Here is a 459,051-nt window from a genome sequence, read left to right as displayed (position 1 = left end):
TGTCCGGTGCATGTATTTCATCGAATGCGATCCCTACGTCCAACTCTCCCGCCAACAGCAGCTCCTCGATACGCTCCTGGGAGATCTCTTTCAGATTGACGATGATGTTGGGGTACCTGAAGTGAAATGCCTCGATCAGCGGCCCCACCAGATAGGTTGTGAACGTCGGCGTTACGGCAACACGCAATGAGCCACGGCTGAGGTCGCTGACATCATGTATAGCTCTTTTGGCTTCCTGCAATTCCTGATACGCACGGCGCGCGTAGAGAAGATAGACATCGCCCGCGTCAGTCAAACGCGTCGTGCGGCCTGATCGGTCAAACAACTGGGCTCCAAGGCTTTCTTCCAACTGCCTTACTTGCTGAGAAAGGGCCGGCTGAGAGACATGCAGCGCCGCTGCAGCCTTTGTGAAACTGAGATGTTCCGCAACGGCCAGAAAGTACTGGATGTGTCGAGCGAGCATGATTATACCCATAAGATAATCTGATCCGACTCATAATAAATGAGACTTTTACCTTATGTCATGCACTGCTTAATCTTTGTCTCACACCCAGCGACATTGAGACAGTAGCCATGAAAGCGATCATCGACGGATTTCTGAAGTTTCAAAAAAACGCTTTCCCTGAGCGGGTCAAACTGTTCAAGGACCTTGCCAATCAGCAGGCGCCAAAGGCTCTCTTCATCTCCTGCTCTGATAGCCGACTGGTGCCTGAGCTGGTCACCCAACGCGAGCCAGGCGATCTGTTTGTAATCCGCAACGCCGGCAATATCGTGCCGTCGTATGGGCCAGAGCCGGGTGGCGTTTCGGCTTCGGTCGAATACGCGGTCGCCGGACTTAACGTTGCAGACATCGTGATCTGCGGCCACTCCGACTGCGGTGCGATGACCGCCATCGCCACCTGCAAATGCCTGGATCACATGCCCGCTGTGGCCGGCTGGTTGCGCTACGCCGACTCGGCCAAGGTAGTTAATGAGGCCCGTCATCACGTGGATAAGCCCAGCAAAGTCGCCTCCATGGTGCGCGAGAACGTGATCGCGCAACTGGCCAACATCCAGACCCACCCATCCGTTCGCCTGGCTCTCGAAGAAGGCCGCGTGACCCTGCATGGCTGGATCTATGACATCGAGACCGGAGGTATCGACGCCTTTGATGGCAGTACCGGCACCTTCGTGTCTCTCGCGGAAAACCCAGAGGTCCACGCCGTTTCCCAGCAAGCCAGGCACGTCGCCTGAAACCTGTACCTGCACCTTTACTTAGCCAGGAGATTCACCATGATCCAGACTCAAGCCACCCGCACCGCTCGCCAAGAACTGACCGAAGTTATCATTCTGGCCAAGGCTCGCAAGGACCTGTCCTTTGCGCAAATCGTTGACGGTACCGGCCTGTCCGAGGCCTTTGTTACCGCTGCATTGCTTGGCCAACATCCTCTGCCTGAAAGCGCCGCGAAGGTCGTAGGCGATAAGCTCGACCTCGATGCTGATCAAGTCGCACTGCTGCAATCGATGCCGGTCCGCGGCAGCTTCTTCGACGGCGTGCCGAGCGACCCAACCATCTACCGCTTCTACGAAATGATGTCGGTGTATGGAACCACCCTCAAAGCTCTGGTCCACGAGAAGTTCGGCGACGGCATCATCAGTGCCATCAACTTCAAGCTGGACATCAAGAAGGTCGAAGACCCGGACGGTGGCCACCGTGCTGTGATCACCCTGGACGGCAAGTACCTGCCTACCAAGCCCTTCTGATGTAGTTCAGCCCGGCGCCTGACTGCGCCGGGCCACCCCCAGCATTTATGAGGACCGAGCGCCGATTGGATGCTCAGGCCTTCTTACGCCCTCAGTACAGGTGATTACCATGAAACTGTTACTCGTTTTGTTCCTAGGCTGTCTTGGTTCTGTTGCTATGGCCGATGACCAAGGTGCTCAAACTGCACAAACTACCGTCGAACCCTATCGCTACTCTCAGAATCTAGATATCGCGCACGTTGTGGCTGTTACGCCGGTGCCCAATGTCTGCGATGTTGTGCCGATGCAGCTGACTTACGACGACTCCAAAGGCGAGCGGCATATCATGGAGTACCGCATTGTGGGGAATGGTTGTTCAAATAACTGATGCACCGTCCATACCTCTGCTCCGGGACATTAGGGGCACTGCGATCGAAGCTTAATATTCTGCATGGAAGGGGGCCCACTCCGAAGATCGCTGTGGGCTCTCTGGCTTCCGACAGATGGAGATCCGCCCAAGCAAGACCAATCGGTTGCCGACTCGGAGCCCAATTGGATTTGCCTCGGCTGCTTCATCCAAGGTCGCAAATAGTCGAAAGCAATCGGGCATGGATGTGGGGTTAAACTCGAACCATGCGGCGCTACGATTGGAGAGTGTTTTTACACACACTGGGCCCGAAGCTGCCCGTCACGAAGGCTAAGACTCGGCCAAAAGCAAACACTCAAGGTTATTTGCCGCATAGGGAGAGTTTTTCTGGGCCTCGCTCGACAATCTTCCCTAGGCCGACTGTCATCCGGTCTTCCAGCGGGCACTGGAGTTTTTATGCGAAACACTGAAAACGTCCGGTCATTGGGGGGGAGGGGCCAATGGAAGGTAATCGATCCCACGATTCAATTGTTCTCGCTCAATCTGCTTCCAATTAACGAATGCCGCTAATGCTGGTATAGAGACTGCTGCACACGTATTTGCCAGCAGGAGAGGTCCCATGCAACTCAGCCGTGCCAATCTGGCCGACTTCGTCTACTTCCTGGCCATCGTCCGCCACCAGAGCTTCAACCGGGCCGGGCTTGAGGTGGGCATCAGCGCATCGGCGCTTAGTCATGCGATCAAGGGGCTGGAGACTCGCCTTGGTGTTCGCCTGCTAAACAGAACCACCCGCAGCGTAACCTTGACCGCCGCCGGCGAAGAGTTGCATACGCTGATCAGTGGGCCTATCGATGAAATCGGCCAGGCGATGGAGGTGCTCAATCGCTACCGCGATGAGCCTACCGGGCGTATTCGTTTGAATACCTTGAGCGATGGCGCGGACTTGCTGCTCGGCCCCGTATTACCCCTTTTCAATGACCGCTACCCCGACATCGAAATCGACCTGACGGTAACCAACCGTTTGGTAGATGTGATTGGTGGTGGGCATGACGCGGGCATTCGTTACGGTGGAACGGTGCCTGAAGACATGATTGCCCAGCGCCTGTCGCCGGACATCCGCTGGGTGGTGGCGGGCACTGCCAACTACCTTCAGCGCTTTGGCGAGCCGAAACATCCGCAGGACTTGCTTAAGCACCGTTGCTTACGCATTCGCCTGGGCAATGACCGTATGTACGACTGGGAATTCGAGAAAAATGGTGAGCAGTTGGCCATCGCTGTTCCGGGTGCGACTACCATTGATGAGACGCGCATTGGCGTGTCACTGATTCGTCATGGCGCGGGGTTGATGTACGCACCGGAGCCAGTGATTGCGCCGCTGGTGGCCAGCGGCGATTTAGTGAGGGTGCTGGATGACTGGTCCAGCGTCGCGCCGGGTTTTCACATGTATTACTCGAGCCACCGGCAATTGCCGGTGGGCTTGCGGCTGTTGATTGACCTGATTCGCGAGGTTCAGCCGTTGGGGCCGATCAGCCCCTGATCAGGCCGGTTTGGTTTTTCTGAAACACCGCAAGCAGGCCAAGCGCGCCTGTCATCAATGAAAAGAGTCATTTGCCCGGCTTAGTCCCGGCACCACGAGGCCCTGCCAAGCGCGCTCGGCGAGTAAGCGGTAGCGTTTTTGAGGTCAGCTTTCGTGGCGGTTGGCGAACACATCTTTGACGACTGGCACGGCAGAAAACACGTTTGGCCAGCCTGCATAGAACGCCAGCTGCGTAAGCATTTCAGCGGTCTCTGGCTGGGTCAGGCCGTTGTCCATTGCGCGATTGAGATGGTAGGTCACCTGGGCCACCTGGCCGTTCGCAATCAGGGCGCTGACGGTGATCAGGCTGCGGTCGCGGGGCGCCAGATCGGGCCGCAGCCACAGGTCATGGAACAGCGCGTCGCCGGTGTAGTGCACCAGCCCAGGTGAGACGGGGCCGACATTGTTGGCAACCGCTTGCGCCCGCACGTTCTCGGCGGCTTCGTTGATGGGCAGCCGCGTAGGTGCAACCGGCGGTAACTGATCAGCCCCGATCCCTCGGCTGGCAAATACCGCTTTGGCAGCTGCCACGCTGGCAGTGGCATTGGCCCAGCCGGAATAGAAGGCCAGGTGGTTGATCAGTTCGGATAGCTCAGCCGGTTTCACGCCGTTATCCAGGGCTAGATTCAAGTGATACGCCAACTCTACGGTCTGGTTACGGCTGATCAACACCGCGAGTGTGATCAGGCTGCGGTCGCGGGGTGAAAGGCCTGGTCGCTTCCACACTTCGTCCAGCAGCAGCATCTCGGTGTTGTGCGCCAAGGCGGGCGAGACTGCGCGAACGTCGTCCAGGCTCGGTGCGACGGGGCTTTGCGCAATGCCGGTGGGTGTAGTTTTGTCGGCGGTGGAGCAGGCGGCCAACAACAGGGAAAACGAGGCGAGGGCGGTCTTTAGCAGTTTCATTCGGCGGCCTCGTATTGCGCCTCGCTGACGGGTTCCAGCCATTCGACGTTCTTGCCGTCGAGGGACTCTTGAATGGCCATATGAGTCATGCCGGTGGTGGCCGTTGCGCCGTGCCAGTGTTTGACGCCTGGGGGCGTCCAGATCACATCCCCCGGTTTGATCAGCTGTTTTTTACCGCCCGCTTGCTGCACCCAGCCGGTACCGGCGGTAACCACCAGGGTTTGCCCCAGCGGGTGGGTGTGCCACATCGAGCGTGCGCCCGGTTGGAAATTGACGTAACCAGCGGAAACCCTGGACGGCGCACGGGCTGGGAAAAGCGGGTCTATGCGTGCGCTGCCGACAAAGCTGGTGGCCGGCCCGTTGATGGAAGGCTGCTCACCGTTCCTTACAACCAGCATCGTTTGATCGGGTGCAGGGCCGGAGGCGATGGCTGCCGCCGGGATCAGAACAGTAGCCAGGGCAAACCCAGCAACGATTTTTGGCATCAGTAGGCTCCTGAGGTAACGGCCGATTCAGTGGCCAAGTTAGTGCAGCGCAAACGCGGTGACTACCGGCCTCAGGTCGCATGAAGTTGTGAGTAGGGCTCATCAATTGCTGAAACGGTCTGATTATAAGCCCACTCATTCATGAGCTTGGCTCATCGGAACATCCTGTTTTCTCCGGCTAGTCCGCCCGCCCTTGGCTGAATACGCTGCTAACCATCTGGTTCAATCTTTGTAACGGAGATCATCCATGAGCTTTGAATTTCGCAACCAAGTCGCACTGGTCACCGGCGCGGCGTCCGGCATTGGCTTGGCCACCGCCAAGATCGCTGCCCTCAGCCACTGAGGAAACAGGATGAAAATTCCGACTTTGATAGGGGCTTGCGCGGTGGCTTGCTTAACCGCCGCTCAAGCGCTTGGAGAAGACATGCAGACGGTAGTGCGCATTGCCCAGCTTGAAATAGACCCAGCCAAACTGCAGGCATACGAGGCGGCGGTTAAAGAGGAAATGGCCGAGTCGATCCGCCTTGAGCCTGGCGTGCTGGCCATCTATTCGGTGGCGGAGAAAGACCAGCCGAACCGGCTGCACTTCTTCGAGATATACGCGAGCGATGAAGCCTATCGGAGCCATATTGCCTCAGCGCATTTTCAGAAGTACGCGGCGGTGACCCAGTCGATGATTCTTTCAAAGCGATTGATCGAAACCACGCCCGTTCAACTGAGCGCCCAAGCTGGAAAGTGAGGGTTGGTTTGGAGAAGTGAAAGCGGCCAGATTCCACAGTCACCCAACGCAGCGCGGTGATACCGCTCCTACAAAAGCGCGTGCGACTAGCGCTCTAGCAGAGCAGCTGTCTTGCGACTAGCTTTACCTCCAGCACTAAGGCCTCCGTCCACAACTCAACCAGCTAGAGGTTCGTCATGACTAAAAACATCGATCTGACGATCACGCCCGATTACCTCAATCCGTTTGCTTCGCCGGACAATCCCAAACTAAGCCCCGAGCTGGTGGAATACCTGTCTGATAGTGCCTGGTTCCACCCAGAGCTGAGCCTGCAGATCCGCTGCCCGGAAGAGGAGCGAGAACGCCTGCAGCAAGCCATCAGAAATACCTTTGCGCAAAAGAGCGAACAGCTCAGAGGGGATATTCGCACGCAGCGGCTGGTAGCACTGACACTCTTGGGCTTGGCGCTAGCCTTGGTGCTGGCAGGCACGGCGCTGGGCATTGAAGGCACCATCCCCGTGGGAGTCGTTACCGTCACCGCTTGGATGCTGCTCTGGCGCAGCGCAGAGATATTCTTTCTGGATATCCGCAGCGTCAACCGGCAGCTGCGTAAGTACCAGCGTATCGCCAGCGCTTCACAGCAGTTTCGATAGAGGTTGATCGCTCCCACACTACTACTGGGCGTATCTCTTTGCCCCGGCAACACAGATGACAGCACCCAGCGTTACGACGAGCATCACCCAGCTGACTTGCTCGTGCAGAAGCAACGCTGCCAGTCCAAGCCCCATGAACGGCTGAAAGAGTTGCAGTTGGCCCACTGCCGCAATACCGCCCTGGACGAGCCCTTTGTACCAGAACACAAACCCGATCAGCATGCTGAACAGTGAAACGTAGGCGAAGCTGAACCACGCAGGGGCGCTAACCCGGGCGAAGGCATCGGGCGCTGGGAGATTGACGATAGTCAGCAGCAGCATGAACGGCAACGCTACCAGCAATGCCCAACTGATCACCTGCCAGCCCCCGAGAGTCCGTGACAGACGCGCCCCTTCCGCATAGCCCAACCCACAAACAACTACCGCAGCCATCATCAGCAGGTCTCCTATCGCCGACGCATCTCCGCCATTCATCAACGCATAACCAGCGACCAGCCCAGCACCGATCAACGAGAACAACCAGAACAGTGGCCCAGGTCGCTCGCCGCCGCGCAGAACGGCGAACCCTGCGGTACACAGTGGCAGCAGCCCGACAAAAACGATGGAATGAGCAGAAGTGACGTGCTGGAGCGCCAGTGCCGTCAGCAGCGGAAAACCGATAACGACGCCAAGCGCTGTTACAGCCAATGACGACAGGTCACCGCGCTTGGGTCGCGGCTGGCGTAGCACGATCAAGAACAGCGCACCCAACAGGGCGGCAATGGTTGCCCTGGCACATGTCAGAAACGTAGGCTCGAAGGCCGTCACTGCCACGCGGGTTGCCGGCAACGAGCCGGCAAAGATGGCGACGCCTATGAAGCCGTTTATCCATCCGCTTGTTGTTTTTTCCATCGGTGCGTCCTCGACAAGTCAGGGCTCAGTACATCACTGACGGGCTCACCAAGGCCATGTACACTCCACTACAATTCAACCGAACTGTTATGCATATGAATCCAGCACAGTTGAGGGTGCGATGAAACGGGACGGAACGCGAATCCGAGCTGTGATGGGGGAGGTCCAGGCCAGGATAGCCTCTCGAAGCTACACACCAGGTGCGAGAATTCCTTCAGTTCGCGCAATGGCTCAGAGCATGCAGGTATCGGTTTCTACCGTCCTGGAGGCCTATGAACGGTTAACCGCAGAAGGTGTACTTAGTGCTCGCCCTGGCTCCGGTTTTTACGTGGCTGGCCCAGTTGCGCCATTGGCACTGACCGAGCTCGGCCCCAAACTTGATCGTGATGTCGACCCGCTGTGGATCTCGCGCCAGTCTCTGGAAACTTCCAGTGATGCGTTGAAACCAGGATGCGGGTGGCTGCCCGCATCCTGGCTGTACGAAGCAGGCTTGCGTAAAGCTCTTCGAATGGTTGCGCGTTCTGACACGTCGAAATTGACTGAGTACGCTTCGCCGCTTGGGCATCCGCCTCTCAGGCAGTTCTTGTCGCGACGACTGGCAGGCGTCGGTATCGAAGCCCCTCTGGAACAGATCATGCTCACTGAGTCCGGCACTCACGCCATCGACCTGATCTGCCGTTTTCTGCTGCAACCGGGTGACACTGTCCTGGTCGACGATCCCTGTTATTTCAATTTTCACGCATTACTCAAAGCACATAGGGTGAACATCGTCGGAGTTCCCTACACCGCAACTGGCCCAGACATCGAGGCGTTCGGCGCTGCCCTGCGCGAGCACGCGCCGCGGTTGTACATAACGAATTCCGGGATCCACAACCCGACCGGGGCCACCTTGTCACCAGTCACAGCACACAGGCTGCTAAAGCTGGCCGACACCTCCAGCCTGGTAATTGTCGAGGACGACATCTTCGGCGATTTCGAGAATACCCCCGCGCCACGACTGTCTGCCTTCGATGGCCTCGCTCGTGTGATCCAGATAGGCAGTTTTTCCAAGACTATCTCCGCTTCGATCAGATGCGGCTACATCGCTTCGCGCAGGGAGTGGATCGAGAGCCTGGTCGACCTCAAGATTGCGACCACATTCGGGGGTGGGCGCATGGCTGCGGACATCGTTCATCAAGCCATTACCGATAGCGGGTACCGAAAGCACATGGAAGGTGTCCGCTTCAGGTTAGCCGAGGAAATGGGCAAAACAGTAGCGAGGCTTCAGGCGATTGGTATCAAGCCCTGGATGGTTCCCCAGGCAGGCATGTACGTGTGGTGCCAACTCCCTCAGGGTAAGGATGCAGCGACGCTGGCCAGAGCTTGCTTGAAGGAGGGAGTGGTGCTCGCGCCCGGAAATGCTTTCAGCCAATCCATGACTGCGGGAGATTTCCTGCGTTTCAACGTCGCTCAATCGGGTGACAGCAAGATCTACGAAGTGTTGAAACGGGCTTTGAATGCTTAGTCGCGGGACCGATCCAGCGGCGGCTCATCCTGTTCTAGCTGCTTTGTAGGCGTGCATGGCATATCCTTGCGTAACGCAATCAACTTCGAAGCAGTGAATTGAACGATGGGTTTTGAACAACTAGCAGAGCTACGTGACCGCCTCAGGTCGGAAAAAGAGCAGGTAAAGGCTGAAGGAGGGAAACACCCCAAGCGCAAGTCTTCCCCGCAGGCGAAGCCTCGTGACCTGGATCCGGCAGTGCAAGCGATCTGGCCCTTGCAAAAGCATTTTCCCTTGGCCTTCCCCGTCAATCCGGCGCCCAAGGTGCCGCTCAAGGAGGGCATTTTCAAGGATGCCGAGCAGCACCTCGAACTGCTCGGATTGACCCGCGAACAGCTCAAGCTGGGCATTTCTACCTGGTGCAAGGGAGCTCGATACTGGGCAGCCATGGTGGAGAATGCGCCGCGCCTGGACTTGAATGGGCAACCGTCTGGCATTGTGACCGCCGCTCAGGCGCTGCATGCCAAGCAACAAGCTTCGCGCCAACGCAGCCAGGGCCGACGCAAGCGTGTGAAGTCAGAAGCGAGTGCACCGGCCTCTACCGCCGATAACACAGCGGAGCAGATTACCGACTGAGACCGGTCGGGCTCTGCCCTGTGCTTTCCCGGCAAACTACGCTGGGGGAGGATCTAGTGTCACTTCGTGGGTATGCGCTGTAGCTGTGGGAGCTGGCTTGCCGGCGATGGGCCGCAAAGCGGCCCCAATCGCTTGACTGCCCGGCATCAAGGCATACCCCCGTCAACAGTAATCATCGTTGTACTTAGGTGCCCGAGGGTTGATGAACACATACTCGAGCTCATCAGCAAGCAGCCTGGCTTCTCGCGTGAGCAGTTCCTGGTTTCGATAAACCAGTGAGATATTGAGCGCGGGCACTTGCTCCTCAAGGTTCAGTATCTCCAACCCCTGGTCGGTGCGGTTGACGTAGTCGAGCATGCGAAGCGGCCAGTAGCTGATCACATCAGTGGCGCGCGCCAGTTCGCAGAAGATGATCCCGGCGGAGCACTCAAGGATGTTTTCAGGTGGCGCAAGCCGATACTGCTCGAACATCATGCCGATCTGAGAACTTTCCAGCGGCTCCTGCAACAGTCAGCGTTGTTCGCGTAGGCTTCCTGAAAGTTGCCGCTCTCGCAGATGGTGACCAACACTTTCAGTTGTGGAGCTTCATAGGCTATGCACATCGGTTAGGTGGAGCAGCTTTGGTGTCCTGCCGGCCGCCCGCTGCCCAGGGCTTTCAGGGCTCGCGTGAGAGTGCTTGTGAACGGGAATGTGCGGCCTGGCCAGGGTCCTTGCCAGTTCCGGGCTCAGGCCCAACGCTACACCTGCGGCGGAGAGGGCTTCGCTGAACAGTTGGTAGTAGGCAGGGCCGCTGCCAGACAACGCCGTCACGGTATCCAGCAGGCCCTCGTGCTCCACCCAACTGGTGCTGCCGACGGCTTCGAACAGCCGAGTCACCCGCTCGCGCAGGTTTTGACATGAACCAGTCCGTTGCTGCCGCCACGGATCAGCAACGTGCGGTGGTCGAGTCAATCAGTCGGGAAGTGGGCGAAATCGTCACGCTCAATCAGCATGTGCAGGCGGGTCAACAGCAGACGTTGGGAGTGTGCGAAAAGCTGGATGGGCGTTCGGGGGAGCTGCGTCGATTAGTGGCGAGCTTCTGTATCGAGAAATAGTCCTGAGGCTTGTGTGGTCGTAGGCGGGCTGACCCGCGGCTTGCGGTGCTGCGCAAATCGAGCGCCGGTGCGGCGCTCGATTTCAAGGGTGCGCAAGACAACAGCCTTTCAGCCGACCATCACCCCAGCGCCGGTGTACGCGGCGGGATCATGCGGCGTGAGCCGGTCGCTTCAAAGGCTGCCGCAAAGCTCAACAGTGCATTGTCGCTGTAGGCACGCCCGGCGAACGTCAGCCCCACCGGCATGCCGATGTCAGCCATCACGCCCATTGGCACGGTGACGGTCGGTACGCCCAGGTGGCGGATGGCGAGGTTGCCGTTGGCTACCCAGATACCGTTGCTCCATGCGATGTCGGCCGAGGCCGGGTTCACATCGGCATCGGCCGGGCCAACGTCAGCCACGGTCGGGAACAGCACCGCATCAAGGCCTTGGGCGTCCATCCAGTCTTCCAGGTCCAGCTTGCGGGTTTTTTCCAGCCCGCGCAGGCCGTCGGGCAGGGTTTCGATCTGGTCCCAGCGCTTCAGGCCGCGTTTGGCCATGTTGACGTACTCATCCATGCCGGCAGCCAGATCGTCCTCACGGTTGGGCAGGGTGCCTGGGTCGTGGGGGAAGATCTGCGGGCCGTCGACATCAGCCAGGCGGTTGAGCTTGGGGTCGTTGTTGGCGCGCAGGAAATCGTCGAAGCCCCAGCCGGACAGTTCCCACAGCTCGTCATGCAGGAACTCCTTGCTGACAATACCGCGGTTGTAAACGGTCGGTGCGCCGGGGCGATCGCCTTCGCAGTTGGAGACCAGTGGGAAGTCCACTTCAACCACTTCAGCGCCCGCTGCTTCCAAGGCCTGGCGTGCCTGTTGCCACAGGTCGATGACCGTGGCACGGGTGTTGATGCGCTGGCCGGTCGGGCCACCGATGCCAGGTTTTTCGGACGTACCGGCTTCGGGGTCGGCGTTGATGTACATGCGCGGTACGCCGAAACGCTTGCCCTTGAGCGCGCTGGCGTCAACCGCCAGGTCCAGGTAGGACGCCGGGCGTACCGAAGAGGCGGCCGGGATTGGCACCCAAGGTTGCAGGCGCCAGAGGTCGCCACGCTTGTCGGCATCGTCGGCAACTACCACATCCAGCACTTCCAGCAGGTCGGCCATGGTGCGAGCGTAGGGCACTACCACGTCCATGGTCGGTGTCAGCGGCCAGTTGCCGCGTACCGAAATGACCCCGCGCGAAGGGGTGTAGGCGCACAGGCCGTTGTTAGAGGCCGGGCCACGGCCACTGGACCAGGTTTCCTCGGCCAGGCCGAAGGCGCTGAAGCTGGCAGCGGTGGCGGTGCCGGCACCGTTGGATGAGCCGGAGGCGAACGGTGCGGTCAGGTAGTTGGCGTTGTACGGGCTTTCGGCACGGCCGTAGACGCCGCGCTGCATGCCACCGTTGGCCATGGGCGGCATGTTGGTCTTGCCCAGGCAGATGGCGCCGCCGGCGCGCAGGCGCTCGACGGTGAACGCGTCGCGCTGGGCTACCAGGTCTTTGAATGCCGGGCTGCCGGATGCCGCGGTCAGGCCCTTGACCAGGTAGCTGTCCTTGGCGGTGTAAGGGATACCATCCAGCGGGCCGAGCAGTTCGCCACGGGCGCGGCGTGCGTCTGAGGCCTCGGCCTCCTTGAGCGCCTCTGGATTGCGCACTACCACGGCGTTCAGCGCGGTGGGGGTATCGGCTCCATCGTAGGCATCGATGCGCGCCAGGTAGGCCTTGACCAGCTCGACCGCCGTCGTGCGGCCCTTTTCGAGCGCGTCGCGCAGCTCGGCAATGGAAACCTCGGTTACCTCGATCATGCTTTCACCAAAATTTTGTGCAGGTGGGGGCTTTTGCGAGGAGTGTACAAGAAGGGCTGGGCGGAAGCAGGTTTGCGCGGGGGCAAATGGATTTTTGCAGCGGGGCATTGTCTGGCCCTGCGGCTGCCGGCTTGCTGGGCAAAGGGCCGCATGGCGGCCCATACGCGCTTAACCCAGATCCGCCGCCGAATGGCGCTCGGGCACCTGGCTGGCTTCATCTCCCCAGGTGCGGTTGACCCGGGTGCCCCGCTGCACGGCCGGCCGCTGCGCGATTTCTTCGGCCCAGCGCTGCACCTGCGGGTATTCATGCACGGCAAGGAACTCTGCTGCGTCATACAGGTTACCGCGCACCAATTGGCCATACCACGGCCATACGGCGATATCGGCAATGCTGTACTCATCGCCACCCAGGTAGCGGCTTTGCGCAAGGCGCCGCTCAAGCACATCCAGTTGGCGCTTGGCTTCCATGGTGAAACGGTTGATGGCGTATTCGAACTTTTCCGGGGCATACGCGTAAAAGTGGCCAAAGCCCCCACCCAGATAAGGCGCCGAACCCATCTGCCAGAACAGCCAGTTCAGGCTTTCGGTGCGCGCAGGCAGATCCTTGGGCAGGAATGCTGCGAATTTCTCGGCCAGGTACAGCAGGATCGAACCCGATTCGAACACCCGTACCGCTGGCTCAACGCTGCGGTCGAGCAGGGCGGGGATCTTCGAGTTGGGGTTGACTTCAACGAACCCGCTGGAGAACTGGTCGCCTTCCCCGATGCGGATCAACCAGGCGTCGTACTCGGCGCCGCTATGGCCCAGGGCCAGCAGTTCTTCAAGAAGGATGGTGACTTTCACGCCGTTGGGGGTTGCCAGCGAGTACAGCTGCAACGGGTGCTTGCCGACAGGCAGCACCTTGTCGTGGGTAGGGCCGGCGATCGGGCGGTTGATACTGGCAAACTGGCCACCAGAGGCTGACTCGTTACGCCAGACCTTGGGCGGGACGTAGGGGGACTTGCTCATGCAGGGGCTCCTTGAGTGGCGCAAACGGTCACATACAGGCGTTGACCCGCATCTATGCCATGGGTTCGCATAAAAGTGCAAATGCAGTGGCGCTGACCAAGGTAGCAACGCGCCTAGCGGCCACGCCGCCGCGACACGCGCGCCTCGATGTTCTTGCGGCCAATCAGCAGCGGCGGTTTTTCCACTACCGGCTCGTCGGCCAGCCATTTGTACATCACCAGGCAGTCCACCAAACCCAGGCGGGCGTGGCGGTAAGCCTTGGGCAAGCGGCCGACGGTCTCGAAGCCCAGTTTGTGCCATAGCGCCACGGCCGCTTCATTGCTGGCCACCACCGAATTGAACTGCAGCGCCAGGAAGCCTTCCTGGCGCGCCAGTTTCTGTGAGTGTTCGCACATCAGCCTGGCCACGCCACGACCACGGGCGGCTTCGTCGACCATGTAGCCGCAATTGCCCACATGGGCACCGGGGCCGGCGGCATTGGCCTTGAGGTAGTACGCCCCCAGCAACTCACCGTCCTGCTCGGCCACCAGCGTGTGCAAAGGCAACTCCAGCCATAGCTGGCGTGCCTGTTCTAAGCTCAGGGCTGGGTCGTAGGCGTAGGTTTCGCGGGCCTGGACAACGGCCTGGAAGGTGGGCCAGAAACGCTCGAAGTCCTCGGGGGTCATGGGGCGGATGTGGATCATGCGGCAAAAGGCTCCCGGCCTGCTCAGATATAGACGAACACCAGAACCAGGGCCGCCACCACCAGCCACTTCTCCAGGTAATAGCGCATGCGGTTGCGTTTTTTCAGTGCCTTGCCCCGTTCGCGGATCTTGTAGATCCGGGTGAACAGGCGGTTGATACCGCCAGTCTTGTCATTGGCATTATTCGGCGCTGCCGCGGCAGCCATGACATTGCGGCTGAACCAGCGGTTGAACGCAGTCGCCCAGCGGTATTTCAGCGGGCGCTCGATGTCGCAGAACAGAATGATCCTGTTGTGCTCGGTGGTATTGGCGGCGTAGTGGATGTAGGTCTCGTCGAACACCACGGCTTCGCCGTCACGCCAGGAATACTTCTCGCCATCCACGTCGATGTAGCAGCCATCGTCGTTCGGCGTATCCAGGCCCAGGTGGTAGCGATAGGAGCCGGCATACGGGTCGCGGTGGCGCACCAGCTTGGCGCCCGGCGGCAGGGTAGCGAACATGGCTGCCTTGACCGTGCCGATGCCCTGCAGCAACTCGGTGGTGCGCGGGCACAGGTTCATCGCAGACGGGTGGCTTTCGCCGTACCATTTCAGGTAAAAGCGCTTCCAGCCGGTCTTGAAGAAGGAGTTGAAGCCAACGTCGTCGTAATTATCGGACTTCTTGATCTCGCCCACATGCAGCAACTGTTGGGCCTCCTGGCGGATTTCCTGCCAGTGATCCTTAAGTGGCTGCAGCTCGGGGAACGCTTCTACCGGCAGGTAGGGTTTGGCCGGGTGCCTGGAGAACAGGTAAAGGAAGCTGTTGACCGGGGCCAGGAAACTGGAGTGGTCACCCAATTGGCGGGTGAGCTTGTGGCGTACCCGACCGCGCAGATGAACATAGGCGATCGAGAGGGCAAAGATCAGTACGAGTGCAATTTTCATGGACGATTACTTGTCGAAAAATGGCCATGCGCCATGGCATAAGCCCGCCAGCATAAACAATCATGGGGGGAGTTTGTACAGATAGTTTGTACCGAGGCTGGCGAGATTTGCGGCCGACCAAGGTGTAATGGCCCCGGTTTGCGCAAACGTTTAAGGTAAAGGAGCACGCATGGTTCAGGACTCGCGCCTCAGTGGCGCCCCCTTCAAACGGCTGTTTTTCGCCCTGCCGGTAACCGACGCCCAGCAGCGTGCGATAGCCCAGTGGCGGCGTGGCCTCCAGCTGCGTAGTGGCAAACCGGTGCCCAGTGCGAACTTCCACCTGACCCTGATGTTTCTAGGCGATGTGGATGCAGCGCAGGTACCGGCGATTTGCGCTGCGGTAGACAACCTGGCGCGCCCTGACGCCCCCCTGCGCCTGCTGCTCGATCAGCTCAAGGTCTGGCCGCGGGCAAACGTGCTGGTGCTCGAGCCGCAGCAGGCACCGGCTGCACTGCGCCAACTTGCTTATGGGCTGCAGCAGGCACTGCTGCCCATGGGCGTTGCCGAGCAGGCCCGTGAGTACCGGCCGCACCTGACCCTGTCACGGGACTTTCGCGGCCAGGCGCCCGAGGCCAGCGTGGCGCCCGACTTCTTTATCGCCGCCCGGTACTTCGCGCTTTACGAGTCGCGCAAAGGCCAGTACCTGCCGCTGGCGCAGTGGCCGTTGACGCCGTGAGCCCGGTTCACAGCGCCCGGGTACCTCCGAACAGTTGCTCACCCAAGTGTCGGGCACTGGCCAGAAGCAATGCCGCAGCCGGGCCCTCGCTGTCGTCCAGCAAAGTCGAACTGAGCACGTTGGCGCCGCAGTAATCGAAAATGCCATGCTCGATTTGTACGCGCATCGCGTCGCCATAGCCGTGACGCTCGAAAGTGCCGGCATCGGCCCCGGCAACACCGACCAGGTGCACGTTCATGCCGCGCAGTTTCTTGATGACCGTGCCGCCCTCGTATTCGAATGCCCAGCCATGGCTGAACACTCGCTCTACCCAGCCTTTGAGCAGGGCTGGCAGTGACCACCAGTAGATCGGGTACACCAGCACCAGCGCATCGGCGCGTTCGATGCGTGCCTGTTCGCGTAGCACATCGTCTGGTGCTGGGGCGAGCCGACGGTGCACGGCATGGTCGGCCATGCTGAAGCGTGGGTCGAAACCTTCACTGGCAAGGTCGGCGAATTCGCAGCGGTGCCCGGCGCTGGCCAAGCCTTCGGCGATTTGCCCGGCGAGGGCGTGGGTAAGGGAATGCGGGTCGTGATGGCCGATGACGATCAAGGCTTGCATGAAGCTTCTCCTGAACAAGATGTGCGCAGAGGCCTTGAGCGCTATATACTCAAGGTAAGTTACGATTGGTAAGTTACTTTTGGTAGGTATGCTATGTCAAGTGATGATCAGGAACGGCCGCGTAAGCGCCTGTCCCGCGACCAACGGCGCCGTCAACTGCTCGACAAGGCGTGGCAACTGGTGCGCGAAGAAGGGACCGAGGCGTTAAGCCTCGGCCGCCTGGCCGAGCAGGCCGGTGTGACCAAGCCGGTGGTGTATGACCATTTCGAGACGCGCACCGGGCTGCTGGCTGCGCTGTATCAGGATTACGATGCGCGCCAATCGATGATGCTCGATCAGGCTTTATCGCGTTGTGCTGCGACCTTGAGCGACCGGGCCGGGGTAATTGCCGAAGCTTACGTGGACTGTGTCATGAGCCAGGGGAGGGAGATGCCAGGGGTATCGGCTGCGCTCGCTGGGTCACCAGAACTGGAGGCGCTCAAGCGGGCTTACGAGCAGCCATTTCTCGACAAGTGTCGGGCTGCTCTGGGCGAATTTACGTCGCACGGTGATATCGGTGCTGCCGGGATGCGCTTGCTGGTGGGGGCGGCCGATGCATTGTCGCAGGCAGCGGCGGCGGGGGAGTTGCAGGTTGGGCAGGCAAAGGATGAGCTACAGGCAGCCATCGTTGCCATGGTCCAGCGTCAGTGACCGGGGCTGCGTTGCCGGGGAGCGGCTCCGGGTGATCAAGCAGGCAAACTCTGATAGGCCTGCTCATCCCCCGGGCTACGGGCAAACTGGCGTTTGTACTCGCGGCTGAACTGCGAGGTGCTCTGGTAGCCCACCCGGTGCGCCGCCTGAGCCACGCCAAGGCCTTCGCCGATCAGCATCTGTTGCGCCTTGAGCAGCCGCAGGCGCTTGAGGTACTGCATCGGCGCCATGTCGGTACAGCGTTTGAAGTGCTCGTGGAAGGTCGACACGCTCATATTAGCCCGCGCAGCCAATGCCTCGACGCTCAGCGGCTCAGTGTAATGTTCACGCAGGTGAGCAAGGGCGGCGCCGATTCGGGCGAAGTGCCCCTGCTGCTCTACCAGCGCCCGCAATACCCCGGCCTGCGGCCCACGCAGTGCGGTGTACAGAACCTCGCGCACCCGCGCCGGCCCCAGCACCTTGGCGTCTACCGGATCCTGCAGGCAGCGTAACAGCCGCTCGACGCAGTCGCGCATGGGCGCATCCAGCGCTGCCGAGGTCATCGACTGCGGTGTCTGCGCCTGCACTGCTGGGTCAGGCGCCAGCGCCATGCTCTGTACCAGTTCACCCAGCACGCCGCGGTCGATGTCCACCGCCACGCCCAGTAACGGCGCGTCGGCGGTGGCGAAGGTTTCGCACATGAACGGCACCGACAGCGCCTGCACGAGGTAATGCCCGGCGCCATACTCCAGTGTGCGTGGGCCAAGGCGCGCCAGCTTGCTGCCCTGGGCCAGGATCATCAGGCTAGGCTCGTAGATCTGCGGGCTGCTGGCCACGTAATGGTCCCAGCTCAAAACCTGGACCTGTGGCAGATGAGTGGGCACGAAGCCTGGGCGTGTGGCCAGGCTGCGTATCAGGGCGCACAGCGTGGCGTTGGCGTCGACGTGGCGGGTCAGTTGCATGATGGACCATGGGCAGAGAATCAGACACTTGCATCATCTCAGATTTGAGGCTCGGCGCCAGGTGGTTCAGGCCAGGTTCGGAGAATCAGGCATTCACCTCGGAGGATCTGCTGTGGCTGTGGAGGGCGAGGATGCGGAAAATGTATCGCCTGAATCGTTTCACTTGCATCTGAGGTCTTGTATGTACACTGCTATCGGTTACGCCGCCCAAACCCCGACCAGCCCCTTGGCACCCATGACCTTCGAGCGTCGCAGCCCGCGCCCGGACGATGTCGCCATCGAGATCCTCTACTGTGGCGTTTGCCACTCCGACATCCATCAGGCCCGTAATGAATGGGGCATTGCCGTGTACCCGCTGATGCCCGGCCACGAGATCATCGGCCGCGTCACGGCGGTGGGCGAGAAGGTATCGGCGCACAAGGTCGGTGACCTGGTCGGCGTCGGCTGCATGGTCGATTCCTGCCGCCACTGCGAGGCCTGTGCCAAGGACCTGGAGCAATACTGCCTGGAAGGCCCGACCATGACCTACGCCACCCCGGACCGGGTCGATGGCAGTAACACCATGGGCGGTTACTCCAGCAGCATCGTGGTCAGCGAGCACTTTGTGGTGCGCATCCCGGCCGGGATGGACCTGCCCAGCGCGGCGCCGATTCTCTGCGCCGGTATCACCACCTATTCGCCGCTCAAGCATCATGGCGTCGGCCCTGGCCACAAGGTCGGCATCCTCGGCATGGGCGGCCTGGGGCACATGGGTATCAAGCTAGCCAAGGCTTTGGGCGCTGAGGTAACCCTGTTCACCCGCTCGCAGGCCAAGGCCGAGGAAGCCCGTCGCCAGGGCGCCGACCATGTGATCGTGTCCACCGATGCCGAGCAGATGCGCGCCGCTGCCGGTCGCTTCGACTTCCTGCTCGACACCATTCCGGTGCAGCACGATCTGAACCCGTACCTGGAGACCCTGAAGTTCGATGGCGTGCATATCCTGGTGGGCCTGATCGAGCCGATCGACCCGGCGCTGCACGCGGCCAACCTGGTGATGAAGCGCCGCGTGCTGGCAGGCTCGCTGATTGGCGGTATCGCCCAGACCCAGGAAGTGCTGGATTTCTGTGCAGAGCACGATATCCGTTGCGATATCGAGATGCTGGATATCCGCAATATCAACCAGGCTTATGAGCGCATGATCGCCGGTGATGTGAAGTACCGTTTCGTGATCGACATGGCGACGCTGCAGGGCTGACCCTTCCCAGCCGGGCGTTGCCTCCAGACCATACGGGCGATCTGGTCTGGGGGGCGGCGCCCATTTCCCTGTGTGCGTCTGCGCGTCTGGTTGTGAGGCGCGCTGTTGACGCGTACCATGCCGGCATTCCCTCCAATAACAAACCCGTGCCTCAGCGCGGCCGATACTTGGCCCCTGACGCGCGTCCTTTCGCCTTGCCTGCGGAGAATAGAATTCGCCCCATGAACGGACCTGTCCCCACCAACCTTGCGCCAACCACCGGTGGCGGCAGCTGGCTGAGTGTGATCGCCCTGGCCCTCGCGGCCTTCATCTTCAACACCACTGAGTTCGTCCCGGTGGCGCTGCTCAGCGACATCGGCCGCAGTTTCGACATGAGCACCGCTCAGGTCGGCCTGATGCTGACCATCTATGCCTGGGTGGTGGCCTTGGCTTCGCTGCCGATGATGCTGCTCACGCGCAACATCGAGCGTCGGCGCCTGCTGTTGTTCGTGTTCCTGGTGTTCGTGGTCAGCCACCTGCTGTCGTGGCTGTCGCAAAGTTTTGCCATGCTGCTGCTCAGCCGCATCGGCATCGCCCTGGCGCACGCCGTGTTCTGGTCCATCACCGCCTCGCTGGCGGTGCGTGTGGCGCCGCCAGGCCAGCAGGCCAAGGCGTTGGGCTTGCTGGCTACCGGTACGACCCTGGCAATGGTCCTGGGCATCCCGCTTGGGCGCGTGGTGGGCGAGGCGCTGGGCTGGCGGGTCACCTTCCTCAGCATTGCCGGGGTGGCGCTGGCCACCATGCTTTGCCTGATGAAATCGCTGCCGCTGCTGCCTAGCCAGAACTCCGGTTCGCTGCGCAGCTTGCCGATCCTGTTCAAACGCCCTGCACTGGTGATCACGTATGTGTTGGTGACCCTGGTGATCACTGCGCAATTCACGGCGTACAGCTACATAGAGCCGTTTGCCCTGCAGGTGGCACAGATCAGTGGTGAGCGCATCACGTTGTTGTTGCTGCTGTTCGGCGGTGCTGGGGTGTTTGGCTCAGTGCTGTTCAGCCGCTACAGCGACCGCTTTCCGCATGGTTTGCTGGTAGGCTCGATCGGCTTGCTGGCGGCTTGCCTGCTGCTGCTGTTGCCGCTGGCGGGCAACTTCTATCTGTTTGCCGGGCTGAGCATGTTCTGGGGAGTCGCGATCCTGAGCTTCAGCCTGTCGCTGCAGTCCAAGACCCTGAAGCTGGCGTCCGATGCCACGGACGTGGCGATGGCGCTGTTCTCGGGCATCTATAACATCGGCATTGGCGGTGGGGCGTTGCTGGGCAGTATCGTCAGCAGCCAGCTGGGGGTGGCCTCTGTCGGGTGGGCCGGCGGCAGTGTGGCGGTGGTCGGCTTGCTGCTGGCAATGGCCAGTACCCGGCGCTTTCGCGAGGCACTGAGTCATTGATTGACGTTACCGGTCCTATCGTCGGCAGCTGCCGACAGGGCCGGTACAGCCCACCTTCACCTCAGCCAAGCAGTGCAGCCCAGGCCGACACCAGCAACATGCCCGCCAACCCCCGGTTGAACCATAGCAACCGCCCTGGCGCCTCCAGCCAGCGCGCACTGCCTACCCCCAACAGCGCCCAGGCCGTCATGCACGGTAGGGCGATCAACAGAAACACCAGCGTCAATTGCCACACCGGCAGCGACGGCGCGGCAAACACCCCGATCACTGTCACTGCCATGATCCACACCTTCGGGTTCACCACTTGCAGTGACGCTGCGCTGAGGGCGTCGAAAGGCTTGGCTGCGCTGACATCCAAAGGCTGCCCCGCGCTGCGCAAAATGCGCCACGCCAGCCAGCTCAACCACAGCACTCCGGCCCAGCTCATCACCTGCTGGGCCAGGGGATGGCGCATCAGCAACTCACCCAGCCCCAGCCCGACCAGCAAAACGACTGCCGCCGCCGCGCCGCAGCCCGCCAGGATCGGCGCCACGCTTGCGCGCAGGCCCTGCCGTGCGCCATGGGCGAGGATCAGCAGGTTGGTAGGCCCCGGACTGATGCTGGCGACCAGGGCGAATAGCATGAACGGCAACAACGAATGCGACATGGTGAGCGGCTCCTGTTGAACAGGGCACCATGCTCGGCGATTGCTGCGTGTCAGTCTGGAAGGTTTGAGCAGCGGCGCCGGTAGTCCGCTGGGGTGAGCCGGTAGGCACGGCGGAACCAGCGCCCCAGGTGGCTCTGGTCAGCAAAGCCGAGCGCCATGGCCACTTCGCTCGGTGTCTGACCTTGGGCAAGCAAACGCCGGGCACGGGCCAGGCGCAGCTGGATCAGATAGGCGTGCGGCGCCAGGCCGAAGGCGGCCTTGAACGCACGGGTCAGGCGGAAGCGGTCCACGCCGCAGGCCTGTGCCATGTCGTCGAGGCCGATGTCCTGGTCGAGGTGGGCATGCAGGTAGTCGCGCGCCCGCTGCGCAGTCAGCGGCAGGCGCGGATCGGGGTTCAGGCGTTTGCGCCAGTGTAGGTGGGCGGTGAGGCAACTGAGCAGGTCATCGGTGGCGGTTTGCCGCACGATGCGCATTTCCCCACCGTGCACCGCCTGAAAGGCGAGGGTGGTGGCGCGGGCAAGCTGGCGATCATCGCACAGCGTATCGGCGAAGCTTGGCAGGCTGTCATTGGGCGCTTGCTCGAACAGCACGCGCAGCTCGGCCTCCAGCCATGTCGGCTCCAGGTACAGGGTCGAATAGGTAAAGCCTTCCGCCGTTGGCGCATCGCCGTCGTGAATGTCGCCAGGCTCGAGCAGGAACACCTGCCCGGGTGTGCTGTGATGGCGTGTACGGCGGCAATTGAACTGCTGCACACCCTGCTCGGTGACCCCGACCAGAAAGCTCTCATGCCAGTGCGGGTCGTAGGCGTGGCCAACGAAATGCGCACGCACCGACTCGATGCCAGTGTCGGCGTCTTGCTTGAGGTCGATCCAGTCGGGCATGGCGGCGAGGCTGCAGAGGGTAGGGCAGTTCACCTTAACGCAGAACCCTGCCTGGGTTTAGAACAATTGTGCACAGCCGGCTTCAGTGCGGCTGCTGTGCCGCGAAACGCTCCCGCAGCCACAAGTGCAACTGCGATACCGCAGGAGACAGCTGTTTGCGGTGTGGGCATACCAAGGTTACCGGGCTCAGCTCGCCCGGGTGTTCCGGCAGCAGTACTTCCAGCTCGCCAGTCGCCACATTTGCGCTGACATCCAGCCACGACTTGTAGGCAATGCCCTCGCCGAGCACCGCCCAGCGCCGCACCACATCGGCATCGTCGCTGAACAGCGGGCCACTCACCTGCACGGTACGGTTGCCCAGCCGCCACTTGTCGTAGGTGCGCCCCTGTTGCAGGTAAAGCAGGCATGCGTGCTGCTGCAAGTCATCCAGCGCCTGCGGCCGCCCATGACGCGCCAGGTAGGCCGGCGAGGCCACCAGTACGCGACGATTCCAGGGGGCCAGGGGCAGGGCGATGTAGTTGGCTTCTTCGTTCAGGCCATAGCGTATGGCCACGTCTACCGGGTCGCGGAACAGGTCGGCAACGTGGTCGGACAGGTGCAACCGCAGGGTCAACTCAGGATGTTCGCGGCGGAAATCACTCAACCACGGCAGCAGGATGTTGCGGCCAAGGTCAGAGGGCGCCGACACCTGCAGCACACCACGCAGGGTGCTGTGGGCGCCGTGCAGGTTATCGCGGCCCTGGCGCAGGCTCTGCAGCACGCTGAGCGCGGTGGGCAGGTACAGCTCACCCTCGGCGGTCAGGCGCAGGCTGCGGGTGGTACGTGCGAACAGACGCACGTCGAGGTCGCGCTCCAGGCGTTTGATGGCGGCTGCGACCTGGCCGGGCAGCAGGTCTGCCTCGTGGGCCGCGGCGGTGAAACTGCCCAGTGCGCTGCTGCGCACGAACAGTTCGAGGTCGGTGATGCGGAGCATTTTCACTCCTTGGGTGAAAGTGTTGCTGCATTTTGCTGCTTTCTCTGGTTTGCAGGAAAGATAATATGCGCCACACGTTTGTTCCGCTTAAGGAGTTGCAACATGGATACCGTTTCTCTGGCCAAGCGCCGCTACACCACCAAGGCGTATGATGCTGCCCGCAAGATCCCTCAGGCCACCATCGACGCCTTGCTCGAGCAGCTGCGCCACAGCCCATCCTCGGTCAATTCGCAGCCATGGCACTTCATCGTGGCCGACAGCGCAGAGGGCAAGGCACGTCTGGCCAAGAGCACGCTGGACGGTTTTGCCTACAACACGCCGAAGATCCTCGATGCTTCCCATGTGATCGTGTTCTGCACCCGCACCGACATGACTGAAGCACACCTGGACGCCGTGCTCGACCAGGAGGCGGCTGACGGACGTTTTCGCGATGATCAGGCCCGTGCTGGCCAGAACCAGAGCCGTCGCCATTATGTGAACCTGCACCGCTACGATCAGAAAGACCTGCAGCACTGGATGGAGAAACAGACCTACCTGGCCCTGGGCACTGCGTTGCTCGGCGCTGCCGCCCATGGCCTGGACGCGACGCCGATCGAAGGTTTCGACAGCAAGATCATGGATGCCGAACTGGGCCTGCGTGAGCAGGGTTACACCAGCGTGGTGGTGCTGAGCCTGGGTTACCGTAGCGAGTCGGACTTCAATGCCGGGCTGAACAAGTCGCGCTTGCCGGTTTCGAAGGTATTTACCTTCCTTTGAGGCAGGCGTCGTGGGCCCCGTCCTCTTCGCGGGCAAACCCGCGAAGAGGGCGGTTCAGCAAACGGTAAAGCCCAGGTTCACCACAAGGCCAGCGAAGCCCCCGCAACTGTGCGTTCGAACACCTCAATCGCTTTGTCTACCTCGGCTTCGCTGGTAAACCGCCCGACGCTCAAGCGCACGCTTTTGCGCGCCTGCGCCTCATCCAGCCCCAACGCCAGCAGCACATGCGACGGCGCGTGGCTCGCCGAATTGCACGCCGAGGTGGTCGACAGCGCCAGCTCACTGGCCAGCGCCATGCTGTTGAAGCCCGGGGCCTCGATACACAGGTTCAAGGTATGCGCTATGCGCTGGCTGGCGCAGCCGTTGAGACTGACCCCTGGCAGCGCCAGTAGCCCGTCGCGCAGCCGCCTGGCGAGGTGCCCGATGCGCTGATGCTCGCTGTCGCCAGGTTGGCCGGCCAGGGCGAAGGCGCTGCCCATGCCAACGATCTGATGGGTAGGCAGGGTGCCTGAGCGCAGCCCGCGCTCATGCCCACCACCGTGAATTTGCGCACGCATCAAGGCGCGTGCGCGAGCCCCGACATACAACGCGCCGATGCCTTTTGGTCCATAGACTTTGTGGGCAGAAAACGACATCAGGTCTACCGCCATCGCCCGCAAATCGATGGCCAGCTTGCCCACCGCCTGGGCCGCATCCACGTGCAGCAGGGCGCCATGGGCACGCACGCGCTCGCCAATGGCAGCGAAATCGGTGACGGTGCCCAGTTCGTTGTTGACTGCCATCAGCGAGACCAGGCGGGTATCTTCGCGCAGGGCCGCTTGTACGTCATAGGGCTGAATCAGGCCTGCAGCGTCTGGTGCCAGGCGGGTGACTGCCCAGCCCTGGCGCTCCAGTTCGCTGACGGTATCGAGCACGGCCTTGTGCTCAAGCTGGCTGGTAATCAGGTGGCCCGGCTGCCCGATGCCCTGCGCGGTGCCTTTGAGCGCAAGGTTGTTGGACTCGGTGGCGCCCGATGTCCAGACCAGGTCTTCAGCGCTCGCCCCGACACAGTCGGCCACTTGCTGGCGAGCCTGTTCCACGGCTTCGCGGGCGCTCTGGCCGTATGCGTGACCGGAGGAGGCGGGGTTGCCGAAGTTCACCTGGCGGCCGAGGCAGGTGAGCATGGTTTCGATGACGCGCTCGTCTACCGGTGTGGTGGCGGCATAGTCGAAATAGAGTGGGGCGCTGGGCATGGCGGTAGGTCCGTAGCTGTCGCCGCGGGTTCGGCGATCCTGACAGCAAGCGTACCCTCGGCGATGCGAAAAATTTTGCCCTTGATTCCATGATTTGCCAGTTTTTGTAGAAAAAAATTCTCCAAATACGGTTTATCGTAGGATCTTTAAAATTTAGAACTGAGGGTTACACGGGTTCCAGCGCCCGTTCTTCTTCCGCCACCACCCGTTGGCACAACTCGATGATCTGCTCGCGCATCCAGCGGTTGGCCGGATCCTGATCGGTGCTTTCGTGCCAGTACAGGTGCGTCTCAAGCGCAGGCACTTCCACCGGCAGAGGCTGGTAGCGCAATTGATGGCGACGAGCAAACCGTTCTGGCACGGTCATCGCCATGTCGGTCTGTTGCAGTACCTGCGAAGCCATCAGGTAGTGCTGCGAGCGCAGGGCGACCTTGCGCTGCACGCCCATCTTGCCCAGCGCCAGGTCGACATAGCCCAGGCCGTTTCGACGGCTGGAAATATGGATATGGGTCATGCTCAGGTAGCTGTCGAGGGTGAGTCTGGCGTCGGCCAGCGGATGACCCTGGCGCAGGGCGCAGACATAGCGGTCCTGCATCAGCTTGACGTGGCGCACTTGCGGGTCGGTATTGAGCGGCGCATCGACGGCAAAGTCCAGGCGCCCGGCGGCCAGTTCCTTGGTTGTTTCGCGACGCTTGCACAGGAAACTCTCGATCAGCACCGCAGGCGCCAGGCGGCGCAGGCGCTGGAACAGCGGGGGCAGGATCACCGCTTCGGTAAGGTCGGTCATGCTGATGCGGAAGGTCTTGTTGGCCTGCTGCGGGTTGAAGATGCGGCTTTCCTGCACCGAGGTACGCAGCAGCGCCAAGGCGTTGCGCACCGGGCCGATGATGTTCTGCGCCATGGGGGTGGGCACCATGCCCTGGGCGGTGCGCACGAAAAGCGGGTCGTTGAAGGTTTCGCGCAGGCGCGATAGCGCGTTTGACACCGCTGGCTGGGTAATACCGACGATCTGCCCGGCGCGGGTCAGGTTGGCTTCGGTGTAGATGGCATCGAAGACGATGAACAGGTTCAGGTCGACCTTGCTGAGGTTCATGGGCGCCGCTCTTTGTTTGAATTATCGGCCGATCATATATCGGTTATGAATGTTTATACACGCAGAAAATAGACTAGGTGGATTGAGGCGTGCTGCTCTAGGCTCTGCCCATGTACTTCGAACCGTGAAGGTAGCCCCGATGGATTTCGCCTATTCACCCAAGGTCCAGGCACTGCGCGAGCGCGTCACCGCGTTCATGGATACTCATGTCTATCCCGCCGAGCCAGTGTTCGAGCGCCAGGTTGCCGAGGGTGACCGCTGGCAACCCACCGCAATCATGGAGGAACTCAAGGCCAAGGCCCGCGCCGAGGGCCTGTGGAACCTGTTCTTGCCTGAGTCGCAGTACGGTGCCGGCCTTAGCAACCTGGAATACGCGCCCCTGGCCGAGATCATGGGCCGCTCGCTGCTGGGGCCGGAGCCCTTCAACTGCTCGGCGCCGGACACCGGCAACATGGAAGTGTTGGTGCGCTATGGCAGCGAGGCGCAGAAGCGCCAATGGCTGGAGCCTCTGCTGCGGGGCGAGATTCGCTCGGCTTTTGCCATGACCGAACCGGACGTGGCCTCCTCGGACGCCACCAACATGGCCGCCACTGCCGTGCGTGACGGTGATGAGTGGGTGATCAACGGCCGCAAGTGGTGGACCTCCGGGGCCTGCGACCCGCGCTGCAAGGTGATGATCTTCATGGGCCTGTCCAACCCTGATGGCCCGCGCCACCAGCAGCACTCGATGGTGCTGGTGCCGACTGATGCACCGGGGGTGAAGATCGTTCGGCCGTTGCCCGTGTTCGGCTACGACGACGCCCCCCACGGCCACGCCGAGGTGCTGTTCGAGAACGTGCGTGTGCCCTATGACAGCGTCATCCTTGGTGAGGGCCGCGGCTTCGAGATCGCCCAGGGGCGCCTGGGCCCTGGCCGCATCCACCACTGCATGCGGTCGGTCGGCATGGCCGAGCGGGCGCTGGAGCTGATGTGCAGGCGCTCCGTCGAGCGCACAGCGTTCGGCCGGCCGCTGGCACGGCTGGGCGGCAACGTCGACAAGATCGCCGACTCACGCATGGAAATCGACATGGCGCGGCTATTGACCCTGAAGGCGGCGTACATGATGGACACGGTCGGCAACAAGGTGGCGCGAAGCGAGATCGCACAGATCAAGGTGGTAGCGCCGAATGTCGCATTGAAAGTGATCGACCGTGCGATTCAGCTCCATGGTGGGGCAGGGGTGAGCGGGGATTTCCCGCTGGCGTACATGTACGCGATGCAGCGTACCTTGCGCCTGGCTGACGGGCCCGATGAGGTGCACCGGGCGGCGATTGGCAAGTATGAGATCGGCAAGTATGTGCCGGTGGATATGTTGCGTAGCGGGCGGTGAGGGCGCGCTCGACGAACTGTTTTTGAGTACTTTGTAAGCAAAACTTCAGGTAGAGGGAGGGTCAGACCCGCAATTGCGGGTCTTCTTCCTTTTTGGCGCTCTTGGTCTGCGCGGATGGGGGCTGTTCCACTTGGGCTTCACCTACGACCGCTTTCTCCCCACGCGTCTTGATCAGCGACACCACCACCCCACCGAGCAACAACCCGAACGTCACGCCCAGCGACAGCAGTGCTGGCACCTTGCCCACCATGCCGTGGTAGAAGATCTTGCAGCCGATGAAAATCAGCACCAGCGCCAACGCGTACTTGAGGTAAACGAAGCGGTGCATCAATGCCGACAAGGCAAAGTACAGTGAACGCAAACCGAGAATGGCAAAGATGTTCGAGGTGTAAACAATGAATGGATCCTGCGTGATGGCGAAGATTGCAGGCACGCTGTCGACGGCAAACACCAGGTCGGCCAGTTCGATCAGCACCAGCGCCAGGAACAGCGGTGTGGCATAGCGCAATGCCTTGCTCTCGCCTGGCGGGGTGAGGCGCACGAAGAAGTGTGAACCATGAATCTGGTCAGTCACGCGCATGTGCCGCCTGACGAACTTGAGCACCGGGTTGTTGGCCAGGTCGGGGTGGCTGTCTTCTTTCGAAAACGCCATTTTTACCCCGGTAAACAGCAGGAATGCCCCGAAGATGTACAGCACCCATTCAAAGTTCTGTACCAGTGTTGCGCCCACGCCGATCATGATCGCACGCAGGAACACCACCCCCAGGATGCCCCAGAACAGCACCCGATGCTGGTACCGACGGGGGATGGCGAAGAAACCGAAAATCATCGCCATGACGAATACGTTGTCCATCGACAAGGACTGTTCGACCAAAAAGCCGGTGTAGAACTCAAGCGCCGACTGCGCGCCCAGTTGGTACCAGACCCACGCGCCGAACAGCACGCCCACGCTGAAATAGCCCGAGTACAGCAGCAGGCTTTCGCGCATTTCGATTTCACGTTCTTTGCGGTGCAGCACGCCCAGGTCGAGTACCAGCAGGCCGATGACGATGGCCATGAACACCAGCCACAACCAGGTGCTGGTACCGAGGAATGGCGTTGTGAGGAATGTGTGTAGAGCTGTCATGAGCCCCTCCTTGATTGTCGACGTTGCATGGCAACAGTGATCCGACATGGCGGCGCGGTAGCCGTCAGAGGGGCCCGGTATCACATGAATTTGAGCCTAGACCCATTTCCCCGTGATGCCGAATGGCGCGCTGTTACAAATTTTTGCCTGAGCCTGTGCGCGGCTGCCTGCCTCAGTACACCCAAACCTCCACCCGGCGGTTACGCAAGCGCCCCTGTTCCAGCTCGTTACCCGCAACCGGCAACTCGTCGCCCATGCCGGTAACCTCCAGCACTTCGACGCCATCGCGCGCCAGTTCACGGCGTACCGCCTGCGCGCGCAAGCGCGAGAGCAGGGCGGCGCGGCCCGGTGTTTCTTTGGGGTCGCCAAAGCCGACCAGCACCGCCTTGTTTTGCAGCTTGCCGGCCTGGCGCAGGTAGTCGGCGACGCGCTTTGTATCGCGCAGGGCCTTGTTGTCGAGGCTGGCACTGCCTTCCTGGAAACGGAAGTTGACGCTCAGGCGCTGTGCCTTCTGCGCCAAGTTGCGGTAGCGCGGCGGCATATCGACCTGTGCTGGTATCGCCAGGGACTTGATCTGCTGTGAGACGAACCCTTGCTCGGCGACGATTGCCTGGCCGGCAGGGCTCTGAGCGAATTCTGCCAGCGCCTTGGCCTGCGACTTAGCGTTGGCGGGCAAATAGAAGTACAGCCGGCGTGACAGGGGGTAGTCCTCGCTCGCCACCAGCGGGCGGTCCGGCAGCATGGCTGGCGCATCACCTTCGGCGATCGCCAGCACCTTGGCTCCGTGCACCGCTGCCAGGCTGCTGAACCCGATGGCCTGGCGATCTGCACGTACCCGATCGGCCAACTCATCACTGGATTCGAAACGCTGCGCCTGTCGGGCCAGTTCACTGCGGTGCGGTTCCAGCACCAGTGCCTTGAAGGTCTCGAAGGTACCGGAGCGGTCGTCGCGTGCATAGAGGTGTATCGGGCCGCCTGCCAAGCCCAGTTGCTCCCAATACTGGATCCGCCCCGAGAAGATGTGTGCCAATTGTTCGGTGTTGAGCTGTGGCAGGGGATTGTCGGGGTGGACGAACACTGCAACACCATCCAGACCGATCACTTGCTCGGCACCGGCTGCACGCAAGTCACCCAGCGCCTTGAGCTGGCGCACCTCGGTATCGTTGATGGGACGAGACGCTGCGGCCAGGTCGGCCTCGCCATGGCCAAGCGCGATAAAGCCGGTACTCGAGCCGTGCGCCGCGATGTCGATGCGCAGAGGCTGGCCCTGGGCATCAACGGCGGTTATCACGGTCTCGTTGGCCACAGCGCCTGGCCGTTGCTCGATCGCCGTTGCCTGTTGCGCCCACAGATGCCCCTGCACCAGCGCAGGCAGCAGGGCCGCGCCGATGGTGTTGGAACCTTGTACGCGCAGGTGCACAGGCTCGGCCACGGCCGTCAGGGGGAGCAGGGGAAGCAGCAAGAGCAACAGACGGAGCATGCCGGGCGACCTTTGGCACAGAGTTGCCCGGCAGATTACGACGGTAGGGTGACCGAAATGTGACTATGCGCGTGCCAGCGATGAGCTGCCGGGCAGCCTCAGGTGTGCGGGACCTGCTTGGAGACTGCACCACCGGCATACTGCGGTTTCAGGTGCCCTTGTTCATCCAGCAGGTACGCATCCATCACCTCGCGCACCACCGGCCCGGCCACCCGGCCACCGGCCTCGCCATTCTCGATCATCACAGCCACCACCACACTCGGGTGCTCGGCAGGTGCAAAGCCGACGAACAGGGCGTTGTCACGGTGGCGCTCCAGGGTCTTGTTGCGGTTGTAGCGCTCCCCCTGCTTGATCGCCACCACCTGCGCGGTGCCGCTCTTGCCGGCGATGCGGTACTGGGCCCCGGCGGCGGCGGCGCGGGCAATGCCGCGCGGGTCGTGCATGACCATCTGCATACCCTGGCTGACCTGGTCCCAGGCGTGCCGGTCGTGCAGCACGATATCGGGCATCGGGTTCGGGTCGACCGGTGTTTCGCCACCCACGGTCAAGGCCAGGTGCGGGCGGTGCCATACGCCCTTGCTGGCCAGAAGGCTGGTGGCCTGGGCCAGTTGTAGCGGGGTGACCTGCATGTAGCCCTGGCCGATGCCCAGGATCAGCGTTTCGCCGGGGTACCAGGCCTGGCGGCGGGTGGCGCGTTTCCATTGGGCAGACGGCATCAACCCCGAAGCCTCTTCGTTCATGTCCAGCGAGACCTTCTGGCCAAGACCGAACTCGGCCATGTAGTCGTGCAGACGGTCGATGCCGAGCTTGTGCGCCAGGTCGTAGAAGTAGGTGTCGTTGGAGCGCATGATGGCGGTGTACATGTCTACCCAGCCATCGCCGCTGCGGTTCCAGTTCCTGTACTTGTGCTCGTAGTTGGGCAGCTCGTAGTACCCGGGGTCGAATACCCGGCTGCCGGGAGTGATCACACCACTGTCGAGGCCGGCGATGGCCACTTCCGGCTTGACCGTCGACCCCGGTGCATACAGCCCGCGCAGCACGCGGTTGAACAGCGGCCGGTCGATGGAATCGCGCAGGGCAGCGTACTGTTTGAAGCTGATGCCCTTGACGAACAGGTTGGGATCGAAACTGGGATTGCTGACCATCGCCAGCACGTCGCCGTTGGCCGGGTCGAGCACCACCACCGCCCCACGGCGGTCGCCCAAGGCTTTTTCTGCAGCCACTTGCAGGTGGGCGTCGAGGCTCAGCACAATGTCTTCGCCCGGGGTAGGGGCCTGATGCTTGAGCACGCGCATCACCCGGCCCTGGGCATTGGTCTCGACCTCCTCGTAGCCGACGTGGCCGTGCAGCCGGCTTTCGTAGAAGTGTTCGATACCGGTCTTGCCGATCGATTGGGTGCCGCGATACTCGGTGCTGTCGAGGGTCTTGGCTTCCTTTTCGTTGATCCGCCCGACATAGCCGACCGAATGGGCGAAGTGCTCGGCAAGCGGGTATTCACGGATGAACTGCGGTTCTACATCCAGGCCCGGCAGGCGGAACTGGTTGACCGCTACCAGGGCGATCTGCTCCTCGGTCAGGCCAACCATCAGGGTGACCGGTTCAAACGGCTTGCGTCCACGGCGCAGGTCCTTGTCGAACTGCTTGCGGTCCTCCTCGCCCAAACCCAGAACCTGGGTCAGGGTATCGAGCACCTTGGCCGAGTCGCCGGCGCGCTCACGGGTCATGGTCAGGTCGAAACTAGGCTTGTTGTCGGCCAGCACCACGCCGTTGCGGTCGTAGATCAGCCCGCGCTCGGGGGCGATGGGCAGGACGTGTACGCGGTTGTTTTCCGATACCGCGCTTTGCTGGTCGTGTTGCAGCACTTGCAGCACGTAGAGACGGCCGATCAGCACGGCGACCAGGCAGAAGACCAGGGCAGCGCAAGCCAGGAGCCGGCGGTTGACCAGGTGTTTTTCCTTTTCGTGGTCCTTGAGAGGGATCGGTTGGGGCATGGGCGGTGATGTATCGGCTGAGCGCGAACCTGTGGGAGCCGGCCTGCCGGCGACTACGCCAGGCCAGCCAACATGGATGTAGACGAGTGCCATGCACTCGAATCGCCGGCAAGCCGGCTCCCACAAGGATGCGGGGCGGCGATGCTACGCGTGCCCGGGCCGCACCTCAAGGCAGGCGCGTTGCGTAAAACCGGGCATCCGGTGTTTCATCCCGTCATCAGGGCGCTGAAAGCCTGTATGAAGATTTGTTCATTCACCTGCCTTGGCCGGCTTGAGACCGTGAATGGATGACTGGGGCAGGCCATTTGGTTAGAATGCACGCGGGTGCTAGCTGCATGACGCAGTGACGCAGGTTAAATAACTACGCAGGTCGGGCCGCCGTGCGGGAGTTCTTGTGCCCATGCAAAAACACGTAATGCCCCGTGCCCAGCAAATTGCCCAACGCGCATTCGCCAACTTCGAACGCTTTCTGCATATCGAGGCCGTGAGCGGCGTCGTACTGTTGATCGCCGCCGTTGCAGCACTGATCTGGGCGAATTCGCCCGCTGCCGAAAGCTATGACGCCCTCTGGCACACGCCGATAAGCTTTGGTATCGGCTCCCTGGTCTATTCCCAGTCACTGCATTTCTGGATCAACGACGGCCTGATGACCATCTTCTTCCTGGTCGTCGGTATGGAGATCCGTCGCGAAATCCATGAAGGCGCGCTGTCCAGCCTGCGCCAAGCCACGCTGCCGATGGCGGCAGCTGTCGGTGGTGTGGTGGTACCCGCACTCATCTACCTGGCGTTCAATCATTCGCCTCCCGCGCAAGAGGGGTGGGCAGTGCCCACCGCCACCGACATCGCCTTTGCAGTGGGTGTGCTGGCGCTGCTGGGCAAGTCGATCCCTTCCAATGTGCGGGTGTTCCTGCTCGCCCTGGCGATCATTGACGACATCATCGCCGTACTGATCATTGCCTTTTTCTACTCCGGTGGCCTGGATTACAGCGGTTTCGGCGTCGCCGCCATCGGCCTGCTGCTGGTGCTCGGCCTGCAAAAGATCGGTGTCGGTTCGGCCTATGCCTACATCATCCCCGGGTTCATCACCTGGCTGGGCATGTTGATGACCGGTGCCCACCCCACCTTGGCGGGCGTGGTACTTGGCCTGATGACGCCGGTCAGGGCCATGCCCTTGGGCGAGCGCCCGCTGGAGGCTGTTACCCGCTTCACCGACGACCTGCTCGGTCGCGCCAAGGCACCGCAGATCGATGACAGCGAACTGATGAGCCCGCTGAAAAACCTGCGTGTGGCGCAGCGTGAACTGGTAGCCCCCGTGCTGCGCGTGCAAGGCCATCTGCACCCTTGGGTGGCGTTCGCGATCATGCCGCTGTTCGCCCTGGCCAACGCCGGTGTCGGGTTGTCTGGTGTAGACCTGTCTGCCGATGGCCCTCACTGGGTGATGACTGGTGTGGCTGTGGCGCTGGTCTTGGGCAAGCCGTTGGGTATCGTGACGATCAGCTGGCTGATGGTACGTTTGGGCTGGTGTGCGCTGCCGGCGGGCGTTACCTGGCACGGCATCACGCTGATCGGGCTGTTGGCGGGCATCGGCTTTACCATGTCGATCTTCATTGCCAACCTGGCGTTCTCTGACCCTGGCGTCCTGGGCGCGGCGAAGCTTGGCGTACTGTCGGGCTCGGTCATTGCTGCTGTGATCGGCCTGACTTGGGGTGTGTGGAGCCTGCGCAAGGCAGCCAAGGCTGCACCGGCCCAAGTTGGCTGATAGGCCAGCCGGGTAACGGGCAGGTGGGTGCACATTTTTTTTCAGAGGTGCATCCAATCTGCATCCTGGCGGGTATTACAGGTAGCGCGACTTCGCGCTGTCGATTACTCGCCAGGAGATTTGCACCATGAACAGCCCAGTTACCATGCTGATGCTCACAGGCGGCTTAGTCCTGATCGTGGCCAGCCAGGCCGCTCACGCTCAATCCGCCTTGCCCGACGCGGTCAAGGTTCCGGATGGCCACACCGTCATGCTGGAAACCGTCGGTGTGGGCCAGGTCACCTACGAATGCCGCGACAAAGCCAATGCCCCCGGCCAGACCGAGTGGACATTCGTCGGCCCCAAAGCGGTACTCAAGGACAGGTCTGGCAAGGCGGTGGGTGACTATTTCGGGCCGCCCGCCACCTGGCAGGCCAAAGACGGCTCGAAGGTCACCGGCACCCAGTTGGCCGTGGCGCCAGCGGCCAAGGGCGACCTGCCTTACCAGCTGGTTCAGGCCAGCCCGGCCGAAGGTAAAGGGGCCATGACCGGTGTGAGCTATATCCAGCGCGTGGCCACCCGCGGCGGTGTTGCGCCGGCAACTGCCTGCTCGATGCAAAACAAAGGTGAGCGCAAAATCGTTGATTACCAGGCTGACTATATCTTCTGGGCGGCAAAATGATGGCAGTGCGCATAGGCAGGTAAGCCACTGGCGTCTACGCTGATCGACAGCCCCCCGGCCCGATGGCTGGGGGAACCGTCCAGGGACTATAGGGCTGACCTTGCAGTGAACTCACCTTTGCCCCCTTTTGACTTTCAGCGTTGCCTTGAAGCCTGCGCACGGGGAGACCGCCGAGCGCTGCATGCACTCTATGAGGAGGAGGGCGCACGCCTGCTAGGCGTGGTGCGCCGTATCGCCCGCGACCACGCTACAGCAGAAGACATCCTGCACGATGCCTTCATTCGGATATGGTCCGGGGCTGCCAGCTTCGACCCTGCACGCGGCTCTGCGCGGGGCTGGATCTATAGCGTGACCCGGCACCTGGCGCTCAACTACATACGCGACTCCCGGCGCGAAGTCGTGCTGGATGAAGGGGCGTTTGACAGTGCACAAGTACCGCTGCCCTATGCGAGTGATATGGATCTCATGGCGGACTCGGCCAAGGTTCACCGTTGCCTCGAGCAACTGGAACCCTCACGCAAGCTGTGCATCCTGCACGCGTATGTCGACGGTTGCAGCCATGCCGAAATCGCCGGGTTGCTGAACACGCCGTTGGGTACCGTCAAAGCCTGGATCAAACGCAGCCTGAAGGCGTTGCGGGAGTGCATGGGATGAAGAAGCCACAAGGCGAGACTGCCGACGCACTTGAGGAATTGGCCGGGGAGTACGTATTGGGTACCTTGTCGGCCGAACAACATGAGGCTGTGCGTCAACGCCTGACAGAGGATCAGCAGTTGCGTGGTGCCGTGGATGCCTGGGAGCAGCGGCTACTGGCGTTGAACGCACTCGCTGAGCCTTTGGCGCCCAGCCCACGTTTGTGGGGGCGGATCAGCCGCAGCGTCGATGCACAGCCACAGCCACAGCCACAGCCACAGCGCATTGCGCCGCCAACGCAGTCAGGGCGTTGGTGGCATCGCCTTGTGCTATGGCAGGGCCTGGCTGGTGCAGGCCTGGTTGCCAGCCTGCTGTTAGCCTTCACTCTGCTTACCGCCAAGGCGCCGGAGCCTTCTTACCTCGTGGTGCTGGTTGCGCCGGCAGACAGTGCCCCCGGGTGGGTAGTGCAGGCTAGCGATACCCGTAGCATTCAACTGATTCCCTTGGGGCAGTTCGCGGTGCCGAGCGACAAGGTGCTGCAGTTCTGGACCAAGGGCGAACAGTGGCAGGCGCCACTGTCGCTGGGCCTGGTCAAACCTGGCGAGCAATATCGGGTGCCCGCGCATGACCTGCCTCCCCTGGAGCCCAACCAACTGTTCGAATTGACCCTGGAAAGAGCGGGCGGCTCGCCGACCGGGCGCCCAACCGGGCCTGTGCAGTTCATCGGTCGGGCGGTGAAGGTGCTTTGACAGTGCCTTGTGCAAGGGCAGCAAAAAGCGGCGCCTGCGCGCCGCTCTACAGGCTTGCATCCCGCTATCAATCGCCGGTCACCAGCTGACGGGCCAGCTGATTGTGGCGCTCCAGCACCAGCGGCAGGTCGACTGTGGTGATGCGGCCGTCCTTTACCACTACGCGGCCGTTTATCACGCTGGTGTCGACCTGGGTCGGGGTGCAGAACACCAAGGCCGCAAGCGGGTCGTGGTGGGCGCCTGCGTAGGCGACATGGCCGAGGTCGAAGGCGACGAAGTCGGCGACCATGCCCGGCGCCAAGGCGCCGATGTCATTACGGTTGAGCACCTTGGCACCGCCGAGGGTGGCGATTTCCAGCGCTTCGCGTGCGGTCATCGCGTCGGGGCCGAAGCCGACACGCTGCAGCAGCAGCGCCTGGCGCACTTCACCGATCATGCTGGCGCCATCGTTGGAGGCCGAGCCATCGACGCCCAGGCCCACGGGCACCCCGTGGTCGCGCATCTTGCGGATCGGTGCAATACCCGAAGCCAGGCGCATGTTCGAGCACGGGCAGTGGGCCACACCGGTGCCGGTACGGGCGAACAGCTCGATGCCGTGCTGGTCGAGTTGCACGCAGTGCGCGTGCCACACATCGTGGCCGACCCAGCCCAGGTCCTCGGCGTATTCGGCAGGTGTCATGCCGAACTTTTCGCGGCTGTAAGCGATATCGTTGACGTTTTCAGCCAAGTGGGTGTGCAGCGAAACCCCGTAATTGCGTGCCAGCACCGCCGCTTCACGCATCAGGTCGCGGCTGACCGAGAACGGCGAGCAGGGCGCCACGACCACGCGCAGCATCGAGCCATGGCTGGCGTCGTGGTAGTCCTCGATCAGGCGCTGCGACTCCTTGAGTATGTCGCTTTCCTTTTCCACCACCGAGTCTGGCGGCAGCCCGCCTTGGCTGCGCCCTACGCTCATGCTGCCGCGTGCGGCATGGAAACGCATGCCGATTTCCCCGGCGGCGTGGATGCTGTCGTCGAGCTTGCAGCCATTGGGGTAGATGTACAGGTGGTCGCTGGAGGTGGTGCAGCCGGAGAGAATCAGTTCGGCCATCGCGGTCTGCGTCGATACCGCGATCATTTCGGGCGTCAACCGTGCCCAGATCGGGTAAAGGTTGGTCAGCCAGTTGAACAGCTCACCGTCCTGGGCCGCCGGGACCACGCGGGTGAGGCTTTGATACATGTGATGGTGGGTGTTGACCAGCCCCGGGATGACCACCTTGCCGGTCATGTCCAGAATCTCGTCGGCGTGCTGGGGCAGCTCGTCGCTGGGGCCAACCTGCTTGATCAGGTTGTCTTCTATGAACAGGCCGCCGCGTCTGATCTCGCGGCGCTCGCCGTCCATCGTCACCAGCAGTTCGGCGTTCTTTATCAGCAAAGTCTTGGGCATAGGTATTCCTTCCCGCGAAGGGCGGGGCGCAATTCGTCAGTGCGGACACCTGGTTTTTTCTCGAGGGCAACCAGGCTCGGTGTGGAAAACACGGAGTGGGCAGCAGGGCCAGTCAGCGCAGCCGCGCACGTGCCGACACCGCTAAGTCACAAAGACCAGGCGCGAGACGGCGGATGGGTGCATAGGGCAACGGGTGAACGGCGAATGCGTCGATTCGCAGAGGGCGCTCGAAGTGAATGAGCAGATAGCGGTAATGCATGGCTTTAGCCTGTCGCAATACGCAGCGGCGATTACCACTGTCGTAGGCGCGGGTTGATGTAACCAGAAATGTTCATTTTTGTATACGAAAAATTCTGCATTGAATGTCCAGGTGGTGCCACGGCGCTTTGCGCAGTACATGGCCTGGTTTATGTTGGGCGCCCAAGGCATGCACTTCGACAGGACGCCACCAATGCCATCGCCAACACAATTGATCAGCCCCCTGTGCCTTGCCCTGGCCAGCCAATGGGCTTGGGCCGACCAGCCGCTGCCCGCGCCCCCGGAGCTAGGGTCAGGTTACCGCTCCGGCCTGCAACCGGTTCACGCCAACCGGCACATGGTGGCGGCTGCCAATCCGCTGGCCAGCGAAGCCGGGCGGGCGATGCTGCGCGCCGGTGGCAGTGCCATCGATGCGGCAATTGCCATGCAGATGGTGCTCACCCTGGTCGAGCCGCAGTCCAGCGGCATTGGCGGTGGGGCGTTCATCCTGTACTGGGACGGCAAACGGGTACAGGCATTCGACGGGCGCGAGACCGCGCCGGCAGCCGTCACCCAAACGCTGTTCCTGCAACCGGACGGCACCCCGATGCCATTCCGGGCAGCGCAGATCGGCGGGCGCTCGGTAGGCGTACCAGGGGTGCTGCGTGCCTTGAAAATGGCGCACGAGCAACATGGCAAGCTACCGTGGCGTCAACTGTTCGCGCCGGCTATTGCCTTGGCACGCAGTGGTTTCCCTGTGTCCGAGCGCCTGCACGCGTTGCTGGCGGGTGACCCTTTCATCGCCGATTCACCCACCATGGCCCGCTATTTCCTGGATGAGCATGGCCAGCCGCTGGCGGTGGGAACGCTGCTACGCAACCCCGAACTTGCCCATACCTTCGAACGCATCGCGCAACAGGGCATTGATGCGTTCTATACCGGTGAAATTGCCGAAGCGATCGTCGCCCAGGTACAGGGGCATGCCAATGCCGGGCTCCTGTCACTGGAGGATTTGCGCCAGTACCAGGCCAAGGAGCGCACGCCGTTATGCGGCCCTTACAAGGCCTGGCAGATCTGCGGCATGCCGCCGCCATCTTCAGGTGCAGTGACCGTGCTGCAGACCTTGGGCATCCTCGAGGCGCTGCAGCACGCCATGCCACAACGCGACCTTGCGAAGCTACCGCCCAGCGTCAGTGCTTCGCCGGCAGGCCTTGAGCCTGCGCCGCTGGCCGTTCACCTGATTGCCGAGGCCGAACGGCTGGCCTACGCCGATCGTGCCCAGTACCTGGCCGACAGCGACTATGTGCCGATACCGCTCAAGGCATTGACCGCCCCGGCGTACCTGGCCGGGCGGGCCGAGCTGATCGGCGACTTCAGCATGAAACATGCGCGACCGGGCAAGCCGCAGGGCGCGGACCTGGCCTTGGCCCCGGACCGCTCGCCGTTGCGCATTTCCACCTCGCACCTTTCGGCGGTGGATGACAGCGGTCAGGCGCTGGCCATGACCACTTCGGTAGAGGCTGCATTCGGTTCGCATCTGATGGTCAAGGGCTTCCTGCTGAACAATCAGTTGACCGACTTTTCCTTCATCCCACAGGAGAAGGGCAAGCTCGTTGCCAACCGGGTTGAACCGGGCAAGCGGCCGTTGTCGGCGATGGCCCCGACCCTGGTGTTTTCGCAGGCGTCCGGGGAACTGGTGGCCAGCCTCGGATCACCCGGTGGCTCGCAGATCATCGGCTACGTCAACAAGGCGCTGGTGGGTTTGCTGGACTGGCGGCTCGACCCACAACAGGCCAGCAACCTGCCCAACTTCGGCAGCCGCAACGCCGGTACCGAAGTGGAAGCCGGGCTGACCAGCCCGGCGCTGGTCCGGCAATTGGCGGCCTGGGGCCATGAGGTGACGCCCATGACCATGACCAGCGGCATGCAGATCATCCAGCGTACCGGCCCAGGCTGGGCGGGTGGAGCCGACCCGCGGCGCGAAGGCGTGGCGCTTGGCGATTAGCCATGGTAGAAGACAACCTTGTCATTCAAATGTTGAATACCAGGATGTCTATCAGCGTTAAATCGAATAGGGCTCTGTTCGACCTCGACCTGCTGCGTGCCATCGTCGTCGTGGCCGATTGCGGCAGCTTCACCACCGCTGCCGCACGCCTGCATTCGACGCAATCGACCATCAGTCAGAAAGTCCGCCGGCTCGAGGATATGGTCGGCCATCGCCTGCTGGTGCGCGGGAACCGTGACGTGTTGCCGACCGACGCCGGCCAGACCTTGCTCGGCTACGCCCGGCACATGCTGGCATTGAACGACCAGATGCTCGAGGCTTTGGCCGGTGCCATGGTCGGCGTCACCGTACGTTTGGGCGTTCCCGAAGATTTCGTCGGCGGGCGCACCACCAACGCGCTGTCGGCATTCAGCCGGCTGCACCCGCAGGTCAAGCTGGAGGTCACCAGCGGCCTGTGCCGCGACCTCAGCCAGGCCTATGACAATGGCGAACTTGACCTGGTGTTGCTCAAGCAGCGACGCAACAGCCGCGAAGGCGTGGCGTGCTGGCCCGAGCGTCTGCAGTGGATCGACAGCGCACGCATGCCGTCCTTCGAGCTCGACCCGATCCCGCTGGTGACCTTTCCGCCACGCGGCTTGTACCGCGATGACATGATCACCGCCATCGAAGGCATGGGCCGGCGCTGGCGCATCAGTTTCACCAGCTCCAGCCTCAGTGGCATCCAGGCCGCGGTGGCCGACGGCATGGGCATCAGCCTGTTGCCACCACGGGCGGCGACCCCTGAGCATCGGGTGCTTGGCAGGCAACACGGGTTGCCTGAGGTGGACAGCTACGAAATCGTCATCGTCCACCGGCCGACGGCGGATGTGATGGTCACGGCATTGGCCAAGGTAATGTCGCAGGTGCTGGAGGGTGGAGGGATCTGATGCCTGCACTGAGCCCATCGCTGGCGATGGGGCCCGGAAGATCAGTGCATTACGGCATGCCCAACCACTGCGGCAGTGCCAGCGAAATGAACGGCACGTAAGTCACCAGCACCAGGAACAGCAGCAGGATCGACAGCCACGGCAGCGCGGCGCGAATCGTCTGCCCCAGCGTCAGGCCCGTCACCGCTGAAGTCACGAACAGGTTCAGCCCCACCGGTGGATGCACCAGGCCGATCTCCATGTTCACCACCATGACGATCCCCAGATGAATCGGGTCGATCCCAAGCTTCATGGCGATCGGGAAGAAGATCGGCGCGAGAATCAGGATGATCGCCGACGGCTCCATGAAGCTGCCCGCCACCAGCAGTACCACGTTGACCATGATCAGGAAACCGATCGGCGTCAGGCCCTCGGACAGCACCCACTGGGTGATCTGCTGGGGGATCTGCTCGGTGGTCAGCACATGGGCGAACAACATGGCGTTGGCGATGATGAACAGCAGCATGATGGTCAGCCGGCCCGACTCCAGCAATACCTTCGGGCAGTCGCGCAGGCGCATGTCCTTGTACACGAACAGCGCGATGAACGCTGAGTACACCGCTGCCACGGCGGCCGCCTCGGTGGGGGTGAACATGCCGCTGTAGATGCCGCCCAGGATGATCACCAACAGCAACAGCCCCCAGAACGCGCGCCTGGCGGTGCTCAACCATTCGGCAAAACTGGCACGAGGTTGTGCGGGCAGTTTCTTGATCCGGGCGACGATATAGATCGTTACCATCAGCGCCAGGCCCAGCAGGATGCCTGGCACCACACCGGCCATGAACAGCTTGCCTACCGAGGTCTCGGTCGCCGCCGAGTACACCACCATGACGATCGATGGCGGAATCAGGATGCCCAGGGTGCCGGCGTTGCAGATGATCCCCGCGCCGAACTCGCGGGGATAACCGGAGCGCACCATGCCGGCAACGGCAATCGAACCCACCGCCGCGACCGTGGCCGGCGACGAGCCCGACAACGCCGCGAACAGCATGCATGCCAGCACTGCGGCAATGGCCAGGCCGCCACGGATGTGCCCGACGCAGGCGTTGGCGAAGTCGATCAGCCGCTGGGCCACGCCACCGGTGGTCATGAACGCGCCCGACAGCAGGAAGAACGGGATGGCCAGGAAGGTGTAACTGTCGGAGGTCTCGAACAGCTTGATCGCCAGCGAGCTGAGAGAGTCCTGGCTGAACATCAGGATTGAAAGTGCGCCCGACAAGCCCAGCGAAATCGCGATCGGCACTCCCAGGAACATGAACACGAACAACAACAGGAACAGGCAGATAACCGTCATCAGTGATGCTCCTCACCCGGGTTGGCCAGCTTGCTCGCCTCTGCAGCCTCGTCGGCCAGGCCCAGGCCATACTGGCGATGGGTGAACAGGCGATAGAGGATCTCCAGGTAGCGGACAATGACCAAGGCGAAACCGAAGGGCACGATCAGCGCGATATGGCCGACCTTGATGCCATAGCGGTCCAGGTCTTCGGCGCCGATGCCGGCCACAAGCACAGCGCTTACCCATTTGATGCTCGCCACCAGGAACAGCCCGGCATACGCCAGGCAACAGGCACAGGCGATCATCGCCAGTACCCGTTGCACTGGCTTGCGGGTGCGCCGCACCAGTACGTCGACACCCAAGTGGCCAGCGGTGCGCACGCCATAGGAGATCCCGAAAAAGATCAGCCAACCGAATAGCGCCTTGGTCAGGGCGATGCTCCAGGTCATTTCCTGGGCGTAACCCATCAGGTGGTCGCCGATGCCCAGCAGCAGGTCACTGGCAAAAGCCCAGTGGTCACTGAGCGTGTAGAACACGGTATAGAGGTTGTTCAGTGCTACGTAGACGAAGGTCACCAAGGTCATGGCCGCCAGGAGAAAGGCGATCATGCCCTCCTCGAAGTGCTCCCAGACACGCCTGAGCGATTGCATAGGAATTCTCCAGACAGAGAGAGGGCTGGCCACCTGTGCGCAGGTGGCCGGGGCAGGGCGTGCGGCTGTCAGGAAGCCTTGTTGGCGGCCTCGGCTGCCTTGATCAAGTCAGCGCCGATCTGACCGGAGAACTTGTCCCACACCGGGCGCATGGCCTCACGCCATTGCTGGCGCTGCTCGGCAGTCAGGGCATCGATCTCGCTGGTCTTGGCATCGATGATTTTCTGCCTGGAGGTCTGGTTCAGGGCTTCGGCCTGTTTGTTCACCTCGACGGTGACCTGGTCCATGAGCGTTTGCAGCTCGCCACGCACGTCCTCAGGCAGGCCGTTCCAGAACTTGGCGTTGGTGATCACCATGTAGTCGATCAGGCCGTGGTTGGTCTCGGTGAAGAACGGCTGCACTTCGTTGACCTTCTGGCTTTCATAGTTCGACCAGGTGTTTTCGGTGCCATTGACCGTGCCGGTCTGCAGGCCCTGATAAACCTCGGCAAAGCTCATCTTGCGCGGGTTGGCGCGGATCGCCTTGAACTGCTCTTCGAGCACGCTGGAGGCTTGCACGCGGAATTTCAGGCCGCGGGCATCTTTGGGCAGGATCACTTTCTTGTTGGCCGACAGCTGCTTGAGGCCGTTGTGCCAGTAGGCCAGGCCGTGGATGCCTTTGTCGTCCATCGACGTCAGCAGTGCCTTGCCCTGCGGGCCTTGCTGGAAGCGGTCGACGGCCGCCAGGTCGTCGAACAGGAACGGCAGGTCGAAGATTTGCACCTGCTTGTTGTAGTGCTCGAACTTGGCCAGCGAAGGCGCCAGCATCTGCACATCCCCCAGCAGCAACGCTTCCATCTCCTTGCCGTCGCCGAACAGTGACGAATTGGGGTAGACCTCGACCTTGACCTTGTCCTTGAGCTGCGGGTCCGCCGCCACCAGCTTCTGGAACATCAGCGCACCCTGGCCTTTGGGCGTGCTGTCGGCCACGACGTGGGCGAACTTGATGATGATCGGGTCGGCAGCCTGTGCAAGGCCGGCCATGGACACTGCGGCGGCGCAAAACAGCGCCTGGGTCAGCTTGAACATCGATGTCACCTCTGATTTATTTTTGTAGGAGGATGGATGTAACGATGGACCAATGGCTTGCGTGTGGTGAATTAGCATTTGTGTAAGGCGGCATTCGGTTTAGCCGAACGCCGGCTCAGTTCAACCGGACGCCTGTGCCAACAACCGTCGCGCCCGCAACACCACCGGCGCATCCACCATTTGCCCGTCCAGCTGAAACGCACCGGCCCCGTTAGCTGCGGCGCTCGCCGCCAGCACCCGTCGGGCCCAGGCCAGCGCTTCGGCGTCGGGCGCGAGTGCCGCGTGAATCACCGGCACTTGCCTGGGGTGAATGCACAACGCCCCGCCATACCCCAAGTCGCAGGCATGCCGTACCGCCTGGTGCAAACCTTCGGTGTCGCCAATGGCAGGAAACACGCCATCGAGCGGCGGCAGCAGGTCGGCACCCCGCGAGTGTAGCTGCACGGCCATGCGCGCCTGGTCAAGAAACTGCCGGGCAGCATCGCTGTCGGTGTTCAGATGAAGGTCCAGCGCCAAGTCGAGGCTGCCGAACGACAACCGCTCGACCCCCTCGGCATGGGCGATCTGCTCGAGCGCCAGCAGGCCTTTGGCGCTTTCGATGATGGGCCAGACCGGTTTGCCGATGTGCCGGGCAACGGCCACTTGGGCGGCGTTTTCCACCTTGGGCAGCAGCACGCCGGCGATACCAGGCTGCTGCGCGCAGAAAGCCAGGTCTGCAGCATGCTCGGCGTGCTGCGGCGCGTTCACACGGACCCACACCGACGCCAGTGGCGTGGCCTGCAGGAAAGCCCCCAGGTTGTCCCGGGCCTGGCGCTTGAGAGGTTCCTCCACGGCATCCTCGAAATCGACGATGACGGCATCGGCCCCCGCTGCCAGCGCCTTGGCGAAACGCTCAGGCCGGCTGCCGGGTACGAACAGTGCAGAGCGGACGCTGTTCATACCACACCACCCGCGGCCAGGCTGGCCTGCTCTGCCGGGCTGAAGCCCAGCTCGCCGAGGATACCCTGGGTGTGTTGGCCAAGCGCCGGCACGGCGTCCATGCGTGGGGCAAAGGCCGCGTTGCGCCCTGGTGGCAGCAGCGAGGGCAGCTTGCCGACCGGGCTGTCCACTTCACGCCAGCAGCCGCGGGCCTGCAACTGCGGGTGTTGCCACACCCCGTGCATGTCGTTTACCCGCGCGTTAGCGATTTGCGCATCTTCAAGGCGTGCCACTACCTCGTCCAGCGACAGGCTGGCGAAGCCATCGATGATGATCTGCCGCAGCACCTCACGGTTATCCGAGCGCTTGAAGTTGGCATTGAAGCGGTCATCAGTGGCCAGCGCCGGGTCAAGCAGCACCTTTTCGCAGAACAAGGCCCATTCCCGTTCGTTCTGAAGGCCAAGCATGATCGTGCCGCCACCACCGGTGGGGAACGGCCCATACGGGTAAATGGTGGAGTGCGAAGCGCCAGCGCGCGGGGGAGGCGGCGCGCCGTCGTAGGCGTAGTACATCGGGTAGCCCATCCACTCCACCAGGCTTTCCAGCATCGACACGTCGATGCGGCTGCCGATGCCGGTCTTGTCACGCAGCAGCAACGCCGAGAGCACGCCGGTATAGGCGTACATGCCGGCGGCGATATCGGCGATCGAGCAGCCGGCCTTGGCCATGTCGTTTTCGCCAGGGCCACCGGTTACCGAAAGAAAGCCGCCTTCGCTCTGGATCAGCAGGTCATAGGCTTTTTTCTTTTCATAAGGGCCGCCTTCGCCATACCCGGAGATATCGCACACGATAAGCCGTGGGAAGCGGGCGTGCAGGGCGTCGAACGACAAACCCATGCGCGCTGCCGCTCCCGGTGCGAGGTTTTGCACCAGCACATCCGCCTTGGCCAGCAGGGCCTCGAGAATACCGTCGGCGGCGTCCTGCTTGAGGTCCAGGGTGAGGCTTTCCTTGGAGCGGTTGGTCCAGACGAAGTGCGAGGCCAGGCCATCGACACGCTGATCGTAGCCGCGGGCGAAGTCGCCGCTGCCAGGGCGCTCGACCTTGATCACGCGGGCGCCGAGGTCGGCCAATTGGCGCGTGCAGAAGGGGGCCGCGATAGCGTGCTCCAGGCTGATCACGGTGATGCCGTCCAGCGGGCGTGGCGTTGTTTGAGTCATAGGGTCACCTGTTGGTGTTCAGTGCAGATCAGCCAGCGAGCGGGCGTCGCGCAGTTGCCAGACCCGCTCGATCAATGCCTGGCACTGGGCCGGGCTGCGCGCGCCGGAATACGCCAGCAGGCGCTGAAACTTGGCCGCAAGCTCCGGGCGCGACAGGGTGTTGCCGGGGTCACCTTTGGGTTCGTCGATGGCGGCGCTGAAGCTGCGGCTGTCGGTGCAGGTGACGTCCACGCGGCCCAGCCAGCGCTTGGGGTAGGCGGCGTCCACTTCGGCGTCCAGTTGCATCTCGACGTGCTCGCGAAAGTGCGCGACCTGTGGGTCGGTCAGCGCCAAGTCACGGAAGTCGATGAGTTGCGCGCTGCCATGCACCGCAATCAGGCCGAGTACGGTACCCATGGAGAACTTGGCCTGGTGCACGGTGGCAGGTGTGGTGACGCGGCCAAGCACATCGATTGCGCCCTGATGCACGCGGGTGACGACCCTGGCGATCTGTTCATGGCCCAGGCCTTCGCGCTGCATCAACAGCAGCAAGGCATCGGCGGCGGGGGGGGTATGGCGACACGAAGCGTGGTACTTGAACGAGGTTTCCACCAGCGCCCAGCGCGTGCCCAGGCGGTCGCTCAGGCGCGCCGGGTCGGCATCGCTGGACATGCCGGCGGCCATGCCCTGTTCGCCTTCGAGGATATTGCGTGCACCGCTCAGGCCATCGGCGGTGAGATAGGCGGCCAGCAGACCGTCGGCGGCGGCCTTGGCGGTATGTAACTGTTTGGAGTCGGCGGCGTCGCGCAGGAACTCCCAGAGCCCGGCGGCCTGGGTGCCGGCGCTGCCGAGCAGGTTGATGAACTGCGTCTGGTTGAAGCCCAGCAGTTTGCCCACCCCGACTGCTGCGGCCAGGGTGCCGACGGTGGCGGTGGTATGGAAGATGCGGTAATGCGAGCGACCGAGGAATTCACCGATACGGATGCCGGCTTCATAGCCGGCGACTGCGGCCAGCAACAGGTCCTGGCCAGACTTGCCAAGGTCCTGCGCCGCCGCCAGTACGGCAGAAAACACCACGGTCGCCGGGTGCAGCACCGAGCTGTTGTGCAGGTCGTCCTGCTCGACCAGGTGCGAGGCAGCACCATTGACCAGGGCGGCAAAGTAGGGGGACGAGGTACGCCCGCTGGTCAATACCCGCGCGTTGCCCTGCGCAGGCCCCATGCGTTCGGCATAGCGCTCGAACAGCGGGATCGGGTGCGCGCCTTGGCTGGCGAGGGCCGAGCCAAGCCAGTCCAGGAACAGGTCTTCGGTGCGGTCCAGCACGTGGCCGGGCAGGTGCGTGTAGCGCAGGTCGGCGAGAAAGCCGGCCAGGGCGTGGGTATGTTGCATGCTCAGGCCCTCAGAAGCTGCGCGGCAGTTCGAGCAGGTGCTCGGCCACGTAGGACAGGATCAGGTTGGTGGAAATCGGCGCCACCTGGTACAGGCGGGTCTCGCGGAACTTGCGCTCGACGTCGTATTCGCAGGCGAAGCCGAAGCCGCCATGGGTTTGCAGGCACGCATTGGCGGCTTCCCACGAGGCCTTCGCCGCCAGGTACTTGGCCATGTTGGCGCTGGCCCCGGCATTCTGCCCGCTGTCGTATTCGGCGCAGGCGCGCCAGCGCATCAGGTCGGCGGCTTCGATTTCGATGTGCGCTTCGGCGATAGGGAACTGCACGCCCTGGTTCTGCCCGATTGGCCGGCCGAACACCACGCGGTCACGGGCATAGGCGCTGGCTTTTTCGACGAACCAGCGGCCGTCACCGATGCACTCGGCGGCAATCAAGGTACGTTCGGCGTTGAGGCCGTCGAGGATGTACCTGAAGCCTTTGCCTTCTTCGCCGATCAGGCTGCTGGCCGGCAGTTCCAGGTTGTCGAAGAACAGCTCGTTGGTCTCGTGGTTGACCATGTTGGCGATCGGCTGCACGGTCAGCCCATTGCCAATGGCGTCGCGCAGGTCGACCAGGAAGATCGACATGCCCTCGGACTTTTTCTTCACCTCAGGCAAAGGCGTGGTGCGGGCCAGCAGGATCATCAGGTCGGAATGCTGGACCCGCGAGATCCACACTTTTTGCCCGTTGATCACGTACTTGTCGCCTTGGCGCACCGCAGTGGTCTTGATCTTGGTGGTGTCGGTACCGGTGGTGGGCTCGGTCACGCCCATCGACTGCAGGCGCAGCTCGCCACTGGCCAGTTTGGGCAGGTAGTGGCGCTTCTGTTCCTCGCTGCCATGGCGCAGCAGGGTGAACATGTTGTACATCTGCCCATGCACCGTGCCGGAGTTGCCACCGCAGGCATTAACTTCTTCGAGGATCACCGAGGCTTCGGCCAGGCCCAGGCCCGATCCGCCGTACTGCTCCGGAATCATCGCCGACAGCCACCCGGCGTCGGTCATGGCTTTTACAAAGGCTTCAGGGAAGCCTTTTTCTTCATCGATTTTGCGCCAGTAGCTGGCATCGAATTCGGCGCACAAGGCGCGCACGCCTTCGCGGATGGCATTGAGGTCATCACTGTCGTACGTATGCATGCGGGGTTCCCTGTCCAGTTCTCAGTCGAAAATCACGTCGGCGCTCTGCGCCACGCCGTCGGCATTGCCGGCCCACAGTTGCGCCTGGCCCGGTGCGCCAATGCGCCCGGCCACTTCGAATGGCGTGGGCACGGTCAGTGGGCGTACGCCGCGATAGGCGAATTGGCGCAGGCGCTTGCCAGGGTTGGCGCGCAGGAAGGCGCGCAGGGTGAGGGTGGCAATCAACGGGCCGTGCACGACCAGGCCGGCGTAGCCTTCGGCGCTGGTGACATAGGGGTGGTCATAGTGGATGCGGTGGCCGTTGAAGGTGACGGCGGAGTAACGGAACAGCAGAGTCGGGGAGGGCGTGACGGCCTCGCTCCAGTCGCCTGGGGCGGTTGGCGCGGCGCTGCTCAGTTTGGGCGGGTTCGGTTCGCGGTAGACGATATCCTGCTCTTCACGTACGCACAGTTCGCCCTGCTGTGAGTACTCGTGGCGCACCGTGACGAACAGCAAGGCGCCCGTGCGGCCGTGCTTCTCTTCGATATGCACGATGGTCGACAGGCGATGGGCCTCGGCGCCGACCTTGAGCGGGGTAAAGAATTCGACGCGCCCCCCGGCCCACATGCGGTTGCGATTGTCGGCGGGCGGCAGGAAGCCGCCGCGCGCCGGGTGACCATCGCTGCCCAGTTGCGATTCGGCCACCGGCTCCTGGAAAAAGCACCACATCCACAGCGGCGGCAGGGGCTGACCCACGGCGGGGGCGGCTTCGCCGAAGGTGGCGGCGATACGTTTGATCAGGTTGCGGCTGAGCTCATCGACGGCCTCTTCCGTGCGGCCGATCCAGGCGCTGTGATCCGTGGGCGGGTGCGTAGCAGTCATAACCATTGGCCTCTGCATTTGTTGTTATGCAGCGATCATGCGAGGGACTTGGCATTCTGTGAATTTGCATTTATGTAAGGCAGCGTTCATGTATGCTGAACGCCTGCTCCACATTCGGATAGGCCCATGCATTTTGATCTGGCAGACCTGAGGCTGTTCATTCATATCGGCGAGTCACCGAGCCTGACCCAAGGCGCGCGGCGCGCATTCCTCTCACCGGCAGCTGCAAGTGCGCGCGTCAAGGCCCTGGAGGCGCAGCTCGACACGCGCCTGCTGTACCGCGACAGCCGGGGTGTCGAACTGACCCCGGCCGGGCAAAAACTGCTCATGCACGCGCGGTTGATCATGCGCCAGGTGGACTACCTGAAAGCCGAGTTCGCCCAGTTCGGCACCGATTCGGCCGGGCATATCCGCATCTTTGCCAACACCACCGCAGTGACCGAGTTTCTGCCCGAAGTGCTGGCGGGCTTTCTCGCCAAACGTCCCGGCGTGACCGTGGACCTGCAGGAGCGCCTGTCGCGGGATATCGTGCGCGGTGTGCTCGATGGCAGCAGCGACATGGGCATCATCGCAGGCCCCGTGGAAGCCAGCGGTTTGCAGGTGCTGCACTTCAGTACCGACCGGCTGGTGCTGATCGTGCCTGCAGGGCATGAGCTGGCTGCCAGCAGGCAGGTCACGCTCAAGCAGACGCTGGCGTTCCAGCATATCGGCCTGCACGACGGCAGCACCTTGCTCAGCTTCCTGCGCGACCATGTCGAACGCATGGGCCTGAATCTGTCGCTGCGTATCCAGCTGTCGAGCTTCGAGGCCATATGCCGGCTGGTGGAGGCGGGCGTGGGGATTGGCATCATCCCCGAGTCAGCGGCTGTCCGGCACAGCCAGACCATGAACCTGGTCACCATCGAACTGGATGAAGCGTGGGCCGTGCGCGAGCGGAGCATTCTGGTGCGCGAGCTGGATGCGTTACCAGGTACGGTGAGGGCGTTGATCGCCACCTTGATGCCTGAGGGGGCAGACAGGGCACTGCAGCCGCCCCTGGGCCCCTAGAAGAAACTGCGCTGAGCCTTGAACGTCAGCATGCTCTCGCAATACGTGTTGATACCGGCATAGGCACCGCAGCCCCCGCCGTTGAGGTCGGAGTTGCTGTAGATCAGGTTCAGGTCGATGCCCAGCCAGGGGCGCGACAGCTCCAGCGACCAGTCGGAGAACGCATTCACCTGGCTGCCGTCGCCGATGGTGAAGGGCGTGCCGAGGCGGTGATGGGCGAGTTTGACCGTGAGGTCGATGTCGAACAGCGGCAGCTGGCCAAAGTCGGCGAACAGGGTGCCGGTGCGATTGTCCGGGTTGTCACGCCAGGCCCCGCCGATTCGGCTGCCCATGACCGAAATGCCGCCATACAACGCATAGCTGTCCGGCCCTGCGATGTTCGGCTGGCTGTAGTGGATCAGGCCTACTTCGTAACCCAGTGTGCTGTCGAAGTGGTGCTTGTAGCCCAGGTAGCTGTCTAGGCGCAGTGTGGAATCAGGCGTCACGCCCATGCTCGGCGCATACTGGCCCACGTACCAACCGCTGGGGTGGCTGAGGTCCAGGCCACCGTGAAAGGCGCCGCTGGCGCTGGGCGAGATCAGCCCCTGGGCCATGCTGCGTGAAGGCGTGGTGCCAAGTTTGAAGTCGAAATCGCCCAGTTGGCGTTGGATCTGCTGCGCTTGCAGCACCGGGCTGAACAGCAGGGCCGCACTGAGCAACAGAAGGGGCCTGGTCATGGTCACCGTCCTGGAAGGCTTGCGCTTGAGCGGCACAGGATACCCGTGTTGGCTGGCGGGGAAAACAGCGTGGCGTTCTTCAAACGGGTGGAGAGGTCGATCAGGGGCCGGGCGTAAGCGTATAGCCTGGCTTTCAATTCAACCTTTTATCGCCCCGGCCGGCTCGGCCACCTCGGTCACCACCTGTTCGCTGGCGGCGCGCAGGATCACGCGTTTGCGCAGCTCGTACTCATCCAGGGAGAGTGCCTGGCGCTGAATGGCTTCGAGCTGAAGCTGGCGGGTTTCTTCTGCGGTGTAGGGGCGCAGTTCGGGGTGGGTGGCGCAACCGCTGAGCACGGCAATTGCAGCGGCTGACAGGGTGGCGAACAGCAGGCGGGCCGTGGTGTTCATCGGCAAGCTCCAGGATTCGGGAGATGGGTGGGTGACGAATCGATGGAGCAAGATTATTGAGCCGACGCGATCATTAGAAATTGCCATTCTCGATAGTGACTATCGATAGCGCCGTGTGAGAACGGCAGCCTTTGCTAACCTTAAGCTCCACGCGGTAAGGCCCAGAGGGATATTGTGATGCGCATGCCATTGTTATGTGCCGTGGCGCTGCTGCTTTACCTGGGTGGTGAACCAGGCCTGGTCCAGGCGCAAGAGCCTGCCCCGGCCGCCGAGGCGGCACCCGCCAAGCAGGCGGTGTTCAACCCCGAGCAACTGGACCAGATGCTCGCGCCGATTGCCCTGTATCCCGACGCGCTGCTGGCACAGGTACTGATGGCCGCCACTTATCCCGGTGAAGTGGCCGAAGCAGTGACGTGGTCCAAGGCCAATCCCAAGGCTCAGGGTGATGAGGCTGTCAAACAAGTGGCGACGCAGGCCTGGGACCCGAGTGTCCAGGCATTGGTGGCGTTCCCGCAGGTGCTGGTGGTTCTCGGGCAGGACCCGGTGTGGGTGCAGCGCCTGGGGGATGCGTTTCTGGCCCAGCCTGATGATGTGATGGGGGCCGTGCAGCGTCTGCGCCAGCAGGCCAAGGCCGCAGGCAACCTGCAGAGCAACCAGTACCAGAACGTCACGGTGCAGGCTGCCCCGGCAGCCGCGCCCAGCTCGCAAGCGGCACCGGCCAGCAGTTCCTCTTCCAGCACCATCATCATCCAGCCGACCGACCCGCAGGTGGTGTATGTGCCCACCTATAACCCGACCACTGCTTACGGTACCTGGGCCTACCCCTCATCACCACCGGTGTATTACCCGCCATCGCCGCTGTACTACGCCGGCAGCGCGCTGTTGGCAGGGCTGGCGTTCGGCACTGGCGTTGCGATCGTCAACTCGCTGTGGGGCGATTGCGACTGGGGGCGCAACGACATCGATATCGACGTCAATCGTTACAACAACATCAACGTCAACAACCGTATCGCCAACAACCAGAACACCTGGCAGCACAATGCCGTGCATCGCGATGGGGTGCCGTACCGTGATAACCGCAGCCGCCAGCAATTTGGCCGCCAGCTCGACGGGGCCAGCCAGCGTGCGGCTTACCGTGGCGACGATGCCCAGCGTGCCCAGGCACGCGATCGCGCCCGTGCTTCGATGGACCGGGCGGGTATCGAACGCCCGGCCACCAGCAATCGTGAAGCGCGGGACCGGGCACGCGAAGCCCAGGCCAGCAGGCCCCGTGCTGCGGAGCACCGGCAGGCAAACGGCCAGGCACGCCAGGCGCTGCACAACAAAACGGGCTATAGCGCTGGGAGGGCGAAGAACAATGCGTTCGATGGCGTGCGATCCCCCTCACGCTCTGCGGCGCAGGCCAATCGTGGCCGTACCAGCCAATCGCTCGCCCAGCGGCCGAGTGCATCGCGTGCGGCGGGCCATACCATCTCCCGGCCCAGTGCGGCCATGCACCGTGGTGGAGGGGGGCGTCGATGAACATGAGCCAAAGCAAGTCGTCGCTGGGCCTGTGGCTGTTTGCCGTCGGCGCCGCATGGTCATGCCTGGCCACCGCGCAGCAGGCATTCCCCACACCGCAGAAGGCCGCCGCAGCCTTCGTCGAGGCGCTGGGGGTGGAGCAGGCAGACCAGGCGCGCCTGACGCAGTTGCTCGGTGACGACTGGCGCACCTATATCCCCCGCGAAGGCGTGCAGCGCAGCGACGTTGATGCGTTTGTGCAGCAGTACCACCAGCAGCACCAGATCCAGATGCGCGGTGACCGGCAGGCCATTCTGGCAGTGGGCAGCGAGCACTGGACCTTGCCCATTCCGCTCGCGCTAACTGCCAGTGGCTGGCGCTTTGACCTCAAGGCCGGCAGTGCCGAGATTCGTGCCCGGCGCATTGGCCGCGACGAGTTGGCCGCTGTGCAGTCGCTGCTTGCCTATCACGATGCGCAGATGGACTACGCCACGCAGGACCACAACGGTGATGGCGCCCTGGAATACGCCCGGCAGGTTTTCAGCACACCCGGCAAGCGCGACGGCTTGTACTGGGCGGACGAAACGGGCGGGCAGGTCAGCCCGCTGGGCCCGCTGTTCGGCCAGAATACACCCGGGGATGACTGGTACGGCTACCACTTCCGCATTCTCGAGGCCCAGGGCCCTTCTGCGCCGGGCGGTGCGTACAGTTACCTGATCGGCAAGCATATGAGCCGCGGCTTCGCCATGGTCGCCTGGCCGGCCAGGTACAACGACACCGGGGTGATGAGCTTCATGGTCAGCCATGACGGGCAGGTGTTCGAGAAGGACCTGGGGGCCGAGGGCGAAGCGTTGGCCAAGGGCATGAAACGTTTCGATCCGGATGACAGTTGGCAGGTTGTTGAAGCAGGCCACGATCAATAGACGCGCTACCCCGGCGTTTGATTGGCCTGCCAGTCTCGCGCACTGGCTGCCATAAAGAGGCTCGTATTTGACGTCACTGGGGCGTGAAACCGCCCACCAGCAATTGCTGCACCAACCATTGCCCGGCGGGGCCCAAGGCTCGTCGGCGCGACCAGGCAACATCCATCGCGACTCTGCGTGGGTAGCCGGCCACGGGCAATTCCACCAGGCCACTACCGAAGCGCGCTACCAGCGCCCTGGGCAGCTCCGCCCAGCCATAGCCGCGCACCGCGAACTCCAGCAGGGTCAGGTAGTCCGGCGCCGACCAGGCCTGGCCGCGCCCGTGGTGCAGGCTCGGCGCATAGGTCCTGATGTATAGCTGACGCTCGTTTTCCAGGTGCTGTGGCTGCACGCCAGGCTGTTTTGCCAAGGCATGTCCGGTGCTGACGTAAACGGCGAATTCCGCATGTTCCGGCAGGCGTGCCACGGCGATGTCGGCCGGGTAGCGCTGCTGCGCTGCAAGGATGCCGATCTGCGCCATGCCCTGTTGGATCAGGTCGATAACGTCGGCGTCTTCCGAAGGCCCGCAGCGCAGTTCGGTGTGCGGATAGTTGGCAGCGAAGCCACCTATCACCGCGCCTTGAAAGGTCACGCTGTAACTGTCGGACATCACCACCGACACCAGCGGCTCTACTGTTCGGCCAGCCTCACCGCCAGCGCATCGAGCCGGGCGCTGGCATCGAGGATCGCCTCGACGTGGGTCAAAACCTGGCGGCCTGCCTCATTCAGGGTGGGGTGACGGCCGGCACGGTCGAACAGTTCGCAACCTATGTCAGCCTCGAAGTTGGCGATTGCGATGCTGATGGTCGACTGACTTTTGCGCAGTTTGCGTGCTGCGGCGGAAAACGAGCCAAGGGCCGCAGCTTCGACAAAGGCAACGAGGGCTTCAGGTGAGTAGCGCACAGGTATTGATAAAACCGATAGGATCTATATGGCGAGTATCAGTTCCATCAAAGAAAATGTGAAGCACAAGTTCACTACTGGATGGAAAATGCCGTGAAAAAAGTCTCTTTCACCGAACGCCTGGTCCATGCCGTCGGCTATGAAGTGTTTGCCGTGCTGCTGTGCGCGCCACTTTTGTCCTGGGTGATGGGCAAGTCGTTGGCCACGGCAGGTGGCCTTGCGGTCACCCTGTCGCTGATCGCCATGGTGTGGAACATGCTCTACAACGCGCTGGTCGACCGTTGGGTGCGCACCGCACGCATCCACTGGAAGGCCGCAGCACGCTTTGCCCACGGCCTGGGTTTCGAGTTGGGGCTGGTGGTGTGGTGCCTGCCGGTGGCGGCCTGGATGCTGGATATCTCGCTTTGGCAGGCGCTCATGGTTGAGCTGGGCTTCTTCGTGATCATTCTGCCCTACACCGTGGTGTACAACTGGGCATTCGACCAGGTTCGGCACTGGATAACACAGCGCTGGGCCGCCGCCTGAGCAGACAAACGAGCAAGACGCATCAGCCTGTGAGAGGATGTTCGCCAACCAAGCCATAAGGCCAGACAGGACCCCGAACACAAGCCTGATGAAGACGCCAAAACGAATCGAACCGCTGATTGAAGACGGACTGGTCGACGAAGTACTGCGACCCTTGATGAGCGGCAAGGAAGCAGCCGTCTACGTGGTGCGTTGCGGCGCCCAGGTACGGTGCGCCAAGGTCTATAAAGAGGCCAACAAACGCAGTTTCCGCCAGGCCGCCGAGTACCAGGAAGGCCGCAAGGTACGCAACAGCCGCCAGGCCCGGGCGATGGCCAAGGGCAGCAAGTACGGCCGCAAGGAAGCCGAGGATGCCTGGCAGAACGCTGAAGTGGCGGCGTTGTTCCGCCTGGCCAATGCCGGTGTGCGGGTGCCCAAACCCTATGACTTCCAGGATGGCGTACTGCTGATGGAGCTGGTGACCGACGCCGATGGCGATGCGGCCCCGCGCCTTAACGACGTTCACCTGGAGGCTGATGAGGCGCGTGAGTACCACGCCTTCGTCATTCGCCAGATCGTGCTGATGCTGTGTGCCGGCCTGGTGCATGGCGACCTGTCCGAATTCAATGTGCTGCTGGGCCCCGATGGCCCGGTGATCATCGACCTGCCGCAGGCGGTGGATGCGGCGGGCAACAACCATGCGTTCAGCATGCTGCAGCGTGATGTGGCGAACATGGCTCACTATTTCGGGCGCTTTGCACCGGAGTTGAAGGACACCCGCTTTGCCCAGGAAATGTGGGCACTGTACGAGGCAGGTGAACTGCGTGCGGACAGCCCGTTGACAGGCGAATTCGAGGATGATGAGCATGTCGCGGACGTGGGGGGCGTGATGCGTGAAATCGACGCTGCCCGCCTGGATGATGTCCGCCGCCGAGCTGCGCGGGCAGAAGCCGAGCATGGGCCGGTCAAGGGCGAAGAACCGCCGCCGCCCTGGCTGCAGTAATCTCGCATGGGGGCTGGCCCTATCGCCGGCTTGCCGGCGATAGGGCCAGCCAAGTGGTGATGAAGATGCTGATCGCAGCGGCTCAGTGTGACAGCAGTACGGGCATTTGAAGGGCTTGCAGAACCCCGTGGGTAGCGCCACCCAGGATGAATTCTTTCAAGCGCGAATGACCAAAGCCGCCCATGACCAACAGATCGGCGCCGGCGCTGAGTGCTTCTTGCTGCAGGCACTCAGCGATTGATCGCCCGGCCAGCTTCACGCTCAGCGGCCGAGCGTTCAGGCCTCTGTGTTGTAAGGCATGTGCCATGTCCTGCGCGATGTTGCCGTGCTCGAGTGGCTTTTCCCCCTGCACGGTCAGGACCGTGATCAGCATGTCTGAGGTCATCAGGTGTGACGCGTCGGCGAGCGCTCGGGCCGCGACGCGGCTGCCGTCCCAGGCCAACGCCATGTGCCTGACGGGCTTGATGGGCAAAGACGGAACGAGTACGCATGGCTTGCCAGCGCCGAAAATTACCGACTCTGCCAGCTCCTGGATGACTGGCTTGTCGACTGCCCATGGCAGGATGGCCAGGTCGAAATACCTTGACGCCTCTGCCGCCGCAGTACCCGTCAGCCCTGGCACCACTTCTCTGGTGGAGAATTCCACACTGCTCTGGCCGTGTTCAAGGCCGCTCACCATGGCCTGCAGCGCTTTGCACTGGGTTCGGCTGTTGCTTTCGGTTGTTCGAATCATCTCGGGGATATTCAGGAGTGTGCTGCCAACTGATGGCGAAAGGTAGGGGATCCTTACCGAAAAGGTCATGACATGCAGGTCGTAACCCAGCGCGATGGCCAGTTGTACACCGGCTGCCACAGCGTCCTCGGGGAGTACATCCGGATAGGTGACCAACGGCATGTAAGCCAGATGAAAATTCGACATGTCCGACACCTTCAGCTGTTGCGAGGCGATGCGCGTTAAGCCAGGCGTCTAAGTCACTCAAGCGACTGGCAGTTCAGTGAGGCGAGGGCTGCCCGGGTAACCCAGTTCCAGGGCCATCAGCGCAGGCATGTCCAGAATCTCCACCAGCCGGCCATGCAGGTTGACGATACCCAGGGCGCGCAAGTGGGCGACCGAGCGGCAGATGGTTTCCAGGCGCAGCCCCAGGTAGGACGCCATGTCCTCGCGCGACATGCGCAGCATGAAGCCATGGGATGAATAGCCGCGGCTGACAAACCGTCGGGACAAACTCAGCAGAAAACTGGCCAGCCGCTGCTCGGCAGAGAGGTTGCACAGCATCAGCACGCGCTCATGCTCGCGGATGATTTCCCTGCTCATCAGGCGGTTCAAGCTTTGCTGCAGCGTGGGGAAGTCACGCGCCAGGGCCTGCAGCCGATGGTATGGAACGGGGCATACTTCGCTGTCCTCCAGGGCAATCGCATCACAGACATGGTGCTCGGTGGCGATGGCATCGAGCCCCAGCACGTCACCCGGCATCCAGAAGTTGATGATCACACCCTGGCCTTCGGCATTGTTCAGGTTGGTCTTGAAGCTGCCTGAATGCACCGCATACAAGGCACTCAAGGGTACATTGGCATTGAACAGCGCAGCCCCCTTCCTGATGCGGATGCGCGGACCGATCAATGTGCCCAGGCGAGTGTTGTCGCGCAGGGGCAAACCCGTGGGCAAGCACAAGCCGTTGACCCGGCACTCATTGCAGCGCGATGCCAGTGGTTTCAAATGAATGGGCGGGGGCGTGCGCACCTTTACAGGCTGGCTGAGCAGCTGAACATCGATCAGGCCCGACATTTCATGCCTCCTTCGCAGGTCTGAGAGCGACGCTGGCGATCTTGTTCAGTGAATGAGGGGCGTTGAGGCGGGCGGTCAGCACGCCCACGAACTGTTCGGCTTCTGTGGGTGTTCTGAAACTTACCCGCCACTCGTCCATGTGAACCCACCAGCGATTGTCGTTGGCGCTTTTCTCGACGTAGACGTTCATCGGAACCTCCAGTGCATGCATGAGCAAGGGACTGCCTATCGATAGGGGGCAATGGCGTCCTTGCCGACGGCGTGGCGAGGTTCAGGGCGTGATCGCCACCTTCATTACGCCGTCGCGCTGGTTGGCGAACAATTCGTAGGCAGCTTCGATATCATCGAGCCGGAAACGGTGGGTGACCAAGGGGGAAACGTCTACGCGGCCACTGGCGACCACCGCCATCAAACGGCGCATCCGCTCTTTGCCGCCAGGGCACAGGGTGCTCACGATGCGGTAATCGCCAAGGCCGGCAGCGAATGCATCCACGGGGATGCGCAGGTCGGCGCTGTACACGCCCAGGCTGGACAATGTGCCGGCGGGGCGCAGCACCCGCAGTGCCCATTCAAAGGTGGTCTGGGTGCCCAGCGCTTCGATGGCCACATCTACGCCGCGGCCATCGGTCAGCGCCATGATTTGCGCCACCACGTTGCCTTGCTTGAAGTCGACCACGTGTGAAGCGCCCATTTCGCGTGCCACGCTGATGCGCGCCGCCACGGTGTCCACGCCGATGATGGTGGTGGCGCCAAGCATTTTGGCGCCGGCGACCGCGCACAGGCCGATTGGGCCCAGGGCAAACACGGCGACGGCATCGCCGATTGTCACGCCCCCGCGTTCTGCACCGGAAAAACCGGTGGACATGATATCGGGGCACATCAGCACATGTTCGTCGCTGAGGCTGTCGGGAATGGGGGATAAGTTGGCCATCGCGTCCGGCACCCGCACGTATTCAGCTTGGCAACCGTCGATGACATTGCCGAACTTCCAGCCACCGATGGCCTTGAAGCCATGCGCTGTACCGGCGCCGTCCTGGGCGCCACAGCCACACAGGCAGGCATTGCTGTGGCCGCTTGGGGTGATGGCGCCCGCGATGACGCGCTGCCCTTCGTGGAAGCCGCGAACCTCTGAACCCAGTTTCTCGATGACCCCCACAGGCTCATGGCCGACGGTCAGCCCCTTGGCCACTGGATACTCGCCACGCAGGATATGCACATCGGTGCCACAGATCGTCGTGGTGGTGATGCGTATCAGCGCATCTAGCGGGCCGATTTCAGGGATGGGCTTGTCTTCCAGCACGATGCGGTTCTTTTCGACGAAAATGGCCGCTTTCATGAGTGCCATGACATGCCTCCGGGGCATCGCTGATTTTGGTTGGCAACTACAGCGTGCGCCTAAAAAGCGTGTAAGTCTTGATCCGCGTCAATTTTGCGTCGAGCGGCGGCAGCCGTTGGTCGGTGCCCCCTGACTTTTGATAAACATCAAACCGCACAGGCGCCGCTGGCAGATCATCGAGGTACTCATCGAGCCCGCAGAGGTGTGCCATGACCAGCCCGCAAAGACTTCTTCTCATTGCATCGCCCCTGATGCGCCGCACACCGGTCTATGACCGTGCAGCGGCGCTGGCCAAAGCCAAGGGCATGCCACTGCACATCGTCGCCTTTGACTACCTTGAGGGCCTGGCCACTGCCGGCCTGGTCAACGACCAGGCCTTGGCGGTCATGCGCGAGGGTTATGTGCAGCAACACCGTGAATGGCTGGAAACCCAGGCATTGTCGATGCGCCGCAATGGCGTGACGGTGACCACCGAGGTGTTGTGGGTACAGCACCCGCTGGACGAGATCCAGGTGCATCTGCGTGAGCAGCCGTTCGCCATGCTGATCAAGGGGCTCGAGCATGAGCCGTGGTGGATGCGAGCCATGTTCACCTCGCTCGACGTGCAGTTGCTGCGTGACACCCGGATTCCGCTGCACCTGGTACACAACGCCAGCAATGCCCTGCCGCGCCGCATACTTGCAGCGGTTGACCTTTCACGCCCGGAGGATCAGTTCGAAGGCTTCAACGACCATATCATCAGCGAAGCGCTCAAGCTGGCGTTGCAATGCAACGCCCAGATCGAACTGCTGTATGCCTACGATATGGGCTCGATGTACCTGGACGCCGAAGGCAGCCGGGAACATTCGTTCCTGTTCGATTCGAACCTGTCACGGACACTTCATGAGGCTCAGGCCGATGCCTTCCAGGAACTGGCCGAACGCAACGGCATTCCCTTCGAGCACCGGCACATGCGGGTGGGGGACCCGACCAAGGTGCTGGCGCTGTTCATGGACAACAACGACATCGATGTGCTGGTGATGGGGAGCTACCACCATCACGGCATCGGCTGGTTCATCGGCAGTACGGCTGAGCGGATCCTGCATCGGCTCAGCACCAGTGTGCTGGTGTTATCACCCGAGCATTCGCAAGGTTAGAAGTGAAAGGCCCGCAAGGGCCTTGTTTCAGGCGCGCAGATCAAGCTCATGGAGGATTTCGCTGACATCGCCGCCCAGGTAGCGCGAGGTGAAGCCCAGCGCCTTGGTCAGCCGGTGCATGGCGTAGTTGTTCGAGAGGTCCCTGGACACCATGCACTGGTAACCGTTGCGCCGTGCCGCTTCGATCAGGTGCTGCAGCAACAGCTTGCCCAGCCCCTTGCGCTGCCATTGCTCGCCGACAGCGACGGCACATTCGCAATTGTGGCTACCCAGGATTGCGGCATAGCGGCTTACACCAAGCTGATGCAGCTGGCCATTGTCATGGGCCAGCGCTACGTAGGCCATGCGCTGGTGACCGTCGACCGGCATCGACTGCGCGTCCAGGGCGGGCAAGCCACCGCTGAGTCCGGCGAGAAAACGAAAGCGCCGGGCCTCATGGCTGATCGTACTCACAAAGCGACTGTCGCGTTCGTGATCATCATCGCGCAGCGGGCGAATCAGCACGGCTGTGCCGTCGGCAAGGGTGTCTACCCAGTGCTCGCTGGTGTCTTCGGGTTCTAGCAACTGCTTGTTCATAGGGCCTCCAGAGGGCTTGATCAACGTGGGCTTTACTGGTTGTACCGTGAGACGGCGTTCTGGTTCTGACTTTGATCAAGTCGGTGCGCCAGTGGTGACTTTCTGATCTGCATCAAACGCGCAACGGCAGGGGGCTCGAAGATCGATGCTACTTGCCATCGCCGCGTGCGGCCGGAGGTTTCCCATGGGTCAGTATCGACAACTGCTGGTGCTGCTTACCGACATCGACCCGCACTCGGCGGCTTTGCGCCGGGCGCTTGCCCTGGCGCATGTCAGCGGCGCAGCGGTGCATGTCGTTGGGCTGTTCGAGCCATACGAGGCGCATTCGTTACGCCAGGAACGGCTGAACGAAGCCGAGATGCAGCGCCAATACGGGCTCTATCGCAAGCAGCTTGAGGAACTGGTCGAACGTCACCGGGCCAGTAACGCCGATCTGACGCTCGATACCGTCAAGGCAGAAGACCTGCGCGACCAGGCCGCCGATTACATCCGCGAGCTCAAGCCCGATATGGTCATCAAGGATTCCGAAACGACACCGGCTCTGGCCCGGTTTTTCGGCACGCCGCTGGACTGTGCGCTGATGCGAGCGTGCCAAGGCTTGATGCATTTCGTGCCCCGGACGGCCGCGTCATTGCCAAAACGCATACTGGTAGCTGTGGACACCGCCTTGCGCGATGAGCCCGATGCCCAGATGCTATTCAACCGCGCCCTCATCCGGTCAGCCGATGCCCTGGCGCTGCAATGCGATGCGCAGTTGCACCTGCTCTCGGCCTATGACCTGGCGGGTGTGTTCGCCCCCGACATGCTGGTTGCGCAGACCTGGGTCGAGGAGATGCGAGATGCCTTGCAGGTGTCCTTCGATGCATTGGCCGATGCCGAAGGTGTGCCCCTCGATTGCCGGCATTTCATGGAAGGCGGGGCGGTGCAGGTGATTCGGGACCAGGTGGCGGCCCTGGATATCGACGTGGTGGTCATGGGAGTGGTGCAGCCCAGGGGTTTGAGCAAGCTGCTGGGTGATACCACCGAACGTATTGTCAGCGATCCACCGTGCAGCGTGCTGGCCGTTCACCCCTGTGTGATCGACACCTGGGAGCCGACGCCATGCAACTGACCTTTTTCGGCGGGACGGGTACGGTGACCGGCAGCAAGTTCTTGCTGACGCATGACTCGACACGGGTGCTGATCGACTGCGGGCTTTTCCAAGGCTACAAGCAACTGCGCTTGCGCAACTGGGAGCCACTGCCGACGGCACTGCGTACGGTCGACGCGGTGGTGCTCACGCATGCCCATCTGGACCACAGCGGTTACCTGCCGGTGTTGGTGCGCGAGGGCTTCAGCGGGCCTGTGTATGCCACCCCGGCAACCTGTGCCCTGGCTGAAATCCTGTTGCTCGACAGCGCCCGATTGCAGGAAGAGCAGGCCGAACATGCCAATCGCCATGGCTATTCAAAACATTCGCCGGCCCGCCCCTTGTACACCGAGCAGGATGCCAAACGCGCACTGCAGCTGTTCAGGCCCGTCGCATTGCACCATCGCACCCGGATCGCGCCCGGTGTCGAACTGTTGCTGCGCACGGCCGGGCACATTCTGGGCGCGGCGACCGTGCAACTGACGTTGGACGGCCAGACAGTGGTTTTCTCGGGCGACCTGGGCCGGCCAAATGATCCCGTGATGCGTGCGCCCGAACTGATCGGTGCAGCCGATGTGCTGCTGGTGGAGTCGACCTATGGTGACCGTTCGCACCCTGCACAGCCCCCGGAGCGTTACCTGGCTGATGTGATCAACCAGACCCTGCTGCGCCATGGCATCACCCTGGTGCCGTCGTTCGCGGTCGGCCGAGCGCAATTGCTGATGTATTACCTGTACATGCTCAAACGCGACGGGCTGATACCGGACATCCCGGTGTATCTCAACAGCCCCATGGCAACCGATGCCACGACCCTGTACCAGCAGTTCAGGAGCGAGCATCGCCTCACGGCGCTGGAGTGTGCCCAGATGTGCAAAGGCACGCAAATCATCCGCACGCTCGATGAATCCAGGCACCTGGATCAACTGCGCGAACCTGCGGTGATCATTGCCGCCAGCGGCATGGCCACGGGTGGGCGGGTGTTGCACCACCTCAAGGCGCTGGCGCCCAATGCGCACAACAGCATTCTGTTCTCCGGCTTTCAGGCAGGCGGTACCCGGGGCGCCGATATCATTGCCGGTGCGCGCAGCGTGCGCCTGCATGGCGAAGACGTGCCGATTCGGGCGCAAGTCTTTGCCATGGACAACCTGTCGGCGCATGCCGATGCGGACGAAATCATGGAATGGTTGCGCGGGTTCACCCGGCCGCCGCGCCAAACCTACGTCATTCATGGCGAACCGCATGCTGCGGACACCTTGCGTCGACGTATAAGCCTTGAGCTCGGCTGGCAGGTGTGCGTGCCCGAGTACCTGGAAACGGTTGCCATAGACCCTGTGCGCTGACACGGCGCTGGAGGCTTGCATGAATATGCAAACAAGGGCGAAGCTCAGCGCCTGGGCAAAACGACCCAAGGGCAGCCTTGGATGGATCGCGGCCATCGCCACACTGGTGGTTGCCGCCTCGATCTATCAGGTGTTGGGCCCGGCCTGGCAACTGCCCATGCGTGCCCCGGCCATTGTGCTGGCGCTGCTGGCGCTGAGTGCGGCGGTCGGGTTGGCCGTGCACCGCAGTTTCAAGGGTGCGGTGGGCAAGACCATTTTTTCCGGGCAGGGGAGAGGTTGGCAGGCGAGGCTCGCCATTGTCCGGGACGTAGCCAGAGAGTCGAACATTTTGCTGGGCATGCTGCTACTGCTGGCCGTGTTGGGCTTAGGCTCACTGATACTCGCCAGCCGCTCCGTACAAGGCATCGTCAGCGGATGCGAGACCAACCTGCAGGCCCAGGTTGATCTACCAGAGGACCAGGCGCTCGCCGCGTTGGTCGCCCAACCGGTCTGCCAGTGCCTGGCGCAAACGTTTCTGGAACGCAATGGCGTCATCCGCCTGGCGCTGTTCAATACGCCGTTGCTTGAAGTCAGTGCCTTCAAGGGGGTTACCGAGGCCGATGAGCGGCGGTGCCTGGAGCAACTGGACCTGCTGCCGGAGGCTACCGCCGGGGCACCGCCTCAGGCCAGCGAAAGCCGGTGAATCAGCTGGCTTGGGTCATCCGGGTCTCTGGCAGTGGTAAACCCTGCCGCCTGAGCCAGATCGCGCATTGCCACATTGGCTGCAGCGTCGATGGAATACATCTGTCGCAGGCCCTTGGCGCGTGCGTGGTCGATCAGGTGCCGGAGCAGCAATGTGCCCAGGCCGTGACGCTGCCAGCTATCGAGCACGGTGACGGCGCATTCGCATTCCTGGTTATCCGCACCGGTGGCGTAGCGGGAGATACCGACTTCCTGCAGTTCACCGTCGACATGTGCGAGGGCCACATAGGCCATGTGCTGGTCCTGATCAACCACCATCAGTTGATCCAGCATGGCTTCGCCAGGCTCCTTGAGCTGTGACAGAAAACGGAAGTGGCGCGATTGAGGGGACAGCCGTTCGATGAAGTTCTTCTCGCGCTGACGGTCCTTGGGCTGCAAGGGCCTGATCAGCACATGTGTGCCATTGTCGAGTGCTTCGATCCAGTGTTCGCCGGTCGTGGCAGGAAATGCCGCTGCGGCGTGGGGGCGGGGTGTTTCGGCGGGTGCCATGGCAAGCCTCCTTACATTCAGGGGTGTACAAAGGAGGTTCAGTTTCAGCGCATCGCCTTCTGCGCGCTTGATAGTTGTCAATTGCCGCGCCTTTAGGCCCGCGCCTTGCTACTTGGCCTTCCAGTACTTCTGCATTTCCAGAAACAGAAAGGAGGCCGTCCAGGTGATCATCACCAGGCCCGTCAGCGCCTGCAGGCCTGTGAGGTATTTGAGGTCGCCGCTGGGCGAAATATCGCCGAAACCGATGGTGGTATAGGTGGTGAATGAGAAGTACACGCAGTCCATGAACGTGCCGTCGAAGTTGCCGCTCAGGGTGCCCCAGCCTTCGGCACTGGCCATCAGATAATAGACCAGGGCAAAGCACCAGACTTCCAGGGCGTGGGCCACCAGCGCGCCGAGCACACCTATGACGATGCGAAACCGGCTCCAGAGTTTGAGCCGCGGTAGCCAGTCGTTCAGGCGCAGCAGGCATTCGTAATGAATCACCACCACCAGCACCACGACCAGCGCGTTGATCAGCGTGACGGTAAGCATCTACGGCTCCCCTGTGGCCCTGACAGAAGTTTGGCCGGTAATGGCCATCGTGTCGGTTTTACACCTGAACATCAGTTGATGATTGATAAAGATCACTGCGCGGGCCCTGTAGAAGCCGGGTTGCCGGCAATGGCTGCGTAGCAGCCCAACAACGCAGGTCGAATCCGTCACTTCAGACTACCTTCAGATTGACCACAGATACTCACCCCATCAAGCCCAAACGGGGGGAGTTTCATGACCCAGTCTCAGTGGAGCAGCCTGCTCCCATTGCCTATCGGCAGCCACGTCGACCATCACGCTCACTTGTCGCTTCATTTGCACAAGGACCCAGGGCGCGATGAGCTTGAGCACTTCATTCATCAGTGTTTTGCCAGCGTGCACCACGCTGATGTGCACCATTACCTTCCAGAACTGCTGGCACTGCATGACAGCCAGGGTCGGCTGGTTGCTGCCGCAGGCATGCGCCCGGCCAGCAGCGGGCCGCTGTTTCTGGAGCACTATCTGGACGAGCCGCTGGAAGCTGCAGTTTCACGCGTGGCGGGTTGCACCCTTGAGCGCGCGTGCATGGTTGAAGTCGGCAACCTGGCCTCGCTCAGTGCCGGTAGCGCGCGAATCATGATCATAGCGGTGACCTGGTTGCTGGCCACACGCGGCTTGCGGTGGGTGGCGTTCACCGGCGCGACGACATTGATCAACAGCTTTCAGCGCCTGGGGTTGGTGCCATCGGTGCTGGCGTCGGCCGACCCGGCCCGGCTGAATGGGCAGGTGGACCAATGGGGGACCTACTACGCTCAGCACCCGCAAGTCTTTGCCGGCAATATCGGTCATGGCTTCGATGCCTTGAGCAAGGCCGGGGTGTTCCAGCGCCTGGGGTTGCCAACGGCCCTTGAGGAGACTGGCCATGCCGCATGAACTGGAGCGCTTTCATCAACTGCTGATCACGTTTGCACGTGATCACGCTGACGCAATCGCCGTACAAGATGAGACGCAGCGCTTCACTTTCAGGCAATTACTGGCAGAAGTGGGGTTGCGCACCCACAACTTGGATGCCCGCTCGCCAGGCACGCTGGTACTGGCCCTGGATAATGGCCCGCAGTTGCTGTTCTGGGATCTGGCGGCGCTTTTTTCTCAGCGTCCCTGCGTGATCGTGCCCTCGTTCTTCAGTGCCGCTCAATTCAGCCATTGCATCGAGCAGAGCGGCGCCAGCCATGTGCTATGCGACCCGCAATGGCGCGGTACGCTCGCCGAGCTTGGATTCACCCAGCAGGACGAGTTCTGGGTTCGCGAGGCAGAACCCGCCGCGGCGCTGCCTGTCGGTACTGCCAAGATCACCTACACCTCTGGCAGCACAGGCAAGCCCAAGGGCGTGTGCCTGTCGTCCGAAGCCCTGCTGCGTGTAGCCCGGGAACTGGAGGTGGCCAGCCGGCCCAGTGAGCCTCAGCGTTACCTGGCGGTGCTGCCGCTTGGTGTGCTGCTGGAAAACCTCGGTGTCTACGCCGCACTGATGGCCGGGGCGAGTGTGCTGCTGTACCCCCAGGCGCTTCTGGGCATGGGCGGTGCGAGCCAGGTCGATTTCAAGCGCTTGCTGGGGGCGATCGCCCTTAGCGGCGCGCAGAGCCTGATTCTGGTGCCGCAGTTGTTGATGGGGCTGATCACTGCCATCGAGCGCGGGCTGATGCGGGTGGGGGCGCTGCGGTTCGTTGCCGTCGGTGGTGCCCGGGTGGCGCCCAGCCTGTTGGCCCGCGCCGAAGCGATCGGCCTGCCGGTGTTCGAAGGCTATGGCTTGTCCGAGTGCGCATCGGTGGTGGCCTTGAACCGGCCTGGCGCAACCCGCCGGGGCAGTGTCGGCAAACCGCTGCCCCATGTGCAGGTGCGTATCGCCGAAGACGGGGAGGTGCTGGTGGCTGGCTCGGTGTTGCTCGGCTACCTGGAGGAGCCACCCGTCTTCGATAGCTGGTGGGCCACAGGCGACCTCGGCCATTTCGACGAGCAGGGCTACCTGTACCTCGATGGCCGCAAGAAACACCAGTTCATCACCAGCTTCGGGCGCAACGTCAACCCGGAATGGGTGGAGGCCGAACTGACCCAGAGCGGTGTGATCGCCCAGGCGTTCGTGCATGGCGAGGCCCTGCCGAAGAACCTGGCATTGCTCTGGCCGTTGGACCCTGCCACCCCCGACACACTCATCGACCAGGCGGTGCAGCAGTGCAATGCCTTGCTGCCGGACTACGCCCGTGTACATGCCTGGCGTCGCCTGCCGCGCCCACTGTCCAGTACCGACGACACACTGACCGCCAATGGCCGCCCGCGACGCGAGGCCATCCTGCGGCGTTACCACTCCCAGTTATCCGATATCCCGTTGTGAGGTCTGCCATGTCCTTTTTTGACACGCTGCAACTGCAAACCACCCAGGAGCGTCAGGCCCTGTTCGCCGTGCCGGTCATACGCGATGCGTTGGCGGGGCACGTCAGCCTCGACAGCTATGTGGCCTTCCTGACCCAGGCCTACCACCATGTGCGCCATACCGTGCCGCTGATGATGGCGTGCGGGGCGCGCCTGCCTTCGCGCTTGGAATGGCTGCGCGGCGCGGTGTGCGAATACATCGAGGAAGAGTACGGCCACGAGCAGTGGATCCTCAATGACATCAATGCCTGCGGTGGCGACTGGGAAGCGGTGCGTGACGGTCGGCCGGCACTGCCGATCGAGCTGATGGTCGCCTACCTTTACGACGTGATCGCCCGGGGCAACCCGGTCGGGCTGTTTGGTATGGTCAACGTGCTCGAAGGCACCAGCATTGCCCTGGCCACCCAGGCCGCCGGCACTATCCAGAGCACTTTGGCGCTGCCGGACCGGGCCTTCAGCTACCTCAGCTCCCATGGCGCGCTGGACCAGGACCACATGGTCACCTACAGGCGGCTGATGGACCGCCTTGATGACGTGGATGACCAGCGGGCTGTGATCCACGCGGCCAAGGTGGTTTACCGCCTGTATACCGACATGTTCCAGGGGCTGCCGCGTGCGGGCCTGCATGAGGTGCGTCATGCGCTTGCCTGAGTGCGTAGTGATACTCACCGGCGCCAGCGGAGGCATCGGCCTGGAGCTGGCCGAACAGTTGTGCGCAGCCGGTGCCCGGGTACTGGCGGTGAGCCGGCAGATGGGCAAACTCGCCGGTCTGATGCACCGTTATCAAGGCAGGCTGCTCTGGCAGGCGGCCGACCTGCGCAGCCATGAGGGGCGTGAGCAGGTGCTTGCCCGTGCCCGGGAGATGGGAGGGGTCAATGTCCTGATCAATGCCGCAGGCGTGAACCGCTTTGCCCTGCTCGAGCAGATCGATGAGCACGCGCTGGACGAACTGCTGGACATCAACCTCAAAGCCGCTGTGCAACTGACGCGTGTATGTCTGCCGCTGCTGCGCGCCCAACCCCGGGCGATGGTAGTCAACGTCGGCTCCACCTACGGCTCGATCGGTTACCCCGGTTATGCCACCTACTGCGCCAGCAAGTTTGCCCTGCGCGGTTTTTCTGAGGCATTGCGCCGCGAGCTGGCCGATACCTCGGTGAATGTCATGTACGCGGCACCCCGGGCAACCCGCACCGCTATGAACAGCACCGCCGCCACGGCGCTCAACCAGGCTCTGAAGGTCGGCATGGACGACCCGGCAGATGTGGCCCGCGCTGTGCTCAAGGCCGTGCAGTCAGAGCGCAACGAGCTTTATCTGGGTTGGCCGGAAAAGCTCTTCGTGCGCATCAACGGCATGTTGCCCGGCGTGGTTGACCGTGCGCTGCGCAAGCAATTGCCGGTGATCCGTCGTTACATCGCTAGTCATTCCAAGGAGTCGATCAAATGAAACGTCTGTTCATCGCAGGCCTGCTGGCGTTCGCACCGCTCACCTGGGCGCTGGACCAGGCTGGCAGCCAACAATTGGCCAACCTGCAGCAGCGCTGGGCGCAGATTCAGTACCAGACGCCTGAAGGCAAGCGCGCCGATGCGTTCGAGAAACTGGCAGCCGACGCCTCCACGCTGGTTCATCAGCACCCGGGCTCGGCCGAACCCTTGATCTGGGAGGGCATCATCAATAGCAGCTGGGCGGGTGCCACTGGCGGGATGGGGGCGCTGGGCAAGGTCAAGTCGGCCAAGGCCAGCCTGGAAGAGGCGATCAAACTCGACCCCAATGCCCTGCAGGGCTCGGCGTATACCAGCCTGGGTACCTTGTATGACCAGGTGCCTGGCTGGCCTATCGGTTTTGGTGACAGCGACAAGGCCGACACCTTGTTGCGCAAGGCGCTGCAAATCAACCCCAATGGTATCGACAGCAATTACTTCTGGGCCGATCATCTGTTCCGCCAAAAACGCTACGCACAGGCCGCAGCAGCACTGGAAAAAGCCCGCCAGGCGCCACCACGCCCGGGGCGCGAGCTGGCCGACCAGGGCCGGCGTGGCGATATCGATGCTTTACTCAAGGCCATCAAGGACAAACAGGACTGAACATGCGGCTGCTACTGGTTGAGGATGATACCGCTCTGGGGGAGGGGATCTGCGACGGGTTGCGCCAGGAGGGCTATACCCTCGACTGGTTGCGCGATGGCCTGAGCGGGCTGCATGCCCTGCAACACGAAATGTTCGACCTGGTGATCCTCGACCTCGGGCTGCCGCGGTTGGGTGGCATCGAGCTGCTGCGACGGCTGAGGGCAGGGGGCGACAGCCTACCGGTTCTGATCCTTACCGCGCGCGATGCAACCGAAGACCGTATCACTGGCCTGGATGCTGGCGCCGACGATTACCTGGTCAAGCCTTTCGACCTCAACGAACTCAAGGCCCGCCTGCGCGCCTTGCTCAGGCGCAGCGCCGGGCGGGCCAAGGTGCTCATCGAGCACGCAGGCGTAAGCCTTGACCCTGCCACTCAGCAGGTGCACTACAACGGTGTGCCCGTGGTACTGACGCCCAAGGAGTACCGGCTGCTGCACGAGTTGCTGGCGCAACCGGGCAAGGTATTCACCCGTGAGCGGCTGACCCAACTGCTGTATGGCTGGGACGAGGAACCTGAGAGCAACACGCTGGAAGTGAACATCTATCACTTGCGCAAGAAGCTGTTCAACGGCCTGATCCGCACGGTGCGCGGTATCGGTTACCTGGTCGAGGGCAAGGTATGAGCTCGCTGCGCCAGCGTACGCTGTGGCGGGTGATGTTGCTGATGCTGCTCGGCACCGGCTTGTTGGCGCTGTACAACTATCACGACAGCCGGCGCGAGATCAACGAAGTCTACGATGCCCACATGGCTCAGAATGCCCGGTTGTTGCAGGGGGTGATGAACCTGCCGGTGCAGGATGGCAACCGCGAAAAGCTTTATCGGGCATTCAACGAGGCACTGGGCAAGGCCGGGCGCCATCGCGTGGGCCACCCCTATGAAAGCAAGCTGGCGTTCCAGGTATGGGGTGATGGAGCACGGCTGCTGGTACACACGCCCAGTGCACCGACGCTCGACCCACCGCCCACGGCCCCGGGCTTTTATGATTTCGCCAGCGGCGGCGAGCAATGGCGCGGCTTCGTTCTACCGGTGCCCGAAAAGCAGTGGGTGATCTGGGTGGGTGAGCGCGACGATGTGCGCTACGACCTGATCGACCGCATCGTACGCCATACCCTGTTTCCGTTTCTGCTTGGCAGCCTGGGCCTGGCGCTGCTGGTCTGGGCAGCTATCGGCTGGGGATTGCGCCCGTTGCAGAACATGGCCGATGTGATTCGCGCGCGCCATGCCGACTCCCTCGAACCGCTGCAGCTGGTGCCGTTGCCGACCGAGCTCGAGCCCATGCAGGCGGCCATCAACCGCCTGCTGGCGCAGATCGAGGACCTGCTGCGGCGTGAACATCGGTTCATTGCCGACGCCGCCCATGAGATGCGTACGCCGCTGGCGATCCTGCGCCTGCATGCGCAAAACGCCCAGGCCGCCAGTACCGATGCCGAGCGTCAGAAAGCTCTGGGCTTTCTGATTGGCGGCGTGGACCGGTTGACTCGGGTGGTCAACCAGTTGCTGACCCTCGCCCGCGTCGAGCCGCGCCTCGGTCAGCGCCCCACCACCCTTGTCGACCTAAGTGAAGTGGTCACCGATGTGCTGGCGGATCTTACACCCTGGATACTGGATCGCGGCCTGGAGCCCTCGCTGGATATCAGCGAAGGTGACCATGGCCTGATGATCGATGCCGGTGCGCTGGGCATTGCCTTGCAGAACCTGGTTTCCAATGCAGTGGAGCATTCACCGCCGGGCGGGCGCATCACCGTATCACTCAGGCGCCTGGCCAACCGCTTCGAACTGGTTGTCGAAGATGAAGGGCCGGGTATCGACGAGGCGAATCTTGGGCGGGTGTTCGAGCGCTTCTATAGCCGCAACAGCCCCAATGGAGCAGGGCTTGGCCTCTCGATCGTGGCTACCATCGTCGAGCGGATGGGGGGGCAGGTACGTCTTGAGAACAGGGCCAGTGGCGGGCTGGCAGCTACCCTGACGTTTGCGTTGCAGTAAGCAGCCAGCCGAAGAGGCCACAACCCAGCACAACCAGCCAGGGAGGCATCTTCCAGAACATCAGGGCCACGAGGGCTGTAAGCGCAAAAGCGAAGTCCGACGGCTTGGCAATGGCGCTCGTCCAGACCGGGTGGTACAAGGCGGCTAACAGCAGCCCTACCACGCCTGCGTTTACACCGCCCAGCGCGGCCTGGCTACGAGCGCTGTGCCGCAGTTTTTGCCAAAAGGGCAATACGCCGATCACCAGCAGGAAGGAGGGGGTGAAAATGGCGAGAATGCAGACAGTCGCGCCCGCCCAGCCGGATGGCTGCACGCTCATGGACGCCCCCAAAAATGCTGCAAACGTGAAGAGGGGGCCCGGTACGGCCTGTGCCAAACCATAACCCGCCAGGAAGGTGTCATTGGCGACCCAGCCATTGGGTACTGTCGCCGACTGCAGCAGCGGCAAAACCACATGCCCTCCGCCGAAGACCAGTGAGCCTGCACTGTAGAAGGCGTTCACCATCGCCATGGCCTGCGACGGCCAGAAGTGGGCCATCAGCGGCAGGCCGAGCAACAGACCAAAGAACAGTGTCAGCGCGATCAGGCCGGTTTTACGGCTGACTGAAAACGGCAGTTTCTCCCCTGCTGGAGGCGGGGTGGACTTGAACAGCAGCAAGCCTGCGACGGCAGAACACAAAATCACGCCTATCTGTCCCATTGCATTGGGCCACACAAGCGCAGCGCAGGCGGCGAACAAGGCGATGGTCACGCGCGGAACATCGGTGCAAAGGCTGCGTGCCATGCCCCACACTGCCTGGGCGACAACAGCGACCGCGACGATCTTCAGGCCGTGCAGCAAACCACCAGGGACGGCACCTCCCCATGCCGAGATGCCCTGAGCAAACAGAACCAGGATGATGGCCGATGGCAATGTGAAGCCTGCCCACGCTGCCACAGCGCCCGCTAAACCAGCGCGTGAGAGGCCCAGGCCTATGCCTACCTGGCTGCTCGCCGGTCCGGGAAGCAGCTGGCACAGGGCGACGAGCTCGGCATAACTGCGTTCACTGAGCCATTGGCGGCGGGTTACCAATGCTTCGCGAAAATAGCCCAAGTGCGCAATGGGGCCACCGAAAGAGGTCAGCCCCAGGCGCAAGAACACCAGAAATACCGACCAGGCAGAGTCGCGAGACGTCACGGCGCTGTTACTGCGTTCTGACAATGCAGGCTCCTTGAAGTATTGCCGCTGAGGTGCAAGAGGGGGCGCAGATCAGAGCTTGCCTTCCGACCCGCTGTAGCTGGCGCCTTGCACCTTGCCATTGGCATCGGCCAGGCATGACCATGGCGCTTGCGCGCCCGGTACCTGGATATTCACGCCGATGCCCGCTTCGCTGGGCAGCACTTCGATCACCGATAGCGTGTTGCGTGCCATACCGGTTATTTTCGCGCCCTCGTCCAGGCAGGCATTGCGGGCCTTGGCAGTGCCTGGCAGCGCCGCGGCGTTGGCACCCTGATCTGCTGAGCTGGCCGCTGTGGCGAACAACAACAGCACAGCACCAGCCAGGTAGTTGCGCTTCATAACGGTGACCTCGGTCGATAGGGCAGAGAAGATGATAGCCGGTCAGGCATGTATTTTTCGAGAATCGCTGCTGCCCGTCTACGCTTGCCAGAGCAATGGCTTACAGGAGGTAGCATGAGCAATTTCCCAATCGTCGCCACTGTCTTATCGATGATATTGGGTTTATCCGTTACCCGCCTGCTTCTGGGCGCGCTGACTGTCTTCCGTATCCGCCGCAGCGCTGCCCCGGATTGGGTTGCCCTGGTCTGGGCGGTCATGCTCTTCACCACACAGATGGATTTCTGGTGGGCGGTCAATACGCTGCCGCAAGTAAGGGCGACCTTCTCGTTTCAGGAATTTCTGCTGCTGGTGCTGCTGGCACTCTCGCTGTTCGTTTCCTCGGCGCTGATGTTGCCCAGCCGGAGCGAGGACGAGCTCGAAGGGCTTCGCGTGTATTTCGAGCAAGATGGCCGATACGCGCTGCTGTTCCTGTCGGGCTATTACCTGCTTGGGTTCATCGTGAACGTTCTGTTGTTCGGCGTCTCGCCCATGGCGCTTTGGGGGGCCTTTGACGTGGTCATGATCGTGATCCCCCTGTGCGTGTTTGCAGCTCGCTCGCGCAAGGACTATGCGCTGCTGACCTTGGCATTCGTGCCGATCAATATTGCGGACCTGGTGATATCGCTACTGGCGTGACCGAGGGATGGCCCCGGCTCATTCGGCCATGAACCCCGGTGGTGGCGGGCTAAGCTCGCCGAGTAGGCTTTTCAAACCGTCACCCCATTGTTTGCGGATATGGCTGTAGTAGGGGTCGTCTTGATGGATGCGCACCGGCTCGCTGCCCTTGAGGCTGTCCTTGCCATACACCAGCAGGTCCAGTGGCATGCCGACCGACAGGTTGCTGCGGATGGTGGAGTCGAATGAGATCAAACCGCAGCGCAGTGCTTCGTCCAAAGGGGTGTCGTAGGTGAGGTTACGGTCGAGAATCGGCCTGCCGTACTTGCTCTCGCCCAATTGCAGGAAGGGTGTATCTGGCGTTGCCTGGAAGAAGTTGCCTTGGGCGTAGACGTTGTAGATGCCCATGGCGCTGCCGGCGATCTGGCCGCCCACCATGAACGAGGCGCTCAGGTCGATCTGGGCCGTCAGCTTGCTGCGATCACGGGTGATGACTTCGCGAAGGGTTTCGGCCACCAGCACCGTTGCATCGTAGAGCGTGCCGACGTTCAGCAGGTGGGTGCCGCTGCCTTGTGTACGTTGCTCAAGCAAGTTGACCACCGATTGCGAGGTGGCAAGGTTGCCGGCGGTCTGCAGGACGATCAGCCGGTCCCCCGGCACGCTGAAAACGAACAGCTTGCGAAACGTGGATATCTGGTCGATCCCGGCATTGGTGCGTGAGTCGCAGATGAATACCAGCCCGTCCGCCAAGTGCATAGCGACGCAGTAGGTCATGCTGTCTACCTTGTTCCTGGAATGGAGCGGCCCCGCGCGCATGGCACGACGGGGCCCGCTTGAGTTGCGCCAGGTGATTACTGGCGGTGTACGTGGACGCTTGCCTGCATGGATTCGACGCCGCCACCGCGGCGCACGCCCCGGACCGGGCAGGCGTCGAGGTAATCCAGGCCTACCGCCAGCTTCAGATGCCGTTCGGGCCGGGTGAGGCGGTTGGTGACGTCGAAGCTGTACCAGGCTTCATCGATCCAGGCTTCGGCCCAGGCGTGGCTGGCCAGGTGGGTTTCGTCTTCGGTACACAGGTAGCCCGACACGTAACGTGCCGGGATGCCGAGGCTGCGGGCGCAGGCGAGGAACGCGTGGGTATGGTCCTGGCACACTCCGGCACCGCCGGCAAATGACTCACTCGCAGTGGTGTCCACGCAGGTAGCACCCGGGCTGTAGGGCATATGGTCGGCCAGGCCTTGCATGAGTGCGGTCAGCGCGCCCCGGTCGCGACGCTCGCCGCACTGCTGGGCGGCGAAGGCCTTGAGTGCGTCACTGGCCTGGGTGAGGTGGCTGCTGCGCAGGAAGGGCAGGGGCGACTGGCCGCCGGCCTCGTGTTCGCAATCCGGGTCGATTTCCACCTGGCCACTGGCGGTAAGGGCGAGGTGGCCATGGGGTTTGTCCAGGGTCAGTACGTGCAGGATATTGCCGTACGGGTCGATCTGGCTGTTCACCTTGCAGGGCAGGTCCAGTTGCCATTCGAGGATGCGCTGGCGCTCACTGCTGCGCGGTGTCAGGCGCAGGAACTGGATGCTGTTGCATACGTCACTGGCATAGCTGTAGGTGGTGTCGTGGCGGATGGACAGTTTCATACGACCTCCAGATAGGAATTGTGGACGGTCTGGCCCAGTTGGTGGATGCGGCCGATGAAGTCGGTCAGCCACACGTGCAGCCCGGCTTCGAGAATCTCATCGATGGCGGTGTAGCGTAGTCGCGCATTGAGTTCGGCAGCCATCCGCTGTGCAGCGCGGCCGGTATTGCCGGGTAGGCCGGCGAGGATCTGGTCGAGCTCTTCAATGCAGGCATGCAGTGAGCGCGGCACGTCGACGCGCAGCAGCAACAGCTCCGATACCGGGCGTGCACTGGGCGCGTTGCGGTAGATTTCGTTGAACGCTTCGTAGGAGGTCAGTGCGCGCAACAAGGCGCTCCATTGGTAATAACCCCGGGCAGAGTCGTCGCTGACCTCCTCGGAGGTTTCCCCGAACATTTCGTAACGGGCATCGAGCAGGCGCAGGGTGTTGTCCGCCCGCTCCAGAAATGTCCCCAGGCGAATGAAGCTGTAGGCATCGTTGCGCATGATGGTGCCGGAGGTTGCGCCGCGGAACAGGTGGGAGCGTTCCTTGACCCAGTCGCAGAACTGGCTAATGCCATAGCGCCCGAGGCCATTGCTGGCGATGTTGCGCATTTCGATCCAGGTGGCGTTGATGTTTTCCCACATGTCGGCGGTGATCCGTCCACGTACCGCGTGGGCGTTGGTGCGGGCAGCCTGCAGGCAGCAATAGATGCTGCTGGGGTTGTTCGCGTCCAGCGCAAAGAAATGCAGCATGCGCTCGGTGTCCAGTTCGGTGTGCTTGCGGATGTAATCGTCCAGCGTGCCGGAGGCCAGCAGCGACATGGCAAGCTCCGCGTGGCCATCGGAGCGGCCGGCTTGCGGCATCAGCGACAGCGAGTAGCTGACCTCGAGCATGCGCGCGAGGTTTTCGGCGCGCTCCAGGTAGCGGGACATCCAGTACAGGTCGGAAGCGGTTCTCGAAAGCATGGTTCAGTCCTCCACCACCCAGGTGTCCTTGGTGCCGCCGCCCTGCGACGAGTTGACCACCAGCGAGCCTTCCTGCAGCGCAACTCGGGTCAGGCCGCCGGGTACCAGGCGCGTTTCGCTGCCTGACAGTACAAACGGACGCAGGTCGATGTGGCGCGGCGCGATGCCGCTTTCGACGAAGGTCGGGCAGGTTGACAGGCATAGCGTGGGCTGCGCGATGTAGGCGTGCGGGCGCGCCTTGATGCGGGCGCGGAAATCCTCGATCTGCGCGGCGGTTGCGGCGGGGCCGACCAGCATGCCGTAGCCGCCGGAACCTTGGGTTTCCTTGACCACCAGCTCCGGCAGGTGCGCCAGGACGTGGGACAGGTCCTGCGGCTTGCGGCATTGCCAGGTGGGCACGTTCTTCAGGATCGGTTCCTCGCTCAGGTAAAAGCGGATCATCTCGTCAACGTAGGGGTAGATCGACTTGTCGTCGGCAACGCCGGTGCCCACCGCGTTGGCCAGCACCACGTTGCCTGCCCGGTACACCGAAATCAGCCCCGGTACCCCCAGCATCGAATCAGGGTTGAACGACAGCGGGTCGAGGTATTCGTCGTCCAGGCGACGGTAGATCACGTCCACTTGCTGCGGGCCTGCGGTGGTGCGCATGTAGAGGTGGTCGTTGCGCACGAACAGGTCGGCGCCTTCGACCAGCTCGATGCCCATCTCCCGCGCCAGGAAGGCATGCTCGAAGTAGGCGCTGTTGAAGCGCCCCGGGGTGAGCACCACGGCGGTCGGGTTGTCCAGCGGGCTGGCACTTTTGAGTGTGTCGAGCAGCAGGTTGGGGTAGTGGTCGATCGGGGCGATGCGCTGGGCGGCGAACAGTTCGGGGAACAGGCGCATCATCATCTTGCGGTCTTCGAGCATGTAGCTGACGCCGCTGGGCGTGCGCAGGTTGTCTTCCAGTACGTAATACGTACCATCACTGTCACGTACCAGATCGACACCGGCGATATGCGCGTACAGCCCCCGGTGCAGGTTCAGGCCTTGCATGGCGACCTGGTAACCCTCGTTGGCCAGCACTTGCTCGGGCGGAATGATGCCTGCCTTGAGAATGCGCTGATCGTGGTAGATGTCCTGGAGGAACAGGTTCAGCGCCTGAACACGCTGGATACACCCGCGTTCGACAATGCGCCATTCGCTGGCGCGGATGCTGCGCGGGATGATGTCGAAGGGGATCAGCCGCTCGGTGTCCTGCTGGTCACCGTACAGGGTGAAGGTGATACCGGCCCGGTGGAACAGCAGATCGGCTTCGTGCCGGCGTTGTTCCAACAGTTCCAGCGGTGTGTTCGCCAGCCAGCGGGCGAACTCCTGATAGTGCGGGCGGCAACTTCCGTTTGCCTCATACATTTCGTTAAAAAAAGCCCGGGACATACCCACTCCTTGCCACGACTCGTCGGCAGTTTCGTTTCTCGCTTGCCAAGCGATCCACTGGAGCTTTGCAATGAAAATGCCGGAACGGGCAGAGCGGGAGAGTCAGGAAGAAAAATGCCCCTGGGAACGCGCAAGTGCGCTTTTTGGTATCAATAACGCGAAAGAATCAGGCCAATTGACCGGGATTTTCGTAAACCAGGCGCGGCGAATGCAGGGGTGAACTGCATCAAATAAGTGCAGGGTTGGGCGCCGGGTAAAAGGTGAACCAAATCAGGGCAAGCGATGAGTGCGTCAGGACCATGGCCAGCCGTGCCATCAGGCGGCGGCATGCACATGGTCGACGATCGTCACCCGATTACGACCCGATGCCTTGGCACGGTACATGGCCTTGTCGGCGCTGCTGAGCAACGCATCGAGTTCACTTGCGGGTGCTTTGGCGAAGGCCAGGCCTATGCTGGCGGTAACCGCGTACTGCGTGTCGACGTTCAGCTTTGCTATCAGGGCCCGCAGGCGCTCGGCAAACTCGCTGGCAGTGACCAGAGGCGTATCGGGCAGCAGGATGGCGAACTCCTCGCCGCCCAGCCTGCCGGCGATGTCGTTGTCACGCAGGCTGGCGCTGATGGCTGTACCGATCCGCTTCAGCACCTGGTCGCCCGCCGCATGCCCGGCGGTATCGTTGATCTGTTTGAAATGATCGACGTCCAGCATCAGCACGGCTACATACGTGTGCCCCTCCTTGCACAAGGTGTGCTGCGCCAAGGCACAGTCAAAAAAGGCACGGCGATTGTTCAGTCCGGTCAGTTCGTCCGTGCACGAGGCCACGATGGCAAGCCGGTGTGCACGTTCCATTTCGTGCTTCAGGCGCCAGGCGGTCACCAGCGCTGAAGACAGGCTTTGCGTCGCGTTGACGACGAACGAGGCGAACACCAGCACCGCCAGAGCGATGCCCTGCTGAAGCGCGGACGGCTGCAGCAGCAGCCAGGCGGTACAGGGCAGCAGCACCAGGGCGATCGAGACCAGGGTCATGTTGCGGTACGAGGAGTAACACGAGACTGCACTGACCGACATGCCCACGGCGAACAGCATGATCAAGGTCTGCCCCAGCAGGTCATCGGCAGGCATTACAGCCAATGCGCCCAAGCCCCAGACTGCTGCCGACAGCACCAGGGTGGCCCAGTAACGCCACTCCCACCGTTCGGCCGTGCGCAGGTTGGCCGGTGCCCGCAGATAGGCGACGAACATGGAAGTACGCAGGACCGTCGACAGGCTCAATACCGTCATCCAGGCGGCCACGTTCTGCTGGTCGAAACGCTCCCAGCCCAACCAGCACAACATTGCCGCAGCCAGGAAGCTGCCAAGCACAGCGGGCGCCGACTGGACGAACAGCTGCTGCAGGCGATCCCTCCTTACACAGTGCGCTATTTCATCGCCAGGATTGAGCTCTGTCATGGCATCCGCCGCAATTCGTGATCGGTGGCGCATTGTGGCACTTTGCCTGCGCCCTGGAAAAGCGTTCTGGCGTTCACGTGGGATGCCCTCTGTTGTTGGCGTCAGTGCACACCCATTGGCAGCGCTTGTCTTGCCTGGCTCTTGTCGGGGCGCGTGGGCAACATGGCAGACTGTAGCTGCTTTCCCACTGGATGCTCGAAACCAGTGCAGTGCGTGACGGGCCGATCCTCGACGATGCAGCCGCCGTCCAGCAGCACGACCCGCTGGCAGAAGTACTGCACCAGGCTCAGGTCATGGCTGATCAGCACGAAGGCGGTGCCGCTGCGCTGGCGTAGCGCCTCCAGCTGCTGCAGCAACTGTAACTGCAATACCCGATCCAGGTTCGACAAGGCTTCGTCGAGCACCACCAGTTGCGGCGAGACGGCCAGCGCCCGGGCGATGTTGGCACGCTGCAACTGGCCGCCACTCAACTGCTGCGGCAGGCGCTGGGCATGCTCGGCGCGCAGGCCCATTGCCTCCAGCAGTTCAAGGGTGCGAGCTTGTCGGCCGGCTTCATCCAGGTCGGTGAGGTGGCGCAACGGCTCGGCGATGCTCCAGCCGATGCTGCGCTGGGGGTTGAAGGCGCCAGGGGCGTCCTGGAACACCAGTTGCACGGTGCGCTGGAAGTCGCGCGCCTGTTCACCTCTTAGCTGGCTGACATCCTGCCCGGCAAAGCTCACCTGGCCCTGGGTGGGTTTTTCCAGCCCGAGCAGCAGCCGCGCCAGTGTGCTTTTGCCGCTGCCACTGCTGCCTAGCAGGCCGATGGACTCACCTGCGTGCAGGTGCAGGTCGATACTGTCGAGCACCTGCAGCCAGCCCCGTTTGCGCAACAGCCCCCCGGTGCGATAGCGATGGCCAACGTTGTGGACGTGCAGCAGGCTCATGGTTGGCTCCGGCAAAGTACCTGGTGGGCGTGGAGGAGGGTGCGGGCAGCGGCGCTGGCAGGGTTCTGGAAAAGCTCATGGACCGGCTGGCATTCGACGATGCGGCCGGCTTCCATCACCGCAACCTGGTCTGCGCAGCGCGCCACCACGCCCATGTCGTGGGTCACCAGCAATACCCCAAGCCCATGCACCTGCACCAGTTCCATCAGCAGGTCGAGAAACCGCGCCTGGCTCAGGGCATCGAGGTCACTGGTAGGTTCATCAGCCAAGAGGAACGGGGTTTCGGCCATGAGCGCCAGGGCGATCATCATCCGTTGCAGCATGCCACCGCTGAGCTGAAAGGCGAACGCTTGCAGCACCCGCTCCCGGTCTGCCAGACCCACCGCATCCAGGCAGTCGGCCATCCGCGCACGGGCTGCAGTACCGGTGACGCCGCGCTGCCTGAGCGTCTCCAGGCCGTGGCTGGCCATGTTGCGCACCGGGTTGAAGGCACTACGCGGGTTTTGCAGTACCAGGCTGGCCAGGCGGCCACGAACACTGCTTGCAGCCAGCGGCTGGCCGTCGAGCAGCAACTGCCCATGGGTGCGGTTAAGGCCTGGTGGCAGCAGGTCGAGCACACCAAGGCAACTGAGGGATTTGCCCGAGCCACTGGCACCGACCAGCGTGCAGACTTCGCCGCGGCGCAGTTGCAGGTCAACGCCGTGCACCAGCACGCCGGCCTGAGCCTCGATGCGCAAGCCGCGGATTTCAAGTACCGATGGGTTCATTCAATGGCGCTCCTGTGTGGGGTCGAGGCGGTCGCGCAGCGCATCGCCCAGCAGGTTGAAGGCCATCACCGAGAAGAAGATCATCAGCCCTGGCAACAGCAGCAGTTGCGGGTGCGTCCAGATGAATTCCTTGGCGTCGTTGATCATCACGCCCCATTCGGCGGTGGGCGGCGCCACCCCAAGGCCAAGGAACGACAGGCCGGAGACGTGCAGCATCATGTGGCCGATATCCATGGTCGCCAGCACCAGCAATGGGCCGGCGATATTGGGCAGCACATGCTGGCGCAGCCGCGCCCAGCGTGAAGCACCGGCCAGGCGTGAAGCCAACACGTATTCGCGGCCGCGCTGGGCAATCACCAGGCCGCGCACCATGCGCGCATACCAGGCCCAGTGGGACAGGGCGATGGCGATGATCACGTTGCTAAGGCCGGTGCCCAGCAAGGTGACGAAGAAGAATGCCAGGACCAGCGTGGGGAAGGTCATGAACATGTCGCACAGGCGCATCAGCAGCAGGTCGGTGCGCCCGCCGACGAACCCGGCCACGCCGCCTACCGCGAGCCCTAGCGCCAGCACCAGCGCCAGGGTCAGCATCACGCTGCCCAAGGACAGGCGCGTGCCGACGATCAGCCGCGAAAGCAGGTCGCGCCCGAGGTGGTCGGTGCCCAGCCAGTGGCTGGCGTCGGGCGCCTGCAGGCGCTGGCCGAGGTCGACCAGGTCGGGGTCATGCGGGGCGATCCAGTGGCCGAACAGCGCCAGCAATGCGAGCAGCCCGACCAGGGCCAGGCCGATCATCAGGCTGGGGCGGCGCAGCAGCAATGGTTGACGCAGGGCAGACTGCACACTCATGCGTTCACCCCTTCCAGCCGGCTGCGAGGATCAAGCCAGGCGTAGCAGACATCGACGATCAGGTTGCAGACCATCAGCAGGCCGGTCAGTAGCAAGGTGAAGCACTGCATCACCGGGAAGTCGCGGTTCAGCACTGCTGACACCGCAAAACGGCCAACGCCGGGCCAGGCGAAGATGGTCTCGATCACCAGTGCGCCACCGATCAGTTCGCCGATGTGCATGCCGGTGGCGGTCACCAGCGGCAACCAGGCATTGCGCAGGATATGGTCGCGCCAGACGTGCCGTTCGGGCAGGCCGCGGGCACGGGCATAGATGACGTGGCGCTGCCCGCCGGCTTCCAGCAGGCTGGCACGCAGCAGGCGGGCGTTGATCGACATCGACATCAGGGCGATGGCCAGCACCGGCATCACCAGATGCCCGGCCCCCCCACGCCCCAGCGGCGGCAGCCAGCCCAGCCACAGGGAAAACAGCGCGATCAGCAGAAACGCCAGCCAGAAATTGGGCATGGACACCCCCAGGAACGTCACTGCCCGCACGGCGTGGTCGGGCCAGCGCCCTTGCCAGCGGGCCGCCAACAGCCCCAGGGGGATCGACAGCAGCAGCGTGCAGGCCAACGCCAGGCCGCCGAGTTGCAGGGTGGCGGGCAGGTAGTAGAGCAGGTCATCAAGCACTGGGCGGCCGGTGATATAGGAGATGCCGAAGTCCAGATGCACGGCGTTCCACAGCCAGCTCAGGTATTGCGCATACAGCGGGCGATCCAGCCCCAGGGTATGGCGCACCTCGGCGATGGCTGCGTCGGTCGGCGGGATATGCGAAAGCCTGAGGTAGTCCAGCGCCGGGTCGGTGCTGCCCAGGTGCAGCAGCACGAACACCAGCAACGAAACGCCAAGCATGACCGGTACAAGCAGCGCCAGGCGCAACAGGATGTAGCGCAACATGTCAGTCTTCCTGTTTGGGTGTCATGGTTTCGAACGGCACATCGAACAACGTACTGCCGAACTGGACCTTGGCCACCGAGTTTCGGCGCACGCTGATGGCCGTGAGATGCGAGATGGGCAGGTAGACGGCCTGTTCGTGCAGGGTGGTGAGGATGAAGCGGTACTGCTCGGCACGCTGTTGCTCATCCGTGCTGGCCAGCACCTGGCCTATGCGCTTATCCAGTTCGTCCTTGATTGCCAACCCACGCTGGGCCATGTAGTCGGCATGGCCGGCGTAGCGCATGGAGCTGACGAACGAATGCGGGTCGTAGGGCGCACCCCAAGTGTCGGCGAAGATCATGCCGAAGTCGCCGTCGCGCTGGCGTCGCACCAGCGCCCCTTCCTCAACCGCACGCAGGTCGATGCGGATGCCGATTTTCGCCAGCTCGCCCTGCAGCACTTCGGCCAGGCTCTTCTGCAAGGCGCTGGTGCCGAGGAACACCAACTCGATGGCCAATGGTTCGCCGCCTTTGCTGCGCACTGAAGCGCCTGGCGCCAGCGCCCACCCGGCAGCATCGAGGGAGTTGGCGGCGAGTACAGGGTCATACGGGTAGGGCTTGAGGCCGATATCGGCGTAGGGCATGTTGCTGGCAAACAGGGTATCTGCACGGGGCTCAAGGCCGTAGAGGATCTTGTCGATGATGGCTTGCTTGTCCACCGCCTCGTTGATCGCCTGGCGTACCGCCAGATCACGGGTAGCGCCACGGCCGGTGTTCATCGCCAGGGTGCGGGTGGCCAGCGGTGCCGACAGTGCGGTGGCAAAGCCCTGGTCACGCAGGCGCACGAACGTGCTGGCAGTGATCTCGCCGGCGGCGCCCTGGATCAGCTCGACTTCGCCGGCCTGCAGGGCCAGCGCGCGGCTGTTGGGGTCTGGGATGACCTTGACCATGACCTCGCCGTAGGCCGGCTTTGGCCCCCAGTAATGAGGGTTGCGCACGAAGCGGTCGTATTCGCCCAGGCGCGATTCGGCGCGCATCCACGGGCCGGTCCCGGCGGGTTGGCCGGGTTTTGCCTGAGGCGAGGCAAAGCGTAAGGGGCGAACTTGGGCCAGTTCCATCAGCGTCGGGTAGTAGGGGTGCTTGAGAACCAGGCGCAGGGTCAGGCGTTCAGGTGCCTCAACGTGGTCCAGGGTGGTCACCAGCTCCATCCAGCGGTGGCGCTGAGAGTTGGCCAGCACTGCGTCGAGGTTGGCTTTGGCCGCAGGCGCGTCGAAGGGTGTGCCATCACTGAAGCGCACGCCGTCACGAAGCGTGAACGTGTAGGTCTTGCCGTCATCGGAAACCTGCCAGGCCTCAGCCAGCCAAGGCTCCAGCGTACCCGCGGCGGTATAGCGCACCAGGGGCTCATAGACCATGGCCTGGGCGTACATCTGGTTCGGGGAGTAGCCACGCGGGTCGAGCGGCCCGGCATTCACAGGCCATGAGTACACCAGCCTTGGCCCTTGCTCGGCGGCGCTGCTGGCCGGCGCAACAGTGCACGCAGCAAGAAAAAGGAGGCCCAAGAGGGCGGGCTTTCGTTTACCTGGCTGCTGCTTCACACTGCGTTCCCCACTTTCACGGAGGCCGTAGGCTAAAGCGCGGTGGGTATGATGTCTACGTGAAATCATCTTACCGGAAGTTACAAAATGCAACGAATCACCATCACGCTGGATGAAGAGCTGCTCGACGTCATCGATCGGCGGGTGGCGAGCCAAGGCTACCAGGGCCGTTCGGAGGCCATTCGCGACCTGTTGCGTGCGGGCATGCGCGAGTCTGAAGCATTGCCGGACGATGCCGCCTGTGTGGCCGTGGTCAGCTACCTGTACGACCACAGCACCCGCGAACTGCCCAGGCGGCTCAACCAGACCCTGCATGCCCACCACGATCTGACCCGGTCCACCCTGCACGTGCACCTGGACGCCGGCCACTGCCTGGAGGTCTCGGTGCTGCAGGGCGAAAGCGGCCGCATTGGCGAGCTGTCTCGCCAATTGATGGTCGAACGTGGGGTGGAACATGGTCAGGTGCAGGTGATGCCGGCGCCGGGCCAGGCGAAGGTGCGCTGAGGGTCCAGATCGTTGCCCCAGGGCCAATGACAGGCAGTCGGGGCCTCAGAGCAGGATATAGTCGCTGTATTGACGCAGCCCGCCATGGGCACCTTCGATCAAGTGCACATAACGCCCGCCCACCAGGTCGACTGGCAGGCAATCGTCGACCTCAAGCACTGCGTCGGTATGCGGCTTGAGCCAGCCTGCCTGCATGCGTTGCTTGCCCAGTTGCTTGGCCTGGGCCTTGTCCCTGGCCACTACCAGCAGGTAGCGGTGCGCCTCACCAAACACCTGCGGCTCGTAGCCGCCCAGGTTGATGAAAAACAGCCGCGGGTCATCCGGGCCTGGCGCCAGTTGGCTGAACTCGACACGGTAGCGATCGATACCGTCGACCTCCAGCCACGAGTCGATGTGCAGGCCTGCACGGCTGCCGAACCAGCCCTCGCGCAGTTGCGGGTACGCCTGCTGCAGTGAGTCCGCCTGCGCGAACAGCACGTCGTGCACCTCGATACTGGCCCGTGGGTGGCGGCCACCGAGCATGACTACGTACAGCATGAGCAATTCCTTCAGGGGGCGGAAGACGCCATATTCTGCTGGTTATGGCGCCTGTCGACCACCGTCTCTTTGCGCACCTTTACCTGCCGGCTCTGGCGCCGCTTACGCCGCCAGCCCCGTCAGTAACGCCACTGCACAGCGACCTCCAGGCTGCGCGGCTCACCCAGGTAGTACTGGGTATTGCTCTGGTGGATGAAGCGGGCGTAAACCTCGTCGGTGAGGTTGCGCAACCGTGCGCTGAGCTGCACATGCTTGTCCAGGTCGTGGGTCATGGACAGCCCGTATAGGGTGTAGGACGGCACCCAGGCGGTGTTGGCGGTATTGGCGTACACCGCGGCCACGTAGCGGGCATCGGCACCCACTTGCCAGCCCGGCGCCAGGTCGTAGGTCAGCCAGAGGTTGGCCACCCGGTCGGGGATGTTCACCGGGTTCTTGCCCTTGCGCGAATACACCACACCGCCAATGGTCTCGTTGAACTCGTCGTACTCGGCATTCACCCAGCTGAAGTTACCGGCCGCCAGCAGCTTGGGCGTGACCTTGAACGACGCCGCCAGCTCGATACCGGTGGAGGTCTGCTGGCCTGCCTGCTCGGTGGTGTTGGGCACGGTCGAAGAGGGCACCGAGATGTTCTTGCGCACGATGCGATAGGCCGCTGCGGTGGCCGAGCCGCGGCCGTCGAGGAAGTCGAACTTGCTGCCAACTTCTACCTGGCGGCCAGTGCTCAGGTCGAAGTCACCAACCTGGCTGATCGACGCACTGGTCAGCGTGCCTCCTGGTGGTTCGGCCGAGGTGCTGTACTGGGTATAGAGGCTGACGTTCGGGGTCAGGTCGTAGACCAGGCCCAGGCGACCAGTGACCGCGTCCCAGCGCCGGTCGAGTTTCGAGCGTGCGACATGGTCGACAACGTCGAAGTCGATGTGGTCGTAGCGCAAGGCGGTGATCAGCGACAACTGGTCGGTCAGGCGCGTGCGGTTCTCGACGAAACCCGAGGAGGTGTCGGTGGTCGTGCTTCGGCCTTTGCTGCGCGGGGCGTCCATGCCGGGGATGTCGAGGAAGTGATCGGGCTCGAAACCGTTCGGGTTGACGATGTCGAAGGCCCCTTTGGACAGTGGGTAGTTGGTTTGCTGGTTGCGGTTGTAGTCAATACCGAATGCCCAGTCGCTGGCCAGGCCGAACAGTTGGCCTTGATGGGTCAGCTCGAGGCGGTTGCCATTGACCTCTTGGTCGTGACGTTGGCGGTAGCCCCCGGAGCGGGCAATGGCGCTGTTGTCGGCGTTGTAGCGGTACACCTCGAGGTTGCGGTAATCGCGCTGGCCGTCGTAGTGGTAGAACGTGTTGCGCAACTGGGTGGTGTCGTCGAAACGATAGTCGGTGATCGAGCGCAGCCAGCGGGTGCGCTGCTCGTAACGGCCGTCCTCGACATTGTAGTTGTTGAAGCGGTTGCTCTTGTCGATGTGCAAGGTCCCTGTCAGCGGTTGCAACACCGGCGTACCCCAGTAGGGGCTGTCTTCCTTTTCTTCCAGGTATTCAAGTGCAAGGGTATGCGACAGCTGGTCGTTGATGTCACTGAGCAGCGAGAAGGCCAGGTTGCCGGCACCGTTCTCTTGCCGGTCGATATAGCCATTGGTGTGGGTGCGGCTGTAGTCGAGCCGCGCATAGTGGCGTGGGCCGTCGCCACTGTTGAGCTCTTTGTTGAAGCCTACCGCGGTTTCCCAGGTGTCGTAGCGGCCGTAGCTGACACGGCCTTCGAAGGTATCCTCATCTCGGTTTGCCAGCTTGGTGATCACGTTGAGGCTGCCACCCACGGCGCCACTGCCGTTGAGGAACGACGACGGGCCACCCAGCAGTTCGACGCGGTCATAGATCCAGGCGCCGACCGGGCGTGCCGCTGCGCCGTACTGCAGGTTGATGCCGTTGAACAGCTGGCTGACCTGGGCACCGTTGAAGCCCCGGTACGCCACATAACCGCCCCAGCCGGGCGGCGCCGACGCATTCACCCCTGGCAGGGCGTTGGCGGCGTCCTGGAAGTTGCGCGCGCCGATACGCTCCATGGTCTGGCGGTCGGCCACACTGACCGAAGCAGGGTTTTCACGGGCGCTGAGGTTCAGGCGCGAGCCGCTTTCGCTGGGGGTATCAAGGTTCAGGGCGGTGGCCGGTTTCGGTTGGTCGGCGCTGGCCGTCACGTTGCTGGCAGGCAGTGTCAGGGTCTGATCCTGCGCCCACGCGCAGGTTGCGCTGCCAATGAGCAGCGCCAAAGTGGTCATGCGGAACATGCAAGGCTTCCTGGCTGAAATAGATTAACGCCCGCCGCAGGCGATGCCGCGGCGTGGCGATGTCAGAGCACGGGAAGGGTTGCGGGTGAGGCGCGGGGGTTGACTAACGGCCAGCGTTGTTTGGGCAGGCGCGGCGCCGGTTGCCTGGGCAAGGGTTTGCGCGACTCGCCAGCGAGCAGAGCCAGCAGGCCGAAGAAGGCAGCGAGCAGGCTGGCGCAGAACAGGCTGGTGATCACACAGTCGGCGCCGGTGGAGGGCACCGGGTCGGTGATGTCCTGGTCACCCTTGAATGCACCGCTGCTGTCGGCGGCGCACCAAGCGGCGTCGTCCAGGCCGCTGAGGCGCAACCCGGCCATCTGCCCATGCCCCATTGCGCAGAGCAACGAGCCGAACAGGATGCTGAAGTACAGCATCCAGGCAACCAGTGCTTTTTCGGGGCGGGCCAGGTTCAAGGGGCTGCTCTGGGACGGGTCAGGGATCGAGGACGCGATTCTAACGGTTTTGCCGTATCTGAAAAGAGGTGTGTGCACACAAAGGGCATTGGAGTGGAGGCTGCATCGTTTCATCTGCTGAAAGCGGCTCAGGCCCGGGGGATAAATATATAAAAGCCTAAAACCTGTACAAGAAGCTATTCTTGTATAGGATTTAGCGAGCCTGACGTTTACAAATGACGCCCTGCGCAGGTGATACCTGCCTTATGGAGTACACGCCATGAATCTGCACACTCTGACGGAGCTGGCCGCAGCCGGTAACGTGCAAGAACTTGAGCTGCTGTCGCTGGAAGGCGGCTTTTACATCCTGCGGGCGCTGACTGACGCCGGGCCGCTCACGCTCAGCGATGCAAACGGCCAGGCGGTGCGCTTTCGCTCGACCACCGAGCTGCGACAACTGCTGGCCGATCTGCCGCCCGTGCCCTGCATGCTGGTGCAACAAGTGGTGCATGACGAGATGTGCGGGCAGCGCAATGGCCCTGTCGAGCCCCTGCGCGTGCCGGTGACGCTGGCCAGCCAGTGGTAGACCGAGCATTGCGTCTGGGCCTGGTGCTGGGGGATCAGCTGTCGTTCGACCTGGCAAGTCTCGCCGCGCTGGACCCTGCACACGACGTGATCCTGATGGCGGAAGTGCAGGGCGAGGCGCGCTACGTGCCGCACCATCCGCAAAAAATCGTGCTGATTTTCAGCGCCATGCGCCATTTTGCCCAGGCGCTGCGTGAACGCGGCTGGCAGGTGGAGTATGTGGAGCTGAACGCACCCGGCAACAGCGGCAGCATTGCTGGTGAACTGCAGCGGTGGCAGCAGGCGCTGGGTGCGACGCACATTCACCTGACCGAGTGTGGTGAGTGGCGCCTGGAGCAGGCTTTGAATGACGCCGGCTTACCACTGGTATGGCATCGCGATACACGGTTTCTTTGCTCGCGCGATGCTTTCGCACGCTGGGCAAAAGACCGTCGTCAATTGCGTATGGAGCACTTTTACCGCGGCATGCGCAAGCGTTGCGGCCTTCTGCTGGAGCCTGATGGCAGCCCGGTGGGTGGGTCCTGGAACCTGGACGCTGACAACCGCAAACCCTTGCCACGGAGGCTGCGCGGACCGTTCCCGGCGCGCTTTGCCCAGGACGAAATCACCACGGCGGTCGTGGCGCTGGTCGGCGAATGCTTCAGTGACCATTACGGGGCGGTAGAAGGGTTCGATTATCCCGTGACCCATGAACAGGCCCAACAGCTCTGGCAACATTTCCTCGAGTTTGGCCTGGCCGCGTTCGGCGACTTTCAGGACGCCATGGCCGAAGGCGAGCCGTTCCTGTTCCATGCCCGTATCAGTGCGGCCCTGAACATCGGGCTGCTGGATGTGCGGCGGTTGTGCGAAGACGTGGACAATGCCTGGCGTGAGGCGCGGATACCGCTCAACGCGGCTGAAGGTTTCATCCGCCAGCTGATCGGCTGGCGCGAGTATGTGCGCGGCATCTATTGGCTACGCATGCCTGAGTATGCCGGGCTCAACTACCTGGGCAACGACCGTGCGTTGCCGGAATTCTACTGGACCGGGCATACCCGCATGCGCTGCATGGAGCAGGCCATCGGCCAGACCCTGCAGTTGGGTTATGCGCATCACATCCAGCGGCTGATGGTCACGGGCAACTTCGCATTGCTCGCCGGTATTGTGCCCAGCGCGATTTGCGAGTGGTACCTGGCCGTGTACATGGATGCCTTCGACTGGGTGGAGTTGCCCAACACGCTCGGCATGGTGATGCACGCTGACGGCGGCTACCTGGGGTCCAAACCGTATTGCGCCAGTGGCCGCTACATCCAGCGCATGTCCGACCACTGCAAGGCTTGCAGCTACAAGGTCGAGCATGCGGTAGAGGAGGATGCCTGCCCGTTCAACGCGCTGTACTGGCATTTCATCATCCGCCATCGTGACCTATTGGCTGGCAACCCCCGCCTGGCGTTGGTCTATCGCAGCCTTGACGGCATGCCGGTAGCCAGGCGCGAAGGCGTGTGGGCGCGAGGCGAAGCCTTGTTGGCCCGCCTCGATAGTGGCCAGAACCTATGAAATAACCGTTCGATAAACGACCACTTTTCCCCGATCTGCAGATACCGCCAAGCAGCCATCATGCACATTTGTGATTCTCTTTGGCCAACCGCTCGGCGCAGTTTCCCCCAGGTTCAGGACGCTGGGGCAGGCAGTAGGGCGTTCAGCGTCAGGCTGGCTCTGATCATGAACCGATTCCAGGCCTTCTTTTTGCAGTTTGATGTGCACTGCAACCTGAAACCCGCCGCTCTCGATAAGGTGTTCACGCTTGAAACTTCATCAGCTCAAGGCGCTTGTTGCCATTCACCAGGGGGGAAGCATTCTCGAGGCCTCCAAAATCTTGCACATCACGCAACCTGCCCTGAGCCGCTCGATCAAGGAACTGGAGCGGGAGTTGGGGTTCACCCTCTTGCAGCGTTCGTACAAGGGCATGGCGTTGACCGATGAGGGCAAGCGCATCATCCGCCATGCCAACCTGGTGGTGGAGAGTATCCGCCGTTTGCAGATCGAGGCGGCAAGCATTCAGGATGCCGCATTGGGGGCGGTGTCGATCGGCGTCACCTCGCTGACGGCGATGCTTGACGGGGTGGATGAAAGCATTCTGGCGTTTCGGCGCAAGTACCCGCGGGTGAAAATCACCATCACCGATCTGCGTCCCAGCCAGATCCTGCAACGCCTGCGCGACGGTAGCCTGGACTTTGCCATCACCTCCCAGCAACCCTTGAGCCGTCTCAATCTGGATTGGGAGGCAGTGGGCAGCATCAAGGGCAAGGTGATCTGCCATGCGTCCAACCAGCAGAAGTTTTCCCAGTCACTGCGTTCGCTGCAATACGCCAACTGGATCAGCCTGGACGAGCTGACCGATCAGGCATCGCAGTTTCACCAGTTGTTCGAGGTCAATGGCCTGCGTGTGCCGCAGAGCGCGGTGGAGTGCACGTCGATAATGATGGCCCTCAAGCTCCTGAAGAACACTGAGTCGCTGATGACCATCAGTGAGCTGGCCGTAAACGATGCCTTCACCTTTGCGACCCGGCCGGAGTTCATTCAAGTGGCGGTGCAGGAGTTGGTACCAGACTATCCAATCAATCTCGTCTGCATCGACCGTGATAGCCTCACGGCCCCCGCCCAGGAACTCTTCCACAGCTTGCGCGCAAGAGTCCTCAAGACGCTGCCGCGGGACGTTTCAGAAGTGGTAGTACATGCCTAGTGAAATATTGCTTGGGTCATCTCCCACCTGATCAATCGGAGTGCCTGCGTAGGTCACCGATGACGCGCCTTGGTTGGCGATCACACCCAGGCGCGCATAGGCGGCCCAGCGCGGGTTGAAGAAATGGTCGTAGCCAAGCACTGCCCCCAGCGCGTCCTTTTCGCGGGCCGATACCGTCCGCTGGACCACCGCCAGCCTGAGCACGTCAAGCTTGCCCACCGGGGCCATCAGGCCGAAGGTGTACACGGTGGTACTGGGTGTGCCCGCTTGGTCTACATCCTGGCGTTGCCAGGTCAGGCTGGTGGCCAACGGGCCGAAATCATAGAACGCCGACAGGCTTGTGTAGTGGTTGGCAGTCTGGCGTGAGCTGCCACCATCGTCCCATGGGTCGCTGTAATACAGGTTGTAAGACCCCAGCAGCATCACACGGCTATTTCGGTATTGCAGCTTCGCACCCCCACCACGCACCGTACGCCCCTGGCTGGCGACGTCATCGAAGCCGAAGCTCAAGGCCGTTGCCAGGCTGAAGCCGTTCATGTTCGGGCTGGTGTAGGCCAGGGTGTGCTTGGGCCGCAGGTCGAGATAGTAGGCGCCTTTGCCGGCCGCAGGTATGGACAGAAACGTATACGGTGAGCCGTATGCCGCCAGAAACGGGTCGGCGTAGGTCGGGGTCCCCACCCCGTAGGTTTTGCCGAACTCAAGCCTGCCCAGGCTCCGTGAGCGCAGGGCGAGCGTTGCCAGGCGCAGCGTGCCGATGTTGTCCCACGTCCCTTCTAGGGCCTTGCCGTTCAGATTGAAGCCTTCTTCGACGTCCAGTTCCAGCACCGTATCGGGGGCAAGTGCTTTTCGGGCATACAACCCGAGTTTGTTGGTCCAGGCGCCGCCGCCCGCCATTTGAAAACCTGAGTGGTGCTGAGAGTCGTGGTAGCTGGCGAATGCATCCACGGTCCCGTAGATCTTCAGCTTGTCATCGAACCCCTGATCCACCCCGTAGTAACCGAACCCGGAAGCTAGCCGGTTGAGGGTAGGGAAGCCCTCGGCCTGTGCCTGCATGGCAGGACAAATCCCTAGGCTCATCAACAGCAACGACACAGTGCGAGTGATGCAAGTATTCATTCACGACTCCAGGCACGGGATGCGGTCGCGCTAGATTCGATGAACAGGAGGTTGCAGCGTGATTGCTTGTTTGGCCAACGAATGTCTTTTGGTTAATAAGGTGGGCGGGATCTCGCTGGGCCGGGAAAAGGTGGCCGCAAAGCTGCTGCATGGCAGTGACCAATGTTTGTTTCCATCCCCCTGAGTGGCCAACTTCGATGACCCTTATCGGGGCACAAGGACGATGCCAGGGCATCTGTGCGCCATCCCAAGGCAAAGCGGCCACACCAGCACCCGGTCAATTAACCATTGGTTAGTTCATTGCCAAAACTGCAAGTGTGTTGGCTGCGCGATTGGCTGATAGTCACTGCATGCCGTGATTCGCCATCGGAGATAACAATGAATAGACCGCTACCTGCACCTACGATCCTGGAGGCCGGCTCAAAGCATCACGCGCAGGCATCGTCCTCACGCAGAACCCTGATAGCGTGCTCACTGGGCAACGCCCTGGAGATGTACGACTTCACCATCTACAGCTTCTTCGCAGTGCTGATCGGCCGGCACTTCTTCCCTTCAGAGTCGGCACTGGCCTCGCTCCTGATGTCGCTTGCAACTTTTGGTGTGGGCTTTTTGATGCGGCCTGTCGGGGGCATCATCATTGGCCGATACGCCGACAGGCATGGCCGCAAAGCCGCCTTGAGCCTGACGATCGGCCTGATGACATTGGGCACTGCCTTGATCGCCTTCGCGCCTACGTATTCGCAGATCGGTATCTTTGCAACGTTCATGCTGGTCGCCGGTCGGCTGATTCAGGGGGTGTCGGCAGGTGGCGAGGTCGGTACCGCATCTGTTTATCTGATGGAGTCCAGTACTGCCTCCAAGCGATGCCAGAGTGTGAGCTGGCAGGCTGCCAGTCAGGGCTATGCCGCGCTGGTCGGGGCGGGGTTCGGGTTCAGCCTGAGCCAGTTGCTGGACCCGGCCAGCCTCGAAAGCTGGGGCTGGCGCATTCCATTCATTTTCGGCCTGTTGATCGGCCCGGTAGGCTTGTACATCCGCAACCGTCTACCAGAAACCCACGAGGCCGCAGCGGCACAGGAGGGCAGGCAGCCGCTGGACCCTGAGTTGCTCAAACGCATCGGCCTGGGCATCGGCCTGATGGCCAGTTCCACCATCGGTATGTACCTGTTCGTGTTTTACATGCCCACCTACCTGACCACCGCCATGCACTACCCGCAAAGCAGTGCCATGGCGATCGCCGGCATCAGCAGCGGCTGCATGGCGATCATATGCCCGCTGGCCGGCAAGTTCGCCGACAAGTACCAGCTCAGGAAACGCCTGCTGGTCTGGACCATTCTCGCGCCCGTGGTGTTGACGCTGCCGGTGTTCTACGTGCTTGGGCACGTCGAGCACATGGGCCTGGCAATGATGTGTGTCGCGGCGTTGATTCTGCCCACTTGCATAGGCGCCGGTGCGTACTTCGCGTTGATCATGGAAGGCTTCCCCAAGGCGCAGCGTGCCTTTGGCACCTCGGTCAGCTACAGCCTGGGGGTGACACTTTTCGGCGGCTTCTCGCCACTGATCGCTACCTGGCTGATTGCCGCAATGGGCACGCCATTGGCACCGGCCTACTACCTGTTGGTGGGCGGCGCGGTAAGCCTGGTGTGCCTCAAGTATTTCCCTGAAAACAAAGGATGCGAGTGACATGGGTACCTTCGAGCGAAAGCAAACCCCGCAGTTTGCTGAAGAGCTGGACACGTTCATCAGGATCCGGCGCCAGATCCATGCGGCGCCAGAGCTCGGCGGCGACACGCCTGACACTGCTGCTCTGGTGGCTGAAAAGCTGCAGGCTTGGGGCTATGAGGTGCACCGTAATGTGGGCGGGCACGGCCTGGTAGGGGTGCTTAAGGTGGGCGACAGCCCCCGCAGCATCGGGCTGCGGGCAGACATGGACGCTCTGCCCATGAGCGAGAAGAACCCCTTCGAGCACGCCAGCAAGATCCCCGGGCGCATGCATGCCTGTGGCCATGACGGGCATACCGCGATCCTGCTGGCGGCGGCTTCGCGATTGGCTGCGACGCGAAACTTCAACGGTACCTTGAACCTGATCTTCCAGCCCGACGAAGAAGGTTTGGCCGGCGCCAAGGCCATGATCGACGACGGTCTGTTCGAGCGTTTTCCGTGTGATTCGGTGTACGCGCTGCACAACATGCCAGGCATGCCGGTGGGCACTTGCGTGGTGCAGAGCGGGCCGACCATGGCGTCTTCCCAGCGCGTGAGCATTCGCATTTGCGGCAGAGGCGGGCATGGCGCCATGCCGGAGCTGGCGGTGGACCCCATCTCGGCCCTCAATAGCCTGATCAGTGCCATCCAGACCATCAAGTCGCGCAACCTGAGCGTTGAAGAGTACGCGGTCATCAGTATCGGCATGATCCAGGCGGGCACGGTCTACAACATCATTCCCGATGAAGCGAGCATGTTGCTCAGCGTGCGCACCGATACGCCCGAAACCCAGTTGAAGATAAACCAGCGTATCGAGGCGCTGGTCAAGGGGCATGCCGAGAGCTTTGGGGTAGAGATCGAGCTGGACTTCACCCAGCTGGCGCCTGCGCTGAGCAACAGCGATGCGCAAAGCGCACAGCTGCGTGAAAGCCTGCGCCCTTTGTTTGCCGAGGGGCAGATGCTGGCGAGGATGCCCAAGAAGGTGATGGGCACCGAAGATTTCGCCTACATGCTCCAGGCACGGCCGGGGTGCTACTTCATGTTGGGGAACGGCACAGGGGAGTTCCATGGTTGCTCGGTACATAACCCGCATTATGACTTCAACGATGCACTGGTGAAGATCGGCTCCGATTGTTGGGTGAAGTGGGTTGAGGATTATCTGAGGTGACGGGGCGCAGGCTACGTAGCCTGTTCACGGCGATAGGCATAGGTTTCGGCGAAGCGCGACAGCATGTAGGCACTGCACGAAACCGGCGGGTATTTGGGCGGGTTGTCGGGGCTGGAGCAGTTGGGCAGGCAACTGATCATCGTGTCTGGGTGCGGTTCGGCAAAGAACGGCATCGAGTAGCGGTGCGCGCCCTGCGGGCTGACCACCCGGTGGGGCGTTGAGGTGTACCTGTCGTTGCTCCACCGCGCCATCATGTCGCCGATGTTGACCACATAGGTGCCCTCGATCGGTGGCGCATCGATCCACTGGCCATCCACACTCTGCACCTGCAGGCCGCCGGTGCTGTCCTGGTACAACAAGGTCACGCATCCGTAGTCGGTGTGCGCGCCAGCGCCTTGCTGGTCGGTGCTGCTGGCGGCCTGGCGCGGCGGGTAGTGGATCATGCGAAACACGCTGATGGGGTTGGCGAAGCGCTGGTCGAAGAAGTCGTGCTCGATACCCAAGGCCTGCGCCATCGCCCGCAGCAGGGTCAGGGACAAGGCGTGCATGTCCTGGTAATGCGTTTGCAGCAGCGCCTCCCACCCGGTAATCGCGGGGTGCCGGTTGGGACCGCGCAGTGGCTTTTTCGCGAGCACGTCGGGATGATCCGGGGCCATGTGAAAACCCATGTCGAAGGTTTCCTTCAGGTCGCTTGGCCGGCTCGGGTCCAGCTGCTCTGTGGCGATGGCACCGTAGCCGCGATGGTGCTCGCTCTGGGTGATGTCGATGCGCAGCTTTTCTTCGGCCGGGCAGGCGAAGAACTGTTCGGCGGCCGCTTTCAGTGCGCCAATGCGTGTGGCCGGGATGGGGTGCCCCTTGATGTAGTAGAAGCCCCACTGCTGGCAGGCGGCGTCGATCTGCCGGGCTACGGCCTGGCGTGCGGCGGGATCGTTCTGATAGAGCGGGCTGATATCGATGATCGGCAGGGTGTTCATGAATGGCTCCGTGAAATGGCGGTGAAAGCGGGAGCGGCTGGCGCTCCCACCCGGCGTTTACTTGGGCAGTTGCGCCGTAATGCCTTTGACGTAGTAGTTCATGCCTGCCAGTTCGGCATTGCTGGCCACGGCACCTGCGGGGATCTTGACTGCGCCAGCCTGGTCCAGGATCGGGCCGGTGAAGGGGTGGAAAGAGCCGTCCTTGATGCTGGCGATGATCTGTTCGGCGCCGCTTTTGACATCGGCCGGCACCAGGTCGCTGATGGGCAGCTGTACGGTGCCCTCGGCAAGCCCGCCCCAGTAGTCCTGGGGTTTCCAGGTGCCGTCCATGACCGCCTGAGTGCTCTTGATGTAATGCGGCCCCCAATTGTTGACGATGGAGGTCAGCACTGCCTTGGGCCCGAAGTGGGCCATGTCTGAGGCGTAGCCGACGGCGTAAATGCCGCGGCGTTCGGCGGTCTGGATCGGTACCGGGCTGTCGGTGTGCTGGAACAGCACGTCAACGCCCTGGTCGATCAGGGCGTTGGCGGCATCGGCCTCTTTGCCCGGGTCGAACCAGGAGTTGACCCACACCACCTTGATTTCGGTGCCGGGGTTGTATTTGTCCAGGGCAAGCTGGATTGCATTTATATCGCGCAGCACTTCCGGAATCGGGAAGGAGGCGACATAGCCGATCTTCTTGCTCTTGGTCATTTTCGCGGCCAGGTAGCCGCCAACGTAACGGCCTTCGTAGGAAGTGGCCAGGTAAGTACCAAGGTTCTTGTCCTGCTTGTAGCCGGTGGCATGTTCGAAGGTGACCTTCGGGAACTGTTTGGCGACTTTGGCGGTGGGGTTCATGTAGCCGAACGAGGTGGCGAACACCAGGTCGTAGCCGCCCTTGGCCATGTTGCGGATGACCCGCTCGGCATCGGCGCCTTCCGGCACGTTCTCGACGAAGCTGCTGTCGACCTTGTCACCGAACTGCTTGATCAGCGCCTGGCGGCCCTGCTCATGCTGATAGGTCCAGCCATGGTCGCCGATCGGGCCGATATAGACGAAACCGACTTTCAGCGGATCGGCGGCTGCGGCGGACAGGGCGGTGCTCAGGCCGATGGCGGCAGCCAGGGCGCGCAGCAGGTATTTGCTTTTGTTGTGAGGCTTCAAGGTGTGGCTCCTGTAGGTCTTCATGTTGGCTGTGTAGGGCACGTTGGTAATGCAAGAAAACAGAGCAGATGGGCATGAGCTGCGGTGCACAGTGCGGGCCAGGCGTGAGGCCTCAGCGCCCGGTCTTCCACGGCTGACCCAGTGAAACCGGCGCATACAGGCGGGTTTTGATGGCATCGCGCGACAGCACCACCAGCACCAGGATCGTGGCCACATACGGCAGCATGGCCAGCAGGTTGGCAGGAAAGCTCACGCCGATACCCTGGGCCACCAGGTGCAGGATGCTCGCCAGGCCAAACAGGTAGGCGCCGAGCAGCACACGCAACACCCGCCAACTGGCAAACACCACCAGCGCCAAAGCGATCCAGCCGCGGCCTGCGGTCATGTTTTCCGCCCACATCGGGGTGTAGGCCAGCGACAGGTAACCCCCGGCCAGCCCGGCCATGGCGCCGCCGAACAGCACCGCCAGAGTGCGCACGCGCAGCACGGGCAGGCCCATGGCGCTGGCGGCGTCGGGGTTTTCACCGACGGCCTGGAGGATCAGGCCGGTACGGCTTTTGAGCAGCGTCCAGGCAATCAGCACGAACAGGCCGAAGGACAGGTAAACCAGCACATCCTGGTTGAACAGCATATGGCCGATGACCGGAATGTCCGCCAGCAGTGGTATGGCCACCGGCTCGAAGCCGCTCAAGGGCTTGCCGACCCAGGCGGTGCCGACGAAAGAAGACAGGCCGACACCGAAGATGGTCAGTGCCAGCCCGGTCGCCACCTGGTTGGCCTGGCAACCGAGTGCTACGAGAGCGAACAGTGAAGCCAGCAACATGCCGGCCAGGCACGCCATCAGGACGCCCAGCCAGAGGTTGCCGGTGGCGTAAGCGGCGATGAACCCTACCACCGCACCGAACAGCATCATGCCTTCCTGGCCGAGGTTGAGTACGCCGCTCTTTTCGCACACCAGTTCGCCCAGGGCTACCAGCAGCAGCGGGGTACCACAGCGCACCATGGCGTAAAGAATGTTGCCAAGCAGATCGAGATCCATAGTCGAAGCCTCAGCCTGCGCGCGTTGAGCGGCAGGTAAACGAAAGGGTCATGGGAATTCAGGCACTGGCGGTTTTTGCCAACGGCGCTCGGCGGTGCCCTTTCAGCTTCAGGCGCAGCCGGTAGAGGATCAGCACGTCGCAGGCCAGCAGGTAGAACAGCATCATTCCCTGGAACAGCCCGGTCAGCGATTGCGGCAGGTTCAGGCTCATCTGCGCGTTCTCGCCGCCGAGGTAGAGCAGGGCCATCAACAACCCGGCGACCAGAATGCCAAACGGGTTGAGGCGTCCGAGAAACGCTACGGTGATCGCCGCGTAGCCGTAGCCGGGTGAAACCTGCGGCACCAGCTGGCCGATCGGCCCGCTGACTTCGCTGACCCCGGCCAGGCCTGCCAAGCCGCCGCTGATCAGCAGCGCCAGCCAGACCAGGCGCTTTTCACGGAAGCCGACGAAACCGGCGGCGCGCCGGTCCAGGCCGAGCACTTTGATCTGAAAACCGAGGAAGCTCTTGTGCAGCAGCACCCACACCGCCACCAGTGCCATCAGCACGAAGTACAGCCCGACATGCAGTCGGCCGTCCTCGAACAGTGCCGGCAGGCGGCTGGCATCGCCGAACATCGCCGACTGCGGGAAGCTGAACCCTTCGGGGTCCTTGAGTGGCCCATGGACGAAGAACAGCAGCAGATTCAAGGCGATGTAATTGAGCATGATGGTGGTCAGGATTTCGTTGGCATTGAAGTGCGTGCGCAGCCAGGCCGCGAGCGCCCCCCACAGCGCACCGGCCAGCGTGCCGGCGAGCAACACCCAAAGCAGTGCCCAGCGGCTTTCCCAATCGATGAGGTGGATCGCCACGGCACTGCCGGCCAGGGCGCCCATCAGCAACTGCCCTTCGGCGCCGATATTCCAGATCCGCGCCTGGTAGGCCACCGCCAGGCCGAAGGCGCAGAGCAGGATTGGCAGGGCTTTGAGCAGCAGTTCCGAGAGGCCGTAGAGGTCGCTGATGGGTTCGATCAGCAAGGTGTGAAACGTCTGCAAGGGCGCATGCCCCTGGGCGCTGAACAGGATCGCCCCGCTGAGCAGGGTCAGCAGGGCGGCAAGCAGGGGTGACAGCACGAGCATGGCACGGGACTGCTGGGTACGGGGTTCGAGGGATAGCAACATGAAGGGCTCTCGTCAGGCGGCGTCTTGCGGGGCATCGAACTGGCCGGCCATCCAGCCGCCGACCTCCACGGTATGGGTCTGTGCGGTGGGCTTGAGCGGCGACAGGCGGCCACTGCACAGCGCGCCGATGCGGTCGCTGATCTGGAACAGCTCTTCCAGGTCTTCGGAGATCACCAGGATTGCCGCACCGGCGTCGCGCAGGGCAATCAGCGCACGGTGAATCGCGGCGGCGGCGCCGACATCCACGCCCCACGTCGGGTGGGCAGCGACCAGCAGCTTGGGGGCCTGGAGGATTTCGCGGCCGAGGATGAACTTCTGCAGGTTGCCCCCGGACAGGCTGCGTGCCGTGGCGCGGGCATCCGGGGCCTTGACCGCGAAGCGCTGGATGATCTGCTCGGCCAGCGCCTGCACCTTGCCGGAGCGGATCAGGCCGCGGTTGACCAGGCCGTGCTGGAAAGCGGTGAGCAGGGCGTTGTCGGCCAGGCTCATGTCCGGCACCGCGCCGTGCCCAAGGCGCTCGGCCGGTACGAATGCCACCCCCAGGGCGCGGCGGGCGTCGGGGTACAGGTGGGCCATCGGCCGGTTGTCGAGGGTGATGCGTTCGCGCTCGCCGGCGGGCAGGCGTGTTTCACCACTGAGCAGGGCCAGCAGTTCGTCCTGGCCGTTGCCGGCCACCCCCGCGATGCCGACGATCTCACCGCTGCGCACTTCCAGGCGCAGGTGTTCGAAGGACGTGCCGAACGGGTCCTTGTTGCGCCAGGACAGGTCGTCCACCCGCAGACGTGGCAAGCCGCCGGCGCTTTTCGGGTAGCTTGCCTCCAGCCCTTCGGCATCGCCGACCATCATCCGCGCCAGCTGCAGATCGCTGCATTGCGCCGGGCTGCAAGCGCCGGAAACCCGTCCGCCGCGCAACACCGTGGCACCATGGCACAGGGCACGCACTTCGTTGAGCTTGTGGCTGATGAACAGGATGCTGCAGCCCTCTGCGGCGAGTGCGCGCAAGGTGACGAACAGTTCGTCGACCTCTTGCGGGGTAAGCACCGAGGTCGGCTCATCGAGGATCAGCAGCTTGATCGGCTGCATCAGGCAGCGCACGATCTCCACCCGCTGGCGTTCGCCGATCGACAGGCTGTGCACCAGGCGCTCCGGCTCCAGGCCCATGCCGTAGCGTTGGGACACTTCGCGGATGCGTGGTGCCAGCTGCTTCGGCGTGCCGGCATCGCGGCCAAGGGCCAGGGCAATGTTTTGCGCGACGCTCAGGGTTTCGAACAGGGAAAAGTGCTGGAACACCATGCCGATGCCCAGCGCGCGGGCCCGGGCGGGGTCGCGCACGTGCACGGGCTGGCCTTCCCATAGCACCTGGCCGGCATCCGGCGCGGTGACGCCGTAGATGATCTTCATCAGGGTGCTCTTGCCCGCGCCGTTCTCGCCGAGCAGGGCGTGGATTTCACCGGGAGCGATGCGCAGGTCGATGCGGTCGTTGGCCAAGGTGCCCGGGTATCGCTTGGTAATGGCACGCAGCTCAAGGCGCAGTTGCGAGGGGGATCTGGACATGGGACTGCTCGGGGTCAGGGTGATGAGCAGTTGCACAGCAAAAACATGGCCAATTGGTCAGATTATTGTTCAAGGGCTTGTGTTAGAGGGGCTGCCGGCCGAGACCGGCGCACGCTTGGTGAGCGTTGCGGCAGCGGGGTGTTTGGTTTTGGGGCGCCAAGGTGCCAAGTTGGGGCGCTGTGTTCAGCGTGGTCGCCATGTTCGGCCGGCTACGACACGGGCGTCACTGCTGGAACGCAGTGCGGCCCTTCCCGGGCAAGCCCACAGGTACCGTGCTGGTCCCTTAGGCGTGGTTGGTTTCACGTTTTCAGCATGCGCACTTCGGCAGTCATTGTTTGATCTCCCCGAAATTCTGGATGCCTGGGCTGGCCCTATCGCCGGCAAGCCGGGCTCCCACAGGTTTCACCGGGCGCCTAAGGGTCGTCTACAACCTCAGGGGCGGTGCTGTGCGAGTATTCAGGGCCGCCTGCTACCTGCTGTCCTAAAATCAGCGCCGACGCTCCTTCGCACTATTCTTGACATTTGATAACTACTGCAGCCGAAGCATTGCTAGTTTGGTTGCACAAGCTTTGTGTGATGGGCAATACCCTGTATCAGGCTCTGCCCATCCCGGGTTGGGCCGGGGAGCAGGCGCACCGCCAGAAACGCTATCGAAGCCGCTTGGTTCCTCGGAGGTCATTCCCGTGCGCGATCCAGCAAAGAAAATGGGGTTGGTCGGGTTGACCACTTTGGTCACCGTCAACATGATGGGCTCCGGTATCATCATGCTGCCCGCCAGCATGGCGCAGATCGGAGCTGTGTCGCTGCTCTCGTGGGTTGTGACGGCCGTGGGTTCGATGGCCATCGCCTACTGTTTCGCGCAATGCGGTATCTACTGCACGCGCTCGGGCGGAATGTCGGCCTACAGCGAAGAGGCCCATGGCAAGTCCGCATTCTTCCTTTGCTCCTACCTGTATTTCCTCTCGCTGATGATCGGCAATGTCGCCATTGGTATTTCCGCGGTGGGTTATCTGACGCCTTTCCTACCCTGGCTTGGTACAGGCCCAGGCCCTCTGGTGGCAGGGACGGTGATGCTGATCTGGTTCAGTACCCTGGCCAATGCCGGCGGTGCGAACATAACCGGCAAACTAGGCGCGATCAGTGTCTGGGGCGTCATCATTCCTGTGGCAGGCCTGAGTTTCGTGGGTTGGTACTGGTTCAACCCACAGACGTTTACCGATGCCTGGAACCCCGACAGCATCCCGGTGAGCCAGGCGATCACCGCCAGTATCCCCCTGACGTTGTGGGCCTTTCTGGGCATGGAGTCGGCCGCGCAAAATTCGGATGCGGTAGAGAACCCCAAGCGCAATGTGCCGCTTGCATGCCTGTTCGGCACGCTAGGCGCGGCGGTGATCTACATCCTGTCGACCACCGTCATCCAGGGGATCGTGCCAAACCCTGAACTTGCGAACTCCAGCGCACCCTTCGCACTGGTCTATGCGCGCATGTTCAATGACACGGTCGGTAACGTGATCATGGGGTTGGCGGTCATTGCCTGTGTCGGTTCATTGCTGGGGTGGCAGTTCACCCTGGCCGAAACGGCCAAGGTTACCGCCGAGCAAGGGCTGTTTCCCACGTTGTTCACCCGCGTCACCGCCAGGGGCGCGCCACTGGCGGGCATGCTGACGTGCGCGGTCTTGCAGAGCCTGATTGCGTTATCGACCATTTCGCCTAATGCCAGCGCTCAGTTCAGCAAGCTGGTCAACCTGGCGGCAGTGACCAACATCATTCCCTACATCACGTCCCTGACCGGGTTGCTGGTGATCATGTACAAGGCCCAGGTGGATATAAAGATCTTCCGTCGCAACAGCGCAATCATGCTGGTTGCGGTGTGCTATTGCTTCTATGCGCTCTATGCCTCGGGTCTGGAAGCGGTGTTTGGCGCTGCGCTGATCATGGCGCTGGGTTACCTGCTGTTCGGCTTCATCGCCAAACGTTTCGTCAAGGTGCTGGACTTGATTGGAGGTGCGCCATGATGCGCAGGTCGAAATGGGTTGCCCTGTGCCTGGCCCTTTCGGTGCCGTTTGCGGCGGTGTGCAGCGTTGAAGCAGCGACCGACAAGCTGAGCCGGCTGCGCGACAGTCAGGTCCTCAATCTGGGTTTTATCGCAGACCTTGCCCCGTTTTCCTCAGGCAGTATCCAGTCACCTCAAGGGTATGGCATCGAATTGTGCCAGGCAGTGGCTCAACACCTTCGCCAGTCACCTGGCCTTGCCGACTTGCAAGTGCATTGGCATGTGGTGCCGCAGGAGCAAGCCGTCCGCGCCTTGAGCGAGGGAACGGTTGATCTGCTGTGCACGCCGATGGTGGAAACGATCACAAGACGGGAAACCCTGAATTTTTCCATACCGGTATTCACCACCGGCCTTGCGGTGCTGGTGCGGCGTGATGCACCGGCCAGCCTTCTGGAGCCACTGCGTGGTAAGCCTGTCGATACCGGCCCCAGGTGGCGCGCAACCCTCAATGCGGGGTTGAGCAAGCACAGTTTTGCAGTGCTGCGCGGCACGCTGAGCAGTCAGTGGGCGCGGGAGCGTATTCGCAAGCTTGGCCTGCAGTCCAGGCTTGAAGAGGTGTCCAGCTACCAGGAGGGTGTGCGCCGGGTGGTCGAGCGCAAGGTCGATGCGTTTTTTGGCGAGAGGATGATTTTGCTTTCCCTGCAGAGCCAGCAGCCTGAGCGCGACCGGTTATGGATCCCGGATCACCTGTTTGTCACGAGCCGTGTCGCACTGCCCATGGCCCGTGGCGATGATGGTTTTCGCCTGTTGGTGGATGCCGCGCTTAGCCAGGCGCTGTCCGGCCCGGATGGAGAAGCCTTGTTCGTACGCTACCTGGGGGTACAAACAGCGCAGGACAAACTGTTGCAGAGCCTTTATGTGTTGCCGGATGACCGTGAACGGCTGGCGCCGCAACATTAGTCTTCTTCGCGCAGTGCCTTGATTCTTCCTTTTTTCTCAGCGCTGATCAGTGCCGCGTAGTCCTTCGCATTCTGCTCGGCGTAGGCGAGTGAGAAATCGCCTATGGCCTGATCAAAGGTGTTCGATTTACCCAGATAGCCACTGATCAAGGCGGCGTCACCTGATTTTGCATGCGCGCGCGCCAGGGTAATGCCGCATACCTCGGCGTACATCATCATCTGATCGAGCGATGCACCTTCTACAGGTAGTGACATTTTCATGTCGCGCAATTGCCGGACAAAAAACTGCCGGCCCTTGGTGCTCTCGGTCCATCCGAGAAAAATGTCACTGGCAGATTGCATAAGCCGTTGGCCCGTGACCACCCGTTGGCCCTGGTTTACAAATTCGCTCTTGCCCGCATAGGGTTCAAGCACAGAAGGACAAGCCTGCTTGAATTGCAGGAGCAATGGGTTGTTTTGCGCTGAAAAGAACAAACCGACGAAGCAATAGGTGCCGACGCTGCCGATACCCACTGCCTTCATGGCAAAGTCTTCCAGGCGATAACGGTCATACAGGACCCTGCGTTCCGGCAGCAGAGAAGTACGATAATCCTCCAGCGCAAGGTGCACCCGGTTGATGAAGTCGGCTTCATCGACATGAAAAAGAATCGGCGGCTGATCGACCAGGCGTCGCCGGCCGCCCACTTCGTCACTGATTTGTGGGTACAGGTAGTCGCCGATGCGAGTCCGGGCCTTGGCCATCAACTGTTCACGTGCTTTACGGTATTTGAGACTAGGGGCCATATCGATGAGTGTTTGTGCGTCGAGGCGGTCGTACCAGATTTCCAGCGGGCTCATCGTCGTCAATTCGCGCATGCGTTCCCGGTAGGCGCGAACGCATTCCATAGCCAGACGCCTGGCATCTTCATCGATGAGGCGGTTATCGCGGGCGGCTACGGCAAAACTGGTTGCCAGACGCTTTATATCCCACTCCCAAGGGGCGGGTAACGTTTCGTCAAAATCATTGATGTCGAAGATCAGGTTACGTTCGGGGGTGGCGAATAATCCAAAATTCAGCAGGTGGCAATCACCGCAGGCCTGAACGCGAATACCTGTGTGGGGAAGTGTCGCGAGGTCGCGTGCCATCAAGCCGGCTGAGCCCCTGAGAAAAGTGAACGGGCTACGCAACATGCGCCCATAGCGCACGGGCACCAAGGCCGGATGCCGGCTGCGGTTGGACTGTTCGAGAATGTCGACAGGGTCGCGATGCTTGTGCGCCGGTTTCCAGAATGCATGGGACGAGCGCGGCACCGTTTCGCGCAGTTTCTTTCCTGCGTCCAGGCGCTCTCTTCGTGACGCGAAGCGCTTGTGTTCCCGAAGGCCGGGCTCATCTGCTTGCAGGTGCGAGCTGGCCTGTTTCCTGATCTCGGGCATGTGAGCACCTTTGGTGATCAAAGGCAGAAGGGCAGGGCCTTGATTCTAGCGCCAAGACACTGTTCACAGCTCATTCAAGCGTAGCATGTGCTGCGTCCAAGCCTGCACCGGGTGACCAGATCGCCCTTCGGCGCTCATCCCAGGGCGCTCAAGATTTTGCGGCAAGCACCAGAGGAACCTTGACAGATCATTGGTTAACAAAAATAATCATTAACAATATTATCCATTAACAATAACAAAGGATATCTGCACTCATGAAAGCGCCTATAGCACGCCCCCCAGCAAACCGGGTCGCATCACCAGGCCCGCACCCGACAAATCCCGATGCCCGGTCAGTGCAGGAGGCAGCATGATGAACCTTCGCAGAGGATTGCTTGGGCTGCTGCTTGGCGTTTGCACGGGCCTTGCCCAGGCTGCCAGTTACGCTCCGCCCCCGCTCAAGCTCGAACCCCTGGCGCGCTTTACGGTGGACCTTGTCGCGCCGGTGTGGGAGCTGGGCGAAACCAGCGCGCAGGGCAAGCGGCGTATCATCCCGATCACAGGCGGCCGTTTCGAGGGGGCCAGGCTCAAGGGCACCATCCTCAATAACGGCGCGGACTGGCAGATTGTCAGCCCCGAGGGTGTGGCGATCATCGACACCCGCTACCTGCTGCAGACCGACGATGGCGCACTGATCTACCTGCGCACCGAAGGCTACCGTTACGGGCCGGCTGCGGTCATGAAGAGGGTGGCCGCTGGCGAAGACGTCGATCCCAGCCTGTACCAGTTCCGCATCACCCTGCGTTTCGAGACATCCGCGCCCCAATACGCATGGCTCAATCGTACGGTCGGCGTGGGTAGCGCAATGCGCTTGGGCAATGCAGTGGTCTACGACGCGTTCGAGGTGAAATAGTTATCTATAAAACTATGCTCTTCTGAACACTGTGCGTCGCTGAATCAAGGCGGAGAAAGCCTGCGTGACCGAAATGGCGAAGCAAACCGGTCTGCCCGCCAGCTAACTAAGGCGCACAGCCTATGGCTTGGACTCGCGCCAACCCAAGCTTTACGCAGAATAGGGTAGACATCTCGCAAGGTTGTGCTGCTACTTTCATTTCTGCTTAGCCCACTGGCATTGGGGTCCGGCAGCTTGTGAAAAGATCCAGGGATGACTCGTAGACCAGCGTGTTCACCTTCAGCAGCCCCAGCACGGAATGGAACAGGTTGTCTTGGCTGAGCGCAGCATCGCGCTTGGCCTGCAGGCAGCGGCCGTCGAGCTGTAACGCGCGTTGATAGCCCTCGGAGAACCAGGTGATCATCGGCACATGCTTCTGCTCCTCTGGTGCAAACAGATAGGGCGTTCCGTGAAGATAAATGTTGTATTCCCCAAGCGACTCGCCGTGGTCGGCCAGATAGATCATGGCGCTGTCTACCTTGTCCCCGTTGCGACGTAGCACGTCGATCAGGGTAGCCAGCACATGATCGGTGTAGGCGATGGTGTTGTCGTAGGCGTTGACAATGCTTTCCCGGCTGCATGTTTCAAGCGCATTGCTGTGGCATACCGGCGTGAATCGTTCGAACGCGCCAGGATAGCGCTTAAAATACTCGGGGCCGTGGCTGCCCATCTGATGCAGGACCAGAACGGTGTCCTTGTCGAGATGATCGATCAGTGGCTGCAGTCCTTGCAGCAGGATCTCGTCCCGGCATTCGTGGTCGGCGCACAGCAGTGAATCTTTGTTCTTGCTGACGTCTTGCCGCATGACGCGATCGCAGGTGCCCTTGCAGCCAGACTGGTTATCGCGCCATATAACCGCCAGGCCCGCACGCTTGAGCACGTCGAGCAGACCCTCCTGGTTTTTTGCCCGGGCCACGTCATAGTGCTTGCGGCCCATGTTGGAAAACATGCAGGGGACAGAAACTGCGGTTTCCGTGCCACATGAAGTGACATGGCTGAATGCGACCAGGCCGTCTTCCTTGTTCAACTCGGGAGTTGTATCCCGTGGATAGCCGAGGATGCCGAAGTTTGCCGCCCGCGCGCTCTCGCCCACGACGAGCACAGTAAGGGACTTGCGCGAGTGGCGCGCCCAACTGCCATCGAGTCGTGCGTCCTGCGCAATCGGCATGAAGGGTTGCTGCGCCGTCTTGAGTTCTTCGCGTGCATAGCTGATCGAAGCACCGATGACATTGCTCGGCACGATCATGAGGCGCAACTCGTGATGGTTGCGAAACAATGAAGACAAGCCCTTGTAGTTGAGGAGGCTGACGCCACCGATCAGCGATACGCAGAGCAGCACTGTCAGGCCTTTACCAACCAGCTCCTGAGGCCATGGACGGTAATGGATGGGCGTTTTCCAAAGGATGTAGCCAGGCAGCACGCCCAGCGCCAGCAGGTAGCCCAGCAAGGTTGTCGACAGCAGGGCCTGGACTTCGCTGGTATCGGTTTGCGCGACATTGCGGATCATGCCGACATCGATCAGTACGCCATATTGGTTCATGAAGTAGGCTGCACCCGCACTGATGATGAAGAGCAGTATGAGTGTCGGTTTCAATGTGCGACCGAACGTGAATAGTGTAATAAGCAGGTTGAATGCGCACGCTATCAACAGAGCGAAAGCGAACCGCATCATCATGCCCGATCCATTTGGCTCCGTAATGGAAACCAAATGCACCCAGAGCGGTGCATTGAATCCCATTAACAGAAAGACACTGGCAAGCATTGTTACCAAGGCAGGACGCACTGCTTTTATCTTGAACATAAAACCCTACGCAATCAAAACCGGGGCATCAACGCAGACTTGCGTTGGGGGCATGGGCGCGCAAGTTAGGGCATGTTCCGTGGCGTTTTTGTGAAAACGTCAGTGAAAAGATGTCTGTTCAAATGGCTACGGTACCAGGCCAAGCTCAAGGTCGACGGTGCTTGGTCGATCCTTAGGCGACATCACATTTTTTTCACAAGTTGATAACCTCAAGACCACGCTGAGCGACTTAGGATCCGTAGCGGCAACCTCGCTGAATGTTCAAGGGTCCGGACTGCAGATCTTGTAGCCATCACCGCGCACGGTATGCAGCAGTTTTTTAGCGAACGGCTTGTCCACGGCCTGCCTGATTTGATGGATATGGTTGCGGATACTGTCGCCTTTCCTATTGTGCCAGGTCGATCCCCAGAGCAACTCTTCAAGTGTCTTACGCTTGACGATGGCGGGGCTACTTCGCATCAGCAGTTCGAGTATCTTCAGATTGGCGGAACTGAGATTGACCAGCGTGTTCCCTCTATGGACTTCCAGCGTGTCCAGATCGAGTTCGAGATCAAGCAAGTGAAGCTTGCGGCCGTTATGTCCGGTACGCCGGTAAAGGATGGCTTCGAGCCGGGCAAGTATCTCGGCCATGGCGAAAGGCTTCACCACGTAGTCGTCGGCCCCTGCTTTGAAACCCATCAGCCGATCATCCAACTCATCTCGCGCGGTGAGCATGATGATGGCGGCCGGCGACTTGGAGCGCATGCGTAAAAGGTGGCAGATCTCGTTACCATCAATGCCAGGTAGCATTATATCGAGGATGATCGCGTCAAAGCATCCGGTCTCGGCCAGGTGCAAACCGGTCAGGCCATCACGTGCGCCCTCGACGGCGTGCCCCCTGAGTTCGAAAAAATCAACAAGGTTGTCATGGATGTCACAATTGTCTTCAACGATCAGCAGTTTCATTCGAGCGCTTTCCTAAAGGCCATGGCTAGCATTGTCAGGTGGGCTGGCCCAACAACGGGCTTGCATTTGATGTTCCTGGCAGTCGCTGGTGTGTCGACAAAATGTTAAGTATTCGTGAAAAGCCACGGCTTGTTAGTGAGAAGGCGTCACGGTTCTGGAATTGATTACATGAAAAGATTCTCATTACATGCAGTGCCTGTATCCCGCCCTTTTAACTTTAGACTTGCAGTCGGACTGCCGATTTTGGCCATGATGGCGATGCTTGCTTCCAACGTAACTACCATCGATTTCTATTTTGCGCGGATGTCCTACGTTCCCGGTTTCGGGTTCTATGGCCGGCACAGTTACTGGCTGGAAACCGTGCTGCATGAACGTGTCAAACAGGTCGTCATCCTGTTTGCCCTGGTATTGATCGCCGGCCTGGTGGCCAGCTTGGTGAACCCGAAATTTCGGCTGTGGCAAAGACCGTTGGGCTACGCCGTTCTGACGATCGGGCTGTGCACCAGTATCGTGACGCCGCTCAAGGCACTGACCGAAGTGCAATGCCCGTGGAGCTTGCAGGCGTTTGGTGGCAGCGAACCTTATGTTCCCCTGCTAGCAGACCGCGTGGACTCGCCCAAGCCGGGCCGATGCTGGCCGGGCGGGCATGCCTCCACTGGATTTGGCCTCCTGGCCCTGTATTTCGCGTTGCGCGACCGCCATCCACGGGCCGGCCGGGTGGTTCTTGCCCTGGCCTTGGGACTTGGGACGCTGCTATCGGTGGGCAGGATGCTGCAAGGCGCGCACTTTCTTTCTCACAATGTCTGGACCCTGTTGATCGACTGGCTGATAGCGGTGTTGTGCTACCGATGGCTGCTCTATCGGCCGAGCGCTGATGGCATCGAAGAAACACCAGTGCGAGGGGGCGACGAGGTGCACAGTGTGGAATGATCCCGCTCGGTTCGACGCAGACTTTTTTCACATCCGCTTCACCGCGCCCCAATCTGTCCGCACTTACAGTTCGAGCAATCGAGAAGTGCCAGCTTGAACGCGTTATCGGCACGCCAATCAGAAATCTCGCGGCATTCAGGGGCATTAGATGAGTATTTTGCGGTATTGGCAGCACACTGCCTGTATGGGGGCAGCTGTTTGTTTCGCGCTTGCGTTGCTGAGCGGATGTCAGAGCACCAGTCAGCGCCTACTGGCTGAAGGTTATCCCGCGCCCTTTGTCAGCGGCTTCGATGATGGGTGTGCAAGCGGTCGACAAGCGGCCGGAGCACTGGGTGAATTCCGAAAAAAGGTCAGCACCTACCTCCAAGACCCGCAATACGCTACGGGTTGGGACGATGGCTTTCGCCAGTGCCAGGCCAGTGCTGCCAGCGACATAGAGCGAAACTTGAAACTCGATAGCCAGGCGGATCGCGAATGGAGACATGAAAAGGCCCAAGCATGGGGCAGCACATTGAGAAAGTCGTCGAAAAAACCATGAACCGCCGCGCCCCTCCTTTCAGGTTTTTTTCACATGGGCTTCACTGTCGTGCCATGCATGCCTCCCTACAGTGCCGCGACTCATAGGGGCACGCGCCTGGTTGCTGCCTGCCTCGTCTACTTTTCGGAGCGACACCATGCAGCAAGGCATCATGCAGCGTCACGCTGTTCCTCAGCGTTCACAAGAACGCCGATTTCACGCAAGCAATCTGAAGAAAGCTGCGATAGGCGCTCTTATTGCGCTTGCTGCCGTTTCCACATGGTATGCCTCTCAAGCGCAGGTATTAGATGTGAGTAGTGCGAAGGAGATGCACGATAGCGGGATCTACACACAATGGGCCAAGGGCGAGGTGATGGTGCTGATCCGTCACGCCGAGCGCTGTGACCGCTCGCATAGCGCCTGCCTGGATGACCCGGCGGGCATCACTGTCGCCGGTAGCCAGATGGCCACCGATGTCGGCAAGGGGCTTGCACGGCTTGGCCTGGAGAATGCCGAACTCCTGAGCAGCCCGAAAGTTCGCACTCAGCAGACGGCCCACTTCATCTTCGGCGGGCCGATTCTCACACAAGACTGGCTGAGCCAATGCAACAAGGGCTTCGCCGACGCCGCGCTTAGCCATAAGAACAGCGGGCGCAACCTGGTATTGATTACCCACAGCGGTTGCATCGACCAGCTGGAGCGGCACTTTAAAGTGGCTGGGGGAGAACGCTCCAGCGCTTACGCCAGCGCGCTGTTTATCTCTGTGGCCGATAAGGGCAAAGCACGCATTCTTGGACAGATGAACGCCAGTGTCTGGAACCACCTTGTTTCCAGCACAGGACTGTAAGCATGCAGCTTTCTCGCCGTACTGCCTTCTATGCGAGCAACCTGGGCATACCGCTGTTGCTGGCCGTGATCGTCTTCCTGCTATTCGATATAACTCACCTGGACCAACAGATCAGTAATTTGCTGCTCGATCCAGCGACCGGCCAATTCCCATTGCTGCACAACCAATGGTTCGAAAAAGCAACCCACAAGCTGCCACGCGTTCTGCCGAACTGGACAGGGGAACTGGCGATTATTGGCAGCCTGCTTTCCTTTGTCTGGCCGCTGAGCGCGAAGTTTCCTCACCTGGTCTCAAGCCGGCTTTTTCAAGCAACCCGCATCGGGACTGCTTTGCGATTTACCACACGTTATCGCAGAGACTTTTTCTATGTTGTGGTGACGTTCGCGGCATGCACTGGAGTGATCCACTACCTTAAGAGCCACACCGGCATCTACTGTCCAGTGGAGACAACTCTTTACGGCGGAGCAGCACCCCATAAGGAGTGGTTCACCCACTTCAATTGGCTGGATAAGGCCCCCGCTGGCCGGTGCTGGCCGGGCGGCCATGCCTCCAGTGCCTTTACGTTGTTGGCCGTTTATTTCGTGGCCCTCCGACACCGATGGCCGCATACACGCAAACTCCTGGTAGTCATCCTCTCGCTCGGCTTCGTGTACGGCACCACCCGTGTATTGCAAGGCTGGCACTATATGTCACATACCTTCTGGGCCGGGATTTTCGTCTGGCTAACTGCCTGGACGAGCGCATTGTTGTTTTACGGACGTCCCGCGTTGCAGATCGCACCCCAGGAAATTGAAAGCCAGGCATCGATGGTCGTCATCGATGCTACTCAACCCTGAAGCAGTAAGTGGAAACGGTCTCTATGACTGGATGGCAGCCGGATCGAGATCGAGGTTTTTGCTCAGAACTCAAGGCGCACGAGAAAACGTCAAGGGCGCTGACTTTTTCGCCGAACAATGCACTAGTGTACTGTCTCAAAAATAAATATCTCTGTTCTAGCTACGCTTCCAAAGATCCGTGCCCTATGGGGCGATGTCACGGGCGCCAATGGCCTGAATCGATGCACACCGGGCAAGCTGGCGCGCTGCGCCCCTGCAGCGCGTGTCTGTTTGCTCGGCGCGTCATCGTTGCTATCACTCACGCCTGCTTGGCTGATTGATGGCCAGAGGATTGCGTCACTTCTTACCAGGAAGCACCGAGCTCAGTACCTGCTTGGCTGTCTGGACCATGACGCTGGCCTGGTCCGGGTCGCCCTTGAACAAAGAGCCGGCGAGTTTCTTCGCCTGTTCGAGTTTGATATGAGGCGGCAAGGGCGGCACGTTGGGGTCGGTCTTGAACTCGATCAATACCGGCCGATCGGCGCTTAGCGCACGCTCCCAGGCCGCTGCGACGTCATCTTCACGGTCGACGAAAATGCCCTCCAGGCCGATGGAGATGGCAAACAGGTGATAAGGCACGTCAGGGATCGTCTGGGACGCCTCGAACTTGGGGTCGCCCTCCATCACACGTTGCTCCCAGGTGACCTGGTTGAGGTCCTCGTTATTGAACACCGCGCAGATCCATTGCGGGTTCTCCCACTGCTGCCAGTATTTGGCTACGGTAATCAGCTCGGCCAGGTTGTTCATCTGCATCGCGCCATCGCCGACCAGTGCCACCACCGGGCGCTGCGGATGGGCGAACTTGGCGGCGATGGCGTACGGTACCGCAGCGCCCATGCAGGCCAGGCCGCCTGACAGCGAGCACTGCATGCCTTGCCGAATTTGCAGGTCACGGGCATACCAGTTAGCGCAGGAACCGGAGTCGCTGGTCACCAGAGTGTTGTCGGGCAGGCGAGGGGACAGCTCGTACACCACGCGTTGCGGGTTTATCGGGTCCGCTTTGACCATTGCGCGTTTGGCCAGGGTCTTGTCCCAACGTGCACGCCAGCCTTCGACTTTCTTACGCCAGCGGCGGTCGGATTTTGTCTCGAGCAATGGCAGCAATGCGCGCAAGGTCTCCCCGGCATCACCCACCAGGTTGACCTCCATCGGGTAACGCAGGCTTAGCATGTCTGGCTGAAGGTCGATCTGCACCCCACGGGCCTGGCCTTCCTTGGGCAGGAACTCGGAATAGGGGAACCCTGAGCCGATCATCAGCAAGGTGTCGCATTCGGCCATCAACTGGTAGCTCGGTTCGGTGCCCAGCAAGCCGATGGCGCCGGTCACCCACGGCAGGTCATCGGGCAAGGCGGCCTTGCCCAGTAGCGCCTTTGCCACACCTGCGCCGAGCGTGTCGGCGATTTCGATGATCTCTTCGGTAGCCTGCAAGGCACCGGCTCCGACCAGAATGGCCACTTTGCGCCCAGCGTTGAGTACCTCGGCGGCACGCTGCAGGTCGCTGTCGTAGGGCACCACCTTGGGCTTGCTGTAACCAACGCCGGAATGCACGGTGCCATGGGCGCGGGCCGGTTCCTGGTAGGGCAGGTCCTGCAGGTCATTGGGCAGGATCACCGCCGTCACTCGCCGTTCGCCGACGGCAGTGCGCACGGCGCGGTCGAGTAAATGGCGTACCTGCGAGGGTGTGGAGGCTTGTTGCACGAATGCACCGGCCACATCCTTGAACATCGACAGCAAGTCCAGTTCCTGCTGATAGTGGCCGCCCAATGCCGCTCGGGCTTGCTGGCCGACGATGGCCAGCACTGGCATGTGGTCCATCCGGGCGTCATACAGCCCGGTGAGCAAGTGCGATGCGCCAGGCCCGGAGGTTGCAATGCACACGCCCAGTTCACCGGTGAACTTGGCATGGGCGCAGGCCATGAATGCTGCCATTTCCTCGTGGCGGGCCTGGATGAATTCGATCTTGCCGTTGGCCCGGCTCAACGCGCCGAATACACCGTTGATACCGTCGCCGGGGTAGCCGAAGATGCGCCGCACCCCCCATTGATACAAGCGCTCTACCAGAAAGTCGCCTACCGTGCCTGTCATTGCCTTCTCCCGTTCGCTGGCCGATAGGGGTCTGGACTTGGCGCGGTTTACGAAAGTTTCAACTGATATGCTTGCCTGCGTGGATCAGCCGCCGTTTCAAGCGTTTTGGGGCTCACAGGCTATCCGGATCCCCGAAGAACATCTGAATCCGCGACCTTAACCAGCGCTCCGCCGGGTCATTGTCCTGCGCCCCTCGCCAGGCCATGTGCAACTCGAAGCTGCGCACCGCTATCGGCAGGTCTTCAGCCCGCAACCCACCCGCAGCAGTCAGCGCATCAGCGGTGTAATCCGGCACCGTGGCAACGATGTCGGTCCCCGCCAGCAGGCTGCCCAGGCCGTTGAATTGCGGCACGGCCAGGACCACATGGCGCTTGCGGCCGATCTCTTCCAGTGCTTCGTCGATGAAACCGGACAAGTCACCTGCGAACGACACCAGTGCATGCGGCCGTGCGCAGAAGTCGTCGAGGGTGATGCTGCCGGGCACGCTGTCGGCGCGCAGCAGCTTGGGCATGCTGCGGCGCAGCACCTTGCGCTTGGCGTTGGCGGGCAGTTCGCTGGTGTAGCTCACCCCCACCGAGATTTCGCCGGAGGCCAGCAGGGTAGGCATCAGCAGGTAATTGACCCGGCGCACCACCAGCACGATGCCGGGCGCCTCGGCGCGGATGCGCTTGAGCAGCTGCGGCAGCAGGGCGAATTCGGCGTCGTCCGACAGGCCGATGCGGAACACCGCGTTGCTGGTGGCCGGGTCGAACTCGGCGGCGCGGCTGACCGCGGTGGAGATGGAATCCAGCGCCGGCGACAGCAGGGCGAAGATTTCATGTGCCCGCGCTGACGGCTCCATGCTGCGGCCCGTGCGCACGAACAACGGGTCGTCGAACAGGTTACGCAGGCGCGACAGCGCCGCGCTGATCGCCGGCTGGCCAAGGAACAGCTTCTCGGCGGCACGGGTCACGCTACGCTCATGCATCAGGGTTTCGAACACGATCAGCAGGTTGAGGTCTACGCGACGCAGGTCGTTTCGATTCATCGGTGCGCTTCGCCTAAAGTGGGGCAGGGGTGAATCTTAAGGCCAAAGGCTGTTAACCTGCACCGATTTGTGGGGCCGATGCACAGAAATGTGAGGTGCCCAATCGATGACAGGCATGTCGACTATTAATAGCCACTGATGGTCTAACGGCAAAAGCCCGGATAAAGTCCGTGGTAATACGAGATTCACAAAGGCGAGGTATGCGATGTCCCGCATGATCCGGTTCCACAAGTTCGGCGCTGCCGAAGTGCTCCGCTGCGAGGAGCAGGCCGAACCGTCACCTGCTGTCGGCGAGGTGCAGATCCGCGTCGAGGCCATTGGCGTGAGCTGGTACGACGTGCTTTGGCGGCAGAACCTGGCGCCGTCCCAAGCCCGTCTGCCTGCGGGGATCGGCCACGAGATGGCCGGTGTGGTGACTGCGGTGGGTGAAGGTGTCGATGACATTGCAGTGGGAGACCGGGTGGCCAGCTTCCCGGCGACCAGTGCCAATGATCACCCGGTGTATGGGGATGTGATCGTTCTGCCGCGCACGGCGATTACCCGTTATCCGGATATCCTCACACCGATCGAAGCCAGCGTGCATTACACGCCGCTGCTGATCGCCTACTTCGCCTATGTCGACCTGGCCAGGGCCAAGGCCGGGCAGACCGCACTGGTCACCGATGCCAGCCATTGCGCAGGGCCCGCCTTCGTACAGCTGGGCAAGGCCCTGGGGCTCAAGGTGTTCGCTGCCACCAAGGAGCCGGAGCAGCGCGAATATCTGCTGGGCCTGGGCGCTAACAAGGTGATTGTCACCGAAGAGCAGGACTTGCTCATGCAGGTGGGCAAGTACACCGACGGGCGCGGCGTGGACATGGTCCTGGACGGTATGGGCGGCCCGCAGATGTCACTGCTCGGCGATGTACTCGCGCCACGCGGCAGCCTGGTGCTTTATGGCCTGCAGGGTGGTAACCAGACACCATTCCCGGCCTGTGCGGCGTTCCAGAAGAACATCCAGTTCTACGTTCACTGCATCGGTAACTTCACAGGCAAGCCGGAACTGGGCATTAGCCAGGACCAGGTTGCGCTGCAGCGCGCCCTGCGCGATATCAACCAGTTCACGGCTGACCAGTTGCTGACACCGCAGATCGTCAAGGTGTATCCGTTTGATCAGGTGGTTGAAGCGCACCGGTATATGGATGAGTGTCCTTGTGGCGGCAGAGTGGTGCTGGACTTGGGGGCGGGCTGATATACGCTCGATGTAAAGGGAACCCGGGCTTGGCTCGGGTTTTTTTTCGAGTGTTCGCAGCTTGATGGTGCGCCTCCCGCGCGGTGCTCGATAGCCGCAACGCCATAAAGTTCTAGGCGTTCACTTTCCAATACTCTATCTCCCCGACAATTCGTGAATAGTCTCTTGCTAGGACTTTTCCTACAATTAACTAGTATCCGTCCTACATAGAAACTATTGCCGCCTCGCGTGCATGCAGATGTCTTGAAAAATCTTTCTCTTTGAAAACTTCCCCGTGTCGAGCGCACATTGACCTGCCATTCGGCTGAATGGTTTTTTTACCGGCGTCTGTATCTTTTAATCGTCGAGCAACGCCTGATAATGGCGTAATGATGCTTTACGCAAGGAGCGTGTAATGGAGAAGAACAACCCTGGTTTTTGGTGTTTTGGCGCGGCGGAGGGCTCACGCAGGGGTTCATTTTGCTCAATGGCATGGCGACAGTAATTCGTCACTTCAGTTTCTCATAAAGATTTGTAGGAAGATTCTTCAGATTTGATTCGCCGCCTATTCATTCATGCAAAAGTGCATCGTTGGCGGTGGAAAGAATGAAGTAGTGAGGTGGCATGTGAGCAATATCCACGACCAAGCTATGCATCATATCTACCAACAGGTGCTGGACCGCGTGTTGGGCCATATGTCTCAGGTCCAGCGCGCCTCTTTGCAGTTGTTGGTTCAGCGTTTGCTGGTAGCCGCAGGTGGCCCGGAATATATCGGTACGTTCAGGTTGCTCGTGCTGCTAGGCGCAGACTGCCATAGCGCCCGGCTGCTGGCGGTCTTGCGTGCGGCCCAGTTGAGCATTGCCCAGCGCGCACCTGTCACCTTTCAGTTGCAGGTGGTGGCGGTGTGCCTACCCGCAGCCAGCAGCGCGCTTCTTGAGCAGCATGAGCGTGTTTTCAGTGCCTTGTTTCTGCATGACGATCCCAGGGTCCAGTTGCAGATGCTCGAAGCCGGGCAGGTGGTGTCGTTCACCCGCCGGCCCTACCTGGCGGCCGAACCCTGGGCGCTGGCGCGCGATGCCTTGCTTGTGTTTGGCCATCTTGTCGATACGCGGCCCGAAGCACTTTTGGGCAGTCGCACGCACCTGGAACTGGGCGCAGCCCTGTGTCTGGCGCTCGACGGCCAACCGGCAGTCGATGCAATGGTTACCGCCATACCTGCGCGACAGCGGCTGCGTTACCTGGCGTGGGCCCGCAGGGGCCTGCGCCAGGCGGGTGGCGGGGGGGGAGCAAACCTGCATCAGTGCATGGCGACGCTTGCCAAGCGGTTGAGTCAGTTGCACAACACCGCCGGCACTTCACTTGGCGAGCCCGAAACGCCTGGCACCGAGTGCTACTCGGACCGCCTGATCAGGCTGATTACCATCGACGAACTGTTGCCCCAGCTACTGAGTGAAGGTGAGCTGGACTTGATGATGGAGTGCCACTTCGAGCCTGTGCAGAAGGCCATGCCACTGGCAAGTTTTCTCGACCCGCTGGCCTTGGCCCAGCTGCATGAGTTGCGGTCGCGCTGCAATGTTCCTGTGGAGGCAGGCTTGGCGCAGCGTCTGCATGGTGAAAGGTCGCCAGCCACGCCACAGGCATCGCAGCACAGCCGTTTTGCCAAGGCCTATGGACTTGAGCGAACCCAGCTCGTTTGCATGCTCCACAGCCCGTTCGCCAACAAGGGGCGCGGGTTGGAGCGCTTTCTGCAATGCTGCCACGCCGATATGCTGGTGGCACTGCCTTATCTGCATCGCGCCATGCAGGGCAAACCCTGCCCCGATCCCGTCAAGGATTGGTTGGTAAACACCAGTGGTTTGTCCCTCGGCCAATTGCGAGCTATTTATGAAGGGCGTTTGCATGACAGCGCCTTGCCCTTGCTGGCAAACCTGGCACGGCGTGATGTGCATCTGGGGCTGGTGGCCAACCGGCCCGCAGCTGGTTTGACTGCCTGTGAGGGCTTACCTGATGGGGCGTGAATTCGCCTACCAGACGGTGTATCGATATCTGCAAGCGCTTATCGATGAGGCCGCGCGGGGAGGTCAGCGCCGTTTGCCCTCACTGCGCGCCCTGTCCAGGCACCTGCGCGTTTCATTGGCCACTGTGCAAACGGCCTACGGATTGTTGGAACATGAAGGGCGGGTACTGTCGGTACCTAAGTCCGGATACTTTGTGCCGACCGGAGTCATCAAGGGCGTAACGGCCACTGCAGAGTCGGATCAGGCTGTGCTGGCGCATCCGGCGATGGAACGTGTTTTGTTCGCTCACGAACGACGGCTGGCGCGACAGCGAGCATGTTCATCGTCCGGTGCCCAGAGCTCGGGAGAAGTTCGCCTGCGGCATGTATTGGCCGAACGTTACACCCGATCGTCCCGGCAATCCTGGCGTGCTGAAGATGTGCACCTGGGGCCCGACATGCAGGCTGTGCTGGAAACGCTGCTGGAAGCATTGGCGTTGCATGGCAGCACGGTCCTGGTCGCATCGCCGTGCTGCTGGCGTTTGCTGAGGGTTTTGCAGCGTTTTGGCTTGCATGTGCTGGAGATGCCCGTCGACAACCATGGCAGCCCTGACCTCGGCAGCCTTGCTCGCCTGCTGGGGCGTGAGTCGGTGCGCATGATGGTCATACCGTCATGCCTTGGCATGCCCACGGGGCGGTTGATGTCGCAACAGGACCAGCGGCAGATTGCCCACTTGCTGGCCTCGCATCCTGTCTGGCTGCTGGAAAACGATCTGGACAGCGAGCACTGTTTCGACACCCCTCCAGGGGCACGTTTGCGTGACTGGGTCGACCAACGGTGGCTGTTGGTGCTGGGGTCGCTGCAAGCGTTGGTCGGTGCCGAGGCTCCCTACGCGTATGTACTGGGCCTGCATGGCACCTTTGCCGAAAGGTTTTCCCGACGAGCCTTCCAGCTACCTCCTATGCGTCAGCAGGCCTTGGCGCAGATGCTCAGCAATGGCGAGGTCGACGGGCTATTGCGCCGACGCCGGCTGGAGCTGCGCAAGCATATGGAGCATTTATGCCATCAACTCAATGTTTGCCTTGGCGGGCAGTTGGCCTTTGACATGCCTGACGGGGGCTATGTCCTGTGGGTGCGCATGCTTGAGCCAATCGCCTTGGATCGAGTTGCGCCAGCTTTGTCTGGTCCGGTCTTGCAAGTACTGGCGGGTGCGCGGTTCAGCTTGCAGGGGCGTTATCAGCAGTACCTGGCGCTTACTTGGGCAGGCGACCAGCCAGAAGCGCTAAGCGAGGCGCTCTACCGGTTGAAACAGGTGCTGGCGCCGCGTCGCGGGCGGCAGGCTGACAGCAAAAGCTGATCGCCTGCCCTGGCATGTCACGTATCATGGCGCCCTGTTCATTCATATTCAGGAGCATCTGCATGGGCACCCCACATTTTCGCCGACCTGTTCTCCAGGATGCCGAACGCTGCTACGAGATTGAAATCGGCGCGTACGAAGGGGATGAAGCCGCGACCCTTGAAAAGATCCGCACCCGCATCGCGCAGTACCCGGAGGGTTTCCTCCTGCTTGAGGTCGATGGCGAGGTCGTGGGTTTCATCAACAGTGGCTGTGCCCACGACGTGGTGATGTCCGATGAGGCCTTCAAGGAGCTGGTAGGCCATGATCCGGCGGCCGCCAATGTAGTGATCATGTCCGTTGTGGTGGACCCGGCTTTTCAGGGCAAGGGCTACGCGAAGCTGTTGATGAATACCTTCGTGCAGCGGATGACTGCGCTAGAGAAACGCACCATCCACCTGATGTGCAAGCAGCAACATGTCGAGCTGTACCGCAAGATGGGTTACCAGTATGTGAAACCGTCGCCCTCGGACCACGGCGGCATGGCCTGGCATGAGATGGTCATGGCGCTCTGACGTGGCTGAAGCGCCATTGGTCGGTTGTTTGCCAGCCTGACCCACGGGGCTTGCCAGCAGGCGTTATCTGTATGTATAAACAGTGTCCGTTCCTGCTACCCCCGACCCCTCCCTGTGATCGCCCATTCCGTCGACGACCCGCTCTACTACCTGCATAACTTTCGCCAGGTATTGCTGTGGGTCGAACACCGTTATGCCGACCTGCTCGATACCCAGGAGCTGGCTTTCATCCATGCTTTTGCCAGGCTCGAGGAGCCAGCCCAGGCGCTGCTGGTGCGCATGGTGATGCGCAAGGGCGAGCTGTTTCGCAGTGACCGACTGGAATATGCCGAGATCGGCGATACGCGTGCGGCCTTGCAGCCACTGCAGGCGCTGGGCTGGGTGCGCGAACCCGAGCAGTTGAGCCTGGAACAGTTGTTCGCCCTGCTTCGCAAGGAGGAACTGGCCAGCGGTTTTGCAGGCCTTTTGAGCCGACCGCGTGCGGCCAAAACCGATCTGCTCGCGCAACTTCAAGTCTTGGAACTGGCGCCCAGGCCGCTGTCCGAATGGTTTATCAGCGCTCCGGTGCGCATCGTACAGTGGTGCCTGCAGCCGCTGTGCGACCGCATGCGTCTGCTGTTTTTTGGCAACCTGTACCAGGACTGGTCTGATTTTGTCCTGGCCGACCTGGGCGTGCTGCGCTTCGAGCAAGTGCCATTCAGCCCCGGCTCGCGGGCCTTGCAGCAGCGCAGCGACGTTGACCTGGCCATGGCTTTGCACCAATGCGCCGAGCGATTGGAGTCGGATGAGGCGCCTGCGTCGATCCTTCAGGCATTGGCGGGCTGGCGCAGCGAAAACCCCTGGCTGGCCCGGCGTCACGCGCGCTTGCTGTTTGCCTTGGGCCAGCAGTGCGAGCGCCTTGGCAACTGGGACCTGGCATTGACGGTGTATGCCCAGAGTAGCCATGCCCAAGCGCGCATCCGCCAGGTGCGGGTACTGGAGCGCAGCGAGCGCTGGCAAGAGGCGCATGCCCTGGCCGTGCACCTGGCTCAAGCGCCTGCCAATGCCCTGGAAGTCCAGGCGCTTGAGCGCATGTTGCCGCGCCTGGTGCGCAAACTGGGCGGGCCGGCGCAGCGCCGGCGGCGTGTCACACCCGCGCAGGTGATCGAGCTCGAGCTGCCTCGCGAGCAGGCCGCGCTGGGTGTCGAGGAGGCTGTTCGGCAGCACCTGGCGCAAGCAGGCGGGCAGGTTCACTACGTCGAGAACACGCTGCTCACCAGCCTGTTCGGGCTGTTGTGCTGGGACGCGATCTTCGCCCCGATTCCCGGCGCTTTCTTCAACCCCTTCCAGGCTGCACCGCAAGACTTGCACGACTGCGACTTCCAACTGCGGCGCGCTGCTCAGTTCGATGCTTGCCTGGGCCGGCTAGACGACGGCTCGCATCAGCAGGCCATCCTCGACTGCTATGCCGCCAAGCAAGGGCTACAATCGCCGTTCGTGTTCTGGCAGATGCTCAACCATGCCTTGCTCGTGCAGGCATTGGCCTGCCTACCAGCCGCGCACCTCAAACAGTGTTTCCTGCGCCTGCTGCAGGACATACGCAACAACCGCACCGGCATGCCTGACCTGATCCAGTTCTGGCCGGAGCAGGGGCGTTACCGCATGGTCGAGGTCAAAGGGCCGGGCGACCGCCTGCAGGACAACCAGTTGCGGTGGCTGGAATTCTGCGCCGAGCATGGCTTGCCGGTAGCTGTCTGTCATGTGCGCTGGAGCGAGAGCGAGTGAGCTACCGCGTGGCAGTGCGCGCTTTGTGTGAGTTCACTGCCAAGGTCGGTGACCTAGACCTGCGCTTCACACCGTCGCCCACTGCCCAGGAGGGCATCGAGGGCCATCGCCGCGTAGTGGCCAGGCGGTCCGCGGGGTACGAAGCGGAGGTCGCACTCGAAGGCGCTTATCAGGGCTTGCAGGTGCGCGGTCGCGCCGACGGTTATGACCCCGCCGCAAACCGTCTTGAAGAGATCAAGACCTACCTTGGTGACTTGGCCCGCCAACCTGGCAACCATCGCCAACTGCACTGGGCGCAGGCCAAGGTCTATGCCTGGCTGCTGTGCCAGGCGCGACAGTTGCCCGCCATCGAGGTGGCGCTGGTTTACCTGAACGTGGACAACGACAGCCAGACGCTGATCAGCGAGCATTACAGCGCTGCCGAGCTGCAAGCTTTTTTCGAAACCCAATGCCTGTGTTTTCTGGCTTGGGCCCAGGGGCAAACACAGCGCCTGGCCGAGCGTGACCGAGGCCTGCAGACCCTGGGCTTTCCTTACCCGCAGTTTCGCCAAGGCCAGCGGCAACTGGCCGAAACCCTGTACAAGGCGGTCAGCACCGGGCGCTGCCTGATGGCCCAGGCCAGCACCGGTATCGGCAAGACCCTCGGCACACTGTTCCCGTTGCTCAAGGCCATGGTGCCGCAACAACTCGACAAAGTGTTCTTCCTGACCGCCAAGACCCCAGGCCGGGCGCTTGCGCTGGAGGCCCTGCAGCAGATCACCCGGGCCACGCCGCAGCCCGCGCTGCGCACCCTGGAACTGATTGCCCGCGACAAGGCCTGCGAGCACCCCGACAAAGCCTGCCATGGCGATGCCTGCCCATTGGCCCAAGGCTTCTACGACCGCCTGCCGGCGGCGCGTGAGGCTGCAGCCCGGTTGCCGTTGCTGGACCGCGCAAACCTGCGCGATGTGGCCTTGGCACACCAGGTTTGCCCGTACTACCTGGGGCAGGAAATGGCTCGATGGGTCGATGTACTGGTTGCCGACTACAACTATTATTTCGACGCTCATGCCCTGCTGTTCGGCCTGACACAGGCCAACCAATGGCGCGTTGCGGTTTTGGTTGACGAGGCTCATAACCTGGTGGAGCGTGGCCGCGGCATGTACAGCGCCAGCCTCGATCAGGGGCAGTTGCAGGCGTTGCGCCAGCGCAAACCGCCAGGGCTGGCCAGCGCGCTGGACCGGCTGAACCGCCAATGGAATGCCCTGTATAAGGCGCAGCGAGCGCCTTATCTGGCCACCGAGCAGTTGCCGGACGCCTTTCTGCGTGCGCTGCAGCAATGCATCGGGCTGATCCAGGAGCGCTTGAACGAGTCGCCCGTCGAAGTGGATACACACATCCTGCAGTTCTATTTTCAGGCGCTGCAGTTCAACCGGGTTGCCGAGCTGTTCGATGAGCATTTCCTGTTCGATGTGAGCCTGCGCGAAGGCCCGCGCCAGCGTCGCCTGGCCACCTTGTGCCTGCGTAACGTAACGCCCGCCAAACTGCTCGGCCCGCGCATGCAGGCAGCGCGCAGCGTGACGTTGTTCTCGGCCACGCTCAGCCCCCGGCATTTCTACACCGACCTGCTCGGCATGCCACCGGATACAGCGTGGCTTGAAGTGGCGGCGCCGTTTCGCGCCGAACAGCTCGAAGTGCGCATCGCCAGCCAGGTCTCTACCCGTTATCACGAGCGTCGGGCCTCGCTGGCACCGATCGTTGCGCTGATCGCCGAGCAGTACCAGCGCCAACCCGGCAACTACCTGGCGTTCTTCAGCAGTTTCGAATACTTGCAGCAAGTGCATGCGCTGCTGACCGAGCAGCACCCGGCGATAGCAGCCTGGGCCCAGGCGCCGGGCATGGACGAAGCCGCGCGTCAGGCCTTTCTGGCGCGCTTTGCCGCCGACGGGCAGGGCGTTGGCTTTGCCGTGCTGGGCGGGGCTTTTGGCGAAGGCGTCGATCTACCGGGTACCCGGCTGATCGGTGCATTCGTCGCCACCCTCGGGTTACCTCAGGTCAACCCGGTGAACGAACAGTTCAAGCAGCGCCTGGGGCGCCAGTTCGGCGCTGGTTTCGACTACGTCTACCTGTACCCCGGTGTACGCAAGGTGATCCAGGCTGCAGGCCGGGTGATTCGCGGCGATCAGGACCGCGGCGTGCTGGTGTTGATCGATCAGCGCTTCGCCGAGCCGCATGTGCAGCAGATGTTCCCCAGCTGGTGGCAGATAGCCCGCGAATAATCCTCGGCAAGGCCTTCGCACCTCATTGCAACTCCCAGTACACTGCGTGTTCCAACTCCAACATCCGTTGAACTCGAGGTTTCTGCATGACGCTCAGTCCTTTGGCAGGCAAGCCGGCTCCGGCCAGCGTGCTGGTCGATATCCCCCGCCTGCTCACCGCTTATTACACCGGCCGCCCCGACGCTGCCGTAGCGGCCCAGCGCGTGGCCTTCGGCACCTCGGGCCACCGGGGCAGTTCGTTCGACCTGAGTTTCAACGAAGACCACGTGCTGGCGATCACCCAGGCCATCTGCCTGTACCGCCAGGAAAAGGGCATCGACGGCCCGTTGTTCATCGGTGCCGATACTCACGCGTTGTCCGCGCCGGCAGCCGCCAGTGCCCTGGAAGTGCTGGCCGCCAATGGCGTGCAGGTGATGCTGTCCAAGGACGATGAATACACCCCGACGCCTGCGGTGTCCCACGCCATCCTGTGCTACAACCGTGGCCGCGATGGTGGGCTGGCCGATGGCATCGTAATCACCCCCTCGCACAACCCGCCGCAGAGCGGTGGCTTCAAATACAACCCGCCCAACGGTGGCCCGGCTGACAGCGATGTGACCAAGTGGGTCGAGGCCAAGGCCAACGAACTGCTGGCCGCAGGCCTTGCCGGCGTCAAGCGCATGGACCATGCGCAAGCCCTTCAGACCCCGAGCACCCAGCGCCACGATTATGTCAGCCACTACGTTGCCGACCTGGAAAACGTCATCGACTTCGACATCATCCGCAGCGCCAACCTGCGCCTGGGCGTTGACCCGCTGGGTGGGGCAGGGGTGCGTTACTGGTCGGCGATCGCCGAGCATTACAAGCTGAACCTGGAAGTGGTCAACACCGAGGTCGACCCGACCTTCCGCTTCATGACCGTCGACTGGGACGGTCAGATCCGCATGGACCCTTCGTCGCCGTACGCCATGCAAGGCCTGATCGGCCTGCGCGAGCGCTTCGATGTGGCGTTCGCCTGCGACCCGGACCACGACCGCCACGGGATCGTCACCGCCGATGGCCTGTTGCAGCCAAACAACTACCTGGCTGTGGCCATCGACTACCTGTACCGTCACCGTCCGCAGTGGCGCAGTGACGCTGCCGTAGGCAAGACGGTGGTGTCCAGCGGCCTGATCGACCGTGTTACCGCGCGCCTGGGCCGTGACTTGTATGAAGTGCCGGTGGGCTTCAAGTACTTTGCCCAGGGGCTGTTCGACGGCTCGTTGGGCTTTGGCGGCGAAGAAAGCGCCGGCGCGTCGTTCCTGCGCAAGGACGGCACGGTCTGGGCAACCGACAAGGATGGCTTGATTCCGGCGCTGCTGGCCGCCGAGATGACTGCACGCACCGGCCGTAATCCAAGCCAGGCCTATGCCGACCTCACGGCGGCGCTGGGCAAGCCGTTCGCTACCCGTGTGGAAGCGAAGGCCGATGCTCGGCAGAAGGCGTTGTTGAGCAAGTTGGCGCCGGAGCAGGTCAAGTCGACCGAACTGGCCGGAGAACCCATCGAGCAGATCCTCAGCCACGCGCCAGGCAATGGCCAGGCCATCGGTGGCCTGAAGGTGATGACCGCCAACGGCTGGTTTGCCGCACGGCCATCCGGCACCGAGGACATCTACAAGATCTACGCCGAGAGCTTTATCGACGAGGCGCACCTGCAACGCCTGGTGGCAGAGGCGCAGGTATTGGTGGATGCCGCGATTGCCTGATTGACCCGTGAAGCAGGGCCGCAGCGCGGCCCTGCTTGTTCAAGCCACATCGACCAGCACGATCTCGCTGTCTTCGATCGCGGTCACTCGCAGCACGTCTTCCTGCTCGATCGCCACGCCATCGCGGCCCTTGGCCCGCAGCCCGTTGACCTCAACCAGGCCCTTGGCCGGCACCAGATAGCCTCGGCGCCCTGTATCAAAGCGGTACTCGGCCGTTTCGCCTGCCCGCAGGGTTGCCGCTACCAGGCGCGCATCGGTGCGGATCTGCAGGCTTTCATCATCGCCCGCCCGGCCGCTGGCCAGCGTTACGAAGCCTTCCCCGCGCTCGCCTTTGGGGAACGGTCGGGTACCCCACGACGGCGCATCGCCGACGCGCTCCGGTACGATCCAGATCTGGAAAATACGAGTATCGACGTCTTCCAGGTTGTACTCGCTGTGCACGATGCCGGTACCGGCACTCATGACCTGTACATCGCCGGCTTCGGTACGGCCTTTGTTGCCCAGGCTGTCTTGGTGGGTGATGGCGCCTTCACGCACATAGGTGATGATTTCCATGTCGCGGTGTGGATGCGGTGGGAACCCGCTGCCGGCGGCGATGAGGTCATCGTTCCATACTCGCAGGTTGCCCCAGTGCATACGCGCCGGGTCATGGTATTCGGCAAACGAGAAGTGGTGATGGGCATCGAGCCAGCCGTGGTTGGCGTGGCCAAGGCCTTCGAAAGGTCGCAGTTGCAGCATGATCTTGCTCCTTGAGTGGGTGGAATGGGCTCATGATGCTTCAAAGAAAGATCGAAAATAAGCGTAAATATCGGCTAATTACCATCGTTTAATTAGATTGGTTGCAGCGATGTGAATTGTGCGATTCATCGCCTAATCCACTGATCTGCAAGCATTCGCTGGCGATTTTTTGCCGATGCGGCGAACATGCACGCTGTTTCGATTTTCAACGGAGTGACCGTGGCCCACGAGCAACCCCAGGCCCCTGCCGAACTGACCCCGCCCGCGCAATTGCCCTGGCTTCGCCGCCTGGCTGCACGCCTTTTGGGCCGTGGACTGAGCCGCTTGCAGGCGCAACACCGTGACTCCTGGTTCCTGGGCCATGCCATCGGCCAGCGCAGCGGCCACGCTGATGGCATGCGCGAAGGTTTCGAGCGTGGACGGGTGGAAGGTTACGAGGCAGGTCGCCAGGTACTGGTGATTCGCGATTCACGCCCTGATAGCGCTGCCGTACCTGGCCGGGATGACCTGTTGTTCGACGACTGGCGCCTGCCGCTGACCACTGAGCTGAAAAAGCGCTTCAAGGCTGATGTAGCTCAAAGACTGCCCGCCGAGGCGCAGCCCAGTGCCGCCCAGTGGAAGCTGATATTCAGTGACACGCCCTCTACCTGCGTGGTGGCCGGGGCCGGGGCTGGCAAGTCCACTTCGCTGGTGCTGCGCATCCTGCTGCTGCGCCATTACCTGGGCTACGAACTGGACGCGATGACGGTGGTGACCTTCACCCGTGAGTCACGCAAGGACTTCATCAAGCGCCTGGTGCAGGTGTTCTCGCTGTGGCAGCTCGACCTGCCTCCGGTGCGCGCCCGCGAGCTGGTACGTACCTTCCACTCGCGCATCCTGCCGCTGGTCCGCAGCCTGCCCGGCTTTGGCCAGGTGCGTGCATTCGAGACCCTGGGCAACGATATGCCAGAGGGGCGTGAGGCGGACGCCGAGAGCAACCCGTTTGACCTGCGCCTGAACGACGCCCAGCGCCAGCAGCTCAATCTTTGCTATCGCGACCTGCTCGCGGAAAACCCGCGCTTTGCCGAAATCATCGCGACCCTGCGAGGTGAAGCCCTGCAGCTCAAACCGCTGGACCCGGACCACCCCGACGTGCAGAAGCGCGTGCAGGTGACGCAACTGGCTGCCCAGCGCGACGAAGAGCTGTGCGACGTGATCGAGGATTTGTGGTTCGCGGCGGGCGTGTGGCCGATCAAGGGCATTGAGCCGTGCCGTGAAACGGTCGACATCCGGGGCAGCCGCTTCCATGTGCATGGCCGTCTGGAAGGCCTGGATGCCTGGGTGGTGCTCGGTTTCGACCCGTCGGAAAGCGCACAGTACCAGCGCCCGGGGGCCAAGCTTGCGGTGCGCGCCGAATGGGCGGTCAAGCGCACGTTGCTGCAGGCGTTCTGCGACAGGCCGCTGATCTGGTTGGACAACTATGCCATGGCCCGGCGCCTGGCCGCCTCGCTGGCAGGTGACGCGGTCGCGGGCCCCGGGTTCGAGTACAAGGTCAAGGGCGAGTTGGCCCCGGCACCGTTGCTCGATGCCTTCGTCGGTGCCGCCAACTTCATCGAGAATCTGGGCCTTGAGGTCAACAGCGCGGTGGCGGCGATGAGTTTCCCGTCCGGCGACAGCGATGCATTGTTCTTCGAGGCGCTGGCACTGTATTGGAAAGCCCTCGAGGCGCACCTGCTCAACCAGTCGCCGCCGGTGATGAGCTACAACCGCATGTTCGCCTTGTTCGGTGAGAACAACCCGGAAAACCTGAAACTGCTGCCAGACCCCTTGCTCAGGCCATTGGCGCATCTGATGATCGACGAGTTCCAGGACGTATCGCCGCAGATCGTCAGCTGGCTGCGCGCCAGCCTCGCGGAAATCCGCCGCCGCGGACCGGCCATTCACACGGGGCGCACCGCCCAGTACTCTTCTCTGCTGTGTGTGGGTGACGATTGGCAGTCCATCTATGGCTGGCGTGGCAGTTCGCCAAAGTACTTCATGGAATTCACCAAGACCTTCCCGTCGCCGGCCAACACTCGGGTGATGCTGGTCGACAATTACCGTTGCCAGCAACTGGTCATCGATGCTGCCGAGCATCTGGTCAAGGGAGCGCCATCCATCACCGGCAAGAAGGCCAGAGCTGCGGGCCCCGCCGCCGAGTTGCCGGTGTCGGCAGTCAAGGTGTACGAACGTGACGAAGCGGTGCTTGGCCAGACGCTCATCGAGCATTACCAGCGTGGGGAATCGGTGATGATGCTGTACCGCAAGGGTGCCGACAAAGCCTTGATGAGCGAGCACCTGGCCTGCGTGCTACAAGGCGAAGCGGCATTGCCGCCCGATCAAAGGCGTCTGCGCCAACTGACCTACCACAGCGCCAAGGGGCTGCAGGCCGATGCAGTGTTCATGCTCGGCGACTGCCAGTACCTGACCAGCTCGCCGTACAAGAACCAGGTGTATCGCCAGGCCGGCCTTGGCCGTGCCGGTGATGCCCAACCGTTCGATACAGCGCAGAAGGAAGAGGTACAGCGCTTGGCCTATGTGGCGGTCACCCGCGCCGCCAGACACTGCTATTGGCATGTCGAGGCGGCCAGCGGTGAAGCGGCAGCGGCGCCACGGGCTTCGAGCCAGGTGGATGGCCGGCAAGCCTTCTTCGAAGACCTGCGCGGCCAATGATCACGGCTTAGCCAGCGAGCTTTTCGGCCTGCCGGGTGAGGCTGAGCAGCAGGCCGTGCTCGACCTTTTGCTGCTCCTCGTTCAAGGCGCGCATGGCTTGGTCGAACTGGCCGTCATTGAGCGGCACGCGCCGCAGCAGTCCGTTTTCGTCCAGCGGGTTCTGCGGCAGCACAGGCCCCAGGGCTTCAAGCACCGAGGTGTCCAGGCGGGCTACGGGTTCATGGCTGTCGTCCAGGCAATGGAACAGGTAGTCATGGCCCACTCGCCAGAAATCGGTGAGCAGGCTGAATGCTTCGGCATTGTGACGCTTGAGGTATTGCACCCAGCCTGCCTGCCCAAGTATCCATGCCTGCCGTGTGTCGGCTCTGGCATCCCGGGCAAGCACTGCGCTGTGTACCTTCTCGATGATGGTGCTGTTGATCCTGGCTGTATCCCGGTAGAGCATGCCGCGGCTGGGTTCAGGGAAGTCCAGCCGGGTTGCAAGGGACTGACGCAAGGCAAGGCGGACTTCGATATCGTCGACCAGCCCGGTTTCCAGGTCGACGTCAGGAAACGCGGCTGGATCATCCAGTGAGTCGTACTGTGGCAGATCCGCATCGAACACACCGTCTTGCAGCGCCTGCTTGCGTAATGTTCTTCTCAGGCTGATGCGATCGGCCAGTTCGTTGACGATGTCCCGGCGATAAAGCTTGCGGTATAGCGTGAGCAGGGTCGTGGCCTGCTCACCGCTATGGCCTGCTGTCTCGTGTGCCAGCACTTCGATCTCCAGTGCACTGAAGGCATCGGCACCGGCGTCACCGCAGGTTGGCGGATACGCGTGCGCCACGTCGGCAAGGCGTTCGCGCAGCGCCGTGTCGCGCCCGGCTTTCTCCAGCAGGGCCCAGACTCTGCGGCCCAGGTTATCTGGCTCATGCTGCGCCTCGGCTGACTGTACCAGGCGTTCGAGTACCCCAAGCAATTCACCGTTTTCCCCTTGGTCGAACAGATCGGACCAGAGTTGGTCCTGGTGGGTGGAGGCGGTACTGCGCCACAGTGTCTGCCATTCAGGCATATCGGGTGCGTGTTCAAAGACCTGGACGCCGCTGGCACGCAGTTGCGCACGGGTTTGCGCTTCAAGCGTGTTGTAGTTTAGGTGCCAGCGCCGCTCGGGCGCTCGCGCAGCGACATCCCGGGCGAACGGGGTGCGCAGGATGTCCGCAAGATTGGGCAGGGTTCGAATGCGGTTGAATGACAGGTCCAGGTGACGCAGCTGGTACTGATGCTGGCTCATCAGCCGCGTCAACCCCTCGGGCCATTGCCGCAGGTCGCTGTTGTTCAGGTTCAGGGTGCGCAGGCGACCCATGTAGCTGACGTCGGGGGCATGGCCCAGTGTATTGAAATCCAGTAAGAGTTGCTGGGGATGGATCATGGCCTGGAAGGCCGAGGCCAGGGTTTGATCGAGGGTAATGGCATTACTGCCCAGGTTGAGTACATCCAGCCGTAGGCCAGCCAGCAAGGCGAGGCTGGCAGCGTCCAGTTGCAGGCGGTTTCTGCGCAGGTTGAGGTTGCGCAGGCCGGGCATGGCCGACAGGGCCTCATGAGCCAGTGGCGAAAGGGCCGGTAAAGCATTTCCATTCAGTTTGAGCGTATGTAGTCCAGGTGCAGATTTCAGTGCCTGGAACAAGGCCTCGGCGTCCATGTCCGGGTTGCCGGCTACCTCCAGTGTGCGCAGGCCAGGAAAACATGACAGAAAGTCTCCTTCGAGGCGCTCGAGTCTGAGCCCTTCCAGTGTAAGGGTGCGAACATGCGGCAAGCGTGCCGTGAGCGTTGGCAGCCTGCGCAACTGCATGCGGTCCAGCGTCAGCGCCTCGCGGGCAGCGCCACCTTCACGGCCCCAGGCGGCCAGCACCCGCTCGGCAAAGTGTGAGCGATCGAAGCGCTCGTCCAGCTCAGTCGCGCCGCCAACCCACCTGTTCAGGTCCTGGCGCAAGGTGCGTTGCTCGGCTTCCAGCCGGCTGATCTGCGTTCCCAGGTTGCCCGCCTGTGCCAGTTCTGACTGCAGCGCGCTGAGCTCTCTGTGGTCGAGCTCAGGAAAGAGCGCGCCCAGGCGTTGCGCTGCGCGCCCGGCACCTCGGCCGCTGAGCGGGTAGCCGATACGGCCGGCGGCAAGGCGCAAAGGTGAACGATAGCCAGGTTTGATGGGCTGCTGGCCAATCAGCGCGGCGCAGTTTTCGCGGTCGGCGAGCGCAACCTCAAGCAGTTGCGCAGCGCTTGCCTGAGGATGCTGGCCCAGCAGGCCTTCGGTCAGTTGCTGGCTGTCGCTATTGGCCAAATGCGGGCGGTAAAGGCCCATGATGGCGCGGTCCAGCCGTGTGCGGGCTTGCAACTGGCGCGCTTCTTCGGCTATCCGTAACGGCACACGTCCAGTTGCCAGGCGTGCGCGTTCGGTATGGCTGGCCGCCTGGATGACCTCTTCCAAGGCACCAGGTGGTACACCGGGGAACTGCCTGCGCAATGGCTCTGTCGCGTCACTTGCAGGCTGGGCATGGTTGCTCAGCATACTGTGGTATATCGCCTCGCGCTGGCTTTGCAGCTGTTCGCCCAGCCTGGTGTTCAGGGCCGAGGCCCACAGCTCAGAAGGCAGGTCGCCGAGCATGGCACGCACGTGCCGCTCGTCCAGTTGCGTTACGACTGCATGGCCCAATTGACCATTCTCCAGATCCGAGCGGGTCATGCTGATTTCCACCTGACCAGGGGTGTCGAGGGCGCTATACCGCACCGCATCACCCCAAGGTTCGGGGCCGATGAATACCTTGAGCACGTGATCCTGCGGCCAACCTGGCAAACGCACCAGTTCCGGCAGCGCGTAGTTCTTGTAGGCAGCCAGTGAAAGGCCTTGCCGCACTCGGTGGATCAGGTTCTGCACCTGGTTGTCCAGGCGTATGCGCAGCAGCATGTCCTCCAGCAGAGCCGGAGGGCGCAGCCCTTTGGCATGCATGCGGCGCAGCACACTGGCGTCTGTACCGGTACTGCGCATCGCCGTGACCAGCTCGCTGCTGTCCAGCCCCTGGCTTGAGTGGCCAAGACGCTGCAGCAATTGCGTATCGTCCCACTGCAAAGGCTGTTCATGGGCCAATAGCCAGCGCCCGTCACCCTGATGGTGTAACAGTGGCGCGTAGGCTGCTGGGTCGCTGGGGTGGCGGATGCGCCATTGCTGGTCAGGGTCCTGGAAAGTCTCATAGGGCGTGCCTTCCAGCACGAGGTAGCGTTTGCCCTCGAGCTCGTAATGCCCAAGTTCATCGGGCAGGCCTTCTGTTGGCAGGGTAATCGGGCTGGCATAGGGGCTCATGTCCGGATGCCACAGTTGCAGGCGGTCTTCATGCCATACCGCTTGCATGGCGTCGACGAAACCTGACGCCGTTATGACCTTGGCTCCGCCGGCAAAACCGGCGATCGCGGCAGCATTGATTACCAACGATTCAACCTGGGCCAGTGCTTGTGCAGTGTCACCTTCTTCCCAGGCCTCAAATCCGGTAAACACCGAATCCATCAGTTGGTAAGCGAAAACGCCGGTCATTACCGCGTTCAGGCCGGGCACGAAGAAGGCGGCGATGTTCAGCACATTCATGCCCATATCCAGCCAGTACCGCAGGTGTTTCTGATAAGCCTCGGCGTCGACATCGGCTGTTGGGACAGCCAGGACCCTGGCGTCGGCCTTGAGGCGGGCGAGGTGGGCGTGGTAGAGGGTTGGCCACAACTCACTTCTTGTCTGCGATGGCAAGATGTGGAAGTTCGGCGACTTGCGTGGCCGTTGTCTGCCTTGCTCATCGATCTCGAACAGGGCGTCCCATAGCTTGCCCGCCAGCATGGGCTGATCGCGTCTGTAGGCGAGCCCGATCACGGTTTCGCGGAACGTGCTGTGCAGCAGCCGCTCTCGGAAATACTTGGCAGCAGCCTGGCGGGAGGGGTATTCGCGCACAGGGTGTTCTTTGTCGCCCGGGAGGTGGACGATGCAGGGGGTGATTGCATCATCCCTATCGGCACCGATGAACAGCATCTCGTGCAAGGGGATGTCGAACAGGCGCAAACGCCAGCTATGCAGGGGATGGCCGTCGTAAGCTGGTTGACGTACGCCGTCGCACAGGTCGTTGATCGCGGCAAGGCCTTTTGCGCTCAGCAGGCCTTTGAGCGAGGCGATGTACGCCTGCACGCGCAGTTCCTCTTGGCTGGCACGCATCGACAGCTGACTGATTTCCTCCTTGCGCGGGCCTTCATAGATGGCCTGCAGGTGATCCTGATATTGCTGGCCAAGGTCCAGTTTGCGGCAATGCCGCACGAATTGCGCCATGGACAAACCGGCCAAGGGCGTGTCGTCGCCCGGCGCGCAGGTCAGCTCGCTGTAAGGCCCGACTTGTTCGATGCCTTCGAAATTGTGCAGGGCGGCTTCAAGCAAGCTGCGCGACTGACGAGGGCCTACGGGGCGGGTCACAAAGGTCTCTTCCTGCAGGGGCGCACCCAGCGGTACTTCCGGGCTGCCGGCGCCCGGTCCATAGTTGATGACCGTCTCGAAAGGCTGGAAGTTGTACTGGGCCTTGTCCACGGCCACTTTCAGACCCAGCCGGCTGCTCAGCAAAGGGCTGCAGAACGTGGTGATGTCCTTGAAACCGACAAGGGCGTTGCTCAGTTGGGTAACGCAGCTGTCACGTCGCCCGATGAGCATGCGCAACTGCTCACGATGCTCTGGCTGCGCGGTCGCATACCAGCTGTAGGGCGCGCCATCTTCATCCACGTAGGCCGCGCGTGCGCGTTGCACGATGCCTCCGGCATGCGTGGGATGCAGGGTACGGGCCCATTCGGGCAGGGCTTGGGTGATCAGGTCTTGGTGCAGGGCAATCGCATTTTGCATGGGATGAGCCTCGTATGGGTGGAGGCGGTAGTCGACACCACTGGCGAAGCGGGCGTGCGGTAGATAGTTGCCCGTAAGGGTCGGTCTCGTGCATGCATGGGTCGGTAAGAGGCCAGCAGGGCAGGCCACGCTGCGAGATGGTGGGGTGAAGGCATGGCGCCAGTGTTCAGCGAAGGAGAGTGCGATGCGTTCGCTATGCAGTCCCAAGGATCACCTGCTTGACCTCGACGGTATTGAGATAGCGGTACGCACGTGGGGAGCCGAAGACGGTATACCGGTGCTGGCGTTGCACGGCTGGTTGGACAATGCTGCCTCGTTCGAGCGCCTGGGGCCGTTGCTCGATGGTTGCTTCGTGATCGCCCCCGACCTGGTCGGTCACGGCCGCTCCGATCACCGACGCCACGACAGCGGCTACTACCTGTGGGAGCATGCCGAGGATATGCTGGCGGTGGTCGACAGCCTGGGACTGGCGCGGTTTCATGTGCTTGCCCACGGTATGGGTACAGGCATTGCCTCGCTGCTGGCCGCCATGACCAGTGGCATCGCCAGCATGACCTTCCTCGACGGCATGGGGGCGCCGTTCACGGTTGCCGAGGATGATCGCGTGCAGCACCTGGCCCGTGCCTATCGGCTCAAGCGCATGGTGCAACGCAGCCAGTTGCACGGCTTTGCCGACAGCGCCGCAAGCCGCTTCGACAATCTGGAAACTGCCCTGCAGCAGCGGCGCAAGCGACTCGATGCCGAACTTGCCGACGACGCCGCACGCTTGCTTGCCATGCGTGATCTGCTGCAGTTGGCGGATGGCTACTGCTGGCGTCATGACCCCCGGCTGGTGTTGCCCGAACCGATGCCACTGACTGAGCGCGAGGCGTGCGACCTTCTCAGTGAAATTCGCTGCCCGCTTTACCTGATGCTGGGCAGGCAGGGGGCATTTGTGGGCGGTGCCTTCGAGCAGCGCGAGGCAGCATTGCCCAGCCATGCCAGGGTGTCATGGCACCCCGGTGGGCATCACTTCCACTTGGAAGCGCCGGACCGAACAGTGGTGGAGCAGATTCTACGTACCCTGGCCCGCCATGATGCCGGCCTGCTTCAGCGCCTGGTGAACGAGTAGCGGGGGATGCGCTGCTGGGCTATGGTGGCCGGGACCTCTGTGCAATCGCCTCAAGGAGCGCCGGCATGAGACCCTTCGCCATCAAGCACATCGACCACCTGGTGCTGCGCGTCAGCGACCTGCAGCGTAGCGTGGCCTTCTACCGTGACCTGCTGGGCTGCACGGTCAGCAGGGAGCGCGAGGACCTGGGGATGGTCCATTTGGCAACGGGTACGGCCATGATCGATCTGGTCACTCTCGATGGCCCACTCGGGCGCACCGGTGGTGCTGCACCCGGGGCTCAAGGGCGTAACCTTCACCACTTCTGCCTACGTATAGAGCCGTTCGATGAACAAGCGCTGACCGCCTACCTGCAAGCGGCCGGCGTGGCAGTGGAGCCTGCCCAAGCGCGCTATGGTGCCGAGGGCGAGGGGCTGTCACTGTATTGCTACGACCCCGATGGCAATCAGGTCGAGCTCAAGGGGCCGGTGTCAGCGCAGTGCGGTCCTTGACCGGGTTTCAGGGAACCGGACTTCGCCGATGCTGGCAAAGTGGATATCCCGGCAAAGCCGATTATGCTTGAAATACCTTGCTGCGATCCGAGGCGGCCAGCCTCGTCGTGCTTCGCAACCAAAGCAAGCCCCTGGGGCCTGGGTGCGACGGTGAAATGGGTGTGAGGTACTCCGGCCTGCGATAACCACAATCCGGAGGCAACCCATGGCGGTTCTCGACAGCGCATCCACGGGCAGTAGCGCGCCCCAACGCGGCATCACCAAAGAAGAGCGCAAGGTCATCTTCGCGTCCTCCCTGGGTACCGTGTTCGAATGGTACGACTTCTACCTCTACGGCTCACTGGCGGCGATCATCGCCAAGCACTTCTTTGCCGGGGTCAATGAAACCACATCCTTCATTTTCGCCTTGCTTGCCTTTGCCGCTGGCTTTGCGGTGCGACCGTTCGGTGCCATCGTGTTCGGCCGCCTGGGCGACATGATCGGGCGCAAACACACGTTTCTGATCACCATCGTCATCATGGGCCTGTCTACCGCGATCGTCGGGCTGCTGCCCAGCTACGCAACGATCGGTGTGGCAGCCCCGATCATTCTGATTGCCCTGCGCCTGTTGCAGGGCCTGGCGCTGGGTGGCGAGTACGGTGGGGCGGCCACTTATGTGGCCGAGCATGCCCCCAAAGGCCGGCGTGGTTTCTTCACCTCGTGGATCCAGACCACTGCGACGCTGGGCCTGTTCCTGTCGTTGCTGGTGATCCTGGCCTGCCGCACGGCCTTGGGTACTGAAGCATTCGAAGCCTGGGGCTGGCGCATCCCGTTCCTGCTGTCGATCCTGCTGCTGGCGATTTCGGTGTACATCCGCATGCAGCTCAATGAGTCGCCGGTGTTCATGAAGATGAAGGCCGAAGGCAAAGCCTCGAAAGCCCCGCTGACCGAATCCTTTGCACGTTGGGACAACCTCAAGGTGGTGATCATGTCACTGCTCGGCGGCACTGCCGGCCAGGCCGTGGTGTGGTACACGGGGCAGTTCTATGCGCTGTTCTTCCTCCTTCAGACGCTGAAGATCGACCCACAGACGGCCAACCTGCTGATCGCCGGCTCGTTGCTGATCGGTACGCCGTTCTTCATCTTCTTCGGCAGCCTGTCCGACCGCATCGGGCGCAAGAAAATCATCATGGCAGGCTGCATCATTGCCGCCTTGACCTACTTCCCGATCTTCAAAGCGTTGACCGAATACGGCAATCCTGACGTCTTCGTTGCCCAGGAGCAGAACCCGGTGGTGGTCATGGCCGACCCTGACCAATGCGCATTCCAGTTCGACCCGGTGGGCAAGGCCAAATTCACCAGCTCGTGCGACATTGCCAAAAGCCTGCTGGCCAAGCGGGCGATCCCGTACCAGAACGAAACGGCCGAGCCTGGCAGCGTGGCGCAGATTCGTATCGGTGAGCGGGTGATCCCGAGCTTCGATGGCAGCAGCCTGGCTGCGGCTGACCTGAAGACCCAAGGCGACGCCTTTACCGCAACCCTGGCGGGTGCCTTGAAGGAGGCGGGTTACCCCGAGAAGGCCGACCCTGCGAAGATCCACTACCCGATGGTGCTGTTGCTACTGACCATTTTGGTGATCTACGTGACCATGGTATATGGGCCGATAGCGGCATGGCTGGTGGAGCTGTTCCCGGCACGTATCCGCTATACCTCGATGTCGCTGCCATACCATATCGGCAACGGCTGGTTCGGCGGCTTCCTGCCTACCGTGGCATTTGCCATGGTGGTGGCCACCGGTGATATCTACTACGGGCTGTGGTACCCGATCGTGATCGCGGTGATGACAGCGGTGCTGGGGATCTTCTTCCTGCCAGAGACCAAGGACCGGGATATCACTTGAACCTGATGTAGATATTTCAGGCCCCATCGCCGGCCAGCCGGCGATGGGGCCGTCATTGAAAACAATCAGTCGAAATACCCACGCAAGCTGAAGGCATAGCCCAGATCCACGTCCTGTGCCTCGCCTGGGCTCCAGCGTTTGGTCAGCACGAACTCGAACGCCGGTTCGTACAGCCCGTCGCGCACGACGGCGCCGCCCAGCACCTCGACGTCATACCAGCCATTGTCCAGCTCGATGATCGGCCGCCCCGGCACTTGGTAGCGGGCGAGCAGGTCGCCGAGGGTCTTGTTGGTGAAATGCTGGAGGATGCGCCAGGTGTACACCATGACCGCACGGTTCTCGACCTGTAGCACATAACCGCCGCGCCGGTGTTTCAGGCGGCTGCCGGGCTCGAGCAAGGCGGGAGTGTCGCCTTCGAGGGTGAAAATGATGTGGTAGGGCAGGTTGTCGATCCCGGCCAAGGGTATGACGATGCCTTCACGTACGGCCCTGTCGCCGCTGTCGGTGTGGGTGAATTCGCTCGCGAGGTCATCGGGCAAGTCATTGTCGTGCTTGAAACGGTCGAGCAACTGAATGTCCCCGACCAGAAAGTAATCGACCAGGTCGTTGAGCACTTCACTGAATTCGTGGCGCATTGTTTTTCCTTGTTGTAGCGCACCGGGAATAGCGGCAAATGTAGCCAATGGCGGGCTGGCCTGCCATTGGCCACGGTCAATGCTTCTGAGCGATCTGGATCAGGTTGCCGCAGGTATCGTCGAACACCGCGACGGTGACCGGGCCCAGGTCGGTGGGTTGTTTGGTGAACTTGACCCCGGCCTTGCACAAACGCGTGTACTCGGCCTGAATGTCGCGCACGCCGAACGACGTCGCTGGAATACCGTCCTGGCGAAGCGCCGCCTTGTAGGCCTTGGCCGCAGGGTGGGAATCGGGTTCCAGTACCAGCTGAACACCATTGGGGTCGTTGGGTGAAGTGAGAGTGAGCCAGCGGTACTGGCCCATGGGGATGTCGTCCTTGGGCTCGAAACCCAGTACGTAGTGGTAGAAAGCCAAGGCCTTGGCCTGGTCGTCGACGAGGATGCTGGTGACAACGATTTTCATAGGCTCACACCGTTCCTGCGGCTGTTTACCTTCCAGTAAAGACGGTTTGCTGCCGGGTGTGGCAAAACAAGAATATGTTCAAGCCATAGGCAAATCCTTCATCACCGGGCCGCCCGCCACTGCAACGGCACGGTAAAGTGGCAGGATAATTCAAAAGGGCGCCCCAACCGGCGCCAGAGAGGTGCCTGTGGCTTCCTATACCTTGCGACAACTCAAATACTTCGTCACCACCGTCGAGGCCGGCAGCGTTGCCGAGGCATCGCGTCAGCTCTATATCGCGCAGCCGTCCATTTCCACAGCGATCAAGAGCCTGGAAGAAAGCTTTGGTGTGCAGTTGTTCATCCGCCACCATGCCCAAGGTGTTTCGCTCACCCCCAGCGGCAAACGCTTCTACGCCAAGACCAAATCGTTGCTGCAGATGGCCCACGAGTTCGAGCAGAACGCGCTGGCCGACAACGATACCGTGGCCGGCCAGATCGATATTGGATGCTTCGAAACCGTGGCCCCGCTATACCTGCCACGCCTGATTGCCGGTTTTCGCGAACGCTACCCGGGCGTTGACATCCGTTTGCGCGATGGCGAGCAGCAGGAGCTGATCCAGGGCTTGACGGCTGGTACGTTCGACCTGGCGTTTCTCTACGATCATGACCTGGATGGCACCATCGAGGCTGAGCCGCTGATGGCCCCTCAAAAGCCCTACGTGTTGCTTCCTGACAAGCACCGCTTTGCTGGCCAGTCGCAGGTGTCACTGCGTGACTTGTGCCCGGAGCCGATGATTCTGCTGGATGTGGCGCCGAGCCGAACTTACTTCGTCAGCCTGTTCAACGAGATGGGGCTGACGCCAAACATTGTCTTCAGTTCGCCGTCGATCGAGATGGTGCGCGGGATGGTGGGGCAGGGGTTCGGTTTTTCACTGCTGGTGACCCGGCCGCATTCAGAATGCACGTATGACGGGCAGAAGCTGGTGACGGTGGACATTGCCGAGCCGGTGGCCTTGTCGGGGCTGGCAGCGGCGCGGTTGAAGCGGGTGCAGTTGACCAAGCCGGCGCAGTTGTTCGTGGAGTTCTGCCGGGAAGAATTGGGCAGAATGTAAATTACCGGGGCGCAGCGCGCCCCAGTCACCTCACTCAATCAAGCGTGATCCGGTACCACCGCAATCACATCGATTTCCATCAGCCATTCAGGCTGGGCCAGGCCCGCCACTACCAGCCCGGTGGAAATCGGAAACACGCCCTTGAGCCACTTGCCCACTTCTTTGTACACCGGCTCACGGAAACGCGGGTCGGTGATGTAGGTGGTGGTCTTGACGATATGCGACAGGTCGGAGCCTGCTTCTTCAAGCAGCTGCTTGACGTTCTTCATCGCTTGTTCAGCCTGCGCCCGAGGGTCGCCCAGGCCCACCAGGCGGCCTTCGAAGTCGGTACCGACCTGGCCGCGCACATAGATGGTGTTGCCGGCGCGCACGGCTTGGCACAGGTCGTTGTCCAGGGTCTGGTTAGGGTAGGTGACCTTGGTGTTGAACATGCGGATGCGGGTATGGGTAGGCATCAGTGGGCTCCGAGGGTGCTGACGTTGCTGATCGAGGTAGGTTGCTGCTCATCCGCTTCACGCTGTTCGCGGTCGCGGTAGGCCAGGTAAGTGCGCTGGGTGGCGATGTGGCCGGCGACGTGCTTGGCGTCGTGCCAAACGCCCCAGATGAACGACGAACCGCGGCGCGACAGCCAGGGCAGGCCGAGGAAGTACACACCCGGCTCGCGGGACACGCCGCGCTGGTGCTGGGGTTTGCCGTTGGCATCGAAGGTGTCGACCTGCAGCCAGCTGAAGTCCACGCCGTAGCCGGTGGCCCAGATGATGCTGGTGACATTGGCCTTAGCCAGGTCCAATTCCAGTAGCGGGTTGCTGACGCAAGCCGGGTCCGGCAGGCGCTTGCGTGCTTCTGGCTCTTGCGGCAGGTCCAGGCCGTTGCGTTCGATATAGGCATCTGCAGCGTCCAGCAGGGCCAGGTAGTTTTCGTCGCCACGGCGGATGTTGTCGGCCAGGTTGTCCTGGAAGCGTGCCACACCGTTGTCGAACGACTGGGTCAGGCCGACCAGGGTCATGCCCTGATGGGCGAGGGCGCGGAAGTCTACGGTGTGGCCGCCACGGGCACCGCTGACGGCAATGGTCACGTGCTCGCGGCCTGGCTTGGCGATCTCGGCATCCCATTCGCCCAGCACGCCCAGCCACCAGCAGAAGTCGCGGTTGCGATAAGCCCGTGGCGGACGATCGTGGGCGCCGACCGACAGGTACACCTGGCGCCCGGCGCGCATCAGCTCTTCGGCGATCTGCACGCCGGAAGAGCCGGCACCTACCACCAGCACTGCGCCTTCAGGCAGCTGCCCGGGGTTGAAATAGGCGGCAGAGTGGATCTGGTGCAGGTGCTCATCCTTTGGCGCGATGGCCGGGATGACCGGACGCTGGAACGGGCCGGTGGCGGCCACCACGCGGTTGGCCCGAATCACCCCCTCATTGGTCTCGATGGTGAAGCCTGGGCGGTCGGCATTGCGCACCACCTTCCTCACCTCGATGCCGGTGCGCACCGGCAGGTTGTACTTGCGCACGTATTGCTCGAAGTAGTCAGCAACCTGGTCCTTGCCGGCGAAGGCGTCGGGGTCCAGGTTGAATTCAAGGCCGGGGAAGCGGTCATGCCAGACCGGGCCATTGGCGACCAGCGAATCCCAGCGGCCAGTGCGCCAGGCCTCGGCGATACGCTTGCGCTCCAGCACCAGGTGCGGCACGCCGAGCTTGCTCAAGTGTTCGCTCATGGCCACGCCGGCCTGGCCGGCGCCGACGACGAGGGTGTCGATTTCAATAGTGTTCAGTGTCATGTCCGAGCCCTTGTTCAGGCGGTTTTTGTCAGGTCGGTTTGGAGGACCGCCGTTACCTGGGGCCAGACTAGGGATGCACGGAAAATCGCGAAATTAGTATTTAACGAGTACTTGCCGATAAAACGGCGAAGGCCTTGCTACACAAGGGATACAGGAAAGTTCGCGGGGTTTGGGGGCTGTTTTTCGTGGCGATGCCCGGCCTTAGTTTTTTCCTGCTCAAGGCACAGGAAAAAGGTGGTTTCGCTCACTAAAAGGTTCTGCCCAGAATGCTTGCAATCGCCCAGAACAACAGGAGCCTTTTCATGACGTTCTCCATCATCGGACGCTGCCAGGAAACCGGCCAGGTCGGTATCGCCATCAGTTCGTCGAGCATCGCAGTAGGGGCGCGCTGCCCTTGGGTACGTGCAGGCGTCGGCGCCGTTGCCACCCAGAACATTACCTTGCCGGCCCTCGGCCCACAGATTCTCGATGCCCTGGAACAGGGCCAGCTGCCGCCTGCTGCAGCGCTGGACCGGGTGCTCAGCGCCAATGGCTGGAGCGAGTACCGCCAGGTAACGGTGATCGACAGTAACGGCCAGGTGGCGCTGTTCACCGGCAAACAGGCGTTGGGTGTGCACAACGCCGTGGCCGGTGAGCAATGCGCGGCGGCCGGTAACCTGTTGTCTTCGGTACAGGTCATCGAAGCCATGGTGCAAGCCTTCGAACAGGCCGGCGGGCACCTGGCTGATCGCCTGCTGGCGGCCATGCATGCGGCTATGGCTGCAGGCGGCGAGGCAGGCCCGGTGCACTCGGCGGCGCTGAAGATCGCGGGCGAGCTGACCTGGCCACTGGTGGACCTGCGCGTGGACTGGGCCGATGAAAACCCGATCGGTGTGCTCGATGGTTTGTGGCAGGCGTACCGCCCGCAGATGCAGGATTACGTCACCCGCGCGCTGAACCCGACGACTGCACCGAGCTATGGGGTGCCGGGTGATGAGTGAGTTCACCAGCCGCGCCCTGTTGGCCCGGCTGATCGGCTATGCCACGGTCAGCCGCGACTCCAACCTGCAGCTGATCGGCTTCATCCGCGACTATCTGGCCGAACAGGGCGTGGACAGCGAACTGTTCCATAACCCTGAAGGCACCAAGGCCAACCTGTTCGCCACCATCGGCCCCGCAGATGTTGGCGGCGTGGTGCTGTCCGGGCATACCGATGTGGTGCCGGTGGATGGCCAGGCCTGGACGGTCGAGCCGTTTGCCCTGAGTGAACGCGATGGGCGCCTGTATGGCCGTGGCACGGCGGACATGAAAGGTTTCATTGCCTCGGTCTTGGCAGCAGTACCCGCATTTCTTGCGCAGCCGCTGCGCATGCCGGTGCACCTGGCGTTTTCCTATGACGAGGAAGTGGGTTGCCTGGGTGTGCGCTCGATGCTCGCCGCGCTCGAACAGCGGCCTGACAAGCCGCGGCTTTGCCTGATTGGCGAGCCTACTGAGCTAAAACCGGTACTCGGCCACAAAGGCAAGCTGGCCATGCGTTGCCAGGTGCATGGCGCGGCGTGCCATTCGGCCTATGCGCCGTATGGTGTGAATGCCATCGAGTATGCCGCCAGGCTGATCGGCAAACTGGGCGAGATTGGTGACGCGCTGGCGCTGCCCGAACAGCACGACAAGCGCTTTGACCCGCCGTTCTCGACGGTACAGACAGGCACCATCAAGGGGGGCAGGGCGCTGAACATCGTGCCTGAAGAGTGTGCGTTCGACTTTGAGGTGCGTGCATTGCCAGGCTTTGAAGCGCAGACGGTGGCCGATCAGTTGCAGGCCTATGCCGAGGCTGAATTGTTGCCGCGCATGCGCACCGTGAACGCGGCCAGTGCCATTCATCTGGAGCCGCTGAGTGCTTATCCAGGGTTGGCCACACCTGTCGACGGCGAGGCGGCGCGGTTGGTCGCATTGCTCAGCGGGTCGGATGAATTCGGTACGGTGGCGTTCGGCACCGAAGGCGGGTTGTTCGATCAGGCGGGCATCCCCACCGTGGTGTGTGGCCCGGGGAGCATGGAGCAGGGGCACAAGCCGGATGAGTTTGTCAGTGTCGAGCAGTTGCAGGGGTGCGATGCGATGCTGTCGAGGCTGGTGGATTACCTCAGGCAGGATTGAGAAGGGGCCGCACAGCGGCCCCCGGGGATCAGAAGGTCGCTTTGACCTGCAGCCCAACCACCAGCGCGTTGTCGATGTCCTGCCCGGAGAAGGCACCAGGCTCGATGATGTATTGCACATCCGGGCGCAGGTTCAGCCATGGCGTCGCCTGGTAGCCATAGCTCAGCTCGATCAATTGCTCGGCGCTGTCGATGTCCGGGAACTGCTGCCCGGCATTGAACGCGGCATCTTCCAGCACGTCACGGCTGCGCGGATTCGGCACGGCGCGGCCATAACCCAGCGCCACGGTGTCACGCGGGCGGCCTTCGAACGGCTTGTACAGCACCACACCGGCGCCATACCACTTGGTAAATGGCGAGGCTGCCTTGCTCGACGCCGAGTACTGGCCGAAGGCATGCAGGCTACGGCCTGGCAAACCGGCATCGTTCCACACCGCCTGGTCGATCAGCAGGTAATGGCCGCCACGGCCGGACACTTCGTCGTCGCTTCCAATGCGTTTGACGTCGGAGCTATCGTAGTAGTAGCCCAGCTTGTATTCACCTGGCAGTTCACCCTGCAGCTTGTACACCAGCTCGACCGGCACCACGGTGCCGGTGGTGTGCTTGGGCCCCAGGTGCCAGGCGCGGCTGGAGTTGCCGTTGCTTTCCGGGTCGACGTTGAACGCCGCCACGCGCAACTGCCACGACGGCGACAGGTCGTACTTCACGCGCACGCCCAGGTGGGCGTTGGGGTAGTTGGTCCAACCGCTGCCACCCGACATGTTCAGCGGGTGCCCGCAGAAGCCGGCGTTCATGAAGTTGCACAGGATGCCGCTGTCCAGGCCGCCGAGGTCGTTGCCCATGGCCATGTAGCCGAGCTTGACGTTGAGCGCCGGGGTGAACAGGGTGCGTTCGTAGCTCAGTTCGGTCAGGCGGGTGTACAGGCCGCCGTAGTTTTCCTGGATCGGCAGGCGGTTGCCCACCAGGTCTTCCGAGGCGCTGTTGCCGCGACGGTCGTTGATGGTCAGCTGGACCTTGCCGCCGTTATCCAGGCCATACAGTTTCGACAGGTCGAACTGCACACCGAACTTGAGGTTCTGCGAATAGCGCGCCGAGCGGTGCAGGCCACCGTGGGCGTTGTACGCGGTCTCACCGCTGTAGTCGCCAGTGACTTTGATGCCGTCTTCTTCAAGCTGGTGGCGCAGGCCGCCCCAGTCACCGGTCATGGTGCTGCGGGTCATGAGGTCGCCGTCGGCCAGGACGGTGGTGCTGGCCAGGGCCAGCAGAAGGGGGGAGGTGATGCGAATAGCGGATGGCATTGCGGGGTCTCGAATTGATCTTTCAGGGCCTCATCGCCAGCAAGCCGGCCCCCACAAGATCTTTCAACGAACCTGTGGGAGCCGGCTTGCCGGCGATGAAAGCGACGCGTTTTACGGCAGTGCGTAAGAAATCACGTAGTCGCCACGGTCAGTCGACTGGCGGGCGCCGCCGGCAGTGACCACCACGTACTGCTTGCCAGTCTTGGGCGAGACATAGGTCATCGGGCCACCCTGGCTGCCGACTGGCAGGCGGGCCTTCCAGATTTCGTTACCGTTGCTGCTGTCGTAGGCGCGCAGGTAGAAGTCCTGGGTGCCGGCAATGAACACCAGGCCGCCTTGGGTCGACAGGGTGCCACCCAGGGTTGGCAGGCCGATCTTGATCGGCAGGTGCATGCGGATACCAAGCGGGCCGGTATCTTCAACGGTGCCGACCGGTACCTGCCAGGCCACCTGGCGGGTCTTCATGTCGATCGCGGTCAGGGTGCCGAACGGTGGCGCCTGGCAAGGGATGCCGGCTACCGACAGGAAGCGGTTCTTGTTCACCGCATAAGGGGTGCCTTTGAGCGGTACGGCGCCCATGCCGGTGTTCAGTGCTTCACCACCGCCAGCGGCCTGGCCTTTGTTCTGCGACGGGATCATCTGGATCCACAGGCCCAGGCGCATATCGTTGACGAAGATGAAACCATGGACCGGGTCGGTGGAAATGCTGCCCCAGTTCATGCCCCCCAGCGAACCGGGGAAGCTCAGCGACAGGTCGGTGCCCGGCGCGGTGTACAGGCCGTCGTAGCGCATCTTCTTGAAGTCGATACGGCACAGCAGCTGGTCATATGGCGTGGCGCCCCACATGTCCGACTCGGTCAGCGTCTGTGCGCCGATCTGCGGCATGCCCACCGATTTGGGCTGGGTCGGGGAGTACGGCTCGTTCGGGATGTTGCTTGGCTTGACCGGAACTTCGTCAACCTGGGTAAGCGGCTTGCCGGTAGCGCGGTCGAGCACGTAGATCTGCCCGGCCTTGGTGCCGATCACCACCGCAGGTACCGACTCGCCGTCGTCCTTGGTGAAATCGATCAGGCTTGGCTGCATCGGCAGGTCAAAGTCCCACAGGTCGTTGTGCACGGTCTGGAACACCCACTTCTCGTTGCCGGTGGTGGCGTCCAGGGCCAGCACCGAAGCACCGTAGGTGTGGTCCAGCTTGCTGCGCTCGACACCGTAGATGTCGGTGGACGAGGAGCCCATCGGCAGGAACACGGTGTTCATCGCCGGGTCGTAGGACATCGGCGCCCAGCTGTTCGGCGTGCTGCGCACATAGGTGCTGCCGTCAGCCGGAGCGTTGCGGTCTTGCGGGTTGCCCGGGTCGAACGCCCAGCGCATGGCACCGGTGAACACGTCGAAGCCACGGATTACGCCGCCTGGCATGTCGGTCTGGACGTTGTCGGCGACACGGCCGCCTACCACCACGGTGGTACCGGCCATCAGCGGCGCGGAGGAGAGCTGGTAGTAGGAGTTCGGTACGTCACCCAGGCCGGCCATCAGGTTGACCTGGCCATTGTTGCCGAAGCCTTGGCAGAACTCACCAGTGTCGGCGTCGACCGCGATCAGTCGACCGTCGATGGTGTTGGTCAGCAGGCGACGCTGGCAGTTGGCGCCAGCCGGTACGCTACCGGCGGTTACCGGCGAGCTGTTTGGCTGAGTTGGCTGAGCCACTGGTGCGGTAGCGTCGAAGTAGGCCATGCCACGGCAACGCTGCCAGACTTTGGACTGGGCGTTGATCTCGTTCTTCCACAGCTCTTTGCCGGTGTCGGCATCGAGGGCGATCAGGTTGTTGTGCGGGGTGCAGATGAACACTTTGTTGCCGACCTGCAACGGGGTCAGCTGGTCTTCGGCACCGTTGCCGTCGCTGATGGCGACGTCACCGGTGTGGTAGGTCCAGGCGACCTTGAGCTTGTCGACGTTGTCGCGGTTGATCTGGTCCAGTGCAGCGAAGCGGCTGCCACCTTCGGTATTGCCATAGTGGGCCCAGTCCTTCTGCTCCTTGCCGGCTTCGACCGGGGTCATGCCCGGGCCTTTGCCGGTAGGTGCGACGCTTGGATGAGCAACGAACATGTTGCCCACAGCGATCACCAGCACCACGGCCAGCACGCCGGCGATGCCGTAGGCACCACGGCCAGTGCTACCGCCATTGGCGCGTACCAGCAGCGGATAGACGAGTGCCACCACCATGCCGATGGCACCGAACATGAACAGGCGCGAGAACAGCGGCCAGAACACCAGGCCGGCGTCGATCAGTGCCCACAGTGCGGTGCCGATCAGGAATGCAGCGTAGAGCCAGGCGCCGGCTTTCTTGCGTCGGGCAATGAGTACGCCGGCGATGGCCATGGCCAGGCCGCCGATCAGGAAGTACCAGGAGCCGCCAAGGCCCGCGAGCTTGACGCCGCCGGCAGCCAGGAGGAGGCCAAGCAGGGCGATGATCACGCCCAAGCCGACCAGGATGATGTTTGTGGCGCCAGAGGCGCGCGGTGTTTCGTTCATGCCAGGGATCTCAGCAGGTGGAATGTGCGCAGTTTAAGCCCTTAGCAAGCTAATTAACAAGTTGGTACATAATGTTCTGAGTCTGATTGTCGCAGGCTTGAACTTGCGGGTTTGTCGCGAAAAGTCTAGATCAGGCAGTGAAAAGTGCATAAAAAGTTCTTGAAACCAGCAGTCAAAAACATCAATGCACCGATAACCTGGAGCCGCGATAGCGTGTGAAGCACAAAAAAAGGAACCGCAACGCCAGGGAGAGAAGCGCTGCGGTTCAAGGGGGGAGCTGCTTAGCGCTGGGTGGCGGTGGCCGTGTTGCCGTTGCCCATCTGGGTGATGGTGGCGGCCTGGTTTGCGCCGCTCTGGTCGACGAACGCCATGTTGCCGGCGCCGCCCTGTGTCACGTAGGCGACGTTGGCGTTATCGGTTTGCTTGATGGTGGCGCTGTTGCCACTGCCGTACAGCTGGGTGGTGAAGCTCTGGTTGGCGTAGCCGGACTGGTCCAGGGTGATGGTGTTGCCGGTGCCGGTGGTGTCGCCGGTGGCATAGTTGTCGATGCCGCGCTGGTCAGCGATCAGGATGTTGTCGGTGCCGTTCTGCTCGAAGTACAGCTCGTTGTTGCTGTCGGCCTGCTTGGTTTCCATTGAGTTGTTGGTACCTTTTTGGCCCAGGGTGGCCAGTTGCAAGGTACCGTTCTGGGTCAGGTTGACGGTGTTTTCGGTGCCTTTCTGGTTGATCACGGCGGTCTGGTCGCTGCCGAACTGCCCGCCAAGTTTCTCACCCTTCCAGTTGCTGGCCATGACTTTGTTGCCCGTCCCCTGTGTGGTCACGGTCAGGCTCTGGTTATCGCCGGTCTGGTAGGTGAAGTGCAGGTTGCTGGTGCCGGCCTGGGAGATGCTGGTGGTCGAGTTGGTGGTCTCGAACTGATCGGACCAGCTGGCGTTGGATTTGCCTTGTTGATACAGGCTGGCAGTATTGTCCTGGCCCAGGCTCTGGTCGATGTAGCCTTCGTTGAGCTGGCCATTCTGGTTGACGGTTGCCTGGCTGCCGACTTGAGTGTCCTGCCAGACTTCCACCGAGTTGCCCGTGCCGTTCTGATCGATGCCTATGAGGCCGCCGGTGCCGTCGCGCTGGTCGCCGTAGGCCCAGTTCTGCTTGCCTTGCTGGTAAATCTCGATATTGCCGTCGTTGTGCGTCAGGTGTTCGGCAGCGGCATAGTTGTCCTGGCCGTCCTGGTTCACCAAGCTCTTGTTGTTGCTGCCGCCGAACAGCTGTTCGACGAAGGCTTCGTTGCGCTGGCCGCTTTGCTGGGTGGTGGCCTGGCCGCCCAGCTGGGTATCCTGCCACACGGTCGAGCGGTTCTCGGCGCCTTGTTGCATCTGCAGCGCCTGGTTGTTTTCACCCAACGACTGGCTGGCGAAGGCGTCGTTGTAGGTGCCCTCGGCTTGCTGGGTGATCTGGCTGCCATTTTCGAACAACTGCTCGCCGTAGCCGGCGTTGTACGAGCCATTGGCGGCCTGGTCGATGTAGCTGGTGCTGGTGTCCTGCACCGCCAGGTGGTTGTTGCCCTTGCCGGTCTGGTTCTGGGTGGCTGCGGCGAAGGGCGCGACGGTCTGGCTGACTTCGGCGATGTTCTGGTTGCCGGTCTGCGACTGGGTCGAGGTGCTGTCATCCGCCATGACCTGGCCGGCCACGGCCAGGAGGATAGCGGCACTTAGGGGAGCAAGCTTGAACATGGTGGTGCCTCCAGGTCTATCGGTATTGAGTGATCTGAACATGCTGGCCATTGCCGGCCTGGGTCACGGAACTGTTCAGGCCCGAGCCGGCTTGCACGATGCTGGCGCTGTTGTCGTTGCCGATCTGCTCGATGCTGGCGTTGTTGCTGGTGCCGCTCTGGCGGATCGACGCGCTGTTGCCATTTCCCTGTTGGCTGATGCTGGCCATCAGGTCACTACCTTCTTGCAGGATGTAAGCTTCCTGCGCGCCCCCGGCCTGGACGATGCGGCCCAGCAGGGCCTGGCCGTTCTGGTCGAGGGCGGCGCGGTTGCCCGAACCCAGCTGCTCGATCACCGCTACCTGGCCGGCACCTGCCGGCAACAGGCGGATGATCACCGGGTCACCGAGGTCGCTGCCGGCCGCAAGGTCGGCGTTGTCCATCAGATCGTCGGCCTGAACCTGGCCAGCGAGGGCCAGGCACAGCAGCAGTGGGGGCATGCGTCTCATGACGTTCTCCTGGCCTTAGCGCACAATGACGTTGACGGTGCGTGTGGTGCCTTGGCTGCTGGTTACGGTTGCCGTAGGAGCGGCAGTCGGGATCATCGTGGTGCTGTTGCCCACTGCCAGGCGCCAGCGACCGGTTATCGGTACCGCGACGGTGCCGAGGACCTGCTCACCCGTGGTGGTGGTCACGCGCACGGTCACCGTGTTGCCGGTGGTGACCGACGAGGTGCCGCTGATGTCCCAGTTGAAACGGTTATTGGAGCGCGCCGTGACCGTTGCCGCGGTGACCGCGAAGGTTTCTGCGGCCGGGCGTGGCGACACGTTGACGGTGACGGTGCCGGGGTTGGACAGCGCACCGAGCGAGTCACGCACCTGGAAGGTGAAGGTGGTGGTGAACGCCGTGGTGACCGTCGCCGGTGGCGTGTAGGTCACCGTGCTGCCGTCGGTGCTGACTGCACCGCGGCCGGCAGCGGGTTGCGTGACGTTGTCGACTACCAATGGTGCGTTGCCTTCCGGGTCGGCGGCGCCTGCCAGTACGTTGATGCTCAGGGGCACGCCCAGTGTCGCGACGGTCTGGGCAGCCACGGTTGGCGGCTGGTTTGGCGCAACGTTCACTGTCACGGTGGCCGGTGTGGACTTCAGGCCCTTGGCGTCCACCGCCTGATAGCTGAAGGTGGCGACCAGGGGTTGTGTGGCGTCGGCGGGCGGGGTGTAGGTGACCGACGTGGTGCCGTTGAGCACAACACCGCCAAGGCCGGTACCCGGTTGGGTCAGGTCGCTGATGGTCAGCGGTACGTCACCGTCCGGATCGCTGTCGTTCTGCAACAGGTTGAGGGTCAGCGGCACACCGACGCTGGTACTGCCGGAATCGGCCTGGGCCAGCGGCGCCTGGTTTTCGGCTTCGATTGGCGCGTTGCCGACCACGATCACCGGTTCCACATCGCTGCCGCCATGGGCGGATTTGATGGTGACAGTCGCGGGCGGCTGGCTGAGGTCGTTGACGGTCAGGCTCTGCAGGGGGCCGGATTTGGACAGGCGGCCGTAGCCTTGGGCAACCAGGTCGGGGACTACCACCTCGTCGCTGGAGCGTGCTTCGATCACCAGGCGCTTGTTGGCCCAGTCGTAGCGGGCAGTGTCCACTTTCACCACGTCTGTCAGCTTGCTCGAAAGTGAGGTAGGGCGTGTGCCGCCGGTAGCCGTGCTTCCGGTTACCACCACTACCGGGGGCGGCGCGGTCTGGCTCAACTGCTGGGTGAAGAACAGCCCGTTGTTATCCGCAAGCAGGCTGAACTGGCAGGGCGAGGGTGGAGTTCCGACCAAGGCCAGGCCATTGCGCATGCATACATCAGCATCGTTCGGCGCTTTGGCGAAGACTTCGACGCGGGTGCCGGCGCCGTTGCGCGAGTAGGTGGCGCGCTCCAGGGTTACCGGCGTTTGCGCACGCTGGTCAAGCACCTTGCCCGACACCGTGAACACATTGGTCTGGATGGCCCCGGCTGGCCCTTCGATGCGTACGAAGTTGGTATTGAACGGGCTACCGGTCACCGCTTCGGTGAGGTTCGGGTCGCCGATGAAGGTTTCGCTGGCACCGGTATCCGGGTTGACTTCGGTATAGGGGCCACCGACCCCGCGCAGCCACGGCCCGAGGTTGCCGTTGAGCGCTCCGCTGAAGTCGCCCGGGGCGCCGATGCCGATGTCGCGGGTGATGTTGATCGCCCGCCGACCGGCCGCGGTCACGTTGACCGTCTCTACACCGTAAGGGTGGGTGATGACATAGGTGCCGGTCGTCGGTACCGAGGCGCGGATGCGGATGCGGGCAAAGCTTTGCTGGTCACCGTCTACCGGGTTTTCCGCGGCGAAAGCGGCTTCTATGCCTGCTACGTAGACTTCCAGTTCATAACCACTGTTGCCCACCTGCGGGATTGAGGTTTCAGCCAGGAACCAGAACATTTCTGGGGGCCAGTTGTCGGGGAATACCAGTGGCAGCGCGTCGTCGTAGACACCCGGTTCAGGCAGCAGGGTGCACATGTAAGCCGGTGCGCCCGGTGCACCAGGGAAACGGGTGCTGGTAGCGCGCGACTGGCACAGCTCCAGGGAAAGGTTGTCGGTGTCCTTGTACCACATCGGGTAACCACCGGTGGCAAAGGTGTAGGGGCCCGGATCGACCTCCGACAGTGCGGCCCAGGCCGCGCTCGTCACAGTGAGGGAGAAACCGGCGGCCAACAGCGCACGGCGTTGCCAAGTGTTCATGCTGCCTCCTTGAAGGCGGAGCCTTTGTCTGTTCATGGCACCAGCACCACGTCTTCGCTGTCGCTACCGCCATTGGCACTGGTGACCTGCACCTTGGCCGGCGGGATGGGCGACAGGGAGGTGCTCAACGTCTTCACCGCACCGCTGCCAGCCAAGTCGCCGATCAGCGCACCGTTGCCGGTGTGGGCGGTGAGGACCGGTGGGCTGGTCTCGTCACTGGTGCTCGCCACCAGGGTCAACTGGCCGCTGGCCAGGCTGAATTCGGCACGGGTGATGGTCACCAGGTCGGTCAACGGCAGGTTGACGGTGGCCAGGCTGCTGGTGGGGATCGCCACACTGTTGTCAGCGGTCAATGTCAGCGAGGCCGGCAACAGCGGGTTGAGGACTGACTGGGCATACCACGCGCCGGTACTGTTGGCTTCGGTCAGGCTCAGATTTGGCGTCTGGCTGGTCAGGGTGACGGTGGCCGGAGGCGGCGGAGCCATCACGAAGACGTCCTGCTGGGCACGCAGGTCGCCGTCCTCGGTGTGCCGCGAATAGGTACTGCGCAGTGGCATCACCGGAGTTGGCCGGGCAACGTCGGAGAGCTTGCCGGAGATCGAGAACAGCTCGGTACGCAGGTCGATGCCACCGGGGCCCTCGATACGCACGTAGTTGGTGTTGTACGGGCTGCCGGTGACGGGCTCTTCCAGGTTCGGGTCGCCGATGAAGCGCTCGCTGCCCTCGGTGTAGGGGCCGTTGACGCTGCGCAGGAACGGCCCCACGTCACCTTTGAGCGCGCCGCTGAAATCACCGGCGCCGGCGATGCCGATGTCGCGGGTCATGTTGATCGCCCGATCGCCTGCGGCGGGCACGTCGAACACGTCGACACCGTAGGGGTGCGTGACGATGTAGGTGCCGGCGGTCGGCACATCGACGCGGATACGGACCCGGGCGAAGCTGACCTGATCACCTTCGACGGGCTCCTCGGCGGCGAACGCCGCTTCGATTGCCGTGCCGTAACTCAGGTCGATGCCGCGGGCGGCATCGACGATGGCGGCGTCGGCGGTGAACCAGAAGGCTTCGTCGGGGAAGTTGCTGGGGAAGACGATGGGTTGGGTGTCGTCGAATACGCCGGGCGTGGGCAGCAGCGTACACATGTACGCCGGTGCCCCCGGGGCGCCGGCAACACGTGAGCTGACGGTCTTGGTCAGGCACAGGTCAAGGGTTCGCCCGTGCGTATCCTGGTACCAGGCGGCGAAGTTGCCATTGGCGGGGTCATAGGGACCGGTGTCGACGGCATACAGCGCTGCCTGTGCCGGGAGCTGGAGCATGCTGGCGAAAATCGCCACGGCCAGCGGTGTGGGTATCGGTCGGTGCATGAGTCATTCCTCCTGCAAACGGGCCCATGGACTTGGGGCGTCTGGGAGGACATCGGCAACAGCCGTGCCAAATGTTTTGAAACAGGCTCAAGGCCCCGGTTCTGCTGAGTTCAAGCTTGGTTTGGGCTGTTTAGTGAGTTATTTCAGGTGGGTTGTGTTCCCCAGGGTTGGGGGATTGGGGATGAGCATTTGCAGGGTGGCGCCAGCAAAGCGAAAGACGCCCGGATGGAGGGGTGACGCCAGGCTAATTCTCACGCACACTGCGGAAAAATCCCAAGCCCGTTGCCCCACCGTAAGAGGGCACTGCCGGAGCAGAAGATGGCGCGACAACACTTACAAAACGCCCGGGATCCCCTGCACCAATTGCACGAGTCACGGCAGGCCCGTCTCAGGCTGGCCAGCGAAGGCGAGCTACCGCCGGGCATGTTGCGCGACGAAATCGACGCTTCCTGGCGGCGCAGCCTTGGCCATGGCCTGGATTGCCTGCAGGGCGAACAGGTCGGCCTGGGCCTGGAACAAGGCCATGACTTGCGCACGCTGCTTGAGCAAAACAGGCTGCTGGTCGACGCGGTGACCCCCGAGCTGGACTACCTGGTGTCACGCCAGGGCAAGGCCGGCATCATCATACTCGGCGACGCCCAGGCCAATGTGCTGGCCATCGAAGGGCAAAAACATGTGCTCGAGCGCGAAGGCCTGCGCGACCTGCACCCGGGCAGCTGCTGGAGCGAATCGCTGCGCGGCACCAACGCCATCGGCACCGCCGTGGTCGAAGGCCGACCAACGCTGATCAACTGTGGCGAACATTACCTGGACCGGCTAAGCCCGTTCTCCTGCACGTCGGTGCCGCTGCGTGACCCGCATGGTCAGGTGATCGGGGTGCTCGACATCACCCGTGAAGGGGCCATGGCGCAGCCTCAGGACAGCCTGTCGATGCTGATGATGGCCGCCGGCAACATCGAAAGCCGGATGTTCGGCCTGTGCCACCCGGAGCAGATGGTGCTGGCCTTTCACAGCCGCCCGCAATACCTCAACAGTGCCTGGCACGGCCTGCTGGCGCTGAGCCTGGACGGCGAAGTGCTGGCCGCCAATGACAACGCTTGCCAACTGCTGCAGGTGCCACGCCAGGGCCTGATCGGCCGGCGCAGCAGCGACCTGCTGGGCGAACGCTCACCGGCCTTCATCGCGCGCCTCTGGCAGGGCGCGGTGAGCAGCGTGCAGACGGCCAAGGGCGAGTTCTTCTTCCGCGCCTTGCAGCTCCCGCGCCACAGCCACTTGAATGGCGCCAGCGCTCCCGGTAAGCCGGCCCAGGCCAACAAATCACCCGCGTTGGAAGCCTTGGCCGGCGGCGATGCGCGTCTGGCGCGTAACCTGCGCATGGCTCGCCAAGGCCTGGGCAATGGCCTGCCAGTGCTGTTGCTGGGCGAGACAGGCACCGGCAAGGAAGTAGTGGCACGTGCTCTGCACCAGGCCAGCCCTCGGGCCGACAAGGCCTTTGTCGCGGTCAACTGCGCGGCGATTCCCGAAGGGCTGATCGAGTCGGAGCTGTTCGGCTACCGCGATGGCGCCTTTACCGGCTCGCGCCGTGGCGGCATGGTCGGGCGGCTGATGCAGGCCCATGGCGGTACGCTATTCCTCGACGAAATCGGTGACATGCCCCTGGCCCTCCAGGCTCGACTGCTGCGTGTGCTGCAGGAGCGCCGGGTGGCGCCGTTGGGGGCGGGCGACGAGCAGGAGATCGACGTGGCGTTGATCTGCGCGACCCACCGCGACCTCAAGCGCCTGGTGCAGGACCAGCACTGCCGTGAAGACCTCTACTACCGGGTCAACGGTGTGTCGCTGCGCCTGCCGGCACTGCGCGAACGCGACGACCTGGCATTGATCATCGAAGGTCTGCTGGAGAAGGCCGGCGCCAAAGCGGTGAGCCTGGATCCTGCGTTGGCGGCGCTGCTTGCAGCCTTCGACTGGCCGGGCAACATCCGCCAGCTGGAAATGGTGGTGCGTACTGCCCTGGCCATGCGCGAAGACGGCGAGCAGGTGCTGACCCTCGATCACCTCACCGACTGCCTGCTTGACGAGCTGGCCAGCGGCAGCGCGCCCTCAGGGAACTTGAAGGACACCGAGCTAGAACTGATCCGCAACGCCTTGGCGCGCCATCACGGCAATGTTTCGGCCGCTGCCGAGGCCCTGGGCATCAGCCGGGCGACCTTGTACCGCAAACTCAAACAGTTGCGGGGCTGACATGGGCAGCTTGTTCTCGAGGCTGGTGGAGTCCAGCGATCCGGTGCTCATGCGCCAGGCTCTGGCCTGGCTGTATGGTTTCGTGCGCCCGCACTGGCGTGCCATCGGTGTGTTGCTGGGATTGTCCCTGGGCGCGTCGCTGCTCGCTCTGGCGCAACCCTGGCTGGTAAAGACGCTGATCGACGAAGGCCTGTTGGCCAAGGATTATCAGACCCTCTGGCACATGGCGGCGATCATGATCGCCGCCGGCCTGCTGGGCACCGTGCTGGCCGGCGTCAACCGCTACCTGCATACGCGGCTGTCCGGGCGTATCCTGTTTGCTCTGCGCGACGATCTTTACCGTCACCTGCAGCGGCTGTCGCCGACGTTCTACGGGCGCCGGCGCACGGGCGACATCCTTTCCCGGCTCGATGGCGACGTCGCCGAGATCCAGCGCTTCGCCGTGGACTCGCTGTTCTCGGCGGTGTCCGCGGTGATCGGCCTGGTCGGCGCGGTGGCCCTGATGCTGATGCTGTCGTGGCAACTGTCGCTGCTGCTGGCGCTGCTGATTCCGGTCGAAGTGCTGTGGCTGCGCTGGATGCGGCGCAAGGTCGAGCGCGAGGTGCGCAGCCTGCGCGAGCGTTCGGCGGATGTCTCGTCGTTCCTGGTCGAGACCCTGCCGGCGATGAAATTCATCCAGGCCGCCGGGCAGCAAGGCCGGGAGGCCGGACGCCTGGATCAGCTTGGTCAAGGCTACATGCGCCAGTTGCTCAAAGTGCAGGTCACCGAGTTCTTTACCCAGGCGATCCCTGGCACGCTGACCTCGTGGTGCCGCGCCTGTGCCTTTCTGGTCGGCGGCTGGTGGGTGATCCAGGGCACCTGGCAACTGGGCGCGCTGATTGCCTTTTCCACTTACATGGGCATGGCCGTCGGCCCGGTGCAGAGCCTGTTGGGGCTGTATGTGGCGGTGCAGCGCATGGCGGTGAGCCTGGGGCGAGTGATGGAGCTCAAGCAGGAAGCCGTTGCAGTGCATGAGGCGCTTGTACCAAGGCCTATGCCGGAGGGGCCGGGCGAGCTGCGCCTCGAAGCGGTGTGCTTTGCCCATGACGGCCGTCAGGGCGCGGTGCTCAACACTGTCGATGCCTGCCTGCCAGGGGGCCTCAAGGTCGCGATCAGCGGCGCCTCTGGGGTTGGCAAGTCGACCCTGATCGACCTGCTGCAGCGCTTCTACGACCCTGATGCCGGGCGCATCCTGCTGGACGGCGCGGACTTGCGTGAACTCGACCTGGCGGCTGTGCGCCAGCGCATCGCGGTGGTCAGCCAGGACATCGTGCTGTTCCGTGGCACCCTGGCGCAGAACCTCGCCTACGGCGCGCCCCAGGCCAGCCGCGAGGCGCTGGAACAGGTGGTGCGCCTGGCGCACCTGGAAAGCTTGGTGGCCAGCCTTCCGATGGGCCTGGATGGCCTGCTCGGCGAGCGCGGCCAGCAATTGTCCGGTGGCCAGAAGCAACGGATCGCCATTGCTCGCGCGGTGCTCCAGGCACCATCGATCCTGGTACTGGACGAAGCCACCTCGGCGGTGGACGAAGCCACCGAGCGCGAAGTGATCGCCGCGATCGACGAATTGTTCGCCGGCCGTACGCGCATTCTCATCAGCCACCGCGCTTCGACCCTGGCCGATGCCGACTTGCACCTGCACCTGCAGGGTGGGCAGTTGCATGTTTTGCCCCAGGAGGCCATCAAGCATGGCCAATAAGGTGATGGTCGGGCTGATCGACAGTGGCTGCACGGCGGCACAAGCCCGGGCGCTGCACGGCGCACGTCGATTCTGGCTGGAGGAAGGCATGCTGCGCGAAGGCGCGCTGCAGCCGGACCGCCTGGGGCATGGCAGTGCCGTGCTGGCTAGCCTGCAAGCCGAAGCTGGCAGGGTGCCGCTGCTGCTGGCCCAGGTGTTCAGCGAGCAAGGCAGTACCAGCGCCTTGCAGGTGGCCGCAGCGTTGTTGTGGCTGGCCGAGCAGGGCGCCACCTTGATCAACCTAAGCCTTGGGCTGCAGCAGGATCGGGCGGTGCTGCGCCAGGCCTGTGCCGAGGTGCAGGCCGCCGGGTTGTTGCTGTGTGCATCGAGCCCCGCACAGGGTGCGGCGGTCTATCCGGCCAGCTACCCAATGGTGGTTCGCATCACCGGTGATGCCCGCTGCGCACCGGGCCAGTGGTCATGGCTAGGCAGTGCCCAGGCCGACTTTGGCGGCCATGTCGGCGAACCTGGCATGGCCGGCGCCAGCCTGGGCTGCGCGGCCGTTACCGGGCGCATCGCCGCCCTCATGCAGCAACAACCCGACCTGGACCGCCAGCAACTGCTGGCCTGGTTGCAGGCCCACGCGAGTTTCACAGGCCCCGAGCGGCGAGGGGCAGGGGATGCCTGAACCGCGCATTCTAGTGTTGGGCGCAGGCCCGGCAGGTACCGCCACTGCCCTTGGCCTGCGGCGCCTGGGCTATCCGGTGACCGTGGTGAGCGACTGGCGGCGCTTCGCGGCGCTCGAAGGGGTATCCCAGCGGGTCCTTGAAGGTCTGCGTAACGCCGGCCTGGGGGGAGCTTTGGCAGAGGCGGCGATGCCGGCGACCCGCGAGGTGCGCTGGAACGGTCAGCACCTGCAACTGAACCAGGAGTTCCTGCTCGACCGGCAGTGCTTCGACCGTGCCCTGCGCCGGGATCTGGAGCGGGCCGGGGTGACGGTAATCGAGGGGCGTATACGCGACGTCATGCACAAGGGCGTACATTGCGTCGGCCTGGACGATGGGCAGGTGCTGCAGGCCGAGTTCCTGGTCGAAGCTCGTGGCCGTCAGGCACCGCTGGCCGCAGACCGTTTGCGCGGACCGGAGACGGTCAGCCTGTTGAACCTCTGGCAGGGTGAACCCGGGGCGCCGGCGTCGGCCGTGGAGAGCCTGGATGAGGGCTGGGCGTGGATGGCCAGGCGCGCCGATGGCCGCTGCTACTGGCAGATCACCCTGGATGCTGTCGGGTTGCCGGGCAAGGCAGCTTTACCTGAGTACTGCGCCGAGCGCCGCCGTGGCTCCGCGTTGGCGGCCGAGCTTTTTGGCGTACAGGCGTTCGAGCCTGCACAAGTGCACGCACGCAGCAGCACGGCGATTCTCGCGGGCGACTGCGTGGGGGACGGCTGGATACGGGTGGGCGATGCTGCCATGGCGGTTGATCCACTATCGGGGAATGGGATTTTCCAGTCGCTGTCTTCGGCATTGCAGGCACCTGTGGTGATCAATACCCTATTGCGCCGGCCCGAGCGGGCGGCGCTGGCGCGGCAGTTTCATCAGCAGCGTGTTGAGCAGCTGTTCATGCGCTTTGCCCGGATTGGCCGGGACTTCTATGGTCAGGAGCAGCGCCGCGTCGGGCAGCCGTTCTGGGCGCGCCGGCAAGTTTGGCCGGATGCGCAGCCGTTGCACCTGGCGGCGGATTGGCAGGCGGTGCGGGTGGCGCGGCGGCCGGTGTTGCGTGAGGGCCTGGTGGATGAGGCCGAGGTGGTGGTGACGGCAGATCAGCCGCTGGGGGTTTGGCATTTGCAAGGCGTGGAGCTGGCACCGGTGGTGCGGGCGTTGCAGGCTGGCCAATCAGTGGATGAGGCCTTGCGCAGTCATCCCCAGGTACAGCAGGCGATGTTACGCCGCTGGCTGGCAGAACAGGGTTACTGTTGAGAGCTTGGGGCCGCTTTGCGGCTCATCGGGATTGGCGCTACCACATCGGCAGCAGCGCCTTGTACCGCGAAAGGGCTGCGCAGCAGCCCCAGCAGGCAGGATCAGAAGAAGGTCCCGACCAACAACTGCATATAGGTACCGGTATCCCGGCTGCCCATCTGCGTCCCGCCATTCGCCGCACTACGCTCCGGCTTGTAGAACCCCACCAGCGGGCTGATCAGCAGGTGCTCGTTGATCATCCACTCCACGTACACATCCAGCTCCCTTGCGCCCAGGTTGCCGTGGTCGGTGTCGAGCGTATCGAAGTCGAAGTACAGCGCCCCGACCGTCAGATCGTCCCGTGGCTTGGCCTTGAGCGCCACGTGATGCACCTGGCTGTTGCTGTTGAATGGCCCGGCATAGTTGGCCGCCACTTCACCCTGGAACCAGGTGCCGTAGCCGCGGCTCAGGCCGTAGAACAACGGGTCGAAACTTTCCGAGAAACGGCTGTAACGGTAGGTGGCGGTAGGTGTCCAGGGCAGTTCCGAGAAGGTCCAGTTACTCTCCACGTACCAGGCGTTCTCACGTCCGCCGCTGCGGTCTTGGGTGACGTATTCGCCAGCTAGCTCCAAGTCCTCGACACCCAGGTTGCCACGCCCGCGCAGGCTGACCGTGTCCATGCCGTCGCGATGTTCCAGGCCCAATATCCGCGCGTAGCGCTGGTCGACGTCAAGGCCATGGATCCAGCTCAGGCCGACGGTGCCGGCGTCGGCGACATGCTCGATATTGGCCACCGCCAGCGACGTGTCAGCCTGGAAGTGGTTGTCGGACTTGAGCCACATCAGGTCGCCCCGCCAGCCTTGCTTGCCACCCAGGCGCAGTACGCCGGTGCGGTCGAAGGCCTTGCGCGCCGCCAGGTAATAGGCGCCGCCACGGTCGAAGTTGGCGCCCAGGTCGACGTTGCCAAGGTTGACCGGATCGCCCTGGATCAGGAAGCCGTCACCTAGGGTCACCACCTGACGGCCGCCGGAGAGGTCCACACCATTTTCGCCCAGCGCCGGGAACAGATTGGCCGAACGCCAGCCCAGGTACAGGTCTTCGATGGCCGTGCGGCGCTCGTCGCCGAGGGTCAGGCCGGCGGCATCGCCATCGCCCCAGGTGGCCGAACTGACCAGGCTGAAGGCCCCGTACAGGTCGCCGCTGTCGGCCAGCGTCTGGCTGCCGCTCAGGCCGTACTTGACGTAGCCCTCGCGCCAGTCGCTGCTGCCGGGCTGGCGGTTACCGGCCTGGTTGTAGCTCTCATCGCTGTGGAAGACGCCGAACAGGGCTTCGAGGTCGGCGTTGAGGGTGGTGCCGTTGTGGTTGTAGAGCTCGCGGGCCTGGGTGAAGGGGGTAGTGAGCAGCAATGCCAAAGTGCAGGCGAGTTTGTGTTTCATGGTGTGCTCCATGTTTTTCTTGTTGTGGTCTGGTGTTGCTTGTACCGACCCGTTCGCGGGTGAACCCCAAACAGGGAGTGCGCAGGTCCCAAGGCCGGTACAGGTGCAAAGTCAGAGCCTGATCAGCACCGACTTCAGCTCGGTGTAATGCTCGATAGCGGCCGCGCCCATCTCACGGCCAACGCCCGACATCTTGTAGCCCCCGAACGGCAGGGCCGGATCCAGCGCACTGTGGCAGTTGACCCATACCGAGCCCGACTTGATGCGCGGGATCATCCGGTGCACCGCAGCCAAGTCGTTGGACCAGATGCTGGCACCCAGGCCGTAGGGGTTGTCGTTGGCCATGCCGATCACTTGGTCGAGGTCATCGAACGGCATCGCTACCAGCACCGGGCCGAAGATTTCTTCCTGCACCAGGCGATGGCGCTGGTCGACGTCGACGATCACCGTCGGCTTGACGAAATAGCCCGGGCCAAAGCCTTCACCACCGCAAGCAATGGTTGCGCCCAGCTCGCGGCCCAGCTCGATGTAGCCGGTGACACGGTCCTGCTGCTTGGCCGAGATCAGCGGGCCCATCTGCACGGCCGGGTCCAGGCCGCTGCCCAGCTTCATGCCATTGGCGATGCCGGCGATGTCGGCTACCACGTTGTCGAAGTGCTTACGGTGCACGTACAGGCGCGAACCCGCGCAGCACACCTGGCCCTGGTTGAAGAAGATCGCCGTGGCGGCGCCGGCGGCGGCTTGTTGCAGGTCGGCGTCGGGCATCACGATGGTCGGTGACTTGCCGCCCAGTTCGAGGGTGACCCGGGTCATGTTCTCCATCGCCGCCTTGCCGATCAGCTTGCCCACTTCGGTGGAGCCGGTGAAGGTCAGCTTGTCCACGCCGGGGTGGCGGCTCAGCGCCGCGCCGGCATTGAGGCCGGTGCCGGTGATGACGTTGAGCACACCGGCCGGGTAGCCGGCTTCGTCCACCAGTTCGGCGAGCTTGAGCGCGGTCAGCGGGGTTTCGTCGGCAGGCTTGAGCACCACGGTGCAGCCGGTGGCCAGGGCCGGGCCGAGCTTCCAGCAGGCCAGTAGCAGCGGGAAGTTCCAGGCGACGATGGCGCCCACCACGCCCACCGCTTCGCGGCGCACGAAACCATGGAACTGGTCATTGGGCATCAACGGCATTGAGGCCTCGACGGTGCTACCCTCGATCTTGGTGGCCCAACCCGCCATGTAGCGCAGGAAGTCGATGGCCAATTGCACGTCCATGACCTTGGCCACGACGGCGCTCTTGCCGTTGTTCAAGCACTCCAGTTCGGCCAGCTGCTGCGCATCTCGCTCCATCAGGTCGGCCAGGCGCCACAGCAGGTTCTGCCGCTCGCGCGGGCGCATGCGGCTCCAGGGCGAGTCGTCGAAGGCCTGGCGGGCGGCGCGTACGGCGCGGTCGACGTCCTCCTGCTCGGCGGCGGGCACTTCGCCGAGAACTTCACCGGTGGCCGGGTTGCGGAACGATAGGGTGCGACCGCAGGCGGCGTCCTGCCAGTCGGCGCCGATGCGCATCTTCAGCTTGCGCTCGAGGAAGGCGCGGGTGACGGGCAGGATGGGCAGTTCGGAAAGCATGGGGCGGTGCCTCTTGTCATTGGATGTGCCGGGCATTGGCGCAATGGGCGTGCCAAGTAGCCTCAACAGGCGCAAACGCTTGAGCCGCCTTGGGTTTGCCAAGGCGCAGGTTGGCGATTGCGTGGCTGCGCTGTTGCACTTTGAGACGGTGTGAGACGGTGGTGAAACAGTGTCTGGGTGGCTCCATCGCTGGCAAGCCGGCTCCGGCAGGTCTAGAGAACTCCGGGGGAGTTGCGGGCGCTGGCGTGCCAGCGATGGCCTGCACAACTGGCCCTGTCTCATGTTGATACAGCCTGTCGCGAAATGGCACGGTCCAACTCGCCCCCAGTACCGCGCTGGCGATCCAGGAAACCGACTAAAAGACTGAAATACAAAGATTTATCAGCATGTGGCACAGTTTCTGTATCACAACTGCCACATGCACACCTGCTGTACCAAAGCGTGCGAAAACGATAAGAACAACAACCGTGGAGGTCTGACCTTGAAGACGACTCGACTCCGGCGGCATGCGGGCAAACTGGCGCTTGTCGCCGCCGCACTGCTGGGCACCCAGGCCATGGCGGCCGAGCAGGGTGCGACCCTGTTGCAGAACAAGTGCATGGGGTGCCATATCCCCGAGGGCAACGATACCTACAGCCGCATCAGCCATCAGCGCAAGACGCCCGAGGGTTGGCTGATGAGCATCGCCCGCATGCAGGTGATGCACGGCCTGCAGATCAGTGACGACGACCGCCGCACCCTGGTCAAGTACCTGGCCGACCAGCAAGGCCTGGCGCCGAGCGAAACCGACGGCGTGCGCTACGCCATGGAGCGCCGCCTCAATACCGTCGAGCATTTCGACACCCAGCTCAGCGAAACCTGCGGCCGCTGCCACTCCGGTGCCCGCGTGGCCCTGCAGCGCCGTCCGGCGCAGGAATGGGAGCACTTGGTCAACTTCCACCTCAGCCAATGGCCGTCGCTGGAATACCAGGCCCAGGCCCGCGACCGTAATTGGCTGGACATCGCCCTGAAACAGGTGGTACCGGAGCTGGCCAAGCGCTTCCCGCTGGAAAGCCCGGCTTGGGCTGAATGGCAGAAGGCCAAGCCCAAGGCCGATACTTTGCCGGGGCAGTGGGCTTTCAGCGGCCATATGCTCGCCAAGGGCGATGTGCGTGGGGTGATGACCGTCAGCCCCGACCAGGGCGATACCTTCAAGGTCGACGTCAAAGGTATCTACGCCGACGGCACGCCGTTCAACGGCAGCGGCTCGGCGATCCTCTACAACGGCTACGAGTGGCGCGGCAATGTCAAGATCGGCGAGGCCAGCCTGCGCCAGGTTTTCGCGGCACTCGATGGCGAGATGAAAGGCCGCATGTATGAAGCCGATCATGATGAGCGCGGGCTTGACTTCACCGCAGTGAAGGAGGGCAAGGCACGCTTGCTGGCGGTGCAACCGCAGTTCATCAAGGCCGGCGGCGAAAGCGAGATCAGCCTGGTGGGCACCGGCCTGGACGGTAAGCCGGACCTGGGCGCAGGTGTCGAAGTGACCGAAGTGCTGGAACAGACCCCCACCCTGGTGCGGGTCAAGGCGCGCGCTGCGGCCGACGCTAAGCCAGGGCAGCGTGAAGTGGCGGTGGGCGCGCTGAAGGGCGTCAAGCTGGCGGTGTACGACAAGGTCGAGGAAGTGAAGGTGGTACCGGCGTTTTCCATCGCCCGTATCGGCGGAAACGGCGCCTCGGTGCCGAAAGTCCAGGGCCGCTTCGAGGCCGAAGCCTGGGGCAAGGACGCCAGCGGCCAGCCGCTGCGCATCGGCTATCTGCCGGCGACCTGGAAGGTCGAGCCGTTCAACGAGCGGGCGGTCGAAGACGAAGACGTCAAGTTCGCCGGACAGATGCAGGCCGACGGAGTGTTCGTGCCAGGCGGCGCGGGGCCGAACCCGGCGCGCAAGATGATGACCAACAACGCCGGCAACCTGAAAGTGATCGCCACCCTGGCTGACGGCGGCCAGACGGGCGAGGGGCACATGATCGTTACTGTTCAGCGCTGGAACAACCCGCCTTTGCCTTAAGGGCCGGTTGCCAGGCGCATATCTAACGGATCGATTACTCGGAGGTCGCCATGGGCGCACTACTGAACCTGGTCGAGCGTAACCTGCACGAAGTGCAGGTCGACGCCGACCGCATGCTGTTCCATATCCCCAGCAGTTCGCTGTTCGCCGCCGATGCGGTGACCGGCGGCATCATCGACACCCTGCGCCAGCAAGGTTGCAGCGCCGAGGAGCTGACCCAGCGTCTCGGCCAGCGGTTCGCCGGCCAGGACATCCAGGAAACCCTGCGCGAGCTGATCGCCCTGGAGCTGGTCAGTGACGGCTCGCCGCTGACCCCGGAAATCGCCCTCAAGCAGGTCGAGCGCACCGCACTCAACACCGTGGTGCTGAACGTCAACACCGGCTGCAACCTGAGCTGCACCTACTGCTACAAGGAAGACTTGGACAAACCGTCCGCCGGCAAGAAGATGAGCACGGCCACTGCCGAAGCTTCGGTGGAGATGCTGCTCAAGGAGTCCCCCGACGAACAGCGCTACAGCGTGGTGTTCTTCGGCGGCGAGCCGTTGTCCAACCGGCCGCTGATCGAGCACATGGTGGCCTACTGCGAGCGGCGCTTCGCCGAGGCGGGCAAGCAGGTGGAGTTCATCATGACCACCAACGCCACGCTGCTCACCGAAGAGACCGTCGACTGGCTGAACGCCCACCGCTTCGGCCTCTCGGTGAGCATCGACGGGCCCAAGACCGTGCACGACCGCAACCGCATCACCGTGGGCGGGCAGGGCACCTATGACGTGGTGCGGCGCAAGGCCGACATGCTGCTGTCGCGCTACACCAGCCGCCCGGTCGGCGCGCGGGTGACCCTGACCCGCGGCATCACCGATGTCGAGACCATCTGGAACCACTTGTTCAACGAGATGGGGTTCGCTGAAGTCGGCTTCGCCCCGGTCACCTCCGGCGACATGGCCGACTTCAACCTCACCGGCGATGAGCTGGTCGAAGTCTTCGCCAACATGAAGGCGCTGGGCCGCCGTTACCTGGAAGCCGCCCTGGAGCACCGCAACATCGGCTTCTCCAACTTGCACCAGCTGATCACCGACATTCACGAGGGTCACAAGAAAGCCCTGCCGTGCGGCGCCGGGTTGAAGATGCTGGCGGTGGACCACGAGGGAGAGCTGAACCTTTGCCACCGCTTCACCGGCTCTAGCCTGCCGACCTTCGGCAACGTGCACCAGGGCGTCAAGCAGGCGCAGCTCAATGACTTCCTGTCCCAGCGTCTGGACCGCAGCAACACCGGTTGTGAGAGCTGCCGCATCCGCAACCTGTGCTCCGGCGGCTGCTACCACGAGAGCTACGCACGCTACGGCGACCCGCAGCACCCGACCTACCACTATTGCGAGCTGATGCGCGATTGGGTCGACTTCGGCATCGAGGTCTACAGCCGCATCATGGCCGCCAACCCGGCCTTCATCGATCGCTACATTACCCCGCGGAAGGCGCACTGACATGAAGCACTTGAAGCCCCTCAACAACAAGGCGCGCATCCTTGAGCAGGCCGCCGCCGAAGATCGCGTCGAAGAAGTCATGGCCATGAGCGCGGTAGCCGGGTGCACCGCCACCACCGACCCAGGCTGGGAAGTCGACGCCTTTGGTGGTGTCAGCTCGCTGTGCCAGCCGATGGAAGCCGACCTGTATGGCTGCTCCGACCCTTGCTGGTGGCCGGCCCAGGTGCCGGACATGATGAGCACCTACCAGGACTGGAACGCCCAGGCGACCAACTCCCAGGATGACTGGCGCAACCTCGGCACCGTGTTCCCGAAAGACAAATAACCGGCCCAACAAGAATGACAAGGGGAAACCGCATGAAACCTGGACTTTGCGCGCAGCTCGCGCTCACCGTCGCCGCCACGGCCTGCACCTGGGCGGTACAGGCCGATGATACCGGGCCCGCCCTCAAGGCCGGCAAGGAATACCTGATCGCCACCAACTACCCGAACAACCTGCACGTGGTCGATGTAGCCAGCGACACGCTGTACAAGAGCTGCCGCATGCCGGATGCGTTCGGCCCTGGCACCGCGATGATGGCGCCGGACAACCGCACCGCCTATGTGCTCAACAACCACTACGCGGACATCTACGGCATCGACCTGGACACCTGCAAGACCACCTTCCACGCTAACCTGTCCAGCGTGCCCGGCGAAGTCGGCAAGTCGATGTACTCGTTTGCCATCAGCCCTGACGGCAAAGAGGTGTATGCCACGGTCAACCCCAGCCAGCGCCTGAACGACCACTACGTGGTCAAGCCGCCGCGCCTGGAAGTGTTCCGTACCGCCGATGGTGTCGACGCCAAGCCGGTGCGCACCTTCCCGATGCCGCGCCAGGTGTACCTGATGCGCGCCGCCGACGACGGCAGCCTGTTCGTGGCCGGGCCGGATATATACAAGATGGACGTCAAAACCGGCAAGTACGAGGTGGCGCTGCCCTTGCGCACCTGGAACCGCAAAGGCTACAGCGCACCTGATGTGCTGTACTTCTGGCCGCACCAAAGCCCGCGCCATGAGTTCTCGATGCTCTACACCATTGCCAGGTTCAAGGACGACAAGCAGGACCCCACTACCGCCGAGCTGCTGTACGGCTACCTGAGTGTGGATCTCAAGACAGGCAAGACTCACACGCAGGAGTTCGCTGACCTGACCGAGCTGTACTTCACCGGCCTGCGCTCGCCAAAGGACCCGAACCAGATGTATGGCGTGCTCAACCGCCTGGCGCGGTACGATATCAAGGAGCGCAAGCTGATCAAGGCGGCTAACCTTGAGCACACTTACTACTGTGTGACCTTCGACAAGAAGGGCGACAAGTTGTACTTGGGTGGCACGTTCAATGACCTGGCGGTATTCGACCCTCAAACACTCGAGAAGGTGAAGAACATCAAGTTGCCGGGCGGGGACATGTCCACTACCACGCCGCAGGTATTTGTCAGGTAGTTTGTGTTGGCCCAGTTGCCGGCAAAACCGGCGACTGGGCCGGTTCCACCACCACAAGAATAACAAGAGAGCACCCATGACCCAGCCAAGCTACAGCCAGGGCGACCTGGGCAAGGCCTTGCTTAGCCAATGCATCGGTGACGCTTTCGACGCCACTGTCAACCGCTTCCCCGACCGCGAGGCGCTGGTCGTGCGTCACCAGGCCCTGCGCTACACCTGGCAGCAACTGGCCGACGCCGTCGACCGGCACGCCCGTGCGCTCATGGTCCTGGGCGTGCAACCGGGTGAGCGCGTGGGCATCTGGGCACCCAATTGCGCCGAGTGGTGCATCACCCAGTTCGCCAGTGCCAAGGTCGGCGCGATCCTGGTCAATATCAACCCGGCTTACCGCGCAACCGAGCTGGAGTACGCTCTGGGACAGTCGGGCTGTCGGTGGGTGATCTGCGCCGATGCTTTCAAGACGTGCGACTACCACGCCATGTTGCTGGGCCTGATCCCGGAGCTGGCGAACAGCCAGCCCGGCGCATTGGCCTGTGAGCGCTTCCCGGAACTGCGCGGGGTAGTGAGCCTTGCCATTGCGCCACCGTCAGGCCTGCTTGCCTGGCATGACCTGCAGGCCCGTGCCGACGCCGTGAGTGCTCAAGCTCTGGCCGAGCGCCAGGCACAATTGCAGCCTGGTGACCCGATCAATATCCAGTACACCTCGGGCACCACCGGCTTCCCCAAGGGCGCCACACTCAGCCACAACAACGTCCTCAACAACGGCTACATGGTCGGCGAAAGCCTGGGGTTGACCGAGCACGATCGCCTCGTCGTACCGGTGCCGTTGTACCACTGTTTTGGCATGGTCATGGCCAACCTTGGCTGCATGACCCACGGCTCCACCCTGATCTACCCCAACGATGCCTTTGATCCGTTGGCCACCTTGCGGGCCGTAGCCGAGGAAAAGGCCACCGCACTGTATGGCGTGCCGACCATGTTCATCGCAGAACTGGACCACCCGCAGCGCGGTGCCTTCGACCTGTCGAGCCTGCGCACCGGGATCATGGCCGGCGCCACGTGCCCTATCGAAGTGATGCGGCGAGTGATCGACGAGATGCACATGGCCCAGGTGCAGATTGCCTACGGGATGACCGAGACCAGCCCGGTATCGCTGCAGACCGGCGCCAACGACGATTTGGAGCGCCGCGTGACCAGCGTCGGCCGCACTCAGCCACGGCTTGAAAGCAAGGTGATCGATGCCGACGGCAATACCGTACCGCGGGGCGATATAGGTGAGCTGTGCACCCGTGGCTACAACGTGATGCTGGGCTACTGGAACAATCCCGAGGCCACCGCCGAGAGCATCGATGGCGAGGGCTGGATGCACACCGGTGACCTGGCCGTGATGGACGAGCAGGGGTATGTGCGCATCGTCGGGCGCAGCAAAGACATGATCATCCGCGGGGGCGAGAACATTTACCCACGTGAGCTTGAGGAGTTCTTCTTTACCCACCCGGCTGTGGCCGACGTGCAGGTGATCGGTGTGCCGTGCAGCAAGTATGGCGAGGAGATCGTCGCCTGGGTGCGGTTGCACCCGGGGCATCAGGTCGCTTCAGACGAGTTGCGCGAGTGGGCGAGGGCGCGGATCGCGCATTTCAAGGTGCCCAGGTACTTCCGTTTCGTCGATGAATTCCCCATGACCGTGACCGGCAAGGTACAGAAATTCAGGATGCGCGAGATCAGTATCGAGTCGCTGCCTGAGCAATGATTTGCTCAATGATGACTCTATCGCCGGCAAGCCGGCTCCCACAGGTACCCACCGCTCTCAAGGCATTGGTGGCACCCGCAGGAGCCGGCTTGCCGGCGACAGGATTGGTGCGGTTGGCAATGGCTCAGCCCTGCAACAGCTCAGGGCTGTTGAAATTGCTCAAGCGTGGGTCACCTTCGGGGCATTCCAGGGCCTGCACCGGCCCCAGCAACAGGGCCTTCTGCAAGCTCCGCTCTCCAGCCGCCCAGGCCTGCTTCAGCAGCGGCAGCAGCCTGCGCGGCAGCACGCTGAACATCGGTTGCCAATACTCACCCTGACGCACCATGGCCGCACAGTCATTGGCCACTGCCAACTGCAGCAAATCCTCGATCAACCCTCGCTCAATCAGTGGCGCATCACAAGCCAGCACCACTACCCATTCATGCTTGGCCGCTGTCAGCCCGGCGATCACCCCAGCCATTGGCCCAGGGAAGTCTGCCTCGGCGTCGCACACCAGTTGATCGGCAAACGGCCGATAAAGGTCCTGGTTGCGATTGCAGGAGATCACCACATCGTCACTCAGTGCCCGCACCACTTGCTGTACATGCGCCACAAGCGGTTCGTCACGCCATCTCACCAGCCCTTTATCACGACCGCCCATGCGCTGGCCGCGACCGCCGGCGAGGATCAGGATAGATAGGAGAGGCATCGGTACCGCTCGATAAGCTGTGTAATGCTTCTGCACCTCGGGGTCATCCAGGCTTTCGTACCTGATGTTTTCCTTGTCCAGGCCATCAAGTCCTTTGATTGTGCCAAGGATTTCTGGCCACTGGCTTCTGTCTGAAACCTCTATCACGAAGGGTTTCAGGTAATGGTCGAGATGGCCTTTGGAGGGTTGGTTGATCTCAGCGCTCAAGGCGGTCAGGTATTGTTCTTTGGTCGTTCGAGACCAATCAATGGCGAACCCGGCCCTGTGGCAAAGCTCCATGAACACCAGCAGGATGGCCCGACCATTACCATCCAGAAAAGGGTGGGCATCGGCGAGCAAGCCAAGCACTTCCCCGGGTTGCTGTCTGAAACGCTCGCTATCCTGACCAAGTCTCAAGGCGTGGGAGGCCCAATGCCTGATCTGATCAGGAGGGCAAAACGCTGTGTGGCGTGGGTCGGAGTCGGTTCCCTTGAATACCGCGAGCCTGGGCGCAACTTCGGCGCGGTCCCTGCCGGCCCAGGGATAGAAGTCGGAGAACAGCAGTGCATGCAGTTCAAGCAGGGTTTCATAGGTAATGCGCGTGGGCGCAGCGAGCAGGGCAATGGCCTCCTCGAGGCTTGCCTCGAAGGCCAGATGCTCCATTTTCTTGATTTGTTCGGGGTCTTTGAACTTGAAAGCATTACGCAGGTAGCCTGCGGACTCATAGTCATCAAAGGGGTCGAAAATCATGCGCTGAGGTTACGTCCGCTGCCAGAACACGATTGTTCGCGCAGGTAACTGGCTTCCAGCTGCAGAATCTGCTGTTTGGTCAAAATGCCTTGCTTCTTGAGGGACACGAGCATTCTCTCGATGGTATCGAGTGCAACGACATCACCAGAGAGCCGGGTAACCGTGCTAGCCAAGTCGCTGAAACGATCCTTGCTGCCAGTCACGCCATGCTGCTTTGCGAGTTCCTGGATTTGGCTTCTGATACTGATATCGTGAGCTTGTTTCATTTCAGGTCCTCCACCGATGCAAGCAATATTAACATAGCGAATTTCAAGCGCATGGGTTGCTTCATTGCAGCGTGCCGTTTAACACCCACGGGTCTGCGAGCCGCGGATAGTGCAAGGTCTGGCCTGACATTGTTGCCAGTCTTGCAGGCCAGACCTCGCGTGGTTTTATCACACGACTACATGTTTAGCGTCGACCGCGTTTTGCTTGTGACGGCGCTGCGCCAAACGCATCACCACCACAAAGAACACCGGCACGAACACCACCGCCAGTGTGGCGCTGAGCATCCCGCCGATCACCCCGGTGCCAATCGCCTGCTGGCTCGCCGAGCTGGCGCCGGTGGCGATGGCCAGTGGCACCACGCCGAGTATGAACGCCAGCGAGGTCATCACGATCGGCCGCAGGCGCAGGCGGGCGGCCTGCACGGCGGCGTCGACGGCATCCACACCCTGGTCCACCAGGCTTTTGGCGAATTCGATGATGAGGATGGCGTTCTTCGCCGACAAGCCGATCAAGGTGATCAGGCCGACCTTGAAAAACACATCGTTGGGCATGCCGCGCAGGGTCACCGCCAGCACTGCGCCGAGCACGCCGAGCGGTACCACCAGGAGCACTGCGGTGGGGATCGACCAGCTTTCGTACAGCGCCGCCAGGCACAGGAACACCACCAGCAGTGACAGCGCCATCAACAGCGGTGCCTGGCTGCCGGACAGGCGCTCCTGCAATGACAAGCCGGTCCATTCCAGGCCGGCCCCGGCCGGTAATTGCGCGACCAGACGCTCGACTTCAGCCATGGCCTCGCCCGAGCTATAACCGGCCGCCGGCTCACCGGAAATCGACACGGCCGGGTAGCCGTTGTAGCGGGTCAATTGCACAGGGCCACTGACCCATTTGGCCTGTACGAACGCGCCTAATGGCACCATCTTGCCGCTGCTGTTGCGCACGTGGATCTTCAGCAGGTCCTCGACCTGGCTGCGCTGGTCGCCTTCGGCCTGCACCACCACCCGCTGCATGCGGCCCTGGTTGGGGAAGTCGTTGACGTAGTTGGAGCCTACGGCGGTGTCCAGCACCGCGCCAATGTCGGCGAACGATATGCCCAATGCATTGGCCTGGCGGCGGTCGATTTCCAGCTGTACCTGCGGGCTTTCGGCCAGCGAAGCTTCGCGCACGTTTACCAAGACCTTGCTTTTCCCGGCGCCAGCCAGCAGTTCGTCACGCGCCGCCATCAGCGCGGCATGGCCCATGCCACCACGGTCCTGCAGGCGCAACTCGAAACCGGTGGACTCTCCCAGGCCGTCGATGGGCGGCGGCAGCACAGAGAACGCTACCGCATCGCGGATCCGGGAGAATGCAGCGTTGGCGCGGTCGGCAATCGACTGGGCGCTGTCGTCAGCGCCGCGTTCGGACCAGTCCTTCAGGGTGGTGAAGGTCAGCGCCGCATTCTGCCCGCTACCGGAGAAGCTGAAACCGAGAATCACCGTGGTGTTGCCCACCCCGGGCTCCTGGGCATTGTGCGCCTCGATCTGTGCGGCTACCTGCTCGGTACGCATGCGGCTGGCACCTGGTGGCAGCTGGATGTCGGTGATGGTGTAGCCCTGGTCTTCAGTGGGCAGGAATGCCGTGGGCAACTGGCTGAAGCCGTAGCCGAGCACTGCCAGCAGCACGCCATACACCAGCAGGTAGCGGCCGCTGCGCTTGAGGGCCTGCACCACCCAGCGCTCATAGCCGCTGCTCATGCGTTCGAAATTGCGGTTGAACCAGCCGAAGAAGCCCTTGCTTTCGTGGTGTTCGCCCTTGGGCAGCGGCGTGAGCAGGGTGGCGCACAGGGCAGGGGTCAGGCTCAGGGCCAGAAACGCCGAGAACAGGATCGACACGGCCATCGACAGCGAGAACTGCTGGTAGATCACCCCGACAGAGCCTTTCATGAAGGCCATGGGCAGGAACACCGCCACCAGCACCAGGGTGATGCCGATGATGGCGCCGCTGATCTGGCCCATCGCCTTGCGCGTTGCCTCCTTCGGCGGCAAGCCTTCCTCGGCCATGATCCGCTCGACGTTCTCCACCACCACGATGGCATCGTCGACCAGAATGCCGATGGCCAGGACCATGCCGAACAGTGTCAGCACATTGACCGAAAAGCCCAGCGCCAGCATCACGGCGAAGGTACCCATCAGCGCCACCGGCACCACCAGGGTCGGGATCAACGTGTAGCGCAGGTTCTGCAGGAACAGGAACATCACGGCGAAAACCAGCAGCATGGCCTCGAACAGGGTGCTGATGACCTGCTGGATGGAGACCTTGACGAACGGCGAGGTGTCATAGGGGATGTCGTACTTGACTCCCTCCGGGAAATAAACCGACAGCTCCTGCATCTTCGCCCGTACCAGCGTGGCCGTTTCCATGGCGTTGGCCCCCGGTGCCAACTGCACGCTGAAGGCGCTGGCCGGCTTGCCGTTCAGGCGTGTGCCGTACTGGTATTCCTGGGCGCCGATCTCGACCCGCGCCACATCGCCGATGGTCACCGTTGAGCCGTCCGGGTTGGCCCGCAGCACAATGGCGGAAAATTCTTCCGGCGTGCTCAGCTGGCCCTTGACCACCACATTGGCGGTGATCTCCTGGGTGCTGCGGGCAGGCAGGTCGCCGATGCTGCCGGGAGCCACCTGGGCGTTTTGTGCGGCGATGGCATTGGCCACATCGTTGGGAGTGAGGCTGAAACCGATCAGCTTGCCAGGGTCGATCCAGATCCGCATGGCACGCTCGGAACCGTAAAGCTGGGCTTTGCCTACGCCCTTGAGACGGCGGATTTCGTTCATCACGTTGCGGGCAAGGATATCCGACAGGGCGGTTTCATCAAGGCTGCCGTCTTCAGAGGTCAGGGTGCCGAGCAGCAGAAAACCGGTGGACACTTTTTCCACCTGCAGGCCCTGCTGGGTCACCGGGCGCGGCAAGCGCGACTCGACCACCTTGAGGCGGTTTTGCACGTCGACCTGGGCCAGATCCGGGTGGGTCCCCGGCTCGAAGGTGGCGGTAATGGTGGCGCTGCCCAGGCTGCTCTGCGATTCGAAGTACAACAGGTTGTCGGCACCGTTGAGCTCCTGCTCGATCAGGCTGACCACGCTCTCGTCCATGGTGGCTGCGGACGCCCCCGGGTACACGGCATAGATTTCCACCTGCGGCGGGGCCACGTTGGGGTATTGGGCCACCGGCAGTTGCGGGATGGCCAGGGCCCCGGCCAGCAGGATGAACAGCGCGACCACCCAGGCAAATACCGGGCGGTCGATGAAGAATTGCGGCATGGGTCAGGCCCTCACTGGCCGTTGTGCTGGGCGATGGGTTGGCTGCGCTGGGCAGTGTCGACCAGGACCTGGTCACCGGCCTTGACATGCTGCAGGCCCTCGACCACTACACGTTCGCCAGCGGCCAGGCCTTCATTGACGATCCAGCGGTCGCCCTGGGCGTTGCCCAGTACCACTTGGCGCTCGCTGATGCGCGCCTGCGCGTCGACCACCAGCACTTTCGGCACTCCAGCGCTGTCACGCAGGATTGCGCGCTGCGGCACGCTGATGCCTTTGGGCTGTACGGCCTGCTCCAGGCGCACGCGCACGTAGCTGCCGGGCAGCAGGTCCAGATCAGGGTTGGGGAACTCGCTGCGCAGGGTTATCTGGTTGGTGCTCGGGTCGACGCTGATGTCCGAAAACAGCAGTTTGCCGGGTAACGGGTAGGCAGTGCCGTCATCCTGGATCAACGTGGCGCTTGCCTCCCCGTTGCCTGCCTGCTGCAACTCGCCAGCGCGTAGCGCACGGCGCAGGGTGTTGAGCTCGCGGGTCGACTGGGTGACGTCGGCGTGGATCGGGTCCAGCTGCTGGATGGTTGCCAGTGGCGTGGTCTCGTTCTGCCCCACCAGCGCGCCTTCGGTGACCAGGGCGCGGCCGATGCGCCCGGAGATCGGTGCGGTTACCGTGGCGTAACCCAGGTTCAGGCGCGCCCGTTCAAGCGCAGCCTTGGCTGCGGCCACTTCGGCGTCGGCCTGCAGGAAGGCCGCGCGGGCATTGTCGTACTCCTGGCGGCTGACGGCCTTGTCGTCGACCAGTTCGCGGTAGCGCTGCTCCTGCAAGCGTGCCTGATACAGGTTGGCCTGGGCTTTGGCCAGTGTGGCACGGGCGCTATCGTGGTCGGCCTTGAACGGTGCCGGGTCGATCAGAAACAGCACGTCGCCTTGCTTGACGTCGCTGCCTTCGCGGTAGACCCGCTTGAGCACCACGCCCGCCACCCGCGCGCGCACTTCGGCGGTACGCGGGGCGAGAATGCGCCCGCTGAGCTCCGTGCTGATGGCCAGAGGCTGGAGCTTCAGGGTTTCCACCCGCACCTGGGGTACGGGGGCCTGGGTGTCCTGCTCTTCGGTGTCGTTGCAGCCGACCAGGAACATGGCCAGAAGCGCCACGAGCGGCACGGGGCGCAGGCGATGGATAAGGATGTTAGGCATACGGACCTTCCGATGATGACCGGCCGTATGCTAAGGCAGGCGGGGCGCGGCTGCCTGTTAATACCTGTAGGACGTGTGTGAAAAAGTGTGAAGAAAAATCCTGCACTCGTGGGGATTCTATATTCTTGCCGCTACATGCCTGTGTTGGCCTTCCTCAACTCATACCAAGCCCTATGCCAAACATTCTCCTGGTAGAAGACGACAGCGCGCTGTCTGAATTGATCGCCAGCTACCTGCAACGCAACGACTTCCATGTGCGGGTGATCGCCCGGGGCGACCATGTTCTGGAAGCGTTCCGGCAAGACAAACCCGACCTGGTCATCCTTGATCTGATGCTACCGGGTATCGACGGCCTGCAGGTGTGCCGCCTGCTGCGCCAGGAGTCCCAGAGCCTGCCGATCCTGATGCTGACGGCCCGTGACGACAGCCACGACCAGGTCTTGGGGCTGGAGATGGGCGCCGACGACTACGTGACCAAACCGTGTGAACCGCGGGTGCTGCTGGCACGGGTGCGAACCTTGCTGCGCCGCAGCAGCGTCCATGAGCCGCGGCTGGACAGCGAGCAGATCCTGGTCGGTGGCTTGCGCATCGACCTGGCCGAGCGCCTGGTCAGTTGGCGCGGGGAAGAGGTCGAACTGTCCAGCGGTGAATACAACCTGCTCGTGGTGCTGGCGCGCAATGCCGGGGAAGTGCTCAGCCGTGACCGCATCCTTCAGCAACTGCGCGGCATTGAGTTCAATGGCACCGACCGCTCGGTGGACGTGGCCATTTCCAAGCTGCGGCGCAAGTTTGACGACAGCGCCGGCGAAGCGCGCAAGATCAAGACCGTATGGGGCAAGGGTTACCTGTTCAGCCGCGTCGAATGGGAGTGTTGAAGCAGCATGCTGAAAATTCTGGTGCGCCTGTACCTGGTGATCATCGTCGCCTACGCCGGTGCGCTGCTGTTGATCCCTGACGCCATAGTCGGCCTGTTCCATGACCGCTTTGTGGCCTATAACCTGGACCAGGCCAAAGGCGTGCAGTCGCTGATCGTGCGCCAGTTCCGCCAGGCCCCGCGTGAGCAATGGCCTGCGGTGGAACAGGAGCTGGCCGAGGCGTTCGCGCCGCTGCAGGTGACCCTGCTGCGTACCGATCAGGCTAGCTTGAGCACGCAGGAGCAGGCACGTCTGGCGCATGGGCTGTACGCAGTGCGTATCGGCGAGTGGGGCTACTACGAAACGGTGCTGGCGCCGCTGGAAGAGGGCTGGCTGGTGAGCCTGCACTCGCCACCGGACCCGCTGGACATCAACGTGCTGTCCTGGGGCGTAACCGTGCTGATCGGCGCCGCAATGCTCGGCTGCCTGCTGCTGTGGGTGTGGCCGCACTGGCGCGACCTTGAGCGCCTCAAGGAAACGGCCAGGCGCCTGGGCCAGGGGCAGATGGCCGAGCGCACGCATATTTCCCCGCATTCGAACATCGGTGAACTGGCCGGTGTATTCGACACCATGGCCAGCGACCTGGAGCGCCACGTCAATCAGCAGCGTGAGCTGCTCAACGCTGTCTCCCATGAGCTGCGCACGCCGCTAACCCGCTTGGACTTCGGCCTGGTGCTGTTGTTTGACGAAGTGCCGCCCACCAGTCGCAAGCGCCTGCTGGAGCTGGTCGGGCATGTGCGCGAGCTGGATGAGCTGGTGCTCGAACTGCTGTCCTACAGCCGGCTGTATAACGCCGACCAAGCCCGTGAGCGGGTCGAGGTGTCGTTGCTGGAGCTGGTCGACAGTGTGCTCGGCAGCTTTGCCGAAGAGCTCGACAGCCGTGGCATTGAGTGGGAGGTGCGCGCCGACGGTTCTCTACCGCGCTTCGTGCTTGACCCGCGCCTCACGGCCCGCGCGGTGCAGAACCTGGTGCGCAATGGCATGCGCTATTGCGATCAGAGCCTGCTGCTGCGTTTGCGTCTGGAAGAGGACGGTGCTTGCCTGTTGACGGTCGAGGATGACGGTATCGGCATTCCGGTCGAAGAGCGTGAGCGGATTTTCCAGCCTTTTTATCGCCTGGACCGCAGCCGGGATCGCAATACTGGTGGGTTCGGTCTGGGGCTGGCGATCAGCCGGCGAGCCATCGAGGGGCAGGGTGGTACGCTGACGGTGGCGCAGTCGGCCCTGGGTGGTGCACAGTTCATGATTCGCTTGCCAGCAGGTTAGTCCATGGCACCGGCTTCGCCGATGATCGCCGGCAAGCCGGCTCCCACTGGGTTTGCGCTGAGCTTGAGAGCAGCGGGGTACTTGTGGGAGCCGGCTTGCCGGCGATGAGGCAGGTGCAGGCAGTCTCAGTTCTGCTGCAGAACACCCCGAGCCCAAGGCCGATAGCGCAGGGCAAACACTGCCTCGGCATGGCATCCGCCGGTCAGCTTCGGTTGCGCAGCCTGCGCCTTGAACGCCTGCCCCGGCGCACTCACCTGGCGAAACGCTTCACGCACCACGCCCACGCGGCAAGGCAAAGCCTGTTCATAGCTTTGGCGCACCAGCGCCGGTAGCCGCCCGGTGCCGGTGCCGTCCTGCCACCAGACGCTCACACCCAGGCCTGCGAGCTGGTCCAGCCACGCGCCATTGACCCGCGGCGCCAGTTTGCCGGCAGTGAAGGCACTGATGTGCAGCGGTTTGTCCAACTGTTGGTTGAATGCTTGCAACTGGCTGTACAGCGCCTGGCGACGGGCTGTGTCGCGAAAGTGCAGGTCGTCCAGCTCCATCGGCAGGTACCAGCCAGCCACCTCTATTTGCCAGTGCTGGCGCACCTGCCGGTACTGGCTCAGGGATCTGCCCAGTTGGGCTTTCCAGTAGCTGCTCAGCCCATCACCATCGAGTGCTTCGATGCGCTGATAATAGGCCGGGTCCATGTACAGCCCGAGCACCAGTTGCAGGCCCTGGGTATGCGCCTCGCGCAAGCTGTTGGCCAGCCAGCCTTGGGCACCACCGAAGTCGCTGTCGCCATAGGCGCTCCACTGTACGATCACGGTCTTGCCGCCCTGAGCCACGGTGGCACGCCACAGTTGCTGCCATTGGGCGGGGCTGACGCTGGCGTCACTGTTCAGCGGTTGATAGAACAGGCGCTGGTCGGCCAGGACCGGCAGGCTCAGTGCAAACAGGCAGATGGCCAGAAAGGTACGCATCAGAAGCTCATCTCCGCGCCGACCAGCACACCATTGGCGCGCTGGTAAAGGTTGCCACCCAACGACTGCTGATACTCGGCGCGTACTTTCAGCGAGCCGCGGTAAGCGTTGTAGCGGTCATCGTCGAACCACCATTGCCAGCGCACCCCCACGCCGGCGCGGGCATCTTGGCGCCAATCGTTGCTGGGATCCTGGCTAGAAAACTCGAGGAAGCCATAGGGCATGAGGGTTTGCGGCGAAGTGCCGGGCAATTTCCAGGCATGGCCCTGCTGGTAACGGGACAGCCAGGCATGATCACCGGCACGGGTCCACCAGGCAGCGTCGAGGTAGAGGAAGCGCTCGTTCCAGTCGTCCTCGTCTACCCGCCAGTCGTTGCGCCAGTCACCTTGGTCAAGAAACGAGGCAGTGGCACGCAGCAGCAGGTCGTTGCTCGACTCTGCGTTGTGGCGCAGGTCACCCCAGTTGCCACCGACCTTGGCCGGGCTGAGCAGCTCACCGAGACTCAGGCCGCTGTAATGCTCGGCATCGATCTGCCGTTGATGGTATAGCTCGGCGTACAGGTTGAGGTTGGCCTGGCCGAACGGTTTGTAACGCAGGCCGACACCGGTGCCCATGCTCTGGGCATAGTCGGTACGGCTTTGGCCGCCGAACAGAACGCGGCCGTACACCGACAATGTGCTGCCATTGCGGCTGGGCTCTTCGCCCAGGGCATGGTCCCACATGGCCAGTTGCACGTTTTGCGACTGTGCACGGCGCGAACTGCCGCTGCGCACACCGTTTTCGAGGAACCGGTCGTTGGTCGAGGTGCCAGCTGGCGACCAGGTGCTGGCCAGCGTCACGGTGTCACGCCGCGACAGGGTTTCGTGGGCGCGCCGCTGGCGGTATTTACGGGCATCGAGGCTGCCGTATTCATCGTCGCCGTCGACCAGGTCCTGCTCCACATCGATCACCCGGCGCAGCTCGCGGCGGGCAGAGGCACTGTTTTCGGCTTCGTCATAGCGCACGGCCAGGGTCTCGCCGAGGCGGTAATCCTCGGGGAAATCGACGGTGGCGCGCTCCAGATACGGGATCGCCTGGCGGCGCTCGGCCTTGTCTGGCGAGCTGGCCAGGCGCATGCCGTAGTCGGCGCGATAGCGTGGTTGGTTGGGGGCCAGGCGCACCGCTTCGGCTAGCCAGGCAGTGCTCTGGGCGCTGTCGCCGGCCTGTTGTGCGGTGCCGGCGGCCGCGTAGTAGTGGTCGGCGCGAGGGGTGTGTGCCAGCGCCTGGCGCTGAAAGCCAAGGGCGGCCTGCAGGTCCCCCTGGCGCTGGGCGATGGCGGCGCCCAGTGCCCAGTCGTCGGCGCGGGTATGCGCGGCGGCGTCCCAGTAGCGGCGGGCAGCTTGCGGGTCGCCCGCGTTCAGCGCACCTGCGGCGGCGGTCAGGCGGGCGTTGTCGTTCCAGGCGCTGTCCGGCAGGCTGCGCCAGATTGGCAGGGCTGCGGTGGAGTCACCTGCAGCCTCTAGGGCATAGGCCAGTGGCAAGCGGTTGCCACTGTCGCCCAGGCGCTCGGCGGCCTGGTAGTAGACCACCGCTTCACCCGGCTGTTCGGGCATGGCGCAGCGCCCCAGTGCACGGTATTGCCCGGCTTCGCTGGGGGTTGCCGGCATGGCCCGGCGTACGGTGTCGCATTGCCCGGCCTCGGCCAGGCGGCCCAGCAGCTGGCCACGGGTATTGGCATCCACCTGGGGGATCAGGCTGAGCATTCTGCGGCTGTCCAGCTGGCCGTCCTGGCGAGCATAAAGGTTGCCCAGGCGCTGCAGCAGTGAGGGTGTCAGACGTCCCTGGCGCCGGTCGTAGGCCTGCTCCAACAAGGTTCGGGCGCGCTCGTCGTGGCCTTGCCGCACCAGTAGGAAGGTTGCTTGTTCAAGCGCGGCCAGCTCGCCCGTGCGCCGGTAACGTTGCTCCCACTCGGCGGCGGTGCGCGGTTGGGGCGGCGCTGCCGGGTTGCCGTATAGGCGCTGCTTGAGTATTGCGTAGGCTCGTGGTTCGGCGCCTGCAGAGCAGTCTTTGAACTGTTCGCGGGCAATGTTCGGGTCGTGCCGTGAAAGCCAGTCGACCGTCTCCAGGCAGGGCCGCTGCAGCTCGTTGCTCAGGCGCCTGAGCAGCGGCGCATCGTTGCCTTCGCGGGCCAGCTCCCAGAGCTGCTGGCGCTGCTCGGGCTGTTGCAACTGCTCGGTGGGCAGTGTTTGCAGCCAGCGCTGTGCCTGTTTGTTGTAGCCCATTGCGATTGCGCGGTTGGCCATGGCCAGCCGGGTCTGGCTGGCCATCTCGGGGGAAGGCGCGCTTTGCAGCAAGCGGGTCAGGCCCTTTTCATCGACCTGCTGGACGTAGGCGTTGGCCAGGCGCTGCCAGGCATCGGCCGGCAATTGCCCCCTGTCGGCCAGAGGCTGCAGTTGATCGATGGTGGCATTCCAGTTGCGCAGTTGCTCGGCGAAATTGGCCCTGGCCAGGCGCAGCACCTGGCCATCGCCGCGTGGTGGCAACTGGCTCAGCCAGTCCAGGGCCCTGCCGGCACCGCCGAATTTGGCCAGGCTCAGGCTGTAGGCCTGCCACAGGCGTACCCGGTGTGCGCCGTCAGCTGTGGCCAACCAGCCCTCCACCTGGCTGGCCGCGGGTGGGTCCTGCTCGATCCAGGTCAGGCGCAGCTCGAGCAGGGCGTCGGCATTCTCCGTGCCGCTGCCGAGCTGCTCGGCCAGTGCTTCTGCTTCCTTGTAGCGGCGCTGGTGGGCCAGGGCCTCGACCAGCAGCGCGCGCGCTTCATCGTTGTTCGGCACCCGCCCCAGTACATGGCGTGTCAGGCGCTCGACTTCGGCCCAGTTGTCTCTCTTCGCTTCGCGGTAACTGCGTTCCATGAACGGATAGCTGGTGAACCGCTGGAAATCGGTCATGGGCGCGGCCAAGGCAGGCAGGGCGGTGGTGCACAGCAATAGCCCGGTGAATGTGAGGGTAACGCGCGGCTTCATGCCACCTCCCTGATCAGGTCAAAGGCAGCCTGCTGTTCGCTGGCCTGTTCTTCGAGCGCCTGCTGCAACACGAGCTCGGTGATGATGCCGCGCGCGATCAGGTGTTCGCCAAGGCTCTGCTGCTCGGGATCGAAGTCGATCAGGGCCTGGTTGAACAGGGTCACCGGGACCATGCCGCGCACCTGCAGCAACGCACCGAGCATGACCTGGTGGATACTCACCTGCTCAATCAGTTCGGCGTTGTCCTGGTGCCGTTCGAGCACTTCAAGCATCTGCCGGGTCTGGTCTGTCTGCCAGGGGCTGGGGTAGTGGTAGCGCAGGCCCAGGGTCACCCGGCCTTGGGGTGCCAGGCGGCAGCTGACCGGGCGTTTGAGCTGGCGGCTGATCACCCCCAGCGAGACCTGGCTGACCGGGCTCTCGCTGGCCAGCACCAGCGTATTGCCGTCTTCGGCCACCGGCAGCACGCCGTAGTGCGTGGCCAGCCGGCGCGGCAGCAGGGCGATCAGTTGCGGGTCGAGTTTGAACGGGTTGAGCGGTGCCCATGGCAGGTCGAGCTGCTCGGCCAGGGTCTGCACCAGCTGTTCGCTGGTCAGCCAGCCACGCAGCAGCAGCTCGCGGCCCAGGCGCCGCCGCACCGGGCTGGTGATGGCCTGCTCGAGCTGCGCTTCGCTGATGTAGCCCTTGGCGACAAGGCGGTGGCCCAGCGGGGTGCGGGCCGGTGAGGCGATGGCGGGGAACTCGTGCGTGGTCTTGTCCCAGGCCACTCGGCGTGAATCGCCCATCTCCATCACTTGGCGCAGGGCGCGCAGGTTGGCAAAGAAGTTGACGAAGTTGCTCCACATCATCCGGGGTGCCGACAGCAGCCCCTCGCCGATGCCGTAATAGCGGGTGACGAACCAGCCGCGCTGGAACAGGCGGTTGATCAGCATCAGGCCGTTGAGCCAGAGCAGTGTGGTCAGGAGCTGGCTGTCGCTGAGGATTGACATGAAGCGCCAGGACTGCGGCGCAATCACCGTAACCAGCCACATGGCCAGCAGCACCAGCAGCAACAGGTTGACCAAAAAGCCCAGCAGGTAGGCGAACAAGCCCCGGCGGTCCCGCCAAAGGAAGTAGTTGAGCGCGCCTGTTCGGCTCCAGCCCAGGTTGCTGGTGCCCTGGAACACGATGCCGACGATCCAACGAGACTTTTGCCGAATGGCATGCTGCCAGTCACGCGGGAAGTGCTCGCGCACGCAGATCACTTGGGCGAACTCGCGGCTCATGCCGGGGCGCCATTCGTGCTTGAGGGCCAGCGCAGGGTCGGTGACCGAGTAGCGGGCAAAGATGCACTTCATGCCTTTTTGCTTCAGGCGAAAGCCGATGTCGTAATCCTCGGTCAGGCTCTGCACGTCGAAGGCGATACCGTCACCGTCTTCGAGCAGGGCGCTGATGGCGCGGCGGCTGAAACAGGTGCCGACACCGGCACTGGGCACCTGGCCGGTAAGCGCCTCGCGGACAATGACGTCCTTGCCGTGGTTTTCGGCGAACTCGTCTACGTAGTGTCCGGCGGTAAAGCCCTTCCATTGCGGCGCGTATGGGTACACCGGGATCTGGATCATGTCCTTGGCGGGCAGCAGGTAGTTGAACAGCCGCAGCTCCATGGGCGAGATCACGTCCTCGGCGTCATGCAGGATGAAGCCTGCGAACTCGATGCGTGCGTCGTCCTGGAAGCGCAGAATGGCATCGATGATGTTGTTCAGACAGTCAGCCTTGCTGGTGGGGCCGGGGCGGGCGCAGACCACCTTGTGCACGTTGGGGTAGTGCAGGCACACGGCATCGACGTCGGCCTGGGTTTGTGGGTCGTTGGGGTAGGTGCCGACAAAGATCTGGTAGTTCTCGTAGTCGATGGTCGAGGCCGCCAGGCGCGCCATTTCTCCCACCACGCCCACTTCGTTCCAGGCCGGGACCATGATCGCCAGGGGTTTTTCCGGCACCTCGAACAGCCGCTTCTCGTCGGCCCTGGCGTACTTGTCATAGATACGCAAATGACGGAAAAGCTTGCGGCACCAGTAGCACAGGTCGATGAACAGGTCGTCCAGGCCGAGCAGGAACATCAGTGCGGCGAGGATGATCGCCAGGATCTTGAGGCCAAACAGTACGTAGGTAAGAAAATCGATGAAAGCCAGGCTCATGCGTCATCCCGTTTGATTACGCTTTCCTCGAACCAGCGGCTCAGGCGCTCGGCGATGATTTCGCTGGCGTGGCCGTCACCGAATGGGGTGAATACGCGGGCCATGCGCGCGTAGGCCTGATCATCGTCCAGCAATTGGCTGGTTTCCTTGACGATGCGCTCGGTCTGCGTGCCGACCAGCTTCACCGTCCCGCCTTCGAGCACTGACGGCCGTTCGGTGACCTTGCGCAGCACCAGTACCGGCTTGCCCAGAGCCGGGGCCTCTTCCTGGATGCCACCGGAGTCGGTGAGGATGATGTGGGCGCGGTTCATCAGCCATACGAAGTGCTGATAGTCCTGCGGTGCTATCAGGTGGATATTGTCACGTCCCGAGAGCAGGCCGTAGACCGCTTTCTGCACTTGCGGGTTGAGGTGTACGGGGTAGACGAACTGCACATCGGGGTAGCGCAGGGCCAGTTCAGCCAGGGCCAGGCAGATACGTTCGAAACCGGCGCCGAAGTTTTCCCGACGATGGCCGGTGATCAGCACCATGCGCTGATCGTCGTGCAGGTTGTGCAAGGGCGATTCGGCGGCGGGGTGCCACGCAGTTTCCTTCAGGTATTCGCGCATCCACAGCAAGGCGTCGATGACGGTGTTGCCGGTCACCTCGATATGTTCCAGCGGCACGCCTTCGCGCAGCAGGTTGTCGCGGGCCTTGGTGGTGGGCGCAAAGTGCAGGTCGGTGATCACGCCAGTCAGGCGCCGGTTGGCTTCCTCGGGCCAAGGTTGCTGCAGGTTGCCGGTACGCAGCCCGGCCTCGACGTGGCCGATGGGGATGTGCCGGTGGAATGCGGCAAGGCCGGCGATGAAGCTGGTGGTGGTATCGCCGTGGACCAGAACGATCTTTGGCCTGACCTGTTCATAGGCCTTGTCGATCGAGTCCAGCAGGTCACGGGCAAGGCCGTTCAGGGTCTGATTCTGGGTCATCACCTTGAGGTCCTGATCGACGCTGAGGCCAAAGGCGGTCAGCACTTGTTCGAGCATCTCGCGGTGTTGGCCGGTGGAACAGATGTGCAGGTCGATGTCGGGCCACTCTCGCAGGACCCTGGCCAGTGGGGCCATCTTGATCGCTTCTGGGCGGGTACCGAATACCATCATGACGGTGTTGGCCATCGTGTTGTTCCTCGTACGATTCCCTGGACGAAGTTGTGCGACCTCGCGCCGCTTGCAATGGATAGATACAAGCAGTCAGGTGCCGGGTTGTCCAATGCACGCTCGTGCGGGGACAGGCCAGGTATTCAGGCTTTTGCTTGCCAGCGGCTTCTAGTAACGTGGTAAGCCTTTTCGATAGGGAGCCGAACATGCAAGGCAAGGCACGCAAGATCGTCCAGGCCATTCTCTACGAGGCCATCGCCGTGGCCTGTGTGGCGCCGGCGCTGGAACTGGCGTTCGGTGCCGGCATGGCCCAGTCGACCGTGCTGTCAGTGTTGATGTCAGGCATTGCGATGAGCTGGAACATGGGCTTCAACTGGGCTTTCGAGCGCTGGGAGGCGCGCCAGCGCCAGCGTGAACGTACCTTCATGCGCCGGCTGCTGCATGCCTTGGGCTTCGAAGGCGGGCTGGTGGTGATCCTGCTGCCGCTGGTGGCGTACTGGCTGGATGTCAGCCTGTGGGCAGCGTTGCTCACCAACATGGCGTTGTTCGTGTTCTTCTTCGTCTATGCGTTCGTGTTCCAGTGGGGGTTCGACAAGGTGTTCGATGTGCCGCTCTCGGCACAGCAAGCCAAGTGTTGACACGCCGAGGTTCAGCGGGATAAGTTCCCACCCCATGAACACTTTCCCGCATGTGAACGCCATTATTATTACCGCCATTATCAGTTTGGCGGGCTAGCGCGTACGTGCACCGAACCCGCCCTGGAGGCGGGTTTCTACTCTTCGACTCCTGGGCAACGTGAAAACAGCCAAGGAGTTGCACCCGATGACCAGCCTTAACGTCAGCCCCCGTACCCCGCTTACCCCTCAGCAGCTGCTGTCGGAGCAGGTGCGGCGCATTCTGTCTGCGCCGGTGTACGACCTGGCCATCGAGACCCCCCTGCAAGCGGCACCAGCGTTGTCTGCCAGCCTGGGCAACCAGGTATTGCTCAAGCGCGAAGACCTGCAGCCCACGTTCTCGTTCAAGATCCGCGGTGCCTACACCCGGCTGGCGCGCCTGACCCCCGCTCAGCGCGAGCGTGGGGTGATCACCGCATCGGCAGGCAACCACGCCCAGGGTGTGGCGCTGGCGGCCTCCCATCTGGGCATCAAGGCGACCATCGTCATGCCGACCACCACGCCTTCGCTGAAAATCGAAGGTGTACGTTCACGGGGTGGGCATGTGGTGCTGCACGGTGAAAGCTTCCCCCATGCGCTGGCCCATGCACTGACCCTGGCCGACAGCGAAGGCGCGACCTTCGTGCCGCCTTACGATGACCCTGACGTGATCGCCGGGCAGGGCACGGTGGGCATGGAGATCCTCCGCCAGCAGCCGGGTGCGCTGGATGCCATCTTCGTGCCGGTCGGGGGCGGTGGCCTGGTTGCAGGGATCGCCGCGTACGTGAAGTACCTGCGCCCCGAGGTCAAGGTGATCGGCGTCGAGCCGGAAGACTCCAATTGCCTGCAGGCCGCCATGGCTGCGGGCGAGCGGGTGATCTTGCCGCAGGTGGGCACCTTCGCTGATGGCGTGGCGGTCGCCCAGGTCGGTGCGCATTGTTTTGAACTGTGTCGGCATTTCGTCGATGAGGTGGTGACCGTCAGCAGCGATGAGCTGTGTGCAGCAATCAAGGACATCTATGACGATACCCGTTCGATCACCGAGCCGTCTGGCGCGCTGGCTGTTGCGGGCATCAAGAAGTACGTGGCCCGCGAAGGCGCACAGGGACAGACGCTGGTGGCGATCGACTCCGGTGCCAACGTCAACTTCGACCGCCTGCGTCATGTGGCCGAACGCGCCGAACTGGGTGAGCAGCGCGAGGCGATCATTGCCGTTACCATCCCCGAGCAGCCAGGCAGCTTCCGGGCCTTCTGTCAGGCGCTGGGCAAGCGCCAGATCACCGAGTTCAACTATCGCTACTACCCCGGTAAGGAAGCACGCCTGTTTGTCGGGGTGCAGACGCACCCGCTGCACGACCCCAGGGAGAAACTGCTGGCAAACCTCGCCGAGCAGGGTTACAGCGTGCTCGACCTGACCGACAACGAGCTGGCCAAGCTGCATGTGCGCCATACCGTGGGTGGCCATGCGGCGTCGGGGGCCGATGAGCGGGTGCTGCGCTTCGAGTTCCCGGAACGGCCGGGCGCATTGTTGGGCTTCCTGGAGCGGCTGGGCAAGCGCTGGAACATCAGCCTGTTCCATTACCGCAACCATGGCGCGGCCGAGGCGCGGGTGTTTGCCGCGCTGGAAGTGCCCGAGGATGAGCAGGCAGGGCTGCCGCTGGCGCTGGACGAGATGGGCTATCGGTACTGGGATGAGACCGAGAATCCCGCTTACAAGCTGTTTCTTGGGTGATCGGACGCTGTTGAGATCGAAGGCTGCTCGGGTGGCGCCCGATCTCAACAGCCCCGCAACATCCAATCCATACGCCAGCCGCCTCAACTGCTATCTCAGCGCTCGCGCATGAAGAACCCGGCCACAAACTTGCGGAATGTCTCCAAACTCTTGAAGTCGGCGTACCGCTTGAAATTCTCGGCATCCGGTTCCGGCCCGACTGGCTGCTCCAGCAGCGACACCGACAGCACGCGGTCCTGGTCGGAGGTCAGCACCAGTTCATCCATCACCTGGCCACCGATCACCGGCCTGCGCATCTGCACCTTGACCCCCTTGCTGGCCATCCAGTCGATCAACGACACCAAGGCCTTGAGCGGTTCACGTTCCTCGTCGCGGTAAACCGGGAACAGGTGAGCGCGCGACAACACTGGCACGCTGGCCACGTGGATCAGCTCGTAGAAGTGACTGCCTGCGGTGGTGGGCGAGTACAGGATCAGCGCCAGCAGCGGCCCAGACACCCGGCTGCCACCCCAGTACAGGTGATGCCCCTGGAAGTCGAAGCCATCCTCACTGCGGTTGTTGAACAGCTTGCGCCCCTTGATCTGCTCGACGCAGTCGAGCAAAAGGCCATGGCGGCGATGGTTGCCGAATACGGTAGCTTCGCGCAGGCGGGCCTTGAGCATCATCATGTGCTTCATGTCCAGCCGGGTTTCAAGGTAGTTGCTGGCGGGCACGCGTTCGAGCAGGGGGTAACGGCTGGCGACACTGCGCAACTCGGCAAACTGCGCGGTGAGGTCCTTTTTCAGGTGCGTGGCATACAGGTTCAGGCCGCTGGTTTCAATCCAGGTCAGCAACAGCGAGAGCAGGCGCTGTTGCTCTCGGCGTTCGCTGCCGTCCTGGGCAGCTCCACTGTTTTCGCTAGCTTTGCGAAAGTCACCGAGCAGGCGCAGTGGCGTGTCAGGGGGCAGCCAGGCGGCGGGCGGGGCCGGGTCTTGCTCGCGTTCGGCGGCCTCACGCTCGTCCTTGCTGAACGGGCAGCCGGGCGCATGCTCGGCGGTGCCGGGGTTGTTCTTGAGAAACAGTGTGCCGGTGCTGCCATTGAGGGTGACATTGAGCACCGGCAGGGCGTCCTTGCGGCAATCGCAGGCCAGCCACTGGTTGGCGCTGCGCACCTTCATCAGCAGCTGGTTGGCCTGTAACAGGCCGGGGCCAATGAGGGTGCCGGTGGCGAATGCCTGCAGCAGTTCCTCTTCGGCCGGGGTCAGGCTACGTACCTGCGCGGCGGTTTTGTCGATGATTCGCATGAAGCAGCTCCAAGCTACGAGCCACAAGCTTCAGGCAAAGTCGCGCCGCTTTCAACCAATCGCTCAGTTGCCTGCGAACAGTTTGGCGGCGCGGGCGCGGATTTCTTCGGGGCTGAGGTCTTCTTTGTGGGTAGAGACGAACCACATGTTGCCGAACGGGTCTTGCAACGTGCCGCTGCGGTCGCCGTAGAACTGGTCCTTTACCTCATGCAGCTGGGTGGCCCCTGCTGCGATGGCCTGGGCGTAGACCTTGTCGCAGTCCTCCACGTACAGGTGCAGACCAACGGCGACACCACTGAGTGACTGGCTGGACGTCAGCCCTCCAGCCATGTCGCACGGGTCGGCGAGCATCAGCGAAGAATCACCGATCTTCAGCTCGGCGTGCCCTACGCGGCCGTCCGGGCTTTCGAGACGGAACATTTCGACCGCGCCGAAGGCTTGCTTGTAGAAGTCGATGGCCTTGGCGGCATCCTTGATGCCCAAGTAGGGGGTAATGCTGTGCTGGCCTTCTGGAATCGGGCGGGCTGCCATGTTCGACACTCCTCTGAAATGGATGCGAAAGGGGCAGGTTGCGCCCCTGTTGCATGGAGTCGGTCAGGCAGCTCGAAAATCGACAGCTCAGGTAGATCGTTTGGCTATAGGCAGGGCCCGTTCAGAAGATGTAATCGGTGGTGAGGAAGGTCGACTGCCGATTACGGATGATCTCGCTGATCAATTCCTTGTTGGACTCCTGGAAGCGGGTGGCGACCAAGGTGCGTATAGAGAACACGCGCAGGGCGTCATGCACCGACAAGGTACCCTCGGCGCTGTTCTTGCGACCATTGAAGGGATAGGTGTCCGGGCCGCGCTGGCACTGGGCATTGAGGTTGATACGGCCGACCTGGTTGGCAAAGATGTCGACCAGACTGCCGATGGTCTTCGGGTCGTTGCCGAACAGGCTCAACTGCTGGCCGAAGTCGGAATCGAGCACGTAGTCGATCACCGTCTGCAGGTCGCGGTAGGGCACCACCGGTACCACGGGGCCGAATTGCTCTTCGTGGTACACCCGCATGTCACCGGTTACCGGGTAGAGCAGGGCAGGGTAGAAGAACGAACCGCGGCTGTGGCCACCACCCTCGTTGACCACCCGCGCGCCTTTGGCCGTGGCATCGGCCACCAGGGCGTCGAGGTAATCGACTTTGCCCGGCTCCGGCAGCGGCGTCAGGGCCACCCCCGGCTCCCAGGGCATGCCAGGCTTGAGCGCGGCGAGCTTGCGCTGGAACTTGTCGAGAAACGGTTCGACTACGTCTTCATGGACGAACAGGATTTTCAGTGCGGTGCAACGCTGGCCGTTGAACGACAGCGCGCCGGTGACCGCTTCTTCGACCGCATTGTCCAGGTCTACCTGGGGCAGCACGATGCCGGGGTTTTTGGCATCGAGCCCCAGAGCGGCGCGCAGGCGGTGCGGGCGCGGGTGAAGTTTTTTCAGGTCGCTGGCGGCCTTGTGCGTGCCGATGAAGGCGAACACGTCGACCTTGCCGCTGGCCATCAAGGCACTGACCGTTTCGCGGCCGCGGCCATAGATGACGTTGATCACCCCCGGCGGGAAGCTGTCACGGAACGCTTCGAGCAGCGGGCGAATCAACAGCACGCCGAATTTGGCCGGTTTGAACACCACGGTGTTGCCCATGATCAGCGCGGGGATCAACGTGGTGAAGGTTTCATTGAGCGGGTAGTTGTAAGGCCCCATGCACAAGGCCACGCCAAGCGGCGCGCGGCGGATCTGGCCGAGCGTGCCCTGTTCGAGTTCGAAGCGGCTGGAACGGCGGTCGAGGTCTTTCAGGGCGTTGATGGTGTCGACGATATAGTCGCAGGTGCGATCGAACTCCTTTTCGGAGTCCTTGAGGTTCTTGCCGATCTCCCACATCAGCAGCTTGACCACGGCCTGACGCTGTTCGCGCATGCGCGCAAGGAAGGTTTCGACATGCTGGATGCGTTCGGCAACACGCATGTTCGGCCAGGCGCCGCGGCCTTTGTCATAGGCCTGCACGGCGGCGTCCAGTGCCGTCAGTGCCGTATCAGCATCGAGCAACGGGGCGCTACCGAGGATGACCTGTCGCTCGCCGTCACCTTCCTTTAGCCAAACCGGGCTGCGCACGGTGGCCAGCGGGCCGTCCCAGCGCCTCAGCTCGCCATTGACCAGGTAATCGCGTTGCTCCAAGGGTTCACCCAGCTGCCAGGGGGTGGGTACATCCCCGGCAGCAGGAAACAGCGAATCGAGCAGGTGGTCCATGTGTACTGCACCTCACAAGTCTGGGTAGGTGAATCGCTTCAGCTTCGAGGATGCACCCGCCGAAAGAAAAATACCAGTCTGGCTCAATATTGCCCGCAGTGCGCCGATACAGAAGCAATCGAGCGCATACGAAGGCCTATGATCCCGTCCAATTCCCCACTACCTGATGAGCCGCCGCCCACCGGCCTGCTGCGCCGCTCCCTTGGCAGCCTGATGCCGGTGGGTTTTGCCCTGGCCGGTATCGCCCTGTCGGTGCTGCTGGGCCAACTGGACGTGCAACGCCAGCCTGACGGCCTGATGGCCAGCCCGCTGGTCTCGCCGCTGCTCTGGTTCGCCCTGGCCTGTACGGGCTTGACCAGCCTGTTCCTGGCCCTGATCAACCGCAAGCAACGCCAGCTGCAGCAACGCAACCGAGAACTGCGCAGCTCCCAGGCGCAACTTGAGCGGCTGGCCCATTACGACACGATCACCGGCTTGCCCAACCGCGTGCTGTTCCAGCAGCAACTGGCGGATGCAATTCTCCAAGGCGATGGTCTGGCTGTGCTGATGCTGGACATCGATGGTTTCAAGCAGGTGAATGACAGCCTCGGCCATGCCATGGGCGACCTGTTGCTGCAGCAAGCCACCGCGCGGTTCCTGCAGGAGCTGGCCTCGGCTGACCGGGTGTGCCGCCTTGGCGGCGACGAGTTCGTTTTCATGTTGCGCGGCACCCAGGGCCAGGTCAGCCACCAGGTGGCCCACCTACTGCGCTGCCTGCAACGCCCGTTCGACCTCAATGGCAGTACCGCACTGGTCACCGGCAGTATCGGCCTGGCCAGGTGTCCGCAGCACGGTGAGGATGTTGGCAGCCTGCTGCGTCACGCCGATACCGCGATGTATGCAGCCAAGGAAAGCGGGCGCAACGCCTGGCGCCCTTACCACACAGATATGACTGCCCGCCTGCAGCAGCGCCTGGAGCTTGAGCGCAATCTGCGCCGTGCCTTGCAGGCGAACGAGTTCGAGCTCTGGTATCAACCCAAGGTTGACCTGTTCAGCGGCTGCCTGCAGGGTGTCGAGGCATTGTTGCGCTGGCGCGACCCTGTTCATGGCCTGGTGTCACCTGCCGAGTTCATCCCGTTGGCAGAGCGCACGGGCTTGATCATTCCGCTGGGCGAGCGGGTATTGGCGCTTGCCTGCGCGCAGATGGCTGCCTGGCGCGACGAGGACCGTATACCCGGGCCAATGGCGATCAACGTGGCGGCGCTGCAGATCGAACGCAGCGACTATGTCTCCAGCCTGGCCCAGGCGCTAGAGTGTCACGGCCTGGCGCCAAGCCTGCTGGAAGTGGAAATCACCGAAAGTCTGCTGATGGAAAGCCAGCAACAGGCCTGTGAGGTACTGGCCCAATTGCAGGCCATGGGCGTGACCACGGCAGTGGACGACTTCGGCACGGGTTATTCGTCACTGGCTTATTTGCGAGCGCTGCCGATCGATCACCTGAAGATCGATCGTGCGTTCATCAAGGACCTGCCGGACGATGACGATGCAGTGGCCGTCGCCCGGGCGATCATCGACCTGGGCCATGCGCTGGGCTTCCGGATCACTGCCGAGGGCATTGAAACCCAGGAACAGTATGACTTCTTGCGCAATGCCGGATGCGACCAGGGGCAGGGCTATCTGCTGGCCCGGCCGATGCCGGCGGCGGACCTTGCTCGCTGGCTGGCGACCCGTGCCGAGCGGGGTCGCCAGGGCAGTGTCTGAAGCGGTTCAGAGATCCAGCAGCATGGCAGCCGGCGAATCCAGCGCCAGCTCGCGGAATGCGGGGTCTGCATCCATGCGTTCGAGGCAGCGCCACAGTGCCTCCAGGCCTGCATCGAAGTCATCGAAATCAGCAATGTCCTCGATCAGCTGGCGCAACTCTCGACGGTAGTGCAATGGCACCCGCGACCAGAGCTGCAGTCGCCGGGCACTGGCTTCGGCCAGCAGTGGCTGGTAGTCGATATCGGACACCAGCAGGTCGGCACCATGTAGCTGGTAATAATCTTCAATCTGCTCGCGAATGGGCAGGCCTAGCCCCGGGCTTTCCAGGGCCAAGGCATTGGCGCTGGCCACAGGCAGGGTAAACCCCCGTGGAAGGCGCTGGAACTGGTTCTCGGACAGGTCGATGATCAACACCGACTCCAGTCGTTGAAGGCCTTGGGGGAGTTCGGTCAGGTCGCAGTTGACCATGAACACCGAACCGAGCCTTGGAAGGTTCTGCAGGTTCGGCGCGTGGAGCAACGGGTTCTGGGACAGATCCAGCACCCTCAACCCACTCAGTCGCTCCAGTGCTGCCTGCGCGCGTGCGTCCCAGCTGATGCGGTTATATTCAAGGTCAAGCCATTGCAGGTTACCGGGTACCGGAACCTCTGGAACCGCGGCGAAGCGACAACGGCTCAAGGTCAGGCGCTGCAGTTCGGGCATGCAATGCAGCCATTGTGCGGGCAACTCGCTCAGTGCGCTGTTACCGCTGAGGTCAAGGTCCGCGATGTGGCTGAAACCCGCTGGCAGCGCGAGGGCCGCCAAGTCGCTGTTTTCAAGTTCGAAGTTTTTCAGGTCGAGGGAGTGGATGCGCTGGCCGGTGGACAACACACGTATCGAATTTTGCTGCCAGGCGTTGAGCATCCTGCGCACGGCGGGCTGGCGCCGGGGAGCGCCCGTTGCCCATCGATCAAGGTCGGTGCGTAACTGTCTCAAGGCGTCTTCACGAATGCGCAATTCTGTCTCCGCAGAGCGCATCGTGTTACTCCAGTCTGCCTGTAAGCGCTCGACCTGCTCCTGGGTGATGCTGGGGTAGAGCCTGCGCAAGCGCGCCGGCACGCTTTGGTTAAAGAACGGTGAGCTGGGTGCCAGTGGAGCGACAGGTGCGCCACCGCGCAACCTGTGACGCAGGGTAGGGCGCTTGGCCTGCGGCCCCCAGAGGCGCACTGGCCATTTCTCCCGCTCGGCAGCGGCCAGGCGTTGCGTGCGCTCACCCAACGCTTCAGCGCTGCCCCACATCTCTTTGAGTTTCGATGGCGCTGCGGTGTACAGCGCCTGGTATGCGTCGGTATGCACGGGCCCGGCTTCCGGGCGTTCGCCCTTGAAGGCTTCGTACCCCATGCCAGACCTGAGCAACACGCAACGCTCGCTGGCCTGTTCCTCACCGATGGCCGCCAGTACGCGACCCTCGGGATTGGCTTCGCGAATTTCCAGGCGCAAGTGTTCTGGCCAGCTGGAGTGCCGCTCAATGCAGGCGAGTAGCAGGCGCTCGCTGTTGCTGTCGGCCAGGCGTGGCTGGTATAGACCTTCCAAGGCACGGGCCAGGGGTAAATCGCGGGTAATCTGCTCGGCTTGCTGGTGTAGCCAGGCGGGTAGTGCACCCTGCGAGTGCCAATCGGCCAACGCCTCTGGCGAGAGTCGTGTCAGCAGGCGCCTGGCCAGGGGTGGGGTCAACTGCGCATAGGTCTCGCACAACCGCTGTTCGGCGGTGCTCGCCGTACGCCGGTAAATGCTCGTCAGTGCCGCACCGTCCAGCTTGGGCATCTGCCGAGCCAGCGTAAGGCGCTCCAACGTATCGGCAAGCAGTGCAGGCGTGGGCTCACCGGCCAGATGTACTGCCTGCAAACGTGCCCGGTCCACGCCACTGATCACCATGGCCTGCTGCAGTTGCACATCGTCCAGCGTATCCACGGGCAGGCCTAGGCGACGTATGCACTGGCTGTCGGACCAGTCCTGAGGTATCTCGTGCTCCCCCCGCCACGCGCCCTCGCCATTGTGTTCCAGCAACGGTCGGTAGGCCTCGGGGTCACTTGGGTGGACAACCCTCCAGCGTTGGTCGGTACCATCCTGGGCAATTTCGTACTGTTGGCCATCCATCCGGATGAACTGCCTGCCTTGATGGGCTTGTAACCCTTGCGGGTTAGCTTCGAGTTCTGCAGGTAACTGTACTGTACTCGCATAGCCTGTCAGGTCCGCACGCCAGAGTCGCTTGCTGCCGTCCTGCAGCTTCACCGGTTCAAGGCTTTCCATCAGCGCGCTGTTGAACAGCTTCGGCAGCACCTTGCCTGCTGCATGCAACCCGCCGATGGCAGCAAGGTTCAAACCGACCGTCTCGATGTGCTGCAAAGCCAGATGGCGGTCGCCGATGCTCCACGCCTGGTAACCCTCGATCACCTCCCCAAGCAACTGACAGGTGATTACCCCTGTCAACAGGGTGCCAACTCCGGGTATGAAGAAACCTGCAACCATCAGCGCGTCCATGCCCATGCTTTGCCACTGGGCAATGCGCCGTTGGTGCGCTTGCTTGTCGACCTCTGCGGTAGGCACTGCCACGGCTGCGGCCTCGGCCTTCAGGCGTGCCACATGGTCGTCATAGAGGAAAGCCAGCAGTGGCGCCTCGATGGGGGCAAGGGTCAGGTGCAGGTCGGCTCCCTCGCGCATCGACCACAGTTGATCCGTGGGGCTGGTACCTGCGGCGTCGAGGTTCTGGTGCAGCAGGTCGAGGAAGCGATAGCACTGCAATGATGATACGTATCGCTGGAAACCGCGTCGGTAATCTGCTTGCAGCAAATGGGTGGCGAGATGCGCATGCACGCCTGCAAGGCCGGAGAACTGCAGCAGGCGCTGCTCATCACCCGGCAGGTACAACAACAACCCCGCCTGCCCAGCGTCAATGATCAGTACTTCGTGGAGCGTGATGCCGAACAGCGATGGCTGCCAGCAGCGCACGGGAGCCTCGGCCAAAAGCTCTTCGATGACATCACGGCCGGTGCCGGTGATGGCGTGGCGCAGGAAAGCCATGTCGGCGGCCAGGCGCAGGCGATCGCGCAGGGTCGTCATCGAGTCTGCACGTACCGGGCTTGAAGGGGTTTCGAAGATCGTCTGCAGGTGTTCCTGATAACGCTGCCCAATATCCAGGTCACGGCAACTGCGGGCGAAGTCGTTGGGTGTGAGCGGCAGCGGCTTGAGACGGTATGACTCGGACGGTAGGTCGATATCAACCAGCGTGTCGCTGTCGCCCAATGTGGTCTGGCCGACGACCGTGGTGGCTTCGCACTGTGCATCACCGGCTAGTGCCAGGGCACTGTCATGGCTGAACGTGGCCTGTTCTTCAAAGTTGTGCAGGGCGGCTTCGAGCAGGCTGGTCGCTTTGTGGTCGCTGACGTAGGTGCCGAAACTGAACCTGTGCTGAATATGGATGAGCTGGGTGGTGCGCAGCGGGACTGACAATTGGTGCGCGGCCTTCAGTCGTTGATCGAGCAAGGCTTCGGCAAATTCGGCAACGTTCTGCAGCCCCGCAAGGGCACGCGCCAGTTGGTATTGCGAGTTGTCCAGGCGGCGCTGGCTGGCAAGCACTGCTTCGCGCAGGTCGGGTGCAGCATTGGCGAACCATGGTGCTTGACCATCCAGGCCTTGCTCGGGCAACACGCTCTCGCGCAAGCGCTGCCAGTGCTCAGGTTGCACAGTTCCGGCCCAGGCCGGTAGCTGATCCTGGATCAGTTGCTGATGAGGGTTGTGGAGGGCGAGATCAGTCATCGTCGGTACCTGCATAAGAGAAAGAGCCGATAGCAGGCACCGTTTGCACCGCAGCGGTGAGGTAGTTAATTACCCATTGCAGCAATCAATGGCTCAACGCGTGCAGGAAAGAAAATTGACGTCATGAAATGAAGGCAGGCGATTGCAAAACGCCGCTTGCTAATACGCGAGCTTGCATCTTAAATTGTTACTGAATGTTAGGCCGGCAAGGGGCAATGTTGTCGTCTAATCAGTCGCTTACGTCACTGTCTTGAGCAATAACCCGCTTCTCTTCCGATAAGGCCGTTTGAATTCAAAGGACGTCGAAGAAGACATGAAAGCGCACATGATGGCCGTAGCTCGAAAACTTATCTCGCCTTCGCTGCGTTACGAGATCAGAACAGTATCAAACGTGTTACGCGACATGCTTGGGCGGGCGTGCTTCTGGCACTGGGAGGTCGCCCGGTTCAGGCTGCAGCAGGAAAGCCCCTACGAAATTCTCTACATCGGCAGGAAGCAACAGCGCGAAATGGCCAAGCTGTTGATAGGCGGCAAGGTGCAACAGCAGGCACCAGAGCCCGAGGGCCCGGCGGGCAGCTTGCCCAGCCGCGTAGTAGTCAGTGAGTTACCCACTCTCGGGGCACTGTCCGTCCCGCACTACCTGAGTGCCGTTGTGCCTCTTGGGCGCTCGCTGGACGATATCACCGCGCGCTATGACAGTGAGTTGCGCCGCAGTATCCGCAAGAACCGACCGCTGTACCAGATGAGGCAAACGCTATCTGATGACGAAATAGCCATGGCCGACCGTGATCTGCTTCGGCCTTATGCGAGCGCACGGCAGGGCATTCATGCAGCACAGTTCCCCACCGAAGAGGTTTTTCGCTTGGCCAAGGGCGTAGGCCGCCTGGACTTGATCACCTTGAACGGCGAGGTGGTGGCCTGTCACCTTGGCTGTGAGATAACCCGGGCTGGCAAGCGCTACTGGAGCACCTTGCGTTTCGGCTACTGCGAAGCCGTGTTTTCCGATGCCAAGAAACTGCGTGAGGTCAATTCCATCACCACCTACATGGCGTTGGAGTGGGCCTTGGCCAATGGCTTCGACTATTACGACATCGGTCTTTGTCTGGCGCGCCCGGATGACGGGTTACTGAAGTGGAAGCGGCGGCGCGGGGGGGATATTGACTCGCTGGGCAACCACGCTTACATGTTCATCCGTCTACCCAAGACGGGAGTGGCCCGTTTTCTTTGGGACACGCCGCTGTTTGCGGTTGAGGGCAACAAGTTGACGCTGCACCTGGGTTTGCCGGAAGGGTCCAGTGATGAAGCGCTTGCAAGCCGTTATCACGAAATGGTGTTTGGCGGCTTGCACAAGATATACCTGTATGGAGCTAAAAGTTCGGGTGAGTTGTTCTTCGAGAACTTGCGTGAACGGTATGCCAACTTGAAATCACCGCCCACGATGGAAAGGGTGTTGTCCAACTAACCTAGCGTCAGAGCCGGCCTGGATAAGGACGTCGCTTGCGAGCTTTATGGCGTTCTTATTATAAGGGGGCTTTCCATGGGTAGTGATATCTCTAAGTTCAGTTCGACGCTGATCACCAGCGAAACTGTCTGGACGCTGGCCGCCTACAAACACATGGCGAGAAAGCGGATTGCCCGTAAAACCGATATCGACATAAAAAGTCGGGCGGTTAAAACCTGGGACATCGCACCTGGTGAAACCACCGTCTCTCCACCGGCGTATTTCCTGCCCAACCAGCTGGAACGCGTGACCGGTTGGGAAGCCAAGCGTTTTTTCCCCCATGTTCACCCCGCGAGCACCATGGAAGGGGGTATCCGTGCGCATCAAGGCCCGACGCGCGGCTACCTGCTAAAGGATGTCTGGCTGATTGATGGGGCGTTGTACAAAGACGACGCCAGCCATTGGCTGTCGTTGAAGCCCAGCACCTTCCCGCGGGTAACGGTGGACTACGAAATCGAGCGGGGTGCGGTGTATTGCACGCAAAACGGCAACACTTGGTTTGGTACCTGGTTGATGGAAGATTGCCCGACCTACGCACTGGCCTGCAATGAGGGCATTCCTATTACGACGGCGCCGTCGGCCAGGTTTCCATTGTTTACCCAAGCCCCCGGCTACGAGGCGTGGCTGGACATGCAGCCCTTGCGCTTGCGCAGCGCATTTTTCAAGGAGCTGGTGCTGTTCGACGACGTGAGCAACAACCGCAGCCGGCATCACCGCTACCGCGCCATGGGCGACAAGTTGCTGTCGCATGTGGACCATGTAACGCACCCTGGCGTGTTCATTCTGCGTGGCTGTGAAGGCCAATTGCGGTTGATGCGCAACGAACTTGAGGTCGCCGAACACTTGCGCAGGCACCGTGGCTTTCGTGTCATCGACCCACTCAGATGCGATGTGCCCACCATCGTTGCGGCTTGCGCGGGGGCCAGGACGGTGATTGGGGTAGAAGGCAGCCAGCTGGTTCACGGTGTCAATGTACTGCGCTCAGGCGGTTCGTTGCTGGCGCTGCAGCCACCGAACCGCTTCGTCAGTTACTACAAGTACCTGACTGACCGTGACCACCAGCATTTTGGCTTCGTTGTCGGCACGCCGCAGGGTGATGGCTTCACGATCGATATTGATGAGGTCGAACGTACCCTCGATCTTTTTCCGTCATAAGCGTGACGCTAAGCGCAATGATTCTCAATGTTTCTCGCCTATGAAACACATCGTGCAAGTCGCGACCCGGTGCGACTACCCGTACGCTCGCCGTGGTGGGACACTGATGAATGTTTATTTTTATGTGATATCAATGAGTTGCTTCAAGCGCCAGAGGTTGAAAGATACCAGCATCTTCTGCATGTCGATTATTTGACGAGTCGAGGGGCAGTCGATTGAGATTTATTATGGTGTCGGAACGTTGACGTAATGGCATCGTGCCCATAAGCTCCAATCAACAGCGATTCATTCCTCCGCCAAAAACCCATAATAAATTTTCCTCTTCGTAGGAGGGGACCATGCGCTCAACACTGTTCATCAAATCCATCTTTCTGTTGGTGTTATTGAGTGGCGCGGCACGGGCGGCTGATTCTTATATGAGCCAAACAAATATCGTTCCTTTGGCGACGGCAGGCTGGGTGTTTGCGTTTGCGGTGATCGGTTTTGTCGCAGTTGCCAACAGAAAGAAAATTTGAGGCCGTTGTTGTTGCATTTACGATCAACTTAACCGTGCTGCCAGTGAATTGACGCTAAATAAAGGGTGTTTACGTCGAAGACGGAGTCAGCCGCTTGTCAATTTTACAGCTGTTGCTATATTCCAGTAGCTGACGCCCCAGGCGCACATTGGCAGTGGCAGGCGACGCGGCATTGCGGTAAAGGGCCTCCTGGATGCTTGAGGCCGTCGCAGCGCTGTAACGGCTGCGAAGTGGAGCGAGAGGTTTAGTGTCGTTCTCATTCAGTGCTCTTGAACCTGGGCCGCAAGGCCGGAGGGATCCCTCATGGCGCGTTTGCTGATTTCCATATTCTGCGTTTTCGTTGCTTGGTCCGGCGGCAGTGTTGCTGATCAGGGCAACTCCGCTTATCTGCTCAGCCCCGGTGACAGGGTGCTGATTTCGGTCTGGCAGGAGGATACCCTTCGCCAGGAAACCGTCGTACTTCCCGATGGCAGCATCACCTTCCCTCTGGCAGGCCGAATCGACGTGGCCGGCCTGGACGTCACAGCGGTTGCCGATAAGGTCACTGCCGGCCTCAAGCCCTACTTGGCCGATCCTAATGTAAGCGTCGTTGTCACGGGCACGGCGGGCAACCTTGTGTATGTGCAAGGCAAAGTCATCAAGCCAGGCCCGGTACCCATGGCAGGCCCTACGGCGGTGCTTCAGGCGCTGAGCATGTCGGGTGGAATGGACAAATTCGCCGACGAAAGCGCCATCAAGGTCATCCGCGGCAGCGGCCCATCACAAAAGGTATTGCCGGTGCGCTACAAGGATCTGGTTTCTGGGCGCGACATGTCCACCAACTTCCAACTCCAGGCTGGCGATACGCTGGTCGTACCTTGACCCTTCCAATATATAAGAATCTCTAGTGCCTATTTTTCGACCAACGAATATTGCAACGGCAATCATGATGTTGCCGTTGTCTGGGGTGGTTCACGCCGCCATTTGGCAATCTTCAGTCGTGGTGCCCACGTCTGTCGAGTACGACAGCAACCCATTGCTCCTGACGTCCGAGGAGAAAGGTGTGACGCGTACCATCATTGCGCCCGACTACAGCCTGATCGGTCAGTTCGACCGCGACCAGTTGCGTCTGGGCCTGGGTGTTAACGTGCTGCGCTCCTCCGACCGGTCGATAGTTGATGACCGTGAAGATCCCAAGTTGAGCCTGGGGTGGCAGCGCGAGACCGAGACCGGTGGCTTTGGCTTGCTGGCGCGCTACGAGGAGAGTTCCACGCTGTCCGGTGCTGTGCAGGACACCGGTGTGGTCACCACCGACGGCACGCAGGAGATGTCCACGCTCGAGGGCAACTGGAGCAGTGCGGTGACCGAGCGCAGCACGCTGGCCAACGTCCTTACCTATTCGCATGCCCGTTATGACATCAGTTCGCTGACCGGTTACGACGAGCTGTACAACACATCGACATGGACCTACGCCTGGAGCGAGCGCACCGACATCATCACCGGTTTCGACGCCAGGCGTTATGAACCGCAGGACGATACCACCGCGGTGTCCTCCAACAGCTACAGCCCTAATATCGGTGTCAGGCACCGTTTTTCCGAACGGTTTGAAGGCGAGATGCATATCGGCGTCAACAAGACCACCGGTCCTGGCGGCGGGCGCCGCGGTGAAGGTGGCATGTCGCTGTTCTACCGGGGCGATCGTGCCGACGCCAGCTTCAACGCAGAGCGCAGCACCGTTGCCAACGCCGAGGGTGGCTTTGCCGAACTCGATATGGTACGCGGCAGCTGGAGCTACCTGGTCACCGAGGTCGACCGCGTAGGTGTAGACGCCTCCTGGCAGGACAGCAAAGGGGTCTCGCCAAACACGTTACAAACGTATGGCATCTGGGCGAGCCGCGCATTCTCACCGGCCTGGGACCTGCGTTTCTCGTTGATGTACAAGCAGCGCCAGCAAGACGGCTTGCCCGATGCTGACGCGACCATTGCCGGATTGACGTTGACGTACAGATATCCCGACATCTGACTCTCGCACGGGTGGCCACCATGAAATCGGACTACGAGCTTTCCCTTAAAGATTACATCGCCATCATCAAGGACCGCGCCTTGTTGCTGGGGGTGAGCATCGTGGTCGTGATTGCGGCAACCATCGGGGTCGCCGTCACGGTGCCGCCCCTTTACCAGTCGACCGGCACCATCCTGGTGGAGTCGCAGCAGATTTCACCGGACCTGGTCTCGGCCAACAACAACAGTTTTGCCGATGAGCGCATCGAGGTCATTCGTCAGCGCGTCATGACCCGCGAGAACCTGCTGAAGATCATCGACAAGTACAACCTGTTCGCCGACAAGGGCAGGCGGTTCAGTGAAACCGACAAGATCGAGCAGATGCGCAGTGCAATCGTCGTGGCCACGCTCAGTACCTACGTCAAAGGGCGCGGCGAGGCGACGGTCGCGTTCACGGTTTCCTACGAGGACAAGCGCGCTGAAGTTGCCAAGGAAGTGGCCGACGAACTGGTGACGTTGTTCCTCAACGAAAACATGAAGCAGCGCACCGAACGGGCGACCGAAACCACCGAATTCCTTACCCAAGAGGCGAACAAGCTGGGCGCCGAGTTGGCTGAGCTCGAGAACAAGCTGGCGGATTTCAAGCAGGCGCATGCCAATGCCTTGCCTGAGAACCAGCAGTTGCGCATGAGCATGTTGTCGCGCTCGGAGCTGGAATTCCGCGAGGTCGATCGCGACTACAAGGCAGCTCAGGAAGAGCTGCGATACCTCGAACTGGAGCTGGCGGCCGCCAATGCAGGGGTGCCCGCGCAGACGCCTGGCGGCAGGCCTGCCTCGGCGGACCAACCGCAGGATCTGGCCAGCCTCAAGGCCGAGTATGCACGGCTGTTGACCAAGTACACCTCGGCGCACCCCGATGTGGTGGCCGTCAAACGCAAGATCGACGCGCTCAAGGCGTCGGGCGAGAAGGGCATCGCCGCTGCGGCGGCCATGAATCTGGATGCTGCCAGAGTACGCACCAAAATGGCGGCTACTCAATCGCGCATCGCATCGCTTGCCGAACAGAAACGTCAGCTGACGGCCAAGATGGAAGGCTATGAGGCCGATATTCTCGAAGCACCGCAGGTGGAGCGCGGCCTGGTAACCCTGATGCGTGACCATGACAACGCACGCAAGAAGTATGAGGAAATCCGCAACAAGGAAATGGGCGCGAAGATCACAGAAAGCCTGGAGCAGGAAAACAAGGCTGAGCGCTTCGTGTTGCTGGAGCCACCCTTGATGCCGGAAAAACCGGTCAAGCCCAACCGCAAGAAAATCGTCGCACTGGGCCTGGTGTTGGCGCCGGCAGTGGGTGGCGCGCTGGTGATGCTACTGGAAATGCTGAACCAGCGTGTACGGGGTGTCGGCGCGCTGGAAAGCGTGCTGGGCAAGCGCGTGCTGGTGGCCGTACCGTACATTACCACGCAGGCCGATGTGGCCAGGCGCCGCAAGTGGCGGGTGCTGCTGGTCATCGCCGGGTTGTTACTGGTTGCTATGCTGATGGTGGTCGTCCACGTGTTCTATATGCCACTGGACCTCTTGCTGTTTAAAGCTATGGCTCGGTTTGAATAGGGAAGCGCAGCGATGGACAGAATTACGCCGGCTATCGGAAAGAACATTCATCAGGTTTCTCCCACTCCCGCTGAAACGCCAAAGGCGCCGCTCGTGTCGGAGCAGCCCGAAGCCTTGGGGCAATTCGATTACGTGCAGACCAAGGTGGTGCCGCTGCGTGCGGAGCATCTGGAACGCAACCGGATCGTCTCCTACAACAAGAACTCGAACATGAGCGGGGCCATCGACCTGCTGCGCACGCAAGTGCTGCAGGCCATGGAAGAAAACGGCTGGCGGACTTTGGCGATTACATCTCCGACACCTGAGGCGGGCAAGACGGTGCTGGCTGTCAACCTGGCCATGAGCATCGCCCATCACACTACCAAGACCGCACTGCTGGTGGACTTCGACCTGCGTCGGCCAAGGGTAGGCAGCAGCCTGGGCCTGCCCATGGACAAAGCGCTGAACGAGCTCCTCAAAGGCGAGGCCTGGCTGGAAGAGGTACTGGTCAACCCGACCTTGCCCCGGTTTGTGGTGCTGCCGACGCGTGAACCGATACCGATGTCTACCGAGATGTTGTCATCGCCCAAGGTCAACAGCCTGATCAGCGACCTGCGCGACCGCTACGACTCGCGTATCTGCATTTTCGATCTGCCACCGCTGTTGAGTTCCGACGATGCATTGACTGTCTTGCCGAAATTCGACTGTGTGCTGCTGGTAGTGGCCAACGGGGTGAACAGCAAGAAGGATATCGAAGATTGCCTGCATCATCTGGCGACGGCGAATTTGATCGGGGCGGTATTGAACAAGGCGGATGAGCAACCGCGGCCTTACTACTGAGCCTTTGATTGCTGATGCACGGAGCTGGCTAGCCATGCTTGCTCCTTGCTTGCTATTGCGCTCACGTTATTGCCAGGGGTACTGAAGCTCCCATTCCCAGGCGTGCCGCACAATCTGCTCCAGTGAATCGAACCGTGGCTGCCATCCCAGCACCCCCCTGGCCCTGGCAGCATCCGCCACCAGCCTGGCCGGGTCGCCATCGCGGCGCGCTGCCTCGATCACGTTGATCGGCTGCCCGGTCACGACCCGGGCGGTATCGATAACTTCCTGCACCGAAAACCCAAGGCCATTGCCCAGGTTGAACGCGGTACTTGCGCCTCCCGCCATCAGGTAGTCCACCGCCAGCGCGTGTGCCGACGCCAGGTCGGCCACATGCACGTAATCACGAATACAGCTGCCGTCGGGTGTGTCGTAATCATGGCCGAACACGGTGATCGCCTCGCGCCGGCCAGAGGCCGCCTGCAGGATCAACGGGATCAGGTGGGTTTCCGGTTCGTGGCATTCACCCAGCGAACCTTCCGGGTCGGCGCCCGCTGCGTTGAAGTAACGCAGGCACACCGACCGCAATCCGTAGGCACGGTCGAAGTCCTGAAGGATCTGCTCCACCATCCACTTGCTGCGCCCATAGGGATTGATCGGCGCCTTGGGGTGCTGCTCATTGATGGGGATGTACTGTGGGTCGCCGTAAACGGCTGCTGTAGAAGAGAAGACCAGGTGCCTGATCCCGGCTCGCACCATGGCATCGAGAAGGTTTAGCGTGGCTGCGACGTTGTTCTGGTAATACTTGCACGGGTCGGTGACCGATTCTGCCACCTGGATGAACGAGGCGAAATGGAAAACGGCATCGAAGTGACAGTCGTCGAACAGCGCATCAAGCGCGTGCGCATCAGCGATATCCAGCTCGACCCATTCGATATCAGGGCCGGTGGCCACGGTATCCGCTACCACTACATCATGCCCGGCGGCCAACAGGTGCTTGACCATGTGTGAGCCGATATAGCCTGAACCCCCGACAACCAAGTACTTCATCCAATCCTCCTGGAACAGAAGCAGCGTCGAATGCCTGGAATACAGGTCTGAATTGACTCTAGATGGCGATATGCCCTATTTCAAGAAAAGCCAGTTGGCCATGCTGCGCCCATTGAAACGGATGATGTACCGCCCCTCTTCGTAGGTCGACGCCAACACCTGCTCCTGCCCCTCGGGTGTACGGCCGTAGAGTTTCAAGCCTGCTGGCGCCTTGACACTCAGGGTGCCTTCGAGCGGCTCGACGTGAAACGGAGTCATGTCGTCGGGCCGGGGCACGGCACGGGTACCTAGTGAAATCAGCAGGCTGTGCGACTGGTTGAGCGGTTTGGTATCGAGGCTTTGTACCACCACGCTGGCATACGCGGTTTTCAGCTGCAGCTTGATGTCGCCAAGGTCCATGGCCTGGCCACCGAGCCAGCCGGTCGCGGCCTGGGTCGAGGGCGTGTCGATGGTGTAGACGCCCCGTTGCCAGTTGCGCCGCAGTTGCCCGGTATCGGTGACCGACTCGCTGGCGTTGGCATCGAGCAGTGAGTGGTCTGGGTCGTGCAGCACCTGTGCATCGGCCGGTATGGTACTGGCCTGAAGCCACGGCAGTTGCGCCGTCTGGGGCATGGCGATCTGCAGTTGGCCCTTTTCCATGGCGGTGCGCAGCAGCACCGAGCTATTGGGTGTGATCGGCCTGTTGAACAAGGTGTCTGGAGTCGGTGCGAAGACGTAACGGGTTTTCGCCAGCTGCACGTCCTCGCGGCGGTAGAGCAGGGCGGCGGCGGGCAGGGTGGCCATGAGCGCCGGGTCGTTGTAGGCATTCCAGTTGTCTGCGCGGCGCCACTGGCTGAAGAAGGCCTGTTGGCTGTAAGCGTATTGCATGATTGCGTCCCAGCCCTGGTGGCTGGCCGTCGCTGCCACGTACAGTGGCAATGAGTGGCGGTCAGGCAGTGGGAAGGGTTCGGCGTTCCACTCAGTGACCGTCATCGGTAGCCCCACCACCTGAGCGGCGCCGAGCCAGTTGATCATGCCATCGCTGGTCAACGGGTTTTTCTCCAGTTGCCCGATGCCGCCATAGCTGTGTGCATCGATGACGTCACCCGTGGTCAGCGACGGCAGTGAAGACAAGCCGTTGCCGCCCCAGGTGCTGGTGGTGGAGATGGGCACCTTGACCCCGATGTTGCGCAGATCCTTGATCATGTCAGCGAAAACGCGGTGCTCCAGGTCGTTGAGGAACAGCTTGGAGGGGCCGTGTTCCCAGGCACGCCAGGTCTTGTCCGCCGGCAGGTCCTGGCGGGCGGCGAAGGCCTTGGCTTCGTCCATGTATAGCCGGCTGTGGCGGGGCACACCCTTGTCCGGCAATAGCGCGTTGCCAAAGTGCTGGGTGATGTCGTTTTCGTTGGTGAGCAAAATGGCCGCGATTGCCGGATCGTCCTTGTAGGCAAGCCCCGTATAGCGATTGACGTGGGTCATGTAGCGTTCGGCGAAGCGCTTCATTGCCTGGGCAATCGTGACGTTGACGTAGGCATAGCCCTTCACGCCGGCAACGCCTTGCTCTTTGGGCAGTTCATCGAAGGCGTAGATGTTGTCGTTGGCGGTCAGGATGCGTGACACGTTCATGTCGAGCCAGACATACACGCCTTCGTCCTTGAGGCATTTGATCCACCAGTCGATCTTCCTTAGCGCTTCGGCGTCGAGCTGCTCGGTGTTCTTGAGCTGTGTGAGATCGCCGAAGATGTTCGGGCTCACCCACGGGGAGTCGTGGTGGTGCAGCCGTACCAGGTTGAAGCCCAGTGCCGATAGCCGCTTGGCCTGCGCCTTGATTTCATCGTCAGGCGTTTTGAACAGCGCATAAGCCGACAGGTTGGTGCCCCAGAAGCGCGCCGTGGTGTTGTCGGCAAACACCAGTTGTTCACCGGATGCTTTGACGAAACCACGTTTGCCGGCTGGTTTTTCCCCTGCGTTGAGGAACGACAGGTCCACAGGTGAGGTGCGCCAGTCCAGCTGGTCGTCCGGCCATTGCGTGGGGTCGGCCAGGCCGAAGCGTTCGCTGGGAGTGGGGCCTATGGCGATATCCCCGGCAACGGTCAGCACCGCCTTTATTTGTTGGCGGCCAGGCAGAATCGGGTCGGTGTAGAAGAAGGTACGTACCTGGCTGGTATCGCCCCGCTCGAAATAGACCTTGGCCAACGCGGGATCGAAGCGCATTTGCACTCGCGGCCCGCCGCTGTTCTTGCCCCAGGCCCAGCCACGGTTGCCGGGCAAAAGCACCGGGTCGCCCATTTCCCCGGCGATCAGCGCCGGGTCGAAGCGCCAGACGATGCCGCCGCCCATCACATCGGCCTGCTTGCTCTGTGCCTGCAGGTCGAAGTGCCAGGTCAAGGTTTGCACCTGCTCCTTCTGGATATCGGCTTTCAGGTCGAAATCAAGGTCCTTGTTCCGCCCCGTCAAGGTGTAGCGGTAAGGCCCCTCAACCTTGAGTGTCGGGTAGAAGCCCGTCCAGCTCCAGTCTTCACCCCAGAAGTCGAAGCTTGAGACAAAGGCCGGGCCGCCGCCGCGCGTCAGGTTGGGCAGGCCGTTCTGTTCGTCGACGCTGACGACCCAGTCCGAGGCCATGCCGGCCAACGGCAGCATCAGCAGACCAACGAGGGCCGTTGCCCGGGTGATGGGGCGCAATGAAGAGTCGGTCATCGAACTACCTCGGTTGCAGGCTGGCGTTGGCAGGGTCTTCGGCATCGGTAAAAGCGTGCCTGCGGACCATCTGGATGTAGGCGATGCCGAGCCCGGCAATCGACCAGTACACCACCGGGATCACCGTGATGCTGCTGACGGTGAAGATGGTCACCAGAATGCCCAGCAATGTCGCCAGCAGTACACGACCGAGCTGACGGTAAGGGTCATCCTTGTCGGGGAAGGTGCGCAGGGACTTGTTGATACCTTGCAGGACGCAGGCGAAGAACCCCACGAACAGCGCCAGCCCTACCAGGCCGATCCTCAGCGCCAGCCCTATGTAGGTGTTGACGATGTCGATGATGCCTTCGCCCTGGATCATCGATTGCATTTCCGGGGTGTTACGGAAATCGAACGACCCGAACAACGGGTAGCGCTGAATGACGATCCACGAATTGTCGAGCAGTCGCTCGCGGTAGGTAATGTTCTCATTGTCCACGCTGCCGATGAACGGCAGCAGGTCGAGGATCTTTTCGCCGCCGGGCACGATGGTCAGTAGCGGAATGCTCAGCACCCCCGCCAGTGCGAGCAGGGACAGGCGCGTGACTGCGCGCTTGCCCATGGCGATGAACACGACAATCATCACCACCGCGCCCACCCAGGGGCCGCGTGACAGTGGCGCAAACAGGCCGGCGGCCAGCAGCAAGGCCCCGAGGTTGCGCTGCAGCCGGCTGCGCACAAAGCCCTGCACGAACAGAAACAGACCAATCGCAACCGTGATCACATAGCCCAGGGCAATTGCCTGGCCGGCGGTGACGCTGGCGCGCAACGAACCGCCCCGGCTCAGATAGCCCTTCATGCTCCATTGCACACCCAGGGCGTCGAGCAAGGCGTTGTACAGCAGCCAGTGGCGCGCGTACTCAGCGACGGCCAGCAGCGACAGGACCAAAGCGGCAATGACGAAGGCCAGCATCGCGTCCTTGAAGTCGCTCAGCTCCCTCAACCCGCGGCTGGCGACGTAGTAGGGCAGGAACACGTCGACATACAGGTACACCGCCTGGCGCAGGGTATCGGTAATCGTCGTCTCGCGCAGATACAACAGCCCCATCAGCAACAGGCTGGCGGCCAGCAGCTTGTCGGCCCACAGGCGGCCGAAACGCAGCGTGTCGCTCTGCTTGCTCAGCACCAGTGCGGCGGGGAGCAGCACGCACAGGGTCAGGATGCGCTGATGGTTCAGCTCGATCAGGTAGTTGACCACGCCAAAGCCGGGCACCTCTTTCGACGCGGGCGGAATGACGAACAGCAACAGGAAGAACAGCGCCATGGGGTTGCGCTCGCGGCGCCTGGCCGTGAGCAGGATGACCGCGGCAACGGCTGTGTAGATCCAGTAGCTGTGGGCAAAAAAGGCCACCAGTGTCAACGCGAACCACAGGTTGCGGCGCCGCTTGAAGTCGCTCTCGGCAATCAGGTCCGTTGCCGGGCTGCGTGCGAGAAAGAACACCACGCAAGCCAGGAACAAAATAACGATCAGCGCACGTAAATGTTCGGGCATGGGAGAGGTCACCTGTCCCTGGGTGGATGGGTACTAGCATCATGGCTAATTGAAACTATAGTGACTTCTAGCCATTCAGTCAGAGATTCAAGTCATGCCGTCGATTGATGTGCAAGCACCTGCCAGTCTGCGCAAGCGTGCCATGGGCGCAGGCGCATGGAACCTGGTCTCTCTGGTGGCCTCGCAGGTGCTGCGCCTGGGCGGCAACCTGATCATGGCGCGGATACTGCTGCCGGAAATGTTTGGGGTCATGGTCATTGCCACGACCGTTTCTGTGCTGCTTCACCTGCTGTCCGATGTCGGCCTGCGGCAGAACATCATCCAGAGCCACCGCGGCGACGACCCATTGTTCCTCAACACCGCCTGGACGGTGCAGATCGTGCGCGGCTTTGTGCTGTTCACGCTGACGCTGCTGCTGGCCCTCGGCGCCTGGTGGGCGCAACTGGCCGATCTGTGGCCGGCGCATTCCACCTATGCAGCGCCAGAGCTTCCGTTGGTGCTGGCGGTGACCGGCATTTCTGCGATCATCTGGGGTTTCCAATCCACCAAGATAGACGTCGCGGTCCGCGCCTTTCAGCAAAAGCGCGTGGTGCTGATAGAACTCGCATCGCAGGTCGTCGGGTTGATCACGATGCTGGTGATCGGGTATTTCACCCGGTCCATCTGGTCACTGGTGATTGCCGGCCTGGCATCGGCGCTGTTTGGCACGTTGCTGGGCCATTTCGCCTTGCAAGGCCCGCACAACCGCCTGCAATGGGACCGTGCAGCGCTGACCGAACTGATCGTGTTCGGTCGCTGGATACTGCTGTCTTCGATGGTCGGGGTATTGGCCATGTATGGCGACCGCATCTGGTTCGGCGGCACGATGACGGTGGCGCAGCTTGGGGTGTATTCCATTGCCGTGCTGATTCTTGGGTCGATCCAGACCGGCTTGCTCAAACTGGTTGGGTCAGTGGCGCTTCCGGCCTTCAGCGAGGCTGCCAGGGCCGGTGACCAAGCGCGCCTGAAAAAACTCTATTTCCACTTCAGGCTGCTGGTCGATCTGGTCATGCTGTTCCTGTGTGGCGGATTCCTGACTGCCAGCCCACTGCTGATCGGCTGGATGTACGATGAGCGCTATGCCGACGCAGGCCCAATGCTGGCTATCCTTTCGCTGTCGTTCTTCACCTTGCGCTATACCTTGGCACATCAGCTGTGGATCGCGTTGGGCCATACCAAGTACCAGGCGATGGACAACATCATCCGGCTCGTCTCTTTGTGGACACTGATACCGTTGTTGCTGGCCATTGGCGGAGTGAAGTACGCCATCTGGGGTGCCGCTCTGCATACCTTCCCGACGCTGGCACTGATCGTCTATGTCAATTCCAAGCTGAATATCTGGAGTATGAAGCGTGAACTTATGGTGCTACCGATGATAGCGGTCGGTGCATTGTGTGGGTTCCTGATCACGCGCTTTTTCGAATGGCTCTGAAGCCTTCCCGGCAGGCTGCACATAACGATATCGCGCTGGATAAAATCAACGGCATAGGTCTTGTGATCATGGGGAAGCTACAGTTTCTTGATCGACAACTGGGTCGTCGCAGCTTTCTTCGCAATGGGATGTTACTGGGTGCCGGCGTAGCGGTCTTCGGTACCGGCCCCCGCGTTGTGCGCAAAACTGCGCAACAGGGCGGGTTCGTCTTGATCAACGGGTGGGTCTTGCCTAGCGAATACTTCAAGGACAGTGGAGCATGATCAAGGACTTCCAGGCTGAGAAAACCCTGCGCAAGGCCTACGACGTGTGCATCATCGGTGCCGGCCCGGCCGGCATCACCCTGGCCCTGCAGCTGGCGCAGGCGGGGTGGAGCGTGGTGCTGCTCGAGGGGGGAGGGCGTGAGTATGAACCGCGCTCGCAGGAACTCTACGCGTGCACCTCCACCGGCCTTGAGCTGTATGCCGAACAGACCCGCCTGCGTTACCTGGGCGGCACCTCCAATCATTGGGCAGGCCGTTGTCGCCCTTTCACTGCTTCGGATTTTGCCGTAGCACCGCCTGTCGGCATGCCGGGCTGGCCGATCGACTATGCGCAGATCGAGCGCTATCTGCCGGCGGCCATGGCGATCGTTGACCTGCCGCACGGGGCTGACTTTAAAACCGTGAACGCAGGCCTGAACGGTGGCGAATTCGATGCTGACCGTTTTCTGCTGAGCCCGCCAACACGGTTCGCGCAAAAGTACGCATCGGCGCTCACGCAAACGCCTGGGCTGGAAGTGTTCATCCACTGCAACTGTGTCGATCTCGAATTCGATCAGGCCTCAGGACAGTTGAAGGCCGCGGTAGTGTCCGATTACGACCAGCATCGCGAACGTGTCGTGGCCAATCAGTTCGTCCTGGCGATGGGGGCGATCGAGAATGCAAGGCAATTGCTCAACAGCGCTTCACTGGGGGGTGCGGGCGTGGTGAAAAAGGAGGGCCTTACCGGACGTTGCCTGATGGAGCACCTGAACATCGACTTGGGTACCTTCATACTCAAAGATGGCCTGGGCATCGAGCCACGCCAGTATTACACCACCGATGCATTCGTCGCTCAGTACCATGCCGGCAAGGGCAATGTTTCCGCTACGGTGCTCTCCGATGTGCAAACCTACGGCAGAACGGCCGAGGTCAAATATTTTCTGGAAACCCTGGCGTGTCAATTGGGGGTGGCCAGCAAGATTGAGTTCGTCGCCAAGTTCAGCTGCCCCGGCGATGGCGTCATGACCACGATGATCGAGCAATTCCCGGATGCCCAGAGCCGCATTTCGCTGCTCGACGAAACAGATGAGCTGGGCGTCGCCAAGGTTAATGTCAATTGGGTACTCAGTGCCACCGACAGGCATACCATCAAGTGCATCGGCGCTGAACTGGCCAAGCAGTTCGCCCAGGCAGGGCTCGGTTTCGTCAAGCTCAACGATTTTGTCTATGACACCGAGCTGCCCTTGAAACTGTCGCCCCATGCCCATCACATGGGCACCACACGTATGGCGGCATCCCCTGAGTTCGGCGTGGTCGACGCCGACTGCAAGGTGTTCGGCAGTGAAAACCTCTATGTAGCCGGCAGCAGCATTTTTGCCACAGGCGGCGCCTCGAACCCGACGATGCCGCTGTTGCAGTTCGCACTCAGATTGGCCGACCACCTCGATGCGAAGATGAAAGCGGCCAGTGGAGCAATGGTTTGAAGGGATCAGCAATGTGGGGAAAGGGTTGAGCGCGATACGGTCAGCATAAAGAAGAACGAGACCGGTTCGCCTCAGGGACAGTCCAGGACCGCTTGACGTGCGAGGGTAGCAGAAATGATTGGATGGATACGCAATGCCATGACGCAGTATGTCCACTCAACAGGAAGGGGAGGTTCGGCTTACAAGAAATTCTGCAACCCTACGCCCTTGGAGTGGGGCACCTACCTGGCACGGTGGGGCAAATTCCACTCGGTGGGCAACAATGTCTATATCAACTGCGGCTGCAATGTTACCGACCCCACTCTGGTGCGCATCGGCAGCAATGTGGGCCTGTCGGACTGTACCTTGATCGGCCACGACGGTGTGGTTGCGCTGATCGAGATCTGTTACGGCAAGCACCTGGATTCGGTTGGCTACATTGACATCAAGGACAACTGTTTTGTCGGGCATGGCGCGATCGTCATGCCGCGCGTGACCATCGGGCCTGACTCGGTGGTTGCTGCCGGGGCTGTCGTCACCAAGGATGTACCGCCCGGTACGGTAGTCGGAGGCAACCCGGCCAAAGTCATCTGTACGACTGAAGAACTGATCAACCGGGTCGAGGCGCGCTGCAATGCCTACCCCTGGATAGAGACGGTCAAGCAACGCAAAGGCGCTTACGACCCGACGGTGGAACCTGCACTGGCACGCCAACGCAGCGAATATTTCTTCGGAGACGGCAGCAATGGATAGAAAACCCGTCGACGTGATGGTCGTTAACTTCAATACCGCATCGTTGCTGCAGCCGATGTTCGATGCGCTGCGCCAGGCCGGGAGTGAACGGCTGGCCAGCTATCTGGTAGTTGACAACGCATCCGTCGACGATTCGGTGCAGCGTCTGGCCGAGGTCTGCCCGGAAGCTGTGCTGCTGAGCAACACGCATAATGTCGGTTTTGGCCGCGCCAACAATCAGTTGCTGGCGCACCTGCAGGGCAGGTACGCGCTGCTGCTCAACACCGACGCCTTCGTCGCTGCCGACAGCCTGCAAAAAACCGTCGATTACATGGACGCGCACCCGGACTGCGGCGTTCTGGGCGTCCGCCTGGTGGGGCGCGACGGTGACCTGCAACCCAGTTGCCGTTACTTCCCCACGCCCCTGAATGTGTTTGTCGCGCGTACCGGGCTTGGGCGCTTTTTCCCAGGGCTGAAGATGGTCGATGAGATGGCCTGGGACCATGCCTCGGTGCGTGAATGTGACTGGCTACCGGGCTGCTTCTACCTGGTGCGTCGTGAAGTGCTCGATCAGGTAGGCCTGTTCGACCCGCGCTACTTTCTTTATTACGAGGAGGTCGACCATTGCAAGCGGGTGAAGGATGCCGGTTGGAAGGTGGTGTTCTACCCGCATACTACCGTCGTGCACATCGGCGGGGAGAGCTCCAAGTCGGTCGCCGAACTGGAGGCCGCGAGCCGGCAGATCTCCAGCTACCAGATCGAGAGTGAGCTGCTGTACTTTCGCAAGCATCATGGCGTGTCGGGCTTGATCCTGCACATGCTGCTGGTGAGCCTGGGTGACCTGGTACTGGCGCTCAAGGCATTGCTCAAGGGGCGAGGCTGGGGCGCGATCAAGGCCTGTTGGCTGCACACGCGCGCCACCTGGTCACTGTTGTTCAAGACCCAGTTTGCCAGCCAACCCACACGGTAGGTGAAGCCATGTTCCAGAACATACGCGCGGACTTGCGTGCACACGGTGGAGATTGGGGTGCCCAGGGCTTCTGGGTGCTGGTGGTCTATCGTTTTGGCCGCTGGCGCTACGGCGTGCGGCCGGCACTTTTGCGCAAACTGCTGTCGTTTGTCTACAAGGTGCTGTTCAAGTTCGTGCAAATCATCACCGGTGTCGAGTTACCGTGTGAAGTGGTGATCGGTCGCAACTTCGTCATCGATCATTTCGGCGGCATCGTCATAAGCGGCTATGCGCGTTTCGGCGACGACTGTCGGATTCGCAATGGTGTGGTGGTCGGCCTGAAGAACGTCAATGAACCGATTGCTCCAGTCTTTGGCAACAACGTCGATATCGGCGCCGGGGCCAAGGTGCTGGGCAACATTCGCATCGGCAACAACGTCGCCATCGGCTCCAACGCTGTGGTGTTGATCGACGTGCCGGACAATTCACTGGCTGTGGGCGTGCCTGCGACCATCAAGGCCCGAAAACCCAGCGAAGCGATGGAGTTCACATGAGCCAGGCAATGGCTGACCGTACCCGGGGTGGTTTCATCAAGCGCAGCGAGTGAGGTCCATGGTGACAGGCATTGGCGTGGTGGTTATCGGCCGTAACGAAGGCCTTCGTCTGGAGCGCTGCCTGGCGTCGCTGGTGGGTCGTGCGGACAAGGTGGTGTACGTGGACTCAGGTTCCACGGATGGCTCTGTGCAACGGGCATCGGCCTTGGGCGTCGAGGTGCTGACGCTGGACCTGACCATACCTTTTACGGCCGCGCGGGCACGCAACGAGGGCTTTGCCTGCCTGCAAAAGGCCCTGCCTGCAGTACGCCATGTGCAGTTCGTCGATGGCGATTGCGAAGTGGATGCCGGCTGGATCGACACGGCGCAAGCCTTTCTCGACGCCCACCCGCAGGTGGCGGTGGTGTGTGGGCGGCGCCGCGAGCGCTTTCCCCAGCACTCTATCTACAACTGGCTGTGTGATCTGGAATGGGACACACCGCTGGGCGAAACCAAGGCCTGTGGCGGTGATGCGCTCATGCGTGTCGATGCCTTCGTGGCCGTCGCTGGTTATCGCTCTGCACTGATCGCCGGGGAAGAGCCCGAACTGTGCGTGCGCCTGAGGGCGGCCGGCTGGAAGGTTTGGCGCCTGGCTGCTGAAATGACCTTGCACGATGCAGCCATGACGCGCTTCGGCCAGTGGTGGAGGCGCAGCGTACGCGCAGGTTACGCATATGCCGAGGGCGCCTCCCTGCATGGGGCGCCGCCGGAGCGGCATTGGCTGCGTGAGTCGCGCCGTGCCTGGTTGTGGGGCCTGGGCATTCCACTGCTGGTTGCGCTCGCAAGCTTCTGGGTGGGCCTGTGGGCACTGTTGCTGCTGCTGGCCTACCCGTTGCAGATGCTGCGTCTGGCGCGCCGTGGCGGCAGGTCGGCGCGTGAAAACGCAGCACAGGCGGTATTTCTGGTGCTGGGAAAATTCCCGGAGATGCTGGGTCAGATGAGGTTTGTGCTGAACAGGTACACAGCCGGCAACCCCGCGTTGATCGAGTACAAATGAGATGCCTAAGATGCTCGGATCGTTAGCCAAAAGCGTACTCACCTTGCAACCCGGCTACTCGCTGCGGGCGCTCAACAACAAGTACAAGCTGGCCGCAGCGATGATCAGGCAGTGGCCGGACTTGCGCTCGTTCATGCAGCGCATGTCAGGTGCGCTGGGCAACGAGCGCTTCGCCAGGCTGGGCGTGGACTGCATCGGGGTGGTGCAGTGGCCCTACATCAGTAAATGCTGGGACGCCCGTGAACGGCTCGATGTGGTGGCATCGCACTATGAGGTCGTCGCCAGGCAGTTCCCGGCGTTGTTGCTGTTGGGGCGCGAGGAAAGCAGAGCGGTCTGTGACCTGTCCGCCTACTCCAAAGAGTGCACCCTGGTGCTGGATCGGCCCATCTGGTTCAAGCGTGAAGGGGAGTTGGTGATCAACCTGTTCCAAGGTGACCTGCGTGTGGCGTCACTGGCGTTCACGCTGTGCCGCACTGAGGGCGAACTGTGCCTGTTCATTGGTGCTGTGCAGGGCATCCATAAAGGCATCGACAGCGAAACCTCGCTGGACATCTACCGCGACCTGACCAAGGATTTCGAAGGGTTGCGCCCCAGAAGCTTTCTGCTCGAAGCCCTCAAGTGCCTGGCCAGAACGGCCGGGGTCGCCCGCATCTATGCTGTCGGCGATCAGTGCCGGCACCACCGTCACCCGTATTTCGGGGTTGAGAAGGCTCAGGACCTGGCAGCCAACTATGATGTGATATGGCAGGAGAGCGGTGCCGAAACGTCGGCGCGCGAGGACTTCTTTGCGATCCCCCTGGCGGCTGCCAAGCGTAATCCGGAGGACATCGCGCCGAAGAAACGGGCCATGTACCGACGGCGCAACGCGTTACTGGACGACGTTTTTGCCAAGTTAGAAGCAGCACTGCCCGGCACCGTCGCGCAAAAAGAGCTGCCGTTGCATCCTCAGCTAGCCTGTAGTCAGTGAGCCACAGCATGAGGTAAAGGTCAGGGCGTCGCCGAAGCGGCCCGACCCTATCAGTAAACGGATTTCGATTTGGGGGCGTATGCGCATTGCTTATTTCATCAATCAGTATCCCAAGGTCAGTCACAGCTTCATTCGTCGCGAAATTCTGGCGCTCGAACGTCAAGGCATGGAGGTTCAACGCATCGCCCTGCGGGGCTGGGACGCCGAGTTGCAGGACGATGAAGACATCGCCGAGCGGGCTAAGACCCGCTACGTGCTGCAAGGGGGTGTCAAGAGCCTGCTCAAGCCGATGCTGCAGGTAGCTCGCGGCGAGCCGCGGCGTTTTATGTCAGCGTTGCGCCTGGCGTTGCGCATGGGGGTGCGCGCCGATCGACCCTGGCCCTATCATCTGGTCTACCTGGCTGAAGCTTGCCGTGTCGTGCAGTGGTTGCAAGGTGCTGCTGCTGAGCACGTGCACGCGCATTTCGGCACCAACTCCACCGAAGTGGTCATGCTAGCCAACGCGCTTGGTGGTCCCCGCTACAGCTTCACCGTGCATGGCCCGGAGGAGTTCGACAAGCCGCAATTCCTGCACATGGGGGAGAAGGTCCGCCGCGCAGCATTCGTCGCTGCGGTGAGCTCATACGGGCGCAGCCAGTTGTTTCGCTGGGTGGCGCATGAGCACTGGGTCAAGGTGAAGGTGGTGCATTGCGGCCTGGAGCGCAGTTTCCATGAAGGCTCGGCCGTTGCGCCCCCGGCAACACCGCGGCTGGTGTGCGTAGGGCGCCTGTGCGAGCAGAAGGGCCAGCTGCTGTTGCTCGAAGCAGCCAGGATTTTGCGGGCCCAAGGCGTGGCGTTCGAAATGGTGCTGGCCGGCGATGGTGAAATGCGTGAGCAGATCGACGCGTTGATCGCCCGCCATGGCTTGCAGGCACAGGTGCGCGTAACCGGCTGGATCAGCAGCGCTCAGGTACGTGAAGAAATCCTTGCTGCCCGCGCGCTGGTGCTACCGAGTTTCGCCGAAGGGTTGCCTGTGGTCATCATGGAGGCCATGGCCCTTCGCCGCCCGGTACTGACCACCTATGTGGCCGGCATACCCGAGTTGGTTCGGCAAGGGGAGAACGGTTGGCTGTTCCCGGCAGGCGAAGTGCAGGAGCTGGCCGCAGCCATGGCCGATTGCCTTTCGCAACCTGCGCAAACCCTGCAGCGGATGGGGCAAGCTGCTTACGAGCGCGTGCTCCAGCGTCATGATATCGATATCGAAGCGGCCAGGCTGGTTCGCTATTTCAAGGCAATTGCATGATTACTTTATTGAGTTGGCTGCTGGGCATCGTGGCACTGCTTGTGCTCCTGCCGGTACTGGTGCTGTTGGTCCAAGTGTTGTTGGCCTGCCTGCCGGCGCGGCCTGTGCCTCAGCTCAAGGGCACACGGCCACGGGTGGCGGTGTTGGTACCGGCGCATAACGAGGCGCTGGTCATCGCGTCTGCACTTGCGACCATCGGCGCGCAATTGCGCGAGGGCGACCAATTGCTGGTGGTGGCGGACAACTGCACCGACGATACCGCCGCATTGGCGCGTGCTGCCGGTGCACAGGTGATCGAGCGTCAGGACGCGCACCTGCGTGGCAAGGGCTATGCGCTGGACTACGGTGTACGGCATCTGGCGCACAACCCGCCGCAGGTGGTGCTGATCATCGACGCCGATTGCCAGGTGAGTGCCGGTGCCGTCGAGCGCTTGGCACACTGTTGCATCGAGTCAGGCCGGCCTGTGCAGTCTCTGTACCTGATGCATGCGCCTGCAGGCGCCGGGCTGAAAGTGCAGGTCGCCGAATTCGCCTGGCGCGTGAAGAATCTCGTGCGCCCGCGTGGCTGGGCTCGGGCAGGCTTGCCGTGCCAGTTGATGGGGGCGGGCATGGCGTTCAGTTGGCAGGATGTGACAGCCGCCAACCTGGCGACCGGCCATCTGGTCGAAGACATCAAACTGGGCCTGGAGCTGTGCCGCGATGGTAAACCTCCGCTGTTCTGCCCGGCTGCCATTGTCACCAGCCAGTTCCCGACCAGCCAGGAAGGCCTCACCAGCCAGCGCACCCGCTGGGAACATGGCCATCTGGGCCTGCTGCTGACGGAGGGCCCCGGTTTGATCCGCCGCTCGCTGGCGCAGGGTAACTGGCCTTTGCTGGCCATGGCCGTGGACCTGCTGGTTCCGCCGCTGGCGTTGCTGGCATTGGCCATGATGGTGGTCTTCAGCGTGGCATGGCTGGCATTTCTGTTCTTCGGCATTTTACTGCCGGCAGTGCTTGCCACCGTCAATCTTGCGCTGTTAGGGACCGCAGTATTGTTGGCCTGGTGGCGCTTCTCGCGTGAGGTGATCCCGTTTTCCGTATTGCTGTATGCCCCGTTCTACGCGGCGAAGAAGATTCCCCTGTACCTCGGTTTTCTGCTCAAGCGCCAGGTTGAATGGGTGCGCTCGAAACGGGATGACAACTGAATGGACGCATGGCCCTGGTTGCAACGCTGGAAAACTATCATCGGCAAGCTGCGCGTGGTCGAGGACGCAGCTGATGAGCAGAATGTGCTGCAGGCACTTAGCGCTCCGCGAACGGCAACGGTGCTCGGTTTCGTCAATGCCCACGCCATGAATCTGGTGGCTGCCAACCCCGACTATTGCACGGCGCTGGCGGCAGCGGACGTGCTGCTGCGCGACGGGTCCGGCATCGCGATACTGTATCGGCGCCTGGGGCTGGCGCCCGGGCTGAACATGAACGGCACTGATTTCATTCCCGAGTTGCTCGCTGCGTTCAATGGCAGGCGGGTAGCGTTCTGGGGCACCCAGGAGCCGTATCTGAGCCAGGCAGCGGAACGGGGCGAAGCGCTTTACGGGGTAAACGTCGTGTCGCTGCATAACGGTTTTGCCAGTATCGACACCTACATTGATCTGGCGCAGCAGCAGCAACCGGAGCTGATCGTGCTGGGCATGGGCATGCCCAAGCAGGAGAACGTTGCGGCCCGCCTGGCTGAATTGGGCAGGCCCTGCCTGATCGTCTGCGGCGGAGCGATCCTGGACTTCATGGGCGGCAAGGTCACCCGGGCGCCGGACTGGTTACGCCGGTTGGGCGGCGAATGGGTGTACAGGCTGATCAGGGAGCCCAAGCGGCTGTTCGTGCGCTATGTGGTCGGCAATCCACTGTTCCTGCTGCGGGCGCTGCTGTGCAGCAAAGCGACCCTGCCAGGACCGTAAGCGGGGAGGATTCATCCCCGCATGGGCTGCCGGGTACTGCTACAGTGATATCAAGCGGCGTGGGGTGGCGTGGCAGCAATCTAATGATTTGGTATTGAACCTAAGGTTGGTTTTATCGCACGGGTGTAATGGCGACGCGTGGGTCACGCACATAAAAAGAGGCCTCATAATGGTATTCGAGCCTAGAAGCAGCCGTTCCTTGCTCCAGCGAAGAAGTAGCGTGAGTAACGCCATTCAAGCCGGCCTCGACGGAGTAGCGGTCACCAGTGTTGCGTGGTACCTGATTTACGATCAGTTTGGTTATATTACGTCAGACTACGTCATCATGCTGCTGCTGCTGATCGGTGCGCTGGCCGTCATTTATGACCACTATGCCATTTATCGAAGTAACGTTGGCCTGTCCGTCAAAGCCTTCAGGCTGTTCAAGGCGTGGTCCGCGACGTTTTGTTTTCTGGTGGTTATCGCTTTTCTTACCAAACAAAGCGAAACGTATTCGCGGCTGTTGGTGGGGCAGTTGTTTATATTTGGTTACGCTGTGCAGTTGCTGTTGCATATTGTGGTGCGCGAATTGCAAAAGCGTTTTACTGCCCATGCTCGCCAGGACAATGCGTTGATTATCGGCGGGGGCGACCTGGCAAACTTCCTCTACCAGAAAATCAGCAATAACCCCTGGTTCGGTGAGCGGGTGGTGGGTTGTGTGCTGATCGATGAACAGCTCGACGGGCAGGACACTGCAGATGCAAAATTGCGCTTGCCGGTATTGGGCCGTATTGCCGACCTGGACGAGATCATCGCCAAGCAGGCTATTCGAACGGTGTATCTGGTGACGCCGCTCGGCGGCTCTGAGCTGATCAACGATGTCTACCTGAAACTCTTGGACAAGTGCATTGCAGTGAATTGGGTGCCCGACATTTTCTCGCTGCGCCTGATCAACCATAGCGTCCGTGAAATTGCCGGAATTCCGGTGCTGACGTTATCTGAAACCCCGCTCACGGGCATGAGTCTGTTTCTGAAGAACCTCGAAGACCGTGTGCTGGCCGCGTTCATTCTGCTTTGTGCGTCGCCGGTACTGCTGGTGGTCGCCGCCATCATCAAACTCGACAGCCCCGGGCCGGTATTCTTCCGCCAGGAACGTACCGGCTGGACAGGGGAGTCTTTTCGCATCTGGAAGTTTCGCAGCATGCGCGTTGACCAGCCCGACAGTGGTGTGGTCCAGCAGGCGCAAAAGAATGACCCCAGGCTGACCCGAGTCGGCGCCTTCATCCGGCGCACCAGCCTGGATGAATTGCCGCAGCTTTTCAATGTATTGACGGGCGAGATGTCGCTTGTGGGCCCTCGCCCGCATGCGTTGCAACACGACACACTGTACTCCCAGGACATCGTCGATTATTTCGCTCGCCACAACATCAAGCCCGGCATGACGGGCTTGGCACAGGTACGCGGCTACCGTGGGGAAACCAAGGACATCGAACAGATGATCCAGCGGGTGAACTCGGACATCGAGTACATTAACAACTGGTCGCTCTGGCTCGACTTCGTGATTCTGGTACGAACGCTCAATGCCTTTACCGGCAAGCAGGCTTATTGAAGGCCGGTACCCGACCGCGCGCCATCCAGAGGGGCTGTGATCAATGAAAACCTTTTCCCGGCTGGGCGGTGTTGCGTCGAGGGTAGCGAAGGCAGAGTGGCCGATTCTCCTTTTATGGTCGTTTCTGCTGTCGCCGTTGTTCGTAAGGTTACTGGCCGAGTGCAATTGCTCGAAAACAGATTTGCTGGTTATCTATACGTTTGCCATTTCACTGTTATGGCTGCTGGCCACGCGTTTCGTTTCAGCCAATCAATTCAAGGTTCATCTTCTGTTGTTGCCATTTTATCTGGCGGCCAGCGTGGACCTGTTTCTGGTGTTGAACTTCGGTTCACGCTTGACGGCGGCCTATCTTTTTATCGGGCTGACCAATTACAAAGAGGCTACCGATTTCCTGAGCACCTACTGGCATTCGATCAGTGCGGTGTTGCTGATATTCGTGCTGTGCTATGGCGTTGGGTTGGCAGGATTGCGCAGGCGTACGTTTTACCAAAGCAAGGTGATTTTCAGTTTGACGATAAGTGCCTTGGTGTTGGGGTATGGCGCCTATTTTTATAAAACCGTGAAGCTCAACTCGCTGGGCAAGAGTGCTGTCCTGGACTTGGCTGCGAAGGACCAAAGTACCCCTGTGGGTTATTTGTCGCAAATCGGGTTGACGGTAACGTTGTATGCCGAGTCGAAGCGCTATATCAAACAGCGCCTGGAGTCCGAGGTAGAAATAACTGCAGTATCGGACGCCGCTGACGTAGAGACCCTCGTGTTCGTCATCGGCGAGTCTTCACGGCCACATAACTGGTCGCTCTATGGTTACCACCATCCCACGACGCCGAACCTTGACAAAGAGGCGGGGGTGTTCAAGTTCAACAGCATGTGCACCACGGCGCCGCATACGTCGGTCGCGGTGCCCTCAATGCTGAGCCTGGAGCCGATCAGGCACTGGGACCTGATCGCCTCGACCAAGTCGCTGGTTGGCATCTACCGCGCTGCCGGCTACAAGACGTACTGGCTATCTTCCCAGGAAGTCGACAGTTTTGGCGGGATCATTCCGCAAATTGCTGCCGAGGCCCAGAACCGCCAGTACTTTGAGCGCAGCTACGACGGTGCATTGATGTCGGCCTACGAAGACATCGTCCAGCAAGGCGGCACGCAAAAACAGGCGATCTTTATTCATATCAAGGGCAGCCATTTCGATTACGCTCGCCGCTACCCACGTGAGTTCGGCAAATTCATGCCTGCGACCGACAGCGCGAAGGACCGGATCACCGCAGATTACGACAACTCGATCTTGTACACCGATTGGCTGTTGGGGAAGATCATCGATCGACTCAAAAGCAGTCAGCGCAAGGCACTGTTGGTCTATTCGTCTGACCATGGCGAGAATTTGCTGGATGACAGCCGCGGTCTGTTAGGCCATGGCATGGGCAATGAGTACGACCTTTCGGTTGCGGCGTTTTTCTGGGCTTCCGGCAGCCTGCTGCAGCGGCAGGCGCAAGCGCTGCAAAAGCTCAAACAGAGGGAAGGGCAGACCATCAGCATTTCCTCCCTACCGCATACGCTGTTGAACATCACTGGCATTTCCATGCCGGGTTATGACAGTGCCCAAGACCTGTTGAGCGACAACTTTGTCTCGTCCAAATGCCCACATTTGCTGGCCGGTGAGTACGTTCCCTCGTTTGATTTCGATGTGAAGCGCCTTGCAGTCGAATGATTACGAGGGTGTACGGGTGGTCGCGGTACGGGCTTGAACAGGGTGCTGCATGAGGAAGCTTTTGGCCTCTTCCACCAGCCAGTCGTGCACCGCACGAGCGCCCGGCTGGTTCAGCCCGCCTGGTGGGTAATGCACTACATAGCGCTTGTGATTGGCGATTGGCACACCGAACGGCACGATCAATGCGCCCCGTTCCAGTTCATCATTGAGTAAGGTGCGTCGGGCTATGGCCACGCCGATCCCGGCAATTGCTGCTTCTATCGTCAGGTGATTGCGGTTGAAGGTATGCCCCCGGCGCACATCCAGCCGTGGCGCACCAATGCCCTCCAGGTAGAACTCCCATTCGGCAAAGTCCGAACTGCCGCGCCAGGCAGTGATGTCGTGCAACAGTGGATAGTGGGCAAGGTCCGCAGGCCCGTGCAGTGGCGGGCGGCCGCGCAGCAGGGCTGGCGAGCAGACGGGGAAGATCTGTTCGTCCAGCAGCGGCGTCGAGAGCATGCCCGGGTAGCTGCCATCATTCAGGTCAATGGCCAGGTCGAAGTCGCCCGGGTTCAGCGCCTGCGCACTGTCTTCGGCCACCAGGCGCAATTCGATATCCGGATACCGCTGCTGGAAGCGCGGCAGGCGCGGTGTCAGCCACTTGGCCAGGAATGAGGGAATCGAGCGTACGCGCAAGGTGCCGCGGATCTCCCCTGCATCCAGGCGCAGCAGTTCTGCTTCGATGCTGCCGTAGGCCTCGGCCACGGTCTGCGCCAAGCGCTGCCCCTCGGCGCTCAGCTCCACTCCGCGTGCCCGGCGCAGGAACAGGCGGTAGCCAAGGCGCTCTTCCAGCTGCCGCATCTGCTGGCTGACTGCGCCGGGGGTGATGTGCAGTTCCTCGGCGCAGCGGGTGAAGGAGAGGTGCCGGGCCGCGCAGGAAAAAACATGCAGCCAGACGAACATCTGGCCATTCATTTGTCGTCGCATCGTTTAGTTCTGCTAAAGCCTTGCTTAGAAAGTTTCGTTGGTCATCAACAGGTCAGCGCGGCAGTATCGCGCAAATCCGCAATAGCGTTCAATTTATCCAGACAACCGCGTAACGGTGATACAGCCGGGCGCGGGCAGGCATTAGCATGGCTATCAGTGTTTTCGACCTTTTCAAAATCGGCATCGGCCCATCCAGTTCCCACACCGTCGGCCCCATGCGGGCAGCCGCTACCTTCGCTCAGGCATTGCGCACCCAGGGTTTGCTGGGCCAGGTAAGGCGTATCGAAGTGCGGCTTTATGGTTCGCTTTCCGCCACGGGTGTGGGCCATGCCACTGACCACGCCTGCCTGCTCGGCCTGATGGGGCAGTGGCCGGACCGGATCGACCCGGCCACCATCGAGTCACGCATCGCTCAGGTGATGCAGGAGCAATGCCTGATGCTCGACGCCAGCCACCCGCTGACCTTCATCTATGCACGCGACATGCTGCTGCTGGACGAAAACCTGGCGTATCACCCCAATGCCATGACCCTGGAGGCAATGGACGAACAGGGCAGCCTGCTCAGCCAGACCTACTATTCCGTTGGCGGCGGCTTCATTGTCGAGCAGGGTGAAATCGACGCGCCCCAGAGCCAGGCGGCTGCAGTCACGCTGCCCTACGAATTCTCCAGTGCCGCCCAGTTGCTGGCGCTGTGCAAGGCCCACCAGCTGAGCGTTGCCCAGCTGATGCTGGCCAACGAATGCGCCTGGCGCCCCGAAGCCGAGGTGCGCGAAGGGCTGCTGCGGATATGGGCTGCAATGCGTGAATGCGTCGACAACGGCCTACGCAATGAGGGCATCCTGCCTGGCGGGCTGGGCGTCAAGCGCCGCGCTGCACGCTTGCATCGCAGCCTGCAGGAACTGGGCAAACCCAATGTGATCGGCTCGACCCTGAGCGCGATGGAGTGGGTCAATCTGTTCGCCCTGGCGGTCAATGAAGAGAACGCCGCTGGCGGGCGCATGGTCACAGCGCCGACCAACGGTGCGGCGGGCATCATCCCCGCGGTGTTGCACTACTACATGAAATTCAACCCCGCTACCTGTGACGACGATGTGGTGGAATTCCTGCTGGCCGCTGCCGCTGTCGGCATCCTGTGCAAGAAGAATGCATCGATCTCCGGTGCCGAGGTGGGCTGCCAGGGCGAGGTGGGCTCGGCGTGCTCGATGGCCGCGGCCGGCCTTGCCCAAGTGCTGGGCGCTACACCGCCGCAGTTGGAAAACGCCGCCGAGATTGCCCTGGAACACAACCTGGGCTTGACCTGCGACCCGGTCGGTGGGCTGGTCCAGGTGCCGTGCATCGAGCGCAATGCGATTGCCGCGGTCAAGGCGATCAATGCCGTGCAGATGGCCCTGCGCGGTGATGGCGAGCACTTCATCTCGCTTGATCGGGTGATCCGTACCATGCGTGATACCGGCGCCGACATGCATGCCAATTACAAGGAAACGTCGCGTGGTGGTTTGGCGGTGGCGTTCGTCGAGTGCTGAGTCAACCCAGCACCTCGCGCACCCGATACCACAGCATCCCCAATGCCAGCAGCGGAGAGCGCAACGCCTTGCCGCCCGGGAAGGTAAGGTGGGGTACGGCGCTGAAGACATCCAGCCCCTGGCTGTGCCCGACAGCGATCCCTTCAGCCAGCAGTCTGGCCGTCCAGTGCGTCACATTCAGGCCATGCCCGGAGTAGCCCTGGGCGTAGTAGACATTCGGGTACTGGCTCAGCCGCCCGACCTGAGGGAAGCGGTTGGCAGTGATGCCGATCATCCCGCCCCATTGGTAATCGATGCGCACGTCGGCCAGTTGCGGGAACACCTTGAGCACTTTGGGCCGCATGTAGGCGGCGATGTCCTTCGGGTCGCGCCCTGAATAATGGCAGGCCCCGCCGAACAACAGCCGACGATCTGCGGTGAGGCGGTAGTAATCCAGGCCGACCTTCTGGTCGCACATCGCCATGTTCTGCGGGATAAGCGCCTTGGCCACGGCCTCGGGCAGTGGCTCGGTGGCCACCACGTAGCTGCCGGCAGGCAGCACTTTACCGCTCAGGCGTGGCTCCAGGTCGTCCAGGTGGGCGTTGCAACCGAGCACCAGGCTGTGTGCCCTGACCTTGCCCCGAGCGGTGTGCAGGGTGACCGTGGTGCCATGCTCGATGCGCAGCACCGGGCTCTGCTCGAAAATGCGCACGCCCAGGCCATGGGCCGCGCGCGCTTCACCCTGTACCAGGTCGAGCGGGTGCAGATGGCCCGACCCCATGTCCACCAGCCCGCCGGCGTACTGGTCGCTGGCAACGATTTCGTGCAGGTGCTCAGGGCCGACCAGACGCGTTTCATGGCCATAGCCAAGCTCCGCCAGCTCGCGCTGCTCGTCCTTGAACGCCGCGAACTGGGCAGGAGTATTGGCCAGTTCGCAGAAGCCCCAGCGCAGGTCGCAGGCAATGCCGTACTGCTCGATACGCTTTGCCACCAGGGCCACCGAGTCGATGCCGGCCTGTTTCAGGTAGCGCACGCCGTCCTGGCCGACATAGCGGGCAAAACCGCTGACGTCATGGCCGATGCCGCGGATCAGCTGGCCACCGTTGCGCCCACTGGCGCCCCAGCCGACGCGCCGGCCTTCGAGCAGGATCACCGACAGGCCACGCTCGGCCAGTTCCAGCGCGGTATTGACCCCGGTCAGGCCACCGCCGACCACGCACACATCAGCGGTCAGTTCGCCGTCCAGGCTGGGGTAGGGCGCGGTATCACGCGCGGTGGCGGCGTAATAAGACGCAGTGTGTTGGGTATCGAATGGCATGGCGCGCTCTCGGCTCAGCGGTTGGACTTGATCTTGCTCCAGGAGCGGGTCATGACACGCATGATCTTCGGGCTCGGCGTGCTGGAAATGTACAGCTTGTCCAACACCTCCTGGGGTGGGTAGATCTCGGGGTTGTTGACCAGCGACTCATCCATGTACGCCTTGGCGTCGAGGTTGGCATTGGCATAGCCGACGGTGGCGCTGACTTTGGCGATCACTTGCGGTTCGAGCAGGTAGTTGATGAAGGCCAGCGCCTGCTCGGGGTTGCTGGCGTCCTTGGGAATGGCCAGCAGGTCGAACCACAGGTTGCTGCCTTCCTTGGGGATGCTGTAGGCGATCTTTACGCCGTTTTTCGCCTCGACCGAGCGGTTGGCGGCCTGGAACACATCGCCGGAGTAGCCGAAGGCAATACAGATGTCGCCGTTGGCCAGGTCCGAAACGTACTTGGACGAGTGGAAGTAGGTGATATAGGGGCGCAGTTCAAGCAAGTGCGCTTCGGCCTTGGCGTAGTCAGCCGGCTTTTCGCTGCGCGGGTCCATGCCCAGGTAATTGAGCATGGCCGGGAACAATTCGTCGGGCGAGTCCATGAAGGCCACCCCGCACTGCTTGAGTTTCTTCAGGTTCTCTGGCTCGAACAGCACCGCCCAGGAATCGATACGCTCGATGCCCAGTGCCGCTTTGACCTTTTCAACGTTGTAGCCAATGCCGTTGGTGCCCCACAGGTAGGGCACCGCGTACTGGTTGCCGGGGTCGTTCTGTTCAAGTTGCTTGAGCAGTTTCGGGTCCAGATGCTTCCAGTTCGGCAGCTTGCTGCGATCCAGCGGCAGGAAGGCACCGGCCTGCGCCTGGCGGGCGAGGAAGTGGTTGGACGGCACGACCACATCGTAGCCGGTGCGCCCGGCAAGCAGCTTGCCCTCCAGGGTTTCGTTGGAGTCGAACACGTCATAGACCACCTTGATCCCGCTACTGGCCTGGAAGTCGGCCAGGGTGGTATCGCCAATGTAGTCGGTCCAGTTGTACACGCTGACCGTGGGCTGAGCCTGGGCGGCTGCACCGAACAGCAGGGTGAATGCTGCAGGAATCAGGGCTTGCAGATGACGCATGTCGACACCTCGTTGGTCTTGTTCTTTGAGTGGTGTGTGAGGGGCTGCACGGCAGCCCCCGCAGATCAGACGCTGAGCAGCAGGAATTCACGCTCCCACGAACTGATCACACGCTTGAAGTTTTCATGCTCGGCACGTTTGACCGCCACGTAGCCCTGGACGAACTGCTTGCCCAGGTAACGCTGTACGGTCTGGCAGTCCTCCATGTGCTGCAGCGCGTCCTCGATGGTGATCGGCAGGCGCAGGTTGCGCCGCTCATAGGCGCGGCCTTGCACTGGCGCACTGGGTTCGACCTTCTCGACCATGCCCAGGTAGCCGCAAAGCAGGCTCGCGGCGATCGCCAGGTAGGGGTTGGCGTCGGCACCCGGCAGGCGGTTTTCCACGCGCATGGCGTCGGGGCTCGAGGTGGGCACGCGCAGGCCGGCGGTGCGGTTTTCCTCGCCCCATTCGACGTTGACCGGCGCCGAGGTGTCCGGCAGGAAGCGGCGGAACGAGTTGACGTTCGGGGCAAACATCGGCAACAGCTTGGGGATGTACTTCTGCAGGCCGCCGATATGGTGCAGGAACAACTCGCTCATGCTGCCATCGTCGTTGGCGAACACCGGCTTGCCGCTGGCGATGTCGACCACGCTCTGGTGCAGGTGCATGGCGCTGCCCGGTTCATCGGTGATCGGCTTGGCCATGAAGGTGGCCGTCACGTTGTGCTTGAGCGCCGCCTCGCGCATCGTGCGCTTGAACACGGTGATCTGGTCGGCCAGGTCCAGCGCATCGCCATGGCGGAAATTGATCTCCATCTGCGCCGGGCCGTCTTCGTGGATCAGCGTGTCGAGGTCCAGGCCTTGCAGCTCGCACCAGTCATAGACGTCTTCGAACAAGGGGTCGAATTCGTTGGCGGCATCGATGGAAAAAGACTGGCGCCCGCTTTCGGCGCGGCCGGAACGGCCCAGTGGCACTTGCAGTGGCAAGTCCGGGTCTTCACAGCGCTTGGTCAGGTAGAACTCCATCTCCGGAGCGACGATCGGCCGCCAGCCCTTGTCGGCATAGAGCTTGAGTACCTTCTTCAGCACATTGCGCGGCGACAGTTCGATGGGGTTGCCCTGTTTGTCGAAGGTGTCGTGGATCACGATGGCGGTCGGTTCGATGGCCCAGGGAATCTGATACACCGCAGTCGGGTCGGGGCGGCAGACCATGTCGATGTCAGCGGCATCGAGCAGGCTGTAGTAGATGTCATCGTCGACGTAGTCGCCGGTGACGGTCTGCAGCAGTACGCTCTCGGGCAGGCGCATGCCACGCTCATGGAGGAACTTGGCGGTCGGTGCGATCTTGCCGCGGGCGATGCCGGTCAGGTCGCTGATCACGCATTCGACTTCGGTGATCCGGTGTTCTTTCAGCCAGGTGGAAAGCTGATCGAAGGGGGCGTTCATACAGACCTCTTGGTTGGGTTTTTGTGGCACTGGTGTGCAGGAGCCTTCCCACATGCCGTGCTGAGGGCTATCTTGGGCGCAGCCCCCAGGGGCAATCTATCCACTTTCTTCGGCAATGAATGCACCAAAAGAGTGCAATTAGGACGCAGCGTGACAACGCCCAATGCCTTGCAGGTCCAGGCCTTCCAAACCAGCGATGTGACCGAGCAGGTGCGCGCCACCCCCGGTTGGCAGCAGCAGTACCGGCAGATGTCGCCCGGCCACTTCAGTGGCCAGCTGCGTTGCCTGGGCCTGGATGGCGTACAGGTGTACGAAGAGCGCCTCAACACGCGGGTCGAGCAGTTTTTCCGTGCCCCCAGCGGCGCATTGGCGTTCTGCTTCGACCGCAGTGAGAACAGCCTGTACCTGCTCAACGAACAGAGCCGCAATATCTGGATCACACCGGAGAACTACCAGGAAGTGGCGGTGGTGTTCGACCAGGCCTTCCTGGCCAGCCACGCCCTCGACCCGCAGCGCCTTGACGGCTTGTTCATGGTGCCGCTGGGCAGCGGCCAGAATGCGCTGTTCGGCAGTTGGCTCAGCGCTACCCTGACACGACTGGGGGAAGCCGATTGTCCACTTGCGGGGCAAGCGTTGGCCGAACAGTTGCTGGAAGACTGCCTGTTCATCCTGGACAACGCCTGCCAGCAGCTGCAGGGCGGAGCGCTGGGGCGGCGGGGAGAGGAGCGGGCGATCATGCAGCGGGTCAGTGAGTGGGCTGCCGACTGCCCCGAAGAAACCCTTAACCTGCTGGAGTTGGCGGACGTTGCCGGCGTTTCCCTGCGCCAGCTGCAGCAGGCATTCAAGGCCTTCACCGGTATGCCGCCGGCCCATTGGCTGCGGCTTCGCCGGCTCAATGGGGCACGGCGCGATCTGTTGCGCGGTGGCGAGGTGACGGTTGCCGAGGTGGCCATGCGCTGGTCGTTCTGGCATTTGGGACGCTTTTCCGAAAGCTATCGGCAGTTGTTCCGGGAACTGCCCAGCGAGACGCTCAAGCGGGGCCGGCCGGTTCGCGGTTAAACCCAGCATTCCTGCGGGAAAGTTGCTATCGTGCCCGGCAGTGTTCACCCGAGGTCCCGATGTTCTACCTGCCTTTGCCCAGCGACCAGGCCGAGCGCCTCGCCAGCGCAGCCCCTGCCACCGACTTTTTTCCCAGCGCCAGCGTGCTGCAGGCGGCCGCCGTGCTGTTCGTGCAGAACCTGCCGCGCCAGCCTGCCAGCGTTTCGGCTGACGCACAGGAACGCCGCTTCGCCGAAATCGTGCGCATCGCCAATGAGGTCGAAACGGCGGCGCCTGGCCGTTTTCAGGGCCAGGTAGCGCAGCATTTTGACCGTGAGGCGTTTGCCATGGGGCTCGGCATGCTGGGTGAGAACGGCGTCGCGCTGGTATCACCCGAAGTCGACTATCCGGAAGAAGAATTTCAGGACGACGAAGGCCAGTGGAACTTCCAGTTTGCCGACAGCTACCGGCAAAGGGTCACGCCATTGCACCCGGTGTACCTGCCGTCGTTGGCCAGCGACCTCATGCTCAGCGACCAGCAGAACCGCCTGCTGCGCGAGTTTTTGTCCGGGGTGGACGAGTCGGTGGCGGTGCAGGGGTTCGCCGGTACCGGCAAAACCTTCCTGATCCACCAGTTCGCGCGCCTGCTCGACCCGCAACGCACCTTGCTGTTGGCCCTCACCGAAGGCCAGCTCAGGGCACTGCGGGCGCGGGTCAAGGATGCTGAGGCGTACACGGCGATGACCTTTGGCCAACTGGCCGACGAGATTCTCAACCGTGACCTCACCAGTAACGGTTGGCGCCTGCGCGACCCGTACCGGACCAAGTTGTCGTGGCGCCCGCAGGAGGCACAGGTGGTGAAATGGCTGGCCATCCCCGATATCGGCCCCTTGGCCGCTCGGGATGTGGTCGCCCTGTGTATCAAGGCCGTACGCAGCTTCTGCCGCAGTGGCGACAGCCAGTTGCAGCTGCATCACTTGCCTTGGGCCGGTCCGGGGACCTCGCCGCTGGATCAGGAAGTGCTGCTGGAAAAGGCCAGGTTGTACTGGCAGGAACTGATCCGCCCATCGTCGCGCGAGATCCAGTTGCCGGTGCGCGATTACCACCGGGTCAAGCTGTTGTCACTGACGGCCGAGCTGATCGACAGCCGCTATACCCATGTGATAGTCGATGAAGCCCACGAGCTGTCCGCACCCATGGTCGCCGTGCTGGATCGTAGCCCGCAATCAGTCATTGCCTTGGGCGATGAGCTGCAGAACCTCAATGGCTTGAGCCCTCACCATGGCGGCTTCATCCGCCAACGCTACATCGACCATTCCTTGCGCGCAGGGCCTGCCATGGACAGCGTGCTCAATCCGTTGATCCAGGCGCACCCGGCGGCCATCCAGGCAGCCTTCAGCGGCAGTGCCGAGCATTACACGCGGGTCAGTTTCTTCGACTCTGTGACGGTACCCGCGCAGCCCACCGCGTTGATCGTCGATGACGAGTGGGGTTTGTTCGGTTGGTTCCAGCGCCTGACCCACCAGGGTGTGCCGTTCGTGCTGCTGCAAAGCGCACGCAAGGATTTCGAGCTGTTCGTCGAGGATTGCATCGAGTTGTACCGTTACGGCACGCGGCCGCGTCACCCGATGCTGTTCCGTTACCCAAGCTGGCAGGCCCTTGAGCAAGACAAGGGGGACGACAAGGCGTTCGTTGCCGTGGCCAACATGCTACGCAAGGGCTACACCCCGGAGCACTTTGCCAAGGCCAAGAGCCGCTACCGCTGGGACAAGGCGCCCAAGCTTTTCCTTGGCCGCGTACGCGATGTGAAGAACATGGAGTTTGCCCGTGTAATGGTCTCGCCGGAGCTGATGGTTGCGCCGGTAACGGCCGGCAATCGCAACGAGCGGGCAAGGATGCTGGCGGGGCTGTACACCGCATGTTCGCGGGCGCGGCACGAGCTGATCGTGCCGGGGGGGATGCTGGACTGGGTCAAGGACCAGGTCCGCGATTGAGCGTGCCGGGGCCGCTGCGCGGCCCAATCGCCGGCAAGCCGGCTCCCACAGCAATTGCTGCCAGCTTTGAAAACCGTACGGGCAGCACGGTCACTGTGGGAGCCGGCTTGCCGGCGATTGGGCTGCAAAGCAGCCCCGGCTCACGAAATCAGTTGCGATCCAGCCACACGGTTTGGGCGTTGGTGAACTCGCGCACCCCAAAATGCGACAGCTCACGCCCGAAACCACTCTTCTTCACCCCACCGAAGGCCACGCGGGGGTCAGAAGCGCAATAACCGTTGATGAACACCCCACCGGTGTCCAGTGCTGCCGTCATGCGCTCGGCCAAGGCATAGTCTGCGGTGTAGATGGTCGATGCCAGGCCGAATTCGCTGTCGTTGGCCAGCTCCACCGCATGTTCGGCATCGCGGGCAGTGATGATCGCAGCCACGGGGCCGAACAGTTCCTGCTTGAACGCGGTCATGTCCGCGGTGACGTTGCCGAACACGGTCGGTGCATAGAAGTTGCCCACGCCTTCGACCTTGTTGCCGCCCAACAGCAGGGTGGCGCCCTCGGCAAGTGTCGCCTGGACCTGGCCATCGAGCTCGTCGCGCAGGTCGTAGCGCGCCATCGGGCCGATGTAGGTGTCATCTTCCAGCGGGTTGCCGACCTTCAACTGGCGCGTCGCCTCGACGAACTTGCGTGTGAATGCCTCGACGATGCTCTCTTCCACGATCAGGCGCTTGGCCGCGGCGCAGACCTGACCGGTGTTCTGGTAGCGGCCGACCACGGCGGCTTTGACCGCAGCATCCAGGTCGGCGTCTGCCAGGACGATGAACGGGTCGGAGCCTCCCAGCTCGAGCACGCACTTCTTCAGCGCGGCACCGGCCTGGGCGCCGATGGCCATGCCGGCACGCACGCTGCCGGTCAATGTCACGGCAGCGATGCGCGGGTCGTTGATGGCGCGGGTGACACCGTCCGGGGTCACGTTGAGCACCTCGAACACACCATCGGGCAAGCCCGCATCCTTGAACAAGTCGCCCATCAGATAGGCGCTGCCCATGACGTTCGGCGCATGCTTGAGCACATAGGTATTGCCGGCCAGGATCGCCGGTACGGCGCCACGCAGCACCTGCCAGATCGGGAAGTTCCACGGCATCACGGCCAGGATCGGGCCCAGCGGGCGGTATTCGATACGCGCTTTTTCGACCTGGGTCGGCTCAGCCGCAAGCATCGCCGGGCCGTGCTCGGCGTACCACCGGCACAGGCCGACGCACTTGCTCACTTCACCTCGGGCCTGGCTGATCGGCTTGCCGATTTCGCGGCTGATCATCTGCGCGAACGTTTCGGCTTTGGCCTCAAGTGTGTCGGCCAGGGCAAGCAGGTACTCGCTGCGCTGACCCAGCGACACCTGGCGCCACTGGCGATAGCCAGCCTTGGCACGTTGCAGCGCCGCTTCCAGTGCGGCGTCGGTGTCGAAAGGGTAGCTGCCGATCTGCTCGCCGCTGTGCGGGTCGATGGAGATGGCGTGGGTCAGGCTGCTGATCTGGCTCATGGCTGCACACTCGTTGTTGTTCATCAGTGAGGCCAGACTAGTGGGCTAGGGGTTTAATGAAAACTGAATAATAATGAGCGAAACATTCACGTTTGGAGAATGACTGTGGATCTGGTCCAATTGGAGATCTTCAAGGCGGTGGCCGAACAGGGCAGCATCAGCGCCGCCGCCCAGCATATTCATCGGGTGCCGTCTAACCTGACCACACGCATCAAGCAGCTGGAGGAGGACCTGGGGGTCGAGCTGTTCATCCGTGAGAAAAGCCGCCTGCGCCTGTCGCCGGCTGGCTGGAATTTCCTCGAATACACCCGGCGCATTCTCGACCTGGTGCACGAGGCCCGGTTGACGGTTGCGGGCGAAGACCCGCAAGGCACCTTCGCCCTGGGTTCGCTGGAGAGCACCGCAGCAGTGCGCATACCGGCATTGCTGGCCGCCTATAACCAGCGTTACCCGAAAGTCGACCTGGACCTTTCCACCGGGCCGTCGGGGACCATGCTTGAAGGCGTGCTGTCCGGGCGCCTGGTGGCAGCATTCGTCGATGGCCCGTTGTTGCACCCCACGCTCGAAGGCATGCCAGTATTCGAGGAGGAGATGGTGATCATCTCGCCGCTCAACCACGCCCCGGTAACCCGTGCGCAGGACGTCAACGGTGCGAGCATCTACGCCTTCCGTGCCAACTGCTCGTACCGCCATCATTTCGAGAACTGGTTCGTCCAGGACCAGGCGGTGCCGGGCAAGATCCACGAGATGGAGTCCTACCACGGCATGCTCGCCTGCGTCAGCGCCGGTGCTGGCCTGGCCATGTTGCCGCGCAGCATGCTCGACAACATGCCTGGCTGCAGCACGGTTTGCGCCTGGCCGATGTCGGAGGATTTCCGCTACCTCAAGACCTGGCTGGTGTGGCGCCGGGGTACCGTTTCGCGCAGCTTGAGCATGTTCGTCAAGCTGCTTGAGGAGCGGCGCGCTGGCTGAGACGGGCCGCACATTAGCCATTAGTGGCAATTTACTTCCAACTTTTTGATTACTTGGACAATAATCAGAAAAGTATTACCTCGTGTGACCGGTTGGATGCACCGTTCACCGTAAAAATCGAGGGGCAACAAGCCCCCGCTTGCCCGTGTAGACCATCAGGAGATGTCATCAATGAAACCCCGTTTTGCCACTATGCTGGCGGCCGCCGCATTGGCCTTTGCCGGTGCCAATCTGGCCCAGGCCGCGCAAGTGTCCGGTGCCGTGGGCGCCACCAGCCAAGGCGACATGACCTACCGCATCGGCCTGGCCTTCGACTGGGACAAGAAATGGCTGCAAAGCAGCACCGGCTTCGTGACCGGTTACTGGGATGCGGCCTACACCTACTGGGAAGGTGGCGAGGCCAGCGGAGCCCACTCGCTGTCGTTCAGCCCGGTGTTCACCTACGAATTCAGTGGCTTTACCTACACTCCGTACATCGAGGCAGGCATCGGCCTGGCAGCATTTTCCAAGACCGATGTCGGCGATCAGCACCTGGGTTCGTCGGTCAATTTCGAGGACCGCATCGGTTTCGGCCTGAAGTTGCCGGGCGAGCAGAAAGTCGGCATCCGTGCCATGCACTACTCCAACGCCGGTATCAAACAGCCGAACGACGGCATCGAGTCCTACTCGCTGTTCTACAGCAAGGCGTTCTGAAACTGCGGGCCGCACCAGCGGCCCCGGCCATTCAGAAGGTGTAGGAAACCCCGGCTTGCACCGTGCGTGGTGCACCCGGGTACACGTAAGTGTTGAACGCCCCTTCGTCATAGCCCTTGTTGAACACGTTCTTCACGTCCAGGTTCAGCCGTACATGCTCGTTGACCTTGTAGAAGCTGTGCAGGTCGACCACGCTGTAGCTCGCCATGGTGTAAGTCGTCGCGGCGGTCTGCCCGGCACGGTCATCGATGTACTTCACCCCAACCCCCAGCCCCAGGCCCTTGGCCAGACCATCCTGAAACTCATAGGTGTTCAGCAGGCTGAAGCTGTTGCGCGGGATGTTCGCCAGGCGCGTGCCGGTGGGCACCGTGTTGTCCTGAGTGACTTCGGCGTCGACATAGGCATAGCCACCGATCACACGCCACTCAGGGGTGAGGTTGCCGGCAATGTTGATGTCCAGCCCGCGGCTGCGCACCTCACCGGCGGCGATGCTGTAGGTACCGGAAGGGTCATTGGGGTCGCGGGTCAGCACGTTTTCCTTGACGATGTGGTACGCAGCTGCGTCGATGCTTAGCTGGCGATCGGGCGCTTCCCACTTCACACCCAACTCATACGACTTGCCTTTCTCCGGGTCGAAACCACTGCCTTGCAGGCTGGCGCCACTGTTGGGCTTGAACGAGCGGGCGGTGTTGGCGTAAACGGCAAGCGTGTCGGTGAGGTCATACAGCAGGCCGAAACGAGGCGTGACGCCGTTTTCACCCTTGCTGAAGTCGCCTGCATTGTTCAGCTTGTTGTCGTAGTCATGCTCGTAACGCTCGAAGCGCACCCCGGCCAGTGCCTTCAGGCGCTCGGTCAGGGCGACCTGGTCCTGAATGAAGGCGGCCCAGGTCTTGAGGTTTTCCTTGTCGTGGGTAGTCGTGCGGGTCAGGGCAGGGCGGGGCTGGCCCAGCACCGGGTCGAAGATGTCGATCGGATAGGCGCCGGCACCGGCGGCCGAACGTTGAATGATCGAGCTGTAGTCGTAGTCTTCATATTCGATGCCGGTCAGCAGGGTGTGGGCCAAGCCGCCCGTTTCGAAGTGGCCGGTCAGGTTGAGCTGGTAGTCACGGTCGGTCCATTCGAGCTTGCGGTAGTTGAAGTTGCGCCCCAGGGTGCGGCCATCGGCCTGCAAAGCATTGGCTTCCACGGCGTTGCCCTTGAGTGAGCCGTCCAGCCACTGCATGCCGCCGCCCAAGGTCCAGTCATCGCTGAGCGCGTGCTCGAAGCGCAACTGCGCCATGTTGTTGTCGTTGTGCAGCAGGTTGTCGCTGCCTTTTTCCCAGATATTGGTGTCACGCGAGGCGGTGCCGCGCTGGCCGGGCAGGCGGGTAAGGCCCCGGTCCAGCGGGTGGTTGTTGCGCATGAAGTCGCCCTCGAAGACGATCTTCGTGGCGTCATTGACCTGCCAGCTGAGCACGGGCGCAACGTCGTAGCGTTCGCTTTCGACATCGTCGCGGAAGCTATCACCACCTTCACCCAGCACGTTCAGGCGGTAGGCGAGTGAGCCATCTTCATTGAGCGGCCCGGTGGCATCTAGCGTTGCCCGGTGCATGCCCTGGTCGTCGAGCTGGCTGCCAAGCGTCACTTTGGGGTCCGCCAGTGGCTGCTTGCTGACCACGTTGAAGGTCCCGCCCGGGTCGCCACGGCCATAGAGGCTGGTGGCCGGGCCGCGGATCACTTCCAGCCGCTCCACACTGTTGGCATCGGGGGCGTTCGGGTAGCCACGGTTGATTGGGAAGCCGTTGCGGTAGAACTCGCCCGTGGTGAAACCGCGCACCGTGAAAGTGGTCAGGCCCTGGCCGCCAAAGTTGTTGGCGCGGCCAACGCCGCCTGCGTAGTCCAGGCCGTCCTGCAGCCGCGTGGCACCGGTGTCTTCGAGTACATCCTTGGGTACGACGCTGATCGACTGCGGTATTTCGTGCAGCGCGGTGTCTGTGCGCGTGGCACTGGCCGAACGACTGGCTTTGTAGCCCTCGACCGGCCCATCGGCACGTTCGCTGTCGGCGGTACCGCTAATGTTCAGGGCCTGGAGTTCGATCTGGGCGGGGTTGCCGAGTGACTCGGACTCGGCGAAAGCCAACGGGGAAACAGCATGTAGTACACAAAGCGAAACGAACGTGCGACGCATCGACGGTACGATCCTGAAGTAGGGCGCTAGGAAGGGGATTGATACGCCGCGAAATTACTACGAATCATTATCAAATGCATTATTTTTAAGTGGCGCGGGAGTGCCAGTTTGATGCTGGTCGTGCGATTGATTCGGGCTGTCAGATCAATCACCGCGCAGACGGCGATCAATCCGACAGCCCAAAAAGTCTCAGCCGATGCCTCAACGCACCCCTTTGACCGCCAGCACATTGCACAGTGGATGCTCCAGCACATGCGCCGTGGTCCCACCCAGGAACGTCTGCATGGCGTCATGCCGGTGGTTGCCCATCACGATCACATCGACCCGGCTGTGGCTGACGAACTGGGCAATCGCCCGAATCGCAGCACCTTCCAGAAAGTGTCGGCGTTCCAGCGGGATCTGGTGATGGTCACCGAGGCGATTGAACGCTGCCCGTTGTGCGGTGCGCACACTGCCCTCGAAACCGGGCATGGTCACCGTGCCGGCGCCGAAGTCGGCGAGATGGGTTCTGGCCGCATCGCACACATGCAACAGGTGCAGTTCGGCGTTGCACTGCAGGGCCAGGGCATGTGCGCAGTGGATCACCTGCTCGTCCAGGTGTTCGCCCGCACCGTGGCTGTTGAGGTCGACGGCGACGGCGATTTGCCGGGGCAGCGGCAGGCGAATGTCACTGACCAGGTGAACGGCCACCGGGCTGTCCTTGAGCAGTTGCCAGTCCAGCGGTGTGACCAACAGGCGCTTGAGCACTGGTTCGTGCTGTACATCCTTGATCAGCAAATCACAGCCCAACTGCTCGATGCGCTCGATTACGCTGCCCAGCGGATCACGGGTGAGCAGCAGTTCGGTGGACACGTCCAGGCCGTCATCGCGCAATTGCTCGGTGGCGTCGGCCAGCCATTGGCGGTTGTCGGCGAGTAGCCGCTCGCGTTCACGGCCGTCGCTCATCAGGCCAAAGGTGTCGACATCGTCGACGAAGACATTGATATCCAGCAGGGCACCGCTGGATTCGGCCAATGCCGCCGCGCGCTGCAGCGCGGGTGTATAACGCATCTGCGGGCCGAGCATGACTAACAAACGCTTGAACTGGCTCATCGCACACCTCCACGTGTGGGCAGCCCCCCGGTTCATGCCTGTTGATCTGGTCTGTTCAGTCTAGGCGGCAGCGGGCTTGCCCGCGAATGCGCAGGCGTCTACCGCCAAAGGGTTTGTCGGGTATGATGCCAGCCCCATCATTTCACGAGGCCCGTTTCATGTCCCTGAGTGCTGAACAGACCGGCGAATTCCGCGCCTTCGCCGAGCAGTTGGCCGATGCCGCTGCAGCCGCGATCCAGCCGTACTTTCGTGCCAGCCTGGACGTCGAGGACAAGGGCGGGCGCCTGTACGACCCGGTGACCGTGGCCGACAAGGCTGCCGAAGACGCCATGCGCACGCTGATCCAGGCGCGTTACCCGGAACACGGCATTCTTGGCGAAGAGCAGGGGGTGGCAATCGGCAGCAGCCCATTGACCTGGGTGCTCGACCCCATCGATGGCACCCGCGCCTTCATCACCGGCCTGCCACTGTGGGGCACGCTGATCGCCCTGAACGATGGTACCCGCCCCGTGCTGGGGGTGATGAACCAACCTTTCACCGGTGAGCGTTTCGTCGGTACCCCCGAAGGCGCGTGGCGCAGCGGCACGCCATTGAAGACCCGCGCCTGTGCAGACCTGGCGGCGGCAACCTTGATGTGCACGACGCCAGACATGTTCGATACCCCAGAGCGCAAGGCTGCGTTCCAGGCCGTGGCTGACAAGGCGCGGCTGATGCGCTATGGCGGCGATTGCTACGCCTACTGCATGCTGGCCTCGGGGTTTGTCGATGTGATTGTCGAAGCGAGCCTGCAACCGTATGACGTGCAGGCGCTGATGCCGATCATCGAAGGGGCGGGCGGGGTAATCACCGCTTGGGATGGCAGTTCGGCACAGCACGGCGGCTGTGTGGTGGCGTGTGGTGATCCGGTACTGCACGCTCAAGTGGTGCAGATGCTGCGCCACGCCCTGTAATCGTTGCTTGCAGGGGAGCATGGGCGCCAGCCTCGTAGACCTGAGCAAGCCGGCGAACAGGCGCACTGACTTGCGGTCACCCCTCTATCGCACTTTTTCCGGTTTGCGGGCTCTATGCTTGGCCAGGCCGCGCCGATCCCCGGCGCGGCCGCCGATTTCGACCCGGTGCCGATGGTTGCAAGCAAACCCGTATTCTTCCCGCGCCTGCTGCTGGCAGGCACACTGGTCTGCCTGGGCGCCTGCACCCAGCAGCAAGGCCAGGACATCGTCAGCCAGTTCGGCAACGGCAAGCCCAGCGAGCTGTTCCAGACCAGTGTCGACCGCATGGCGACGCTGGCCATGCGCGACAACCTGCAGAGCCTGTTCCTGCTGATGAACAAGCTGTACCTGCGCAACCCCAGCCAGTGGAAAATGTCCGGTTACCTCGATGCCGCCACTGCAGAGCGGCAGATCCGCATCGCCATCGAACAGCGGCAACCCTTGGCACAGTTGGGCAACCGTCGCGACCTCGCTGCCTTGAGTTACGCGCTTAGCCCCGAGTTTCGCGGTGACCGGGTCGGTGCCTTCATCTACGCCATCGGCAGCATGCTGATTACCGCGCACGGTGGGCGAACCGAGTTCTACATGACGGACACCATCGACCCTTTGTTCGTCAACAACGCCGCTCGCAACATCGAAAAGGCTACCTGGATGCTCAGCCAGCGCCAGGATGCCAATGGGGTATTGCTGTTATTTTCCAACGAGATTTCGGAGGAGGGCAGCAACCTGAGTTTTGCGGTGGAGTTCGGCAAGATCGTCGCGCGGCTGGATTTGCTGGCGCAACTGTTGGATGAGCGCTACCGGCGGATCGGGCTCAACTACGCGCAAAGCCTGTTGCTGATGAATTTCCTGCCGGTGCAGTGAAACCCGTCACAGCAACGCCTGAATCGCACGCTGATAGCGCTGGCCGGCGCGGCTCATGCTGTTGTTGTGGCTGGCCCCTGGTACCAGCAACAAGGTTTTGGGCTCCTGCGCCGCTTCAAACAATTGCTGGCTGAAACGCGGCGGCACGAAACGATCGTCCAGCCCGTGTACCAGCAGCAGTGGCAGGCCGACGTCCTTGATCTTGTCCAGCGAATCGAATTTCTGCGACAGCAACCAGCGCACCGGGAGGGTGGTATCGGCCACGGCAGCGGCGACATCCCCCAGTGAAGTGAAGGTCGACTCCAGGATCAACCCCCGCGCCGGTGCTGTACCGCCGCCTTTCTGCGCCTGGCGCGAAAGGTCGGCAGCCAGCTCCACCGCCACTGCGCCGCCCAGTGAGTGGCCAAAGATCAGGCGTTTGCCCGCATCGGGTTGCAGTTGGGCAAAACGCTCCCAGGCAATGCGCGCGTCTTCGTAAACTGTCGCCTCCGACGGCAGGCCGCCGCGGCTTTGGCCGAAGCCTCGGTAATCCACGGCCAGCACCGAATACCCCATGGCATGCAGCTGTTCGATGCGAAACAGCTGGCCGGTGAGGTTCCAGCGTACGCCGTGCAGGTAGAGGATGGCCGGCGCATCGGCGCGGCGGGCCGGCCACCACCAGGCGTGCAGGCTCTGGTTGGCGGCGAAGCTGCGTGGGCGCAGGTCCAGTTCCTGCACGCCACTGGGCAGGCCGCGGAACCAGCTGGCCTGGCCTGGCTCGATCCGGAACACCAGTTCGCGTTCCTTGTGCTGCAGCACGGTGCAGCCGGCTGGCAGGCCGACAACCAGGAAGGTGGCGCACAGCCAGGTGAGCCAGCGACGGCGCAGGTGGGTGAGGAAGTAAGTGGGCATGCGGGGTTTTTAACAGATCCGCAGGTTCTGGTGTCGGAAAAGTAACCGGATGGTCGTGCAGGTTGGTTGCAAGCTGTTTCGTTCGATAACCGCCCAAGCGCTGCTTGTGCCTGTCCGATAGCCGCCCGGCCAATCCGAACATCTCATTGCCCAACCCCCATCTTTTGCTTAGTGTGGGACCAAGCCACCGGCGGTCAGCTGCCTTTAGAAACCTGACCCCGGCCCGGTAGAATGACCGTGAACGACCGCAACCACAGGCCCCAGGCCAGTAGGGCGCGGCGCCCAGAACAATAACGATGCCGAGTGCCTTGCCTATGGAAAGCCGCCTGCTGAGCGAGCGCAGTAGCGTGTTCCATCACGCCGATCCTTATGCGGTGTCCGATTACGTCAACCGTCATGTGGGCCAGCACTGCATCGGCCTGTCGCGCAGCACCCATCCGCAGGCCAGCCTCAGCCACCGCAAGTTCGCCGAACTCGACCTGTGCCGCATCAGTTACGGTGGCAGCGTGCGGGTCACCTCACCGGCCCTGGAAACCATCTATCACCTGCAGGTGCTGCTTAACGGCAACTGCCTGTGGCGCGGGCAACAGCGCGAGCATCACCTGGTGCCGGGCGAGCTGCTGCTGATCAACCCCGACGACCCGGTGGACCTTACCTATTCCGAAGACTGCGAGAAGTTCATTCTCAAGGTACCGACGCACATGCTCGACTCGATCTGCGAGGAGCAGCGCTGGCACCGGCCTGAGGGAGGGGTACGGTTTTTGCGCAACCACTATCGGCTCGAAGAGCTGGATGGTTTCGTCAACCTGCTGGCCATGGTCTGCCATGAGGCCGAGGTGAGTGATTCGCTGCCGCGGGTGCAGGGGCACTACAGCCAGATCGTCGCCAGCAAGCTGTTGACGCTGATGAGCACCAACATCCGCCGGGAAAGCCTGGCTACGCCGGGGGCCAGCCTGGAGCGGATCCTCGACTACATCGACCGCAACCTCAAACTGGAGCTGGCAGCCGAGACGCTCGCTGAACAGGCTTGCATGAGTGTGCGTTCATTGTATGCGTTGTTCGATCGCCACTTGGGCACCACACCCAAACAGTACGTACGCCAACGCAAACTGGAGCGGGTGCATGCGTGCCTGAGCGATGGCAGTTGCGCGGTGCGCAGTGTGACGGAACTGGCGATGGATTACGGCTTCCTGCACCTGGGGCGTTTTTCCGAGACCTACCGCGAGCGTTTTGGGCAGCTGCCTTCGCAGACCTTCAAGCAACGGCGCTGACTTGACGGGCGTAATCGCTGGCAAGCCAGTTGCTCCCACAAGAGCCCTGCCAGCCTGGCGGCAGGGCTTTACCTGTGGGCCTCAGCGAGGAACATCACAACGGATAGTGCTTCAGCTCCCTGGCGATCAACATCCGCTGGATTTCGCTCGACCCTTCATAGATCTGCGTGATGCGTGCGTCACGGTAATAGCGCTCAACCGGGTAATCTTCCAGGTAGCCATAGCCGCCATGCACCTGGATCGCCATCGAGCACACCCGTTCGGCCATCTCCGATGCGAACAGCTTGGCCTGTGACGCCTCCGACAGGCAGGGTCTGCCTGCGCTGCGTAGGCGTGCGGCATGCAGAACCAGCAGCCGTGCGGCATTGACCTGTACCTGCATGTCGGCCAGCAGGTTGGCGATGCTCTGGTGCTCGTTGATCGGTTTGCCGAACTGCACGCGGTCGCGGGAATAGACCAGCGCAGCCTCGAAGGCGGCACGGGCGATGCCCAGGGCCTGGGCTGCGATGCCGATACGCCCGCCTTCGAGGTTGGACAAGGCAATGGCCAGGCCCTTGCCACGCTCACCCAGCAGGTTGGCGGCGGGGATGCAGCAATTGTCGAAGGTCACGGCGCAGGTGTCGGATGCGCGGATACCCATCTTGTGCTCGCTGCGATCGACCTTGAACCCCGGGTTGTCGGTGGGTACCAGGAATGCCGAGAGGCCTTTCTTGCCCAGCTCCGGATCGGTCACGGCAAAGACGATCGCCAGGCCCGCGCGGCGGGCGTTACTGACGAACTGCTTGGCGCCATTGATCACCCATTGGCCGTCGATCAACTCGGCACGGGTGCGCAGGTTGTGCGCTTCGGAGCCGGCCTGCGGCTCGGTCAGGCAGAAGCAGCCGATCACTTCACCGCTGGCCAGGCGCGGCAGCCATGCCTGCTGCTGCTCGGGCGTGCCATAGGCCAGCAGCGGGCCGCAGCCCACCGAATTGTGGATGCTCATCATCGCACCGGTTGCGCCACAGCCTGCGGAAATTTCCTCGACGGCCAGGGCATAGGCCACGTAATCGGTGTAGCTGCCGCCGAACTCTTCCGGCACGACCATGCCCAAGAGGCCCAGCTCACCCATCTTGCGCACCACGCCGTCATCGATCCAGCCGGCTTTTTCCCAGGCCTGGGCATGCGGGGCGATCTCGCCGCGGGCGAAGTCCCGGGCCATGTCGCGGATCATGATCTGCTCTTCGCTCAGTTCCAGGTCTTGCATCTGTGTACTCCCCGGCTCACAGGCCTTCGAAGAATTGGTCGACGCGTTGGCGTTGCAGGCCCGCCAGGGTCGGCGGGTTCCAGCGTGGCTGCTTGTCCTTGTCGATGATCAGGGCGCGCACGCCTTCGATGATGTCGCCGTGCTGGAACCACTGGCGGTCAAGGTGCAGCTCCATGGCGAAGCACGCTTCCAGCGGCAGGTGACGGCCGCGGCGCAACATCTCCAGGGTAACCGCCATGGCCAGTGGCGAGCGGCTTTCCAGCTGGTCGGCGGTGGCCAGCGCCCATTGGTGGCTGTCGCCGATGCTGACTGCCCGCAGTTGCTCGATGATTGCTGCCATATCAGGCTGGGCGAAGAAGTGGTCGATGACCGGGCGCAGCTTTTCCAGCGGCGCGTCGTCCAGTACCTGGCTGCCCAGCCTGGCCAGCAGACCCTGCAGGGCCTTGAGCGCATGGGCGCCGAAGTCCAGTTGGTCGAGGCCTTTATCCAGTTCAGCGAGTTTTTCGCTTGGCAGATACCAGTCAGCCAGCCCGCAATAAAGCGCATCGGCCGCCTGGATCTGCGCGCCACTGACGCCCAGATAGGTGCCCAGCTCCCCGGGAATACGCGAGAGGAAGTAGCTACCGCCAACGTCGGGGAAATAGCCGATGCCGACTTCGGGCATCCCCAGCCGGCTGCGCTCGGTGACGATACGCAGGTCGCAGCCCTGGGCCAGGCCCATGCCGCCACCGAGGGTGAAACCGTCCATCAGCACCAGCACAGGTTTGCGGTAGCGGTGGATCGCCAGGTCCAGGGCATATTCCTCGACGAAGAAGTCTTCGTGCAGCGTGTCACCAGCCTTGTAGCTGTCATGCAGCGAGCGGATGTCGCCGCCGGCGCAAAAGCCTTTGGGGCCTTCGCCGCGCAGCACTACCGCCTGTACCTGCGGGTCATCGGCCCAGCGGTCCAGGTGGTGGCGCAGGCTGCGCACCATGTCGAGGGTCAGGGCATTGAGGCCACTGGGGCGGTTGAGGGTGAGGTGGCCAATCTGGTTGCGGACCTCGGCCAGAACATGGGCCGTTGCCGAGGTATGAGCGTGCGCGGTCATCGCGTTCTCCCTGCTTTGTTATTGATTTTCCAAGTGAAGTCTGGAGTGCGCTGGAGGATCGGTGGATCCTGTCATGCAAAATTGCCCTGCACAATGGATATATCTGCAGGTGAGGCGTGCGTTTTTGTCATGGCTACGGCTTTGAGTTTTTCAGGGTCGTGCACTGCAGGCAACCCCATTGCAACCATTACCCTGACCGTAACGATCACACCCCCAGCTTGATTGATCACCAAACCCCCGCGTCCTACTGTGCCCCCACGACAGCGAACCCGTGGAGTCACCCATGACCATAACGAAGAATCCACCGCCGCAGTGGTCCAGGCGGCGCGCCGAGAAGCAGCGCCGCCTGGAGCGGGTCCGTCACTTGGCCGACGGTGTGGTGCTGCCGACCGAGCGCATCGTCGAGGCACTGGAGCTGTTAATCGCCCCAGGTGACCGGGTGGTGCTCGAAGGCAACAACCAGAAGCAGGCCGACTTCCTCTCCCGTTCGCTGGCCAAGGCCGACCCCGAGCGCCTGCACGACCTGCACATGATCATGCCCAGCGTCAGCCGCGCCGAGCATCTGGACCTGTTCGAACGGGGTATTGCCCGCAAGCTCGACTTTTCTTTCGCCGGCCCGCAGAGCCTGCGCATCGGCCAGTTGCTGGAAGACGGCCTGCTCGAAGTCGGCGCCATTCACACCTACATCGAGCTGTACTCGCGCCTGCTGGTCGACCTGATCCCCAATGTCACTCTGGTCGCCGGGTTCATGGCTGACCGTGACGGTAATCTGTACACCGGCCCCAGTACCGAGGACACCCCGGCACTGGTGGAGCCGGCAGCCTTCAGCGATGGCTTGGTGATCGCCCAGGTCAACCAGTTGGTCGACCGCGTCGACGACCTGCCGCGCGTGGACATTCCGGCTTCCTGGGTGGACTTCGTGGTGGTCGCTGACCAGCCGTTCTACATCGAGCCACTGTTCACTCGCGACCCACGGCACATCAAACCGGTGCACGTGCTGATGGCGATGATGGCCATCCGCGGCATCTACGAAAAACACAACGTGCAGTCGCTCAACCACGGCATTGGTTTCAACACGGCCGCCATCGAGCTGATCTTGCCGACCTACGGCGAGTCGCTGGGCCTGAAGGGCAAGATCTGCCGCAACTGGACGCTCAACCCGCACCCCACGCTGATCCCGGCCATCGAGACCGGCTGGGTCGAAAGCGTGCACTGCTTTGGCACCGAACTGGGCATGGAGGACTACATCGCGCAACGCCCGGACGTGTTCTTCACCGGCCGCGACGGCTCGCTGCGCTCCAACCGCATGATGTGCCAGCTGGCCGGGCAATACGCGGTCGACCTGTTCATCGGCGCCACCTTGCAGGTCGATGGTGATGGCCATTCCTCGACCGTCACCCGCGGCCGCCTGGCCGGCTTCGGCGGCGCGCCCAACATGGGCCACGACCCCCGCGGCCGGCGCCACGCCACGCCGGCCTGGCTCGACATGACGGTGCCCGAGACCTTGCTCGAACGCGGCCGCAAGCTGGTGGTGCAGATGGTCGAAACCTACCAGGAAGGCGGCAAACCGACCTTCGTCGAAACCCTGGACGCCGTGGAAGTGGCGAAGAAGGCCGGCATGCCGCTGGCACCGGTGATGATCTACGGCGATGACGTCACCCACCTGCTGACCGAAGAGGGTATCGCCTACCTGTACAAGGCCCGCAGCCTGCAAGAGCGCCAGCAGATGATCGCCGCCGTGGCTGGGGTCACCGCCATTGGCTTGCGCCATGACCCCAAGGACACCCTGCGCCTGCGCCAGCAAGGCCTGGTGGCCTTGCCCGAAGACCTTGGCATCCGCCGCACCGATGCCAGCCGTGAACTGCTCGCCGCGCGCAGCATCGCCGACCTGGTGGAGTGGTCCGGTGGCCTGTACAACCCGCCCGCACGGTTCAGGAGCTGGTGATGCAACTATTCGATCTGCAACCGTATGGTCCCCTTCACGGGGCTGCCCGCTCGCTTGAAAACTGCGCGATCCCTGTGGGATCCGGCTTGCCGGCGATCAGGCCGGCACCTGAAACCGCAATTCCCCTTGCCGACCACTTGGCCGACCTGGCGGTGGAAGCCCTGATCGACGAGGCCGACCTGTCACCCAAGCCGGGCCTGGTGGACCGGCGCAGCAGCGGCGCGCACAGCGACATGACGTTGGCCCTTATGCATGCCTCGGCGCTTGCCCTTTGGCCTTGCTTGCGGCAAATGGCCGACGCCGCCCAGGCTCATGGCGAGGTTGGCCTGGCGCTGCGCATCGAGCTGGGCCGTATCGGCCGTGAAGGGGAGGCTGCGATGCTGGCCACCACCGCCGGAGTCAACACCCACCGCGGCGCGATATGGGCCCTTGGCTTGCTGGTGGCCGCCCGGGCCCTGGATGCTCAGGCCGACGCGAGAACCATTGCAGCCCGTGCCGGGCGCATCGCCCTGATCGATGACCCGGCCGCCACCGCCCACGACAGCCATGGCACCCAGGTACGCCGCCGTTACGGCGCCGGAGGTGCCCGCGAACAGGCGCAACAGGGCTTTCCTGCCGTGATCGAACACGGTCTGCCGCAACTGCGCCGCAGCCGCGCCAACGGTGTCAGCGAAAACCACGCACGCCTCGATGCCTTGCTGGCGATCATGGCTGCGCTCAGTGACACCTGCGTCCTCTGGCGCGCCGGCCCCGAGGGACTGCAAACCCTACAACAGGGCGCCCGCCATGTACTCGCAGTCGGTGGCAGTGCCACCCTCGACGGCCGCCGTCATCTGCGCCTGCTGGACACCCAACTGCTGCAACTGAACGCCTCACCGGGCGGTGCCGCCGACCTGCTGGCCGCCTGCCTGTTCCTCGACAAAGCCGGGAGCCTGTGACATGGAAACCCTGACCTTTCAATTCCCGGCCGCCGAGCCTGGCCGTGGCCGCACCCTGGTGGGCTGCGTCAGCTCGGGTGACCTGGAAGTCCTGATGGAGCCCGGCACGGCCGGCAGCCTGAACATTCAGGTGGTGACTTCGGTCAACGGCAGCGGCGCACGCTGGGAGCAGCTGTTCCAGCGCCTGTTCCAAGGCCGTACGTGGCCGGCGGTGAACATCGACATCCATGATTTCGGCGCCACGCCTGGCGTGGTACGCCTGCGCCTTGAGCAAGGTTTCGAGGAGATCGCCCATGACTGACACCGAACGCTTGCTGCAAAGCCGCAGCTTCGTCGAACTGGGGGCGCGCCAGCGTGCCCGCACCTTGCTCGACCCGGGCAGTTTTCGCGAGCTGCTAGGCCCGTTCGAGCGCCTGATGTCGCCGTGGTTGCCACGCCAGGGCATCGTGCCCCAGGCCGACGACGGCGTGATCATCGCCAAGGGCTTGCTGGGTGGCCGCAACACGGTCATCGCCGCCATCGAAGGCGCCTTCCAGGGCGGCAGCATGGGCGAAGTGGGCGGGGCCAAGATTGCCGGTGCTCTAGAGCTGGCGATCGAAGACAACCGCAACGGCATCCCGACCTGCGCCGTGCTGCTGCTGGAGACCGGCGGGGTGCGCCTGCAGGAGGCCAACCTGGGCCTGGCGGCGATTGCCGAGATACAGGCAGCCATCGTCGAGCTGCGCCGCCATCAGCCGGTGGTCGGTCTGGTCGCAGGCTCGGTGGGCTGTTTTGGCGGCATGTCCATCGCAGCGGGCCTTTGCAGCCACCTGCTGGTGACCCGCGAGGCGCGCCTGGGCCTCAACGGCCCGCAGGTGATCGAGCAGGAAGCAGGCATCGCCGAATACGACGCTAAGGACCGCCCCTTCATCTGGAGCTTGACCGGTGGCGAGCAACGCCACGCCAGCGGCCTGGTGGATGGTTATGTGGCCGATGACGTCGACAGCATTCGCCAGCAGCTGCTGCAGTTGCTCGACGCACCCAGTGCCAACCGCGCAGGCCGCCACGCCTGGTACCTCGAACGGCTTGCAAGCCTGGGTAACGACTGCCCGCAACTGGATGCCTCCGCCGTGCGCGCCCTTTACCAAGGAGATGCCCCATGAACCGTGCCCTGAACTGGTTGCCTGGCCTGGCCGGCAGCGAAGCACTGCCGGGCTATCCCGCCTCGCTGCGGGTTATCGACGGCGAGCTGGACAATCGCACGGCGCGCTTCATTGCCGTGGTGCCGGATGCGCACAACCCGTTCCCGCGGGCGCGCAACGGTGAAGTCGGCCTGCTCGAGGGCTGGGCCCTGGCCAAGGCGGTGAGCGAAGCGATTGAGCTGGACCGCGATGGCGAGAAACGCGCCATCGTCGCGGTCATTGATGTGCCCAGCCAGGCCTATGGCCGCCGCGAGGAAGCCTTGGGCATCCACCAGGCGCTGGCCGCTGCGGTGCAGGCCTATGCCCAGGCACGCCTGGCCGGGCACCCGGTCATCGGCCTGCTGGTGGGCAAGGCCATGTCCGGTGCGTTCCTGGCCCACGGCTACCAGGCCCAGCGGTTGATTGCACTGGATGACAGCGGGGTGATGGTGCACGCGATGGGCAAGGCAGCGGCGGCGCGAATCACCTTGCGCAGCGTCGAGGAACTGGAAGCCTTGGCCGCTGAGGTTCCGCCGATGGCCTACGACCTGGCCAGCTATGCCTCGCTGGGCCTTTTGTGGCGGCGCTTGAGCGTGGATAGCGCGGATACCCCGAGCGCAAGCGACCTGGCTCAGGTGCGTGCTTGCCTGGCCGAAGCGCTGCGCGATATCGGCAACACGACCGACCTGACGTCACGCTTGGCCGGCGAGCACCGCAGCGCGTCCCGCGAAGTGCGTGCACGCTTGCGCAGCCAGTGGCAGGAGGCCTGAGATGAGCGCGCCGCAGCCACATGACCTGCTCTGGGGGATGACCCCGGCCGCGCTGCCTGTCGATGCCCCTGCCTGGGCCACGCAGGTACTGGCAGCCGGGCAGCCGGTGGTGGTGCGCCGTGCCTGCTGCGCGGCAGGTTGGGTGGCGGTGGGGCTGCGCGGGGAGGGGCGCGCGCAGCGCCTGGGTGTTCAGATGCGCCTGGCGGACATTCGCCGGCAACTGCGCCCCGAAGCCTTGCGCGGGCAGGGCACGAGCCCCTGGGCCGCGCTACAGGCGCTGGCCAGCGTGGCCCCGGTGCTCGACGCCTGCGGGTTGGCCTGGGGGCCGACGGGTGGGGTGGGTTACCAGCTGGCTACAGGGGTTGAGGTGCTGCACGCGGCCAGCGACCTCGACCTGCTGCTACGCACACCGCGGCCCATGAGCCGGGCAAAGGCCCGTGAGTTGCTCGATAGCCTCGACTGCAGCCCTTGCCGTATCGACGTGCAACTGCAAACCCCAGCAGGTGGCATCGCCCTGCGCGAATGGGCCGGGGTGGCGCAGCGCGTGCTGCTCAAGTCGGCGCTTGGCGCACGGCTGGTGGCCGACCCGTGGAACCTGCTGGAGTGCGCAGCGTGAGCAGCCTGTTCGCCTTCCCTGGCCAGGGCGCGCAGCAGGCGGGGATGCTGCATCGCCTGCCCGAAGGCTCGGCAACGCTGCTGGAAGAGGCCAGTGACACCCTCAATGAACAGGTGCTGGCCCTGGACAGCCAGCAGGCATTGCAATCGACCCGCGCCGTGCAGTTGTGCCTGCTGATGGCCGGGGTGGCCTGGGCGCGCACGTTGTTGCAACACAGCCCGGCGCCCGACTATGTGGCAGGGCTGTCGATCGGCGCCTACCCTGCCGCCGTCACCGCGGGCGCCCTGGCATTTACCGATGCTGTACGCCTTGTGGCCCTGCGTGGTGAGCTCATGCAACGTGCCTACCCCCAAGGCTACGGCATGACCGCCTTGAGTGGCCTGGACCTGGCCAGTGTCGAGCGCTTGCTGGCGCAGGTGGGCGGCGAGGTGTACCTGGCCAACCTCAACAGTGACAACCAGATCGTCATCGCCGGCAGCGACACGGCCATGGCCGAGGTTGCCGCCAGGGCGCGCAGCCGTGGCCAGGGCGTGGCCAGGCGCCTGGCGGTCAGCGTGCCCTCCCATTGCCGCTTGCTCGACGGCCCGGCGGCCCAGCTGGCCCACGCGTTTGCCAGCGTTAAGATCAACCGCCCGCGCATCACCTACCTCAGTGGCAGCAGCGCGCGGCCGCTGTTCGACCCGCAACGCCTGCGTGACGACCTGGCCGGCAACATGGCCCGGCTCGTCGACTGGCGTGCTACGTTGCGCAACGCTTATGAGCGCGGGGTGCGCCTGCACCTGGAGCTACCGCCCGGCAGCGTGCTGACCGGCCTGGCCCGCCCGGTGTTCGAACAGGGGCGCGTGCTTGCCCTGGAGCAAACCCGACTCGATACAGTGGACGCCCTGCTGCGTCAGGAGGTCAGCCAGCGCCCATAAATGCCGTGTTTTTCGAAGGACAACAACAAGCAACTTCGACCCAACGCGAGGACAACAACAATGATCATCTACGGTGTGGCCTTTCTGGCCCTGTGTACCCTTGTAGGCCTGTTTATCGGCGAACTCCTGGGCAAGCTCCTGGGTGTACCAGCCAACGTCGGCGGTGTCGGCATCGCCATGCTGCTGCTGATCTTCATCGGCAGTTACCTCAACAAGCGTGGCCTGATCAAGGCCAAGTCCGAACAGGGCGTGGAATTCTGGAGCGCCATTTATATCCCCATCGTGGTGGCCATGGCCGCCCAGCAGAATGTGCTGGGCGCGCTGTCCGGGGGGCCGATGGCGATAATGGCCGGCGTCGTGGCGGTGGTCGCAAGCTTTGCCATGGTGCCGCTGCTGGACCGCATCGGGCAAAAGAAGCCTGAGGCGGGCACCGACAAACCCCTGACTGCTGCGCAACGGTGACCGCCATGTACGAATCCATGATGAAAGTGATCAACGGTTATGGCCTGGTCAGTGGTTTCGCGGTGATCGGCGTGACCATGTGGCTGTCCTACTGGTTCTCCGACAAGCTGACCCGCGGGCGTTTGCACGGCTCTGCCATCGCCATTTTCCTGGGCCTGGCGTTGTCTTACGTCGGCGGGGTGATGACGGGCGGGCAGAAAGGGCTGGTGGACATTCCGCTGCTGTCCGGCATCGGCCTGCTGGGCGGGGCCATGTTGCGGGACTTCGCCATCGTCGCCACGGCCTTTGGCGTCAACATCGAAGAACTCAAGCGCGCCGGGGTGTCCGGGGTGATATCACTGTTCTTCGGCATCGGCACCTCGTTCGTCGCAGGGGTAGGGGTGGCCATGGCCTTTGGTTACACCGATGCGGTCAGCCTGACCACCATCGGCGCCGGGGCAGTGACCTATATCGTAGGGCCGGTGACGGGCGCTGCGATTGGCGCAAGCTCCGAGGTGATGGCGCTGTCGATTGCCGCCGGGCTGGTCAAAGCGATCCTGGTCATGGTGGTGACGCCGTTCGTGGCACCGATGATCGGTTTGAACAACCCGCGCACTGCGGTGATCTTCGGTGGCTTGATGGGCACCTCCAGCGGTGTGGCCGGTGGGCTGGCGGCGACTGACCCCAAGCTGGTGCCCTATGGCTGCCTGACCGCAGCGTTCTACACCGCCTTGGGCTGCCTGCTGGGGCCTTCGCTGCTGTACTTCTGCATGCGTGGCCTGGTGGCGTAGGCCGGCCTTGTCGCGGTGGTTCTGGCGAACCGCCGCGGTGTGCGCCGCTCAGTTTTCCCGGCTGTACATTCGGCATTCCGCCAGCAGCGCCAGCAGGTTGGGCTCGCGCTCCCGGGCCTTGAGGAACACCACGCCAATATGCTGCTGCAGCCGGTAACGCGGTTGCAGCGCAATCAGCTTCACACGGTTTTCGTACACCGCGGCAATGCGCCCCGGCAACAGTGCAAAGCCCACCCCCGAACTGACCATGCTGAGCAGGGTGAAGATATCGTTCACCTGCATTGCCACCTTCGGCTCGAACCCGGCCTGCTGGAACACCCGTGCGCCATCGCGGTGGGTGGCAAAGCCCTGGGTCAGGGTGATGAAGGTGGACTCGGCCAAGTCCGCCAGGTCCACCTCCTGCTGCTCGGCAAACGGCGAATCGGTGGGCACGGCGAGGTAGATATCGTCGGAGAACAGCGGCAACTGCTCGCAGGCAGGGTCGGCCACGCTTTCATCCAGCGACACCAGCACCGCCTCCAGTTCATGGTTCTTCAGCCGCTGCAGCAGGTCGACATTCGAGCCCAGGGTCAGGTCGATATTCAGCTCGCTGCGCCGCAGCTTCAGGCCCATCACCAGTTTGGGCACGGTCTTCACGGTCAGCGAATAAAGGGCCCCGAGGCGGAAGCGTTCGGCGTAGAAACCGGCGGCCTCGCGGGTCTGGCGCACCATCTGCTCAGCGTCCTGGATCAACTGGCGGGCTTTCTTTTCCAGCACATAGGCGCTTTCCAGCGGAATCAGCTGACGGCCTTCGTGCTTGAACAGCGGGCAGCGCAGGGCGCTTTCCAGCGAATGAATGGCCCGGTGCACGCTGACCGCGCTGGTGGACAACTCGGCGGCAGCGCGGCCGAGGTTGCCGCTGCGCATGAAGGCGAGGAAGGTCTCGAGTTTTTTCAGGGTCAGTTCTTCGTCGATCAGCATGTTCAGGCCCTGAAATGAAAGAGCTGCAGAGCATGCCACAACCTCACCCCGAAGGGTGATGGCCGCCCCCGGCATCCCATGCAAGAATCCCAACCATGACCACCCCGGCATGGGACAACGACAATGAGCAAAGACCGGCTGAAATCGCCCGACTGGTACGCGCAGATGGCCCGTGTCATCGACGCCCAAGGCACGCCGGGCTTCGTCGAGGCGCTGTTCGCCGCGCTCAAGTTGCTTGCGCCGTGCCAGGCCATCACGGTGTTTCGTTACCCACGCAAGGGCCTGCCCTCGGCGTTGTTCGTCAAGGACGAAGAGGGGCCATGGCTGCCGGAAGGCAACGTGCAGCGCTACCTGGAAGGCTATTACCTGCTGTGCCCGTTCTACCGTGCCTGCATGGACGGTGTGGCGGCCGGCTGCTTCCGCCTGAGCGACGTTGCCCCCGACCATTTCAAGCGCAGCGAGTACTACCTGTCGTTCTACCAGCATGCACATCTTGAGGACGAACTGAACTTCATCGTCCCTCTGGATGAACACCTGACCATCGCCGTGGCCCTGGCCAGTACCCGCCGCCTGGACCGTCAGCAGGTCAGCGACCTCAAATGTGTGGCGCCCTGGGTGGTGGCCGTGGTGCGGCGCCAGTGGAGCCACCTGGATGTCGACGCCGTGGGCGGGCGCTTCGAAAGTGCTCTGGGCCGGCAGATCAACGCCGCGCTGAACAACTTTGGCTCTTCACTGCTCACCGAGCGCGAATGCCGCATCGCCCAGTACCTGCTGCGCGGCCACTCCACGCGCTCGCTGGCCGAGCGCCTGGGCATCAGTGAAGACACGGTCAAGACCCACCGCAAGAACCTCTACACCAAGCTCGACATCGCCAAGCAGTCCGAGCTGTTCTCGCTGTTCATCGATTCGCTGGCCCAGGCCCAGGAAGGCTTGAGCAAGGACCCGCTGGAAAGTTACCTGCGAAGGCGCTGACGGCGCCACGGCCACTCACACCTACAACAACTGCGACCGGCCGCCCGCGCGGCCGCAAGGGAGACCTGCGTGCATACGAAAAGCGATTGGCAGCAGCGCGCTGCAAGGCAAAGGTTCATCACTACGGCGCTGATCGACGGCCGCCCGTTGGCGGCCCAGTCAGGGGTGACCTTTGATGCCATCAACCCGGCCAACCGGCAGTTGCTGGCGCAGGTCGCCGCTTGCGGCGATACCGAAATCGACCAGGCTGTGCGTTCGGCACGTCGCGCCTTCGAGCAAGGCCCCTGGGCGCGCATGGCACCTGCGGCACGCAAGTGCGTGTTGCTACGCCTGGCCGAACTGATGATGGCCCACCGCGAGGAGCTGGCGCTGCTCGACTCGCTGAACATGGGCAAGCCGGTGATGGACGCCTACACCATCGATGTGCCCGGCGCGGCCAACGTATTTGCCTGGTACGGCGAGGCGCTGGACAAGGTCTACGACCAGGTCGCACCAACCGCAGGCAACGCCCTGGCCACGGTCACCCGGGAAGCGTTGGGTGTGGTCGGCGCCGTGGTGCCTTGGAATTTCCCACTGGACATGGCTGCCTGGAAGGTCGCCCCGGCGCTGGCCGCCGGCAACAGCGTGGTGCTCAAACCCGCCGAGCAGTCGCCGTTCTCGGCCCTGCGCCTGGCCGAACTGGCGCTTGAGGCAGGTGTGCCCGAAGGTGTCCTGAACGTGGTGCCGGGCCTGGGTGAAAGCGCTGGCCGTGCCCTTGGTCTGCACCCGGATGTGGATTGCCTGGTGTTCACCGGCTCCACCCAGGTGGGCAAGCACTTCATGCAGTACTCGGCGCAATCCAACCTCAAGCAGGTGTGGCTGGAGTGTGGCGGCAAGAGCCCGAACCTGGTGTTCGACGACTGCCAGGACCTGGACCTTGCAGCAGAGAAAGCGGCCTTCGGCATCTTCTTCAACCAGGGCGAAGTGTGCTCTGCCAATTCGCGCTTGTATGTGCAGCGCTCGGTCCACGACGAATTCGTCGAGCGCCTGCTGGCCAAGGCCCGCCAGTGGCTGCCCGGTGATCCCCTGGACCCGGCCAGCCGCGCCGGCGCCATCGTCGACGACGCCCAGAGCGCACGTGTCATGGCTGCCATCGAGCAGGCCCAGGGCGACGGCGCCCGCCTGTTGTGCGGCGGCCAGCGGCTGAGCTTCAACGGCTCGAACAACTTCATCGCGCCAACGGTGTTCGCCGACGTGCGCCCGGATTCGGCCCTGGCCCGCGAGGAAGTGTTCGGCCCGGTGCTGGCGATCACTGCCTTTGACGACGAAGCGCAGGCCGTACGCCTGGCCAACGACAGCGTTTATGGCCTGGCCGCTTCGCTGTGGAGCGACGACCTCAACCGCGCCCACCGGGTGGCCCGGCAGTTGAAGGCGGGCACCGTCTCGGTCAACACGGTCGATGCCCTTGATGTGGCGGTGCCCTTTGGCGGCGGCCGCCAGTCGGGCTTTGGCCGCGACCTGTCGCTGCACGCCTTCGACAAGTACACCCAGCTCAAGACCACCTGGTTCCAGCTGCGCTGACCCTCACTCACGGAGAACAACAATGAACGCCCCCTTCCAGCCGCAACGCGACACCCGCGACTACCAGGCCAGCGACGCGGCCCACCACATCCACGCTTTCCTTGACCAGAAGGCGCTCAACGCCGAAGGCCCACGGGTGATCACCCGCGGCGAACGACTGTATCTGTGGGACAACGACGGCAGGCGCTACCTGGACGGCATGTCCGGCCTGTGGTGCACCCAGCTGGGTTACGGGCGCAAGGACCTGACCGCCGCCGCCGCCGCGCAGATGGACCAGCTGGCGTACTACAACATGTTCTTCCACACCACCCACCCGGCGGTGATCGAGCTGTCCGAACTGCTATTCAGCTTGCTGCCCGGGCACTACAGCCACGCGATCTACACCAACTCCGGCTCCGAGGCCAACGAGGTGTTGATCCGCACCGTGCGCCGTTACTGGCAGGTGGTCGGCCAGCCGAACAAGAAGGTCATGATCGGCCGCTGGAACGGCTACCACGGCTCGACCCTGGCCGCCACAGCGCTAGGGGGCATGAAGTTCATGCACGAGATGGGCGGGCTGATTCCGGACGTGGCACACATCGATGAGCCGTACTGGTACGCCGAGGGTGGCGAGCTGACGCCGGCCGAGTTCGGCCGCCGCTGCGCCTTGCAGCTGGAAGAGAAAATCCTCGAGCTGGGCGCAGAGAATGTCGCAGGCTTTGTGGCCGAGCCGTTCCAGGGCGCGGGCGGCATGATCTTCCCACCGGAAAGCTACTGGCCGGAAATCCAGCGCATCTGCCGCCAGTACGATGTGCTGTTGTGCGCCGACGAGGTGATCGGTGGCTTTGGCCGTACCGGTGAATGGTTCGCCCACGAGTACTTCGGCTTCGAGCCTGACACCCTGTCCATCGCCAAAGGCCTGACGTCGGGTTATGTACCCATGGGTGGCCTGGTGCTGAGCAAGCGCATCGCCGAGGCGCTGGTGGAGCGTGGCGGGGTGTTCGCCCACGGCCTGACGTATTCCGGGCACCCGGTAGCGGCCGCAGTGGCCATCGCCAACCTCAAGGCGCTGCGCGACGAAGGCATCGTGCGCCAGGTCAAGGACGATACCGGCCCGTATCTGCAGCGTATCCTGCGTGAGGTATTTGCCAACCACCCGTTGATTGGCCAGGTGCAAGGCGCGGGGCTGGTGGCGGCGTTGCAGTTCGCCGAGGACAAGGGCAGCCGCAAGCGTTACGCCAACGAGAACGACCTGGCCTGGCAGTGCCGCACGTACGGCTTCGAGGAAGGTGTGATCATTCGTTCCACGCTGGGGCGGATGATCATGGCGCCGGCGCTGGTGGCCACGCATGGCGAGCTCGATGAGCTGGTGGACAAGACGCGCATTGCCGTGGACCGGACGGCGCGGGGGCTGGGGATTTTGTGATGGTGTAAAGGCGGCCGCTGCCCAGGTCTCGCGCGCTCCTACAGGCCGGCACAGGGGCGTGTCACCCTCAGTGCGGTGCCCGCGGGATGGTCTTGAGCAGGTCTTCCGGGCTGATGTGCCCGACCACCTGAGCCACCGCACTGCCGGGTGTCGGCAGGTCGATGATGTGGCTCTTCATCTTGCCGACCACGTGCATTTCGCAAGGCTTGCAGTCGAACTTCAGGGTCAGCACTTCATCGCCCTGGATCAGCTGCATCGGCGCCACCTTGGTGCGCACGCCGGTCACACCCTTGGCCTGTTTGGGGCACAGGTTGAACGAGAAACGCAGGCAGTGCTTGGTGATCATCACCGGCACTTCGCCGTGCTCCTCGTGCGCTTCGTACGCCGCATCGATCAATTGCACGCCGTGGCGGTGGTAGAAGTCGCGGGCCTTCTGGTTGTAGACGTTGGCCAGGAACGACAGGTGCGACTCCGGGTATACCGGCGGCGGCGTGGACTCGGCCTTGCGCCCGCCACGCGGGTGGGCCTTGATGCGTGCCTCGGTCAGCGCCTCGATGGCTTCGCGGCGCAGGGCCTTGAGCTGCGAGTTGGGGATGAAGTACGCCTGCGGTGCGTCCAGCACGATGGCATTGGCGTGGTACATCGTGGTACCCAGCTGGCCGAGCAGGTCGTGCAACTGGTCCAGGGCCTGCTGCGGCTTGTTGGCTGCGCCGAACGGGCCATCCAGGGCGACCTGCACGCTGACGCCTTCCTCACTGCAGACGCTGAGCATCAGGCGCTGCTCGGTGAGCACGGCATGCCACTCCACACCTACACGGCGCTCGGCCGAGGTGCGCTGCAGGGCCTGCTGCCAGTTATGGTCCAGGTTGCGCGACAGCGGATGGTTGGGCCGCAGCTTGTGCAGGCCCTCGGGCATCTCGTTGGGTTCGACCCGGTAGCGATAGCGCTTGTGGCCGTCTTCTTCGAACTCGCCGCGCGGCTCGGCGATGTTGGCCCGGAAGCCCACCACGTCACGCTTGACCAGCACGTTGAGGCCGTCGCCGTTGGTCAGCGGCACTTCGGTGACCACCTGCAGGTCACGCTTGCCGACTTTTTCCACCACACCTACCGGCAGGCCGGTGAAGGTTGGTGAGTCGAACGCGCCGATGTCCACCTTGCGGTCGGTGACGAAGTAGTCGGTGCTGCCGCGGTGGAAGGTCTTGTCAGGGTCGGGCACGAAGAAGTGCTCGGTGCGGCCGCTGGAGGCGCGTGCCAGGCCCGGGCGGTCTTCGAGAATGGCGTCGAGCTCTTTGCGGTAGTGGGCGGTGATGTTCTTTACATAGCCCATGTCCTTGTAGCGGCCCTCGATCTTGAACGAGCGCACGCCGGCATCGACCAGGTCGCGCAGGTTGGCGGTCTGGTTGTTGTCCTTCATCGACAGCAGGTGCTTCTCGAACGCCACCACACGGCCCTGGTCGTCCTTGAGGGTGTAAGGCAGGCGGCAGGCCTGTGAGCAGTCGCCACGGTTGGCGCTGCGGCCGGTCTGGGCGTGGGAAATGTTGCACTGGCCGGAGAAGGCCACGCAAAGTGCACCGTGGATGAAGAACTCGATGGCCGCGTCGGTTTCGGCGGCGATGGCGCGGATCTGCTGCAGGTTAAGTTCACGCGCCAGTACCAGCTGGGAGAAGCCGGCCTGGTCAAGGAATTTGGCCCGCTCCAGGGTACGGATGTCGGTCTGGGTGCTGGCATGCAGCTCGATCGGCGGGATGTCCAGTTCCATCACCCCCAGGTCCTGCACGATCAGCGCATCGACGCCGGCGTCGTACAGCTGATGGATAAGCTTGCGCGCTGGTTCCAGCTCGTTGTCGTGCAGGATGGTGTTGATGGTGGTGAACACGCGGGCGTGATAGCGCCGGGCGAACTCTACCAGCTCGGCGATTTCGCCCACTTCGTTGCAGGCGTTGTGGCGGGCGCCAAAGCTCGGGCCACCGATGTAGATGGCGTCAGCGCCGTGCAGGATCGCTTCACGGGCGATGGCTACGTCACGGGCAGGGCTGAGCAGTTCCAGGTGATTCTTTGGAAGGGACATGTCGTTATAGGTTCGGGCTGTCACGGTAGGGCGGCATTGTAGCGGGGAAATGGGCGAGTGGCATGCTTTGGCTGCCCAGAGGTGTTTTGCCGGTGCGGCTTCCCGCTTGGGTTGGGGCCGCTTTGCAGCCCCTGGCAGTGAGGCAACCGCTATGTCAGCCCTTGGCCGCCATCGCGGTCACTTCGACACGCATTTGCGGGTACGCCAGCGCCGCCACGCCCACGGCAGCACGCACCGGCCACGGCTTGCTGAAGAAACGCTGGTACACCTCGTTGAAGGCGGCGCGGTCGGCCATGTCAGTGAGGTAGATGGTCAGGTGCATGACCCGGTCCATGCCGCTGCCGGCCTTTTCCAAGGCCTCTTTCAGTGCCTGCAGGGTGCTTTCGCTCTGCTGCACGATATCGCCGTCCAGATCGGCTGGAATCTGGGTGGTCACCAGCACGCCGTTGAACTCAGCGACGTCGGAAGAAATGGACTCGGCATCGGAATCCGGGGTGAAGATAATGTTGGCCATAAAGTGTTTTGCCTTGCGACGGAAGGAAAGCCGCAAGCCTACGCGAGCATGGCGCAGGGGTCGAGCCACCGGGCACCGCTTGGCCCGCACGCATTGTAATAGCGCGCCCCGGCGGTCAGAATCGCGCCGATTGTTGAGCAAGGGGCTTGAGTTGAACGAACAGACATTGTCGATGCGCCTGGAGCGTGTGGCGGCGCATGTACCGCAGGGCGCGCGCCTGGCCGATATCGGCTCGGACCACGGCTACCTGCCGGTGGCGCTGGCGCTGCGTGGCGCGATCGAAGCAGGTGTGGCCGGCGAAGTGGCGCAAACGCCGTATGCTTCGGCCCAGCGCAATGTGCGCCGCAACGGCCTGCAGGAACGCATCACCATCCGCCTGGCCGATGGCCTGGAGGCGATCCAGGCGCAAGACCGCATCTCGGCGGTGAGTATCTGCGGCATGGGCGGCGACACCATGTGCGAAATCCTGGAGCGGGGCAAGGCGCGCCTGAGCGGCAGCGAGCGCCTGATCCTGCAGCCCAATGGGGGGGAGGGTGAGCTACGGGCCTGGCTGATGGCCAACAGCTACCGGATTGTCTGCGAAGAGGTGTTGCGCGAGAACCGTTTCGACTACGAGATCATCGTTGCCGAGCCGGGCGAGGCGGTCGTCTATAGCGCCGAAGAGCTGTATTTTGGCCCGGTGCTGATGCGGGAGAAAAGCCCGGCGTTTGTCACCAAGTGGCAGCGCATGCTGCGTCAGAAGCAGCAGACCCTGGCCAACTTCGAACGTGCCCGGGATGCGATCGCGCCACACAAACTGCAGGACTTTGCCAGGCAGGTTGGCTGGATCACCCAGGTGCTGGCCTGAATCACTGCTGCGAGCAGTTACCCATTTCCCGGTAGTTGACCTCGTGGGTCTGGCCTTGGTGGTCGACGTAAACCATGTGCGCAGTGCCCACCTGGCAATCGGCAATGTTGCTTGCCGGAGAGATCGACACCACTTTTGCTACATCCAGCGGCATGCCGTATTCGTAGTTGGTGCTGTCGTTGGCGGCCGGCTGCGCGGCGCCTGGGGCGGCCACGGCGCCGAACGAGGCGAAGGTGGCAGAGAGCGCAAGCAGCGCGATCGAGCGTTTGATGTTCATGGCAGGCTCCTTTCTTCAATGTTTTACCAATGATGTATTGTTTGGCTGTGCACAATAAATGGGCTAAGTCGTGATAGATTCCTGCCTGGAACGTACGAATAAGAACGAACAAGGAGCTGAGCCCCGTGGACATGCTGCACGCCATGCGTACCTTCACCCGGGTAGTGGAGTGCGGCAGCTTCGCCGCGGCTGCCAATGCCCTGGACATTTCTGCCGCGCAGGTGTCGCGGATCGTCGCCGAGCTAGAGAACCAGCTGCAGACTCGCCTGCTGCACCGCACCACCCGGCGCTTGCGCATGAGCGAGGCCGGCGAGCGGTTTCTGGAGCGCTCGCGGCAGATCCTGCTGTTGACCGAAGAGGCGGTGGGCGAGGCGCGCGGCGCGCACTTGACCCCCCGCGGCCGGCTACGGCTGCATTGCCCGCACGGCCTTGGCCTGTTGCTGATGCCGCTGGTGGCCGGCTACAACGCACTATGCCCGGACGTGGTGGTGGAGCTGACACTGTCCCAGCGCAACCCCGACCCGCTGGCCGAAGGGCACGATGTGGTGATCACCGTGGACGAAGCCTTGCCCGACTCGCAGCTGATCGCTGTGCCGCTGGGCACCATCTTCAGCATCCCCTGCGCCGCGCCCAGTTACCTGGAGGTCCATGGCGTGCCCGAGCGGCCTGAAGACCTGCATGAGCATCGCTGCTTGCGCATGGCGTACCCGATGTATGAGGGCGACTGGGTGTTCCCGCAGGGGCTGGACCATTGCGTGATCGCGCCCCGCGACAGCTTCCTGACCAACGTCGCCGACGCGATGCTGGTGGCCAGTGAACTGGGCATGGGCATCGGGCTGTTGCCGTTCTATACGGCCAGCCAGGCGATCGAGCAGGGGCGCTTGCGGCGTTTGCTGGCGCCTTACCGTCTGCGTGAGTGTGCGCTGTATGCCATGTACCCGTCGCGGCACTATCTGGATGCCAAGGTGCGGACCTGGATCGACTACCTCAAGGAGCAGCTGCCGGCGCTATTTGCAGGGCATGAACAGATTGTCGATGACACGCAGTACTGGCGGTGAATGAGATCAGGTCCTGTGGCGGGCGACCCATATTGGCGCGGGTGGCAATTTCTGCCCGTCATTGGTGCGAAGATGGCGTACCGAGGGCATGGCTACCTGCCTAATCATTAGCTTGCATACGAGTTGGCGTATTATTTGCTATCACTTTGCCATTGTGATGTCGCTTATGGTGAAGATAATGTCGCTTTCAAGTGGTTCCATGCAGTTGTCATCGGGTGAGAAGCGTTGGCTGCCGTGGTTCGGAAAAACCAGCAAGCTCAGCATGCGCTGGTCCTGCGGGCTCAACCGATCGACTTATCCGGTCATCGAGCAGACTTTCGAAGCCATTGCCCAGACGCGCATGCAGTTGCTGCACAGCTGGGCGAGAGAACAGTGGGAACACCTGGCGGAACTTGCTGAAAACCTTGGCCCGGCTCTGGCTCACGTCGACCGCGCGCCATTGCTGGACAAGCTGGCCCAAGCGAACGACTTCTCGGAACTGTTCATCATCGACACCAGTGGCACGGTTGTGTTGTCGACTTGGGGCCAACGCAGTAACGGCCAACGCATCGAGCAACTGGGCGCCTTGGCCCAAGGGTTGAAGGCGCCGTTTTTGCACGGCCCCTACAGTGATCCGCTGACCTTGCAGATCGGCCCCTCGTCGTCGCGGTTTCACGACGAAGTGACACTGATGTTCTATCAGCCGCTCAAAGCGCAAGGGAAGGTCTACGGCTGCCTCTGCGGTCGGGTGCCCAATGACGTATTGGGCGACCTGATCCAGCGCGAGGCCGGGCATATCTATGCCGAGTCCGGTGACAATTACCTGTTCATGGCGCAATCGCATTTCGACCCTGCTATCAAACCGGGTACCGCCTTGTCGCGCTCGCGTTTCGAGGACGGCACTTTCACCCATGGGGAAAACCTCAAGAGCGGGGTGCATACGCCATGGAGCACCGTGCAGGTCCAGCGCCATACCGAGCTTGAGCTGCGCTTTACCGACCCTGCCACCCGTGAGCTTCATCCAGGCGTTCGGGAAACCATCCGCCAGGGCGCCAACCTGTTCGTGACTTACCCTGGCTACTCGGACTATCGCCATGTGCCAGTGGTGGGCAAAGGCGTCACATTCCAGTTGCCGGGCTCGCCAGACCGTTGGGGCATGATGTGCGAAGCCGATCTGGAGGAGGTCTACCGGCGACGCTCACTCAGCTACGGGTTGATGAAGCCGTACATCGCCATCATGGCCGGCCTCTTCGGTTGCAACTTCCTGGTGCAGCACTACGCGGGCTTGGCGCAAGGCATCAACGATGCGCTGCTGGCCGTGAGCATGCTGGCTGCCACACTGCTTTTCAGTGCGCTGGGGCCAAGGCGGCTCGCTGCCAGGCTCAATGGCATGACCGATGTACTGCGTACCATCGCCGAGGGCGAGGGCAACCTGCGCCAACGCCTGGACACCACGACCATGGCCAACGATGAAAGTGGCGACATGGCGCGCTGGATCAACAGCTTCATCGACCGCCTGGACTCGGTGGTGGGCCAAGTGGTCAAGGCCAGCCGCACGGTGGGCGCCACCAACCAGATGATGTTGGGCCGCAGCCACGAAGCGAGCGTCACCTCCACCGAAGTGGCCGAGGCGGTGCACCAGATGATGATCATCATGGAGGAGCAACTGGGCGAACTGCAGCAGGCTTCGGTCAGCGCAGAGCAGATGAAGCAGGCCATGGACGAGGTGGTCAGCCGTGCCCGCGAGCAGTACCTGGCAGTGCAGGCGGGCACCCAGTCGATTCGGGATGTGGTAGCGCGTTCTGCTTCCAGTGTGCAGTTGCTCGACAGCAGGATGGCGCAGATCGGCAACATCAGCGGGCTGATCAGTGACATCACCAACCAGACCAACCTGCTGGCTCTCAATGCCGCCATCGAGGCCGCCCGCGCGGGCGAGCATGGCCGAGGGTTTGCGGTGGTGGCCGACGAAGTGCGCAGCCTGGCTTCGCGCACGGCGCGCGCCGCCGACGACATCCGGCACATGGTCGAAGGCCTGCAGAATGAAACCCAGCAAGCCGTCAGCTTCATGGAGGAGGGGGTACATAATGTCGATGACAGTTTGCGCCTGGCCGAAGATGCCTCGTCGGAGAACGTACAGTTGCACCAGGCGGTAGAGAGCATGTTCCAGATCATTCAGCAGCTCAACCAGCGCAGCCTCGCCTACGGCAAGACTATTGAGCAGGTCAATCAGTCTTCCAGCGAAATGCGCCAGACAGCGGTAGTTCTGCAGAGCAGTGCCGAGACGGTGAAGGCCAATGCCAGCAAGCTGCAGAAACTGGTCGGGCAATTCGAGGTCAGCGGCGATGCCGAGCGGGTGGCGGCGGCTTGAGGTCCGGTTGTACGGCCCCGGTCGCAGGTGGGTGTGTACCGCCCTGCGGCTTTGTGCCTGCACCGGATCAGGCCGCCTTGCGCTATCATTCGCGGCCATGACCGGAGCAGCCCATGGCCAAAGACATCGAAAACCCCTGCGTCTCGCTTTGCCAGCTCAACAGCGAGCTGTGCGTGAGCTGCGGCCGGACCCGTGAGGAAATCCGCAAGTGGCGCGGCATGAAACGCCCGGAGAAGATGGCCACCGTGCAGCGTGCTGCGACGCGGATGAAGGCCATCGTCAAGAAAAACGCCAAGCGCCAGGGCAACGAGTGATTCATCCGCGCGCCCAGGGCCTGGATACATCACTTATGATGTGGCTTACCTGATCAACCCCGTACCGAGTTGCACCATGAACCGTCGCAAGAAAATCAAACAGTTGCTGCAAGCGCATCAGAAAAAGGCCGCCGCCAAACTGGCACCGCGAAACAAGCCCAAATACATCTGCAAGGCCGATCGGCTCAAGCTGGCGGCTGATGCCGATACCGAGAGCCTGCCAGCTCTTTGCCCGGAGCGCGATGCTGTATGTTGAAGTCACTATTGGCTATTGGGCTTGGTGCCATGGTCGGTGCCTGGCTCCGCTGGGGCCTGGGCATGAAGCTCAATGCACTGTTCCCCGCCGTGCCGCCAGGTACGCTGTTGGCTAACCTCATTGGTGGCTACATCATTGGTTTGGCCATCGCATTTTTCTCCGCATCGCCGTCGCTCAGCCCCGAATGGCGCCTGCTGCTGATCACCGGTTTTTGCGGCGGATTGACCACGTTCTCCACATTTTCCGCGGAGGTCGTGTCGCTTATTCAGGAGGGGCGTATTTTGTGGGCGCTGGGTTCCATCGCGCTGCATGTCTCGGGTTCGCTACTGATGACCGCTGCAGGGCTTGCGACGTTCTACTTTATCAGCGGGCGCTAATAATCTGAGTAAAGCCTCAGCGGTTCCATTAGCATTGGGCGCTTATCTGCCGCCTGTCAGGCACGATAAGCCCACTCCTGTCTTTTGAATCCGATGCTGCCCTCAATGACTGCCTTCTACCTCAAGTTCCTGATCACCCCGACCCTCATGCTGGCCATCTCGCTGGCAGCCAGGCGCTGGGGTACCCAGATCGGGGGGCTCCTCTCCGGGCTGCCGGTCACCTCGGCCCTGGTCATGTTGTTTCTCAGCCTCGAACAGGGGCCTGGTTTTGCGTTGCAGGCGGTGCCTGGCGCATTGGCGGGGTTGGCCGCGGTGCAGGCAACCTACCTGTTCTACTACCTGGTGACCCGGCGTGTGTCCGCTTTTATCGGCTGCATCACGGGCGTGGCGGTTTACGCGGCCACAGCCTTTGTGATGAGTCGCTTGGGCATGGTGGCGGTGTCAGTCTGCGTGACGTTGCTCCTGCTAACGCTGATCATCATCCTTACCTCGAACAATGCGCAGGCCGGTGCCGCGAAGGTTGTGCCGCTGCCTCGCTGGGTGATCCCCATGCGCATGCTCACGGCAACCCTGCTGTTGGTGGCGATCACTGCCAGTGCCCAATGGCTTGGGCCGGTTGCCAGCGGCCTGCTGGCACCCATCCCGGTGATTGCCTGGCCGCTGGCGGTGTTCGCCCATGTTCAGGGCGGTCACCAGGAGCTGGGTGCGATCGTGCGTGGCAATGCCATTGGCGCTGTGGGGGTGTTGGGCTTCTACCTGGCCGTGAAAATCTCGATCGAGCCGCTGGGTACGGTACCGTCCATTACTGGCGCAGTCGTACTGGCCGTGGTGGCAACGTTCGTGTTGGCAAGAATGCTAGGCAACCGTTGAGGCTAGGGCAGGCGTATGGGGTCATAATCCTGCCCGCGGCTCCTTGCAGCATCTGCCAGTGGCATTTCATGCCTTCTGCTTTGCTGCTTTGAATTCAAGCGGCACGCTGCTCACCCTTGAGCATCTTTTTATGCGCTTCCATGGCTTGGCCCATTTCTTCCAGCAGATCTTTGCTCAGCAGCTTTTTCGCCGTGGGAAACAACTCGTCTTCCTCCTCTTCGATATGGTGTTCAAGCAACTCTTTCATCACTTTGACGCGGCCTGCGAATTCGAGCGTGCCGGTTTCGGTGTGCAGCAGGTCCGGCAACACCAGCGCATCGACCGTGCGGTGTTCCTCTTTTGCCTCGTAGTACATCTTCGCTTCTTCCTTACCCCCGGCTTGTTTGATGGCCGGGTACAGGATCTCTTCTTCAAGCGCGGTGTGGATCTGCAACTCCTGCTCGATCCGATGCAGGAGTTCGGCACGCTTCTTGACGGCGCGCTCGGTGGTTGAGGACAGTTCGTCCAGCAGCTTTTTAACCAGTTTGTGGTCTTGAATCAGCAGATCGATAGCGTTCATGGTGCACCTCATCGCGGTTGTGGAATCACGGCCTTGCGGGTCAAAGAATGGGTTTGCCGCCCGTAACGGCATAGCGCGAGCCAGAGATGTAGCTGGCCTCATCGGAGCCGAGCAAGACGTAGATCGGAGCTACCTCAACCGGTTGGCCCGGCCGGCCCATCGGATAGCTCGACCCGAAGTTCTTTACTGCCTCATCGGGCATGGTGGCAGGGATCAGTGGAGTCCAGATCGGGCCTGGTGCCACACTGTTGACCCGAATCCCTTTGTCTCCCAGCAATTGGGCCAGCCCGGCGGTGAAGTTGGCGATGGCACCCTTGGTAGTGGCATAGGCCAGCAGTTTGGGCGATGGGTCATCAGAATTGACCGAGCTGGTGTTGATGATCGAACTGCCTTTGGGCATCAATGGCAGCGCCCGCTGGCAAATGCGGAATATGGCCGTGATGTTGACGTCGAATGTCATTACCCATTCGTCATCGTCGATATCATCGAGGCTGTCGTGCGCCATTTGAAAGGCCGCGTTATTGATCAGAATGTCGATACGACCAAACTGCTCCACGGTCTTGTCAACGATGTCGTAGCAGTGCTGTTTCCGGGCCAGATCCCCAGGCAGCAGCAGGCATTGCCGGCCAGCAGCGTGGACCCAACCGGCGGTTTCCTGCGCATCTTCGTGTTCATCAAGATAGGCAAGGGCAATGTCTGCGCCTTCGCGGGCGTATGCGATGGCGACTGCACGCCCGATCCCGCTGTCGGCGCCGGTGATCAGCGCTACTTTTCCGTTGAGTCGACCGTTGCCGGTGTAGGTGTGCTCGCCACAGTCAGGGGTGGGCTCCATCTTGCGCTGTGAACCCGGGACGCTTTGCGGCTGGGAGGGAAACGGAGGGGTAGGGTAGTCACGCATGGTGCAAGCTCCTGCAGTTGGAAGGCTCATACCTGTTCGAATGATGTGACAAGGGTTTGTTGGGCTGGATCCCGTGTTCGAACGACGGACGGTTGGCCTGGTGATGGTGACTGAATTTTCGTTGCCCGCACTGCTCTACCTCTGACGCGCCTACCGCCATCCGGGGTATGGCTCAGTGAATGCCAGGAGTTGCCACGTGCCTCGAATCATCACCCCTACCACCCCTGAACACGAGATCGATGAACACAATGCGAGGATGTTCGGTTCGCCGAAGGAGCGGCTAGACTTTTACCGCAGGGAAATTCAGTACGAAACCACCATCTTGGCCAACCGCACCGATGCCTATCTGGCCGCCCAGTCTTTTCTGGTCATCGCTTTCGTGTCGTCCATGGGCAACTTGAACCAGAGCTGGGGTGAGATGTTCACCCTCCTGGTGCCTGCCTTTCTCGCCTTGCTGGGCGTGATGAGTACGCTCAATGCCTGGCCTGGCATTCGCGCGGCCTATCGGATCATTGATCACTGGCAGCTCAAACAAAGCCATCTACTGCTAAGTGAGCCCATGATGGGGCTGGCCTATGACGAATCTCCGCTTTTTTGCGAGGCGGAAACCTCTCGTGCAGGGCATCGCAAGTCCTTGCTTTTTTCGCTGCGTACGCCTTGGATCTTCCTTGCGTTCTGGGTATTGCTGGGCAGTTATTCGGTTTATATCCAGCTTGCATGATCAAAGCGCAGGCAAGGGGCATGTATACATAAACGTTGGTAGTTGCATCGAAGCGATCAGCGGTGTTACACCAGATCTGATGTAGCCTACGGCCGTTTCTGCAAAGGCTAACCTTAGAACGGCATTTCTCAGCGCCCTGGAATATTATTGATGCAGCAACTGCCCCCTGATGAGACCATTCGTGCCGCACTCAGGAAATCCCAAGCCCGGCTGCACAGGCAGCACGAGCTGGTGGTCGAGTACGCGGTCATGTCGCTTAAATCCACCAACCTGGATGACGTCCTCGATCAGGCTTGCGCGCTGGTGGCCCAAGGCATGCGCACCCGATTCGCCAAGGTCCTCATGCCGATTCCCGATAGCGACAGGTTTCTGCTGTCGCATGGCGTGGGGTGGGACGAGTCCGATATCGGCCATGCGACAGTGGGGGCCGATGAGGCCAGCCCTGCCGGGTTTGCCATTCAAACCTATCGGCCTGTGATTTCGAATCACCTGGGCCAGGAACAGCGCTTCAGAACACCAGAGTTACTGAAAAAGTATGGTATTGAGCGTGCCATCAACGTACCTATCAGGGGCGCATTGGTGCCGTTTGGGGTACTTGAGGCAGACAGTAGCGATGGTGAGGACTTCATCGAAAGTGATCTGGTGTTCCTGGAAGGGATATCCAACGTTATCTCCATGGCGGTTGAGCGGTTGGCCGCTGGTGATGATGCTCAGCTGGCCGACCCCTATTCGGAAAGCATGCTCAACGCCAGCCCGGATTGTGTGTACGTGTTGTCCCGCAGCGGTCACATCGAGTTCATGAACGAGGCCGGGCTGGCGTTGATGCACATCGCCGACTTGGCCGAGGTCAAAGGGCTGCCATGGTTGCAGTTTTGGCCTGCCGAGTCGGGCCCGGTCGCCCGGGAGGCTCTGGAAAAAGTCGCCAGAGGCGAGTCGACCCGCTTTGAGGGGTTCTGCCCTACCGGTCAGCAGGCGCCTAAATGGTGGGATGTCTCCGTTGCCCCCGTGTTGAGCGCCGATGGGCAGGTCGAAAAACTCATTGCAGTATCCAGAGACATCACCGAACGGCACCATTACGAGGCTCAGTTGCTGTCGCTGATCGATGCACAGAACTCCAGGCTCAACAAGAACGACCTGCATCTCGAAGAGATTCATCACCGCGTCAAGAACAGCTTGCATCTGGTGAACACCCTGTTGCTCTTGCAGGCGAACCTGACGCCGGATGCCGGAGTCAAGCTGCAACTGGAAACGGCAGCGGGTCGGGTTGTGACCATTGCCAGCGTGCATGAACGGCTCTATCAGACGGCCGATCAAGAGGTGCTTGCCTGCGACTACCTCGGTGCCTTGCTCGGTGACCTGGGTAGGGCACTGGCCGACCGGAAGATCGTCCTGGACGCTGACGCGTTCACCCTGCTGCCAGCAAGAATGGCGCCGTTGGGCCTGGTCATTTCTGAGCTGATCACCAATGCCTTGAAATACGGCAAAGGCACCATCGAGGTCAGCGTGCGGGATGCAGGTGACCACGCGTTGATCACCGTCACCGACGAGGGTGACGGTTTTCCCGCGAACTATCCCAAACCCAGCGGAACTGGCCTTGGCATGCGGCTTGTCAGAAGTTATTCAGGCTATGGAAGCTCAGCGATCTCGATTGATGGGGGCACAGATAAAAGCACCATTCACGTTCGCTTTAAACTCTGATGTTCAGGCGGGGTGGAGGTATACCTGGAATTCTTCGCTACCCTTGACTTGAGCGCCGCCTGTGCGGCGCCCGATCCCGAGAACCTCGCCCGCTGCTACAGCACTTTGTCCAGCGTTATCGGAAACGCTCTAACGCGTTTGCCAGTAGCATGGTAAACGGCATTGGCAACCGCCGCCGCGACCCCTACGACGCCGATCTCGCCTACACCCTTGGAGCCCAGGTCATTGACGATGTCGTCGTGCTCTTCCACGAACATCACCTCGATGTCAGTGATATCGGCATGCACCGGGATGTGGTACTCGGCCAGGTTGTGGTTGAGAATGCGACCGAGTTCATGATCGGTTTGCGTCTCTTCCTGCAACGCCATGCCCACCCCCCAGACCACGCCCCCGAGGATCTGGCTACGGGCGGTTTTCGGGTTGACCACACGGCCGGCGGCTACTGCGCTGACCACGCGCATGACCTTGATCGTACCCAGGTCTTCGTCAACGTGTACCTCTACGAAGACGGCCGAATGGGTAGCGGTGGCGAATGGCGTGCGTCCGGCACCGGGCTCGGCGTCGATCTGTACCTGCAGCTCGCCGTTCTTGGCTCCTGCGACGATGCTGGCGATAGCAATACGGTGTTTCCCCGCTTGCAGGTAGCCTTGCGCGAACGTCACATTCTCCACCGGTATCGCAGCTATGTCGGGGAAATTCTGGCGCGCCAGTTCCAGCACCTTGGTGCGCAGGAGCTGGCAGGCCTGCTGCACTGCAGAACCCACTGAAGACACCGTGAAAGAGCCGCCCTGCAACGGCGCTGTCGGCAGTGAGGAGTCGCCCAGCAGGAAGGTCACCTCCTCGGGCAAGACCCCCGCAGCATCCGCAGCAATCTGGGTCATCACCGTATAGGTACCGGTACCTATGTCGGTGGTGGCGCTACTGACGGTCAAGTGCCCGCGGTTGTCGAAGCAGGCCTTGGCGCTGGCGTTCATCTGCAGCGCTTCCCAGACCCCGCCGGCCACGCCCCAGCCGATCAATTGGTTACCGTCACGCATGCTGCGCGGTTGTGGGGTGCGTTTACCCCAGCCAAAGCGTGCGGCGCCCTGGTCATAACAGGCCAACAGCTCTTTGCTGGAATAGGGTTTGCCGTCGTTGCCATTGTGGCTGGCAAAATTGCGTCGACGCAATTGGAGGGGGTCGAGGTTTGCTGCGCATGCCAATTCATCCATCGCGCACTCCAGGGCGAGCACGCCGGACGCGGCACCCGGCGCACGCATGTCCAGCGGGGTATAGACGTCGAGCGGCGCAAGGCGATAATTGAGCGCAACGTTGTCGCAGTGGTAGAGCATGCCGCTCCACTCCACCACGTGTTCGGTGAAGTCTTCGAAGCGCGATGTCTGGCCGAGCGCGTCGTGGGCAATCGCCTGCAGCTTGCCATCCGCCGCCGCACCCAGGCGCAGCCGCTGCTGCGTACGGGGGCGGTAGCCGAAGGTGAACATCTGCTGGCGTGTAAGGGTAAGGCGCACCGAACGTTTCAGGTGCAGGGCTGCCATGACTGCCAATGGCAACTGGTATTGCGGCCGCAGCCCGGAGCCAAAGGCACCGCCGACAAAAGCGGCGAGCACCCTGATGTTCTGTTTGGGCAGGCCGAACACCTTGTGCAGGTAGTCCTGACAGTTCTGGGTACCCTGGGTCTTGTCATGAATTTCCAGTGAGTCCCCAGCTTTGTAGAAAACGGTCGACGCGTGGGGCTCCATCGGGTTGTGATGCTCGATGGGCGTGTCGTAGGTGGCATCTACACGTACTGCGGCTTGTGCGTAGTGCCCTGGGAAATCACCGCGAGGCTCTGGCGTTTCAGCGGGTGCCGGGTGCGTCTGGTCGAGCACCGCGTACAGGTCGGTCTGGTGCGGCTCTTCGCTGTAGTCGATGCGCACCAGGGCGCCGGCATGGCGTGCCAACTCAAGGCTCTCGGCGACCACCAGTGCCAACGGTTGCCCGCTATACAGTACACGGTCGTTGAATAGCGGCCGGAACGGGGAGCCTTCGGCTGAGTCGGCATCACTGTAGTCGTCGTCATAGCTGGAAATGCGTGGGCGATTGGCGTGGTGCAGCACCGAGACCACGCCGGGTAACTGCAGTGCCTCGCTAGCGTCGATGGAGCGCACCCGACCGCGGGCGATGGTGCTCGATACCACACTGGCGTGAAGCAGCCCTGCTTCGGGGTACTCACCGGCGTACCGCGCCTTGCCAGTCACCTTGGCAATGCCATCCACGCGGTCCAGGGGTTTGCCCACCACATTGGTCGTCTGGGTCATGGCGTCGTCCTCTGAATGCTGGCGTCGCCTGCGGCTTCACTGAGCGCACGGACGATCGCACGTTTGGCGAGTTCCACTTTGAAAGCGTTGTGGCTCAGCGGTTTTGCCGCCTGCAGCCATGCCTGGGCAGCGCGCTCGAAGAGCGCGTGGGAAACCCTTTGACCTTGCAAGGTCTTCTCCACAGCCTTGTCTCGCCAAGGCTTGTGCGCTACGCCTCCCAGAGCCACCCGGGCTTCCTGGATGACATCGCCATCGAGCTTCAGCGCGGCAGCGACCGACACCAGTGCAAACGCGTACGAGGCACGGTCGCGAATCTTCAGGTAGTGGGCGTGCTGCGCAAACTCAGCAGGTGGCAGTTCTATCGCGGTAATCAGCTCATCGGCTGACAGCTGGTTGTCACGCTCCGGCGTGTTGCCTGGCAGGCGATGGAAGTCGGCAAAGGGGATCAGCCGTGAGCCGGCGCGGCCTTGCACGTGCACAACGGCATCGAGTGCGGCCAGTGCCACACACATGTCCGAGGGGTGGGTGGCGACACAGGCATCGCTGGCGCCCAGGATGGCGTGGCTGCGATTGAGGCCCGAGCGGGCAGGGCATCCGCTGCCCGGCTCACGTTTGTTACAGGGGGTGCCGGTGTCATAGAAGTAATAGCAGCGGGTACGCTGCAGCAAGTTGCCGCCGGTGGTTGCCATGTTGCGCAACTGCGGTGATGCGCCCGCAAGGATGGCTTGAGACAGCAACGGGTAGTGCTGTTCGATCACAGCATTCCAGGCAAGGTCGGCGTTGCTGACCAATGCGCCAATCAAAACGCCGCCGTTGGCGGTGGGCTCGATGCCGTGCAGGTCCAGGGCGGTTATGTCGATCAAGCGCTGTGGGCGAACCACGTTCTCCTTCATCAGATCGACCAGATTGGTGCCGCCGGCAATAAACCGGGCGGATTCGTCCGCCATGGTTACCGCTTCACTGACCGATGCAGGCCTGTAGTAGCTGAAAGGGGTCATGGATTCGGCCCTCCCTGCGGCTCGGCAGCAGCCTGCATCAGCGGCAATGCCTCTTCGACCGCAGCAATGATGTTGCTGTAGGCGCCGCAGCGGCACAGATTGCCGCTCATATGTTCGCGAATGGCTTCACGGGTAACGGCGCGACCTTCATGGGCCAGCCCGACTGCAGAACAGATCTGACCCGGTGTGCAATAGCCGCACTGGAAAGCATCATGGGTGATAAAGGCACGCTGCATGGGGTGCAGTTGCTCGCCTTGGGCCAGCCCCTCGACCGTGACCAGGTCGGCGCCGTCGCACATCACGGCAAGGGTAAGGCAGGCATTGATCCGCTTGCCATCGCGCAGCACCGTGCAGGCGCCGCACTGGCCATGGTCACAACCTTTTTTGCTGCCGATCAGATCGAGTTGCTCACGCAGCAGATCGAGCAGGGTCGTCCATGGCTGGACGTGTAAAGACGTGCGTTCGCCGTTGAGTGTCAGGCTGATGGGATGCCCATCGACACCCTGTTGGGAGTTGGTGCTCATGGGAAAACCTCACGGTCAGGAATGCATTCGCGCAATCAAGTGCGTCTAATTCCTGCGACTGGAGGTTTTCGGCAAACGTTCAGGTTTTATTCCCGTCTGCCCGCGCAGCAGCAGGTGTTGCCTGTGTATCACTCTGTATCAAGGCGCGTTGCCAAGCCACTGGCTTACAAATGCCTCGTTCTGCCGATACGTCACGGATACATGCCTCAGGCCAAATGAGCCAACCCGAATGAACAGCCCGACGGCCTGTAGTTCTGGCGCAATCGCCCTTGAGGCATGACCATGCGGCCTGGCCGCGCACCTATCCGGAGAAGCACCATGTCCCGTATCCAGTTCCCCAACAAGACCCGCCTTGGCCTGCTCAGCATCGCACTGGTAGGCGGCATCAACCTGGCCGCATCGGCCTTTGCTGTCGAAGCACTGCCGCAGGGCTACCAGCTCGCTGCTGCCGAAAAGACCGGCGAGGGCAAATGCGGCGAGGGCAAGTGCGGTGCCAGCGGTGCCAAGGCCAAAGCCACCCAGGCCGAAGGCAAATGTGGTGAGGGCAAGTGTGGTGGCAGCGCTGCCAAGGCCACCCAGGCCGAAGGCAAATGCGGTGAAGGCAAGTGCGGCGATGCCTCGTTCGCCCGCACCGATACCGACCACGATGGCCGCGTATCGCGCGCCGAACTGCTGGCCGTGGCGCCGGATGCCAAGGCTGAATTCGCGACCATCGATGCCAACCAGGATGGCTACCTGTCCGAAGGTGAGGTGTACCAGTTCCGCAAGCATCAGTTCGACGCCAACGGCAACCCGTTCCCGTCCGACCTGTACAGCAAACTGAGCCAGGCAAAGAACTGACCACCCGCGGCATGCTCCCTGCGCCAACTGGCCGGGGAGGGTGCCTGCTTCAAGGAGACGCCATGAGCACTTCCCTTTCCCTTCAAGGCGCGGGCCTTGGTCTGCGGCGTGCGCTACTGCCTGAGTTGCTGGCCATGGCCCCGGGCGCCGTGGACTTTCTAGAATGTGCCCCTGACAACTGGATTGGTGTAGGTGGTAGCTTTGGCAATGGCCTGGAGCGCCTGGCCGAACGCTTCCCACTGGCCTGCCACGGCCTATCGCTGTCGTTGGGTGGCCCTGAGCCTCTGGATCGCGCTTTTCTACGGCAGATCCGCGATTTTCTCGACCGTTATCGCGTGCCCCTGTTCAGCGAGCACCTGAGCTACTGCACTGATGACGGTCATCTCTACGACCTGATTCCTATGCCTTTCACCGACGAAGCCGTGCGCCATACCGCTGAGCGCATCCAACAGGTGCAAGATGCGCTCGGCCGGCGCATCGCGGTGGAAAACATTTCCTACTATGCCGCCCCCTACCAGGCCATGAGTGAAATCGAGTTCCTCTGCGCGGTGCTCGAAGAAGCCGGCTGCGACCTGTTGCTGGACATCAACAACGTGATCGTCAATGCCTGCAACCACCGCTATGAGGCTGCCGATTTCCTGGCCCGCGTGCCGGCCGAGCGGGTGGTATGCCTGCACGTGGCCGGGCATTACGATGAAGCACCGGACCTGAAAATCGACACACACGGTGCGAGTGTGAAGGAGGATGTGTGGTGCCTGCTGGCACGCGCCTATCAGCACCTGGGGGCGGTACCGACCCTGCTGGAGCGCGATTTCAACCTCCCGCCACTGGCGGAGTTGCTGGTTGAGGTGGAGTACATTCGCGATCTGCAAACTACTGCGCGCGCGCCGCAGGTGCGCCATGGCTGAAACCTTGCGCGAGCAGCAGATGCGGATGGCCAGCTTCATCCGCGACCCGCAGGCCAGCCCACCGCTGCCGGGCATCGAGGCGCGGCGCCTGGCGGTGTATCGGCAGCTGTTCTTCGGCAATATGCAGTCGTTGCTGGCCGGCAGCTTTCCGGTGCTACATGCCAGCCTGGGGCCTGAGCGGTGGCTGGCGCTGATTGAAAGCTTCTACGCCAACCATCGCTGCCAGACGCCGCTGTTCACCGAAGTGGCTGGTGAACTGGTCGAGTACTTGCACAAGCGTACCGACCAGCCGGGATGGGTGGCCGAACTGGCCCATTACGAATGGATCGAGACGTTGCTGATGCTCAGTGACGGCACAGAGCTGGTGCATGACCCTGACGGTGACCTGCTTCAAGGCGTGCCGCTATTGTCGTGCCTTGCTGTACCACTGGCCTATGCGTGGCCGGTCAGCCATATCGGCCCTGGGCGTATTCCACCGCAGGTGCCGACAACGCCGACCCTTCTGTTGGCCTGCCGCGGCGCAGACCACCAGGTGCGTTTCTCGCGCCTTGCGCCGCTGGCCCATGCGCTGCTGGTGTCATTGCAGGATCGGCAATTGAGCGGGCGTGAACACCTGGCAGGGTTGGCAGCGTGTGCCGGCATCGAACCCGGCGCCATTGAAGCCTTGGGGCATGAACTGTTGAGAAACCTCAAATCTCAAGGCGTAGTACTGGGGACCACGCGGTGCGAAAGGCCCTGAGGCTTTGATTCCAACGAAAATCAGCGGCGATAGTAGTGGTGATCGGCTTCGTAACGGTGGTGCATGGCCCGCTCATGACGGCGCTGCCAGTCGCGGCGGCGTTCGGCTTCACGGCGCGCCTGCTCGCGGCGCCATTGGTCGCGGCGCCATTGGTCACGACGCCAGTCGTCTCTACGGTCGTGCCAGTGGCCGTCGCGCCGGTAACGGTCATCATGGGCCAGCAGCGTAGCGGATTGTGCGGCCGCTACGCTCGCCAGGCTTGGCCAAGGGCTGTTGGCGCCCTCGATGTGGGCCTGAGAAGCGGTGGCCTTGGTTGCGGGTAGCGGCATTGATGCCTTCGCCGGTGTTGCAGATGCCGAGCCCATTGCCGCGAACGCGAACAGGCCCAGGAGCACTATCCGTGGGACATGGATTTTCATGAGCGAAGACAACCTCTGATAGACATTGGGACGTTGGGCCATGGCGTCGCGGGCAAACCCTGAGGGAGCCAGCAATCTTCATCTGCCTGTTCACATAGACCCGTAAACAGGAAAAAGTTCTGGAAAACCGCAACTTGAGTCATTCGGGTGCAACGCTGGGTGCTGACCCAAGGGCGTCATCGGCCGCCAGGAACGATATACTCCGTGCCTTTGCCAGCGTCCCGGAGACAGTCATGCGGCAGGTTTTACTCATCGTCGATATACAGTCCACCTTCAGCCCGCCCGAGTGGCTGGTCGATGGTGTGCGTGCGTTGTCTGCGACGATCCCGACCGTTGCCTCGGTCCAGTTGCACGATGAACAGGTCACCCCGTTCGAGCGGCAGCTTGGCTGGCACCCTGCAGCAGAAGACGAGAGCCTGGTCGAGGCCGACAAGGTCTTTGTCAAGCACGGTTACAGGCAAACCGCCGAGACCATCGAGTACATCAGGGGGCTGGGCGTGGATCGGGTATTGGTCTGCGGGTTGCAGACCGAGACGTGCGTGCTTGCCGCCGGCTTTGCCCTGTTCGACGCTGGGCTGATGCCGACGCTGATCACTGACCTGACGGTGGGGTCTTCCCTGGATCGCTCAGGGAAACTGGGCATCGAGTTGTGGAAGCATCACTTCGGCAATGTCATCACCCGGGCTCAGGTGCTGGCCGAAGGTTGCGTCTGACGCGGTGCAGGCCGGTCGCTAGCGGGTGTGAGCAAACCCTCACCCGCCGCCTGAATCAGAGCCGACTAACGCCCGAGCATCACCGTCTTCAGCCTTGCCTGCGCCTGCTGCACGGTCTTGGCCTGGTTGTTCAGGTCCGCCAGCAAGGCATTCAACTCAGCCTGAACGGTCGGGTCGGACACCTTCACGATGGCCCCGTTGATTTCTATCTTTTCCTTGTGCGCATCCACGTAGTCGGCCACCTTCAGGCTGCTGTCCAGGGTGCCGTTGATTTGCGGCAGCACGTCCAGGAAGGTGTCGGCCGGGACGCTGACGGTGCGCTCAAAGGCCTTGTCGTAAACCACTTTGAGGTCTTCCGGCTGCTTGAGCTGGGCATGGGCGGTGTCCGCCTTGGCCTTTTGCTCCTGCAATTGGGTGCCCATGTCGTTCAGGCCGGTCTGCACTGCCTTTATGTCGTCACGGCGGGCAGTGACATCATTGAGCGAGCGAACCGCGCCTTTTTGTAGCAGGTTACCCAGAGGCTGCACTGCGGCATCCATCGCGCCGTTGAACTGGGTGATGACTGCATAGTGATCGCTGTAGGGGCCAAAAGCCTTGGTTTCGTCTGCGCTCAGCTTGGGTACATGAACGCCTGGCTTGTCGACGATACGGGTCTGCAGGAATTCGCTGAAGGCGGCACGTTGCTTGGGTTCGCTGTCGCCACAGGCGGCGAGCACAAGGGGCAGGGCGAGGGCGAGCAGCCAGCGGGGCTGGAATGAGACGTTCATGTCGGGGAATCTCCTGAGTGCATGAGTAGGCCTGCGCACCGTCAAGCGCTGCGCGGCGGTGCAAGGTTAGCGTTTTCCAGCCTGCCGATCCAATCTGGCAGGCAAGGCCTATCCAGACCCGCCGGCTTCACATGCTGGGCAACTCGAACCCGGGTATCTGCCGCCCCAGCTTGAGCGCCTGGCCATGCAGCACGCGCATCAGGTGCAGCGCCGCCTGCGACGGCGGTTCAAAACGCGAATGGACGAAGCTGATATCGAAGTGAATTTCGTCAGCCAGGCGCACCACGGCCAGGCCGCTGTCCTGTGCCACGAACTCATCGATCAAAGTGATGCCCATGCCTTGCTTGACCAGTGCCACGGCTTCGTTGGCATTGGTGAACGACAACAGCGAGTCCAGGTGCAGGCCGCGGCGCGCTATCTCCTCGGCCAGCAGCTTGCCGAACGGCATGTCCGGACGGAACAGTAACAGCGCGTGGCCTTCCAGCTGCTGCAAAGTCAGTGAGGGCTGCTGTGCCAGGGGGTGATCTGCGGGCATTACAGCGACCATGCGGCCACGCATGAAGGCCTGCGAATGCAGGTGGTCGTGTACCACCGGCAAGGCAGCGATCGACAGGTCGACCTTCTTCGACAGGATCTGGTTGGGCATCTCGCCCATCAGCGAGGTCTGCCATTCGATCTGCAGCGCAGGCGCCTCACGCTTGAGCTGAGCCAGGGCGATCGGGATCACCACCGTCGACAACGAGGCGCTGCAGGAGATCCGAAGTTTGCGGTGCGCGCCGGTGGCCAGCGCCAGAGCGCACTCATTGACCTGCAGCGCTGCCTGGTACACCCGCTCGACCTCACGGAACAGGATCTGCGCCTCGGCAGTGGGTACCAGGCGGTTGTTGATGCGCTCGAACAGGCGGTAGGCCAGACGCCCCTCGATGTAGCCGATGAGCTTGCTCACCGCCGGCTGCGAGACGTAGAGCATCTTTGCGGCGGCGCTGATCGAGCCAGTCAGCATGACCGCCCGGAACACCTCCATGTGCCGCAGTTTGAATACCAGTGTACTGGCATCGCTACCTTCTTTGCCGGGAAGCATGAGTATTACCTTAGGTTATGGTCTGCGCCATCTGGGTATGAGCGCGATCGCTACGCCCGCAGTATCGTGACCCCAGGCAAATCGCCCTTGGTGGCGAACAATAACAAGATCTGCAGGCAAGCGCAGTGGCGCTTGAAGGAACCGCCTTTGAACATCTTTGACGAACCGAAGATCGATTGCCATAACCATTTGTTTGACCCTGCACGCTTCGCCTATCACCCCGATGCGCCCTACGCACCCTCCGGTCAGGAGGTCGCGCCGCTGGAGCAGTTCAACCAGGTGATGGATGCCTATGGCGTTCGCCATGCCTTGTTGGTTGGGCCCAACAGTGGCTACCACACTGACAACAGCTGCCTGCTGCATGCCTTGGCCAGCGGTCAGGGGCGCTTCAAGGGCATCGCGGTAGTCGATCGTCACGTCAGCCTTGAGCAACTGGCCGCACTGCGTGAGCAGGGCGTGGTTGGCGTGGCCTTCAACCCGGCAATGTACGGGGTGGCGAGCCTGCAAGACGTCGGGCCGTTGTTCGGCAAGCTTGCCGAACTTGGCCTGTTCGCCCAGATCCAGGTGTGCGAAGACCAGCTCGTCGAACTGCTGGGCCTGATCGAGCGCAGTGCGGTGCGGGTATTGATCGACCACTGCGGACGCCCGGATGCGGCGGCCGGTACCCAACAGGCCGGCTTTCAGGCATTGCTCAGGCTGGCCCGGCATGGGCGGGCCTGCGTGAAGCTCTCGGGCATGCAGAAATTCGCCGCTGTTGCTGCCCTGCATGAGCAGAGCAGCGCCTACGTGCACGAGTTGATCAACGCCTTTGGCCCGCAAGCCTGTGTATGGGGTTCGGACTGGCCGTTCATCCGCCAGCACACCCGGGTGGATTACGGCCCCTTGCTGAAGTTGGCCGAACGCCTGATGCCAGACCCGCAGCAGCGGCGAACCATCATGTGGGATACCCCCAAGCGCCTGTTCGGGTTTGCCTGACGCCTGCGCATTTGCCATTCCAATAACAAGAGAGCAATTGTCATGAATGCTGATCAGCCTATCGGTGCCGGAGTGTTCGACACGCCTGCGCGCCAGCAGCAACGTACCCGTACCCGTTTCATGATCCTGGCGCTGATCTCTGGCGGCACCATGATCAACTACCTGGACCGCAGCGTCATGGGCATCGCCGCGCCAAGCATCAGCGCCGATCTTGGCCTTAATGCGGCGATGATGGGGGTGATTTTCTCGGCGTTCTCATGGACCTACGCTGCTGCGCAGATTCCCGGCGGCATATTGATCGACCGGCTGGGCACCAAGCTCACCTACTGGTTGGCACTGACGTTGTGGTCGCTGTTCACCGGTCTGCAGGGCTTGGCCCAGGGGTTTCTGTCCTTGCTGGGCATGCGCTTTCTGGTCGGTGTGACAGAAGCGCCGTGCTTCCCCACCAACAGCCGCGTGGTGGCGACCTGGTTCCCGCAAAGCGAGCGGGCCAGGGCGACGGGTATCTACACCTTTGCCGAGTACACCGGCCTTGCTTTCCTGACACCGTTACTGTTTTGGGTCTTGCACGCCTATGGCTGGCGCTTTCTGCTGATGGCGGTCGGATTGATGGGCGTCCTCTATGGGGTGGTCTGGTGGCGCAAGTACCATGAGCCACACCAGTCGACCACCGCCAACCAGGCAGAGCTGGACTACATCGCTGCCGGCGGTGGCGTGGTCGATGGTGGCCAGAAAGCCACTGTCTTCCAGTGGTCACAGATCCCGGCGCTGCTCAAGCACCGCAACATGCTCGGTATCTGCCTGGGGCAGTTCGCCTGCAACTCGACCAACGTGTTCTTCCTCACCTGGTTCCCGACCTACCTGGTCACCGAGCGGCATATGCCGTGGCTCAAGGTCGGCTGGGTGGCGGTGCTGCCGTTCATCGCTGCTTCGTTGGGCACGCTGGTCGGCGGCTGGCTCTCCGATGCCTTGCTGCGCCGCGGCTACTCGCTGAATGTGGCGCGCAAGCTGCCGGTGATCGCCGGCCTGCTGACCGCGTCGGTCATTGTCCTGGCCAACTATGTCGAGTCGGACGTGCTGGTCATCGCCATCCTCTGTATTGCCTATTTCGCCCAGGGTATGTCGGCCCTGGCCTGGATGATCGTTTCCGACATCGCGCCCAAAGGCTTGCTGGGCCTCAGTGGCGGGCTGTTCAACTTGTTCGCCAACGCCGCCGGCATCGTTACCCCGTTGACCATCGGCCTGATCGTGACGGCCACGGGGTCATTCGTCTGGGCCCTGGTGTTCGTGTCCTCGATTACCGCGCTTGGCGCGCTGTGTTACCTGTTCATGGTGCGTGACCTGCGTCGCCTACCGGATATTCCCTGTGTTGAAAAAGGAGCTGAACAATGAGCCACCCCCTGCAAGGGCAAACTGCAATCGTCACTGGCGGCATGCGTGGCATCGGCCTGGCCATCGCGCAACGGCTGCACACCGCCGGTGCCCAGGTGGTGATCTGGGACCTCGCGGTGGATGGCTGGGACAGTGTCGGCAACGGTTTCGAGCCAGTCCTGCGCCAGGCTGTGGATGTCGCCTCGCTGGCCTCGGTCGAGGCGGCATTCGCTGATGTACTGGCGCGTGTGGGGCAGGTCGACATCCTGATCAACAACGCTGGCATCAATGGGCCGGTGGTACCGTCCTGGGAATACCCGCCAGAAGCCTGGGACAAGGTCATCGCCATCGATCTGAACGGTGTCTTCTACTGCTGTCGAACGGCCATCCCGCATATGCGCGAGCGCGGCTATGGGCGGATCGTCAATGTGGCATCGATGGCGGGCAAAGATGGCGTGCAGTACATAAGCGGCTACTCGGCTGCCAAGGCCGGGGTCATCGCCTTCACCAAGGCCGCGGCCAAGGAACTGGCGCAGGATGGCGTGTCGCTCAACTGCATCGCCCCTGCGATGGTCGAAACCCCGTTGATGGCCGAGATGACTGCGGAGCATATCGCGGCGAGCAAGGCCAAGATTCCTATGGGGCGTTTCCTCAAGGCTGAGGAGATTGCCAACATGGTGGCCTGGATCGCCGGGCCGGAGTGCAGCTTTACCACAGGCTTCGTATTCGACCTCAGTGGCGGGAGGGCGACTTATTGAAGCCGCTAGGGGTTGCCCACCTGACAGCGCTGGACCTTGCGCCTGAAGCGCTGGTGCGTGAAGCCGGCCGGGCCGGTTTCAGCACTGTTGGGTTGCGGCTGCACCCGGTGATGCCGGGTGCGCAAGCGTATCCGCTTGCGGTTGGTGGCCAGGCGCTACGTGAGCTGAAGGCTGTGATGGCAGGTGAGGGTGTAGGCGTTGCCGACATCGAGTTCGTCTCGCTGACGCCGCAGGTGCAGGTTGGCAATTGTGCAGCGTTGCTGGCGGCAGGCGCCGAACTGGGTGCCACCAGCCTTACGGTGTCCGGGGATGATGAAAACGGTGTGCGGCTTGCGCACAACTTCGCGGCACTGTGTGAAATGGCCAAGGAGTATCGCTTGCGTGTGGACCTGGAGTTCATGCGCTGGAGGCCGGTGGCGACCCTGCAGCAGGCGCTGGCCGTGTTGAACATGGCTGGACAGGGCAACAGCGGGGTACTGGTGGATGCGCTGCATCTGTTCCGTTCGGGCGGGGATGTAGCGGCACTTGCCGAAGTCGACCCGCGCTACCTGCGAGCGGTGCAACTGTGCGATGCGCCGCTCACGGCGCCGGCTGAGGCATTGATTATCCAGGAGGCGCGTGAAGGGCGGTTATTGCCCGGGCAGGGGCAGTTGCCACTGGCAGCGTTGATGGGAGCGTTGCCGGCGGATGTGCAGGTGAGTGTGGAAACGCCGTCGGTAACGCTTCGCGGTGAAAACCGGTTGAAACATGTGCGTGAAGCGACGCACGGTTGGTTAGGCAATGTTTGTTTGCCATCCACCCGGTAGCCCAGATCAAGGATTGATCTGATATCCGCGCCCCTGCAGGCAACCGCTGTAGGCGCTGGCCTGCGCCGAGCTCTGTGCCTGATCCTCGGTGCGCCGATCCTCGCGGCGCTCCTGGCGTTGCCGGGAACCGCCGACGACCGCTCCGGCAGCGGCCACTTCCCCAGCACGGTTCTGCCGATACTCTTGTTTGGCGTCGTCGCCGGCCCGGTCAGACAACGCTTCATGCTGGTTGCTGCGTACCTGCGCGCCAGCGGCACCGGCTGCAGCCCCCACAGCCGCGCCTTTGACCCGGCCACCGACATTCGGGCTGGAGGTAGTTGCGGCGTTGTTCGCGGCGTTGGCTGCCACGGTATTGCATTCATTGATATCCAGCTGCATCTGCTGGCTGCTCTGGCCTTTTAAGGGGACTACCGACTGGGCCTGCAGTGCCGGGGCTACGCAAAGCAGCACCAGCAGGAAACTCCCTGTGAACGGACGCATCACACACCTCCACTGAATGGGAATTGCATAAGACAGCATAGCCCCAGGTTGCGGCCCGCGACCCAGTCGACGACGAGCCGACTGATAACTTCAGGTAAACAATGACGTGAATTCAATTGTATTACCGCACTTCTGAAAACCGCTTACCTTAGGTCCACGTGACAACCGCACGTAACCTGGGCTAAAGCGCGTCCTGCCTGCACGCTGGTGCTAGCCCAGCCGCCACATTCATCCGACCACAACAATAATTCGGAGACGGCAATGGCCAAGCGATTGATAGGCAAGCTGTACGTACAAGTGCTGATAGGCGTAACGCTGGGCATTGTGCTCGGGGTGTTCTGGCCGCAGGTCGGCACCGACATGAAACCGCTGGGTGACGCGTTCATCAAGCTGATCAAGATGGTCTTCGCACCGATCATCTTTGCCACGGTGGTGCTGGGCATCGCCAAGATGGAAAACATGAAGGAACTTGGCCGCGTTGGCGTGCGGGCCTTGATCTACTTCGAGGTGCTGTCCACCTTCGCATTGGTGCTGGGACTGGTGGTTGTCAACCTGGTGCAGCCGGGGCAGGGCATGAACGTCGACCCCGCCACCCTCGATACCAAGGCCATCTCCACCTACACCGCAGCGGCCGCCAGCGGTTCCGGTGGGTTCACCGATTTCCTCCTGCACGTCATTCCCGGCAGCGTAATCGATGCCTTCGCCAAGAATGAAATCTTGCCGATTTTACTGTTCTCGACATTGTTGGGCATCGCGCTGGCCAACCTGGGTGAGCGGGGCAAGCCGGTAGTCGATGTGCTTGAGGCGTTTTCCCACGGCATGTTCCATATCGTCGGGATGGTGATGCGTGTCGCGCCGCTGGCGGCGTGTGGCGCCATGGCATTTACCGTCGGCAAGTATGGCCTGGGCTCGATCGTGTCGCTGGGTAAGTTGATGGCGACCATGTACCTGACCTGCTTCCTTTTCGTGGTGATCATCCTCGGCGCCATTGCGCGGCTGTCGGGCTTCAGCCTGTGGAAGTTCCTCAAGTATCTGCGCGAAGAGTTGTTCACCGTGCTGGGCACCAGCTCGTCCGAATCGGTGGTCCCGCAACTGATGCACAAGCTGGAGAAGGTCGGTGTATCCAAGCCGGTGGTGGGCCTGGTGATCCCCTCGGGCCTGACCTTCAACCCCGATGGCCAGTGCATCTACTACACCATGGCAGCCATCTTCATCGCCCAGGCTACCAACACGCCGCTAACCCTGATGGATCAGCTGCTCGTCCTCGGTGTGCTGCTTCTCACCTCCAAAGGTTCGGCGGGCGTTACCGGCTCGGGCTTCATCACGCTGGCCGCGACCCTGGCGACCATGGACAACATTCCAGTGGCCGGGATGGTACTGCTGCTGGGCGTCGACCGGTTCATGTCCGAGGCCCGCGCCATCACCAACACCATCGGCAATGCGGTCGGCACCATGGCCATCGCCAAGTGGGTCGGTGCGCTGGACAGCACCCGCGTGGCCCAGGTGCTCGACGGCCAGGCGGTGCCAGAAACCACCAAGCATTTATCGCCCACCCCCGCCGTACAGGCGGCGACAACACCGACAGGCGCCTGACCTGGCTGACAAGAATGACCTGACTTGAGATGCACTGAGGAGATAAACCGTGGATAAAGAAACAGCCGTGTCATCGCTGACCGACGTGATGGCCAAGTTCACCGCCTACATCGGCAAGCGCCTGCCCAAGGACGTCAAGGAAAAGACCGCCAAACTGCGCGCCGCAGAAACCAACCCGCTGGCCATCGCGGTCTACGATTCGATGGCCGACAACCAGGATTACGCCGACAAGCTCGACCGCCCCAGTTGCCAGGACACCGGCGTCATCCAGTACTTCATTTCTGCCGGCGCACGTTTCCCATTGCTGAGCGAACTTGAAGGCATCCTGGAAAACGCGACGCGCGAGGCCACCATCAAAGGCCCGCTGCGCCATAACGCGGTGGAAACCTTCATCGAGAAAAATACCGGCACCAATACCGGGTCGAAGATCCCGTGGCTGGACTGGGAAATCATCCCCGACGCCGACCACGCCATCGTCGATGTGTACATGGCCGGGGGAGGCTGCACCTTGCCCGGCTCGGCGAAGGTGCTGATGCCGGGGCAGGGCTACGAAGGGGTGACCGAGTTCGTGTTCGACGTGATCACCTCGCGCGGCGTGAATGCCTGCCCGCCGCTGCTGGTCGGTGTAGGGGTGTCGACCTCGGTTGAGACGGCGGCGCGCTTGTCCAAGCGGGCGATCCTGCGTCCGGTCGACTCCAGCCATCCCAACGAAAGCGCAGCGATGATGGAGAAGCTGCTGGAGGACGGCCTCAACGAAATCGGCATCGGGCCGCAGGGCCTGACCGGTAACAGCAGCGTGATGGGCGTGAACATCGAGTCCTCGGCACGCCACCCGTCGACCATCGGCGTTGCCGTGTCGACCGGTTGCTGGGCGCATCGACGCGGCAAGATCCGCATCAACGCCGACCTGTCCTATGACATTCTTTCGCACGAGGGTGTAGTTCTGTGAAAAAGATCCTCAGCACGCCGATCAAAGACGAAGACCTGGCCGGCCTCAACGTGGGCGATGTGGTCTACCTGACCGGCCAGTTGGTCACCTGCCGCGATGTCGCCCATCGCCGCCTTATAGAACTCAAGCGGGAGCTGCCGGTGGACCTGCGCGGCGGAGCGATCTTCCATGCCGGACCAATCGTGCGCAAGAAGGGAGACGGCAGCTTCGAGATGGTCTCCATCGGCCCGACCACCAGCATGCGCATGGAAAAGTTCGAGAAGCAGTTCATCGAAGAAACCGGCGTCAAACTGATCGTTGGCAAAGGTGGCATGGGCCCGGAAACCACGACCGGCTGCCTTGAAAACAAAGCGGTGCATGCGGTGTTTCCGGGGGGCTGCGCAGTGCTCGCTGCCACTCAGGTCGAGGAGATCGAGCGCGCCGAATGGCAGGACCTGGGCATGCCGGAAACCTTATGGGTCAACCGCGTGCGCGAGTTCGGGCCGCTGATCATTTCCATTGATACCAAGGGCAATAACCTGTTCGAGCAGAACAAGGCGCGGTTCAATGAGCGCAAGGGGGCGGTGATCGAGAAGATCAATAGCCAGGTGCGGTTCATCAAGTAACCCCCGCAACCACCAGTACAAGCCGACCAAGGCCCCCAGGTCGGCTTTGTTGCACGCCTGCCAGCGCAAAGCTGCACTAGAGCGCGTTCATTGTCTGCCAAACAATTGCATCGATAATCGTCCCTGGCGGCTGCAGGCAACCGGACGGCGCACACCGCTAGGGCGATGGGCCTTACCTATGGTATACAAGCCCTATTACCACACCACTCTCACCTGACGCCTGGAAGCGTTCCGGGTTGGTTGGTGATTTTCCTGCAACTGCTCCTTTTATAGAGAAACGGAGATTCGAAGATGACCGCCACCGACCGTCTGAGCCTGCTTCAGTATGAGCACCTGGGCCTGGACGATGTTGCCGCCGCTGAATTCAAGGTCGCTCTGGGTGAACTGCGCAAGTTGGCACTGGGTGATCGTTACGAACACCACGCCGCGCTCCATCTGGGCGATATCGCCGAAGCCGAAAACCGCCAGCAACTGGACCAGACCAAAAACTGGGGCATAGGCTTCCTGCAGGGGCTGACCTGCGCGCAAACGCTTACCGAAGAGCAAGTCAGGGCACTGCGCGGCGTGTTCCAGGCGGCGGCGAAGCGGTCTTTGGCGCGCATGCCCGGATAAATTTCTGGCAGCCAGCTGATTCTCGTCCAGACTCTGTAGAGCATGCGGGCAGCAGTACAGCAGACGTGCACAGGATGTGGCAGCCTTTCGCGACCACGGCTGGCCGCCTAAGGCCGCATGCACCGAGGGTTGTAGATGGTCGAGCGGTGGTCCGGCCGGTCTTTGCTGCTTTCGCTTTCCCTGTTTCTGTTGCCTCAGGCCTGGGCAGCGGAGGATGTCTGTCGGCAACTGACGGCCACCGGTAATCCGGAATATCCCCCTTACCTGTGGCGCGATCCGAACGACCCCCAGCGACTGATCGGTGCCAACGCCGACCTGCTTGACTACCTGGGCCAGGCGCTCGGTCTGAAAATGCAGGTGGTCTACGGCGGGCCATGGTCGCGGGCTCAGGAGCAGGTGCGCAAAGGCCGTATCGACTTGATGGCCGGTTACTTCCTGACCCAGGCGCGTCAGCAGGAGGCTGACTTCATCAGCCCGCCGTTCCTGCATACGCCAAGTGTTGTCTGGGTGCGCCTGGACGCTGCCTTTGCTTACCGTGGCTGGTCAGACCTGAAGGGGCGCAAGGGCGGCACCCTGGTCAGCAACAGTCATGGCCAAGAGTTTGACGACTATGCCCGGGCCAACCTTACGCTCGAAGCGGTTCCCAGCGCCAGGCAGGCGTTCGAGAAGCTGCTGCACAAGCGCAACGACTACCTGATCTATGAGCAGTACCCCGGCATGGCGCTGGCGCGCACGCTGGGTATGGACGAGCAGTTGAAGGTGCTTGATCCGCCGGTGTCCAGTGAGGGTTTGTACCTGGCCCTGTCCCATGCATCGCCGTGCAACCAGCCCAGGCTGCGTGAGCAACTGGCGCAGAAAATGAAGGAAATCGTCTCTGGGCCGCTTCCTGGGCAGCTACTGGCGAAGAACCTGAAGCGTTGGAAGCAGGAGCAAGCGGGCGCGCAGCATTGAGGCCGCGTGTGCTGTCGTTGGCGCACGTTCACGTCATGCACTGGCTTCCCGGGCCCGCTTGGCCTTGGTCACATTGGCCGCGCCGGGCAAGGCAACGCCGTTCTTGATGGCAAGAACCTCCGCCATGACGCTGACCGCAATCTCTGCAGGGGTCTTGCTGCCGATATAGATACCGATGGGGCCATGCAGGCGTTCGAGTGAGGCTTGCGTCTCACCGAAGTGCTCGATCAGCCGTTCGCGGCGCAGCTGGCTATTACGCCGAGAACCGATCACACCGATGTAAAAGGCTGTACTGTGCAAGGCTTCGAGCAGGGCCAGGTCGTCCAGCTTAGGGTCATGGCTCAGGCCAATGATGCAGCTGCGCAGGTCCGGGGCGAAGGCCCTGACCACGTCGTCCGGCATGCCGACTATCTTCTCCACGCCCGCGACATTCCAGCCATCCATGTATTCGCGGCGAGGGTCGCAGACGGCCACCTTGAAGCCGTTGAACAGCGCCATGGTCGCCAGGTACTCGGCCAATACCCCGGCACCGATCAGCAGCATGCGGTAGCCGGGGCCCAGGGTATTGACCATGCGCTGGCCATCGAAGCTGAACTGCTCCAGTGCGTGCGTGACGGCCAGGCTTACGCCACCGGTGCCAAGGTCCAGCTCGCGACGGACCAGGTTGCCAGCGTCCAACAGCGGCAGCAGCTGCTCAAGGCTGGGCAATGAAGGGCTGAACTCGAGTATCAGCTCCAGGGTCCCGCCGCAGGGCAGGCCAAAGCGATGAGCCTCGTCGGCGCTGACGCCATAACGCACCACGCGCGGCGGTCCTTCCGGCATGCCTTCGCCGTTGTAGGCGCTGGTGTAGCGGTGCACCAGATCATCCTCGATGCAGCCACCGGAGACGCTACCAATGACCCTGCCATCGCCACGCAGGGCCATCATCGAGCCCACAGGCCTGGGCGATGAACCCCAGGTGCGGGCTACGGTTGCCAGCAGCACCCGCTCGCCTGCCTTGAGCCAGTCACGGGTGGTGCGCAGGACCAACAGGTCGATGCTTTCCATTGACAGTGTTTCCTCAGCGCATGTGCAAGATGATCGGGCTGCTGCTGGCTGGGTCGGTATCCCCGCGCAGCTTGCTGACGGCCTGCGCGTCGACTGCACCGCCGTGGTTGCCCCAGGTACTGCGCACAAAGCTCAGCACCTCGGCGATCTCCTGGTCCGACAACTGCTCGCGGAAGGCAGGCATGCGGTAGGCATCCGGCAGCCCGGCGGCGACGATCCGTTGCGAGCCATTGAGGGTGATGTTGATCGCCGAAGCATTCTCCTTGGCCAGCGCCGAGGTGGCCCCCGCCAGCGGCGGCATCCATTCTGCCTGGCCTTTGCCGTCCAGGCCATGGCACGTGGCGCAGCGGGTCACGTAGGTGTGGGCGCCAGGGCTGTTCAGGCGCTCACCGGCAGACACGGCCTGGTACTGCCACGGCTCGCCATCACGTTGGGGGTCGCCCGGCAACGATTTGAGGTAGCGAGCGATCGCTGCCAGGTCGTCATCGCTCATGAACTGGGTGGAATTGTTGAACGCCTCGGTCATCGAGCCATAGACCACCGCATGCTGATTGCGCCCGTGCTTGAGGAATTGCACGATCTGGGCCTCGCTCCAGCGGCCCAGGCCGGTGTTGTGGTCGTTACGCAGGCTGGGTGCGTACCAGCCATCGAGCAGCGCGCCTGCCAGAAACGGCTTGCCACCTTCATCCAGGGCTTTTTCGTTGAAGGCCAGGCCCCGTGGGGTATGGCAACTGCCACAGTGGCCGGGGCCCTGAACGATATAGGCGCCTCGGTTCCACACCGCGTCCTGCGCCGGTTTCGCCGCATAAGGTGCGTCTGCTGCGAACACGCCGTTCCACAGCGCGATCGGCCAGCGCATGTTCAACGGCCACGGGATATCGCTGGGGATGTTCGCCTGTTGGGCAGGCTGTACGCCTTTCATGAAGAAGGCATACAGCGCCCGCACATCGTCATCGCTGAGCTTGGCATATGAAGGGTAGGGCATGGCCGGGTACAGCCGCCGCCCGCCTGGTGCGACACCGTGGCGCACAGCGCGGTCGAAGTCGGCAAGGCTGTAATTGCCGATGCCGGTCGCGGGGTCGGGAGTTACGTTGGTGGCGTGTATCGCCCCCAGCGGTGTGGCCATTTCCAGCCCACCGGCAAACGGCTTGCCGTCGGGCAGGCTGTGGCAGGCGACGCAGTCGCTGAGCCTGGCCACGTACTCACCACGGCTGACCAGCGCCGGGTCGAAGCTGGCGTTTTGCTCGGTGACGAAGGGCGAAGCGGGCTCACGGGTGACATACCAGGCCAGCAGGCCTGCGGCGACCAGGCACGGCAGCGCCAGCCAGCCTGCGGCTCTTGCGAATCGACTGTGGGTCATGGGGCGGTCCTTGTCCGGTCAGCTGAAGGTATGGCGGCTCATGGGCAGGCTGCGGATGCGCTGGCCTGTGAGCTGCGCCACCGCGTTGGCCACTGCTGGCGCCACCGCAGGCAACGGCGGCTCGCCAATGCCCCCCATCTTCGCGCCGCTTTCGACAATGCGCACATGCACCCGGGCCATGCGCGAGGCAGGCAGGATCGGATACAGGTCGTAGTTGCGCGCGCGCGGCTTGCCATCGATGTATACCGCTTCCTCAACCAGCGTCTGCGACAGGCCAAGGGCCACGGCGCCGTTGACCTGGGCTTCGATGATCGCTGGGTTGACGATGCTGCCGGGGTCGATCGCCTGCCAGATGTCGTGAACCTTGACCTGGCCATCTTCGATCGATACTTCGGCGATCACGGCGGCCTCCGAGCCGAACGGCGAAGCCATGGCCACACCACGCGCCCGCTTGCTGCCGTCTTCAGCGGTGAACGGCCCGCGCTTCCAGCCACCGGACAATTCACCCACCGCTCGCAGCAGGTTGGTCAGGCGCGGGTTGTCGCGCAGCAGGTGCAGGCGCAACTCAAAGGGGTCCTTGCCGCCTTTGTCAGCCAGCTCGTCCAGGAAGGACTCGTAGAAGAAATCGTTGAGCGAGTTGCCCACCGATCGCCAGTAACCCAGCATGGCCGGGCCTTTGACGTAGATCTGCGCGATGCGTTTGTTGGCGATGGCGTAGGATTTGCCCGATAGCCCTTCGAGCGCCGTAGGGTCGATTTTTTCGCCTTGCTTGCCCGCCAGGGCCTCGGTGGGGCCCTCTGTGGCACTCACTGCTTCGATGGCCACTGGCAGGCCATCGGCATCCAGCCCTGCACGGAACTTGACCACCGCTACCGGCCGCAGCACATCGCGCAGGAATTCTTCCTCGCGGCTCCAGATCAGCTTGACCGGGCGGCCGACGGCCTTGGCCAGCAGGATGGCCTGCGGGTACGGGTTGGCCGAGTCATACAGGAAGTGGCGACCGAAGAACCCGCCCAGAAGCGGCGAGTGCAGGGTGATCTGTGCAGGATCCAGGCCGGTGCGTTTGGCAATGTCGTCACGGAACATGTCCGGCGCCTGGTTGGGCAGCCAGACCTCCAGCGAACCATCGGGGTTGAAGCGCGCCAGTGCGGACGGCGGCTCCAGCTGGGCATGGTTGAGATACTGGTTGTGGTAGGTGGCCTCGACCTTGGTTTTGGCATTGCCCAGTGCAGCGGCCACATCGCCTTCGCTTTCGTCGTCTCTGGCAGGGCCTGTCTGAGCGGCCAGGTGCTCGCGCCAGGCATCGCTGGAGAAGTCGGCGGGCATCGCGCGTACTTTGCTGTCGGCGCCCGGCTCCTGCCAGTCCACCTGAAGCGCCTCGACCGCACGCTTGGCGTGCCACCAGCGTTCGGCCACCACGGCAACCGCGCCTGGCAGTTGATGCACCGAGTGCACGCCTTTCATGGCCTTGACCTGAGCTTCGTTGCGCAGGCTGCCCACGGTCATGCCCAGGCGCGGGGCGTGCTGTACGGCGGCTTGGAGCATGCCGTCGAGCTTGATGTCGATGGTGTAGAGCGCCTTGCCGGTGGATTTGTCGTAGGCATCGACACGGCGCACCGGCTTGCCGATCCAGCGGAACTGGCTGGGGTCGCGCAGCTTGATGCCTGCTGGGTCCGGTACCGGCAGGTCCATGGCCCGTTCAGCCAGTTCGCCATAGGCAAGCGAACGGCCCGAAGCGGCGTGTAGCACCTTGCCAGGTTCGGTGGACAGCTCGCTCACCGGTACGCCCCATTGCTCGGCTGCGGCCTCTAGCAGCATGGCCCGGGCAAGGGCGCCAAGGCGGCGCATGGTCGGGTAGCTCATGCGCACCGACATGCTGCCGCCGGTGATACGCATGCCGTTTTCCATCACTACATAGGCTTCGCCCGGCGGGGCACTGTCGACCACGAACGTGGCAGGGTCCGCGTCCAGTTCTTCGCCGACGATCTGCGCCATGGCGGTGTAGGTGCCTTGGCCGCCTTCCATGAACGGGCAGAGCAGGCGTACCGTGCCGTCCTGGCGGATTTCCAGGAATGCAGGTACCTGGGTGCCGCGTTCCTGGGCGGCGGCCGTCGCCGCTTGGACCCGGCTGACGCCCAGCGGCAGGCCAAAGCCAAGGACCAGGGCGCCTACGGCGGTACCGGCGAGAAAACGCCGACGCGACAGGTTGACCGTTTCGCCCGGCGGCAGGTCGAGCAGCACCGCAGAGGTATCGACAGGCGTATTCATCAGGCCTTCTCCCCTTGGGCGAGTTCGTGCATGGCGGCATGGATGGCGTTATAGGTGCCGCAGCGGCACAGGTTGACCATCGCTGCATCGATTTGCGCATCGCTCGGTTGCGGGGCGTGCTTGAGCAGCGCGGTGGCCGCCATCACCTGCCCCGACTGGCAGTAACCGCATTGGGCCACCTGATGCTCGACCCACGCCGCCACCACGCGCTTGCCCACCTCATCGGTCTCGATGGCTTCGATTGTGGTCACTTCACGCCCGACCACCCCGGCCACCGGCGTGACACAGGCGCGCACCACATTGCCGTCCACCAGCACCGAGCAGGCGCCGCACTGTGCCAGGCCGCAGCCGTATTTGGTGCCGGTCAGGCCGAGGTCGTCGCGGATCACCCACAGCAACGGCGTGTCGGCGTCGGCCTCGACCTGGTAGGTCTTCTGGTTGATTCGAAGTTCCATGGCTCACCTGCTGATCATCGGTTGTGATTGTGTGCTGTCTTGCAGGGAATACGTTGTTCCCCAATCCGCAAACGCTAGCACAGCGGTATGAGCGGTGGCCTGCCGTGTACTGCAGGTTCAGAGAATCAGGCAAGCAATCCGGTGAAATGCGCAATCAAGTGCCGCAGCCGTCAGCCGTCAGCCGTACAGACAAACAGGACTTCCAGCCGAAAAAACCGGATAATGCCGGCCAATTTCGTTTTGCACGCTTAAATCACGGTGTTCCCGCATGGAAATCAAGGTCAACTTTCTCGACAACCTTCGTCTTGAAGCCAAATTCGACGACTTCACGGTGATCGCCGACCAGCCGATCCGCTACAAAGGCGATGGCTCGGCCCCGGGGCCGTTCGACTATTTCCTTGCCTCATCGGCCCTGTGCGCCGCCTATTTCGTCAAGCTGTACTGCCAGACCCGGGATATCCCTACCGAAAATATCCGCCTGTCGCAGAACAACATCGTCGATCCCGAGAACCGCTACAACCAGATCTTCAAGATCCAGGTCGAACTGCCGGAAGACATCTCTGAGAAGGACCGGCAGGGCATCCTGCGCTCCATCGACCGCTGCACGGTCAAAAAAGTGGTACAGACCGGTCCCGAGTTCATCATCGAGCAGGTGGACAACCTCGATGCCGACGCCCAGGGCCTGCTCATGCCGGTGGCCGACACCACCACCTACATCGCCGGCAAGGACCTGCCGCTGGAGCAGACCATCGCCAACATGTCGGGGCTGCTTGCCGGGCTGGGCATGAAGATCGAGATCGCCTCGTGGCGCAACATCGTGCCGAACGTGTGGTCGCTGCACGTGCGCGATGCGCAGTCGCCGATGTGCTTCACCAACGGCAAGGGCTCGACCAAAGAGGCCGCGCTGGCCTCGGCGCTGGGTGAGTTCATCGAGCGTTTGAACTGCAACTTCTTCTACAACGACCAGTTCTGGGGCGAGGACATCGCCAACGCGCCGTTCGTGCACTACCCCAACGAGCAGTGGTTCAAGCCGGGGCCCAAGGACGCGCTGCCAGCCGAGATCCTCGACGAATACTGCCTGCAGATCTACAACCCGGACGGCGAGCTGCGCGGTTCGCACTTGTATGACACCAACTCGGGCAATACCGCGCGTGGCATCTGTTCGCTGCCGTTCGTGCGCCAGTCGGACAGCCAGGTGGTGTACTTCCCGTCCAACCTGATCGAAAACCTGTTCCTCAGCAACGGCATGAGCGCGGGCAACACCCTGGCTGAAGCTCAGGTGCAGTGCCTGTCGGAGATCTTCGAGCGGGCCGTGAAGCGTGAAATCCTTGAGGGCGAGCTGTGCCTGCCGGATGTGCCGCAGGAGGTGCTGGCGAAGTACCCAGGCATCGTCGCAGGCATCCAGGGGCTGGAAGAGCAGGGCTTCCCGGTGCTGGTCAAGGACGCGTCGCTGGGCGGTGAATTCCCGGTCATGTGCGTGACCCTGATGAACCCGCGTACCGGTGGCGTGTTCGCCTCGTTCGGCGCGCACCCAAGCTTTGAGGTGGCGCTGGAACGCAGCCTTACCGAACTGCTGCAGGGCCGCAGTTTCGAGGGGCTCAACGACTTGCCGCAGCCGACCTTCGAAAGCCACGCGCTGACCGAGCCGAACAACTTCGTCGAGCACTTCATCGACTCCAGTGGTGTGGTGTCGTGGCGCTTCTTCAGCGCCAAGGCCGACTTCGAGTTCGTCGAGTGGGACTTCTCCGGCCATGGCGAAGACTCCAACCTCCAGGAAGCCGCGACCCTGTTCGGCATCCTCGAGGGCATGGGCAAAGAGGTGTACATGGCTGTGTACGACAACCTCGGCGCCAACGCCTGCCGCATCCTGGTACCGGGTTACTCGGAGATCTACCCGGTCGAGGACCTGATCTGGGACAACACCAACCGTGCCCTGGGCTTCCGTGCCGACATCCTCAACCTGCATAGCCTGGACAACCGTGCACTGCGGGCGCTGCTAAAGCGCCTGGACAACTGTGAGGTGGACGACTACACCACCATCACCACGCTCATCGGTGTCGAGTTCGATGAGAACACGGTGTGGGGCCAGCTGACCATCCTTGAGTTGAAACTGCTGATCTGCCTGGCGCTGAAGCGTTTCGAGGACGCCAAAGAGCTGGTCGAGGCGTTCCTGCAGTTCAATGACAACACTGTCGAGCGCGGTTTGTTCTACCAGGCCCTGAATGTGGTGTTGGAAGTGGTGCTGGATGACGAGCTTCAGATGGAGGACTACGAGGCCAATTTCCGCCGCATGTTCGGCAACCCGCGCATGGATGCAGTGCTGGGTTCGGTGGACGGTAGCGTGCGCTTCCATGGCCTGACCCCGACCAGCATGAAGCTGGAGGGGCTGGACCGCCACCTGCGCCTGATCGAGAGCTACAAGAAACTGCATGCCGCACGGGCCAAGGCGGTGTGACGAGTCTGGAGGGGGCGCTTAGCGCCCCTTTACACTTGGATAGTACGCAACGGCCTTGATGCTATTGCCAATGCGTATTGCCCGTCAGGCATTACCGCTTGCTGCATCTGTTCATCAGCGTTTAGCTCAATGGTGGTCGGAGCAGGCCACCACACTACACACCACGGCGCATAGACCGTCAGAAGGACCTCGGCCGCGCACAGAACAAGAAGGCGCAGAGCATGAGCAACCCACTGGACACCAACGCATTGAAGGCCCGCCAGCAGGCTGCGTGGGCCAGCGGTGACTACGCGGTGATCGGCACTACCTTGCAACTGGTGGGTGAACGGCTGGCCGAAGCCTGTGACCTTCGCTGGGACGAGCAGGTGCTGGATGTTGCTGCAGGCAACGGTAACGCCACTCTGGCCGCCGCTCGGCGCGGGTGCCGGGTCATTTCCACCGACTACGTGCCCGAGCTGCTCAAGCGCGCAGAGGATCGCGCTCGTGCCGAACATCTGAATGTGGAATTCCAGGTGGCCGATGCCGAGGCCTTGCCGTTCAAAGACGCTACCTTCGATGCCGTTGTTTCGACCTTCGGCGTGATGTTCGCCCCCGACCAGGCGCAGGCGGCTCGGGAGCTTGCGCGCGTTTGCCGCTCCGGCGGAAGGGTAGGCCTGGCTAACTGGACACCTCAGGGCTTCGTCGGCCAGATGTTCAAGACCCTCGGTCGGCATGTGCCGCCACCGGCTGGCGCCTTGCCGCCGTCGCGCTGGGGCGATGAAGAGCAACTGCGCGCAATGTTTGACGGCGAAATCGGCGCCATGGATGTCAGGTGCCAGCAGTTCAACTTTCGCTATCGTTCGCCAGCGCACTTCATCGAGGTGTTCCGCACTTGGTATGGCCCGGTGCATAAAGCCTTTGCGGCGTTGTCGGCAGATGCTTCGGCGGCGCTGGAGAGCGATCTGACTCAATTGTTGAACGAGAGCAACCTTGCTGGGGCTTCGTCGCTTGTGGTGCCCAGTGATTACCTTGAAGTCGTGATCATGAAACGTTGATTGCGAGCCTCTTCGCGGGTTGCTCCCGCTAGCAGACCGCAGCGATTGGGGCCGGAGCGGGTTCACCCGCGAAGAGGTCGTACAGGCAAGCGTTCATCTGGAGTAGCATGCAAGCCCTGGCACCTTCAAGGACGTTCTGGTGACAAACTTCTTCAATCGCCTGAAAAGCTGCCTCGCGGGCTGGTCAGGTAAACATGTGGCCTGCGAACCTGCCTTTGAGCCTTCGCGTGCTCAGCAGAACCTGGCATGGCTGCCGCGTAATCGGGTGTTCGAACCGCTCGACCTGCCTCTTCCCGATTACCCCGCACCTGGCCTGATTGGTGAGCCACTGTACCTGCGCTATTCGGCCTTCATGGCGCAAGCAGGGAAAAACCCTGCGCCGCTGGCCGATGGCGCATTGCGCGAGGTTGGCCGGCGCCTGGCCAGCGAACTGCTGGGCCAGGCAATTACCTTGGGTAGCAGCAAAGCCCACGAAGGTTCGGATGAGGTGTATTGGCTGGTGCAGAGCGCTGCCATCACCTCTCTCTTCGCCGATGGTGCCCAGTCCGCCGAGTTTGCCGGCTACAGACAGCACGTGGCGTATTACCAGGCAGGCTGCCGTACGGCGGGACAGGTCAATGCTTTCGACCGCTACGTGGCCGCCAACGGCCAGCCTGCAGTCGAAGACGAGGTGCAGTCCCGCTCAGCGGATGACCACTACCGGGTAATGGTGAGGCCATGGGAGGCTGGAAATACGCATTGGGTCTATTCCCCGCGTGTTCTCGATACCCACCAAGGCACTTGCCTGCTGAGCTTCCAGGATGCCTGTTGGTCAGCGGACGTCAGCACCTGGCATAGCGGCTCGACCGTCGAACTGGCATTGCGCAAGTACCCAAGCCACCGCGCGCGCGACGGCATACGCGTGATCATCGACTGTACAAAACGGTGTGCGCTGCTGGAGGCCGGCGGGGAAATCGAACTGGCGGATCTGGAAGCCGTGCTGGACGCCCGGCTTGAGGGGGCGGAACCCGGCAGCCGCTAGTTCTTGCACTTGGCCATGACCACCTGGCAGGTCCTGGGCGTTCCGCCGGAGCGGCCGGCATAGCGGATGCAATTGTTCATCGACTTGTGGCGGGCCATGCTCAAGGTATCGCCCCACGCCAGGCCGCCTTCTCCCGTAGTGGGCACGGCCTTGGCGAAACAGTTCGAGCCCAATGCCGCTGTCTGGTAGCGAGCCTGGCTGTGCTTGTTCGAACATCCGGCGGTCAGCGCCATGCTGAGGCCAAGCAGGGCATGTGCGGCCCACAACGCGTAAGGTCGTGCTCTATCAGCGCTCATGCCATTTGCCTCAGGTGGGAAGGGGGGTGAAGTCTTTCAGGATATTTCTATCAAGCCAAGCGGTGAACTAACCGGACGTCAAGGTGATCCTTTGCTAAGCGCACCCCGCGCACGCCTGACGGACCGGGCACTCGCGCCTGTCCGCCAGCCCCGGGTCACTGACTGAGTAAGGAGGCGCCGTGACCGCTACCGAGCAAACCCTCTACCGATGCACGCCCAGCCCGCTGCACGCAATCCTGCTGGCCGGCACGGTCCCGCTGTTTCTTGGCGCATTGCTGAGTGACATAGCCTACTTCAAGAGCTACCAGATCCAGTGGAGCAACTTCGCCTCCTGGTTGATTGCCGGCGGCCTGCTGTTCTGCGGGCTGACGTTGCTGTTCGCGCTGGCCAACCTGGTCCGCGCCGAGCGCAAGGGCGGGCGGCCAACGCTGTACTTTCTGCTGTTGCTGGTGACTTGGATATTAGGGCTGGTCAATGCCTTCGAGCACGCCAAGGACGCCTGGGCAGTGATGCCCGCGGGCCTGGTGTTGTCTCTGATCGTGACCGTGCTGGCCTGCGTGGCGGCCTGGCTGGGTATGAGCAACCTGCGTTCGGGAGGTGCGGCATGAAACCTTTGCATGCATTGCCTGTATTGAGTGTAGCGCTGTTGTTGAGCGCCTGCGGTGGGGAAGGTGAGGCTACCCAGGCCCTGGGCCCCGACCCGAAACTGCCGGCCCCCGAGCGTGGCCTGTTGCCGAGCATGAAGATCGCCCAGCCCGCACACTGGGGCGAGCAGAAGCCGACCGTACCTGAGGGTTACAGCATCACAGCCATTGCCACTGACCTGAAAATTCCGCGTCAGAGCCTGGTACTGCCCAACGGTGACATCCTGGTGGCCGAAGGCCGCGGCGGCAGTGCAGCCAAGCTCAAGCCCAAGGACGTCATCGCCAGCCAGATCAAAGCCAAAGGCAATACCCAGGTCAAGGGCGGCAACCGCTTGACCCTGCTGCGCGACGCCGACGGCGATGGCACCTATGAGGTGCAGACGGTGTTTGCCGAAAACCTCAACGCGCCTTATGGCCTGGCCTTTGCCGATGGCAAGCTGTACGTGGCCAACCAGGACGCATTGGTACGTTTCGACTACCAGGACGGCCAGACCCAGGCCGGCAGCCCGCCGACCAAAGTCACCGACCTGCCGGCCGAGATCAATCATCACTGGACCAAGGCGCTGACCGTCAGCCCCGATGGCCGTTACCTGTATGTGGGTATCGGTTCGAACAGCAATATCACCGAGCGCGGGATGGAGGCCGAAGTCGATCGCGCCATGGTCTGGCAAATCGACGCTGCCACCGGCGCGCACAAGCCGTACGCTACCGGCTTGCGTAACCCGACGGCGCTGGCCATCCAGCCTGGCAGCGGGCAGCTGTGGACCGTGGTCAATGAACGCGATGAGCTGGGCCCGGACCTGGTGCCGGACTACCTCACTTCGGTGCGTGAAGGTGGCTTCTATGGCTGGCCGTACAGCTACTGGGGGCAGAACGTCGATGAGCGGGTGAAACCGCAGAACCCGGACAAGGTGGCTGCCGCAATCAAGCCCGATTACAGCCTCGGTTCGCATGTGGCCGCGCTGGGCGTGGACTTTTCCATACCGGCCATGGGCGAGCGCTTTGCCGACGGCGTGTTCGTGGGCGAGCACGGCAGCTGGAACCGGCCAAACCCTGTGGGCTACAAGGTGATCTTCGTGCCGTTCAGCAATGGCAAGCCTGCCGGCGAACCGATCGACTTCGCCACCGGTTTCCGGACCGAGGATGGCAAGACTCGTGGCCGGCCGGTCGGTGTGACGGTTGACCCTCGCGGGGCACTGATCATCGCCGATGATTTGGCCAATACCGTATGGCGGGTCACGCGCAATCGGTAAGTCCAGCTATGGTGTAGGAGCGGCGCGTGAAGCGTTCACGCGCCTGTCCGGTCTTGACCACAGGGAAGCAGGCCTATGAATGCTCTTTGTACACTCGCTCGCGCTGTTGCGCTTGCCACGCTCGTCGGTACCGCCAGTTTCACGGTGCAGGCTGCCGATATACCCATTGCCAGTGAAGCACTGGAAAGCCATGTATCCACACAGGTCACTGCCATAGACCAGGCCAACCGGCAGGTCACGGTCAAAGGCCCCGACGACAAGGACGTGACGTTCCAGCTCACGGAAAAGGCCAAGGCGCTGCCTAACCTCAAAGTTGGTGACCAAGTCGATATCTACGTGACCCGTGCGGTGGCCTATGTGCTCAACACTGAGGTAGGCGGGGCGCCCAAAGCCAGCGATGAGTCTGGAACCATCCGCGCCACCAAAGACAACCCCAACCCGGGCGGCGAGGCATTCCGCCAGGTGCGGGTAACGTCGCAGATCAAGAAGATCGACCTCAAGACCCACGAGGTCAGCCTGCTACCGCCGGAAGGCAAGCTGCAGGTGGTCAAGGTCGAGGACCCTGAACTGCAGGCCCGAATGAAAAACCTCAAGGTCGACCAGACGGTCGATGCGATCTACACCGAAGTACTGCGGATCGAGACATCCCGCTGACCTCTCGCCGGCCTTTTCACGGGCGACCCCGCGAAAAGGCCGGCGTCATTGATCGGTATCCATCATCCATGTGGCGAATAATCTGAGTGCAGGATTTCGATTTCCATAACCTCTGTGGATTTGCGGATGATGTACCGACCCTGTCTTCAGCTGAGTGCACCTATGCCTAACAAGGCCCTGCTTATTGCTTTTCTTCCCTTGGTTTTGGCGCTGCTCGCCGGAGTCGTGCTGCCCTATCAGGCCGCCAGCAACGCGGCCGTTGGTCGTGCGCTCGGGCACTGGCTTTGGGGCGCCTTCACGTCATTGACGGTCAGTTCTGTGGTGGTCATCGCGGCCTTGCTGCTCCTGCGGGTACCGCTGCCCGACCTGGGCAAAGCACTGCAAGGCCCATGGTGGCTGTGGATCGGCGGGGTGCTTGGCGCACTGTACGTAGCCGCTGCCGCCGCCTTGACTCCTAAGCTTGGAACCGCGGGTTTTCTGGTGCTGGTGGTGGCGGGGCAGATTCTGACGTCGGTGATTGTCGACCATTTCGGGCTGATGGGCGTTGCCAGCAAACCGGTGAGCCTGCCAAGGCTTGCGGGGGTGGTTCTGATACTCGTTGGGGTGTTCCTGGTGCAGAGCACCTGGGCCGCAAGCCCGGCGACTGGCAAGGCGGCCATCGTCAAACAGCCCGAAGCCTGATCAGCGGCCGGGCTGGCAACAGGCCCAGACTGTCTCCCGCAGCCAGCGATGCCCTGGATCGCTGTCTTTTCTGGTGTGCCAAGCCTGCTGATAGGCCAGGTTTGGAATTGCCAAGGGTGGTGCGAACTGGCGCAGGCCCTTATGTGGGCGCATCGGGCCCACCGCTCGCTTGGCCACGGTAAGGATCAGGTCGGTGCCGCCGAGCACCTCGACGGCGGCGCTCCAGTGCGGTAGCGCCAGGGCGATGCGCCGGCGCAGGCCCCGTTCACCCAGCGCGCGCTCGATCTCGTCATGGGCGTCCGGGCGCATGGCCATGAGCACGTGCGGCCGTGCCAGCCAGTCATCCAGTGCAAGGCCACCTTTGGCTGGCAGCACCTGACGGTCGGCGATGCTGACGAAGCTGTCCTCGAACAGTGTCTGCGCGGTAATGCCCTGCGGCAGCTCGGGGAAGATGCCCAAGGCGAGGTCGAGTTCGCCATCGAGCAACTGCGCCATCATCGCCTCGCGGCTGGCCTGGCTGATGGCAAGGTCCACGCCCGGTGCTGCCTGTCGCAGGTGACGGACCAGTGGCGGCAGGATGATCCGCGAGGCGTAATCGGACAACGACAGGCGGAACCTGCGCTGAGCCAGAGCCGGGTCGAAGCGTGGTGTGGCCAGCAGGCTGTTGAGGCTGCCCAGCGCGTCCTGCAAGGGTTTGATGAGGGACTGGGCGCGTGCGGTCAGGGCCATGTGGCCGTTCTGGCGGATCAGCAGCGGGTCGTCGAAATGTGCGCGCAGTTGCGCCAAGGCATGGCTGACTGCCGGTTGGCTGCGGTGCAGGCGGATGGCAGCGCGGGTCACGTGTTTTTCGCTGAGCAGCGCATGCAGGGCCAGCAGCAGGTTGAGGTCGATCTTGCGCAGTTCATCCATGGTGCGAATGGCCAGGGTGGCTTTTTGGGGCTTCGTATCAGCCTAACAGATGTGCGCACTGCTGAGCGGGCAGCCCCCTGCCACAGATGAAAACCATCCAAAGCAGCATTGATCGAACCCCGGCGCTATAATCGCCCCCCGTTTTACAGTAATCCGAGCATTCCGATGGGTCTTTCCGCAACCGCAACACCCGAACCGCGCCGCCTGGGCGCCCCCTTGATTGCCTTGGCCCTGCTGCTGGCTGGTGCCTGGTTCCTAAACCTCAACGCCGGTTTCAAGCAGGTACTGCTGCTGATCCTCGGCGCCGCTCTGGGGCTGACGCTTTACCACGCAGCGTTCGGTTTCACCTCGGCCTGGCGCGTATTCATCAACGAACGGCGAGGCGCCGGCCTGCGTGCGCAGATGGTCATGCTGACCCTGGCCGTGCTGCTGTTCTTCCCGGCGTTGTCGGCTGGCAGCCTGTTTGGTAACCCGGTGACCGGGCTGGTGGCGCCAGCCGGGGTTTCTGTGGTGTTTGGCGCGTTTATCTTCGGTATCGGCATGCAACTGGGCGGCGGTTGTGCCTCGGGCACGCTGTTCACCGTCGGCGGGGGCAACGCCAGAATGCTGGTGACGCTGCTGTTCTTCATCATCGGCTCGGTTACTGCCACGCACCATGCCGACTGGTGGTTCGCCTTGCCATCGTTGCCGGCTACCTCGATCGTCCAGGCCTGGGGGGTAGCGCCGGCGCTGCTGGCCAGCGTGGCGGTGTTCGCGCTGATCGCCTGGGCCACGGTGGTACTGGAAAAGCGCCGCCATGGCGCTCTGGAAGCCCCCGTGAGCAGTGAACACCAGGGCCTGCGACGCTTCATGCGTGGCCCATGGCCGTTGCTGTGGGGCGCTATTGCCCTGGCCTTGCTGAACTACGCCACCTTGGCCTTGGCCGGGCGCCCGTGGGGCATTACCTCCGCATTTGCCCTGTGGGGCGCCAAGACTCTCTCCAGCCTGGGTGTAGACGTCGGCAGCTGGGTGTTCTGGCAGGCGCCGGCCAACGCCAAGGCGCTGGCAGCGCCGTTGTGGCAAGACGTGACCACCGTCATGGACCTTGGCATCGTGCTGGGGGCGCTGCTGGCGGCTGGCCTGGCGGGGCGTTTTGCCCCGAGCCTGAACATCCCGCTTCGCTCGCTGGTAGCCGCAGTGATCGGTGGCCTGCTGCTGGGCTACGGTTCGCGCCTGGCCTATGGCTGCAACATTGGCGCCTACTTCAGCGGCATCGCTTCGGGTAGCGTGCATGGCTGGCTATGGCTGGTTGCCGCCTACACCGGAAACATCATTGGCGTGCGTCTGCGCCCATTGTTCTTTGCCGGTGAGCGCCGGCCAGCGGTGTTGACGGGCTGCTGAAAACACTTTGCTTCATTGGGTGCAGGAATCATCTGCACCCAAGCCGATTGTTCGATTCCTGCCGACTAATTAGCCTGAGTCGGTCTTCCACTCCCTCAAGGAATCGAACATGACGACCCAAATTGTGTTGAGCGCTACCGGCGCTACTGACGTCATGCGCCTGCAGCCCCTGCAAATCCAACGGCCAGGGCCTGGCGAGGTCTGGCTGGAGCAAACTGCCATAGGCGTCAATCCGCTGGATGTGCTGCAGCGTCAAGGCGGTGCACCGCTGCTACTGCCATCGGGGCTAGGCCTGGAAGGTGCCGGGCGCGTCGTCGCGACGGGTGAGGGTGTACACAATGTTCAGGTCGGCGACCGTGTCGGTTATGCCACAGGCCCTGTGGGCGGCTATGCGAGCGCCCGGTTGTATCCTGCCGAGCGTCTGGTGCATCTGCCGGACGAGGTAAGCGATGAAGCTGCCGCTGCCATCCTGTTCAAGGGGATCACCGCACAATACCTGCTCAAGACGACTTACCCGGTCGGGCCCGGCACCCAGATACTGCTTTATGGCGCCGCCGGTGCGCTCGGCCAGTTGATGGTACCGTGGGCGCGGCACCTGGGCGCAACGGTGATTGGCGTGGTATCCCGACCACAAAGCATGGCGCGCGCGCAGGCAGCGGGTTGCCACCATGTGCTGGTATTCGATGCTGCGACGCTGGCTGGTCAGGTGCATGAACTCACCCGGGGCCAAGGGGTCGATGTGGTGTATGACAGTGTCGGCAATGTCTCGCTGCAAGCGTCCCTGGACAGCCTGCGCCTGCGTGGGCTGCTGGTATCGTTCGGGGCGACCACGGGCACCCCGGCAGCGATCGAGGTTGGCACCCTCAACGCTAAAGGCTCGTTGTACGTGACCCGGCCATCGCTGGCCGCCCATACCCGCACAGTGGAGGAGTACCAGCAGCGCGCAGGCGACGTGCTGTCGGCGGTCGCCGAAGGTAGCATCCAGCCACGGGTATGGCGCCGCTATCCGTTGGCCGAAGCAGCCAGGGCCCACGAAGACCTGGAGCAGGGGCTGTCGGAAGGGGCGCTGATTCTCACCACCTGACTGACCCAGCCACAGAGCCTTGCCATGGACGCCTTTGACAGCCGCCGCGCCGATGAACTCGCCACCTTGCTGGCCCTGCACGAGCAGGGCTCTTTCTCGGCCGCCGGCCGGCAGTTGGCACGCCACCCCACGGTACTGTCCAAACGCCTCAGCGCACTGGAACAGCGCCTTGGCATTCGCCTGGTGGAACGCACCACTCGGCAACTGCGCTTCACCGATGAGGGCGAACGCCTGGTGGTGCGAGTGCGCGAGGCCAGCCGGCTGATAACAGAGGCAGAGCAGGAGGCCACCGAGGGTGCGGCGTCGGTGCGCGGGCGCCTGCGCCTGGCCCTACCTGCGGCGATGGGACGGCGTTGGTTGAGCGGCATGCTGGCGGACTTTGTCCTGGCCCATCCGCAGGTGACCCTGGAAGCCGAGTATGCCGACCGCTTCGTCGACCTGGTCGGGGAAGGTTTTGATGCCGCCATACGCATCGGTGAACTGGCCGACAACCGCCTGGTGGCCAGCAAGCTTTGTGACCACGTACGCATCCTCTGTGCCTCGCCGGACTACTTGGCGCGCCAGGGCGAACCGGCAAAACCAGAAGACTTGTCGAAACATAATTGCTTGGGATTCAGTGGCTTACGATCATTTCCTGAATGGCGGCTCACCCGTGGAAACCATCAGGTGAGTGTGAAGATCAGTGGGTCATTGCGCGGCAATGACAACGAAGCCCTGTTAGAGGCGGCGCGCCGTGGCGTGGGCATCCTCGCTGGCGGTGACTGGTTGATGGGCGAGGACCTGGCCGCCGGTCGCCTGCTGCGGGTACTTGCGCAATGGGAGTTGGATGCGGCGGCCGGGATCTATCTGGTGCGACCATCGGCACGCTTGAACACGGCCTCGTTGGGGGCGTTCAAGGCATGGGTCACGGATCAGTTCAAGGAGGGCCCGCCATGGCGGCGCTAGGGCTGGCCTGTTCCAGACAGAGCATTAAATGAACTATATAAGTTATTGATATATATAGATTCTATCGCTTTGCAACTGCATGCTGCACGCACTGCTCATAGTAGGTCTGCTTGATGGCTGCCGGCTTGAGCCGCGAGCGGCTATTGTAGGTCTGTTCAGTGATGCCGAAGGCGGTCATGCGCATCCATGGTTTGGCGAACCGGCGTACTTGTAGTTTCTTGCGCGTGGCATACAAGGTCACACCGGAAAGCTTGGCCTGCTGGGCCTCGGCGGCGATCTGCGACCCCCAGCCACAAACATGGCGGTCGTTCTGGCTCAGCGCTCTGGCCTGGGCGCCGAAGGCAGTCGTGGCCAGCAAGCAGCCGGCCACCATTGCTAGAAATACTCGCATGTTGCTGTCCTAAGCATCTGAAGGAAAAAGGAGTTTGCCTTCGCTTCAAGTGCCTGGGGGCCAGCACGTTGCAGGTCAGGTGGTGGCGATGCGCAGGCGATTTGCCAGCGTCGGCCGCAGGCAGTAGAGGGCAAGCCCGGCTACCCAGACCACCGAGACGGTATAGTTCAGGCGTTGGTACAGGCCGAATAACTGACCGTTCTGGGCCGCCTGGGCCATCAGTGTGGCACTGGCTATCGCAGCCACTACACAAGCCAGTGAAAATGCCCCCAGCGCGCGCGAGCCGGCCACGCCTTTGCCGGCCCATACCCAAAGCGCACTGGCCAGGGTCAACGAGAGAAACATCAGCAAGCCGGACACGTTATGCAGTTGCTGAGACAGGGAGGGGTGCGCAGGCGCACAGCCTTGATCGCAGGGAAAAAAGCCGGTGCCCACGCTGCCGAGCCCATGCAGCAGTACCAGTGCGGCGCTGGCAAGGGCGAGCTTCGAGCCCCGCCAGCGCCGCGCCAGGCCCCAGGCGAACAGGGTAAACAGCACAGCGAGGGGGAAGTTGTTGAGCAGGGGTGACCAGCGTTGGGTTGGGGCACCCTCCGCGCCGAGCTGGCTCATGGCCTGCTGCAGATGATCGTAGCCCGGGTATGCTTGGGCGGTGAACCAAACGCCAAGCAGCAGCCAGAACGGTGTGATCAGCCCGCAGCAAAGCAGGCAGCGGTCGAAGGTTTTCATCAGCGGTTTTCCTTCCATGGAGTGACCAATCGATGCTTATACAGTACCGAGATGGATGCCGTCTGTCCTGACCTGTTCGCGGGCAGGTCCGCTGCCGCAATCCTTATTTCCGCCATCCCCCTATGCCGAGGACGTTGTGTTGATAAATACCGCGTCTGGTGTATGTGATCGTACAACTGCTTGCGCTATCATGACGGCTGTCTTTCAAGGTGAAAAACAGGGCATGACAGAGCAACAGGTACAGGCAAAGACCCGGCGCAAGCCGCGCAGTCTGGCCCAGGAACTGGTCACGGTGCTGACCGAGCGTATTCGCAGCGGCCAGCTCAAGCGCGGCGACAAGTTGCCGACCGAATCGCAGATCATGGCCGAGGAGGGCGTCAGCCGCACCGTAGTGCGTGAGGCCATCTCGAGGCTGCAGGCCGCCGGTCAGGTCGAGACCCGCCATGGCATCGGCACCTTTGTGCTGGACACGCCTGCCACGGGGGGCTTTCGCATCGACCCGGCCACCGTGGTCACGCTGCGTGAGGTGCTGGCGGTACTGGAGCTGCGCATCGCCCTGGAGATCGAGTCGGCAGGCCTTGCGGCGCAACGGCGCAGCGATGAAGAGCTGGCAGGCATGCGTGCGGCGCTGGACGAACTCAACGAGGGTGCTGCCCATGCCACTGATGCGGTGTCGGCGGACTTCCAGTTCCACCTGCGTATCGCCCAGGCCAGCGGCAATCACTACTTTGCCGACATCATCAACCACCTTGGTACCAGCATCATCCCGCGTACCCGGCTCAACTCGGCGCGTCTGGCGCATGATGACCAGGCGCACTACATGAGCCGCTTGATGCATGAGCACGAGGCGATCTACGAAGCCATCGCCCGAAGCGACAGCGAAGGGGCCAAGATGGCCATGCGTATGCACCTGAGCAACAGCCGTGAGCGGTTGCGTCAGGCGCATGCGGAGGCTGAGGCGCAAGGGGTCTGATGGCTGTGCTGGCCCTGTCGCCGGCAAGCCGGCTCCCACAGGTATCTCGCTGCTCTCAAGCTCAGCGCAAACCCAGTGGGAGCCGGCTTGCCGGCGACAGGGCCGCTAAATCCAATGCAAGACTCAAAAGAAAGCCCCGCAAATGCGGGGCTTTTTATCGGATCAGGGCATTCAGATCGCCCCGTCACTCCACTGCCCATTCACCAGGCGGCGCAGGCCCAGCGGGTTGTTGTCACGCAGTGCCTCAGGCAGTAGCGACTGCGGGTAGTTCTGGTAGCACACCGGGCGCAGGAAGCGGTCGATGGCCAGGGTGCCGACGGACGTACCACGGGCATCGGAGGTGGCCGGGTAAGGCCCGCCGTGGACCATGGCGTCGCACACTTCCACGCCGGTCGGGTAGCCATTGATCAGGATGCGGCCAACCTTTTCTTCCAGCAGCGGTACCAGCCAGGCAAATGCTTCGAAGTCTTCAGGCTCACCGATCAGCGTAGCGGTCAGCTGGCCGCGCAGGCCGAGCAGGGCGGCGCGCAGCTGCGCGTTGTCCTGAGCTTCAACGGCAACGGTGGTCGGGCCGAACACTTCTTCCTGCAGCAGCGGGTCGGCGTCCACCAGCAAACGGGCATCAGCCTTGAACAGTTGTGCCCGCGCCTGGCTACCTTCCTGAGGTTGGCCTGCCAGGTGTTCGATGCCAGCGTGGGCCTGCAGGTGCTCCAGGCCGCCCACATAGCTGCGCAGGCCACCGGCGTTGAGCAGGGTCTGGCCGGCTTGCTGGTCCAGGTGCTGGCCGAGGTCGGTGAGCAACTGGCTGAACTGTGGCGATTGCAGGCCGATTACCAGGCCTGGGTTGGTGCAGAACTGGCCAGCACCCAGGCACACGGACCCGGCCAGCTCGCGGGCAATGGCGTCGCCAAGCTTGGCAAGCGCGCCCGGCAGAATGATCACTGGGTTGATGCTGGACATCTCGGCGAATACCGGGATGGGTTGCGGGCGTTCGGCGGCCATGCGGCACAGTGCGTCCCCGCCCTTGAGCGAGCCGGTGAAGCCGACCGCCTGGATGGCCGGGTGCTTGACCAGCCACTCACCGACGCCACCGCCAAACACCATGTTGAATACGCCCTTGGGCATACCGGTGCGTTCGGCAGCGCGGACGATGGCCGCACCGACCAGGTCGGCCGTGGCCATGTGGCCGCTGTGCGCCTTGAACACCACCGGACAACCGGCGGCGAAGGCTGCAGCGGTATCACCGCCTGCGGTGGAGAAGGCCAGCGGGAAGTTGCTGGCGCCGAACACGGCGACCGGACCGACGCCGATGCGCATCTGGCGCAAGTCCACGCGGGGCAGCGGCTGGCGTTCGGGCAAGGCCAGGTCGATGCGTGCACCGAGGTAGTCGCCACGGCGCAGCACCTGGGCGAACAGGCGCATCTGGCCGCTGGTGCGACCACGCTCACCTTGGATGCGCCCGGCGGGCAGGGCGGTTTCACGGCAGACAACGGCGACGAAGGCGTCGTCCAGCTCGTCCAGTTCCGCCGCAATGGCGTCGAGGAACTCGGCACGACGTGCCGGGGCCAGCTGGCGGAATTCGGCAAAGGCCGCTGCCGCCGCTTGAGCTGCCTGGTCCACCTCGGCCTCGGTGGCTTGGGCGAAGCTGTAGGGCAGGGCCTCGCCAGTGGTGGCGTCCAGGCTCTGCAGGCGTTGCGCGCCAGCGGCGCTGCGCTGGCCGGCGATGAAGTTGTGGCCAAGAATCTCAGGCATGGTGTGCTCCTGTGTGTGGAAGGGTTGATCAGTGGATGTCGCATGACCTGTGGAAGCTGGCAAGCCAGCTACTACAGGCGGGCGTGTGCCATTGAAATACCGGCCAAGGCCGAACCATCAGGTGATTGGCGCCGGATTGAACAGGGTGATGTCATTGTGCAGCCGGTGTTGTTCTGCCCAGGTCTGCTTGCGGCCGCTGGCCACGTCCAGGTAGTAGTGGAACAACTCCCAGCCCAATTCCTCGATGCTTGAGCGGCCACTGGCAATGCGCCCAGCGTCGATGTCGATCAGGTCCGGCCAGCGTTGGGCCAGTTCGGTACGGGTGCACACCTTGACTACCGGCGCCATGGCCAGGCCGTACGGTGTACCGCGGCCAGTGGTGAATACGTGCAGGTTCATCCCGGCCGCCAGCTGCAGGGTGCCGCAGACAAAGTCGCTGGCGGGCGTTGCGCAGAAGATCAGGCCCTTGCGGTTTACCCGCTCGCCCGGCCCGAGCACGCCCTGGATGGCGCCACTGCCGGACTTGACGATCGAGCCTAGGGATTTTTCGACGATATTGGACAGGCCGCCTTTCTTGTTGCCTGGCGTGGTGTTGGCGCTGCGGTCGGCCGCACCTTGCTGCAGGTAGCGGTCGTACCAGTCCATCTCGCGTACCAGCGCATCGGCGACCGCCTGGTTTTCGGCGCGGGAGGTAAGCATGTAGATGGCGTCGCGCACCTCGGTCACTTCCGAGAACAGCACGGTGGCGCCGGCCCGCACCAGCAGGTCGGCCGCATAGCCCAGCGCCGGGTTGGCAGTGATACCGGAGAATGCATCGCTGCCGCCGCATTGCATGCCCAGGATCAGCTCACTGGCCGGCACGGTTTCGCGGCGGCGCTTGTCGAGCTTCTGCAAGCGCGTCTCGGCCAAGCCCATGATCTGCTCGATCATTTCGCAAAAGCCGAGGCTGGCATCCTGCAGGCGATACAACCACGGCTCAGTGAGGTCAACCGAGGGGTCGTTGTCGTGCATCACCTGGTCGGCCTGCAGTTTCTCGCAGCCCAGGCTGATGACCAGCGCTTCGCCACCCAAGTTGGGGTTACGTGCCAGGTTGCGCACGGTGCGGATCGGGATATAGGCATCACGGGCGTTGATCGCCACGCCGCAGCCATAGCTGTGGGTGAGGGCGACCACGTCATCGACATTGGGGTATTTGGGCAGCAATTCGCTGCGGATGCGCTTGACTGCATGTTCCAGCACACCTGTCACACACTGAACGGTGGTGGTGATGCCCAGGATGTTGCGGGTACCGACGGTGCCGTCAGCATTGCGGTAGCCCTCGAAGGTGAAGCCATCCAGCGCAGGCAGGGGCGCAGGTACGGCATCGCAGCGCGGCAGGCTGTCCAGTTCCGGGGCAGAGGGCATGGCCAGTTGGCTCTCCTGCACCCAGCTGCCCTGGCGCAGGTCTTCCAGGGCGTAACCGATGATCTGCCCATAGCGTCGCACTGGCTCGCCTTTGGCGATGAGGACGGTGGCCACTTTGTGGCTCTGCGGCACGGCTTCTACAAGGGTCAGGCCATCGGGGAAGCGCGCGCCTTCGCCCAGACCACCATCGTTGACCACTACCACGACGTTATCGTCGTCGTGCAGGCGGACGTAGCGGGGCGAGTCGGAATGTTCGATCAACTGCATGTTCGGGCCCTGTTTGTGATGTTCTCAGGCTTTGTACATCCGCCCGCACCGGGATTACCGGTCGCGGGCGTGCTCACTCAGTGACGTGCGCTGGCCAGTTCGCCCGGGGCGGCAGGCTCAGCGTCTGGCTTTGCATCCTCACGCAACTCGATACGCTTGATCGGCCCGACGATGACCAGGTAGCTGAACACCGCTACCAGGGCGTTGGCGCCCACGTACACCAGCGCCCACTTGAACGAACCGGTCGCGCTGATGATGTAACCAATGACGATCGGGGTGGTGATCGAAGCAATGTTGCCGAAGGTGTTGAACAGGCCGCCGGACAGCCCTGCGATCTGCTTGGGCGAGGTATCGGCGACCACGGCCCAGCCCAGTGCGCCGATGCCCTTGCCGAAGAAGGCCAGGGTCATGAAGCCGACCACCATCCATTCCGCCTCGACATAGTTGCAGAAGACCATGGTGGTCGACAGCAGCAGGCCACAGACGATCGGCAGCTTGCGCGAGAAGGTCAGCGAGTTGCCACGGCGCAGCAGCCAGTCAGACAGCACGCCACCAAGCACACCACCGATGAAGCCGCAGATCGCCGGCAGCGAGGCGATGATGCCCGCCTTGAGGATGGTCATGCCGCGCTCCTGCACCAGGTACACCGGGAACCAGGTCAGGAAGAAGTAGGTGATGGCGTTGATGCAGTACTGGCCCAGGTATACGCCCAGCAGCATGCGGCTGGTCAGCAGTTGCTTGATGTACCCCCATTTCGGGCCGTCGTTGCCGCGCTTCTGGTCCATGTCCACCAGGCCGCCGTTCTGCTCGATGTGCTCGAGTTCTTGCGGGCTGATGCGCGGGTGTTGGCGCGGGTTGTAGATGGTCTTCAGCCACACCATGGAGAACACGATACCCAGTGCACCCATCACCACGAATACGTGCTCCCAGCCGAAGCTGAACACGATCCAGCCCATGATCGGGGCGAACAGTGCGGTGGCGAAATACTGCGCGGAGTTGAAGATCGCCGATGCTGTGCCGCGTTCTGCCGTGGGGAACCAGGCCGCAACGATGCGCGCGTTACCCGGGAACGATGGTGCTTCGGCAAAACCAACCAGAAAACGCAGGGTGAACAAGGTGACGACCGCCCAAGCCACTGGCAGGCCGCCGACAAAACCCTGCAGCAGGGTGAACAGAGACCAGGTGAAAATACTGAAGGCGTAGACATTCTTGGAGCCGAAGCGGTCCAGCAGCCAGCCACCAGGAATCTGGCCGGCAACGTAAGCCCATCCAAAGGCGGAGAAGATATAACCGAGGGTTACGGCGTCAATGCCGAGGTCCTTCTGCAGGCTGGAGCCTGCAATGGCGATGGTGGCGCGGTCGGCATAGTTGATCGTGGTCACCAGGAACAGCATGAACAGGATCAGGTAGCGCACATGCGTCTTTTTAGTCGCTTGCATGCTGGTAATACTCCCACTAGTTATTTTTGTGCGGGCTCACGAGTTGTAGCCGGAGTGGGGTAGCCCACTCCGGGTGCGGCATTGGCAGGCCGCGGGGTGCGCTTATTGCGGACCCATCTTGTCCATCAGAGCTGCGAGCATTTCGTATTCTTCAGCGGTCAGGTCGGTCAGCGGGGTGCGCACCGGACCTGCGTCGTAACCGGCGATCTTCGCGCCTGCCTTTACGATGCTCACGGCGTAGCCGGCCTTGCGGTTGCGGATGTCCAGGTACGGCAGGAAGAAATCGTCAATCAGCTTGCCAACGGTGGCGTGATCGTCGCGGGCGATGGCGTGGTAGAAGTCCATCGCGGTCTTCGGGATGAAGTTGAACACCGCCGAGGAGTAAACAGGCACACCCAAGGCCTTGTAAGCGGCAGCATAAACCTCGGCGGTCGGCAGCCCACCCAGGTAGCTGAAACGGTCACCCAGGCGGCGACGGATCGACACCATCAGCTCGATGTCGCCCAGGCCGTCCTTGTAGCCGATCAGGTTAGGGCAGCGTTCGGCAAGCTTTTCCAGCAGGTCGGCGTTCAGGCGGCAGACATTGCGGTTGTACACCACCACCCCGATGTTGACCGATTTACACACCGCTTCGACGTGGGCGGCTACACCGTCCTGGCTGGCTTCGGTCAGGTAGTGCGGCAGCAACAGCAGGCCCTTGGCACCCAAGCGCTCGGCTTCCTGAGCGTATTCGATGGCCTGGCGGGTGGAGCCACCGACGCCGGCGAGGATCGGTACCGACTTGGCGCAGGTGTCGACGGCAGTCTTGATCACCTGGCTGTACTCGCTGGCGGCCAGGGAGAAGAACTCACCGGTGCCACCGGCGGCGAACAGGGCGCTGGCGCCATACGGGGCAAGCCATTCCAGGCGCTTGATGTAGCCAGCCTGGTTGAAGTCGCCCTGGGCATTGAAGTCGGTGACCGGGAAAGACAGCAGCCCGTGGGAGAGGATGGATTTCAGTTCTTGTGGATTCATTGTTATTGGCATCCTGTGGCGCTTGGGTGAAGGGTGTTGTTTTGCGTTGGAGGTAAGTTATCGTACAACTAGTGCGATGACTAGTCCCCCTTCGGAAAATTTTTGCGGCACTTGGCCTAGCGGGGGATTTGTGATGAGGCGGAATCGTGCGCAGCTCGCGATGCGCAGCGCGGCGGCGCTCGGGATCCCGGGCGCAGAAAACCCAACGACAACCATCTAAACAGTCATCGTATCTCTCGGGAAGGGAAAAAAGATCGCGGAGACAGACGCAAGCCCGCCGCCCGCATCCACGGGAAATGTTCTGGGACCAGCAGAGGGTGACCGTGGAAGCGGGGGCGGCCTTGCGCCGCCCCGCGATCAAAACTAACGAAGCTGAGGGTCAGGCGGCCTGTTGGCGCTTGATCTGGGATTTGCGCACCTGGGCGCGGCATGCATCGCCGAAGGCCTGGAAGATCTTGATCGAATCAGGGTTCTTCGCCGCTTGCCACTCCGGGTGCCACTGCACGGCGAACAGGAACGGCGAAATGCTCGGGGCGTGAATCGCTTCGACCAGGCCGTCTTCGGCGTGGGCGATCGGTTCGATGCCAGTACCCAGATTACGCAGGCCTTGGCCATGCAGCGAGTTGACGCGGATCTCGTCGGTGCCAAGTGCGTCGTGCAGCCAGCTGCCGGGCTTGATCTTCACGCCATGCACCTGAGCGTATTGCACGTCGACCGGATCTTCCGGGTTTTCCCGGTGGTCGTTGAAGCCTGGTTCGGCGTAAACCTTCTGATAAATGTCGCCGCCCAGGGCGACGTTGATTTCCTGCATGCCACGGCAGATGCCGAAGATGGGCAGGCCACGCTTGAGCGCTGCCTTGACCAGCGGAATATCGAACAGGTCGCGGTTGACATCCTGGCCTTTGCCTGGAGTCTGGTTTTCCTGGCCATACAGGCTCGGCTCAATGTTGCTGCCGGCACCGGTCAGGTATACGCCGTCGGCCATGTCCAGATAGGTCTCAAGGGCTTCGGTGCCACAGCAGGTGGGCACCAGCACCGGGACGCAATCGGCGAAATCGACCAGCGGGGTGATGTATTTGTGGGTCATGACCTGGTAGTCATGGCCTTTGCGCTCTTGGCTGCCCATGGTCATCAGTACGACAGGTTTGCGCAGGGAAGGTTGCTTGTTGCCAATGTTGCTGTTGGACATATGTCACCTTATGACAGGTTCGACCTGCCGTTGTTGTGCAGGTGCACGGCGCGGGGCCTGGTGTGCTACCTGAAGCCCCGAGCACTGCCGGCTCGTCAGAGGCGACGATGCCGGTCGGGGCTTGTAGATAGCTTGCCAGAGCCGTTCGATATGTCAAACAACTGAAATGGGTTGAAGCGCCTGAATTCGGGGGCTGAAACCCTTGCGAGCCTCAGGCGGCAAGGGTTTGACAGGGGTTAAGGTCAATTATATTTAACGACGCAGTTGGGTCATTGCAGCTGTGCAATAAAGGGGGCTTGTGTCGTGTTCGCTGGCCCTATCGCCGGCTGGCCGACGATAGGGCCAGTGGCTTCAATGAAGGATCTGCGCCAGAAAACTTTTGGCACGTGCAGTGCGCGGCTGGTTGAAGAACACCTGCGGCGGGCTGTCTTCGATGATCTGCCCGCCTTCAAGGAACAGCACACGCTCGGCAACCTGCCTGGCAAAGCCCATTTCATGGGTAACACAGAGCATGGTCATACCGGTGCCCGCCAGTTGTACCAAAACATCCAGCACTTCAGCGACCATTTCTGGGTCCAGCGCCGAGGTCGGCTCGTCGAACAGCATGATCCGCGGCTTCATGCACAAGGCGCGGGCGATCGCCACCCGCTGCTGCTGGCCGCCGGAGAGCTGGCTGGGGTATTTGAGCGCCTGGCTTTCGATGCCGACCTTGCTCAGGTACATCCGCGCACGCTCCTCGGCGTCCTTGCGGGACAGGCCGCGCACGCTGGTGGGAGCCAGCAGGCAGTTGTCGAGCACGCTCATGTGCGGGAACAGGTTGAAGTGCTGGAACACCATGCCGATGTCGCTGCGTACCTGGGCGGCCTGGCGCGTGTTGCCGGCCAGATCGGTTCCGGCTACCCGGACGCTGCCTTGTTCGGCAATTTCAAGGCGGTTGATGCAACGGATCAAGGTGGACTTGCCGGAGCCGGAGGGGCCGCACAGCACGATGCGTTCACCTTCGTGCACCTGCAGGTCGATATCGCGCAGCACATGGAAAGCGCCATAGTGCTTGTTCAGGCCCTCGATGCGGATCAGCACCGGGCGTGGGTCGTTCTCAGGGGCAAGGCTGGCAACGCTCAAAGGGGCGGTCATGTTGTTGTTCTCCCGCGTGGTGTCAGTTGAAACGTGCCGCGCTGTAAGGCGCAGGGTCTGTGAAAGGACGCTCGCCGGTGAGCAGTTCAGCCACCAGACGGCCGCTGACCGGCCCCAGCGTCAGGCCGTGGTGGGCGTGGCCGAAGTTGAACCACAGGCCCTTGTGCCGCGGCGCCGGGCCGATCACAGGGCGCATGTCCGGCAGGCAGGGGCGACGGCCCAGCCAGGGGGTGTCGTCCAGGCGCTCACCCAGTGCCGGGAACAATGTGCGCGCCAGCGCTTCGCAGCGCTTGAGTTGAATTTCGTTGCCCGGGGCGCTGCTGGCGGCGAACTCGATGCCGGTGGTAAGGCGTATGCCGGCGGCCATCGGCGCCAGCACGTAGCCACCCTGGGTGTCGCAGATCGAGTGCTGCAATTGAGCGCCGTCACGGGTGGCGTAGTGCATGTGGTAGCCGCGCTTGATACCCAGCGGAATCGTGTAGCCAAGGCGCTCATAAAGGTCGGCCGACTGCGGCCCAAGACACGCCACCACTTCGTCGGCGGTGATCGGCCCGCGCTGGCTTTCGACCCGCCATTGGCTGCCGACCTGGCGCAGGCTGCGCGCATCACCGTGCAGGAACTGCCCGCCGCGCTGGACGAACAGCGCAGCATAACCACGGGTGAGGGCGCCGGGGTTGTTCACGGTCTTGGGGTCGAGCCAATGGATGCCGCCGACTACGGCGCTGTCGAGCTGGTGCTCGCGTGCCTGCAGCTGCTCGCGTTCTAGCAGTTCGTAGTGCAGGCCATAGCGCGCAAGGCCCTTGACCTCGGCCTTGGCCTGCTCGAACAGCGCCGGGTCGCGGTACACCTCGATCCAGCCCTTGGCCTGAACCAGCCCTTCGAGGCCGGCGGCGGCGATCAGGGCGTCATGCTCCTCTACGCAGCGTTGTACCAGCGGCAGCATGTCGGCCGCGGCCCCGGCCAGCCGCCCCGGTGCCGACTGACGCCAGTAGCGCAGCAACCAGGGCGCGGCCTTGGGCAGGTGCAGCAGGCTGTAGCGCACGTCAGGCTGGCGGTTAAGGCCATAGCGCAGCAGCTTGCCGAATTGGCGGGGGAACGCATAGGGGATGACGCTGGAGCGTTCGATCAGCCCGGCGTTGCCATGGCTGGTACCGCATCCGGGTTCATCGCGGTCGATCAGGATTACCTGGCGCCCGCGTGCCTGCAGATGCAGCGCGGTGCTGACGCCGACGATACCGGCGCCCAGGACAAGGGTCTGGCAATGCATGATTGTATCCTTCGGTCAGTTCAGGTGGCGGCCCAGGCGGGCCTCCAGGTGTTTCAGCAGGCGCCGCACCAGCTCGACGATCACCAGATAAAGGACGGCGGCCCACAGGTAGATCTGGAAGTCGAAGCTGCGCGAGAACGCCAATTTGGTCACCCCCATCAGGTCGTAGATGGTCACCAGCGAGGCGATGGCGCTGGCCTTGATCATCAGGATCAGTTCGTTGCCCAGCGGGCCGATGGCCACCAGCAACGATTGCGGCAAGATGACCTTGAAGAAGGTGGTGGAACGTTTGAGGTTCAGAGCCCTGGCCGCTTCGTACTGCCCTGGCGCCACTGCCATCAGGCTGCCGCGCAAGATTTCGGCCTGGTAGGCGGCAGTGTTCAGGGTGAAGGCCAGCAGGGTGCATAACCAGGCTTCGCGGAAGAACCACCAGAGGCCGACGTCCTGCCAGAACTCCTTCAGCGATCCAAGCCCGTAGTACAGCAGAAACAGCTGTGCCAGCAGGGGGGAGCCACGGAAGAAATAGATGTAGCCGGCCGCCAGGCGCTGCAGCGGCAGGTTGCGCGACATCCGGGCCAGCGCCAGCAGCAGGCCGAGCACGGCGCCGAGGGTGAATGAAATCGCCACCAGTTTGGCAGTTACCAGCAGCCCGTCGATGAACCGTGGCCCGTAGCGCTCCAGCAGGTCGGGGTCCAGCACCAGGCTCAGCCATTGTTCGGCACTCATACGCGCGCTCCTTGCAGGTGGCGGTTGCTGCGCCGTTCTATGTAGGCGAACACTCGCCCCGACAGCGCCGAGAACAGCAGGTAACCCAGGCAGGCCACCCCGTAGAAGAACATCGGCTCTTTGGTCACGCTGACCGCAAGGTTGGTCTGGCGCATCAGGTCGACCAGCGAGATGGTCGATACCAGCGAGGTATCCTTGAGCAACGACAGCCAGTTGTTGGAGAGCCCCGGCAGGGCGATGCGCGTCAGTTGTGGCAGTACCACCTTGAAGAAGGCGGTGCGCTTGCCCAGGCCCAATGCCGCACAGGCCTCAAGCTGGCCCTTGGGCAGGGTTTTGAAAGCAGCCAGCCAGATCTCGCTGGAAAAGGCGGCGAACACCAGACTGAAAGCGATCATCGCCGCGAGGAACGTATTGATCAGGAACTCACCTTGATAGCCCATGGCGGCCAGCAGTTGCTGTGCGGCGATCTGGCAACCGTAATAGATGATCAGTAGGGTCAGCAGCTCGGGCAGGCCGCGGAACACAGTGGAAAACGTGGTTGACCATGCGCGCGGCAGGCGCTTGCGCGAGCGCGCCGCGAGCGCCACGACAAGGCCCAGTGGCAAACCGATGGGCAGGCAGGCGAGGGCCAGTGACACGGTCACCAGCGCGCCGGCCAGCAGCGCCTGGCCCCAGCCACCACTGGCGAAGGACAGCAAGGACAATTGATCGAGCATGACATATCCCTAGAATTGACTGCTCCACGGGCGAGCTCTGTAGGAGCGGCCTTGCGTCGCGAAAGGGCTGCGCAGCAGCCCCACAGGTTCTGGTGGCGCTGCACAAGCCTGGGGCCGCTTTGCGGCCCTTTCGCCACACAAGGCCGCTCCTACGGGGGAGCGCGTCGTTGCAGGCGGAATCAGTTGTAGATATCGAAGTCGAAGTACTTGCTGGCGATTTTCTGGTAGGTACCGTTGGCGACGATTTGCGCCAGCGCGGTATTCAGCCGCTGGCGCAGTGCGTCATCGTCCTTGCGCACGGCGATGGCGGCATTGGCCTTGGTGCCGGCCACGTCACCCAGCACCTTGCAGCAGTCCTGGCCGTTCTTGTTCATCCACTCGTGCAACGGGAACTTGTCGGCGATCACTCCGTCCAGGCGGCCGGCCGCGAGGTCGGCATTGGCCTCGTCCATGGTCGGGTAGAGCTTCACGTCAGCGCCCGCCTTGGCATACACGTCTTCGGCATAGATCGCCTGGGTCGAGGAAGACTGGGCACCCACCGTGTAGCCTTCGAAGGTGTTCTGCGCATCACTGATCTTGCTGTCCTTGGCCACGGCGACGGTCAGCGGGGTGCGGTAGTAATGGTCGGTGAAGGCGATTTTCTTGCGGCGCTCCTCGGTATCGATCATCGAAGCCACCACCGCATCGTACTTGCGTGCCATCAAGGCCGGGATGATGCCTTCCCAGTCCTGAGCCACCAGGGTGCACTCGACTTTCATCTGCTCGCACAGGGCGTGGGTGATGTCGATGTCGAAACCGTGCAACTGGTTGTCGGCATCCACATAGTTGAAGGGCGGGTAGGCCCCTTCGGTGGCGAAGCGCAGGGTTTCGGCGCTGGCGTTAGCCGCCAGCAGCAGGGCACATGCACCCACCATAGCCATGGTCTTGTTCATCTCGCACCTCTTGCACTCTTGCTATTGTTGTTTTCCCGTCGTGTAGCCGACGAATTCGTTATGTAGAGCGGCAGTCGCTTCCAAACGTTTTTCAACATCAGGCCCGAGCTTCTTGCAGACCTCGTTGACCATCAGGTGCACCCACGACAGCATTGCCGAGGTGGACTCCCAGAACAGATTGAATTCGGTGGGGATGCGGAACACCTCGTCGGCATTGGCATCGGCCCAATCGCAGAAGGTGTCGGTCACCAGCGTGACCGGGATACCGGCCTGGCGTGCCTTCTGGCACAGCAGCAAGGCATGGCGGGAATAGCGGCGTGCCTCGAACACCACCAACGCGCTGTTTTCCGGGCGCCCGAGCAGCACCTCGCCGAAGTGCCCGGCACTGCCATCGACCACCTGGACGCCGTCGCGCAGGTAGTGCAGCAGGTGGGCCATGCACTGGGCCACACCACGCTCGGTCTGAAAACCGGCAACGAATACCCGCGGCCTGTCTGCCAGGCGCTGGGCGGTTATGTGCCAGGCCTCGCTGCGGCTGTATTCGTGCACCCGTACCAGCGCGGCGATTTCCAGTTCAAGGCTGCCTGCGCGGGTATTGTCGTCGTGCTGCTGGCGGTATTCCTGCAGGCGGTCTCCCACCAGCCATGGGCCATCACCCAGGTCGCTCTGAAGGTCTTGCTTGAGCGCCTTGAGATGGGCATAACCGAGGGAGCGGCAGAAACGCCCGACACTGGATTCGCTGACGCCGAGCTTGGCGGCAATGCTGGCCGAGGTCTGGAATGGCAATTCCTGGAGATTGGCGAGCATGTAGCTGGCGATCTTGTGGCCTGAAGCAGTCGCGCCTTGCAGGCTGTGTTCCAGGCGTTGTTTGATCGGTTGGCTCATGCTGTTGCTCCAGGCGAGGCGTGAATAGAAAATGAATGTTTTCTGTCATAGAGTCAATATTTGACAGATAGCTGTCACATGCGGGAAAGTTTTTGTCGCGGCCCACGCTGTTGCCATTCCAATTCCAAGAAAGGAGCTTCAGATGTCTGCACCTTCCACCCACCCTGTCGTGCGCATGCCTTTTGCCGAACTGCAGGGGTTGTTGCAAGCAATCTTCCAGCGTCACGGCTGCAGTGCGGCGGTGGCCAGCGTGCTCGCCCACAATTGCGCCAGCGCTCAGCGCGATGGCGCCCATAGCCACGGGGTGTTTCGTATGCCTGGCTATGTCTCGACCCTGACCAGCGGTTGGGTGAACGGCTGTGCCATACCGCTGGTGGCTGACGTGGCGGCTGGCTTTGTTCGGGTAGACGCTGGCGGGGGCTTTGCCCAGCCGGCCTTGGCCGCGGCGCGTGCAATGCTGGTCGAAAAGGCCCGCAGTGCCGGCATCGCGGTACTGGCGATTCACAACTCCCACCATTTCGCAGCGCTGTGGCCAGACGTCGAGCCGTTTGCCGATGAGGGCCTGGTGGCTCTGAGCGTGGTCAACAGCATGACCTGTGTCGTGCCACACGGTGCACGCAAGCCGTTGTTCGGCACCAACCCGATTGCCTTTGCCGCGCCGTGTGCGGGGCATGACCCTATCGTTTTTGACATGGCCACCAGCGCCATGGCCCATGGTGACGTGCAGATTGCTGCGCGGGCTGGACAGCAGCTGCCGGAGGGCATGGGCGTGGACGCCGATGGCCAGCCGACCACCGAGCCCAGGGCCATTCTGGAGGGCGGTGCGCTGCTGCCCTTCGGCGGACACAAGGGCTCGGCACTGTCGATGATGGTCGAGTTACTGGCGGCGGCGCTGACCGGCGGGCATTTCTCCTGGGAATTCGACTGGGCGAGCCACCCTGGGGCGAAAACGCCGTGGACCGGGCAGTTGATCATCGTCATCGACCCGAGCAAGGCCGAAGGCGACCGGTTTGCGCAGCGCAGCCGGGAGCTGGTCGAGCAGATGCAGGCGGTGGGGTTGTCGCGTATGCCGGGCGAGCGACGCTACCGGGAGCGGGAAATTGCGCAACGTGAAGGGGTGGCGGTGACTGAGCTTGAGCTGCAGGAGCTCAAGGCGCTGGCCGGCTGACATGCTGCAAATGCCCGCTGTGCAATCTTGCATAGACAACCTTGCACAATAGGTGATGTTCCTGCCCGCCGACTCCGGGTATCCTCACCTGAGCCTTTCCGAACTGTCCTGATTCAAGGAGCTGCACGCTGTGTTCAAACATGTCGATGCCTATGCCGGCGACCCGATTCTCTCGTTGATGGAAACCTTCAAGGCCGACCCGCGCGCCGACAAGGTCAACCTGAGTATCGGCCTTTATTACGATGAGGCCGGCGTGGTGCCGCAGCTCGAAGCGGTGGATGCCGTTGAAAAACGCATCGCCGGCGTGGCCCACGAGGCTTCGCTGTACCTGCCGATGGAAGGCCTGGCCAGCTACCGCCAGGCGATCCAGGCGCTGCTGTTCGGTGCTGATCACCCAGCCGTCACCGGCAAGCGCGTCGCGACCGTGCAGACTGTCGGCGGCTCCGGCGCGCTCAAGGTCGGCGCCGATTTCCTCAAGCGTTACTTCCCTGCCTCCGAAGTCTGGGTCAGCAACCCGACCTGGGACAACCACCGCGCCATCTTCGAAGGTGCAGGGTTCAAGGTGCACAGCTATCCGTACTTCGACCAGGCCAGCCGTGGCGTAGACTTCGATGGCATGCTGGCGACTTTGCAGGCCCTGCCGGCCAACAGCGTCGTGCTGCTGCATCCTTGCTGCCATAACCCCACCGGTGCCGATCTTACCCAGGAGCAGTGGCAGCACGTAGTGGAAGTGGTCAAGGCGCGCCAGTTGATCCCGTTCCTCGACATCGCCTACCAGGGCTTCGGCGAGGGTCTGGTGGAAGACGCGTACGCCATCCGCGAAATGGCCCGTGCCGGCGTACCGTGCCTGGTCAGCAACTCGTTCTCGAAGATCTTCTCGCTGTATGGCGAGCGGGTAGGGGGCCTGTCGGTGGTCTGTGACGATGAAGACACCACTCAAAGCGTGCTTGGCCAGCTTAAGGCGACTGTGCGCCGCAACTACTCCAGCCCGCCCAACTTCGGCGCACAGCTGGTAGCCGGCGTGCTCGGCGATGCTGCGCTGAATGCGCAGTGGGCCGCTGAAGTCGAAGTGATGCGCAAGCGCATCCTCGATATGCGCCAGGCTCTGGTCGATGCTTTGGCCGTGTTGCTGCCAGGCCAGGACTTCCAGTTCTTCCTGCGCCAGCGTGGCATGTTCAGCTACACAGGTTTCAGCGTCGAGCAGGTCCGTCGCCTGCGCGACGAGTTCGGTGTGTACCTGATCGACAGCGGCCGGGTGTGCATGTCCGGCCTGCGCCCGGCCAACCTGCAACGGGTTGCCGAAGCGTTCGCTGCCGTTCAGAAGTAACACCGCACGATGCCGCTCCTGCAAGGTTTCGCGAAAGTCTGAGCGGCCTTGCCGGGGCGCCGGACCGGTCGGAAAGGGCCGCAAGGCGGCCCCATAGTGCAACCTGCTTGTAAAGACAAGTGCAACCGTCCCTCGGGCGGGGCTTCGCAACCGCCCAGTTTCAGTGCACAATCGCGCCCCTCTTTTCTGGTTGGGGTGCTCGAAGCCTCTGTTTCGCCACTCCCAGCCCTGTTGCAGTCTTGCGAGTGGAGTTGCACCCGGAATGAACGAGCAGGCCCCAAGCGTTGAACAACGCTTCGAATCGACCCAAGCTGCCCTTGGCAGCTGGTCCCGTCATGACACGACCTGGATGCTGGGCCTGTTTGGCACTGCCATCGGCGCAGGTACCTTGTTCCTGCCGATCAACGCTGGCCTCGGTGGTTTCTGGCCGCTGCTGATTCTCGCCGCACTAGCCTTCCCGATGACCTATTTCGCCCACCGCGGCCTGACCCGGTTCGTCCTGTCCGGGCGCAGTGGCGGCGACATCACCGACGTGGTGCAAGAACATTTCGGCATCAAGGCCGGTGCACTGATCACCGTGCTGTACTTCTTCGCCATCTTTCCGATCCTGCTCATTTACAGCGTGGCGCTGACCAATACGGTCACCAGCTTCATGGAGCACCAGTTGCACATGACCCCGCCGCCGCGGGCGCTTTTGTCGTTCGTGCTGATCCTCGGGCTTCTGGCCATCGTGCGCTGCGGTGAGCAGGCCACGGTGAGGGTCATGAGCCTGCTGGTGTACCCGTTCATCGTCGCCCTGGCGCTGCTGGGCCTTTACCTGGTCCCGCACTGGACCGGTGGTATCCTCGACAGCGCTTCCCAGTTGCCATCGGGTTCGGCTTTCCTGCACACCGTGTGGCTGGCGATCCCGGTGATGGTGTTCTCGTTCAACCACTCGCCGATCATCTCGGCCTTCGCAGTGGACCAGAAGCGCCGGTATGGCGAACACGCCGACGAGCGCAGTGGCCAGATCCTGGCCCGCGCGCACCTGCTGATGGTGGCCATGGTGCTGTTCTTCGTCTTCAGCTGCGTACTGACCCTCGACAGCGTTCAATTGGCTGAAGCCAAGGCACAGAACCTGTCGATCCTGTCGTACCTGGCCAATCACTTCAGCAACCCGACGATCGCTTTCGCCGCGCCGCTGATCGCCTTCATCGCCATCGCCAAGTCGTTCTTGGGCCACTACATCGGTGCCAGCGAAGGCCTGAAGGGTATCATCGCCAAGACCGGCGCACGCCCTGGCGCCAAGGCGCTGGACCGTGTGGTTGCCGCGCTGATGCTGGTGGTGTGCTGGATCGTCGCCACTTTGAACCCGAGCATCCTGGGCATGATCGAATCGCTGGGCGGCCCGATCATCGCCGTGCTGCTGTTCCTGATGCCGATGTACGCCATTCGCCGCGTGCCATCAATGCGCAAGTACAGTGGCGCGCTGTCCAACGTCTTCGTAGTGGTGGTTGGCCTGGTTGCGCTGACTTCTGTGGTGTACGGCCTGCTGGGCTGATCCATCGATTGCATTGAGAAATGTCCGGGCTGCTTGTTGCAACCCGGACATTTTTTTGTCCACAAAAACTGTCAGGTAATAGAACAATTTCACCGTGCCCCATAGGCACCCGGTCGCCTTCATGCTTAACTCAGTGTCCTTTTCAAACCCCGCATAAGGATTTCGTCCATGGCTCAAGTGACTCTCAAAGGCAACCCGGTTCAGGTCAACGGCGAGCTGCCAAAAGCCGGTGCCCAGGCTCCGGCCTTTTCCTTGGTAGGTGAAGGTTTGGCCGACAAGTCGCTGAAGGACTTCGCCGGCAAGCGCAAGGTGCTGAACATCTTCCCAAGTGTCGATACCCCGACCTGCGCTACCTCGGTGCGCAAGTTCAACGCCCAGGCCAACGATGTGGCCAACACCGTGGTGCTGTGCATCTCCGCCGACCTGCCGTTCGCCCAGGCGCGCTTCTGCGGCGCCGAAGGCCTGGAGAACGTGAAGAACCTGTCGACCCTGCGTGGTCGCGAGTTCCTCGAAAACTACGGTGTTGCTATTGCCGACGGCCCGCTGGCCGGCCTGGCTGCCCGCGCCGTGGTAGTGCTGGACGAAAACGACAAGGTGCTGCACAGCGAGCTGGTAGGCGAAATCGCTGACGAGCCGAACTATGACGCGGCATTGGCGGTGTTGAAGTAAGGATGGTGTTGGGCTGATGCCAGTCAGCTGGCTTTGTCAGGGCCGTAAAGCGGCCCTAAGTCGCTTAGCTGACTGCCATCAAGCGTAACGAAGGCCTTTATCCCCGGTTTCGGCATCGGAACTCTTCAGTACGCTGCCTCTCCAAGCAACACCCTGTAACGGCCCGGAACGCTTTCCGGGCCGTTTTCATTTAAAGTTCAGCCTCTTGGCAACGTCAGGCAAAGGTAAACCTCTGGTAAAGGGCCTTTGCTAAAAGAGTGCCAGTGCTTATCGTTCACCTTCCCAAGTCGTCATTCCGAACAAGGTTCGTTCAACCCATGCGAGTTTCCGTCTCCCGATCCCCTCGTCGCTGGCTCGTTGGCCTGCTGATCCTGCTGCTGGTGGCCCTGCTGGCCTGGTGGTTGTGGCCCGCTGCAACGCCTGCCCCAAAAGAAGCGGGCGGGGGTCGCCCGGGCAAGGGCATGGGCATCGGCATGGGCCGTCCCGGCTTCGGTGGCTCCACCGAAGCGGTGCCAGTGCGCGTTGAACCTGCACGGGTGGGCGACTTTCCGCTCTACTACAAGGCGCTTGGCACAGTCACCGCGACCAATACCGTCAACGTGCGTAGCCGTGTTGCCGGTGAGCTGGTGAAAATCCACTTCAAGGAGGGCCAGCAGGTCAAGGCTGGCGACTTGCTGGCCGAGATCGACCCGCGCTCCTACCGCATCGCGCTGCAGCAGGCCGAAGGCACGCTGGCGCAAAACCGGGCGCAGCTCAAGAACGCCCAAGTCGACCTGGCGCGCTATAAAGGCCTGTACGCCGAAGACAGCATCGCCAAGCAGACGCTCGATACCTCCGAAGCCCAGGTGGCGCAGTTCCAGGGGCTGGTTAAAACCAATCAGGCTCAGGTCAACGATGCCCGCCTGAACCTCGACTTCACCCAGATCCGTGCGCCGATCAGTGGCCGGGTGGGCCTGCGTCAGCTCGACCTGGGCAACCTGGTGGCGGCCAATGACACTACCGCGCTGGTGGTCATCACCCAGACCGAACCGATCAGCGTCGCCTTCACCTTGCCGGAAACCGAACTGACCACCGTGCTGGAACGTTACCGCAGCGGTGCCAGCCTGCCGGTCGAGGCCTGGGACCGCGGCGACAGCAAGCTGCAGTCCACTGGCGTGCTGGCCAGCATCGACAACCAGATAGACATCACCACCGGTACCCTGAAGTTCAAAGGCCGCTTCGAGAACAAGGACATGGCGCTGTTCCCCAACCAGTTCGTCAACGTGCGCCTGTTGGCCGACACCCTCAAGCAGGTCGTAATGGCCCCGGCGGCGGCCATCCAGTTCGGCAACGACGGCACCTTCGCCTATGTCGTCACTGCCGACAACACGGTCAATGTGCGCAAGCTCAAGGTGGGCCCAAGTGACGGTGAGAACAGTGTGATCCTTGAAGGACTCAAGGCCGGTGATCGCCTGGTGCTCGAAGGCACCGACCGCCTGCGCGAAGGTTCCAAGGTCGAAGTGGTCGAAGACAGCTCGCAAGTACCGACCACCCCCGGCCAGCACCTGCAAGGGCAGGACGGCAAAGGCTCGGCCCAGACCGGTGAAACGGCAGGCAAGGCGGGCGCATGAACCTGTCGCGCCTGTTCATCCTTCGCCCGGTCGCCACCACGCTGAGCATGCTGGCCATCGTGCTGGCCGGCCTGATCGCCTACAAGCTGCTGCCGGTTTCGGCCTTGCCGCAGGTCGATTACCCGACCATCCGGGTCATGACCCTGTATCCGGGGGCCAGCCCGCAGGTGATGACCAGCGCCGTGACCGCGCCGCTCGAGCGCCAGTTCGGCCAGATGCCGGGCCTGACCCAGATGGCATCGACCAGTTCTGGCGGTGCATCGGTGCTGACCCTGCGCTTCAGTCTGGACATGAACATGGACGTTGCCGAGCAACAGGTACAGGCTGCGATCAACGCCGCCAGCAACCTGTTGCCCAGCGACCTGCCTGCACCACCGGTGTACAACAAGGTCAACCCTGCCGATACCCCGGTGTTGACCCTGGCCATTTCCAGCAAGACCATGCCTCTGCCCAAACTGAACGACCTGGTCGACACCCGCGTGGCACAGAAGCTCGCGCAGATCGGCGGCGTGGGAATGGTCAGCATCGCCGGTGGCCAGCGCCAGGCTGTGCGCATCAAGGTCAACGTCGATGCGTTGGCCGCCAATGGTCTGAACCTTGCTGACGTGCGTACCCTGGTCGGTGCCTCCAACGTCAACCAGCCCAAAGGCAACTTCGATGGCCCGACCCGGGTGTCGATGCTCGATGCCAATGACCAGCTGCGTTCCCCCGAGGAGTACGCCAACCTGATCCTGGCGTACAACAACGGTGCGCCGCTGCGCCTGAAGGACGTCGCCGAAATCGTCGACGGAGCCGAGAACGAACGCCTCGCTGCCTGGGCCAACCAGAACCAGGCGGTACTGCTGAACATCCAGCGCCAGCCCGGTGCCAATGTCATCGAGGTGGTCGACCGCATCAAGGACCTGCTGCCGTCGATCACCGACAACCTGCCCGCCGGCCTCGAGGTGTCGGTGTTGACCGACCGCACCCAGACCATCCGCGCCGCGGTCAAGGATGTACAGCACGAACTGCTGATCGCCATCGTTCTGGTGGTGATGGTGACCTTCGTCTTCCTGCGCCGCGTCAGTGCCACCATCATCCCGTCGATTGCCGTGCCGCTGTCGCTGATCGGCACCTTCGGCGTGATGTACCTGGCCGGCTTCTCGATCAACAACCTGACTTTGATGGCCCTGACCATCGCCACCGGTTTTGTGGTCGATGACGCCATCGTCATGCTGGAGAACATTTCGCGGCACATCGAGGAGGGCGAGACGCCCATGCAGGCTGCGCTCAAGGGCGCGCGCCAGATCGGTTTCACCCTGATCTCCCTGACCTTTTCGCTGATTGCCGTGCTCATCCCGCTGCTGTTCATGGCCGATGTGGTGGGCCGGCTGTTCCGCGAATTCGCCATCACGCTGGCGGTGGCTATCCTGATTTCCCTGGTGGTTTCGCTGACCCTGACACCCATGATGTGCGCTCGCCTGCTCAAGCGTGAACCCAAGCAGGAAGAGCAAGGCCGCTTCTACCGCGCCAGTGGTGCCTGGATCGACTGGCTGATCGAGCACTACGGCCGTGGCCTGCAATGGGTGCTCCGGCACCAGCCGCTGACCTTGCTGGTGGCGGTCGCCAGCCTGGCACTGACCGTTTTCCTGTACATGGTGGTACCCAAGGGCTTCTTCCCGGTGCAGGACACCGGGGTGATCCAGGGTATCTCCGAAGCCCCGCAGTCCACCTCGTTCGCCGCCATGAGCGAGCGCCAGCAGTCGCTGAGTACGATAATCCTGCAGGATCCGGCTGTGCAGAGCCTGTCGTCCTACATCGGGGTGGACGGTGACAATGCCACGCTCAACAGTGGTCGCCTGCTGATCAACCTCAAACCCCACGGCGAGCGCGACGTGACGGCCGGCGAGGTGATCAGCCGTTTGCAGCCTCAGCTCGACAAGCTGGTCGGCATCCGCCTGTTCATGCAGCCGGTGCAAGACCTGAGCATCGAGGATCGGGTCAGCCGCACCCAGTACCAGTTCAGCCTGTCCTCTCCCGACGCCGACTTGCTCGCGCAGTGGAGCGGCAAGCTGGTCAACGCCCTGCAACAGCGGCCGGAACTGCAGGATGTGGCCAGCGACCTGCAGGACAAGGGGCTGCAGGTGTACCTGGTGATCGACCGTGACATGGCCAGCCGCCTGGGCATCGATGTGTCGCAAATCACCAACGCCCTGTATGACGCCTTCGGCCAGCGGCAGATTTCGACCATCTACACCCAGGCCAGCCAGTACCGGGTGGTGCTGCAGTCGCGCGATGCAGCAAGCATCGGCCCGCAGGCGCTGGAGTCGATCCACGTCAAGGCCAGTGACGGTGGTCAGGTGCGCCTGTCGGCACTGGCGCGCATCGAGCAGCGTCAGGCGCAGCTGGCGATTTCACACATCGGCCAGTTCCCCGCGGTAATGATGTCTTTCAACCTGGCGCATGGTGCGTCTCTGGGCGAAGCGGTCAAGGTGATCGAGCAGGTTCAGCAGGAGATCGGCATGCCCATCGGTGTGCAGACGCGCTTCCAGGGGGCTGCCGAGGCCTTCCAGGCGTCCCTGTCGAGCACCTTGCTGCTGATTCTGGCGGCCGTGGTGACCATGTACATCGTGCTCGGCGTGCTTTACGAGAGCTACATTCACCCGATCACCATCCTCTCGACCTTGCCGTCGGCGGCGGTAGGTGCCTTGCTGGCGTTGATCCTCAGCGGCAACGACCTGGGCATGATCGCCATCATCGGCATCATCCTGCTCATCGGCATCGTCAAGAAGAACGCGATCATGATGATCGACTTCGCCCTTGAGGCCGAGCGCAATCAAGGCATGAGCCCGCACGACGCGATCTACCAGGCGGCGCTGCTGCGTTTCCGGCCGATCCTGATGACCACCCTGGCTGCGCTGTTCGGCGCGGTACCGCTGATGCTGGCCACAGGTTCCGGTGCAGAGTTGCGCCAGCCACTGGGGCTGGTCATGGTCGGCGGCTTGCTGGTAAGCCAGGTGCTGACCCTGTTCACAACGCCGGTCATCTATCTGTACTTCGACCGCCTGGCTCGGCGCTGGCGCCCGGCCACTGAAGCGACGCAGGCCGAGGCATGAACCTCTCCGGCCCTTTCATTCGCAGGCCTGTGGCGACCATGCTGCTGAGCCTGGCAATCATGCTGCTTGGTGGCGTCAGCTTCGGCCTGCTGCCGGTTTCGCCGTTGCCGCAGATGGACTTCCCGGTGATCGTGGTTCAAGCCAACCTGGCTGGCGCCAGCCCTGAGGTGATGGCCTCCACGGTAGCCACGCCGCTGGAACGCAAGCTTGGCAGTATCGCCGGTGTCACCACCCTGACCAGTAGCTCCAACCAGGGCTCGACCCGGGTGATCATCGGCTTCGAGCAAGGCCGGGACATCGACGGCGCCGCGCGCGAGGTGCAGGCGGCAATCAACGCCACCCGCAACCTGCTGCCCAGCGGCATGCGCAGCATGCCGACCTACAAGAAACTCAACCCGTCACAGGCGCCGATCATGGTGCTGTCGCTGACCTCGGACGTGTTGCAGAAGGGCCAGTTGTACGATCTGGCTGACACCATACTGTCGCAGAGCCTGGCTCAGGTAAGTGGGGTAGGGGAAGTACAGATCGGCGGCAGTTCGCTGCCGGCTGTGCGCATTTCCGTCGAGCCGCAACTGCTCAACCAGTACAGCCTGTCCCTGGACGAAGTGCGCACTGCGGTGGCCAACGCCAACCAGCGCCGGCCGATGGGTTTCGTCGAAGACAGCGAGCGCAACTGGCAAGTACGGGCCAACGACCAGCTGGAAAAAGCCAAGGATTACGAACCGATCGTGATCCGTCAGCAGAACGGCACGATACTGCGCCTGTCCGACGTGGCGACCATCACAGACAGCGTCGAGAACCGCTACAACAGCGGCTTTTTCAACGATCAGAGTGCCGTGCTGCTGGTGGTCAACCGTCAGATCGGCGCCAACATCATCGAGACCGTCGACCAGATCCACGCGCAGTTGCCGGCCCTGCAGTCGCTGCTGCCGGCCAGCGTGCAGCTGAACGTGGCCATGGACCGTTCGCCGGTCATCAAGGCCACCCTCAAGGAAGCCGAGCACACGCTGCTGATCGCCGTGGTGCTGGTGATCCTCGTGGTTTACCTGTTCCTCGGCAGCCTGCGCGCCTCGTTGATCCCCAGCCTGGCGGTACCGGTATCGCTGGTGGGTACCTTCGCGGTGATGTACCTGTGCGGTTTTTCGCTGAACAACCTGTCGCTGATGGCGTTGATCCTGGCCACAGGCCTGGTGGTGGACGATGCGATCGTGGTGCTGGAAAACATTTCGCGGCATATAGAGGACGGCCAGCCGCCGATGCGTGCGGCGTTCCTCGGCGCCAAGGAAGTCGGCTTCACCTTGCTGTCGATGAACGTCTCGCTGGTTGCGGTGTTCGTTTCGATCCTGTTCATGGGCGGCATCGTTCGCAACCTGTTCCAGGAGTTCTCGATTACCCTGGCGGCGGCGATCATCGTCTCGCTGGTGGTTTCGCTGACCCTGACCCCGATGCTATGTGCCCGCTGGCTCAAGCCCCACCGCGCCGAACAGACGCGCCTGCAGCGCTGGAGCGACAATGTGCACAAGCGCATGGTCGAAGGTTACGATCGCAGCCTGAGTTGGGCCCTTCGCCACAAGCGCCTGACCTTGATCAGCCTGTTGGCGACCATCGGGCTGAACATCGTGCTGTATGTGGTCGTACCGAAAACGCTGATCCCGCAGCAGGACACCGGCCAGCTGATGGGCTTCATCCGCGGTGACGACGGGCTGTCGTTCACCGTGATGCAGCCGAAGATGGAAATCTACCGCCGTGCCTTGCTGGCCGACCCGGCGGTGCAGAGTGTTGCCGGTTTCATTGGTGGCAACAGTGGTACCAACAACGCCATGGTGCTGGTGCGCCTGAAACCGATCAGCGAGCGCAAGATCGATGCGCAGAAGGTCATCGAGCGCTTGCGCAAGGAAATGCCCAAGGTACCTGGCGGACGGCTGTTCCTGATGGCTGATCAGGACCTGCAGCTGGGCGGCGGTGGCCGTGACCAGACCTCGTCGCAGTACCTGTACACCCTGCAGAGCGGCGATCTGGCAGCGTTGCGCCAGTGGTTCCCCAAGGTGGTCGCAGCCATGCGCGCGCTGCCCGAACTGACCGCCATCGATGCTCGCGACGGCTCCGGTACCCAGCAGGTGACATTGGTGGTCGATCGCGACCAGGCCAAGCGCCTGGGTATCGACATGGACATGGTCACCACCGTTCTGAACAACGCTTACAGTCAGCGGCAGATCTCGACCATCTACGACAGCCTCAACCAGTACCAGGTGGTGTTGGAGATCAACCCGAAATACGCCTGGGACCCGAGTAGCCTGGAGCAGGTGCAGGTGATCACCAGTGACGGGGCGCGCGTACCCTTGTCGACCATCGCCCATTACGAGAACAGCCTGGCAAACGATCGGGTCAGCCATGAGGGCCAATTCGCTGCCGAAGACATCGCCTTCGACGTTGCCGAAGGCTACAGCCCCGACCAGGCCATGGCCGCGGTGGAACGGGCGGTGGCCAAGCTTGGCCTGCCCGAGGAAGTGATTGCCAAGCTGGGCGGCACGGCAGACGCCTTTGCCAAGACCCAGCAGGGCCAGCCGTTCATGATTCTTGGCGCGTTGGTGCTGGTGTATCTGGTGCTGGGCATACTGTATGAAAGCTACATTCACCCGCTGACCATCCTCTCGACCTTACCTTCGGCTGGCGTGGGTGCCTTGCTTGCGCTTTACGTCACTGGGGGCGAGTTCAGCCTGATTTCGCTGCTGGGCCTGTTCCTGCTGATTGGCGTGGTGAAGAAGAACGCCATCCTGATGATCGACCTGGCGCTGCAACTGGAGCGCCATCAGGGGCTGACGCCGGAAGAGTCGATCCGCCGTGCCTGTCTGCTGCGCCTGCGGCCGATCCTGATGACCACGCTGGCGGCCATGCTTGGCGCCTTGCCACTGCTGCTCAGTCGCGCCGAGGGTGCGGAAATGCGCCAGCCGCTGGGCCTGACCATCATTGGCGGCCTGGTCTTCAGCCAGGTCCTGACCCTGTATACGACGCCGGTGGTGTACCTGTACCTCGACCGCCTGCGCCACCGATTCAACCATTGGCGCGGCGTGCGCACCGATGCCGCTCTGGATACCCCGCTATGAACTTTGCCCAGTCTCCACTCCACCGTGCCCTGCAACTGCTGACCCGCGGGCGTGGTTCACGCCTGGTCGGTGCCGGTTTGTGCGCGGCGCTGTTAAGCGCCTGTACCCTGAGCCCGGACTATCATCGCCCGGAGCTGAGCACGCCGGCGCAGTTCAAACAGGCCGAGGGCTGGACCCAGGCCAACCCGTCCGATGCCATCGCCCGTGGCGCCTGGTGGGAAATCTATGGCGACTCAGGGCTCAACGCTCTGGTCGAGGAGCTCAACCGCAGCAACCAGAGTGTGGCTCAGGCCGAAGCCCAGTACCGCCAGGCCCAAGCGCTGGTGCGTAGCAGCCGTGCGTCGTTGTTCCCAAGCCTGGACCTGACTACCAGCAAGAACCGCTCGGCCCAGGGCACCGGCAGTTCGAGCTCAAGCCTTTCCAACAACAGCAGCGGCATTCGCAACACTTACAACGCGCAGCTCGGCGTGAGCTGGGAAATCGACCTGTGGGGCAAGTTGCGCGAGACCATGAACGCCAATGAGGCCAGTGCCGAAGCAAGTTTCGCCGACCTTGCCGCAATCCGCCTCAGCCAGCAGTCTGAGCTGGTGCAGAATTACCTGCAGTTGCGCGTTATCGATGAGCAGAAGCGCCTTCTGGAGGCCACCGTCGCGACGTATGAACGTTCGCTGCGCATGACCGAGAACCAGTACCGTGCAGGCGTCTCCGGCCCCGACGCAGTGGCCCAGGCCCGCACCCAGCTCAAGACTACGCAAGCCGATCTGATAGATCTGGTCTGGCAGCGTGCACAGTTCGAAAACGCCATCGCTGTGCTACTGGGTAAGGCACCAGCGGAGTTTGCCCTCGCCGACAGCAAAAGCATTCCGGCCTTGCCGCAGATTCCGGTAAGCCTGCCGTCGCAACTGCTGGAGCGCCGCCCGGACATCGCTTCGGCCGAACGCAACGTGATGGCCGCCAACGCCAATATCGGCGTTGCACGGGCCGCCTATTTCCCGGACTTGAGCCTGAGCATGAGCGGTGGCTATTCCAGTAGTACCTTCAATGACTGGATTCAGTTGCCCAACCGTTACTGGTCGGTAGGGCCGCAATTGGCGCTGACCCTCTTTGATGCTGGAAAGCGTAGCGCCGAGGTTGACCGCACTGTCGCCGTATACGACCAGACCGTGGCGCAGTACCGCCAGACCGTGCTCGACGGCTTCAAGGAAGTCGAGAACTATCTGGTGCAGCTCAAGGTTTACGGCGACGAGGCGGTCGTACGCCAGGAAGCTCTGGATGCCGCGCGTGAGTCGTTGCGCCTGACCGACAACCAGTACAGGGCCGGGCTGATCGGTTATCTGGACGTGGTCAATGTACAGACCACGGCGCTGAGCAATGAGCGCAGTGTGTTGAACCTGTTGCAGGGCCGGCTGGTGGCCAGCGTGCAACTGATTGCTGCGCTGGGCGGCGGTTGGGATGCCGAGCAGGCGTTTGCCGGGCAAGAGTGAAGGCAGGCCTGTGCTAAAACCCTGATCTGTTCGGCAACCCCTGTGGGAGCGGCCTTGCTTGGAGAGGTGGCCGCCCGGGCATGCATCAACGGGTTTTCTATCTGCCCTTGTGGGCGGATGGAAAGTCGACAAGTGGCATTTTGATATCACTGGTTCATCCAGACGCTCTATGGCGCAACTCGTGGCCTATCCAGCCAGGTTTTGGATCCATTTTCGTATTCAGAAACCCCGTGCGTTTCGCCAAAGCTTGAGTACAATCGTCAGCTTTTTCGGGCCCCCCCTGTCCCGTCGCTGGAACTCTCAATGCTGACCGGTAGTTACTCTTCTTCGCTGGTGCTGATCTCACTGTGCGTGGCCATCCTTGCCTCCTATACCGCCCTCGATTTGACCGGCCGCATCGCTACCGCCCAAGGCAGGGCGGTGCACCTTTGGATGGGCGGTGGAGCGTTGGCGATGGGTATCGGCGTCTGGTCGATGCACTTCATCGGCATGCTTGCCTTCAGCCTGCCAGTCGAACTGGGCTATGACATTGGCCTGACCGCCTTCTCATTGCTGATCGCCGTGCTGTCTTCGGGGTTTGCCCTATGGCTGGTGAGCCAACCGAGCCTGCCGTGGCTGCAACTGGCGTTTGGCGCACTGTTCATGGGGGCCGGCATCAGTTGCATGCATTACACCGGTATGGCAGCGTTGCGCATGCTACCGGGTATCGACTACGACCCGACGCTGTTTGGCGCCTCGCTGGCGATCGCAGTGGGCGCATCGGCGGCAGCGTTGTGGATTGCCTTCCGGTTGCGCCAGCATACCCCTTACGTGCGCCAGGTCCGTGGGCTGGCGGCTGTGCTGATGGGCGTTGCCATCGTTGGCATGCACTACACCGGGATGGCCGCAGCCAACTTCCCTCAGGGCAGTTTCTGTGGTGCCCTGCCAGACGGGTTGCAAGGTGACGGGCTGGTCTATCTGGTTCTGATCACTACCTTGGCGGTGCTCGCAGTGGCGTTGCTGACCTCGGTGCTCGATGCGCGCCTGGAGGCACGCACTGCGGAGCTTGCGCGTTCGCTGACCCTCGCCAACCAGGAACTGACGCAACTGGCGCTACATGACACGCTGACCGGCCTGCCCAATCGCACGCTGCTTTCCGACCGTATCGAGCAGGCGATCGGCAAGGTGGCGGAGCAGGGCGGTTGTTTTGCGCTGATGTTCATCGACCTGGACGGCTTCAAGCCAGTCAATGATGCGTTTGGTCACCATGTGGGCGACCTGCTGCTCAAGGCGGTGGCAGCACGCTTGCGCGGCCACTTGCACAGCCAGGACACACTGGCGCGCATTGGCGGCGATGAGTTTGTGTTGCTGGTGGAACTGCAGGAGCCCGCAGATGCCATGGATGTTGCAGTCAAACAGGTCAACCTGGTGTCGCGGGCGTTCCGCGTGGCCGAGCATGACCTGCAATTGACGGCGAGCCTTGGCATTGTCCTGTATCCGGGTAATGGCCAAGACCAGCTAGAGTTGCTGCGCAACGCGGATGCTGCCATGTATCACGCCAAGAGCGCCGGCAAGAATGGCTACAGCTTCTTCGATGCTTCCATGAACAGCAATGCCCGCCAGCAGTTGCAACTGCTGCAGGACCTGCGCATGGCCCTGGAGCAACGTCAGTTCCGCTTGCATTACCAGCCCAAGTTCGCCGCGCAGGCTTGCCAGCCGATCGGCGCCGAGGCTTTGTTGCGCTGGCAGCATCCGCAGCACGGGCTGCTACTGCCGGACCGCTTCATTGGCCTGGCAGAAAAAACCGGCCTGATCATCCCGATTGGCGAGTGGGTGCTGGACGAAGCCTGCCGGCAGATGCGCCAATGGCTTGACCAGGGGTATGAAAACTGGCGCATGGCGGTCAACCTGTCCGCGATCCAGTTCTGCCATGCCGGTCTGGTTGACAGCGTTGCCCGCGCCCTGCGCGACAATCACCTGCCAGCCAACTGCCTGACCCTGGAGATCACCGAAACCACTGCGATGCATGATGCCGATGCCAGCCTGGCGGTGCTGCAGCGGCTGTCCGACATGGGGGTGGACCTGTCCATCGATGACTTCGGTACCGGCTACTCGAGCCTGATGTACCTCAAGCGCTTGCCCGCCAACGAGCTGAAGATTGACCGCGGTTTCGTCCGCGACCTGGAGCAGGACAGCGACGACGCAGCCATTGTCTCGGCCATCGTTGCATTGGGCCAGGCGCTGGGCTTGCGTATTGTTGCCGAGGGTGTGGAGACCGGCGGGCAGCAGGACTTCCTGACGCGTCTGGGCTGTGATTCGCTGCAGGGTTACCTGCTGGGTCAACCGGTGCCGGCCGAGCAGTTCATGGGGACATTGCAGGTATTGCAGCAAAACCCGGAGGTGGTCGCCTAGCCGGCGTCACGCAGGGCGAGAACCGGTACAAAGGCATCCATTTCAGCTTCTACCGCCTCAATGATGCGTTCGACATCAGCGGCCGCCATGATCGCAGTGCAGGGGATGCCGGCAATCGCCAGCAAGGTTTCGCCCGTGGCACGGTCGAACAGGCGGGCGATCATGCTGCGTGGCGCATCCATGGTGGCCTCGAAGCCCAGCGGGTGGAAGTGCCAGCGCATCACCTGGCAGGCGTTGGGGAACGTCATCTTGTTCATGCCAGCCTCCTTGTCCTTACCTGGACGCGGTGATCGGTGGGACCGCGAGCGCGGCTGCCGGGAACCTAAAGATAGCACCCGACGGGCCGCTGTTCTGCCGAAAATACGACAAATCCACTCACGCTTGACCTCCGTCACAAACATCGGGCGTTCGCCGTTTGGGGGCAAATGGCCAAGCAAACGTTTTCCTTGGCAAGTGGTGCCAGAAGTGCCGCAGGGTTCTGCTATTTTTAACTGCATTCGGCGCACATCGTTTTCGGACGAGCGGTGCGAGCTGGGCAGACAGGGAGACAGTCATGCGCTATTCCAGGCTCACTCAACGCATCGCCGGTGAAACCGCTGCCGCCTGGGACATCCACTATCAGGCACAGGCCCTGCGTCGCGAAGGCCGCGAGATTTTCCTGTTGTCGGTGGGCGATCCTGACTTCGACACGCCTACGGCCATCGTTGAAGCTGCGGTCAGCAGCTTGCGCCGCGGCGACACTCATTACAGCGATGTACGTGGCAGCCTGGCACTGCGCCAGGCGATTGCACGCCGCACCGGCCCCGAGGTCAGTGTCGAGCAGGTAATGGTGCTCGCTGGCGCACAGTGTGCGCTATATGCCGTCTGCCAATGCCTGTTCGGAGCTGGGGACGAAGTGATCGTCGCCGAGCCCATGTATGTCACTTACCACGGTGTATTCGGCGCTTGCGGGGCACAACCGGTACAGGTGGCGGTAAGCCCGGAGCAGGGCTTTCGGCTCGACCCGCAGGCCGTGGCGCAAGCAATAACCTCGCGTACCCGCGGGCTGCTGCTGAACACACCGCACAATCCGACCGGCTGCGCCATCTCCCCTGAGGACATGGTGCAGCTCGCGCAGCTTTGTTGCGACCATGATCTGTGGCTGGTGTGCGATCAGGTCTACAGTGGCCTGCTGTACGACGGCGAAGCGGTTGCCCCCGCGCAATTGCCCGGCATGCGCGAGCGTTGCGTGATCATTGACAGCGTGTCCAAGTCGCATGCGATGAGCGGCTGGCGCGTGGGGTGGGTGGTTGGCCCCCCGGCGCTTACCGCGCACTTGGCCAACCTGGCCATGACCATGTTGTTTGGCTTGCCAGAGTTTGTCATGCAGGGGGCTTGTGTGGCGCTGGAGCATGATTTGCCTGCGGTACAACAGATGCGCGAGGCCTACCGGGAGCGGCGCGACCTGGTGTGCAGGGCCTTGGACAATTGTCCGGGGGTGCGCGCCCATCGGCCGGCGGGAGGCATGTTCGTGATGCTTGATATCCGCGAAACCGGGCTGAGCGCCCAGGCCTTCGCCCAGCGGCTGTTGACAGAGGAGGGCGTTTCACTGCTGCCGGGTGATGCCTTCGGGCCCAGCGGGGCGGGGCATGTGCGCATGGGGCTGGTGCTGGCGGCCGAGCAGCTGGAAAAGGTGTGTTGCCGGATTGGTGCCTGCGCCCGGCGGGTACTAGCCGAGCAGGCCGGCAGCAATATTGATGGTGAAACCGAGAATTGCCGTGTTGAACACGAAGCCTACCAGTGAATGTGCCAGTACCACCCTGCGCATACCCCGGCTGGTTACGCCGATGTCGGATGTTTGCACCGCGACGCTGATGGTGAACGAGAAGTAGTGGAAGTCCCAGTAGTCCGGGTTGCGTTCACCGTCGGCGAAGCGCAACGCGGGTGCCTCAGGGGCGCTGTTGTAGAACAGCCGGGCATAGTGCAGCGTGAAGATGCACCCGATCAGTAGCCAGGAGCCCGCCACGGTCAAGCCGGTGTACAGGTAATGCAGGGCTTGGTCACTGCCCTGCAGACCGCGGCTTGAAACCAGTTGCAGGGTGACTGCCGCAAGGCTGGCAATGGCGGCAATGCACACGGTGAAGAGCACCAGGCCGGCGTTTTCGTCCTCGACCTGAGCGACCTCACGGACCTTCTCGGGCGTTGCTCGCCAGGTCAGCCAAAGCACCAGCAGCAAGTAAAGCCAGACCCCCAGGTTCCAGCCAGCGAGGATGCGTTGCACGATGTCGCTGGCAGGGATCAGCCACGCGCCAAGGATACCGACCAGCGCGGCGAAGCTCAGGCGGGGGTGGGTGCGGGTCAGGCGGTGCAGTGCCATGGTGCCTCATCGACAGGGAGCCATGGCTACCACGATAGTCTATGGGATACCATTTCGGCTCATGCCCGCGACCAAGTCTCTGAAGTTCAAGGAAATGACGCAGGCCGCTTTACGCCTGGAGTGCCTTATGGCGCTCCGGGCTTCGCTACAGGATTCACGTTTTGTCCGACCTTTCGCAAAATCCACTGCTGCAGTACCTCGCCAGGCTGGCGCCTTCCAGCCAGCAAACCATGCGCTACATCTTGCAGGACGCTGCCGACCGGCTGGGTTTCATTGATTGCAACCTCGTCGATGTGCCATGGCACAAGCTTGAGCCGGGACATGTGATCGGCCTGGTTGCAGCACTGCGTACCGATGGCTACGCGCCCAACAGTTCGTCGCTTTATGTCAACGCAATTCGTGGCGTGATGAATGAAGCCTGGCGCCAGGGCCTGATCGATCATGAGCAGTTGCTGCGTATCCGTGAAGTCAAGCCGGCAACCGGTAGCCGCCTGCCGCCGGGGCGCAACCTGCGCCGTAGCCTGATTCGCGAACTGATGGATGTGTGCGCGGCTGATCCGCGCCCGCAGGGCATCCGTGATGCGGCGATCATAGCGCTGCTTTATGGCACCGGCATGCGCAAATCGGAGTCGGTGGACATCGACCTGGAGCAAGTTGACTTCGAGGCGCGCAGCCTGCAGGTGCTGGGCAAAGGTAACCGGCAACTGATCAAGTATGCACCGCCCTGGGCCTTCGCAAAATTGCAGGCCTGGCTTGAACTGCGTCGGCAGTCGCTGCCAGAGGGCGCGTCAGACGACCCCTTCCTGTTCAATCGCATCCGCCGTGGCAACCACATTACCCGCGCGCGCATCACCAAGCATGCGATCTACTACATCGCCCGTCAGCGGGGGGCACAGGTGGGGGTGAAGATCATGCCGCATGATTTTCGCCGTGCGTTCATCACCCGGGTGATCGAAGAGCACGACCTGTCGATTGCGCAGAAGCTGGCGCATCACGCCAACATCCAGACCACTGCCAGCTATGACCGGCGCGATGACAATGAGCGGCGGCAGGCGGTGGACCGGTTCGACTATTGAGCGAGCGGGTTCATCCATCAGGCCGGCACCGTGTCAGATGGTACCGGCCTCGACGTTGATCGTCGGCAAGCAGGTTGTCATAGCTGTGGGTGACGGCTAGTGGATACTCGACGCCAGCTCGAAGATCGGCATGTACATCAGAATAACGATCACCCCGATAAGCAACCCGATGAAGGTCATCAGCAGCGGTTCAAACAGCTTCACGAACCACTCCACCCAGCGCCCTATCTCCTGGTCATGAAAATCTGCGCACCGTTCAAGCATCTCGCCCAGATTCCCCGATTGCTCGCCCGCCCGCAGCAGGCGTAGCGACACAGGCGTGACCAACTGTCCGGCTTCCAGCGCTTGCGACAATGGCAGCCCTTCACCCATCCCGCGGCAAGCCTGCTCCAGGCCTTGCGCTGCAGCGCTTCCCAGCAGCCCGCGGGCCATGCCCATGGCCGTCAGGATAGGTATGCCGCCTTGCAGCAGAATGCCCAGCGAGCGGTAGAAGCGCGCAAGTTCATACATCATCAGGCGCTGATGCAAGGCTGGCATTCGCCGAATCTGGCGTGACACCCAGCGCCGCAGAACGGGGTTGCGCCGCAGCAGCACCAAGGCACCGATGCCACTTGCTGTGGCCAGGGCCAAGGGCAGTTGCTGAGCATGCAAGAACAGGCCGATCTGCATCAGCATGCGCGAGAGCCAGGGCAGTTCGCTGCCCATACCCTCGAAGACCAGACTGAAGCGTGGTACCACGTAGCCGAGCAGGAACAGCACGACGCCACCGCCTACCAGTAGCAGTAGCAGCGGGTAGACCGAAGCCCCCACCAGTTTTTGCCGGACCAGGTCCAAGCGCTGCCGGTATCCGATATAGCGGTGCAGGGCGTCTCCCAGCGCCCCGGTGCGCTCGCTGGACTGTACCAACGCCACGTACAACGGCGGGAATATCCGCGGCTGCTGGGCCAGGGCCTGGGACAGCGAGCGGCCTTCGTACAACTGGCCAACCAGCGCTGCCAGCACTTTACGGGTTGCCGCGGTAGGGGCTTTTTCCGCAAGGCTTTCCAGGGCATCGATCAAGGGTAGGCCGGCATGCAGCAGCGTGGTCAGTTCCTGACTGAAGAGCAACAGGTCAAAGGCGACCTGGCGTCGCCAGGGCACACAGAACAGAGCTCGGCCTTGACTGCGTACGCTGACGACACGCAGGCCTTGGTCTTCCACCTTGCGCCGAGCCTGCTCGGCATCCTCGGCATCGATGTGCAATTGAACCACGCCCTCTCTACCCAGGGCCTTGAGGCTGTAGCGCATGGTCTTGTTCCTCATTGCCAACTGGTAATTTCGGCGTTTTCACCGTCGCCCCCGGGTTGGCCGTCCTTGCCCATGGACAGCAAGTCGTACTCGCCGCCGTTTTCGCCTGGTTGGCGGTAGATGTAGGCACGGCCCCACGGGTCCTGTGGAATTGCTTTCTGCAGGTAAGGGCCTGACCAGCGGGCCTCGCCGCTCGGGGCGGCAACCAGCGCCTGCAAGCCCTGCTCACTGTTGGGATAGTGGCCGACTTCCAGGCGATAGAGGTCCAAGGCCTTGCCCAGCCCTTCGATCTGCGCCCGTGCCACCTTGGCCTCGGAGCGGCCCAGCTGGCTGAAGTACTTGGGCGCGACGATACCGGCCAATAAGCCGAGCACCACCAGGACCACCAGAAGTTCGAGCAGGGTGAAGCCACGTTGGCGATTGGGTTTGCGCTGCATGGTGAAGCCCTCCTGCATGGGGACATGCCTTTTCAGGTTTTCATCCGCCATGCAACAGCCGTGCACGTCTGCCTCGGGGCCTTGCGCCATGGGCCATGGCAAGCGGCACATTGCTTGCGTCGTAGCAGAAAAGCCCGGGTTTTCCGGGGTATTTCCCCCATATCGGGGGGCACGGCGGGGAGGCGACCGACATGCGTGGAATTATCCTGGGACTGATCTGGCTGGCAGGGGCTACCGCCCAGGCTGATGTGTACATTGCCATCGATGGCAAGGGCGGTTACGTGCTGACCAACGTCCACCGGCCCGGGCGCAACTATGAACGGGTAATTCGCGAACCCGTTGCACAGGCCGGCCCGGCCAATGCGCAATTGATCACCGGGCGCCCCTACGCCGACTTGGTGGCAGCGGCGGCGCGCATGCACAACGTTCCGCAGGCATTGCTGCATGCGCTGATCAAGGCAGAATCGGGGTACAACCCAAAGGCTCGCTCGGCTGCCGGGGCGCTTGGGCTCATGCAGCTGATGCCGGGTACGGCGAAGGAAATGGGTGTTGAAGATGTGCTTGATCCGGAGGATAACGTGCAGGGTGGAGCTCGCTACCTAAAGCGCATGCTGAACCTGTTCGACAACGACATCACCCTGGCCGTGGCCGCCTACAATGCCGGCCCGGAGGCCGTACGGCGCCGCGGCGCGGTGCCACCCTTCGCCGAAACCCGGCGGTATGTGCCCAATGTGCTGCGCGAATACCGCAAGTTACAGGGGCTGGCAGCGGACACGCCGTTGTGATGAGCACCTGACGGCAGGCAGCCTTGCATCGGCCTTGCGAAAATCAATGTCATGGGTTCCCCAACTCTGGGCTATAACCTTTCAAAGGTGCTCAGCAGTGGTAGCCGCCATGGACATCGCCTCCCGTTCCGACCCACTCGAGTCACCCGCCAGCCCTGACGCTGGCACACCGCGCAAGCCGTTCAACCTCCTGCGTTGGTACGCCTGGGTCAGCTTGGCCATCATCCTCTCGGTGGCCGCCGGTCTGGGGTTGATATCCAGCCGTTTCATCATCGACGAAAGCGTCGAGCGTGACGCGCTGCTTACCGCGCAGTTCATTACCTCGATCGCCGACGCTGAAGTACGACATGTGGCGATCCCCAATGTGCGCACCATGGGAGAACTATTGGACCCGCGTACGGACCTGGATCCTTTGCCAGGCGTTGACCCCGTGGCGCGGCGCAAGGCCCGCGGCGAATTCCTCGACCACATCGCACACTTGCCAGACATGCTGCTGGCCAACATCTACGCCCCGGACCGCACGGTGATCTGGTCGAGCAATCCGGCGCTGACGGGCAAGCTGATTCAGGGCGATGACGACCTGGATCGGGCGTTCGAGCACAAGATGCGGGTATCGGCCAGTTACCACGGCTTCGAAGAAGCCCGCTCCGAGCAGAAGTTCGTGACCCCACCTGAGCAGTTGTTCATCGAGAACTACATTCCGCTGTTCGACGCAGATGGCAAGCACGTCGTGGCGATGGTGGAGATATACAAGGAACCCCATGACCTGATCGTGCGCATCGAACATGGCCTTGTCCTCATCTGGCTGGCCACCACGGTGGGCGCCGCGGTGGTCTACATCGGCCTGTATGGCATCATGCGCCGCGCCGCCCGGTTAATGGCGGTACAGCAGAAGCGGCTGATCAGCAATGAAACCTACGTGGCCCTTGGTGAGGTGTCCTCGGCCGTGGCCCACAGCCTGCGTAATCCGCTGGCCAGTATCCGCTCCAGCGCCGAGCTGGCTCAGGTTTACGACGAAGGGCCGGCGCAGCGCAATATCAACGAGATCATCAGCCAGGTCGACCGCATGTCGCAGTGGATCCGCCAGTTGCTGCAGTCGCTGCGACCACTGGATGACAAGGCGATACCGGTGGATCTGCCCCAAGTCCTGCAGGACAGCTTGCAGACCTTTGCCATACCGCTGGCACGCAGTGGCGTGACCCTGGACCTGAAGCCGCTTCCGGCACTGCAGGTGCTGGGACAGCCAGAATTGCTCGGGCAGATTTTCAACAGCCTGATCGCCAACGCTCTGGAGTCTATGGAGCAGGGTGGGCGGCTGCGTGTCGAGGTGGTGAAGAAGGATAGGCGCAGCGTGACCCTGCGCCTGGCCGACACCGGAAAAGGCATGAATGAACAGCAACAGCGCATGGCGTTCAAACCCTTCTTCACAACCAAACAAGGCGGGCTAGGGGTCGGGCTGGTATTGGTCAGACGGATCATGGAGCGTTTCGGTGGATCGGTTCGGTTGAGTAGCCGCGAAGGCCTCGGCACTCAGGTTTCACTCAATTTTCGGCTTGCACAACCTTCATAGAAATCTAGAAACAGACGCTAAGCTATTGTTTTTAAAGTAAATCCTATTATTGGGTGCAAATTCCCCGAAACTGGGGATCTATTCTAGATTAAAGATTAGGTTATGTTGCTAACCGGTTGATTATCCTCAAGCTAGTTTCACAAGACATCCGTGGCTGACTTTTTGCAAGAAGAGATAGGCGATAAATGGCGGCTGCGGCCGGCGTGGCGAAGTGCTATCAGTTAGCTACGCACGGCAATTAGTGACAGCCTTCTGAACGGAATCCTTGCGCGGGAACCTCGCGATGCAGACGCTGGAAACCGATGTTCCCGACAAGCTCGTCGCCCAGCCCGGCAGTGGTCTGGCTACGCCCCTTCGCGAATTCAATCTGCTGCGCTGGTTTTCCGTGATCAGCTTGCTGATCATCACGTCGGTGGCAGGTGGTCTGGGCTATGTATCGACCCGCTTCGTGGTACGTGACAGCGTGGAGCGCGATGCCATGCTCACCGCCCAGTTCATCCAGGCCATGGCCCAAGCCGAGGTGCGTCATTCGCAGTTGCCACCTGGCACCACCATGGGAGAACTGCTCGATCCGCGCCTGGACCAGTTGCATCTGCAGGTGAGCCCGCAGCTGGCCATGGCGACGCGGGTCGAGTTCCTCGATCATGTCGAGCATCTTCCCGATACGCTGCTGGCCAATGTCTATGCCCGTGACCGCACCATCGTCTGGTCAACCAACCCCGAGCTGGTCGGCAAGCGCATCGAGGCCGATGGCGACCTGGACCACGCCTTCCGCTCGCGCAAGGCGGTGTCTGCCAGCTACCACAAAGTCGAAGAGCACCGCGAGGAGCAGAAGTTCGAGCGTGAGCCCAATTACCTGTTCATCGAAAACTACATCCCCCTGTTCGACAGCCAAGGTGAGCAGGTGCTGTCTATGGTCGAGATCTACAAAGAGCCACAGGACCTCATTCGACGGATTCAGCGCGGTTATGTGCTGATCTGGGCCTCGACCCTGGTGGGCGGGGCGTTGATCTACTTTGGCCTGTTCTGGATCGTGCGTCGCGCAGCGTCGATGCTGCACCAGCAACAGGATCGGCTGGTGGCGAGTGAAACCTATGTTGCCCTTGGCGAGATGTCCTCGGCGGTGGCCCACAGCCTGCGCAACCCATTGGCCAATATCCGCTCCAGCGCAGAGCTGGCACAGGAAATCGCCAATCCGCAGGCCCAGCAGAACATCGTCGACATCATCAGCCAGGTGGACCGCATGTCGCGTTGGGTGCGCGAACTGCTGGTGTCACTACGCCCGACCAGTGATATGCCCGAGGCCGTTGACCTGGTAGCCGCCATCAAGGATACCCGCCTGGCGTTCGCCCAGCAGATCGAGCGTAACGGCATCCGCTTTTCCTTCGACGGGCCCCAGACGCAGTGGGTAGCCAGCCAGCCTTTGCAATTGACGCAGATCCTCAACAGTCTGTTTTCCAATGCCATCGAAGCCATGCCAATGGGTGGCGAGTTGCGTGCCATGGTCTGCATACAGGAGGGTCAGCGCGCTGCTTTGCTGCTAAGTGACACAGGCAAGGGCATGACCAGGCAGCAGCAACGCATGGTCTTCAAACCGTTTTTCACCACCAAGCAGGGCGGCCTCGGTGTAGGCCTGGCGCTGGTTCAGCGCATCATGGAACGTTTTGGCGGCTCGGTCAGCCTGAGCAGCCGTGAAGAGGAAGGAACCCGCGTCAGCCTCACTTTCAATATCGCAGCGGGAGGGGAACATGGAGCACAGCATCCTGGTAGTCGAGGATGATGAAATCCTTGGCAACAACATTCGCACCTATTTGAACCTGAAGGGCTTCGAGGTGACGGTGTGTAACAGTGCGGAGCTTGCGCTGGAGCAGATCAAGCGGTTCCAGCCCGACGCGGTACTCACCGACAACTCGCTGCCTGGCATGAATGGGCATGACCTGCTGCGCACGCTGGTGGCGCAGATGCCGGAGCTCAAGGTAATCATGATGACCGGCTACGGTAACGTTGAGGATGCCGTACAAGCGATGAAAGAGGGGGCTTTCCATTACCTGACCAAGCCTGTGGTGCTGGCCGAGCTCAAACTGACACTGGAAAAGGCTTTGGCCACCGAACGGATGGAGCGCACGCTGTCGTTCTACCAGGAGCGTGAGGCGCAGAAGTCCGGGCTGCAGGCGCTGATTGGTGACTCGCCGGTGATGCTCACCCTCAAGCACACGCTGCGCCAGGTGCTCGATGCTGAACGCCGCATGGCCAATGACGACCTGCCGCCGGTGCTGGTCGAAGGCGAGACGGGTACCGGCAAGGAACTGGTTGCGCGTGCCCTGCATTTCGATGGCTCGCGCAGCAAGGGCCCGTTCATCGAGTTCAACTGTGCCTCGATCCCGGCCAATCTGCTGGAGGCTGAGCTGTTTGGCCATGAGAAGGGTGCCTTCACCGACGCCAAGGAACGTCGCGTGGGGCTGGTGGAGGCCGCGGACGGCGGCACACTGTTCCTCGATGAGATCGGCGAAATGGACCTGGTGCTACAGGCCAAGCTGCTGAAACTGCTGGAGGATCGCAGTATCCGCCGCATAGGTGCGGTCAAGGAGCGCAAGGTTGACCTGCGGGTGATCAGCGCCACCAACTGCAACCTGGAACAGATGGTGCAACAGGGCAAGTTTCGCCGGGACCTGTTCTTCCGGCTGCGCATCATCGCCCTGAAGGTACCGCGGTTGCACGCGCGAGGGCAGGACATCCTGCTGTTGGCGCGGCATTTCCTGGCCCATCACGGGCGTCGTTACGGCAAACCGAACCTGCGCTTCAGCACTGAGGCGGAGAACTTGATGCTCGGTTACAGCTGGCCGGGCAACGTGCGCGAGTTGCGCAACATGCTGGAGCAGACGGTGCTGCTGGCACCGAATGAAGTGGTGCAGGCGCACCAGCTGAATCTGTGCCTGGCCTTGGTCGACGAACCCCTCGCGCAGCCTACGGCCACGGTATACGAAATGCCGCGGCATGAGCCTGAACCCGGAACCAGCTTGCCGGACATGGAACGGGATTTGGTGTGCAGGACGCTGGACCGTACAGATTGGAACGTGACCAAGTCGGCGCGGATGCTGGGGCTGTCGCGGGATATGCTGCGTTACAAGATAGAAAAGCTGGGGCTTACACGGCCTGAAAAGCGCCAGTGGTGAGCGGTTCGAAGCGGCGTTCCTGCGTTGCCAATTCAGCCCTCTTCACGGGGCAAGCCCGCGAAGAGGGCTGTACCGCTCAGCGCTGACCGCCGTCCGATCCGTTGCCGCCTTGGCCACCCGTGCCTTCCGACCCACTGCCCTCCATCCCGGGCAAATCACGATTGTCATTCTGCCGGGCGGGCGGGCTTTCAGGGCCGCTGCCCTGTATTCGCGGGTCGGTATCCCGTGGCATTGGCTCCTCGATCGGGTTGAGGGTGCTGTCCACGCCCGGCTGTGGCGCCGGGTTGTGCGGATCATCCGGATGGGTCGGCCCGGTGCCGACCGCCAAGGCCAAGGGGGAGGCGAGCAGGGCAGCGAGTAACAGGCTTGTGCGCATCATGGGCAGGCTCCTTTGCGAAGGTAGGGCACGTACTTCTGTTGGGCCCTACCCAAAACGCCAAGGTGCCATCACCCCGATAAGCGGTCACACCACCGTTGATAGCATCATGATGAAGATGATGCCGACCACCGACAGGATGGTCTCCATCATGCTCCAGGTCTTGAAGGTCTCGGCCACGGTCATGTTGAAGTACTGTTTGACCAGCCAGAAGCCGGCGTCGTTGACATGGGACAGAATGAGCGAACCGGCGCCGGTGGCCAGCACCAGCAGTTCACGGTTGACGCCGGGCACCAGGTCTATCACCGGCGCAACGATGCCTGCGCCGGTGATGGTGGCGACCGTCGCCGACCCCGTGGCGATGCGGATGACCGCAGCCACCAGCCAGGCCAGCATGATCGGTGAAATTTCTGCCTGTACTGCCATCTGGCCGATCACGTTGCCGACCCCGGTATCGACCAGCATCTGCTTGAAACCGCCGCCTGCACCGACGATCAGCACGATGGCAGCTGTCGGCGCCAGGCTCTGGTCGAGCATCTTCATGATCTGCTGACGGTTGAAGCCGCGCGCCGAGCCGAAGGTGTAGAAGGCCAGCAGCAGGGCAGCGAGCAGGGCGGTAATCGGGTGGCCGATCAGGTCCATCCACTGGCGAACGATGTGCTCGGCCGGCAGCACGACGTCAGCGAATGTCTTGAGCAACATCAGCACAACCGGCAGCAGCACGGTGACCAGAGTGACGGTAAAGCTCGGCAGGTTACCCTGATCGGACTCCTTGGCGATCTGGTCCATCAGCTCCTGTGACGGATTGCCCGGGATGTAGCGGGAAATGAAGTTACCGTACAGCGGGCCGGCGATGATTGCAGTGGGTAGTGCTACCAGCAAGCCGTAGAAGATGGTCTTGCCGATGTCGGCGTTGAAAATGCCGATCGCCAGCAGTGGGCCGGGATGTGGCGGCACCAGGCCGTGCACCACCGAAAGCCCCGCCAGCAGCGGAATACCGATCTTGATCAGCGATACACCCGAGCGTCTGGCGACGATGAACACCAGCGGAATCAGCAGTACGAAGCCGATCTCGAAGAACAGCGGGATGCCGACCAGGAACGCGGCAAACATCATGGCCCAATGCACGTTCTTCTTGCCGAAGGCGCGAATGAGGGTTTGCGCAATCTGGTCGGCGCCACCGGAGTCGGCCATCAGCTTGCCGAGCATCGTACCCAGGGCGAGGACGATGCCGACAAAGCCTAGTACGCCGCCGAAGCCATCCTGGAAGGACTTCATGACCTTGGCAACCGGCATACCGGAAGTCAGGCCGAGAAAACCGGCGGCGATGGTCAGGGCGACGAAGGGGTGGACTTTGAAATGGGTGATCAGCAGGATCAGCCCGACGATGGTTACCAGGGCGTCGAGCAGCAGGAAGGTATCTGTAGCCAGTCCGAACATGGTTTTAATGCCTCGGTCTTATCGTTGTTTTTGGCGTTGCTTGAAATTGAACTATCAACGCTTTCAGGCGTCGGGACAGCGCTGTCTTTGGTGAGCCGGAAAAACCGCCAATTTCAAGCGGTCCGCGCCAGGTTCCGCTCACCGCAGGGCTTTAGCCAGGCATCTACCGTTTCGGCCAGCGCATCTATTGGCTGCGTGGCATCAAGGGGCAGGGTCAGAGGCTCGCCATGGGGGGGCTCAAGGGCGGCGAACTGGCTATCGATCAGGCTCGCCGGCATGAAATGGCCAGGGCGAGCGAGTACGCGCTTCTCGGCTTCGGCAGGGGTGAGTTCAAGAAACACGAATACCAGTTCCGGCATGGCCTGGCGCAAGGTATCGCGGTAACGGCGCTTGAGTGCGGAGCAGGTGAGGATCGGACGTTCGCCCGCCTGGACCGTGGCTTGCAACTCTTGGCCCAGGCGCACCAGCCAGCCGGCGCGGTCGTCGTCGTTCAGTGGTGTGCCCGCGCTCATCTTGCGGATGTTTTCGGCAGGGTGGAACGCGTCGCCTTCGATCAGGCGGCCACCGCTTTTGGCGGCAATGGCAGCGCCGACGCAGCTTTTGCCGCAACCGGCCACGCCCATCACCACGATGGCGGACAGGGAAGAATTCATCAGTACCTCCTGCGGGGTGAGATAGCGCTGTCTCGTTGCTGACGAAACACTAACTCCCCGGTGTTGTTGATCTTATCGTTACGCAGTATGGACGCTTGGCAGAAGGCGTGTAGTGGCCACCACCAAAGATTACGTTGCCTGCGTCCTGAGACAGCGCTACCTTAGTGGCCGTTCCCCTTCCTTGGCAAGTAGTAAAATTACAACACTCATGTCGCGATCAGGCTCCCGCACTACCGGTCGACCCACTCTGGCAGAAGTGGCCAGGCTTTCCGGGGTTTCCCCCATTACCGCCTCCCGCGCCTTGCGCGGTGTCAGCACCGTGGCTCCGGCGCTGGTGGAAAAAGTGGTGGCCGCAGCAGCGAGCCTTGGCTATATCGCCAACCCCGCTGCCCGGGCGTTGGCTTCTGCGCGTAGCCAGTCGGTGGTTGTGCTGATTCCGTCGTTGTCCAATCAGCTGTTCATCGACACTCTGGAGGCCATTCACGAGGTGATGCGCCCCCGCGGGCTCGAGGTACTGATCGGCAACTATCACTACGATATCGACGAAGAAGAAAATCTGATCCGCAATTACCTGGCGTACCAGCCGTGCGGCATCCTGCTAACCGGTTTCGAGCGTAGCGAGGCTTCTCGGCAGATGCTGGTTGCCAGCGGTGTGCCCTGCGTGCACATGATGGAACTGGGCGGCGCGCCTGGCATGTTGTCGGTAGGTTTTTCCCAGCAGCAGGCTGGTCGGGCTGCTGCCCGGCACCTGCTGGAGCGAGGCCGGCGGCGCCTGGCGTTCATCGCCGCGCAACTTGACCCACGGGTGATGCAGCGTGCCGAAGGGTTCCGCCAGGCGCTGGCTGAAGCCGGCATGCACGCAACCGAACTGGAGGTGCTGTCGCCGCAGCCTTCGTCCATTGCACTGGGCAGCGAACTGTTCAGCCAGTTGCTGGCGCAGGCACCGGATGTGGATGGCATTTTTTTCTGCAACGATGACCTCGCCCAAGGTGCTGTGCTGCAGGCCTTGCGCCAGGGTATCGAGGTTCCGGGCAGAGTGGCCATGGTTGGGTTCAATGACCTGCCGGCTTCGGCGCACATGGTCCCGCGTCTGACCTCCATTCGCACACCGCGGGCCGCCGTTGGTCGGGGCGCGGCACAGGCACTGCTGGCATTGCTCGATGGCAAGCGAGTGGCTACCGAGCAGCAGGATCTGGGGTTTGAACTGATGGTGCGGGAAAGTTCCTGAGCGGGCAGGCACGGGGCAATAGTGGGCTGAACGAATACACTAATCACTAAGTGATAGCAGTTTGCTTGCACGCTTTCGGCGCCGATCTATGCTCAGAAAAACCTGCGCATAAAGGACCCTGGCGCCATGTTCGATTTCCACCGCAAGTCAGATTTGCTCGAGATTCAGCGCGCTCGCCAGGCTTTGGCAGAAACCCAGGCAAAGCTCGCGGCGATCAGCCGCTCGATGGCGATGATCGAGTTTGGCCCTGATGGCACCATTATCGATGCCAACGCGCAGTTTTGCCTGGCAATGGGCTACAGCGTCGATGAGTTGCGGGGCAAGCACCATCGATTGTTTTGCGACCCTGCCTACAGCAAAAGCGCCGAGTACCAGCAGCTGTGGCGCGAGTTGGGCGAGGGCAAGCCTATCAGCGGCACGTTCGAGCGTATCGACAAGGCCGGCCGTGAAGTCTGGCTAGAGGCCAGCTACATGCCGGTGCTCGATGAGCGTCAGCAGGTCATCAGTGTGATCAAGGTGGCTTCCGATATCAGTCAGCGGATCAAGGATGAACACGAGAGCGAAAGCCTGCTCAAGGCCATCGGTCGTTCCATGGCGGTGGTGGAGTTCACGCCGCAGGGGCGGGTGATGAAGGCCAACGAAAACTTCCTGACGACAATGGGCTACCGCCTGGAAGAGGTGGTGGGGCGCCACCATGGCCTGTTCTGCCTGGCGCATGAACGGGAGTCCTCCGCATACCGCGAGTTCTGGGCTTCGCTGAACCGTGGTGAGTATCATTCCCATCGTTTCGAACGCGTCAACAAGCTGGGCCAGACAGTCTATCTGGAGGCCTCATACAACCCGATCTTCGACAGCAAAGGGCGGTTGTACAAGGTGGTCAAATTCGCCAGCGACATCACCGCACAGGTCAGCACGCAGCAAAGCGCCGCTGAAGCGGCCCATGCCAGTTCGGTACAGACTGATGCATGCGCACGCAAGGGTACCGAGGTGGTACAGCAAACCGTGCAAGTCATCGAGCAGATTTCCGAGGAACTCAATGATGCGGCGCGTAGCATTGATGCCGTCAGCAAACAATCGGACGTGATCGGGCAGATTGTCCTGACCATTCGCGGCATCGCCGATCAGACCAACTTGCTGGCTTTAAATGCCGCGATCGAGGCGGCACGTGCCGGTGAGCATGGTCGTGGTTTCGCCGTGGTCGCTGACGAAGTGCGCAGCCTGGCCGCACGGACCAGCAAGGCGACCTTGGAGATCGTCGATGTGGTACGGCAGAACCATGATCTTTCGCTCACGGCAGTGGCCAGCATGCAATCGAGCCTGACACGCACGGGACGAGGTGTTGCCCTGGCTAACGAGGCCGGGACCGTGATCATGGAGATCCAGCAGGGGTCACGCCATGTGGTCGACGCAATCAGCCAGATCAATTCGACGTTGCAATTGCACTGAGCGCGTCGGACAGTTCGCGCTGCAGGGTCTGCAGGCTGGTTTCCAGTTGCAGGCGCAGGACGTCGGTTGGCACACCTCGCGCCTGGGCCTGTTCGATGGCTTCGCAATCCTTGACCACGCCGCGCACCTTGAGCATCTTGGCGCCACCTTTGATTCGGTGTACGACGGCGCGCACCGCATCGCTGTCAGGTTGACTGCCCAGGCCGCGCAGCGCCGCCAGGTCTTCGCTTGCGCTTTGCGAAAGCTGTTGAAGCAGGCGGCGGACAAGCTGATCATCGTTCTGGGTCAGGTGGTGCAACTCGTTCAAGTTAAGACCGCTGGTCTTCGGTTGCGGTGTAATCGACGTGGCTTGACCCTGCGGCAAATGGGCTTTGAGGGCACTGAGGCCGACCGGTTTGAACAGGCAGTCGTCCATGCCGCTGGCAAGGCAACGTTCATGTTCTTGAGTCTGGGCGTTGGCGGTGATCCCGAGGATCGTGCAGGCAGGCAAAGCCATTTCATGCTCCTGCATGCGAATGCTGCGTGCCAATTGGTGGCCGTCCATTATCGGCATGCTGCAGTCGGTGATTACCAGGTCGAAGCGTTCAGCCTGCCAGAGGGCCAGCGCCGCTTGGCCATTTTCGGCCAACGTCACCCGATGGCCCAAGGTATTCAGCTGTTTCTCCAGCAGCAGCAGGTTAGCCGGGTAATCATCCACCACCAGAATGTTCAGAGGGCCGCTTTCACCGCCCTGGCTAGGTGCGGCGTGCTCGACAGGCGTCGGTGCATGGCACGTCGGCAGTTGCAGCTCGACCGATACCTTGGTGCCTACGCCTTCGACGCTTTGCAGGTTAAGGGCGCCGCCCATCAGATTGGCAAGGGTGCGGCTGATCACCAGACCCAGCCCAGCGCCCTGCCGCGCCCGCGGGCCGTCAGCCTGGGCAAAGGCGCTGAACAGACGAGCCTGGTCTGCCGAGCCAATGCCGATACCTGTGTCGTGCACGCACAACTGGACTTGCACGCTGCTGCCGGCGGTTACCGGCTCGACTGACAGGCTAACGTGAACCTCTCCCCGATCTGTGAATTTGATCGCATTGCTCAACAGGTTGGAGAGGATTTGCTTGATCCTCAGGGCATCTGCCAACACCCAAACGGGCCCTTCCGGTAGCAAGCAGTGCAGGCGCAGACCCTTGACTCGCGCATTGCCGTCGAAAACCCTCAGGGCGCTGCGGACCAGTTCGACCAAGTCGGTGGCCTCTGGCTGCAGGGTCATGTGACCGGATTCGATGCGGGAAATATCGAGGATGTCGCCAATTAGCCCCAACAGGTCAACGGCCGAATCATGCGCGGTCTGCAGGGCTTGAGTATCGCAGCGGCCCTTGCGGCTATCTTCCAGCGCCAGCTCGAGCAAGCCAATCACCGCATTCATTGGGGTGCGGATCTCGTGGCTCATGGTCGCGAGGAAGGTGCTTTTGGTATGGCTAGCCCGTTCGGCATCGTCCTTGGCCTGGCGCAACTGTTCCAGCAGGCCGCGGCTTAGGGCCAATTGTGCCTGTAATGCGCGCTGCGCGTCGGTACGCTGATTTATCAGCTTGCGCAGGTAGCTGTTCCAGAACACCACGCCGGCCAGCAGCAGCGCAGAGAGCACCAGCACCTGCAATGCCAGTGTACGGTAGTTGCGCCATGGGCTGTCGCTGACCATCGTGCTGATACGCCAGCGATTGATCAGTTGGTCGAGTTCTTCAGGAGGAATGCTCAACAGGGCTTTGTCGAGAATGGCCTGCAACTGGGGCTGGTCAGGGGCGACGGCGAATGCCGCAGTAGCCGGGTCATCACCCAGCACAGTGGCTATGCGTAGCTGGTCTTTGAAAACATGAGTAATGTAGTACTTCGCGTTGATATGGCTGCTGTAGGCGACGTCAGCATTGCCGTTGGCGACTGCTTCCATCAAGCCTAGCGGGTTGTTCACTTCCACCAATACCGCCTTGGGGTGCTGGCGTTGCACTTCTGCTCGCAGGGGTGAACCACGCAGCAGGGCGATACGTTGGCCTTCCAGTCCTCTGGACTGTGGCGGCCAGGGCGCCTGGCTGCGTGTGACCAGAACCCTCGGGCTGACGAGGTAGGGGCGGGTGTAGCGCAGTTGCGTCTGGCGCTGCGCACCATAACCCAGAGCCCCGATCATTTGCGCCTCGCCACGTGCCACTTGCTCGATCATGGTCTGCACGGCGTTGCGCTCAATGAGTTTGAATGTCAGCCCGGTGCGTAGGGTGATCTGCTTGAGCAGGTCGATGGTAATCCCGCTGGGCTGCTGCTGGGCATCGTTGAAGGTCAGCGGCGCAAGTGCGGCGTCGACCGGTACACTCACAGTGGGATTCTGGTCTATCCACGCTTGTTCTTCAGCGGTAAGTGCTGACAGATGGCGTTCGAGCAACAGGCTGGTGTTGCCACTGGTCCAACGGCGCAGGATGTTCAAACGCTCGCTTTCTGTGATCCTTGCCAGGGCCATGTCGATCAGGCGACGCAGGCGCGGGTTGTCATTGGCGAGGGCGAAGGAAAAGGTGCCTGCTGGCCCACGGCAGAAATGGTCGATCTTCACCGTACCCTGGTAACTTTTGCCAATAAGAAAATCGGTGCTTATGGCGTCGCCCAGGTATGCGTCCACCTCTCCCGTTTCCACCGCCGCCAACCCTGCCAGCGTTGAGCGATAAAGGCTCAGCTGTGCTTTGGGGTAGAGCGAACGGACTGTTTCGCTTGGCAGGTAGTGATCGACCATGCCCAAGCGCAAGTCTGTGAGGTCTGTGTCGTTTTTCAGGGTGCGCCCTTCGCGGGTAACGATAACTGGCAGATCGTCAGCATAGGGCTGGCTCAGGCTCAGCTGGGCATCGGCCGCTTCGAAACCGTTGGAGCTGCCAAGCAAATCGATTTGTCCGTCGCGCAAGGCTGCGATCGCCGCATGGCGGCTGGGAAAGCGCCTGATCTCGACCGGTATCCCCAGAAGTTCGGCGATAAGCCCGGCATAGTCTGCGCTCAGGCCCTCATAGTCGGTCGGGCTGATGTTGATCTCGAACGGTGGATAATCGGGGCGCGAGCTGCCCAGCAACAGAACTTTGCGCTGCTGCAACCATTGGCGGTCCTGACTATCGAGTTGCAGTGGCGAAGCGGTGCTGACAGCACGTGCCAACAACCGCCGCGTTTCGACATCTGCCGGTGCGGCGAGCGCCGAGCCAGCCATGCCAATGGCCAGCAACAGTGCAACCAGAACGCACTTCATGCCGATCACGCGCCTAATTGACCTTATTGCGTTTGGCCAGATCAACCATTTCTACCAATGATTCTGTCTTGAGCTTGTCCATGATGCGGCCACGGTAGGTGCTGATGGTCTTGGCGCTGAGGTTCATGCGATGGCCTATGTTCTTGTTGTTCTCGCCACGGGCCAGACGCCGAAGCACTTCCATCTCCCGATTCGACAGGCTGCCCAGGCGCCCTTGCTCGCTGTCCAGAGTGTTGCTGTTCACCGACATCTGCGGGAAGGTCGAGTAGCCCTTGACCAAGGCTTTCATCGCAAAGACGACGGCATCGAGATCTTCATCTTTGGTGACAAATGCGCCTATACCTGCATCCAGGCAGCGGCGTACGTACAATTCCGAGGCCTGTCCGGTCAAGACCATGATCTTGGGGGCATGTTCAAGCTGCTGCAGGCGCTTGATGACTTCCATGCCGTCCAGGCCAGGAAGCCCGATGTCCAGTACTACCACATCGGGTTGCAGGTTGCGTGCTACCTGCGCCACTTCGCTACCGTTGTCGACTTCACCCACAATTTTGAAGCGCTCGCGCTCAAGCAGCATGCGCAGCGCGAATCGAACGGTAGAGTGATCGTCAACGATCAGCACGGTTGTCATGAGGCTAACTCCTGTCGGAATGTGGTCCGTTTCCTAAGGCTAAATCAGGAATACGTCTGCAAGGTCTTTCTGCAGCGCAGCACCATACGTCCATTCCGGTTCCTTGGTAATGGCGAGTATAGATCTGTTGAGTAAGGCGGGTGATATTGTTGAAAAGTCCTACAAAATCGCCTGAGAACAAGCATCGCCGGGTCATTTTCGGCGATGCTTGGGGCTGCAGTCTCTTAAGCGCAGGGGGCGTGAGGCTTGAGCACGCGCCCAGTGGCAGGCGGGTTGTTGCCCAAGGCCGTGCCTACCCGGGTGGGGCGTGTGACCAATTGACCTGAGCAGTTGGGGCAGCGGCCATGGAAGCGGGTTTCTGCACAGCTTTTGCAGAACGTGCATTCGAATGAGCAGATCAGCGCGTCAGGGCTATCGCCCGGCAGATCAGTATTGCAGCATTCGCAATTGGGGCGTAGTTCCAGCATGGGCGCGACTCCGGTCCGCGGGATGAAGCCTGGAGTCTGCTATGGCCTGTATCAGCTTGGCAATGTTCAACTGCCCGGGCGATAAAGGTGCGCATGCCCGGCGCGGTAAAGGGCTGATTCAGCGAACGGAGCATCGCCCAGCACGTGCCCGACGAGGATCAGTGCAGTGCGACGAAAACCCTTGGCGGCTGCCTTCCCGACGATGTCGTCGAGCGTGCCCCGTGCCCAGTCCTGATCGGGCCAAGTGGCCCGGTGAACCACGGCCACCGGGCAGTCTGCGCCATAGTGGGGGAGAAGTTCATCGACGATTCGAGCCAGGTGTTTCACGCCGAGGTGGATCGCCAAGGTGCAGCCATGACGTGCCAGGTCGCGAAGTTGCTCGCCTGCCGGCATGGGCGAACTGTCCCCGTAGCGGGTTAGAATGACCGTCTGCGCCACCTCAGGCAGCGTCAGCTCGCAGCCCAGTAACGCTGCACTGGCGGCGGTAGCGGTTACACCCGGAATGATCTGGTAGTCGATGCCCAGCTCACGCAGATGGCGGATCTGCTCGCCGATGGCGCCGTACAAGCTTGGATCGCCACTGTGAACACGGGCGACATCCTGGCCTTTTTCATGGGCCGCGTGCATGGCCTCCATGATTTGTTCCAGGTGCAGTTCGGCGCTGTTTATCAGGATCTGGGCCTGGTGCCCTTCGAGCACTGCCGCGGGCACCAGGGAGCCGGCGTAGATGATCACTGGGCACTGACGGATCAGTCGCTGCCCTTTGACTGTGATCAATTCCGGGTCGCCAGGGCCGGCGCCGATGAAGTAGACCGTCATGGAAAATCCTTGCAGGTGAATGGATGTAGCAATTATCCGCCGCAGGCGAGGGCGAGGGTAGCGGCGCCTAGCGTTTGCCGCGTTACCACAAGCGCGGCGTTGCCGCGTTCATGATGGGCCAGGGCCAGGGCTGCGCTCTCCGCGACGCCCCAGCAACCGCTGTGGGCGAATGCTACCGCAGAGCGGTGGCTCAGTTGCGGCTCGTATGCCTGCAGTTGTGAGGCATCGAACACCAGCAGTGGCAGGTTGTGACGTTCGGCGAGCTGTTGCAGGCCCGGTTCGTCGGCTTTCGACGTGATGCTGGCGATGCCTCGCAACGCCGCTAGCGTCAGCCCGTGGCTATAGAGTGCCTGGTGCAGCAGCTCGTCGAGGACCTCCACCGGGCAACCCCGGCGGCAACCAAAGCCGGCGTACAGCGCCGGCAGTGGGGATTGGCTTGCCATCAAGCCTGGCTGGAGCGGCGGTACAGCCAGGCGCTGAGCAGGCCCAGAGCCAGCCAGAAGGCAGCGTTGGTTACCCACGAAGCGATCTTGAATTGGGTTTCCAGTGCTTCTGGGGCCAGGCTTTGATGAACTTCGGGTTGCGGAGCACCGATCAGATGCGGCACTACCAGTAGTACGGCCCCGAGGGCCTTGAGCAGCCAATGACGAGCGAACACCAGCAATGCAAGCCCCAACGCGGTGGCGGCGGCGGTGCCAATCCACCAGTTTTGGCGCTGGCCGAGGTCTGCGGCCGCGGTGCCTGGCAGCTCTGGCGGCAGGCCCAAGGTGGGTGCCAGGCAGAACACGGCGAACCCTGCCAAGCCCCATAATGCGCCGGTGGTGACGCGATTGGGCTCACGCAGGCTGTACAGCGCGGCAAGGATCAGAGCGAAACCGACGGCTACGACCAGGTTGCCACCGGTGGTTGAGAGGATGCGCTGCCAACCGTCCTCCGGCGACCACGCATCTGCACTGTGTTCGTGCGCCGCAGCATGTTCATGCCCAACGGTTGCCTGGGTATCGTGGCTGTGATGCTCGGCGCTCGGGGCTGCCGATTCATAGGTTTCCGCCTCAAGAATCAGCGGTGCGACCCAGAAGCTTTGCAGCAGGGTCAACAACAAGGCTGCGAGCAGACCGCTGAACCCGGCGGTGCGGGCAATGCGCTTGATCATGGGGCGGTCTCAGTGGCAAGGGAATGCGGCGCTGTGGCGGGTGTCGTGGGCAGCGTTGTGCACGGCTTCGATGTGTGAGAAGCCGGCAAAGTAGATCAGGCACAGGCCCAGCAGACTGGCAGCGGTGGCGATGACCACGCGCTGGCTGAGGGTGACGGGGGGGGCGATACCGTGTTTGGCGCTGGTGACGGGCATGACGCGTTCCTCTGCTTTTAGGGCATTGTGCTGATTGAGCAACAGGCAAGCGCGGCGACCCCGGGCTTGAGTGGCCCAGGGAAATGCGACAGCGCCCGCCCACCGCGGGGTGTTCATGAACGCCAGGCCGGTCTCCGGGCTTGCGAGGAGGAGCAGGGCTCCTGGTAAAGCGTCACCTTCCCATGCCGTACGACGTGGCACAGTGGTCTAGACGCTTCGCTCGCTTACCGTTGCGGGGGCAGCACCGGCATTGTCCGGCCCTGATCGAGGGCCTGCGACGCACCGGTTTCCCGTTTCACCCCCAGAGGGGGCACCTGAACGCAAGGTGCAAGGAGAGCACGGGGCAGGGTTTGCGTCAATCGCAGGCCTTATCGCAGGTCATTGTTTGGTTGCCGTTGCCGTTGCCGTTGTTTTGCTTTTGCTTTTGCTTTTGCTTTTCAGAGCGCGATAGTTCAGACACCGCAGATTGCGACTTCAGGAGGCCGAGCGCAGGTCTTGCGGAGGGAGGTGACGGGCATGGATGCCCGTCAAGCGCTTCGGCCCATGGATGGGCCGTGAGCGCGGTCCTCCCGGGAGCAAGGCCGGAGCGAGGGAACCCCGAAGCGAAGCGTAGGGGCCGGATGATGGGAGCGGGCGGTTTTTGGTTCCTTTTTGCCAAGACAAAAAGGGACCCGCCGTAAGGGCGGAAAGGTGAGTGAGCGTCTCTACGGCAAACGGATATTCACGCTAGCCAAAAGCCAAAAGCTCATGCGAGGGCTTTGATTCATGCGGGCATATCCATTTGCGGTGGCGGCGCTCACTCACCTTTCCGCCCTTACGGCGGGTCACTTTTTGGCAAACGCCCCAAAAAGTAACCAAAAAAGGCTGGCTCCTATCATCCGGCCCCTACGCTACGCTCCGGGGTTCCCTCGCTCCGGCCTTGCTCCCGGGAGGACCGCGCTCACGGCCCATCCATGGGCCGAAGCGCTTGACGGGCATCCATGCCCGTCACCTCCCTCCGCAAGACCTGCGCTCGGCCTCCTGAAGTCGCAATCTGTGTTGCCTGTACTTGCGCGCTAGAAAAGCAAGAGCAACAGCAACAGCAAGAGCAACAGCAACAGCAACAGCAAGAGCAAGAGCAAGAGCAACAGCAACAGCAAGAGCAAGAGCAAGAGCAAGAGCAACAGCAGGGTTAATTGGAGAGGGGTGTGGGTGGTGCACGCCAACAGTTGACCACCTGCCACCCCCCGCGTAGCCTTGCCGCTTCGAGGTTCTTCGGCCAGGCCGAAGCTAAGACGGGAACGCGGTACAAGCCGCGGCTGCCCCCGCAACTGTAAGCACCGGTAACGGATCGACATAGCCACTGCGCCCAGGCGCGGGAAGGCGTCATCCCGCCAGCCCCGTGATTGAAAGGGCCGCAACGGTGCAAGCCAGGAGACCTGCCTCGCAACGTTTTCGACTATCAACCGGGCGGGGTGATCCGGTGGCGAACGAGCCCGGCCGGCCTGGCCGCGGCTTTCGTCCCGCATGCCCGCGCCATCCTGCCAAGGGCAACGCGACATGAAAACACTGGCCAAGCTCCCCGTCACCATCGTCACCGGCTTCCTCGGCTCGGGCAAGACCACCTTGCTCCGGCACATGCTCGACAACGCCCAAGGCAGACGCATCGCAGTCATCGTCAATGAGTTCGGCGAGCTCGGCATCGACGGTGAAATCCTCAAACAGTGCAGCATCGGCTGCACCGAAGAAGAGGCCAGCGGCCGCGTCTACGAACTGGCCAACGGCTGCCTATGCTGCACCGTGCAAGAAGAATTCTTCCCGGTCATGCGTGAACTGGTGGCCCGCCGTGGCGACCTCGACCATATCCTCATTGAAACCAGCGGCCTCGCACTGCCAAAGCCCCTTGTGCAAGCCTTCCAGTGGCCTGAAATCCGTAACGCCTGCACCGTCGACGCGGTTATTACCGTGGTCGACAGCCCAGCTGTAGCCGCCGGTACATTCGCCGCCTACCCAGACCAGGTCGACGCCCAACGCAAGCTTGACCCCAACCTGGACCATGAGTCGCCGCTGCACGAACTGTTCGCCGATCAACTGGCCAGTGCCGATCTGGTGGTATTGAACAAAGCCGACCTGATCGGCGCCGAAGCCCTGGCGCAAGTACGCGCCGAAGTGGCCGAAGAATTGCCGCCTGCGGTCAAGGTGGTCGAGGCTAGCAGCGGCCGCCTGCCGCTGAACGTGCTGCTGGGCGTTGGGGCAGAGTCCGAGGCGCACATCGATAGCCGCCGCACTCACCATGATTCGCATCACGACGGTGAAGACCACGACGACCACGATCATGATGCCTTCGACTCCATCTCCATCGACCTTCCAGAGGCCGACGAAGCGCTGCTGCTCGATGCCCTGACCCAACTGGTGGTGGAGTTCGGCATCCTCCGTGCCAAGGGCTTCGCGGCCATTCCCGGTAAGCCCATGCGCTTGCTGGTGCAGGGTGTAGGCACCCGTTTCGACAAGCACTTCGACCGCGCCTGGCGTGCCGACGAACCACGCATCACCCGCCTTGTGCTGATCGGCCAGGACCTTGATGCCGCGCATCTGCAAGCGCGTCTGCGCCAGGCTCTGGGCGCCTGACCCGTGCACTTGCTGCGGACCCAGCCCGGCGGCTTCGTGCCGGACGACAGCATCGCCGACCTCGGCCAGACACCCGCCGAGCTGGTGATCCTCTGCAGCGGCGACTCGCACTTGGCATTGCTCGCCGAAACCGCCGAGCAACTGCCAGACGACTACCCCAGCCTGCGCCTGGCCAACCCCATGCAGGTGCAAAACCATGCCTCCGTCGACCTGTATGTCGACGAGGTGTTGCGCCACGCCAAGGTTGTCCTGGTGTCTTTGCACGGTGGCGTCGGCTACTGGCGCTATGGGGTGGAACAGCTGGTCGACCTGGCTTCACGCGGCGTGCAATTGATCCTGGTGCCCGGTGACGACCGCCCCGATCCGGAGCTGACCGGGCTTGGCACCGTCACTGGGGAGCCAGCCGAGCACCTTTGGCATTACCTGCGTCAAGGCGGCAAGGCCAACGCTGTCAACCTGTTCAAGTACCTGGCCAGTCAGTGGCTGGGCCGCGATTACGCCTGGGATGCACCGCAACCGTTGCCACGCACGTCGGTGTATCACCCATGCATCCCCAATGCGACGCTCCAGGACTGGTTCGGCCAGTGGAGACCTGAGCGCCCGGTAGCGCCGCTACTGTTCTACCGTTCGCACCTGCAGGCAGCCAATACCGCGTTCATCGACGTGTTTTGCCAGCGCCTGCAGGCGGCAGGCCTCAATCCGCTGCCGATCGCCGTTGCCAGCCTCAAGGAAAGCGCCTGCCTGGAACAGGTCGAAAACTGGCTGGACGAAGTGGGCGCCGAGGTCCTGATCAATACCACGGGTTTTGCCATGTCCAGCCCGGAGCGTCCCAACCTGCGGCCGTTTCGCCGCGACATACCGGTGCTGCAGGCTATCTGTGCGCAGGACAACCAACCCGGTTGGCAAGCCAGCGAGCAGGGCCTGGGCGCTCGCGATCTGGCCATGCACATTGCCTTGCCCGAGCTGGACGGGCGCATCATTACCCGGCCGGTGAGCTTCAAGGACATGGCCTGGCGCAGCGAGCGCAGCCAGTCTGACGTGGTGTGCTATCGCGCCCATCCGGAGCGTATGGATTTTGTTGCCGAGCTGGCCAGACGCTGGGTGGAGCTGGCGCGCCTGCCCAATGGGCAAAAGCGCGTTGCGCTGGTGCTGGCCAACTACCCGACCCGGGACGGGCGCATCGGCAATGGTGTTGGGCTCGATACCCCTGCGGCGGCGCTTAATATTCTCAAGGCGCTGCAGGCTGAAGGCTACCCGCTGGGCGAACTGCCGGACAGCGGCACCCAACTGATTCACCAGTTGCTCGGCGGCGTCACCAACGATCTCGATCACCTCGACCAGCGCCCCTGCGCCCAGAGCCTGAGCCTGGCGGATTATCAGGCCGCTTTCGAGCGCCTGCCCGTAGCCAACCGCCAAGCTGTGCTGGAGCGCTGGGGGGCGCCCGAGCAGGACCCGATGTTCCGCAGCGGCCGCCTTATGGTGGCCGGGCTGCGCTATGGCATGACGTTCGTCGGCATCCAGCCGGCACGCGGTTACCAGGTCGACCCGAGTGCCGTATACCACGACCCGGACTTGGTTCCGCCGCATGGCTACCTGGCATTCCATTTCTGGCTGCGCCACGCCTTTGCCGCCGATGCGGTCATCCATGTGGGCAAACATGGCAATCTGGAGTGGCTGCCCGGCAAAGGCGTCGGCCTGTCTGACCAGTGCTGGCCGGATGCGTTACTCGGCCCGCTGCCGAACATCTACCCGTTTATCGTAAACGACCCGGGCGAGGGGGCTCAGGCCAAGCGCCGCACGCAGGCAGTGATCATCGACCACCTGATGCCACCGTTGACCCGAGCCGAAACCTACGGCCCGTTGCGCCATCTTGAACAACTGGCTGACGAGTTCTACGAAGCGCAGATGCTCGACCCGCGCCGCGCCCGTGAACTGCAGCGCGACATCCTCGAGCTGGTCAAGGCCAACCACATCGACCGCGAGCTGCAGCTGGAAGGGCAACTGGACGACGCCGCCGTGTGGCTGCCACGCCTGGATACCTACCTGTGCGACCTCAAGGAGTCACAGATTCGTGATGGCCTGCACGTATTTGGCCAGTCTCCGCAAGCCCGCCTGCGCATCGACACCTTGCTTGCTTTGCTTCGGGTCGAGCGCGGTGATGGTCGGGGTGGTAACGCCAGCTTGTTGCGCACGCTCGCCAAGGCTTTGTTGCTGGGCTTCGACCCTTTGGACTGTGACCTGGGGCAAAACTGGGCGGGGCCGCGTCCGGAGCGACTGCAGGCCGTCAGCGACGCTCCGTGGCGTACCTTTGGCGACAGCCGGGAACGCCTTGAGTTGCTGGCACTGCAGGTGATCGAGCAAGCTTTGAGCGGTACTCTGCAATTGCCCGACGAGATGCAATGGCAGCCGGTACGTCAGGTGGTGCAGGCATTACAGGAACAGGTAGCTCCAGATCTGGACGCCTGCGGGGCGGCCGAGATCAATGGCCTTCTCGCAGCTTTGGCGGGGCGCTTCGTACCAGCCGGCCCCAGCGGAGCACCCAGCCGCGGCCGCCTGGATGTGCTGCCAACGGGCCGCAACTTCTATACAGTGGATGTGCGCAACCTGCCAACCACGACTGCGTGGCGCCTGGGTTTCGCCTCCGCGAACCTGATTCTCGAACGCCATTTGCAGGACCACGGCGACCACCTGCGCCAGCTTGGCCTTTCGGTGTGGGGTACGGCAACCATGCGCACCGGCGGTGACGATATTGCCCAGGCCATGGCGCTGATGGGCGTGCGCCCGGTGTGGGCTACCGGTAGCCAGCGTGTCGACGATTTCGAGATCCTGCCGCTGAGCCTGCTCGATCGTCCTCGGGTGGATGTGACCTTGCGTGTCTCGGGTTTCTTCCGCGACGCTTTCGGCAACCTGATCCGCCTGTTCGATGCGGCGGTGCAGGCGGTAGCTGCGCTGGACGAACCGGAAGACCTCAACCCCCTGGCGGCGCGGGTACGCGCCGAGCGAGCGGCATTGCAGGCTGAAGGTTTGGAGGCCGAACAGGCTGCACGCCAGGCCGGTTGGCGGGTGTTCGGCGCCAAGCCCGGCGCCTACGGGGCCGGGGTGCAGAATGCAATCGATGGCCGCCTATGGCATAGCCGGGCTGATCTGGCCGAGGTTTACCTCAACCATGGCGGCTACGCTTACGGTGGCAGTGACGAAGGCACTCCGGCGCGTGTTCAGTTCGCCAGGCGGCTGGGCCAGGTCCAGGCGGTGCTGCAGAACCAGGACAACCATGAGCACGACCTGCTCGACTCCAACGACTATTACCAGTTCCAAGGTGGCATGCTGGCGGCGTCCGAAACCTTGTCCGGTGCGGTGGTGGCCAGCTATCACGGCGACCACAGCCAGGTCGACCGGCCGCGTATCCGCACCCTCAAAGAGGAACTGAACAGGGTCATTCGCGCACGTGCCCTCAACCCTAAATGGATCGACGGGGCCAAGCGGCATGGCTACAAGGGCGCCTTCGAACTGGCGGCGACGGTCGACAACCTGTTCGCTTTCGATGCCACCACACACCTGATCGATGACCATCATTATCAGTCGCTGGCCGATGCCTATGTGCTCGACCCGGCGACCCGCGACTTCATGCGTGAGCATAACCCCGAGGCTTTGCGAGACCTCACCGAGCGATTGCTGGAGGCCCAGCAGCGCGGGCTCTGGGAAGCGCCTGGTGACTACCGCGAAGCCCTTGAGGAGCAGTTGCTCGACGGCGAGGAACAAGCTTGAAATGAGTGAACCCGTGCAATTTCCCCTGGCGGCCGTGGTCGGTGCAGACGACCTGAAGCTGGCGCTGTGCCTGACCGCAATCGACCCGAAAATCGGCGGCGTGCTGATCGAGGGCCCGCGAGGCATGGCCAAAAGTACCCTGGCTCGCGGCTTGGCCGACCTGCTCGGTGAGGGGCCGTTCGTCACCCTGCCGCTGGGCGCCAGTGAGGAACGGCTGGTCGGCACGCTCGACCTCGATGCGGCACTGGGGCAGGGCAAGGCGCAATTTTCGCCAGGGGTGCTGGCCCAGGCTGATGGCGGCGTGCTGTACGTCGATGAAGTCAACCTGCTACCCGACACCTTGGTCGATCTCTTGCTCGATGTGGCTGCCAGCGGCACCAACCGTATAGAGCGTGACGGCATTTCCCACCGCCATAGTGCCCGTTTCGTTCTGATCGGCACCATGAACCCCGAAGAAGGCGAGTTGCGTCCGCAGTTGCTTGACCGTTTTGGCCTGAACGTGGTGCTAGACGGGCTGCCAGAGCCGGAGGCGCGCCAGCAGATCATTCGTCGTCGCTTGGCATTCGATACCGACCCCCTGGCGTTCTGTGAACAGTGGGCTGCTGCCCAGGAGCAGTTGCGCGAACGCTGTCACGCGGCGCGTCAGGGGTTGGCAGCGATAGCGCTGGACGATCAGGCCTTGGCCTGGATCACCGAGCGCTGTTTCGCCGCTGGGGTCGACGGCCTGCGTGCAGACCTGGTCTGGCTACGTGCCGCCCGCGCCCATTGTGCCTGGCGCGGTGGCGAGGCGATCGAGGAGCTTGATGTCGATGCGGTCGCGGAATTTGCATTGCGCCATCGGCGCCGCGTACCGCCAGAGGTGGCACCACCCTCCACGCCCCCCGAGGCAGGCGGGCGCGATGGACATAGCCAGGGCGGGCAGGGTGACTGGGGCGCGCTGCCTGCGCAGCCTGTGGCAAGCAGCGCCCGGCGTGAGGTACCGAACTGGGCAAAAAAGCCCTGAGCATCCGCCCGCCAGGCACTAAAGTGGCGGATGCCTTGCCCCGGGTCGGTAAGCTGAGTGGTGCCAGCCGTGGTCGCGTGCGCGCGGCGGGGAAAGGCCGAGTAGCCTGGCTTTCGACTTTGCTCAAGGGGCGGCCACGCCTGCCCAAGGACCTTTGCTGGCAACAGCGCCAAGGCAGTGCTGCCCAGCTGTGGCTGGTGATCGTCGATGCCTCGGCCTCCACCCGCCGGCACCAGGCACTGGCACAGAGTAAAGGGCTGCTGGCAGAGTTGTTCGACCAGGCTTATCGTCAGCGCGCCCGGCTAGCCTTGCTGACCGCCAGCGGCGGTGCACCGCAGTGGCAGCGTCATGGCCTGAAAGCCTCGGCGTCACTGCAACCCTGGTTGAACGCATTGGGTGCTGGCGGCGGTACGCCGTTGATCGCAGCCCTGGAGCAGGGCAGACGCTGGCTGCAGGCACGGCAAAAAGCCCATCCGCAAGAGCAGCAGCGCTGTCTGGTATTCACTGATGGACGTCTGCAGCGCTCAAATGATCTGCAGCCGATGCCTTGTGCCACACTATTGGTGGACATGGAAATGGCGCCGGTTCGTCTGGGGCGTGCACGGCAACTGGCCACGCAATTACAAGCACACTATCAGCATATCGAGCAATTCAGGCTAAAAGAGTGATGCACTGCGCGAGGGCGGGGCGACACTTTGTCGCAGTTGTGCAAGTTGCCTGAGAGGCACTGGAAAGTTGCACAAGTGCGTGCCGAACACGCACTTGCAGGCAAACTCTGATATTACTTCGGCATCGACCAGGGTTGCAGGGCATAACCTTTCTGGCACAGTTCGGCGCGCACTTCCTCGATCAGGCTGGCCCACTGGGCCGGGTCGGAATAAATACGCGAAGACACTTGCTTGCTGCCGATACGGGTGCTGGTCCGGTCGATCACTGCCAGGCTCAGCTCACCAGTACCATTGGGTGCATCCCAGGCGACGCACTGGAAGGGTTCGAAGGCGTGGTCGGCAATCAGCAGTGCTTCGTTGACACGGAGCGGGGCATTCATGGTTCGGTCTCTCTATGGTCCCAAACATCGAAATTCAAGTCCGCGTAACTGCACCATCGCTTCAGGTTGTGGCGAATCGCAGCGCGGGGTTATTTGTACTGATGCTCCAAGTTAGGGGTGAAGTCACACAGTGGCAGTAAAATTTTTTACGACGCACACGTTTTTGTTTCCTGCGCCGCCTGTGACGCCGTTTATTATGAAAAATTCCCGAATGCCCGAGAACCGTCTGAAATGGGCGGACAGACGGTAGTGGGCAGCGTCAAGTTCGTTGCTACTGTTAAATGGGCGCCGCAACTTACTGTTTTCTCGTAAAAAACCATAATCTGGCGCCAAGGAACGGTCATGCACGAAACCGCATCCCTTCGTCGCTTGCTCATCGTCGACCCCTGCGACGATTGCCACCGCTTGCTGCCGGGCCTTGAGAATGCCGGTTGGGATGTCCACAGTTGCAGCCTTGACCTGGCGCTGGAGCACCGTTGCGATATCGGCCTGTTGCGCTTGCAGGATTCGCATTTGCGACACCCCGATGCGGTCAAGGACATGATCAAGCGCAGCAACACTGAATGGATCGCGGTACTCAACGCCGAACAACTGCGAATGCAGAACGTGGGTGACTTCGTTTGTGAGTGGTTCTTCGATTTCCATACCTTGCCCTTCGATGTCTCTCGGGTGCTGGTGACGTTGGGACGCGCGTTTGGCATGGCTCGCTTGCGAGGCAAGGGGGCGGTGCCGATCGATGGCCTCAAGGACGAGTTGCTCGGCGACAGTCGACCGATTCTCGAATTGCGCAAACTGCTGGGCAAGCTGGCCCCAACCGAATCACCCGTGCTGATTCGCGGGGAAAGCGGTACAGGCAAGGAGCTGGTCGCTCGTACTCTGCATCGGCAATCGCAACGCTGCGAAAAGCCGTTTATCGCAATCAATTGCGGTGCGATACCCGAGCACCTGATCCAGTCGGAGCTGTTCGGGCATGAGAAAGGAGCTTTTACTGGCGCCCACCAGCGCAAGGTCGGCCGCATCGAAGCGGCCCATGGCGGCACCTTGTTCCTCGACGAAATTGGTGACCTGCCGTTGGAGTTACAGGCTAACCTGCTGCGGTTTCTGCAGGAAAAGCACATCGAACGGGTAGGTGGAAGCCAGCCGATACCGGTCGATGTGCGGGTGCTGGCGGCGACGCACGTGGACCTGGAGCGTGCCATCGAACAAGGCCGCTTTCGCGAAGACCTGTACTACCGGCTAAATGTCTTGCAGGTGGTGACGGCGCCTCTGCGAGACCGGCATGGTGACCTGTCGATGCTGGCCAACCATTTTTCTCATTTCTATAGCCTGGAAACAGGCCGCAGGCCGCGCACATTCAGTGATCACGCTTTGGCTGCAATGGGCCGCCATAATTGGCCGGGCAATGTGCGGGAGCTGGCCAACCGGGTGCGTCGGGGGCTGGTGCTGGCAGAAGGGCGACAGATCGAGGCCCAAGACCTTGGCCTGCATGTGCTGGAACAGGAAGATCTGCCGTTGGGTACCCTGGAAGACTACAAGCACCGGGCAGAACGTCAGGCTTTGTGTGATGTGCTCAACAGGCACAGCAACAACCTGAGCTTTGCCGCAAAGGTGCTCGGAATATCACGCCCTACGTTTTATCGGCTATTGCACAAGCACCAGATCCGCTGAACTTTTTGCAGCGGCGCCTACCTTGGGAGCCGCCTGCGACAGAGAGCCGATCAGCTCGACTGGGCGATATGCCCCTGCGAACCATCTTCGACCGTCTCATCTTCCCCTGGCAGCGCCGTGATCACACTGAAATCGCTGACTTCGACTTCCCCTGCGCCATAGCCCAGCAGGTGGAATGAAAACGCCTTGCGCTGCGTCGGGTTGTCGAAGCCGAACTCCATCTCCAGCGGTTCAGCGGCCGTCACGCGAATTTCTGCGGGCAGCCCCAGTGGCACATCCTGCTCCCGTTCCTTGGCCTTGAGTTGAATGTAGGCGGCATGCTGTGGGTCGAGTGCGCGTACCTTGACCCTTACCCGCGTGCGTGAACCCCCAGGCATCTCCATGTACTGCGCGCCAATCAGGTTATCGGCCCAGTCATCGCGAATTCGCGCTTGCAGCTGGATGGGCGAGGGGCCGCCGAACTGATAGCGCAGGTTGAGCGGCGTTTGCAGCAAGGACTGGTCGAGCACGCCGGCGAGGGCGCCGAGTTGAGCGCCGAGTCGGCTGTCGCCAGCGCCGAGGTACTTGGCCTTTTCGGCAATGAAGCCCTCGCTGGCATAGCGGCGGCAACGCTGCTGGAAGTCGCACTCAGTGAACACGCCCTGGCCATCGTGGTAGCGCAACATCGCGTTGGTGTAGGAAATCATCTCGCGACCAGTATCGTAATTGCGGTAAAGCGAGCGGCCGCCCAAGGCGGCGGGTATTGGCAAGGCGAAATAATCGAGCAAGGACGTTGCCAGATCGATATGGCCGTAGGTGCCATGTTTGATATGTGGTAGCTGCGCCTGCTCCGGGGCCAAGGTCAGGTTGAAGCCCCAAGAGGAGGCAAGACGCACCCCGTCGATACCGTGGGACTCGTCGGAGGTGACTACCACCAGAGTGTCTTCCAGCACGCCTTGGCGTTCGAGGTTGTCGAGGAAAGCACCGATTGCGTCATCCAGATAAGCCACCGCAGCCTGCTTGGCTGTGTCATGCCGCTCCAGGTATTGAGCGGGCGCCGAATACGGTTGGTGGGTACCCACGGTGAGCAGGGTAAGCATCCAGGGGCGGTCTTGTTGCCTGAGCTGGCCTACGTAGTCCAGCGCACCCTCGAAAAACGCGCGGTCATCCTTGCCCCAGGGGAATTGCAGGTAATTCTCGTTGCTGAACCATTCCAGGCCGTGCACCGAGTCGAAACCGATGTGCGGCATGATGCGGTCCTTGGCCATGAAGCGCAGGCCAGCACCTTGCAGGTAATGCGTGGTGAAGCCGGCTTGGCGCAGCTGGGCTGGCAGGCAAGCCTGGTTGCGCTGGTGCTGGGTGAGCAGCTCCATACCTTTTGGCGTACCGTTGGCAAGCTTGTCGTAGTCACCGCAAAGCATCGCATACAGGCCACGAATCGTCTGGTGAGTATGCAATACGTAGTCTGGCGTGTTCATGCCACGCTCCGCCCAGCGGCTGAGGTTAGGCATCAGGTTTTCGTCAAAACGGCTGTGCAGGGCCTGACGGTTGGGCCGCACATAGGCGCCTGGGATGCCTTCGAGGGTGATCACCAGCAGGTTGCGGGCACGGCCGCTTGCCAACTTCTGGCCGTTCAGGTCGGACTGGGTAAGGCCGGCACTGGGCAGGGGCGTGATCGGTTGCGTTTGCCCGGCCCAGCTCAGTGCCTTGTGCTGCAACGTACCGACGCCGACGGAAAGGAGCTGGTGGGGAAGGTTGTACTGGCGCCACTGTTCGGCTTCAGACGGCGCCAGATGCTGAGCGCCCCAGTGCAAACCAAACAGCGTCAGCGGTATGGCCAGCGCCTTGGGCCCCAGTGGTGCGTCAGGCGTTGTGCGGCTGCGCCAGGCAGAGCGCGCCCAAACCAACAGGCCAGCGCCCAGGACCCAAGGCAACCAGGTGTTGGCAAGTCCGCCGTCGGTGGAGTTTTCCATGAACTGTGTATCGAACAGGTAACCCAGGTCGGCACTGGTGGGCAACCGTCCCACTGCACTGACCAACTCTGCCGAGGCGACCCATAATGCAGCCCACGCCAGCAGCACGGGCGTTGCCAGCCACCAGGGCCTGCGGTGCAACAGCAGCACCAGCAGGCTGCCCAAGGCAAGGTCCGATAGATAGCCCAGCGGGTTGGACCAACCCAGCAGGGTACGCGCAGCCAGGGGTATCACCATTACCAGGGTCGCAAGGGCTACGAGCCGGGTATGCGTATGGCCGTGCAGGTTTTTCACGAAAACTTTCCTTGATTGCCGTTAAAACGTCACAAATGTGTGCGCCATCATAGCAGGGCGGGGTCATGAAAGCGGCTGACTACAAGGTTGGTCACCAAAAAAGCCGGGCCCGCCGGGAGCCCGGTTACACCGACATCAGAAGTAGTAAGGGAACTTCAGGCTGAAGGAAAAGTCCGGGGCATCGTCGGTCAGGCCGATGGCAAGGTTCGGGACGATGGTCAGGTTGTTGGAGGCCGCGAAGGTCATGCCGATGTTGAAGTTCGCCGCGTTGTAGTCGCTGTTGGTGATTGACTGCCAGTCACCACCGTCCGGTTTGATCTTGCTCTTGCTCGAGAACTGATCGGTGACTGAGAACGACATGCTCATTTTCTCGTTCAAGGCGAACGCAATGCCGCCGCCGATCTGCCAGGAGTCCCCGAGTTTCACGTCACCAGGCACCTTGGTGTTGACCGTGGGGCTGATGTCGCTGAACGAGTCCTCCATGTTGTAGGTGTAGGACAGGCTGGCGAACAGCACTGCCGGGTCGAAGGTCTTGACCAGCGAGATACCGGGCGTGATCGCCCAGACACCGTTGCCGGTCGGTAAGTCCTCAGGGACAGCGAGGTTGTCATTACCGGCAACCGGGATGAGTTTGATGCCATAGGGGTCGTCGCCAGTGGGCGCCTTGATGCGCAGTGTGGCGACTGCGTCGGGCCAGTTCTCCGACTCATCCAGGAACTTGTAGGCCACGCCGACGTTGATATCACCCAGGGCGGGGTCGCGGGTAACGGTACCATCGGAGCTGACACCGGCCGCTCCACCTGCGCCGCCGGAAGAGTAGGTCGATTCACGGTAGACAATGGGTACGTTGATGTCGAACTGCCAGCGCTGATCGACGTTGTAGCGAGCCGTCAGGTCCAGCGTCCAGTTGTCTGCCTTGATGCGGTCGATGTTGATGTTGCCGAGGAAGATCGAATCGAGGGCGAGGAAACCGTTGAGGGTCAGGGCGCGCGTGTCGTAGTGGGTGTAGGTCAGCCCGGTTTCGACACTGAACTTGCCGCCGCCGAAGAATCCACTGGCTTCGTCGTACAGGTTGGAGACACTTTGCGCAGGCTCCGAATCTTCCTGCAGCGATTGGCCATAGGAACTGCCGGTGGTCCCAGGTGCGCCCGATGCCACGGTCTGTCCACCCTTGACGCCCTCGGCGGGCGACTTTGTCAGGCGCTTTGGCGCTGGAGCTCTCGGCGCCTCCTCCACCTGGCGCAGGCGTTGTTCCAGTACCATCAGTGCGTTCTGTTGGGCTTCATAACGCTCTTTGAGCGCCATCAGTTCCTGTTTGAGAGTTTCGACCTGTGGGTCGGTTGCCGCCTGTAGCAGAGTGGCCGGGGCCAAGGTTGTCAAACAAACGATAACTCTGAACGTCAACAAACGGTGCATGGGTTAGCCGTCCCTTCTGACTACATACGATGAGACTGAGCGTAGATCAGTATCCAAGATTGCGAAGGCCTTTGAGCTGATCAAGGTTTGGGGCCATCGATCCGGCTGTGGGCGCGTCACGCAGCACCACATTGAGCGACGTCAGGTTGCTGACGCGGTTGCTGGCGCCGAGCAGGGTAGTGTTCTGCATGAGGCCGCCCTGGCCCAAGCGCTGCACGGTGTTGCCCTGGTTGTTGCTGGCGATGATGCTCAGCTGCACGCCGCGGCCACTGGAGGTAACGCTCAGCGAGCCTGCGCCATTGGCGCCGACCAGCGTAGAGCCAGCGGCCAGGGCCTGGCCCTGGGGTTGGCTCGCGGGCGCTTGGTTGGCCTTGGTGACATTGATGTCGACATTGTTATGGGCGGTGTTGTAATCGCCGGCAGCACGCACGACCTGGGTTACGCCTTCAGTGCTGTTCAGGCCACCGCCGCCGGTGACGGTACCGGTGCCGGCGCTGCTCGATTGCGGCCTGCCTGTACCTTTTTCATTGATCATCGATACATAGAACTGCGGTTTGATGGTCGACTGCTGGATCTGCATGCTGGAGGTTGCACCGATCACTTCACCGTTGGCGTTCTGCCAGGTGCTGGTCATGACGATGCCAAAGCTGACGATGCGCCCAGGCATTACGTAGCGCCCGCGCAGGTTGGCCAGTTCCTGATCTTTCAACTCAATCGGTTTGAACGTTTCTGCCTGGGTCGGAAGGCTGGCGGCCAGGCAAATGGCGGCCAGCCAGATTGAAGTCTTCATGGGATGCTCCCGGAGCTTCTTGCCCATTGTCGTTAGAAGAAGTCGCTTTGGATGAATCCGAAGTCCATCAGCTCGGCGTCCTGCACCGGGGTGAAGTTGCTGACACGGTTCTTGGCGCTCAGCGGCAGCGGCGGATCAAGCAGGATATTGCTCTTGTCGTACCCTTGGCCGATGACGGCGAATATGATGCCGTTCCAGCCTTTGACGAAGTCATCGATCTTGAAGCGCTTGTGTCCTAATACCGGGTCGCCGATGTATACCCAGCCCTTGTCGACTTTCTGCATTACTACGAAGTGCTTGTAGCCGCGGATGTCCATTAGCACGACCACCGGTATGCGGATACTGTGCAAGGTGTCCGGGGCTACCCGATAGCCGCGAGCGCGCATGCCCAGGCTTTCCACGTAGCGCTTCATGTCGAGCATCGAGAAGCCTTGGGTGCGGACCAGGTCCTGGTCAGCGTGTGCCAGCATGCCTTCTATTACGTGCTGTTCGTCGACGTCCAGCCAATAGGCCTGACGCAGGATGGTTGCCAGTGAGGCCGCACCGCAACTGAAGTCGGTTTTCTGCTGTACCAGGTCAGCGAACTTGCGTTCGCGGATGCTCTGGATGGGTTTGTAGATCACCGCGCCACCCGGTAGCACGGACAATGGCATCTGGGCTGCTTCGCTGACACCGGCCATGCCCAGCAACACTGCCAAGGCGATCATGCGCATGTTCGACGCCCCCTGTTTTCTCTTGTTAGAAAGAGGCCCCCCGAAGGGGGCCTCCAGGCCGCAGTTGTTACATCGAGGTGTTGGAGATGGCCAGCGAGTTGCTTTGCTGGTTGCCCACACCTGCTGCCACGTTGACGCCCAGGTTGCCGCTGCCACCATTGACCGAACCACTCAGGGTCGCGGTGTTGGTCACAGGGTTGGCCCAGCCGGTCGGGGTCAGCACTTGGAACGACACGGTGTTGCTCAGTGCAAACTCGCTAGACTCGCTGAAGCTCTTCGAGATGCTGTCCGAAGATTCCGACGCTTTTTCGCCAGCTTTCTCGTAGGCTGAAGCGCTTGCTTTTTCCCATGCCGAGTCGTGTGCCTTCTCGTAGGCGGTATCGCGAGACTTGTCATAGGACGAGTCACGGGTACGGTCATACGAAGAGTCATACGCCTTGTCGAAGGACGAGTTGTAGGACTTGTCGAACGACGAGTTGCTGGCCGACTCATGCGAGGTATCGACCGATGCATCAAGCGAGGCATTGAGTGAGGCGTCGAACTCCGCGCTGCGAGAGCGCTCGAAGCGACCAAACGTTTCGGACGAGGAGGAGCTGCCGTTAGCGCTTGCATCGAGCGATGCATTGAGCGAAGCACTAGACGAAGAGCTGTGGTCCCGGCTGGCCGAACCGCTGGCATCCCAACCGCTGGAGCCGCTGGCGGCCATACTGTTGGTGCCACTGGCGCTGCTGCTGTTGGAGCCGCTGGCGCTCATGCTGCTCGAGCCGCTGGAGCTGCTGCTCTTCGAACCGCTGGCGCTGCTGCTGTTGGAGCCAGCCACACTGAAGCTCGAGCTGGAGCTCTTGTCGACGCTTGCATCGAACGAGCCACTACGCGAGGACGAACCGCTCTTGCTGGTGGTGAAGGTCAATGTGTCCACGGTATAGGTGCGGTCGGCGCGGTTGTTGACTACCAGGCCAGGGCCACTCTGATCGGCTGAAGCTTTGGCGGTCGAGTTACCGATAGCGGCGCTGTTGTTGGCAATAGCCATGGTATTTTTCTGCTGGTTCAGGTCGCCGCCAGCCACGTTGATACCAATGTTGCCGCTGCTGCCATCAGCCGAGCCGCTCATGACCGCGGAGCTTTGGGTCGACCAGTTGTTGACGGTGTTATTGTTGCTGCGCTGGACAACATCGGCGGTTGCGGTGGCAGTGCCGAAGACGAAGCTGTTGTCGATGTCGGCATTGTCAGATGACGTGTTGGCGATTGCTGCGGCGTTGTCCTGTTGGTTGCCGTTACCGGCTGCCACGTTGACGCCCACGTTGCCACTTGCGCCAGTACCGGAGCTGCTCATCTCGGCTTCGTTGATGGTGCCTTCGTTGCGGATGCTGTTGTTAGTGCTTCTCTGCATGTCGGTCGCTTCAGCAGTGGCACTGGTGTACACGGCTTTTGCCGGTGGTGTGTAGTTGTGGTTGTGGCCGTTGCCACGCCTGTCGTTCTGATCCGCTTGTGCAGCAACAGCCATGACCGCAGCAATTGCGAAAACCAGAGGCTTGATTGCCATCGAGGGTTTCATGGTGTTTCTCCGTCTTTTTAGGTTAAGTGTTGTTCTCACCTGTTTGGGTCAGTTTGCGACCCGTACGCTCAGGGTGTTTGCCGTCTGGTTGCCCACCCCGGCGCTCTGATTCAGCTGGATGACCCCGCGACTACCGGTGAATGCCTGGTCACCGGTAGTGACCTGGCGATAGCCGGGTGAGGTATCAGTTGGATCGGAGCTGTTGATCAGCGCCACGTTCTGCTGCAACAGGACGCTGTCATCGATGCTTTGCGGTTGTGTACTGATGCTGATGCGCAGGGCATTGGCCTGTTGGGTGCTGGCGCCTGCGCTCTGGTTGACCCCCAGAGCGCCGCTGCCATGGCTGAAGGCGTCGCCCTGAATGCTGGCGGTGGCTCCCATATTGGGATCGACGATCGACTGCTGGCGTTGGCGAATCTGCGTGGTTGCATCAGCCCCGTGGCCAATCGCAAAAGCCCGGGCATTGGCCTGTTGCTGCCGGTCGCCTGCGGCCTGGTTTACGCTGAAGTTGCCTTGGTATTGCGCGCCGGAGCTGTCGATGGTGGCATTGTTGAGTACGGGGACTGGGGATTGGGCGAGGGCCGACACACTGAACAACGTGGCCATGATAGACAACGTCTGCCTCATCTCATTTGCCTCCGGTAAGGATCTGCAGGGGGGCAAGGCCACGCTGAACGCTTGAGTTGACCATGTTTGAAATGCCGTTGCCGGAGCCTGTGCCACGACCAGCTGCCATGTTTGGTAGCTGGTTCTGGTTGCTGATGTTGCCGCCCAGATTGTCGGTCTGCTGGGTAATCAGCGAAGAAATTCCCGTGCCACTGGTGATGTTGGCGAAGTCGCCATCGCTCAATTCTGTGCTCTGTTTGAGCACGTACGCGGACGGGTTGGCGTTGGCGGTAGTGGGGTTGGGGTCGGGCGCCAGTGGCGCACGTATCGCCATTCGAGGCTGTACATCGCGGGTGATCACGATGATCCCGTTGTCTGCCTGGACCGGCAGCGCCATGCCTGCTCCCAATACGCAACCGACAAACAGGAGGCGGGTAATGCCTTTATCCAGTGTGCTCACGACGGCGATTCCTTCTTCGTGCGCTGGCCTAGTTCAGCGTTGCGAGGAGGAGAGCAGGAGGCGTGCCGCTTTTGGAAAAGGCTATAAATTCAGTGGATTGCAGAAATTAGCTGGGAGCGACCGGAAGTTGTTGTATCAGCGCTGAGACACATTCGCCGGCGCTTGCCGTTTTGCCCTCTATGCACGTTGCCTGCAGCGCTTTTTTTAACAATGTCTCATCCGTTTGACACTCCCCCCGCAATTGGTGGGGAAGTGCGCAAATACGGGGGGCAAGGCCCAGCGAGGTGTATCACCGGTTTAACACTCGGTGGGGCAGTGCGCAGTTGTGCCCAGCAGCAGGTGTTGCACGGCACGTAATGCTGAGGCGCTACGCTGGGACCAGTGGCCGTCAATGATTTCCAGCCTTTGCTGATGGCGCTGCAGCCATTGCAGGCTGTCATCGAAGAATGCCTGGCGGTCAGCCAGGTCGGGCTGGCTGCGCTGGCCATCGGCAACCCAGCCAACCCCTTGCGGACTGAGCAGCAGATGCAGGTCGTAGTGGCGTGCAAGCAAGGCCTGTTCAAGCCAGGGTGGGCAATCCTGGAACAGCGCTTGGCTCCAAAGCATATTGCTGAGCAGGTGGGTATCGAGGATCAGCAACGGCGGCGCCATCTCCCGGGCCTGGTCCTCCCAGGCCAACTGGCCGCGGGCGATGGGGGTGATATCGGCATAGCAGGTGTCGCGGCATTGCTGGTCGATGAAATACCGCACGTACTCGCTGACCACCACACCGCCAAAGTGCGCCTGGATTTCGCCGCTTAGCCAGCTTTTGCCGGTGGACTCAGGGCCGCACAGTACCAGGACCTTCATGGCTGCACCTCGTTTGCCCGCAGCGCAGGGTCATGGCGCCACTCCAGCCAGCCACGCACGGCGATGAGGGTCAGCAAGGCGAAGAAGCCGGCCGTGAAATACAGCTGCTGGTGCAGGTACTGGCCGACATAGACCACGTCGACCACCACCCAAAGCGGCCAGCATTGCACGCGTTTCTGCGCCATCCACACTTGCGCGACCAGGCTGAAGCCGGTCAGCGTGGCATCCAGCCAGGGCAGGACAGCATCGGTCCAGTAGGCCATGGCTGCGCCGAGTGCAACGCTGAGCAACAGGCCGAGCGCCAGCCCGATGAGCACCGCATGGCCGGGCAGGTGCGACACCACACGAGCATCCTCGGCGCGGCCCGGGCGTTTCCATTGCCACCAGCCGTACAGTTGCAACACCGCGTAGGCTCCTTGCAGCAGCATGCCCGAGTACAGCTTCACATCGAAGAACAACCAGCCATAAATGAGCACCATGACCAGGCCCACCGGCCAGCACCAGGCATTCTGTTTGACGGTGAGCCACACGGCGGCGGTGCCGAGGATGGCGGCGATGAGTTCGAGGCCGGACATCGGCGATCCTTGGAACAATCGGGGGCGCGATTGTACCGCGAACGCCGTCGAGTGCCAGCGCAAATGTTGGCATTAAATCCGGCCAAATCAAAAACTAGTAATTTTGTCAGTTGCCGCCATGAGCTCATAACTTTAGCCTCTTTCACGCAGTTGTATTAATTGCACAACTTAACAGAGGCAATGTCATGAATATATTGGCAGGTAAAGTCGCGCCCGTGTTATTTATTCCTCTCATCACTTTTACAGTGTCCGTACAGGCTGCTAGTTGTGAGTCTGTAGTGTCGGAAATTACCCGGTGGTACAACAATACGCCGTCCGCTTGCGGTAACGACCCTGCGGTTGACTGCTCCGGTGTGATGATGCGAGCGACGCATCGATGGGATGAAGCCGGCGCAAGGCAGCCACAGCGTTATGACGTGTGGAACCCTAGCCCGGCCTCGCAGACTTCCGGGGGTGTTTCGGTGTCCTGGATGCGCAGTGATCGAATCGGTTACGAGGACCCCGGGCTGAACGCTAACAACGGCATTATTTTTACGCCGCGCCAGTTTGTTGAACGACCACTATCCAAACTTGATGTTTATTGTGCTTACCCCATTGATGCGTGGACGGATTATCGGGCTGAACGCGGCTGTGGCGATAACAGGCAAACATCAAACGTTGAAAAAAGTTGCCAGGCACTCGGTATCAACGACCTCAATGGCTGGAAACAGCACTACGAGGCTTTGGGCGGTAGTTCAGACCGCCAAGTGCGCCACAAACGCCAGTGTGCCTTCAGCATGCGCGGCAGCATGTCCCGCACCGAACGCCGGGATGCGTTTGAGCAATTTATCAAAGCGCGCAAATCGATCGCCGGCAGAACCGAAGGCCGACAGGTGCAGACGGAGTTGAGGGTGGTTACCTGGGGTGCCGATAAGGCCCCGGTGGCGGCATTCTTTTACAGCGAGGCGCGCGGCAGGAAGGATGCCATGAAGAATCAGTTCGACTATTACCAGAAAACCGGCAGGTGGGTGCCCACCGTGAAAATGGATTTCCCCAAGAACGCCGACAGCAAAGCCCGATTTGCCTGCGAGGCGACAGCTCAGCACAAGGACCTGCCAAGGCCGGTGAAGGTCTCGGCGAAATCGTGCGACGGCTTTATTCAGACAGCCAAGTGGATCCAGCGTGATGACCCGAAACTGGGTAAAGGCGTGTGGACGCTTTCGGTTACGCCTACTGATTGTGGGCGCAGGATCAAGAGCGATCAGACGGACGCCATGTATGCCGAGCTGGTGCGCAAGTATGGTGCCGACCCGCGTTGGAGTGGTGCCAAATATGGAGGCGGCATGCGGCGCCAGTTGGTATGTCACCTGACCCATGTCTCCAAAGGCCAAGAAGTGCGCTACAAACCGGTCTACAACCTGGAACCGTCAAGACCTGACGTTAGCCACGATCAGTCATTAGCGCAGGGCTGCAACCCGTATCCGGCAGTTCCCTACCTGTGACACCCACCACGTGCAGCCCAGCGCAAGACTATGCATCGTTGCAGATCATGTTGGGTTGCACCCTTGGGCCTTGGTTTTTTCAGCACTCACTGCAGGACGGTGGGGCTCAAGATGCCACTGTGCCTTGCTGCGGAAATTGTTCTGCAGACAAGCCAATTGCGCGCGCATACTGCCTGCCGCGCGTTCCTTCCACTCGATATCGTCGCCACGCAGACGCACCAGTTCCTGGTAGAGAGCCTCGTTGGGGGCCGAGCGTCCGGCCCGAGTGGGAATGACCTGCAGCCCCCACTGCACCTTGCCGCTGCTCCTGTCGGTAAACGTGTTCCACGATGAGCGTTCAATCAGTTCCGAGGTCACAGGCAGCACCGGATTACAGTGCGCCTTTGCCGCGTCGTCGGCACTTACGGTGGGGCGGAAGGGTTCCAGGTTCCATTGCTTCTTCTCGGGGTAATTGCTCACCAGACACTCGAGTTGCTGGCGCATGCTGCCGGGGCTGCGTTCATTTTCCCGCCATTGTGGATCTTGGCCTCGCAGGGCTTGCAGTTCGTCGTAAATGGCCTGCTGAAGCGTGCTTTGAGCCTGCGTGCCGGCTGAAGTGGGCACCACCTTGAGCGTCCACTCCTGGCGACCGCTGCCAGGGTCCAGGCGCAGTAGCCATTGCGCCGACTCAATGTAACCATCCGCGCTGGCCTGTTTGGCGCCCAATGGCACGACCTGGTCTTGTTCGACGAAACCAAACCGTTGAGCAGCGGGTTTGTTGAAGTTCAGACGAAGGATCGGAACAGCGTAGCCCTGGGCGTAGAGCTTGCGCTGGAAGCTGCGCGCAGGTTCCAGCCCTTTGGTAGGTTTGGGCTTCTTGACATCGCCGCGAGTGTTGGCGACGTAGGTGCTGTTGACATCCCAGATCACCGCGTCGATGTAGGGCAGGCGTGCACTGCCATCGTCTGGTGATTGCTGTTGTGCCGGTTCCACGTTGCTCAGCAAGAACTCGTTGAACAATTCCTTGCGGGCAAACGTGTCCTTGCCGATGGTCCTGGGGTTTTCGTGAACATCGATCATCGCGTTCCAGTCCGACGGCTGCTCGGCATTCCAGGAGCATTGAGTTACCTGGATGCTATTCATGTCGTTACGTGCGTAGCGGTAGTTTTTGCGCCATTGCTGCGCGGTATCGACACCTCGCGTATCGCAGTTGCCATAGGCAAGTGCTGCGTTGCGGTTAGGCGGGGAGGTTGCCGAATTTTTCAGATGGTTTGCTGGCAGGGGGTAGCCATAACGGCCGCATCCGTACCATTTGCGTTCGGGGCCTGTGAAGCCGTCGAAGCTATAGATGCACACGAACCCCTTCTCCATGACTGGCAGGCCCAACTCCCGCGCGTCCATGGGCGTACGCAGGATGTATCCGGCGGGGCGTATGAGGCGGCTGGTGCTCAAGTCGCGGCGGATCCAGCTGAATGATGTGGCGCCCGTCTTGACAGCAAAGGGGCTGTAGTCCCATGGGTTGAAATTGCCATCGTCGACCATGCGCAATGTTACGCCACTGCAGTAGTAGTGGCCCCGCGGTGCCAGCGTATCTGGCTCCCGGCAGGCATCGGTCACCGTGTTGTAGTTGCGGTTGATACGCTGCAGCGTTTGTATCGGGTCAAGGTGGGTTATTGGCTGCGGATCGGCCCAGGCAGGGGATAGGGCCACGAGCAGCGCACCGCAAAGGTAACGGGTATCCATAGTGAAACCTCCAGGTCAATGGAGGTTTCACAGTGTTCAGCTGGCCGTACCAGGTCTACTGGCAAAAATGTCAGGTTGGCGCTCGAGAAGCTCTACCTTGAGGGTCCTGGCGTGATCGTGACGCCGCTAAACGCGGAACTGGCGCAACAACTGCTCCAGCTCCTCACTCAATTGGCCCAATGCCACGCCTGCATCACTGGACTGCTGGGCCGCAACGGCGGTCTGCTGCGACAACCCGGCCGTATCCAGCACGTTCCGATTGATCTCCTCTACTACATGCGACTGCTGCAAGGTGGCGCTGGCAATGGTGGCGTTGAGCACCGTAAGGTTGTGCAGCGCCTGGCTGATGGCGTCCAGGCTGGAGCCGGCCTCCCGGGCTTGCTCCACTGTCTGGCGCGAAGCTTCGCTGCTGGTGTCGATGGCCTTGACCGCGGCGTCCGATTGCCCTTGCAGGTGCTCGATCATGGTGTGAATCTCTGCCGTCGACTGGGCGCTGCGTTGAGCCAGCAGCCGAACTTCATCGGCCACCACCGCGAAGCCACGGCCCTGCTCGCCGGCGCGGGCCGCTTCGATGGCCGCATTGAGGGCTAGCAGGTTGGTCTGTTCGGCGATGGAGCGTATCACCTCCAGCACCCCGCCGATTTTCGTGCTGTGCCCGGCCAGGTCACGTATCACGTGTACCGCTTGGTCGATAGTCGCCGAAAGCCGGTCGATCTGCTGCAGGCTGCCATGGATCGCTTGCTGCCCGTGCTCCACCTGCTGCTGCGCTGCGCGCATTTCGCCTGCAGCCTGCTCCGCAGTCTTGGCCACGTCCTGCACCGCGTAAGTCACCTCATTGACCGCTGTTGCTACCTGGTCCATCTGCATCGATTGCTGTGCGCTGCGTTGTTGCGCGGCACCGGCATTGTCACCGACATGCCCGGCGGACTGCGCCAATGAGTGCGCCGCGCCCTGCAGTTGGCCTACCACACGCTGCAACTTGCCGTTGAAACGGTTGAAGTGCTCGCCCAGGTGGGTGATTTCGTCACGGCCATGGGTATCCAGGCGTCGGGTGAGGTCGCTTTCGCCGCTGGCGATGTTGCCCATCGCCTGTACCGCTTCCTGCAACGGGCGGGCGATGCTACGGGCGATGAGCATGACCAACAGAGCCATCAGCAGGGCGATGCCCAGGCCCACCAGCGAGGCATGGCGCAACTGACGGGCGAACTCAGCCTGCACATCATCGATGTACACGCCAGAGCCGATGATCCAGCCCCATGGCTTGAACAGCTGAATATAAGAAGTCTTGGCCACCGGTTCGTTGGCACCGGGCTTGGGCCAGCGGTAATTGACCGGGCCTGCGCCTTGGCTGCGGGCGAGGGCAGCCATTTCGTTGAATACGGCGAAACCGTCAGGGTCGCGAATGGCGGAGAGGTCCTGGCCGTCGAGCTTGGGGTTGGCCGGGTGCATGATCATTTTCGGCCCCAGATCGTTGATCCAGAAGTAGTCGTTCTGGTCGTAGCGCAGCGCGCGCACCACCTGCAGGGCCTGTTGCTGGGCAGCATCGCGGCTGAGCGTGCCGGCGGCCTCCAGGCCCTGGTAATACGCCAGCACGCCCGCAGCGGTCTGCACCACATGGCGGGTTTTCTCCGCCTTGGCCTGGTACAGGTCGCCATGGATCTGACGCAGCATCAGCAGGCCGAGGATCACCAGCATTGCCACCGCAACCAGCAGTATCAGCCACAAACGGCGGCTGATCGACATCGACCTCAAGGTCTTCATGAACGGCACTCCCGCATTGTTCTTTTTATGAAGGTGCATCCAAGCATGCTTTGGCGCTTGGCCAAACCCGACTAATGGCTAAGTGCTAGTTAATGGCTGTGCTGCCGCATGCCGGGCAAGCCTTTGCAAAGCCGCTCTGCTAGGATTTCGGCCGCGCGAGATGAAACCTTTAGGCCACGTGAACTTTTCTACTGGCACTGGTCCCAACTGACGCTGTAAAAAGACCGCGCCGCATGCGGCAATCACAAGCAAATCAAGAACAAGGGGCCTGCAAGCAGCAGCGCTCCAACCGGGGGAATGATGGATTTTTGGACTGCCTTTCAGGCAATCATCTTGGGCGTGGTCGAAGGACTGACAGAATTTTTGCCGATCTCCAGCACGGGTCACCAGATCATCGTTGCTGACCTGATCGGTTTTGGTGGCGAACGGGCCATGGCCTTCAACATCATCATTCAGTTGGCGGCCATCCTGGCGGTAGTATGGGAGTTTCGGCGCAAGATCCTCGATGTGGTGTTCGGCCTGAAAAGCCAGCCGGCGGCGCGCCGGTTCACCGCCAACCTGCTGCTGGCGTTCATGCCGGCGGTGGTGCTGGGCGTGCTCTTCGCCGACCTGATCCACGAGTATCTGTTCAACCCGATCACCGTGGCGACGGCGCTGGTGATCGGCGGTGTGATCATGCTCTGGGCCGAGCGCCGCACCCACAGCGTGGCGGTCGACCACGTCGATGACATGCGCTGGTCGCATGCCTTGAAGATCGGGTTCGTGCAGTGTCTGGCCATGATCCCGGGCACCTCGCGCTCCGGCTCGACCATCATCGGCGGCCTGCTGTTCGGCCTGTCGCGCAAGGCAGCCACCGAGTTTTCGTTTTTCCTGGCAATGCCGACCATGGTCGGTGCGGCAGTGTACTCGGGTTACAAATACCGTGACCTGTTCCAGCCGAGCGATCTGCCAGTGTTCGCGATTGGCTTCGTGACTTCCTTCATCTTCGCCATGATCGCCGTGCGCGGCCTGCTCAAGTTCATCGCCAACCACAGTTACGCCGCTTTCGCCTGGTACCGCATCGCCTTTGGCTTGCTGATCCTTGCCACTTGGCAGTTCGGCTGGGTTGACTGGTCGACGGCGCATGGCTGACAGGGCGCGGGGGCAAACGTCACAGCGGCGTGCTGCGCGCCAGGAGGAGGGCGTACGCAATGTACGCCTCAAGCTGCTGATGCTGGGGGTATTGTGCCTGCTGCCGATGGCGGGCGCGGCGCAGATGGCCTGGAGCGGGCAGTCATGGTTGGCGTTGGCGATTTATCCTGCTGTAAGCCTGGTGACAGTACTGCTGTATTGGCAGGATAAGCAGCAGGCCCGTACCCAAGCCTGGCGCACGCCAGAGAAGGTACTGCATGCCAGTGAGCTGCTGGGTGGCTGGCCAGGGGCGCTGATCGCCCAGCAGCTTTACAGGCACAAGACTCGCAAGGCCTCATACCAGATGGTGTTCTGGGCGATTGTATTGCTGCACCAGGTGTTCTGGGCTGATCACCTGTTTCTGGGTGGGCGTGTTCTGTCTCTGGGTTGAGGGCGTTGTATTGCCCTTCGCGTGCCGCTCACATCAGCAAGCCCACCTGCAACCGCTTCGCCAGCCGCCGCACCACCAACTGGTGCGAGCGCTGCAGCAGGTCACACAATTCTTCCCGGCCCAGGGGGTAGGGCGGCGCCATGCTGATCCACCGTGCCCGTGCCAGGTACGGTGCCGGGCGCACACCAGGCCTGTCGCAGTAGCCCAGAAACAGCTCATCGGCCACCTTGAACGACAAGCCAGCCCCCGCCAGGTCGAGTACTGCGAACATCTTGTTACCGGCCACCGAAAATACCCGGATACCGCCCCACTTATAGTCTTCCCGCGCGCCGGGCAGCGCCAGGCAGAACGCCGCCACCTGTTCCTCGGTCATGGTTTGTCTAGACATAACGGTCTCCACACGCTTCGAACGATGCTGCCAGATGATCGATCCACACCCGTACAGCAGGCAGCAAACCACGCCGATGCGGGTAAACCGCTTGCAGATAGCCGCCCGGCAGCGACCAGTCCGGCAGTAGCCGCACCAGTTCCCCGCGCTCAAGCTCATGCTCGCAGAACATGCTCGGCAACGCAGTAAATCCTAGCCCGGCACGTACGGCGGCATTGCGTACGACAAAATCATCGATGGCCAACCGTGGCTCCAGGGCGATTTCCTGCTGGCGACCATTGGGCCCCAGCAGGCGGAAATGCACCAGCCTGTCTGCTTCAGCAGCGCCCAGTACCGGTAAGGAGGCAAGCTCGGACGGTTCACGGACATGGTCGGCAAAGCCGGGAGCGGCCACCAGTTGCATCTGCGCCTGGCGCAGCCGTCGGGTGACCAGCGCCGGATCTTCATCGCCCAGCTCTCGCACGCGCAGGGCAACATCGATGCCTTCGGAAATCAGGTCGACACGGCGATTGAGCAACACCATGTCCAGTTGCACCTGAGGGTACAGCTCCAGAAATCGGCTGATCACGTCCGGCAGGAACGCATGGGCCAACGCTACCGGGCAGGACACCCGCAAGCGCCCCCGCGGCTCACTACTCATGCTCGCCACCGCCTCGTCAGCGGCCTCGGCTTCCAGCAGCATGGCTTGGCAGTGGTGCAGATAGCGTTCACCCACTGCGGTGAGCTTCAGCTGGCGCGTGGTGCGCTGCAGCAACCGCGTACCCAACCGCTCTTCCAGTTCGGCGATGCGCCGCGACAGACGCGACTTGGGGATGCCCAGCTGGCGTCCGGCGGCGGCGAAGCCACCGGCTTCGACCACGCGAGCAAAGTAGAAGAGATCGTTGAGGTCTTGCATGATGGCTGTCCCACTGTTCTATCTGTGGGACAAACTAACGCATTTTTGCTGACTTATCAGCTATTCGACCGCCCGGTAGGATTCTTTCCATCGTGATCGCCCAATGCTGCGGTCTTCATTCACAGGAGAGTCCCATGAAACTGTTGCACATCGATTCGAGCATCCTGGGCGAGAATTCCGCCTCGCGCCAACTGAGCCGGGAAGTGGTCCAGGCCTGGAAAGCCGCTGACCCGAGCATCGAAGTGGTCTATCGTGACCTTGCCGCCGACGCCATTGCCCACTTCTCTGCTGCCACCCTGGTTGCAGCCGGCACGCCGGAAGACGTTCGCGATGCAGCCCTTGCCTTCGAAGCCAAGCTCAGCGCCGAAACCCTGGACGAGTTTCTTGCCGCCGACGCCGTGGTGATTGGTGCGCCGATGTACAACTTCACCGTGCCGACCCAGCTCAAGGCCTGGATCGACCGCGTTGCAGTGGCTGGCAAGACCTTCCGCTATACCGAGGCAGGCCCTGAAGGCCTGTGCGGTGACAAGAAAGTAGTACTGGTTTCCACCGCTGGCGGCCTGCATGCTGGCCAGCCGACCGGCGCGGGCCACGAAGACTTCCTCAAGGTGTTCCTGGGCTTTATCGGCATCACCGACCTGGAGATCGTTCGCGCCCATGGCCTGGCCTATGGCCCGGAGCACCGCAGCAAGGCCATCGATGCTGCTCAGGCGCAGATTGCCAGTGAGCTGTTCGCCACGGCATGAACAACCTGTAATAAAAAACGGCTGTCGCTTGCGCGACGGCCGTTTTTCTTAGGCAAGGCTCAGCCGCGACGGCTGCGCCTTGCCAGCAACAACGTCAGGCCAACCCCAGTGAGGGCCAGCAGGGCCGCGACGCAGAATATCGACGCATAGCCAAGGTGTGCCGCCACTGCGCCCATGACCGGGCCGGCGATGGCCAATGCCATGTCGAAGAACACCGCATAGGCCCCCAGCCCGGCACCCCGGCTGCTGCTGGGCACCTGCTTGATGGCCTCAACGCCCAGGGCCGGGTACACCAGCGACAGGCCGAAACCGGTGAGGCCGGCCCCCACCAGTGCCCAGAGGGGGGAGGGCGCGAGCCACAACAGGCTCAGGCCGAGCACTTCTGTGGCCATGCAGGCAACCGCCACGTTGTACCCGCCAAAGCGGTTGACGGCGTTGACGAACAACAGCCGCGAAATGATGAAACACACACCGAAGGCACTCAGGCACAAAGCGGCGCCAACCCATCCACGTTCCAGATAATAAAGCGTGACGAACGTGGTCAGGGTGCCATAGCCGATCGAAGCCAGGGTCAGCCCAAGGCCGCAGGGCGCCACACGGCTGAACGCAGACCAGAACGGCAGACGCTCACCGCGCACCACCACCACGTCCGGGCGTTTGCGCAGCACCAGCAGTGCCAGCACGGCGAGCAGCATCAAGGCTGGGCCCAGCACGCTGAAATTCAGGCTATCGACTGCGAGCACGCCAACGGGGGCACCGATGGCGATGGCACCATATGACGCGATGCCGTTCCAGGATATGACCCTGGCCGTGTGTTCAGGCCCCACCTGGCTGATACCCCAGCTCAGGGTAGCAACGCCAATCAGGCCCTGTGCAAGCCCGAGCAACACGCGCCCGCCAAGCAGCAGCGCGAGGCTCAGCAAGGGCGCATTCAAGGTCCAGGCCGAGGCCAGCGTCAATACCCCACATGCCGCGATGCCCAGCAAACCGTAGCGGATCGCTTGCTTGCCGCCCAGCGTATCGGCCACACGGCCTGCGAAAGGCCGGCTGAGCAGGGTAGCCAGGTATTGCAGGCCGATGGTTACCCCGGCAACCACCGCACCGAAGCCCAGTTGGTCGTGTACATAGCTGGGCAGCACCGCAATCGGCAGGCCGATGCAAAGGAACGCGATGAAGGTGTAGAAAACGATCGAGAGGATCTGCAGGGTGATGGAGGCATTGCTGCTGGCGGGGGCGGGCTGTTGCGCGGTCATGGGCTCGTTCGCGGGCGGGCGGTGGGCGTGGCCCCATCATGGCCGTTGCGCGAAGGAAATGAAAGCAGGCTAACGAGTTATTCAAAGGGAAACCGCTCCACAGTTACTGCGTAGTACCTGTGGAGCGTGGTCGCCATATAAAGAGGCCGGCCTGGTCACCTCGAAGGGCCAGACCGGCTAGCGACTTCAGACCAGCACACCCTGGCTGCGCAGGTAGTCGTCATAGGTGCCGCTGAAGTCCACCACACCGTCCGGCGACAGTTCGATGATGCGGGTTGCCAACGACGACACGAATTCGCGGTCATGGCTGACGAACAGCAAAGTGCCCGGGTAGTTTTCCAGCGCCAGGTTCAGCGCCTCGATCGACTCCATGTCCAGGTGGTTGGTGGGTTCGTCCATCACCAGCACGTTCGGCTTTTGCAGGATCAGCTTGCCGAACAGCATGCGGCCCTGTTCACCACCGGAAATCACCTTGACCGACTTGAGGATCTCGTCGTTGGAGAACAGCATGCGCCCCAAGGTGCCACGGATGACCTGCTCACCAGAGGTCCACTGGCCCATCCAGTCGAACAGGGTCATGTCGTCTTCGAAATCGTGCGCATGGTCCTGGGCGTAGTAGCCTACTTCGGCACTATCGGTCCACTTCACCGAGCCTGCATCCGGCGTCATCTCCCCGACCAGGGTGCGCAGCAGGGTGGTCTTGCCGATACCGTTGGGGCCGATGATCGCTACGCGCTCGCCGGCTTCGACAGTGATGTCGAAATTCTTGAACAGCACCTTGTCGTCGAAGGCTTTGGCCATTTTTTCCACGACGACAGCCTGGCGGTGCAGCTTCTTGGTCTGCTCGAAGCGGATGAAGGGGCTGACCCGGCTCGAAGGCTTGACCTCGGCCAGCTGGATCTTGTCGATCTGCTTGGCACGCGAAGTCGCCTGCTTGGCCTTGGAGGCGTTGGCCGAGAAGCGGCTGACAAAAGTCTGCAGTTCAGCGATCTGGGCTTTTTTCTTGGCGTTGTCCGACAGCAACTGCTCGCGCGACTGGGTGGCCGCGGTCATGTACTCGTCGTAGTTGCCAGGGAACAGGCGCAGCTCACCGTAGTCCAGGTCGGCCATGTGAGTGCACACGCTGTTCAGGAAGTGCCGGTCGTGGGAAATGATGATCATGGTGCTGTTACGCGCCGTCAGAATCGTTTCCAGCCAGCGGATGGTGTTGATGTCCAGGTGGTTGGTCGGTTCGTCGAGCAGCAGCACGTCCGGGTCCGAGAACAGCGCCTGGGCCAGCAGCACGCGCAGTTTCCAGCCCGGGGCCACTTCACTCATCGGGCCAAAGTGCTGCTCCAGCGGAATACCCAGGCCCAGCAGCAGTTCACCGGCGCGCGATTCGGCGGTGTAGCCGTCCATTTCGGCGAACTCGGTTTCCAGCTCGGCGACGGCCATGCCGTCTTCCTCGGTCATTTCAGGCAGCGAGTAGATACGGTCACGCTCGGCCTTGACCTTCCACAGCTGGGCGTGGCCCATGATCACCGTGTCGATCACGGTGAATTCCTCGTAGGCGAACTGGTCCTGACGCAGCTTGCCCAGACGGGTGTTCGGCTCGAGCATGACCTGACCACCGGAAGGCTCCAGGTCGCCGCCGAGGATCTTCATGAAGGTCGACTTGCCACAACCGTTGGCGCCGATCAGGCCATAGCGGTTGCCGTTGTTGAATTTGACCGAGACGTTTTCGAACAGGGGCTTGGAGCCGAACTGCATGGTGATGTTAGCGGTGGAGATCAAGGAGCTTACCTATCAATAACTTACGTGGCTTCTTCGCAGCTGCGGACCAATTTCGGACCAATCTGGAGCGTGTCCAGCTCCTGCCAGTCGTTGGACGAGTTAATCCAGCGCGCATAAGTCGATAAGAGCATCTGCACGCCATGCCCGAGCTGTTGGGCGATAAATGTGGGGTTGAGACCAGACATTGAGCGTATTGTCGCATAGGTGCGGCATTGGCGCATCGCGGGCGCCGTTTTATTCATCGCGGTCTTCTTTCTGGCCGCGCAGGCCGACGCATGGCTCTCAGATAAAGCCGCTTGTGGCGATGTATTCGACGGCATCGTCTTGACGACGCTCGCCGAAGGGATGTTCTACCTGGCAGGCAGATGGTGACCCTGGCTGGCAGACTACCCTGCAGACATTTCAGGGCTTGTACTGAATGGTGTACGACGCATCCGTTTGAGGGTCAATGGTAATCGGCATGCCGAACAGCTTACCTTTACATTCACTGACGACGCAGCGATAAACGGACCCCTGCCTGAGCTGTGCCCACAAGCCTTCGTCATGTATCACGATACACGCGACGCGGTTTTCCGGATCCTCTCTGACCTGAGCGACGTGGTGGTCCAGGTCGCAACCGAAATCGGCAGCGGTAAACTCTGGATCGTAGCCGATCAGCACACCATGCCTTTTCAGGTCGTCCCTGATACGCTCAATCACGTCGTCTGCTTCTTGTTTTAGCATGATCGTTATCTCACGGTGCTTGAACATATCAAAACTCTAGCTGACCCTGCCGGTCTTCGCTGTTTATCGGTGCAACCAACGATGCACCCTCATTCCTGACATTGCCCACCGCCTTGTCTACTGGAAACCAACGAAAGTCCGCTGCCGGCCTGCAGCCCTGTTCCACTATCGCCGAAGCCCGCTCTGGTGATGTGCTTGGGGCGATCCATTCCCGGGCAAGCTCAGGGGGCAGCACCAAGGGCTTTCGGTCGTGGATGTCGATCAGGCCCTCGTCCGCAGCTGCGGTGATGATAACGAACCCATCGCGCTCATCCGGGTCAATGCTCTGATGCACTTCAGCGAGCGCTGCGAAGTAGAGTGGCCCTCCATCAGCGCTGGTAATGTAGTACGGCTGCTTGCGCTTCGGCTCCGCTGGATCGGGTATCCATTCGAACCAGCCGTTGGCCGGCGCCAAGGCTCTACCCCCTGGCCAAAGTCCTTTGAAAAACGTGCCCGTCACCACTGTTTCGGCTCGAGCATTGATCGGATCGGGGCGCTTCCCCTTCGCCCAGAACGGCGACCAGCCCCACTTGACGCGATCCACCGTCAATCCATCCCCGACCTGGCGAATGATCTCAACGCGCGTCGACGGCGCTACGTTGTAGCGATTGATGGCCTCATGGTCATAGCCATTGATCACTACCAGGTCCAGCGATAGCTGCCGCAGGTAGTGGTCCATCGACTCGTAGATCGAGTACCGTCCACACATAGCTCACCTCTCGCCCGTCAGAAATTTCAGCGCCCAGGATTGACCGGGCACCCGATGCGGGATCTACTGTATATGTATACAGTTTTTCTCGGGCCTTCCACCATGACCATCACATTTCTGGGTATGCCAACCGGCGGTACCGAACCGTTACCGCTCTATTCGTTTCACGTTCCGGCCGGATTCCCATCGCCTGCAGCGGACCATCTGGAAGGCCATATCTCCCTTGATGAGATATTCGACCTCCGTGCGCCCCATGTGTATCTGGTAAAAGTTGAGGGCGACAGCATGCAGGGGGCAGGGATCTACTCGGGTGACATCGTCATCGTAGACCGCGGGCGTGAGGCGGAGCATGGGGACATTGTCATCGCTGCGGTCAACTGCGAGCCCGTTTGCAAGCGTTTGCACCGCCGTGACGCAGTGGTGATTCTCAAGTCCGAGAACCCGGCGTATCCACCGCGATACATCATGGAAGGCGACGAGCTCGTTATTTGGGGTGTCGTGCGGTACAGCGTGCGCGACCATGCGCAGTAACCAGGTATTTGCGCTGATCGACTGCAACTCGTTCTATGCGAGCTGCGAGCGGGTATTTCGGCCTGACCTGGCCAAAACCCCGATCGTGGTGTTGAGCAACAACGACGGCTGCGTGATCGCCAGGTCCTACGACGCAAAGCCATTCGTGAAGATGGGCGAGCCGTATTTCCAGGCGAAAGACAAGTTGCGGCGGCACGGCATCATGGCCTTCAGCAGCAACTATGCCTTATATGGCGACATGAGCGAGCGCGTCATGACCCTGATCGAGTCGATGGTGCCTGCCACCGAAATCTACAGCATCGACGAATGCTTCGCCGACCTGTCCGGTATTCAGGAAAACCTGACCCAATTCGGTCACAAGTTGCGATCCAGGATCTTCCAGTGCACCGGTATCCCCGTGGGTGTCGGGATCGCCAGCACCAAGACACTTGCGAAGCTGGCCAACCACACCGCCAAACGTTTACAGACGCAGACTGGTGGGGTGGTCGACATTACCGATCCGTTCAAGCGCGATTGGGTCCTGCGCAATACCGAAGTGAAAGAGGTGTGGGGCGTTGGCCGGCGAATGACTGCTCACCTTGAGGCCATGGGCATTCACACTGCGATGGATCTGGCCACGGCTGACCCCTGGACGCTGCGGCAGAAATTCAGCGTGGTGGTGGAGAAGACCGCTCGTGAGCTGGCGGGCATGCCATGCCTGGAACTGGACGAGGCTGAACCTGCGAAGCAGGAGATCTGCTGCAGCCGTATGTTCGGCAAGCGGCTGAACGAACTGGCGCCGATCAAGCAGGCCGTGGCCACCTATGTTGGCCGAGCTGCGCAGAAGCTCCGGGCTCAGGGCTCGGTGTGCAAACGCATGCGGGTGAGCATCCGAACGGGGATGTTCAACCCGGACGAGCCTCGTCATGCCCAAGGGGCACTGGTGGAACTGCCGTACCCGACCTGCGACACGCTGCTCATGACCCGACTGGCCACCGACGCGGTCGGACTGATCTTCAGGCCGGGGTTTCGATACAGCAAGGCCGAGGTATTGCTGATGGACCTGCGGCAACCAGGAGAATTCTCTGAGGACTTGTTTGCACTCAAACAGTCGGTGACGTGTGATCGGCTGATGCAAGTGATGGATGACATCAACGAACGCTGGGGCAGGGGAACGATGCGGGCCGCCAGCGTGCCGGCGACACCGGACTGGGGAATGAGGAGGGAGATGATGAGCCAATCCTATACGACGCGGATCGATCAGCTGTGGACGGTCAAATGTTGAGAGGATGAATCGCTTCATGATCGTCCCCGGACATGCTTGCGCACCTTGTCACTAGGGAGTTGCGCGTCACCGAACCTGGCAACTGCCCGTTTTCTTGCCATTTCGATCACCTCTTTGTTTATCCTGATCTCCCTGCCCAAGGCATCCAATACATGGGGTATGGACGCAGATGCCCTCTTGTGCACCGTCATCGCTGACCCAGCGCCAATCGTCTGGGTAGAACGGCCGAAACGCCCGTATGGCCTGGCCTGTGTCGTCACATTCCGTCTTGCCGGGGAGTCGCATTCAACGCCCACCAGCCACTTCGCTGAAGCTGTCGGTGGAAAGTGAAAAGTCCTGTCATTTGGAACGACCGTCACAGTTTGTCAAATACTGACCCGCCCCGACGGGTTTGGCCCTCCCGGCACCTGTGATACTTTCCACCGCTAGTTTTTACAGGGAGTAATATCGTTGATGGAATTGACGAGGATCTTTGCACCACAAAACCGCCGACTGATCAAACTCACCACCCCCATCCGAGGTGACCAGGCGTTGCTGCTGGAGCATTTCAGCGGCAATGAAGGGTTATCCACGCTGTTCAGCTTCGAGCTGTCGTTGATCAGCCAGGATGCCAGGCTCGAACTCAAATCATTGATCGGCCAACCTGCCTGTTTGGACATCGAGCTGGCCGACGGCGGCCTACGCCATATCCATGGCCACATCACCCGGTTCAACCTGCTGGGCAGCGACGGTGGCCTGGCGCGTTACAGCGCGACACTGAGCCCCTGGCTGTGGATGCTGTCGCGACGCATTGATTCGCGGATCTTTCAAGAGCAGACCATTGAAACGGTCATTCGCACGGTGTTCGAGCACTACGGCGGGTTGCGCCACTTCGAGTTTCGCCTGCTCAGGCCTCTCAAGTCCCACAGCTACATCACCCAGTACCGCGAAACCGACCTGAATTTCGTGTTGCGCTTGCTGGAGCAGGACGGCCTGTTCTTCTACTTCGATCACAGCAAGGACGGGCACAGCCTGATCATCACGGATCGATCCCAGGGCCTGGAAGCGCTGCCTGAGCAACCGCAGATCCGGTACCACAGCGCCTTTGTCACCGAGACCAGTGACTCGATCACCCAGTGGCGCAGCCACCGGGCCTTGCAACCGGGCAAAATGGCCATCCAGACCTTCGATTACAAGCACCCAAGAAATTCGTTGTCCATCGACATGGACAGCCTCAATGAACAGGGCGACGTCCCGCCCTACGAGGTCTACGACTTTTTAGGTGCCTACAGCCACGGCTTGCGCGATGAGGGCGAGGCGCTGGTCCGCCGCCACCTGGAGATCATCGAAGCCCAGGCCAAGACCTTTACCGGCAGCAGCAACTGCCGGGCCATGCGGCCGGGCTACAGCTTCGAACTGACCCAGCACTTCGACCACGAAGGTGGAGCGGCAGAAGCTCGCCAGTTCCTGCTGGTGTCGGTCGCGCACCAGGGGCGCAACAACTATTTCTCGGATGAGCCCGCAGGTTACGACAACCAGTTTGTCTGTATTCGCCAGAGCATCCCTTACCGCCACCCGATCACCGTGCCGCGCCCCGCCATCAACGGGCCGCTCAGCGCGATCGTAGTAGGGCCGGAGGGCGAAGAGGTCTTCACTGACGAGCTGGCGCGGATCCAGGTCCGGTTCCACTGGCAGCGCGGCGACAGCCTGCCGCAGGGTACCACCTGGGTGCGTGTGGCGATGCCCAGCGCTGGCAGAGGTTTTGGCCATCAGTTCTTGCCACGTATCGGCCAGGAAGTGCTGGTCACCTTCCTGGCCGGCGATATCGACCGCCCCGTGGTCACCTCGGTGCTGTACAACGCCGAGCAGACACCGCCGCGCTTCAGCAAAGCCTCGGGCCTGCCAGGCAACCGCGCGCTTTCCGGCATCCAGACCCAGGAGCACAAGGGCCGCGGTTTCAACGAGCTGTTGTTCGATGACACACCGGGCGCCTTGCGTGCCCGCGTCGGCACCACGCACCAGGCCACAGCGCTCAATCTGGGCAAACTCACCGAGCCACGTACTGACGGCCAAGCCAAGGCCCGTGGCAACGGCGCCGAATTGCGCACCGACGCCGCGATTGCCCTGCGCGCCGCCCAAGGCATGTTGCTGACCACCTATGCCCGCCAGGACGCCACAGGGGCACAGCTGGACCGCGAAGAGCTGCTCACGCTGCTGGCCGAGTGCGGGGAGCTGTTCAAAAACCTCGGGCAAACCGCCGCCGCGCGAGGCGGGGCAGCGGTAAACAGCGAGGGCATCGACGCCTTGAGCCAGGCGCTGAAACAGTGGCCAGCGCCCGACAGCGACAGCCCGGGCAAGCCCGTCATGGCCGTTGCGGCTGAGGCGGGTATCACCAGTGCCACACCGCGCTCGCAAACCCACTATGCCGGTGCTAACCACGACACCACCGCCCAGGACCACCTGCAGTTGACCAGCGGCGCCGCCATGCGCCTGCAAGCCGGCAAGGGCATCAGTGCCTTCGCCCAGGATGAGGGGATCAGTGCCATTGCCAACCGCGGCAAAGTGCTGGTCCAGGCCCAGGAAGACGACATCACCGTCAACGCACAAAAAAACCTGCACCTGTCGGCCGCCGAAGGCGAGGCGGTCATCACCGCGCCAACCATCCGCCTGGTGGCCGATGATGGCAGCTATATCAAGATCGGCGGCGGTGTCGAAATCGGCAGCCAAGGCAAGGTTATCGTCCATGCCAGCGAGCATGACTGGGTCGGCCCCAACACCGACAGCGCCCCGTTGCCAGCATTCACCCGCGACCCGGCGGCGCAACGCCTGGCTTTCCACTACCCGGGGCACGCCGACGACAGCGTGCGAATGGCCGTTGACCACGCCTACCAGATCAAACTCGAAGACGGTAGCACCGTGCAAGGCCTGACCGACGCCAGCGGGCTCACCGAACACGTCGAGCGCGAAGCGATGCACCAGGCACAAGTGGCTGCCTTGCGCAGCACCGGCAGCAAAGGAGGCAGCCAATGAGTGGCGATCAATATGCCGTGGCGCAAAGCGTCACCCGGCTGGTACCCAATTTCAGTACCGAACGCAAAATGGAGGTGCCTGCCGACCTGCCAGGGGTGGTGATCTTCTTGCACGGCGTTAATGACCCGGGGGCTTCGTACGAGTCGGTGGAGACGGGGTTGTGCCAAGGGGTGAATGAGCGTTTGGATCGGCCTGATCTGACGGCGGGGCGGTATGGGGCTGACTACAATGCTGCAAAAAAAATCCCCATTCAGGAGCTCGGTGAGGATCACAAAGCCACACTCGACGATCCAGACACGTTCCTTTATCAGCGAGACGCGGACGACCCCAAAACCCGCAGCCTGATGATCCCGTTTTATTGGGGCTATCGCGCCGAGCCTGGCGAGATAAAGCGCGATAAAAATAACGACCCGACCAAACTGCGCGACCAATATCAGGACGTATTCGAAAACCGCCTGGACCGGCACTTCGCCAAGGGCGGCGGGTTCTTCGCCAATGCCACCAACAACCTACTGGAGATGTACAGCCAAGGCTTTGCCAAGGCTATCCGGCATCTCGCACAAGTCACGCTATCCAACACCCAGTACATGGGAAAAGGGCCACACCGGCGTTACTTTGTGTTCGCAGCAACGCGTTTGGCCATGTTGGTCAGTGAGATCCGCCGTGTATCGCCTGATGAAACCATCACCATCATGGGCCACAGTCAAGGCACCTTGATTACCCTGCTTGCTCAAGCGATGCTGATCGACAAGGGCCAACGCTGTGCCGACACCGTCATCATGGTGGACACGCCTTACAGTGTGCTGCCAAAGGCCACACCCAAAGGCCACGACACACTCGCGACATTGATCAACATCGCCACCGCAGTCACCCAGGCACCCCATGCCCAGCCGCCGCTTTCCGCGCTCAGGGACAGCAAGACCTATGGGGGGCGCACGGGCCCCAAGTGGTCACCCACGCAGGGCTCGCGCAAGGACAAGGTGGGTAACCTGACCGTTTTCCCCGAACGTGACAACCGCGGCAAGGTGTACCTGTACTTCTGCCCGGACGACACCACGGTCGCTCTGGACGACGTTCAGGGCATCGGTACCTATGGGGTACCCAATGCCTTGGCTGACGGCAAACCGGCGATGGCGGCGTTGCAGTCCTTGCGCTTTTACCAGCGCATGTGGACCAAGCGTCATCGCAACGGCGAGCCGGTACTGGTCGGCGAAGCCATACAACAAACGGTGCTGCGTGCCGAGGGAGAACCCCGCTACCCTGGCGGCTGGTCAACCGCCGCCGTGGCCTCACAAGCACCAATCGCGAAAGGTGAGGAACGCCTGATCAATGCCGAACCCCTGAACCCGCCCCATGCGCCACAGATGTTTGGCGCCGAGGCAGTAACCGGCACACCCACCCAGGCAGGCCTGGACAGCCCTGATGACGTGAGCATCCGCTCCGCGCTGGGCAATCCGAAGGCCAAGTTCAAATGGTTCAAGGTGCGTACCAACCCTACCCGAATCGACCTGGAAGAAGAACGTGCCCAGTGGAACATCGGCAAAGAGCCCGGCGATCAAACTGCAGCCATACGTCAAAAACCCGTATCGGGTAATGCAATGCTGAAGACCCAGGATCATTACGTCATTTTCCGCGAAGAGACGCCTAATGAAATTCAGGTCCGGATGCCCGCAGATCCGGACGAAATGGACCCTAACAGCTACCACTCGGCCGTTCTGCGCAGCCCGGAGAACCAACGCTGGGTAACGGCGATGGACATTGCTATTGGCCAGGCTCACAGCCTCGATGATCCGGCTATGCGAGAGGTGTTGGTTGCGATTGCGGATTGGAAGTTGGATAAAAGGGACTTTGAGATAATCAAAGAATTACCTGCTTGGTCGCGACTGAGTAGGGAAGCTCAAGCATTGGTAACTGCCAGTAGTAAGTATTATCAACGGGGCGTGTTTCCGTCTTCTGAGTTGGTCTCGCTAATACCGCCGTCCCTGGTAGTCGATGCACCTCTAAAAGGAGTTGGCCGATGAAGGGCTACTCCCCCTACTCTAAGTCACGCCCCAACCTGAAACCTTATCAGCTGATCGCCGGAGTGCTAATTGTGCTCTGGCTCAGCTTCATCTGGATTATACAACTCAAAGCACAGGAAACCGGCATGGTACTTCGCGACATGAAACCCGTCATGGCTTGGGGCATTGCCGCTATTGTCGGCCCGCTGCTGATGATCTTTGGCACTCACTGGTGGGGCAATGCCCTGGCAAGTGAGAAGGCAGAGCTTGCCAATTATCGAAAACAAGTAGAGGCCAAAAAAGCCGAACAGCAGGCCACGCAAGCGCGGACCTACGCCCTGGAAATTCGGGGAGTGGGTCTAGGAATTTACACAGACGGCCAGTCCAGAATCTGGCAGTTCATAAAAAAGAAGAACGACAACTTCGCTTCGATCTACCCGCAGGACGCGAAAGACTACAACCCATCATTAACTTCCAGGAGAAACTCCGCAGACATCAAAGTCCGTATCGCATTCAAGAATTCAGCAGGTGAATCAGTGGCATACTGGCCAATCCCGGTGTTTGCGCTGGGGCCGCCAGATCCCTACGCAAAAGGCTACAGAGCTGCAGGCCTGATCAATGACGGGCGTAATGCTGCGACTTTGGGCGTTTCCCAGTTTCTGTGGCAAGACGATGAAAGCACTACACATGCACAAGGCATGATCGAACGACTGTTCACGTTTTTTGACGATAACCCCAAGGTGCCACAGGCCTTGATCGCGAGCCAGGACGGTGACGTGGCGCGTGACCCTTATCGCAAACCGGGCACACCGGGATTGCAAAATGGCCACGTGGTTCCAACGATCTACGAAAACGCGACTGGCCTGCTGGTCACGCGCTCAGACCGAGTGGACCGCTACATTCGCCCCTTCGTCACCCGTGACGCCGAGGACAATCAGGACAAAAAAACTGATCTCGGGAAACTGTGGGCGTTTTACTGGGATCGGGACAGGGCATTCACAGACTGGTATGAGGCCGCCGAGCACGCCAAAGGCGCTGAAGTCTCGATAGACCCGAGCACCATGTCCAGCGCCTACTGGCAATCGCAACTACCCAACTTGTGGAAAACCATCGACAACCGCGGCCCAGGCCATTTCGAACCGTCCCCTTGGCTGCCCGTGCGTTGGGCCGAACACCAACTGAAAGAATTCGACGCAGCGCCAGTGCTGGGCTACCTGCACCGTCCGATCAAGGTTTCCATGCAGGACGAGCACGGCAAGCGCCTCAAACCCGCGTTGCAGGCCAAGGCCTTGCAGGCAGGTTGGCTCAAGGCCCTCGACACGCTGCCCGATGGGCAAAAACCGGTGCGCGTGTTCTACGACACCACTAACAACGCTGAAGCAGAAATCGCCCTGACCAACGCGTTGCACAGCCTCAATACCGATGGTCAAGGCCTGGATGTGGGCAATGTCGACGAGGGCTATGACATCGGTCGACGCCTGGGCAATACCGGCGTCAGCAGCGCGCTGGTGGAAATCAACCTGGCCACCATCGCCAGCTACCACGACGGCGGTGCCAGTGCCGTGGTGTACGCCGGCAGCGACGGTAGCCTCACCGTGCAGATGATCAGCCCGCCAGATGAGGCACGCAAAGCGAAGAACCAGCAGAACCGTGGTGCTGACCCCTTCAAGTATGGCCTCCCAAGTGTCGGGCGACCCAAGGCATGAACCGTCCCATTTGCCTGGGCGACCCCACCAGCAGCGGGGGCAGCGTGCTGTCATGCCAACTGGCGGGCACCCACACCGTCAACGGTAAAACGCCAGCGGTGCTGGGCGACAAGGCCAGTTGCCCGCTTCACAAAGGGGTTTTTGCCTTTGTCGAGGGGCATCCAAGCCGACGCATGAACGGTAAGCCGGTGGTGCTGCAAGGCCATCGGCTGGCATGCGGGTGTCACGGCGTGGTCAGCCATGCGCTGACTGTGAACGTCGAGTAGTCACGGGTTTCAGACCGCCCAACCCCAAACCTCATCAGCGGATCGCCGGAGTGCAGCTTGTGCTCTGGCTCTGCTTCATCTGGATTGTCCAACTCAAAGCACAGGAAACCGGCATGGTACTTCGCGACATGAAACCCGTCATGGCCTGGGGCATTGCCGCTATTGTCGGCCCGCTGCTGGTGATCTTTGGCACTCACTGGTGGGGCAATGCCCTGGCAAGTGAGAGGGCAGAGCTTGCCAATTATCGAAACCAGATAGAGACCAAAAACGCTGAACAGCAGGCCACGCAAGCGCGGACCTACGCCCTGGAAATTCGGGGAGTGGGACTTGGAATTTACACAGACGGCCAGTCCAAAATCTGGCAGTTCATAAAAAAGAAGAACGACAACTTCGCTTCGATCTACCCGCAGGACGCGAAAAACTACGACCCGTCTTTAGACGTTAGAGAAAGCTCCGCAGACATCAAACTCCGTATCGCATTCAAGAATTCGGCAGGTGAAGCGGTGGCGTACTGGCCAATCCCGGTGTTTGCGCTAGGCCCGCCTGCTCCCTACGATGCCAACTTCACTGCATCGGGCCTAATCAATTCAGGCCGTAATGCTGCAACCTTGGGCGTTACCCAGTTTCTGTGGCAAGACGATGAAAGCACTACCCATGCTCAAGGCATGATCGAGCGATTGTTCACGTTTTTTGACGATAACCCGAAGGTGCCACAGGCTTTGATCGCGAGCCGAGACGGTGACGTGACACGAAACGGTTATCGCAAACCCGGCACACCGGGATTGCAGAATGGCCACGTGGTTCCGACGATCTACGAAAACGCGACTGGCCTGCTGGTCACGCGCTCAGACCGAGTGGACCGCTACATTCGCCCCTTCGTCAGCCATGACGCCGAGGACAATCAGGACAAAAAAACTGACTTCGGGAAATTGTGGGCGTTTTATTGGGACCGGAGCAAGGCATTCATGGACTGGTATGAAGCCGCCGAGCATGCCAAAGGCGTTAAAATCTTGCTAGGCCCGACCACCATGTCCAGCGCCTACTGGCAATCGCAACTGCCCACCTTGTGGAAAACCATCGACAACCGTGGCCCAGGCCATTTCGAACCGTCCCCCTGGCTGCCCGTGCGTTGGGCCGAACACCAATTGAAGGAGTTCGACGCAGCGCCAGTGCTGGGCTACCTGCACCGTCCAATCAAGGTTTCCATGCAGGATGAGCACGGCAAGCGCCTCAAACCCGCATTGCAGGCCAAGGCCTTGCAGGCAGGTTGGCTCAAGGCCCTCGACACGCTACCCGATGGGCAAAAACCGGTGCGCGTGTTCTACGACACCACTAACAACGCTGAAGCAGAAATCGCCCTGACCAACGCGTTGCACAGCCTCAATACCGATGGCCAAGGCCTGGATGTGGGCAATGTCGACGAGGGCTATGACATCGGTCGACGCCTGGGCAATACCGGCGTCAGCAGCGCGCTGGTGGAAATCAACCTGGCCACCATCGCCAGCTACCACGACGGCGGTGCCAGTGCCGTGGTGTACGCTGGCAGCGACGGCAGCCTCACCGTGCAAATGATCAGCCCGCCAGATGAGGCACGCAAAGCGAAGAACCAGCAGAACCGTGGTGCAGACCCCTTCAAGTATGGCCTCCCAAGTGTCGGGCGACCCAAGGCATGAACCGTCCCATCTGCCTGGGCGACCCCACCAGCAGTGGGGGCAGCGCGCTGTCATGCCAACTGGCTGGCACCCACACCGTCAACGGTAAAACGCCAGCGGTGCTGGGCGACAATGACACGGATCGATCAGCTGTGGACGGTCAAATGTTGAGAGGATGAATCGCTTCATGATCGTCCCCGCCACGAACTCTATGATCAGAAGCTTGGACAATCGCAGGCAAGGCCATAGTCAGTGCTGCTACGGATTCAGGCTGTGTGAAAATGTCATTCAAGCCCAAGGTTTTTCATAAAGATTGTTCCCTGGGAAGGCTTTAAGCCGCACCTCACCCCAGAGATCGGAGTTTTGCGATGTCTCGGCTTGGTGGAGCCCCAAACATACGGCTGTATTCTCTGCTGAACTGTGATGGGCTTTCATAACCCACCTTGAACCCGGCCGTGGAAACATCAAGCCCCTCTGAGATCATCAACCTGCGCGCGTGTTGCAGGCGAAGTTGTTTCTGATACTGCAAAGGGCTCATTGCAGTGACCGCCTTGAATCGATGGTGAAGCGTGGAGTTGCTCAAGTTGACGTAGCTCGCGAGCTCATCGATGTGTAACGGCTGCGCATAGTTATTGTTCAGCCATTCAATGGCTCGAGTGACGCGGTGGGTCTGGCTATCGGTTATCGCTATCTCATGTAAGCGCTGGCCCTGCTGGCCTTTTAGCAGCCGGTAAAAAATTTCCCTCAGGGCTAGCGGTGCCAGCGCAGGGATGTCTGATGGCACATCCAGCAGACGTACCAGTCGCAACATCGCATCTAGCAACGGGGTATCGATCTTGTCCAGGTAGAGCCCGCGGTGGGGCTGTTGGCTTGGAACGCCGACAGGACTTACGTCTGCTATCAGCTGAGCGATTTCTGCCGGGTCGATATCCAAGCGGATGCAGAAATAGGGTCGTTCTGAAGATGCCTCGGTCACTTGACCCGCCAGAGGCAGAGTTACAGAGACGACCAGGTAGTTCAGGGGGTCGTAGGTATAGCTCTCTTCCCACAACTGCACCTGCTTGCGACCCTGAACAATGATGCATAGCCCCGGTTTATGCACAGTGTGGATCACATCGGTTGGAGTATCGCTGCGTATGAAATGCAGCTTATCAATCGCCGTCTGATATACGCCGTATGTCGGAGCGATACGTTGCATGGTTGACGCTAGCTCGGCCCTAAGGCGTGTCAGCTCTTCGTTTCGATCACTCATCGCCTTTACCTCCCGTTAGGCTCAACCTGTTGAAGAGGATATGTGGGTCGGCAGCCGTTTGGGTAGAGGCTAATAGGCCAACTACCCAATGCTCACCGCTGCCATCGTTAGGTGTTTGGCAGATCGCTTCGCGTCCAAGCGCTCCTGTGCATCATTCCAGTTGAGGCCATGAAGGTTATCCGTTCACCGCAGGCCGCTCATGCAGGATCGTGCATGTTGAACGCAGGAATTGCATAACCCAGCCCAGCCCAGGCTGCTTACTCTTGCTGCACCACCTGCCGATCGGCGGGGGCCTCTTAAGCCAGAAACAGGAGTGAGAACATGCACGGCATCCAACAAAAAGTCATCGTAATTACCGGCGCCAGCAGTGGTATCGGCGAAGCGACAGCCCGCCTGCTCGCCAGCAAAGGCGCTCGCGTGGTTTTGGGTGCCCGCCGCACCGATCGCCTGGAAGCTCTGGCCAAGGAGATTCGCTCAGCAGGCGGTACCGCTGATGTAAAGGGGCTGGATGTCACCAACCTGGATGACATGCAGTCCTTCATTGACTTCACTGTCGAATTGCATGGCCGCGTCGACGTTCTCGTCAACAACGCTGGAGTCATGCCGCTCTCGAAGCTCGAAGCGCTCAAGGTCGATGAGTGGAACCGAATGATTGACGTCAACATTCGCGGCGTGCTGCACGGCATTGCCACCACGCTGCCGCTCATGCAACAACAGCACGCCGGCCAGATTATCAATATTGCCTCCATTGGAGCCTATGCTGTGAGCCCGACCGCTGCGGTGTACTGCGCCACCAAATATGCCGTACGGGCAATTTCAGAGGGCCTGCGCCAAGAGGTGGGGGGTGACATCCGGGTCACCGTCATTGCACCTGGCGTTACCGAATCCGAACTGGCCGAAAGCATTTCCGATGACGGCGGGCGTGCAGAGATGCGCGAGTTCCGCAAGATCGCGATTCCAGCTTCGGCCATTGCCCGAGCGATTGCCTATGCGGTAGAGCAGCCTGCGGATGTCGACGTCAGCGAATTGATCGTGCGTCCAACCGCAAGTCCATTCTGAGTGTTCTGACGACAGCGAGGAGAGTCTCGCAACAATGTTTTGTATCACGCTGGGATGATTCTATAACCCGAGTGTTGAATAGCAGGCCGGAATGGAGACATTCCGGCTTTTTTCGACCATTACCTTCATGACCGACGCCAGAGCGGGTTCCCTCACGTGCCCCGTACGGGTACGTTGAGGACCTTCACGGGCCCAAGCCTTTAGGCTTGAAATTCGAAGCCCACCCTGTCACACCAATCCCCTGAAATGGCTCATTGTAGAAGCGGTTCGCCTACGGGAAGTTTCGGGCGGACGTGACGATGGATTGTCTGTTCTACTTGAACAAGTTCGGCTGGAGCTGACGGGGCAAAGGGCTAGCCCTCTTTATCTTCAAGGGCTGGCCCAGTGCATCGCCATTCACCTTGCCCGCTGCTACCTGGACAGCACGGCGGACGATATCGTGCGCCGCAACGCGTTGCCCGCTTACAAATTACGCCGCGTACTGTCGGCAATGGAGGCCAATCTGGCTGAGGAATTCCACCTCGGGCAATTGGCCGAAATAGCTGGGATGAGTGAGTATCACTTCAGCCGGCTGTTCAAAAAGGCCGCTGGTTACTCGCCATCACAGTTCTTTATCAGGTTGAGGATGGCAAGAGCCCGGCAGCTCCTTGTCGAAACGGAGCGGAGTGTGATTGATGTAGGGTTGGAAGTAGGGTATAGCAGCCCAAGCCATTTTTCTCAGGTGTTCAAACGTGAGGTTGGTGTTACGCCCACTCAATACCGTAAATAGTTGAATGGGTTGATAGCAGGAGCGCGCGTTGTGCTGGCAATGCAGCACAACGCGTTTGACGGCGGAGCATCAACCTACCGGGACGCTCATACCGCCATCGGCCATGACGACCGAACCGACAATGAAACTGGCGCGCTCGGAGGCCAGGAAAGACACGATCTCAGCGATCTCTTGCGGTGCTGCCGCCCGACCGATAGGCGCGGATTTGCCGTGCTCCTGCAAAAAGCCGCGACCGTCTTCCATGAAGTGATTCAAAAGGTTGGTGACCACATCCCCCACGCCAATAGCGTTCACCCGAATACCATGTTCGATCGCTTCCAGCGCCTGGGTGCGCGTCAACTGCGCCAACGCGCCCTTGGACGCGGTATAGGCCGCGATACCGGGGAAGGCGAAGTAGGACGCATAGGAAGCAATGTTCACGATCGCGCCGCTCTTGTTCTTCATCATCTCCTTCATTGCTTCTCGGGAGTGGAGGAACGCACCCGTCACGTTGGTTTGCATCTGCCATTCCCAATCTTCGCGGGTCATCTCGACCAGGGGCTTGTACAGGATGCGACCGGCGTTATTGACCAGGACGTCCAGCTTGCCGAACTTCTCGACCGCCAGGGCCACTGCCTGCTCGGCAGAGCCGTCCACAGTGATGTCAGCGACGAAGGGAACCAGGCCAGGACGCTCAAGCACGTTGACCGCAGGGTCGATGTCCTCGGCGATGACTTTCGCACCGCGAGCGTGAAGGAGCTCGGCGATCGCCTTACCGATGCCGCTGGCCGCGCCGGTCACCAGCACTACTTTGCCTGCCACTTCGTTGGGGGTTGGGGTGAAGTCAGTCATTTCATGTCTCCAAGTCAGGAATTGGTTGTCGCTTTCGACGGTGCCAATTTCTCTCTTTTCAACGTACAACTCCTTGGCGACCTTGCTCTGCCTATCGGAGTTTTGCTTCTTTCGTTTCTCCTTCCACCGGGGGCAGATGTGTATTGAGGCCTCTCGTCTGTTGGGCCTTTTGGGGGCTGAATCCGCGAGCACCGGCCGGGGTCAGCACAATGCGATCATTGAGCTGGCGTGCCCAGCCTAAAGTTGTACAAATCCTTGATTTTGTAACGGTTATTTAACCGGCGGTCCGATTCAGCCCACAGGTTTGTGTATACCGGTTGTGCGGTTGCACCGCTTCGCTATGGTGGTATTTGGCCATTCCAAAAAGACTTCAGTCGGAGGTAGCGGCATGCGAATTCGCGGAGAAACTTATTGGCAGTGGGCGGACCCTACCCTGCATCACCGGGAGCACGATGAGGCCCTTTGTAACGGCACGGTTATCGATGTTCAGGTGAGGCTGTCGCGAACAGGCGCTACGCAGATGTTCATCGGCGTCTATGCGGCCGCTGGTACCACGCTTCATGAGGAGGCTTTCGACTCAAGACCAGGTGAGTCGATGACCAGAGCGCTGGCTTGGGGCGTGGGGCGTGCACGCCGAATTGCCACCGAGGGTCTGGCTGCAACGGGTAGGCCCGCAACCTGCTTGAAATAGTAAGGATAGCGCGGGAGTACAGATGTACTCTATGTGCTGGTCCGGCTTCACTGGGGCAGGTAACCTGACGAGGAAACGGAACGCACGCGTGAACGCACCAGTCGTATTTGCAGCAGAGGTGCAATCAGGGCGCCCGTTGGAGAAACAGATGAACCTTCAGTCCACCAATCATGACCTTTATGTGCATTCGTACCTTGGTTACCAGGCATCCATTTACGTTCTGTGGGAGTCGTGCACTGACTCACCGACCGGAATGCTGGTGGAAGTCGGGCGGCCCGGCAGCGTCTCGAGAACGCTGCGAGTGAGTCGAGCCTTCTCGTCCTCTACGGAGGCCATCCTCGAAGGCAAGGTGATGGCTGAGCAGTATGTGCAGAGCCAGGCGGGCAGAGCATGATGCTCACCGCTCGATGTGAAAGCATTTATGGCCGGCAATGGTCCGGTTCCAGGACCTTCGTCTATCGCTGTATATAAGTAAGGTTGTAACCGGATCAGGAGGTTTGAATGAAGCGGCTAGTGCTGGGCGTTGTTCTGATTTCTGTTGCAGGGATGGCCAACGCAGGCATCCCACTGGTGAATGCCACATGCCCGGGCGGAATCGAAGTGCACGCGGATGAGGGCGGCCCTGTCTACATAAATGCCAAGGAGGCAAAACTGAAGAAATTCAGTGACGCGTACTACGAAGCCAAGGGCGATGGAGTTACCGTTTCCATCATGGTCAACCCGGATGAGTCTGTGGGGGTTTCGTACACGGGCAAGGGGCGTGCAAATGGCGTTTGTGAGGTGACCGAGCAAGATTGAGCGGTGCCAATGGCAAAGCGGCACGGCGTGTTCCCGTCAGCTGCAAATAGGGTAGGGCGCTGCCACATTCCCTATAGCGAAGAAGCATATTACTCAGTCATGACTGAGGGTTAATATGGGGCTGGTCAAAAAAAAGAAAAAGGGCGTTGCTCGTTAGCTATTTTCAAAGGGTTGTTGAAGGGGGCGCCGGAGTGTGTCGCGTGAAGAACTCTAGATCGCTCGCAAGCGCAATACTGATGTCAGCGTTGGCTGCAACTTTTATAACGGGATGTGCGCAGAACCCCGATGTTCGGGATGGGCATGATCATACCTCTGGTATCACCGAGAAGAGCCCGCCGGATTATCTAGGGTGCGTCAAGGAAGAGATGCATGGGCGTGCAACTATTTATGAGGTGGGTAGTGGTGATTCGGTGCGTCTGTTCGTTGACAGCACTGACCCCAACACAGCCAATGGCCTTGTAGAGTTGCGCAGCTACGGCACGCGTCAGCAGTTCATGGCCTATCAGCGCGATGCCTGGTATGACCACGGGAGGCTGCTCGATGCAGCCCTCATGTGTTCGAAGGCCTAGCCAGCCCGCCGCAAACCTGAGAACAAAAGCCCGCGCCCCAGATGCGCGGGCTTTTTGTCATGCAAAACCATGGTTAAAATGCATCCTGTCCACTTGAGTCAAATGCAAATGCCTAAGTTTCGCATCTTTTTCTGCTACGCACTGGTCGTCAGCCTGGTCGGTTGTGCAAACCCAGGAAAGCCAACGGCCAGCAAGCTGACCCGCAAATCGCCGGAAGTCTATGCCGCTTGTGTATTGCCCAAGTGGCAAGCGCTAGCGCCACTCACGACGCAAAAATCCATCTCCCACGGCTACCGCCTGATCGCACCCAGCGCAGTGACTTCCGACGAAGTCCTCGAAGTGGTGGAGTCCGGCGAGGGCAGCCGGGCGACTTTCTACAAAGGCAGTTTCCTCTCGGGCAACAAGCTGCGGTTGGCCGCCAGGGAGTGTCTGGATTGAGGCGATGCCTGGCCCCTGGCACTCCGATGGCTTCTAGGCTTTCAGGTTCATCTGACGGCATTGCACCTGCGCATCCTCTTTGCTGGAGTAACTGGGCTTGAGACGCTCCTTTGCTTGATTGTCGTAGATGTCGTAGCCGCCGCAGACGGTAGCTGCGTAGTAGCGACCAGCGATGCGGAAGGATTCCCTTTCGATAGGCACTGCGGGAACGATAACGAATCTTGGTTGCATTGTTCGTGCCTCCCCAGGCAGAGAATTAAGTATTAGTACCGCCAGGGGTAACCGGCAAGGCGACTCATGAATAAATGAGAATCCCTGCGTGGAATGAACGGCAAGACATTGGTCAGGTGGTGTAGAGGCTTTGTGAAATGGTCGTCCGGTGTCCGAGGGGTATTGTGTTTTAGGTACTCCAAAACGATGATGGCGCAATGAATATATCTCCGTCACAGCTCGATGCCGAGCCCGGCGCGTTCTCAAGGTTCGAGGCGTGCCGAAACACCCAGAAAGGGCCGGTGGTGATTCTTGCTTCGGGCGCTTCTGCCAAACAGTTCCCCTTGCTTGAATTTTCACATCTCCCTGTGATTGCCATGAACGGTTCGGTTTCCCTCACCGCTGCGTGTGCTGTGAAGCCGTTCTTTTACATCTGCACCGATAAAAGCTTTCGCATACAGCAGCCAGAGTTGTTTGCCTTGGCCTTGCGCGATAGCCAGCGCTTGGCACTGTGGCCAGAGCAGTTCGTGGGCGCTGATATCCCGCTCGGCACCGAGTGTTATCCGCTGCATAAAGCCGACAACCCCGGCATGCTCGACGGGTTGCGGGGGCACGGGGCAACCCATGTCTGCAGCAGGGCGTGGTGGAGCAAGCGGGCGCGGTCGATCGCCTTCAGCAAAGACCTCTCAAGCGGCTACTTCGATGCCCGGACAGTGGTTTATGTCGCCCTGCAACTGGCTTACCACCTGGGGTTCGAGCAGGTGTTGCTGGTGGGTGTTGACCTCGACCAGTCATTGGGGCGCTTTTACGAGAACGGTAAGGGGCAGCATTCCCCCTGTGGGCTCGACCAGCACTGGGAGAGCCGCATACTGCCGTCGCTGACGCTGATGGCCGAGCAGGTTGTCAGCGAGCGATTCCGGGTTTACAACCTGTCCGAGGTTTCTCGCATACCTGCGGCGTTGATCCCCAAAATCGACCTGGCCCAAGCGCGGCGCATCGCGAGCTGAGTGATTGCCTGAGCAAGAAAGCGGATGCGCGGTGCCGGGGCCGACGCTACAGTGCCCGGACCTAGCCCTGCAGCGAGAAACAAGCATGTCCAGCGCCTTCACCCTGATGCAGTCCCCGGTCGGCACCTTGACCCTGGTGGCCCGCGGCGAGCGCCTGGCCGCCGTGCTGTGGGAAGAGGAGCGGGAAAACCGCGTTCGCCTGGGTGAGGTGCATCGGGATGATCAGCAGCCAATACTGCGCGAAGCCGCTCGCCAGTTGGAAGAGTACTTTGCCGGCAAGCGCCAACGGTTCGAGTTGGCACTGGATTTTGTCGGCACCGCGTTTCAGCGCCAGGTGTGGGCGGCGTTGCTCACCATTCCGTTCGGCCAGACCCGAAGCTACAGCGATATCGCCCGGCAGATCGGTAACCCGAGCGCCGTGCGCGCTGTCGGTGCGGCCAACGGCCGTAATCCGATCTCGATCATTGCCCCGTGTCACCGGGTGATTGGCGCATCCGGGAGCCTGACCGGGTTTGCCGGGGGACTAACGGCCAAGCAGTATCTCTTGGCGCTGGAGGGGCAACATAGCCAGGCTTTGGACCTTTAGCCAGGGATGGTCCGCGAAAGGTCGCGACTGAACCTCACAACTCAACTGGCCCAATACACCACCAGGCACGCCACCACTGCCAGCGTCGAACCCGCCATCAGCGTGTACTGCCGATGTGCCCGGCGGGCCTGTGGCCTTACCTCGCGCAGGTACTGCCATGGCGGTGGCGCATCCGGGCGATGGCGCAACCCCTCGGCCAGCTCATTCAGCTGGCTGTTGATCAACAGTCCCACCCAATGATAAGTGCTGGCAAAACTGGCCACTATCAAAAGCAGATACTTCATGCAGACGGCATGCTCAGCGGTACGCCGACGGCGCTGGAGTTCTTGGTATCCAGCAAGATGATGCCCTCCTGTGGGCCATCCAGCGCCGCCAGCAGGTTGCCCTGGCTGTCCCAGGCCGCCGAGCCACCGGCACCCACGAAGTTGTCAGCCGGGCCCACACAGTTGGCCATCAATACCGGGATACCCAAAGTGCGAGCGACTTGCGGGTAGTGCTCATTGCCTTCCCGGATGCCCTTCGCCGTCTTCGCCACGCTCACCAGGTACAGCTCTGCGCCACTGTCGCGGGCTTGTGCTGCATGCGCGGTGAACATCGACTCGTAACAGATGGCGGGCGCGATCTGCAGTTGCCCTGCGGCGAAAACCAAGGGCTGGTCACCGGCTGAGAAAAACGCCAGCTCGTCTTCGTGCAGCCGTTGTTTGGCGTAGGCCAGTCGCGGCTGCCCGGGACGCAGGATCGGCATTGCGATCTGAATGCCATCTGCGGTAGGCAGTGGCAAGCCCACGGCTACGCAGATTTCCAGGCGGTCGCAGATTTGCTGTAAAGGATCAAGCCGGGCAGAGGTGAGCGGCAAGGCGACCTGTCGTGCCAGCGTTGGCTCGTAACCTGTCAGCGATAGCTCGGGGAACACCACCAGTTCGGCGCCCAGGTCTGCGGCCTGCTCTATGCAGCGCAGGTGGCGGTCGAGATTGACTTGTAGTTCGCCTTTGACTGATGCCAGCTGTACGGCACAGAGTTTCATGGGTAATTCCCTTCCCTGGTACAGGTCGAATGGCCGAGCATACTACCCTCATGATCACCTGTTCCAGTGAAGGGTATTGCAGGAGGCCGCAGGCGGGGCGAAACATTGGCGAAACCGGTTCGAACTGCGCAGGTGCTGTGCCTTGTGCCATGCTGTTGGTTGATAGGGCCATGAGCACGTCATGCACGAGAGCGGTACCCATCATCCGCTCCCCAACGTGCGGCAACAGAGGAACAATGCAATGAGCCGGTTTCGGCGGGTAGCCGCCAACAGCCACGGGCGTGACCTGGCTGTTGGCGATATTCACGGGCATTTTCGGCGCCTGGAGCAGTGCCTGGAGGCGGTGGGGTTCGACCCAGCGGTGGATCGGCTGTTCAGTGTGGGTGACCTGGTCGACCGCGGCCCGCACAGTATCGAGGCGCTGACATGGCTGACCAAGCCCTGGTTTTACGCCGTGCAGGGCAACCATGAGTCGTTGGCCATCACCTGCCTGTACGGTGGGCGGCTGGATCTGGACATGTATCGGGCAGCGGGCGGCGGTTGGTTTCTCGATCTGCCAAAAGATGAGCAGGCGGTTTTCGTCGAACACTTCCTGCAGCTGCCGATAGCTATGGAAGTGCAGACAGAGACCGGGTTGATTGGCGTGCTGCATGCCGACAGCCCCTTTGCAGATTGGGCCGAGCTGCGCGCCAGTCTGCTGGAGGATGATGACCCAGGTGTGCGTGAAATCTGCCAATGGTCGCGCCGGCGGCTCAAAGAAGGGGATACCGGTGCCGTCGAAGGCGTGCGTGCCCTGCTGGTGGGCCATACACCGGTGCTCCAGGCCAAACGGTTGGGTAACGTCTGGCACCTGGACACCGGTGGTTGGGCAAGTGGCCATTTCAGCCTGATCGACTTGGCCAGCCTGGTGCTGCTCAACCCTGAAGCAGGTTGAAAAGCAATGCACCTGCCAGTGCAATCAGCATCATTCCCGAAGCCCGCTCCAGCCAAGGCAGTGCATGAGAAAAGCGCCGTAGCAGGCGCTTGTTGCCGATGGCCGATGCCACAAGCAAATCCCACAGCAGAACGATGGTGAACATCCAGGCGCCATAGGCCCACTTCCAGGCAGCACCGCTGTTGGCGACCATGCTGGCGAGGCTGGCGTAGAACAGTGCGTTCTTGGGGTTGAGAGCGCCAGATACGAAGCCCATGCCCAGCCCTCGCCACCAACCGCTCACTGCCCTTAGGGTACCCACTGCAGCCAGGCCGGACTGCCCGGCATGGCGCAGGAACAGCGCGCCTATATAAAGCAGATAAACCGCGCCGGCCAACTGCAAGGCGATGAACACCGGACTGCCTTCTTGCAGTACCGCCAGGCCCGCGAAGGCCAGGCTGATGAACAGGCCATTGGCCAGAGCGATGCCCAGGCAGGTGCCACTGGCGACGCGCCAACCGGCGCTGATCGAGGTACGAGCGACCAGGAAGAAGTCCGGGCCCGGGGAAAGCAGGGCCAGGAAGTGGGCGAGGGCGACGATCAGAAACTGCTCCATGGGGCGGGCTATCTCGAGTGATAAAGCCGCAGTGTGGAGGCGGGGCAGGAGCAGGTATTGAAGATTATTGCGGGTTGCTTAGGGCCTCTAATCGAGACGCAGCCGATATTGCCCCGGCGTCACGCCCACATGTGCCTTGAATACCCGCTGAAAATGGCTCTGATCGGCAAACCCCAGTCGATAGGCCACCTCGGCCAGCGCCAGCCCGTCGCGCAGCAGCCGCCGGCCACGGTTGACGCGGGCGTTGATCAGGTAGGCATGGGGCGTCAGCCCGGTAGCCGCGCGGAACGCACGGATCAACTGATAGCGGCCAAGCCCTGCTTGCCGGGCCAGCACTTCAAGACTCAATCGGGCCGGATCTCCAGCTTCGATACGCGCTATCAGGCCACGCAGAACCGGGTTGCCTAGCGCCGGCGCAGGCGCAGCCGTCAACGGTGGATGCTCGGTAAAATCATGATCACCCAGGAAGGTGATAAGCGCAGCTTCCTTTTCGCCGGGGCTCGCGCCAGAGAACAGCAATTCATTCAACCTGCAGAATTCTCGATACAACCCAGGCAGGCGGCTGATACGCGCCGGCGCCCCTGGCTCGGCTGCAATGAGCCCCGACTCCAGGCGCAGCTGCGCAAGCCACTGGGCCTCGACATGCAGCATCTGGTAGCTCCATGCCTGGCCGGGTTCGGGGTTGCAGGCATGCACCCGCTGCGCCGGCACCAACACCAGCGTGCCTGGGGTCAGCCGCTGCTGCCCATCACCCGCGCCAGTGAAGAGGCTGCACCCCGCATCCACCGCGCCGATGGAGAATGTCGGGTGGCTATGAGCCTTGTAGCAGGCTCGGCTGTGGCAGGCCCGGCGGCTTTCCACCCAGGGTAGGGCCGGATCGCGCCAGAGTGAGGAGCGGGTAGGGTGCATGCTGGAGTCCTCGTTCAGGCTGGAAGCTTAACAGCGCCGAACGCGCTGCCGTACAGTTTTTCCCTGTGGCTGTACCTTGACCCGGTACCGCTCAAGCATCGACATTGGCGGCAGATTTCCAGGAGAACGAAATGGACCTGTCGAGCCTGTTGTTATTCATCCCCGCCTGCTTCGCCTTGAACATGGCACCGGGGCCGAACAACCTGTTGTCGTTGCACAATGCCAGCCGCTATGGCTTGCGTACCGCATGCGTGGCAGGTGGCGGGCGCATTCTCGCCTTCAGCGGCATGATTGCCCTGGCAGCGATGGGCCTGGCGGTGGTGCTGCACACCAGTGAGTACCTGTTCCTGATGATCAAGGTGGTGGGGGCGGCCTACCTGTTCTACATCGCCTGGCAGCTGTGGCGCGCTCCGGTGGGCGAGGCGCTGGTGGCGAGCGAGCAGCCGCGTGGCAGTTGGCGCCTGGCGCGCCAGGAGTTCTGGGTTGCCGCAGGCAACCCGAAAGCGATCCTGATTTTTACCGCCTTCCTGCCACAGTTCGTCTCGGTGGGCAGCCCCACCCCGGTCAGTGAGCAGTTCCTCTGGCTGGGGGTACTGTTCCTGCTTCTGGAGTGGGCGGCGATTGCCATCTATGCCGGCCTTGGCGCCTACCTGCAGCGCTGGTTCAGCCAGCCAGGGCCGCGCCGGCTGTTCAACCGGGTCAGCGCCTGCCTGCTCGGTTGCGCTGGCCTCGGGTTGCTGGCCGCACGCCGTTAACGGCGCTTTTCAGTCGCGGTAGAACGTCTGCACCAAGTGGTAGCCGAACTTGCTCTTTATCGGCCCGTGCACCACACGCAGGGGTTTCTTGAAAATCACCTGGTCGATCGCCCCCACCAGCTGCCCCGGGCGCACTTCGCCCAGGTCGCCGCCGCGCTTGCCTGAAGGGCAGGTGGACAACTTCTTGGCCAGCACGTCGAAGGCCTCGCCATTGGCGATGCGCTGCTTGAGCTTTTCGGCTTCGTCAGCGGTCTTGACCAGGATGTGGCGGGCTTGAGCTTTCATGGGACACCTGTGCTTCGGGGTGAAAAAAGGGCGCCATTATGCCTGAACGTGCAGCTCCGTGCGGTCACGAAAAAACTCGAGTGCCTCGGGGTTGGCCAGCGCGTCGGTATTTTTCACGGGCAACCCGTGTACCACATTGCGCACCGCCAGCTCCACCAGCTTGCCGCTGATGGTACGTGGAATATCGCTGACCTGCAGGATCACCGCCGGTACATGGCGCGGCGTGGTGTACTGGCGAATCACCTGGCGAATGCGCTGTTGCAAGGGCTCATCGAGCACCAGGCCATCACGCAGACGCACGAACAGCACGACACGCACATCGCCTTTCCATTGCTGGCCGATGGCGACACTTTCCAGCACCTGCTCGACCTTTTCTACCTGCCGATAGATTTCCGCTGTGCCAATGCGCACGCCACCGGGGTTGAGCACGGCATCGGAACGCCCATGAATCACCATGCCGCCTGTGGCGAGCTGCTCGGCGTAGTCGCCCTGCGCCCAGACACCGGGAAACTGGCTGAAGTAGGCCTCGCGGTAGCGGCTGCCATCGTTGTCGTTCCAGAACCCCAGGGGCATCGACGGGAAGTGGCGGGTGCACACCAGCTCGCCTTTTTCGCCGGTCACCGGCTGGCCATGCTCATTCCATACTTGCACCGCCATGCCCAGGCCCTTGCAGGCAATTTCGCCACGGCGTACCGGCAGCGTCGGGTTGCCCAGCACGAAGCAGGAAACGATATCGGTACCACCGGACATGGACGCCAGGCACAGGTCGGCTTTTATCTTGGCGTAAACGTAGTCGTAACTGTGCGGCGACAGGGGGGAGCCGGTGGAGAGGATCAGGCGCAGGCTGTCCAGCCGATGACTGCGTGCCGGCTCCAGGCCTTCCTGTTCAAGCGCGGCCAGGTACTTGGCGCTGGTGCCGAAGGCCTGGATGCCTTCGGCGTCGATCAGGTCGAGCAGCCGCTCGGGGCCAGGGTGGAAGGGGGAGCCGTCGTACAATACCAGTGTGGCTCCCACTGCCAGGCCGCTGGCCAGCCAGTTCCACATCATCCAGCCGCAGGTGGTGTAGTAGAACAGCACGTCATCGGCCTTGAGGTCATTGTGCAGGCCGTGCTCCTTGAGATGTTGCAGCAGCACACCGCCGGCGCTGTGGACGATGCATTTGGGCACGCCCGTGGTGCCGCTGGAATAGAGTATGTACAGCGGGTGATCGAACGGTAGCGGGGTGAAGGTTGGTTCACCCCCAGCCTGGTAGAAGTCGCCCCACAGGCTGACCTTTGCCTGGGTACTGAATTCGTCGGCCTGGGTGTGCGGCCGCGTGTAGGGCACCACGATCAGTTGCTGTAGCCCGGGTAACTGCGTGCAGACCTGGTTGATCTTGTCGACCTGGTCGATCTGCTTGCCGGCGTACTGGTAACCGGCACAGACGATCAGCAGCTTGGGCTCGATCTGGCCGAAGCGATCGATGATGCCGTGCAGGCCAAACTCCGGCGATGACGTCGACCAGACGGCGCCGAGGCTGGTGCAGGCGAGCATGGCCACGAGGGTTTCCCAGGTGTTGGGCATCACTGCGCCAATGCGGTCACCCGGCTCGATACCAGCATTTTTGAAGGCCTTCTGCAGCCCGGCTACCTCAGCGGCCAGTTGCGCGTGGCTCAGTGACCTGCGCTGGCCGTCCTCGCGCATGGCCGTCACAGCGGGGTGATCGTCACGGCGGCGTAGCAGGTGTTCGGCGAAATTGAGGGTGGCCTTGGCGAACCACCGAGCATCGGGCATTTGTGCACCTTCGCTCAGTACCTGGCTGGGCGGGGTATGCCACAGCACTTGGAAATAGTCGGCAATGGATTGCCAAAAAGCGGCGCGCTGCTCGACGCTCCAACCGTGCAGGGCTGCGTAATCGTTGAGCTGAAGGTTGTAGCGCAGGTTGATCCAGCGGCGAAAGGCATCCATTCGGCTGGCCTCGATTTGCGCCGCAGCAGGACACCAAAGCACATCATTCATGCCATACCTCCCATTGCCATGACGCGCTTGATCGCCAGCTTGCCGGCGATCAAGCACCGCTACGCCTGAATTTACTCCACCTTGGCCTTTTGCACGTCCTGCGATGCCGACCAGACGCGGTAACGCACTTGCACGCCATCGGGCACATACACCACGACCGGCAATTTGCTGTTGTAGCGCAGCAGGAAGCCTTCACCGACCACTGGCACGAACGCCTCGGTCTTTTTGCCATCCGGGCAGGCCATCAGGGTACTGGCCGGCCCGCCGACCTTGTCCAGGCGGTAATAGTTGTAACCCCAGCCTTCGAGGGTGTGTTCCTCCAGGCTGCCGGCCAGGCGCTGGCGGTTACAGTCCACCTGCAGCGTCTTGCCAGCCAGAATTTCAAGTTTGTAGGCTTGCTCGTCGGCTTGCGCGGGCAGGTGGATGACCTGCCGGGTAAAGCCTTTTTCGGCCTCGGGGTAAGGCGCAACGTCCTTCAGGCTGGCGGCCATCGCCGGGGCAGTGGCCGCCATAGTCAGGGCCAGGATCGTGGACAGGGGGGTTGGGCGCATAGGGCCTCCTTGCAGTTGAACAATGGCAAGACCCGCACCAGGCCCAGGCTGCCCATCACTGGGCCAGCCAGCCACCATCGACATTCCAGGCGGCGCCGCGGACCTGGCTTGCGGCCTCGCTGCACAGGAATAGTACCAGCTCGCCCAGGTGTTCAGGGGTGACGAAGGCCAATGAAGGTTGCTTCTCGGCCAGCAAGTCCGCTTGCGCCTGCTGGGGGGCGACACCCTTGGCGGCGCGTTCGTCGATCTGCTTTTGCACCAGCGGGGTCAGCACCCAGCCCGGGCAGATGGCATTGCAGGTGACATTGCCAGTCGCCGTTTCCAGCCCCACCACCTTGGTCAGGCCGACCACGCCGTGCTTGGCCGCCACATAGGCGGCTTTGCCGGTGGAGCCGACCAACCCGTGCACCGAGGCGATATTGACGATGCGCCCCCAGTTGCGCTTACGCATACCGGGCAGGGCCAGGCGCGTGCCATGGAACACCGCCGACAGGTTCAAGGCAATTATCTTGTCCCAGCTTTCCACCGGAAACTGCTCGACCGGCGCCACATGCTGGATGCCCGCATTGTTGACCAGGATGTCGACACCGCCGAAGGTCTGCTCGGCAAAAGCGAACAATGCTTCTATCTGGGCCACATCGCCAAGGTCGGCCGGATGGTGCGCAACCTTCACCCCATGCTGCGTAACCTCGGCCAGCGCCGGTGCCGGGTCGCCGAAACCGTTGAGCAGGATGTTGGCGCCTGCGCGGGCCAGCACCTGGGCGATGCCCAGGCCGATGCCGCTGGTGGAACCGGTGATGAGTGCAGTCTTGCCTTTGAGGGTCATGCAAAGCTCCTTAGACGATGCCGGTGGCGTAGAACGTGGCGATGACCACGAAGACGGCCAGGGTCTTGATCAGGGTAATACCGAAAATGTCTTTGTAGGCCTCGCGGTGGGTCAAGCCGGTGACGGCCAGCAAGGTGATCACCGCACCGTTGTGCGGCAGGGTGTCCATGCCGCCGCTGGCCATGGCGGCCACCCGGTGCAGCACCTCGAGCGGGATGTTGGCGGCGTTTGCCGCAGCGATGAAGCTGTCGCCCATGGCCGCCAGGGCAATGCTCATGCCGCCTGAGGCGGAGCCGGTGATGCCGGCCAGTAAGGTCACGGTGATAGCTTCATTGACCAGCGGGTTGGGGATGCCGCGCAGGGCATCGGCCAATACCAGAAAGCCCGGCAGCGAAGCGATCACCGCACCAAAGCCGTATTCTGAAGCGGTGTTCATGGCGGCCAGCAAAGCGCCACCGACAGCGCTCTTGGTGCCTTCGGCCAGGCGCTCACGGATGGCGCCGAAGGCGCACACCAGCACCATCAGGATGCCGACCAGCAGCGCGGCCTGCACTGCCCAGATCGCCGTGAGCTTGGCCACGTCGCTGTTCACCGGCGCACTCATGCCCGGCAGTTGCAGGGTATGGCTGGCCCCATACCACTGCGGGATCCAGTGGGTGAACAGCAGGTTCATCACCCCCACCAGCACCAGCGGCGAAAGCGCGAGCCATGGGTTGGGCAAGGTCAGGTCGGCGGCAGTTTCCGGTTCGTTGCGCAGGTTGCTGCCATAGCCCTCGCCGGCGCGCTGGGCCTTATTACGCTGGCGTTGCAGGTAAAGCATGCCGCTGCAGAACACGAACACCGTGCCAATCAGTCCCAACCAGGGCGCGGCCCAGGCGGTGGTGTTGAAGAAGGTGCTGGGGATGATGTTCTGGATCTGCGGGGTGCCGGGCAGGGCGTCCATGGTGAACGAGAAGGCGCCCAAGGCGATGGTTGCCGGGATCAGGCGCTTGGGAATATCACTTTGGCGGAACATTTCGGCGGCGAACGGGTACACCGCGAACACCACCACAAACAGCGATACCCCACCATAAGTGAGCAAAGCGCAAACGAGCACGATCACCAGCATGGCCTGGCGGGTGCCGAGCAGGCGGATGGCCGCGGCGACGATCGAGCGCGAGAAACCGGACAGTTCGATGAGCTTGCCGAACACCGCGCCAAGCAGGAACACCGGAAAGTACAGCTTGATGAAGCCGACCATCTTTTCCATGAACACCCCGGTAAAGGCGGGCGCCACGGCGGCGGGGTCGGTCAGCAGCACCGCGCCGAGGGCGGCGATTGGTGCGAAGAGGATCACGCTGTAACCGCGGTAGGCGGCCAGCATCAGCAGGGCCAAAGCGGCGAGGGCGATGAGCACGGTCATCGGGTAGATCTCCTGGGTAGGTCTTTTTGTTATCGGTGACCGGGAGATAGCGGGAATCGTGCCAACAGTTAACTTATTGATTGTTAACGCATTTTCTTGGAATGGAGTTTGCTGTGTCTCTTATTTGAGATTGGCTGCGGCAGCTACGCCCCTGCAACCGCCATGCAAGGCAGAGCACCCGCAGTAGTCTCTATTGTGAAACACCAGTCTCCAATAAGAGACTCATACCCCCAATGCCACTTTCTTCTTGTAGAACGTCGAACGCCCCAAACCCAATGCTTTAGCTGCTTCCACCACATTGCCGGCGTGTGCGGCCAATGTGTCGGCAATGAGCTTGCGCTCGAATTGCGCACAGGCATCGCGGTAGCTTTGCCGCACGGTAGTGGTGGCAAGCGGCGCCACCGGCCCTAGTGCCTCGCGCAAGTCCAAGGCGGTAAGGCGCGGCTGGTCCGCCAGCAGGGTTGCCCGTTCCAGCACGTTGCGCAGCTCACGGATGTTCCCGGGCCAGGCATGGCGTGCCAGCAATTGCAGCGCATCGGGCTCCAGCTCGAACTGGCTGCCCAGTTCGGCCAGGATCGCCTCGCATAACGCGGGCAGGTCTTCGAGGCGCTCGCGCAGCGGCGGAGCCTGGATTGGCAGCACATTCAGGCGGTAATACAGATCGGCGCGAAACGCCCCGCGGGCCATGGCCGCCTGCAAATCGATTGAAGTGGCCGCGATGATGCGCACGTCGCTGCGCAGCATCTGGTTCGAGCCCACCGGTTCGTATTCCTTCTCCTGCAGTACACGCAGCAGCTTGCTTTGCAGGGCCAAGGGCATGTCGCCGATTTCGTCGAGGAACAAGGTGCCGCCTTCGGCCAACTGCAACTTGCCGCTGCGCCCTTTGCGGTCAGCGCCGGTAAAGGCGCCTGGGGCCGTGCCGAAAAACTCGGCCTCCAGCAGCGCTTCGGGAATCGCTGCACTGTTGATGCTGACAAAGGCTTTGTGCGCACGTGCCGAGGCTGCGTGAATGGCATGGGCCAGCAGCTCCTTGCCAGTACCGGTTTCGCCGAGCAACAACACTGGCGATTCGCTGGCCGCGCCGCGCCTGGCACGGCGTTTGGCCTCAAGGCTCGCCGCGCTGCTGCCGACGAACTGGGCAAAACTGTATTTGGCCTGGCGCGCGCGCAGTTGCGAGCGTGTCGTGGCCAGCTCCTGCTGCATGCTCGAATAGCGCTTGAGCAGTGGCGACAGGCTGCGCAATTCGTCGAACAGGGCAAAGCCGATGGCACCGATCAGCGCGCCCTGCGCATCGTGGATCGGCAGGCGCATGACCACCAGTGGCTCGTTGGGGGTGTCGAGCATGTCCAGCAGGATCGGCCGGCCGTTACTCACCACCTCGCGCATCAGGCTGCCCGGGATCACCGTTTCGCATGGCTGGCCTATGGCACTGGCGGCATCGGCCAGGCCAAACCGACGGGCGTAGCGTTCGTTCATCCACACGATTCGCGCCTCGCGGTCGACGATCACGGTGCCCTCGCTGGACTGCTCGATGATTTCGAACAGCGAGCGGATCGCCAGTTGCCGTACCTGAGGATAGTCCTTGAGGGTATTGCTTTCTTGCATGGGCAGTTCCCTGAAACCTGTGATGGCAGTACCAGCCTAAACTCTCGGGTCGAAAGCCTCGCGCAAGGCATCCCCGATAAACACGAGCAATGACAGTACCACCGCCAGCGCAAAGAACGCTGTGAAGCCCAGCCAAGGGGCCTCCAGGTGTTGCTTGCCCTGGGTGACCAGCTCACCCAGCGAAGCACTCCCGGCCGGCATGCCAAAGCCCAGAAAGTCCAGCGCGGTCAGTGTGGTGATGGCCCCGGTGAGCATGAACGGCACGTAGGTCAGCGTGGCGTTCATCGCATTGGGCAGGATGTGCCGCAGCATCACCTGGCTGTCAGGCAGGCCCAGAGCGCGGGCGGCCTTCACGTACTCCAGGTTGCGCCCACGCAGGAACTCGGCCCGCACCACATCCACCAGGGTCAACCACGAGAACAGCGCCATGATCCCCAGCAGCCACCAGAAGTCCGGCTCGACGAAACCGCTGAGGATGATCAGCAGGTACAGCACCGGCAACCCCGACCACACCTCCAGCACGCGTTGCCCAAGCAGGTCCACCCAACCACCGTGGTAGCCCTGCAAGGCCCCGGCGATCACGCCGATCAGCACGCTGACCACCGTCAGGGCGAAGGCGAACAGCAGCGATACCCGTGTGCCGTACAACACCCGTGCGAGCACGTCGCGGCCCTGGTCGTCGGTACCCAGCCAGTTGCTGCTGCTCGGTGGGCTTGGGGTGGGTACCTGCAGGTCGTAGTTGGGTGTGTCGGCACTGAACGGAATCGGTGCGAACAGCATCCAGCCGCCCTGGTCCTCGATCAGCTGGCGTACATACGCGCTACGGTAGTCCGGCTGAAACGGCAGTTGGCCGCCGAACTGCTGCTCGCTGTAGCGTTTTAGCGCAGGCATGTACAGCTCGCCCTTGTAGCCAAGCAGCAAGGGTTTGTCGTTGGCCACGAGCTCTGCGCCGAGGCTGAGCAGCAGCAGGCCAGCAAACAGCCACAACGACACCCAGCCACGGCGGTTACGGCGAAAGCGTTGCAGGCGGCGACGCGAAACCGGCGAGAGCATCAGTGCGTCCTCGCGTCGAAGTCGATGCGCGGATCGAGCAAGGTATACGACAAGTCGCCGATCAGGCGTATCAGCAGGCCGGCCAGGGTGAAGATGAACAGCGTGCCGAACACTACCGGGTAGTCACGCGACACCGCTGCCTCGTAGCTCATTCGCCCAAGGCCATCGAGCGAGAAAATCACCTCGATCAGCAGGGATCCTGCGAAGAACACCGTGATAAGCGCCTGCGGCAATCCAGCCAGCACCACCAGCATGGCATTGCGCAGCACGTGGCCATACAACACCCGGCGCTCGCTCAGGCCCTTGGCCCGTGCCGTGACCACGTACTGACGGGAGATTTCGTCGAGGAAGGCGTTCTTGGTCAGCAATGTCAGCGTGGCGAAGCCGCCGACCACCAGTGCACCCACCGGCAGCACCAGGTGCCAGAAGTAGTCGGCGACCTTGCCCAGCAGGCTGAGCTGGTCGAAGTTTTCCGAGACCAGGCCGCGTACCGGGAACCAGTTCAGCGAGGTGCCACCGGCGAACAGCACGATCAACAGCAAGGCGAACAGGAAAGAGGGCAGGGCGTAACCGATCACGATCAGCGCACTGCTCCAGGCATCGAAGCGGCTGCCGTGGCGCACCGCCTTGCGGATGCCCAGCGGGATCGACACCAGGTAGGTGATCAACGTGGCCCAGAACCCCAGTGAAAGGGTCACCGGCAGCTTGTCCAGAATCAGATCGGTGACCTTGGCGCCGCGGAAGAAGCTCTGGCCGAAATCCAGCCGTGCATACTGGCCGAGCATCAGCCACAGGCGCTCAGGGGCCGACTTGTCGAAGCCGTACTGGCGCTTGATCTCCTCGATCAGTTTCGGGTCCAGGCCCCGGGTGGCGCGGGATTCGCCATGAACCACGTCGGCCCGGGCGCCCGGTGCCCCGCCGCCGATGCCCTGCAGCCTGGCCACAGCCTGCTCCACAGGGCCGCCGGGGGCAGCCTGGACGATGGCGAAGTTGACCAGCAGGATCGCCAGCAGCGTGGGGATGATCAGCAGCAGGCGGCGCAGGATATAGGAGGTCATGGCGCAGCCTTCTGGCGCTCGGCCATCTGCGCGCTGGTCAGGGCGTTCGGGCTGATTTCCCACCAGCTGTCCAGCCCTTCGTCATAAGCAGGCTGGACCTTGGGCAGGCCGAAGCGGTTCCACCACACGGTCGAACTGCCGGGCGGGTAGTAGTTGGGGATCCAGTAGTAGTTCCATTGCAGCACACGGTCCAGCGCATGGGCGTAGCGCCGCATGTCAGCCTGGGTGTCGGCGCGCACCAGCCCGTCGATCAGGCTGTCCACCGCTGGGTCCTTGAGCACCATCAGGTTGTTCGAGCCTGGGTCGTTGGCTGCTGCAGACCCGAAGTAGTTGTAGAGTTCGGCACCCGGTGAGAGGGTGGTCGGGTAGCCGGTGACGATCATGTCGTAGTCGCGGGCCATCAGACGATTGACGTACTGGGCCGAGTCGACATTGCGGATGTTCAGGGTAACGCCGATCTGTGCCAGGTTACGCTTCCACGGCAGCAGCAGACGCTCAAGGCCGGCCTGGCCGTTGAGGAAGGTGAATGCCAGCGGCTGGCCCTCGGCGTTGACCAGGTGATCACCCTCAGGGTGCCAACCCGCCTGCTGCAGCAGGGCCAGGGCCTGCAGTTGCTGCGTGCGGATAATCCCCGAGCCATCGGTTAAGGGGGCCGTGAACACCTGGCTGAAGACTTCGCCTGGTACCTTGCCGCGCAGCGGCTCAAGCAGTTTCAGTTCACCGGCATCCGGCAATTCGCGCGCAGCCAGCGGGGTGTTGGAAAAAATACTTTGCTGGCGGATGTACAGGTTGCGCATCATCTGCCGGTTGCTCCACTCGAAGTCCCATAGCATGGCCAGCGCCTGGCGCACGCGGCGGTCCTTGAACTGCGGCCGGTCGAGGTTGAACACGAACCCCTGGGCGGTCTGTGGCTTGGCCGGGCCCAGGTGGGCGCGCTGCAGGCGGCCGTCATCCAGTTGTGCACCGTTGTAACCGAGGGTGAAGGCCGTGGCCGAGAACTCACGGTTGTAGTCGTAGCCACCGCCTTTGAGTACCTGGCGCGCCACCTCGGTATCGCCAAAGTACTCGACGCGAATGCGCTCGAAGTTGAAACGGCCGCGGCTGACGGGCAAGTCCTTGGCCCACCAGTGCCGGTCACGCTCGAAGGTGACGCTGCGGCCATTGTCGATCCGCCCGATGCGGTATGGGCCGCTGCCGACCGGTGTGTCGAAGCCGGCGCCGTTAGCGAAGTCGCGGCTTTTCCAGTCGTGTTCGGGCAGGACCGGCAAACTGGCAAGGTCCAGGGGCAGTGTACGGCCGTGGGGTTGCTTGAAATCGAAGCGCACACGGTGCGGGCCTTCGACCGTGACACCCGCCACATCGGCGAACTGGGTCCGGTATTTGAGGCTGCCCTCGCTCATCAGCTTGTCGTAACTGAAGCGCACATCCTCGGCACGCACAGGTTTGCCGTCGGCAAAGGTTGCCCTGGGGTCGATATCGAAACGCAGCCAGGCGTCCTGCGGTCCGCGCTCCATGCGTCGGGCGATCAGGCCATAGACCGTATAGGGCTCATCGAATGAACGCACTGCCAAGGGAGCGTACAGCCAGCCATCGACCTCGCTGACGCCGATACCTTTGTCGATGTACGGCAGAATGTGGTCGAACTGACCGATTTCGGTGGCCGAGCGGCGCAGGGTACCGCCCTTGGGGGCATCGGGGTTGACGTAGTCGAAGTGGCGGAAGGTTTGGGCGTAGCGCGGGGCTTCACCGTAGACGGTGAGGGCGTGGGTCGGTTCGGCCAGGGCGGTAAAACCCATGGATGCCAGCACGATCCCCAGAAACATCTGTGGGAGCGGGCTTGGCCGCGAAGAGGCCCGGCCAGGCAACGGCGTTGCCTGCACGGGCGCATTCGCGGGCGAAGCTGCTCCCACAGAGGTGGTCATGGTCAGCGTGGACTTAGTCCTGGCGGCTGGTCACTTCCAGCAGGTGGTAGCCGAACTGGGTCTTGACCGGGCCCTGCACGGTGTTGACCGGGGCGCTGAATACAACGGTATCGAATTCCTTGACCATCTGGCCTGGGCCGAACGAGCCCAGGTCACCGCCCTGGCGGCTGGACGGGCAGGTGGAGTTGGCTTTGGCGATTTCAGCGAAGTCGGCACCGGCTTCGATCTGGGCTTTCAGTTCGTTGCACTTGTCTTCGCTGCTGACGAGGATGTGGCGGGCAGTGGCGCGTGCCATGGGTACTACTCCTTGGGTGAAAAGGGCAAGCCTAGCGCACTTGCTTGGGAAATGTCTCGCAAGGCTTGCTGTACGCTTCCTACATACGCGCTGCGGCCTCACGCAGCAGGGTTTGTGTCGCTTCCCAGCCCAGGCAGCCATCGGTGATCGACACGCCGTACTTCAGCGGGCCCTTGCCCAGTGCCTGACAACCGTCGAACAGGTGGCCTTCGAGCATCACCCCGACAAGCGATGTGTCGCCGGCCAGGCGCTGAGCCAGCACGTCCTCGAACACTGCGGGCTGCCGCGCTGGGTCCTTGCCGCTGTTGGCATGGCTGCAATCGACCATGATCCGCGCCTGCAGACCCGCCTTGGCCAGCCCTTGGCGGGCTTGGGCAATGCTGGTGCTGTCGTGGTTCGGGCCCTTGTGGCCGCCGCGCAGCACCAGGTGGGTATCCGGGTTGCCCAAGGTCTCAATGATTGCCGGGTAGCCTTGCGCATCCATACCGAAATGGCGGTGCGCGGCGGCGGCGCTGCGCATCGCGTCGCATGCGATGGCGACACCGCCATCGGTACCGTTCTTGAAACCGACCGGCAACTCCAGGCCGCTGACCATCTCACGGTGAACCTGCGATTCGGTGGTACGCGCGCCAATCGCCGCCCAGCCCAGTAGGTCATCGAAGTAACCGGCGACCATCGGCTGCAGCAGCTCGGTGGCGATCGGCAGCCCGCGTTCGATCATGTTCAGCATCAAGCCACGGGACAGGGCGATGCCGCCATGCATGTCGTCGCTGCCATCGAGGTGCGGGTCGTAGGCCAGGCCTTTCCAGCCCACCGTGGTGCGCGGTTTCTCCACGTAGGCGCGCATCACCAGCAGCAACTTGTCGTCGACTTCGCGGCTCAGGGCCGCCAGGCGGTCGGCATATTCAAGGGCCGAGCGTGGGTCGTGAATCGAGCAGGGGCCGACGACCACCAGCAGGCGCGGGTCGCGGCCTTCAAGGATGGCGCGAATGGCCTGGCGCTGGGCCTGGACTTGCTGGGCATGTTCGATTGAAAGCGGCATCTGCTGCTTGAGCAGGTGCGGGCTGGGCAGGCGACGGCTGACAGTGGTGTTGGCAGCGTTTGGCTGGGTCAGGGGCAGAGCGAGGTTCGAGGCTTGCATGGCGTAGGTTCCCTGGGCAGACGGCGGGTTCTGACCCGCGCAGTCGGCCCCTATCGAGGTGTTCGACTGATCGTTGAATTCAGATTGGCTGCAGCATTGCCACCGTGGACGGACCGGTCGGAGGCGGCAGGCTGGCCCGAGCGGGATTGGCTAAATCGCCAGGCGTAGGTGCTTGCGTAGTAATAAGTGGCGTAGTTCATGAAAGTGTCCTCAGCGTGAATCGGTAATGTTCAAAGGCCTGAAAAGCAAAACCCCCGGTCGGGGAGCCGACCGGGGGTTTGAGTATTCTCATGTTCGGCGGCCCCTCGAAGGTGGGCGCCGTGTGGGTATCAGCGGCGCCTAGTGGCTAAACCAATACCCAAAATAAAAGCAGGCAACAGCCTTGCAGCCGGCAACGGCCAGCACTGGGCGCAGGTTGCGACCGGTGTTGTTGGCGTGGTTGCGGGTGTGTTTCGGCATGTTGCTCTCCAGTTGATGAGCCCGAGCTTACTTCAGGTAGCACGCACCGTTCAATGGATAATTTGCCATGTACCTGATCAATTTCTTTTGCCTTGCAGAAAACGGATAGCGCTTTGCACCCAGCGGATATTGCCGCCCGCCGGCACGCCCTAACCTGACCCGGTCTGAACAATAACAATGGAGACCCTGGCCATGTCCCTGGGATTCGACTACCTCAATGCCATGCTCGAGGACGACCGTGAAAAGGGCATCTACCGCTGCAAGCGCGAGATGTTCACCGACCCACGCCTGTTCGATCTGGAGATGAAACACATCTTCGAGGGCAACTGGATCTACCTGGCCCACGAAAGCCAGATCCCCGAGAAAAACGACTTCCTCACCCTGACCATGGGGCGCCAGCCGATCTTTATCGCGCGCAACAAGGACGGTGAGCTCAATGCTTTCCTCAATGCCTGCAGTCACCGCGGTGCCATGCTCTGCCGGCACAAGCGCGGAAACCGCGCAAGCTACACCTGCCCGTTCCATGGCTGGACCTTCAATAACAGCGGCAAGCTGCTCAAGGTCAAGGATCCGAGCAACGCCGGCTACCCCGACAGTTTCAACTGCGACGGCTCCCACGACCTGACCAAGGTTGCCCGGTTCGAATCCTACCGCGGCTTCCTGTTCGGCAGCCTCAACGCCGATGTCAAACCGCTGGCCGAACACCTGGGCGAATCGGCCAAGATCATCGACATGATCGTTGACCAGTCCCCCGAGGGCCTGGAGGTACTGCGCGGGGCCAGTTCGTACATCTACGAAGGCAACTGGAAGCTGACCGCCGAGAACGGCGCCGACGGCTACCATGTCAGCTCCGTGCACTGGAACTACGCCGCCACCCAGAACCAGCGCAAGCAGCGCGAGGCGGGTGAAGAGATCAAGACCATGAGCGCTGGTGCATGGGCCAAGCAGGGGGGTGGTTTTTACTCCTTCGACCATGGCCACCTGCTGCTCTGGACCCGCTGGGCCAACCCCGAAGACCGCCCGGCCTTCGAACGCCGCGAACAACTCGCCGCGGACTTCGGCCAGGCTCGCGCCGACTGGATGATCGAGAACTCGCGCAACCTGTGCCTGTACCCCAATGTCTACCTGATGGACCAGTTCAGTTCGCAGATCCGGATCGCTCGGCCGATATCGGTGAACAAAACCGAGATCACCATCTACTGCATCGCGCCCAGAGGCGAGAGCGCCGAGGCCCGTGCCAGGCGCATTCGTCAGTACGAAGACTTCTTCAACGTCAGTGGCATGGCCACCCCCGACGACCTTGAGGAATTCCGCTCCTGCCAGACAGGTTACGGCGGTGGTACCGGCTGGAACGACATGTCACGCGGCGCGGCGCACTGGGTCGAGGGGGCCGACGAGGCCGCCCGCGAAATCGAGCTCAGCCCGCTGCTGTCTGGCGTGCGCACTGAGGACGAGGGCCTGTTCGTGCTGCAGCACAAGTACTGGCAGGACACCATGCTCAAGGCTCTGGAAGACGAGCAGCAACTGATCCCCGTGGAGGCCGTGCAATGAGCCTTCATGAGACCGTGCGCGACTTCCTGTACCGCGAAGCGCGCTACCTGGACGATGCACAGTGGGACCAGTGGCTGGAATTGTATGCCAGCGATGCAAGCTTCTGGATGCCCGCGTGGGATGACGACGACCGCCTCACCACCGATCCGCAAAGCGAGATCTCGCTGATCTGGTACGGCAACCGTGGCGGCCTCGAGGACCGGGTGTTCCGTATCAAGACCGAGCGTTCCAGTGCGACCGTGCCCGACACCCGCACCTCGCACAACATCAGCAACATCGAGATCGTCGAGCAGGGTGAGGGCTACTGCCAGGTGCGCTTCAACTGGCACACGCTGAGCTTTCGCTACAAGACCACCGACAGCTACTTCGGTACGAGCTTCTATACCCTGGACCTGCGCGGCGAACAGCCGCTTATCAAGGCCAAGAAGGTGGTGCTGAAGAACGACTACGTGCGTCAGGTCATCGACATCTACCACATCTGAACCGAGGTTACGCGAACGGCCCGGTGTGCCCCATGGTGCGCCGTGGCCAGGTTCGCCCGCGAGGTGCAACATGAGCTTCCAGATCGCGCTTAATTTCGAAGACGGGGTAACCCGCTTCATCGAGGCCAGCGGCCATGAAACCGTCGCCGACGCCGCCTACCGCCAGGGCATCAATATCCCGCTGGACTGCCGCGATGGCGCCTGCGGTACCTGCAAGTGCAAGGCCGAATCCGGCCGTTATGACCTGGGCGACAACTTCATCGAAGACGCCCTCAGTGCAGACGAAATCGCCGAAGGCTATGTACTGACCTGCCAGATGCGCGCCGAAAGCGACTGCGTGGTACGTATCCCGGCGTCTTCGCAGCTGTGCAAGACCGAACAAGCCAGCTTCCAGGCCGCCATCAGTGATGTGCGCCAGCTGTCGGCCAGTACCATCGCCCTGTCGATCAAGGGGGAGTCGCTGAACAGGCTGGCTTTCCTGCCGGGGCAGTACGTCAACCTCACGGTGCCCGGCAGCGACCAGAGCCGTGCCTACTCCTTCAGTTCGTTGCAGAAGGACGGCGAAGTCAGCTTCCTGATTCGCAACGTGCCGGGCGGGCTGATGAGCAGCTTCCTCACCAGCCTGGCCAAGGCCGGCGACAACATGAGCCTGGCCGGGCCCTTGGGCAGCTTCTACCTGCGCCCGATCCAGCGCCCCTTGCTGCTGCTGGCCGGCGGCACGGGCCTGGCACCGTTTACGGCGATGCTGGAAAAGATCGCAGAACAGGGCAGCGAGCATCCCCTGCACCTGATCTATGGAGTGACCAACGACTTCGACCTGGTCGAGCTGGACCGTTTGCACGCCCTGGCTGCGCTCATCCCCAACTTCACCTTCAGCGCCTGTGTGGCCAACCCCGAAAGCCATTACCCGCAAAAGGGTTACGTGACCCAGCACATCGAGCCGTGCCACCTCAATGACGGCGATGTCGATGTGTACCTGTGCGGCCCGCCACCGATGGTCGAGGCGGTCAGCCAGTACATCCGCGAGCAGGGCATCACCCCGGCCAACTTCTACTACGAGAAGTTCGCGGCAGCGGCAGCCTGAGTTTCCTTGGGGCCGCCCCATCGTGCGGGTGAAGGTGGCCTCTTTTTCTTCCAAAGCCGGCAGTTGGGCCTGAGAGCACCGCTGTACCTGTGGGAGCCGGCTTGCCGGCGATGGGGCCAGTGCAGGCCAGGCAAGGTTGTGCCTGATAACAGGATAAGGAAGTAGCAGATGAACAACCGATTCCATAACAAAGTAGCCCTGGTCACCGGTGCCGCTCAAGGCATCGGCCGTGGCGTGTGCTGGCGGCTGAAGGCCGAAGGCGCGCAGGTGGTTGCCGTGGACCGCTCCGAACTGGTCCATGAACTGGCCGGGGAGGGCGTGCTGACGCTGATCGCCGATCTTGAGCAATACACCGACTGTGCCCGCGTCATGGCCTTGGCGGTAGAAGCGTTCGGTCGCATCGACGTTCTGGTCAACAACGTTGGCGGCACCATCTGGGCCAAGCCGTTCGAACACTATGAAGTGCCGCAGATCGAAGCCGAAGTCCGCCGCTCGCTGTTCCCCACCCTGTGGTGCTGCCACGCTGCGCTCCCGTACATGCTCGAACGCGGCAGCGGCGCCATCGTCAACGTCTCCTCGATTGCCACCCGCGGCGTCAACCGCGTGCCCTACGGCGCGGCCAAAGGCGGGGTCAATGCACTGACCGCCTGCCTTGCCTTCGAAACCGCCGGCCGCGGCATCCGGGTCAACGCTACCGCCCCCGGCGGCACCGAGGCGCCGCCACGGCGCGTGCCACGCAATGAGGCCGAGCAGAGCGAGCAGGACAAGCGCTGGTACCAGCAGATTGTCGACCAGACCCTGGACAGCAGCCTGATGCACCGCTACGGCAGCATTGACGAACAGGTTGGCGCGATCCTTTTCCTGGCCAGTGACGAGGCGTCCTACATCACCGGCGTGACCCTGCCGGTGGGGGGCGGCGACCTCGGCTGAGCAGCACCCCAAAGGCAGTTTTCCTCCACAAAAAAAACAACAGAGACAGATGCCATGCGAACCCTTGACGTTCACCCGATCATCGACAACGCCCGTTTCACCGCCTTCCACTGGATGGTCATGGCCTGGTGCGGCCTGCTACTGGTCTTCGATGGATATGACCTGTTCATCTACGGCGTGGTGCTGCCGGTCATCATGAAAGAATGGGGCCTGAGCCCATTGCAGGCCGGTGCCCTGGGCAGCTATGCGCTGTTCGGCATGATGTTCGGTGCGCTGGTTTTCGGCAGCCTGGCCGACCGGATCGGGCGCAAGAAAGGGATTGCCATCTGTTTCGCCCTGTTCTCGGGGGCGACCATCCTCAACGGCTTTGCCAGCAGCCCCAGCGAGTTCGGTATCTATCGTTTCATCGCCGGCCTTGGTTGCGGCGGTTTGATGCCCAATGCCGTGGCGCTGATGAATGAATACGCGCCCAAGCGCCTGCGCAGCACGCTGGTGGCAATCATGTTCAGCGGCTATTCGCTGGGCGGCATGCTTTCGGCGGGCGTGGGCATCTTCATGTTGCCACGCTTCGGTTGGGAGTCGATGTTCTTCGCCGCCGCAGTGCCGCTGCTGCTGTTGCCGGTGATCCTGTATTACCTGCCCGAGTCGATCGGCTTTCTGGTGCGCCAGGGCCGCACCGAGGAGGCGCGCACGTTGCTCAAGCGCCTGGACCCGCACTGCGATGTGCAGGCTGACGACCAATTGCAGGCGACTGACCGCAAAGGTAACGGCGGTTCAGTGCTGGACCTGTTCCGCAATGGCCTGGCCACCCGCACCTTGGCCCTGTGGCTAGCGTTCTTCTGCTGCTTGCTGATGGTCTACGCGCTCAGCTCGTGGCTGCCGAAACTGATGGCCAACGCCGGCTACAGCCTGGGCTCGAGCCTGTCCTTCCTGTTGGCACTGAACTTCGGCGGTATGGCCGGGGCAATCCTGGGGGGCTGGCTGGGCGACCGCTACAACCTGGTGAAGGTGAAAGTCGCGTTCTTCCTGGCAGCGGCTGTGTCGATCAGCCTGCTGGGCGTCAACAGCCCAATGCCGGTGCTGTACGTGCTGATCTTCATCGCCGGCGCCACCACCATCGGCACGCAGATCCTGCTGTACGCCGGTGCTGCCCAGCTTTACGGCCTTGCGGTGCGTTCCACCGGCCTGGGCTGGGCCTCGGGCATCGGCCGCAACGGCGCCATCGTCGGGCCGCTGCTCGGCGGTGCGCTGATGGGGATCAACCTGCCGCTGCAACTCAATTTCATCGCCTTCGCCATTCCCGGTGCAATCGCCGCGCTGGCCATGGCCGTGCACCTGGCGAGCAGCCGGCGTCACGCCCTGGCCGCGACGGCCTGACCTTACTACTGACTGAACTGGAGCTTTTCATGACAAGCCCGACCATTGAACGGCTGGAGGCGATCATCGTCGACCTGCCCACCATCCGCCCGCACAAGCTAGCCATGCACACGATGCAGCAGCAAACCCTGGTGGTCCTGCGCCTGCGTTGCAGCGACGGTGTGGAAGGTATCGGCGAAGCTACCACCATCGGCGGCCTGGCTTACGGCTACGAAAGCCCCGAGGGCATCAAGGCCAATATCGACGCGCATCTGGCGCCGGCGCTGGCCGGCATGGCTGCCGACAACATCAACGCTGCAATGCTCAAGCTCGACAAGCTGGCCAAGGGCAACACCTTCGCCAAGTCCGGCATCGAGAGCGCCTTGCTCGATGCCCAGGGCAAACGCCTGGGGCTGCCGGTCAGTGAGCTGCTGGGCGGGCGCGTGCGCGACAGCCTAGAGGTGGCCTGGACCTTGGCCAGCGGTGACACGGCACGTGACATCGCCGAGGCCGAGCACATGCTGGAGGTTCGCCGCCACCGGGTGTTCAAGCTGAAGATCGGCGCCAACCCCTTGGCACAGGACCTGAAACATGTGGTGGCGATCAAGCGTGAATTGGGCGAGCGCGCCAGTGTGCGGGTCGACGTCAACCAGTACTGGGACGAATCCCAGGCCATTCGCGCCTGCCAGGTGCTGGGTGACAACGGTATCGACCTCATCGAACAGCCGATCTCACGCATCAACCGCAGCGGCCAGGTGCGCCTGAACCAGCGCAGCCCCGCGCCGATCATGGCCGACGAGTCCATCGAAAGCGTGGAGGACGCGTTCAGCCTGGCTGCGGACGGTGCCGCCAGCATCTTCGCCCTGAAAATCGCCAAAAACGGCGGCCCGCGTGCAGTACTGCGCACCGCGCAGATTGCGGAAGCGGCCGGCATCGCCCTGTACGGCGGCACCATGCTCGAAGGCTCGATCGGCACCCTGGCTTCGGCACACGCCTTCCTCACCGTGCGCCAGTTGACCTGGGGTACCGAGCTGTTCGGGCCGCTGCTGCTGACCGAAGAGATCGTCAACGAGCCGCCGCAGTACCACGACTTCCAGTTGCATGTGCCACGTACCCCAGGCCTGGGCCTGACCCTCGACGAACACCGCCTGGCGCGCTTCGCCCGCCGCTGACTTGAAAGGAGAACCCCCATGCTGTTCCACGTGAAGATGACCGTGAAGCTGCCGGTCGACATGGACCCGGCCCAGGCCAGGCAGCTGAAGGCCGACGAGAAGGAACTTGCCCAGCGCCTGCAGCGCGAGGGCACCTGGCGCCACCTGTGGCGCATTGCCGGGCACTACGCCAACTACAGCGTGTTCGACGTGCCCAGTGTAGAGGCGCTGCACGACACGCTGATGTTGCTGCCGCTGTTTCCGTACATGGATATCGAGGTCGACGGCCTGTGCCGTCACCCGTCATCGATCCACGCCGACGACCGCTGAAATAAGCCTTTCGCACAAGAACAAGACGAGGTAACCATCATGACCGTGAAAATTTCCCACACTGCCGACGCCCAGAAGTTTTTTGAAGAAGCAGCAGGCTTTGGTAACGACGACGGCAGCCCACGCCTCAAACGTATCGTTAAGCGTGTTCTGCAGGACACCGCCCGCCTGATCGAAGACCTGGAAATCAGCGAGGACGAGTTCTGGCTGGCTGTGGACTACCTCAACCGCCTCGGCGGACGTGGCGAGGCCGGGCTGCTGGTAGCGGGGCTGGGCATCGAGCACTTCCTCGACCTGCTGCAGGATGCCAAGGATGCCGAGGCTGGCCTGAGCGGTGGCACCCCGCGCACCATCGAAGGCCCGCTGTACGTTGCCGGAGCGCCGATCGCCCAAGGCGAGGTGCGCATGGATGACGGCAGCGAGGAGGGCGTGGCCACGGTCATGTTCCTCGAAGGCCAAGTGCTCGACCCCCAGGGCCAGCCGCTTGCCGGCGCCGTTGTCGACCTGTGGCATGCCAACACCCGTGGTACCTACTCGTTCTTCGACTCGAGCCAGTCCGAGTACAACCTGCGCCGGCGCATCGTCACCGACGCCGAAGGCCGCTACCGCGCGCGCTCCATCGTGCCCTCGGGCTACGGCTGCGACCCGCAGGGGCCGACCCAGGAATGCCTGGACCTGCTGGGCCGCCACGGCCAGCGCCCGGCGCATGTGCACTTCTTCATCTCGGCGCCGGGTCACCGGCACCTGACTACACAGATCAACCTGTCTGGCGACAAGTACCTGTGGGATGACTTTGCCTATGCCACGCGCGATGGGCTGGTCGGTGAGGTGGTGTTCCGTGAAGGGCCCGACGGGCGCTATGCCGAACTCAAGTTCGACTTCCAGTTGCAGAAGGCGCTGCAAGACGCGGATGAGCAGCGCAGCGGGCGGCCTCGGGCCTTGCAGGAAGGCTGAGTCTCGATCGCGGGCACGCCGGCTCCTGCAGGTACAGCTCAGGCAATGAACTCAGCGGTGTCTGGGTGGGAGCCGGCTTGCCGGCGATCAAACGCAAAGCCCTTGCAACCCACTACTGCAGCGAGAGGCCCATGAAAAACCTGATCAAGGACTGTTCCCTTTCCGCCATCGTCGCAGGTTGCCTTGCGACGATGATTTCCTACGCCGGCCCGCTGGTGATCATCTTTCACGCCGCCGAAGCCGCCGGCCTGTCCCAGGGTCTGCTGTCTTCCTGGGTTTGGGCCATCTCCATGGGCAGTGCTGTACTCGGCGGCTTGTTGAGCCTGTACTACCGGGTACCGGTGGTGATCGCCTGGTCCATCCCGGGCTCGGCACTGTTGGTCACGGCCTTGCCCCAACTGGGACTGGAGCAGGCGGTAGGGGCGTATCTGGTGGCCAATCTGGTCCTGCTGCTGATCGGCATCAGCGGGGCCTTCGACCGCATAATCGCGCGCCTGCCCGGCTCGATCGCCGCCGGCATGCAGGCCGGCATTCTGTTCAGCTTCGGCATCGAGGTGTTCCGGGCATTGCCGGTGCAGCCGGGGCTGGTGGTGGCGATGTTCGTTGCCTATGTGCTGATGCGCAGGCTGCAACCTCGCTACGCCGTCGCGGCGGTGTTGTGTGTGGGTGCCGTAGTCACCTTTACCAGTGGCGCACTGCGCAGCGAGGCACTGGTATTGGAACTGGCCTCGCCGCAGTGGATCACCCCGCAGTTCAGCCTGGCGGCATTGTTCAGCCTGGCACTGCCGATGGTGCTGGTGGCGCTGACCGGGCAATTCATGCCGGGCATGGCAGTGCTGCGTAATGCCGGCTATGCAACGCCCGCCAGCCCGTTGATCAGCGCCAGTGCCATCGGCGGAGCCTTGTTGGCGCCGTTCGGTTGCCATGGCCTGAACCTCGCTGCCGTTACAGCCAGCCTGTGCACGGGCCACGAGGCCCATGACAACCCGCGCCGGCGGTATGTCGCGGCGGTCGCCGGCAGTGCGCTGTACCTGTTGCTGGGCATCGCCGGGGCGACGCTGATGTCGCTGTTCGCCGCCTTTCCTGCTGCTCTGATAGCCGCGCTGGCCGGGCTTGCGTTGTATGGCGCGATCAGCGACGCCTTGGCCCGCAGCCTGGCTGAGCCGCAAGAGCGCGACGCCGGCTTGTTCACTTTCCTGGTCACCGCATCAGGGGTGTCTTTCCTTGGCCTTTCGGCAGCGTTCTGGGGCCTGCTATTCGGACTGCTGGCACACGCACTGCTCAGGCTGCGTCGCCCGCATGCCCAGGAGGCCCTGCGCCGTTCACCGTGAAACTCGTATTGCCAACGCTTTACCCATAACAACAAGATCAAGAGAGCTTCGGAATGAACCAAACCCCTTGCGTCGCCATCGGGCTGACCCTGTTCAGCCAACCGTTACTCGCCGCCGAAGGCGGTTTCTTCGAGGATGCCAAAGCCAGCCTCAGCGCCCGCAACTACTACTTCAGCCGTGACTTTTCCGACATCGTCGGCGCCAATCAGCAGTCCAAGGCCCAAGAGTGGGCTCAGGGCTTCATCCTTGATTTCAAGTCCGGCTACACACCAGGCACCGTAGGCGTTGGGGTCGACGCGCTGGGCGTGTTGGGCATCAAGCTCGACAGCAGCCCTGACCGGGCCAATACAGGGCTGCTGCCCGTGCACGGTGATGGCAGGGCCGCCGACGAATACAGCCGCTTGGCACCTACGTTCAAGGCCCGGGTATCCAAAACTGAATTGCGCGTCGGTGAACTGCAGCCCAACCTGCCGGTGCTGACTTTCAGCGATATCCGGCTTTTGCCGCCCACTTACCAGGGCGTCAGCCTCAGCATGTCCGAACTGGACGGCCTGACGGTGCAGGCCGGGCACCTCAGTAGCTCGCACCTACGTAACGAAGGCGGCGACGGCAAGATGAACGCGATGCTCGGCCATGTGCCCCAGCGCCAGGTCGAGAGCGACGCGTTCAACTATGCGGGGGGCGATTACGCGTTCAACAGCAACCAGAGCAGTGCCAGCCTCTGGTACGGGCAACTGGAAGACGTTTACGCCCAGGGCTTTGTCGGCTTCAAGCACAGCAAGCCGATAGGGGACTGGGTGCTCAGTGCCAACCTGGGCTATTTCACCGCCCGTGAGCAAGGTGATGCGTTGCTGGGCACCATCGATAACCAGGCGTTCTTTTCGCTGCTCACCGCCAGGCGAGGGGGGCACAGCTTCCATGCGGGCTACCAGGCGATGTACGGCGACAGCCCGTTCCCTCGGGTGTTCGCCAACATTTCGCCGCTGGGCAACGAGGTGCCGACTTATGAATTCGCCTACACCGATGAGCGCTCCTATCAGCTGCGCTATGACTACAACTTCGCAGCCATGGGCATCCCGGGGCTGACGGCGACGGTGCGCTACCTCACCGGTAACAACGTCGATACCGGCCAAGGGTACGAGGGCAAGGATCGCGAACGTGATATCGATCTGGGTTATGCGGTGCAGAGCGGTGTGCTCAAAGGGCTGGGTATTCGGGTGAGAAATGCCATGGCGCGGTCCAATTACCGTAGCGATATCGATGAGAATCGCTTGATCCTGGTGTACACCTGGCAGCTGTTCTGAGCCCGTACCGGCCACGCGTTGTCACACAGCAGCAATTGCGTCACCGGGGTTCGCAGGGTTAGGTTTCCTGTATTGCCCACTCAGGAAACCTTCCCTTGGACTCCATTACCCAAGCCGTACTCGGCGCCGCGCTGCAAGGCACAGTGCTTGGCCGTATCCAGGGCCGCCGCTCGTTGATCTACGGCGCCGCACTGGGCACCGTGCCGGACCTGGACGTGGTCATCCGCTACGCCGACCCGGTGTCGCAAATGACCTACCACCGCGGCTTCTCCCACTCTATCTTCGTGCTGACCGGCCTGGCCCTGTTGCTCGCCTGGCTGGTCAACCGGCTGGGCCGCACGCGCTGGCCTGACAAAGGCTACACCTTGCCCAGGCTGTTCCTGGCGTTCTGGCTGGTACTGGTCACCCACCCGATCCTCGATTCCTTCACGGTGTACGGCACGCAGCTGTTCTGGCCGTTGCAGTTCACCCCGCAAAGCTGGGCCAGTGTGTTCATCATCGACCCGGTCTACACCGTGCCGCTGCTGGCGGCCGTGCTCTATGCCGGTATCAGGGGCGTGAGCCGCAAGGCGTTGCGCCTGATGAGCCTGGCCTTGATGTTCAGCACGGTTTACCTGGGTTTCGGCTTGGCCGGGCGCATGGCCGCCGAGCAGCGTTTCCAGGCTGCCCTCGACCAACAGGGGATTGTCGCAAACGAGGTGCGCGCGGTACCGATCGCGTTCAACAGCCTGGTCTGGCGCGTGCTGGCCAAGACCCCGGATGGCGATTATTACGAAGGCGTCAGCAGTGTATTCGACCGCGCACCTCCGGAGATGCAGCGCCTGCCGCGTAACCTGCAGCTTGCAACTGCATTGGCCGATAACCCCCTGTTGCAGCGGCTGCGCTGGTTTACCGATGACTGGCTGCGCTATGACGAGGTGGGCGGTGCGCTGGTAGTCACGGACCTGCGCATGGGGATCCCGGGCAATTACACCTTCCGCTTCAACATGGGCCATCGCGATGCGAAGGGGCACTGGGTTGCCGACACGCCCACTGCGTGGCGCGGCAGCGGAGCAGGCTCGATGTTCAACCGCCATGACCTGGCGTTGATCTGGCGCCGTATCGTGGATCAGCAACCGCCATTGCCGTTGGCCGCCTGGACCGCCCAATACCTGCACCAGGCCGACGGCCCCGGGCGCTGAGGCGTGCGTTCAGCGGGGTTGGACCTGGTCAAATGGACGGCCATCGTGACCATGGTTGCCGACCATGTACGTTTCCTTTGGCCGGCTGCCGAGGGGCTGTTCATCGTCGGTCGCCTGGCCTTCCCATTGTTCTGCCTGGCGATCGCAGTGAATGTCGGGCGCAGCCCACCGGGCCGGCTGTTCACCCGCACCAACCTGCGCTACCTGGGCTGGATGCTGGCTTTCATGGTGCTGTCTGAAGGGCCCTATCGTTGGCTGGACCCTGCCACCCAGACATTCAGCGTGATCCCCACACTGACCTTGGGGCTGCTGGTGGCCTGGGCGGTGCACCACCCCCCTGCGTCAGCGCGAATAATCGGCCTTGCCGCCGTGCTGATTGCAACCTGGTGCAGTGCGCAGCTGATGTACGGGTTGCCCGGCGTACTGCTGCCTGCGGCCTGGCTGATGGCGCGCAGGCGAGGGGGAGTGGCCTGGCTGCTGCCGTGCCTGTTGGCTGTGGCGGGCAACCTGACCAACAGCTGGTTGCTCGAACACCTGCTGGCACCGGTTACCTTGCTGACCATGGCCGCTGCAGCCCTGGCCATACCTGTCGGGTGCATGCTGCTGCGCCACGACCATTGGCCTGTGCCTGCAGTGGGGCGCTGGGGGTATCTGTTCTACCCGTTGCACCTGCTGGTCATCAAGGCACTGCACTGGATGCTGTAACGAGGCCCTTGCAATACGGCAATGCGCACCCATCTAAGCGGGTCTTCAGTATCCGCAGGAACCAGACATGGAATCCAACCGCTTCGGCGACATCACCGCTTTCGTCAGTGCGGCGAAGGCGGGCAGTTTTACTGCTGCAGCGGCGAGCCTGGGGCTAACCCGCTCAGCCGTGGGCAAGAGCATCGCGCGCCTGGAGGCGCGTATGGCGGTACGCCTGCTCAACCGTACCACGCGCAAATTGAGCCTGACCGATGAGGGTTTGGTGGCGTATGAGCGCTGGCGGCAGATTCTCGATGACCTGGACGAGGTGGAAAGCACCATGGCCCAGCGGCGTGGCAAGCCCACCGGCACGCTGCGCCTGACCGCACCGTTGTCGTTGGGCCAGCGGCATGTGCTGCCGGTCCTCGATGCTTACCTCAAGCAATGGCCGGAACTGCGCGCCGACATTCGTTTTACCGACCGTTTCGTCGATCTGGTCGAGGAGGGCGTGGACGTAGCCGTACGGATCGGCGCACCCAAGGAAGACTCACAGTTGCTCACTCGCACTGTGGCCTGGCAGCAGTTCGTTACCTGCGCTTCGCCCGAATATTTGCGCCAGCACGGGGTGCCGCAGGTGCCTGCAGACCTGTACGGGCATGACAAGATCGCCTTCCTGATAGGTGAAAAATCCATGGCCTGGCGCTTTCACACGCCAGAGGGCCTGCACCTGTGCGAGGAGCCCGGGCGGCTCAATATCGACAGCTCCGAAGCCATGCTCGATGGCGCACGGGCAGGGTTCGGGCTGATTCACCTGCCCACCTACATCACCGGGGAGGACCTTCGCGCGGGCACGCTGGTGGAGGTGTTGCACGCCTACAGGCCACCGGCCGACCCTATTCGCGTGGTGTACCCGAGCAAACGCCACCTGTCTCCGCGAGTACGGGGGTTCATCGACCTGCTGGTGGCGAGTTGGGAGCACGGAGTGCCCTGGGAGCAGTGATTGTGAATGTCAGGCCCCTGAAGCCGGGTTCAGCCCTGGCGCGCCTACAGCTTCGAGCCTGTAGGCGCGGGGCCCCTCATGCCATCAAGCCTGTTTCAGGAACGGGTAATCCGTATACCCCTCAGGCCCGTTTGCATAGTCGAACTGTGGCCGATGCTCGTTCAGTGGCGCCTGAACCCGCAGGCGTTCCACCAGGTCCGGGTTGGCGATGAAACTGCGCCCGAATGCCACGGCATCGATCAACCCACGCCCGATCAGGTCTTCGCCTTTCTCTGCGGTATAAGCACCTGCGGCAATGATGACCCCTGGGTAAGCCGCCCGAATAGCCTTACGGAACGTATCGCGCAGCGGCTTGCCACCAGCCCAGTCCGGCTCGGACAGGTGCAGGTAGGCCAGGTTGCGCTTGGCCAGTTCCTTGATCAGGTACAGCCCTGCTGCCTCTTGATCTTCGCCATTGTCCACGCCATTGAAACCACCCAACGGGAAAATGCGGATACCCACGCGCTCGGCGCTCCAACCGGCAATGGCGGCATCCACCGCCTCGAGCACAATACGGGCGCGGTTCTCGACACTGCCGCCATAGCGGTCTTCACGCTGGTTGGCGCTAGGGGTGAGGAACTGGTGCAAAAGATAGCCGTGAGCGGCATGCAATTCGATGAAGTCGAAGTTGGCCTCGCGAGCATTGACCGCTGCCTGGCCGAAATCGGCGACGATGCCGGCGATCTCTTCCTCGCCCAGGGCACGCGGTGCTGAGGTCTCAGTGCGCAGCAGGTTGCCTTGCTCGTCACGCAACGTGGTACGGGCATTGGCAGGTAGTGCGGAGGGCGCCACTGGCGCCTGGCCACCAGGCTGCAAGGTAGTGTGCGACACACGACCGGTGTGCCAGACCTGCACGGCGCTGTGGCCGCCTGCAGCATGAATGCCTTCGTTTACCAGGCGCCACGCGGCAATCTGCTCGGCGGTGTGAATGCCTGGTGAACCCGAGTAGCCCTTGGCCTGGAAGGAGATTTGCGTAGCCTCGGTAATGATCAGGCCTGCACTGGCACGCTGGGCGTAGTACTCGACCATCATCGGGGTGGGTACATCCCCGGGCTCCAGGCTGCGCAGGCGGGTAAGGGGCGCCATGAACACGCGGTTGGGCAACGTCAATGGGCCGATCTGCAAGGGTTGGAAGAGTTTCATTGCCGCTCCGAAGGTGAAAGAACCAATGGCGCGCACGATACCGGGATGATTCGGGAATGGGAGGACCGGCACCCCGGCGGCGGGCTCCCCAATGGTTTTGTTCACCCAGGGCTACACACTTTTTGGCTGAGCAAGCGGCTGGCACACCTGTGTCATGTCTGCAGCAGCTGTTTCATCGCTGCGCCAGTCCGTGTTGCCTTGCCGGTGCCGGCAGTGCCGTGTCGAACCGCTCTGGCATGGAGGTTTGGCAAGCTCATTGTGCCAATGGCACAGCCGTTGCTCTGTGTGTTACCGACGCCTGATGCGGTGTCGCCATAACAAGAACGGAGAACCGAGCATGAATCGAACAGGCCCGCACCGTCGGCCTCTGCCGCACTTGCTGAGCTGCCTGGCCTTAAGCCTGGCGTGCAGCGCACCTGCCTTCGCCGCCGAAGTCGACGGCCAGCGCATCATCGAAGCCGACAAGGAACCCGGCAACTGGATGAGCCACGGCCGTACCTATGACGAGCAGCGCTACAGCCCGCTCAAGGCGATCAACCAGGGCAACGTCAACCAGCTCGGCCTTGCCTGGAGCTACAAGCTCGACCTTGACCGTGGCGTGGAGGCAACACCAATCGTGGTTGACGGGGTGATGTACACCACCGGGCCGTTTTCGGTGGTGTACGCCCTGGACGCGCGCAATGGCACGCTGCTGTGGAAGTACGACCCGCAGTCTGACCGCCACCGCGCCGGTGAGGCCTGTTGTGACGCGGTCAACCGAGGCGTGGCGGTGTGGCAGGGCAAGGTCTACGTGGGTGTGCTCGATGGCCGCCTGGAGGCGATCGATGCCAAGACCGGCAAACGTGTGTGGTCGGTGGACACCCGCGATGACGACAAGCGCAGCTACACCATCACCGGGGCGCCGCGGGTGGTCAACGGCAAGGTGATCATCGGCAATGGCGGCGCCGAATTCGGTGTGCGCGGCTACGTGACTGCGTACGACGCCGAAACCGGCAAACAGGCCTGGCGCTTCTTTACCGTGCCGGGCGACCCCAAGCTGCCGCCCGAGAACAAAGCGATGGAAATCGCCAGCAAGACCTGGCACGGCGACGCTTATGTCGAGTGGGGTGGCGGCGGTACGGCCTGGGATTCGTTCGCCTACGACCCGGAACTCAACCTGTTGTATATCGGCGTGGGCAATGGCTCGATGTGGGACCCGAAATGGCGCAGCCAGGCCAAGGGCGACAACCTGTTCCTTTCCTCGATCGTCGCGGTCAATGCCGACACCGGCGAATACGTCTGGCACTACCAGACCACGCCAGGCGATGCTTGGGACTTCACCGCCACCCAGCACATGATCCTGGCCGAGCTGCCCATTGACGGCAAACCGCGCAAAGTGCTGATGCAGGCGCCGAAAAACGGCTTCTTCTATGTGCTGGACCGTGCTACCGGTGAGCTGCTGTCGGCGAAGAACATCGTGCCGGTGAACTGGGCCAAAGGTATCGACATGAAGACCGGGCGGCCGATCTTCGACGATGAGGCGGCGGCCTACTGGAAGGACGGCAAGCGCAAGCTGGTGACCCCGGCGTTCTGGGGTGCCCACGATTGGCACCCAATGTCCTACAACCCTGACACGGGCCTGGTGTACATCCCGGCGCATATCATGTCGGCCTACTACGAGCACATCCCCGAGGCGCCGAAGCGCAACCCGTTCAAGAGCGTTTACCAGTTGGGGCTGCGCACCGGCATGATGCCTGAAGGCGCCGAAGGCCTGCTGGACATGGCCAAGAGCTGGTCGGGCAAGCTGATCGCATGGGACCCGGTCAAGCAGGCGCCGGCGTGGGAGGTGCCGTACATCACCATCTTCAACGGTGGCACCCTGAGCACTGGCGGCAACCTGGTGTTCGAGGGTAGCGCCGACGGCCGGGTGATCGCCTACGCCGCCGATTCGGGCAAAAAGCTCTGGGAGTCGCCCGCCGCCAGCGGCGTGATGGCTGCGCCGATCACCTATTCGGTGGACGGCGAGCAGTACGTGACGTTCATGGCCGGCTGGGGCGGGGCGTTTTCTACCTTTGCCGGGGCGCTGTCATTGCGTGCGGGCGTGCAGCCGTTCGCCCAGGTGCTGACCTACAAGATCGGCGGTACCGCCAAGTTGCGTGAGCCGGCGCCACCGGCCGATGCACCGGAGCCGCCCGCGTTGACCGCCGATGCGCAAACGGTCGCTGCCGGGGCAGCCCTGTATGACGGCAACTGCTCGCAATGCCACGGTATCCACGCCGTCAGTGGTGGTGTGCTGCCCGACCTGCGCAAGCTCACTGCCGAAAAGCACCAGATGTTCCTCGGCATCCTCTATGGCGGGCGCGTACCCGATGGCATGCCTTCGTTCGCCGACAACCTCAAACCCGAGCAGGTCGAGCAGGTGCACCAGTACCTGATCAAGCGCGCCCATGACTTGAAGGCCGAAGGCGATGCCTGGCAGCGGTTCAGCGCCAAGCCCGTCGCCCAGCCGCCACTGGCCGATAACACACCACAGGAGTGACACGAGCATGACAGACACGACCTACCAGAACTTCATCGACAACGCGTTTGTGCCCAGCGAGGCGCTGATCGAGGTCTACAACCCGGCTAATGCCCAGCTGCTCGGCCGGGTGCCAGAAACACCGGCTGAACAGGTGGAGCGCGCCATCGCAGCAGCACGCAAGGCGCAAAAGGGCTGGGCGGCGAAGACAGCCCTTGAGCGGGCAGGCTACTTGCGCCAGATCGCCGGCAAGGTACGGGCCAATGCCGAGCGCCTGGCGCGGATCATTACCCAGGAGGGCGGCAAGGTGCCGGCGCTGGCCCAGGTCGAGGTCAGCTTTACCGCCGACTACCTGGACTACATGGCCGAATGGGCGCGCCGCCTGGAGGGCGAGGTACTCAGCAGCGACCGTGCCCACGAACACATCTTCCTGATGCGCAAGCCATTGGGCGTGGTGGCGGGGATTCTGCCGTGGAATTTCCCTTTCTTCCTCATCGCACGCAAGATGGCGCCGGCGCTGCTCACTGGCAATACCATCGTGATCAAGCCCAGCGAGGAAACGCCCATCAATTGCTACGCGTTTGCCCAGTTGGTGGCCGAGACAGACCTGCCCGCTGGCGTGTTCAACGTGGTTGGTGGCAAAGGGGCGAGTGTCGGTCACGGCCTGTCGAGCCATGCCGGTGTCGACCTGGTGAGCTTCACCGGCAGCGTGGCGACCGGCGCGCGGATCATGGCCGCCGCCGCCCCGAACATCACCAAGCTGAACCTCGAACTGGGTGGCAAGGCCCCGGCGATCGTGCTGGCTGATGCCGACCTCGACCTGGCAGTTAAAGCCATCGTTGCCTCGCGCGTGATCAACACCGGCCAGGTTTGCAACTGTGCCGAACGGGTGTATGTGGAGCGCAAGGTGGCCGACGCCTTCGTCGACAAGGTAGGCCAGGCCATGGCGGCCACCCGCTATGGCGACCCCTCGCGCCAGGCCGACCTGGACATGGGGCCGCTGATCAACCAGGCCGGCCTCGACAAGGTGGCGCAGATGGTGCGCACGGCCGTAGGGCAGGGTGCCAAGTTGGTGACCGGGGGGCAGGTCGCCGACCTTGGCGCCGGGTTCCATTACCAGCCGACCGTGCTCGCCGGCTGTACGGCGGACATGGAGATCATGCGCAAGGAGATCTTCGGACCGGTACTGCCTATCCAAGTGGTCGACGATCTGGACGAGGCGATTGCCTTGGCCAATGACAGCGAGTACGGGCTGACCTCGTCACTCTATACCCGTGACCTGAATGCAGCGCTCAAGGCTTGCCGCGAGATCGACTTTGGCGAGACCTACATCAACCGCGAGAACTTCGAAGCCATGCAGGGCTTCCACGCCGGTGCGCGCAAGTCCGGTATCGGCGGGGCGGATGGCAAGCATGGTCTGTATGAGTACACGCGCACCCAGGTGGTGTACATCCAGGGGTAAGTCTACACCCCAGCGAACCTGTCTTGTCTGCGATACAGACGCTGGGGTGCAGGGCACCGGCTTCGCCGGTGATCGCCGGTCACCCCAACAGGTTCGGCTGCACGATCCCGTAGCGCTTCATCTTGCGGTAAAGCGTCGAGCGCGAAATGCCCAACGCCTGCGCCGCAGCGCTCATGTTCCAGCGCTCACGCTTCAAGACCTCCAGCAAATGCCGCATCTGAAGGTCTTCCACCTGCTGCTCGAGCGCTGCAGGCTGCGCAGGCGCTGCACTGTCCAGCAACTCCCGGGGCAAGTCGGCCAGTTCGATCACACCGCCCTCGGCCAGCGCTACCGCCTGGCGCAGGGCGTTGAGCAGTTGGCGCACATTTCCCGGCCACGCATGGCCCAGCAGGCAACGATGCGCTTCGGCGCTCAAACGCAACCCCGACCCGGCCGACAAGCCAGAGAGCAGCGCATCGATCAGCTCGCGGCGGTCGCTGCGCTCACGCAGGGCCGGTAACCTCATGCGCATCCCGCACAGGCGATAATAAAGGTCTTCGCGAAAGCGCTTTTCGCCAATCATGGCCTGCAGGTCCTGATGCGTCGCCGATATCACCTGTATATCCAGCAGCACTGGCGTTTCTGCCCCCAGTGGCACCAGTTCACGTTCAGCCAGCACCCGTAGCAGCCGCGTTTGCAGGTGTGCAGGCATATCACCGATTTCATCGAGAAACAGCGTGCCGCCATTGGCTTGCTCCAGTTTGCCCTTCATGCCCTTGCGGCTGGCACCCGTGAAACTACCGGCGCGGTAGCCGAACAGTTCGCTCTCGATCAATGACTCGGGTATCGCTGCGCAATTGAGTGCCACGAACGGCTTGGCATGGCGCTGGCTGACCTGGTGCAGGGCGCGGGCGAAAGCTTCTTTGCCGGTGCCGGTTTCGCCGTTGAGGAGGATGGCGATGTCCTTGTCCAGCACCTTGCGCAGCCGACGCACGTCCTGTTGCAGTTGCACGTCCTGGCCTGCCAGTTGTTCGAGGCCGGGGTGGCCAGCCCGGGCGGGCATCGGCGGTGTAGCCCGCAGCAGGCGGTAGCCGGCAGGGACGCGCAGGCCGACGTCCAGCAAAAGCGGCTGAGCTTGGCCGCGCAGCTGTGTACCTCGGGCGCCGCCACGGGTGAGGTCGAGCAATTGGTCGATATCGGCGTGCAGCAGTTGCTCGACAGGCGCCCCCAGCAATTTGCCGGTGTGCGCAAGGAAGGCCGCCCGATTGGCTCCGATCACCCGGCCACCTTCATCCAGCGCCAGCAACTGCTCGGCCGCCAGGTCCGAGAACTCGTCACGCGGTTTCAGCGCCAGGGTCAGGCGGTCGCGGTAGCGCTCGCGGAAATGGCTGTTCTCGATCAGCCGGGCGTATAGGGTCACCAGTTGCAAGGTCAGGTGTTGTGCTTGCTTGGGACCGTCGTTGTACAGGCAGGTGGCATTCAGGCAACCGAGCAGTTGATTATGGGCATCGAAGATTGGCGACACCGAGCAGCTCAGGCGGGCGTTGGCTGCCAGGAAGTGCTCCTGCCGGTGTATGGTCAGGGCCTGCCCGCAAGCCAGAGCGGTGCCGATGCCATTGGTGCCTGCTATCGACTCGTCCCAGCGCGCCCCGACAATCAGGCCGGAGCGCGTATAGCGCTGCGGGTCGGCCGGCAAGCGGGCATCGAGGGTAATGCCGTCGGCGTCGCTGAGCAGCACGGCGAAACCTGCATCCACTACGCGCCGCGCCAGGCCGCTGACACCCTGGCTGGCGATGGCCAGGTAGGCCTCATGCTGGGCCTGGTGCTGGCGGATTTCGGTGGCGCTGAGGATGTTGTCGACGTGGCGTAGTTCAGGGTCCAGGTGATGCTGGTTGATGCTGCGGTACCAAGACTCGGCGATCACAGGTTCGGGTATCAGGCCGCGTTCGGCGAAATGGCAATCGACGAACGCGGCCAGCTCACTGGCTTGGGGTGAGGCGGTGTGCGCGGCCATGGGCGCTCCACAAAATTCTTGTTATTTGAGGTGGGGAAAACCATAGCTGATTTTTGCTTGATCGGCAGCCGGCGTGGCGGGGGCGAATGCGTTCAACCGATCAACTCAAGCGCCTGAGCCAGGCTCAGTGACCGCTTCATGCGTTGCGACAACTGTGCCATGGCATCCGAATAGCCTTTGGCGATCACGGCCTCCACCCGCTCACCTGCACATTGCAAGGCAATGAAATCGCCTTGCTCCGGCTCCCCGACAAACTCGATGCGGTCCCAGTCGCGCGCATGCCCCAGTACTTCATACGTGCGCCCATGCTGATAAGTCCAGAAGAACGGCACGTCTTCATACCGGCGCTGTTCGCCCAGCATGTTGGCGGCAGCTATGACACCGTGTTGCTGGGCCAAGCGCCAGTGCTCGATACGCACCGGGCGGCCGCTGAGGGGGAAGGTCGCGATGTCACCGGCAGCCCACAGCCGGTCCGCGGCCTGCAGCTCGGCGTCGACTGCAATGGAGCGGTCCTCGGCCAATTGCATGCCCTGAACGAAGGCGGGGGCTGGCATGACGCCGGTGCCGAGCAAGACCAGTGACGTGTCGATTTTCTCGCCATTGCTCAGCAGTACGGCTTCGACGTGTTGCGCACCGATAAACCGTTCTACCTCGGTCGGACCATGGAACACCACGCCCTTGCGCTCATGCAGCGCGCGAATGGAGCGGCCAATGCGCTCACCCAACTGCATGCGCAACGGAACCTCGTGGCGGGTGACCACGTGGACCTGTGCGCCGTACGTGCGCAATGCCGATGCGGCCTCCAGGCCGATGAAACCGTCACCGACGATCACCACGGGCTGGCCGGGTTCGGCGGCATCGAGCAGGCGCGCCGCATCTTCGCGTGAGCGCAGCGTCACGATGCCCGCCAGGCTTGCACCGGGCAGGTCAGGGCGTTGCGGCTTGCCGCCAGTGGCCAATAAGGCAGCGTCATAATCGATACGCTGGCCGTCGGCGAGGGTGATCTGGCGCTTTTTGGCATCCAGCAGGCGAACCTTGCCCGAGCGCCGTTCCAGTTGGCCTGTGCGCAACTGGTCAGCTTCAAGCAGCGCTGGCACTTCATCAGGCGGCATTTCGCCGGCAATCACGAATTTGCTCAGCGCAGTACGGTCATACGCCGGTTGCCGCTCCTGGTCGAGCCACACCAGGCGCCCGCCGAACCCATGGGCCAGCAGCGTGGCAACCGCCGCCGAGCCTGCGGCACCGGCGCCGATGACGACGAAGCAGCGCGCATCGCTGTGACGCGGTGGCTCGGGGTGCGGCAGAGGCTGGTCATCGACCCAGACTTCGCCATCCTTGACCCAAGCGCGGTAGCGGCGCAGATCTGCCAGGGCCGGGGGCTCGCAGACCACGCCTTCGTCCACGGCGAAAGCGGCCTTGTGCCAGGGGCAGACCAGCAGGCCGTTGCATACCACCCCTTCTTCCAGCGGTGCTCCGGCGTGCGGGCAATTGGCCTGATAGGCGCGGACCTGCCCGGCGCTGCGAATCAGGATCACTTCTTCGCTGCCGGCCTGTACACGCAGGGGATGTTTTGGGTCCAGCTGATCGAGGCGGGCCACGGCGTGGTGGGTCATGGGAGTCTCCAAAGGGGGCCTTCGGAATCATTTGACGCCTGGGACGGGAGGGTGATGCGTTGATCTGACGACCGGAGACGCCGAGTCACTTCCCGGCCATGGGGCCGCAGGGCGGCCCCACCCACTCAATGCGCCCGGGCCGCCGCCAGCGCACTGGCGCGCGTCACCCGCAGCGCCACCAGGCTACCCACCACGATCAGCGCCGCCAGTGAATACAGCGCAGCGTCGGTCGAACCGGTCTGGTCCTTGATGAAGCCGACCAGGTACGGGCTGAGGAAGCCGGCCATCTGCCCCACCGAGTTGATGATTGCCAGGCCCGCGACTGCGGCACTGGCGCTGAGCAGCGCGGTGGGCATCGGCCAGAACATCGGCAGGCCGGTGAGGGCACCCATAGTGGCGATCGACAGCCCCAGGATGGCGATGGCCGGGGTGGCGGCAAAGTTGACCGCGATCAGCAAACCGACGGCGCCCATCAGCATCGGCACCACGAGGTGCCAGCGACGTTCGTTGCGCAGGTCCGCCGAGCGGCCACAGAGGATCATGAACACCCCAGCCAGCAGGTACGGAATGGCGCTGAGCCAGCCGATCAGCAGCGGGTTGTCGAAGCCCATGTTCTTGATGATCGACGGCAGCCAGAAGTTGATCGCGTAGACACCACTCTGAATGCAGAAATAGACGAAGCCGAAGGTCCAGATCAATGGGTTGGTCAGCACGGCGAACACGCCATCGCCAGTGGCGACGGGTTTGCTGGCGGCGTCTGCCTTCAAGTCTGCCTCGATCAGCTGGCGTTCTGCCGGGCTCAGCCAGGCGGCTTTCTGGTAACCATCGCTGAGCATGCCGATGGCCAGGATACCCAGTGCCACGGTTGGCAGGCCCTGGATCAGGAACATCCACTGCCAACCGGCCAAACCATGCTGGCCAGCGGCGAAGTGTTCGAGGATCCAGCCGGAGAACGGCCCGCCGAGCAGGCCCGATACCGGGATCGCCGACATGAACAAGGCCATGATGCGGCCACGGCGGTCCGCCGGGAACCAGCGCGAGAGGTACAGCACCACCCCTGGGAAGAAGCCGGCTTCGGCAGCGCCGGTCAGCAAGCGCAGGGTGTAGAACTCGGTAGGGGTGGTGACGAACAGCAGGCAGGTCGAGAGACTGCCCCAGACGATCATCATCGCCGCAATCCAGCGCCGCGGGCCGAAGCGGTTGAGCGCCAGGTTGCTCGGCAGGCCGCAGAGCACATAGCCGATGAAGAAGATCCCGGCACCCAGGCCGTAGACGGTTTCGCTGAATTTGAGCGCGTCGAGCATCTGCAGCTTGGCGAAGCCGACATTGACGCGGTCCAGGTAGTTGAACAGGTAGCAGATGAAAATGAACGGAATCAGCCGCAGGGTGATACGCCGGTAAAGCGCGTTGCGGGTGATGTCTGTGCCTTGGTCAGGGGCAGGGCTGTATGCCATGATCGGGTTCTCTATTGTTATGGTTGTCGCCGCGTCGCCTGTGCCGGCGCTCGCCCTGATGAGTCTCGGGCAGTGCGACGCAGCTGTCTTTGTGCTTTTGCACAGCCAACTGGGCAAGACGCTGTGCTCGCGAACAAAGCCTAACACCCTCAAGGATCACCGAATGTTCGAACTGGACCATGACCTGGCGCAGGATATTGTTGATCGGGCAATGGCCATTCTGCCGTGCAATGTCAATGTCATGGACAGCCAGGGGCTGATCCTGGGCAGTGGCGAGCCGGAGCGCATCAACACCCGTCACGAAGGTGCGCAGCTGGTATTGGCCAATGGCCGGATCGTCGCGCTGGATGCAGACGCCGCCAAGTGCCTCAAAGGCGTGCAGCCGGGGGTCAACCTGCCGCTGATGCTCGATGGGCGGCTGATCGGGGTGCTGGGGCTGACGGGTGACCCGCAGCAACTGCGCACCTACGGCGAGCTGGTGCGCATGACCGCCGAAATGCTTCTGGCCCAGCGCCACTTGCAGGTTGAACAGCAATGGCGGCGCCAGCGTTGTGATGACCTGCTGGCGTTGCTGCTCGGTGGTACGGGCGACTCGCCGCGGCTGCTGGACGAAGCGCAGCAACTGGGCCTGAAACCGCAGTTGCCACGGGTGCCGTGTTTGTTTGAACTGCGTGCCGGCCCGGCGGCCGAGGCCTTGGCTGCCTGGTTGATGAGCCGTTACCCGGACAGTTGGTGCGTGAGTCCGGCGCGCGATTCCTTGCTGTGGTGCCGCCCGGCCGGGGTGGTGCTGGACGATGAGCGCCTGTTCGAGCGCGTGCAGCGCAGCGGCTGGCAGATCCAGCGCCTGGCGCTGGGCAGCCCGGCGCAGAGCCTTGAGCAGTTGCGCCGCGGTTACCGGCGGGTGCGTGACCTGCTCGCCTATGGCCGCGAAGTGTTGCCGGGCGAGCAGCTGTTGAGCCTTGCACGTTACCGTCTGCCGGCCTTGTTGTGGCGCCACCGTAATGAGGATGCGCTGGATGAGCTGCTTGAGCCGCTGCACCGCGTTCGGGCCAAGGATGCCAGCGGGCAGTTGCTCGCCACCCTGCGTGCCTGGTGCGCGCATGATGGCCAGAGCCAGGCCTGCGCCGATGCCCTGGGGATTCACCGCAACAGCCTGCGCTATCGCCTGGAACGTATTGCCGAGCTGGGCGAGGTCGACCCATTGCGCCTGGAAGGCATGTTGAGCCTGTACCTGGGGTTGCAGCTTTTGCCCGCGGATTGACCTGGGCAAAAAGGCATTTGCCCAAACAACCCGTCGGCCGGTTTGTGCATCCGACCGAGGCCCCGACGCCAGACAACTGTCAGCATGCGGCCATCTGGACAGGAGAATCCCCATGAAGATCGTCATCGCCCCCGACTCGTTCAAAGACAGCCTTGATGCTGCCGGTGTCGCCCGTGCCATCGCCGCCGGCCTGGCCGAGGCGCTGCCTAGCGCTGAGCTGCTCGAGTGCCCCATGGCCGATGGCGGCGAAGGCACCATGGAGGCGATTGTCGCTGCCAGCCACGGCGAGCTGCGCCGGCAGACCGTTCGCGGGCCACTGAGCCAGCCGGTGCAGGCCGGTTGGGGCTGGCTGGCCGACAGCCGTACGGCGATCATCGAGATGGCCCAGGCCAGTGGTATCCAGCTGGTGCCGAGTGCGCAGCGTGATGCCTGCCGCAGCAGCACCTGGGGCACTGGCGAGCTGATCAACGCCGCGCTCAGCGCAGGGGCACAGCGCATTGTTCTGGCAATCGGCGGCAGTGCTACCAACGATGGCGGCAGCGGCATGCTGCGTGCCCTAGGCCTGCGTTTGCTGGACACCGATGGCCAGCCGCTGGAAGAGGGCGGCTTGGCCCTGGCCGGGCTGGCACGCATCGATGTCAGCGGCCTGGACCCTCGCCTGGCGCAGGTCCGGTTCGAAGTGGCGGCCGACGTCGACAATCCCCTGTGTGGGCCCAATGGTGCTTCGGCGATCTTCGGGCCACAAAAAGGTGCCAGCCCCGCGCAGGTCCAGGCCCTGGACAAAGCGCTGGGCCACTTTGCCGACCATTGTGCGCAGGTGCTGGGCCAAGACGTGAGAGAACTGCCAGGGTGTGGCGCTGCCGGCGGCATGGGCTTTGCCGCCAAGGCCTTCATGGAGGCGCGGTTCCGACCGGGCGTGGAAGTGGTGGCGGAGTTGGCCGGCCTCGATGCGTTGGTGAAAGGTGCCGACCTTGTGATTACTGGTGAGGGCCGCTTCGATGCCCAGACCCTGAGGGGCAAGACGCCGATGGGCGTGGCGCGGGTCGCCAAGCGCCATGGGGTGCCGGTGGTGGTGCTGGCGGGTACCTTGGGTGAAGGCTATCAGCAACTGTACGCGCATGGCATCGATGCGGCATTCGCCCTTGCCAGCGGGCCGACGACCCTGGAGCAGGCCTGCGCCGATGCGGCGCACTTGTTGCAGGCCCGGGCCAGTGATATTGCGCGGGTATGGCGTTGCGCCCAGGGGCGCTAAAGCATCTGCGGCAAGACCATGGCGCCGCGCCGCGGGTGCGGCGCTCGATCTCAAAGTTACTGAAATAAACCGTGGCATGCCCCAATACCTCACCTCCCCGACAACCTGCTGAGCTGCGTGGCGATAGTGCGCAAGCCGGACACCATCTGGGAAATACCAAAAATATCTTTGTCTGATATGAGGCCGGATTCACGGCGCGATGAGTGAGTTGCGGTCGGAAAATACGCACTTGTTAATCAGTATTTACCCGTAGAAGTTGTTGAATAATACCTCGTAGCTATCACCGGCGGTTTCAAATAAGTATTTTACTTGAGCCGGACGCTCGCCAATTCTCTGCGCTGTTTATTCGAGAGGGCGAGTCGATGTTAGTTCATAGCGACCAGGATTATGGCGTACTGCAGGCCGCGGAACGCGAGCTTCAACTGCAGGCGGGGCATGTCCCCAGCGCCGCATTTTATGAACGCAAGTTGCAAGCAGTTTGGACGCGAGCACAACACAGCGCCCATTACGCAAACATAGGTCCCTACAGTTTCACGGCCTTCCAGCAGTTGCCCGCAACCGCCAAGGCATTGCTCAAAGGCCAACCGCTTGAGTTCTGCACTGTAGAACTCGGCGAGGCGGCCAAGTATTACGCCACCACCGGCACGACTGGCGAGCCGACCCCGACCCCGCGTTTGAAAGAAGACATCATCTGGAATGCCGTCAGTGTCGCAAGCCATTGGCGGGCAGTGCTGCGCCCGGGTTCGCGGGTAGCCAACCTGATGCCATCGGACATCGTGCCGGTGGGCGACCTGATCGCCAACGTCTGCGAGTACCTGGACGTTTCCCACGTGCGCCTCTATCCCTTCACCACCGGTATTACCGACTGGGAGCGGGTGTGCAAGACCTTCGACACGTATCGGCCTACGGTCCTGTTCATTGCCCCCGGGGTGCTGGTGCAGTTGACCCGCTACCTGAAACAGCGCGAATTGCTGCACGCCTTCGCCAAGTCGGTGCGCTCGATCATGCTGCTTGGCGAGGTCAACACCCAGCCGTTGCGTGACCGCCTGGCGCGCTGGTGGAAATGTGATGTTTTCGATGCCAGCTACGGCAGTACCGAAACAGGCACCCTGGCCGCAGTGGGCCAAGACCTGCAGATGCGCCTGGCCACGGCTACCAATTATTTTGAGCTGCTGTTGCCCGACGGCAAGCTGGTCACCCCGGCCGAGGGCCTTACGGGCCGCCTCGTGGTTACACCGCTCAACCTGTATGCACGCCCGCTGTTGCGGCTGGACACCGGTGACAGCGTGACCATCACCTCGCCTTGGGAGCCAGGCTGCGTCAGCCCGACCCTGCTGATCAACGGGCGTGACAGCGACAGCATCCGCGTGGCTGGCGTAGGCCTTGAGATCCGCGCGGTCGAGGAGGTGGTATACGGCAGTTGCGATGCCACAGGTTATGTCATCGAAGTGGACCGCCAGACTGACAGCGCCGCGCTGATCCTCGAGCGTGACGTTGTCTGGGACAGCAGCCAGGAAGCACGCCTGCAAGCGCATTTGCTGGAGCGCTCCGAGCAGCACATGGGGCTGCGCTGGAGCCGCGTGCTGTTCGTCAACAACCTGTCGGCGCTGAACAAGAGCGGCGGTTCGCAAAAGAGCTGGAAGAAAACCAATCTGCGCTTTATCGGTGGCCAGCAATGACGCCGCCACGCTTCCCCCTGGGGCAGGGCCTGAGCAACGGCCAACCGGATCTGTGGTGCACCTATGCGGCCATACGCAGCCTGGCCTGGGTTGAGCGCCTTGAGCAGGTTGATGTACCGGTATTACAGGCCTACATCCTGTCTCGGCGCAACCGCGATGGCGGCTTTGCCTGGAGCAAGGGGATGCCCTCCGATGCCTGGGCCACGTTTTATTGCACCGAAACCCTGCACGACCTGGGCGTTGGCGTTCAACAGTGCGACGAAACAGCGGCCTGGATCGCTACGCTGTTCGATGGCGACGCTTATGCCATGTGCCAGGGCCAGACGGCGGACGTGTGGGCCAGCCACTATGCGCTGCGCACCTTGATCGAAGTGTGCCAGGGCCAGGTGCGGGATACCGGGCCGTTGTATGCCTGGCTCGAGGGGTTGCAGTGTGCCAATGGTGGCCTGAGCTGGTCGGCTGATTTCGCCCGACGCAACCTGGCCGACACCCGTGCCTGTTTCTACGGCGTGATGGCTGCGCGGGCGCTGGCTCGCCAGGGCTTGCCGGCGCCGCACTGGAACCTGCCACGCCTGATCGGCTGGCTACAGGCACAGCAGATGGATTGCGGTGGTTTCCGGTTCAGCGAAGCGGCGGCTGTGCCGTGCCTGTGGGCGACCTATCGCGCCACGGCCAGCCTTGCTGCATTGCAGGCGCAACCGCTGGGCCGTCAGCGCTGCGCTGAATGGATCGATGCCTTGCGCGGTCCGACCGGTGCCTTCGTGCGCTGGGCCGGTTATGACGGTGAGGACGTCTGGGCGGCATTCTGCGCAGTGGGTTCGCTCAAGGCACTGGGAGAGCCGGTGGCGCATCTGGCCGACGGCGTGGCTGCGTTCATCGCCACGTTATCGATGCCCCAAGGCGGCTATTCCTATCGCCGGGCAGATACCGCCGCCGACGTGCTGACTACTGCGGCCGCGGTGCTGGGCGAATGCCTGGCGCCGCAGCAGCGTGGTGCGGCCCTGCGCTGGATCGAAGGCTGCCAAATGCCCAACGAGCCTGGGATCATGTACATGCCCGGCCGTGGTGCCGAGGTGCGTTGCACCAATTGGGGCCTTGCAGCGGGCGCTTTCGATGGCCAGGCAGGGCCCCGCCAGGCGATCGGCCGATGGCTGGCCTCGCTGCAGAACCCTGACGGCGGCTTCGGTTTCTGGGAGGGGCGCGGCTCTGACATGGTGTCCACCGCATCAGCCGTGTCGATCTTGCGGCAATTGGGCGATGACTGCGGCGTGGACTTGGCGGCCATCGAACGCTACGTCGCCAGCTGCCAGCAAGCTCATGGCTACGCAACGTTCCCCCGTGGCGAAGTGTCACTGCGCGCGGGGTTGCAGGCCCTGGGCTGCCTGGCCCATATCGGCAACGACGTCACTGAGGCTGCCGCCCGGTTACTGGCCGCGCACAAAGTGCGCCAGGGCGGCTTCGCCAACCAGGGGCAGCGCATTCCCGACCTGCTCAGCACCTACCAGGCCGTGGCACTGGCTGCCGACCTGGGCCTGCCTGTGGACCTTGCCCACCTGCGCTTTTTCCTCGACAAGGTGCGCGGCGCTGCCGGCCATGCCTGGTCACCCTTGTTCTTGCAAGGGGTTGATGCGTTGTCCACCTGCCTGGGCCGCCTGCTCGACGCCTTTGCCCAAGGCCAGCGTAAGCAGCTGCCCAGCTTGCAGTTGTCGTAAGGAGCCGCCATGCCCACCCTCACTGTTTGTTGTGCACCGCTGCAACCGCTGGAGCGCAAGCGACTGGCACTTGCCTTTACCCGCCAGCTCAAGCAAATGGGTGCCGACACCGCCCATTGCATGGTGTTCTTTAACCCGTTACCTGAGGCCAGTGTGTTCAGCGCCGGCATGCCGATGCCCGTTGCCGACCGCGACGGCGCACCGGCGCAGTTCCATGTGCGCATCACCCTGTCACAAGCCCGCGACCGGCAGGCCCACCAGGCGCTGGCTGAAGGGCTGCACGGCTGCCTGCGTACGCATTACCCGAATGCCTTCATCTACCTGCACTTCGACCCGATCCTGCCCGAGCACGTGTTCTTCAGTGCTGGAGCGGAATTGACCAACGCTGCCCATCAACAAGGAAAGACCGGCTCGTGAATCACCTCAGCATTGAACAGCGTATCCGCCAAACCCTCGGCCAGCTGCTTGGCGAGCACGTCGACGCCATCGATAAACGCGACAGTTTTCGTGACTTTCTCGGCGAACGCTTCGATAGCCTCATGGCTGTGGAAGTGATCACCGCCATCGAAGGCTGCTTCGACATCGAAGTGGACTACCTCAGCGACGATGTGCGCTTCTGGTTCGAAACCCTGGAAAAGATGGAGCAATTCGTCGGGCAAAAACTGGAAGATCAACTGACCCTGCAGGCCACCGAGTGAACGCCGAGCATCTGTTTACCACCTCCGGCTCAACCGGTGCGCCCCGGCAATGGCTGCGTAGCCAGGTGCAGATGGAGCACGAGGCGGCCCTGATTCTCGGCCGTTGGGCGCCCGATGCTCGGGAGATTTTCTCGTTCGCGCCGGTCAGCCACAGCTACGGCATGATCCTTGGCGAGGTCGGGTCGCGGGTTTTGAACGCCCAGTTGCACGCCTGCTCGCTGGAGCAGCAACGCATGCCAACGCTCGACGGGGAAGGTCCGTGCGTGATTCTCGCCATTGCCAGTACCTGGCGCGTGCTGCCGGCGCTGCTGGCCCGGCTGAGCGCCCGGCGTGCGGTACTGGTGGTGCACAGCGCCTCGTTGCTGCCGCCGGGGGCTCTGGCCACGGTGCAGCGCCATGCCGGGCCACAGGTGCGTTTCGTCGAACTGCTCGGTTCCACCGAAACCGGGGCCATGGCTTACCGCGAGCTGGACGCTCACAGTGATGCAGAGCAGCCCTGGACCCTGCTGAGCGATGTGACCCTGCTCAGCCCCCCGGGCCAGCCCTGTGCGCTGCACGTGGCCAGCCCGCGCATCGCCCGCCAGCCGTGCCAGGCACACGCAGCAGCCACGCATTGCTGCGATGACCAGGTATTGGTGTTGGACGAACAGCGCTTCCAGTGGCTGGGGCGGGCCAGCAGCCTGATCAAGGTCAATGGGCTGCGCGTCGACCTGGCCCGT

Annotated in this window: 407 protein-coding genes, 7 pseudogenes and 2 riboswitches (2 of these 416 running past the window's edge); of the genes and pseudogenes, 221 read left to right on the top strand and 193 right to left on the bottom strand. The window is 62.2% G+C overall.

Translation table 11 applies throughout. The features are described from left to right. Positions 1–463 carry the 5' portion of a transcriptional regulator CynR gene (cynR, locus tag JET17_RS15685; RefSeq protein WP_012314941.1) on the bottom strand. 425 nt of this gene lie to the left of the window's left edge, so the window shows 463 of its 888 coding nt (coding positions 1–463); it begins with the start codon at positions 461–463; the stop codon falls past the left edge of the window. Between the two features lie 110 nt (positions 464–573). Between cynR and JET17_RS15680 the strand changes: the two genes are divergently transcribed. The 4 genes from JET17_RS15680 (at position 574) to JET17_RS15665 (ending at position 3,626) form a co-directional block, all read left to right on the top strand. After that, a complete protein-coding gene (locus JET17_RS15680; RefSeq protein ID WP_012314940.1) occupies positions 574–1,233 on the top strand; it encodes a carbonic anhydrase in 660 nt (219 codons plus the stop codon). Positions 1,234–1,272: 39 nt separating this feature from the next. Continuing rightward, on the top strand, positions 1,273–1,743 hold the full coding sequence (gene cynS / locus JET17_RS15675) for a cyanase (protein WP_012314939.1): 471 nt from the start codon (positions 1,273–1,275) through the stop codon (positions 1,741–1,743). Positions 1,744–1,852: 109 nt separating this feature from the next. Beyond that, complete coding sequence (locus JET17_RS15670) at positions 1,853–2,110, top strand: DUF2790 domain-containing protein (RefSeq protein WP_012314938.1); 258 nt, start codon at positions 1,853–1,855, stop codon at positions 2,108–2,110. A gap of 598 nt (positions 2,111–2,708) precedes the next feature. Next, the gene (locus tag JET17_RS15665; RefSeq protein ID WP_012314937.1) at positions 2,709–3,626 is read left to right on the top strand and encodes a LysR family transcriptional regulator; all 918 of its coding nucleotides are present in this window, start codon (positions 2,709–2,711) and stop codon (positions 3,624–3,626) included. Between the two features lie 144 nt (positions 3,627–3,770). Here JET17_RS15665 and JET17_RS15660 read toward each other — a convergent pair whose 3' ends face one another. Both JET17_RS15660 and JET17_RS15655 read right to left on the bottom strand, forming a co-directional pair. Then, positions 3,771–4,568: a carboxymuconolactone decarboxylase family protein gene (locus JET17_RS15660; protein ID WP_012314936.1), complete on the bottom strand. Its 798-nt coding sequence runs from the start codon at positions 4,566–4,568 to the stop codon at positions 3,771–3,773. Further along, positions 4,565–5,053: a cupin domain-containing protein gene (locus tag JET17_RS15655; RefSeq protein ID WP_012314935.1), complete on the bottom strand. Its 489-nt coding sequence runs from the start codon at positions 5,051–5,053 to the stop codon at positions 4,565–4,567. Before JET17_RS15655 ends, JET17_RS15660 begins: the two co-directional genes overlap by 4 nt. A gap of 352 nt (positions 5,054–5,405) precedes the next feature. Between JET17_RS15655 and JET17_RS15650 the strand changes: the two genes are divergently transcribed. Beyond that, positions 5,406–5,792 carry a putative quinol monooxygenase gene (locus tag JET17_RS15650; protein ID WP_012314934.1) on the top strand — a complete coding sequence of 129 codons (387 nt, stop codon included), beginning with the start codon at positions 5,406–5,408 and terminating at the stop codon, positions 5,790–5,792. A 176-nt stretch (positions 5,793–5,968) separates the two neighbouring features. After that, on the top strand, positions 5,969–6,424 hold the full coding sequence (locus tag JET17_RS15645; RefSeq protein WP_012314933.1) for a hypothetical protein: 456 nt from the start codon (positions 5,969–5,971) through the stop codon (positions 6,422–6,424). 21 nt (positions 6,425–6,445) lie between these two features. On the opposite strand, the gene JET17_RS15640 is transcribed toward JET17_RS15645, so the two are convergent. Next, positions 6,446–7,315, bottom strand: coding sequence for a DMT family transporter (locus tag JET17_RS15640; protein WP_012314932.1), 870 nt, complete (start codon positions 7,313–7,315; stop codon positions 6,446–6,448). Between the two features lie 121 nt (positions 7,316–7,436). Here JET17_RS15640 and JET17_RS15635 point away from each other — a divergent pair, with 121 nt between their 5' ends. Continuing rightward, positions 7,437–8,819, top strand: a complete 1,383-nt coding sequence (locus JET17_RS15635) for a PLP-dependent aminotransferase family protein (protein WP_012314931.1) — start codon at positions 7,437–7,439, stop codon at positions 8,817–8,819. Between the two features lie 105 nt (positions 8,820–8,924). Continuing rightward, on the top strand, positions 8,925–9,434 hold the full coding sequence (locus JET17_RS15630) for a ProQ/FinO family protein (protein ID WP_012314930.1): 510 nt from the start codon (positions 8,925–8,927) through the stop codon (positions 9,432–9,434). 162 nt (positions 9,435–9,596) lie between these two features. Here JET17_RS15630 and JET17_RS15625 read toward each other — a convergent pair whose 3' ends face one another. After that, entirely contained in the window at positions 9,597–9,941 is a 345-nt protein-coding gene (locus JET17_RS15625) for a hypothetical protein (RefSeq protein WP_052293020.1), read from the bottom strand. 78 nt (positions 9,942–10,019) lie between these two features. Further along, positions 10,020–10,310, bottom strand: coding sequence for a pyrroline-5-carboxylate reductase dimerization domain-containing protein (locus JET17_RS27825; RefSeq protein ID WP_012314928.1), 291 nt, complete (start codon positions 10,308–10,310; stop codon positions 10,020–10,022). A gap of 20 nt (positions 10,311–10,330) precedes the next feature. Between JET17_RS27825 and JET17_RS15615 the strand changes: the two genes are divergently transcribed. After that, positions 10,331–10,528 carry a hypothetical protein gene (locus tag JET17_RS15615; RefSeq protein WP_012314927.1) on the top strand — a complete coding sequence of 66 codons (198 nt, stop codon included), beginning with the start codon at positions 10,331–10,333 and terminating at the stop codon, positions 10,526–10,528. A 119-nt stretch (positions 10,529–10,647) separates the two neighbouring features. Here the strand turns inward: JET17_RS15615 and JET17_RS15610 are convergent, their stop codons facing one another. The 4 genes from JET17_RS15610 to lpxO form a co-directional block, all read right to left on the bottom strand. Then, positions 10,648–12,351: an amidase gene (locus JET17_RS15610; protein ID WP_012314926.1), complete on the bottom strand. Its 1,704-nt coding sequence runs from the start codon at positions 12,349–12,351 to the stop codon at positions 10,648–10,650. A 168-nt stretch (positions 12,352–12,519) separates the two neighbouring features. Further along, on the bottom strand, positions 12,520–13,359 hold the full coding sequence (gene yghU / locus JET17_RS15605) for a glutathione-dependent disulfide-bond oxidoreductase (RefSeq protein WP_012314925.1): 840 nt from the start codon (positions 13,357–13,359) through the stop codon (positions 12,520–12,522). Positions 13,360–13,472: 113 nt separating this feature from the next. Continuing rightward, positions 13,473–14,042 carry a GNAT family N-acetyltransferase gene (locus tag JET17_RS15600; RefSeq protein WP_012314924.1) on the bottom strand — a complete coding sequence of 190 codons (570 nt, stop codon included), beginning with the start codon at positions 14,040–14,042 and terminating at the stop codon, positions 13,473–13,475. Positions 14,043–14,065: 23 nt separating this feature from the next. Beyond that, positions 14,066–14,965: a lipid A hydroxylase LpxO gene (gene lpxO, locus JET17_RS15595; protein ID WP_012314923.1), complete on the bottom strand. Its 900-nt coding sequence runs from the start codon at positions 14,963–14,965 to the stop codon at positions 14,066–14,068. 169 nt (positions 14,966–15,134) lie between these two features. Here lpxO and thpR point away from each other — a divergent pair, with 169 nt between their 5' ends. Next, on the top strand, positions 15,135–15,680 hold the full coding sequence (thpR, locus tag JET17_RS15590; RefSeq protein ID WP_012314922.1) for an RNA 2',3'-cyclic phosphodiesterase: 546 nt from the start codon (positions 15,135–15,137) through the stop codon (positions 15,678–15,680). A gap of 7 nt (positions 15,681–15,687) precedes the next feature. On the opposite strand, the gene JET17_RS15585 is transcribed toward thpR, so the two are convergent. Then, positions 15,688–16,281 (bottom strand): NAD(P)H-dependent oxidoreductase, encoded by a 594-nt coding sequence (locus JET17_RS15585; protein ID WP_012314921.1) that lies wholly within the window; start codon positions 16,279–16,281, stop codon positions 15,688–15,690. A 93-nt stretch (positions 16,282–16,374) separates the two neighbouring features. On the opposite strand from JET17_RS15585, the gene JET17_RS15580 reads away from it, so the two are divergent. Continuing rightward, positions 16,375–16,971: a TetR/AcrR family transcriptional regulator gene (locus JET17_RS15580; RefSeq protein WP_012314920.1), complete on the top strand. Its 597-nt coding sequence runs from the start codon at positions 16,375–16,377 to the stop codon at positions 16,969–16,971. A gap of 35 nt (positions 16,972–17,006) precedes the next feature. On the opposite strand, the gene JET17_RS15575 is transcribed toward JET17_RS15580, so the two are convergent. Then, on the bottom strand, positions 17,007–17,912 hold the full coding sequence (locus JET17_RS15575) for an AraC family transcriptional regulator (RefSeq protein WP_012314919.1): 906 nt from the start codon (positions 17,910–17,912) through the stop codon (positions 17,007–17,009). Between the two features lie 181 nt (positions 17,913–18,093). Between JET17_RS15575 and calA the strand changes: the two genes are divergently transcribed. Both calA and JET17_RS15565 read left to right on the top strand, forming a co-directional pair. After that, positions 18,094–19,146 carry a vanillin reductase gene (calA, locus tag JET17_RS15570; RefSeq protein WP_012314918.1) on the top strand — a complete coding sequence of 351 codons (1,053 nt, stop codon included), beginning with the start codon at positions 18,094–18,096 and terminating at the stop codon, positions 19,144–19,146. Between the two features lie 221 nt (positions 19,147–19,367). After that, the gene (locus JET17_RS15565; RefSeq protein WP_012314917.1) at positions 19,368–20,567 is read left to right on the top strand and encodes a sugar transporter; all 1,200 of its coding nucleotides are present in this window, start codon (positions 19,368–19,370) and stop codon (positions 20,565–20,567) included. A 61-nt stretch (positions 20,568–20,628) separates the two neighbouring features. Here the strand turns inward: JET17_RS15565 and JET17_RS15560 are convergent, their stop codons facing one another. From JET17_RS15560 to JET17_RS15550, 3 genes are all read right to left on the bottom strand, one after another. Further along, a complete protein-coding gene (locus JET17_RS15560; protein ID WP_012314916.1) occupies positions 20,629–21,213 on the bottom strand; it encodes a LysE family translocator in 585 nt (194 codons plus the stop codon). Positions 21,214–21,263: 50 nt separating this feature from the next. Then, positions 21,264–22,094, bottom strand: a complete 831-nt coding sequence (locus JET17_RS15555; protein WP_012314915.1) for an AraC family transcriptional regulator — start codon at positions 22,092–22,094, stop codon at positions 21,264–21,266. A gap of 82 nt (positions 22,095–22,176) precedes the next feature. Beyond that, on the bottom strand, positions 22,177–23,067 hold the full coding sequence (locus JET17_RS15550) for a LysR family transcriptional regulator (RefSeq protein WP_012314914.1): 891 nt from the start codon (positions 23,065–23,067) through the stop codon (positions 22,177–22,179). A 102-nt stretch (positions 23,068–23,169) separates the two neighbouring features. Here JET17_RS15550 and JET17_RS15545 point away from each other — a divergent pair, with 102 nt between their 5' ends. Further along, complete coding sequence (locus JET17_RS15545; RefSeq protein ID WP_012314913.1) at positions 23,170–23,823, top strand: oxygen-insensitive NAD(P)H-dependent nitroreductase NfsB; 654 nt, start codon at positions 23,170–23,172, stop codon at positions 23,821–23,823. Between the two features lie 77 nt (positions 23,824–23,900). On the opposite strand, the gene JET17_RS15540 is transcribed toward JET17_RS15545, so the two are convergent. Both JET17_RS15540 and JET17_RS15535 read right to left on the bottom strand, forming a co-directional pair. Next, on the bottom strand, positions 23,901–25,055 hold the full coding sequence (locus JET17_RS15540) for a cysteine desulfurase family protein (protein WP_012314912.1): 1,155 nt from the start codon (positions 25,053–25,055) through the stop codon (positions 23,901–23,903). A 166-nt stretch (positions 25,056–25,221) separates the two neighbouring features. Continuing rightward, complete coding sequence (locus tag JET17_RS15535; protein WP_012314911.1) at positions 25,222–26,148, bottom strand: LysR family transcriptional regulator; 927 nt, start codon at positions 26,146–26,148, stop codon at positions 25,222–25,224. A gap of 139 nt (positions 26,149–26,287) precedes the next feature. Between JET17_RS15535 and JET17_RS15530 the strand changes: the two genes are divergently transcribed. Next, a complete protein-coding gene (locus tag JET17_RS15530; protein ID WP_012314910.1) occupies positions 26,288–27,517 on the top strand; it encodes an acyl-CoA dehydrogenase in 1,230 nt (409 codons plus the stop codon). 61 nt (positions 27,518–27,578) lie between these two features. Here the strand turns inward: JET17_RS15530 and JET17_RS15525 are convergent, their stop codons facing one another. From JET17_RS15525 to mrdA, 3 genes are all read right to left on the bottom strand, one after another. Then, on the bottom strand, positions 27,579–28,643 hold the full coding sequence (locus tag JET17_RS15525) for a TerC family protein (RefSeq protein WP_012314909.1): 1,065 nt from the start codon (positions 28,641–28,643) through the stop codon (positions 27,579–27,581). A gap of 172 nt (positions 28,644–28,815) precedes the next feature. Then, positions 28,816–30,123, bottom strand: a complete 1,308-nt coding sequence (locus JET17_RS15520; protein WP_012314908.1) for a substrate-binding domain-containing protein — start codon at positions 30,121–30,123, stop codon at positions 28,816–28,818. 98 nt (positions 30,124–30,221) lie between these two features. Then, a complete protein-coding gene (gene mrdA / locus JET17_RS15515) occupies positions 30,222–32,114 on the bottom strand; it encodes a penicillin-binding protein 2 (RefSeq protein WP_012314907.1) in 1,893 nt (630 codons plus the stop codon). Between the two features lie 400 nt (positions 32,115–32,514). On the opposite strand from mrdA, the gene nhaA reads away from it, so the two are divergent. From nhaA to JET17_RS15495, 4 genes are all read left to right on the top strand, one after another. Beyond that, entirely contained in the window at positions 32,515–33,873 is a 1,359-nt protein-coding gene (gene nhaA, locus JET17_RS15510) for a Na+/H+ antiporter NhaA (RefSeq protein WP_012314906.1), read from the top strand. A gap of 145 nt (positions 33,874–34,018) precedes the next feature. Continuing rightward, the gene (locus JET17_RS15505; protein ID WP_404602425.1) at positions 34,019–34,534 is read left to right on the top strand and encodes a DUF3455 domain-containing protein; all 516 of its coding nucleotides are present in this window, start codon (positions 34,019–34,021) and stop codon (positions 34,532–34,534) included. Between the two features lie 105 nt (positions 34,535–34,639). Continuing rightward, complete coding sequence (locus tag JET17_RS15500) at positions 34,640–35,188, top strand: sigma-70 family RNA polymerase sigma factor (RefSeq protein ID WP_012314904.1); 549 nt, start codon at positions 34,640–34,642, stop codon at positions 35,186–35,188. After that, a complete protein-coding gene (locus JET17_RS15495) occupies positions 35,185–35,916 on the top strand; it encodes an anti-sigma factor (protein ID WP_012314903.1) in 732 nt (243 codons plus the stop codon). Before JET17_RS15500 ends, JET17_RS15495 begins: the two co-directional genes overlap by 4 nt. Positions 35,917–35,983: 67 nt before the next feature. On the opposite strand, the gene JET17_RS15490 is transcribed toward JET17_RS15495, so the two are convergent. Then, positions 35,984–37,342: an 8-oxoguanine deaminase gene (locus tag JET17_RS15490; protein ID WP_012314902.1), complete on the bottom strand. Its 1,359-nt coding sequence runs from the start codon at positions 37,340–37,342 to the stop codon at positions 35,984–35,986. A gap of 451 nt (positions 37,343–37,793) precedes the next feature. Here JET17_RS15490 and ggt point away from each other — a divergent pair, with 451 nt between their 5' ends. After that, the gene (gene ggt, locus JET17_RS15485) at positions 37,794–39,584 is read left to right on the top strand and encodes a gamma-glutamyltransferase (protein WP_012314901.1); all 1,791 of its coding nucleotides are present in this window, start codon (positions 37,794–37,796) and stop codon (positions 39,582–39,584) included. 44 nt (positions 39,585–39,628) lie between these two features. After that, the gene (locus JET17_RS15480; RefSeq protein ID WP_042112037.1) at positions 39,629–40,510 is read left to right on the top strand and encodes a LysR substrate-binding domain-containing protein; all 882 of its coding nucleotides are present in this window, start codon (positions 39,629–39,631) and stop codon (positions 40,508–40,510) included. Between the two features lie 49 nt (positions 40,511–40,559). Here the strand turns inward: JET17_RS15480 and dctM are convergent, their stop codons facing one another. The 8 genes from dctM to JET17_RS15440 all read right to left on the bottom strand — a co-directional run bounded on the left by dctM (position 40,560) and on the right by JET17_RS15440 (position 49,080). Further along, on the bottom strand, positions 40,560–41,843 hold the full coding sequence (dctM, locus tag JET17_RS15475) for a C4-dicarboxylate TRAP transporter large permease protein DctM (protein ID WP_012314899.1): 1,284 nt from the start codon (positions 41,841–41,843) through the stop codon (positions 40,560–40,562). Continuing rightward, a complete protein-coding gene (locus JET17_RS15470) occupies positions 41,843–42,475 on the bottom strand; it encodes a TRAP transporter small permease (RefSeq protein ID WP_012314898.1) in 633 nt (210 codons plus the stop codon). The genes dctM and JET17_RS15470 overlap by 1 nt, the downstream gene beginning before the upstream one ends. 68 nt (positions 42,476–42,543) lie before the next feature. After that, positions 42,544–43,542: a TRAP transporter substrate-binding protein gene (locus tag JET17_RS15465; protein ID WP_012314897.1), complete on the bottom strand. Its 999-nt coding sequence runs from the start codon at positions 43,540–43,542 to the stop codon at positions 42,544–42,546. 120 nt (positions 43,543–43,662) lie between these two features. Beyond that, a complete protein-coding gene (locus JET17_RS15460) occupies positions 43,663–44,481 on the bottom strand; it encodes an HpcH/HpaI aldolase/citrate lyase family protein (protein WP_012314896.1) in 819 nt (272 codons plus the stop codon). Then, entirely contained in the window at positions 44,478–45,677 is a 1,200-nt protein-coding gene (locus JET17_RS15455) for a CaiB/BaiF CoA transferase family protein (RefSeq protein ID WP_012314895.1), read from the bottom strand. The genes JET17_RS15460 and JET17_RS15455 overlap by 4 nt, the downstream gene beginning before the upstream one ends. Positions 45,678–45,695: 18 nt before the next feature. Next, a complete protein-coding gene (locus tag JET17_RS15450) occupies positions 45,696–47,045 on the bottom strand; it encodes an MmgE/PrpD family protein (protein ID WP_012314894.1) in 1,350 nt (449 codons plus the stop codon). 10 nt (positions 47,046–47,055) lie between these two features. Then, a complete protein-coding gene (locus JET17_RS15445) occupies positions 47,056–48,219 on the bottom strand; it encodes an acyl-CoA dehydrogenase family protein (RefSeq protein WP_012314893.1) in 1,164 nt (387 codons plus the stop codon). Positions 48,220–48,240: 21 nt separating this feature from the next. Next, on the bottom strand, positions 48,241–49,080 hold the full coding sequence (locus tag JET17_RS15440) for an FAS1-like dehydratase domain-containing protein (RefSeq protein WP_012314892.1): 840 nt from the start codon (positions 49,078–49,080) through the stop codon (positions 48,241–48,243). 126 nt (positions 49,081–49,206) lie between these two features. Here JET17_RS15440 and JET17_RS15435 point away from each other — a divergent pair, with 126 nt between their 5' ends. Continuing rightward, positions 49,207–50,127: a LysR family transcriptional regulator gene (locus JET17_RS15435; protein WP_012314891.1), complete on the top strand. Its 921-nt coding sequence runs from the start codon at positions 49,207–49,209 to the stop codon at positions 50,125–50,127. Here JET17_RS15435 and JET17_RS15430 read toward each other — a convergent pair. Both JET17_RS15430 and JET17_RS15425 read right to left on the bottom strand, forming a co-directional pair. Beyond that, positions 50,124–50,843 carry a TorF family putative porin gene (locus tag JET17_RS15430; protein ID WP_012314890.1) on the bottom strand — a complete coding sequence of 240 codons (720 nt, stop codon included), beginning with the start codon at positions 50,841–50,843 and terminating at the stop codon, positions 50,124–50,126. The genes JET17_RS15435 and JET17_RS15430 overlap by 4 nt on opposite strands. A gap of 138 nt (positions 50,844–50,981) precedes the next feature. Then, positions 50,982–51,233, bottom strand: coding sequence for a hypothetical protein (locus JET17_RS15425; protein ID WP_012314889.1), 252 nt, complete (start codon positions 51,231–51,233; stop codon positions 50,982–50,984). A 177-nt stretch (positions 51,234–51,410) separates the two neighbouring features. Between JET17_RS15425 and JET17_RS15420 the strand changes: the two genes are divergently transcribed. Together JET17_RS15420 and JET17_RS15415 are read left to right on the top strand one after the other, a co-directional pair. After that, entirely contained in the window at positions 51,411–52,754 is a 1,344-nt protein-coding gene (locus JET17_RS15420) for a DUF3300 domain-containing protein (RefSeq protein WP_012314888.1), read from the top strand. After that, positions 52,751–53,656: a DUF2950 domain-containing protein gene (locus tag JET17_RS15415; protein ID WP_012314887.1), complete on the top strand. Its 906-nt coding sequence runs from the start codon at positions 52,751–52,753 to the stop codon at positions 53,654–53,656. Before JET17_RS15420 ends, JET17_RS15415 begins: the two co-directional genes overlap by 4 nt. A gap of 73 nt (positions 53,657–53,729) precedes the next feature. On the opposite strand, the pseudogene JET17_RS15410 reads toward JET17_RS15415, so the two are convergent. Further along, a pseudogene (locus tag JET17_RS15410) lies at positions 53,730–54,598 on the bottom strand (LysR family transcriptional regulator). A 93-nt stretch (positions 54,599–54,691) separates the two neighbouring features. Here JET17_RS15410 and JET17_RS15405 point away from each other — a divergent pair. Beyond that, the gene (locus tag JET17_RS15405) at positions 54,692–55,123 is read left to right on the top strand and encodes a multidrug/biocide efflux PACE transporter (protein WP_042112036.1); all 432 of its coding nucleotides are present in this window, start codon (positions 54,692–54,694) and stop codon (positions 55,121–55,123) included. A gap of 88 nt (positions 55,124–55,211) precedes the next feature. Beyond that, positions 55,212–56,105: a PA4780 family RIO1-like protein kinase gene (locus tag JET17_RS15400; protein ID WP_042111524.1), complete on the top strand. Its 894-nt coding sequence runs from the start codon at positions 55,212–55,214 to the stop codon at positions 56,103–56,105. Positions 56,106–56,187: 82 nt separating this feature from the next. Here the strand turns inward: JET17_RS15400 and JET17_RS15395 are convergent, their stop codons facing one another. The 4 genes from JET17_RS15395 to JET17_RS15380 form a co-directional block, all read right to left on the bottom strand. Continuing rightward, positions 56,188–57,024, bottom strand: coding sequence for a universal stress protein (locus JET17_RS15395; RefSeq protein WP_012314884.1), 837 nt, complete (start codon positions 57,022–57,024; stop codon positions 56,188–56,190). Positions 57,025–57,081: 57 nt separating this feature from the next. After that, positions 57,082–57,891 (bottom strand): helix-turn-helix domain-containing protein, encoded by an 810-nt coding sequence (locus JET17_RS15390; protein WP_012314883.1) that lies wholly within the window; start codon positions 57,889–57,891, stop codon positions 57,082–57,084. A 1-nt stretch (position 57,892) separates the two neighbouring features. Continuing rightward, complete coding sequence (locus JET17_RS15385) at positions 57,893–58,081, bottom strand: hypothetical protein (protein ID WP_012314882.1); 189 nt, start codon at positions 58,079–58,081, stop codon at positions 57,893–57,895. A gap of 81 nt (positions 58,082–58,162) precedes the next feature. After that, positions 58,163–59,236, bottom strand: coding sequence for an NAD(P)-dependent alcohol dehydrogenase (locus JET17_RS15380; RefSeq protein ID WP_012314881.1), 1,074 nt, complete (start codon positions 59,234–59,236; stop codon positions 58,163–58,165). 200 nt (positions 59,237–59,436) lie between these two features. Between JET17_RS15380 and JET17_RS15375 the strand changes: the two genes are divergently transcribed. Continuing rightward, a complete protein-coding gene (locus JET17_RS15375) occupies positions 59,437–60,363 on the top strand; it encodes a universal stress protein (RefSeq protein ID WP_012314880.1) in 927 nt (308 codons plus the stop codon). A 27-nt stretch (positions 60,364–60,390) separates the two neighbouring features. Here JET17_RS15375 and JET17_RS15370 read toward each other — a convergent pair whose 3' ends face one another. Continuing rightward, entirely contained in the window at positions 60,391–60,939 is a 549-nt protein-coding gene (locus tag JET17_RS15370) for a GNAT family N-acetyltransferase (RefSeq protein ID WP_012314879.1), read from the bottom strand. A 184-nt stretch (positions 60,940–61,123) separates the two neighbouring features. Between JET17_RS15370 and JET17_RS15365 the strand changes: the two genes are divergently transcribed. The 3 genes from JET17_RS15365 to JET17_RS15355 are packed head-to-tail and all read left to right on the top strand — an operon-like array spanning position 61,124 to position 64,090. Next, a complete protein-coding gene (locus JET17_RS15365; RefSeq protein WP_012314878.1) occupies positions 61,124–62,050 on the top strand; it encodes a universal stress protein in 927 nt (308 codons plus the stop codon). Beyond that, positions 62,041–63,408: an MBL fold metallo-hydrolase RNA specificity domain-containing protein gene (locus tag JET17_RS15360; protein WP_012314877.1), complete on the top strand. Its 1,368-nt coding sequence runs from the start codon at positions 62,041–62,043 to the stop codon at positions 63,406–63,408. The genes JET17_RS15365 and JET17_RS15360 overlap by 10 nt, the downstream gene beginning before the upstream one ends. Before the next feature lie 19 nt (positions 63,409–63,427). After that, complete coding sequence (locus tag JET17_RS15355; protein WP_012314876.1) at positions 63,428–64,090, top strand: hypothetical protein; 663 nt, start codon at positions 63,428–63,430, stop codon at positions 64,088–64,090. On the opposite strand, the gene JET17_RS15350 is transcribed toward JET17_RS15355, so the two are convergent. Together JET17_RS15350 and JET17_RS15345 are read right to left on the bottom strand one after the other, a co-directional pair. Then, positions 64,069–64,638 (bottom strand): GNAT family N-acetyltransferase, encoded by a 570-nt coding sequence (locus JET17_RS15350; protein ID WP_012314875.1) that lies wholly within the window; start codon positions 64,636–64,638, stop codon positions 64,069–64,071. The two genes, JET17_RS15355 and JET17_RS15350, sit on opposite strands and share 22 nt — an antisense overlap. A 108-nt stretch (positions 64,639–64,746) precedes the next feature. Beyond that, the gene (locus tag JET17_RS15345; protein ID WP_012314874.1) at positions 64,747–65,172 is read right to left on the bottom strand and encodes a potassium channel family protein; all 426 of its coding nucleotides are present in this window, start codon (positions 65,170–65,172) and stop codon (positions 64,747–64,749) included. Between the two features lie 234 nt (positions 65,173–65,406). On the opposite strand from JET17_RS15345, the gene JET17_RS15340 reads away from it, so the two are divergent. The 7 genes from JET17_RS15340 to JET17_RS15310 are packed head-to-tail and all read left to right on the top strand — an operon-like array spanning position 65,407 to position 71,683. Beyond that, the gene (locus JET17_RS15340) at positions 65,407–66,084 is read left to right on the top strand and encodes a thermostable hemolysin (protein WP_012314873.1); all 678 of its coding nucleotides are present in this window, start codon (positions 65,407–65,409) and stop codon (positions 66,082–66,084) included. Continuing rightward, on the top strand, positions 66,074–67,537 hold the full coding sequence (locus tag JET17_RS15335) for an AMP-binding protein (RefSeq protein ID WP_012314872.1): 1,464 nt from the start codon (positions 66,074–66,076) through the stop codon (positions 67,535–67,537). The genes JET17_RS15340 and JET17_RS15335 overlap by 11 nt, the downstream gene beginning before the upstream one ends. Before the next feature lie 8 nt (positions 67,538–67,545). After that, the gene (locus JET17_RS15330) at positions 67,546–68,226 is read left to right on the top strand and encodes a TenA family transcriptional regulator (RefSeq protein WP_012314871.1); all 681 of its coding nucleotides are present in this window, start codon (positions 67,546–67,548) and stop codon (positions 68,224–68,226) included. Beyond that, the gene (locus tag JET17_RS15325) at positions 68,213–69,019 is read left to right on the top strand and encodes an SDR family oxidoreductase (protein WP_012314870.1); all 807 of its coding nucleotides are present in this window, start codon (positions 68,213–68,215) and stop codon (positions 69,017–69,019) included. The genes JET17_RS15330 and JET17_RS15325 overlap by 14 nt, the downstream gene beginning before the upstream one ends. Beyond that, complete coding sequence (locus tag JET17_RS15320; protein WP_012314869.1) at positions 69,016–69,657, top strand: tetratricopeptide repeat protein; 642 nt, start codon at positions 69,016–69,018, stop codon at positions 69,655–69,657. Before JET17_RS15325 ends, JET17_RS15320 begins: the two co-directional genes overlap by 4 nt. 2 nt (positions 69,658–69,659) lie before the next feature. Continuing rightward, the gene (locus tag JET17_RS15315; RefSeq protein ID WP_012314868.1) at positions 69,660–70,322 is read left to right on the top strand and encodes a response regulator; all 663 of its coding nucleotides are present in this window, start codon (positions 69,660–69,662) and stop codon (positions 70,320–70,322) included. After that, on the top strand, positions 70,319–71,683 hold the full coding sequence (locus JET17_RS15310) for an ATP-binding protein (RefSeq protein ID WP_012314867.1): 1,365 nt from the start codon (positions 70,319–70,321) through the stop codon (positions 71,681–71,683). The genes JET17_RS15315 and JET17_RS15310 overlap by 4 nt, the downstream gene beginning before the upstream one ends. On the opposite strand, the gene chrA is transcribed toward JET17_RS15310, so the two are convergent. Then, positions 71,658–72,884, bottom strand: a complete 1,227-nt coding sequence (gene chrA / locus JET17_RS15305) for a chromate efflux transporter (RefSeq protein WP_012314866.1) — start codon at positions 72,882–72,884, stop codon at positions 71,658–71,660. The genes JET17_RS15310 and chrA overlap by 26 nt on opposite strands. A 48-nt stretch (positions 72,885–72,932) precedes the next feature. Continuing rightward, positions 72,933–73,241 carry a hypothetical protein gene (locus JET17_RS15300; protein ID WP_012314865.1) on the bottom strand — a complete coding sequence of 103 codons (309 nt, stop codon included), beginning with the start codon at positions 73,239–73,241 and terminating at the stop codon, positions 72,933–72,935. A gap of 114 nt (positions 73,242–73,355) precedes the next feature. On the opposite strand from JET17_RS15300, the gene JET17_RS15295 reads away from it, so the two are divergent. Beyond that, positions 73,356–73,916 carry a hypothetical protein gene (locus JET17_RS15295; protein WP_012314864.1) on the top strand — a complete coding sequence of 187 codons (561 nt, stop codon included), beginning with the start codon at positions 73,356–73,358 and terminating at the stop codon, positions 73,914–73,916. An 18-nt stretch (positions 73,917–73,934) separates the two neighbouring features. Here JET17_RS15295 and JET17_RS15290 read toward each other — a convergent pair whose 3' ends face one another. The 4 genes from JET17_RS15290 to JET17_RS15275 form a co-directional block, all read right to left on the bottom strand. Continuing rightward, positions 73,935–74,669 (bottom strand): proteasome-type protease, encoded by a 735-nt coding sequence (locus JET17_RS15290; RefSeq protein WP_012314863.1) that lies wholly within the window; start codon positions 74,667–74,669, stop codon positions 73,935–73,937. A gap of 77 nt (positions 74,670–74,746) precedes the next feature. Next, on the bottom strand, positions 74,747–75,526 hold the full coding sequence (locus tag JET17_RS15285) for a transglutaminase family protein (protein ID WP_012314862.1): 780 nt from the start codon (positions 75,524–75,526) through the stop codon (positions 74,747–74,749). Further along, positions 75,523–76,473: an alpha-E domain-containing protein gene (locus tag JET17_RS15280; protein WP_012314861.1), complete on the bottom strand. Its 951-nt coding sequence runs from the start codon at positions 76,471–76,473 to the stop codon at positions 75,523–75,525. Before JET17_RS15280 ends, JET17_RS15285 begins: the two co-directional genes overlap by 4 nt. Before the next feature lie 3 nt (positions 76,474–76,476). Continuing rightward, entirely contained in the window at positions 76,477–77,886 is a 1,410-nt protein-coding gene (locus tag JET17_RS15275; protein ID WP_012314860.1) for a circularly permuted type 2 ATP-grasp protein, read from the bottom strand. Between the two features lie 70 nt (positions 77,887–77,956). On the opposite strand from JET17_RS15275, the gene JET17_RS15270 reads away from it, so the two are divergent. Then, complete coding sequence (locus JET17_RS15270) at positions 77,957–78,106, top strand: hypothetical protein (RefSeq protein WP_190273309.1); 150 nt, start codon at positions 77,957–77,959, stop codon at positions 78,104–78,106. Between the two features lie 95 nt (positions 78,107–78,201). On the opposite strand, the gene JET17_RS15265 is transcribed toward JET17_RS15270, so the two are convergent. The 6 genes from JET17_RS15265 to nikA all read right to left on the bottom strand — a co-directional run bounded on the left by JET17_RS15265 (position 78,202) and on the right by nikA (position 84,385). Then, on the bottom strand, positions 78,202–79,248 hold the full coding sequence (locus tag JET17_RS15265; protein ID WP_042112030.1) for a sensor domain-containing diguanylate cyclase: 1,047 nt from the start codon (positions 79,246–79,248) through the stop codon (positions 78,202–78,204). A 188-nt stretch (positions 79,249–79,436) separates the two neighbouring features. Beyond that, positions 79,437–80,258, bottom strand: a complete 822-nt coding sequence (nikE, locus tag JET17_RS15260) for a nickel import ATP-binding protein NikE (RefSeq protein ID WP_012314858.1) — start codon at positions 80,256–80,258, stop codon at positions 79,437–79,439. Continuing rightward, entirely contained in the window at positions 80,255–81,025 is a 771-nt protein-coding gene (gene nikD, locus JET17_RS15255) for a nickel import ATP-binding protein NikD (protein ID WP_012314857.1), read from the bottom strand. The genes nikE and nikD overlap by 4 nt, the downstream gene beginning before the upstream one ends. After that, complete coding sequence (gene nikC / locus JET17_RS15250) at positions 81,026–81,871, bottom strand: nickel ABC transporter permease subunit NikC (protein WP_012314856.1); 846 nt, start codon at positions 81,869–81,871, stop codon at positions 81,026–81,028. Further along, positions 81,868–82,809 (bottom strand): nickel ABC transporter permease subunit NikB, encoded by a 942-nt coding sequence (gene nikB, locus JET17_RS15245; RefSeq protein WP_012314855.1) that lies wholly within the window; start codon positions 82,807–82,809, stop codon positions 81,868–81,870. Before nikB ends, nikC begins: the two co-directional genes overlap by 4 nt. 1 nt (position 82,810) lies before the next feature. Further along, positions 82,811–84,385 carry a nickel ABC transporter substrate-binding protein gene (gene nikA, locus JET17_RS15240; protein ID WP_042111521.1) on the bottom strand — a complete coding sequence of 525 codons (1,575 nt, stop codon included), beginning with the start codon at positions 84,383–84,385 and terminating at the stop codon, positions 82,811–82,813. An 87-nt stretch (positions 84,386–84,472) separates the two neighbouring features. Between nikA and nikR the strand changes: the two genes are divergently transcribed. Continuing rightward, positions 84,473–84,889: a nickel-responsive transcriptional regulator NikR gene (gene nikR / locus JET17_RS15235; RefSeq protein ID WP_012314853.1), complete on the top strand. Its 417-nt coding sequence runs from the start codon at positions 84,473–84,475 to the stop codon at positions 84,887–84,889. A gap of 45 nt (positions 84,890–84,934) precedes the next feature. Here nikR and JET17_RS15230 read toward each other — a convergent pair whose 3' ends face one another. From JET17_RS15230 to JET17_RS15220, 3 genes are all read right to left on the bottom strand, one after another. Further along, on the bottom strand, positions 84,935–85,426 hold the full coding sequence (locus JET17_RS15230) for a DUF1543 domain-containing protein (protein WP_012314852.1): 492 nt from the start codon (positions 85,424–85,426) through the stop codon (positions 84,935–84,937). A 119-nt stretch (positions 85,427–85,545) separates the two neighbouring features. Next, complete coding sequence (locus tag JET17_RS15225) at positions 85,546–87,699, bottom strand: TonB-dependent receptor (RefSeq protein ID WP_012314851.1); 2,154 nt, start codon at positions 87,697–87,699, stop codon at positions 85,546–85,548. A gap of 62 nt (positions 87,700–87,761) precedes the next feature. Then, complete coding sequence (locus JET17_RS15220; RefSeq protein WP_085984892.1) at positions 87,762–88,112, bottom strand: DUF2946 family protein; 351 nt, start codon at positions 88,110–88,112, stop codon at positions 87,762–87,764. A 298-nt stretch (positions 88,113–88,410) separates the two neighbouring features. On the opposite strand from JET17_RS15220, the gene JET17_RS15215 reads away from it, so the two are divergent. From JET17_RS15215 to JET17_RS15205, 3 genes are all read left to right on the top strand, one after another. Next, entirely contained in the window at positions 88,411–88,716 is a 306-nt protein-coding gene (locus JET17_RS15215; protein WP_012314849.1) for a DUF6482 family protein, read from the top strand. A gap of 8 nt (positions 88,717–88,724) precedes the next feature. Beyond that, the gene (locus JET17_RS15210; RefSeq protein ID WP_042111518.1) at positions 88,725–90,251 is read left to right on the top strand and encodes a cryptochrome/photolyase family protein; all 1,527 of its coding nucleotides are present in this window, start codon (positions 88,725–88,727) and stop codon (positions 90,249–90,251) included. A 247-nt stretch (positions 90,252–90,498) separates the two neighbouring features. After that, the gene (locus JET17_RS15205) at positions 90,499–91,437 is read left to right on the top strand and encodes a LysR family transcriptional regulator (protein WP_012314847.1); all 939 of its coding nucleotides are present in this window, start codon (positions 90,499–90,501) and stop codon (positions 91,435–91,437) included. On the opposite strand, the gene JET17_RS15200 is transcribed toward JET17_RS15205, so the two are convergent. Continuing rightward, positions 91,414–92,553, bottom strand: a complete 1,140-nt coding sequence (locus JET17_RS15200) for a porin (RefSeq protein ID WP_012314846.1) — start codon at positions 92,551–92,553, stop codon at positions 91,414–91,416. The genes JET17_RS15205 and JET17_RS15200 overlap by 24 nt on opposite strands. Before the next feature lie 378 nt (positions 92,554–92,931). Here JET17_RS15200 and JET17_RS15195 point away from each other — a divergent pair, with 378 nt between their 5' ends. Continuing rightward, positions 92,932–94,233: an MFS transporter gene (locus JET17_RS15195; RefSeq protein WP_012314845.1), complete on the top strand. Its 1,302-nt coding sequence runs from the start codon at positions 92,932–92,934 to the stop codon at positions 94,231–94,233. Position 94,234: 1 nt separating this feature from the next. Beyond that, entirely contained in the window at positions 94,235–95,419 is a 1,185-nt protein-coding gene (locus JET17_RS15190) for a M20 aminoacylase family protein (protein ID WP_012314844.1), read from the top strand. 11 nt (positions 95,420–95,430) lie between these two features. On the opposite strand, the gene JET17_RS15185 is transcribed toward JET17_RS15190, so the two are convergent. From JET17_RS15185 to JET17_RS15165, 5 genes are all read right to left on the bottom strand, one after another. Beyond that, on the bottom strand, positions 95,431–96,393 hold the full coding sequence (locus JET17_RS15185; RefSeq protein ID WP_012314843.1) for a 2-oxoglutarate and iron-dependent oxygenase domain-containing protein: 963 nt from the start codon (positions 96,391–96,393) through the stop codon (positions 95,431–95,433). Between the two features lie 57 nt (positions 96,394–96,450). Continuing rightward, on the bottom strand, positions 96,451–97,560 hold the full coding sequence (locus tag JET17_RS15180) for a BMP family ABC transporter substrate-binding protein (RefSeq protein ID WP_042111515.1): 1,110 nt from the start codon (positions 97,558–97,560) through the stop codon (positions 96,451–96,453). Positions 97,561–97,648: 88 nt separating this feature from the next. Continuing rightward, positions 97,649–98,575 carry an ABC transporter permease gene (locus tag JET17_RS15175; RefSeq protein WP_012314841.1) on the bottom strand — a complete coding sequence of 309 codons (927 nt, stop codon included), beginning with the start codon at positions 98,573–98,575 and terminating at the stop codon, positions 97,649–97,651. Between the two features lie 58 nt (positions 98,576–98,633). Continuing rightward, on the bottom strand, positions 98,634–99,734 hold the full coding sequence (locus JET17_RS15170) for an ABC transporter permease (protein ID WP_012314840.1): 1,101 nt from the start codon (positions 99,732–99,734) through the stop codon (positions 98,634–98,636). Between the two features lie 12 nt (positions 99,735–99,746). Then, on the bottom strand, positions 99,747–101,288 hold the full coding sequence (locus JET17_RS15165) for an ABC transporter ATP-binding protein (protein WP_012314839.1): 1,542 nt from the start codon (positions 101,286–101,288) through the stop codon (positions 99,747–99,749). A 683-nt stretch (positions 101,289–101,971) separates the two neighbouring features. On the opposite strand from JET17_RS15165, the gene potE reads away from it, so the two are divergent. Together potE and JET17_RS15155 are read left to right on the top strand one after the other, a co-directional pair. Continuing rightward, complete coding sequence (potE, locus tag JET17_RS15160; protein WP_012314838.1) at positions 101,972–103,303, top strand: putrescine-ornithine antiporter; 1,332 nt, start codon at positions 101,972–101,974, stop codon at positions 103,301–103,303. Then, on the top strand, positions 103,300–104,241 hold the full coding sequence (locus JET17_RS15155; RefSeq protein ID WP_012314837.1) for a transporter substrate-binding domain-containing protein: 942 nt from the start codon (positions 103,300–103,302) through the stop codon (positions 104,239–104,241). The genes potE and JET17_RS15155 overlap by 4 nt, the downstream gene beginning before the upstream one ends. Here the strand turns inward: JET17_RS15155 and JET17_RS15150 are convergent. Beyond that, a complete protein-coding gene (locus JET17_RS15150; RefSeq protein WP_012314836.1) occupies positions 104,238–105,653 on the bottom strand; it encodes a DUF2252 domain-containing protein in 1,416 nt (471 codons plus the stop codon). The genes JET17_RS15155 and JET17_RS15150 overlap by 4 nt on opposite strands. A gap of 349 nt (positions 105,654–106,002) precedes the next feature. Between JET17_RS15150 and JET17_RS15145 the strand changes: the two genes are divergently transcribed. Next, positions 106,003–106,545 (top strand): DUF3237 domain-containing protein, encoded by a 543-nt coding sequence (locus JET17_RS15145; RefSeq protein WP_012314835.1) that lies wholly within the window; start codon positions 106,003–106,005, stop codon positions 106,543–106,545. Between the two features lie 205 nt (positions 106,546–106,750). Here JET17_RS15145 and JET17_RS15140 read toward each other — a convergent pair whose 3' ends face one another. Next, positions 106,751–108,385, bottom strand: coding sequence for a phosphoethanolamine transferase (locus JET17_RS15140; RefSeq protein WP_012314834.1), 1,635 nt, complete (start codon positions 108,383–108,385; stop codon positions 106,751–106,753). Positions 108,386–108,646: 261 nt separating this feature from the next. After that, on the bottom strand, positions 108,647–109,330 hold the full coding sequence (locus JET17_RS15135) for a response regulator transcription factor (protein WP_012314833.1): 684 nt from the start codon (positions 109,328–109,330) through the stop codon (positions 108,647–108,649). A gap of 168 nt (positions 109,331–109,498) precedes the next feature. Between JET17_RS15135 and JET17_RS15130 the strand changes: the two genes are divergently transcribed. The 4 genes from JET17_RS15130 (at position 109,499) to JET17_RS15115 (ending at position 112,460) form a co-directional block, all read left to right on the top strand. Next, positions 109,499–110,260 carry a phosphatase PAP2 family protein gene (locus JET17_RS15130; protein WP_012314832.1) on the top strand — a complete coding sequence of 254 codons (762 nt, stop codon included), beginning with the start codon at positions 109,499–109,501 and terminating at the stop codon, positions 110,258–110,260. A gap of 148 nt (positions 110,261–110,408) precedes the next feature. Then, positions 110,409–110,798, top strand: a complete 390-nt coding sequence (locus JET17_RS15125) for a hypothetical protein (protein WP_196996485.1) — start codon at positions 110,409–110,411, stop codon at positions 110,796–110,798. Between the two features lie 136 nt (positions 110,799–110,934). Further along, the gene (locus JET17_RS15120) at positions 110,935–111,624 is read left to right on the top strand and encodes a histidine phosphatase family protein (protein WP_042111510.1); all 690 of its coding nucleotides are present in this window, start codon (positions 110,935–110,937) and stop codon (positions 111,622–111,624) included. 2 nt (positions 111,625–111,626) lie between these two features. After that, positions 111,627–112,460: a phosphatase PAP2 family protein gene (locus JET17_RS15115; protein WP_012314829.1), complete on the top strand. Its 834-nt coding sequence runs from the start codon at positions 111,627–111,629 to the stop codon at positions 112,458–112,460. 336 nt (positions 112,461–112,796) lie between these two features. On the opposite strand, the gene JET17_RS15110 is transcribed toward JET17_RS15115, so the two are convergent. Both JET17_RS15110 and JET17_RS15105 read right to left on the bottom strand, forming a co-directional pair. Beyond that, a complete protein-coding gene (locus tag JET17_RS15110) occupies positions 112,797–114,584 on the bottom strand; it encodes a thiamine pyrophosphate-requiring protein (protein WP_012314828.1) in 1,788 nt (595 codons plus the stop codon). A 112-nt stretch (positions 114,585–114,696) separates the two neighbouring features. Continuing rightward, positions 114,697–115,611 carry a LysR family transcriptional regulator gene (locus tag JET17_RS15105; RefSeq protein ID WP_012314827.1) on the bottom strand — a complete coding sequence of 305 codons (915 nt, stop codon included), beginning with the start codon at positions 115,609–115,611 and terminating at the stop codon, positions 114,697–114,699. A gap of 205 nt (positions 115,612–115,816) precedes the next feature. Between JET17_RS15105 and JET17_RS15100 the strand changes: the two genes are divergently transcribed. The 7 genes from JET17_RS15100 (at position 115,817) to pgm (ending at position 126,472) form a co-directional block, all read left to right on the top strand. Continuing rightward, the gene (locus JET17_RS15100) at positions 115,817–116,839 is read left to right on the top strand and encodes a zinc-dependent alcohol dehydrogenase family protein (RefSeq protein WP_012314826.1); all 1,023 of its coding nucleotides are present in this window, start codon (positions 115,817–115,819) and stop codon (positions 116,837–116,839) included. 605 nt (positions 116,840–117,444) lie between these two features. Next, positions 117,445–118,836, top strand: coding sequence for a hypothetical protein (locus JET17_RS15095; RefSeq protein ID WP_012314825.1), 1,392 nt, complete (start codon positions 117,445–117,447; stop codon positions 118,834–118,836). Then, positions 118,826–120,172 (top strand): aminotransferase class I/II-fold pyridoxal phosphate-dependent enzyme, encoded by a 1,347-nt coding sequence (locus JET17_RS15090; protein WP_012314824.1) that lies wholly within the window; start codon positions 118,826–118,828, stop codon positions 120,170–120,172. The genes JET17_RS15095 and JET17_RS15090 overlap by 11 nt, the downstream gene beginning before the upstream one ends. A gap of 62 nt (positions 120,173–120,234) precedes the next feature. Next, complete coding sequence (locus tag JET17_RS15085; protein ID WP_012314823.1) at positions 120,235–120,726, top strand: GNAT family N-acetyltransferase; 492 nt, start codon at positions 120,235–120,237, stop codon at positions 120,724–120,726. 114 nt (positions 120,727–120,840) lie between these two features. Further along, a complete protein-coding gene (locus JET17_RS15080; protein WP_012314822.1) occupies positions 120,841–122,490 on the top strand; it encodes a VRR-NUC domain-containing protein in 1,650 nt (549 codons plus the stop codon). Beyond that, a complete protein-coding gene (locus tag JET17_RS15075; RefSeq protein WP_012314821.1) occupies positions 122,487–124,748 on the top strand; it encodes an ATP-dependent DNA helicase in 2,262 nt (753 codons plus the stop codon). Before JET17_RS15080 ends, JET17_RS15075 begins: the two co-directional genes overlap by 4 nt. An 86-nt stretch (positions 124,749–124,834) precedes the next feature. Further along, the gene (gene pgm / locus JET17_RS15070) at positions 124,835–126,472 is read left to right on the top strand and encodes a phosphoglucomutase (alpha-D-glucose-1,6-bisphosphate-dependent) (protein WP_012314820.1); all 1,638 of its coding nucleotides are present in this window, start codon (positions 124,835–124,837) and stop codon (positions 126,470–126,472) included. Between the two features lie 39 nt (positions 126,473–126,511). Here pgm and JET17_RS15065 read toward each other — a convergent pair whose 3' ends face one another. Further along, entirely contained in the window at positions 126,512–127,210 is a 699-nt protein-coding gene (locus JET17_RS15065; protein WP_012314819.1) for a pirin family protein, read from the bottom strand. Positions 127,211–127,396: 186 nt separating this feature from the next. Between JET17_RS15065 and JET17_RS15060 the strand changes: the two genes are divergently transcribed. Then, positions 127,397–129,901, top strand: coding sequence for a UvrD-helicase domain-containing protein (locus JET17_RS15060; RefSeq protein ID WP_012314818.1), 2,505 nt, complete (start codon positions 127,397–127,399; stop codon positions 129,899–129,901). A gap of 7 nt (positions 129,902–129,908) precedes the next feature. Here JET17_RS15060 and JET17_RS15055 read toward each other — a convergent pair whose 3' ends face one another. Further along, positions 129,909–134,786 (bottom strand): NEL-type E3 ubiquitin ligase domain-containing protein, encoded by a 4,878-nt coding sequence (locus tag JET17_RS15055; RefSeq protein ID WP_012314817.1) that lies wholly within the window; start codon positions 134,784–134,786, stop codon positions 129,909–129,911. A gap of 184 nt (positions 134,787–134,970) precedes the next feature. Here JET17_RS15055 and JET17_RS15050 point away from each other — a divergent pair, with 184 nt between their 5' ends. From JET17_RS15050 to JET17_RS15040, 3 genes are all read left to right on the top strand, one after another. Beyond that, positions 134,971–135,897 (top strand): alpha/beta fold hydrolase, encoded by a 927-nt coding sequence (locus tag JET17_RS15050; protein WP_012314816.1) that lies wholly within the window; start codon positions 134,971–134,973, stop codon positions 135,895–135,897. 65 nt (positions 135,898–135,962) lie between these two features. Next, a complete protein-coding gene (locus JET17_RS15045; RefSeq protein WP_012314815.1) occupies positions 135,963–136,388 on the top strand; it encodes a VOC family protein in 426 nt (141 codons plus the stop codon). A 205-nt stretch (positions 136,389–136,593) separates the two neighbouring features. Further along, positions 136,594–138,267 carry an MFS transporter gene (locus tag JET17_RS15040; protein WP_012314814.1) on the top strand — a complete coding sequence of 558 codons (1,674 nt, stop codon included), beginning with the start codon at positions 136,594–136,596 and terminating at the stop codon, positions 138,265–138,267. Between the two features lie 65 nt (positions 138,268–138,332). Here JET17_RS15040 and JET17_RS15035 read toward each other — a convergent pair whose 3' ends face one another. After that, positions 138,333–138,902 carry a hypothetical protein gene (locus JET17_RS15035; protein WP_012314813.1) on the bottom strand — a complete coding sequence of 190 codons (570 nt, stop codon included), beginning with the start codon at positions 138,900–138,902 and terminating at the stop codon, positions 138,333–138,335. Positions 138,903–138,978: 76 nt separating this feature from the next. After that, the gene (locus JET17_RS15030) at positions 138,979–139,365 is read right to left on the bottom strand and encodes a VOC family protein (RefSeq protein ID WP_012314812.1); all 387 of its coding nucleotides are present in this window, start codon (positions 139,363–139,365) and stop codon (positions 138,979–138,981) included. 187 nt (positions 139,366–139,552) lie between these two features. Here JET17_RS15030 and JET17_RS15025 point away from each other — a divergent pair, with 187 nt between their 5' ends. Continuing rightward, a complete protein-coding gene (locus tag JET17_RS15025; protein ID WP_012314811.1) occupies positions 139,553–140,458 on the top strand; it encodes a LysR family transcriptional regulator in 906 nt (301 codons plus the stop codon). Positions 140,459–140,496: 38 nt separating this feature from the next. Here the strand turns inward: JET17_RS15025 and JET17_RS15020 are convergent, their stop codons facing one another. Beyond that, positions 140,497–140,913 (bottom strand): RidA family protein, encoded by a 417-nt coding sequence (locus tag JET17_RS15020; protein WP_012314810.1) that lies wholly within the window; start codon positions 140,911–140,913, stop codon positions 140,497–140,499. After that, positions 140,913–142,232 (bottom strand): flavin-containing monooxygenase, encoded by a 1,320-nt coding sequence (locus JET17_RS15015; protein ID WP_012314809.1) that lies wholly within the window; start codon positions 142,230–142,232, stop codon positions 140,913–140,915. The genes JET17_RS15020 and JET17_RS15015 overlap by 1 nt, the downstream gene beginning before the upstream one ends. Before the next feature lie 302 nt (positions 142,233–142,534). Here JET17_RS15015 and JET17_RS15010 point away from each other — a divergent pair, with 302 nt between their 5' ends. After that, a complete protein-coding gene (locus JET17_RS15010) occupies positions 142,535–143,212 on the top strand; it encodes a DUF1028 domain-containing protein (protein ID WP_012314808.1) in 678 nt (225 codons plus the stop codon). Continuing rightward, entirely contained in the window at positions 143,205–144,365 is a 1,161-nt protein-coding gene (gene argE / locus JET17_RS15005; RefSeq protein ID WP_012314807.1) for an acetylornithine deacetylase, read from the top strand. The genes JET17_RS15010 and argE overlap by 8 nt, the downstream gene beginning before the upstream one ends. A 28-nt stretch (positions 144,366–144,393) precedes the next feature. On the opposite strand, the gene JET17_RS15000 is transcribed toward argE, so the two are convergent. The 6 genes from JET17_RS15000 to JET17_RS14975 all read right to left on the bottom strand — a co-directional run bounded on the left by JET17_RS15000 (position 144,394) and on the right by JET17_RS14975 (position 154,013). Next, positions 144,394–145,662, bottom strand: coding sequence for a carbohydrate porin (locus tag JET17_RS15000; protein ID WP_012314806.1), 1,269 nt, complete (start codon positions 145,660–145,662; stop codon positions 144,394–144,396). 111 nt (positions 145,663–145,773) lie between these two features. After that, a complete protein-coding gene (locus tag JET17_RS14995; RefSeq protein WP_012314805.1) occupies positions 145,774–148,191 on the bottom strand; it encodes a glucose/quinate/shikimate family membrane-bound PQQ-dependent dehydrogenase in 2,418 nt (805 codons plus the stop codon). A gap of 281 nt (positions 148,192–148,472) precedes the next feature. Next, complete coding sequence (locus JET17_RS14990) at positions 148,473–149,918, bottom strand: curlin (protein ID WP_012314804.1); 1,446 nt, start codon at positions 149,916–149,918, stop codon at positions 148,473–148,475. A gap of 16 nt (positions 149,919–149,934) precedes the next feature. Beyond that, the gene (locus JET17_RS14985) at positions 149,935–150,405 is read right to left on the bottom strand and encodes a curlin (protein ID WP_012314803.1); all 471 of its coding nucleotides are present in this window, start codon (positions 150,403–150,405) and stop codon (positions 149,935–149,937) included. Between the two features lie 15 nt (positions 150,406–150,420). Next, complete coding sequence (locus JET17_RS14980) at positions 150,421–152,652, bottom strand: Ig-like domain-containing protein (RefSeq protein WP_012314802.1); 2,232 nt, start codon at positions 152,650–152,652, stop codon at positions 150,421–150,423. Between the two features lie 32 nt (positions 152,653–152,684). After that, complete coding sequence (locus JET17_RS14975) at positions 152,685–154,013, bottom strand: hypothetical protein (RefSeq protein ID WP_012314801.1); 1,329 nt, start codon at positions 154,011–154,013, stop codon at positions 152,685–152,687. Between the two features lie 318 nt (positions 154,014–154,331). Here JET17_RS14975 and JET17_RS14970 point away from each other — a divergent pair, with 318 nt between their 5' ends. Genes JET17_RS14970 through JET17_RS14955 form a run of 4 tightly spaced genes read left to right on the top strand, consistent with a single transcriptional unit; the run spans position 154,332 to position 159,938 of the window. Further along, positions 154,332–156,251, top strand: coding sequence for a sigma-54-dependent Fis family transcriptional regulator (locus JET17_RS14970; protein ID WP_012314800.1), 1,920 nt, complete (start codon positions 154,332–154,334; stop codon positions 156,249–156,251). A 1-nt stretch (position 156,252) separates the two neighbouring features. Next, positions 156,253–157,986 carry an ABC transporter ATP-binding protein gene (locus JET17_RS14965; RefSeq protein WP_012314799.1) on the top strand — a complete coding sequence of 578 codons (1,734 nt, stop codon included), beginning with the start codon at positions 156,253–156,255 and terminating at the stop codon, positions 157,984–157,986. Then, positions 157,976–158,653, top strand: a complete 678-nt coding sequence (locus JET17_RS14960; protein ID WP_012314798.1) for a S8 family serine peptidase — start codon at positions 157,976–157,978, stop codon at positions 158,651–158,653. Before JET17_RS14965 ends, JET17_RS14960 begins: the two co-directional genes overlap by 11 nt. Continuing rightward, complete coding sequence (locus JET17_RS14955) at positions 158,646–159,938, top strand: NAD(P)/FAD-dependent oxidoreductase (RefSeq protein WP_012314797.1); 1,293 nt, start codon at positions 158,646–158,648, stop codon at positions 159,936–159,938. Before JET17_RS14960 ends, JET17_RS14955 begins: the two co-directional genes overlap by 8 nt. A gap of 101 nt (positions 159,939–160,039) precedes the next feature. On the opposite strand, the gene JET17_RS14950 is transcribed toward JET17_RS14955, so the two are convergent. Next, entirely contained in the window at positions 160,040–161,353 is a 1,314-nt protein-coding gene (locus JET17_RS14950; protein WP_012314796.1) for a hypothetical protein, read from the bottom strand. Positions 161,354–161,464: 111 nt separating this feature from the next. Continuing rightward, positions 161,465–162,958, bottom strand: a complete 1,494-nt coding sequence (locus JET17_RS14945) for an aldehyde dehydrogenase family protein (protein WP_012314795.1) — start codon at positions 162,956–162,958, stop codon at positions 161,465–161,467. Between the two features lie 481 nt (positions 162,959–163,439). Between JET17_RS14945 and peaA the strand changes: the two genes are divergently transcribed. The 5 genes from peaA to JET17_RS14920 all read left to right on the top strand — a co-directional run bounded on the left by peaA (position 163,440) and on the right by JET17_RS14920 (position 169,715). After that, positions 163,440–165,005: a quinohemoprotein amine dehydrogenase subunit alpha gene (gene peaA, locus JET17_RS14940; protein WP_042112024.1), complete on the top strand. Its 1,566-nt coding sequence runs from the start codon at positions 163,440–163,442 to the stop codon at positions 165,003–165,005. 50 nt (positions 165,006–165,055) lie between these two features. Next, positions 165,056–166,486: a quinohemoprotein amine dehydrogenase maturation protein gene (gene peaB / locus JET17_RS14935; protein ID WP_012314793.1), complete on the top strand. Its 1,431-nt coding sequence runs from the start codon at positions 165,056–165,058 to the stop codon at positions 166,484–166,486. Between the two features lies 1 nt (position 166,487). Then, positions 166,488–166,811, top strand: a complete 324-nt coding sequence (gene qhpC, locus JET17_RS14930) for a quinohemoprotein amine dehydrogenase subunit gamma (protein ID WP_008091708.1) — start codon at positions 166,488–166,490, stop codon at positions 166,809–166,811. A 32-nt stretch (positions 166,812–166,843) separates the two neighbouring features. Continuing rightward, entirely contained in the window at positions 166,844–167,965 is a 1,122-nt protein-coding gene (peaD, locus tag JET17_RS14925) for a quinohemoprotein amine dehydrogenase subunit beta (RefSeq protein ID WP_012314792.1), read from the top strand. A gap of 76 nt (positions 167,966–168,041) precedes the next feature. Then, positions 168,042–169,715, top strand: coding sequence for a fatty acid CoA ligase family protein (locus JET17_RS14920; protein WP_012314791.1), 1,674 nt, complete (start codon positions 168,042–168,044; stop codon positions 169,713–169,715). A 124-nt stretch (positions 169,716–169,839) separates the two neighbouring features. On the opposite strand, the gene mobA is transcribed toward JET17_RS14920, so the two are convergent. The 5 genes and pseudogenes from mobA to JET17_RS14895 all read right to left on the bottom strand — a co-directional run bounded on the left by mobA (position 169,840) and on the right by JET17_RS14895 (position 175,879). Beyond that, positions 169,840–170,403 (bottom strand): molybdenum cofactor guanylyltransferase MobA, encoded by a 564-nt coding sequence (gene mobA / locus JET17_RS14915; RefSeq protein WP_042112022.1) that lies wholly within the window; start codon positions 170,401–170,403, stop codon positions 169,840–169,842. A 288-nt stretch (positions 170,404–170,691) separates the two neighbouring features. Beyond that, positions 170,692–171,045: pseudogene (locus JET17_RS27570) on the bottom strand (Fic family protein); the annotation flags it as partial. Positions 171,046–171,128: 83 nt separating this feature from the next. Then, positions 171,129–171,398, bottom strand: a complete 270-nt coding sequence (locus tag JET17_RS14905; protein ID WP_012314789.1) for a hypothetical protein — start codon at positions 171,396–171,398, stop codon at positions 171,129–171,131. A 168-nt stretch (positions 171,399–171,566) separates the two neighbouring features. Next, positions 171,567–174,692 (bottom strand): efflux RND transporter permease subunit, encoded by a 3,126-nt coding sequence (locus JET17_RS14900; protein WP_012314788.1) that lies wholly within the window; start codon positions 174,690–174,692, stop codon positions 171,567–171,569. An 11-nt stretch (positions 174,693–174,703) separates the two neighbouring features. Further along, the gene (locus JET17_RS14895; RefSeq protein WP_012314787.1) at positions 174,704–175,879 is read right to left on the bottom strand and encodes an efflux RND transporter periplasmic adaptor subunit; all 1,176 of its coding nucleotides are present in this window, start codon (positions 175,877–175,879) and stop codon (positions 174,704–174,706) included. A 173-nt stretch (positions 175,880–176,052) separates the two neighbouring features. Between JET17_RS14895 and JET17_RS14890 the strand changes: the two genes are divergently transcribed. Both JET17_RS14890 and JET17_RS14885 read left to right on the top strand, forming a co-directional pair. Beyond that, positions 176,053–176,754, top strand: a complete 702-nt coding sequence (locus tag JET17_RS14890) for a response regulator transcription factor (RefSeq protein WP_012314786.1) — start codon at positions 176,053–176,055, stop codon at positions 176,752–176,754. A gap of 6 nt (positions 176,755–176,760) precedes the next feature. After that, the gene (locus tag JET17_RS14885) at positions 176,761–178,059 is read left to right on the top strand and encodes an ATP-binding protein (protein WP_012314785.1); all 1,299 of its coding nucleotides are present in this window, start codon (positions 176,761–176,763) and stop codon (positions 178,057–178,059) included. A gap of 125 nt (positions 178,060–178,184) precedes the next feature. Here the strand turns inward: JET17_RS14885 and JET17_RS14880 are convergent, their stop codons facing one another. From JET17_RS14880 to wecB, 4 genes are read right to left on the bottom strand one after another with little or no spacing between them, the layout of a single operon-like run. Further along, positions 178,185–179,024 carry a DUF4434 family protein gene (locus JET17_RS14880; RefSeq protein ID WP_012314784.1) on the bottom strand — a complete coding sequence of 280 codons (840 nt, stop codon included), beginning with the start codon at positions 179,022–179,024 and terminating at the stop codon, positions 178,185–178,187. After that, on the bottom strand, positions 179,024–182,026 hold the full coding sequence (locus JET17_RS14875; protein ID WP_012314783.1) for a phage receptor: 3,003 nt from the start codon (positions 182,024–182,026) through the stop codon (positions 179,024–179,026). Before JET17_RS14875 ends, JET17_RS14880 begins: the two co-directional genes overlap by 1 nt. Beyond that, positions 182,023–184,197, bottom strand: coding sequence for a cyclic di-3',5'-guanylate-activated glycosyltransferase NrfB (nrfB, locus tag JET17_RS14870; RefSeq protein WP_012314782.1), 2,175 nt, complete (start codon positions 184,195–184,197; stop codon positions 182,023–182,025). Before nrfB ends, JET17_RS14875 begins: the two co-directional genes overlap by 4 nt. Continuing rightward, positions 184,194–185,348, bottom strand: a complete 1,155-nt coding sequence (gene wecB / locus JET17_RS14865; RefSeq protein ID WP_012314781.1) for a non-hydrolyzing UDP-N-acetylglucosamine 2-epimerase — start codon at positions 185,346–185,348, stop codon at positions 184,194–184,196. The genes nrfB and wecB overlap by 4 nt, the downstream gene beginning before the upstream one ends. A gap of 188 nt (positions 185,349–185,536) precedes the next feature. On the opposite strand from wecB, the gene JET17_RS14860 reads away from it, so the two are divergent. Together JET17_RS14860 and ilvA are read left to right on the top strand one after the other, a co-directional pair. Further along, positions 185,537–185,968: a PACE efflux transporter gene (locus JET17_RS14860; RefSeq protein WP_012314780.1), complete on the top strand. Its 432-nt coding sequence runs from the start codon at positions 185,537–185,539 to the stop codon at positions 185,966–185,968. 184 nt (positions 185,969–186,152) lie between these two features. Continuing rightward, entirely contained in the window at positions 186,153–187,715 is a 1,563-nt protein-coding gene (ilvA, locus tag JET17_RS14855) for a threonine ammonia-lyase, biosynthetic (RefSeq protein WP_012314779.1), read from the top strand. 95 nt (positions 187,716–187,810) lie between these two features. Here ilvA and JET17_RS14850 read toward each other — a convergent pair whose 3' ends face one another. The 3 genes from JET17_RS14850 to JET17_RS14840 form a co-directional block, all read right to left on the bottom strand. Continuing rightward, a complete protein-coding gene (locus tag JET17_RS14850) occupies positions 187,811–188,998 on the bottom strand; it encodes a hypothetical protein (RefSeq protein WP_012314778.1) in 1,188 nt (395 codons plus the stop codon). A 63-nt stretch (positions 188,999–189,061) separates the two neighbouring features. Next, on the bottom strand, positions 189,062–189,529 hold the full coding sequence (locus tag JET17_RS14845) for a VOC family protein (RefSeq protein WP_012314777.1): 468 nt from the start codon (positions 189,527–189,529) through the stop codon (positions 189,062–189,064). A 121-nt stretch (positions 189,530–189,650) separates the two neighbouring features. Next, positions 189,651–191,270: an NADP-dependent glyceraldehyde-3-phosphate dehydrogenase gene (locus JET17_RS14840; RefSeq protein ID WP_012314776.1), complete on the bottom strand. Its 1,620-nt coding sequence runs from the start codon at positions 191,268–191,270 to the stop codon at positions 189,651–189,653. A 138-nt stretch (positions 191,271–191,408) separates the two neighbouring features. Here JET17_RS14840 and JET17_RS14835 point away from each other — a divergent pair, with 138 nt between their 5' ends. Continuing rightward, entirely contained in the window at positions 191,409–193,010 is a 1,602-nt protein-coding gene (locus tag JET17_RS14835) for a putative bifunctional diguanylate cyclase/phosphodiesterase (protein WP_012314775.1), read from the top strand. Between the two features lie 6 nt (positions 193,011–193,016). Here JET17_RS14835 and JET17_RS14830 read toward each other — a convergent pair whose 3' ends face one another. Continuing rightward, on the bottom strand, positions 193,017–196,805 hold the full coding sequence (locus JET17_RS14830) for a dermonecrotic toxin domain-containing protein (RefSeq protein WP_012314774.1): 3,789 nt from the start codon (positions 196,803–196,805) through the stop codon (positions 193,017–193,019). A gap of 313 nt (positions 196,806–197,118) precedes the next feature. Here JET17_RS14830 and JET17_RS14825 point away from each other — a divergent pair, with 313 nt between their 5' ends. The 7 genes from JET17_RS14825 to JET17_RS14795 all read left to right on the top strand — a co-directional run bounded on the left by JET17_RS14825 (position 197,119) and on the right by JET17_RS14795 (position 204,386). Beyond that, the gene (locus tag JET17_RS14825; protein WP_012314773.1) at positions 197,119–198,267 is read left to right on the top strand and encodes a hypothetical protein; all 1,149 of its coding nucleotides are present in this window, start codon (positions 197,119–197,121) and stop codon (positions 198,265–198,267) included. Positions 198,268–198,342: 75 nt separating this feature from the next. Beyond that, positions 198,343–199,461: a glycosyltransferase family 61 protein gene (locus JET17_RS14820; RefSeq protein WP_012314772.1), complete on the top strand. Its 1,119-nt coding sequence runs from the start codon at positions 198,343–198,345 to the stop codon at positions 199,459–199,461. Positions 199,462–199,799: 338 nt separating this feature from the next. After that, complete coding sequence (gene eppA, locus JET17_RS14815; RefSeq protein ID WP_012314771.1) at positions 199,800–199,976, top strand: EPS-associated small membrane protein EppA; 177 nt, start codon at positions 199,800–199,802, stop codon at positions 199,974–199,976. 303 nt (positions 199,977–200,279) lie between these two features. Continuing rightward, entirely contained in the window at positions 200,280–200,837 is a 558-nt protein-coding gene (locus tag JET17_RS14810; protein WP_012314770.1) for a polysaccharide biosynthesis/export family protein, read from the top strand. 25 nt (positions 200,838–200,862) lie between these two features. Then, positions 200,863–201,978 (top strand): hypothetical protein, encoded by a 1,116-nt coding sequence (locus JET17_RS14805; protein WP_042111505.1) that lies wholly within the window; start codon positions 200,863–200,865, stop codon positions 201,976–201,978. A 20-nt stretch (positions 201,979–201,998) separates the two neighbouring features. Then, positions 201,999–203,567, top strand: a complete 1,569-nt coding sequence (locus JET17_RS14800) for a GumC family protein (RefSeq protein WP_012314768.1) — start codon at positions 201,999–202,001, stop codon at positions 203,565–203,567. Between the two features lie 12 nt (positions 203,568–203,579). Beyond that, positions 203,580–204,386: a CpsD/CapB family tyrosine-protein kinase gene (locus JET17_RS14795; RefSeq protein WP_012314767.1), complete on the top strand. Its 807-nt coding sequence runs from the start codon at positions 203,580–203,582 to the stop codon at positions 204,384–204,386. 66 nt (positions 204,387–204,452) lie between these two features. Here JET17_RS14795 and galE read toward each other — a convergent pair whose 3' ends face one another. From galE to JET17_RS14780, 3 genes are all read right to left on the bottom strand, one after another. Continuing rightward, positions 204,453–205,415, bottom strand: coding sequence for a UDP-glucose 4-epimerase GalE (galE, locus tag JET17_RS14790; RefSeq protein WP_012314766.1), 963 nt, complete (start codon positions 205,413–205,415; stop codon positions 204,453–204,455). Between the two features lie 75 nt (positions 205,416–205,490). Then, complete coding sequence (locus JET17_RS14785) at positions 205,491–208,091, bottom strand: hypothetical protein (protein ID WP_012314765.1); 2,601 nt, start codon at positions 208,089–208,091, stop codon at positions 205,491–205,493. Between the two features lie 4 nt (positions 208,092–208,095). Beyond that, a complete protein-coding gene (locus tag JET17_RS14780; RefSeq protein ID WP_012314764.1) occupies positions 208,096–209,622 on the bottom strand; it encodes an O-antigen ligase family protein in 1,527 nt (508 codons plus the stop codon). A gap of 94 nt (positions 209,623–209,716) precedes the next feature. On the opposite strand from JET17_RS14780, the gene JET17_RS14775 reads away from it, so the two are divergent. The 13 genes from JET17_RS14775 to JET17_RS14715 all read left to right on the top strand — a co-directional run bounded on the left by JET17_RS14775 (position 209,717) and on the right by JET17_RS14715 (position 223,545). Then, positions 209,717–211,093 (top strand): oligosaccharide flippase family protein, encoded by a 1,377-nt coding sequence (locus JET17_RS14775; RefSeq protein ID WP_012314763.1) that lies wholly within the window; start codon positions 209,717–209,719, stop codon positions 211,091–211,093. Then, positions 211,084–211,356, top strand: coding sequence for a hypothetical protein (locus tag JET17_RS14770; protein ID WP_233100402.1), 273 nt, complete (start codon positions 211,084–211,086; stop codon positions 211,354–211,356). The genes JET17_RS14775 and JET17_RS14770 overlap by 10 nt, the downstream gene beginning before the upstream one ends. Next, positions 211,353–212,819, top strand: a complete 1,467-nt coding sequence (locus tag JET17_RS14765; RefSeq protein ID WP_012314762.1) for an FAD-dependent oxidoreductase — start codon at positions 211,353–211,355, stop codon at positions 212,817–212,819. Before JET17_RS14770 ends, JET17_RS14765 begins: the two co-directional genes overlap by 4 nt. 114 nt (positions 212,820–212,933) lie before the next feature. Further along, entirely contained in the window at positions 212,934–213,551 is a 618-nt protein-coding gene (locus JET17_RS14760; RefSeq protein ID WP_012314761.1) for an acyltransferase, read from the top strand. After that, the gene (locus JET17_RS14755; RefSeq protein ID WP_012314760.1) at positions 213,544–214,500 is read left to right on the top strand and encodes a glycosyltransferase family 2 protein; all 957 of its coding nucleotides are present in this window, start codon (positions 213,544–213,546) and stop codon (positions 214,498–214,500) included. The genes JET17_RS14760 and JET17_RS14755 overlap by 8 nt, the downstream gene beginning before the upstream one ends. 8 nt (positions 214,501–214,508) lie before the next feature. Beyond that, entirely contained in the window at positions 214,509–215,033 is a 525-nt protein-coding gene (locus JET17_RS14750) for a serine O-acetyltransferase (RefSeq protein WP_012314759.1), read from the top strand. Positions 215,034–215,091: 58 nt separating this feature from the next. Further along, positions 215,092–216,069, top strand: coding sequence for a glycosyltransferase family 2 protein (locus JET17_RS14745; RefSeq protein WP_012314758.1), 978 nt, complete (start codon positions 215,092–215,094; stop codon positions 216,067–216,069). Between the two features lie 10 nt (positions 216,070–216,079). Further along, entirely contained in the window at positions 216,080–217,036 is a 957-nt protein-coding gene (locus tag JET17_RS14740; RefSeq protein ID WP_042111504.1) for a VirK/YbjX family protein, read from the top strand. 79 nt (positions 217,037–217,115) lie between these two features. Further along, positions 217,116–218,318: a glycosyltransferase gene (locus tag JET17_RS14735; protein ID WP_012314756.1), complete on the top strand. Its 1,203-nt coding sequence runs from the start codon at positions 217,116–217,118 to the stop codon at positions 218,316–218,318. Beyond that, entirely contained in the window at positions 218,315–219,502 is a 1,188-nt protein-coding gene (locus JET17_RS14730) for a glycosyltransferase family 2 protein (RefSeq protein ID WP_012314755.1), read from the top strand. Before JET17_RS14735 ends, JET17_RS14730 begins: the two co-directional genes overlap by 4 nt. Continuing rightward, complete coding sequence (locus JET17_RS14725; protein ID WP_012314754.1) at positions 219,503–220,252, top strand: WecB/TagA/CpsF family glycosyltransferase; 750 nt, start codon at positions 219,503–219,505, stop codon at positions 220,250–220,252. Positions 220,253–220,421: 169 nt separating this feature from the next. After that, positions 220,422–221,840 (top strand): undecaprenyl-phosphate glucose phosphotransferase, encoded by a 1,419-nt coding sequence (locus JET17_RS14720; protein WP_012314753.1) that lies wholly within the window; start codon positions 220,422–220,424, stop codon positions 221,838–221,840. Positions 221,841–221,883: 43 nt separating this feature from the next. Beyond that, positions 221,884–223,545 (top strand): phosphoethanolamine transferase, encoded by a 1,662-nt coding sequence (locus JET17_RS14715; RefSeq protein WP_012314752.1) that lies wholly within the window; start codon positions 221,884–221,886, stop codon positions 223,543–223,545. On the opposite strand, the gene JET17_RS14710 is transcribed toward JET17_RS14715, so the two are convergent. Further along, on the bottom strand, positions 223,546–224,511 hold the full coding sequence (locus tag JET17_RS14710) for a LysR substrate-binding domain-containing protein (protein ID WP_012314751.1): 966 nt from the start codon (positions 224,509–224,511) through the stop codon (positions 223,546–223,548). A 146-nt stretch (positions 224,512–224,657) separates the two neighbouring features. Between JET17_RS14710 and JET17_RS14705 the strand changes: the two genes are divergently transcribed. Next, positions 224,658–226,034, top strand: a complete 1,377-nt coding sequence (locus JET17_RS14705) for an L-serine ammonia-lyase (RefSeq protein WP_012314750.1) — start codon at positions 224,658–224,660, stop codon at positions 226,032–226,034. Between the two features lies 1 nt (position 226,035). On the opposite strand, the gene JET17_RS14700 is transcribed toward JET17_RS14705, so the two are convergent. The 3 genes from JET17_RS14700 to JET17_RS14690 all read right to left on the bottom strand — a co-directional run bounded on the left by JET17_RS14700 (position 226,036) and on the right by JET17_RS14690 (position 229,858). Beyond that, complete coding sequence (locus JET17_RS14700; RefSeq protein WP_012314749.1) at positions 226,036–227,331, bottom strand: NAD(P)/FAD-dependent oxidoreductase; 1,296 nt, start codon at positions 227,329–227,331, stop codon at positions 226,036–226,038. A 14-nt stretch (positions 227,332–227,345) separates the two neighbouring features. After that, positions 227,346–228,434: a polyamine ABC transporter substrate-binding protein gene (locus JET17_RS14695; RefSeq protein WP_012314748.1), complete on the bottom strand. Its 1,089-nt coding sequence runs from the start codon at positions 228,432–228,434 to the stop codon at positions 227,346–227,348. Between the two features lie 65 nt (positions 228,435–228,499). Next, complete coding sequence (locus tag JET17_RS14690) at positions 228,500–229,858, bottom strand: glutamine synthetase family protein (protein ID WP_012314747.1); 1,359 nt, start codon at positions 229,856–229,858, stop codon at positions 228,500–228,502. A gap of 150 nt (positions 229,859–230,008) precedes the next feature. Here JET17_RS14690 and JET17_RS14685 point away from each other — a divergent pair, with 150 nt between their 5' ends. Both JET17_RS14685 and JET17_RS14680 read left to right on the top strand, forming a co-directional pair. Beyond that, on the top strand, positions 230,009–230,917 hold the full coding sequence (locus JET17_RS14685; RefSeq protein WP_012314746.1) for a helix-turn-helix domain-containing protein: 909 nt from the start codon (positions 230,009–230,011) through the stop codon (positions 230,915–230,917). Positions 230,918–230,976: 59 nt separating this feature from the next. Further along, a complete protein-coding gene (locus JET17_RS14680) occupies positions 230,977–232,890 on the top strand; it encodes an AAA family ATPase (RefSeq protein ID WP_012314745.1) in 1,914 nt (637 codons plus the stop codon). 148 nt (positions 232,891–233,038) lie between these two features. On the opposite strand, the gene JET17_RS14675 is transcribed toward JET17_RS14680, so the two are convergent. Then, on the bottom strand, positions 233,039–234,424 hold the full coding sequence (locus JET17_RS14675; RefSeq protein WP_012314744.1) for an aldehyde dehydrogenase family protein: 1,386 nt from the start codon (positions 234,422–234,424) through the stop codon (positions 233,039–233,041). A 105-nt stretch (positions 234,425–234,529) separates the two neighbouring features. Here JET17_RS14675 and ptrR point away from each other — a divergent pair, with 105 nt between their 5' ends. Continuing rightward, positions 234,530–235,396, top strand: coding sequence for a putrescine utilization regulator PtrR (gene ptrR / locus JET17_RS14670; protein ID WP_012314743.1), 867 nt, complete (start codon positions 234,530–234,532; stop codon positions 235,394–235,396). 171 nt (positions 235,397–235,567) lie between these two features. Further along, positions 235,568–236,089 (top strand): acyloxyacyl hydrolase, encoded by a 522-nt coding sequence (locus tag JET17_RS14665; RefSeq protein ID WP_012314742.1) that lies wholly within the window; start codon positions 235,568–235,570, stop codon positions 236,087–236,089. A gap of 31 nt (positions 236,090–236,120) precedes the next feature. On the opposite strand, the gene JET17_RS14660 is transcribed toward JET17_RS14665, so the two are convergent. Together JET17_RS14660 and JET17_RS14655 are read right to left on the bottom strand one after the other, a co-directional pair. Next, complete coding sequence (locus JET17_RS14660) at positions 236,121–238,256, bottom strand: TonB-dependent siderophore receptor (RefSeq protein WP_012314741.1); 2,136 nt, start codon at positions 238,254–238,256, stop codon at positions 236,121–236,123. A gap of 201 nt (positions 238,257–238,457) precedes the next feature. Then, on the bottom strand, positions 238,458–239,348 hold the full coding sequence (locus tag JET17_RS14655) for a universal stress protein (protein WP_012314740.1): 891 nt from the start codon (positions 239,346–239,348) through the stop codon (positions 238,458–238,460). A gap of 158 nt (positions 239,349–239,506) precedes the next feature. Here JET17_RS14655 and hisN point away from each other — a divergent pair, with 158 nt between their 5' ends. Beyond that, on the top strand, positions 239,507–240,298 hold the full coding sequence (gene hisN / locus JET17_RS14650) for a histidinol-phosphatase (protein WP_012314739.1): 792 nt from the start codon (positions 239,507–239,509) through the stop codon (positions 240,296–240,298). 171 nt (positions 240,299–240,469) lie between these two features. Next, complete coding sequence (locus tag JET17_RS14645) at positions 240,470–241,201, top strand: hypothetical protein (RefSeq protein WP_042112015.1); 732 nt, start codon at positions 240,470–240,472, stop codon at positions 241,199–241,201. Positions 241,202–241,207: 6 nt separating this feature from the next. Here JET17_RS14645 and JET17_RS14640 read toward each other — a convergent pair whose 3' ends face one another. Then, the gene (locus JET17_RS14640) at positions 241,208–242,092 is read right to left on the bottom strand and encodes an alpha/beta hydrolase (RefSeq protein WP_012314737.1); all 885 of its coding nucleotides are present in this window, start codon (positions 242,090–242,092) and stop codon (positions 241,208–241,210) included. 314 nt (positions 242,093–242,406) lie between these two features. Here JET17_RS14640 and JET17_RS14635 point away from each other — a divergent pair, with 314 nt between their 5' ends. Beyond that, positions 242,407–243,363, top strand: coding sequence for a helix-turn-helix transcriptional regulator (locus tag JET17_RS14635; protein ID WP_012314736.1), 957 nt, complete (start codon positions 242,407–242,409; stop codon positions 243,361–243,363). A gap of 94 nt (positions 243,364–243,457) precedes the next feature. On the opposite strand, the gene JET17_RS14630 is transcribed toward JET17_RS14635, so the two are convergent. Then, a complete protein-coding gene (locus tag JET17_RS14630) occupies positions 243,458–244,609 on the bottom strand; it encodes an acyl-CoA dehydrogenase family protein (RefSeq protein WP_012314735.1) in 1,152 nt (383 codons plus the stop codon). A gap of 16 nt (positions 244,610–244,625) precedes the next feature. Next, positions 244,626–245,696, bottom strand: a complete 1,071-nt coding sequence (locus JET17_RS14625; protein ID WP_012314734.1) for an enoyl-CoA hydratase/isomerase family protein — start codon at positions 245,694–245,696, stop codon at positions 244,626–244,628. A 283-nt stretch (positions 245,697–245,979) separates the two neighbouring features. Here JET17_RS14625 and mdcA point away from each other — a divergent pair, with 283 nt between their 5' ends. From mdcA to madM, 9 genes are read left to right on the top strand one after another with little or no spacing between them, the layout of a single operon-like run. Then, a complete protein-coding gene (mdcA, locus tag JET17_RS14620; protein ID WP_012314733.1) occupies positions 245,980–247,641 on the top strand; it encodes a malonate decarboxylase subunit alpha in 1,662 nt (553 codons plus the stop codon). Further along, a complete protein-coding gene (locus tag JET17_RS14615) occupies positions 247,641–248,579 on the top strand; it encodes a triphosphoribosyl-dephospho-CoA synthase (protein ID WP_012314732.1) in 939 nt (312 codons plus the stop codon). The genes mdcA and JET17_RS14615 overlap by 1 nt, the downstream gene beginning before the upstream one ends. A 1-nt stretch (position 248,580) precedes the next feature. Beyond that, the gene (locus JET17_RS14610; protein WP_012314731.1) at positions 248,581–248,880 is read left to right on the top strand and encodes a malonate decarboxylase subunit delta; all 300 of its coding nucleotides are present in this window, start codon (positions 248,581–248,583) and stop codon (positions 248,878–248,880) included. Next, positions 248,873–249,721 carry a biotin-independent malonate decarboxylase subunit beta gene (locus JET17_RS14605; protein ID WP_012314730.1) on the top strand — a complete coding sequence of 283 codons (849 nt, stop codon included), beginning with the start codon at positions 248,873–248,875 and terminating at the stop codon, positions 249,719–249,721. Before JET17_RS14610 ends, JET17_RS14605 begins: the two co-directional genes overlap by 8 nt. Continuing rightward, on the top strand, positions 249,718–250,509 hold the full coding sequence (gene mdcE / locus JET17_RS14600; protein ID WP_012314729.1) for a biotin-independent malonate decarboxylase subunit gamma: 792 nt from the start codon (positions 249,718–249,720) through the stop codon (positions 250,507–250,509). The genes JET17_RS14605 and mdcE overlap by 4 nt, the downstream gene beginning before the upstream one ends. A 1-nt stretch (position 250,510) precedes the next feature. Then, entirely contained in the window at positions 250,511–251,125 is a 615-nt protein-coding gene (locus JET17_RS14595; protein ID WP_012314728.1) for a malonate decarboxylase holo-ACP synthase, read from the top strand. Then, positions 251,122–252,042 carry a malonate decarboxylase subunit epsilon gene (mdcH, locus tag JET17_RS14590; RefSeq protein WP_012314727.1) on the top strand — a complete coding sequence of 307 codons (921 nt, stop codon included), beginning with the start codon at positions 251,122–251,124 and terminating at the stop codon, positions 252,040–252,042. The genes JET17_RS14595 and mdcH overlap by 4 nt, the downstream gene beginning before the upstream one ends. A 60-nt stretch (positions 252,043–252,102) precedes the next feature. Further along, a complete protein-coding gene (madL, locus tag JET17_RS14585) occupies positions 252,103–252,504 on the top strand; it encodes a malonate transporter subunit MadL (RefSeq protein ID WP_012314726.1) in 402 nt (133 codons plus the stop codon). Positions 252,505–252,509: 5 nt separating this feature from the next. Next, positions 252,510–253,274, top strand: coding sequence for a malonate transporter subunit MadM (gene madM, locus JET17_RS14580; RefSeq protein WP_012314725.1), 765 nt, complete (start codon positions 252,510–252,512; stop codon positions 253,272–253,274). A gap of 48 nt (positions 253,275–253,322) precedes the next feature. On the opposite strand, the gene JET17_RS14575 is transcribed toward madM, so the two are convergent. After that, the gene (locus JET17_RS14575; protein WP_012314724.1) at positions 253,323–254,234 is read right to left on the bottom strand and encodes a LysR substrate-binding domain-containing protein; all 912 of its coding nucleotides are present in this window, start codon (positions 254,232–254,234) and stop codon (positions 253,323–253,325) included. A 123-nt stretch (positions 254,235–254,357) separates the two neighbouring features. On the opposite strand from JET17_RS14575, the gene JET17_RS14570 reads away from it, so the two are divergent. The 3 genes from JET17_RS14570 to JET17_RS14560 all read left to right on the top strand — a co-directional run bounded on the left by JET17_RS14570 (position 254,358) and on the right by JET17_RS14560 (position 258,171). Then, on the top strand, positions 254,358–255,206 hold the full coding sequence (locus JET17_RS14570) for a helix-turn-helix transcriptional regulator (protein WP_012314723.1): 849 nt from the start codon (positions 254,358–254,360) through the stop codon (positions 255,204–255,206). A gap of 69 nt (positions 255,207–255,275) precedes the next feature. Further along, positions 255,276–256,766 carry an aldehyde dehydrogenase gene (locus JET17_RS14565; protein WP_012314722.1) on the top strand — a complete coding sequence of 497 codons (1,491 nt, stop codon included), beginning with the start codon at positions 255,276–255,278 and terminating at the stop codon, positions 256,764–256,766. Positions 256,767–256,788: 22 nt separating this feature from the next. Further along, positions 256,789–258,171 carry an aspartate aminotransferase family protein gene (locus JET17_RS14560; protein ID WP_012314721.1) on the top strand — a complete coding sequence of 461 codons (1,383 nt, stop codon included), beginning with the start codon at positions 256,789–256,791 and terminating at the stop codon, positions 258,169–258,171. A gap of 67 nt (positions 258,172–258,238) precedes the next feature. On the opposite strand, the gene JET17_RS14555 is transcribed toward JET17_RS14560, so the two are convergent. Then, positions 258,239–260,239, bottom strand: coding sequence for a peptidase U32 family protein (locus tag JET17_RS14555; RefSeq protein WP_012314720.1), 2,001 nt, complete (start codon positions 260,237–260,239; stop codon positions 258,239–258,241). A 154-nt stretch (positions 260,240–260,393) separates the two neighbouring features. Next, complete coding sequence (locus JET17_RS14550) at positions 260,394–260,753, bottom strand: RidA family protein (RefSeq protein WP_012314719.1); 360 nt, start codon at positions 260,751–260,753, stop codon at positions 260,394–260,396. A 151-nt stretch (positions 260,754–260,904) separates the two neighbouring features. Here JET17_RS14550 and JET17_RS14545 point away from each other — a divergent pair, with 151 nt between their 5' ends. After that, complete coding sequence (locus tag JET17_RS14545) at positions 260,905–261,600, top strand: tRNA (adenine(22)-N(1))-methyltransferase (RefSeq protein WP_012314718.1); 696 nt, start codon at positions 260,905–260,907, stop codon at positions 261,598–261,600. Between the two features lies 1 nt (position 261,601). Here JET17_RS14545 and JET17_RS14540 read toward each other — a convergent pair whose 3' ends face one another. Next, entirely contained in the window at positions 261,602–261,871 is a 270-nt protein-coding gene (locus tag JET17_RS14540; RefSeq protein WP_042112013.1) for a DUF2790 domain-containing protein, read from the bottom strand. 131 nt (positions 261,872–262,002) lie between these two features. Between JET17_RS14540 and JET17_RS14535 the strand changes: the two genes are divergently transcribed. The 6 genes from JET17_RS14535 to JET17_RS14510 all read left to right on the top strand — a co-directional run bounded on the left by JET17_RS14535 (position 262,003) and on the right by JET17_RS14510 (position 267,099). Then, on the top strand, positions 262,003–262,935 hold the full coding sequence (locus tag JET17_RS14535; RefSeq protein WP_012314716.1) for a LysR family transcriptional regulator: 933 nt from the start codon (positions 262,003–262,005) through the stop codon (positions 262,933–262,935). An 88-nt stretch (positions 262,936–263,023) separates the two neighbouring features. Continuing rightward, on the top strand, positions 263,024–265,282 hold the full coding sequence (locus JET17_RS14530) for a methyl-accepting chemotaxis protein (protein WP_420094502.1): 2,259 nt from the start codon (positions 263,024–263,026) through the stop codon (positions 265,280–265,282). Positions 265,283–265,395: 113 nt separating this feature from the next. Continuing rightward, positions 265,396–265,596 (top strand): DUF1289 domain-containing protein, encoded by a 201-nt coding sequence (locus JET17_RS14525; RefSeq protein ID WP_012314714.1) that lies wholly within the window; start codon positions 265,396–265,398, stop codon positions 265,594–265,596. A gap of 76 nt (positions 265,597–265,672) precedes the next feature. Continuing rightward, positions 265,673–265,852, top strand: a complete 180-nt coding sequence (locus tag JET17_RS14520) for a DUF2986 domain-containing protein (protein ID WP_012314713.1) — start codon at positions 265,673–265,675, stop codon at positions 265,850–265,852. Next, positions 265,846–266,229 (top strand): fluoride efflux transporter CrcB, encoded by a 384-nt coding sequence (crcB, locus tag JET17_RS14515; RefSeq protein ID WP_012314712.1) that lies wholly within the window; start codon positions 265,846–265,848, stop codon positions 266,227–266,229. The genes JET17_RS14520 and crcB overlap by 7 nt, the downstream gene beginning before the upstream one ends. A gap of 105 nt (positions 266,230–266,334) precedes the next feature. Further along, complete coding sequence (locus JET17_RS14510) at positions 266,335–267,099, top strand: membrane protein (RefSeq protein WP_042112011.1); 765 nt, start codon at positions 266,335–266,337, stop codon at positions 267,097–267,099. A 94-nt stretch (positions 267,100–267,193) separates the two neighbouring features. Here the strand turns inward: JET17_RS14510 and JET17_RS14505 are convergent, their stop codons facing one another. After that, the gene (locus JET17_RS14505) at positions 267,194–267,658 is read right to left on the bottom strand and encodes a hemerythrin domain-containing protein (protein ID WP_012314710.1); all 465 of its coding nucleotides are present in this window, start codon (positions 267,656–267,658) and stop codon (positions 267,194–267,196) included. 40 nt (positions 267,659–267,698) lie between these two features. Then, complete coding sequence (locus JET17_RS14500; RefSeq protein ID WP_012314709.1) at positions 267,699–268,556, bottom strand: SDR family oxidoreductase; 858 nt, start codon at positions 268,554–268,556, stop codon at positions 267,699–267,701. A gap of 196 nt (positions 268,557–268,752) precedes the next feature. Here JET17_RS14500 and JET17_RS14495 point away from each other — a divergent pair, with 196 nt between their 5' ends. Continuing rightward, on the top strand, positions 268,753–269,277 hold the full coding sequence (locus tag JET17_RS14495) for a hypothetical protein (protein ID WP_012314708.1): 525 nt from the start codon (positions 268,753–268,755) through the stop codon (positions 269,275–269,277). 150 nt (positions 269,278–269,427) lie between these two features. Further along, positions 269,428–270,975 carry a sensor histidine kinase gene (locus JET17_RS14490; RefSeq protein WP_012314707.1) on the top strand — a complete coding sequence of 516 codons (1,548 nt, stop codon included), beginning with the start codon at positions 269,428–269,430 and terminating at the stop codon, positions 270,973–270,975. A gap of 95 nt (positions 270,976–271,070) precedes the next feature. On the opposite strand, the gene JET17_RS14485 is transcribed toward JET17_RS14490, so the two are convergent. From JET17_RS14485 to JET17_RS14475, 3 genes are read right to left on the bottom strand one after another with little or no spacing between them, the layout of a single operon-like run. After that, a complete protein-coding gene (locus JET17_RS14485; protein ID WP_012314706.1) occupies positions 271,071–273,272 on the bottom strand; it encodes a xanthine dehydrogenase family protein molybdopterin-binding subunit in 2,202 nt (733 codons plus the stop codon). Further along, positions 273,269–274,270, bottom strand: coding sequence for an FAD binding domain-containing protein (locus tag JET17_RS14480; RefSeq protein ID WP_012314705.1), 1,002 nt, complete (start codon positions 274,268–274,270; stop codon positions 273,269–273,271). Before JET17_RS14480 ends, JET17_RS14485 begins: the two co-directional genes overlap by 4 nt. Then, complete coding sequence (locus JET17_RS14475) at positions 274,267–274,794, bottom strand: (2Fe-2S)-binding protein (RefSeq protein ID WP_012314704.1); 528 nt, start codon at positions 274,792–274,794, stop codon at positions 274,267–274,269. The genes JET17_RS14480 and JET17_RS14475 overlap by 4 nt, the downstream gene beginning before the upstream one ends. Before the next feature lie 318 nt (positions 274,795–275,112). Here JET17_RS14475 and JET17_RS14470 point away from each other — a divergent pair, with 318 nt between their 5' ends. From JET17_RS14470 to JET17_RS14460, 3 genes are all read left to right on the top strand, one after another. Next, positions 275,113–275,634 carry a hypothetical protein gene (locus JET17_RS14470; protein ID WP_012314703.1) on the top strand — a complete coding sequence of 174 codons (522 nt, stop codon included), beginning with the start codon at positions 275,113–275,115 and terminating at the stop codon, positions 275,632–275,634. A 62-nt stretch (positions 275,635–275,696) separates the two neighbouring features. Further along, positions 275,697–276,542 carry a DUF692 domain-containing protein gene (locus JET17_RS14465; RefSeq protein WP_012314702.1) on the top strand — a complete coding sequence of 282 codons (846 nt, stop codon included), beginning with the start codon at positions 275,697–275,699 and terminating at the stop codon, positions 276,540–276,542. Beyond that, complete coding sequence (locus JET17_RS14460; protein ID WP_012314701.1) at positions 276,535–277,281, top strand: DNA-binding domain-containing protein; 747 nt, start codon at positions 276,535–276,537, stop codon at positions 277,279–277,281. Before JET17_RS14465 ends, JET17_RS14460 begins: the two co-directional genes overlap by 8 nt. A gap of 20 nt (positions 277,282–277,301) precedes the next feature. Here the strand turns inward: JET17_RS14460 and JET17_RS14455 are convergent, their stop codons facing one another. Next, positions 277,302–277,610, bottom strand: coding sequence for a hypothetical protein (locus tag JET17_RS14455; protein WP_233100401.1), 309 nt, complete (start codon positions 277,608–277,610; stop codon positions 277,302–277,304). A 323-nt stretch (positions 277,611–277,933) separates the two neighbouring features. Here JET17_RS14455 and JET17_RS14450 point away from each other — a divergent pair, with 323 nt between their 5' ends. After that, positions 277,934–278,413 carry an isochorismatase family protein gene (locus JET17_RS14450; protein WP_012314699.1) on the top strand — a complete coding sequence of 160 codons (480 nt, stop codon included), beginning with the start codon at positions 277,934–277,936 and terminating at the stop codon, positions 278,411–278,413. Positions 278,414–278,478: 65 nt separating this feature from the next. Here JET17_RS14450 and JET17_RS14445 read toward each other — a convergent pair whose 3' ends face one another. Together JET17_RS14445 and JET17_RS14440 are read right to left on the bottom strand one after the other, a co-directional pair. Further along, the gene (locus tag JET17_RS14445) at positions 278,479–279,180 is read right to left on the bottom strand and encodes a DUF3053 domain-containing protein (protein ID WP_012314698.1); all 702 of its coding nucleotides are present in this window, start codon (positions 279,178–279,180) and stop codon (positions 278,479–278,481) included. Between the two features lie 127 nt (positions 279,181–279,307). After that, positions 279,308–280,261 carry a LysR family transcriptional regulator gene (locus tag JET17_RS14440; protein ID WP_012314697.1) on the bottom strand — a complete coding sequence of 318 codons (954 nt, stop codon included), beginning with the start codon at positions 280,259–280,261 and terminating at the stop codon, positions 279,308–279,310. Positions 280,262–280,408: 147 nt separating this feature from the next. Between JET17_RS14440 and JET17_RS14435 the strand changes: the two genes are divergently transcribed. From JET17_RS14435 to JET17_RS14420, 4 genes are read left to right on the top strand one after another with little or no spacing between them, the layout of a single operon-like run. Then, positions 280,409–281,236 carry an amidohydrolase family protein gene (locus tag JET17_RS14435; RefSeq protein WP_012314696.1) on the top strand — a complete coding sequence of 276 codons (828 nt, stop codon included), beginning with the start codon at positions 280,409–280,411 and terminating at the stop codon, positions 281,234–281,236. Positions 281,237–281,278: 42 nt separating this feature from the next. Beyond that, positions 281,279–282,628: an MFS transporter gene (locus JET17_RS14430; protein WP_012314695.1), complete on the top strand. Its 1,350-nt coding sequence runs from the start codon at positions 281,279–281,281 to the stop codon at positions 282,626–282,628. After that, positions 282,625–283,365: an SDR family NAD(P)-dependent oxidoreductase gene (locus JET17_RS14425; protein ID WP_012314694.1), complete on the top strand. Its 741-nt coding sequence runs from the start codon at positions 282,625–282,627 to the stop codon at positions 283,363–283,365. Before JET17_RS14430 ends, JET17_RS14425 begins: the two co-directional genes overlap by 4 nt. Next, on the top strand, positions 283,362–284,171 hold the full coding sequence (locus JET17_RS14420; protein ID WP_012314693.1) for a sugar phosphate isomerase/epimerase family protein: 810 nt from the start codon (positions 283,362–283,364) through the stop codon (positions 284,169–284,171). Before JET17_RS14425 ends, JET17_RS14420 begins: the two co-directional genes overlap by 4 nt. A 6-nt stretch (positions 284,172–284,177) precedes the next feature. Here JET17_RS14420 and JET17_RS14415 read toward each other — a convergent pair whose 3' ends face one another. Continuing rightward, positions 284,178–284,651 carry a YMGG-like glycine zipper-containing protein gene (locus tag JET17_RS14415; protein WP_012314692.1) on the bottom strand — a complete coding sequence of 158 codons (474 nt, stop codon included), beginning with the start codon at positions 284,649–284,651 and terminating at the stop codon, positions 284,178–284,180. A 261-nt stretch (positions 284,652–284,912) separates the two neighbouring features. Here JET17_RS14415 and JET17_RS14410 point away from each other — a divergent pair, with 261 nt between their 5' ends. From JET17_RS14410 to JET17_RS14390, 5 genes are all read left to right on the top strand, one after another. After that, positions 284,913–286,244: a dicarboxylate/amino acid:cation symporter gene (locus JET17_RS14410; protein WP_012314691.1), complete on the top strand. Its 1,332-nt coding sequence runs from the start codon at positions 284,913–284,915 to the stop codon at positions 286,242–286,244. Positions 286,245–286,293: 49 nt separating this feature from the next. Continuing rightward, positions 286,294–287,193, top strand: a complete 900-nt coding sequence (gene ttdA / locus JET17_RS14405) for a L(+)-tartrate dehydratase subunit alpha (protein WP_012314690.1) — start codon at positions 286,294–286,296, stop codon at positions 287,191–287,193. Next, entirely contained in the window at positions 287,190–287,798 is a 609-nt protein-coding gene (ttdB, locus tag JET17_RS14400; RefSeq protein WP_012314689.1) for a L(+)-tartrate dehydratase subunit beta, read from the top strand. The genes ttdA and ttdB overlap by 4 nt, the downstream gene beginning before the upstream one ends. A gap of 291 nt (positions 287,799–288,089) precedes the next feature. Then, positions 288,090–288,410, top strand: a complete 321-nt coding sequence (locus tag JET17_RS14395; RefSeq protein ID WP_012314688.1) for a hypothetical protein — start codon at positions 288,090–288,092, stop codon at positions 288,408–288,410. Between the two features lie 135 nt (positions 288,411–288,545). Next, on the top strand, positions 288,546–289,361 hold the full coding sequence (locus JET17_RS14390; protein ID WP_012314687.1) for a substrate-binding periplasmic protein: 816 nt from the start codon (positions 288,546–288,548) through the stop codon (positions 289,359–289,361). A 33-nt stretch (positions 289,362–289,394) separates the two neighbouring features. Here JET17_RS14390 and JET17_RS14385 read toward each other — a convergent pair whose 3' ends face one another. The 4 genes from JET17_RS14385 to JET17_RS14370 are packed head-to-tail and all read right to left on the bottom strand — an operon-like array spanning position 289,395 to position 294,491. Further along, positions 289,395–290,408 (bottom strand): XdhC family protein, encoded by a 1,014-nt coding sequence (locus JET17_RS14385; RefSeq protein WP_012314686.1) that lies wholly within the window; start codon positions 290,406–290,408, stop codon positions 289,395–289,397. Between the two features lie 13 nt (positions 290,409–290,421). Beyond that, a complete protein-coding gene (locus JET17_RS14380; protein WP_012314685.1) occupies positions 290,422–291,768 on the bottom strand; it encodes a c-type cytochrome in 1,347 nt (448 codons plus the stop codon). Between the two features lie 18 nt (positions 291,769–291,786). Next, the gene (locus JET17_RS14375) at positions 291,787–294,036 is read right to left on the bottom strand and encodes a xanthine dehydrogenase family protein molybdopterin-binding subunit (RefSeq protein WP_012314684.1); all 2,250 of its coding nucleotides are present in this window, start codon (positions 294,034–294,036) and stop codon (positions 291,787–291,789) included. Then, positions 294,036–294,491 carry a (2Fe-2S)-binding protein gene (locus JET17_RS14370; RefSeq protein WP_012314683.1) on the bottom strand — a complete coding sequence of 152 codons (456 nt, stop codon included), beginning with the start codon at positions 294,489–294,491 and terminating at the stop codon, positions 294,036–294,038. Before JET17_RS14370 ends, JET17_RS14375 begins: the two co-directional genes overlap by 1 nt. 268 nt (positions 294,492–294,759) lie before the next feature. Between JET17_RS14370 and JET17_RS14365 the strand changes: the two genes are divergently transcribed. The 3 genes from JET17_RS14365 to JET17_RS14355 all read left to right on the top strand — a co-directional run bounded on the left by JET17_RS14365 (position 294,760) and on the right by JET17_RS14355 (position 299,001). Further along, positions 294,760–296,946, top strand: a complete 2,187-nt coding sequence (locus tag JET17_RS14365; protein ID WP_012314682.1) for an OsmC domain/YcaO domain-containing protein — start codon at positions 294,760–294,762, stop codon at positions 296,944–296,946. A gap of 221 nt (positions 296,947–297,167) precedes the next feature. Beyond that, on the top strand, positions 297,168–297,980 hold the full coding sequence (locus JET17_RS14360; RefSeq protein WP_012314681.1) for a class I SAM-dependent methyltransferase: 813 nt from the start codon (positions 297,168–297,170) through the stop codon (positions 297,978–297,980). A 139-nt stretch (positions 297,981–298,119) separates the two neighbouring features. Then, a complete protein-coding gene (locus JET17_RS14355) occupies positions 298,120–299,001 on the top strand; it encodes a hypothetical protein (RefSeq protein WP_012314680.1) in 882 nt (293 codons plus the stop codon). Here the strand turns inward: JET17_RS14355 and JET17_RS14350 are convergent. Further along, positions 298,998–299,297 (bottom strand): hypothetical protein, encoded by a 300-nt coding sequence (locus JET17_RS14350; RefSeq protein ID WP_012314679.1) that lies wholly within the window; start codon positions 299,295–299,297, stop codon positions 298,998–299,000. The two genes, JET17_RS14355 and JET17_RS14350, sit on opposite strands and share 4 nt — an antisense overlap. 179 nt (positions 299,298–299,476) lie before the next feature. Between JET17_RS14350 and JET17_RS14345 the strand changes: the two genes are divergently transcribed. The 4 genes from JET17_RS14345 to JET17_RS14330 all read left to right on the top strand — a co-directional run bounded on the left by JET17_RS14345 (position 299,477) and on the right by JET17_RS14330 (position 302,529). Continuing rightward, a complete protein-coding gene (locus tag JET17_RS14345) occupies positions 299,477–299,905 on the top strand; it encodes a DUF2231 domain-containing protein (RefSeq protein WP_012314678.1) in 429 nt (142 codons plus the stop codon). Continuing rightward, positions 299,902–301,194: a PQQ-dependent sugar dehydrogenase gene (locus JET17_RS14340; RefSeq protein ID WP_012314677.1), complete on the top strand. Its 1,293-nt coding sequence runs from the start codon at positions 299,902–299,904 to the stop codon at positions 301,192–301,194. Before JET17_RS14345 ends, JET17_RS14340 begins: the two co-directional genes overlap by 4 nt. A gap of 75 nt (positions 301,195–301,269) precedes the next feature. After that, positions 301,270–301,848, top strand: coding sequence for a hypothetical protein (locus JET17_RS14335; protein ID WP_012314676.1), 579 nt, complete (start codon positions 301,270–301,272; stop codon positions 301,846–301,848). A 162-nt stretch (positions 301,849–302,010) separates the two neighbouring features. Further along, complete coding sequence (locus JET17_RS14330) at positions 302,011–302,529, top strand: DMT family transporter (protein WP_012314675.1); 519 nt, start codon at positions 302,011–302,013, stop codon at positions 302,527–302,529. On the opposite strand, the gene JET17_RS14325 is transcribed toward JET17_RS14330, so the two are convergent. Continuing rightward, on the bottom strand, positions 302,530–303,438 hold the full coding sequence (locus JET17_RS14325) for a LysR family transcriptional regulator (RefSeq protein WP_012314674.1): 909 nt from the start codon (positions 303,436–303,438) through the stop codon (positions 302,530–302,532). 165 nt (positions 303,439–303,603) lie between these two features. Here JET17_RS14325 and JET17_RS14320 point away from each other — a divergent pair, with 165 nt between their 5' ends. The 3 genes from JET17_RS14320 (at position 303,604) to JET17_RS14310 (ending at position 306,847) form a co-directional block, all read left to right on the top strand. Then, on the top strand, positions 303,604–304,818 hold the full coding sequence (locus tag JET17_RS14320) for a YeeE/YedE family protein (RefSeq protein ID WP_012314673.1): 1,215 nt from the start codon (positions 303,604–303,606) through the stop codon (positions 304,816–304,818). Between the two features lie 109 nt (positions 304,819–304,927). After that, positions 304,928–305,902, top strand: a complete 975-nt coding sequence (locus tag JET17_RS14315) for a quinone oxidoreductase family protein (RefSeq protein WP_012314672.1) — start codon at positions 304,928–304,930, stop codon at positions 305,900–305,902. Positions 305,903–305,926: 24 nt separating this feature from the next. Next, positions 305,927–306,847 carry a LysR family transcriptional regulator gene (locus tag JET17_RS14310; RefSeq protein ID WP_012314671.1) on the top strand — a complete coding sequence of 307 codons (921 nt, stop codon included), beginning with the start codon at positions 305,927–305,929 and terminating at the stop codon, positions 306,845–306,847. Positions 306,848–306,908: 61 nt separating this feature from the next. Here JET17_RS14310 and JET17_RS14305 read toward each other — a convergent pair whose 3' ends face one another. Together JET17_RS14305 and JET17_RS14300 are read right to left on the bottom strand one after the other, a co-directional pair. After that, entirely contained in the window at positions 306,909–307,238 is a 330-nt protein-coding gene (locus JET17_RS14305; protein WP_012314670.1) for a hypothetical protein, read from the bottom strand. Between the two features lie 75 nt (positions 307,239–307,313). Then, positions 307,314–307,964 carry a DUF998 domain-containing protein gene (locus JET17_RS14300; protein ID WP_012314669.1) on the bottom strand — a complete coding sequence of 217 codons (651 nt, stop codon included), beginning with the start codon at positions 307,962–307,964 and terminating at the stop codon, positions 307,314–307,316. Positions 307,965–308,187: 223 nt separating this feature from the next. Here JET17_RS14300 and JET17_RS14295 point away from each other — a divergent pair, with 223 nt between their 5' ends. Then, entirely contained in the window at positions 308,188–308,937 is a 750-nt protein-coding gene (locus JET17_RS14295; RefSeq protein ID WP_012314668.1) for a FadR/GntR family transcriptional regulator, read from the top strand. A gap of 171 nt (positions 308,938–309,108) precedes the next feature. Here the strand turns inward: JET17_RS14295 and JET17_RS14290 are convergent, their stop codons facing one another. From JET17_RS14290 to JET17_RS14240, 11 genes are all read right to left on the bottom strand, one after another. Continuing rightward, the gene (locus tag JET17_RS14290; protein ID WP_012314667.1) at positions 309,109–310,689 is read right to left on the bottom strand and encodes an aldehyde dehydrogenase (NADP(+)); all 1,581 of its coding nucleotides are present in this window, start codon (positions 310,687–310,689) and stop codon (positions 309,109–309,111) included. A 117-nt stretch (positions 310,690–310,806) separates the two neighbouring features. After that, entirely contained in the window at positions 310,807–312,360 is a 1,554-nt protein-coding gene (garD, locus tag JET17_RS14285) for a galactarate dehydratase (protein ID WP_012314666.1), read from the bottom strand. A 77-nt stretch (positions 312,361–312,437) separates the two neighbouring features. Then, the gene (locus JET17_RS14280; protein WP_012314665.1) at positions 312,438–313,799 is read right to left on the bottom strand and encodes an MFS transporter; all 1,362 of its coding nucleotides are present in this window, start codon (positions 313,797–313,799) and stop codon (positions 312,438–312,440) included. 102 nt (positions 313,800–313,901) lie between these two features. Further along, a complete protein-coding gene (gene kdgD, locus JET17_RS14275; RefSeq protein WP_012314664.1) occupies positions 313,902–314,813 on the bottom strand; it encodes a 5-dehydro-4-deoxyglucarate dehydratase in 912 nt (303 codons plus the stop codon). Between the two features lie 379 nt (positions 314,814–315,192). After that, a complete protein-coding gene (locus tag JET17_RS14270; protein ID WP_012314663.1) occupies positions 315,193–316,002 on the bottom strand; it encodes a gamma-glutamyl-gamma-aminobutyrate hydrolase family protein in 810 nt (269 codons plus the stop codon). A 351-nt stretch (positions 316,003–316,353) separates the two neighbouring features. Beyond that, on the bottom strand, positions 316,354–317,136 hold the full coding sequence (locus tag JET17_RS14265) for an amino acid ABC transporter ATP-binding protein (RefSeq protein WP_012314662.1): 783 nt from the start codon (positions 317,134–317,136) through the stop codon (positions 316,354–316,356). Positions 317,137–317,158: 22 nt separating this feature from the next. After that, positions 317,159–318,403 (bottom strand): NAD(P)/FAD-dependent oxidoreductase, encoded by a 1,245-nt coding sequence (locus tag JET17_RS14260; RefSeq protein WP_012314661.1) that lies wholly within the window; start codon positions 318,401–318,403, stop codon positions 317,159–317,161. Between the two features lie 15 nt (positions 318,404–318,418). Then, positions 318,419–319,129 (bottom strand): ABC transporter permease, encoded by a 711-nt coding sequence (locus JET17_RS14255; RefSeq protein WP_012314660.1) that lies wholly within the window; start codon positions 319,127–319,129, stop codon positions 318,419–318,421. Beyond that, complete coding sequence (locus JET17_RS14250; RefSeq protein ID WP_012314659.1) at positions 319,126–319,845, bottom strand: ABC transporter permease; 720 nt, start codon at positions 319,843–319,845, stop codon at positions 319,126–319,128. Before JET17_RS14250 ends, JET17_RS14255 begins: the two co-directional genes overlap by 4 nt. 179 nt (positions 319,846–320,024) lie before the next feature. Continuing rightward, positions 320,025–320,777: a transporter substrate-binding domain-containing protein gene (locus JET17_RS14245; protein WP_012314658.1), complete on the bottom strand. Its 753-nt coding sequence runs from the start codon at positions 320,775–320,777 to the stop codon at positions 320,025–320,027. Positions 320,778–320,798: 21 nt separating this feature from the next. Continuing rightward, positions 320,799–321,662 carry a MurR/RpiR family transcriptional regulator gene (locus tag JET17_RS14240; RefSeq protein WP_012314657.1) on the bottom strand — a complete coding sequence of 288 codons (864 nt, stop codon included), beginning with the start codon at positions 321,660–321,662 and terminating at the stop codon, positions 320,799–320,801. A 142-nt stretch (positions 321,663–321,804) separates the two neighbouring features. Here JET17_RS14240 and JET17_RS14235 point away from each other — a divergent pair, with 142 nt between their 5' ends. The 9 genes from JET17_RS14235 (at position 321,805) to JET17_RS14195 (ending at position 338,050) form a co-directional block, all read left to right on the top strand. Further along, positions 321,805–322,830 (top strand): Ldh family oxidoreductase, encoded by a 1,026-nt coding sequence (locus tag JET17_RS14235; protein WP_012314656.1) that lies wholly within the window; start codon positions 321,805–321,807, stop codon positions 322,828–322,830. A gap of 130 nt (positions 322,831–322,960) precedes the next feature. Continuing rightward, the gene (locus JET17_RS14230; protein WP_012314655.1) at positions 322,961–324,157 is read left to right on the top strand and encodes an aromatic amino acid transaminase; all 1,197 of its coding nucleotides are present in this window, start codon (positions 322,961–322,963) and stop codon (positions 324,155–324,157) included. 262 nt (positions 324,158–324,419) lie between these two features. Beyond that, a complete protein-coding gene (locus JET17_RS14225; RefSeq protein ID WP_012314654.1) occupies positions 324,420–325,697 on the top strand; it encodes a serine/threonine transporter in 1,278 nt (425 codons plus the stop codon). A 168-nt stretch (positions 325,698–325,865) separates the two neighbouring features. After that, the gene (gene tpx, locus JET17_RS14220; protein WP_012314653.1) at positions 325,866–326,366 is read left to right on the top strand and encodes a thiol peroxidase; all 501 of its coding nucleotides are present in this window, start codon (positions 325,866–325,868) and stop codon (positions 326,364–326,366) included. Positions 326,367–326,683: 317 nt separating this feature from the next. Then, the gene (locus JET17_RS14215) at positions 326,684–327,976 is read left to right on the top strand and encodes an MdtA/MuxA family multidrug efflux RND transporter periplasmic adaptor subunit (protein ID WP_012314652.1); all 1,293 of its coding nucleotides are present in this window, start codon (positions 326,684–326,686) and stop codon (positions 327,974–327,976) included. Beyond that, positions 327,973–331,071 (top strand): MdtB/MuxB family multidrug efflux RND transporter permease subunit, encoded by a 3,099-nt coding sequence (locus JET17_RS14210; protein ID WP_012314651.1) that lies wholly within the window; start codon positions 327,973–327,975, stop codon positions 331,069–331,071. The genes JET17_RS14215 and JET17_RS14210 overlap by 4 nt, the downstream gene beginning before the upstream one ends. Further along, positions 331,068–334,175 (top strand): efflux RND transporter permease subunit, encoded by a 3,108-nt coding sequence (locus tag JET17_RS14205; RefSeq protein ID WP_012314650.1) that lies wholly within the window; start codon positions 331,068–331,070, stop codon positions 334,173–334,175. The genes JET17_RS14210 and JET17_RS14205 overlap by 4 nt, the downstream gene beginning before the upstream one ends. Next, the gene (locus tag JET17_RS14200) at positions 334,172–335,659 is read left to right on the top strand and encodes an efflux transporter outer membrane subunit (RefSeq protein ID WP_012314649.1); all 1,488 of its coding nucleotides are present in this window, start codon (positions 334,172–334,174) and stop codon (positions 335,657–335,659) included. The genes JET17_RS14205 and JET17_RS14200 overlap by 4 nt, the downstream gene beginning before the upstream one ends. 303 nt (positions 335,660–335,962) lie before the next feature. Further along, the gene (locus tag JET17_RS14195) at positions 335,963–338,050 is read left to right on the top strand and encodes a putative bifunctional diguanylate cyclase/phosphodiesterase (protein WP_012314648.1); all 2,088 of its coding nucleotides are present in this window, start codon (positions 335,963–335,965) and stop codon (positions 338,048–338,050) included. Here the strand turns inward: JET17_RS14195 and JET17_RS14190 are convergent. Next, positions 338,047–338,307 carry a DUF1652 domain-containing protein gene (locus tag JET17_RS14190; protein WP_012314647.1) on the bottom strand — a complete coding sequence of 87 codons (261 nt, stop codon included), beginning with the start codon at positions 338,305–338,307 and terminating at the stop codon, positions 338,047–338,049. The two genes, JET17_RS14195 and JET17_RS14190, sit on opposite strands and share 4 nt — an antisense overlap. 296 nt (positions 338,308–338,603) lie before the next feature. Here JET17_RS14190 and JET17_RS14185 point away from each other — a divergent pair, with 296 nt between their 5' ends. After that, complete coding sequence (locus JET17_RS14185) at positions 338,604–339,833, top strand: pyridoxal phosphate-dependent aminotransferase (RefSeq protein WP_012314646.1); 1,230 nt, start codon at positions 338,604–338,606, stop codon at positions 339,831–339,833. On the opposite strand, the gene JET17_RS14180 is transcribed toward JET17_RS14185, so the two are convergent. After that, complete coding sequence (locus tag JET17_RS14180) at positions 339,759–340,406, bottom strand: DUF1345 domain-containing protein (protein ID WP_012314645.1); 648 nt, start codon at positions 340,404–340,406, stop codon at positions 339,759–339,761. The genes JET17_RS14185 and JET17_RS14180 overlap by 75 nt on opposite strands. Positions 340,407–340,567: 161 nt before the next feature. Here JET17_RS14180 and JET17_RS14175 point away from each other — a divergent pair, with 161 nt between their 5' ends. Next, entirely contained in the window at positions 340,568–341,482 is a 915-nt protein-coding gene (locus JET17_RS14175) for a site-specific integrase (RefSeq protein ID WP_012314644.1), read from the top strand. A 96-nt stretch (positions 341,483–341,578) separates the two neighbouring features. Here the strand turns inward: JET17_RS14175 and JET17_RS14170 are convergent, their stop codons facing one another. Continuing rightward, on the bottom strand, positions 341,579–342,769 hold the full coding sequence (locus JET17_RS14170; protein ID WP_012314643.1) for a type II secretion system F family protein: 1,191 nt from the start codon (positions 342,767–342,769) through the stop codon (positions 341,579–341,581). An 11-nt stretch (positions 342,770–342,780) separates the two neighbouring features. After that, complete coding sequence (gene gspG, locus JET17_RS14165) at positions 342,781–343,206, bottom strand: type II secretion system major pseudopilin GspG (protein WP_012314642.1); 426 nt, start codon at positions 343,204–343,206, stop codon at positions 342,781–342,783. A gap of 191 nt (positions 343,207–343,397) precedes the next feature. On the opposite strand from gspG, the gene JET17_RS14160 reads away from it, so the two are divergent. The 4 genes from JET17_RS14160 to JET17_RS14145 all read left to right on the top strand — a co-directional run bounded on the left by JET17_RS14160 (position 343,398) and on the right by JET17_RS14145 (position 348,734). Beyond that, a complete protein-coding gene (locus JET17_RS14160; RefSeq protein WP_012314641.1) occupies positions 343,398–343,991 on the top strand; it encodes a lytic transglycosylase domain-containing protein in 594 nt (197 codons plus the stop codon). A 109-nt stretch (positions 343,992–344,100) separates the two neighbouring features. Next, complete coding sequence (locus JET17_RS14155) at positions 344,101–345,561, top strand: ATP-binding protein (RefSeq protein WP_012314640.1); 1,461 nt, start codon at positions 344,101–344,103, stop codon at positions 345,559–345,561. 283 nt (positions 345,562–345,844) lie between these two features. Next, positions 345,845–347,341 carry a sensor histidine kinase gene (locus JET17_RS14150; protein ID WP_012314639.1) on the top strand — a complete coding sequence of 499 codons (1,497 nt, stop codon included), beginning with the start codon at positions 345,845–345,847 and terminating at the stop codon, positions 347,339–347,341. Beyond that, positions 347,310–348,734 (top strand): sigma-54-dependent transcriptional regulator, encoded by a 1,425-nt coding sequence (locus JET17_RS14145; RefSeq protein WP_012314638.1) that lies wholly within the window; start codon positions 347,310–347,312, stop codon positions 348,732–348,734. Before JET17_RS14150 ends, JET17_RS14145 begins: the two co-directional genes overlap by 32 nt. Positions 348,735–348,810: 76 nt before the next feature. Here JET17_RS14145 and JET17_RS14140 read toward each other — a convergent pair whose 3' ends face one another. From JET17_RS14140 to JET17_RS14130, 3 genes are all read right to left on the bottom strand, one after another. Continuing rightward, positions 348,811–349,113 carry a hypothetical protein gene (locus tag JET17_RS14140; protein WP_012314637.1) on the bottom strand — a complete coding sequence of 101 codons (303 nt, stop codon included), beginning with the start codon at positions 349,111–349,113 and terminating at the stop codon, positions 348,811–348,813. An 84-nt stretch (positions 349,114–349,197) separates the two neighbouring features. Beyond that, positions 349,198–350,550, bottom strand: coding sequence for a GntP family permease (locus JET17_RS14135; RefSeq protein ID WP_012314636.1), 1,353 nt, complete (start codon positions 350,548–350,550; stop codon positions 349,198–349,200). 113 nt (positions 350,551–350,663) lie between these two features. Continuing rightward, positions 350,664–351,203, bottom strand: a complete 540-nt coding sequence (locus JET17_RS14130) for a gluconokinase (protein WP_012314635.1) — start codon at positions 351,201–351,203, stop codon at positions 350,664–350,666. Between the two features lie 208 nt (positions 351,204–351,411). Between JET17_RS14130 and JET17_RS14125 the strand changes: the two genes are divergently transcribed. From JET17_RS14125 to JET17_RS27815, 3 genes and pseudogenes are all read left to right on the top strand, one after another. Next, positions 351,412–352,431 carry a LacI family DNA-binding transcriptional regulator gene (locus tag JET17_RS14125; protein WP_012314634.1) on the top strand — a complete coding sequence of 340 codons (1,020 nt, stop codon included), beginning with the start codon at positions 351,412–351,414 and terminating at the stop codon, positions 352,429–352,431. Positions 352,432–352,557: 126 nt separating this feature from the next. Then, positions 352,558–353,340 (top strand): annotated as a pseudogene (locus JET17_RS27820) (PAS domain-containing protein); the annotation flags it as partial. A gap of 78 nt (positions 353,341–353,418) precedes the next feature. Next, the gene (locus tag JET17_RS27815) at positions 353,419–353,877 is read left to right on the top strand and encodes a methyl-accepting chemotaxis protein (RefSeq protein WP_420094553.1); all 459 of its coding nucleotides are present in this window, start codon (positions 353,419–353,421) and stop codon (positions 353,875–353,877) included. Here the strand turns inward: JET17_RS27815 and JET17_RS14115 are convergent. The 7 genes from JET17_RS14115 to JET17_RS14085 form a co-directional block, all read right to left on the bottom strand. After that, positions 353,852–357,127 carry a transporter substrate-binding domain-containing protein gene (locus JET17_RS14115; protein WP_012314632.1) on the bottom strand — a complete coding sequence of 1,092 codons (3,276 nt, stop codon included), beginning with the start codon at positions 357,125–357,127 and terminating at the stop codon, positions 353,852–353,854. The two genes, JET17_RS27815 and JET17_RS14115, sit on opposite strands and share 26 nt — an antisense overlap. Positions 357,128–357,140: 13 nt before the next feature. Next, on the bottom strand, positions 357,141–357,755 hold the full coding sequence (locus tag JET17_RS14110) for a response regulator transcription factor (RefSeq protein WP_012314631.1): 615 nt from the start codon (positions 357,753–357,755) through the stop codon (positions 357,141–357,143). Between the two features lie 224 nt (positions 357,756–357,979). Further along, on the bottom strand, positions 357,980–358,222 hold the full coding sequence (locus JET17_RS14105; RefSeq protein WP_012314630.1) for a DUF1272 domain-containing protein: 243 nt from the start codon (positions 358,220–358,222) through the stop codon (positions 357,980–357,982). Positions 358,223–358,288: 66 nt separating this feature from the next. Next, complete coding sequence (gene cobM, locus JET17_RS14100; RefSeq protein WP_012314629.1) at positions 358,289–359,041, bottom strand: precorrin-4 C(11)-methyltransferase; 753 nt, start codon at positions 359,039–359,041, stop codon at positions 358,289–358,291. 32 nt (positions 359,042–359,073) lie between these two features. Continuing rightward, positions 359,074–359,466, bottom strand: a complete 393-nt coding sequence (locus JET17_RS14095) for a cobalamin biosynthesis protein (RefSeq protein WP_042112003.1) — start codon at positions 359,464–359,466, stop codon at positions 359,074–359,076. A 17-nt stretch (positions 359,467–359,483) separates the two neighbouring features. Next, positions 359,484–360,194 (bottom strand): CbtA family protein, encoded by a 711-nt coding sequence (locus tag JET17_RS14090; RefSeq protein WP_012314627.1) that lies wholly within the window; start codon positions 360,192–360,194, stop codon positions 359,484–359,486. 9 nt (positions 360,195–360,203) lie between these two features. Further along, positions 360,204–360,389, bottom strand: coding sequence for a CbtB domain-containing protein (locus tag JET17_RS14085; protein WP_012314626.1), 186 nt, complete (start codon positions 360,387–360,389; stop codon positions 360,204–360,206). Positions 360,390–360,496: 107 nt separating this feature from the next. Further along, positions 360,497–360,722, bottom strand: a riboswitch (cobalamin riboswitch). 897 nt (positions 360,723–361,619) lie between these two features. Continuing rightward, positions 361,620–361,830: riboswitch (cobalamin riboswitch) on the top strand. Positions 361,831–361,928: 98 nt separating this feature from the next. Here JET17_RS14085 and cobW point away from each other — a divergent pair. The 4 genes from cobW to JET17_RS14065 all read left to right on the top strand — a co-directional run bounded on the left by cobW (position 361,929) and on the right by JET17_RS14065 (position 368,432). Then, positions 361,929–362,996 (top strand): cobalamin biosynthesis protein CobW, encoded by a 1,068-nt coding sequence (gene cobW / locus JET17_RS14080; RefSeq protein ID WP_012314624.1) that lies wholly within the window; start codon positions 361,929–361,931, stop codon positions 362,994–362,996. Between the two features lie 3 nt (positions 362,997–362,999). Continuing rightward, complete coding sequence (gene cobN, locus JET17_RS14075) at positions 363,000–366,761, top strand: cobaltochelatase subunit CobN (protein WP_012314623.1); 3,762 nt, start codon at positions 363,000–363,002, stop codon at positions 366,759–366,761. 1 nt (position 366,762) lies between these two features. Then, a complete protein-coding gene (locus tag JET17_RS14070; RefSeq protein WP_012314622.1) occupies positions 366,763–367,764 on the top strand; it encodes an ATP-binding protein in 1,002 nt (333 codons plus the stop codon). A gap of 77 nt (positions 367,765–367,841) precedes the next feature. After that, positions 367,842–368,432 (top strand): vWA domain-containing protein, encoded by a 591-nt coding sequence (locus JET17_RS14065; protein ID WP_042111999.1) that lies wholly within the window; start codon positions 367,842–367,844, stop codon positions 368,430–368,432. A gap of 113 nt (positions 368,433–368,545) precedes the next feature. Here the strand turns inward: JET17_RS14065 and JET17_RS14060 are convergent, their stop codons facing one another. Next, a complete protein-coding gene (locus tag JET17_RS14060; protein WP_012314620.1) occupies positions 368,546–368,812 on the bottom strand; it encodes a hypothetical protein in 267 nt (88 codons plus the stop codon). Between the two features lie 342 nt (positions 368,813–369,154). Between JET17_RS14060 and JET17_RS14055 the strand changes: the two genes are divergently transcribed. Then, positions 369,155–370,480, top strand: a complete 1,326-nt coding sequence (locus JET17_RS14055; protein ID WP_012314619.1) for a sigma-54 dependent transcriptional regulator — start codon at positions 369,155–369,157, stop codon at positions 370,478–370,480. Positions 370,481–370,530: 50 nt separating this feature from the next. Here the strand turns inward: JET17_RS14055 and JET17_RS14050 are convergent, their stop codons facing one another. The 9 genes from JET17_RS14050 to pnuC all read right to left on the bottom strand — a co-directional run bounded on the left by JET17_RS14050 (position 370,531) and on the right by pnuC (position 379,690). Beyond that, positions 370,531–372,726 carry an LTA synthase family protein gene (locus tag JET17_RS14050; RefSeq protein WP_012314618.1) on the bottom strand — a complete coding sequence of 732 codons (2,196 nt, stop codon included), beginning with the start codon at positions 372,724–372,726 and terminating at the stop codon, positions 370,531–370,533. A 135-nt stretch (positions 372,727–372,861) separates the two neighbouring features. After that, positions 372,862–374,142: a transporter gene (locus tag JET17_RS14045; RefSeq protein WP_012314617.1), complete on the bottom strand. Its 1,281-nt coding sequence runs from the start codon at positions 374,140–374,142 to the stop codon at positions 372,862–372,864. Positions 374,143–374,188: 46 nt separating this feature from the next. Continuing rightward, positions 374,189–374,932 carry a hypothetical protein gene (locus JET17_RS14040; RefSeq protein ID WP_012314616.1) on the bottom strand — a complete coding sequence of 248 codons (744 nt, stop codon included), beginning with the start codon at positions 374,930–374,932 and terminating at the stop codon, positions 374,189–374,191. A gap of 32 nt (positions 374,933–374,964) precedes the next feature. Continuing rightward, positions 374,965–375,645 carry a C39 family peptidase gene (locus tag JET17_RS14035; protein ID WP_012314615.1) on the bottom strand — a complete coding sequence of 227 codons (681 nt, stop codon included), beginning with the start codon at positions 375,643–375,645 and terminating at the stop codon, positions 374,965–374,967. A 67-nt stretch (positions 375,646–375,712) separates the two neighbouring features. Beyond that, on the bottom strand, positions 375,713–377,200 hold the full coding sequence (locus JET17_RS14030; RefSeq protein WP_012314614.1) for a hypothetical protein: 1,488 nt from the start codon (positions 377,198–377,200) through the stop codon (positions 375,713–375,715). Between the two features lie 48 nt (positions 377,201–377,248). Continuing rightward, positions 377,249–377,827, bottom strand: a complete 579-nt coding sequence (locus tag JET17_RS14025; protein WP_012314613.1) for a hypothetical protein — start codon at positions 377,825–377,827, stop codon at positions 377,249–377,251. A gap of 1 nt (position 377,828) precedes the next feature. After that, complete coding sequence (locus tag JET17_RS14020; RefSeq protein ID WP_042111495.1) at positions 377,829–378,266, bottom strand: hypothetical protein; 438 nt, start codon at positions 378,264–378,266, stop codon at positions 377,829–377,831. Positions 378,267–378,563: 297 nt separating this feature from the next. Next, the gene (locus JET17_RS14015) at positions 378,564–379,115 is read right to left on the bottom strand and encodes an AAA family ATPase (protein WP_012314611.1); all 552 of its coding nucleotides are present in this window, start codon (positions 379,113–379,115) and stop codon (positions 378,564–378,566) included. Further along, positions 379,112–379,690 carry a nicotinamide riboside transporter PnuC gene (gene pnuC, locus JET17_RS14010; RefSeq protein ID WP_012314610.1) on the bottom strand — a complete coding sequence of 193 codons (579 nt, stop codon included), beginning with the start codon at positions 379,688–379,690 and terminating at the stop codon, positions 379,112–379,114. The genes JET17_RS14015 and pnuC overlap by 4 nt, the downstream gene beginning before the upstream one ends. Positions 379,691–379,875: 185 nt before the next feature. Here pnuC and JET17_RS14005 point away from each other — a divergent pair, with 185 nt between their 5' ends. Then, positions 379,876–381,171 (top strand): DUF2599 domain-containing protein, encoded by a 1,296-nt coding sequence (locus JET17_RS14005; protein WP_012314609.1) that lies wholly within the window; start codon positions 379,876–379,878, stop codon positions 381,169–381,171. 45 nt (positions 381,172–381,216) lie between these two features. Here the strand turns inward: JET17_RS14005 and JET17_RS14000 are convergent, their stop codons facing one another. From JET17_RS14000 to JET17_RS27805, 3 genes and pseudogenes are all read right to left on the bottom strand, one after another. Continuing rightward, the gene (locus tag JET17_RS14000) at positions 381,217–382,893 is read right to left on the bottom strand and encodes a DUF2599 domain-containing protein (RefSeq protein WP_012314608.1); all 1,677 of its coding nucleotides are present in this window, start codon (positions 382,891–382,893) and stop codon (positions 381,217–381,219) included. A gap of 126 nt (positions 382,894–383,019) precedes the next feature. Then, complete coding sequence (locus JET17_RS27810) at positions 383,020–383,754, bottom strand: methyl-accepting chemotaxis protein (protein ID WP_420094552.1); 735 nt, start codon at positions 383,752–383,754, stop codon at positions 383,020–383,022. A gap of 138 nt (positions 383,755–383,892) precedes the next feature. Continuing rightward, a pseudogene (locus tag JET17_RS27805) lies at positions 383,893–384,564 on the bottom strand (cache domain-containing protein); the annotation flags it as partial. 390 nt (positions 384,565–384,954) lie between these two features. On the opposite strand from JET17_RS27805, the gene JET17_RS13990 reads away from it, so the two are divergent. Together JET17_RS13990 and JET17_RS13985 are read left to right on the top strand one after the other, a co-directional pair. Next, positions 384,955–385,785 (top strand): undecaprenyl-diphosphate phosphatase, encoded by an 831-nt coding sequence (locus tag JET17_RS13990; protein ID WP_012314606.1) that lies wholly within the window; start codon positions 384,955–384,957, stop codon positions 385,783–385,785. After that, positions 385,778–386,215 (top strand): DUF1294 domain-containing protein, encoded by a 438-nt coding sequence (locus JET17_RS13985; RefSeq protein ID WP_012314605.1) that lies wholly within the window; start codon positions 385,778–385,780, stop codon positions 386,213–386,215. Before JET17_RS13990 ends, JET17_RS13985 begins: the two co-directional genes overlap by 8 nt. A 28-nt stretch (positions 386,216–386,243) precedes the next feature. On the opposite strand, the gene JET17_RS13980 is transcribed toward JET17_RS13985, so the two are convergent. Further along, a complete protein-coding gene (locus tag JET17_RS13980; protein ID WP_420094551.1) occupies positions 386,244–386,588 on the bottom strand; it encodes an MmcQ/YjbR family DNA-binding protein in 345 nt (114 codons plus the stop codon). A 7-nt stretch (positions 386,589–386,595) separates the two neighbouring features. Next, positions 386,596–387,498 carry a LysR substrate-binding domain-containing protein gene (locus JET17_RS13975; protein ID WP_012314603.1) on the bottom strand — a complete coding sequence of 301 codons (903 nt, stop codon included), beginning with the start codon at positions 387,496–387,498 and terminating at the stop codon, positions 386,596–386,598. Between the two features lie 134 nt (positions 387,499–387,632). On the opposite strand from JET17_RS13975, the gene JET17_RS13970 reads away from it, so the two are divergent. After that, complete coding sequence (locus tag JET17_RS13970; RefSeq protein ID WP_012314602.1) at positions 387,633–388,244, top strand: FMN-dependent NADH-azoreductase; 612 nt, start codon at positions 387,633–387,635, stop codon at positions 388,242–388,244. 59 nt (positions 388,245–388,303) lie between these two features. On the opposite strand, the gene JET17_RS13965 is transcribed toward JET17_RS13970, so the two are convergent. The 5 genes and pseudogenes from JET17_RS13965 to JET17_RS13945 form a co-directional block, all read right to left on the bottom strand. After that, a complete protein-coding gene (locus tag JET17_RS13965; protein ID WP_012314601.1) occupies positions 388,304–389,497 on the bottom strand; it encodes an MFS transporter in 1,194 nt (397 codons plus the stop codon). A gap of 186 nt (positions 389,498–389,683) precedes the next feature. After that, entirely contained in the window at positions 389,684–391,270 is a 1,587-nt protein-coding gene (locus JET17_RS13960) for an ABC-F family ATPase (protein ID WP_012314600.1), read from the bottom strand. Between the two features lie 20 nt (positions 391,271–391,290). After that, positions 391,291–391,482 (bottom strand): annotated as a pseudogene (locus JET17_RS13955) (site-specific integrase); the annotation flags it as partial. 190 nt (positions 391,483–391,672) lie between these two features. Then, positions 391,673–392,020, bottom strand: coding sequence for a hypothetical protein (locus JET17_RS13950; protein WP_012314598.1), 348 nt, complete (start codon positions 392,018–392,020; stop codon positions 391,673–391,675). A 1-nt stretch (position 392,021) separates the two neighbouring features. Then, positions 392,022–392,741, bottom strand: coding sequence for an SOS response-associated peptidase family protein (locus JET17_RS13945; protein ID WP_012314597.1), 720 nt, complete (start codon positions 392,739–392,741; stop codon positions 392,022–392,024). A 102-nt stretch (positions 392,742–392,843) separates the two neighbouring features. Here JET17_RS13945 and JET17_RS13940 point away from each other — a divergent pair, with 102 nt between their 5' ends. From JET17_RS13940 to JET17_RS27295, 8 genes and pseudogenes are all read left to right on the top strand, one after another. Continuing rightward, entirely contained in the window at positions 392,844–393,272 is a 429-nt protein-coding gene (locus tag JET17_RS13940) for a LexA family protein (protein WP_042111991.1), read from the top strand. Beyond that, a complete protein-coding gene (locus JET17_RS13935; protein WP_012314595.1) occupies positions 393,262–394,536 on the top strand; it encodes a Y-family DNA polymerase in 1,275 nt (424 codons plus the stop codon). The genes JET17_RS13940 and JET17_RS13935 overlap by 11 nt, the downstream gene beginning before the upstream one ends. Before the next feature lie 453 nt (positions 394,537–394,989). After that, a complete protein-coding gene (locus JET17_RS13930; RefSeq protein ID WP_012314594.1) occupies positions 394,990–397,545 on the top strand; it encodes a type VI secretion system Vgr family protein in 2,556 nt (851 codons plus the stop codon). Then, on the top strand, positions 397,542–399,566 hold the full coding sequence (locus JET17_RS13925; protein ID WP_012314593.1) for an effector protein Tle3 domain-containing protein: 2,025 nt from the start codon (positions 397,542–397,544) through the stop codon (positions 399,564–399,566). Before JET17_RS13930 ends, JET17_RS13925 begins: the two co-directional genes overlap by 4 nt. Continuing rightward, a complete protein-coding gene (locus tag JET17_RS13920; RefSeq protein WP_012314592.1) occupies positions 399,563–401,251 on the top strand; it encodes a type VI lipase adapter Tla3 domain-containing protein in 1,689 nt (562 codons plus the stop codon). Before JET17_RS13925 ends, JET17_RS13920 begins: the two co-directional genes overlap by 4 nt. Beyond that, on the top strand, positions 401,248–401,517 hold the full coding sequence (locus tag JET17_RS13915) for a PAAR domain-containing protein (protein WP_012314591.1): 270 nt from the start codon (positions 401,248–401,250) through the stop codon (positions 401,515–401,517). The genes JET17_RS13920 and JET17_RS13915 overlap by 4 nt, the downstream gene beginning before the upstream one ends. A gap of 113 nt (positions 401,518–401,630) precedes the next feature. After that, positions 401,631–403,190 (top strand): type VI lipase adapter Tla3 domain-containing protein, encoded by a 1,560-nt coding sequence (locus JET17_RS13910; protein WP_012314590.1) that lies wholly within the window; start codon positions 401,631–401,633, stop codon positions 403,188–403,190. Then, positions 403,187–403,309, top strand: a pseudogene (locus tag JET17_RS27295) (PAAR domain-containing protein); the annotation flags it as partial. The gene JET17_RS13910 and the pseudogene JET17_RS27295, both read left to right, overlap by 4 nt. A 203-nt stretch (positions 403,310–403,512) precedes the next feature. Here JET17_RS27295 and JET17_RS13905 read toward each other — a convergent pair. After that, the gene (locus JET17_RS13905) at positions 403,513–404,421 is read right to left on the bottom strand and encodes an AraC family transcriptional regulator (protein WP_012314588.1); all 909 of its coding nucleotides are present in this window, start codon (positions 404,419–404,421) and stop codon (positions 403,513–403,515) included. A gap of 321 nt (positions 404,422–404,742) precedes the next feature. On the opposite strand from JET17_RS13905, the gene JET17_RS13900 reads away from it, so the two are divergent. Next, a complete protein-coding gene (locus tag JET17_RS13900) occupies positions 404,743–405,480 on the top strand; it encodes an SDR family oxidoreductase (protein WP_012314587.1) in 738 nt (245 codons plus the stop codon). Between the two features lie 256 nt (positions 405,481–405,736). After that, positions 405,737–406,249 (top strand): annotated as a pseudogene (locus tag JET17_RS13895) (helix-turn-helix domain-containing protein); the annotation flags it as partial. Positions 406,250–406,318: 69 nt separating this feature from the next. Here JET17_RS13895 and JET17_RS13890 read toward each other — a convergent pair. Beyond that, a complete protein-coding gene (locus JET17_RS13890) occupies positions 406,319–407,080 on the bottom strand; it encodes an SDR family NAD(P)-dependent oxidoreductase (RefSeq protein ID WP_012314585.1) in 762 nt (253 codons plus the stop codon). Positions 407,081–407,468: 388 nt separating this feature from the next. Between JET17_RS13890 and JET17_RS27290 the strand changes: the two genes are divergently transcribed. From JET17_RS27290 to JET17_RS13870, 5 genes are all read left to right on the top strand, one after another. Next, positions 407,469–407,771 (top strand): hypothetical protein, encoded by a 303-nt coding sequence (locus JET17_RS27290; RefSeq protein WP_012314584.1) that lies wholly within the window; start codon positions 407,469–407,471, stop codon positions 407,769–407,771. A 148-nt stretch (positions 407,772–407,919) separates the two neighbouring features. Then, a complete protein-coding gene (locus JET17_RS13885) occupies positions 407,920–408,165 on the top strand; it encodes a hypothetical protein (protein WP_039601658.1) in 246 nt (81 codons plus the stop codon). A gap of 107 nt (positions 408,166–408,272) precedes the next feature. Further along, entirely contained in the window at positions 408,273–408,569 is a 297-nt protein-coding gene (locus tag JET17_RS13880) for a hypothetical protein (protein ID WP_012314583.1), read from the top strand. A gap of 200 nt (positions 408,570–408,769) precedes the next feature. Next, positions 408,770–409,138, top strand: a complete 369-nt coding sequence (locus tag JET17_RS13875) for a hypothetical protein (protein ID WP_150105128.1) — start codon at positions 408,770–408,772, stop codon at positions 409,136–409,138. 108 nt (positions 409,139–409,246) lie between these two features. Beyond that, a complete protein-coding gene (locus JET17_RS13870; RefSeq protein WP_420094501.1) occupies positions 409,247–409,576 on the top strand; it encodes a hypothetical protein in 330 nt (109 codons plus the stop codon). A 33-nt stretch (positions 409,577–409,609) separates the two neighbouring features. Here JET17_RS13870 and JET17_RS13865 read toward each other — a convergent pair whose 3' ends face one another. After that, positions 409,610–409,807: a hypothetical protein gene (locus JET17_RS13865; RefSeq protein WP_012314580.1), complete on the bottom strand. Its 198-nt coding sequence runs from the start codon at positions 409,805–409,807 to the stop codon at positions 409,610–409,612. Positions 409,808–410,004: 197 nt separating this feature from the next. Between JET17_RS13865 and JET17_RS13860 the strand changes: the two genes are divergently transcribed. Together JET17_RS13860 and JET17_RS13855 are read left to right on the top strand one after the other, a co-directional pair. Then, positions 410,005–410,793, top strand: a complete 789-nt coding sequence (locus JET17_RS13860; protein WP_012314579.1) for an LPS biosynthesis protein — start codon at positions 410,005–410,007, stop codon at positions 410,791–410,793. Positions 410,794–410,878: 85 nt separating this feature from the next. Further along, positions 410,879–411,379, top strand: coding sequence for a methylated-DNA--[protein]-cysteine S-methyltransferase (locus JET17_RS13855; protein WP_012314578.1), 501 nt, complete (start codon positions 410,879–410,881; stop codon positions 411,377–411,379). 41 nt (positions 411,380–411,420) lie between these two features. Here JET17_RS13855 and JET17_RS13850 read toward each other — a convergent pair whose 3' ends face one another. Both JET17_RS13850 and JET17_RS13845 read right to left on the bottom strand, forming a co-directional pair. Further along, positions 411,421–411,663: a hypothetical protein gene (locus tag JET17_RS13850; protein ID WP_012314577.1), complete on the bottom strand. Its 243-nt coding sequence runs from the start codon at positions 411,661–411,663 to the stop codon at positions 411,421–411,423. Continuing rightward, complete coding sequence (locus JET17_RS13845; protein ID WP_012314576.1) at positions 411,660–412,403, bottom strand: carbon-nitrogen hydrolase family protein; 744 nt, start codon at positions 412,401–412,403, stop codon at positions 411,660–411,662. The genes JET17_RS13850 and JET17_RS13845 overlap by 4 nt, the downstream gene beginning before the upstream one ends. A 241-nt stretch (positions 412,404–412,644) precedes the next feature. Here JET17_RS13845 and JET17_RS13840 point away from each other — a divergent pair, with 241 nt between their 5' ends. Then, on the top strand, positions 412,645–413,337 hold the full coding sequence (locus JET17_RS13840) for a metallophosphoesterase (RefSeq protein ID WP_012314575.1): 693 nt from the start codon (positions 412,645–412,647) through the stop codon (positions 413,335–413,337). On the opposite strand, the gene JET17_RS13835 is transcribed toward JET17_RS13840, so the two are convergent. Then, entirely contained in the window at positions 413,318–413,932 is a 615-nt protein-coding gene (locus JET17_RS13835) for a LysE family translocator (protein ID WP_012314574.1), read from the bottom strand. The genes JET17_RS13840 and JET17_RS13835 overlap by 20 nt on opposite strands. A gap of 87 nt (positions 413,933–414,019) precedes the next feature. Continuing rightward, positions 414,020–414,841 (bottom strand): AraC family transcriptional regulator, encoded by an 822-nt coding sequence (locus JET17_RS13830; protein WP_012314573.1) that lies wholly within the window; start codon positions 414,839–414,841, stop codon positions 414,020–414,022. Between the two features lie 131 nt (positions 414,842–414,972). On the opposite strand from JET17_RS13830, the gene JET17_RS13825 reads away from it, so the two are divergent. Then, positions 414,973–415,596, top strand: a complete 624-nt coding sequence (locus tag JET17_RS13825; protein WP_012314572.1) for a LysE family translocator — start codon at positions 414,973–414,975, stop codon at positions 415,594–415,596. Between the two features lie 9 nt (positions 415,597–415,605). Here the strand turns inward: JET17_RS13825 and JET17_RS13820 are convergent, their stop codons facing one another. The 11 genes from JET17_RS13820 to JET17_RS13770 all read right to left on the bottom strand — a co-directional run bounded on the left by JET17_RS13820 (position 415,606) and on the right by JET17_RS13770 (position 427,732). Beyond that, positions 415,606–415,881 carry a peptidylprolyl isomerase gene (locus tag JET17_RS13820; protein ID WP_012314571.1) on the bottom strand — a complete coding sequence of 92 codons (276 nt, stop codon included), beginning with the start codon at positions 415,879–415,881 and terminating at the stop codon, positions 415,606–415,608. 36 nt (positions 415,882–415,917) lie between these two features. Continuing rightward, the gene (locus JET17_RS13815; RefSeq protein ID WP_012314570.1) at positions 415,918–417,879 is read right to left on the bottom strand and encodes an acetoacetate--CoA ligase; all 1,962 of its coding nucleotides are present in this window, start codon (positions 417,877–417,879) and stop codon (positions 415,918–415,920) included. A gap of 71 nt (positions 417,880–417,950) precedes the next feature. Further along, entirely contained in the window at positions 417,951–418,430 is a 480-nt protein-coding gene (eco, locus tag JET17_RS13810) for a serine protease inhibitor ecotin (protein ID WP_012314569.1), read from the bottom strand. A gap of 55 nt (positions 418,431–418,485) precedes the next feature. Further along, the gene (hbdH, locus tag JET17_RS13805; RefSeq protein WP_012314568.1) at positions 418,486–419,256 is read right to left on the bottom strand and encodes a 3-hydroxybutyrate dehydrogenase; all 771 of its coding nucleotides are present in this window, start codon (positions 419,254–419,256) and stop codon (positions 418,486–418,488) included. 10 nt (positions 419,257–419,266) lie between these two features. Beyond that, a complete protein-coding gene (locus JET17_RS13800) occupies positions 419,267–420,658 on the bottom strand; it encodes a GntP family permease (protein WP_012314567.1) in 1,392 nt (463 codons plus the stop codon). 222 nt (positions 420,659–420,880) lie between these two features. Then, positions 420,881–422,263, bottom strand: a complete 1,383-nt coding sequence (locus JET17_RS13795) for a sigma-54 interaction domain-containing protein (protein ID WP_012314566.1) — start codon at positions 422,261–422,263, stop codon at positions 420,881–420,883. Between the two features lie 36 nt (positions 422,264–422,299). Continuing rightward, positions 422,300–423,316, bottom strand: a complete 1,017-nt coding sequence (locus JET17_RS13790) for an ABC transporter permease (RefSeq protein WP_012314565.1) — start codon at positions 423,314–423,316, stop codon at positions 422,300–422,302. Continuing rightward, on the bottom strand, positions 423,316–424,374 hold the full coding sequence (locus tag JET17_RS13785; RefSeq protein ID WP_012314564.1) for a microcin C ABC transporter permease YejB: 1,059 nt from the start codon (positions 424,372–424,374) through the stop codon (positions 423,316–423,318). The genes JET17_RS13790 and JET17_RS13785 overlap by 1 nt, the downstream gene beginning before the upstream one ends. Continuing rightward, a complete protein-coding gene (locus tag JET17_RS13780) occupies positions 424,371–426,296 on the bottom strand; it encodes an extracellular solute-binding protein (RefSeq protein WP_080516483.1) in 1,926 nt (641 codons plus the stop codon). The genes JET17_RS13785 and JET17_RS13780 overlap by 4 nt, the downstream gene beginning before the upstream one ends. A 13-nt stretch (positions 426,297–426,309) precedes the next feature. After that, positions 426,310–426,591, bottom strand: a complete 282-nt coding sequence (locus JET17_RS13775) for a peptidylprolyl isomerase (protein ID WP_003248318.1) — start codon at positions 426,589–426,591, stop codon at positions 426,310–426,312. Positions 426,592–426,670: 79 nt separating this feature from the next. Further along, positions 426,671–427,732 (bottom strand): 3-deoxy-7-phosphoheptulonate synthase, encoded by a 1,062-nt coding sequence (locus JET17_RS13770; RefSeq protein ID WP_012314562.1) that lies wholly within the window; start codon positions 427,730–427,732, stop codon positions 426,671–426,673. A gap of 651 nt (positions 427,733–428,383) precedes the next feature. Between JET17_RS13770 and benA the strand changes: the two genes are divergently transcribed. The 13 genes from benA (at position 428,384) to JET17_RS13705 (ending at position 441,529) form a co-directional block, all read left to right on the top strand. Beyond that, positions 428,384–429,742, top strand: a complete 1,359-nt coding sequence (gene benA, locus JET17_RS13765; RefSeq protein WP_012314561.1) for a benzoate 1,2-dioxygenase large subunit — start codon at positions 428,384–428,386, stop codon at positions 429,740–429,742. Continuing rightward, a complete protein-coding gene (gene benB / locus JET17_RS13760) occupies positions 429,739–430,224 on the top strand; it encodes a benzoate 1,2-dioxygenase small subunit (RefSeq protein ID WP_012314560.1) in 486 nt (161 codons plus the stop codon). The genes benA and benB overlap by 4 nt, the downstream gene beginning before the upstream one ends. Positions 430,225–430,294: 70 nt before the next feature. Beyond that, positions 430,295–431,308, top strand: a complete 1,014-nt coding sequence (gene benC / locus JET17_RS13755; protein ID WP_012314559.1) for a benzoate 1,2-dioxygenase electron transfer component BenC — start codon at positions 430,295–430,297, stop codon at positions 431,306–431,308. 168 nt (positions 431,309–431,476) lie between these two features. After that, complete coding sequence (locus JET17_RS13750) at positions 431,477–432,238, top strand: 1,6-dihydroxycyclohexa-2,4-diene-1-carboxylate dehydrogenase (protein ID WP_012314558.1); 762 nt, start codon at positions 431,477–431,479, stop codon at positions 432,236–432,238. A gap of 54 nt (positions 432,239–432,292) precedes the next feature. Continuing rightward, entirely contained in the window at positions 432,293–433,615 is a 1,323-nt protein-coding gene (locus JET17_RS13745; RefSeq protein ID WP_012314557.1) for an MFS transporter, read from the top strand. A gap of 29 nt (positions 433,616–433,644) precedes the next feature. Continuing rightward, on the top strand, positions 433,645–434,766 hold the full coding sequence (locus tag JET17_RS13740; protein WP_012314556.1) for a muconate cycloisomerase family protein: 1,122 nt from the start codon (positions 433,645–433,647) through the stop codon (positions 434,764–434,766). Positions 434,767–434,784: 18 nt separating this feature from the next. After that, complete coding sequence (gene catC / locus JET17_RS13735) at positions 434,785–435,075, top strand: muconolactone Delta-isomerase (protein WP_012314555.1); 291 nt, start codon at positions 434,785–434,787, stop codon at positions 435,073–435,075. A 39-nt stretch (positions 435,076–435,114) separates the two neighbouring features. After that, complete coding sequence (catA, locus tag JET17_RS13730) at positions 435,115–436,029, top strand: catechol 1,2-dioxygenase (RefSeq protein ID WP_012314554.1); 915 nt, start codon at positions 435,115–435,117, stop codon at positions 436,027–436,029. A gap of 131 nt (positions 436,030–436,160) precedes the next feature. Continuing rightward, entirely contained in the window at positions 436,161–437,360 is a 1,200-nt protein-coding gene (locus JET17_RS13725) for a benzoate/H(+) symporter BenE family transporter (protein ID WP_012314553.1), read from the top strand. 53 nt (positions 437,361–437,413) lie between these two features. Beyond that, entirely contained in the window at positions 437,414–438,664 is a 1,251-nt protein-coding gene (locus JET17_RS13720; RefSeq protein WP_012314552.1) for an OprD family porin, read from the top strand. Between the two features lie 95 nt (positions 438,665–438,759). After that, positions 438,760–439,845 (top strand): metal-dependent hydrolase, encoded by a 1,086-nt coding sequence (locus tag JET17_RS13715; RefSeq protein ID WP_012314551.1) that lies wholly within the window; start codon positions 438,760–438,762, stop codon positions 439,843–439,845. A 3-nt stretch (positions 439,846–439,848) separates the two neighbouring features. Next, positions 439,849–440,550 (top strand): TraX family protein, encoded by a 702-nt coding sequence (locus JET17_RS13710; protein ID WP_012314550.1) that lies wholly within the window; start codon positions 439,849–439,851, stop codon positions 440,548–440,550. 67 nt (positions 440,551–440,617) lie between these two features. Beyond that, positions 440,618–441,529: a LysR family transcriptional regulator gene (locus JET17_RS13705; protein WP_012314549.1), complete on the top strand. Its 912-nt coding sequence runs from the start codon at positions 440,618–440,620 to the stop codon at positions 441,527–441,529. Positions 441,530–441,613: 84 nt separating this feature from the next. Here the strand turns inward: JET17_RS13705 and JET17_RS13700 are convergent, their stop codons facing one another. Beyond that, positions 441,614–442,711 (bottom strand): alkene reductase, encoded by a 1,098-nt coding sequence (locus JET17_RS13700; RefSeq protein WP_012314548.1) that lies wholly within the window; start codon positions 442,709–442,711, stop codon positions 441,614–441,616. Positions 442,712–443,048: 337 nt separating this feature from the next. On the opposite strand from JET17_RS13700, the gene JET17_RS13695 reads away from it, so the two are divergent. Both JET17_RS13695 and aldA read left to right on the top strand, forming a co-directional pair. Further along, positions 443,049–445,229 carry a PQQ-dependent dehydrogenase, methanol/ethanol family gene (locus JET17_RS13695; protein WP_012314547.1) on the top strand — a complete coding sequence of 727 codons (2,181 nt, stop codon included), beginning with the start codon at positions 443,049–443,051 and terminating at the stop codon, positions 445,227–445,229. 7 nt (positions 445,230–445,236) lie between these two features. Next, complete coding sequence (gene aldA / locus JET17_RS13690; protein WP_012314546.1) at positions 445,237–446,670, top strand: aldehyde dehydrogenase; 1,434 nt, start codon at positions 445,237–445,239, stop codon at positions 446,668–446,670. Positions 446,671–446,749: 79 nt separating this feature from the next. Here aldA and JET17_RS13685 read toward each other — a convergent pair whose 3' ends face one another. The 3 genes from JET17_RS13685 to JET17_RS13675 all read right to left on the bottom strand — a co-directional run bounded on the left by JET17_RS13685 (position 446,750) and on the right by JET17_RS13675 (position 451,730). Then, positions 446,750–448,663 carry a sigma-54-dependent Fis family transcriptional regulator gene (locus JET17_RS13685; protein ID WP_012314545.1) on the bottom strand — a complete coding sequence of 638 codons (1,914 nt, stop codon included), beginning with the start codon at positions 448,661–448,663 and terminating at the stop codon, positions 446,750–446,752. A gap of 92 nt (positions 448,664–448,755) precedes the next feature. Further along, a complete protein-coding gene (locus tag JET17_RS13680) occupies positions 448,756–450,276 on the bottom strand; it encodes an apoptosis inducing factor family protein (RefSeq protein WP_012314544.1) in 1,521 nt (506 codons plus the stop codon). 125 nt (positions 450,277–450,401) lie between these two features. Beyond that, positions 450,402–451,730, bottom strand: a complete 1,329-nt coding sequence (locus tag JET17_RS13675) for an MFS transporter (RefSeq protein ID WP_012314543.1) — start codon at positions 451,728–451,730, stop codon at positions 450,402–450,404. A 163-nt stretch (positions 451,731–451,893) separates the two neighbouring features. On the opposite strand from JET17_RS13675, the gene JET17_RS13670 reads away from it, so the two are divergent. The 7 genes from JET17_RS13670 to JET17_RS13640 all read left to right on the top strand — a co-directional run. Then, on the top strand, positions 451,894–452,991 hold the full coding sequence (locus tag JET17_RS13670) for a sugar diacid recognition domain-containing protein (protein ID WP_012314542.1): 1,098 nt from the start codon (positions 451,894–451,896) through the stop codon (positions 452,989–452,991). Between the two features lie 112 nt (positions 452,992–453,103). Next, entirely contained in the window at positions 453,104–454,243 is a 1,140-nt protein-coding gene (locus tag JET17_RS13665) for a glycerate kinase (protein ID WP_012314541.1), read from the top strand. A gap of 362 nt (positions 454,244–454,605) precedes the next feature. Continuing rightward, on the top strand, positions 454,606–455,922 hold the full coding sequence (locus tag JET17_RS13660; protein ID WP_012314540.1) for a phenylacetate--CoA ligase family protein: 1,317 nt from the start codon (positions 454,606–454,608) through the stop codon (positions 455,920–455,922). Next, positions 455,919–457,634 carry a prenyltransferase/squalene oxidase repeat-containing protein gene (locus JET17_RS13655; RefSeq protein ID WP_012314539.1) on the top strand — a complete coding sequence of 572 codons (1,716 nt, stop codon included), beginning with the start codon at positions 455,919–455,921 and terminating at the stop codon, positions 457,632–457,634. The genes JET17_RS13660 and JET17_RS13655 overlap by 4 nt, the downstream gene beginning before the upstream one ends. 9 nt (positions 457,635–457,643) lie before the next feature. Continuing rightward, positions 457,644–458,051 carry a hypothetical protein gene (locus tag JET17_RS13650; protein WP_012314538.1) on the top strand — a complete coding sequence of 136 codons (408 nt, stop codon included), beginning with the start codon at positions 457,644–457,646 and terminating at the stop codon, positions 458,049–458,051. After that, entirely contained in the window at positions 458,048–458,332 is a 285-nt protein-coding gene (locus JET17_RS13645) for an acyl carrier protein (protein ID WP_012314537.1), read from the top strand. The genes JET17_RS13650 and JET17_RS13645 overlap by 4 nt, the downstream gene beginning before the upstream one ends. Beyond that, positions 458,329–459,051: the 5' portion of an AMP-binding protein gene (locus JET17_RS13640; RefSeq protein ID WP_012314536.1), read on the top strand. 264 nt of this gene lie beyond the right edge of the window; the window shows 723 of its 987 coding nt (coding positions 1–723); its start codon is at positions 458,329–458,331; the stop codon falls past the right edge of the window. The genes JET17_RS13645 and JET17_RS13640 overlap by 4 nt, the downstream gene beginning before the upstream one ends.

Origin of the sequence: Pseudomonas putida, assembly GCF_016406145.1 — a bacterium.
In the GTDB taxonomy this organism is placed as follows: Bacteria; Pseudomonadota; Gammaproteobacteria; order Pseudomonadales; family Pseudomonadaceae; genus Aquipseudomonas; species Aquipseudomonas putida_E.
The sequence above is the reverse complement of the archived record's forward strand: the minus strand, read 5'-3'. Positions and strand labels throughout refer to the sequence as shown.

Excerpts from the sequence above, each read along its gene's own strand:
- JET17_RS15680 (WP_012314940.1), top strand. The coding sequence starts at position 574 with ATGAAAGCGATCATCGACGGATTTCTGAAGTTTCAAAAAAACGCTTTC.
- JET17_RS15360 (WP_012314877.1), top strand. The coding sequence starts at position 62,041 with ATGCAACTGACCTTTTTCGGCGGGACGGGTACGGTGACCGGCAGCAAG.
- JET17_RS15350 (WP_012314875.1), bottom strand. The coding sequence starts at position 64,638 with ATGGCACCCGCCGAAACACCCCGCCCCCACGCCGCAGCGGCATTTCCT.
- nikE (WP_012314858.1), bottom strand. The coding sequence starts at position 80,258 with ATGAGCCTGCTGCACGTCCACAACGTTGGCCATCGCTATCGCACCGGG.
- JET17_RS13820 (WP_012314571.1), bottom strand. The coding sequence starts at position 415,881 with ATGAAAGCTCAAGCCCGCCACATCCTGGTCAAGACCGCTGACGAAGCC.
- JET17_RS13855 (WP_012314578.1), top strand. The coding sequence starts at position 410,879 with ATGTCCAGCGCCTTCACCCTGATGCAGTCCCCGGTCGGCACCTTGACC.
- JET17_RS14680 (WP_012314745.1), top strand. The coding sequence starts at position 230,977 with ATGTTCTACCTGCCTTTGCCCAGCGACCAGGCCGAGCGCCTCGCCAGC.
- JET17_RS15135 (WP_012314833.1), bottom strand. The coding sequence starts at position 109,330 with ATGAAACTGCTGATCGTTGAAGACAATTGTGACATCCATGACAACCTT.
- JET17_RS15540 (WP_012314912.1), bottom strand. The coding sequence starts at position 25,055 with ATGCCCAGCGCCCCACTCTATTTCGACTATGCCGCCACCACACCGGTA.
- JET17_RS14710 (WP_012314751.1), bottom strand. The coding sequence starts at position 224,511 with ATGCGACGACAAATGAATGGCCAGATGTTCGTCTGGCTGCATGTTTTT.
- JET17_RS15000 (WP_012314806.1), bottom strand. The coding sequence starts at position 145,662 with ATGCCATCCGCTATTCGCATCACCTCCCCCCTTCTGCTGGCCCTGGCC.
- JET17_RS13890 (WP_012314585.1), bottom strand. The coding sequence starts at position 407,080 with ATGACTGACTTCACCCCAACCCCCAACGAAGTGGCAGGCAAAGTAGTG.
- thpR (WP_012314922.1), top strand. The coding sequence starts at position 15,135 with ATGGTTCAGGACTCGCGCCTCAGTGGCGCCCCCTTCAAACGGCTGTTT.
- JET17_RS14225 (WP_012314654.1), top strand. The coding sequence starts at position 324,420 with ATGAACGAGCAGGCCCCAAGCGTTGAACAACGCTTCGAATCGACCCAA.
- JET17_RS13840 (WP_012314575.1), top strand. The coding sequence starts at position 412,645 with ATGAGCCGGTTTCGGCGGGTAGCCGCCAACAGCCACGGGCGTGACCTG.
- JET17_RS15330 (WP_012314871.1), top strand. The coding sequence starts at position 67,546 with ATGTCCTTTTTTGACACGCTGCAACTGCAAACCACCCAGGAGCGTCAG.
- JET17_RS13770 (WP_012314562.1), bottom strand. The coding sequence starts at position 427,732 with ATGCAAGCCTCGAACCTCGCTCTGCCCCTGACCCAGCCAAACGCTGCC.
- nrfB (WP_012314782.1), bottom strand. The coding sequence starts at position 184,197 with ATGAGCCTGGCTTTCATCGATTTTCTTACCTACGTACTGTTTGGCCTC.
- JET17_RS13740 (WP_012314556.1), top strand. The coding sequence starts at position 433,645 with ATGACAAGCCCGACCATTGAACGGCTGGAGGCGATCATCGTCGACCTG.
- JET17_RS14145 (WP_012314638.1), top strand. The coding sequence starts at position 347,310 with ATGGAGCACAGCATCCTGGTAGTCGAGGATGATGAAATCCTTGGCAAC.
- JET17_RS14885 (WP_012314785.1), top strand. The coding sequence starts at position 176,761 with ATGCTGAAAATTCTGGTGCGCCTGTACCTGGTGATCATCGTCGCCTAC.
- JET17_RS14675 (WP_012314744.1), bottom strand. The coding sequence starts at position 234,424 with ATGAGCCAGATCAGCAGCCTGACCCACGCCATCTCCATCGACCCGCAC.
- JET17_RS15390 (WP_012314883.1), bottom strand. The coding sequence starts at position 57,891 with ATGTCGGGCCTGATCGATGTTCAGCTGCTCAGCCAGCCTGTAAAGGTG.
- JET17_RS13650 (WP_012314538.1), top strand. The coding sequence starts at position 457,644 with ATGCCCACCCTCACTGTTTGTTGTGCACCGCTGCAACCGCTGGAGCGC.
- JET17_RS15565 (WP_012314917.1), top strand. The coding sequence starts at position 19,368 with ATGAACGGACCTGTCCCCACCAACCTTGCGCCAACCACCGGTGGCGGC.
- JET17_RS14320 (WP_012314673.1), top strand. The coding sequence starts at position 303,604 with ATGGGTCTTTCCGCAACCGCAACACCCGAACCGCGCCGCCTGGGCGCC.
- JET17_RS15445 (WP_012314893.1), bottom strand. The coding sequence starts at position 48,219 with ATGCATACGTACGACAGTGATGACCTCAATGCCATCCGCGAAGGCGTG.
- peaD (WP_012314792.1), top strand. The coding sequence starts at position 166,844 with ATGAAACCTGGACTTTGCGCGCAGCTCGCGCTCACCGTCGCCGCCACG.
- JET17_RS14890 (WP_012314786.1), top strand. The coding sequence starts at position 176,053 with ATGCCAAACATTCTCCTGGTAGAAGACGACAGCGCGCTGTCTGAATTG.
- JET17_RS15325 (WP_012314870.1), top strand. The coding sequence starts at position 68,213 with ATGCGCTTGCCTGAGTGCGTAGTGATACTCACCGGCGCCAGCGGAGGC.
- JET17_RS14990 (WP_012314804.1), bottom strand. The coding sequence starts at position 149,918 with ATGTTCAAGCTTGCTCCCCTAAGTGCCGCTATCCTCCTGGCCGTGGCC.
- JET17_RS15375 (WP_012314880.1), top strand. The coding sequence starts at position 59,437 with ATGACCAGCCCGCAAAGACTTCTTCTCATTGCATCGCCCCTGATGCGC.
- JET17_RS14445 (WP_012314698.1), bottom strand. The coding sequence starts at position 279,180 with ATGAACGTCTCATTCCAGCCCCGCTGGCTGCTCGCCCTCGCCCTGCCC.
- JET17_RS15200 (WP_012314846.1), bottom strand. The coding sequence starts at position 92,553 with ATGAATACTTGCATCACTCGCACTGTGTCGTTGCTGTTGATGAGCCTA.
- JET17_RS14900 (WP_012314788.1), bottom strand. The coding sequence starts at position 174,692 with ATGCCGCAATTCTTCATCGACCGCCCGGTATTTGCCTGGGTGGTCGCG.
- JET17_RS15105 (WP_012314827.1), bottom strand. The coding sequence starts at position 115,611 with ATGAATCGAAACGACCTGCGTCGCGTAGACCTCAACCTGCTGATCGTG.
- JET17_RS14450 (WP_012314699.1), top strand. The coding sequence starts at position 277,934 with ATGCGGCAGGTTTTACTCATCGTCGATATACAGTCCACCTTCAGCCCG.
- JET17_RS14365 (WP_012314682.1), top strand. The coding sequence starts at position 294,760 with ATGGAAATCAAGGTCAACTTTCTCGACAACCTTCGTCTTGAAGCCAAA.
- JET17_RS14510 (WP_042112011.1), top strand. The coding sequence starts at position 266,335 with ATGACTGCCTTCTACCTCAAGTTCCTGATCACCCCGACCCTCATGCTG.
- JET17_RS15230 (WP_012314852.1), bottom strand. The coding sequence starts at position 85,426 with ATGCTGTACGTAGTCATGCTCGGTGGCCGCCACCCACGGGCCAGTATC.
- JET17_RS15425 (WP_012314889.1), bottom strand. The coding sequence starts at position 51,233 with ATGAACACCACGGCCCGCCTGCTGTTCGCCACCCTGTCAGCCGCTGCA.
- JET17_RS13830 (WP_012314573.1), bottom strand. The coding sequence starts at position 414,841 with ATGCACCCTACCCGCTCCTCACTCTGGCGCGATCCGGCCCTACCCTGG.
- JET17_RS13910 (WP_012314590.1), top strand. The coding sequence starts at position 401,631 with ATGGTACTTCGCGACATGAAACCCGTCATGGCCTGGGGCATTGCCGCT.
- JET17_RS15380 (WP_012314881.1), bottom strand. The coding sequence starts at position 59,236 with ATGGCACTCATGAAAGCGGCCATTTTCGTCGAAAAGAACCGCATCGTG.
- madM (WP_012314725.1), top strand. The coding sequence starts at position 252,510 with ATGTACGAATCCATGATGAAAGTGATCAACGGTTATGGCCTGGTCAGT.
- JET17_RS14500 (WP_012314709.1), bottom strand. The coding sequence starts at position 268,556 with ATGCGTGACTACCCTACCCCTCCGTTTCCCTCCCAGCCGCAAAGCGTC.
- JET17_RS14465 (WP_012314702.1), top strand. The coding sequence starts at position 275,697 with ATGAGCACTTCCCTTTCCCTTCAAGGCGCGGGCCTTGGTCTGCGGCGT.
- JET17_RS13825 (WP_012314572.1), top strand. The coding sequence starts at position 414,973 with ATGGACCTGTCGAGCCTGTTGTTATTCATCCCCGCCTGCTTCGCCTTG.
- JET17_RS15155 (WP_012314837.1), top strand. The coding sequence starts at position 103,300 with ATGATGCGCAGGTCGAAATGGGTTGCCCTGTGCCTGGCCCTTTCGGTG.
- JET17_RS13660 (WP_012314540.1), top strand. The coding sequence starts at position 454,606 with ATGTTAGTTCATAGCGACCAGGATTATGGCGTACTGCAGGCCGCGGAA.
- JET17_RS14485 (WP_012314706.1), bottom strand. The coding sequence starts at position 273,272 with ATGACCCAGACGACCAATGTGGTGGGCAAACCCCTGGACCGCGTGGAT.
- JET17_RS14205 (WP_012314650.1), top strand. The coding sequence starts at position 331,068 with ATGAACCTCTCCGGCCCTTTCATTCGCAGGCCTGTGGCGACCATGCTG.
- JET17_RS15480 (WP_042112037.1), top strand. The coding sequence starts at position 39,629 with ATGTCTATCAGCGTTAAATCGAATAGGGCTCTGTTCGACCTCGACCTG.
- JET17_RS15630 (WP_012314930.1), top strand. The coding sequence starts at position 8,925 with ATGGGTTTTGAACAACTAGCAGAGCTACGTGACCGCCTCAGGTCGGAA.
- JET17_RS14425 (WP_012314694.1), top strand. The coding sequence starts at position 282,625 with ATGAGCCACCCCCTGCAAGGGCAAACTGCAATCGTCACTGGCGGCATG.
- JET17_RS14215 (WP_012314652.1), top strand. The coding sequence starts at position 326,684 with ATGCGAGTTTCCGTCTCCCGATCCCCTCGTCGCTGGCTCGTTGGCCTG.
- JET17_RS13720 (WP_012314552.1), top strand. The coding sequence starts at position 437,414 with ATGAACCAAACCCCTTGCGTCGCCATCGGGCTGACCCTGTTCAGCCAA.
- catA (WP_012314554.1), top strand. The coding sequence starts at position 435,115 with ATGACCGTGAAAATTTCCCACACTGCCGACGCCCAGAAGTTTTTTGAA.
- JET17_RS14845 (WP_012314777.1), bottom strand. The coding sequence starts at position 189,529 with ATGGCAGCCCGCCCGATTCCAGAAGGCCAGCACAGCATTACCCCCTAC.
- JET17_RS15035 (WP_012314813.1), bottom strand. The coding sequence starts at position 138,902 with ATGCGCCACGAATTCAGTGAAGTGCTCAACGACCTGGTCGATTACTTT.
- JET17_RS15180 (WP_042111515.1), bottom strand. The coding sequence starts at position 97,560 with ATGAAGACCTACAGGAGCCACACCTTGAAGCCTCACAACAAAAGCAAA.
- JET17_RS14455 (WP_233100401.1), bottom strand. The coding sequence starts at position 277,610 with ATGCCGCTACCCGCAACCAAGGCCACCGCTTCTCAGGCCCACATCGAG.
- nikB (WP_012314855.1), bottom strand. The coding sequence starts at position 82,809 with ATGTTGCGCTACATCCTGTTGCGCCTGGCGCTGCTTGTACCGGTCATG.
- JET17_RS14970 (WP_012314800.1), top strand. The coding sequence starts at position 154,332 with ATGGCGCGACAACACTTACAAAACGCCCGGGATCCCCTGCACCAATTG.
- JET17_RS13860 (WP_012314579.1), top strand. The coding sequence starts at position 410,005 with ATGAATATATCTCCGTCACAGCTCGATGCCGAGCCCGGCGCGTTCTCA.
- JET17_RS14360 (WP_012314681.1), top strand. The coding sequence starts at position 297,168 with ATGAGCAACCCACTGGACACCAACGCATTGAAGGCCCGCCAGCAGGCT.
- JET17_RS14505 (WP_012314710.1), bottom strand. The coding sequence starts at position 267,658 with ATGAACGCTATCGATCTGCTGATTCAAGACCACAAACTGGTTAAAAAG.
- JET17_RS13900 (WP_012314587.1), top strand. The coding sequence starts at position 404,743 with ATGCACGGCATCCAACAAAAAGTCATCGTAATTACCGGCGCCAGCAGT.
- JET17_RS13920 (WP_012314592.1), top strand. The coding sequence starts at position 399,563 with ATGAAGGGCTACTCCCCCTACTCTAAGTCACGCCCCAACCTGAAACCT.
- JET17_RS14860 (WP_012314780.1), top strand. The coding sequence starts at position 185,537 with ATGCAAGGCAAGGCACGCAAGATCGTCCAGGCCATTCTCTACGAGGCC.
- JET17_RS15530 (WP_012314910.1), top strand. The coding sequence starts at position 26,288 with ATGGATTTCGCCTATTCACCCAAGGTCCAGGCACTGCGCGAGCGCGTC.
- JET17_RS14390 (WP_012314687.1), top strand. The coding sequence starts at position 288,546 with ATGGTCGAGCGGTGGTCCGGCCGGTCTTTGCTGCTTTCGCTTTCCCTG.
- JET17_RS15045 (WP_012314815.1), top strand. The coding sequence starts at position 135,963 with ATGAGACCCTTCGCCATCAAGCACATCGACCACCTGGTGCTGCGCGTC.
- JET17_RS14300 (WP_012314669.1), bottom strand. The coding sequence starts at position 307,964 with ATGAAAACCTTCGACCGCTGCCTGCTTTGCTGCGGGCTGATCACACCG.
- JET17_RS15170 (WP_012314840.1), bottom strand. The coding sequence starts at position 99,734 with ATGTTGCTATCCCTCGAACCCCGTACCCAGCAGTCCCGTGCCATGCTC.
- JET17_RS15655 (WP_012314935.1), bottom strand. The coding sequence starts at position 5,053 with ATGCCAAAAATCGTTGCTGGGTTTGCCCTGGCTACTGTTCTGATCCCG.
- JET17_RS15280 (WP_012314861.1), bottom strand. The coding sequence starts at position 76,473 with ATGCTTTCGAGAACCGCTTCCGACCTGTACTGGATGTCCCGCTACCTG.
- JET17_RS14530 (WP_420094502.1), top strand. The coding sequence starts at position 263,024 with ATGGCTACCTGCCTAATCATTAGCTTGCATACGAGTTGGCGTATTATT.
- JET17_RS15085 (WP_012314823.1), top strand. The coding sequence starts at position 120,235 with ATGGGCACCCCACATTTTCGCCGACCTGTTCTCCAGGATGCCGAACGC.
- JET17_RS14385 (WP_012314686.1), bottom strand. The coding sequence starts at position 290,408 with ATGGAAAGCATCGACCTGTTGGTCCTGCGCACCACCCGTGACTGGCTC.
- JET17_RS14880 (WP_012314784.1), bottom strand. The coding sequence starts at position 179,024 with ATGCGTACCTTTCTGGCCATCTGCCTGTTTGCACTGAGCCTGCCGGTC.
- JET17_RS13950 (WP_012314598.1), bottom strand. The coding sequence starts at position 392,020 with ATGTTCAAGCACCGTGAGATAACGATCATGCTAAAACAAGAAGCAGAC.
- JET17_RS15400 (WP_042111524.1), top strand. The coding sequence starts at position 55,212 with ATGAAGACGCCAAAACGAATCGAACCGCTGATTGAAGACGGACTGGTC.
- ggt (WP_012314901.1), top strand. The coding sequence starts at position 37,794 with ATGCCATCGCCAACACAATTGATCAGCCCCCTGTGCCTTGCCCTGGCC.
- JET17_RS13815 (WP_012314570.1), bottom strand. The coding sequence starts at position 417,879 with ATGAATGATGTGCTTTGGTGTCCTGCTGCGGCGCAAATCGAGGCCAGC.
- JET17_RS14800 (WP_012314768.1), top strand. The coding sequence starts at position 201,999 with ATGAAATCGGACTACGAGCTTTCCCTTAAAGATTACATCGCCATCATC.
- JET17_RS15610 (WP_012314926.1), bottom strand. The coding sequence starts at position 12,351 with ATGATCGAGGTAACCGAGGTTTCCATTGCCGAGCTGCGCGACGCGCTC.
- yghU (WP_012314925.1), bottom strand. The coding sequence starts at position 13,359 with ATGAGCAAGTCCCCCTACGTCCCGCCCAAGGTCTGGCGTAACGAGTCA.
- JET17_RS15395 (WP_012314884.1), bottom strand. The coding sequence starts at position 57,024 with ATGTCGAATTTTCATCTGGCTTACATGCCGTTGGTCACCTATCCGGAT.
- JET17_RS15165 (WP_012314839.1), bottom strand. The coding sequence starts at position 101,288 with ATGTCCAGATCCCCCTCGCAACTGCGCCTTGAGCTGCGTGCCATTACC.
- mdcE (WP_012314729.1), top strand. The coding sequence starts at position 249,718 with ATGAACCGTGCCCTGAACTGGTTGCCTGGCCTGGCCGGCAGCGAAGCA.
- JET17_RS15420 (WP_012314888.1), top strand. The coding sequence starts at position 51,411 with ATGCGCATGCCATTGTTATGTGCCGTGGCGCTGCTGCTTTACCTGGGT.
- JET17_RS14035 (WP_012314615.1), bottom strand. The coding sequence starts at position 375,645 with ATGCGCATGATCGCCTTGGCAGTGTTGCTGGGCATGGCCGGTGTCAGC.
- JET17_RS14265 (WP_012314662.1), bottom strand. The coding sequence starts at position 317,136 with ATGACCGCCCCTTTGAGCGTTGCCAGCCTTGCCCCTGAGAACGACCCA.
- JET17_RS14305 (WP_012314670.1), bottom strand. The coding sequence starts at position 307,238 with ATGCGAGTATTTCTAGCAATGGTGGCCGGCTGCTTGCTGGCCACGACT.
- JET17_RS13940 (WP_042111991.1), top strand. The coding sequence starts at position 392,844 with ATGACCATCACATTTCTGGGTATGCCAACCGGCGGTACCGAACCGTTA.
- gspG (WP_012314642.1), bottom strand. The coding sequence starts at position 343,206 with ATGCAGCGCAAACCCAATCGCCAACGTGGCTTCACCCTGCTCGAACTT.
- JET17_RS15495 (WP_012314903.1), top strand. The coding sequence starts at position 35,185 with ATGAAGAAGCCACAAGGCGAGACTGCCGACGCACTTGAGGAATTGGCC.
- JET17_RS14660 (WP_012314741.1), bottom strand. The coding sequence starts at position 238,256 with ATGCGTCGCACGTTCGTTTCGCTTTGTGTACTACATGCTGTTTCCCCG.
- JET17_RS15130 (WP_012314832.1), top strand. The coding sequence starts at position 109,499 with ATGAAAAGATTCTCATTACATGCAGTGCCTGTATCCCGCCCTTTTAAC.
- JET17_RS14240 (WP_012314657.1), bottom strand. The coding sequence starts at position 321,662 with ATGAGCCAACCGATCAAACAACGCCTGGAACACAGCCTGCAAGGCGCG.
- JET17_RS14920 (WP_012314791.1), top strand. The coding sequence starts at position 168,042 with ATGACCCAGCCAAGCTACAGCCAGGGCGACCTGGGCAAGGCCTTGCTT.
- JET17_RS13655 (WP_012314539.1), top strand. The coding sequence starts at position 455,919 with ATGACGCCGCCACGCTTCCCCCTGGGGCAGGGCCTGAGCAACGGCCAA.
- JET17_RS13835 (WP_012314574.1), bottom strand. The coding sequence starts at position 413,932 with ATGGAGCAGTTTCTGATCGTCGCCCTCGCCCACTTCCTGGCCCTGCTT.
- JET17_RS15550 (WP_012314914.1), bottom strand. The coding sequence starts at position 23,067 with ATGCTCCGCATCACCGACCTCGAACTGTTCGTGCGCAGCAGCGCACTG.
- dctM (WP_012314899.1), bottom strand. The coding sequence starts at position 41,843 with ATGACGGTTATCTGCCTGTTCCTGTTGTTGTTCGTGTTCATGTTCCTG.
- JET17_RS14375 (WP_012314684.1), bottom strand. The coding sequence starts at position 294,036 with ATGAATACGCCTGTCGATACCTCTGCGGTGCTGCTCGACCTGCCGCCG.
- JET17_RS15670 (WP_012314938.1), top strand. The coding sequence starts at position 1,853 with ATGAAACTGTTACTCGTTTTGTTCCTAGGCTGTCTTGGTTCTGTTGCT.
- eppA (WP_012314771.1), top strand. The coding sequence starts at position 199,800 with ATGCGCTCAACACTGTTCATCAAATCCATCTTTCTGTTGGTGTTATTG.
- JET17_RS14595 (WP_012314728.1), top strand. The coding sequence starts at position 250,511 with ATGAGCGCGCCGCAGCCACATGACCTGCTCTGGGGGATGACCCCGGCC.
- JET17_RS14475 (WP_012314704.1), bottom strand. The coding sequence starts at position 274,794 with ATGAGCACCAACTCCCAACAGGGTGTCGATGGGCATCCCATCAGCCTG.
- JET17_RS15650 (WP_012314934.1), top strand. The coding sequence starts at position 5,406 with ATGAAAATTCCGACTTTGATAGGGGCTTGCGCGGTGGCTTGCTTAACC.
- madL (WP_012314726.1), top strand. The coding sequence starts at position 252,103 with ATGATCATCTACGGTGTGGCCTTTCTGGCCCTGTGTACCCTTGTAGGC.
- JET17_RS15385 (WP_012314882.1), bottom strand. The coding sequence starts at position 58,081 with ATGAACGTCTACGTCGAGAAAAGCGCCAACGACAATCGCTGGTGGGTT.
- JET17_RS14015 (WP_012314611.1), bottom strand. The coding sequence starts at position 379,115 with ATGAAGGTCCTGGTACTGTGCGGCCCTGAGTCCACCGGCAAAAGCTGG.
- JET17_RS15435 (WP_012314891.1), top strand. The coding sequence starts at position 49,207 with ATGCATTTTGATCTGGCAGACCTGAGGCTGTTCATTCATATCGGCGAG.
- JET17_RS15090 (WP_012314824.1), top strand. The coding sequence starts at position 118,826 with ATGGGGCGTGAATTCGCCTACCAGACGGTGTATCGATATCTGCAAGCG.
- JET17_RS14150 (WP_012314639.1), top strand. The coding sequence starts at position 345,845 with ATGCAGACGCTGGAAACCGATGTTCCCGACAAGCTCGTCGCCCAGCCC.
- JET17_RS14210 (WP_012314651.1), top strand. The coding sequence starts at position 327,973 with ATGAACCTGTCGCGCCTGTTCATCCTTCGCCCGGTCGCCACCACGCTG.
- JET17_RS14045 (WP_012314617.1), bottom strand. The coding sequence starts at position 374,142 with ATGCACCGTTTGTTGACGTTCAGAGTTATCGTTTGTTTGACAACCTTG.
- lpxO (WP_012314923.1), bottom strand. The coding sequence starts at position 14,965 with ATGAAAATTGCACTCGTACTGATCTTTGCCCTCTCGATCGCCTATGTT.
- catC (WP_012314555.1), top strand. The coding sequence starts at position 434,785 with ATGCTGTTCCACGTGAAGATGACCGTGAAGCTGCCGGTCGACATGGAC.
- JET17_RS15585 (WP_012314921.1), bottom strand. The coding sequence starts at position 16,281 with ATGCAAGCCTTGATCGTCATCGGCCATCACGACCCGCATTCCCTTACC.
- JET17_RS13945 (WP_012314597.1), bottom strand. The coding sequence starts at position 392,741 with ATGTGTGGACGGTACTCGATCTACGAGTCGATGGACCACTACCTGCGG.
- JET17_RS15100 (WP_012314826.1), top strand. The coding sequence starts at position 115,817 with ATGTCCCGCATGATCCGGTTCCACAAGTTCGGCGCTGCCGAAGTGCTC.
- JET17_RS14170 (WP_012314643.1), bottom strand. The coding sequence starts at position 342,769 with ATGCGCTACAGCCTCAAGGCCCTGGGTAGAGAGGGCGTGGTTCAATTG.
- JET17_RS14470 (WP_012314703.1), top strand. The coding sequence starts at position 275,113 with ATGTCCCGTATCCAGTTCCCCAACAAGACCCGCCTTGGCCTGCTCAGC.
- JET17_RS15450 (WP_012314894.1), bottom strand. The coding sequence starts at position 47,045 with ATGCAACATACCCACGCCCTGGCCGGCTTTCTCGCCGACCTGCGCTAC.
- JET17_RS14085 (WP_012314626.1), bottom strand. The coding sequence starts at position 360,389 with ATGCCCGTCACCAGCGCCAAACACGGTATCGCCCCCCCCGTCACCCTC.
- JET17_RS15275 (WP_012314860.1), bottom strand. The coding sequence starts at position 77,886 with ATGTCCCGGGCTTTTTTTAACGAAATGTATGAGGCAAACGGAAGTTGC.
- JET17_RS14295 (WP_012314668.1), top strand. The coding sequence starts at position 308,188 with ATGACAGAGCAACAGGTACAGGCAAAGACCCGGCGCAAGCCGCGCAGT.
- JET17_RS14820 (WP_012314772.1), top strand. The coding sequence starts at position 198,343 with ATGGGTAGTGATATCTCTAAGTTCAGTTCGACGCTGATCACCAGCGAA.
- pnuC (WP_012314610.1), bottom strand. The coding sequence starts at position 379,690 with ATGTCCGGCCTCGAACTCATCGCCGCCATCCTCGGCACCGCCGCCGTG.
- JET17_RS14115 (WP_012314632.1), bottom strand. The coding sequence starts at position 357,127 with ATGAAGTGCGTTCTGGTTGCACTGTTGCTGGCCATTGGCATGGCTGGC.
- JET17_RS14695 (WP_012314748.1), bottom strand. The coding sequence starts at position 228,434 with ATGCGTCATCTGCAAGCCCTGATTCCTGCAGCATTCACCCTGCTGTTC.
- JET17_RS14770 (WP_233100402.1), top strand. The coding sequence starts at position 211,084 with ATGGCTCTGAAGCCTTCCCGGCAGGCTGCACATAACGATATCGCGCTG.
- JET17_RS15145 (WP_012314835.1), top strand. The coding sequence starts at position 106,003 with ATGATGAACCTTCGCAGAGGATTGCTTGGGCTGCTGCTTGGCGTTTGC.
- JET17_RS14975 (WP_012314801.1), bottom strand. The coding sequence starts at position 154,013 with ATGCACCGACCGATACCCACACCGCTGGCCGTGGCGATTTTCGCCAGC.
- benB (WP_012314560.1), top strand. The coding sequence starts at position 429,739 with ATGAGCCTTCATGAGACCGTGCGCGACTTCCTGTACCGCGAAGCGCGC.
- JET17_RS14395 (WP_012314688.1), top strand. The coding sequence starts at position 288,090 with ATGACCGCCACCGACCGTCTGAGCCTGCTTCAGTATGAGCACCTGGGC.
- qhpC (WP_008091708.1), top strand. The coding sequence starts at position 166,488 with ATGAAGCACTTGAAGCCCCTCAACAACAAGGCGCGCATCCTTGAGCAG.
- JET17_RS13790 (WP_012314565.1), bottom strand. The coding sequence starts at position 423,316 with ATGCTCTCGCCGGTTTCGCGTCGCCGCCTGCAACGCTTTCGCCGTAAC.
- JET17_RS14040 (WP_012314616.1), bottom strand. The coding sequence starts at position 374,932 with ATGAAGACTTCAATCTGGCTGGCCGCCATTTGCCTGGCCGCCAGCCTT.
- JET17_RS14000 (WP_012314608.1), bottom strand. The coding sequence starts at position 382,893 with ATGGATACCCGTTACCTTTGCGGTGCGCTGCTCGTGGCCCTATCCCCT.
- cynS (WP_012314939.1), top strand. The coding sequence starts at position 1,273 with ATGATCCAGACTCAAGCCACCCGCACCGCTCGCCAAGAACTGACCGAA.
- JET17_RS15560 (WP_012314916.1), bottom strand. The coding sequence starts at position 21,213 with ATGTCGCATTCGTTGTTGCCGTTCATGCTATTCGCCCTGGTCGCCAGC.
- JET17_RS15535 (WP_012314911.1), bottom strand. The coding sequence starts at position 26,148 with ATGAACCTCAGCAAGGTCGACCTGAACCTGTTCATCGTCTTCGATGCC.
- JET17_RS14090 (WP_012314627.1), bottom strand. The coding sequence starts at position 360,194 with ATGATCAAGCGCATTGCCCGCACCGCCGGGTTCAGCGGTCTGCTCGCA.
- JET17_RS15065 (WP_012314819.1), bottom strand. The coding sequence starts at position 127,210 with ATGCTGCAACTGCGACCTTTCGAAGGCCTTGGCCACGCCAACCACGGC.
- JET17_RS14895 (WP_012314787.1), bottom strand. The coding sequence starts at position 175,879 with ATGCCTAACATCCTTATCCATCGCCTGCGCCCCGTGCCGCTCGTGGCG.
- JET17_RS15615 (WP_012314927.1), top strand. The coding sequence starts at position 10,331 with ATGAACCAGTCCGTTGCTGCCGCCACGGATCAGCAACGTGCGGTGGTC.
- JET17_RS14780 (WP_012314764.1), bottom strand. The coding sequence starts at position 209,622 with ATGCCCGAACATTTACGTGCGCTGATCGTTATTTTGTTCCTGGCTTGC.
- JET17_RS14735 (WP_012314756.1), top strand. The coding sequence starts at position 217,116 with ATGCGCATTGCTTATTTCATCAATCAGTATCCCAAGGTCAGTCACAGC.
- JET17_RS14555 (WP_012314720.1), bottom strand. The coding sequence starts at position 260,239 with ATGTCCCTTCCAAAGAATCACCTGGAACTGCTCAGCCCTGCCCGTGAC.
- JET17_RS15285 (WP_012314862.1), bottom strand. The coding sequence starts at position 75,526 with ATGAAACTGTCCATCCGCCACGACACCACCTACAGCTATGCCAGTGAC.
- JET17_RS14945 (WP_012314795.1), bottom strand. The coding sequence starts at position 162,958 with ATGCTTTCCGAACTGCCCATCCTGCCCGTCACCCGCGCCTTCCTCGAG.
- JET17_RS15115 (WP_012314829.1), top strand. The coding sequence starts at position 111,627 with ATGCAGCTTTCTCGCCGTACTGCCTTCTATGCGAGCAACCTGGGCATA.
- JET17_RS15415 (WP_012314887.1), top strand. The coding sequence starts at position 52,751 with ATGAACATGAGCCAAAGCAAGTCGTCGCTGGGCCTGTGGCTGTTTGCC.
- JET17_RS15020 (WP_012314810.1), bottom strand. The coding sequence starts at position 140,913 with ATGCCTACCCATACCCGCATCCGCATGTTCAACACCAAGGTCACCTAC.
- JET17_RS13670 (WP_012314542.1), top strand. The coding sequence starts at position 451,894 with ATGTTCGAACTGGACCATGACCTGGCGCAGGATATTGTTGATCGGGCA.
- JET17_RS14750 (WP_012314759.1), top strand. The coding sequence starts at position 214,509 with ATGTTCCAGAACATACGCGCGGACTTGCGTGCACACGGTGGAGATTGG.
- JET17_RS14055 (WP_012314619.1), top strand. The coding sequence starts at position 369,155 with ATGCACGAAACCGCATCCCTTCGTCGCTTGCTCATCGTCGACCCCTGC.
- JET17_RS15465 (WP_012314897.1), bottom strand. The coding sequence starts at position 43,542 with ATGTTCAAGCTGACCCAGGCGCTGTTTTGCGCCGCCGCAGTGTCCATG.
- JET17_RS13705 (WP_012314549.1), top strand. The coding sequence starts at position 440,618 with ATGGAATCCAACCGCTTCGGCGACATCACCGCTTTCGTCAGTGCGGCG.
- cobW (WP_012314624.1), top strand. The coding sequence starts at position 361,929 with ATGAAAACACTGGCCAAGCTCCCCGTCACCATCGTCACCGGCTTCCTC.
- nhaA (WP_012314906.1), top strand. The coding sequence starts at position 32,515 with ATGCAAAAACACGTAATGCCCCGTGCCCAGCAAATTGCCCAACGCGCA.
- JET17_RS14740 (WP_042111504.1), top strand. The coding sequence starts at position 216,080 with ATGCTCGGATCGTTAGCCAAAAGCGTACTCACCTTGCAACCCGGCTAC.
- JET17_RS14235 (WP_012314656.1), top strand. The coding sequence starts at position 321,805 with ATGTCTGCACCTTCCACCCACCCTGTCGTGCGCATGCCTTTTGCCGAA.
- JET17_RS13905 (WP_012314588.1), bottom strand. The coding sequence starts at position 404,421 with ATGAGTGATCGAAACGAAGAGCTGACACGCCTTAGGGCCGAGCTAGCG.
- hbdH (WP_012314568.1), bottom strand. The coding sequence starts at position 419,256 with ATGACCCTCAAAGGCAAGACTGCACTCATCACCGGTTCCACCAGCGGC.
- JET17_RS15030 (WP_012314812.1), bottom strand. The coding sequence starts at position 139,365 with ATGAAAATCGTTGTCACCAGCATCCTCGTCGACGACCAGGCCAAGGCC.
- JET17_RS27810 (WP_420094552.1), bottom strand. The coding sequence starts at position 383,754 with ATGGACCAGGTAGCAACAGCGGTCAATGAGGTGACTTACGCGGTGCAG.
- JET17_RS14705 (WP_012314750.1), top strand. The coding sequence starts at position 224,658 with ATGGCTATCAGTGTTTTCGACCTTTTCAAAATCGGCATCGGCCCATCC.
- JET17_RS14110 (WP_012314631.1), bottom strand. The coding sequence starts at position 357,755 with ATGACAACCGTGCTGATCGTTGACGATCACTCTACCGTTCGATTCGCG.
- nikR (WP_012314853.1), top strand. The coding sequence starts at position 84,473 with ATGCAACGAATCACCATCACGCTGGATGAAGAGCTGCTCGACGTCATC.
- nikD (WP_012314857.1), bottom strand. The coding sequence starts at position 81,025 with ATGAACCCATCGGTACTTGAAATCCGCGGCTTGCGCATCGAGGCTCAG.
- JET17_RS13685 (WP_012314545.1), bottom strand. The coding sequence starts at position 448,663 with ATGGCCGCGCACACCGCCTCACCCCAAGCCAGTGAGCTGGCCGCGTTC.
- JET17_RS13980 (WP_420094551.1), bottom strand. The coding sequence starts at position 386,588 with ATGACCGAGGAACAGGTGGCGGCGTTCTGCCTGGCGCTGCCCGGCGCG.
- JET17_RS15635 (WP_012314931.1), top strand. The coding sequence starts at position 7,437 with ATGAAACGGGACGGAACGCGAATCCGAGCTGTGATGGGGGAGGTCCAG.
- JET17_RS13680 (WP_012314544.1), bottom strand. The coding sequence starts at position 450,276 with ATGACCCACCACGCCGTGGCCCGCCTCGATCAGCTGGACCCAAAACAT.
- JET17_RS15645 (WP_012314933.1), top strand. The coding sequence starts at position 5,969 with ATGACTAAAAACATCGATCTGACGATCACGCCCGATTACCTCAATCCG.
- JET17_RS15015 (WP_012314809.1), bottom strand. The coding sequence starts at position 142,232 with ATGACACTGAACACTATTGAAATCGACACCCTCGTCGTCGGCGCCGGC.
- JET17_RS14835 (WP_012314775.1), top strand. The coding sequence starts at position 191,409 with ATGATCCCGTCCAATTCCCCACTACCTGATGAGCCGCCGCCCACCGGC.
- JET17_RS15190 (WP_012314844.1), top strand. The coding sequence starts at position 94,235 with ATGGGTACCTTCGAGCGAAAGCAAACCCCGCAGTTTGCTGAAGAGCTG.
- argE (WP_012314807.1), top strand. The coding sequence starts at position 143,205 with ATGAGTGAGTTCACCAGCCGCGCCCTGTTGGCCCGGCTGATCGGCTAT.
- benA (WP_012314561.1), top strand. The coding sequence starts at position 428,384 with ATGTCCCTGGGATTCGACTACCTCAATGCCATGCTCGAGGACGACCGT.
- JET17_RS15110 (WP_012314828.1), bottom strand. The coding sequence starts at position 114,584 with ATGACAGGCACGGTAGGCGACTTTCTGGTAGAGCGCTTGTATCAATGG.
- JET17_RS14325 (WP_012314674.1), bottom strand. The coding sequence starts at position 303,438 with ATGGATGAACTGCGCAAGATCGACCTCAACCTGCTGCTGGCCCTGCAT.
- JET17_RS15470 (WP_012314898.1), bottom strand. The coding sequence starts at position 42,475 with ATGCAATCGCTCAGGCGTGTCTGGGAGCACTTCGAGGAGGGCATGATC.
- JET17_RS15220 (WP_085984892.1), bottom strand. The coding sequence starts at position 88,112 with ATGCTGTACTTCAGCATCCTGTTCGGCTCGTTGCTCTGCGCAATGGGG.
- JET17_RS13800 (WP_012314567.1), bottom strand. The coding sequence starts at position 420,658 with ATGACCGTGCTCATCGCCCTCGCCGCTTTGGCCCTGCTGATGCTGGCC.
- JET17_RS15545 (WP_012314913.1), top strand. The coding sequence starts at position 23,170 with ATGGATACCGTTTCTCTGGCCAAGCGCCGCTACACCACCAAGGCGTAT.
- JET17_RS14270 (WP_012314663.1), bottom strand. The coding sequence starts at position 316,002 with ATGTCCAACAGCAACATTGGCAACAAGCAACCTTCCCTGCGCAAACCT.
- JET17_RS14560 (WP_012314721.1), top strand. The coding sequence starts at position 256,789 with ATGAACGCCCCCTTCCAGCCGCAACGCGACACCCGCGACTACCAGGCC.
- JET17_RS15060 (WP_012314818.1), top strand. The coding sequence starts at position 127,397 with ATGCACGCTGTTTCGATTTTCAACGGAGTGACCGTGGCCCACGAGCAA.
- JET17_RS27290 (WP_012314584.1), top strand. The coding sequence starts at position 407,469 with ATGCGAATTCGCGGAGAAACTTATTGGCAGTGGGCGGACCCTACCCTG.
- JET17_RS14025 (WP_012314613.1), bottom strand. The coding sequence starts at position 377,827 with ATGAGGCAGACGTTGTCTATCATGGCCACGTTGTTCAGTGTGTCGGCC.
- JET17_RS15290 (WP_012314863.1), bottom strand. The coding sequence starts at position 74,669 with ATGACCTACTGCGTCGCTATGCACTTGGCGGACGGGCTGGTATTCATC.
- JET17_RS14525 (WP_012314714.1), top strand. The coding sequence starts at position 265,396 with ATGGCCAAAGACATCGAAAACCCCTGCGTCTCGCTTTGCCAGCTCAAC.
- JET17_RS15430 (WP_012314890.1), bottom strand. The coding sequence starts at position 50,843 with ATGACCAGGCCCCTTCTGTTGCTCAGTGCGGCCCTGCTGTTCAGCCCG.
- JET17_RS14460 (WP_012314701.1), top strand. The coding sequence starts at position 276,535 with ATGGCTGAAACCTTGCGCGAGCAGCAGATGCGGATGGCCAGCTTCATC.
- JET17_RS14610 (WP_012314731.1), top strand. The coding sequence starts at position 248,581 with ATGGAAACCCTGACCTTTCAATTCCCGGCCGCCGAGCCTGGCCGTGGC.
- JET17_RS14135 (WP_012314636.1), bottom strand. The coding sequence starts at position 350,550 with ATGTTCGGACTGGCTACAGATACCTTCCTGCTGCTCGACGCCCTGGTA.
- JET17_RS15365 (WP_012314878.1), top strand. The coding sequence starts at position 61,124 with ATGGGTCAGTATCGACAACTGCTGGTGCTGCTTACCGACATCGACCCG.
- JET17_RS14665 (WP_012314742.1), top strand. The coding sequence starts at position 235,568 with ATGAAACCCCGTTTTGCCACTATGCTGGCGGCCGCCGCATTGGCCTTT.
- crcB (WP_012314712.1), top strand. The coding sequence starts at position 265,846 with ATGTTGAAGTCACTATTGGCTATTGGGCTTGGTGCCATGGTCGGTGCC.
- JET17_RS14950 (WP_012314796.1), bottom strand. The coding sequence starts at position 161,353 with ATGAAACACAAACTCGCCTGCACTTTGGCATTGCTGCTCACTACCCCC.
- JET17_RS14700 (WP_012314749.1), bottom strand. The coding sequence starts at position 227,331 with ATGCCATTCGATACCCAACACACTGCGTCTTATTACGCCGCCACCGCG.
- wecB (WP_012314781.1), bottom strand. The coding sequence starts at position 185,348 with ATGGCCAACACCGTCATGATGGTATTCGGTACCCGCCCAGAAGCGATC.
- JET17_RS13870 (WP_420094501.1), top strand. The coding sequence starts at position 409,247 with ATGCCTAAGTTTCGCATCTTTTTCTGCTACGCACTGGTCGTCAGCCTG.
- JET17_RS15505 (WP_404602425.1), top strand. The coding sequence starts at position 34,019 with ATGCTGATGCTCACAGGCGGCTTAGTCCTGATCGTGGCCAGCCAGGCC.
- JET17_RS14440 (WP_012314697.1), bottom strand. The coding sequence starts at position 280,261 with ATGCTTCCCGGCAAAGAAGGTAGCGATGCCAGTACACTGGTATTCAAA.
- JET17_RS15345 (WP_012314874.1), bottom strand. The coding sequence starts at position 65,172 with ATGCTTACCGTCACGCTGATCAACGCGCTGGTCGTGGTGCTGGTGGTG.
- peaB (WP_012314793.1), top strand. The coding sequence starts at position 165,056 with ATGGGCGCACTACTGAACCTGGTCGAGCGTAACCTGCACGAAGTGCAG.
- JET17_RS13985 (WP_012314605.1), top strand. The coding sequence starts at position 385,778 with ATGGCTGACAGGGCGCGGGGGCAAACGTCACAGCGGCGTGCTGCGCGC.
- JET17_RS15295 (WP_012314864.1), top strand. The coding sequence starts at position 73,356 with ATGAGCAATTTCCCAATCGTCGCCACTGTCTTATCGATGATATTGGGT.
- JET17_RS14005 (WP_012314609.1), top strand. The coding sequence starts at position 379,876 with ATGAATATATTGGCAGGTAAAGTCGCGCCCGTGTTATTTATTCCTCTC.
- JET17_RS14795 (WP_012314767.1), top strand. The coding sequence starts at position 203,580 with ATGGACAGAATTACGCCGGCTATCGGAAAGAACATTCATCAGGTTTCT.
- JET17_RS14155 (WP_012314640.1), top strand. The coding sequence starts at position 344,101 with ATGGACATCGCCTCCCGTTCCGACCCACTCGAGTCACCCGCCAGCCCT.
- JET17_RS14430 (WP_012314695.1), top strand. The coding sequence starts at position 281,279 with ATGAATGCTGATCAGCCTATCGGTGCCGGAGTGTTCGACACGCCTGCG.
- JET17_RS14160 (WP_012314641.1), top strand. The coding sequence starts at position 343,398 with ATGCGTGGAATTATCCTGGGACTGATCTGGCTGGCAGGGGCTACCGCC.
- JET17_RS14640 (WP_012314737.1), bottom strand. The coding sequence starts at position 242,092 with ATGCCCACTTACTTCCTCACCCACCTGCGCCGTCGCTGGCTCACCTGG.
- JET17_RS14635 (WP_012314736.1), top strand. The coding sequence starts at position 242,407 with ATGGAAAGCCGCCTGCTGAGCGAGCGCAGTAGCGTGTTCCATCACGCC.
- JET17_RS14825 (WP_012314773.1), top strand. The coding sequence starts at position 197,119 with ATGAAAGCGCACATGATGGCCGTAGCTCGAAAACTTATCTCGCCTTCG.
- JET17_RS14775 (WP_012314763.1), top strand. The coding sequence starts at position 209,717 with ATGCCGTCGATTGATGTGCAAGCACCTGCCAGTCTGCGCAAGCGTGCC.
- JET17_RS14840 (WP_012314776.1), bottom strand. The coding sequence starts at position 191,270 with ATGGACCACCTGCTCGATTCGCTGTTTCCTGCTGCCGGGGATGTACCC.
- JET17_RS13675 (WP_012314543.1), bottom strand. The coding sequence starts at position 451,730 with ATGGCATACAGCCCTGCCCCTGACCAAGGCACAGACATCACCCGCAAC.
- JET17_RS14630 (WP_012314735.1), bottom strand. The coding sequence starts at position 244,609 with ATGCAAGACCTGGAACTGAGCGAAGAGCAGATCATGATCCGCGACATG.
- JET17_RS14730 (WP_012314755.1), top strand. The coding sequence starts at position 218,315 with ATGATTACTTTATTGAGTTGGCTGCTGGGCATCGTGGCACTGCTTGTG.
- JET17_RS15120 (WP_042111510.1), top strand. The coding sequence starts at position 110,935 with ATGCAGCAAGGCATCATGCAGCGTCACGCTGTTCCTCAGCGTTCACAA.
- JET17_RS14980 (WP_012314802.1), bottom strand. The coding sequence starts at position 152,652 with ATGAACACTTGGCAACGCCGTGCGCTGTTGGCCGCCGGTTTCTCCCTC.
- JET17_RS13865 (WP_012314580.1), bottom strand. The coding sequence starts at position 409,807 with ATGCAACCAAGATTCGTTATCGTTCCCGCAGTGCCTATCGAAAGGGAA.
- JET17_RS15600 (WP_012314924.1), bottom strand. The coding sequence starts at position 14,042 with ATGATCCACATCCGCCCCATGACCCCCGAGGACTTCGAGCGTTTCTGG.
- JET17_RS14715 (WP_012314752.1), top strand. The coding sequence starts at position 221,884 with ATGAAAACCTTTTCCCGGCTGGGCGGTGTTGCGTCGAGGGTAGCGAAG.
- JET17_RS14130 (WP_012314635.1), bottom strand. The coding sequence starts at position 351,203 with ATGAATTCTTCCCTGTCCGCCATCGTGGTGATGGGCGTGGCCGGTTGC.
- JET17_RS13850 (WP_012314577.1), bottom strand. The coding sequence starts at position 411,663 with ATGAAGTATCTGCTTTTGATAGTGGCCAGTTTTGCCAGCACTTATCAT.
- JET17_RS14105 (WP_012314630.1), bottom strand. The coding sequence starts at position 358,222 with ATGCTGGAACTACGCCCCAATTGCGAATGCTGCAATACTGATCTGCCG.
- mdcA (WP_012314733.1), top strand. The coding sequence starts at position 245,980 with ATGACCATAACGAAGAATCCACCGCCGCAGTGGTCCAGGCGGCGCGCC.
- JET17_RS13880 (WP_012314583.1), top strand. The coding sequence starts at position 408,273 with ATGAAGCGGCTAGTGCTGGGCGTTGTTCTGATTTCTGTTGCAGGGATG.
- JET17_RS13745 (WP_012314557.1), top strand. The coding sequence starts at position 432,293 with ATGCGAACCCTTGACGTTCACCCGATCATCGACAACGCCCGTTTCACC.
- JET17_RS14070 (WP_012314622.1), top strand. The coding sequence starts at position 366,763 with ATGAGTGAACCCGTGCAATTTCCCCTGGCGGCCGTGGTCGGTGCAGAC.
- JET17_RS14965 (WP_012314799.1), top strand. The coding sequence starts at position 156,253 with ATGGGCAGCTTGTTCTCGAGGCTGGTGGAGTCCAGCGATCCGGTGCTC.
- JET17_RS14380 (WP_012314685.1), bottom strand. The coding sequence starts at position 291,768 with ATGACCCACAGTCGATTCGCAAGAGCCGCAGGCTGGCTGGCGCTGCCG.
- JET17_RS14370 (WP_012314683.1), bottom strand. The coding sequence starts at position 294,491 with ATGGAACTTCGAATCAACCAGAAGACCTACCAGGTCGAGGCCGACGCC.
- galE (WP_012314766.1), bottom strand. The coding sequence starts at position 205,415 with ATGAAGTACTTGGTTGTCGGGGGTTCAGGCTATATCGGCTCACACATG.
- JET17_RS14875 (WP_012314783.1), bottom strand. The coding sequence starts at position 182,026 with ATGAAGCCGCGCGTTACCCTCACATTCACCGGGCTATTGCTGTGCACC.
- JET17_RS13665 (WP_012314541.1), top strand. The coding sequence starts at position 453,104 with ATGAAGATCGTCATCGCCCCCGACTCGTTCAAAGACAGCCTTGATGCT.
- JET17_RS15175 (WP_012314841.1), bottom strand. The coding sequence starts at position 98,575 with ATGGATCTCGATCTGCTTGGCAACATTCTTTACGCCATGGTGCGCTGT.
- JET17_RS15010 (WP_012314808.1), top strand. The coding sequence starts at position 142,535 with ATGACGTTCTCCATCATCGGACGCTGCCAGGAAACCGGCCAGGTCGGT.
- JET17_RS13990 (WP_012314606.1), top strand. The coding sequence starts at position 384,955 with ATGGATTTTTGGACTGCCTTTCAGGCAATCATCTTGGGCGTGGTCGAA.
- JET17_RS15355 (WP_012314876.1), top strand. The coding sequence starts at position 63,428 with ATGAATATGCAAACAAGGGCGAAGCTCAGCGCCTGGGCAAAACGACCC.
- JET17_RS14760 (WP_012314761.1), top strand. The coding sequence starts at position 212,934 with ATGATTGGATGGATACGCAATGCCATGACGCAGTATGTCCACTCAACA.
- JET17_RS14200 (WP_012314649.1), top strand. The coding sequence starts at position 334,172 with ATGAACTTTGCCCAGTCTCCACTCCACCGTGCCCTGCAACTGCTGACC.
- mobA (WP_042112022.1), bottom strand. The coding sequence starts at position 170,403 with ATGCCTCTCCTATCTATCCTGATCCTCGCCGGCGGTCGCGGCCAGCGC.
- JET17_RS15050 (WP_012314816.1), top strand. The coding sequence starts at position 134,971 with ATGCGTTCGCTATGCAGTCCCAAGGATCACCTGCTTGACCTCGACGGT.
- JET17_RS15335 (WP_012314872.1), top strand. The coding sequence starts at position 66,074 with ATGCCGCATGAACTGGAGCGCTTTCATCAACTGCTGATCACGTTTGCA.
- cobM (WP_012314629.1), bottom strand. The coding sequence starts at position 359,041 with ATGACGGTCTACTTCATCGGCGCCGGCCCTGGCGACCCGGAATTGATC.
- JET17_RS13885 (WP_039601658.1), top strand. The coding sequence starts at position 407,920 with ATGAACCTTCAGTCCACCAATCATGACCTTTATGTGCATTCGTACCTT.
- JET17_RS14520 (WP_012314713.1), top strand. The coding sequence starts at position 265,673 with ATGAACCGTCGCAAGAAAATCAAACAGTTGCTGCAAGCGCATCAGAAA.
- JET17_RS14125 (WP_012314634.1), top strand. The coding sequence starts at position 351,412 with ATGTCGCGATCAGGCTCCCGCACTACCGGTCGACCCACTCTGGCAGAA.
- JET17_RS14340 (WP_012314677.1), top strand. The coding sequence starts at position 299,902 with ATGAAACCTTTGCATGCATTGCCTGTATTGAGTGTAGCGCTGTTGTTG.
- JET17_RS15370 (WP_012314879.1), bottom strand. The coding sequence starts at position 60,939 with ATGAACAAGCAGTTGCTAGAACCCGAAGACACCAGCGAGCACTGGGTA.
- garD (WP_012314666.1), bottom strand. The coding sequence starts at position 312,360 with ATGCAGTTGATCGAACATTCCGACTCGCCCCGCTACGTCCGCCTGCAC.
- JET17_RS14330 (WP_012314675.1), top strand. The coding sequence starts at position 302,011 with ATGCCTAACAAGGCCCTGCTTATTGCTTTTCTTCCCTTGGTTTTGGCG.
- JET17_RS13845 (WP_012314576.1), bottom strand. The coding sequence starts at position 412,403 with ATGAAACTCTGTGCCGTACAGCTGGCATCAGTCAAAGGCGAACTACAA.
- JET17_RS15185 (WP_012314843.1), bottom strand. The coding sequence starts at position 96,393 with ATGAACACCCTGCCGATCATCGATATCAGCCCGCTCTATCAGAACGAT.
- JET17_RS14575 (WP_012314724.1), bottom strand. The coding sequence starts at position 254,234 with ATGCTGATCGACGAAGAACTGACCCTGAAAAAACTCGAGACCTTCCTC.
- hisN (WP_012314739.1), top strand. The coding sequence starts at position 239,507 with ATGTCCCTGAGTGCTGAACAGACCGGCGAATTCCGCGCCTTCGCCGAG.
- JET17_RS15520 (WP_012314908.1), bottom strand. The coding sequence starts at position 30,123 with ATGCTCCGTCTGTTGCTCTTGCTGCTTCCCCTGCTCCCCCTGACGGCC.
- JET17_RS14030 (WP_012314614.1), bottom strand. The coding sequence starts at position 377,200 with ATGAAACCCTCGATGGCAATCAAGCCTCTGGTTTTCGCAATTGCTGCG.
- JET17_RS14810 (WP_012314770.1), top strand. The coding sequence starts at position 200,280 with ATGGCGCGTTTGCTGATTTCCATATTCTGCGTTTTCGTTGCTTGGTCC.
- JET17_RS15440 (WP_012314892.1), bottom strand. The coding sequence starts at position 49,080 with ATGACTGCTACGCACCCGCCCACGGATCACAGCGCCTGGATCGGCCGC.
- JET17_RS14260 (WP_012314661.1), bottom strand. The coding sequence starts at position 318,403 with ATGCATTGCCAGACCCTTGTCCTGGGCGCCGGTATCGTCGGCGTCAGC.
- pgm (WP_012314820.1), top strand. The coding sequence starts at position 124,835 with ATGACGCTCAGTCCTTTGGCAGGCAAGCCGGCTCCGGCCAGCGTGCTG.
- JET17_RS14745 (WP_012314758.1), top strand. The coding sequence starts at position 215,092 with ATGGTGACAGGCATTGGCGTGGTGGTTATCGGCCGTAACGAAGGCCTT.
- JET17_RS13780 (WP_080516483.1), bottom strand. The coding sequence starts at position 426,296 with ATGACCACCTCTGTGGGAGCAGCTTCGCCCGCGAATGCGCCCGTGCAG.
- JET17_RS14570 (WP_012314723.1), top strand. The coding sequence starts at position 254,358 with ATGAGCAAAGACCGGCTGAAATCGCCCGACTGGTACGCGCAGATGGCC.
- JET17_RS14755 (WP_012314760.1), top strand. The coding sequence starts at position 213,544 with ATGGATAGAAAACCCGTCGACGTGATGGTCGTTAACTTCAATACCGCA.
- JET17_RS15575 (WP_012314919.1), bottom strand. The coding sequence starts at position 17,912 with ATGCAACTGACCCGCCACGTCGACGCCAACGCCACGCTGTGCGCCCTG.
- JET17_RS15555 (WP_012314915.1), bottom strand. The coding sequence starts at position 22,094 with ATGCCCGACTGGATCGACCTCAAGCAAGACGCCGACACTGGCATCGAG.
- JET17_RS14550 (WP_012314719.1), bottom strand. The coding sequence starts at position 260,753 with ATGGCCAACATTATCTTCACCCCGGATTCCGATGCCGAGTCCATTTCT.
- JET17_RS14310 (WP_012314671.1), top strand. The coding sequence starts at position 305,927 with ATGGACGCCTTTGACAGCCGCCGCGCCGATGAACTCGCCACCTTGCTG.
- JET17_RS14960 (WP_012314798.1), top strand. The coding sequence starts at position 157,976 with ATGGCCAATAAGGTGATGGTCGGGCTGATCGACAGTGGCTGCACGGCG.
- JET17_RS14985 (WP_012314803.1), bottom strand. The coding sequence starts at position 150,405 with ATGAGACGCATGCCCCCACTGCTGCTGTGCCTGGCCCTCGCTGGCCAG.
- JET17_RS15195 (WP_012314845.1), top strand. The coding sequence starts at position 92,932 with ATGAATAGACCGCTACCTGCACCTACGATCCTGGAGGCCGGCTCAAAG.
- JET17_RS15455 (WP_012314895.1), bottom strand. The coding sequence starts at position 45,677 with ATGACTCAAACAACGCCACGCCCGCTGGACGGCATCACCGTGATCAGC.
- JET17_RS15310 (WP_012314867.1), top strand. The coding sequence starts at position 70,319 with ATGAGCTCGCTGCGCCAGCGTACGCTGTGGCGGGTGATGTTGCTGATG.
- JET17_RS14315 (WP_012314672.1), top strand. The coding sequence starts at position 304,928 with ATGACGACCCAAATTGTGTTGAGCGCTACCGGCGCTACTGACGTCATG.
- JET17_RS14195 (WP_012314648.1), top strand. The coding sequence starts at position 335,963 with ATGCTGACCGGTAGTTACTCTTCTTCGCTGGTGCTGATCTCACTGTGC.
- JET17_RS14490 (WP_012314707.1), top strand. The coding sequence starts at position 269,428 with ATGCAGCAACTGCCCCCTGATGAGACCATTCGTGCCGCACTCAGGAAA.
- kdgD (WP_012314664.1), bottom strand. The coding sequence starts at position 314,813 with ATGAATCCACAAGAACTGAAATCCATCCTCTCCCACGGGCTGCTGTCT.
- JET17_RS14720 (WP_012314753.1), top strand. The coding sequence starts at position 220,422 with ATGGTATTCGAGCCTAGAAGCAGCCGTTCCTTGCTCCAGCGAAGAAGT.
- JET17_RS15640 (WP_012314932.1), bottom strand. The coding sequence starts at position 7,315 with ATGGAAAAAACAACAAGCGGATGGATAAACGGCTTCATAGGCGTCGCC.
- JET17_RS15040 (WP_012314814.1), top strand. The coding sequence starts at position 136,594 with ATGGCGGTTCTCGACAGCGCATCCACGGGCAGTAGCGCGCCCCAACGC.
- JET17_RS14410 (WP_012314691.1), top strand. The coding sequence starts at position 284,913 with ATGGCCAAGCGATTGATAGGCAAGCTGTACGTACAAGTGCTGATAGGC.
- JET17_RS14415 (WP_012314692.1), bottom strand. The coding sequence starts at position 284,651 with ATGCGTCCGTTCACAGGGAGTTTCCTGCTGGTGCTGCTTTGCGTAGCC.
- JET17_RS14995 (WP_012314805.1), bottom strand. The coding sequence starts at position 148,191 with ATGAACGAAACACCGCGCGCCTCTGGCGCCACAAACATCATCCTGGTC.
- JET17_RS14605 (WP_012314730.1), top strand. The coding sequence starts at position 248,873 with ATGACTGACACCGAACGCTTGCTGCAAAGCCGCAGCTTCGTCGAACTG.
- aldA (WP_012314546.1), top strand. The coding sequence starts at position 445,237 with ATGACAGACACGACCTACCAGAACTTCATCGACAACGCGTTTGTGCCC.
- JET17_RS14905 (WP_012314789.1), bottom strand. The coding sequence starts at position 171,398 with ATGAAACAAGCTCACGATATCAGTATCAGAAGCCAAATCCAGGAACTC.
- JET17_RS14955 (WP_012314797.1), top strand. The coding sequence starts at position 158,646 with ATGCCTGAACCGCGCATTCTAGTGTTGGGCGCAGGCCCGGCAGGTACC.
- JET17_RS15660 (WP_012314936.1), bottom strand. The coding sequence starts at position 4,568 with ATGAAACTGCTAAAGACCGCCCTCGCCTCGTTTTCCCTGTTGTTGGCC.
- JET17_RS15525 (WP_012314909.1), bottom strand. The coding sequence starts at position 28,643 with ATGACAGCTCTACACACATTCCTCACAACGCCATTCCTCGGTACCAGC.
- JET17_RS14725 (WP_012314754.1), top strand. The coding sequence starts at position 219,503 with ATGGACGCATGGCCCTGGTTGCAACGCTGGAAAACTATCATCGGCAAG.
- JET17_RS14645 (WP_042112015.1), top strand. The coding sequence starts at position 240,470 with ATGGTTGCAAGCAAACCCGTATTCTTCCCGCGCCTGCTGCTGGCAGGC.
- JET17_RS15315 (WP_012314868.1), top strand. The coding sequence starts at position 69,660 with ATGCGGCTGCTACTGGTTGAGGATGATACCGCTCTGGGGGAGGGGATC.
- JET17_RS13725 (WP_012314553.1), top strand. The coding sequence starts at position 436,161 with ATGAAAAACCTGATCAAGGACTGTTCCCTTTCCGCCATCGTCGCAGGT.
- JET17_RS15215 (WP_012314849.1), top strand. The coding sequence starts at position 88,411 with ATGAATCTGCACACTCTGACGGAGCTGGCCGCAGCCGGTAACGTGCAA.
- JET17_RS14140 (WP_012314637.1), bottom strand. The coding sequence starts at position 349,113 with ATGATGCGCACAAGCCTGTTACTCGCTGCCCTGCTCGCCTCCCCCTTG.
- JET17_RS13750 (WP_012314558.1), top strand. The coding sequence starts at position 431,477 with ATGAACAACCGATTCCATAACAAAGTAGCCCTGGTCACCGGTGCCGCT.
- JET17_RS14615 (WP_012314732.1), top strand. The coding sequence starts at position 247,641 with ATGCAACTATTCGATCTGCAACCGTATGGTCCCCTTCACGGGGCTGCC.
- JET17_RS14255 (WP_012314660.1), bottom strand. The coding sequence starts at position 319,129 with ATGAGTGCCGAACAATGGCTGAGCCTGGTGCTGGACCCCGACCTGCTG.
- JET17_RS13795 (WP_012314566.1), bottom strand. The coding sequence starts at position 422,263 with ATGCAAGAAAGCAATACCCTCAAGGACTATCCTCAGGTACGGCAACTG.
- JET17_RS13975 (WP_012314603.1), bottom strand. The coding sequence starts at position 387,498 with ATGCAAGACCTCAACGATCTCTTCTACTTTGCTCGCGTGGTCGAAGCC.
- JET17_RS15580 (WP_012314920.1), top strand. The coding sequence starts at position 16,375 with ATGTCAAGTGATGATCAGGAACGGCCGCGTAAGCGCCTGTCCCGCGAC.
- JET17_RS14335 (WP_012314676.1), top strand. The coding sequence starts at position 301,270 with ATGAATGCTCTTTGTACACTCGCTCGCGCTGTTGCGCTTGCCACGCTC.
- JET17_RS15320 (WP_012314869.1), top strand. The coding sequence starts at position 69,016 with ATGAAACGTCTGTTCATCGCAGGCCTGCTGGCGTTCGCACCGCTCACC.
- JET17_RS15490 (WP_012314902.1), bottom strand. The coding sequence starts at position 37,342 with ATGCCCAAGACTTTGCTGATAAAGAACGCCGAACTGCTGGTGACGATG.
- JET17_RS15125 (WP_196996485.1), top strand. The coding sequence starts at position 110,409 with ATGAGTATTTTGCGGTATTGGCAGCACACTGCCTGTATGGGGGCAGCT.
- JET17_RS14180 (WP_012314645.1), bottom strand. The coding sequence starts at position 340,406 with ATGGCACTGCACCGCCTGACCCGCACCCACCCCCGCCTGAGCTTCGCC.
- benC (WP_012314559.1), top strand. The coding sequence starts at position 430,295 with ATGAGCTTCCAGATCGCGCTTAATTTCGAAGACGGGGTAACCCGCTTC.
- JET17_RS14245 (WP_012314658.1), bottom strand. The coding sequence starts at position 320,777 with ATGAACAAGACCATGGCTATGGTGGGTGCATGTGCCCTGCTGCTGGCG.
- mrdA (WP_012314907.1), bottom strand. The coding sequence starts at position 32,114 with ATGCCCCAACCGATCCCTCTCAAGGACCACGAAAAGGAAAAACACCTG.
- JET17_RS14185 (WP_012314646.1), top strand. The coding sequence starts at position 338,604 with ATGCGCTATTCCAGGCTCACTCAACGCATCGCCGGTGAAACCGCTGCC.
- JET17_RS13915 (WP_012314591.1), top strand. The coding sequence starts at position 401,248 with ATGAACCGTCCCATTTGCCTGGGCGACCCCACCAGCAGCGGGGGCAGC.
- JET17_RS15270 (WP_190273309.1), top strand. The coding sequence starts at position 77,957 with ATGAAAATGCCGGAACGGGCAGAGCGGGAGAGTCAGGAAGAAAAATGC.
- JET17_RS13930 (WP_012314594.1), top strand. The coding sequence starts at position 394,990 with ATGGAATTGACGAGGATCTTTGCACCACAAAACCGCCGACTGATCAAA.
- JET17_RS15055 (WP_012314817.1), bottom strand. The coding sequence starts at position 134,786 with ATGCAAAATGCGATTGCCCTGCACCAAGACCTGATCACCCAAGCCCTG.
- JET17_RS15340 (WP_012314873.1), top strand. The coding sequence starts at position 65,407 with ATGACCCAGTCTCAGTGGAGCAGCCTGCTCCCATTGCCTATCGGCAGC.
- JET17_RS14290 (WP_012314667.1), bottom strand. The coding sequence starts at position 310,689 with ATGCCTGAGATTCTTGGCCACAACTTCATCGCCGGCCAGCGCAGCGCC.
- JET17_RS15300 (WP_012314865.1), bottom strand. The coding sequence starts at position 73,241 with ATGAAGCGCAACTACCTGGCTGGTGCTGTGCTGTTGTTGTTCGCCACA.
- JET17_RS14765 (WP_012314762.1), top strand. The coding sequence starts at position 211,353 with ATGATCAAGGACTTCCAGGCTGAGAAAACCCTGCGCAAGGCCTACGAC.
- calA (WP_012314918.1), top strand. The coding sequence starts at position 18,094 with ATGTACACTGCTATCGGTTACGCCGCCCAAACCCCGACCAGCCCCTTG.
- JET17_RS14280 (WP_012314665.1), bottom strand. The coding sequence starts at position 313,799 with ATGCAAGCGACTAAAAAGACGCATGTGCGCTACCTGATCCTGTTCATG.
- JET17_RS15460 (WP_012314896.1), bottom strand. The coding sequence starts at position 44,481 with ATGAACAGCGTCCGCTCTGCACTGTTCGTACCCGGCAGCCGGCCTGAG.
- ilvA (WP_012314779.1), top strand. The coding sequence starts at position 186,153 with ATGACCAGCCTTAACGTCAGCCCCCGTACCCCGCTTACCCCTCAGCAG.
- JET17_RS13695 (WP_012314547.1), top strand. The coding sequence starts at position 443,049 with ATGAATCGAACAGGCCCGCACCGTCGGCCTCTGCCGCACTTGCTGAGC.
- JET17_RS13700 (WP_012314548.1), bottom strand. The coding sequence starts at position 442,711 with ATGAAACTCTTCCAACCCTTGCAGATCGGCCCATTGACGTTGCCCAAC.
- JET17_RS14690 (WP_012314747.1), bottom strand. The coding sequence starts at position 229,858 with ATGAACGCCCCCTTCGATCAGCTTTCCACCTGGCTGAAAGAACACCGG.
- JET17_RS15665 (WP_012314937.1), top strand. The coding sequence starts at position 2,709 with ATGCAACTCAGCCGTGCCAATCTGGCCGACTTCGTCTACTTCCTGGCC.
- JET17_RS13970 (WP_012314602.1), top strand. The coding sequence starts at position 387,633 with ATGAAACTGTTGCACATCGATTCGAGCATCCTGGGCGAGAATTCCGCC.
- tpx (WP_012314653.1), top strand. The coding sequence starts at position 325,866 with ATGGCTCAAGTGACTCTCAAAGGCAACCCGGTTCAGGTCAACGGCGAG.
- JET17_RS15225 (WP_012314851.1), bottom strand. The coding sequence starts at position 87,699 with ATGTTCCGCATGACCACTTTGGCGCTGCTCATTGGCAGCGCAACCTGC.
- JET17_RS15150 (WP_012314836.1), bottom strand. The coding sequence starts at position 105,653 with ATGCCCGAGATCAGGAAACAGGCCAGCTCGCACCTGCAAGCAGATGAG.
- JET17_RS14850 (WP_012314778.1), bottom strand. The coding sequence starts at position 188,998 with ATGCGAATCATCGACAAAACCGCCGCGCAGGTACGTAGCCTGACCCCG.
- JET17_RS13775 (WP_003248318.1), bottom strand. The coding sequence starts at position 426,591 with ATGGCACGCGCCACTGCCCGCCACATCCTCGTCAGCAGCGAAGACAAG.
- nikC (WP_012314856.1), bottom strand. The coding sequence starts at position 81,871 with ATGAGTGTGCAGTCTGCCCTGCGTCAACCATTGCTGCTGCGCCGCCCC.
- JET17_RS14785 (WP_012314765.1), bottom strand. The coding sequence starts at position 208,091 with ATGACCGACTCTTCATTGCGCCCCATCACCCGGGCAACGGCCCTCGTT.
- JET17_RS14480 (WP_012314705.1), bottom strand. The coding sequence starts at position 274,270 with ATGACCCCTTTCAGCTACTACAGGCCTGCATCGGTCAGTGAAGCGGTA.
- JET17_RS13965 (WP_012314601.1), bottom strand. The coding sequence starts at position 389,497 with ATGACCGCGCAACAGCCCGCCCCCGCCAGCAGCAATGCCTCCATCACC.
- JET17_RS14830 (WP_012314774.1), bottom strand. The coding sequence starts at position 196,805 with ATGACTGATCTCGCCCTCCACAACCCTCATCAGCAACTGATCCAGGAT.
- JET17_RS14190 (WP_012314647.1), bottom strand. The coding sequence starts at position 338,307 with ATGAACAAGATGACGTTCCCCAACGCCTGCCAGGTGATGCGCTGGCAC.
- JET17_RS14060 (WP_012314620.1), bottom strand. The coding sequence starts at position 368,812 with ATGAATGCCCCGCTCCGTGTCAACGAAGCACTGCTGATTGCCGACCAC.
- JET17_RS15140 (WP_012314834.1), bottom strand. The coding sequence starts at position 108,385 with ATGTTCAAGATAAAAGCAGTGCGTCCTGCCTTGGTAACAATGCTTGCC.
- JET17_RS13935 (WP_012314595.1), top strand. The coding sequence starts at position 393,262 with ATGCGCAGTAACCAGGTATTTGCGCTGATCGACTGCAACTCGTTCTAT.
- JET17_RS14250 (WP_012314659.1), bottom strand. The coding sequence starts at position 319,845 with ATGCTCGATCAATTGTCCTTGCTGTCCTTCGCCAGTGGTGGCTGGGGC.
- JET17_RS14655 (WP_012314740.1), bottom strand. The coding sequence starts at position 239,348 with ATGAGCCAGTTCAAGCGTTTGTTAGTCATGCTCGGCCCGCAGATGCGT.
- eco (WP_012314569.1), bottom strand. The coding sequence starts at position 418,430 with ATGCGCCCAACCCCCCTGTCCACGATCCTGGCCCTGACTATGGCGGCC.
- JET17_RS13925 (WP_012314593.1), top strand. The coding sequence starts at position 397,542 with ATGAGTGGCGATCAATATGCCGTGGCGCAAAGCGTCACCCGGCTGGTA.
- JET17_RS13785 (WP_012314564.1), bottom strand. The coding sequence starts at position 424,374 with ATGACCTCCTATATCCTGCGCCGCCTGCTGCTGATCATCCCCACGCTG.
- JET17_RS14350 (WP_012314679.1), bottom strand. The coding sequence starts at position 299,297 with ATGAGCGCTGATAGAGCACGACCTTACGCGTTGTGGGCCGCACATGCC.
- JET17_RS14625 (WP_012314734.1), bottom strand. The coding sequence starts at position 245,696 with ATGACCGCGCACGCTCATACCTCGGCAACGGCCCATGTTCTGGCCGAG.